The organism is Shimazuella sp. NTD250 (genome assembly GCF_059510375.1).
The window spans coordinates 1-454082 of sequence record NZ_JCAJZS010000004.1; the positions used below are offsets into that span (position 1 = coordinate 1).

Below are 454082 nucleotides of genomic sequence, written 5' to 3' on the forward strand. Positions count from 1 at the left end.
ACTGTCGCGGCGACAAGAAATAATATAGCATGGACAGACTTAAATAGTCAACACCTTTTTTTATTTTTATTTTACTCTCTTGGTTTTATGCATGGAATTCACTTTCATCCAACCATTTCTTGATACCCAATCAAAGATTCCTCCATGTCTAATGTATGGAGGAAAAATAACTAAGGTAATACCAATAATTTCACTGCTACGATATATGCTAAGCCAGGAATTCTTAAAAAACCTACTGCAATAGCTGTAAGGAAATTGATTGGTAATGAAAAGTGAAATGATTGTCCAATAAAATTTATCAAAAAGATAATTAGACTTCCAATTGCCGAATATAGAATTCCCTGCCACAACCAAATCAAAGGTTGTTTTACCGACCTACTGATCAGCATAAAAAAAAGCACACCACCAACACCTGCAATAAGCCACCACTTTAGTTCTAACACTTAGCCCCACCTCTTATCCCATAAATCCACTTATCTTTATTTCTATGGGACAAGTGTCTCATTCAGTACCACTTTCTAACAATGATCTAAGTAAAATTTCTAGTTTAGAATGTGTGATCTAACTTTAAATACAGTGATAACCAAAGATGAATAAGTTGAAGGTCTTTCCTTCCCCTCTTCCCTATTACGAAAACTTCCACAAATAAAAAAGCCACTCTTCTGTGAAAGAAAAATGACTTTTGTTTATTATTGGATTGTCACAAGAATGAAAAAAACCTATATTTCTCTTCTTCCTTCCAATGCTTTCGTTAAAGTAACCTCATCTGCGTATTCCAGATCGCCACCGACTGGCAGACCATGTGCTATACGAGTAACCTTGATTCCAAATGGCTTGACGAGACGAGATAAATACATTGCGGTCGCCTCTCCTTCCATATTGGGGTTAGTTGCCAAAATGAGTTCTTTTACTTTTTCATCGGATAAACGTTCTAAAAGCGCAGGAATTTTAAGTTGCTCAGGTCCTATTCCTTCAATAGGAGAGATGGCACCACCTAATACATGGTACATGCCATTAAACTCTTTGGTTCTCTCCATCGCTATCAAATCTTTTGTTTCTTGTATCACACAGATAACGGAGCGGTCTCTGCTTTTATCTTGGCAAATAAGACATATATCTTGATCGGATATGTTCTGACAAACCGTGCAAACTTTCAAGTCACGTTTCACTTGAATTAATGCTTGGGCAAAATCTGCCACATCTTCATCATCCATTTTTAAAATAGTAAAGGCTAATCTCTGTGCCGTTTTAGCACCAATTCCCGGTAATCGCTGAAATCCATCGATAAGGTTAACTATAGGCTCAGGTAAATACAACGGTGTTCACCTGCCTAAAAAAGCCCTGGAATATTTAATCCGCCAGTAAGCTTGCCTAAGTCTTTAGAGGTTGCATCGTCCACTTGTTTTTGTGCCTCATTAAATGCAGCGATAATTAAATCTTGCAGCATCTCCACATCATCTGGATCTACTACATCTGGTTGGATATTCAAACCTACTACTTGTTTTTTACCGTTCACTGTGACTTTTACTACTCCACCGCCGGCTGTTCCTTCAAACTCTTTTGCTTCTAATTCTTGCTGTGCTTTCATCAACTGATCTTGCATTTTTTTCATTTGTTTCATCATTTGATTCATTTGCTTCATACGATCTTATCCTCTCAACATTTATTTTTCTATTGTAACCAATTCTTCACCGAAAAGCGAAATAGCCTTCTTTACTATATCATCATCGAAATCCTTTGTTTCAGCAGGAGTCGTAATAGAAATCTCATCTTTCCCTCTTTGGCTTTCCCATTCCTCTCGGGTCCAAGCCTTTAATTCATATGTTTTATGGAAAATCTTTTCCAGTTCTTGTTCAATGAGCTTTTTATTTTCTGGTTTTAAAACAGTATCTCGATGGAAAGCGCCTTTCATCGCAATAGTGATGGCATAGTCTGATGTTTCCACAATTTCACCATCAGCTAACCATGCGTGAAGGGTTACACGTTGTTGTTTAATAGCATACAAAATATCCGGCCATATACGGCTAATCTCTGGATTAATGGACGAATTTCTTGAACCTTGATTATGATTTGTTGTTTTTGCAGGTGCTTTTTGAACCTTAGGAACCTCTTCCTTTTGTTCCACCACTTGCTCTACTGATGCTACTTTCTCCACCTTCTGTGGAGGTTGTTCATAAATAGAGTCTATCCCTTCTTGTTGTTTAGAAATAGAAGTACTTGTTTGTTTCAATATAAAAAGTTCTAATAATATTTGTGGATAATTTACCCATTTTAATTGCTGTTCTATCAATACCAATTGTTCAATCCAGTGCATTAGTTCTTCAGATTGATACCGAGATGACTGATTTTTAATTGTTTCCGAAATACTCGCTTTTTCCACAGCTGTTTTAGCTAACAAAAGATCTCTTGTGACTAGTAATAAGTCCTGTACAACTTGATCAACTTCTATGCCATAGATGATAAAATCAGCTATCTGGCTCAATGCCGCAGATCGATCTTTTTCCTGTAAGTAAGTTAATAGTTGGAGAAGAGAATGTTCGGAAACTCCTCCAATAATGGAAAGAACGACTTCTTCAGTCAAAGCCTTCTCGGAAAAAGAGATTGCTTGATCCAATAAACTTAAAGCATCCCTGAGACCTCCATCTGCAACACGAGCAATCTGCTCCAATGCAGCCAAATCAGCAGAAATTCCTTCTTGCTCCGCAACATGTTGCAGCCTCTGTACCACTCGCTGATGAGGGATACGCCGAAAAGGAAACCGTTGACACCTTGAGATAATCGTTGCTGGTAATTTATGTGGTTCTGTAGTTGCAAGAATAAATATAACGTGTGAAGGTGGCTCTTCCAGAGTTTTAAGTAAGGCATTAAATGCTTCAGTCGTCAACATATGAACTTCATCAATAATATATACTTTGTATCGTACTTCTGTGGGTGCGTATTTAACTTTATCGCGAAGATCACGAATCTCGTCTACACCACGATTAGAAGCTGCATCAATTTCAATCACATCTAATAAAGACCCTTCTGTGATAGCTCTGCACGATTCGCACTCGTTACATGGTTCTGCGGCTGGCCCATGTTGACAGTTGACTGCTTTGGCAAATATCTTAGCTGCACTAGTTTTCCCTGTCCCTCTTGGACCACTAAACAAGTAAGCATGTGAAATCTGCCCCCCTGTTAGTGAGTTTGCTAAGGTAGTAGTGACATGTTCCTGCCCAACCAAGTCGCGAAAATGCTGCGGTCTCCAAACCCGATATAATGCTCGATAGGACATAGGGAAAACACCATCCTATTTATTAAATTCAACTCTCATCATACTACATCTTACATACTCTTTCCAAAAAAACAACCCATCTCATGAAGAGAGGGTTGCAAGTGGCAAATAAATATAAAAGGTAGTACCTTTTTCATCGGAGCAAACCTCCATTTTGCCATTTAGTTCTCTCAGGATTTGTTTACAAATAGGTAAACCGAGTCCTGTTCCATTTTCTTTTGTTGTATAAAAAGGATCAAAAACTTTTTCCATCATACATCTCGGAATACCAGGTCCTTGATCAGCTATTTCTACCACTGCACATTGCCCTAGCTCATCTATACGAATACAAATGGAGAGCACTCCATCACTCACCATGGCTTCAATTGCGTTTTTACACAAGTTGAGAAATACTTGCTTGATTAATTCACTATCTGCTTCTATAAAGAGAGCTCCTTCTACTTCTTGTTGATATTGGAGATCAATATTATGTAAAGTAGCTTCACTCTGAACAATGAGGAGAATCTCATCTATTGCTTCTTGAAGCATAATGGTAGAAGTTTGCCTGTTTACGAGCCGAGGTTTACTCAACATTAAAAACTCACTAACAAGGCTATTGATACGATTTATTTCTTTTAACATGATATCAATATAAGCATGTTCTTTTTGTTGGCCGTTTTCTTTTAACTTATGACCAATTACTTGTAAAAAACCGCGTATGGAAGTAAGCGGATTTCTTATTTCATGGGCCGTTCCGGCTGCTATTTGCCCGATTGTTGCCAACCGGTTACTCAATTGTGCTTGTTTGGCGAGCGAATCAAATTCAGTCTTATTTTCCATCATAAAAAGATCTCCATTAAAATTGGATTCAATATTTTGGATTCGCCTTCTCCGAACAAGAAAAAGATGCCTGCCTTCAGCAGTTTCCCATTCAAGTTCCATTTCATTTTGCTGTGGATGTGTACTGGTAAGGAAAGAGATAAATTGTTTGTAGTTCGGCTGTGAGGGATCAAGTTGTGTAATGACGTGGTCAATGGGACGGTATAATACAGCATCGCGATCTAATCCAAGATATCGACTTGAAATGTTATTCAACTCAACAATAGAGCCTCGCTGATCAACTAACCAAATTCCAATCTGCAATTGTGAAAAAAGATCTGTCATATGCTCGTAGTGTGGAAATGGATAAGAATGTACCACCGGATAAGAAGGGGGATCTTCGGATCTCCTAACGATACTAGCGTCTGCATGGATCATTGATTCCACCACACTATCACTTCCCTTGAAACCATACGAACAACCACCAGTCCAGAAAAGAAATTATTTATCATCCTGCATACAAATCAACATGACAAAGGTGCAAATAGTGCAAAGTTACTATTACTTAGATTCTCTTTTTTTGCCTTTCTTCCTTCTTTTTTGTATATATTTTCCATTATTATATATAAAAAAAACCAGCTTAGTGATCTATTCACTAGACTGGTTTTTCTACACATCTATATTGGCAAAATCTCTTTTTGCATATGTAAACCGCGCACCTATCTTTGACTTATCTGTCCAAGCGGTAACTTCCCTTTCAGCTCAAATCAGGCAACCCTACGGCACACAAGTGGTCAACCTTAGTGCTGCTTCCGTCAGGACCTGACACGGTTCAGAAGTACTCGTTGCGCAGGACCCAATCGTCAACACTGTCCAGAAAGGCCAAGCCTCACACAGAATAAGCCTCGGATAGGAATTCAACCCCGCTAAGGCGGATTGCGAGTTACAGGGCACCGCCACCTCCCCATCTAGCACGGCAAAAACTATCTTAACACAAATTGAGACAAACAACAACATCCGTTATTTGGTTGCAAATTTATTGACAAATTTATTTTTATGTAATAAATTATTTTTACGTAGAAGTTATGTTTTAAGAAGGTGAATTTTTATGATGAAACAGCCACTACAAGAAACGTATTTAATTGAATTACCTGAGCAAGCTTCTGCCCTGATAAATCCTTTGCGAGCAGAAATTTTAGCTCAATTAAAGCAACCGGGTTCAGCAACAGAAGTAGCGAAAAAGTTAAAAGAAACCCCGCAACGCATCAATTATCATCTGAAAACACTGCAAAAGGTAGGATTAGTGACCAAAGTTGGTACTCGCCAAGTGAGGAATCTGGTGGAGGTGCTCTATCAAAGTATTGCCAAAACATTTCTACTGTCAGAGTCACTCTCCATAGGAAAAGACACCATTCAAAAAATGAAAGATCAAGGCTCTCTTCTCCACCTGATACACACTTCAGAGCGTATGAAACAGGATGCACTTTTGCTGATGGAACAATCCGATCAAAATGAAGTAATACCAAGTGCTTCCCTGCAAATGCAAGTAAACTTAGCGAATGAATCCGTAAGGGAACAATTTGTGGAAGATTATGTATCTTTGGTTGAAAATTTGGTGAAGAGATACCAGACAAAAAAAGAGCATACAAACCCTTATCAAATTTTATTATCTGTTTATCCTGATCCAGATCAAGGGAGTAGTGATACAAATGAATAAAAAACGAGTTTCTGCTGGAAAGACCCAATCTACCATTGTTTGGCAAACAACAACAGCAGCAAGTACAACTGGCAATGTAGTGAAATTTCCGCAAAAACATCAAGAAGCTATCCACCAAGAATTAGCCATTCATACAGAAAAAGAGGAAGTTAAATTAAAAATTATTTCTTCTGGATTTGGCAGAACACAAAATCACTCTTCTACCCGTATGCAGTTTGCTGCGTAATCAATAGTAAAATAGAGAGGATGGTATACCATGCAAATCCCTTATATTATTGAACAAACTAAGTATGGAGAAAGAACTTATGATATTTACTCTCGAATGCTTAAAGATCGGATTGTTTTTTTGGGATCAGCAATTGACGACCAAGTTGCAAATGCCATTATTGCTCAATTGCTCTTTCTCGCCGCTGAAGATGAGGAAAAAGATATTCAAATGTTTATCAACTCCCCAGGCGGTTCTGTAACAGCAGGACTTGCAATCTTTGACACTATGCAATTTATTAAACCTGATATATCTACCATTGCTGTAGGTTTCGCTGCTTCCATGGGTGCTACGATCCTCATTGGCGGTGCAAAAGGAAAACGGATGGCTTTGCCAAATGCTGAAATATTAATTCATCAACCATGGGTACAACAAATAAATGGTCAAGCAAGCGATATTGAAATTCGTGCAAAAAACATGTTGAAGACGAGAAATACACTGAATAAAATCTACGCGGAACGCTGTGGGAAAACAATCGAGGAAATTGAACAGGACACGGATCGCGATAACTACTTGGATGCAAAAGAAGCATTAGCATATGGAATAATTGACAAAGTCATTGAAAGAGAAGATTTAAAATAGATCAATAGCATGATAGAAAATACACTCCAAGAGAACCTCTAAATAAAACAGGGGTCCTCTTATTTAATTTCCACTGCTATTAAATAACTTCTCAAAATATTATTTTTTTAGATTCTGTATAAGCAACTGATAGATATCCATCTCATCTAACTTGTCATTTTTTGCAATTAAATTTTGCACTACAAGTCCATACTTAAAAACATTGAACATTTCGCTTAATTTTTCCTCATCTGCTTCTTTTGGAATAACTCCATGTTCTTTTCCAACATTTATCCACCCTGATCCCATTTGCACTGCACTTTCATGTAAATTTTGTAATGTTTCTCGAATAGCTTGGTTCTCCATTTTACTGAGTAAGTAAATAAAGATTAGATTAGATACACTATCTGTATTTGCGATTTTATTAAAACGCCCAGCTATTCCTCTAAATGGTTCATTTCCGTCGTTAGCAGTGGAAACTTCTTTATTGAATTGTTCATCTACTTGAACTAGTTTTTGTTTTAAGATCAGGGCAAAAAGCTCATCTTTACTATTTACATAGTGGTAAATAGCGCCTTTCGATACACCTGTTTTTTGCAAAATGTCTTGTAAAGTAGTACGTTGACATCCTCTTTCTAAAATTAATTCCTCTGTTGTATCTAATAACAAACGTAATGTTGGATTCAACTCATTTTGTTTCATTTTTTATACATCCCTTTAATTTTAAGCTCTGTGTTTACTTTTCACATAGCGTATATTCCAAACAATCAACAACGCGATGATAACATACTGTACTATTGGGGAAACCCACAGCGCAGTTGGAATGGTCAGATTATAAACAAGTACCACTTTGACTAATGCTTCAATGACTAGTCCAACTCCCCAAACAAGAGACATTAGTCTCATAGAACGACGAAATCCGTGCTCTTCTTCCCAACGTTTTGCAATGATATCACTATCGGGAGTAAATCTTACTGCAAAATGATAGATGAGTGGTTTGTCGAACAACAGAGAAGCAAGAAATAATATGCCCATAACCCCTGTTACATAAGATTCCCGCAATAGAATAAAGCGTTCATCTCCACCAATTAATGCAGCAATAACTCCAAGTACAATGCCTAAGAAAATAAAAGAAGAGAATGCGTCGAATTTTTTATCTTTTATCAGGTGATAAACAGAATCTAACAATGGGACACAAGCTGCAATAGATAATGCTACCACATTGGAAGTATGATCTTTCAAAAGTGTGTAGATGAGATAAGGCAATGCGATATTGATAACAATCGTGATAATGATTTCTGATTTACCTTTTTTCATGTGAAGCCTCCATATTGGGGACGTTCCCTTTTACTTGCAATCGCAGATGTGGATGCTCTTGATCTAAATCATGAAAAATCAGTTGATATGTTTTATTATCCATGCTTCATTCTCCTTTGATGTAGTACCGCCAGTTGGTTTGTCTGAAATCATCGTACCACACCGACTGGCGGTATGTAAAGAATTTTTTGATCACTATAAAATCCTTATATACGAGAAAGTACCCTATAGGTAGACTATTTTTCATATGTCTGCTTAATAAGGTACTTTCATTCGCTATTTATTTTCTTTTTTTAATCGTTTTTCAAACCCGTCTAATAGAACCCTTATTCCGAACTGAAATTCTTTTTCCCAATCCGGATTTGTTGTTACTTTTGCCAGACGAATCATTTGGGGAAATTGATCACTGGGAAGATTCTCAAAAAAAGAAGTAAATTTTTCAGACCCTTCTGTACTTTCTGCTTCTTTTTCATCTGCAAATCCAGTTTTACGAACTTCTTCTGCTACAAAACCAACTACATGGTTTTTAAGCATTGAAGCAGCCCAAGGAATTTGTTCATCTCCAAAACCAGCTTTTGCCAAAACGCTGTATAACCATTCAATTTGTAATAAACGATGATAACTCATTGCTATTGTTTCTGTAAAAATATCTACTGCACTTGGATAGGCTTTTAATGCATTACGAAAAGTTGAAGACCATTCCACTAATTGTTCTCTCCAAGTTAGAGAAGGATTTAACCATTCTTCACCCATCTGTACACTTATCTCATCTGCTAATAATTGTAAAAGTTCATCTTTATTTTTTACATGGTAATACAAAGCTGCTGCCTTAACATCCAGTTTACTTGCTATTTTCCTCATACTTAGTTCTTTTAAGCTCATCTGTAGTAATAATTGCAAGGCTGCTTTTACGATTCGATCTCGACTCAATGGATGTACAGACTCTTCTGTTGAGTAGCCAATTATTTTTTCAATACTTTTAGACATTTTTAACTCCTTTACTTGACAAATGATTAATACTCTATTATTCTAACACTGTTAATTAAATTTAACATCGTTAAAATTCGTGGTGGTGCTATATTATGAGTAATTTTGTAAAAGTACATGTAATGCATTGTGGTAACGTAAAAGTCGACCGTCGATTGGCTTATAAAGATCTTGACCTTGATCATGTGCCATTTGTTGACCAAAGACCTGAGAAGTATCAACTATGTATTCCTGTATCTTGTTATTTAATCGAACATCCAAAAGGAACAGTAGTCATTGATGCCGGCTGGAGTGAAGATGTACGCACTCGTCCAGAAGAGCACTTAGGACACGCATATAAATTTTGTCATCCTCACTTACCATCAGGGCAGTCGATAAAAGAACAATTGGCATCAAAAAGGCAATCTGTAAAAAATATCGATTATGTTGTGATTTCACATTTAGATATTGATCATATCAGTGGAATTCACCTTCTTGCTGATGCAAAATCCTTTCTAGTTAGTGAACCTGAATGGAATGGAGCAAAATCCTTTCAAAAAGCAAGGTGTGAGGGGATTGCGTTTGAACCTTTTAAATTAGACCCTATCCCTTTCGGTCCTTACCAGCTAGGAAAAGATTTATTTGATGATGGGCTAGTTTATCTTGTTTTTACACCTGGACACACGGATGGCTTGGTCTCGGTGGTTGCTCGTGTTCAAAACGGCTGGCTGCTCCTTGCTTCTGATGCAGGATATTCTAAAAAATCTTGGGATCAACCCATACTACCTGGCAATACAACAAATGATCAACAAGCACTGCAATCTTTGCAATGGATTTCTGATTTCTCCAAGAGAGATGACTGTGTTGCTGTCATTGCAAATCATGATCCTTCTGTGAAATATGGTATTTATTAAAATAAAAGGAGTAAGTCATTTATGAAAAATTTAAAACAATTTATAGAGAAAGAAAACACTATAAACAACATCATTCGATATGCAAAACAGTATGTAAAAGAGACATGGGAAACGATATTACACGAAAATCAACAGGAATTACAACAAATTCATGAGAAGTATGGTGACCGTGCGTATGGAGTTTATGTACAGAAATTTATGGAGCCAATCCAAAATGAACTGTTAGATACCGGTTTTATTGTAAAGAAAGGCTTTCAAATGGGCGATTCCATTGAAAACTGGGGGCCACCCGAAGAACGTGAGAGGTGTATCTGGTATGTTATTAAGCAAAACGATGGAACACCTTTAGGAACTCTGGTATTACAACTTTATCATTCTCATACACGATTTTATCTTCCTAAAGCGCCGCATATATTTTCACTAGAAGTGACGGAACGCGATGAAATTATGAATATGCTTTCCCTTGCTACTACACGCATTCATGACTGGACCAGCGAAGGTTATCAAGATTCATCTAAAGAGGAAGTGCAACAGTGGGAGTACAGTGTGGATATAAGTTTAGGGGATTACTTGAAACCTTTCCGCGGTCAAGTTTTTGGGGGTGCAGTAGATTACGCTCTTGCCAGTTGGGGGCGAAACGGCTGGGAACTTGTGAATATCGTTCCTCACCAAGACCGTATTATCGCATATTTCAAAAGACCCCTAAACCCAAAAAAATAAATATAAAAAAAGGACTCTATTTACTAGAGTCTTTTTCTGTAACATATTCATTATGGCAGAGAGGGTGGGATTCGAACCCACGGTAGCTTTGAAACTACACTGGATTTCGAGGCCAGCTCCTTCGACCACTCGGACACCTCTCCAAATCGCTATAACAAAAACATTATACACGATTATGCTTTAATTTCAAGTCATAATTGAGTTTGCTTGTTTTTTTGCTTCCTTTCTTTCCGAAGTGATCGAAAAAAAGTTCGTAACATTTGGCTGCAAGTCTCTTGTAATACTCCATCTATCACGGTCGTCTGATGGTTAAATCTTTCATCGTTTAATAAATGATACAAACTATCCACACAACCTGCTTTGGGATCTCTCGTCCCATAAACTAATTGAGGGATACGTGCCTGCAAAATTGCTCCAGCACACATGGGGCAAGGTTCCAATGTAACATAGAGCGTACATTCCTCCAGACGCCAGCTGCCTAAACATTTGGCAGCTTCCCGAATAGCCAAGATTTCCGCATGCAAAAGAGGATCTTGTTTTTGCTCACGCAAATTAAATCCTCTTCCAATCACTCTATCTTGGTATACGACAACAGCCCCAATTGGAACTTCTTTTAATGCAGCTGCTTTCTCTGCTTCCTCAATCGCTAAGAGCATATAATCTTCATGATTCATTTATTTCACTCCTAGCTTTTCATGCATTCCCCACAATGTCCATATATCTCAAATTTATGACCTGTGATTTCAAAGTTTTTCGGTTCACCCAAAATAGCATTCATTGGACATAAATCAATTGCTGTTGTCCGACCACAATTGGTACAGATTAAGTGGTGATGATGGTTGTTAGCACTACAAGCTAGACGATATTTTTTCTCCCCTGACCACTCAGTAGCCTCCAAAATACCATACTGTTCGAATAGAGAGAGGTTGCGATATACTGTATCAAAACTGAGACTTGGATAATCTTGCTGCATATATTCCAACATTTCCTTCGCACTTAAATAACGAGCTTCCCGTTCAAAAATATGCACCATCGTCTCTCGTTTACCTGTATATTTATAGCCTTTTTTCTTTAGCATTTCTAAGGCAGTTACTGTATCCATTATCTTTCGCCTCGCACATTCGCTTTCTTATATTGTACCACAGAAATGAGTTTCTTTCCGATGATCACAAGTAGCAATAATGCGATAGAAACAAGTACGATCGCTCCACCTGAAGCAATATCAAGCCAGTATGCAAATACTAACCCTGCCACAATAGAGAACTCTGCAAATAAAACAGAAAAGAAAGCAGTTTTACGGAAACTGAGCGATAATTGCATACTTGTTGCTACTGGTAAAGTCATCAACGCAGAAACGAGTAATATCCCTACCACTCGAATTGCCACAGAGATCACCATCGCTACCAAGACCATAAAAATCAGATGAATCCATTTCCCCCGGATACCTGTCAATACTGCATGTTCTTCATCAAAAGCCAAGGCAAATAATTCTTTAAAAAAAAGATAAATAAAACAAATAGCGAGAAATGCAACTATGCTGATTAAAATCAAATCTTGTTTATTAATTGCTAATATATTTCCAAATAGCAAGCCAGAAATATCTACTCCAAACCCATTGCCTAAACCGATGAGAACAACTCCAACTGCAATCCCACCAGATAATAAAATCGGAATAGCCAGCTCTTGGAAAGAACGATAAAATTGCCGGATTCGTTCCACAACAACAGAGCCGATAATAGCAAAACTCATTCCTGCAAACAACGGACTGATCCCCGCAAACAACGTAAAATTCTTTTGCAGAAGAAGGCCAGCTGCAACCCCGGAAAGGGTAATATGGGATAGAGCTTCAGCGATTAAAGATAGGCGTCGGACAACTAAAAAGATTCCCACAAGAGGAGAAACGAGTCCAACGACCATCCCTGCAATGAGCGCATGTTGCAAAAAGGCATACTCTAAAAAATCAGTAATCAACTTTCTCTCTCCTCAGTGCTGATGATTAATAACTTGGACATCATGATTGTATGCTTTTGATAATAGTTCTTTTTCTTGTTTCACAAACAGAGACCTTGTCCCATGAAAGAATAGTTTTTTATTTAAACATGCTACTCGGTCTACCAAAGTTGTTACCACTCCGATATCATGTGTGACCATTATTAGAGTCAGACCGCTGTTTTTATGCAGATGATGTAATAAATCATAAAATTGCTTTGTCGATTCTCTGTCGATTCCAACAGTTGGCTCATCTAGTATCAATAGCTTAGGTTTACTGATCATCGCTCGTGCGATAAAAACTCGTTGCTGCTGTCCTCCAGAAAGTTGTCCAATATTCCTTTTCCGCAAATGTTGAAGTCCAACTTGCTCCAATACTCCATCTACCAACAAATAATCTTTTTTATTATATCTACGAATAATACCTTTTTTGGATGCAAGGCCGGCCGCTATAACTTCTTGAACAGTAGCAGGAAAATCCCGTTGGAAACTATTGGACTTCTGTGAAACATAACCAATATTATATTTCTGTTTTTGTTCCCGCATGGAGCTTCCAAAAACGGTGACAGTACCTTTCCTCGGCTCTAATACACCCAATGCGATCTTTAGTAAAGTCGATTTTCCAGAACCATTTGGTCCAACAATTCCAAGAAATTGCCCTTCTTCCACAGATAACGTCACATCTTCTAATACCGATTGATGTTGATAAGAATAGGATACATTGTCCAACCGCAAAATTGATTTATTCATTTGGCAACACCTAATGCTTTCTTCAAATTAGCCAAATTATTTCTCATTACCGAAAAATAATCTTCTTTATTAGCAATTTCTTGTTCTGATAAACCTTCCAATGGATTTAACACAATTGCCTCAGCATGAATCTCATTTTTCACCGTATCTGCCAGTTTATTGTTGACTAACGTTTCAAAAAAAACAACTTTCGCTTTATGTTTTCGCAGCATATCTACAAGGTTTTTTACTTCTTTTGGACTCGGTTCATCTTCTGGGCTTAAACCAGAAATCGCTACTTGTTTCAGATGATATTGATCTGCTAAGTATCGAAATGCAGCATGAGAGGTTACAAATTCTCGCCCTGGCGTATGCAGGAGACTCTCATAAGATTTCTGAAGATCGATAAATTGCTTGTTCAGCCTTTGATAGTTTTCAGTAAATTCTTTTTTGTGTTTCGGGTCTATTTTTATCATGGAATCATAGATTACTTTTGCTTGTTGCTCCGCCATATATGGATTCAACCAAACATGAGGATCATATACCTGATCAAGTTCTGTCGAGTCTTGTGCTTTTTTCAAAGGTAGCTTAGCTGATGTATTGACAACAAGGGTATGTGTTTGATCGATATTCGATATAGCATGATTCACCCATGCCTCTAATCCAGCCCCATTATAAAGAAATAAATCAGCCTTATTTAATTTAATCATGTCTTGTGGAGATGGATCAAAATCATGAGGCTCTGTACCTGGTGGTACAATATTCGTAACCTCTACTAAATTACCTCCAATTTTCCGGGCAAAATCTTGGAGTGGATAGAGGGACACAATAATTTGAGGTTTGGAAGAGCGAGATTCCCTTCCACAACCAACTAAAAGTACAAACGCTAAAGCGAAAGCCAGAAGCGGAATTATTCTATTTTTCATCATGATCCTCCAAACAACCTCTTATTATTTCCTAATCAAAAACAATTATAACGATATCGACATTAAATGTAAATCGTAAATATTACGTTTTAAAATTAAAATGATTGTATTTAGATTGATGAAAAAACAAAAAAAATAGCAGCTTTAGCTGCAATAGATGTCTTCTAATTTTAAATATATCCAAAGTTGGCGCACCCGAGAGGACTCGAACCTCCGACACCTCGTTTAGGAAACGAGTGCTCTATCCGCTGAGCTACGGGCGCATATCAAGCCTTATTATAACATTGCGAGCGAAAAAACCCAAGGTTTGAATCGTGGGATGAAAGCGAGTGTTAGAAAAATCTTTTTTTGCCTTTCCCAACCCTGACTATATTTGAAATATACTTGACAAATAACAAACATATGATCTACACTATTCGCAAAATTCCTACAGGGGGGTGATCTCATGCATAAAGCATTTTCTTACCGGCTTCGACCTACCAAAGCACAGGCGACGATGATTCACAAATCCATTGGCTGCAAGCCGTTTTGTATTCAATCATTTTCTTGGAGAATGGAACAAAGTATATCAAGAAACAGGAAAAGGGCTTTCCTATTCCACCTGTTCCCGTTTCTTGACGGAGAAAAAACGGGAGTTAGCGTGGGTAAAAGAAGTCGATTCCACTTCTTTGCAAAACACACTGAAACACCTTGTGGATGCCTTCCAGCGTTTTTTTCGCAAGCAAAACAATGCGCCGCGTTTCAAAAGCAGAAAAAATCAGGTCCATGCGTATACGAGTCAGTGTAACTATTCCAAACATAGCAAACCAACCATCGAAATCGAGGGAAATCGAATCAAATTGCCGAAACTAGGCTGGGTAAAGTTTGTTCCCTCCCGAGAAGTAAGTGGTCGTATTTTGTCTGCTACGATCCGTCGGACTCCCACCGGAAAATACAAAATATCCATCCTTTGCGAGGGGTGCTACTTACGATCCGCTCCGGCGATAAAACTGGTGAACGAAAACCAAGTCATCAGTATCGAAACGTTGCAAGTAAAAAACATGGTGAAAAATCATAAGCTGGCGAAATCGATCACCGATGCTTCGTGGTCGAAGTTTGTTACGATGTTAGAATACAAAGCGAAAGAATACGGACGGAAATTGGTAAGGGTAGGGAAAACCTTCCCATCCAGTCAGCTTTGTTCAAGTTGTGGCTATATAAACAAAGAAGTGAAGAAACTTCAGCTGCGAGAATGGACATGCCCAGAATGTGGTATTCACCATGATCGAGATATCAATGCAGCCAAAAACATTTTGAACGAAGGAAAAAGGTTACTTGCCGTGGGGCTCACGGTCTAAGCTTGGTAAACTTCCTTGGATTACCGAGGATTACCCAAGAATCCCACGGCTTTAGCCGTGCGGAGTAGTCAAACACAGAAATAAATAAGAAGATAGAAGAAGAGTCACACTCGTAAATACGAATACAACTTCATCGATAATTTATAGCAAAAAAAGCTCCGTCTAGGAGCTTTATGAAACAACTTGTTTTTGTACATAACCGATTCGAGCAAGTACTTTTTCTTTCCCGAGGAGATATATTGTTTGATTTAAATCTGGTCCATGTATTTGACCGGTAGTAGTTGCACGAATGGGCATAAATAGTTGTTTGCCTTTGAATCCTGTTTCTTTTTGCACTGCCTTTAGCGCTTTTTTAATTTCTGTAGGCGTATACGCTGTGAGTTCCTTGAGTTTCTTTGCAAATGATGCCAATACTTCAGGAACTTGTTCTTGCTGTAACACTTGATTCGCCTCTTCATCGTATTGTGTTTCTTCTACTGTGAAGAGTTTCGTCAGAGATTGAATATCACTTAGTTGATACATTGCTGTTTGAAATAAAGCAACTAACTCACGAGTCCTTGCTTCAGCTTGCTCTCCGTTAAGTTCGTTTTGCTTCAAATATATTTGATATCCTGCATCTTCTTCTAAATATGGTTTTGTTAGTTCTACCAATTTTTCAAGTTCTATCGCTTTAATGTACTGACTGTTAACCCACATCAATTTTTCTTGATTGAAGATCGCTCCAGCTTTGTTGATTCGATCAAGAGAGAACAGTTCTACTAACTTTTCCAAAGAAAAAATTTCTTCTTCGATGTATTCCCCGCCAGGCGACCACCCCAATAATGCCAAATAGTTGTTGACGGCATCAGGCAGATAACCTAAGTCGTGATATTGCTCGATAAATTGTAATATCGTCTCGTCACGCTTGGACAATTTTTTCCCGTTTTCATTTAAGATGAGTGGAATATGAGCAAATTCGGGGATGGAGTAACCAATAGCCTCGAATAAAAGCACATGTTTTGGTGTATTTGAAAGATGTTCTTCTCCACGAATCACGTGTGTAATCTCCATCAGTGCATCATCGATGGTAACAGCAAAATGGTAAGTAGGTACACCATCAGATTTACAGATTACAAAATCTTCAATATCGGCACGTTGAAAACTCATATCTCCACGAATATGATCTTGAAATGTAATCTCATCATTTCCAGATACGGCAAAACGAATTGTATAAGGCACATTTGCATCAATTTTAGCTTGTCGTTCTTCTTTTGACAGATGACGACATTTACCAGAATACCTTGGAGTTTGACCATTTTGTTGTGCTGCTTCTCGCTCTGCTTCTAACTCTTCTTTGGTACAAAAACATGGATAAGCGTTGCCTTCTGCCACTAATTTATCTAAATAAGGCTGATAGCTGTTTAAGCGTTCCATGCTTCGATAAGGTCCATACTTTCCACCGATATCGGGACCTTCATCCCAATCTAAACCTAGCCAACGAAAGGCACGGATCAGCTTCTCTTCTGCATCAGCTTTGTTTCGGCTCGTATCTGTGTCTTCTATCCTTAGTATGTAAGAACCACCCATTTTTTTGGCAAACAAATAGTTAAACAATGCGGTCCGCGCCCCACCAATATGCAAATGCCCCGTAGGACTAGGCGCAAAACGGACTCTTACAGTCATTTCCATACCCCTGCTTTCTGCTCTTTGAGTGCTAAAAGTATATCATTTTCACAGAATAAGTTCCAATCAAGACGTACAAAAACTCCTCATTCTTTTCAGCGAACAAGGAGTTGATTGATGACTATTTGATAGAAACACGATACGAGACAAGCCATTCGTTTAATTGCAGCCAATAAGCAAGCAGTGCTGGTACATTCATCAATTGTCCAAACCATGGAAGGTGCTTATTTTTAAGGTCAGTTTCCAAAAAACCTTTCACTTTTTCCCGATCTAAAAGCTCAAAAATAGGTGCATTGTTGTTTTCCACTAGTTCATGCATTTTTTGTGTCACAAAAGTGAGATACCCTGGATGATGTGTCTTTGGATAAGGACTTTTCTTTCTCTCCATCACTTCTTTAGGCAGTAGATGTGATACTGCTTGACGCAGCAAACCTTTTTCACGATTCCCGAGATACTTCATAGACCAAGGAACATTCCATACGTACTCCACCAATCTATGGTCACAAAATGGAACCCTCACTTCTAAGCCACAAGCCATACTCATCCGATCTTTTCTATCTAATAAGGTGGGCATCCATCTTGTCAAACTCAAATAAAAAATCTCACGTATTCTAGCATCTTTTGCACTTTCTTCTTGTAGACGCGGTACCTCAGAAAGTGCTTCTTGATAACGATTATCCACGTAATCAAATGGTCTGATATGCTCTACCAACTCATGTCTTAAAAAAGGAATCCGTAGATGGGACAACCTAGCCCAGGGAAATGTATCTGCATTCACTAATTCATCCCGATGGAACCATGGGTAGCCTCCAAAAACTTCATCCGCACATTCCCCAGATAGAACAACCGTTAAATCTTCTTTAATTGCTTTAGAAAATAAAATCAAAGATGCATCTACATCAGCCATTCCTGGTAAATCCCTAGCGCGCATTGCATCTATCAGTGTTTCGTATAATTGTTCATTATCTAACATCACATTGTGATGCTCTGATCCTATATGTTCAGCCATGACTTTTACCCAAGGTGCATCTGGGTTTGGTTGAAATTCATTTTGTTTAAAATACTTATCATTATCGATATAATCAACAGAAAAAGTATGGAGTATTCCTCGATTTTCTTGTTTGAATACATGAGCAGCATATGCTGCCATCGCACTGGAATCCAAGCCTCCAGATAACATTGTACCGATTGGAACATCAGATACTAATTGTCTTCCTACTGCATCTTGGAATAATTCTCTAACTGTTGCTATAGTCGTTGGCAAGTCATCTTGATGAAAATCACTTACTAATTCCCAATAAGGTCGAATCGTTAGTCCATCTCGATTGAATCTGAGCCAGTGACCTGGCTTTAATTCATGTATATTGCGGAATATACCAACTCCAGGAGTGCGGGCCGGCCCCATCACAAGCAGTTCATTTAAGCCTTCTTCATCGATTTCTTTTGGCACATCTGGATGAGCTAAGATCGATTTTAACTCTGATCCAAACAATAGTGACCTACCAACTATTGTGTAAAATAAAGGTTTTACACCAATCCGATCTCTCGCGATAAATAGTTCCTCTCGCGATTCATCCCAAATCGCAAAAGCAAAGATACCATTTAGCTCTTTTGGAGCATCTTCTCTCCACGCAGAAAAAGCTGCCGGTATCAGCTCGGTATCACATCTTGTTGTAAAATGATATCCTTTGGAAAGCAATGTACTTCGCAACTCATCCATGTTGTACAGCTCACCGTTGTAAACAATGACATACTTCTGTTCTCCCATTTGCTTAACCATCGGTTGAATTCCATTTGCTGGATCGATTATCGATAAACGGCGATGCCCAAGTGCAACATGCTCCGAAATCCAAGTACCAGTAGCATCAGGACCACGATGCTCCACTTGAATATTCATCGCATCTAATATCTCTTTTTGATTACTTATGTCTTGTTCTAGATTAATCCACCCTGTTATCCCGCACATCCAAGTTCCCACCTTCCCATAGGCAACTGTCTACTTCAGCGTATGGAAAGAGGAGGGAAAGGGTGACGATTTTTCATTTTGAGAAAACATTAAAAATTTGTCTAAAATAAGAACTTATTTACCATCCTCCTTTCGGTGAAAATTTTGTGTTACCATCCTATTGGACACTGGAGGAATACAAACCAAACGATCGGAGTAAAGAAGATGTTACAAACACCTCTTGCACGATTTCGAGTCATCGCCTTATCAGAAGGTATTTCTTTTCTTGTTCTGTTATTTATTGCTATGCCTTTAAAGTATTATGCTGATATGCCCATAACTGTCACTGTCGCAGGAAGTTTTCATGGGGTATTGTTTATTGCTTATCTACTGACACTCGCTCATGTATATTTCCGTGATAAATGGAAATTTTCACAAGGAGTCATTGCTGTGGTTGCTTCCATTATCCCTTTTGCGACATTCTTTTTAGATCGGAAACTAAGTCGTGATTATTCATCTACCCTAAAATTAGAGAGCAAACTTTACTTGTTAATATGGTTCCTTTCCTATCTCATTGTATTGTCAGCAGTGTATAAGCTCGTTACTTTTTATACACATCTTCGTTAATTCAAAAAGCGCTGAGCTAATGAGCCCAGCGCTTTTTCTTTTCATCTATTTTACTAAATTATTCCGATAGGCATAAATCGCAGCTTGTGTTCGATCATCTAATTCTAACTTTGATAATAAATTTGTAATATGCGTTTTCACGGTCTTCACAGTAATAAATAACTTATCTGCAATCTCTTGGTTGGTATTGCCATCCGCGATCAATTGCAGTACTTCCATTTCCCGCGCAGTTAATGATTCATGGGGTTTCTCTTGGTTTGCTCCTTGCATCTTCGAAATGACTTTGCTTGTCACCTTTGCCTCAAGTACCGATTCTCCTCTGGCAGCACTGCGAATTGCTTCTGCTATCTTATCCGCCTTAGATGTCTTCAGAAGATAACTCAAAGCACCAGCTTCCAGAGCAGGATATACTTTGTCATCATCTAAAAAACTGGTGAGCACAATTATTTTAGGCTCTAGTAACACTTTCACGATTTCTCTCGTTGCTTGAATACCATCCATACCATCCATCAATAAATCCATCAAAATAACGTCTGGTTTTTTCTCTAATGCTAATTGAACCCCTGCCTTGCCATCAGAGGCCTCTCCAACTACTTCTATATCTGGCTGTGTTGACAAGTAGGCAGATAAACCTATGCGTACCATCTCATGATCATCGACCAAAATTACTCGTATCATTACTTTGCCTCCATGTTACAAGATGGGTACCTTCACATTGATTTGTGTCCCTTTTCCAAGAAGGGAAAGTACTTCACCTATACCTCCTATTTCACTTGCCCGCTCAGAGATCGATTTTAAACCATAACTAGACATCTTCATTTTTGATTCATCAAAACCAATTCCATCATCGATCACTTTAAGATGTAAGTACTTCCCTCTCACTACCAAACGTATATGAACCTTATTAGCCTTTGCATGTCGGAGTACATTGGACAATGCTTCTTGTACGATTCGAAATAAATGATCTTCTATTCCACGAGCCAACGAAGGAATATCTTCCAATTCCCATGTGGCTTGCAGAGATTGCTTTTCTTGTAACTCCAAAAGCAGATCTTCTAATCCCGTCTTCAAATCTTTTCCTTCTAATGTGACAGGACGTAAATGCATGAGCAATGCTCGCATTTCTTGTTGTGCTTCCCCTGCTAACTTCTCAATAAATCCTATTTTTTTGGCTACTTCTTTTGTCTCTTGTAGATTCATGGCACTTATAGCGGATGACATCATGGATATCGCAAATAATTGTTGACTTATCGTATCGTGTAATTCTCTTGCCAAACGTCCTCGCTCTTCCGATACTACTTCCTGTTTCATTTGAGTTTGCCATTCTGTTCGTTCTGTTGATAGCTTTTGTAAGGAAGCGACTTGCTGTTCTACCCGATGTGCCATCTGATTGATTTGTATAGCCATATTACCAATTTCATCCGTACCCATGGACTTGATCCGATATTGGAAATTACCTCGCTCTAATTGAACAAGGGCTTCTTTTACAGGTGATAATCGATGAACGATTCTTGTCCCATATAGAAATCCTATCATACTAGAAATAACAAGCATCGCTAAGATAGGAAGTATTGCCCAACCCAGCGCTAACAATATATCAATTTTTAATTGGTAATGAAGAAGAATAACAGTAATGACCGCTATCAAACTGAAAAAAGTCAAAACGAAAGAGTACCGTGCTGTATGCCATTTAATGGACAAATTCCCTTGTTGTTTTCGCATCAAAGGTACCTCACCTGTATATTCGCTAGCAAAAACGATATAGAAATCTTTACTTTTCGATTTGCTTCTGAATATTTTTGAGAAGTTACCTGAAATTGATTGTGTAAACCCATCTTTTTCTTGCCTAATACCTCACATTCCCCAAGTGCAGCAGATGAAGAGATGGATACATCTAGATCAGCTGGAAGATACAAATACACTCGTCCAGCGACGCCGTTTAAAGTAATGGATGTCTCTCCTTCCGGAATAATCGCTCTAGACAAATCAAGGTATATACTCTGCACTTCATTGGTCGCATGAAGATCAAATAATTCATACTGCATATCACCTAAACGGAATTTCCGATAAAAAGCTTGATCGTATTTGGTAAAATTCTCTTCCCATTGAAGGTTGTGATCTTCTTTGTTTCCATTGATATCATTCTCTGTTTTTTTCTTCTTTTTAGACCACAATAATTTATAACTCGCATAGAAGAGTACAAACGAGAATAGCAATGCCCACAAATTTACGTCAATCAGAGCAAGACCACCAATGACAAGTAAAAAAACAGCTATCTTGCGGTAATAAAATCGCCAACATAGAAAACTAGCAAAAATCAACATAACGGGACTAACCAATAAATCATTGAGCCCCATAGCCACAAACAGTAAGATTAATCCTATTACAAAAAAGAAAATCCCGCCTGTTCGACGCATATTTGTCACCACCTATCAATGGATTATAAAATCACCGCTTGAAATTTCTGTTTCAATCTTATATTTTCCACTGCCTGATTTTGCAGTAGTCTCTGATGCAGATGGCTTTTGTAATTGTAATGAATAAGTAGCTGTTAATTGACCAGATTGCAATTTAGAATGAAGGGTAAAAGATGCATTTTTCGGTAAATATAATGTTGCATCTCCGGAAACCAATTCAGTATGGATATTCCCGATTAATTTATCGACTTGAATACGAATATTTCCACTAGTAGAAGATAAATTCAGCATTCCTGTATAATGACTAATATTCATATTACCAGAGAATGTACCCATCGTTGCTCTTTCAGCATTTACCCGGTCCAACAATACATCAGCGGAAGTACCATTGTATATGAAGTTGTCTATTTTTAGATTTCGCAGATTGGCAATACCAGAACTGATATCAACATTTAGATTTCCTATATTCCACTTTGGGGTTTTATGATCACCAATTTGTATCACTCTAGATGCAGCTTTAGCTGATATATGGAACAATTGGTTTCTAGGAACATATACTAACAACTTTAATTCATTTGTGTTGGAAAATGAATACCACTTCGGTTTTAGACTGATCTGGACGGTATGATCGTCTCGATCTACAATGAAACTTACATGGTTTAAGTCTCTACCTGTAGCAATCACTCTCAGTTTATCCTCATCGGTAGGAAGAATCGTCAAATCTTCACTCGTAACATCGAGATCGATAGAATCAACGGAACTCACAGATAATTTTTCTTCCTGCTTTTTTGTATGTGCTACAAAAAAATTAAATGGACTCCACCATATGGCGTGAGCAAACATGATCATTCCCAAAATAACAAGAAGTACCCCTGCTATTTTTTTCATAAAAGCCTCTCCCTATTTAAACTTCTATCTACAGCATACACAAGCTTATTGAAAACCAACACAAACATTAGCAGGAATTCTGCTAAGACCAAAGTCGTATTCTAACACGAAAATCAATTTTTATGTAAATGAGGTGATAAATTTGGTATATGTGATGGTCGGCATTGCTGGAGCAATCGGTGCATTGCTTCGATATCTTTTTGAAGTTCTTATTCCTTCCACTTATTTTATGGGATTTCCTGTTAGTACACTAGGCATAAATCTTTCCGGATCTTTGGGTTTAAGTTGGTTTTTCACATCGGTCACGAAGCATCATTCGTTTCCTAACTGGGCACGAACTGCTATTACAACTGGTTTTATTGGTTCATTTACCACTTTTTCTACTTTTAACATAGAACTTATTCAATTAGTGGAGAAAAATCAATTACTCTATGCTATTTTGTATTTTATTTGCAGCACAATAGGTGGTTATCTCTTCAGTTGGCTGGGATTTGAAATAGCCAAAAACGAGAATGAAATAGCCAAAAACGAGGATGAAATAAAATGAATATATTATTAATCACGATAGGAGGGTCCCTTGGGGCTTTATGTCGTTTCCTTATAAGTAAATACTTTCCATCATCTACGAACCATTTCCCTTTTGGAACATTTATCATCAATATGATGGGCAGTTTATTATTGGGATTATTATTGGGATGTATGGTAGACGAAAAATGGATGTTATTTTTAGGAACGGGATTTTGTGGTGCTTTTACTACTTTTTCTACACTACAATGGGAAATACTTCGTCTTTATCAAGAACGTCAACATTTCATACTTCTGTTATACATCATACTCAGTTATTCATTAGGAATTTCGTCTAGTATTTTGGGATTTTTAATTGGAACATTTATGTATTCCTAACTTTGACACCAACATATAAAAAAGGCATACCGTATATCAACGAAATACACGGCAAAGGTGGAGTTATATGATAAATACATGGCGTAGAAAATGGGATTTTGTAGCTCGTATTTCATCCTTATTTAGTGGAGCATTTTTCTTTATCAGCTCTATCATCCTCTTTATTTTATTCTTTACAGAGAGAAGAAGTTTTGTTTAAGCCAGCAGGTTCCCCTACTGGCTGTTTTTATTGCAACCGTTTTCAGGGTTGATCTACTTGTTTTTCCATTATTCTTTTGGCCATAGCTCTCAGATCTTTTTTGAGTACTTTTCCTGTTGCGTTGCGTGGCATTGCTTCTATAAATTGTATTTGATTTAGATGGGTGAAATAAGAAAGTCGTTGGCTGCAAAAACGTAACACATCATCTTTTGTCATCATGGAATTTTCCCACTTCACAATGAATGCCATTGGAACTTGGCCTTTGGAACTATCCGGAGCAGCTACTACCGCAACCTCATAAATTCCATCTAAATTTAATAAAATTCCTTCGATTTCTGCTGGATAAAGTTTTTGCTTATCACAAACAATCATATCGTTATAGCGATCAACTATCAGTAGATATCCATCTTGATCCAACTTACCTAAATCCCCTGAATGATACCAACCTTTTCGGATAACTTTTTTGGTTTCCTCTTTGTTTCTCCAATATCCCAAAAATTGCTGTGGACCACGGAATACAATCTCACCTATTGTATCTCTTGGCAACTCTTTTCCAGTGAGTGGATCCAATATTTTTACTTCCGTAAATGGAAATGGTCTTCCAACTGTATGATTTTTATCTCTACTCATTCTGCTTGTCCACATAGTGGTTGTCCCTGAATGCTCCGTACATCCATAGCCATGATAAATTTCGATGCCATATAAATGAAATTTCTTAATTAACTGTGGTGGTACAGTATCAGCACCACACATAATATAACGGAGAGTATCAATATCCTTCTCCGTCCAATCAGTTTCATTTATCATCAATTTAAGCATAGCAGGAACTGTCATAAACTGGGTGATTCTTTCCTTCTCAATCAAATCCCAAATGAGTTTAGGATGGAACTGTGTATAAATAACTGTAGAACCTCTTACTGCATTCGTCACTGAAAACATACAACCAGTTATATGAAACATGGGAGTAATGATTAAATTTCGATCAGTCAATCTCCAATCTAAATGATTTCCTATTGCATATCCACACATCCATAAATTATGATGGCTTATCATTACACCTTTTGGTTTCCCTGTACTGCCAGAGGTGTAGATCAACAAAAACTGATCATCGCCTCCCATGCTGATAGTTGGTTCATCTGTCGATTCCCCTTCTAATAATTTAGGAAATATAAACTCAGCATCATCCTGATTATCACCAATTTGAACCATTGTGTGAATGGATTTTACTTGTCCTAATTTGTTTGCCAACTCTGTAAATTTTGTATCGTAAAACAATACCGTCGGTTGGCTTTCCTTTAAGACGTGATTATAATCTTCCATTTCTAAACTAACGTTCAATGGGAGTACAATTGCACCTAATTTGGCAGTTGCGTAAAAAATAGTCAACATTGAAATACTATTTTGACACAGGGTTGCAATACGTTCCTTTGGTTTGACACCTTGTTTTTTCAGCCAATGAACGAGTTGATTTACTTGTTCATTTAATCGGAAGTAAGTGATTCGACTTTTTAAATCAACTGCTGCTTCAAATTCTGGTGAATTATTCGCGCGATTTGTGAGTAGTTGACCAATGTTGTTTTTCATTATAAACACTCCAATAGTCTCCCTAATATTCTGATGTTGGGGATATCTGAAATAAATTTTTTACACCAATATTTATTTTTAGAAGAAAATTCAGAAATAACAGATATTCACCAGCATTTATAATATTATAAGCAAAAAGATATACTAGGTCTATTGTATTATTGAATTATTAGGAAAATTTTAAACGTATAACATATTCAGTCATATATATGTTCATATTTCATATCATCGAAATGTAATGTTCTTTAGAATAAAAATAACCATCAAAAGGGCTATACAGCTGATGAATCGCAGTCTCTGCACATCCGTTTACATAATTATGCTGGTTGAAAACCCACGGTTTAAATCGTGGGCTGAAAAATAGCGTTGTTCGAACCCATGGGGTTTTCCTTTTATTTTCAAACACAAAAAACACGTAACCTTCTCCGTTATAACCAACGGTTTAGGTACGTGTTCATCTGTTTTATAACATATACACATTTGGCAGAGAGGGTGGGATTCGAACCCACGGTAGCCTCACGACTACGACGGTTTTCAAGACCGTTGCCTTCAACCACTCGACCACCTCTCCATATGGTAAATAGAACCTAAACATACTCTTATTATATTTAAAAACATACTCACACATTTTAGCTTAAATGTAGTTTGCAGTCAAGAACAAAATACTGTTTTATGTTGAAGCCCAATGAAAGAGACCCAAATATATAGTGAATATCATATAAATTCAGGTCCCATATCTTATATAATGATCGGTGTATAACCTTCTTTTATTTGTTCTACAATGCTAAAATGCCCCAGTTTTGTTCCACCAACTAAGAATACTCCACAAGCATTTGCATCCTCATCTACCTCAAGAAAACTTGTACAAAATTCACATGCCCCTGCTATAATCCCCAAATCCTGAACTTCTTTAAATAATGAATGAAAAGGATGAGATGGATCATCAATTTCTTTTAACCATTTGGGACCTAACCCATCAAAATATATTTTTACATCAAAACCTTCTTCATGTAGTTCTTGTCCATATGTTAAAGCATGATGTGCTTTTCCAATCTCATTTGGTCCTGCGTGAATCACAATCAAAAACTTTTCTTTCATCCTTCTTGTCCTCCTTTAGAGGAATTAATCAAACATAAACATTGTTACACATCTACCTAGATTACTGGAATTAATTCATAAAAATTATCCGTTCAACAGAACGGAATAGGAGAATACTTTTAAATATTACATAATAATAGGTTTATAGCCTTCTTTGATATGTTCTACAAAACTAAAATGCCCATCTTTTGCACCGCCAACAATATATACCCCTGCTGTGTTCACTTCATCTTGGATATCAAAAAAACTGGTACAATAACCACATGCCCCTTTGATAATTCCTAGTTTTTGAACTTCTTTAAACACAGAATGGAAAATATGAGATGGGTTATCAAATTCCTTTATCCATCGGGTTCCCATTCCATCAAAATAAATTTTCACCTCAAAACCTTCATCATGCAATTCTTGTCCATATGTTAACCCATGAAATGCTCTTCCAACATCTTCTGCACCTGCTTGGATGACAATCAAAAACTTATTACTCATTGAATACTTGCCCCCTTATGATATGTAAAAAGAACTTGTATCAAGTATATATTACCATATTTTCCGAAGAAAATTAATTGTTAGTATACATAAAAATGTAAAAATTCATTAATCAAACTAATAAATTTTTATAAAAACATAAGACAGGGAACAATTCTTTTGTCATATTCCAGACTTACCGGTTTCAATAACTATATCTAACAATGGATATTATTTGACATAACGGAGCACCTGATACTGGACACGCTCCAGATCGGAAAAGTGTGCAAGACGAATCATTTTGACCTCCATGGGTAGATTTCACCTATAGATTCACTATACTATATATTTTCTAAAAAAATATTTTTAAAGTCCGTTTTTGAATAAACAAAAAGACTGCTAGCATAGCAGCCTAATAATGTCTGGTTTACTTCAATACTTCTCTTCCCATATAGGGAACAAGTGCATTTGGCACTCGCACTGTACCATCTTCTTGTTGATAGTTCTCTAAAATCGCAGCAACAGTGCGGCCAATTGCTAATCCAGAGCCATTGAGTGTGTGGACAAATTCAGGTTTATCCTTGGCGCTCCGACGGAAACGGATATTAGCTCGTCTAGCTTGAAAATCTTCAAAGTTACTGCAAGATGAAATCTCACGATACGCACCAGAACTTGGCAGCCAAACTTCTAGGTCATATTTTTTTGCTGCTGTAAAACCAAGATCTCCTGTGCACATAGAAAGTACACGATAAGGTAATTCCAATAGCTGTAAAACTTTTTCTGCGTTCTGGACAAGTTTTTCTAACTCATCGTAAGAATCTTCAGGTCTAACAAATTTCACCAGCTCTACTTTATTAAATTGGTGCTGGCGAATTAATCCTCTTGTATCGCGGCCGGCCGACCCCGCTTCCGAACGGAAACAAGCACTGTATGCTGCGTAATAAATAGGTAATTCTTGATCAGTAAGGATTTCTCCTTGATGGAAATTTGTTACCGATACTTCTGATGTTGGAATGAGATAATAGCCATTTGTATTCGCAAGCGCAAATGCATCTTCTGCAAACTTAGGCAGTTGTCCTGTTCCTGTCATGCTTTGGCTGTTTACAATATAAGGAGGTATCATTTCTCTATAACCATGTTCAGAAGTATGCAAATCCAGCATAAAATTCATAAGCGCACGCTCCAAGCGAGCACCTAAACCTGTATAAAATACAAAACGTGAACCTGTCACTTTACTAGCCCGCTCAAAGTCTAATAGTTTTAGATGTTGAGCTAAGTCCCAATGAGGAATTGGTTCAAAGCTAAACTCTGGAACATCACCCCAAAATCGAACTGGTATATTTTCTTCCTCCGTTAATCCAATAGGCGTCGACTCGTGAGGGATGTTTGGTAAGGATAATAATATTTGCTGCAATTGCTCATCGAGTTGACGAATTTCTTCATCAAGTTCTTTGATCTGCTCTCCGACTTGACGCATGCTAAGAATAAGGGATTCTGCGTCCTCTTTTGCTTTCTTTTTTCTCGCCACTTCTTGACTTGCTTGGTTCCGTTCACTTTTTAGTTTCTCGGATCTTGTGATCGCTTCACGACGTCTGTTATCAATTTGCTCAAACGAATCCAGACCACTGATATCTTCGTTGCGGGAAGCTAGTTTCTCTTTTACTTCCGCAAAGTTATTCCGCAACAATTTGATATCTAGCATAGAAATTCCTCCTCAAATAAAATAGGAACCCCATCCCTAAGGGACGGAGGTTCCGCGTTGCCACCCTTGTTGACTGTCACTTTCCTAAACAGTCCACCTTAATGCGTAGTTATCGGAACGCTGCCGAGATCAGCTCTGAGGTGGAATTCACAAGACTTCTCTTAGCGATTTCCACCAACCATCGCCTCTCTGGAAAGATCTGTCTTGTTACTTGTCTCTTCATCGCAATCATGTTTATTAATATGCGCTCATTATACAGAGGTTATAGATCTTTTTCAATCGCCTTTTCCACCATACTCAAAAAATAAGCATGCAAGCGCGTATCATCTGTTAACTCTGGATGAAAAGATATGCCTAAAAGGTTTTCCTGTTTCACTGCTACCACTTGATCTTTCACTGTAGAAAGCACTTCTACATCTGCTCCCACTTCTGTAATGAGAGGAGCACGAATAAAAACAGCTTGGAAATCTTCTGCCACATCTTTAATCGGTAGATCAGCTTCAAAACTATCTACTTGTCTCCCAAAAGCATTCCGCTGAACAGTCACATTTAACAGGGGCAAATGAGGTTCACTGTTCTCTGTGATATGTTTGGCAATTATAATAAGCCCAGCACAAGTCCCAAATATAGGTTTAGCCTTTGCATGGAATTCTAAAATCGGTTCCTGAAGATCATACTGACGTAAAAGCTTTCCTATAGTAGTAGATTCCCCTCCAGGAATAATCAAGCCATCGACATCAGCTAATTGTTCTTTTCTTTTAACAGCAATTGCTTCGGTGCCTAGCTTATTCAAAAGTTGTATATGTTCTCGCACAGCCCCCTGAAGAGCAAGAACACCTACTTTGATATTACCAGCCACGTTCTTGCATCCGTTCATGCGCTTCTAATTTTGATATCTCAATACCAGTCATTGGACTTCCCAAATCTTTGGATAGCGCAGCAATAAGTGCAAAATCTTCAAAATGAGTAGTAGCTTCAACAATAGCTTTTGCAAATTTAGCAGGAGTGGAGGATTTGAAAATACCAGAACCAACAAATACACCATCAGATCCCAAGTGCATCATCAAAGCCGCATCAGCTGGGGTTGCTACTCCACCAGCTGCAAAGTTAACAACCGGTAATTTCCCTGTTTCGTGAATTTGTAAAAGGAGTTCATATGGAGCACCCAATTCTTTTGCTTCTGTCATTAACTCGTCACGAGACATACCTGTTACTTTGCGAATTTGACTTTGCATCATACGCATATGACGAACTGCTTCTACGATATTGCCTGTCCCTGGTTCACCTTTTGTACGGATCATGGATGCTCCTTCACCGATACGACGGAGTGCTTCTCCAAGATTACGAGCGCCACAGACAAACGGAACAGTAAATGTAGATTTATCAATATGATAAACTTCATCTGCTGGTGTTAAAACTTCACTTTCATCAATATAATCTACACCCATGGATTCTAATAAACGCGCCTCTACAAAATGCCCGATTCTCGCTTTTGCCATCACTGGGACGGAGACTGCATTTAAAATTTCCTCTACAATCTTAAGATCAGCCGTTCTAGCGACTCCGCCAGCTGCACGAATATCGGAAGGAACTCGCTCCAAAGCCATTACAGCGACTGCCCCAGCTTCTTCTGCGATTTTTGCTTGTTCTGCATTTACGACGTCCATAATGACGCCACCTTTTTGCATTTCTGCCATTCCGCGTTTTACACGGTCTGTCCCTGTCTGTGTCATCCTATATCCTCCTAGATCGTGTATAGATTGCCAATTTGTTAATTTTAGTCCTTTAGCCAATAACATTGTAAAGGAATAAATGTAAATTTACAAGGAACAGAATTATAGCATTAGTTTATCCAAGAATTTACTCTATCCCACGCATGACGAAAAAATAACCGGAACACGCTCCCTTTTTCTACTGTTTTTTGGGTAATCAATGGAACTGAATGAACTCCTGGTATAGACTCCCCTTTATACAAGAGAGAAACTTCACCAATTACAGTCCCTTTTGAAATGGGAGCTTGTATCCCTTTTTTTAGAACAACTTTATAAGTATAAGACTCTTTATCTGCTTTCTTTTCTGCTAACTGTAGGGAATATTCTGGAGCAACTGGTACTGTACGTTCTACGCCGTTTGGTAACGTAAAACGATCATGACCAAGAATAACTTTTCCTTTTGTAATAGCTGTTGCCAATTCAAAATTGTCGTATGTATAATCCAACAATTTTTTTGTCTCATGAAACCGTGCAAACTCCGAATCTGTCCCCATAACGACTGAAACTACCCGTAGACCATTACGATCTGCTGTACTTGTGAAACAATACCCTGCTGCATTGGTATGACCAGTTTTTAAGCCATCCACACCTTGATAATAGTATTTCAGTGAGGGAAGCATCTGATCCCAATTGTCTATTTTTTGTTGGTTTGGTTGATTTTGGTGAAAGGTATAGGTCGGGATGCTTGTATATTGTAGTACTTCCGGATAATTTTTTAACAAAAATTGTGCAACAACAGCTGTATCATAAGCTGACATGTCATGTTGGCCTACTTTGCTAGTGGCTGGAGGATCAGGGTACGATTCTGTGTTTAATCCAGTACTGTTTTGAAAATGTGTATTTTTCAACCCCAGTTCGCTTGCTTTTTTATTCATCATATCCACAAAGCCTTCTTCTGACCCGGCAATATGTTCCGCCAATGCAACAGTAGCATCATTGGCCGATTGAACAAATAAAGCAGTGAATAACTGCTTGACAGTCTGTTTTTCTCCTCCAACTAAGCGTATTTCTGCTTCATTTATAGCAGCTGCTCTATTGCTGACCGTAACCACATCATCCCACTTAAGTATACCTTGCTTGATCTGATCAAAAATAACAATTGCGCTCATCATTTTTGTCATACTAGCAGGTGGTCTCGGTTCATTTGCATTTTTTGCAGCTAATATTTCCCCAGAAATAGTATCGACTAATATATATGATTTGGCATTTATCGTCGGTAATTCATCTGCATATACAGGATTGCTTATCGTAAATAAACTGATAATGCAGAATAAAAATACAATTTTACGACGCATTTTCCTTTTACTCCTTCGTTAGCTCAATCCTACTCATTTTCACACGTTCGATCCGACAATACAAGCCCTTTACATTAAAAAAGAATAAAAAAGCGCCCTCAGCGGGACGCTTTTCCTCAACCACCTAATTGGTAGTTTGGAGCTTCTTTTGTTATTTGTACATCATGAGGATGACTCTCCCGCAACGAAGCAGAAGTAATTCGTACAAACTGTGAATTATCCTTTAAATCTAACAACGTTTTTGACCCTGTATAACCCATACCAGAACGAATTCCACCAACTAATTGATATACGATATCCACGATTGGACCTTTATAAGGAACACGTCCTTCGATACCTTCTGGGACTAATTTCTGCTCATTTTCTTGGAAATAACGATCTTTACTACCTGCTTGCATAGCACCAATGGACCCCATGCCTCGATATACTTTAAAACGACGGCCTTGGTAGATTTCACTTTCCCCTGGAGCCTCTTCTGTTCCTGCAAACAATCCTCCGAGCATAACAGCATCTGCTCCGGCGGCGAGGGCTTTAACAATATCGCCAGAGAAGCGAATACCACCATCAGCGATAATAGGCACACCATATGCACGAGCTACACTAGCAGCATCATAAATTGCAGTGATTTGAGGAACACCAATACCCGCAACCACACGAGTCGTACATATTGAACCCGGGCCAATCCCTACCTTGACGATGCTCGCTCCTGCTTCAATCAAATCTCTTGTCCCTTCAGCGGTAGCTACATTACCTGCAACAATGGTGAGATCAGGATAATTTTCTCGAACCTTAGCAACTGTTTCCAGCACGCCTTTCGAATGTCCATGTGCTGTATCAATTACCACCATATCCACTTCTGCTTCTACCAATGCTGCGATCCGTTGGTCTGTATCTTTTGAGACACCTACTGCTGCTGCTACAAGCAGACGTCCTTGCTCATCTTTAGCAGAATTGGGGAATTGGGTAGCTTTTTCAATATCCTTAATCGTAATTAAGCCTTTCAATACACCATGTTCATCAACCAATGGCAGTTTTTCAATCTTGTGTAGTTGCAAGATATGTTCTGCTTCTTTCATTGTTGTTCCAACTGAAGCAGTGACAAGATTTTCTTTTGTCATCACTTCTGAAATAGGAGTGCTGTAATTATGCACAAAACGCATATCACGGTTCGTTATGATTCCGACAAGCCTTTTCTCCTTGTCCACAATCGGCACACCAGAAATACGATATTTGGACATTAATGCCTCTGCATCATGAACTTGATGACCTGGGTGTAAGTAAAATGGGTTTGTAATGACACCACTTTCGGAACGTTTTACACGATCTACTTCCTCTGCTTGCTCTTCAATCGTCATATTTTTATGGATTACTCCAATACCACCTTGTCGCGCTAGAGCGATTGCTAAGGATGATTCAGTTACGGTGTCCATACCCGCACTGATTAATGGAATATTTAACTTTATTTTTTTTGTCAGTTGAGTGGAAACACTAACATCACGAGGTAAAATTTCGGATCTGGCTGGTAACAATAGCACATCATCAAATGTGAGGCCTGTTTTGCTGAACTTCTCTTCCCACATGGCGTATCGCCCCTTATCTTCAAGTCTCCATTTTTTTGCAAGTGTATCAAATAAAAAAAAGCGAATCAAGAAAACCGCTATTGTTGAAATTAAATATCTTTTTATAAAAGTTATCCACAGTTTATCTGTGTATAACTTGTGAATAATTGTGGATAAGTCATGAATAAGACAATTTTTTCGGAGGAATTATGAAATATTTATCATATGAGCTGTTAAAGAACGAAACAACTGCACGCAACTTTCTCATCAAAAAATACCCAAAATCAGAAGCCAAAACTCTTTCATATCGCAATGTACATGCATTTACATCCTATATCAAACAAGGCATGGCTTTATTTCAGACTGCTGAACAGAGTGATTTTTGGTCTTCCTCACTCTTACTTTACTATGGAATGATGAGCCTGTTAAAAGCATTTGCACTGAGTATAGATCCTAATTATCCACACAGTACTACCATATTGCAACATGGTTTAACTAGTCCAAAACGCAAAAAAGAGCCTTACCGCTTTTTTTATGATGAGGTTCGAGTGCAGAAAGATGGATTTTTCCCTTACCTGTGCAACTTATTTTCTCATCCTGTTCCTACTGGGGAACGGTATAAATTGGAATTGTTGTGTTCCTTTATCCCTGACTTACAGCTGCTGTTCCAACATTTGAGTCTCAAATCCTACTGGTGGGAAGTTTCCTATCAAAATGGAACCTTAACTTGTCCTGTAGAAGTATTGGATCAATTATGCATTTCTGCTGAATCATTCGTCTATCGCTTAAATCAAAAAAAATCTGCTGTCTGTTTCTCCATGCATAGTTTTACAGAGCAGTCCTTTCAACTAAAAGTGGAAGGCACGAATGACATCTTGAAACATTCTTGGCTGAAACAAAACGGACAAGGAAAACTGTACCTTTGGAATTCATCTCATACATCAATCGATCCACTTCCTGAGATTCTAACCTACTATGCCCTATTTTTTGCACTAAGTATGCTTTGCCGGTATGATCCACCCGTTTGGTATGAGCTCAACAATGACATTGAAAAAGAACAACTTATCATTCAACAACTAATTGATCTAGTTATGCGAAATTTTCCCGATTTGCTATACCAATTATTTTAGCATGCCTCTTCTATTTTAGTGATTATTTTGTATTTTGTCCATTGCCTAGGTATGAAAAAACCCCTCCTAGTATGGAGGGATAGAGCATTTAAATCTATTATAAAAACATTATTCTCGGTTCCTCTCATAGGTATCACGTAAACACGTGCAGGCACAAACGATGTGCCACCCTATGAGAGGAGTTGTCCCTCAGGTCAGCCTATCATCACGGCCAGCCGACACCGCCCAAGAGCGGGTTCTTCTTCTCGTCGTCGTTGATGAACATAGGATTCCCCTCAGTAAAGAGATGGGTCAACTGACTCCATTATTATAACCGAAAAATAATATTATTCAAATAAAAGATAAACCCTACCCAAAAATACAGAATATGGTTATGCTTACTCATCAATTTTTAACGGCTGGTGCAACTGCTTAATAAGCATTGATGATGAAGAAAACTCTTCTTAATGTTTATTTATCATACATACCATTCAAAAATAACAGGATTGAAATAATTAGGATAAAACTTCTCATTTACAGCTTTAAAAATCATCCCCCACTACCAGATTGGTAATGGGGGACAAACCCTTGAAGGCGCATCACTGTTGTCCAGCGACATCTAGGAGTTCAGGGGCTTCACAAGCTCAAGGAGGGCCACATCCAGCTCTTGGCATCCTTCCATGACCCTGGCGATCTCGGCAAGAGCCTCCGCATGCTGGCTGTAGGCACTTGCCAGACCTTCACTACACGGGAGTTGCTTCTCCCCGATCTTCGCACTCTTCAGAGCCATTGCAAGAACTGCACTGACCGCCTCGGCCTTCTGCTTCCCAGTCATCAACTGCATGAAACTTTCCCTTCTCAAAAAATGGGTCTGTTAATGTCATCATACTACAACAAATTCATAAGAAAAACTCCCGTCTGAAAGCGACAGGAGTAGCATTTATTCTTCTTCATCTGTAATTTGTACTTGAGAAACTGTTGCTACTTCTTCGTCTTTGGTCATTTTAATCAAGCGAACACTTTGTGCATAGCGCCCTAGACATGATATACCTGATATGTTCATCCGAATGATCACAGGCTACTTGTGGAGCATACGACAAATGAAAAATACGAAGGAGAAAGCTAAACATAAATATAAAGTTAGAAAAAATAGATTATCCAAGAAATCACGGTTATAGATCGAATTCCAAAGCTAATGCTACTGGTTGGGGCAATATATCTACATGAACTTAATTTACGGATCCCCATCATAGACGCACACAAGAAGTGACATGCACTTAATTGTGCTTCGCCTATGTGGGGTGAACTGACCCTATGCGTCTTGCAACATTTCCTTCACTCGGAAGGTGATGCTCTCAGCAAGTTCAGCGTCGTCCAACCCGCTGGAGTACATAAACGAATCCCCATCGAGTTGCTTCTTTGCACTGACGGCCAGTTGATTAGCCTCTTTCAGTTGCTCTACCACTCCAGCGGGGAGCTCTGCGGGGTGCCTCGCTATCCCCGCCATGAGGGTGTAGTAGTTGGCAAGCCTGATGTAACCGCGTCGCTTATCTCGCTCGAAATCTCGACGCAGCTCCCCCGCTTTATCAGTACATTCTTGCGACTTTTCCAACAGCTCTGCACGATCTAGGTTCACGATGTTCCCTTCAGGTCAGAGGGAGACATAGAGTCTCCTGACTACTATCATTATATCTCAAAAAAATAAAATCCCCCACCCATTTGGGCAGGAGAAAATTTACTCATCTTCTTCATCTGTAATCTGTACCCGTGCAACTGTTGCTACTTCTTCATCTTTCGCCATCTTGATCAATCGCACACCTTGCGCATAGCGTCCAAGGCATGATATGCCTGAGATGTTCATGCGAATGACTACACCCGCTTGGGTAACGATCATTAAGTCTTCTTCTTCGGAAACCATCGTATGCCCAACAACAGGACCATTTTTCTTCGTGATGTTGAGGGTTTTGATTCCTTTCCCGCCACGGGACTGGGATCGGTATTCACTGATCGGGGTTCGTTTCCCATACCCTTTTTTGGTCACGATCATGACATCTTTACCCGGCTCGACAATATCCATGTCGATGACATAATCGTTATCTCCAAGCGTGATTCCTTTCACACCTGTAGCTGACCGGCCCATCTCCCGCACATCCAGCTCTGGGAAGCGAATAGACATACCATGACTGGTACCCATGATAACCTCTTGATCCCCATCTGTTAGTCTCACACTTACTAACTCATCGCCTTCACGAAGATTGATAGCAAACAGACCATTTTTGCGGATGTTTTCAAAATCAGACAGCTTTGTCTTTTTCACTACTCCAGCTGTTGTAGCAAAGAAAAGATTAAAGTCATCGGTAAATTGTTTTACTGGGATAACTGCCTGAATTCGCTCATTTTGCTCAATCTGGATCAGGTTGATGATTGGTGTACCTTTTGCAGATCGTCCCAACTCAGGAATCTCATAACCTTTTAAGCGATACACTTTACCTTTATTGGAAAAGAAGAGGATATGATTATGAGAGCTGGTCACAAATAGCGTCTGGATGAAGTCATCCTCGCGTGTTCCCATACCTGTAACACCTTTTCCACCGCGACGCTGTGCTCGGTAAGTGGATAGTGGCATACGTTTGACATAGCCTCTATGTGTCAGCAAAATGGCAACTTCTTCTTCTGGAATCAAGTCTTCTTCCACAATGCTATCCACATTGATTTTGATGACAGTTCTCCGTTCATCGCCGTACTGCTCTCTGACTTCTACCAATTCTTTGCGGACAACTCCACGAATCCTAGCCTCATCCGCTAGAATCGCTCTTAGTTCTTTGATCGTAATTTGCAGTTCTTGATACTCACTTTCAATCTTATCGCGTTCCAAGCCAGTTAATCGCTGCAAACGCATATCTAAAATTGCTTGCGCTTGCTTTTCACTCAACCCAAACTGCTCCATCAAACCGCTTCTAGCTTCCCCTGCTGTTGCAGAAGCACGAATCAAAGCGATCACCTTATCGATTTGATCCAATGCAATGCGATAACCCTCTAAAATATGAGCACGTTCTTCTGCTTTATTGAGATCAAATTGGGTTCTGCGACGAATCACTTCAATTTGGTGATCTAAGTAGTGAGAGAGTGCCTGATGCAAATTGAGCACACGAGGTTGACCGTTCACTAAGGCTAGAGTATTTACTCCAAAGCTTGTCTGTAAAGTGGTATGCTTGTACAAATTATTTAAGACAATACGAGGATTTACATCCCTGCGCAATTCAATGACAACACGCATACCGTTACGATCTGATTCATCACGAAGATCAGTTATTCCGTCGATTTTTTTATCTCGAACCAATTCCGCAATTTTTTCTACTAATTTCGCCTTATTTACTTGATAAGGGAGCTCTTCCACGATAATGCGCATTTTTCCATTTTGCGCTTCTTCGATGCGTGTTTTCGCTCGGATTTGGATACTGCCTCGCCCTGTACGGAACGCTTTCCGAATTCCTTCGTAACCGAGAATAATTCCACCTGTGGGAAAATCAGGACCTTTGACGATTGGTAATAGATCCTCAACTGTCGTTTCTGGATTATCGATAATAAGCAATAAACCATCAATGATTTCACGTAAATTGTGCGGTGGTATATTGGTTGCCATCCCGACCGCAATCCCAGATGTACCATTGACTAGTAGATTGGGGAAACGGGCAGGGAGCACAAGTGGCTCTAGCTGTTGTCCATCATAGTTAGGTCCAAAATCAATCGTATCTTTTTGGATCTCTCTCAGCAATTCTAGTGTGATAGAAGCCATTTTAGCTTCCGTATAACGCATTGCTGCTGGTGGATCACCATCGACAGAACCAAAGTTACCATGTCCATCGACTAACATATAACGGTATGAAAAATCTTGCGCCATACGAACCATTGCTTCGTATACAGCTACATCGCCATGGGGATGGTATTGGGCGGTGACATTTCCAACTACCCTTGATGACTTTTTATACTGTTTGTCAGGTGTCATTCCCAACTCATACATGGTGTATAAAATCCGTCGGTGTACCGGTTTGAGTCCATCACGGACATCTGGCAATGCTCGGCTCACGATAACGCTCATAGCATAGTCAAGAAAAGAAGATTTCATCTCTTGGCTGATATTTACTTCTTCTACACGTTCTGTATTTGCCATCCGTTTCATCAACTCCAACTAACGGATATATCCGTTTCCAGCTATCTCCTACACGTCTAGTGTTGCTTGATTTGCATACTCTTGAATAAAATCTCGTCTAGGTTCTACTCGATCTCCCATCAACATTTCAAACACTTGATCAGCATCCATCGCATCTCTAAAGGACACTTGACGAAGTGTTCGACTATCAGGGTCCATCGTTGTCTCCCAAAGCTGGGTAGCATTCATCTCTCCCAAACCTTTGTAACGCTGAATTTCAATCTTACCTTTGCCTTCTAATTCTTTGACTACTTGTGCTTTCATTGCATCAGAATATGCATAGCGAATAACTTTTCCTTGTGCGATTTTGTACAGTGGCGGCTGAGCAATATACACATATCCCTCTTCGATCAGGGATCTCATATACCGGAAGAAAAAAGTCAATAGTAGAGTGCGGATGTGCGCTCCATCGACATCCGCATCCGTCATAATGATTACTTTGTGATAGCGGGCTCTATCAATCTGAAAATCATCTGCTATCCCAGTTCCAAGCGCCGTAATAATAGTTCGTACTTCTTCATTCGACAAGGCTTTATCCAAACGTGCTTTTTCAACGTTGATAACTTTACCACGAAGAGGAAGGATCGCTTGGAACATTCGATCACGACCTTGTTTTGCCGTACCGCCAGCTGAGTCACCTTCAACCAAATACAATTCACTGATAGAAGCATCTTTGCTTGTACAGTCTGCTAATTTCCCGGGCAATGAACTTACCTCTAATGCATTTTTCCGTCTCGTTAACTCCCGAGCTTTTCGAGCAGCTTCTCTAGCCCGAGCCGCTGTAACAGATTTATTGATGATCTTTTTCCCAATAGCTGGATTTTCATCGAGGTAAGCTTGAAAATAATCAGCAAATAATTGTTCCGTAGCAGAACGAGCTTCGCTATTTCCCAATTTTGTTTTGGTTTGGCCTTCAAACTGCGGATCAGGGATTTTCACACTGATAATAGCAGTCAATCCTTCACGTACGTCGTCTCCTGTCAAATTGCTTTCGCTATCTTTCAACAAATTGTTCCGACGTGCATAATCATTTATCACCCGGGTGAGACCCGCTTTAAAACCAGATTCGTGTGTACCACCCTCATGAGTGTGGATGTTATTAGCATAACTGTAGATATTGGAAGAGTAGGAATCGTTGTACTGCATTGCAACTTGAACTTGAATACTTTCACGTTCCCCCTCAATGTAAATCGGAGGTTGATTCAATGCTTCACGATTACGGTTGAGGTACTCCACAAAGGAGGAAATGCCACCTTCAAATTGGAATGACTCTTCTTTTATCTCTTCCCCGCGTTTATCTGTCAGAACAATGGTCACACCACGATTGAGGAAAGCAAGCTCACGTAGACGATTTCGTAAAATATCATATTCGTACTCGATTGTTTCCGTAAATATTTCTGGATCAGGTTGAAATGTGATGGTAGTACCGGTTTCTTTCGCAGTCCCAATCACTTCCAGATCCATTTGGGGTATACCTTGGGCATAAGTCTGCCGATGAATCTTTCCATCCCGTTTCACAATAACCTCTAGCTCGCTGGATAATGCATTTACAACAGAAACACCAACTCCGTGCAAACCACCGGAAAATTGATATCCTTCCCCATCAAATTTTCCTCCAGCGTGCAGTACTGTCATGACAACTTCCACCGCAGGTCTTCCTACTTTGGGTTGAATACCAACCGGAATCCCGCTTCCGTTGTCCACAACTGTCACACTATTGCCTGGATTAATAGTGACCCCAATCGTATCACATCGTCCAGCCAAGGCTTCATCGATACTGTTGTCTACTACTTCCCACACCAAATGATGCAGACCTCTACTGGATGTAGAACCTATATACATCCCTGGCCGTTTTCTTACAGGTTCTAACCCTTCTAAAACCTGAATTTGTGATTCATCATATCCAGTTGTCATAACACATTCACCACCTTTATTCCTGATTGAGAACGTTTTAATAATGTGTTGGAAGAGATTGGTGATGTATAAATCTGGCTTGTTGTGATGATAAATGATTTCACATCTTCATCAAGATTCGGGAAATGGATGCTAGATGAAGATTTTACAGCACCCACCGCATCGATTATTGCAACGACATCACTCAATCTAATCATTTGGTTTCCACCAAGGTGAATAAACAAAAAAACATCACCTCATCATGCGCGAGTAACATGACCATTTTGAACATGGTACACAACTGCTTGTTTTTGGGTTTGTAAATCTATTCCTTCTAATCCAGTAGCAGTAACAAAAGTTTGTACCCGGCCCCGGATCGATTCTAATAAATGAGTCTTCCTCGAATCATCTAATTCAGAAAGCACATCATCCAATAATAACACTGGAAAGTCACCTGTGGCTTCTTTCACTAATTGTAATTCTGCTAATTTCAGGGAAAGAGCAGCTGTTCGTTGCTGCCCTTGAGATCCAAATGTATGATAATCCAATTTATTGTGTTGGAGGGAAAAATCATCTCGATGAGGTCCAAGTAAGGTATTTCCTAACATTATCTCTTTCTTTCTCACTTTTTCAAGTGCCGCAAACATGCATTGTTGCATTTCTTGCTCGGACATGTGGGCATAAATCGGCACAGATGGAATATATTCTATTTGGAGGTGCTCTTCTCCTTTTGTGATCGAAAGGTGAATTTCTGCTGCATAAGTTTGCAGTTTGGACAATGATTCCAATCGCTTTCTCCAAATCGATACGGACAACTGCACGAGTTGTTCATCCAAAACATCCAAAAAAGTGAGTGGAAAAGTATTGTTTTTTGACAAATTTTTGAGAAGTTGATTTCGTTCTTTCAACAAATTTTTCAGCTGTGTCAAATGATGGACATAAGTAGGACTGACTTGACCAATTTCCACATCTAAAAATTTTCGCCTAACTTGTGGACCTCCCTTTACCAGTTGCAAATCTTCTGGAGCAAATAATACGACTGGTAAAGTTCCAATATATTGACTTAACCTCGCTACTTCCACACCATTTTTCTTGATTTTTCTACCTTTGGGAAGGAGTTTTAATTCCAATCTCCATTTTTGCTTATTTCCTTGTGTTTTAACCCGTACCATCGCAGATTGCTCACCAAATTGTATACATTCTTGAAGGGAACGAGCGCGATGCGACTTACCAAAAGAAATCATATATAAAGATTCCAACAAATTGGTCTTACCTTGTGCATTTTCACCTATAAACAAGTGAAGGTCCTCTGGACAGTCTAGTTGTAGTTCAGGGATATTGCGAAAATGTTGAAGTTGCAGCGACGTAACACGCAAAGAACAATCCCCCCACTAAACCAAATGTATCTTGCCAAAGCCTTCAATCTCCACTTCATCCTGTGGATAAAGTTTGCGACCTCTCCGATCATCGGGTTCTCCGTTTACAACAACTTGATATGATTGCAAAAAGATTTTTGCTTCTCCTCCACTGGCAATAACATCTAATGATTTTAGCAGCTGCCCAAGTGTCATGTATTCACCCTGAATAGGAATTTTTTTCATTGTAAGTTCCTTTCTTCATCACCGAGTACGAATGGGCACAATCAAGTGAAGTGAGTCATTACGATCAGTGGGTTGAATGAGGAAAGGTGTCATAGACCCTGTAAATTGGATATGAATTTCCTCACTATCAATGGTGCGGAGTGCCTCGATCATATAACGAGCGTTAAAGGAAATAGTCAAGGGATGACCTTTTACTTCAGCTTTAATCTCTTCTACTACACTTCCGATTTCTTGAGAAGCAGAGGTGATTTGCACTTGGTTATCACTCACAGTCCATTTTATCACATTATCTCTGCCATCCCTGCTAATAAGTGACGCACGCTCAACAGATTGTAACAATTCTTTTGTTTTCGTCGTTACTTCTACATCTCCTGATGGGGGGATAACACGGTTTGTGTCTGGATAACTGCCTTCAAGTAGCCGGGTGTAGAACGAAAGATATTGATTTTGTGCCAGTAACTGGTTTCCTGCTACAACTAAATCTACTAATTCTGTTTCATCAGCAAATGTTTTTGCTAGTTCACTCATACTTTTTCCAGGGATGATCACATTTTTTAAATTAAGTTCTGGCAAACTTTCTACTTGTGCACGTTGGCGAGACAGTCGATGACTATCTGTAGCGACACAAGTGAGCAGACCATCTTCTAATTGAAATAAAACTCCTGTAAATACTCCTCTAGCTTCATTCACTGCAACCGCAAAACTCGTTTTACGTACAAGTGTACGAAGTAAGTCAGCTGGTAGAGAGAACACTTGCTCTTCATATAATTGAGGGAGACTTGGATATTCTTCACTTGGTAATCCATGTAATTGAAATTCTGCTTTTCCAGAACGAATGGTAATGTTATTTCGTTCACCAACAATCCACTCTACCTCATTTCCAGGTAGTTTGCGAACTATTTCTGCAAAAATTTTGCCTGGAACTACAACACTACCACTTTCCTCTACGAACAATTGTTCCTTTTCTTCTTTTATTTTAGGAATTTTGGTTTCAATTGTCAAATCTGAATTACTACCTGTCAGTATCAAGTGATCATCTTCTGCTGTTACTTTTATTCCTGTTAAAATTGGGATAGTAGTTCTTGTCGAAACAGCTTTTGTTACTTGTGACACTGCTTCAACCAATACATTCTGTAAGATTCGTAATTTCATAATTACCTCCTCAGCATTTAAAAAAAATACTTTAACAATTTTTGATTGAAAAATTTCTTCCTAATCCTATTAATTAATTATTTATTTTTTAATAAAGACTAGTAGTAATAGTAGTAGTACCTGTGGATACTGTGGATAAGTGGGTTGAGCCAAGCAACAAAGCCTATACACGTTGTGGATAAGCTGTGTATAGGCAGAGGTGAGTTATCCACAGTTCCCACAATTGCCTGTGGTTAACTGTTTCGGCTGAGACGATTTTTTAATTCCATGATGACTTGCTCTAATTCTCGATCACTGGATAACATGCGACTAATTTTTTCATGTGCATGAATAACAGTAGTGTGGTCTCTGCCTCCAAAATCTTCGCCAATTTTAGGTAAGGAGCTATCTGTTAATTCACGGGAGAGATACATTGCTATTTGTCTAGGATAGGCAATGGTTTTCGTACGTTTTTTGCTTTTGAGATCTTCGACTCGCAGTTGGTAATAACCACCTACTACTTGCTGAATTTCTGGAATACCAATCAACTTTGGTTGATTAGGCGAGACGAGATTTTTTAATGCTTCATGGGCTAGATCTAACGAAATTGATTGATTAAGCATAGTAGAATAAGCGACGACACGTATGAGTGCACCTTCTAATTCTCGAATATTATTAGCAACTTGATCTGCAATGTAGTAGAGGACTTCGTTGGTGACTTCCAAGTTATCTGCAATTGCTTTCTTTCGGAGAATTGCTATTCTTGTTTCTAAATCTGGTGGTTGTACATCTGTGATAAGTCCCCATTCAAATCGAGAGCGTAAGCGATCTTCTAAAAAGGGAATTTCCTTGGGAGGACGATCACTTGAAATAATAATTTGTTTATGAGCTTCATGCAGTGTATTAAAAGTGTGGAAAAATTCTTCTTGTGTTCCTTCTTTTTTAGCAAGGAATTGAATATCGTCGATCAATAACACATCTACAGAGCGATATCTATTACGAAATGGCTCAACATTCCCGCTAACAATCCCATTGATAAATTCATTTGTAAACTTCTCTGAAGATATATAACAAATCCGGCTTTCTGGATTTTGTTCTTTTACATAATGGCCAATAGCATGCATCAAATGGGTTTTCCCCAGCCCGACTCCTCCATAGATAAAAAGCGGATTATAGGTGTTAGCTGGTTGAGCAGCTACTGCTAGGGAGGCAGCATGTGCAAAACGATTACCAGGGCCTATAACAAAAGTTTGAAAAGTATATTTGGGGTTGAGTTGAGCCGAAGTAGGTGTTTCATCTATTGCTGTTACTAAGTCAGAAACTGTTTGTTCTTCTTGTTTTTGAGCAGAGATTTCATCCGAATCCATGTTTTTATTTGTAGCATCGGTTTCTGTTTCATCTAAAGAATGGAGAATAAAGTCCACTTCCATCGGCACACCAGAAATTTCTTTTAAAGCGATTAATATTTTGCTCTTTGCTCGATGTACAAGCCAATCTCTAGTAAAAAAATCAGGGACTGCAATAAGTAAGAAGTTAGGTCGGCTCTCTACAACTTTCGTTTGAATCAATAATTGTTCTACATCTGCAGATTCATCGGAGCAAGCTGATTTTAAGGCATGGAGCCATAGTTCATCAGCAGAATACATAAGCAAAATCCTCCTTTCTTTCTAGTTATCAATTGTTATCCACAAAAAAAATAGATGAAGATCAAGTACTCCACAGAGTTATACACATTATCCACAATCTGTGGATAACTTTTATATGAAAAGTATAAGTTATGTACAACTTGACTTATCCACAGTCTGTGGAAAACTAAGTTTTGTTAAAAACTTATCCACGGAGAAAACAAAATAAGAATATCAAAATAGGCTAGAGATGACAAGGACTTTTGTCTAGTTATCCACTTACTCACAGCCTGTGGATAACTACTTATCCACAGGCTGTTTTTCTGTGAATAATCAGTGGAAAAGTTGTGGAAAAGTTCAAAAATAGTTGTCCACAGGTCATGATATTTTCACAAAATCGACGTAAAATCCATCAACCTGTGGATAACTTGTGGAAAAGTTGTTAATAACCTGTTAGTAAGCTGTTGATAATCAGTGGATAACTGAAAAAAATCCTTATATAACTAGGGCGATAGGATTTATTAATACACCAAAATGTTTTCCTATGATGTTTAGGAATAAGTTAATTGTTCAGCCTACCTATTGTGCTAAGCTTGTAATAGGCATGTCCCGTTTCATCAAGAGAATGGAAAGTATCGTGTGGATTTATCGAGTCTGGAATCTGCTCAAGAAGCTATTTCGGAAATGGGATATTCATCTGACCCTTTCTGTTGTGCGGGTATCCCTGATTAACTATGATGGCGAAGTGGCCATTTCTACTCGATCTCCTAAAGATCCTGTAATCCTGCGGGCATCTGCTAAGGATCAAGGCGATATTCAGAAAGAGTTGTTTGGTGGTTGCGTGAAAACGAATGAAACATTCGTTGAAGCGGATGCTAGAGAGCTGGAGGAAGAGTCAGGTATTGGCAGGGATAAAGTTACGATTTATCCGTACCTAGTAAATGAAAGAAAGATTCGAAAGTGCAGGATAGTCGTATACCACATCTTTGGTTTTGCGGCTTATATCCCTCTCCATCGAGAAGAGATCCAAATACAACTAAACCCCAAGAATCATGTTGATATTGCATGGTATTCTCGGGGGAGCTGCCTTCCAGCGGGCTTGATTCGTTTACACTGGAGGGAATCCACCATGCGTTGACGATTGTCGAGCGGGAAAGAGGGTTCCCATACTAAGGGAGCTCAGCTGGGTAGTGAAGCAACTCACTGCCCAGCTGGAAAAAGAAACAACTTCATTATAAATGGATTGATTAAGGTGATACTAAGAAGTCACCTGAAGAGGAAGCTTTGAACCCATATTACTTTTAGGTGATATGGGTTTTGTATTTTTCAAATCAAGTAATAGGACGGTAGTCATGGAATCCACAAAAGGATCGAAGAAAATTTTCATCTGTGGATAACTTGTGGATAACCTGTTGGTAACTTGTTAGTAAGTTGTTGATAAGCGGTGGATAACAAAAGAAAAGCCTTACATTCCTTTTGTTATAGAATTATATATTTTATTATGGTGTTTCTATACATGAAACAATAAAAATAAATCCAAGTGGTATTTTATAGGAATTTTTTTATCTGAAAAGACTTTTCCCTTTTGCGTTGTACCAAGATTTTCTCTTTTTCTGTGGATAACCTGTGGAAAAGTTGTTCATAACCTGTTAGTAAGTTGTTGATAAGCAGTGGATAAGTCATGGAAAGGCTTATGTTGTGAGGTGTATAGAATTTGAAAGTTGAATAGTATGCTTTTATATGAGACTGATTGGTGAAGACATTTCACAAAAACAAAAACGCCAAATTCCTTTGTAAGGTGGGTTGTTTTATGCGTTCACAATATAAAAGAGAAAGAAAATTTTTGGATATTACATATTTAAGACATGGAAATAATCGACAGAAAAAGGCTTATGCAGTATTAGAAGAGCTGTGTATTATGGATAGACTACAAAATTACAATCCTATTTTAGCTGGAACGATTCCAATTGAGATAGATATAGAAAGCAGCGATTTAGACATTTTATGTGAAGTATACGAACTTGGGAGTTTCAATGATTACTTACAGAAAGAATTTGGAGAGTATCCATGCTTTTTCGTATTGGAGAAAGAAAGAGATGCCAGAAAATATGTGGTAGCGAGATTTCGTTACGATAGATTCGATTTTGAACTTTATGGTCAAAATATACCAACCATTCATCAAAACGGTTATCGGCATATGGTAATTGAACACAGAATATTGAAGCTGATGGGCTCTACATTCAGAAATAATGTGATTCGATACAAAAAACAGGGTTTAAAAACAGAACATGCCTTTGCTAAGTTGTTAAATCTGAAAGGGGATGCTTATCAAGAAATATTAGAGCTTGAATTTCTAAGTGACGAGCAACTCATTTCTAGATTCTTGAAATAAACAATTGCTGGTATTGTTCCTTCTATGCTAGATATGGAAGGGTTATAGGGGGAATTACTAGTGGATTTGATTAGCGATATGATTGTGATTAGAAATCGATAACCAATCTCCTATTTTCTTGACACTATGCCCTTAAGATAGCTATAATATGGAGGATTGTCGGCAAATACGACTACTAAGGGAAGAGAAGGGAGGTAACCTTGAATTATATCAAGGTGAATATAAATGAAAAGAACTTATCAACCAAGTAACCGTAGACGCAAGAATGTACACGGTTTTCGTGCGAGAATGGCAACTAAAAACGGACGCAAAGTGTTAGCAGCACGTCGTCGTAAAGGAAGAAAAGTGCTATCTGCTTAATTCTAGGACCACTCACTAACTGTGGTCTTTTTTTCGATATAAATAATTCCTCGCTGGAGAATGGAGGAGTTCTACCTTGCAACGAGCATATCGTTTAAAGAGACGCAGCGATTTTCGCAAAGTTTTTCGTGGAGGTACTTCCGTCGCCAATCGCCAATTTGTGTTATACACTTTCAAGCGGACAGACGGGGAAGTAGCTCGAGTGGGTATCTCTATTAGTCGCAAGGTAGGAAAAGCCGTCGTGCGAAACAGGATAAAGAGATTGGTCAAAGAGGTTGTCAGGCAGTGGATGAATCAGATTCACCCACAACTGGACCTTATCCTCATCGCCCGTAATCCAGTAGCAGGGTTAGACTATATAGAGATGGAATCTAGCCTTCGTCATGTAATGAAACGAGCAAATGTGTTCACTCAACTGCCAAAAGTGAAAAAGAGGAGTGAGCAGAATTGAAAAAGCTAGCTATTCTTATTATCCACTTTTATCGGAAATTTATTTCACCGCTTTTGCCTCCCAGTTGTCGTTTTTACCCTACTTGTTCCCAATATGGATTAACTGCTTTGGAGCGACATGGATTTTGGCGCGGTGGTTACTATACAGTGAAGAGAATTTGCAAATGCCATCCCTTTCACCCTGGCGGGATTGATCATGTCCCCTAGAAAAGATTTGGCTTTATCCTTAAGGAGGAATTATTGTTGAGTAAGCGGCGAAAGTATTTTTTGTTTGCCTTAATCGCCCTTTTTGCCGTCCTCGTATTGAGTGGTTGTTCACCAACGGGAGCGCATTATGCGAAGTTAGATCCAAGTCATGCAGGTTTCTGGGATAAATATTTTGTTATTCCACTGGCTCACTTATTAGACTGGTTTGCCAAACTATTGGGGAACTATGGTTGGTCTATTCTAATTGTTACTTTCTTAGTGAGATTGATTATTTTCCCTCTCACTTATCGTCAGCAAAAAAGTATGCAAGAGATGCAGAAAATCCAACCACAGATGCTAAAAATCCGGGAAAAATACAAAAAAGACCCACAAAAAATGCAGCAAGAAACGATGAAATTATATCAAGAACACAGCATTAACCCGATGGCAGGCTGCTTTCCAATTTTGATCCAAATGCCTGTACTGATTGCGTTTTATCAAGCGATCGTTCGAGATGCAAATATTGCAAAGTCATCCTTTCTTTACTTGCAGTTAGGACAACCAGATCCGTATCACATATTACCATTGCTAGCTGCCATAACTACATACATTCAGTTTGTGTCATCTGGTACTGGAGATAATCCGCAAATGCGTATTATGGTTTGGATATTCCCTGTTATGATCTTTGTACTTGCATTTAGTTTCCCTGCCGCGATGGCCTTGTACTGGGTATATGGTAACGTTTTTACTATCTTACAATATCAATTGATCCTCAAGCCTTTGCTAAAAAAACCAGCTGGGGCGACAAAATAATCGCTTATGCCTTTGACTCCCTTTGCGGGGGTTTTTTTTCTTGCATTTGTGCTAAGATAAGTTATTAGATGAAGAGGTGGATGTTGTGGAAAACGATACAATTGCAGCTATTGCAACAGCAATGGGTGAGAGTAGCATTGCCATCATTCGCGTTAGTGGAACAGATGCAGTTACTCTTGTTGATCATATATATCAAGGAAAAAACAAACTGAGTACAGAAGCAACTCATACTGTACATTATGGGCATATTATCGACCCTTCTACAAAAGAGAAGATTGATGAAGTACTGGTGACAGTTATGTTGGCTCCACGGACATTTACAAGGGAAAATGTAGTGGAAATTAGCTGCCATGGCGGTTTGGTTGCAGTGGAGCAAACATTAGGCCTTTTATTGTCCACAGGTGTTCGCTTAGCTGAACCTGGGGAATTTACGAAGCGTGCATTTTTAAATGGGCGTATTGATCTATCTCAAGCGGAAGCTGTGATTGATCTAATTCGTGCCAAGACGGATAAAGCAGCTAAGGTAGCAATTCGCCAGTCGGAAGGAAAATTATCTCATCATATTCGAGCCTTGCGAAGTGAAATTGTGGAAACTCTGGCCCACTTAGCCGTAAATGTCGATTATCCAGAATATGATGCAGATGTGTTGACAAGTCAGTATGTTGTAGATCGTTGTATGTCCATTAAAAAGGATATCAATAAGTTATTAATAACAGCAAAACAAGGAAAAATCTTACGCGAAGGCATTGCTACAGCGATTATTGGCCGTCCAAATGTAGGAAAATCTTCTCTGATGAACGCATTAACCCAAGAGAATAAGGCTATAGTGACGGATATCCCTGGTACTACACGGGATGTCATAGAAGAATATGTCAATGTACGTGGGATTCCTTTAAAATTATTGGATACAGCTGGGATTAGGGAGACAGAAGACATAGTAGAGCAAATCGGAGTAAAACGCTCTGAAGAGGCATTACAAAATGCAGATTTGGTTTTGCTCATGCTAAATCATTCGGAAGCATTGCAAAAGGAAGATATACGGCTGATCGAAAAAAGTAAAACTTATCCTACTATTCTTATTATCAATAAAACAGATCTACCTAAACAGATTGATTACGAAGAAATAAAGAAACATATTGGCAATCGTCCTATGATTTCATTATCTGTCAAAGCAGAACAAGGTTTAACTCAGTTAGAAGAAACGATCAAAACGATGTTTTTTTCAGGTCAAGTAGATATGAATGACCAAACTTATGTCAGTAACGCGAGACATATTAGGCTATTAGAACAAGCAAAAGCAAGCATAATGGAAGTGATGAACGGGGTAGAACTTGGTATACCACTCGATATGGCCGAAATCGATATGAAAAATGCTTGGCAAGCACTGGGTGAAGTCATCGGCGAAGCGGTTGCGGAAGATTTAATCGATCAGATCTTCTCCCAGTTTTGCCTCGGAAAATAGGACAGATGAAAAGGAACATTAGAAAATGAAAAGTGAGAGGTGTAAAAAGTGAGTTATCATGCGAGTACTTACGATGTTATTGTGATCGGGGCTGGTCATGCAGGTTGTGAAGCAGCATTAGCAGCTGCCCGAATGGGTTGCCAAACGCTACTCCTTACCTTAAGTTTGGATACGATTGCTTATATGCCTTGTAATCCGTCCATCGGCGGACCAGCAAAGGGACATGTGGTACGTGAACTGGATGCACTTGGTGGGGAAATGGGTAAAAATATTGATAAAACCCATATTCAAATGCGTATGTTAAACACTGGGAAAGGGCCGGCCGTGTATGCACTCCGTGCGCAAGCAGATAAAGTTCTCTATCAAAGAGAAATGAAGAAAGTATTAGAAGAAGAGCCAAATCTTACTCTGCATCAAAACATGGTAGAGAAGCTACTTATCCAAGATGGTGTATGTAAAGGAGTTATCACCCGTACTGGAGCAGAGTATCATGCTGAAACAGTGGTGTTGACAACTGGAACATATCTACGTGGGAAAATTATTATTGGCGATCTCCAATATGAAAGTGGACCAAATAACCAACAACCGTCGGTCAATTTGGCACTTCATTTGCAAGAACTGGGATTTGATATGGTACGGTTTAAAACAGGAACTCCTCCACGTATCAATAGTCGGACGATTGACACGAGTAAAATGGAAATTCAACCAGGAGACGAAGAACCGAGGGCTTTTTCCTTCGAAACAACAGAATATATCACAGATCAGTTACCATGTTGGTTGACGTATACAAATGAAAAAACACATCAATTTATTCAAGACAACTTACATCGAGCTCCTATGTATTCTGGAAAAATAGAAGGTAGAGGTCCACGTTACTGCCCATCGATTGAAGATAAAATCGTCCGATTTGCAGATAAAAGTCGCCATCAGATTTTTATTGAACCAGAAGGTAGAGAAACACTGGAAATGTATGTCCAAGGTTTATCTACTAGCTTACCAGAAGATGTACAACAAGATATTTTGCGTACGATTGATGGATTAGAAAAGGCAGAAATGGTCCGTACTGGTTATGCGATTGAATATGACGCAATCATACCAACTCAGTTGTGGCCAAACTTAGAGACGAAACTAGTTCCGGGATTATTTACTGCGGGACAAATCAATGGTACATCTGGCTATGAAGAAGCAGCAGCACAAGGTATTATGGCTGGAATTAATGCTGCAAGAAAGGTACAGGGCAAAGAGCCAGTCATTTTAGACCGCTCGGAAGCCTATATTGGTGTGTTGATTGATGATCTTGTGACAAAAGGAACCAACGAACCTTACCGTCTGTTAACTTCTAGAGCTGAATATCGTTTATTGCTTCGACATGATAATGCAGACCTACGCCTAACAGATAAAGGGTATGAAATTGGTCTGATTAAAGAGGAGCGTTATGGGCGATTTGTCGCGAAACGGGATGCTATTGAAAAGGAAATTGCTAGATTACGCAAAACAAAGTTGACTCCAAATGCAGAGGTGCAAACGAAGTTAGCAATGTTAGGAACATCAGAAATAAACAATGTAATGGAGTTAGCAAATCTCATCAAGCGTCCAGAGCTCTCTTATCAAGATATTATGAAACTGTCTCCATCATCAGAAGAACTGAGTTCAGAAGTCATGGAGCAAGTAGAGATACAGCTGAAATATGAAGGTTACATTCAAAAATCATTGCAGCAGGTAGAAAAGATGAAACGAATGGAAGAGAAACGTATTCCACATTGGGTGGATTACACCAAAGTTTCTGGTCTGTCCTCTGAATCTCGTGAAAAACTACAGCAAGTTCAACCAGTGTCATTGGGACAAGCCTCTCGTATTTCTGGGGTAAATCCAGCTGATATCTCCATTCTGATGATTTATATTGAACAGGGCGGGAGAACGGCATGACGAGCTACTTGCAAAATGCTTTTGAGTTAAATGATTCACAATTGAAGCAGTTTGAAACCTACTATCGTTTGCTGGTAGAAAAAAATAAAGTAATGAATCTTACTGCTATTACAGACAGACAAGAAGTAGAGATAAAACATTTTTTTGATTCCTTGACTATTTCCCAGGTAATAAACTTTCATGAAGTCAATACCATTATGGATGTTGGTACAGGAGCTGGTTTTCCGGGAATCCCACTTAAAATTGCATTTCCGCATTTACATCTGACGCTTCTGGATTCGTTGCAAAAACGTATTTTCTTTTTACAGGAAGTTGGAGAAGCATTAGGTTTGGATAAAGTAGAATATATTCATGGTAGAGCAGAAGATATAGCAAAAGATCATCGCTATAGGGAACAATATGATATAGTAACTTCCCGAGCAGTGGCAGGATTAAATATTTTAGCGGAGTATTGTTTACCTTTTACAAGTGTTGGCGGGACTTTTGTAGCAATGAAAGCAGGAGAGGCAGAGCAGGAAGTAGCGAATGCAGAGCAAGCTCTTACCTTGTTAGGAAAAGTGTCACAAGCGATTCATCCTTTAACACTCCCTGAGGAAATGGGGGAGAGGAAATTAGTACTAATGAGAAAAAGGCAATCTACACCCAAAAAATATCCCAGAAATGCTGGGATGATAAAAAAATCCCCTCTTGGAGGAAACAAAACTTGATCTCAAAGTGTTGAGGTCAAGTTTTTTAGTTAGAGGATGGTGATCATTAGGATAATAGGAAATTAAAAATCCCCCATGGAGGGGGAGAAGAATGTTTATCCTAAATTATTAATTAAGTTATGAAGACCGCGAAGGGCGATCTTGCGTTTTTCGATTTTATCCATCTCTTGTCTTTTTCGATCATTACTATTAGAAAAAGACGGGAAAAAGTCTTCAAAGCTATTATAACCATATGGTTCTTCGAATTCGATATTATCGATTTTGAGATTGTCTGAGGTTGTTTCTATCGTATCGGATTTTGTCTCTTCTTCCTCAGAAGGGATAGCTTTAGCTGAAGGATCAGGTTTGGTTGCTTTGATTGATTCGTCTTCTATATCAGGTTGTATGAGAGACTCTTGTACAAGCGACGAAAATGAATTTTCAGGTTGAGATGTTGAACTAGGTTGTACAATTGGATTTGGAATGGCAGCTTCTAGTGATGAAAAAAGTCGACTCTTTTTATTTCTACGGCGAGAAGAAAATGGTTCCAATGGAAATACATCAGGTTTTTTTGTTTGCTCTTCATCAGTTTGGTCATTTGTTATTTTTTCTTGATTGGTTGGGTTAACAGTTGAATTAGATGTTGTTTCTTGGTGCAAATTGTGGAAAGAAAATTTTTTTCTTAACCGTATATCTCGATTTAAGACAAGAGTATGAGAGTTAGTCTCGTCTTCAGTAAAAACCTCATTTTCATCTACTGATTGGATTTCAGCTGCTTCTATTATTACTTCTTCTTTTTCCTCTGTATTTTCTTCAAGAATAGAGTTTGATTCTTCTACTTCAGATTCTTCTATATGAGATTGCAAAATAAGTTCATCCATATCAGGTAACTTATTTTGTTTCATTACAGGTTGTTCTTCTGTTTCTTGTTCGTATTGTTCATCTTGATCTATGCGGACATCAGATGAATTTGTTTTAGATAGTTCTATGTTTTCTTCTTCTAGATTTGCAGTCTTGTTGATAGGCGGTGGACCATGAAAAATGAAATTGTTTTTGTCATCAAAAAAGTTTGGTTTGGGAATGATATATGGTTCGGATTCTATTTCAATATTATCGTTTGTTTGTTCTTCCAGATTTATTTCCAGCTCATTTTGGTTTTCCTGTTTTTCTTCTACTTGTTCTTCTTCCTCTATTCGGATTGGATTAAACAGATGATAGGAAGAGATCATAGAGCTTGATAAACTATTTTTTTCGTTCCGCTGAAGCCCTGGAAATTTGTTACGACGGATTCCTAACATACGATTATCAATAAGGGAACTCTCTTTGGCTAAGGGAGTGATGATTGGGAATGAGAATGTTCTATCTTCCTCTGATATATCGTGATCTTCTTCTAACTCTTCTTCTAATTCTTCAGATGTTGGAGATGAAATTTCTATTGGTTCCTCTACTTTTTCTTTTGTTTCTTCCGAATCATCATCAGTAAAAGTAAATGCAACCTTTTCTGCTTCTGCCTCATCTTGGAGCACAACTTCATTTTCAGTATTGTCTTCCGGTGTATTAGGTAAATCCATCTCTATGACTTCTTCTACTTGATCGTTTATTTGCTCTTCGATTGCTTCAGGATCATACATTTGTACGATCGGTTGCAAAAGATAGGTTGTGGTGTTTTGAAAAGAAGTTTGCATCTGATGTTGTTGAATCTGTAGGTGAGTAATTGTTTCATTTGATTCTGTTGTGTGAACTCTTTTCTGAGCCATCATAGTTATCATCATTTGGGGATCTATAGGTATGTAAAGGACTCGCTTACCTTCTTGTTCTAGAGCCTCTACCGTCTCCTTTGATTCATCATCAAATCCCAATACAACAGTGTCAAATTCATGATCATGTATATTCATCTCGTAATCCCTCCTTTTTTAGCTATAAATAGATCGCCCATTTCTTCCATCCTATTATCTCTTTTTTTTCGGCATAAGGCTAGTTCCAATTTCGTTTGGTTCGTGCCTGTTTCATTAAAAATACAGCAGAATCCCCCAAAATATTGGGGGATTCAAAGGATAGAAGTTGTATCTATTCTACTTCTCTATTTTTTCATTTTTTGTGGTTGATGTTGTTGTTTCTTATTCATTGCTTCACTAAGTGCATCTGGGACAGTGAATTCTTGCTGTATAGTTGCAGCAGCTTCAAGCAGGTCTTTGACAGGTACTGCTTTGGATTTGGATTGAGAGAATTTGCACAGTCCGAATCCGTTTGCAAACTGAGCTTCGATCCCATAATCTTCAGCAAATATGAGTTTATCACCAAAGCGTTCCCGATAGAATGGTTTAAATGGAATGGATGCTCCACCAGTCAAGATAATATAGGTAATATCATCACCAAAGTCTAGACGTTGCCAAACTTCTTCTACTAGGTTAGAACCTACTTCACGAACACATTCTTGGACAATGGCGCTTACATCATGAGTTTTTCCTTTAAAGCTAATTTCACCAGAATTCACAATTCGAGGTAAACTCCAAATAGGATATTCTTTACCGTTGTTTTCGGCATCTGCATTGCGAGTAAAATCCAATAATCTTTTAGAAAGTAAATTATACACATTAAGCATAGCATGACGAGAGGTAAAACTCTGGCGTTTAATGATGGTTTCCCCATGGAGTGTTTCAATATCAGAAGTACCAAATCCTAGATCATTAATACTCACTTTTTGGATAAATAGATCTTCATTTAACAGCTTTCCATCCCGGTCTAATGCGATGTGGAACAGAGTAGCCATTGGTTGGCTGATAACAAATAAGTTTTCTTTTTTAATTTCAAATTCAATTTTACGATAAGGGAGGTTTCCTTGTTTTACCTCGAAAGTATGTTTACCAATTAGACGCCTTTTCAGTTCGTCTTTGTAATCGATGTAACTATCTGTTGGCAGAGCTACTGATACTACTGGCTCATTGTTCCCCTGTAGCATCAAACCTGTACTTACACGGAACATAATGAGATATTCTTGTTCACGGAACCAGGTTGGGCTAAACAAACGACGTTTGTGTGAATCAAATAATTCATCGTCACCAGATTGTTCTACTGCTAATTTTCCGCAAAACCATTCCCGATCTCCATCTGCTTCTCGATACATAATGTTATGTGGATCATTGTTGTAAGTGATTTCACCTACACGGTTTGGAACAACCATATTGCGGATAAACATTTTATAGAATTTACCATTAGCACGGCTTACTACCTTTGTACCGTAGTAACCTTGGTCGTTACCTATGTAGACTGGTGTACTCATTATTTGGTTTCCCCCTAAGTCAATCACGTAGTTTTCTATCTTCCCTCTCAACGATTCTACCAATTACAAGTAATAGGATCAAGGACTTTCTCATCGAAAGCAATGACTGATAAAAGGACAATCTAATTCTTGTTAAATGCAAATATGTTTATAGGTAATAATTAGGGGAGGCTAAAATGTTTCACGTGGAACAACCAATTTTTGACTTTTTTAGCAGGTAGTAACGAAAGTATAGCGAAACTATAAAGAATAAGAGCAGATTTTTGTGTATACATCGTTAGGATTGAAAATTTTAGAGACAGGATAAGAAGAATTACACGGATTCTGCTTACATAATACGATGAACAGGCGGTGGAAAGGTATGAAAGAACCGTTTAGTCGGTTATTTGGCTTAGCAGAGAAACAACAAATTGAGGAAGTAAAACAAATTCCTGTGAGCCTCATCAAACCAAGTCCTTATCAACCACGAGCAATTTTCTTAGATGATCGACTAGAAGAATTGTGTCAGACCATCCGGATCCACGGAGTTATCCAGCCTGTAGTAGTTCGCCAAAGAGGCAAACATTATGAATTAATAGCAGGGGAGCGAAGGTTAAGAGCAGTTAAGAAGTTGAATTTCCCTACTATTCCAGCCATTATTCGAGAACTCAGTGATTCTCAAGCAGCTTCTGCTGCACTGATTGAAAATTTACAGCGAGAAGGCCTAACCTCAATAGAAGAAGCAAAAGCTTTAGAACAGTTATTAGAAGTGCATCATTTGACACAAGAAGGATTAGCCCAAAGGCTTGGGAAAAGCCAATCCACGATTGCGAATAAACTAAGGTTATTACAGCTGCCGCCATTTGTGCAAGAAGCATTGTTAGATCGATCGATTACAGAAAGGCATGCGCGTGCTCTTTTAGCCTTAAAAGATGAGGAAAAACAGCACAAATGTTTACTTGAAATAATCGAGAAAGAGCTTAATGTAAAACAGACAGAAGAAAGAGTTAAAAAATTATTGGAAACAAAAGAAACTGCAAAGAGAACAGCTAAACCATATTCACGGGATTTTCGTTTAGCTGTCAATACAATCCGCCAATCTTTGGATATGATTAAGCAGACAGGAATGGATGTCATTGCTTCTGAAGAAGAGTCTGATCAGTTTTATGAACTAAAAATTCGTATTCCAAAAGCTACAAGGGATTGATAGGTAAAACGATTTTCCTATAGAATAATAGAGAAAAATGTTAAAAAGTGAGTAGGTGACACCGTGGGAAGAGTAATTGCAATTGCAAATCAAAAGGGGGGCGTCGGAAAAACGACGACATCAATCAATTTAGCAGCTAGTGTAGCAGCTATGAAAAAGAAAGTTTTATTGATAGATATAGATCCCCAAGGAAATACAACAAGCGGATTAGGCATAAATAAAGCGGATGTGGAAGAATGTGTGTATGATGTATTGATGAATGAAAAAAATCCTGCTGAAGTGATAATTTCCACTAGTGTAGATCGATTGTGGTTATTGCCAGCGACCATTCAGTTAGCTGGTGCTGAAATTGAGTTAAGCCAAGCTATATCACGAGAACTTAGATTAAAGTGGGCCATTCAACAGATAAAAGATCAATTTGATTATATTTTTATTGATTGTCCTCCTTCACTAGGAATTATTACTTTGAATGCATTAACAGCTGTAGAATCTGTTCTGATCCCGATTCAATGTGAATTTTATGCACTAGAAGGTTTAGGACAGCTATTAAATACCATTCGTATTGTCCAAAAGCATTTAAATAAACGTTTGGAAGTAGAAGGTGTTTTACTTACCATGTTTGATGGGCGGACCAATTTGTCGATGCAAGTAATGGAGGAAGTAAAAAAGTACTTCCAAAGCAAAGTATATCAAACTGTGATTCCAAGAAATGTTCGATTAAGTGAGGCCCCGAGTCATGGTGTACCTATTCTTGCATATGATCCAAAGTCGCGTGGTGCAGAGTGTTATGTGAGTTTAGCCAAGGAGGTAGTTGCGAATGGCTAAAGGCCTAGGTAGAGGTTTGGATGCACTGTTTACAAAGGTAGATGTTGAGAATGAAGATGTGATCAGCGAGGCAAATGTAGAAGAACTTCGTCCTAACCCGTATCAGCCACGCAAAAATTTCGATGATCAAGGAATTCAGGAATTATCTGAATCGATCAAACAACATGGAGTAGTTCAGCCGCTTATTGTTCGAAAAAGTATTCGCGGTTATGAAGTAATCGCAGGTGAAAGGCGACTTCGAGCTGCAAAATTAGCAGAGTTAGAGAAAGTCCCTATTGTCATACGAGAATTTACAGATGAGCAGATGATGGAGATTGCTTTAGTAGAAAATTTGCAACGAGAAGATCTTAATCCGATGGAAATTGCTACGGCATACCAGAAATTGATGGATCGTTTAACCTTGACACAAGAAGAATTAGCGGGTCGTGTAGGAAAGAGCAGACCACATGTTACCAATTTCCTTCGTCTCTTGCAATTACCAATGGAAATTCAATCTGATGTTTCACGTGGAACATTATCAATGGGACATGCTCGGGCGATTTTAGGAGTAAAAGAAGAGCAGTTGCAAATACAATTAGCAACAAAAGCCATCAAAGAAAGAGCCAGCGTTCGTCAATTAGAGGAATGGATTCAACGAGTCCATCACGAGAAACCACAAAAAACAAAAGAGGCTCCAAAAAGAGTGGAACCTACTATAAAACGGTATGAAGATATGTTACAACAAGTATTTTCCACGCCTGTGAAGATCAAACCTGGGCGGAAAAAAGGGAAAATAGAAATCGAATATTTTTCCGATAGAGAATTAGAACGACTTATTGAACTGATCCAACAAGATCATATGATTCAATAATTGGAAGCAAAGGGAGGGAGCTCTCCCTCTATTTTTTTGTTCGAACATGTTAGACTTCATGGGTCCATACATCTCGGGCAGATTGCATGCTAATCGCATTTAAGATGGAATCAGAGATAATCTGAGCCATTCGCATTACTGTGCTTAAACGTGTGTTTTGTAGTACCATATATTCCATAAATCCAGCGACGTTGACGATACCCGTTACATGAATTTGTCCAACTTCAGGTAATTGTTTATTTACACCTGCTCCAGGTTTAATTGGGCCTACTCCTATTTGGATCGAACCAACACTATTTAATTTACCTAGGCAGGCATCTATTGCAATGACTAAAGCATCAGGATAGAGACGTTGAAGGTAAGTCAATTTTTCTGGTAAATTTAAAGCATGAACTGGATCATCTAGTGTTCCAAGCACAATGATGTGATCAGATTCCTGTTTGGAGAGAAAAGTACCAACAAGCGGACCAAGGGAATCACCTGTAGAGCGGTCTGTTCCAATACAGACACATACAATCTTTTGATAAGAAAAAGTATCTAAAATAGATGCAATGGAATGGGTAACATCTAGGGTTGCAGAAGGTTCAGTATGGGGAATGCTATAGGAAATTGTTTGGTTCAAGGTAACTCCCTCCATTACTCTCAAGCTCTTTAACAGTATACGGAAGAAGCTGGTAATTTATACGTATCCTATCATTTGAATTACTAGATTTGGAGAGTTAAGGAGAAAAACTCCTGCCGTTGATAGGTTAATACCACTATTAGTAGGTGATAAATAGTGCAACGAAAAGAGTTTGGCTTAGGCGATATTGTCCAAATGAAAAAAGGACATCCATGCGGGACAAATGCATGGAAAATAATTCGAATGGGCATGGATATTCGGATGAAGTGTACAGGATGTGATCATAGTGTCCTGCTTCCAAGAAATCGATTTGAACAACGCTTAAAAAAAGTGTTGATCCCAGCAGAAAAAGATGGAGATCAAGCAAAGTAATTTTGAGATATATCGTAAAGGGGAAAAGGCAGTGGCATTGACAACAGGAATTGTGGGATTACCGAATGTAGGCAAATCCACTTTATTTAACGCAATTACAAGAGCTGGCGCAGAATCAGCAAACTATCCTTTTTGTACGATTGAACCCAATGTAGGAGTAGTTGATGTACCAGATGAAAGGTTGAGAAGGTTAGCAGAACTGATCAATCCTCAAAAAGTAGTGCCAACTGCTTGTCAATTTGTCGATATTGCAGGTTTGGTAAAGGGTGCCAGCCAAGGAGAAGGTTTAGGGAATAAGTTTTTATCACACATTCGTGAAGTAGATGCGATTTTACATGTAGTGCGATGTTTTGAAGACGACAATATCACTCACGTATCTGGGAAAGTCGATCCTCCCAGTGATATGGCTACGATCCAATTAGAATTGATATTGGCAGATATGGAGACAGTGGAGAAACGGCTAGACAGAGTTGCTCGCCAAGCGAAAACAGGGGAAAAAGCAGCAGTTCAAGAACAAGCATTGCTACAAAAGGTTTTGACGACTCTGCAAGAAGAGAAGCCAGCGAGAATGACCGATGCTGCTAAAGATGAATTGGAACAACTAAAAACGTACAACCTGTTAACCATGAAAGATGTCCTATATGTTGCGAATGTTAGCGAAGATGAAGTAGCAAATGCGGATGATAATCCATATGTTCAGCGTGTGCGGGAAATCGCTGAGGCAGAAGGTGCCGGTGTAGTAACGATCAGTGCACAAGTAGAAGCTGAGATTGCGGAACTTGATGGGGAAGAAAGAGAGATGTTCATCGAAGAACTTGGACTAGAGTCATCCGGTTTAGATCGCTTGATCCATGCAGCATATCGTTTACTTGGACTGTATACGTTCTTTACCGCAGGAGAAAAAGAAGTAAGAGCATGGACGATCCGAAAAGGAACGAAAGCTCCACAGGCAGGTGCAGTTATTCATACTGATTTTGAACGTGGGTTTATTCGTGCGGAAATCGTAGGCTATGAAGCATTGATTTCCTCTGGCGGTTTTGTTGGGGCTAAAGAAAAAGGTTTGATGCGTTTGGAAGGCAAGGAATACGTTGTACAGGATGGAGATATTATTACTTTCCGTTTTAATGTTTAATATTGAATCTGTTAGCAAGAAACAATCCTAGATTGTTTCTTGCTTTTTTTTGCAATAAAATAGATTTACAAAGTAGGTTTGAGTCCGAGGAATTTTTGGACTCCCAAACAGAAAAAGAGGGACAGTATGTCTCAGGAAACCAGCGACTCCAAGACCGGCGAGCCGATGAAGCTGAGCGAGGCCGAGTACATCATCATCGATGGCATGGGGCTGTTCCTCGGCCGCCTCGTCATGATGGGAGAGCTGGAGGAGGTACCCGACACATTTCAGGACACACTCCTCAACCACACCCGAGCGAAGCAGCAAGTTTCCAAGGGCAACCTGAACGTAGCTCGGGAGCACCTCAGGGAAGGTATCAAGAAGTTCGAGGAGACCCTCCAATCGTTCATCACTCATGAGGTGTGGGTGCTGACAGCGGCCGAACGTGTCATCATCGAAATGGTGCGGATGGTGATCAACACCCTTCACCAGAGCGTTCGTCCCGAGGAACTGACCGAGGTGACGGAGATCAAGCAACTCCTGAACACAACGGATCAGCTCTCTAAGTCCAACCTGATCAATGCCCGGAGGCACCTTGAGGAGGGCATCCGGAGGTTCAGGGACACTCTCAACAAGCTCATCGATTCCGGAGAAGGAAATTCCCTCAACATCTGATGAGCAGGCGCCCGGCGCATGGAATTGTTGCATTCCATGCGCCGGGCGCCGCTGCGTTTAACAAATTCGCCTAGCTCTAAAGCAGATGATAGCTCAAAAAGATGAAACAACTCGATGAGTGATGAATGATCTAATTATGACAGTATACGAAAATGCGTGAAATCTTTGGTGATTGAGGAGACAAATGATAACAGCTCGTTCTAATCGTTAACAAACTCTTATGAAAAAAGGGTTGCATTATTCCTTTTACTTGTGTAGTGTAGAACATACGATCGGCGTAAAGCTGATCCATTTAAAAGGATAACCTTCCTTGCTTTTACTAGAGTCATTTGCTAGAATAGGTTATTGTGTGAGTATAGCTCACTCCTTGCTCTATGTCTTCATAGGGCCGTTAGTCCAAAGGGAGGTGTAATTATGTCAAAGTATGAGCTGATGTTTATCGTACGTCCAGATGTGGACGAAGCTGCTCTTACCTCTACCCGTGAACGAGTACAATCCATTGTAAACGATATGGGTGGACAGGTAGATGAAGTGAAAGATATGGGAAAACGTCGTTTAGCTTATTTGATTGATAACCATCGTGAAGGTTTCTATACCGTTACGACGTTCCAATCAAACGCTGATGCAGTGCAAGAAGTTGAACGTGTATTGAACATCAATGACAGTGTAATGAGATATCTGACCATTAATTTGGATCAAAAATAGAGAATGTGAGACCGATCATCATGCAAAAGGGAGAGGTTGCTAGTGCTTAATAGGGTCGTTCTAGTTGGTAGGCTGACACGTGATCCTGAACTTCGGTATACTGCGAATGGTGGCACAGCTATCGCAAGATTTACGCTTGCTGTAGACCGCAATTATACGAACCAGCAAGGAGAACGAGAAGCCGATTTTATTTTCATTTCTGTATGGCGGGGTTTAGCTGAAAATTGTGCGAAGTATTTACACAAAGGTTCCTTAGTTGCGTTAGAGGGTCGTTTGCAAGTTCGAAGCTATGAAAACCAAGAAGGTCGTACTGCCTGGTCTACGGAAGTAGTAGCAGACCAAGTGAAATTTTTGGATTCCAAAAACAGTCAAAACAACGATAATAACTTTGGCGATAACAACATGGGATACAGCAACCAAAACCAGCAGAACAAACAGCCCAACCAAGACCCATTTCAAAGTGTTGGTAAACCTATCGATTTGTCTGATGATGATCTTCCTTTTTAAGTGAAAACGGAAATGAAAAGAAAAGGAGGGACCTGTGATGGCTCGTCGTCGTGGACATAAACGTCGTAAAGTTTGTTTCTTTACGGTGAACAAAATCTCCTACATCGACTACAAAGATGTAGATTTGCTTCGTAAGTTTGTAAGTGAACGTGGTAAAATCTTGCCTCGTCGTGTAACTGGAACTAGCTCGAAATATCAACGTCAGTTGACTCATGCAATCAAACGTGCTCGTCAAATGGCATTGCTTCCATATACAAACGACTAGAAAACAGAAAACTGCGGACCAATAGGTCGGCAGTTTTTCTTTTAAGCGGATTTGTCCAACAAAGGTAATCACAGTTTGATTTTTTGTCATTCTAAGGAAATATTGTTTTTTGAAGTTTTTAACCTCAAAATTCCCCCTTGAGAGATAAGAAGAGCTACTCTATTCCATAATTTATTTTCTAATCATGTACATGAAATGCCCTGTCAGGAAGGAATTACCAATAGTTTTGTGGAAATCTCTCCTAGATAGGAGGGATCAAGGTGTCTCGACCAGAGCGGGGTATGCAATTTGCGAAAAATATTCGTGTTATAGATTGGTTAAAAACGGAAGTGTTGGATCAAATCTCTAACTTATTTAAAGGTTTGCACCATGCTAATCAAAATATGATAATAGATAGCTTATCTAGTTTGCTTGTCACTATTTATGTATTAGCGCGACGTATGGGTTTACCTTTTAGAGAATTGGATCAAGCAGTGACAACAAAACTTAGGGAACATGTATCAGAAGGGCATCAATTGGAGCAATGGTATGGGGATTTATCTACATTAGATGAATATATAACAAAGCGATGATGCTATAATCAAAACCTATATCCTCTGTTTCAGAAATTTTATTGGTCTATTTCATCTTTTTTACGCCTCATAATGATCACGCTATGTTTTCAATTGATCTTCATGCAATATGAATTGGTACATGTTCCCTTTTTTCTCATCTGAAGACACCATTAATGGTTACTCTCTAAGAGGTTCTTTTTTGGTAATTATTGGATTTTTCGTTTTGAAGTATACCTTCATTCATTTATCAGACAGGGTTAACTTACCTTAGAGAATCAACGAACCACAGCCCGCATGCTAGTAAGTACATGTATGAACTCAAAAAGTGTATGCTCTTTGACAATACGATAAAGTTTTTCGGCGATAGTTGATCAGACGTATATCTGGGGTAGAATATACATATATAGTTCCATGGATATCTCATTTATCCGTTGGTGAGGGAATACAATGCCGAAATTTGTTACTACTAGATGGCGTGGATTAGTCATAATCTGTGCTCTGTTATGGATAGTTTGGACCAGTTATCTTTGGTGGTCAAATAGATGGTTGATGATCATTTTCGTTGCGATAAGTTTTGTTGTTCTTGTCGCAAGTATATTTATTACTGAATCGATATTTCAAAAACGATTTCGATCTTATACGGAAAATTTAGTAGATCAGTTAGACCGTTCTAGCAAGTTGGCTTTGTCCAAGTTACCTATTGGTGTGTTTCTTTATGATGAAGAAAATAAGATTGCTTGGCATAATTCATATATTCAAGATATGTTTGGTGATCGAGATTTGATAGATCAACCGATATCGGATATTTTCCCCACACCTGAGGCGCCGACCGCTGGCGCGTTTTCCTTAATTATGGGAGATCGCTCGTATCAATTTACCCATTACCCCGAACATCGCTTATACATGATTCAAGATGTTACTCCGCTTGCTACCTTGCATAAGCGAATTGAGTTGGAGCGAACAGTCTTAGGGTTTTTACAATTGGATAATTATGATGAAGCCGGGCAAGGATTATCGGATCAAGAAGAAGCAGAGCTTCAGGCAAATATCTTAAATACCATCACTACTTGGGCGAAACGATATGATATTGCGCTTAAACGGATTGATACAGATAAAATGTTTGTAGTGACGAATCAACAAACATTGGAGCAGTTAATTCAAAATCGATTTGATATTTTAGATTTGGTTCGGGAACAGACTAGACAACATAAGATTCCGATCACGTTGAGTATTGGAATTACCAGTGTAGGTGTCAATATGGTAGACCGCTCGAATCACGCTCAAGCAGCACTCCAGATTGCTCTAGCACGTGGAGGAGATCAAGCGGCTGTCCAAGGGAAAGAACGTGTGAAGTTTTTTGGTGGAAAGACAAATGCAATGGAGAAAAGAACCCGTGTACGAGCTCGTGTGATCTCTGGTTCACTCTCCAAACTGATAGATGATAGTCGGCAAGTATTGGTGATGGGACATCGTGATCCTGATATGGATGCCTTGGGTGCAGCTATCGGGATGCTTCGGTTTGCTTCGTTGCATAGTCGTTCTGCTTTTATGGTAGTAGATCGCCCAGATATGACAACTCAGCGTTTGATGAGGGAATTAGAGCAGCATGACTTAGCTGAAAATTTAGTGACAGCAGCAGAAGCATTAGAAGTAATTGAAGAACCAGGCACATTATTGATCTTAGTTGACACGAATAAACCTTCTTTTGTTATCGAACCAGAAGTGATCAAGCGTGCAGAGAAAATTGTCGTTATTGATCATCATCGACGAGGTGAAGAGTACATTGAAGATGCTGTACTCAGTTATATTGAGCCATACGCGTCCTCTACTTGTGAACTAGTAACAGAGTTACTACAATACCAAGATGATCTTACATTAGACCCATTAGAGTCGACCGCCCTATTAGCTGGGATTGTGGTGGATACCAAAAATTTTACAGCAAGGGCTGGCTCTCGAACTTTTGAAGCTGCTTCTTTTCTCAGGAGGCATGGCGCTGATCTATTTTTGGTTCAATCCCTGCTTCGTGAAGATTTATCTTCGTTGATGAATCGTTCTGAATTATTGCAGCATACCAAAACAGTATTGGATCGATATGCAATTGTTGTTGGGGAAGAAGATAAGTATTATGATCAAATAACGATTGCTCAAACAGCAGATGCTTTGGTAAATCTGCATGGAGTAGAAGCATCTTTCGTTATTGCTCGTCGAGATGATAAAATGGTGGCTATCAGCGCAAGATCAGCAGGTAAATTAAACGTACAAGTAATTATGGAAGAGATGGGTGGCGGAGGCCATCTTACCAATGCTGCTTGTCAATTGAAAGGTGTCAGCTTGGAACAAGCAGAATCCAATCTGATTTTACATCTAGAAGATATGCTAAACAGCGAAGGGGAGACGTAAGTTGAAAGTTATTTTATTGCAAGATGTAAAAGGTACTGGTAAAAAGGGAGAGATTAAAGAAGTAGCAGAAGGATATGGTCGGAATTTCCTACTTCCACGTAAACTCGCTGTAGCGGCTTCTGGTGGAAATATGAACTCGCTAAAAGAACAACAACGACTAGATGAAGAAAAACAGAAGCGAGAATTAGCGGAAGCGAATGAACTGAGCGAACAAATCGCGGCACATACTTTACAGATTGAAGCAAAAGCCGGTAAGGACGGCCGCTTATTTGGAGCAATAACTTCTAAACAAATCAGTAAAGCCTTTAAAGATGCATTTCAAATCGAAATTGATAAAAAGAAAATAGCATTAAAAGAGCCAATCAAACTAGCTGGATTCGTAAAAATTCCTGTTAAATTACATCCAAAAGTAACGACTACCCTGACAGTCCAAATTGTTGTTGTAGAAGGAAAGTAAATGAGGGGTATCTTAAGGGGTACTTAATAGATGAATGATTTAATGACAGATCGCCTGCCTCCGCAAAATATAGAGGCGGAACAAGCAGTACTTGGAGCCATTCTTCTTAATCCCGATGTACTCACCAATGTAAATGAAAGTATTAGAGCAGAAGATTTTTATCGGCAGGGACATCAACGACTTTTTCAAGTAATGAATGAGTTAGCCGAAAAGCGGGAACCTATCGATCTAGTTACGCTGACAGCTCTTCTGCAAGATAAAAATTTATTAGAAGAGGTGGGGGGAGTTAGCTATTTAACAGAAATAGCTGCACTTGTCCCTGCTATTTCTAATGTTGATTACTATGCGAAAATCGTTGAAACCAAATCGATGCAAAGAACCCTGATCCGGACTGCTTCCGAGATCATTGGTGATGCTTACACGAGTGAAGAAGATATAACAGGTATTATGGAATCAGCCGAAAAGAAGATTTTGGATATTGCGAAGAGAAGAATAAAAGGTTCTTTTGCATCGATTAAAGATGTCTTGGTAGAATCTTATGAGCAAATAGAAGCCCTTCATTATAATAAGGGGGGACTAAAAGGTTTATCTACTGGGTTCATTGATTTGGACAAGATGACATCTGGATTTCAAAAATCTGATCTAATCATTGTAGCAGCTCGCCCTAGTATGGGGAAAACAGCATTTGCGTTAAATGTTGCTCAAAATGTGGCAACCAGAACAGGAGAAACAGTAGCTATATTTAGTTTGGAGATGTCCTCTCCTCAGTTGGTCATGAGGATGATCGCTTCAGAAGGAAATATAGATGCACAAGCTTTTCGAACGGGGAATTTAAATGAGGAAGACTGGGAAAAACTAACGATGTCGATTGGGACATTGAATGAAGCGTCTATTTTTATAGATGATACTCCTGGTATCACCATTTTTGATATTCGTGCAAAACTCCGCAGACTTCAAGCAGAACATGGACTTGGTTTGGTTATGATTGATTATCTCCAACTCATTTCAGGGAGAGGGATCGATAGTCGTCAACAGGAGATATCGGAAATATCTCGATCACTTAAGTTGATGGCGAGAGAGTTTAACGTGCCAATTATCGCTTTGTCCCAGTTATCTCGTGCTGTAGAACAAAGACAAGATAAACGCCCTATGTTATCTGACCTGCGTGAATCTGGTTCTATTGAGCAGGATGCAGATATGGTTGCGTTTTTATATCGAGATGATTACTACAATGAAGAATCTGAGAAAAAGAATATAGCAGAGATTATCATCGGCAAACAGAGAAATGGACCTGTTGGTCGTGTTGAGTTATTGTTCTTAAAAAACTATAATAAATTTTTATCTCTGGAGCTCCGACCGCCTAAATAACGAATATATTGCCAATCATTTTGGTTAATGTTCGTTTTTTTATTTGACATGTCTTTGTTCAACCTATAGAATGTACATGGTTTGGTAGTTAAGCATGTATAAGATCTTTTCTGATCAAAATAAGATGAAAACTTTTTACACTTGCCTAGCAGGGTAATAGCATGCAACTTTTTACATGAAAAAGATGAATCCTGGAGGGATTATATGTCTACCGTAGTCGTTGTTGGAACACAGTGGGGAGACGAAGGAAAAGGCAAAATAACCGATTTTTTAGCAGAAAAAGCAGAAACTGTAGCAAGATATCAAGGTGGCAACAATGCAGGGCATACTATCGTGTTTGGTGGAACACGTTATAAATTGCATATGATTCCCTCTGGTATATTTTATGATGATAAAAAATGTGTATTAGGCAATGGAATGGTGATCCATCCTCTTGCGTTAGTAGAAGAATTGGATTACTTAGAAAAACATAATGTGAATCTAGACAACTTGCGGATTTCTGACCGTGCTCATCTGATTATGCCTTACCACATCAAGCTGGATTTGGCAGAAGAAGCACAAAAAGGAACCGATAAAATTGGAACGACAGGGAAAGGAATAGGCCCTGCGTATATGGATAAAGCAGCGCGAGTTGGTATCCGAGTTGCTGATCTATTGACACCTGAGATTTTTGCAGATAAATTGCGCCGTAATTTAGAGCAAAAAAATCGGTTGTTGGAACAGCTCTACCATCAAGAAGGATTACAGTTTGACGATATTTACAATACTTATATGGCAATAGTCGATCGTATTCGCCCATATGTAACGGATACATCTGTTTTTCTAAACAATGCAATTGATCAAGGTAGAAGAGTATTGTTTGAAGGTGCTCAAGGTGTCATGTTGGATATCGATCAAGGAACGTATCCTTTTGTAACTTCCTCTAACCCTGTTGCAGGTGGTGTTTGCATCGGTTCAGGAGTAGGCCCGACAAAAATTCACCAAGTCATTGGAGTTGCAAAAGCATATACGTCTCGTGTTGGAGATGGCCCATTTCCTACCGAATTACATGATGAAGTAGGAAACCAAATTCGCGAGGTTGGCCGAGAGTATGGTACTACGACAGGAAGACCACGACGTGTTGGCTGGTTTGATTCTGTTGTTGTACGCCATGCGCGCCGCGTGAGTGGAATCACTGGTCTATCTCTTAATTCCCTTGATGTATTGACTGGTTTACCAACCGTCAAAATCTGTACAGCATATAGTTACAAAGGGCAGGTTATTGAAAACTATCCAGCAGACCTCAGCCTATTAGCAGAGTGCGAACCCGTTTTTGAGGAGCTTCCAGGTTGGACAGAAGACATCACCGGTGCCCGTTCTTTGCATGAGCTCCCATTAGCAACTCAGCACTACGTTGAGCGGATCACACAATTAACTGGTATCCCACTGACCATTTTCTCAGTAGGACCGGATCGTGATCAGACAATTCAAGTAAGACCTGCATATGTATAGAACAGTTCCTCCTTATCCTCTGATGCAAATCAGAGGATTTTTTTATGGGCAGGATTCTTTCTATTTAAAATACATGATTATAAGAGTAAATGTAAAGAAGAATAATTTATGAAAAATAATAACAATTAAGTAAAATGGAAAACAAATTAATTTATAATAGAAGGTGTGATAATTCGAAAAAAAAGGACTGAAATTTTTTATGAAGTGGCAAATCTATCATTTTCTTGCAGCCAAAAAACCTCCAGCTGCTAACGACCCATTTACGAAGATCTCTAAATTCTTAACCAATAATGTCATTGATGGGTTACTCAGTATTGCAACCCCGATAGCAACACTTGCTTTTATAGGACTGGGGATTGCTTCTATGTTAGCTTCAGATGAACATGCTCGTGCAAAATTAAAAACAGGAATGTGGTGGGTTGGAGCAGCAGCAGCTCTGTGCTTTATGGCTAAGAGTATCGTTAGTTGGTTAGATGGTGCTTTCTAGAAAAGGAGAACGGAATGGCAGCAGAAAGAAAGCGATTTTTAATACCAAATCAAATTAGTAAATCATTTCATATTTGGCGGGGAATTACATTACGAGAAGGTTTAATTTTATTGCCACTCGGTCTTTTAGGATACCTTTGTTATCAATATTTTGTCCCTAATAGTTGGGATTTATCTTATCGCTTATTTTTTGCATTGCTCCCTGTTACTTTAGGAGGGGCAATGTTATTTGTTCGCCCTATTCCAGAACGAAAAAATATCGCTCTCTATCAACAACTTATATGGAGAATTCGTTTTAATCGACGGCAACGAGTCTACCCATTTTCAAAAGGAAAGATGAGAGGAGTGGGAGAATAGTGCGAACTGCACAAGAGCTTATCCCTATAAAGGGCATCTACAATGAAATGATTGAAACCGCAGATAAGAGATTGATTAAAGTTTTATCTGTAAGTGCTGTGAATACACATCTGATGTCCTATGCAGAAGAGAAAGAAGTACTGGAAGGCTATGAATCATTTTTACGGGGATTGAGAAAGCCGATACAAATAGCTAGGGTAGCTGAACCAATGGATTTAAAAGAGTATATTCTCCAGTTAAAAGATAAGTTGAGACGGTTGGTAAACCCTTATAAAAAAGAAATGTTATCTAGCTATATTCAATATGCAAAAGCATTACAAGAAGATAGAGATATGATTCGCCGAAGCCGATATGTTATTTTAGATGAGCCATTTTCTACTGAGAACGCAAAAGAAGAAGCTATGGAAAAACTGAAACTTCGTACAAGAGATATAAAGTTAGCTTTAGAAGAAATGCTTTATCGACACAAATTGCAAGTGAAAGAATTATGGAATCATGAGTTAGCTAAATATATTCATATGTTCTTTGATTATGAAAATGCTCAGTTAGCAGTTGGTAGCTATGAAAAAGAATATCCCTATATTATTGGACAAGGAAATCTAATGAAGGCCGTTGAGCAATATAAAAAGCGGGAGGAGGAATAGAATTGTTTACCCGTTTTTTTAAAAAGCCGAAACAAAAGGAAGAGTCAGATATAGAACAAAGCGTTACAGAGATTAACTCTATGCTCGATCTCTTTTCTCCGGACAGTATTGAAGAAAGTGCCAACTATTTACGGTTGGGTGGGAACTATGTTCGTACTTTAGTAGTTTCTCACTTCGCTAACCAAGTAGAAGCTGGTTTTCTGGAGAAATTACATACCATCTCTTCTAATGTTTCTGTGATTCATCACATAGAACCTACTCCATCCGGGGAAATGATTAAATCATTAAATCGTGCAGTTATTGAATATAAAACCCGCCTGCAAGAACCTCGATTAAGACCTGTAGATCAGATCACAATTGAGAACGACCTGCAAGATGCAGAAATCCTCTTACAAAATCTCGTAAATGGATCAAGCGAAATGTTTGTAGAGCATATGTTAGTTCATATTCAAGCAGATACCTTAGAGAAGCTCAATACTATTACCCATCAAGTAAAAACACAGATGAGTAAATCAATCAAACTACTCACTCCTCATTTTCGGATGTTAGAAGCATTTCAAAGTGTTCTCCCTGTGCGATCTCATCGTGTACCAGAGATGACCTATCGAAACTTTGACAGCGAGTCTATTTCTTCATTATTCCCATTTGATGAATGTGAAATTGTCAGTGAGAAAGGAATTATCAAAGGGAAAAACTTAAAAACCAATAGCATCGTATTGGTCGATCATGATGAATTATTAAACCGCAATGAAGTCGTGATTGCAACAAGTGGTGGAGGGAAGTCCACCTATCTCTTTGGTGATATGATGCGTCGCTGGATGCAGGGTACTACGATCCGAATTGTAGATCCAAAAGGGGAGTTTGGTGAGAAAGCTCGAAAACTTGGTGGAGAATGGATCAAAATATCACCAATGAATGATAACGTCATCAATCCTTTTGAGATCATGAACGCAACGATTGCTACAGATGAAACCGGCCAGCCGTTAGAAGCATCCCTTTTGCATCAAAAGATTTCACGTTTAAAGACAATGTTTACATTGATGTATAAAGATTTAAAAGAACAGCAAGTAGGAATGGCTCTGTTAGAAAAAGTGTTGGTTGAAGTTTATCGAGATAAGGGAATAACGTGGGAGACCAACTTTAAAACCAAACAGAGTTCGGATTACCCGACTATAAAAGATTTACATCAGAAGATAGATTTGTTAATGCATACAGAAGAGCAATATACACCTTTAGCTGGTTTTTACCAAGTATTGTATCCTTACGTGGAAGGTTCATACTCCAAAGCGTTTAATGGAATTACCAATGTGGACTTATCAAACGATTTAATTGTGTTTGATTTATTTGACCTGCGTAACGAAGGCGATTTACAGCAGGTTGCCATGTATAACATCCTCACCTTTTTGTGGGATGATGTCACGATGGACAAGAAGAAAATCCACCAGATTTTCGTCGATGAAGCCCATATTCTCTCAGATCCAAAAAATCCACTAGCAATGGAATTTCTTGCTTCTATGTATAAGCTAATTCGTTCTTTCTCCGGCGGTGTTACATCCGCTACCCAGCAAGTAGGAGATTTTTTAAGTGCTGTTGAAGGATCGCGAAATTATGGAGAAGCTGTGATCTTAAATTCTGTTACCAAACTATACTTGCCGATGGTGCAGGAAGAGATGAACAGCATCCGAGAAAGAACATCCGAAAGCTTTTCCGAGGAAGAACAGCGCTTACTTGTGATCCAAGATGCAGATAAACACCAAAATGCAGGAAAAGGCATCTATGTGGTAGGGAGTAAGAAAGTCCACCTTCAAGTCGAACTTACCCCAGCAGAATTAAAACTTTGGGATGTTAATTGGTACGAAAAGAAATATGGCGGGAGATAAAGAAGTCCTTTAGATGGATGAACACAGTCCAAGGAAAAAGGATGTGAGTTGATAAAAACATGTATAAAACGTATATAAACTTTTTCTTGCTTCTTTGTATAAGTTTCTTAGTTGTAAATTTTTTCACGGTAGAATCTTCGTTTGCTGACCCTGTGAAACAAGCTGAGGATAAAGCAGAAGATGCTAAGCAAAAAGTAGAAGATGCTAGGCAAGCAAAGGAAGACGCTAAGAATAATGCGGATAATGCTAGATCAAAAGCAGATGAAGCTGGGGTAGATGTAAGATACGCTAAGAGAATCTTGGATGAAGCTAAGAAAGATAAAGAAGACCCAGAAGATATACAAGATAAAAATAATGAATGGATAGAAGCAGATAAAGAATGGAAGACAGCAGATACAGAAGCAAAGAAAGCAGAAGGAGCATATAAAAAAGCAAAAAAAGCATGGGAAAAAGCAAAAACGGAATCGCAAAAAGCAGATAAAGCATTGAAAGCGGCAGAAGAAGAGTATAAAGATTGTGATTGGGAAATGATTGGGTGTCAGATAAAGAAATCCATGTACCATCAATCTAGATCTATTATTAAAGAGGCTAGTTCTGTTCTGAATAAAATTTTATTTAATGGCACAGTTCTTGATAGTGACACATTCAAGTATTACTCTGTAGGTTTTCGAAATGTTTCCTGGACTTTCCTGCTTCTATTTCTTTCGTATCAAGCCATTCGTATTTTGTCGTTGTATGCAATCCAAGAAAATCAGTCACAACTGATGCCCTTATTACGTAAAGTGATTTTTGCAGCAGCAATGCTAGGAACATTACCTTGGATATTTGAAAAACTAGTTGAACTAAATAAAGAAATTGTAACAACAATAGTAGGTGGTATAACAATATACGATAAGATGTATTATTTAGTAGCAGCTTCAGGACTTCTAATCCTCAACTATAATATCGTATTATTTTTAATTGCAATTATTGCTATTGCCTTTGTGATTTTCTGTTTCCAAACGGTTATACGTTATGCAGAAATAGTACTATTAATTGTCATTGGTCCTATTGCGATAGCAACTAGTTTAAATGAGGAGTTTAATTTATTTCCTAGTTGGTGGAAGCATCTACTCGCAGTAATATTTACTCAGTCTATACAAATATTGATCCTTGTTATGGGACTTAAAATGCTCGTACCAACTAAAGAAGGTGTAGTTATGAGCATAGTAAATTATTTTTTAAGTGTTGGATTCTTTATTTTATTAATTAGAACTCCTAAATTTTTGAAAGAATGGATGCATTCAACAGGAGCATCAAAAATAACGAATTTCGTTACTTCTGTCTTTACCAAAATTTAATAAAGTTGAGGATGATGTGATATTCAACTCAAACAATATATTCGTCCTTTCATTGGAGCTTTACTCCTAGCATTGCTAGGAGTTCTTCTCATCGATATAGTTCTTGCGGTCATCTTAGTAGCCATTCCCACTGGAATGCTTAAAGATACCGTTGATTGGGCGAATTTATCAGAGATTATCAGTAAAGCTATTTCCCTTGATCTTTTTATCAAGTTTCAAGTGATTGTTCTCTTTTTATTCTGCTTTTTTACTTATAAAACCTTTTTGTTCTTATCAGGAAAAAGATATAAACAAGCGGCATCTTATGGGGCTCATGGTACTTCCCGTTTTGCCAAGAAATCGGAATTGATGAATGACCGCTACTTTGCTAGAAATACGTGGAAAAAAAGTGCACAGGAAAATTTGCAGAATCCATCTGGAATCATGCTAGGACTCCTTGGAAACAGACCTCTTATTTTACCAGAAGAGACAATAATACCAAATCGCAATGTTTTTATTGTTGGTTCACCAGGATCAGGAAAAACGCAATCTTATCTCTTAACCAACCTTATTCATGAACAGGAACGCTCGATTGTGGTCACCGACCCGAAAGGGGAAATCTATGAGGCGACCGCGAAATTAAAACAAGAACAAGGTTATGAAGTTCACTTGGTTAATTTTTTGGAAATGAATCTCAGTGACCGCTACAATCCACTTGATTACATTACAAAAGAGATTGAGGCTGAACAAGTAGCGACTACCATCGTAGCTAATTCCGGGGATAAAAGTAATTCGGAAAATGATTTTTGGACGAGATCAGAGATTGCTTTGTTAAAAACACTACTCTTATATGTTCGTTATGAGTGTCCCGAAGAGGCCAACCTCGCCAAAGTGAAGGAAATCCTTACAGTGCAAGGACGTACTCCCAAAAAGTTGGATCAGTTTTTTGGAAAGTTGCCTCCTGATCACCCTGCATATCAATCCTATCTCATCGTTCGTATGGCGGAAGACAAGACAAGGGCAAGTATTTTTATCTCCTTGGGGATTACCTTATCGAAGTTTGACGCATCTGATGTCCGCAAGTTTACAGAGAAAAGTGATTTTTCCCTCGATGATCTAGGGAAGAAAAAGATGGTGATCTATTGTATCCTGCCGATTGCAGATGCGACATGGGAACCTTTAACCTCTACTTTTTTCACGCAATTGTTCCAACGTCTTTACTATGTAGCAGATCACAATTATAACAAGCTGCCTGTAAAAGTTAACTTTCTGCTCGACGAATTTGTAAATATCGGGAAAATCCCAAGGTTTGAACAAATATTAGCGACATGCCGCAGTTATGGTATCAGTATAAGTACCATTGTGCAATCGATGGGGCAGCTAGTCGATCAGTATACGAAAGAAAAAGCAGAAGGAATTATTGGAAACTGTAGCCTGCGGTATCTCCTTGGAGTAGATGATAAGATGACTGCGGAATACTTCTCTGAATTGATCGGGAAAACAACGATTCAGACCAAATCCACTTCCAAAACACAAGGGAAAGAAAAGAATTCTTCCTTATCCGAACAGTATGGGGAACGAATGTTGATTACACCTGATGAGCTTTCTCGAATGGGCCGAGATGAGGGAATGTTACTAATCTCAGGAATGTATCCAGCAAAATTACGAAAAGTGTACCAATGGGAGTTTTTTAAAGGTATCTTACATGAATATAATCGACAAAGTCGTTTTGACTACAGAGTACCAATGGCTTTTGAAGTGGGAGCTACACCAGATTCCGTACAAAAGGAAGAATCAAAAGAAGAAACAGTCAACACACAACAAGAGCAAAACACGGACACCAACCTTCTTCAGGCAGTGGAGCAGCTGGAAAGTCGTCTTCGTGCGAATTTATCGGCAGAATTGGCAAAAGAGCTAGATGATCAATTGGCAAAGTTATCACCAACTGCTCCCAATTACTCAGAACAAAAATTCGATTTGTTACGTGCGTTTTTTATGGATATGCAACAAAAAAGCGTGGATTAAAAAGCCTTTTCCAAAGGGGGACTTAGGCTTGGATGAATACCAAGAAATAGATGATCTGCTCAAAGCAATTGACAGACAACAGCGAGTTACTAAATTAGAACAGCGGATACGGCGAAACCTCAAACCTGAACAAGAAGCTTTACTTGATCAAAAACTAAAAGAGATCGGTGCGGTTGCAAGCCCAGCTTCCTCAGAAGATATAGAAGATCATACAGATCAAATAAGGGAAGTATTGAAACAATTTATGGTTCATGTGGAAGAAAATATTCCCGATGCTACCCCAGAAGACTTGGAAAACTTCTTTTTCAAAGTTGCACTTAACGACACAGGTCTTACTGGCAGATATGAAGAGGAGCAGCGAGACAGAGAATACATCCGGGCAAGAATGAAGGATTTAAGAGGAGAAGAACGCTCAAAAGTAGAGGAGTATCTAGCTGGTGAGCATCAATTTGTACCGAAAAAAGAGGCGGAAATAGAAGAAGGATTTTTCAATTGTTCTTATAGCAAAGTCGAAGATGAGCACGGATATTGGCACTTTGTCTACAACGATAAACAAAAGCTGATCTCTTATCAAGAGATCGAAGAACAATTACAATACCTTTATCATAAAAGAATGGAACTTTTAAAAGAAGAAATCTTAATGGGAACCGAAAAAGCAGAAGTAGAAAAAATTCTCGCATCAGCAGGATATATCCCATTAGGAGAATTAGAACGGCTAAATGAAAGAACGACAGTTCAAAAATATGGTCTGAACAGAGGCGGTAAAGATATCTTTATCTACCGTATCATGTACAATTCCAAAGATGAAATTAAGCAAAAACGCTTTGTTCGCAGAGATGAGATTTAAATTAGTAATGAAAACCATAGAAAAAGAAAGGATGAGAGCTTTGTCCGATATGATTGGGGCGCCGAGGCATTATGTGGAGGAAATGTTGGGTAGGAAGTCTTTATCACTAAAAAAAGAAGTGAAAGATGGAGATAGGACCGTCTGTTATTATGGAAGATCATTGGAAGAAGAAGGTCATTGGGAGTATATCTATGACAAACATGGTTCTTTAGTAAGCTATCAAGAATTGGAATATGTTTTAGCAAAGCAGTTTAAAAGAAGAATGATACGAGATTTAGAAAAACACATATTAATAGGTGAAGGCAAGCAAGAAACAGAGGATAAAATAGAAAATATTCTCTTTTTGGATTCCATTGGAAATGAGAAAATAACGGACACAGGAACTTCTCAGGTATATGGAATGAAGAATTATGGTGTAGATCAATCTATAATCATTGTTTACTATGACAAAAATGGATTGGTATTAGATCGGAAATATATTAGAGATTAAAAGAAGTACTATAGAAATAGTAAAAAAGGATAGGCTAATAGAAAGTCACTAGTTCTATCCTTTCTAAATTGTATAGTAAAGGAGTATTTAATATTAATTATTTATTATCAGACAATATGATGAATAGAATTTTGTTTAGCAAAAAAAATATGGTATTGTCTCGAGGGAAGTTCAAAGATTTTGGTAAACCTACAGTTAAGAAGAGAAGTACTTCTACACTAAAGAGCATTAATTCAAAAGAAATTTTGGCATCAAAAAATATTTTGGGAAAATTTAAAGAGATTAAATCTATTGTAGAAGGTGTTGATTCATTAAAAGGGATTGCAAGGTTAAATGAAATCTCTAGAGATGATGTGTTCGCTGAAAAAATAAAAGAGCAAATGGAACTCAACGGAAATTGTATAGAGTATATAAAAGATGACATGGAAAAACTAGGACGTATAAATAATGAAGAAGTAATTGACTTACGGAGTCGAATTGATATGGCTAAATCCGAGGTAAAGCAGCTAAAATTATCGTCAAGTAAAATAGCTACAATAATTAAAGATATATACGATACCCCTGAAACTTATTTCAAATTCGCGCGCTCCGCAGAGGTAAAAAGAGAAGGATTTACCGCTAATCATTTCTCAGAAGCTTTAGAAAAGGCTGGTTATAGTAAAGATGAATTAACGAAGTTGATGAGTCTAATTCACTTACCAGCTTGTTGTATGACAGATCAAGAGTGGAAGTTTATAAAGGAAGCACGAGAAAAGATACCACCTTTACAGGAAGGGGTAAGAGTTTTCCATGAGTTAGAAAAAGATAGTTACTTAGGAACATCGAAAGAGAGGAATTTCGATGGTATCGTAGGTTTTGTTGCTGATCCTCGCCTCTATCAAGATAACTTTACGAAAGAGGAACTCATCTACAGTGTTCTAAGGTTGGATTTTGAAGGATCAGATCATCTGGATGGAGATGATACAAAGATGTATGCTGTATATTTTTCAGGTCCAGATGTAGGTGAAAAAAGTAAAGTTCCATTTCAACGAGAGATCACAGTAAACGAGAAAGGTGAAGTTTCAGATAACGTACCTTACAATCCATTTACAGGGAATGGTTTTACTTCTGCAAGAAATAATATGATTATTCCAGAATATCAAATTTCTTATAAAGATCGGGTGCTTTTTCAAAACTGCGATGTGTTGCTAGGTCATTTTGATAAAAAGAGTCAGTTTCAACCACAGTTAGTCTATGTCGATGGGAAATGGAAAAACATAGACGATATTTTCAAAGCAAATGAGGAATTACAGGCGACTGATCGAAGCTTGGAAAGGCAGCAACCAAGAGATCACTTAGAGATAGATGCAAAAGATATCCCTTGGGATGGGGTGGAAAGATAATAAATGAAGTAATGAGAAGAAAGGGAGATTATTTTTAATAGGTACTCTACTTGAGCAAAAATAGATACAAAAAATACCAAGCGAAGATATGCGCCTCAGACAAGGGCACAAGTCTCGCTACGTCACTTCGTTCCTAGTCTCGCTTTGCACGGCTGAAGCGTCCTTTGTTGCTCTTTACAACAGACGCGGAAGACGTGCATATTGGAACCTACGGTTCCAAAGTACTACTTTTTGGGGTGGATTAGCGGATTTGGAATGAAATGTTAGTGAATTTGCTCATCTGGAGTAGGTATATATTCCTTTACAAAGGAATGAAATCACCAATGTTTTGGCAGAGGAGTTACATATGAAACGAATACAGTGTGAAGATGGAACATTTGTATTAGATGGCAATCAAGTCCGCTATGAGTTGCCAATATCAAAAGTGCGGATACATAGTTATGAAGAGTATAGTGAGGCTGTGCCAGATGTAGACTGTGCAGTGCCGTTTACATTTGAAAGTGCTATGCAAGAAGGGGTATTTCGGGTTTTTTTTGAAATAGACCCAGGCTATATGCCATTGGAGAAATTTCGTTTAGCCAATAATGTTGCCGAGATCGTGACACAGTTAATATTTCTCGGTCAATATTTTGAGAGACAAGAAGAAGTATATACCTTCTATCAGCCAATCAATATTGTAATTGGCCCCTCAAATGAGGTGAAAGTTTTGTTTCGCGGGGTTCAGGGGCTGTTTCCAGACCGTGAACCTGATGTGATATTGGAATCCATCAAACAGCTCATTTTTTATTTGCTGACAGATAATATGTCTTTTGGAGAAATAAAGAGATGGGGAAAAGAAGTAGGCGCAAAGATCCATCCTGCGTATTCCCATATTGGAAAAAAATTAGCAAAGGCATCGACTTGGTTTGAACTAGAAAATATTGATTATACCAATCGTATAGCGATCGAGGATCAAGCAAAGCCCAAAAAGAAATGGAGCTTGATTCCTACAAAACCAAGGCAAGTCTTACCTTCTGTCTCTAATCAAAATGGAAATGGTGCTAAAAAAAAGAAAATAGTGATCCAACCGAAATGGATTGCCATAACGTTTGGTGTACTCGCCCTTCTCACCCCCTTTTTGTTGCCTAAGCAAAAGATTAATCATGCAGACCCTGTTCCAAATCAACAACAACAAACAGCTCTTTTGCAAAATGGCGTCCGATATGCTGCTACAGGCAAATATCAAGCTGCTGAAAAGATATTTAAACAGCTAAATTTTTCTTCTTTGTCTTCAGAGGATAAAAAAGTAGTTTTGTATACATATGTGAGAACAGGGCAGATTCAAAAAGCATTAGATTTAGATTCAACATACGCTCAAAGCATTGTTCAGTATTTGGAGGAGAGGGATCAATTAAAAAAACTTCTGCCAATCAAGAGTAACTCCGTCATCATTCAATTTGAGCAAGCGGTTTATAAAAGAGAAAACAAGACAATTCTTGAGCTATATAGGCAAGTACCGGTTAATGTTCGAATAGGAAAAGCAATCATTCGAGCTTATGCAAGTGAAGGCCGCCTTCAAGAAGCAATGGATTTTGCTAAAAGCACAAACCAAGAAAAAATCATAAATTATGCAAAGCAAAAAACTGGCCTCAACTAATAAACTTACTTGTGATAATTTTCCCCTCGAATAATCTTAAATCCTCGATAAATTTGTTCCAGCAAAAATACACGCATCAATTGATGAGGAAATGTCAATTTGGAAAAAGAGAGCTGTAGGTTTGCTTTTTGTATCACTTCAGAAGATAAGCCATCGGAACCGCCAATAATAAAGGTAAGATGGCTATTTCCATATGTTCCTAAATGGTTTATTTTCTCAGCGAACTGCTCGGAAGAGAAGCTTTTCCCCTCGATACTTAAGACAATGACAAAAGTATCATCTGAAATTTTCTTGATGATTTTTTCTCCTTCTTTTTGTTTTCTTGTGGTAATGCTCCCCTTATTCTCTTCTTCGATTTCAAAAATAGTAAGTTTCGTATAAGCTTGTAACCTTTTCTGATACTCTGCACAAGCGTCTTTCAAGTATTTTTCCTTTACATTTCCTACTGCGATGATATTAATCTGCAAGGTTTGATTCCTCCGTCTCTTCTTCTACTGTTAGAAAATAAGCAGCAGGTTGTTTGCACCAGTCACAACTTTTATGGTCGTCCGAATCAATTACTTCCATCGTTGGAGCTACTGCGTATTTGTCGATAAAATCTTCCATTACATAGTCGATATGTTCCTTGCAGGCATACATTTCTATCCACATCCTCTAAAGAAAACTTGCCGACTGCCAGCCTTTCAAGGCGCAGACAGAGGCCTAGTTGCACTTGATTTATTGATTTATATTTTCTTATCTACTATAAAAATAATGCTCCGCTATATAGCGAAGCATTGTTTATGATAAATCTTTTTGGTTGTCTTGTCTATTTCATCAAGGCCCTTCTGCAAGAGTTACAGATACGGTAGATTTTTTTCCACTACGATAAATTGTCAGCGTAACTTTATCCCCGATCTTCTTTGTATACAGATATTTACGCAGTTCAGAGCTATTGGCGATAGATTGTTTATCGATTGCTACAATTACATCACGTGATTTCAATCCGGCTTTGGAAGCGGGAGTGTTTGCATCAACTGTTTTGATTAAAACACCGGTTTGTACAGATTGAGGAAGTTTTAATTCATCCCATGCAGAAGGTAACATTTCTTGTAAATCATAAAGTTGAACGCCTAAGTATGGTCTAGGTACATGCCCTAATTTGATCAGTTGTTGAATGACAGGTTGAGCGTCATTAACAGGAATAGCAAATCCAAGTCCTTCTACTCCACTTTCGGCGATTTTTAAGCTATTGATACCAATGACTTGACCAGCTGCATTTACCAAAGCCCCCCCACTATTTCCGGGGTTAATCGCTGCATCTGTCTGAATAACATCGGTAGCATTTGTTTCCGTTACATCAATTGTGCGTTTCGGTGAACTGATTACACCTACGGTTACAGATTGGGAAAACTGAGGTCCAAGTGGATTCCCAATGGCTATCGCAGGTTCTCCAGCCTGCAAGGTGTCAGAGTTTCCAAACTGAGCGACTTCGGTTACACCTGCTGAATCAATTTGCAGGACAGCTAAATCTGTAATTTGGTCATAACCTAAAACCTTTGCTGGTACTGTTTTAGATTTATCGTTGCTCAATGGAATGACAACCTGTACTTTTTTGTTCCCTTCAATTACATGGAAATTCGTTACAACTAAGGCCTTCCCATCGGATTTTTGAAAGATAATCCCGGAACCTGTTCCTTGTTTTACATTTTCGGTACTAAAAGGATCATCAGAGCTACCGAGATTTTCAACTCCAACAACTGCTGACCGTACTTTGTTTACTGCTTCTGTAATCTGTGAGTTGACTTTGACACTCGTTGTTTTACTGGGGGTATATTGTGTAGTTGTATTCTGATTTTGCCCGAGTGAGTTATCAAAGTATCCTATTCGTGCTAGTAAAGGCACGAATAAAAGTGTAATCAGTCCACCGATAATCGCCGAGACGATACATAAAAACACAAGAGATCGACGACGTGGACGCGGTCCATGACTATTACCGTAATATTGGTCATTATAGTACCCCATAGGATTTCCCCCTCGAGATCATTTATTGAAAGTCCACGGTTTGAATCATGTGATGAATGGATTGAGTGCGTTAACTGCCTAAGAATCCTACGAATTCAGTCGTGTGGAGTCTCATAAAGTATTTGATTCTACCCCACATAATATGCAGTTTAAGCACTAACTATTGCCGATTGTATTTTTACTTCTTGTAAGGGAGTAGGTCTATCTGGATATGTTTCTTTGAGTACAATGTCTTTTCCAACTTGAAGACCAGCTTCTTCTAACGTATTTTTAACTGTAAGATGTGCTAGTTCCAGCAAGTTATTATCTTGACTTAAGTGTGCAAGATATACTTGTTCACCCATTCCTTTTATAATTTCTAAAAGGGCAATTGCTGAGTCTTCATTCGATAAGTGACCAGTATCTCCTAATATTCTGCGTTTTACATTCCATGGATAGCTTCCCATTCGCAGCATATTAACATCATGGTTACTTTCCCAAATCAGGCTATGGACTCCAGCGAGAGATTGGATGATTTTCTCATTGACATAACCGAGGTCTGTAACGATTGCCATTGATTCATCTTTTTCAAAGAAACGAAATCCCATCGGTTCAGCTGCATCATGAGAGATAGGAATAGACTCAACGCCTATATCAGCAATGGAAATAGAGGAACCTGTATCCATAAAATGAAGCATAGAAGTGGGTATATCTCCAACACTAGATGGAAGATGTTGATAGGTTGCTTCGTTTAGATAAATTGGCAGCTGATATCTTCTTGCCATGACACCTAGTCCCTTTACGTGATCAATATGTTCATGAGTTACAAGGATAGCAGTGAGGCTTTCTGGATTCACACCAATTTGTGTTAGTCTCCCTCCTAATTGCTTACCACTTAGTCCTGCATCGACTAACAGACGGGTATTTTCAGTTTCTATGTAGAGGGCATTTCCAGAGCTACCACTTGCTAGTACACTAAACTTCACAGTAAATACTCCTATCTATACATCCATTTTCCCTGTAGACCTGCGCAAAGATCTAACTTGTCAATCCTTTGTGTATTACTTTACCACTTCTACGCTTTTAACTGAACCAAAGCTGATGGCGTAGACATCATACTGTTTCTCATCTAGCCAAAATCTCCATACCGGAATGAAGAAGTATGTCCCATTGTTATATGCTTGTGTTTGGTATCCCAATTGAATTTTTGTGATATGTTGTGTTTTGCTGCTTGCTGTTGCATTGATCAAGTTGTACAGAGCAGTGTTAAAGTCGGTAACTGCAAATACTTTTGATGTTTCTTGTAGGTTAAAGTGATTCAAATAGATCGATTGAATTTGGTTGTTTGCTACTTCGACTTCTACTTTTCCTCCATACAATGGTCGACGATCGATGTGTTGTACAAATACCCATTTTCCAGTTAGTTTGTGGGGTTTAGATTGCAGCTGATAGTCTGAGAAATTAGGTACTTCTTTGGATAGTACTGCATTTAACTGTGTCACATTGTGTATCGTCATGGTATTAGGGGCAATACGTTTTTGGTAACCCCGATTTAACTCTTGCCAACCACTGATTTTAGTAGGTGTTCCTTGCCATATCTTTAATTCATCAACGTCTTTTGGTCTTGGGACATCTAGTTCGATGCGATTATCTGCAAGTAAACTTCTAATTTGAGTATTACTAATCTTATCCACTGCAAGGGAGGCGTTTTTTTGTTCCATCGTTTGTTGGATTTGAAAAATCAAAAATAAATTTACTAAGACGAAAGCTGTAATCAGATAATTTTGCGCTCGTTGCCAATCCATTACGACACGCCTCCTATCTGGACCTTTTCGCCATTAGATAGTTCAATTTGCCAGCAAGGAGTCATTACTACTTGTCCATGAGAATTGTTTTTCGCTTTGTAAATAGGATAGATTCGGTTTATGGAAGTAATCGGTATTTGTTTTTTTGTTAATTCGGCTAGGATTGAATCTTTATTGGGCAGAGTGAAACTAGTCTGTTTCGTCGGTTTTTTTGACAAGTAGTTTAAAGAACGTACATATTTGGATACAGCATTGAGGCTGCTTCCTGCTTGAAGTTGAATCGTATCCAAATGTGGATTTTTTGTGGTATCACCTTCCCAATAGACCGGCAACGCTTGGCTTATTAGACGAAAAGTATACAGATGTGCATTCTCTTGCTGAGACATTTTGTCTAAAATATAATTCCCAGTCCAGCCATGATGCTTGTCCATAAACTTGGTGTTAATCACATCGATTTCATTGCCTACACCAAGGGATGTGGTGCCATCTGTTTTTGAGTTGTCTACATACACCATATATGATTGTTGTTTGTAATAGGTTAAGATTTGGTTGTTATTCATAAAAACAGATTCATTTTTTGATAGATCGATCGGTTCGATGTTATCACCTTGAAATAACCACTCTTTTATACTATCAATGCTGATCGTTTGTTTGGAATAGGTTAACTGTGGAATGGAACTATTTCCATTCGGCATATAGAGAATACGAGAAAAAGGTTTATTTTGATTTGCTTTGTCCCATGGATTTTCTCCATTTGTAGGAACTGCTTCAAGATTCATTAGATTTGGCGTCTGTTGAACCTGTTCTAAAATTTTGGACCATTGATTAACATCAAAATCTGTATTTGCTTGGATCACTTTTCCATCTTGATCGGAAATAAACCAGATACTACTTTTTTTCGTCACAGGATTTTCAAATAACCACACTCTACTGATGGTAGATATTTTTTGAAAAAGAGGTTCATTTTTTAATAATTGGAAAAAGAACGCATCTAGTTGTTCTACTGGTAAATCTTGAAGAAAAGACATTTCCAAACCATTATTCTGATGGAACAGGAGATTCCAATCATCTGTAGTTGGAGTGATTTCCTCAAATCCATCCAATTTTATTCCATGTATGTTATGTATCAACTTGGAAAATAGGGTGGACTGTTGTTGTGTGATCAATTGGTTTTTCCCTTGCGTATGAGAAATAAGAAAAGGTGGTGCAGTTAGTTGGTATAGATATTTCGGGACATAATAGTTATCTTTGGCGATATAAGGTGCTGGGAGATAGGCGATGTTTTGTTCATCATAGGAAGGTGTACTATACCATAAAACAGCTGTAAGAATCACACTAGAGATGACGAGAATCACCAGACTAATGGTTTTTATTTTATTGATCAATGCCATTAGCCTCGCTCCTTGTAGGTAAAGTAAAGAAGACCGTTGTCCCCTGTTCATACTCACTTTCGATCCATATCTCCCCATTATGGGAATGAACTATTTCCTGGGCAATAGACAATCCTAAACCAGTTCCTCCAAGAGTCCTTGATCGGGCTTTGTCCACCCGATAAAAACGTTCAAATAAGCGACTTATATCTTGTTTAGGAATACCAAGACCAGTATCAGAAATGGATATTTGGATCATATCGGAATCGCTTTGTATTGCTTTTATTGTAATGGAACCAGTAGCTGGTGTATATTTTACTGCATTAGAAATGATATTATCCAAAACTTGGTCCATCTTATCACGATCTACTACCACCATCGGAAGTCCATTATCGATTTGAAGCCGTAAAGCGATATCATTTTGTTTACAAGTCATGGAAAAACGCTCATAAACAGGCTGTAGCAGATGCTCGATCGTTATCGGCTGTCTATCAAAGTAAGACTCACGTGCATCTAGTCTAGACAACTGTAAAAGATCGCTTATCAGTCGGGCCATACGCTCTGCCTCAGTATCGGCAACATTGAGAAAGTGAGAGGCGATATCCGGTTGATGAATAGCTCCATCTTTTAATGCTTCTAGATAACTTTTTATTGTGGTCAGTGGTGTTCGAAGTTCGTGAGAAACATTGGCGACAAAATCTTTCCGTTGTCTATCAAGCTTTTCTTCTTCTGTTACATCACTGAGTACTGCAATAAGCCCAACTAGTTCTTTTTCACCGCGCTTGATGGGAGTAAAAGTAGCTTTAATCATCATAAAAGCGTTTGGGTCATTTGGATGGAGTTCGATGTACTCTTCATGAACATGATCCAGTGGAAAGGCAATATTCTCTTCCATTGGCAGAATATCTTTTAATCGATCACCAAGTTTAATCTCGGAACCAATCATTTTTTCAACCCAGCTGTTTTTTACAATGATATTTCCTTTATGGTCTGTAGCTAAAACCCCATCACTCATATTTGCAAGTACCGTCTCCAATTTCTCACGTTCTTCTTCATTTTGAGATAGGGCTCGTCTTAAATGAGCAGCGAGATAATTAAAGGCTCTAGCTAATCTTCCTATTTCATCATCACTTTTTACTGCAACCTGCTGATTAAAATCTCCTGCTGCCATAGCTGTTGCTTGTTGTGTTATTTCTTTTAGCGGAGTAGTAATGGTCCGTGATAATAAAATAATTAAAATGGCAGTGGTAAACAAAGTGACGGATGCTGATCGGAATAATAGTTCGCCAATTCTCCTGATTTTTGCATAGATTGGGTCCAGCGAGGCTTCTATATATATGGTGCCAATTCTTTGCTGGCTCGTATTTTCCAATTGTTTGATGTAGATTTGATAATCTTTTCCGGTAGCTCGATCTCTACGAATAAAAGTGGAATCCAGTTTACCAGTAGCATTTTGGGCACGTAAATTCTTTTTACCTATATTTTTGGAATTGGCGGTACTTGAGCTGAGAACATATCCTTGATCATCCAATATTTCAATCTCTACAGTAGTTGTCGTACCGTTTTTTGTATTCAGGTAAAGCAATTGTTTCAAAAATTTATCGGTTTCCTGTTTGGTTTCTGTTAAGGATTTATTCTCTTCGAGTACTTGGGTCATAGGTGAATTCAATAAGTTGGCCTGTGACCGTAAGCTTTCAATAAAGTCATCCGAGTAAAACTTTTGTAAGGAATTGATAAATGTTACTCCAATTAATTGAACCGATATGAGAATCAATAGAGAGAATATAACAACTAGTTTCCATTGTAAATTTTTAAATGCTTGTAACATGTTGTTTACTCCGACTGCGGATTTCGCATGGTGTACCCGATTCCACGTCTCGTGATAATATATCCAGGTGCTCCAGGGTCATCCTCAATTTTTTCACGTAGACGACGAATAGTAACATCAACTGTACGAACATCCCCAAAATAATCATAGCCCCAAACCGATTGTAACAAGTGTTCGCGTGTTAATACTTGATTGAGGTGTTTTGATAAGTAGGATAATAATTCGAACTCGCGATGTGTTAGATCGATCGTCTTATCTCTCTTTTTCACCACAAAGCTCGCACCATCAATTGCTAAGTCTCCTATAGATAAGATATTTTTATCTGGGGCTTGAATCGTTGTTTTTTCTTCGGATTGTTTACTACGGCGTAAATTTGCTTTTACACGTGCTAGTAATTCTCGATTGCTAAATGGTTTTGTCACATAATCATCTGCGCCCATTTCTAACCCAATTACTTTATCCACTTCAGAATCTTTTGCAGTAAGCATAATAATAGGCAGTTCCGATACTTGTCTCACTCTTCGGCAAACCTCAATACCATCTGATCCTGGTAACATCAAATCGAGTAACATCAGATCAGGCGGTGCGGACAAAGCAGCTTGAATTGCTTCATCCCCATCATGGATACATTCGACTTGATAGCCTTCTTTTTCTAAATTGAACTTTATGATATCCGCGATCGGTTTTTCATCTTCCACTACTAAAATCTTCGCATTCAACTTACCCAACTCCCGTTTCCACAGATAAAGCTATTTTCGCATAATTAGATGTAAGAAAACAACTTATAACATTGTGAGCGAGAAAACCCACGGTAGGGGTAGTGGGATGGAAGCGAGCGTCAGACGAGGGATACCTTTTGTCCTCTCACAAGTCTGACTATTTTTTTGCTATACTTGACAAATAGCAAACATACGATCTATAAATGTTCGCAAAATTCCAACAAGGAGGTGATCTCATGCATAAATCCTTTTCCTATCGACTTCGACCGACCCCAGCACAAGCTATGCTGATCCACAAATCCATCGGTTGCAACCGTTTTGTATTCAATCATTTTCTTGGGGAATGGAACAAAGTGTATCAAGAGACCAGGAAAGGGCTGACCTATTCCACTTGTTCCCGTGTTTTGACCGAGAAAAAACGAGAATTCGAGTGGCTGAAAGAAGTTGATTCCACTTCTCTGCAAAATACCTTGAAACACCTTGCGGACGCCTTTCAGCGCTTTTTCCAAAAACAAAACGATGCCCCGCGTTTCAAGAGTAGGAAAAATCGGGTGCAAGCGTATACCAGTCAGTGTAACTATCCCAAACATGGCAGACCGACCATCGAAATCGAAGGAAACAAAATCAAATTACCAAAATTAGGATGGGTTACGTTTGTCCCCTCCCGAGAAATAAGTGGTCGTATTTTGTCTGTCACGATTCGTCGAACCTCAACAGGAAAATACAACATATCCATCCTTTGCGAGGGATGCTACTTGCGATCCGTTCCCGCGAGAAAAGAAGCCATTGGAATCGATTTGGGGCTGAAAGACTTTGCTATTTTTGATGATGGAACGAAAATAAATGCGAACCGAGTTTTTCGCCACTATGAACAAAAGCTAGCTAAAGCGCAGCAAGCGATGGCACGTAGAAAAAAAGACGGTTCCAACTGGCACAAAGCCCGCATCCAAGTGGCTCGCATCCATGAGAAAATTACCCATGCCCGCCATGATTTTTTACATAAACTATCCACGAAACTGGTGAACGAAAACCAAGTCATCAGTATCGAAACGTTACAAGTGAAAAACATGGTGAAAAATCATAAGCTGGCAAAATCGATCACCGATGCTTCGTGGTCGGAGTTTGTTACGATGTTGGAATACAAAGCAAAAGAATACGGAAGAAAATTGGTGAGAGTAGGAAAATCCTTTCCATCTAGCCAGCGTTGTTCGAGTTGTGGCTATAAAAATAAAGAAGTGAAGAAACTACAGCTGCGAAAATGGACATGCCCAGAATGTGACGTTCACCATGACCGAGACATCAATGCGGCCAAAAATATTTTGCAAGAAGGTAAAAGATTACTTGCCGTGGGGCTCACGGTCTAAGCTTGGTAAATTTCCTTGTAGGTTGGAGGACTACCCAAGAATCCCACGGCTTTAGCCGTGCGGAGTTGTCAAGGAGTGTGTTTATTTCGATTCTGGACACTTCTTAAAAAAACTGTAAAAATGGGCGAGCTTCCCTAGTATTTCGGGAATAGGATGGATGTTAGAGGAGGGAGAGTTATGGTTGTCAAAAAGAAGAGAGCGTTTCAGGAAATCGCCAGTAAAGGTTTAAAGACCATCATTTTAGAGCGTGATTCATGGATGAAATCCTATATGCCCAAAACGGTTTGGTATCGAGAAGATCGCCTGCTTACCATGTTGGATACATTTGGTACCGTATTTGTTAAACCTGACAAAGGCGGCGGTGGTGTTGGCATTATTCGTGTAAAGAAAGTAATAGATGAACTAGTGGAGTGTAAAAGTTTAAAGCACCATAAAATTGTGCCAAGGGAAAGAGTTAATGCACTCATTGATACTTATTTAAAGCCTAATAAACGTTACCTTATTCAACAAGGAATACCATTAGCGACGATAAATGGTCGTCCATTTGATATTCGTTTGATGCTCCAGCGACTAGAGCATACATGGGAGCTGACAGGGATAGCTGCAAAGCTTGCTGCACCAGGAAAAATCGTGACTAACTTTTGCAAGGGTGGAAAGCCTTATACTGCGAGGGACGCCGTTGCTAAAGTCTTTCCGGATAATGCACCTAAGAAAATGGAAGAACTTAAGAAATTAGCATATCGGGTTGCATATGTATTATCGGACCGATTCAAAGGGCTTCGTGAATTAGGTATTGATGCTGGCCTTGACATTAATGGGAACATATGGGTGTTTGAAGTAAACACTAGACCTACCTATGGAATGTTCCGTAGATTAAAAAATTTACAAATGTATAACAATATAAGAAGAATTCGCAAGCAGATTGTATAATTGGTTTAATTTTTCCATTTTTGGTGATTTTGACGTGCGATCTTTGCTGTTGTAACAGAAAATTAACATGCAAAAAGCATGTTTTTTTCATTTCCGAGAATATACGAGCTTATTCGACAAAGTATTCTGTTGACGCAGACTATTGGATACTGCTACCATTATTATTAATTCAAAGTAATTTAACAAATTTAATTGTTCAGCATTTAAGTTTGTTAAATTGGATGAGAAAAATTTTGGAAAAAGGTGTGTTTACAAATGTCATCTATCACAGTTGGTGTATATTTAGGAAAAAAAGATCGTCTCGTTCGTTACTGGTATGAAATTCTGCCAAAAGGTCAATTTCCAATGTTGGTAAAATATTGTATCCAATCTTATCTTCGCAACAATTATTTTCCATTACAATCCATTTGCGATCCTAGAATGTTGAAAGAACAAATCCAAACCAAAAGTGATTATGTTCCTACTCAGCGCAATGTTACTTTTACACCTGATGATGGTCCTGTTTATCAATGGATAAAGAACTTGGAAAGCGGTTACCGCAGCGAAGAAATCAAGAATATTTTGAAAGAAACCGTTGTGCATACTTTGCTTCAAGATCAACAATTGTTTGTTCCTCGTCATGTCGGACAAGCTCAATATGTTAATGAACCACAAGCAATGTATGCTTATGGAGACGATGCTCAAAAACTTACTCTGCTCAAAAGAGAACAAGTTGCTGTAGAAGAAGCTTATCCCATGTGGGAAAAAGTTGCCAATCAAACAGAAACCGAAAAAAAAGAGGTTCGTGACGAAAAAGGATTTACACATTTAGTGAATTATATGGGTTAAGGGTAATTTATCCCTTACGTGCTTTTCCCATCTAATGAGGAAAAGTATTTTTTTTGCTTAAAAATCTTATAATCGAAGAAATATAAAATAGCGAAATTTGATATGTTTTGTCGAAATACCCATTATTAGGAGGATTCTTCACGGAAAAAGTGGAAACAAGTTGAAATACCACTTTCAGGATTGAAAAGGTAAACTCAGCCAAAATAAAGATGGATTAAGAACAGGAGGATCAACTTGCAAGAAGATTGTCAGCGTTTTTATACTCGATTTTTATATCATGTGTTTGATCCATGGTTTGTCAGCCATCCTCTTTTATATAGTACTGTTTTAGCTGCTTCTATTCTTTTATTAACTGGCCTACTTTTAATGAGTAATCGAGCTATTGCCCGTTTGCCTAGATATTCATATATGTTCTGTGTTCTGTTTATGTTAGCTTTGATCGATACCCTCACTTTGAAACTATCTATATTTCCAGTGTACCTCATCGTCTTTGGGATAGTACTTGTTCGATCAGACCGAGAGCGCATTAGTATAATGACATTGTTGTTTGCAGGTGTATATTTGGGGCTTAAATTCTCTACTTCTTGGTATTCCAGCCAAAATTACGATATGGCTTCTAAATTTATTACCTTTGTTCTCGTGAGTTGGATTGGCGGTAAGGTACGGCATGCCTTCCATGAACTCCGCTTGATTCGTGGAAAAAATCTCCATCTAGTCAATAAGCTAAAAGAAGCTCAACATCGTCTTTGGGATTATAATGATGAGATTGAAGAGACGTATCGAAGGGATTATTTGACAGGACTATACAATCTGGGCGGCTTTCAAGAACAAGTTCATAGGGGCTTAGAGAAATGTTGTAATCATGAAGCTTACCATGTAATCAGCATTGATTTGACCGATTTTAAACGCATTAATATGAAAGAAGGTATAGAGTTTGGCGATCAATTGCTGATTCGCTTAGGCTCTTATTTGAAAAAATATTTGCCGCCTTATGTACACCTTGCAAGATATGATGGGGACCAGTTTGCAATCGGTTTACTTGCGGACAATGCAGATCTTCGTAATGTTCTTCAATCGATAGATATTGTAATGGAAGAACTGCGCAATCAACTGCCATATCTTCGGTATTGTATTGGGACCGCAACCTATCCAGAAGATGCGAAAAATGCAGATGAGCTCATTCGAAGAGCAGAGGAACGGCTGGCTATTGAGCAGCGGAGAGTACGTCATAATGAAGAAGAAAAACGACGGCATTTGGAAAAACTATCAGCCGTGGGTCAACTGGCTGCTGGTCTTGCACATGAAATTCGAAACCCTCTTACTTCGATTCGAGGATTTGTTCAAATTTCTGCTAAAGAGTCAAGTGAAGTGAAAAAATGGGAATCTATTATCCTTCCAGAAATTGACCGAATTAACGATTTATTAAGACAATTTCTCAATCTGAGCGAGGTTCGACCTACAAAATATTCAACATTTAGTTTAGATCAGTTAATGAATGATGTTTTTAGTTTGATGGAACCTAAGGCAATATTGATGGGGCATGAGCTCACTTGCCATCCCCCAAAAAATCCTGTCCAGATGGAGGCAGATGGGGAACAATTAAAGCAAGTATTGATTAATTTGATTCAAAATGGTCTTGACGCACTTGTTGTAAAAGGAAGAGTTGAACTGAGTTGGAAAGAAATGCGTGATCGAGTTTGCATTCATATTCACGATAGTGGAGAAGGTATCAAACCTGAAAATATGAACCGTATTTTTGATCCATTTTTTACAACAAAAGATGAAGGAACTGGTATGGGATTATCTATTTGTCATCGGATCATTACAGAACATGGGGGACAGATTCATATGACTAGTCTCCCAGGAAGAGGTACTACTTTCCATATTCATATCCCTCGCGTTTTGGAAGATTCCTCTTGTATGGAACCTGATTTAGAGGCTAATCTAGAGATTAGTAGCTAAAGGTATCATGAGGAGGAATTCTGATGGATGAAAAAAAACAAAAGCCGCAGTTTCAAATTGTTACTGGCAAATCGACGACACACGGTGCTTACCATACAGGTGTTTTAAATCTTAGCAATCTATCTGCTCTCTGGGTGAATAAAGATCAAGCCAAGATTGACCTTGGGCTGATTCATGCAAAAAGTGCATTGGAACGTGGAATAAAATTTATGACGAATAAAGATGAAGTAGATGGAGAACTGTACTGGGTTGTCTGGATAGCAGTTGATCGTAATGAGCATGGTCCATACTATGCTGGAGTTGCAGCATGTCCGATGGTTGTTAATAAGGAAACACGAAGAGGTTGGAAAAACTTGGCCCAGCATGTAAACCGTATGGATGATGCATTAAAGCGTAAAATTCGTTTAGATGAATTGGATCAACAAGAAAAGAAACAATTGCAGGACTTTTTCATCAAACATGATCCAAGTATGTGGGAAAATAGTTCTGAAGAGTTAAAGACACTACTCGCTGAATAAGTGACAATAATATGAACATAACTTAGAAAGTATTGTAAGATATTGTAGTTGTGATAGGATTACAATGTTTGGAACCTTACTAGGACACAAAAAAGGCGGACTTCCACCATTTGGTAGAATCCGCCTTTTTTGATGTTTTTTTACCTAGTTGATTAATTAAAAGCCTAACCATTTTGCTATTTTGTCTACTAATGATGGAGATCGAGATGGAGATACAGATGGAGACGGAGACAGAGATGGAGACAGAGATGGAGGGTTCTGCTCCTGTACAGGGCAAGGTATAGTCGGTTCCGTTCCCTCTGCAAAGTACTCCATTTTTTGACTTGGGCAATTTTCATTAGCCAAGTATCCAGATTGTTCATCGATATAGACGGCTTTTACACCTGTTGGAATACTAAACATCCCGAGTGGTTGGTACGATGCTACTTGTTTCATATATTTTCCCCAGATATATTGGGACAGCCTTGCTTTATCATGAGAGAGCGCTCTTCTCTTGTCATAGCCTACCCATACTGTTGTTAATAAATTTGGATTATACCCGATCAACCACCCATCACGATTGGTAGTACCTGTTTTTCCTGCTATAGCTCCAGAAAACATTTGTTTTACTCTTTGTCCTGTACCGCCGGATTGGAATACGCTCCGAAGTAAATTTGTCATCAAAAAAGCATTTGCTGGGGTAGTAACAGTAGTTGACTTCGGTTCGTTTGAGACAATAGTTGTCCCATCAGAAGCAACAATTTTACGGATCCCAAATAATTCTTGTCGGTTTCCGTTAGCTGCAAAGGCAGTATAGGCCCCTGTCATTTCAAATGGTGTGACTGGATAACTACCAAGAGCTAACGATGGTGTTGGGGACAGATTGCTTGCTATCCCAAGTCGTTTTGCCATCTCTATCTCTTTGTCGATTCCTATTTGAAACTCTGTTGTAACTGCATAGATGTTATCGGATTTGGCAATAGCTTCTCGTAACGTAATTGGTTTATTGGCGTAGTTCTGTTGATAATTGCTAGGACGATAAACGCTACTTCCATAACTAAAAGAAGTTGGCTGGCTCATAATCTTCGTAATAGGAGTAAACCCATGTTCCAAAGCGCTTAAGTACAGGATTGGTTTAAAGGATGAGCCTGGCTGTCGATGGGCAAATACACGATTATAGGGAGAGGATTGATAGTCTCGACCTCCTACCATCGCTTTGATTTGACCTGTACGAGGATCAACGGATAATAGTGCTCCTTGCAATTTTGGATGATTTAAAAGTGTTGTGGTCACTGCTTTTTCAGCATCTTTTTGCATTTTTCGATTTAAGGTGGTATAAATTTTTAAGCCGCCGCTGCGAACCCAGCTCTCATCTAATCCATACTGATTTACTGCTGTACGAATGATGTAATCACGAAAATAATTAGCCCTCTGGGTTTCTAGTTTGGTTGGACTATGAATTGCTAGTTCACCAATACCCGCCTTATATGCTTCTTGTTTGGTAATCATATGGTTTTGAGCCATAAGATTTAAAATAATGTGTTGTCGTGATTTCGCACGTTGGTAATGTTCGTAAGGAGAATAGTATGCTGGCCCTCTAGGTATCCCTACCAAAAAGGCACATTGGGATAAATTTAATTTATCTACTGGTTGTTGGAAATACATTTGAGAAGCCCGATTAACCCCGTATGCTCCATTGCCATAATAGATTTTGTTCAAATACATCTCCAAAATTTCTTGTTTACTATAATGAAGTTCGAGTTGAATCGTGAGCAATGCTTCTTTTATTTTTCGGCTCCATGTGCGATCATGAGTGAGGTACAAGTTTCTTGCTAACTGCTGGGTAATCGTACTTGCGCCTTGTGTTACACGACCTGCTTTTATATTAGCCCAAGCGGCTCTTAAGATTCCTTTTATAGAAAAACCAAAATGGTGATAGAAGTTTTGGTCTTCTACAGCTAGAGTGGCCCCCACCAAGGCTTTTGGGATTTTATTCAGGTGAACAGGTTCTCGCAATTCTCCATTATCTATTCGATCCATAAGCATATTTTGATCGTCATAAATCATGCTGGATGCACCGATATCTGGTGGTGGCAGCGGTTTGGATTTGAGATACAGAACGAGTACGAGTAGACATACAGAGCAGATAAACCCACAGATGGTGAGTAATCGAAAGATATTTTTAATTTGTTTAAAGCGTCTCCACCAAGTGAAATCATCAATAGCGTTTGAATCACTCTTCATGATGTATTCCTCTTTTCCACGACCATACTAGTAAAACATCACACATAGTTTGTGGGAAAAAGAGGAAATTCATTCATATTTATTTTTGTGGCGAGAATACACAAAAATTCATGCGTGAGTGGAATAATGCAACAGGCTCGACTTGGATAGGATAAGGACAACATATCTTATATGCGTAAGGGAGAAATGAAAAAATGGATATGGAACTATGGTATACAGAAAAACAGACGAAAAATCATGGTATTACTACAAAAATAAAAAGAACACTTCACTCAGAGGTCACTGAATTTCAGACTTTGGATGTAGTAGAAACACATCAATTTGGAAATTTGCTCGTGTTAGACGGCATGGTGATGACAACAGATAAAGATGAATTTGTCTATCATGAGATGATTTCTCATGTAGCACTTCATACCTATCCAAACCCAAAACAAGTGCTGATTGTTGGTGGAGGTGATGGCGGGGTTGTTCGTGAAGTACTAAAACACCCTTCTGTAGAGCGTGTTGTATTAGCGGAGATTGACGGCCGGGTAATTGAAGCTTCCAAAGAATACTTCCCAGCTATTGCTTCTGGACTGTCTGATCCTCGTGTCGATATTCAAGTAGTAGATGGTATACGTCATATTGAAGAGCATCCAAATACATATGATGTTGTTTTGATTGATTCTACAGAGCCCGTTGGGCCAGCCGTTGGATTGTTCCAAAAACCCTTTTATCAAAAAGTGTCAGAAGCATTGAGATCAGATGGGATTATGGTCGCCCAAACGGAATCTCCTTGGTTTAATAGAGACCTTATTCGTCAAGTCTATGCTGATATTTCCAGTACTTTTCCAGTAACTCGTTTGTATACAGCAAGCATTCCTACTTATCCAAGCGGCTTGTGGAGTTTTACTCTTGGCTCCAAACAATACGATCCATTAGAGGCAGATGAGACAAAGTTTGCTGCGATAGACACCAAGTATTATCAAGCTAGTATGCATAAGTCATTATTTCAACTGCCTGTATTTGTGCAAGAATTGACAGAGAATAAGGAGTAAAGTGGATGCGATTTGATGACAAATACGCAGGAAATGTGTTTATTGGTGCATCCGATGATTTAGATGTATCGACTGCTGTATTGTATGGTATGCCTATGGATTGGACCGTAAGTTTTCGACCTGGAGCCCGCTTTGGACCCAGCCGAATTCGGGAATCCTCATTGGTACATGAAGAGTACAGTCATTATCTAGGTCGTGAACTTACAGAGATTTGTTACTATGATGCAGGAGATATCCCCCTTGCTTTTGGAAATCCAGAAAAGAGTTTACAGCAAATAGGTGATTTTGTAAGGAAAGTACTCGATTTGGGAAAAATTCCTATTGGCATGGGTGGGGAGCATTTAGTTACTTGGCCTGTAGTAGAACAAGTGGCGAAAAAATATCCAAATCTAGCAGTCCTTCATTTCGATGGACATGCTGACTTGCGCAGTGATTACGAAGGGGAGATGTACTCCCACGCTACACCGCTGTATAAGATCTCAGAGTTAATCGGTGGGGAAAATGTATACCAGTTTGGTATTCGCTCGATGACAAGAGAAGAAGTAGATTATACAAAGTCAGCAGGCATTCATTTTTATCCCTTTGATGTTTTGCAACCATTAGAGCAAGTGCTGCCTAGCCTTGGGGGGAGACCTGTGTATGTAACCATAGATATTGATGTGTTAGATCCAGCTCATGCTCCAGGGACTGGCACACCAGAACCAGGTGGGATTACCACTCGAGAGTTGCTAAGTAGTATTCATGCTGTAGCACGTTCATCTGTCCATGTGGTCGGAGCAGATTTAGTAGAAGTAGCGCCAGCTTATGATCCTTCAGAAAAAACACCGATAACTGCGGCAAAAATTATTCGAGAAATGCTATTAGGTTTTATAAAGAAAACTTGACGACTGGCAAGCCTTTCAAGGCGCAGACAGAGGCCTAGTTGCACTTATGTAGATAAGATAAAATTTTACTTTCATATCTACTCAGATAGGGCTATTTTAGGGCCCTATTTCTGTATTCTATAAAAAGAGGTGAGAGTATGCCTAAAACATTGTTTATTAAATCAACGATCCATGCAGCAGATAGCGATTATCCAGAAGTGATTGAACAACAATTCGATGCTGAATTTTTGCAAACCGAAGGCGAATTGCAGATTTTATATCAAGAGGGGGAAGGGGAACAAATTTCAACCGTAAGGATATTTTCCTATGAAGATAAAATGATTATATTGCGAAAGGGACCTATTCGCTATCAACAAACGTATGTAGTAGGGGAGCCGATCCTCTGTAAGATGGAGCTGCCCGGAGGTCAAATAGAGATGATTGTCCATACGCATTCCTATGTCAGGACTTCCAAAAGTATCACTTGTCAGTTCACCCTAGAAGAAAGCAATCATATGAATTTAGGAGATTACCAGTTAGAATTAGAATGGAAGCTGTAAGTGCTTTCATAATTTAACAAAACAGCCATATTTAACTTAAATATCATTTCTGTGCGAATTCATTTAAAAAATCTAAAGTTGAATTTTATCTTTTAGATAGACAAAGTCTTATAAATTGCCTTATACTACAGACAATGATACTACTCAGAAAGCAAAGGGTATTTGGCAGATTAAGGCATTTAATTATCTGCGAAAATAATTGGATTGTTACAAGTGATTGAGTTGAAGTTTTCGCCTTCATTTTATGGAGAAAGGTCGTTATTCCAAATGAATTACTTAAAAATTTAATATCTTTAATTAAAGGCTTAATTGATTCTTCCGTTTAGCTCCTATTTTTCCACAATTATCAATCGATATAACATGCTTCTTTTTTTGAATCATATAGTCAACTTAGAATGGATGTTATAAAATGTTCTCAGGATCTAATGAATTATTTTATCTGATATTGGCTTGAGGGAGGGGATTACCTTGAACCCAACAAGAAACGCACGGATGAAACAAGTCGCAAGAATCATTATTTACCTTGTCTTGGTAGTCTTCTTAATTCGAAATTTAGTGGATGTCTACTTCCAAATAGCTGGGAGTGATGAACCAGCAGTTAAACAGACAAGTACATCTAATGAAGTACCGGAAACAGCAAAGAGTGTCGCGAAGTTATTTTTAGAAAATTGGTATTCCATCAAACCAGATGGTGAAGATGATGACCGCATTGATAAGTTAAAACCTTTTATAACTCCAGATCTATTAACCTATATCAATGCTAATGCAGATATAAGGATCAATTCGGATCAAAATCAAACCTCTGGTACTGCAACACAAAATTCCGCAACATCAAATAACTCCACCACGACGAATTCAACTTCAACAAGTACATCTTCAACAGGTGATCAGCAGCAATCATTCCAAGGTGCGAGTGCAAAAGAAGTGGATATTTGGCAGGCTACATGGAAAGATCAAAAAAACAATATAGCTCAGGTTATAGCACGGTTACAAACAAATGATGACAAAGCACTTTTCCTCGCTATTCCAGTAGAGAAGTCAGGCAGTACTTGGCAAGTATCATCACTGCCAGCTTTGATAGCACAGCCCGAAGGAGCAACGAGTACAGACGATCAAGATCAGCCTCAGGCTGACATCAGCGCGAAAAAAGATGCTATGACGACGGTATTAGAAGATTTCTTCAGTGACTGGTTAAAAGGTCACACAGAAGCCAGCGCACTCTATATGGCAGATGGGAAACCAATACCGACAACCAATTGGGAAGAAAAACTGAATGCGCAATTTGTAGGAGTCCAAGATATACAGCCAGACGGTAGTGACAATCCATTAAAAGTTAGTGTTTATATCTCTATGAAAGATACAAATAATGTGGAATTCCAATTGAATTACCACGTAACATTCCAAGAGAAAAATGGGAAATTGTTTATTGTTTCCATTAATTAAAATAAGGGGGAATTAAGATGTTGCACATTATCGAACATATACCGACTTTTTTGGCCGGGGACATCAAAAATTTGTTCTCAAACTCAGCACAGTGGATATTGGGACAGGCAAGCTGGGTTATTATAGCTGCTCTTGTTATTTTAGGATTGCGGGCTTGGATGAATGGCAGCTTGATGACACTTTTCGGTGGGATCGTAGTCGCAGGTATTCTCTTTCTCTTTACTGGAAGTGATGGTAAATCTGGACAAACGATGTTAGACAGCCTTTCCAAAGCTGTACAGGATATATTCACGAATGGTAAATGAGGAGTGGAGATAAATGAGGCCTGAAAGGATTATTACTTTCGATGCGGTATGGGGTTTGAAAAAAGTTTTCTACCATATCGAACGTTTTCGCCTCCCCATACCTGTCAGTCTTTCTGAGTTATTAATTATCGTTCTCTTAGAAGCATTTTTTATCGTAATGGGTAATATTGCTCCGTGGGTGTCTACTACTATCCCGCCTGTTTTCCGTTATGCGATTATACCATTTGGTGCAGCGTGGCTGCTCTCCAGAGTTGATTTGGAGGGCAGACCACCTTATCAGTATTTTTGGAGCTCTCTAACCTTTTTATTTTCACACAAACTTTGGTCCAGAGGGTTACCGATTCCAGATGTAACCGAAGAAGGAGATTACCAACTAACCCAAATGGTTGGAGGGATAAAACATTATGCTGCCGATACCGACACAGATTGAAAAGAATGTTGCCTTTATAGAAGGACGACCCTGGGCATTTTACCGGGTCATCCCTTTTTCATATTCACCGCTGTCTATTGATGGGAAGAAGAACGAGTGGATGAATGCCACTCAGTTTTTCCGCCAGATTCAAGAACCGGGATTAGCTGCTCAAATATGGATGATGCGCAGGCGTTTTAACTGGGTGGATTACCTTGATAGATTGGTAAACACAGTAGAGGGTGAACGAAGACATAAAGCCTATGAATCTATGAATACATGGCTCAACTTAATCGAGCGTGGTACATTGCCCGATTACGATTTTATCATTGCTTTTGAGCTGCCTCTTCCCATACCTCAAAATTATAAATGGATTACACAAACTTTTGGGATACCTATTCGTGCCCTTGAAGCCTTCCTTGGACTTGGGAAACGTGTATTTAAAGAAGAAAAAGAATATGCACTGGAGAAATCTTTTGATTATTCGTGGTCTAAGCGGGCATTTGAAGAGAGAGCAGGATCTCTCAGTCGTCTTGATCCACTTATGGAACATGAAATTGCAGATTTTTACCGCCATCATTTCTACCGTGGTATGCCATTGAAACCATTACCTCAAGCTATGCGCAGTGTGTGGCCAAAAGGTCAGCAAGACTACGCTTGGCTTGCCGAAGGCAGTCGAGCTTATGGTTTCCGTTATGTGCTGTGTGATCAAGAAAATGAAAGTCGTTTTGTCAGTTTTATCACATTAGGGGCTTTTCCTGATGAAATTTACTCACCTGGTACAGAGCTCTTCCATCAACTCACTAGTGAGTTTGATTTCCCAGTGGAAGCGATGTTCCGATGGAAGATGATCGCGAATAAACAGGCGACGAGTATGGTAACGAGAAAGCGCAAAGATATCAAAGATGCTACGAGCCATATTGGAGAAGTGGATCAAATTCCACTCGATTTAATGCAGCAAGAAAGTATGGCTGAAGGTCTTGAGTTTGAATTGAAGAAAAATCGACCTCCGATTTTGGATAGCCGTGTTGTATTTGTGGTCGATGGATACGATCAAGAAGAAGTGAACAGCCGTTCCGAGCAAGTGATCAACTTTTTTGACCGTAGAGGCTTTGTAGCAGCAAGACCCACAGGGGAACAACGAAATCTATTTGAAGCTTGGCTGCCAAATGACCGTTACCCTGCTCGCGGTTACGTGAAGAAAATGCTGCCAGAGGTTGCTGCTTCTATCGTCATGCCGGGAGCATCGGAAATACTAGGAGATCCGAACGGTGTTCCGGTAGGTTTGACACGCCGCGGCTCTGTTGTGAAATTAAATCCAGAACGAGGACCTCAGATTAACCAAAATGCTTCGATGGTCATTACAGGAACCTTGGGTTCTGGTAAATCACATACATTGAATAACCTTATCCATAAAACAGCTCTTTTCTGGGGAGCTCGTATTTTCGTAGTTGATCCAAAAGGCGAGCGGAGTCACTGGGTAGGGCGTTTACCAGGACTGGAAGACCGTGTTCACGTCTTAAAGTTAGACGGCCGACAAAACCCAGGAGCCTTAGACCCATTCCAGTTGCTGTCACACGACCCCGAGTTTGCAAGTGAGATCGCTGTGTCGGTTATTTCCCAGTTTGAAGGGAATCTCTCCCGCGGAGATAAAAATATGCTCCTGTCTGCGGCAGAAAGAGCCTTAAAACATGAAAATCCGAGTATGTCCAAAATGGTGGAGGAACTTTACAAAGATGAAGACGGCCGTGACCTTGCAGAATATTTGATGCGGATTGCCCGCCTGCCTCTCGGGAAATTAGTGTTTGGTGAAGGTAATGGCGTACGTGTTCCTGATAATGGAATTATCCTTCTCCAATTAGAAGGCCTGGAACTGCCACCTGAAAAACAACGTGCCAATGGGCTAAGACAAGAAGCGTCTGTAGCAGTTATGTCTATGACAGCCATTTTGGCTGAACAATTTGTTTTGCGCGGTACAGGCGGTGGATTCCGTGTTGCTGCATTGGACGAGGCATGGATATGGCTGCGTACGGACCAAGGGAAATCACTTGCTAACCGGTTAGAGCGTGCTGGACGTTCTGCCAATGCTGGTATTTGGTTTGCGACCCAAAACCCTTCCGATATAGATAATGAAATTTTGAACAACGTCAGTATCTATGTATGCTTAGGGACAAGTGATGAAAATGAGACAACACTGGCTATTGAAGCGCTGAATTTAGATGTAAATGATGAAGGACTGCGCAATGTACTCCAGCAAAGGCGGAGTAAAGCGCTGTCTGGTTACGGATTTATGAAAGATTTAGAGGGAAGATCAGGTTTTATTCAATTCATTACCCCAGAAAAAGACTTAGTAGAACTCTTTAATACGAAGCCAGAAGCGAGTGAAGCATCCAAAGTGGTGTCAGAGGGCGGCATCTAGAGAAAGAAAGGGGTGAAGTCGTGAAGAGGTGGCAGCGTTATTTAGCGATGTTGTTATGCACCATGGTGTTTTTACTAGCAATGTCTTCAACTGCTAATGCATTAAATGATCCGAATAAATATAACACACCAACTTCTGGAGACATCCTTCCAAAAGAAGAGAAAGATAATACCAGTAAATCCATGTTTAAAAAATATGGCTTATCTACTTTTACCCTTGATTATGTGGAAGACTTTGAGAATACTGCCGCAAATGATGTTGTAAATAAATGTAGTCCTAGTTGGAAAGACTTAATCCCTGTTATTGGAGGGCTTTTTAAAGCAGCAGAATGTGTGCCCAGTGCAGGATCGTATGTATTTGGTAAGACGGTTGGAAAGTATTTGGATATCAATTATTACATCAACATCTATAACACGATTCTCTGGATAAACTATGTCTCGGTTGCTTATTTCGTTACCTATTGGCTCACATGGGCTTTTAGCTTAGAGATCATCAATATTGTTATCGATGCTTACAACAATGCGATGGCGAGTATCCAGAAAACGATTTGGGACCCGATGATGTATTTAATGTGGGCAGTAGCAGTTGCTTGGATGGTTTACTTTTGGATAGTCGGGAAAACCACCCAGTTGTGGTCCACGTTTGCTAACTCTATTCTTGTCATTGCTCTATCGGCTACTCTTTTTGCCAACATGGGGAATTATTTACAGACAATGACGCGAGTGAGTTCCATTGTTTCGGTTACGATACTAACTGGTCTGACAGGTCAAGATCAAAATAAAGATATCAATACTGCATCTGATAAGGATCAACAAAAAGTAGTGACAGATGCTTTGCAGGAAAATTTGTACGGCATTTTTATTGATTTACCGTATATGCTCATTGATTTTGGCAGTCCAGAACTGGCAAATAAAATTCCTTGGCAAAACGTACTATCATCAAATGACCGAGAAAAAGTCTTGGGAACAGCTTATGCAAAAATGAAATCCAATAATGATAAAAAAGGCATGGAGCAAATGCTGTGGCTGACTCCTGCTAAGGCGATCGACAGGCTTGTGAACTCCAGTATTATTATGTTTTTAGCGACAGTCGGGATGCTCTGTTTTGCTTATGTAGCTGTTTTGGCTCTTATTTGGCAGTTTATTGCCATGGGACGCGGGTTAGTCTTTGCCTTTTATTTGATCATGAGTTTGTGGCCGCACTATGGTCTGGAACCGGCAATAACCCAATTGTGGAGAATCGGCCAAGCCCTGTGTATGAAAGTGGTTCTGGTAACGTTTTTGGGAGTGGAAACAGTTATAGTATATGATTTTGCTACTTCTGACCAAATTCAAAAGGCCGGATTGATAAATACTTGGGTAATTATTATTGGATTGACGATCGGATTATATATTGCACTTGGAGAGGTCACTCAAAAACTTGGAAGTATCCCGCTTGGGAACGGAAGATTTTTGGCAGGTTACACTACGGAAGCACAAGGTGTTCTCAAGAAGGCTGGCAGCATAGCAGAGAAGGGTGCTGGTTATGCTATCGCAGGTGTTAGTGCTATGTACGGCAGTGCCGGTGGAGTAAAAGCTGGTATGGCGATCGCCAGAAGAGGTGTAGGCGGAGCAGCACGACAAGGAGTAGAACATGGATTAGGAAAAGTAGCTGATTATAGAAGTGATCAGCGAGATGAAAGTAAAAAGAAACGAGATGCAGATAAACAACATAGACAAGATGATCGAGATTATGAAGATCGCAAAGAGGGCTTAAATGAGAACGATGCAAATCTAGCAGATCAAATCCGCAATAAATACGGAGCGGATGTGACCACAGCAGAAGGTCGAAACAGGCTAGAGCAATTAGATCCTGGATTTGCGAAGCAAAACGAGGCAGCTCTTTACCGCATTCGCGATAACTCCATGGCAAATGCAATGGCAAGGCATATGCCGACCAATATTCCAGCTAAGGGTACTCCAGAATATGATGCACTTGTTGCACAATTTGGGGAGGACAATATCCAGGACTGGCAGGCAGCTCAAACCGCAGAGCAAGCAAGAGTGGATAAGTCGATGGATAATTATAAAAAATTAAGCAAACTACAACAAATGGAGACTCCAAAACCAAAACTGAAAACAGAAAATGTAAGAGCAAGATTTGAAGCTGTACAATCTGCAAATCAAGTTAAAATAGAATCTGAATTACAAAGAATGGCTCAACAGGCAGCAAATTCTGCAGATATGGTTATGGACTTGCAGTTCCTTGGTACAAACGCCCAAAATGTGTTGACGAATATAGATCAGACGTTGAGTGTAAAAGTGGATAGAAATCCTTCTCCTCAGCAAATGAGTCAATTTCAAGATAAACTTAGACGAGAAGTACAGAAACTCGGTGGCGTAAAGGGAAATGCTAATATAAAACTTGATATGCCGAAAATGGATGGTTCTGGAGATGAAACATGGACTGTTTCCGTCAGCGAACTAAACAAAACGCAACAAAAAATACATCAACAGTTTGATGACAGTGCTCTAGCGATGAAAATCAATGAAATCCTTGAGCAAAAAAGAGGCGGCGCCGTTTCTCCTGATGAACTCCGTAAAACAATTGCTGACATGCAGTCAGAGTTAACGAGAAATTTAGCTGGCTCGGCGAAAGCACCAACAATATTCGAAGGCTTTACAGGTAAAGCTGGTTTAGATATGAACCAGATGATGGATACACTGGGTCCTATGCTTGGTATTGACTTTAAAGATCTATACACGTACAAAGATCGGATGGAGAAAATCTCCAAACGATTAAAAGATGTGGAGAGGAAGCAGCAGCAACAAAAACCACCAAAACCACCTAACACCCCACCACGCGGCGGTAATAACCCTTAAAGAAAAGGAGAATGAAAATGATGGATTCACAAGAACCAAAAAAAAATCGCTCCTTTAAAGAAAAAGCCGCTGATGGATGGATTTTATTAAAGCAACTTGCTAAAGAATGGGCAACGGATATTTTTGAGAACAAAAAAAAGCTGGTAATTATAGCTGTTGCAGCGATTTTTTGTATCGTTACTTTTATACGTGGACTCGTGTTAATGCTGTTCTTCTAGCCTCTGTCATTTGGCAGGGGCTTTCCCTTCCTAAGAGAGGAGTGAGAATATGTTCGGTAATGACGATGATCTGATGCAGTTTAAGGAATTCCAGCGCAAGCAACAGGGCGGAGTTCTCGCCATGGAGATGCTAGGTGCCATATTTCTAATCGTTTTTCTCTTTGTTCCGCTCATCGTATCCATTATTTTAACCATTGTCGCCGTAAGGCAAGCCTGGAAACCGGCTTGGTTTATATGGAGCGGTCTATTGCTCTGTGTGATTGGAATTCCGTTAAGCTTTTTTAACTTATATATTCACGGATTGATGAATCTGGCTTCCCAGTGGTTTGATGGGATTAAAGTAGGAAAAGCTACTCAGTTATTTTGGGATGCTGTTCCTGACAGCTTATGGAACATGACACCAGCATCATTAGTAGTGTGCGTTTTAATGACAGGCCTTTTTATGTGGTTTATTAAAAACCGCCCAGAATTGCTGCCTATTCCTGTAAAACCTCCAAAAGAGGAGAAGCCCGTTGTTCATAAGTTAAGCAAACTAACCAACTTACCTACTATTGAAGATGGTGTGGTATTGGGCTTAGATGATAATGGCAAGCCTGTTCCGCTTTACGATAAAGAAGTAAATATGCACGTATTTGTTAGTGGAGCAACAGGGGCCGGTAAAACGAATACGTTAACTGTAATTTTAGAAAGTGCTATTCGCCGGGGGAAACCAGTTATTATCGTCGACGGTAAAGGGGACATCAGTTTCTTAGAAGAAATGAAAGAAATGTCCGAAGCTTATGGCAGGGAATTCCAAGGCTTTTCCTATAGCGGCGATGTGCACTACAATCCATTTCGCCATGGGAAAGCGACCGAGTTAAAAGATAAAATGATGGCGATGGAAGAATGGTCAGAGCCATATTACAAACGTGCAGCAGAGCGTTATCTTCAGTTGGTATTCCGTGTCTTGCAGTTAGCTGAAATACCAATAGATTTACATGTGGTACAAAGTATGCTTGTTCAGAAAAATTTGATGAATACCGTTAAGAAACTGAAAAATTTACCAAAAGAAGAAGCGGACAACATAAAAGAGTACATCAATGGACTAGATAAAGGTCACAAAGATGCAATCGATGGTCTAAAAGACCGTCTGGCCTTATTGACGGAAAGTGATGTAGGGGGATTGTTTAAAGATGAAGAAGGAGCTAAAACCATTGATTTGCTGGAAGCAGTAAAAGCAAAACGAGTTGCAATGCTTTCCCTCTCTGGACTTAGTTACTCTTCTTTTACCCCAGCTCTTGGTGCGATGATTGTAGAGGATTTGAAAAGTGTAGCTTCTGCACTTGTCGAAAGTGGACGGGAAGACTATATTTATGTCATTCTTGACGAGTTTAACTTGTTTGCAGGAGAACAAGTGGTAAACATGATCAACAAAAGTCGTGCCGCTGGATTTTGCTGTTTTATTGCTACACAGGAATTAGCTGACTTATCTGCCGCAGGTGGAGAAGAATTGGTTGGTCAAGTTATTGGTAACACCAACGTAAAAATTGTTCACCGTCAGGACGTTCCGGATTCGGCAGAATATTTGTCTAACGTGGTAGGGACACAAAAAGTACTAGTGAAAACAACCATGACCGAGGAAAAACTCTTTGGTAACATGTCTAGATTGATGGGAACGGTGCGAGAAGATGAAGAATTAGTGATCCATCCAAACGTGCTAAAAAATCTCCGTCAAGGGGAAGCGATGTTGATCAAGAAGATCCCTGATAACACAGTAGTAAAAACACAAATAAGGCCAGCCCCAGAGCCTCCTGCAAAGGCAGTGGGTTGATAGCTTCAAAGAGACTCCATTAAGTGGAGTCTTTTTCATTTGACCCTTTACATAAAAAAAAGACCTGCATCGATTTAGCAAGTCATGAATCCGTTTTATAGTTGTTTATCACGTTCGGAGCAGATCGTAATATAGTAACCATCTGGGTCTTTTAGTGTAAACTCTTGGTGCATGGCGAATGGATTATAGTGGGGATGGGCTTCGATTGGAGTACCTAGAGCCAGTGCTCTTTCCCAAGCTGTCGAAATTATCTAGACGAAAGTAAAGAAGTAATCCATTTCCTGCTTGTCCCTTATCTGGATCCTCTAAAGATGGGTGTTGATGATCTCCCCACCGATGGAGGCAGAGCAGTATTTTTCCGTCTTTGTCAATTAGTTGATCAAACACTTCGTTATGGGTGTGTGTATGATGACAATCTAATAACCGGGTATACCAATTTAGACTATCTGCGACATTGGATACAGCAATAATTGGTTCAGTATGTATCATGGAACCACCCCAATCTACAAGAAATACCTACATAGTAGAAGATAGAATAGTTTCAGAGTTAGTTCAGCTTTTCTTTGGTGTTTATTAATATGTTGTCGTTTTCAATGGGATATTTATTCTGGATTAGAAATATAAAAAGGTTATGTATAAAAAATCTATCAGAGAAAGGTTTTATTTGAAGTCATCAAGGGTGGAGCCTTCTATGTACTTTAATTTTTGTGTTTCACTTAACGTGTTGTTACGAGGTTCCTCTTCTACCTCTACCAATTTTTGTTTTGCAGCATCAGAGTAAATTCGAACTGTATTACCTGTGAAGTAAGATATGTCACCAGGAGTTTCGTCAAACCATCTCATCATAAATTGACTAATTTTGGGGGAAGACAACACTTCATTCATAATTTCTAATGATTCAAAATGTGTTTCGAGCATATACTGTAATTCGCCTAAATCTCCTGACATTAGTGTTGACACTGTAGTTACGTCTGTGCAGATACTGCCAGGTAAGTTATTGATTTGAGGAAGCAATAGCTCTAAATAGTGTGTTTGAAAGGTCTCCAAGTCCTCTATATTTTTGAATATTGAGATCGTTTTATACATAGTATTCGTATCCCTTCGTTAGACGCTTTGGTCTTTGTTATGTTGATAGAAAGTGATGAATGATCTACCATAGAAGATATACTTACCAAAACAGTAGATGTTAACCTCATCTAGTAATTCATATCTATGGAATAGATATAATATTTAATTAATTATACTGTTTATTTCAATATTATTCAAGAAATGATCATATATTTAAAATGGAAAAAGCAATCCCTTAGAGAGATTGCTTTCGCGATTATTTTTTTAACATTTGTTTTACAATGCGTTCTATTCGAGTTTTTGCCTTCTCTTGGGTGCTTAAGTCTTCAGAAGTGATTTCAAATCGACGTATTTTTTCATCCAAATGAAACATATCGATAAGTGCAGAATAATTATTGGTATGATGTTCTCCAACTTCCAGCACTCCGTCGATCGTATCTTGTTCTAGATTATGATGAAAATATACGGCGATCTGGCTGCAAACCCCATAAAAATAAGTGGTTGGATGGTACTGAATAAGTTGGGACCAACCTTGATCATCTGTGACAAGACCTTCCCAAGTTTGCTTGAAGCCAAGTTGTTTAAATCCAGTCAAAAACTGCTCCACGCGTTGATCAGGCAATACTTTGATAAAATCGCGGTCATGTGAATCAAGTGCATTTTTAATCTCTAGGTTAGTAATAAAGAAGTATTTTGTATTGATAGAGGAAGCTGGTATATTTGCTGGACAGGTAAAGGAAAATGGAAACGTAATCGTTTCATTTGGCTGAATCACAAATTCTTCATGTGTGACATCAATCATTGCGATTCGTTCTGTTAAGTCACTGCCACTGCGAGCATGAACGGATTGGAGCATAAAGTAAACCGAAAGTCCTTCTACTTTTTGTTCGGCACTACCGCCAGTAGCTACGATCTGCCCAGTAACTTCTTGTCCTGTTGTTACTATTTCTTTGTTTAAACGTAGGTCAATCTTTGCTGCTCCCATTCCCATAGATGCAAGTACGGTTTCAAACAACTTTTCGTCCTCCCAAAAACATATCTTTTTTCCTATCATACCATGCAAGATGTACTTCGAGTAGGGGGAAGCATGGCAAAAGCATATAGGAAAACGTTAGCTGTTTAAGATAGTGCTATAGGTTTCCTTAGTAAGTTATATTCATTATGAAAAGATATATTCATGGTGATAGCTCTAACTATTTATTTATGAAACAAACCTAAATGGACATAAAAATGTTATTATTATTCTGGGACATTGGAAAATTAGGAACAATCAAGTTTCGCCCAAGTGCTGTTATCATCCTTGAATAAGACAGGTAGGAATGTGGATGCTTTTTAAATTTCTATTAAGCTTATTAATCATTGTTGTTGTTGCTCAGTTATTTGGTGCTTTGGCTGCTCGTATTGGTCAACCAAAAGTTGTCGGGGAGATGATTGGAGGACTGATACTAGGACCCTCTGTATTAGGTCTTTTGTTTCCAAGTTTTCAAGAATGGTTGTTCAATAAAAATATCAAAGATCAGTTATATATCCTCAGTCAGTTTGGGATATCTTTGTATATGTTTCTTGTAGGGATTCATGCAAATGACGAAAAGCTAGAAGAGGAGAAATTAATGAAAAACGCTGTTCTCCTTGCTCTTGTAGGTATTATACCGGCATTTCTTATGCTGTTTCTGTTAAGTTGGTATGTATACCCATCGATAGGACCAAAATTTACAACACAATTAGTCTATTCGCTGTTTATGGCAGCCAGCATTTCTGTAACAGCTTTTCCTGTACTTGTCCGGATTTTGGATCAGCATAAGTTGATCAAAACAAATTTGGGGAGATTTGTAATATTTGGCGCAAGCATAGAAGATATCATCGCATGGATGATGTTACCAATCATTTTATCTATTGCTGCTCTTAATTTATCTTTCAGCAGTGTTAGTATATTTCTGTATCTGAGTCTTTATCTTGTAGTAATGTTTTTTGTGATCAAACCTCTTTTAAAGTTTTTGATACAAAAGTTTCCTACCCTCCAGCATGAATTTTTCGCAATATTTCTCATTTTGTTTTTAGGCAGCAGTTTGATCACTGAAAAAATGGGACTGCATGCTATTTTTGGAGGTTTTATAGCAGGACTAATTATACCTAGATTAGACCCTGTCACAAAAGATCTCAATGTGAAGATTTCCGATTTTGTTAATACTCTTTTGGTTCCTATTTACTTTGTAAGTTCGGGTTTTAATATCGATTTGCGTTCTTTTACAAACAGTTATCATATCGGGATCATTCTCCTGTTTATTGGTGTAGCATTTATTTGCAAATACTTTACCTGCTTGTTCTTCGCAAAAGGGATAGGATATAGTTGGGGGGAATCAAGTGCCATCGGGGCTTTGATGAATGCTCGTGGGTTGATGATACTCGTGTTTGCAAACATTGGTTTAACCAGTAAATTAATTTCTGCCAATGATTACTGTATTTTATTTCTCATTGCGATTATTACTACGGCTATAACGTCCCCTTTATTAAAATGGTCATTGGGAAAGCAATACAATATGGAAAAGATAGGACAGGAAGAGTATTGACGGTTGCCGCAAAATTCAATATAATCGAGTAAACCGAGTGTTGAACTATATATTTTTAATATCTCTTATCCAGAGAGGCGGAGGGACTGGCCCGATGATGCCCGGCAACCCTAGTGATTCACTAGAAGGTGCCAATTCCTGTAGAGACAAACGTCTCTAACAGATAAGATGAGGAATTTAGAAACCCAAAGCCTCTTCTGGATAAGAAAGAGGCTTTTTTTGTGCGATAAAAAAGGGGGAATTATCATTGAGTACATTTCGACCTGAGACGATTACTGTTCATGGGGGTCAGGCACCAGACCCTGCTACCAATGCAAGAGCCGTTCCTATTTATCAAACAACTTCGTATGTATTTGACGATACACAGCATGCTGCTGATTTATTTGCGTTAAAAGAATTTGGAAATATATATACTCGGATTATGAATCCTACAACGGATATTTTAGAAAAAAGAGTTGCTGAGCTGGAAGGTGGTGTTGGAGCACTTGCAACTAGTTCAGGTCAAGCTGCGATTACGTATTCGATTTTAAATATCGCCAGAGCTGGAGATGAGATTGTAGCCTCAAGCAACCTTTATGGCGGCACCTATAATTTATTTCGGCACACGCTTCCTAAGCTGGGAATTCATGTGCATTTCGTAGATCAGACTAACCCAGATAACTTTCGCAAAGCGATAACAGATAAAACCAAAGCTGTGTTTGCAGAAATCATCGGGAACCCTCAATTAGATGTATTAGATGTAGAAGTAGTAGCCGATGTAGCGCATGAAGCAGGTATACCGCTGATTATTGACAACACGTTTGCCACACCTTATTTAAGTCGCCCATTTGATTTTGGAGCAGATATCATTGTTCATTCTGCAACCAAATTTATCGGAGGACATGGAACGAGTATTGGTGGAATTTTAGTAGACTCTGGAAAGTTTAATTGGAAAAATGGTAAGTTCCCTGATCTAACAGAACCAGACCCAAGTTACCATGGCGTTTCTTATACAGAAGCAGTAGGACCCCTTGCATATATTATTAAAGCACGTGTCCAGCTATTGCGAGATACAGGTGCCGCTATTTCTCCATTTAATGCATTTTTATTGCTGCAAGGGTTAGAAACCCTGCACCTGCGCATGGAACGACATAGTGAAAATGCGCTGAAAGTTGCCAAGTTTTTAGAAAATCACGACAGTATTACATGGGTAAATCACCCTGGGTTAGAAGGTCATCCCTCCTATGAAAAAGCGCAAAAATATTTAGCAAAAGGACAAGGAGCCATCTTTACGTTTGGCATCAAGGGCGGACGAGAAGCAGGAAAACGTTTGATTGAAAATCTATCTTTATTTTCTCATCTAGCCAATGTGGGTGATGCGAAGTCCCTTGTGATCCATCCAGCAAGTACGACACACCAACAGCTCACAGAGGATGAACAAAAAGCAGCTGGTGTTAACCCAGAACTTATTCGTTTGTCAGTTGGGATTGAATCTGTAGATGACATCATTGAGGATTTAGAACAAGCACTTGAAAAAAGCCAACAATAAATGTGCAAAAATAGATACCAAAAATCCCAAGCGAAGATATGCTTAGCTGTAGCGTCCTTTGTTGCTCTTTACAACAGACGCGGAAGACGTGCATATCAAGCGGATTTGGCACAAAATGTTTGTGAATTGGCTCATTAATAACAACAAATTTAAAATATAGGAGGAAATAGTTGTGCCGATTAAGATTCCAGACAATCTTCCAGCGGCTGGAATCCTCCGCAAGGAAAACATTTTTGTGATGCCAGAAAAGCGGGCTTTTCATCAAGATATACGTCCGCTCAAAATGGTGATCTTGAATATCATGCCTACCAAAATCACAACCGAAACACAACTGCTTCGGTTGTTAGGCAATTCGCCTCTGCAACTAGAGGTAAGTCTTCTTCATTTGCAGTCGCATACTTCAAAAAATACACCGCCAAGCCATTTGGAGACTTTTTATCAGACATTTGCAGATATAAAGGAAGATAAATTCGATGGATTGATCATCACTGGAGCCCCAGTGGAGCATTTAGAGTATGAGCAAGTAGATTACTGGGATGAACTAAAGCAAATCATGGAATGGAAAATGACGCATGTCACTTCCACTTTGCATATATGCTGGGGAGCGCAAGCTGCACTCTATTTTCATTATGGTATTTCCAAATACGCTCTGCCCGAAAAGTTATCCGGGATATATGCTCACAAAGTTTCAAAACCGAATACGAGATTATTGCGTGGATTTGATGACCTTTTTTATGCACCTCATTCCCGCTATACCGATATCCGCCGGGAAGACATAGAAAAGTGCAGCGAACTGGAAATATTATCGGAATCAGAGGAAGCGGGGGTTTACCTTCTCGCCAGCAAGGATCGAAAGCAAGTTTTTGTAACAGGTCACTCGGAGTATGACTTACTTACATTAAACGAGGAATATATTCGAGATGTTAAGAGTGGTCTACCGATAAAACTGCCAGAAAACTATTTCCCGCAAGATAACCCAGATAACCTTCCCATTCATACATGGCGTTCACATGCCAATTTATTATTTACGAATTGGTTGAACTATTACGTCTATCAAGAAACCCCATATGATTTACATGCAAATTAAACCGGTTGTTTTGAACCGGTTTTTTGCTGTCATGATAACTTTGTCTCTAATCGCTTTCCTGTGAATCAGCGAAGATGTCGTAACTTTTACCATGTACATAGGTAATCCCATTGCCCATATTGGCAACTTCTGTATCCAGCAGCACAAACTCCAGCTTGCTGCCATTTTCAAGGCTAAGGGATACGGTGCTGGCTCGATTTGTTACGAGGGACGGCCGGACAGGTTTTTCATCGAAAAAGTAGTCGATTCTCAGCTCGTCTCCACCGATTGCCACCTTTGATCCTCGGTAAAACCTCCATTGGGGGATTTTTTTGATCGCCTCTATAAACTCACTTACTTTTGTTCTATTTCCTTCCACGGATAACCGCAATGCCATTGGGTTCACCCTTTCTATTTTTGTAACCGCCTGATGTCCATTCGAATGAGAGCATGCAGCCATCGTTCGTTATCCTCTATTCCATTTGGAAATAAAAACTTTACGATGTAGCCTTTGCCCATGAGTTGAAGCTCGTTTGCTATTTCTTGCTTGTGCTGGTGCATTTTATCGACAGGGTATTGATGTTTATCAGCTAATTGTTGAAGCATTTCGGTGACTTCAAGTGGGATAGTTCGATTTTCGATGATCCAGTCTAAACTCATTGATCTTTTAGATGGAAATTTCATCATCATTGATTTCAAATAATGGGTATATGATAGACACACTCCTTGCATATAGGTTTAAAAATCAGAATAATATGTTAGATATCTTATCTGGAAATCCTCAAATGGCTTTAGAAGAGATTGAAAGTTATGTAGACTTACATATGTTTTATGATCTTTCGGTGGTTGCCACTCTATTACGAGGAAAAATCGCTTTTGAATTGCGGAAGTGGAGCAGAGCAAAGGAGTATCTCAAAAAATCATTAGCAGATTTGGATCGATGTCCTAACTTAGTTACTTCTAACCTGCGCTCTATTTGTTTGAATGACTTAGGGAGGGTTGCATTTTACGATGGTGATTATTTAACTGCTCTTCTTTATACTGACCAAGCAATTCAAGTATTTGATGGTAAAGGAGAGAGACTATATTTTAAGTTCTACCCTTACCTAAATAAAGTCATCTATTTGGAAAAGCTAGGTCGTGATGAGGAAGCACGTCAGGTATTGGAATACTTATATAAGCACATCGACGATTTTAAGGCAAACCTAGTGCTCACGACCCAAATTTATGAGAGATTTGCAAATCTTTTGATACGGTCAGGTTCCCCTTTAAAAGCATTAGAATACGCCCAAGAGGGATTGCAAATTGCTTGGGAAAACAAGGAATACCGTAGGTTATTCTTCCTTTGGACGATTAAAGCAGATATCTTTGTTATTTTAGGAAGAACACAAGAAGCTAAAACGCGATATCGAAAGGCATTAGCACTATGTCATCATGTGGCAAATGATCCTGATGAGATAGGACATGCGCAATTTTCTTATGGGAAATTGCTTTTTGATCTGGGGGAAATGAAAGCAGCAGAGGAACACCTTCTGGATGCAGTTCAATATTTGGAAAATACCCCTAAAGTAAAAGAAGATATTAGAATTGAAGCACTGATTACCCTTGGTCGTCTAAAAGGTCACTTGCATAAATCGGGAGAATCAGAGGAACTATTTCTAATGGTAGATACAATCATGTCGAATAATGATAACAATGATCATGTGTCCGTTGACATTTTCCTAAAAATGTGTAACTTTTATGAATGTAAAGGGGAAAAACAAAAATTTTATTACTATCAAAATCTTATATATCAATCCCTAAAGACCAAGGTGGGATTAGCTTGAAATATCGTTCAGCAGATGGCGATCCAATGGGTAAAACCAAAGGGAGTTTAACATGAAATATCGTTCAGCAGATGGCGATCCAATGGGTAAAACCAAAGGGAGTTTAACATGAAATATCGTTCAGCAGATAGCGATCCAATGGGTAAAACTAATGGGAGTTTAACATGAAATGGCGATTCTATAGGATAAACGAAATCCCACCTTTTATTTAGAAGGTGGGATTTTCCATTTTTTTATTCTATCGCAAACTTACCGCATACTAGGCAGCATTCGTTCTCTTGGGGCCACGAGTGGACATGATTAGTTTGTAACAAAATGCAACCCGGATCATCTTTTAATAGATGATCCGGGTTGCAATATCAATGATATATCTATTGTTTGGTTTATTCATCTTTTTTCTGATTACCCAATTTTAACTTTGATCGAAATCAGGTGCGATGGATTTTTTGATGAATAAGGTAATGAAGAATGCTCCGAAACATAAAGCTGCTGCAAACCAATAAGCATGGTGCACACCTTGAGTCATCGCATCATTCATTATGTTCTCTGTAATCTTTCCTGATTGCCCTTCTAAATAACTCCTCTTTCCTTGACTCATGATACTTACAAAAATGGATACCCCAAGTGCTCCTGCGATTGGCTGTAGTGTGCTGATAATTGCGGTTCCATGGGGATATGACTTCTTCGGCAATTCATTCAACGCATTCGTATTTGCAGGCATCATGATTGCTGAGATGGACAGCATCAAAATGATATAGACAAAGATAAATGACACAATATGCATCGAAGGGCTGATATTGCTGAAGAATATCATGACACTGACTAGTACAATTGTTCCGGTAATCATCAGCTTTCTAGGTCCAAATTTATCGAATAAAGTTCCCATCACGGGTGACATAAATCCGTTCAATAATGCACCTGGTAAAAGCAATAATCCTGCTAACTTCGCGGAATAACCGAGTGGTCCTTGCAAATACATAGGCATTACGATTTCAGAAGCGAGCATTGCCATGACGACAATTACAAAGAGACTGATACCTAATGCATAATTTTTATATTTAAAGACACGTACGTCCAACAATGGCTCTTCTAACCTCAATTGGCGCAGCACAAGTAACAACAAACTGAGTAAACCGATAAAGATAATCGAAAGGATTTCTATGGATAGAAAACCTTCTGGATTTCCTCCAGCACTGCTAAATCCGTAAACAATACCTCCTATCCCGATTGAAGACAATATGATGGATATTATGTCGACTTTCGGGCGTGTAACTTCCCCTACGTTTTGTAAAAATTTTAACGCAAACAGAATGGAAAAAACGACGAAAGGAATGACTGAGATGAATAACCAACGCCATCCTAATAAGTCAACGATGACACCCGATAAGGTAGGACCAATTGCAGGTGCGAACATAATGACAAAACCAAACGTTCCCATTACTTTTCCTCGAACCTCAGGACGATACAGATAAAGCAAAGCATTCATAATAACAGGCATCAACAAACCCGTTCCAATCGCTTGAATCATACGGCCTATCAACAGCATCGGAAAATTCACAGCACAAGCTGCAATTGTTGTTCCGATCAAAAATATAGTCATGACACTGATAAACATTTGTCTAGTAGTGAACCATTGAATCAATAATGCAGAAATAGGCATTAGGATACCCATTACCAGCATAAATCCAGTGGTCATCCATTGAACGGTTGATACATCAACGTTAAATACCTTCATTAACGCAGTCAATGCTATATTTAACAACGTTTCGTTCAAGACTGCAAAAAATGCACCAATCATAAACGTAATCATTATTACTCTCGTATTCATTCTTAGTTCCATATCTATCACTCCGTAATTTTATTCAGATAAATTTCCCCATTCATGTCTTTATATCAGCTAATGAAATAACTTTTTTTAATCAAACATCTATTTATAAACAGACGCTGTCCAGTAGGTTTTCGAATTCATTTGGGGAATCTTTTCATTTTTAGACACAAAAAAATGCCTCTTTCCATCGTTTGTAGAGATAGAAAAAGGCACAGTAAATAAACTCAATTCATTAAGTCAAAAAAAATTGAGTTGAATGTACTGTACCTATTACTAACGTAAACGAATGAAACAGAAGCAAATGCAATGATTTAAACAAATACTGCGCATTACTTTCCAGCCTCCACCAATAGAAATAAATTCTTTTTGAAGTTTAGCACAAACAAAATGTGATGTCTATTCAGCGTTTGAGAACTGTTATCCAATAAATAAACAAGAATCTAATCTTGTATCCTTCTTAATTCTCTTAAAGCATCTTTGTTATCACTTGTCAAAATAGGAATTGCTTCGGTTATTTTTTCAATATCCCAGTCCCACCACTTCATTGAACTCAGAATATCAATCGTTTCTTCATCAAACCGGTAGCGTATGATTTTAGCAGGATTCCCACCTACAATGGAATAAGGTGGTACATCTTTGGTCACTACAGCATTTGTCGCAATTATAGCTCCATCGCCTATGTGAATCCCTGGCATGATTGTAGCTTGATAACCTATCCAAACATCATTTCCGATAACTGTATCACCTTTGAATCCACCACTTAAATTTTTCAATCCAACTTCCCAATCCCCGCCAAATGCCCCAAAAGGGAAAGTAGTATAAGCATTTGTATTGTGATTCGCCCCATTCATGATAAATCTGGCATGGGATGCTATAGCACAAAACTTGCCGATTTTTAATTTATCACCGATAAAATCGAAATGATAAAGAACATTTTTTTCAAAACCCAAAGGATCAACAGAATCGTCATAATAAGTGTAATCTCCAACTTCAATATTTGGATTCACTACAACATTTTTCAAGAAACATAAGCTTCTGATATTCTCCATAGGAAAGACATTTTTTTTGTTTGGGCCACTCATATAGTTACACTCCTAATATTTTTTTACATCAATATCCTGTTTTCATTTTATATTAACATTTTATCTTCTTTTTCATAGATGTCTTTTGTTGTTTTTGTTCCTTCAAAATCAAACCATAAACTTGAATTCACTTCTGTAACTTTCTATTAATTTTGTCCCACAATCTGTACATTTTCACCGAGTTTCTTCGCCACCATCAGATATGACGTAATCTGTTTTTCCACGGGCAGGACATGAGGGAACACGAGCCATTTAATGAAATCTGACAATTTTAGGTATGAACATTTTATAATCGACCCCCCTTTCTCTTATAAACTATATAAAATTAGAGAATATTCATCGATATAAATATCAATATTTTCTGTTTATTATGCCGTATATATGGGTTATATTGTCAATATCAAGAATGATCGAGGCAGATTTACGGCATTAGCAAGATGGATTACGGTTTTTATTGGAAATAGCAGAGGTTGATGTACTCTATACAGACAAACAACCCATAAGAAAATATGATGGGAGTTTTTAACTGTGAAGAAAGAAGTGCAACCGCTTCATCTGGATGAGGTCAGTCCCCACATAGGAAGTAAGATTTATGTTATGTAACATTGTTTTCCAAAGTAGATTCGAAATAACGCTATAAATCAGTGTCCCCCTCTTTCCGAAAAAAGAGGGGGACCCAGGTAGAGCCTCAGCTCACTCTTCGCTTATCAACCATACGATCGACTAGCGAATAACCTGGTCAGCGGGAGGCGACTTTCTCCTCCTGCTTGGCTGACTTACTCAGCCGCGTTCAGTTGTTGGTATTCCTGTTCCCTGAAGTCCAGTACCTCCTGGCATCGAGGGCTGTTGACGAACTCATCCACAGGCATAGTAAGATCCATCCGCTGAATGCAGATGCCGACTACGTAACCTCCGCCCATAGACTTGTAGAGCCGCATGCCGTAATAGCCTTCTTGGCAGTCGACGGGGTTATTGAGGCTGCATCCCTGACAGGTGTCGGGGAGTCGGACGGTTCGGATTTTCTTGAACTGAATCCTCCTTTTGTCGGGGAGTTCGTACACGGTTCGGGCGCCTGAGACTCCTGCCGTCACGTAGTTCGCGACCGGCTTGGCGTTCAGGTCCGTGAATATCTGGTTGATGGCGTCGATGGATGCTTGACCGTCATCTAGTGAATTGAGCAGCCGGACGGAAAGCTCGCTGGAGTACTCTTCCAGCAGGCGATGAACGCGTGGAATGTGGTCGTGGTTGAGTACGACGATATTCGCACTTGCCTTGACGCCGTTGGAGAGAGCTGCATCGATGCTCCTCGCCAAAGACCTCAGCTTCACTTCTGCCAGCTTTTCATTTCGGAACTTCTCGTTTTGTACTTCGGCCAGCTCCTGGGGAGTTGTTCCAAAGATGGAGAAGTTGACACGGTCCAGACCCGCCGCCGCACTGGGCGGAAAGGCCTTGGGATTCTCTCCGTTGGAGGTCATCCCCACCACATAGTTGTTCTCTGTGGCGACTCGGACGATTTCCGCGACTCGGGGATGCAGGGATGGTTCCCCACCTGTGAGGTGGATTTCCGTTGTCCCGAACACCTCGCGAATCATGTTCAGCGCTGCGATAAACTCGTCGTCGGGTTCTACCAGGTCGGACAGGAAGTTTACTCCGTTCGTCTGGCTGTAGATTGACCGTCGACCCGACTTCCCGCCACCATCCTTCCAGATAGGGACAGACTTCTTGTTGACGGGACTGATAAGAAGGTTGCGGTTGTCGGAAGTCACCGGAACCCCCTCGTTGTGACAGAAGGTGCAGGTGAGCCCGCAAGCATCACCGACCTTCACACGGAGGGACAGATCCTTCTCGACGAAGGTAGGTACAGCTGGAACAGTTACCATCATTACCCTTTCGTTCTAGAGGTTTATCCTCTAGGAATCGAAAGGTTTGAACAGTTGGAACAGATATCACCGTTATCCTTTCATCCTAGAGGTTCATCCTCTTGGAGACTCTCAAAGAGAGGTCCACTTCTCCAGACGATTTGTCTGGAGTCCTAACGAACACAATTCCGATCAACTCCTCATTGATCGGTTGCCACGCCTACGAGGAAAAGGCATTTCCTTCTGCTACTCGAATAGGCTTATTCATGTGCTCCTATTAATTATAACAATTCAGAAAACTGATGACCAGCATTCGTGTAACAAAGCGCAATTTGACCAACAAATGGAAATAATTCTGTGGACTAGAGCAGAAACCGTGCCTCCAGAAGGCTTGAATGTCTTATGTAGAAAGGGATTGATGGGAAGAAGAGTATTTTGGGGATAAACTCTAATTACAACCGATTCGGAAGAAGATCAAATTTAAAATGGAAGGAAAGATGACTAACATATACAATATACTTATAGTAAAAGTCCCATACGGTTTTTGACGCTGTTTTGGTCTAGGATGCATCTTCCAAGGTAGCTTCCTATTAAATAACTCTACTTGAGCAAAAATAGATACAAAAAATCCCAAGCGAAGATATGTACCTTAGACAAGGGCACAAGTCTCGCTACGTCACTTCGTTCCTAGTCTCGCTTTGTACGGCTGTAGCGTCCTTTGTTGCTTTTGTGGGCAGTCGCGGAAGACGTACATATCAAGCGGATTTTGCACGAAATGTTAGTGAATTTGTTTATCGGGAGTAATAATGCAAGAGTTTGCTAGTCGGTAAGGTTTTGTTTTAACAGCCCTTCTTTGTACTCATTTGACAAAAAGGAGCAATGGGAATGCAAACTTTGTATTGGATTCACATCGTGTTGTTTGTGTTGTTGACAGCAACAGTTCTCTTCTTATTTGGCAGAATTGTATATACCCGGTACCGCTACATCTTACTTGGAAAAAAGGTAGAATGGGAATGGAATTTTGCTGGTGCGTGGGGTTATATTTTTGGTCAAAAGAAACTGTTAAAAGATAAGAAAAGCGGCTGGATGCATGTGATTATGTTTTACGGTTTTATCCTCATTCAATTTGGGGCAATCGATTTGTTTATCAAAGGATTGTTTCCGGGAAATCATCTGCCTATCCCCTATTATTCGGCATTTCAATTTTTAGAAGAAGTCACTGTTTTCCTTGTGTTCCTTGCTACTGGATATGCTTACTATCGTCGCTATGTAGAGAAACTTCCAAGACTAAAAAGGGGTTTCCGCTCAGGTTTGGTCATTTTGTTCCTCACTTCCGTGCTCTTGTCCATCATTTGGTCTTCTGCGTTTGAAAAAGTTTGGCTGGAAGAAAGCCTTACTTGGACTGCTCCGTTATCTTCTGCAATCGCTTACTTTTTTATCGGTTGGATGACACCAGCGGCAGGCAGTGTCTTGTTTTATATTGGCTGGTGGATGCATGCTGTCATTTTGTTCAGTTTTTTACTCTATGTTCCACAGTCCAAGCACTTTCATCTCTTTGTTGCTCCGCTGAATGTAGTATTGCGAAGGGATCGTTCCAAACTATCCTTGATCGATTTTGAAGATGAGTCTGCGGAGACATTTGGTGCGGGGAAAATCGAGGATTTTGCTCAAACTCAGTTGATCGATCTATATGCTTGTGTAGAATGCGGGCGGTGCACGTCTGTTTGTCCGGCATCTGGCACAGGAAAGATGTTATCGCCGATGGATTTAATCGTGAAGATGCGCAATCATTTGACAGCCAAAGGGGCAGCGATCACTTCCACCACTCCATGGATGCCCGCATTTGCGTTTGCCACAGAAGCTGCTGCGACAATCCAAAGCAAAGACGTATCGCTTGTGGGAGATGTCATCACACCTCAAGAGTTATGGGCTTGTACCACTTGTCGCAACTGTGAAGATGCTTGTCCTGTGATGAATGAACATGTTGATAAAATTATCGATATGCGCCGGTACTTGGTTTTAACGGAAGGGAGCATTCGCCCTGAAGCTTCAAGAACGCTTACTAACATTGAACGACAAGGCAACCCATGGGGACTCAGCAAAAAAGAACGGGCGAACTGGGCGGCCGAAAGTACCATACCTGTACCAACCGTTAAAGAAAATCCTACTTTTGAATATTTGTTTTTTGTCGGCTCGATGGGTTCCTATGATACGAGAACAAAACGAGTAACCCAAGCTGTGGCGGAATTGCTGACTCACGCAGGAATCTCATTTGCTATCCTTGGAAATCAAGAGAAAAACTCTGGAGATACCCCAAGGCGTTTGGGCAATGAATTTTTGTTTCAGCAGCAAGCAGCAGCAAATATCGAGAAGTTTCAAAAACACAAAGTGAAGAAGATCATCACCGCTGACCCTCACGCTTTTAACTTATTTAAACATGAGTATAAAGACCTAGGCTGGGAAGGGGAAGTCATCCATCATACACAGCTGTTAGCTCAGTTAGTAAGAGAAGAGAAACTCATCCCTCGTAATACCATCCGGGAGCGCATTACCTACCATGATTCTTGTTACTTAGGCAGATACAATGAGGAATACGAAGCACCTCGCTACATCTTAAAACAAATTCCTGGAGTGGAATTGGTAGAGATGGAGCGGAATCGCGAAAACGCCATGTGCTGCGGTGCTGGCGGCGGGATGATGTGGTTGGAGGAAACAGAAGGGAAACGGGTGAATCTTGCTAGAACGGAACAAGCATTGGAAGTATCCCCAACCATCATCAGCAGTGCTTGTCCTTATTGCTTGACGATGTTATCGGATGGAACAAAAGCGATGGAAGTTGAAGAACAGGTACAAACTTTTGATGTCGCAGAGCTGTTGGCACAGTCTGTTTTATAAAGGGAAAATGGAAGAAAAAATAGCTTTTGATCTTATAAAAAAGGAAGTTGAATTACCTCAAGTGAATAAGCGATAAGAATAAACAAAGTCCTTGCTAAAAAGTAAGGACTTTTATACTTTTGAATAGCATAGTATATAAATAATTGTTAGATACATAGTGTGAAATTTGGTAAAGAGGTGAAAATGGATGGAGGATCTTCGATATCCAATAGGAAAGTTTCAAAAACCAGCAGTGTTTACATCAGAGCTGCGTGAACAATTTATTCAAACGATTGAAAACCTTCCTTCATCTTTGCGGGAAGCAGTGGAAGGTTTAACAGAGGAACAACTCGATACACCTTATCGAGAAGGAGGATGGACTGTTCGACAAGTTGTTCACCATCTAGCAGACAGCCATTTGAATAGTTACACCCGATCTCGCCTTGCATTGACGGAGGAATCTCCTGCCATTCGCACCTATTACGAAGGGAAATGGGCAGAGCTTCCTGATGCGAAGTATGCTCCGATCTCCAGTTCACTTGCTATTTTAGATGGCTCACATCACCGTTGGTCAATCTTGCTGCGTTCTTTTTCGTCTTCTGATTGGGAAAAGGACTTTATTCATCCAGAGCTTGGACCATTGAATCTCGATATCGCAACAGCAGTCTATGCTTGCATAGTGAGCATCATGTCGCACATATTACGTCGCTTCGCGAGCGAAAAGGCTGGTAGTTTTGTAGATGGATATAAAACGAAACAGCTCCCAAATGCACATCAAACTCGAACATCAAATAGGAGCTGTTTTTTCTATGGATTTATTCATTATATACACTGCCGGCCGTAGCGAACTACGGTCGGCTGCGATCCACAAGGGATATCCCGATCAGGTCACCGAGTGCTCGGCGCCTTCAGGTTGGCTGGCGCCACGCGCCTCCAGATCTTCGAGATCACCAACCATCCGAGGATCGTCGTCCCCGGAACGGAGATGACCATCACCCAGGCGATGCTGGTGCCGAACAGCAGGGGAGCCGAGGCGAACGGCGCCGCGAAGGCGATCAGGAATGTCAGACAGATCTGCCTGCGGAAGTCGCGCTTGTTCCGTCCGTTGAGGGCGTTGCTGAGGCGGATGCTGTTCGCGATGAAGAGCACGACCATGAAGCCGAAGGCAGCGAGGAGCATCAGCACACCGATGAACGTCGATGCGATATCGTTCATATTCCCTCCCGGGAAAACTAGGTGGATCACGAATACTTGCTTACTCTGATTATAGCATTGTGAGTGTGAAAATCCATGATTTAAATCGTGGGATGAAAGTGAGTATTGGACGAGGGGAAGGAATTTTCATTCACCAGTCCATCCTTTGAAAAAAGTAACTTTACAAATAAACACTTCTATGGAAATACATGTCTAGTCGCAGCAGACGAAAACCAAGTTGTTCGCGGCAATTAAGAAATCAATATACGTAAACCGTGGGGCACACGGAGTTAGCTTGGTAATGAAGTAGTCATGAGGCTATCGTTTCAAGAATCCAACGTCTTTAGCCGTGTGGAGTTGTCAAAGTATGGAGTTCACCCATTGATAAATAAATGTGAAATAATTGAATCGCACTGCGAGGGTGATTTCTCTAAAGGTATATTTTTATATAACAAAAACCAGCTCTCATCGTTTGGGAGCTGGTTTTATCTATGTGTTGGATCATTAAATTTCACGCCGGCCGTACGATTGTGCTGTACGGTCGGTGTGATCCTTCCTTGTGGATGTCAGTTGGCTGTGGTCGCCGGAGCGGTTTGAGCCTACTAGACGGTCGGGGGGTTCTTGGGCATCGGCGGGATCACGGTCTGAGCCTGCGCCGGCGGCACCTGAGTGGGCTGGGCCTGCTGGTGCAAGTTCTCCTTCGTCCCGCGGTACTGCTCGCCGAGCCAGCCGGCGAACTTGATGAGACGCTCCTGGAAGGTGATCGGGGACTTCTTCGGGTCCGAGGACTCCTCCTGGTTCGGGGACTTCTTCAAGATACCCCAGAACTTCATGAGCCGGCACTGCACGAAGTACGTGCCGATCAGGGTTCCGACGAGCACGAGCAAGTCGGGTACCCCGATCATGCGGGCGATGGTCGGTACGACGACGATGAGGAGCCAGATGAGGAAGCCCGCGCCGATCCACTTCCAGATGCGGGGCCGCAGGTTCGACTTCCTGGCGTACCGGATGTTGAGGATTTCGAGGTACAGCCAGAGAGCCTGCACGATGAGGCTGGTCAGAGCCACGATGAGAGCCACGAGATTCCCCTTTCAAGGGAAGGATCACGAATACGTACTTTTATTATAGTATGACTTCGCACTAGTTGACAATCGGTAATAATCACAATTGGAAATGTTTCCTTTTTCCAAATAAGTTGACTCACGAATTAGAGTCAAAGGATTATTTAGAAACAAAATGAAACCAGCTCCTAATGAGTAGAAGCTGGTTTCTCTATATACTCTTACATGATATTTTCACGGCCGACTACACACTTTGGTAACATGTAGTCAGCTGTGATCCACCCCTCCTGTGGAATCTCAGGAATTGTTGAAGCCGAGGAAACTCCGATCTCCACCACGGTTGTCGGTGACCTTGACAGCATCCGATTCGGGAGCAGCCGGTGCAGGAGCAGCCGGTGCAGGAGCAGCCGGTGCAGGAGCAGCCGACATGGGAACAACCGGCGCAGGAACCACCGGCATAGGAACAGTCGGTGCAGGAGCAGCCGATGCGGAACAACGGGCGCAGGGGCAGCTCGGCACGGGAACAGCCGGTACAGGAGCAGTCGGCGCAGGAGCAGCCGGTGCCTTGTTCAGAGACACCTTCTTCGCCGGTGCCTTCTTGGCGATCAAGCCCATCAGGTCCCTTGCGATCCCGAAGATCCAGTCGGTGAGACCCCAGAACTCCGCGATGTCCCACCTGATCTTGGTGGCGAACACCTCGATGGCGCCGACAGCGACGAAGAAGAGGAACAGAGCCCAGGTCGGGGCGCTCACCAGGTACAGCAGACCGTAGGCGATCAGCCAGATGAAGGCAAGAACGATGCCTTGATTGCGCTTACGAAGCCGCTCGGACTTGTAGAGACCGTTCCTCTGCTTGGAACGGTAGATCTCGTGAACGACGCAGGCGGTCATGCCCAGCACATACAGAACAATCACTTCAAACTCCCAGGAGGTCGTGGATCACGTTGGTGTACTTCTATTATATGATGACTGCCCCTTTTTTTACAATTGAAAGCCATTTTATCTCCACTGCTTATTTACACAATAAAAACCAGCTCCCATTGTGTAGGAGCTGGCTCATCTATATGTTCACGTTTTATTTTCAGGATCGGCTGTGTGCTAGGTTCACACACAGCCGACAGGTGATCTACTTCCCTTCGATCAATCGTGGTCGTGGTGGTGGTCGTAGTCAACCCCGTATCCGACATCGTCAACAGAACGCCGAAGACGACGCATCTCCCTCAGGAACTCCTCCTGCATTTCTTCTGGACTCAGCTTCTTCTTTTTCTTTGGCTTTACAGGAGGGAAGAAGTACGGAGGGGGCTTGGGAGTCCTGGGCTTTCCTCTCAAGATGAATCCCAGTACCACCGCTGCCAGAGGAGCAAAGAACCATCGTGCTCCCATCGCGCCGTCTTTCGCTTCGATGAAACCGATGCCGATAAAGGTCAAGACGAGGCAGGCGAAGATGCGCAGCCCGCTTACTTCGAGTTCCTTTATCATATTGGCTCGGTAGGTCCTCCAAGCGATGAAGACCAGCAAGATGGCAAGGTTGATCCATACCATAGGATGTATATCAGGCGACATATCTCCTCCCGAAGTTTGTAGATCGCCTCTGTCTCTCTTTATTATAAGAAATATCCATAGGTTTGCCAAATGAACTGTACAAGTTACACTTCCGATGCTATTTGCTCTTTTGCTGTTTTATTTTTCACGTTAACGACGACAATCCCCAAACAGACGAGGATTAAGCCGATAAACGTATACAAATTCAGCTTTTCCGCTAACAGGAAAGATGAGTAAAAAACGCCGAAAACCGGGATGAGAAACAAAAAGATCGATGCCTTACTCACAGGATGATAGCGAAGTAAAATATTCCAAAAAAACGTACCGATGACTGCTACTAATGCTAAAAAAACAAAAGTAGTTCCGGATTGGAGATCAAAGTGAAAAGGAACCAGACCTGTTTTCCAAATTCCTATGCCAATGAGACAGAGGGAACCAATAAATAGTTGATAAAAGGTAATAACACCGATGTCATATCTTTTCGACTCATGGCGTGCTAATAGATTGCCGGCAGCTCCTGCTAGATTGGCTAAAAGCAGCAGTATTTCTCCAGCCCCAAAGCCAACTCCGGAAGAGATAGAGTGGAGGCTGACGACAAAAATTCCGAGGAAACCTATAGCTACTCCAGCTATTTTTCGCAATGTTAACCGATCATCTGCATCAATAAAATGGGCTATTAAAATTTGAAACAAGGAAGCAGTACCAGTGAGAATGACCGTGACCATGCTGGAAGAGATACTTACCCCAACATAAAAAAAGAGATACTGCAAAAAGTTTTGGATAAATCCTACTTTGCTCAAATGCCGGAAAGCAGCTGGGGTAAAGATTTTTTCTTTTCTCGTAACTCGTAAAATGACATAGAGAATGACAGCAGATAATAGAAAGCGATAACCTGCAAATAAAAATTCTTTACTATATTCGTTTGGGCTGATCGATAACCATGTATAACTCAGTTTGATAAACGGAGCAGGACTCCCCCATAATAGCGTAACCGCGAGAATGGTGATCAGAAATCCCATAGGGCTGGTAACAAATTTCTGCACGTTCTTCTTTCCTTCCAATGTAGGTTCTATTTTTATTTTAGTGGAAGTATGGATTTTTTGCTTATACAAAAGTTGGTAAGTCTTGGAGCTCAAAAAGAATATAGGATTCTAGTAAAAGAAATAGAATTTGCGAGGAAGATATAATAAAAATATTCCAATCGACATAAAAATGAAGGTAACCATATGTTACGTTAGATGATTTGACGGAATTGTAAATGCTTCTTCGATAAGGTATCCTTAATATTGATAACGTTTTCATTTCACTGGAAAAACAGCTATTTCTATCTGTTGGAGGTGGGAGTCGTGAGTGAAGTAGTGATCTTAGAAGGAGCTCGAACACCGATTGGAAAATTGGGCGGTGCTCTTCATACGATCCCTGCGGTAGAGCTTGGGGCTGTTGTGATCAAAGAGGCACTGATGCGAGCTGGTGTTTCTGCTGATTTAGTAGAGGAAGTGTTAATGGGGATGGTATTACAGGGTGGAGCAGGACAAATCCCATCTCGCCAAGCAGCACATCTCGCTGGTATCCCTTGGCATGTTCCGACAGAAACGATTAATAAAGTCTGTGCCTCAGGAATTCGCAGTGTGACATTGGCAGAGCAGATTATTCGTGCTGGAGGAAGCCAGTTAATCGTTGCAGGCGGCATGGAGAGCATGAGCAATGCTCCTTATATTCTGCCCAAAGCGAGATTTGGACAGCGAATGGGTCATGGGCAGCTGCTTGATTTGATGATACATGATGGTTTGTGGTGTGCATTTGAGGATGTGCATATGATTATACATGGAAATACGACGGCAAAAGAATACCAGATTAGTAGAGAAGAACAAGATGCATGGGCAGCTCGCAGTCATCAGTTAGCAACGAGAGCGGTCGCTGCTGGAGTGATGGCGGAAGAAATCACAGAAGTAGAGGTGAAAAACCGCAAATCTACGACGTTGGTAATAACAGATGAATCAATTCGCAGTGATACCAGCAGCGAAAAATTAGCAGCACTTTCAGCCGCTTTTGCAGCAGATGGAACGATTACAGCTGGAAATGCTCCAGGAGTCAATGATGGCGCTGCGGCGATGGTTGTCAGTTCACGGGCAAAAGCAGAGGAACTCGGGGTAAATGCGCTTGCTGCGATTTTAGGGCATGCTACAGTTGCGATGGAACCGGAGCGTTTCCCAGTCACTCCAGCCTATGCGATCCAGAAACTTTTACACCAGCACCACTTAGATGTAAAAGATATCGATTTATTTGAAGTAAATGAAGCATTTGCCGTTGTCCCTTTAGCGACGGGGAAAATACTCGAATGGGATGATTCAAAAGTAAATGTGAACGGTGGAGCTGTAGCACTTGGACATCCAATCGGTGCAAGTGGTGCCCGAATTTTACTTACTTTGGCATATGAATTGCGTCGCCGTGGAGGAGGACTTGGAGTAGCGGCAATTTGCAGCGGCGCAGGACAAGGAGATGCAGTGTTAATCGAAGTGAAGTGATGATGGAGGGATCGAGATGGAACGAATAGCGGTGATCGGTGCTGGACAAATGGGCAGTGGTATAGCAGAAGTCTCGATTCGAGCTGGTTATACAGTCATTTTGATCGATCAATCAGATGATTGGTTAGAAAAAGGTGTCAAGAAAATCACGCGAAATTTTGATCGGCAAATCGTCAAAGAGAGATTGACTGTCGCAGAAAAAACTACGTGCTTGAACCGTCTCCAAACGACAACGGATTTGCGTCTTGTAAGGGATGCTGATCTGATCATTGAAGCGATTGTCGAACAAAAACAGGCAAAAGAAGAGCTGTTTGCTAAGTTGGATCAATTGGCCCCCCCTTCTACTATTTTTGCAAGTAACACCTCCTCTCTTCCCATAACGGCGTTAGCTGCTGCGACAAATCGAGCTGACCGCGTCATTGGGATGCACTTTATGAATCCTGTTCCTGTTATGAAATTGGTTGAAGTGATTCGGGGTCTGGCCACAAGTGAAGAAACATATCAGGCTGTCCTAAGCGTTGCTGTAAAATTGGAGAAAAAAGCGGTAGAAGTCAATGATTTCCCCGGTTTTATTTCCAATCGAATATTGATGCCGATGATAAATGAAGCAATCTATGCTGTTTATGAAGGGGTAGCAGCACCAGAAGCAGTTGATGATGTGATGAAACTGGGGATGAATCATCCGATGGGTCCCTTAGAGTTAGCTGATTTTATCGGTTTGGACACATGTCTTTCGATCATGGAAACATTACACGATGGTTTTGCAGACAGCAAATATCGTCCTTGTCCCTTACTAAAAAAGTATGTAGCAGCAGGGTGGTTAGGCCGAAAGAGCAAACGGGGATTTTATGATTACAGGGGGGCAGAGTGATGGAGTTTACGTTTACAGATGAACAAACGATGATGCGAAAGTTGGTTCGTCAATTTGCGGAACAACACATTCCTCCGCATATCCCCAAAATGGAAGAAGCAGAAGTATTTCCGCTTGAAGTCATTCAAAAGATGGGCGAGATGGGTTTTATGGGTATCCCCATCCCAGCTGAAGCAGGCGGAGTTGGAGCAGATTTTATTACCTATATTATTGCCTTAGAGGAACTTTCAAGGGTGAGTGCAACCGTTGGAGTGATATTAGCAGTACACACATCTGTTGCTACGATGCCGATCTTACATTATGGGACAGACGAGCAAAAACAGCGATACTTAAGTGATCTTAGCTGGGGAAGAAAGATTGGTGCATTTGCTTTAACAGAGCCGCAGGCAGGTTCTGATGCCAGTAAGATTCAAACGCGGGCTGTTAGGGAAAATGATAAATATGTGATAACAGGCAGCAAAGTATTTATTACCAATGCGGAAGCAGCAGATGTATACATTGTCTTTGCTGTTACCGATCCGACCAAAGGTACAAAAGGGATAAGCAGTTTTATTGTCGACAAAGGTACACCCGGTTTTTCCTTTGGCAAGAAAGAAAAAAAGATGGGCTTAAATGGTTCTAATACAGGAGAACTTATTTTTGATCAAGCTCAGGTGCCAGTCAGTCAGTTGTTAGGAGAAGAAGGGCAGGGTTATGAAATCGCTCTCCAGCATCTAGCAGGTGGAAGAATTGGCATAGGAGCGCAAGCGCTTGGTATTGCTCAGAGTGCCTTAGAACACTGTCTGCAATATGTCAAACAACGAGTGCAATTTGGTAAGCCTCTAGCAGACCAGCAAGCGATTCAGTTTAAACTCGCAGACATGGCAACGATGGTGGAAGCTGCAAGATTGATGATTTATCGAGCTGCTTCTTATAAACAACAAGGAGAAGCGTGTCGGAAAGAAGCTTCGATGGCGAAGCTGTATGCTTCTGATGTGGCGATGAGAGTGACGACTGAGGCAGTGCAAATTTTTGGCGGCAATGGTTATATTCGAGATTATCCGATTGAGCGTCTATTCCGTGATGCAAAAGTAACCCAAATCTACGAAGGAACCAATGAAATTCAACGTGTCGTGATAGCGAGCACCTTGACTCAGGAGAGGAGCAGACAAAAATGAATTTCAAATGGGATGACGAACATGAAATGATGCAAAAGATGGTTCGTCAGTTTGCGGAAGAACAAATTGCCCCAACAGCCAGTATTCGTGATGAAGAGGAGCGGTTTGACCGCAGCCTTTTCGATCAGATGGGTGAGCTAGGTCTGACTGGTATTCCGTGGAGTGAGGAGATCGGAGGAGCAGGAAGCGATTTTCTCAGTTATGTGATTGCTGTGGAAGAGTTATCTCGGGTATGTGGATCGATGGGCGTTACTTTATCTGCACATATATCACTTGCCAGTTGGCCGCTTTTTGCATATGGTTCTGAATCTCAGAAAGAGCGTTTTCTGCGTCCCTTAGCCGAGGGAAGAAAGCTTGGTGCATATGGGCTGACGGAACCCGGATCAGGTTCGGATGCAGCAGGCATGAAAACGACAGCCACTCGTGTGGGTGATGAATATGTGTTAAATGGAAATAAAATATTTATCACCAATGGGGGAGAAGCAGAAATCTATATCGTCTTCGCTGTCACCGATCCGGCGAAAAGGCATAAAGGGATCAGTGCTTTTATTGTTGAGAAAGGCACACCTGGATTTTCGTTTGGCAAGAAAGAAAAAAAATTAGGGATTCGTTCTTCTCCAACGTTGGAGATTATTCTTGAAGATTGCCGTGTTCCTGCCGATCAGTTATTGGGCGAAGAAGGACAAGGTTTTACCATTGCAATGCGTACCTTGGATGGCGGGAGAAATGGAATCGCAGCACAAGCAGTCGGCATCGCTCAAGGGGCATTGGATGCTGCTCTAGCCTATGCCAAAGAGCGCAGGCAATTTGGCAAGACATTGGCAGAACAACAAGCGATTCAGTTTAAACTGGCAGATATGGCAACACAAATTGAAGCTGCAAGACTTTTAACCTATCAAGCTGCATGGTTAGAGAGTAATGGCAAAAGTTATGGGAAAGCCTCTGCGATGGCTAAATTGTTGGCTGGGGACACTGCGATGCAAGTCACAACAGAGGCAGTCCAAATATTTGGCGGGTATGGATATACACGAGAGTACCCAGTAGAGAGAATGATGCGCGACGCAAAGATCACCCAAATCTACGAAGGAACCAATGAGATTCAGCGCATCGTCATCGCAAAATATTTGACAAAGTGATAAAAGGTGGGAAAAAGTTGGAAGATTGGCTGATGCTTCTACGCCAAAAAGATAAACGTACGATCGCGCAAGCGATCACCAAACTAGAAAATCGAGATGAAGAGGCCAAGTCGATGGTAAAAGAGCTCTTACCCTATACGGCAAAAGCTCAAGTCATAGGGATAACAGGTCCTCCTGGGGCTGGAAAAAGTACACTTATTGGCTCACTGCTCGTTCATCTAAGAAAACAGGGACTTACCGTTGGCGTTTTGGCAATCGATCCGACGAGCCCGTTTTCAGGAGGAGCCATCTTAGGAGATCGGATTCGGATGAATCGTCATGCTATGGATGAAGGGATTTATTTGCGAAGTATGGCGAATCGAGGGAGAGTGGGTGGTATTTCGATCCATACCAAAGATTGTGTTCGTGTCCTGGATGCTGCGGGGTTTGATGTCATCTTAATTGAGACCGTTGGTGTCGGCCAGTCGGAGCTTTCCATTATGAACCTTGCAGACACTGTATGTGTAGTACTCCACCCTGGTGCTGGAGATATGATACAAGTTACCAAGGCTGGCGTGATGGAGATCGCTGATGTGTATGTAGTTAACAAAGCAGATCAATCAGGTGCCCCTCGTTTGATCGCTGAGATTGAAGACATGTTGGAGTTAAGCGGAGGGAAAGGAACTTGGATGCCAAGTGTAATTGCGGCAAGCAGCCAGCAAAACCAAGGCATAAGTGCTCTTTGGGAGTGTTTACAAAAACATGACCAATATCTCAAACAGACTGGAGAATGGGAAAAACAGCGATTGGCTCAACTTTACCAAGAAGTAGAGGAAGAATTATTGCTGTTGTATGAACAGAGGCGCAAAACGATCATGCAAAAAGAAAGTTTGCGAGGGCGGGTATCTGAACTTGAGAAAGGAGAAACAACACCGCAAGAACTAGCTGAAATGTTAGCACAGCAATTATTTGCAAGTGAGAGTGAATAAGAGGCAGTGGAAGGGATGTGATTTGGGTATGGAACAAGTCAGACGATTTCCAAAGCATGCAATCCGCTTTATAACTGCTGCAAGTTTATTTGATGGACATGATGCTTCGATCAATTTATTTCGTCGATTGTTGCAAGCGTCTGGGGTTGAAGTCATTCACCTTGGGCATAATCGCTCTGTGCAGGAGATTGTGACAGCTGCAATCCAAGAAGACGTTCAAGGTATTGCGCTTTCTTCTTACCAAGGTGGGCATGTTGCCTTTTTTTCCTATTTAATGGATTTGCTTCGGGCAAAAGGGGCAGATCATATTCAAGTATTTGGCGGCGGAGGAGGGGTAATTATCCCTGCTGAAATCGAGGCTTTGGAATCTTATGGTGTAGCAAAGATTTTTTCACCCCAAGATGGTCGACAGCTAGGACTCCAAGGCATGATCAATTGGATGATCGAAGAAACGGATCAACCGATTGTAAGAGGAACGGCTTGGAGTGATCAATCATTATCCGGTGACTATGCTATTTCCCAGGCAATAACGTATGTCGAACAAGGGGGAATAGTCCCAAAAGCGAAGAAACGAGCATTGGTTATTGGGATTACAGGCACCGGTGGAGCAGGAAAGAGCTCGTTGACAGATGAAATCGTCCGTCGGTTTACAGAAGATTTCCCAGATAAAAGTATCGGCATATTATCGATTGACCCATCTAAACAGAAGACAGGCGGGGCACTGCTTGGTGACCGCATCCGGATGAATGCGATTTATCAGCCGCAAATCTTTTTACGTAGTCTAGCTACAAGGCAAGCGCGATCAGAACTAAGCAGTGCGATCGAAGGCGCGATTGATGTATTACAATATGCTGATTTTGATCTCATCCTCGTTGAAACAAGCGGTATTGGTCAAGGAAATGCCGATATTGTACCCATCAGCGATCTTTCGGTTTATGTCATGACTGCTGAATATGGTTCTCCTTCTCAATTAGAAAAGATCGAAATGCTGGATTATGCCGACATCATCGCGATTAATAAAGCGGATCACAAAGGTGCAGAAGATGCTTTACGTGATGTAAAAAAACAAGTCCAGCGAAATCGGGAACAGTTTGATGCTTCTATCGATGAGATGCCTGTATATAGTACGATGGCTAGTCATTTTCACGATCAAGGGGTCAATCGTTTTTATCACGCTTTACTCACGCTTATGAACGAAAAACAACCGGACAAATGGGAATCTACTGCGATTCAACTCGAAAATGTTCAGCGCAAAAGTTCCATTATCCCTCCGGAACGAATGCATTATCTCCGGGAAATCGCCTCTACGATTCGTAAGTATCATCAGGAAGCAGAGGAACAAGCGAATATTGCGACCAAAGTGTATCAACTGGAAGGTGTAAAAAGGTTACTTCCTGATATAGACCAATTAGAACAGAAAAAGCAAGAACTTTGGAATGAGCTGAAGGCGGAAAATCAAACAATGCTTACAGATTGGCCGGCTGTCGTAGAAAAATATAAACGAGAAAACCTTATTTCCAAAGTGAGAAATCGCGAAATTACTACACCTTTGTACACAGAAACCCTTGCAGGAAGTAAAATTCCCAAGGTTTCCCTGCCTGCTTACCGCGATTTAGGGGATTTGCTGCGTTGGTTATCCAGAGAAAATCTCCCTGGGTATTTCCCGTTTACTGCTGGTGTATTTGCCTTAAAACGGCAGGACGAAGACCCAAAAAGGCAGTTTGCTGGTGAAGGGACACCCGAGCGAACCAATCGTCGGTTTCACTACTTATCCAAAAATGATCAGGCCAAACGGTTATCCACTGCTTTTGATAGTGTGACCCTATATGGAGAAGACCCGGCAGAAAGACCAGATATTTATGGAAAAGTAGGAGAATCTGGGGTGAGTATCTGCACATTGGACAATATGCACGCTTTATTTGCTGGTTTTGATTTATGTGCAGTCAATACAAGTGTCTCGATGACCATCAATGGCCCTGCTCCGATCATTCTTGCGATGTATCTCAACACGGCGATCGATCAACAACTCAGGAAATTTCAGCAAGAACATCATCGTGCTCCATCTAGAAAAGAAGAGAAAGCCATCATAACCTCTACCCTGCAAGCAGTTCGAGGTACGGTGCAGGCAGATATTTTAAAAGAAGATCAAGGACAAAATACATGTATCTTCTCAACCGAATTTGCGTTAAAAATGATGGGGGATATGCAAGCGTATTTTATCGAACAGCAGATTCGCAACTACTATTCTGTCAGTATAAGTGGTTATCATATCGCCGAAGCAGGGGCAAATCCGATCACTCAGTTGGCTTTTACTTTATCCAATGCTTTTACTTATGTAGAATACTATTTGAGTAGAGGGATGAAAATAGACGATTTCGCTCCCAATCTGTCCTTTTTCTTTAGTAATGGTTTAGATGCAGAATATGCAGTGATCGGCCGGGTAGCTCGACGAATTTGGGCAGTCACGATGAAACGGCTCTATGAAGCAAATGAACGAAGTCAAAAACTCAAATACCATATTCAAACATCAGGTCGCTCTCTTCATGCACAAGAAATTGATTTTAACGATATTCGGACTACCCTTCAAGCACTTCTAGCACTCTATGATCAATGTAATTCCCTCCATACCAATGCTTATGATGAAGCGATAACAACACCAACGGAAGAATCTGTCCGCAGAGCGATGGCAATTCAACTGATTATTACCAAAGAATTAGGTCTAGCCAAAAATGAAAATCCCCTCCAAGGCTCGTTTATCATCGATGAACTTACCGACCTCGTAGAAGAAGCTGTCTTACAAGAATTTGAGCGGATCAGTGATCGTGGCGGTGTGCTCGGAGCGATGGAAACACAATACCAACGGAGTAAAATTCAAGAAGAATCGATGTTATATGAGATGAAAAAACATAGTGGAGAACTGCCGATTATAGGAGTCAATACATTTGAGAACCCTGAGGTTAAGATTGACAAGATAAAAATGGAATTATCAAGGGCTACAGAAGAAGAGAAGAAGTCGCAAGTAGAGCATGTACTCGCCTTTCAAGCAAAACACAAGGAGCAAGCAGAAAAAGCACTTATAAGATTAAAAGAAGCAGCAAATCAAAATGGTAATATATTTGCAGAATTAATGGAAACAGTTAAAGTAGCGACACTTGGGCAAATTACCAAAGCACTTTATGAAGTTGGTGGACAGTATCGAAGAAATATGTAAACAAGCGATGACCTGATCTCTGTCCTTGCGGATGGAGATCAGGTCTTTTTGAACGGAAGAGAAGCCAGGACTCCTCGATCCCGCCCAGTGCACCGATCTTTGAGGGATGTAAATGTTCACTTACGCAGTTGTCCTCGTCGACAGGGGGCTACCTAGAGAACAATGTCCTCAAGAACACCTTGAATCCCTTGGCAGAGGCTTCTGCTCTCGGTTTCATCGACATGATCTTGTCCGTGTTCCCGACACCGTGCCAGTCGATGATATGGAAGCGTTGGAACTCGACGCCCCATTTTTTAGCGTCTTCCTCTACAGCTGCCAACAATGCGTCGGCAACCTTCTCTCGGGTCTCCAATGTTCGTACCGAGAGTACCTCTTGTACCTTGGTCATACACAGATGTTCCAGACTCGTTTGAACGTCTTCGATCTCCACCAATGCCTTTCGCGGATCGATGATTTGATACTGGACGCTCGCCCTCACCTCAAACTGAGTGTTATCTCGAAGCAGCACGACCTGAGGGTCATAGATTTTCGTGTGATTGACGAAGATCGTCCTGATGTTGTCGATGACAGGCCATTTCGGGTGGGTGCCGGGCCCAAATATCTTGGTTGAGCCGTCCTTGTTCTCGACGACTTTCCCTGACCGGAACTTTATCCCTATTTTGCCCTGTCGTATGGACTTGAAGCACTGGAAGGCTGGAGCGATGAACCCAATGCTTCCAGCGACGGCCGGGACGATGCTGGTAAGCATGCGCATTTGTTGCTCCCATCTAGAAGCGGGTGACTGTTTGTTTCTTACTTTTAATTTATCATAATTACATAAAATTATATATTTCAGAAAAAGAAAATCTTAGTGATAACCAATAATTAACGGTGTGAATTAGATGAAATAAAAGGAAAAAAGGGAAATTTATATATTTTGAGGAGTAGTGGAATAAGAAACTGGAATAAACGTTGCTGGCAATAAAATCTTTTAATCCATTGTCTGGGTAAAACTATTTCTGCCGACGCTCTAGCTTTACATCTATGAACCTACGTCTAACCCAAAGAAAGCAAATTTTCACTTTCCTATTGTAGTGAAAATTTGCTTTCTTTCCTGATAATTTATAACTTTTCGGATTAAATTGTTGAAATAACCTATGGAATATACTTTAACAACCTAAAGACCTTTCATTGTTTACCGTTCTGTGGTGTGATTATTTTTCCTTGTGCCGTTCCTTCAATGGACTCAACATATGCTGGTGCCACTTCACTTGCAGCGGTTCCCATTACGTTTTCTAAACCTAAGCTCCTTCGGACATTCGAACTCATTCCCTCCAGTGACTCCTTTACCCAGCCTGGATTGACAATATTGACTCGGATTCCTCGTGGCAGCTCTGAAGCCACAGCACGAACGAACCCATTAAGTCCATTGTTCACAAATGCACTTACCGAACTTCCTGGAATCAAGTTCTCGAACATATTGCCACTTGTTAGGGTGATCGACCCTCCATCCAGTAAATGATTGGCAGCACATTGTAAGAGAGCAATTTGTCCCAACACCTTACTTTTCATACCATTTGTGAAATCTTCTTCTGTAATTTGTGCAAATGGTTTCAACGTGCCACTTCCCGCTGTGACTACGATTGCTTCTATGTTAGAAACAGATGCAAAAAGAGTCTCAATCGAGGATGGATCTTCTAAATCTACTTTAATCGTTCCTCTGCGTGACACACGTATTACTTCATATTTTTTCGTTTCAAGAGCCTGAGCAACTGCACTACCAATAATCCCAGTTGCTCCAATTACCATTACTGTTTTCATTTCAACCTCCTATGGATTTTTATTTGAGAGCCTCTACAACTTGTGTATCTAAGAGTATCTCTGTAAACCAGTTTGGATAAAGAGATTGAGGACGGGTCAAATGATTAAGTTTTGCGATATCTTCTTCTGTTAATTCTAGTTCTACAACTTTTAAATTATTTGCTAATTGAGAAGTTTTACTAGCTCCGAGCAATACACTGTTCACATGTGATTGGGCCAACAGCCATGCGATGGACACCTGTGCCGCTGTTACTTCATGCTTTTTAGCAATTTCTTGGACGGTATCTAAGACGGTAAAGCCCCATTCTTTATCATGAGGGAGAAGATCAAAGCCACTCAATCTATTATTTGGATCATTTAGATTGTCCCGTGTATACTTGCCACTTAGGAATCCCCCAGCCAATGGACCCCAAACCGTAAGGCCAATTCCACTATTTTGCATGAAAGGTGTAATCTCATGTTCAATATCCCGTCCGATCAAGGAATAGTACATTTGACCGTTTATAAATGTTGCCCATCCACGGTCCTTTTGCATTTGAAATGCTTGTGCAGCCATCCATGCAGGCCAGTTCGAAAAGCCAATATAACGTACCTTTCCTTGGCGGACAAGGTCGTTTAGTGCTTCTAATGTTTCTTCAAGTGGAGTGAATGGATCTGTTTTATGAACGATATACAAATCAATATAGTCCGTGTTTAATCGAGTTAAACTGTCTCCCACAGAATTGAAAATATGCTTGCGGGATAATCCTGTTTGAGTAAGTCCTGAACCAACACGGTTCCCGACTTTCGTAGCAATGATTGTCTCTTTACGACGTGAACGAAGGAGGCGGCCCAACATTTCTTCACTTTGTCCACCAGCATATGCATCTGCTGTATCAAAAAAATTAATGCCTTCATCCAGAGCTCTGTCTACCATTCTTTGCGCTTCTTCTTCTGCTACTTTATATACACTTGGAATATCTCCTGTGCCAAAAGTCATCGCACCAAATGCGAGTTTCGATACGATTAATCCAGATTGTCCGAGTCGAGTATATTTCATTTCTTGTACCTCCATGATTACCTTTTGTTGTGTTAAGCTTATTTTATAGAAAGGTAGTCGTTTATTTCTTGTACAAAACAATCTTGATTTGGTATAAAATGCTCTCTCATTGGAGGTTTTATTTTGCCGAATACTCCTATTATATCTAGCGATGCTTTTGGTTCGTCTTTTATAAAATTGTCTGGTTGGAAAGGTGTATCACCACAAGAAGCATTTGAACCAGCGTTATCCGATCATTTGATCGTTATTCATACCACTCCTAAAGCTGTAAGAGTCTTGGAGAAAGCAGATGGATATCACAAAGAAGGGGTAGCAAAACCAAATGACATCAACATTTTTTCAGCTGGTGACATGTCTTTTTGTAGATGGGAAGAAGATCTTTCTTTTCTCCGACTCGATTTGCCACCTTCGTTGATCAAAAAGGTCTCTGCTGAACTGGAGTTTCCTCTTGGGAGCACTACCATGGATTTCGGAAGGTATATTCGATTAGGTGATGAGCGTGTGGTTCAGTTCGCTCAGTGGTTGTTCGAGGATTTAAAAAATAACAGCCTGGGTGGAAAAATATATACAGATTCGCTTATTCATATGCTGGTTGTTCATTTACTTCATCATTATGGCACAACTTCTAAACAACTGAGATCGAGTCCTCAGCAACTCGCTCACAATCAATTAAACCGTGCCTTAGAATATATACACGAAATGCTAGAGCAAGATATTACTTTAGATGAAATTGCCACAGCTGCAAATATAAGTGCTTCTCATTTAGCACGGCTATTTAAAAAGGCTACAGGGTTCTCGCCGCATCAATATATCATTCGGGAAAGAATACGCAGGGCACAAAAATTGCTACTCACTGGAAAACCTGTTTATGAAGTTGCTGTCTCGCTAGGTTTTAGTGATCAAAGTCATTTACACCGCCATTTCAAACGTATAGTAGGGCTCACCCCACGTGAATTTGTCCTCCAATTCCGATAGTCACCATGTTAATGTTTATTTGATTCTTCCGTTTATAGATTTTTTAACTTCTTTCGTTATGATGGATATCGGACGATTTGCTATAAATTTAGGAAGACAATTTCTTGTAGTAATATTATTTACTGGCATTATTTGAAATCCTATACTGCTAACACGACATAATCGTCGTTTTGTCTTAGTTATTTTATTGCCAGTAATATTTTTTCTAGTTTCTTGTTTCATTGGTCCCTAAACACCATACTCTATAATTCTCTTTTTTTTATGATTTTTTAGTTGACTAATCAACAAAAAAACAGTATGCTTTCTATATAGTTTACTAGTCAACTAATTAGAGAGAGGAGTTACATCAAAACAAGGATTGCAGGTAACAACATAAATAATGGTAGATAAGTCAACAATAAAACGAGATACACACTCTTATTCCAAAACTATTCCTTCATACAGAACAAGGAAGAACTCCACAATCTCACTTGGATTTTTGCCGCAGTTGGCCTGAACAGACAGAAGTCACGGTGCCGGGAATTCATTATCCAATGGAAGATGCACCTGATGAGGTTGGGAAAGCTCTTGCTTCTTGGTTGAAAAGGTTGAAATAAAATCTAGTATGAGAGTGACCAATCGAACCAAAAAAGGAGAAATGAAAAAATGAATCTGAATGGCAAAGTAGCGATTGTAACGGGCGGTGCGCGTGGTATAGGTGCTGCTGTTTCAAAATTACTAGCTCAACGTGGTGCGAAGGTAGTCGTAAACTATTTAAGAAATAAAGAGGCAGCAGAGGAAGTTTTGGCAGACATACGTGCAATTGGTGGTGAGGCAGTCGCTTTTCAAGCGGATGTTCGAAATGAAGAACAGGTCAACGCTCTTGTGTCGTTTGCAAGAGATACGTTTTCCAGTCATATTGATATTCTGGTGAATAATGCAAATATTCCCTTTGTTATGTTGCCATTTTCTGAGATGACTTGGAACGATTTTTCCCAGAAGGTAAATGAAGAACTGAAATCGGCATTTCTTATGACAAAAGCGGTGATATCTTCCATGAGCGAACAAAAATACGGACGAATTATTTATATTTCAGCTGGTTTAGGAAAATATCCGGATTCCGGGATGTTGGCCCATGGAACAGCAAAAGGTGCAGTGGACACGTTTGCCAAATACATTGCCCATGAGTTCGGTCCGATGGGGATTACGGCTAATGTTGTTGCCCCTGGTGCAACGGAAACGGATGCGACAGCCTTTTTACCTGATCAAGTAAAACAAGCAATCAGCAGCTTTACTCCCCTGCGCCGCATCGGGAAGCCCAGTGATATTGCAGGTGTAATTGCATTCCTTGCTAGTGATGACAGCCAATTCGTGACTGGTACGTATACGCCAGTAAATGGTGGATTTGCTATGGAGTAACGAAAATCTGGATGATCAGAAAGGGTGAATGACCAGATGACAATCGCTCGAAGGGAAGTCCTAGTCGATGAATTACTTTCATGGCCTGGAGTAAAGGTTGGACCTCACCGATTTGGCGGAATTGAGTTCCTTTTTGAAGGAAAAGAAATTGGGCATTTGCACGGGGATTATCTGGTTGATCTACTCTTGCCAAAATCTAAACGAGAGGAAGCAGTAGCCGCCAGACTTGCACAACCTCATCACATGTTTCCTGATTCGAATTGGGTATCTATATATTTGAAGTCTGATAAGGATATTATCAAAGCAGTCGAACTTTTGCACTTCAAGTATGAATACCTGATGGAAAAAAGAAATGGTTCCTAATTTTTTAGGTGGCTGTAGTTTTAATTAATTTCATGTATGAATATGAAATGCTGTTGTATTTGAATGAGAGAGCTGTATTTGGCTCTCTTTTTTCTTGTTAACTGAGGAAATTCGTTTTAGGGTGAAATCAATCAATTCATTTTTTGTTTTGAGATGGTGATTATTTAGGATGATGTGAATAGAGGTGGTTGGGTACAATTTTTTAAAGAAATGTGGATATCAAATTTCAAATAGTCGGGTAGAAATATCCTGATGATTTCAGGTAAGATGGGCTTGGAATAAAGTTTCAAAAAGTCCTATCATCTTTCTTTATGAGGATTTATATACATCTAGTTTGACTTGGTTCCCAATTTGGATACAATAGGTGATACGAGCTTTATTTAGAGGGGATGAGCGGAGAATGGCAAATGTAACAGAAAAAATTCGCGAAACGGCTATGGTCGATTTAGCATATGATCACTTGAAATCATTAGGAGAACCTCAACTTTATCGCAATATCTTGGATTCAGTGGGAAATCGAAAGGGGTTTACCAAGCGGGATATCGAGCAATACATCGCTCAACTCTATACGGAGATCAATATTGATGGACGTTTTGTTTGTGTTGGAAGAAGTTTATGGGGTCTAAAACATTGGTATCCAATCGAACAGTCTACAGATTCTGCGATCGTTGCAAATGTGAAAGATGACTACGACGCTGAATTGGATGATGATGACCTATTTGGTTCGGATGACGATGATTTCACCGATGAAATCGACGAATTAGAGAGCGATAACGATTTTGATGATGACGAAGAAGATGTCAATGGTTTTGGAAACGACGAAGAAGAAGAGGAAGAAGAAGAGGAAGAAGAAGAATATTAGAACACGCAAATGCTTTATTGACAAAGCATAGTTCCTTCTATAAAATACTTGTTGGGCTCCACAAGAGCGAATAACTGTGGAAATACGAAACGCCTCTCATACTGAGGGCGTTTTTTCTATTTTATTGGGAATCATAGCAAATGGGAGGATATGAACATGACCAAGTATATCTTTGTAACTGGTGGAGTGGCTTCTTCCTTAGGGAAAGGTATAACTGCATCTTCATTAGGGCGATTACTTAAAAATCGTGGTTTAAAAGTAACAATCCAAAAGTTCGATCCATACTTAAATGTCGATCCTGGGACAATGAGTCCTTATCAGCATGGGGAAGTTTTTGTTACCGATGATGGAGCAGAGACGGATTTAGATTTAGGCCATTATGAGCGTTTTATTGATATTAATCTCAGCAAAAACAGTAATGTAACGACAGGGAAAATTTATTCAAGTGTCATTAATAAAGAACGCCGCGGCGATTACTTAGGTGCTACTGTTCAAGTTATTCCACATATCACAAATGCGATAAAAGACCGTGCTTTTCGTGCTGCCAAAGAATCTGGAGCAGATGTCTTGATAACGGAAATCGGAGGTACTGTCGGAGATATTGAGAGTCTTCCATTTCTCGAAGCAATCCGTCAGATTAAAAGTGAAGTTGGTCGTGAGCATGTGATGTATATCCATTGCACATTGGTTCCCATGTTGAAAGCAAGTGGAGAACTAAAAACAAAACCAACGCAGCATAGTGTTAAAGAACTTCGCAGTATTGGAATTCAGCCAAATGTGATTGTTTGCCGTTCTGAGCACTCTCTATCCGAAGAAATGAAACGGAAAATTGCTTTATTTTGTGATATTGATCGTGAAGCGGTGATTGAAGCTCTCGACGCAGATACCCTTTATGAAGTGCCACTTATGCTTCAAGAAGAAAAATTGGATGAAATTGTTGTCCGTCACTTAGGGTTAAATGCTGGTCCTGCTGACATGACTGAATGGATAGCACTCGTTCAAAAAGTGAAAAACTTGAAACATGAAACAAATATCGCGATTGTGGGGAAATATGTTTCTCTGCCTGACGCTTATTTAAGTGTTGCTGAAGCTTTGAGACATGCTGGTTTTGAAAGCAATAGTGATATTTCCATCAAATGGGTAAATTCGGAAGAAGTAACAGACGCGAATGTAGCAAAATTACTTGGAGATGTTGATGGGATTCTGGTTCCTGGCGGTTTTGGTGATCGTGGTATCGATGGAAAAATTATCGCTACTCGTTTTGCTAGAGAGAAGCAAATTCCTTTCCTCGGTATATGCTTGGGAATGCAGTTGATGTGTATTGAAGGTGCCCGCAATGTATTGAACCTTGCAGGTGCACATAGTTCTGAGATCGATCCAAATACAGCCTATCCTATCATCGATCTGCTTCCAGAACAAAAAGATATCGAAGACTTAGGTGGAACCATGCGTCTTGGTTTGTATCCTTGTAAAATAACAGCAGGAACGTTAGCTGCAAATGCTTACCATGATGACTTAATCTATGAACGTCACCGCCATCGCTATGAATTTAATAATCAATACAAGGAGCAAATGGAGCAAGCAGGGTATGTCTTCTCTGGTACTTCTCCAGATGGACGTCTCGTGGAGATTGTAGAATACAAAAACCATCCTTGGTTTGTAGCTTCTCAATTCCACCCGGAATTTACTTCCCGTCCAAATCGCCCGCAGCCATTATTCCGCGATTTTGTCGCAGCAGCTTTAAAATGCAAGCTTGGTGAAAAAGCAATGATCAAAAGTAATTCTTAAGAAAAAACAGTTAAGACCATCTGTCACTTCGGATAGATGGTCTTTCTGTTTCAGAGGGGAGACAAAACTTTGTACGATGTAGCGATTATTGGAGCAGGGATAGCAGGAGTTTTTCTAGCTTATGAATTAGCAAGCAGCGGTCAGAAAGTAGTATTGTTGGATCGGGGAAAAAAGTTAGCAGATCGACTATCTTGTCCAAAGAATCAAGGGAATCCTTGTAATTGTGATGTCTGTGACACCTACTATGGTTTTGGCGGGTTGGGGAAATCAGAGGGTAAATTTAATTATTCCAATGGTTTTGGAGGTCAGTTGGAGCAGAAGGTGGGATCAGAGGTATTTCGGTCTTTGATGCACAGAGTAGATGAAACTTTATGCCGATTTGGAGGGAACAAAGTACATGCCTATACTACTTATGATCCTCAGCTGTCCCAGCGGGCAGAAGAAGCAGGTTTAAAGGTGATTTCTACAGAAGTGAGGCACTTGGGGACAAAGTTATCAATCGAAGTACTTCAACAAATATATGATTACCTAGAAAATAAGATTGATTTTCGCTTTCAGTGTGATATTACTTCGATTTATCAACAAAAAAATCAATTTATTATCTCTACAGCTCAAGAAACGATTCTCTCGGATCGAGTGGTAATCGCAACTGGCCGTTCAGGTACAGATTGGCTGAATCAGATATGGCAGTCATTTGGAATCACTCCCAGCCAAACTCGTTTAGATCTTGGAATAAGAGTAGAAATGAAAGCAGAGCAATTTCATTCCATTTTACAGGATACATTTGAAACGAAACTCGTTTATCAGGCAGGAGAATATATTGCTGCTACGTATTGCATGAACCCCCAGGGAAGGATTATCCGCAAGTACCAAGAAGGATTGGTCATGCCGGATGGTCAAAATTACCGGGAGCGAGGAGATGGGGCTACCTCTAATTTGAACTTCACTTTGTTTGTTCCTCGTTATTTTTCCACCACTGGGGAAGCAGACAGTTATGCTCGTTCGGTTATTGAACGAATCAATCAAGGAATAGATCGCATAGTCGTGCAACGGTGGGGAGATTTTATAGCAGGGAAAGCCACTTCTCTCTCTGCCATTCAGCAAAATAGCGTCATCCCAACGCTCGATGCGGATGGGGGAAATTTGTTTCAAGAAGTTCCAAACTTATATCTTCATATGCTGCAACAATTTATGAGTTGTTTAGAAGTGCTATTAGGTGTACCGATTGATAAGGATACATTGCTCTATGGGATAGATGCCAAGTTTTACGCAACAGAAGTGACAACCAATTCCTATTTTGAAACAAATATACCCCAGTTGTATGCAGTTGGAGATTGCTCAGGTGTTACCCATTCCCTCTCACAGGCAGCAGCAAGTGGTTTATATGTTGGTATGTATTTGAACCGCACTTGGAAAGAAAAGAATTTCATGACTGCTTCAAATCCTAGGTAAAATTTAAATGGAAGCAGGGCAGACTTCTCATACAATCTCTCGATCAAACCAAATCGTGTAAAGTAACAGGCCGATTAAAATAGATATCGGTCTTTTTTTTATTCCATTGTTCTCAGTAGTCGTTTACTGGTTTTAGGCCGATTTAGAAATATTTTCAATCATATTTAGAATAAAATATATCTTTATCAAAAGAAAAATACTAAAAAATAAATGATTATTTTTAAAAAAATAATATTAAATGTAATTAAATATTTATTAGTGAAAATTTGATTTTTTTGATTTTTATTCACAATTACTTGTATTTTCTATGGTTTCGCCTGCTATAATCAAGTTAGGAATTAAAACAATTAAATTTTAGGAGTGGTTTTATATGAAAAATTTTAAAAAAATTATTGCAGTTTCCGCTTTGGCAATTGGATTTGCAATCCCAACTCTACCTGCAATCTCCCATGCAGATGTTATCCATCCTGAAGTAAAACCAAATGTACAACCAACAGTAGTACCTGTAGTAGCTCCAAATGTACAACCTCAAGCTGCTGATGTCGTACACCCAGAAGTAAAGCCTGAAGTGAAGCCACAAGTAGCACCTTTGGTAGCTCCAAATGTTCAGCCACAAGATGTTGTACATCCAGAAGTAAAACCTCAAGTTGAACCACACGTAGCTGGCAGATAATTTTGATTTAGATTAGAAAGTATCACCGAAGCCATATAGGTATGAAAACGATTAAATTTAGGAGAGTGGTTTAATATGAAAAAGTTTACAAAGTTTATTGCGGTTTCTGCTTTAGCGATTGGATTTGCAATCCCAGCTCTACCAGCAATCTCTCATGCAGATGTTCTTCATCCTGAAGTGAAACCAAATGTACAGCCAACAGTAGTACCTGTAGTAGCTCCAAATGTACAACCTCAAGCTGCTGATGTTGTACATCCAGAAGTAAAGCCTGAAGTGAAGCCACAAGTAGCACCATTCGTAGTTGCAAATGTTCAGCCTCAAGATGTAGTGCATCCAGAAGTAAAACCTCAAGTTGAACCACACGTAGCCGGCAGATAATTTTTGTTTAAAGTGTAGTGTCACCGTCAGGATACGAAATGAAAACAATTAAATTTAGGAGAGTGGTTTTATATGAAAAAATTCACAAAATTTATTGCGGTTTCTGCTTTAGCAATTGGATTTGCAATCCCAGCTCTACCAGCAATCTCCCATGCAGATGTTCTTCATCCTGAAGTGAAACCAAATGTACAACCAACAGTAGTACCTGTAGTAGCTCCAAATGTACAACCTCAAGCTGCTGATGTTGTACATCCAGAAGTAAAGCCTGAAGTGAAGCCACAAGTAGCTCCTTTGGTAGCTCCAAATGTTCAGCCTCAAGATGTAGTGCATCCAGAAGTAAAACCTGAAGTGAAACCACACGTAGCCAGCAGATAGTATGGATTTGGTAGAGGGTTAGTTAGGAAGTGTAGAAGTGTCATCGTATCAAGATTTGGAAGGAACAAGTAAGCGGGCGGTTACAAAAATAAAAGATGTGCATCCCAAAAGTTGATCAAGAAAGACAACTTGATGGGATGCTTTTTTTATGTCAAAGCCCTTGTGTTGGTGATTAAAGTTAGATGACACTTTTAAACAATTTGAGGAGAATAACAAAGCCTCTCAGATCTGAGAGGCTAATTCACATAAAATGCAATGTTATCTTCTTGCTTGTAGAGATAATATTGGAAATAACTTTTGGTAGAGTGGGATAAATAACACACCAATTAAGACACCTTTTAAGAGATTAAATGGAGCTACTCCGTAAAATATTAGTATATTTTTTGCTTCACCTGTGACTGTCCAGTTGATCAAATAACTATACAAAGGGAAGATGACAAAGTAATTGGCTATGGTTAGCAATACGGTCATCAAGATAGTTGCGATGGTTGTACCGATGATCATACCTTTGAGCCCCGTGATCTTTTTGCTAATCCCTACAGATGTGACCACAAAGAGACTGCCGGCGACAAAGTTGGCCATTTGTCCTAGTGGGACAGCACCGGTTTCACTTCCTGACAAGAGAAAATGCAATCCATTTTTGAGAAACTCAATAAGCACGCCAGAAAGTGGGCCAAAGAGAAAGGCTCCAATCAACGCAGGAATTTCGCTAAAATCGATTTTCAAAAATGAAGGAAAAAGTGGTAATGGGAAATTCAGATACTGCATGAGTAATGCAATTGCCGTTAAAACAGACATTAGGACCAGCTTGCGTGTTTGCATAATAATTCTCCTTTTTCTTTACTTTCAGCTGGTCTTCGGGGACATAAAAAACCCCCAAAAGACTTTGCTTTCGGGGGTTTGATTTCATAACGAAACAGGCTTTTTTTACGTAGAAAAAAAGCACATCGAAACAAGAGCAAGTACACATCATTTTTTTGCTCTGTTTCCTTATCCTTCTCCCATCCAGACTATACTGTCGGCTTCGGAATCGCACCGAATCCACCGCTTTGGCACATGCCAACTCGGGTCACGGACTGAGGTTAAATAACCATCACCGCCGGTCGGGATTTTCACCCTGCCCCGAAGGATACCATATGAAGTTTATACGTTTTTATTATATAGATAAAGATAATATTGTCAATATGTTGACGAATTTACACCAGAGTCACTTTATTTTACGTAGAGGATTTAAGTAATTATAGTCATACTTATTTTACTTTTTTGAATTTATTTTTAACTGTAATAGTCTTATAATATATAAGAGTTTAAAGAAAGAGGTGTAGAAATGAAAAAAATTATTGCTTTTGTATTCGCTCTTGCATTACTCGGTGCTGTTGCATTACCAAGTTATACTCATGCAGCTCCAGCTCATGCATCAAAAAATTGTTTCACGTTGTATCAATACAAAAATTTCAGAGGGAAATCAGTGTCGTTTTGCCATAGTGTGAAGGATTTGAAGAAATACAAATTTGATAATAAAACATCTTCTTTCAAGGTGAAATTGGCACCAGGTAAGAAGATGATATTTTATAATGATGCTAATTATAAAGGTGCGGAAGGAAGTTTTTTGGTAGACAAATCTTGTAGTGAGGGCAGTATACCTCGTATGTTTGATAACAAAATTACGTCCATTCAAATTAAGTAAGTAGCAGCTTTTATTGTTTTTAAACAAAATTGCCTATATAAAAGAGTTTAAATAAAGGGGTTTGAAAAACTGGAACTAAACTCATTAAAGGTGGGAAAATTGCCAGTTTGCCTAAAGAGTTCAATGACAAATTTTCATCCCTAAGATTTATTTATATTGACGGATAAAAACAGTCCAAACAGAGAAAATGCTCTGTTTGGACTGTTTTTCATTTCTTTCGTTTAAAATGGATGATATGCTTGCGCAAAGGTAATAGCAAAATAATCACAAGTGATAGTAGTCCTAAGAGTATCCCTGTCCATAATCCGGGTGGTGTGTACTCACATGATATGGAACTTGTATGTTTTTCAATCGGTATACGAATCAGGCCCAAAAAACTTTTTGGCTGCTTGTCTTCTCCGTTCCCACTAGAACACTTCCAGCCCGGGGCATTGGGAATGGAAATAATAGCTGAACCCGTACTTCCCTTGGGCAATGTCGCAGTGATGGAGTGAGCCGATGCTTCCACACGAGTGGCTCCTGTTGTTTGTAAATGTGTTACTGTACGATCGAATTTTGATTGATCCATACAAGCAATCGGTTGTTTTCCCATCTCACCACCTCGGTAGGTGTGGAGGATAACAGCTATTTGACCAGTAGAAGGTGTTTTTCCTAGTTTCACGATAGGTGAGCGAATAGAGGCGTTTGAACCCTGCATTTTTACGTCTGTTTGCTGATTCGTAAGTCTCGCATTTCCATAGAGATATGGGGTATACAGATAGACAATCGACCTAGGTTTACAAGCAGTCTGTAGGGTATAAGTGCCCGGTTTTCCATTGGTTTGCGCTGATAGGATATATGCTGTTTTGGTTTGACGTACTGGAGCTGTATCTTTTGAAGTGATGAACTTCGGTTTTGGGATATCATATATGTTCGTCCCTAAAAATAACTCATGGTTTTGAAAAACATTTGATGTTGGCTTGGTAGTAACAGGCATATTTGCATGTACGGTAACAAGTGGGGGAACTGCTTGTTTTTTTGTATGTACTTGAATGGAACCATCTGAGTCAACAGTTGTCATGATTCTTCTGCCAACAGAGAAAATGGCATCTGTAACTTCATTGTCCATGCTGAGTAATCCTCTGCCCCATCGATCCCAGCCAAATCCTAAATCTGTAACCAATTTTGTTGTATCTTTCATCGTTAAGCTGCTATAGTAGACAATCCCTTGTCCCCCTAAAAGCCAAGGATCATTTTTGGCTATGAAAGCTGTCCCGGTTTCCGTCCGGTAGGTTGGCCAGTTTTGATTTGCAACGATCTGCTGTCTGACTTGATCATGCCAGCTTCCCCATTCAGGAGTGGAAGTGAATCTTTTATACCGAATTTGGTCTACCACCACAGACGATAGAGAAGATTCTGTGGCGAACCCAAGTATGATCAAAGAGACAGCTATTGCTCCCCAGATATATGTTTGTTTGGAAAGGGAAAACAAGATCATCCCAAGTGCAACGATGGTGACAACGGCTACTGCCCCGACAAGGGCAAATGTAATATCTGTTAGCAGTGGACTTTTCCGGGTAATCACCATGAGCAGTCCATATAGGAGGCTGGCTCCTAGTAAAGACAGAAGGTTGGTCTTTTTCAAATGCTGGACAGCCATCCAAGCGAGCATGGTCAAGAGACCGCAAAAGATAAATGCCTCTCGAAATGAGCTGCCATTTGGCTTGGCAAAAGCATGCCAAAGTAATTGTGTTGGGTTCCACTGAAACGACAGCAGGACAACTAAGGTTGTTATTGACCAAATCAACCTTGTACGCAAGGCTGTGTTCGTTTGCAAGAGAAAGACAAGTGCTAGCAGAAGAGCTGGTGTGCCGACAAAAATACTGGGACTTAATCCAATCCCTTCTGTAGCAGGGAATAATCGTGAGAGCAGATGCGTCCATGGTACTGCTTCAAATGGTTTGGTCAAAGTAGGCTGCGCGATAGAAGTCGCTTTTAGGATCGGGAAGATGAGAGGAGAAGCGATTCCTATACCAAGTATCAGCCTCCCAGCACCACGAAGAAGCACCATCCCTCTTTGCTTCGCTGTCATTTCCATCGTAAACATCCGGATGAGAATTACGATGACAGCTCCGAGCGTAGCCATATATGCCGTGTAAAAGTTTGCGATCCAACAGAGAGCTGCCAAAGATATCCCCAAATAAATGCGTCTTCCTTCAAGTGTCCAATGCCCGACTAAACAAATGAGCGGAAAAGCGATCAATCCATCTAACCACATAGGTACAAAAGCACTGTCATCGACTGCCCATCCACAGAGTGCATAAGAAGCACCTAACAATCCAGCAAATGCCCAAGATCCTTTTTTCCAAGAAGACAGATAAAAACTCATAGCTGCTCCAGCAGAGGCTAATTTAAGCAGTGTAATGACATATACTGCAAGATTGACTTTATCTCGGGGGAAAAAGTAGACCAATAATTCAAATGGACTGCTTAAATAAGTAACAAAATCCGCATAGAGGCTTGTCCCAAATGCACTTCGCCAGTTGAAAAACAGATCGCCCTCTGCTTTGCCATGCAGTAAATCCCAGTAGTAAGTATGTACGGGTACAAATTGGTTCCCTAAGTCATTAACGCTTCGGGTGATATCACCGAAAGGGAAGGAACCCCGCAGGATACCGCTTAGACACATGCAAACAATTGTCAAGATGGACGCCAATAGCATGGCATATGTTTTATTGTCCTTCCACCAAAGGCTTTCTGAGGCAGACGGATTTTTGGTTGTTGCTTCTTTCAATCTGTCCTCTCTCACTTTCCTAAAATGATACTGAAGATTATAAATAAAAAAATCCTTCCAAGCAGAGTATATCACCATACAGAATAATATGTGTTTACAATGTTTACTAAGAAGGAAATCCACTTTTTTGAGGACTTGTATTATTTGCTCTTATCTAGTTTGTACAAACTTGAATACAGATTATTATGGAAGCACTTCATATCAAAGTAGAGTGTTTTTTGGTTTAATTTATTGGGTTAATTATTTATACTTGCTTGACTACCATCATTTCGTCCGCTATCCGAAACTGCTCTTAAGTTCAATTTTATATAAAGAGATTCCTTTTGGAGCTTGATCAACTCAACATCCCTATACCTTATCTATCATCTTGCAGAGAAAGTTCATAGACTGCACGATCCTTACCACGGCCTTTAAATCCAGTTTTTACAGATACACCATGGACTACTTTATCCCCTGCTATGTTCCGAAATCCCATGGTTGTCCAAAGAGCATGCGCAGCTGTATTCTCGGCCTCCGATGTCAGCCATAGACGAGCACAACCCCACTCTATGGCTCTTGCCCGAATTCTAGCCATAATCTCTTTTGCAATCCCCTTTTTGCGATGCTCTGGATGAATCATTAAATCTTGAACATATACTTCACTGGGATTCTCCTGACTTCGAAAAGCGATAACTACTCCGATGACTTGTTCTTCGCATATCGCGACTAGACATGACGAGGCGAAAAGGTGGGCATATAGCCAATAATCGGACTGTGATCGTGCACGGACAAACGGGGAGCCTAGTCTCATTAGTTGCTCTACGTCTTGTATCAGATTTTGATTTAGTTTAGTGATAATCATCTGATTCAACCCTCCGGAAAACTTTTTTCAAATTGTGCAAGTCATTGCGGCAATATTCTAAACTCTATATTAGGTGAACGATCTCAAGTTACTATTGAAAATCCCCTCTAAACAGAACCCAGTCTCATTAGAGGGGATGATATATTATTAGTTTTTCTCTTAATTGTTTTTACGTGCTGGATCGCCGTCGTTTCTGCTGCCTCCGTGAAAGATCATGCCAACTCCTCCTTGGATAAGGTATTGACTTTGTCTAATTAGAAGGAATGCTATTTATTGGTTGAATTTTATTATATGATTTTGCCCATTGGATCGTCATCATTTTCAAGATGATTGTTACCTAGAGGATCTCCATCTCCATACATTGTCATTTGAAAAGCCCTCCTTCAATTTCTTATACATCAAGTTTTGATAATGTTTAAATTTTTGTTCGTTACCTTCACTCTCATAAAAATCACATATTTTCAGAAAAATGTCAACAGACACACCATGAATACTCTCATCATTCGACATAATTTTATCTGTTTCCCGAAATAGATGCTTATCCTTTTTCAAATGACCAAGTGTAATTAAGGTTTCTATTAAATACACTTCTTTGCTTTTTACTTCTCTGAAAAATTTAATTGCATTTAAAAGTTGTTGCTCCGCTTTTTGGTTATCTCCTAATGAAATTAATAATTTTCCATAGTTAAGGTGGGTTCTTCCTATACGATCTGGGATATCGGAAACATATTTAGAAAAAGCAAGAGCTTTTCTATAGCAAATTTGTGCTTCTTGAAATCCACCTAAAGCAACATGGATATTCCCTATAAGTGTCCATATCGAAAATAATCTTCGATGCTCTTCATTTTTTCTAGCTAGTTGGTGTCCTTTTTTAGCGTATTCTAACGCTTTTAAGGGTTGTCCTGATTTTAAGAGTAGTGCTGCATACCGTTCATGAATCTGAATGACAGATGCAATATTTTCTTTAAATTTGTCAATGTGTTTATAAAGAATTTCTAGTTCCCTACATGCTTCTTCATCTCTCCCTAATTCTTCTAAATAAATTACTTTGTTGAGATATAGATAAGGCTTGTAATAGGTTCTTTCATACTTATCATCAAATGCTTCAATAGCTTTTTCCGTGTGTTCTAGTGCTGATTGGTAGTCTTCTTCATAAAAAGCTAAACGTCCTAGATCGTTTAAACAAATTGCGTGTAGATTAGAATGGGCTAAGTCTGTGCATTCATCTAAACCAAGTAATGCTTGCTTGAACAGTGCTCTTGATTCTTCTCTTTTTTGGAGTTCAAAAGCAATTCTTCCCTTTAAAAAAGTAGCAAAAACTCTCGCAGTTTGAAACATATCCACATCCAATTCTTCCAATAGAAGCAAAGCCTCATCTGGATTACCCATTACAATATCCTCAATATGAAGCAGTTCCTCCAAAACAAATCGTTCTCTTTCTGTAGCTTCATCCACCACTCCAAATAACTCCTCCGCTATCCCCAGAAATTGTGAATACTGTATATAGCGGTCATCGCCTACAGTGGGAAGTCCTCTTTCCATATAGCTGATGGTCGTCTTCCCTAACTCCATCTTATCAGCAACTTCTTGCTGGTTTAATTTTAAGCGCTTTCTTTCTTTTGTTAAAATCGCTCCGACGATATCTCTCCTCATTTTTCATCCATCCTTTTATAGAACAGTTTATTGGTAAATTTTGTTCTGCTCATCTTACCAGAATTATTAGATATATTGCAATTATTTACATAATAAGCAGCATCTAAATGAATAAAGATAGTATTTGCTGAATTTTTATAATACTCATAAACTATTAACAGGGAATCACTTATCATAAGGAGGAATGGAGAAATGTCGATGCGGCTTATTGTGGAAGGTGAAGAATGTTCCGTACAACAGTACGTTCGAGATTTAAAGCAAGATAGAAGGTATAGATTTTATCACGTTCATGAATTTTTATTAAATCCAACCGAGATGAAAATGGAATGCTATGTGGAAAGATCAGATAAGAGGTTATCAGAAGAGAAAAAGTCACTGGCGAAGATTATCATTGAAATCCCAGCAGAGTATGGAGCAAAGAAGATCGAAATAGATCTACTGGACTTAAAATTAGTAGATTTACGCGATGGGAAAACCACGATTTTCGGGATGAGTTATGATGCCTATGCGCATCCAACCAGCGAAGAGTAGGAGATCTGCTATGTATTGTAGAATCTGTTTAAAGCATGTTCGCTACAAAGGAGCTGGATCGATGGGTAGGTTTTCATCCCTTACGGAAAAAACGTATAAAATCCTAACAAAAGATGAGGCGTATGAGGAATTTCCTGAGTTGAAAACAACGATTGCAGAAACTCCACCCGACTACGTTTATCTTGCTGTATATGATCATCGCCCTACACCGCTCAGTATCCCGCCTCAGTTGATCGGACCGTATCCCAGCATGGATACAGCAAATGAGGCGATTAAACAAGCGACAGATCAATACCGCTCTGGATTAAGCCAAACCGAAAATAATATCGTTGAGTTTGAGAAGGTTTTAAGGTGTAAAGAAAAAGATGAGGCATGATGTCCATACTTAACGATGGTTTTAGTGGAAAACTTGATTAGGCTCATCATGGGATGGGTCTATTTCTATTTTCATTCAAAGAAGAACCTTTTTATAGATAATTTATTTTCATACAGGATATCTTTTTTTAATAGTTAGTTTTGCATTATAATGAAATTATACAGTACCCCACAGTGGTGCTGATGACTTGAGGAAGGTCACCATGGAGCTTGAGCTGGTCATTCTGATGATCACGCAGTGCGGTTGTTTGAACCCCAACTGCGTCCCCTGTCGACAGTGGGGGCGTTGCTGTGGCAATTCAACCAGTCACGGCGAGTCATGACCCTCGCAACAAGGTGACTCGGTCACCTCAATTCAAAGTCTGGTCAGTGTTTATTTACTGTCCAGGCTCCCGAATGTAATCAAAAAAATATAGATTTGAGTCGTCGGAAGACGGCTTTTTTATTTTGAGCGAATGTTCTAAATGGCAAGGAACATTCGGGAAAAGGAAAATGGGTATCCGTGTGGTTGACCATGATGATAAGCGTATTGGAATCGGTCGATCCGTTTTTCGAACAGCTGTCAAGTTCCTTCCTTGGGAGGCTGCTCACTTTAGCATATGGAGATTAATTCTTCCGACTGACTTTTCTGTACTCAGCATTCAAGTGATCTTAAGTGCTGCCAACTTTGCAATAATAATATATTTAATAACTCCTTTTATTAATAAAAAGACGAAAAATGTTTATGACTGGGTAGCAGGTACGGCAGTCCTATAACAAGACCAAACAGGGGAGTATCTTCAGGAAGATACTCCTTTCTTAGCATAAGGGTGATATTCACAACTATCAATTTTTCGTAGATTGGAATATGATTTGGCTGTCGGGGTCATTTTGCGTAGAGCTGAATCTACTCCAAACATTAAAACACAACTGGTAATTCCATTAATCCACGCATCAAATAAATGGGACGCCATTTCAATGTTTCAGCATCTGGATTCAGTTGAAGATTAGGCATTCTGCGCAGTAAAGTGAGCAGGGCAATCTGACCTTCCAGTCGTGCTAGCGGAGCACCCATACAGTAGTGAATCCCCATACCGAAGGCAAGATGACGGTTATTTTTTCTCGTAATATCAAATAGATCCGGATTTTGAAACTGTGTCTTATCACGGTTAGCCGAAGCTAAAGCTACTACAATCATCTCTCCCTTTCGTATCAACTTCTCCTGTAACCGAATATCTTCACCTGCCCATCGATTAGTCGCTAACTCTACAGGCCCATAAAAACGTAATATTTCTTCAATCGCAGAGGAGATAAGTTCAGGATTGCTCTTGAGTTTTTCCATTTGTTCTGGATGCTGCAACAAAGCGAATACACCATTTCCAATCAAATTAACCGTCGTTTCATGTCCAGCAACAATGAGCAAAAGAATCATCGAATACAATTCATTTTCTGTAAGTTTTTCTCCCTCCTCCTCAGCTTGAATCAAGGCACTCACAAGGTCTTCCGCTGGATCTTTTCGCCGCTCTCCAATCAGATGACCCAAATATTGAATAAAAGACTGAACCGTTGGGCGAGCCTCCCGCATTTTCTCGGGGAGGTTAGCAGCCTCAACTAGAGTGTCAGACCATTCCCGGAATAGATCACGATCTTCGCTAGGAACTCCTAACATCTCACAAATGACAATGATAGGTAAAGGGAAAGCAAATTCATCGATTATATTCATTTTCCCTTTGTCTTGAACCTCATCTAGTAAAGTGTCAGCGATCTCTTGAATTCGACTACGCAATTCCTCGATCATTTTTGGCGTGAAAGCTTTTTGAACTAAGTTACGCAAGCGGGTATGATCTGGGGGATCAGAGTTCAGCATAAGTTTAATGAATATATCCCTTTCCAGCATAGGAATCATCTTGTTTATCTGTTCTTGGCTCAACATTGCATATGGATTCTTAATAAGCTGATTGTCTTTTAATATTGCCTGTGCATCTTCGTATCGTGAAAGGAGCCAAGCAATTTGACCGTTAGGATGCAGAAAACGATAAACGGGCTCATCTCCCCTGAGTTTTGCGTAAAAAGAATAGGCTTTCCCTTTAAAGTCAGAAGAAAACAAATCGAGTTGAGGTGCTCCATGATTCTGTATTGACATAGTTTGATCTCCCTCTTCATGCTTACTCGCATTGATCTTTATTCCAAACGAAATTGGCAAATGTTTGGGTTGTGGTTGTACAGAAGGAAATAATATTAACGATAATCGCAAAAAACTGTTAGAAATATGGAAATCTTGATCTCTTTGCTACTATCGAAGCTTACTGCCTGCATCCCATGCGATCTTCCTGAATTTCCACGCAAGCTTTCCCGTTATAACCATATCAAGTCCCCATTTGTGCCCCCACACCAATCCACGATTTTTCCCCAGACCAATGCAGAAGAAATCCATCATCGATTTGTGAACAGGCGCGGGACGACCCTCCAGATCAGCCATCACGATTTTCCCCATTCGATCTGCCTGTAACCCACCTTCTGCGCATCTCATCCTATCTGCTTTGCCGGTTTTTGGATCGACAATTCTCGCACAGTCACCAATACTGTATACGCCCGGCGCCCCTTGGACGCGATACGATTCATCCACCAGCACTTGGCCATCAGGAGTAAGCGGCAAGCCTATAGTACGAAGGGCCGGATTCGGAATCAGACCAATCGTCCATATACATAGACCAACTGGCAGACGATCGCCATTGCTGAGCGTCACCACTCCTGTTTCCTCCCGCATTACCTTGCGGTTATAAAGCACTTTCACTCCACATTCACTGAGTATCTGATCCAGTTTTCGCCCAACTTTCTCAGGTCCTTCCATAAACAATCGTTCCTGTCCACTTAGCAAATAGACAGAAATATCGGACGGGTTCAGTCCGAGTGACGATGCTTCCTTTTGCATCTCCAGTGCCAGCTCGGAGGATGTCTCGATGCCACTGATGCCAGCCCCCGCAACTGCAACTGTCATCAGTCTCTTTCGTTCTTTCGGATTGGTCTCACGGACAGCTTGCCGTAGATTGGCACGCCAGCGCTCCTGGATGACTGCCGCGGTTTGCAGATCATTTAACGAAATGCCACCCTGATCAGGATCAGGTTGCCGAACGACACTACCGACCGCCACAACTAAAAGGTCATAACGAATTTGGGCTTGATTTCCTTGCGCATCCTCATATCGAATCTGCTTTTCTCCACTGTCCATAGACGTAACCGTACCTTGCACGAATTCTACTCCTTCTGAAAACTCATAATGCGTCCAAGGAATCGTAATCTCTTCCTCGCCCACGGCTGGCCGGAATAACAGCATTTTGCGCACATGACCAGGCTGCTTGTCCAACAGAACAAACCGAATTCGCTGTCCGTTCGCCATGTTCTGGGTTTCTTCCTTTATTGATTTGAGCGCTCCAATCCCCGCATGGCCGCCTCCGATAATGATACATGTCAAGTCGTTCATTACTCTTCAACCTCCTTGATTTTTAGGTTATAATAATAAACAACACGTTGTTCTTTACACTTTGAATTATAATTTTTGAAGCCGTTGTGTTCAATAATCAAAAAGGGAAGATGTGTTGTTTATGGAACACTATCTTCATTTGTGTTTGTTAAATTTTAAGGAGGAGAACTAATTTGCGAAAATTGGATACAGATTTGCGTGTTATTCGGACAAAAGATGCTATTCGAGAGGCATTTGTAGAGTTGATAGAGGAAAAAGGCTTTGAAGTCATTACGGTGAAAGATATTACAACAAAAGCAAAGATTAATAGAGGAACATTTTATGCACACTATCAAGACAAATTTGATTTAATGACAAGATCTCAAGAAGAGATTCTAGCAGAGATGGCCGAGATAGCTAAACATAACTTCCCAAAAGTTATTTCTGAACTTCATACTAACTCACCAACTTTAACGACTATTTCTGTTATCTTTGAATATCTAAATAAAAATAGCGGGTTTATGAAGGCTGTGTTAGGTCCAAAAGGAGATGTTACTTTCCAAACCAAACTAAAAGATTTTATATGGAAAATACTAATGGAAAAGAATCCAAACTACTTAGTGGAAGAGAAGGATTTACTTGTTCCAGGGCAATATTTGGTTTCTTATTTATCATCGGCCTACATCGGAGTGATTCAACAATGGTTGAATAGTGGCAGGAAAGAATCTCCTCAAGAAATGGCACGTATCATATCCACAATATCAATTAATGGTCCTTTGTATGCTGTTGGTCTAAAAAAGTGAATATTCTTAAAATAATAAAAGGAAGTACTTAAGAAAACAAGTACTTCCTTTTATTTATGTCTTAAGCCAGTAATGGGCACTTGTGTGCACTACAAAAAACCTTCCTTAACAGTAGAGCTGTTTACCCCCAAATAAACAAAATTAATGCCAATCATTCTTCTTTTAACTGACATATATTGATAATAGATTAAAAGAGAGGAGATATTTTTTGGTATGTATTTTCGATAAAGCTGCCGTTCAACCACTAGTGGACTAGCTGTTAAAACGATAATATAATTCTAATATTCTATAAGTTATAGCAGTTGAAGTTACCTATAAAAGAAGCTATTTTCAAGATGCGGTTTAGATCAATTGATCTATCCGTTTTTTTCCCATTTTGTCATGTGTTTTTTGTTTCTGGATTTTATAAATTAATGGAGATATTTCAACTCTTAATGAGATTTTTCATAGAAATGAGAAGGGTCGATATATCGAGCTAACCATCTTTTTTAAAATTTGGAATTCGGTTATAATGATCGTAAGCGCTTCCAACTGTAGGGAGAGGGGGCAATAAAGTGGAACCGTCGTTAAATAAGCAAGCCCATGTGAATGTCAACAAAAAACGATCTGCATCGCGTTTTGTTTGGTCTTTTCTGTGGATGGTCCTGTTTACCGCACTTTCCTTTTATCTCGTAGCTTACCCTCATTTTGCCGTGAAGACTACATTTTGGATTATACTCGGTGCTGCTGCCGTGCAAGTATTTTTACAGCTTTATACCTTTATGCATCTTGATGAGAAGGGGCATACACTTCCGATCATTTTTATAAGTTTAGGTCTGCTTATCGCTGTTATTTCAGTTGTTGGGTTAATTTTGATGTAAACACAAGCGGCTAATTAGTTAGCTGCTTGTGTTGCTTGGTAGATGGAAAGGGAACTGTAGATCGTTTTTAACAACGGTACATCTAAATCTGCCGGGGCGAGCCGAAGCAAGGTGCCATGAAAATGATCGGTTTCGATCGGCAGTCCTTTTTCCATGTCACGAAGCATGGAAGATTTCATTTCATCGGGGAGACTTCGCACCCGACCCATCGTTTGATTCCATACATCCGCATCTAGTGTCTCTTCTTGGTCTTTCCCAATTGCACATATTTCGTTAAGCAGGCGTTCATACGTTTCGATGCCATTTGGTGACTTGAGAATAGGACCAATACTGCTTCTTGTTAAGCATGTCATTCCAGCCATTGCACTGATAAAAATATATTTTTTCCAAATTTCATTGTTGATATTGTCACTGGATTCAGCAGATACGTTTGCGCCAGCAAATAAATCTTCGATCGCCCGGATGCGATCTGTTTTTTTGCCATCAAATTCACCAAAGACGATGCGGTGATGTGAACTGTAATGTTCTACTTCCCCTTTGGCATTCAGTGTAGATTCAATAAAACATAAACCGCCGATTACTCGCTCGAACCCGAAGAAATTTTTTAGTTTTTCAAAATGGGCGATCCCATTGAGTAAGGGGAGAATCGTGGTATGCTCTGCAACATAAGGAGAAAGGCTAGGGAGCACTTCGTCGAGATGATATGCTTTTGTAGTGAGAATAATTAAATCAAAAGGCAGCGCAGATTCCCCTTGGGAGATCGTAGAAACAGGGAAGCTGGCATCTCCATTTACACTATGTATAACCAACCCAGTCTCTAATTGTTGTTTTCTGCGTTCTCGAACAAAAAAGGTGACGTCAGCTCCTTTTTCTACGAGGCGACCGCCAAAGTAGCCACCAACTGCACCAGCGCCGACAACAAGGACACGCATACAGCATCCCTCCTATATAAATTTAACTTTAATAATGTTATTGTACATGGTTGAACGTAAAAGAACACCTTAATTTAGGATGCGCCGAAATGAAATTTTCAAAGAAAGGACTTATTTCTTGAAGGTTTTCGCGGGATTCATTGACCTATATAAAATATCTGGATTCAAAAAAGGAGGAAAACCATACCGTTATAAGGAAAAATACAGAATGATCATATATAAGGAAATCGGTAAGAGTTGTTTTGGAGGAGGATGGGTACGCAGATGAATCCTAAAAAGATACTTGTAGTGGACGATCAATTTGGTATACGTATTTTAATTAAAGAAGTGTTTTCCAAAGACGATGTTGTCGTCTTTCAAGCGGCAAATGGAAAGCAGGCCTTAGATATCATTTCTTTGGAAGACCCCGATTTGATTTTGTTGGATATGAAAATGCCCGGGATGGATGGACTGGAACTGCTTAGAAGATTGCAATTGGTATCTTGCCGTTCCAAAGTAATTATGATGACTGCTTATGGAGAATTGGATATGCTCGATGAAGCGACAAAATTAGGAGCACTTGCTCATTTTACAAAGCCATTTGATATTGAAGAGTTACGATCGGAAGTGATTCGTCAACTTGTGTCATAATGAATGTTGTAGTGGAAGCAACATGATATACATAAAATGATGTGAATTTGTGGAAATTTATCAAAAGTGTAATGGATGAAAAGTACAAGGATAAAAACGTGAGAATAAAAGGGGAATTGCTGGGAAATCCAGCCTCTTGGTGTCAATTGAACAGCTGGTAAGTGCTCCGGTCAATCCAATTTTTCCCTACAAAAAAATAAAGGATGCCCTAAAACTTTGACCAAACTGTGTCATTGTACTAATATATAAGAAAGCCTGGCCGACCTTTGGGGGTTGGCTTTTTGCTGATTACATATAATAAAAGGGGTAATGAGAATGCCACTTGTCTCTATGAATGAGTTCTTACCTAGAGCAAAGAATGAGAAGTTTGCCGTAGGTCAGTTTAATATGAATAACTTGGAATTTGTTCAAGCGATTGCGGAAGCTGCTAAAGAAGAACAATCTCCGTTTATATTTGGTGCAAGTGAAGGTGCTATTCGATACATGGGAATAAAGAATGTAGTTGCTTTAGCCCGTATTGCGGCAGAAGAGTCTGGTGTACCAGTAGCACTTCATTTGGATCATGGGAGTAGCTTTGAAGTAGTGATGCAGTGTATTCGCGAGGGATTTTCTTCTGTTATGTTTGATGGTTCTCATTATCCGTTGGAAGAAAACATCCGCTTGACAAAGCAAGTAGTAGCGGCTGCACATGCTGTTGGTATTTCTGTAGAAGGTGAACTAGGAACAATTGGCGGTGTTGAAGATGATCTTGATGTAGCAGAAGAAGATGCATCTTTGGCCAATTCAGCAGACGCTATTCGTTTTTGGCAAGAGACTCGTGTAGATGCGATGGCGATTGCTGTAGGGACTGCACATGGTATGTATAAGGGTGAGCCAAAAATACACTTCCATATTATCGATGAAGTAAGCAAATCGATCGAAGCGCCAATCGTATTGCATGGTGGTTCTGGTGTTCCTGATGAATCGATACAGAAAGCGATTTCTTATGGTGCTGCTAAAATTAATGTCAACACGGAAAATCAAGTAGCTAGTGCAAAAGTGGTTCGTGAACTACTCTCTTCTAAATCTGACCTCATTGATCCTCGTAAATATTTAGGTCCAGCGCGTGAAGCGATCAAGGAAGTGGTCAGAGGAAAAATGAGGTTGTTCGGCAGTTCTCACAAAGCATAAAGAAAGGATCTGTTTTCATGAAAATCTTTTTAGATACTGCGCATGTCGATGAAGTAAAAGAAGTTGTACCTTTAGGTGTTGTTGCAGGGGTTACTACCAACCCATCCTTAATCGTAAAATCCGGCCGTGTTTTTGAAGATGTTCTTAAAGAACTGATTACATTAGTTGATGGTTCCATAAGTGCTGAAGTTATGAGCCCTAACGCAGATGGAATGATCGAAGAAGGGGAGCGGCTAGCCGCTATTGCTCCACAGATCACCATTAAGTGTCCTATGACCTGGGAAGGTCTGAAAGCTGTAAATCACTTCTCCAAAAAAGGCATCAAAACCAACGTTACCCTGGTTTTCTCCGTTAACCAAGCGCTCATTGCAGCACGTGCAGGGGCAACTTATGTCAGCCCATTTGTTGGTCGTCTGGATGATATCGGGGAAGAAGGGATTTATCTCATTGAGCAGGTAGCAGATTTGTTCCGTATTCATAACCTGCCAACCCAAATTATTGCAGCAAGTATCCGTAACCCTATCCATGTAACACAAGCTGCTATGGCAGGTGCACATATTGCAACAATGCCTTATAATGTTGTGAAAACGTTAGTGCAACATCCTTTGACAACTCAAGGTATTGAGAAGTTTGAATCTGATTGGAAAAGCCGAAAATAATTTCGATAGGCCCTGACACACTTTTGTGTCAGGCCCATTCTTTTTAAAACTGACAGAAAAAATGGGGTTTTCTAAGAAAATTGGAAGTGAAAAAAACTTCTTTGCCCACTATGTTCTCCTCACACCTCTCTCAAAAAAAGTAAGTTTTCTTTATAATTTCTCAAGTCCATTATTCCAAATTCACGCCGCATGTGTTACCTTACATAAGAAGAAGGGGTTGAAGCTATGGAACGAAGTTTATCAATAGAGCTTGTACGAGTAACGGAAGCAGCAGCCATTGCTTCTGGTAGATGGATGGGTTTCGGTAAAAAAATGGAAGCTGATGATGCAGCTACTACTGCGATGAGAAAAGTGTTCGATACGATTCATATGCACGGTACAGTTGTGATCGGAGAAGGTGAGATGGATGAAGCTCCGATGCTCTATATCGGGGAAAAACTAGGGACAGGATTAGAGCCTAAAGTGGATGTAGCTGTTGATCCATTAGAAGGAACCAATATTGTCGCTAGTGGTGCTTGGAATGCACTAGCTATCATTGCGATTGCGGATCAAGGATGTCTCTTGCATGCTCCTGATATGTATATGGACAAGATCGCCGTTGGACCAAATGCAGTAGGCAAGGTAGACTTGGATGCTCCTGTTGAAGATAATTTGAAAGCTGTAGCAAAAGCAAATGGGAAAGATGTAGAGGATTTAGTGGCTGCGTTGTTAAATCGTCCGCGTCATGCGAAATTGATCGAAGATATTCGCAAAGCCGGTGCGAGAATTAAATTGATTACTGATGGAGATGTTGCAGCAGCAATCAATACAGGTTTTCCAGACACTGGAGTCGACATTTTATTTGGTTCTGGTGGTGCACCTGAAGGTGTTTTAGCTGCTGTGGCACTGAAATGTCTCGGCGGGGACTTCCAAGGCAGACTGTTGCCAGAAGATGAAGCACAAAGACAACGTTGTATCGAAATGGGCATCACAGACCCATCACGCATTCTTCGGATGGAGGATTTAGTGAAAGGCGACGACGCAATTTTCGCCGCTACTGGTGTGACAGATGGAGAATTATTAAAAGGTGTTCGTTATAAAGGAAATATCGCAACAACGCAATCATTGGTTATGCGAGCAAAGACAGGAACTGTAAGATTTATTGATGGCACTCATCGATTAGAAAAGAAACCGAATTTGGTATTAGAGACCTAAGCTGCGAAAAAGTGGTGAAACTAAATTGGATTACACAATAAGTGAATTGGAAAACAAAAAGCTCACCGAGCTTTACAAACTGGCCAAGCATTATCAAATCCCTTATTACGGCCAAATGAAAAAGAAAGAACTTATTTTTTCAATCTTGAAAGCAAATGCAGAAAAAGATGGATTTTTCTTTATGGAAGGTGTACTGGACATTTTGTCAGAAGGATATGGTTTCCTTCGTCCTATCAATTTTCTTCCTTCCTCTGAAGATATTTATATCTCTGCTTCGCAGATTCGCCGTTTTGACCTGCGTGCAGGAGATTTGGTTTCTGGTAAAGTAAGACCTCCAAAAGAAAATGAGCGGTATTATGGATTGCTGCATGTAGAAGCTGTAAATGGTGCAGACCCTGAAACCGCTGGAGAGAGACTTCACTTTGCTGGACTTACCCCATTATATCCACAAGAGCGACTACTACTGGAAACAGAACCACACAAAACTTCCACTCGAATCATGGACTTGATTGCTCCCGTAGGCTTAGGCCAACGTGGTTTGATTGTAGCTCAGCCAAAAGCTGGGAAAACCATGTTATTAAAAGAGATAGCCAATAGCATTTCAGAAAATCGTCCTGATATTGAATTGTTTGTGTTGCTGATTGATGAACGCCCAGAGGAAGTAACAGACATGCAACGATCTGTGAAAGGTGAAGTAGTCAGTTCTACTTTTGATGAATTGCCAGAAAATCATATCAAAGTAGCAGAACTAGTACTAGAACGTGCTCAGCGTTTGGTAGAACACAAACGAGATGTTGTGATTTTGTTAGATAGTATCACACGTTTAGCTCGTGCCTACAACTTAGTTATTCCCCCGAGCGGAAGAACGTTGTCTGGTGGTATTGATCCTGCGGCATTCCATCGGCCAAAAAGATTTTTTGGAGCAGCTAGAAATATCGAAGAAGGCGGCAGCCTCACGATTCTTGCTACGGCACTAGTCGATACAGGATCTCGAATGGATGATGTTATTTATGAGGAATTTAAAGGAACTGGTAATTTAGAACTCCATCTTGATCGCAAATTGGCGGAACGCCGTATCTATCCTGCTATTGATATTCGCAAATCCGGTACCAGACGCGAAGACTTACTCCTTACGAAAGAAGAGTTGGATAAGCTGTGGTCGATCCGAAAAGGAATGAGTGATAACCACGATTTTACGGATGCATTTCTTCGCAAACTGAAAAACAGCAAAAATAATCAAGAGTTTCTAGCCTCACTAGAATCCCGTCCTGCCGAACGCAAAAAAGCCCATTAATCGATAACATACCCCCTGTTCTTCTCCTCTTGAGACAGATAGAACAAGGGGTTTGTCATTAGATACAGCGATTACAATTGTTTGTGGTGAAGGAATCGATAAGTACCCAATTTTTCCCTAGTGTATTTGTACAGCGTCTTCCTCTGTGCTGACATACTCTTCTTGTTCTGCCAGAGCTACGATGACGGTACACACAACAGCGCACTTGGTTTCTTACAGGGTTAGCGACGCGACGAAAACGATCTGGTCCATAGCCTCCGCCAAATTGATCTCTGCGAAACTGATCTTGTGGGTACTGTTGTGCTAACTCTGGGTCATATTCAAACGTATCGAAGTCCTCTTCAAAATCATCATCAAAATCATTGTCAAATGCGTTGAAATAATCATCAAAATAATCCATATATAGCCCTCCCATTTTTGGTTCCCTAACTAGTTATTCAGATAAGTGACTAATTGTTTGGACAAAGGCCTAAGTTTAACGGAAATAGGGGCAGGAAAGGGCTAACGCCGTTTTTCTCCACGCTTGTCTCTAGTTGAACATAGATATTTCTACCAAAAACTTTCATATGTTGTGGGTACCCTGCATAAATTGGAGTCATGGGTACCCAATATCATGGATATGAGGTGTTGTGATGTCTGGTAAGAAGACGCTCCTAGCCTCGAGTATCGGTGTATGTACAGTTTCGGCTGCTACTGCTGTAGCTTGGGCTGGTAACACAGATTCCCATCCGATTGTGGCAGGACTTCTAACAGCGAGCAAATCAGAAGGGAGAATTGCTGCACTTGATGCGAAGGAGACTCTTTATCAATCAGGAAAGCAACTGACCATCTCCATAGGAAATAAGATCACATATGAGGTAAACAAAGGGGATTCGTTGTATGCGATAGGACTTCGGTATGGAGTTCCCTATCAAGAATTAGCTGTGTTGAACAACATTGCCAATCCAAACAAACTGAAAGCAGGAACAAAATTAAAAATTCCATTAGCTGTTAAGGAGTATACTTCCAAAGGCGGGGAAATGGTTTATCAACTTTGCCAGCGAAATCGAATGTCTTTGCAATTGTTTTTCAAATTAAATCCAAAGGTAAATTTGTTAAATCCATTGGATACTGGACAGAAAGTTTTCATTGTTGAAAAAGAAAAAGTTCCAGTACCAGTTCCTCAACCAACCCCCAAAGAGCCGAAAATAAAAACGAAACATAAAGTAGTGGTGGTTAGCAAGCGCGACAAGGTTTCTGTTGGAAGTTTCCAGTTTCAATGGCCTGTTTCAGGGATGATAACCAGTAATTTTGGCTGGCGGCATGGCAGGATGCATAAAGGTCTTGATATTTGGAGCTCTAAGAAGTCGAAGCAGCCAATCAGTGTTTCACTCAGTGGGAAAGTAATCCAGGCAGGATATCACAACGGTTATGGCAATATGGTAATGATTGATCACGGTGGAGGATGGGTTACCCTCTATGCACATCTTAGCCGCATCTCTGTCAGTATAGGAGAGTATTTGGATACTGGCCAAAGACTTGGTTACATGGGAGAGACCGGCAATGCTACAGGATATCACTTGCATTTTGAAGTACATAAAAATGGTGAAGTGATCAATCCTCTTCGAGTATTAAGATAGGTATATAAAAGAGACATTTTCCTAAGGGAAAGTGTCTCTTTTTTGGTGTTAGGATGTAAAATACTCAATAATGCCCATTATAAAGCAAAAAGCGATGAAGACATATGCTGCCAGCTCTAAGTAGTCTGTCACACTTAAAGAAGCCCAGAAACCCTTTTCTTCTTTGGTTTTATCTGTTTGGAGAGGTTCATTTTCTGACATGTTTTTTCTCCTTCCTTTGATAATATTATTTCTCTTTCATTGTAAAATGAGTTCGTTCTCTCGCTCAAGTAAAAATTGGCATCCACATCGCCGTTCCTTGCAGCTTAAAGTTTAACATGCTATAATACTCCAGTGGATTTATACGGATCGATTGAAATGAGGTGACAATAGATGAAAGCAGCAATACACCCAAATTATAAAACGGCAAAAGTAACTTGCATGTCATGCGGAACTACTTTTGAAACTGGTTCTACTGTGGATGAGTTGAAAGTTGATGTTTGTTCCAAATGTCATCCTTTCTATACCGGTAAACAAAGAACAGCTAACGCTGGTGGACGTGTAGATCGTTTTAAAAAGAAATACAAAATCGATTAATCGTAGGCAAGCATACACTGCTTGCTTTTTTTTATGGAAAAAATTAGAGCAAGGGGTTTTCGAGTATGATTGCAATTGATTTTAAAGATTTTCATTTACATACAAATCAAGTGGAAGAGATATTGGTTGCAAAAAGTTTGGATCATGTGAAGCCTCTGCTTGAAAAAGTAGAATATTTATGGAGAAAAGGGTTTTATGCAGTTGGGTTTGTTTCCTATGAGGCCGGCCCTGCTTTTGATCCAAAGCTTATGGTGAATAAAGATAATAAATTACCACTAGCATGGTTTGCTGTCTTCCGAGAACCTGATCATAGGACAAAAAATGAACTTGAAGATTACCAAGTAGGCAAATGGAAGCCTGACTGTTCGCAGGAAACATATCAGCAAGCGATTCAGACGATACATGCTGCCATCGCAAGAGGAGATACTTATCAAGTAAATCACTCCATTCGGATGCAGGCTGAGTTCCACGGAGATGCATGGGGGTATTATAGGCACTTAGCGAGGTTACAATCCGGGTATAATGCCTATTTGGATACTGGAGATTATCAAATATTATCTGCGTCTCCAGAGCTCTTTTTCCGCTGGGAACAAGACCAGTTGATCACTCGCCCGATGAAAGGAACAGCAAAGAGAGGGCGTTATCAACAAGAAGATGAACTTCGGGCAAAACAGCTGCTAGCATCTGCAAAAGACCGCGCGGAAAACTTGATGATCGTGGATTTGCTGCGAAATGATCTGGGCAAGATTGCAGTGCCCGGAACCGTTCATGTTCCTGATCTATTTACAGTCGAACGATATCCTACTCTCTGGACAATGACATCTACCATTAAAGCAAAAACGCCACCCGCCACAACGTTAACAGATATATTTACAGCACTCTTCCCTTGCGGCTCGATCACAGGTGCACCCAAAAGAAAAACAATGGAGCTGATCACTTCTTTGGAGCAGTCTCCAAGGGAAGTATACTGTGGGACGATCGGATATCTGAAGCCAGGGGCAGAGGCAGTTTTTAATGTGGGTATCCGCACAGTTTTCATTGATCAGAAGCGAAGCAAAGCGACCTATGGAGTAGGTGGCGGGATCACTTGGGATTCCACAAGTGGCGGGGAGTATGAAGAGGTCATCACCAAAGCGAAAATATTAGCGTCAAAACCATATACCCATCAGTTACTGGAAAGCATTTGTTTGAAAAATGGGATATATCCCTTATTGGAGAAGCATTTGAGTCGCATGTCCGAAAGTGCAAATTACTTTGCTTACGCTTTTCCAGAAGAAGAAATAAGGTCACAATTGGCTTTGGTGTCCAGCAAAAACCCAGCTGGAGTATACAAAGTACGTCTGCTCGTTTCATCTGAGGGAGAAATAGAAGTACAAGCAGAAGCATTACAGGACATCGCACAGCCTGTCCTCACAACACTAGCAAAAACTCCTATTTCTAGTCAGAATATATTTCTCTATCATAAAACAACCAATAGGAAGATGTATGAGGAACAAAAAGCAGCTGGCTATTTTGATACCTTGCTGTGGAACGAAAGAGGAGAACTCACCGAGTTTACGATTGGAAATGTAGTACTAGAGTTAGATGGAAAATTGGTAACACCATACCGAGATGCTGGGCTTTTGGCAGGGGTAATGCGGGCGAGTTTGCTGGAATCTGGTGAAGTGGAAGAGAGAGTTATGTATCGAGAGGATTTAGAGCGGGCTAGTTGTATTTGGTTAGTTAATAGTGTTCGTGGTTGGATAAAGGTGAAATTAGTTTATGGTAAGTAAAGACTATGATTTTTAATTTTTTATTCATATATGAATGGAGTTCTTGAAATAGGAGATCACTTTAATTTTAATTAAGAAATTAACAAGAAAAAAAGGCCATATAATGTGGCCTCCTCTTTTTATAGAACTAAATGTAATCATAATTGAAATTTGCTATTTTATTTAAGTTGAAAATTAATATGCAATTTATATAGAACTTCTATAAACAAAGAAGCGTATTGTAAATCGGGGTTGTGCGGTGTTTCTACACCGCACAACTTTTTTTACTGAGATCCCGCTTTATTAGGAGCGGGTGGTACTGCCGTCTTCAGCCGGGGGCTCCTTGCCCTCCTGCTTGGCGATCTCGGCGGGGGCATTTGCCACGTCCTGCCTCACCTGAGGTTCCAGCGACGAGTTGCCTGCGACAGCCGCCGAATACCAGTTTGCTGTGTTCTTGTCTTCGATAGACATTTTTACAGCTCCCAGTCGGTTGTGAGTGGATTCCGTTTACCACTCCCAATCCATATTTTATATAAAAGTATTATACATTTCAATCTTCTGGTTTTGAATATAGATAGGCGATTTCAGTAATCCATGGGTTTTCTCTTTATTATTATGATTTATCCTAAATAAGTGTTGATTATATCGGGGGTTGTGCGATAGTTTGCACCCCGCGTAACCTTATTTACCGAGATTTCTCAGCTACCCGCGGTGTGTGACACCTTCTTCTGCCTCCGGAGGCTTCGGGCTCTGCTCCTTATGCATGGCCTACCGTGCCAGATATGGTCTCCCTGACGCAAAAAAAGATTTTACAGGACAATTATAAACGGTGGAAATCGCAGGAAATAACTGGTGTTTAGTTTATGAAGCTTCTAAATTTAAAGAAAAACACTTTTTATAAAATCCTCAAGGAATTTGAAAACGCACAAGGTGATATGTTGGAGGTTTCATAATGGATATTGAACAAAGTCACCGTTTTGAATAACAAAAAAATGGAGTGGATACAACATTGAAAAAATTATATAAGAATGGTTAAGAAATTCACCTCTGTTTCATTCCCATCAAGAAGCGAGTAATTATTTAAAACAAAAGTTTAGCAGTGATTTGTTTTTTTGTCTTGGCGAGGGTAATGAAGTATATCACTATCATCTTTTATATGACTAAGACATCTATGTTAAATATCAAATTCAATTGGAGGATGATGATGAATATGAATATAACAATCTGGAAAAACCTTTTGATGAAACATATCAGCACATTCTAATAAAAGAGAATGGGGATATCGGTATTAACTGTAGGCGTCCTAGAGGGTCTTTCATCCATCACTGGGCCCATTCATTTGGTAAAAACACTTCCATAAATGAGTAAGGTACTGATTTAAGGGTAGAACCAGCATCAGGCGCCTGAGGGGTAACGTAACCATATAATGGAACCCGGGTAAATCCCGCATTTTTTCCCATCCCCCCGAAATAAATAAGGATTCCATTAAATGGAACCTATGTGACTGATCGCAGCAGGAACCCTGTCACTGGGTGTAAAAGTAATGAATCGATCCCAATCCCTCCTATATTTCAGCGTGTATCGCATTCTTTTTATTTCTATACTTTAGTCTTTTTCCCCAAGGTTTTAAGTAAGTAGCAGCAGTTATGAAAAGTAAAATTCCAAACACAATTATGATTCCAGTAAATATCATCTTCTGACTTTCGAGATAGTCAGGATTTTGTGCGGGATGAATCCCCTTTTTAGAGAGCATCATTAAGGATTTATGAATCCAAGAACCTATAAAAGTACTACCAAATAGGATAGTTGTTAGATTACCTACCCATTTGATTATTACCCAGTAATAGGTCGTCAAACCCCATGTTCCGATAGCTAACCAAATCCCTGTCGTCAAACTCCCAAGTGCACCAGGAATAATTAGAAACCAATCAAATGACTCCATGAAATAGTGAGCTGCATAAATAAATTCACGGTCATTTGCACTCGTTGTAATAATCGTCAAAAACAAAATTCCCAAAACACCTGTGAAATACATAATTACAAAAAGGACATGAAAAAAAACCCACCATCTTTTTTGTTTTGCATTGATTTTAATTAATTTTTTTCTTCCAAGAATCAAGATTGGTACCGTCAAAATAATTACAGACAATAATGTCCAAATAAGACTCATTAATAATTCAGCCATCCCACTCGCTCCAGTACTAGTTTTTTGGTATCTAATGAATTAATAATTCCATTATAAGAAAACATTACTGACACCTCCTGTCAGCAATGTCGAGAAAGATATTTTTGCAATACCTGTGAAAATAAATGAAGCTTTTCTTTGAGGGTTCTCTTCACAGAAAACACGCCATCTCTTCTATTTTTTTTTTCCTAAAGGAAGAATAGCGTTTTTTTCAGTTTGAGGAATTTTAACTTGATGGGCATGGGTTCTGCCGTGGAAATACCCCTTAAAGCTGGAGATTGTCCACCTCAACGCCCATCTTGGAAGCCTCGATGTCATTGAAAGTTTGGCCGATGGACAGACTTGCTCCAAGATTCATTTATCCAGTTGACAAATGAATCATACGCCTTTATAAGAATAGAAAGAGAGAATGGTCAAACTTTTGATCTCGTACATGATTCTTTTTATATCCTACATCTAAAAGAGGATTCCATAAAAATGGTCTTTACCATTACACATGATGACCCTATGAAAATGATGGAAGATCAAGGTTTTTCATCAGCTGAGTAGTAAATCGTATCAAAGGTCTGATCGTCGACCACTAGCTATTCAATGAGGCCCAGTAACAGAGTTCATAACATTACAGTAATTGGAATTTATCTGACTGATTATAGCAGCAACCCTGTCACTGGGCCTCTTACTCCCGGTAAGTTGTGAGTGGATTTCTTTTACCACTTCTGTATATGATTCTAAATAAGGTTAATATAAATCACATAAATGAAAAAATAATATTAAAAATATTGAATTATTAACCTTTGGAGTTTAACATATGTATTTGATTTTGTAGAGAAACATCAGTTATTTCATATAACAAGGATCTAAAATGTAAAAAAGTAATCATTGCAAGAGATTGGAACTAAAAGATGTGAATAAAAAGTTGGGCTGGATACTCGTGATAGCATCCAGCCTTTTCAGCTCAGAAATCGTCGTCTCCAGTCTGAGGGTCACCGCCAGAGGACGGGACATCGGTGGAGAAGCTGCGATTGTCTTAACCTGATCGTCTTCTTTTTCATTTTATTTTTTTTTCACACCACGAACTAAAATCGATTTTAAACAGAAAGTATCAACTGCCCCATCAGTTTTATAGGTAATAGAAAAAGTATCTTTTGCTGAGGTTGATGCGGATTGAAATAAATGCTGCAACTTATGTTTTGCTGCTTCTGGTGTAGCAGAACGGGCTACCCAAGTATCATAATGAAGTGGAATAGCCCATTTAGCGATTTCTTCATAGGTCAGCTCATTTTTTCGAAAGAAATCCCTCCATTCTGCCAAGGAATATTCTCTAACATGAGAAGGATCACGTGTCTGATCGACTTCATTCACAAATTGATCCAGTTCTTGATCATTTGGTGCATAGTGATCTACTAGCAGAAATACTCCACCTGGTTTTAATACTCGACTGATTTCCTTCATTGCTTTTTCAATGCTGGGAAAATGATGAGCGGCAAGCCGGCAGGTGACAACACAAAACGTTTCATTTGCAAAGGGAAGTGACTCCACATCTCCCACTTGAAAGTGTACATTTTCTACTCCTTTATCTTTGGCAAATTGATTCGCAACGTTTACCATTTCAGGAGTAACATCAACCCCTATACATTGCATGGCAATATCGGCAAAGGCTATTGCAGTGTGTCCTGCTCCTGCTCCGATGTCTAACAGTGTTTGAATACGGGGAATGCCAACAGCATGTTTCATTTTTTCTAAATCTTTCCCTGCTGCAAATACTTTATCATCTCGATATTGCTCAGGATTTTTTGCAAATTGTTCAGAAGCGGATGTCATCCTATTTCCTCCTATGCAATGGATCATTTTTCCTTATTTTATAAGAAGATTGTTCATAAGTCGAAGATATAGATATAATCAATACCATAGTTTTTACCTATGGAGATGGTCAGCATGGAAATGCGCGTTTTACGTTATGCATTAGAAATATATCGACAAAAAAGTTTTACCAAAGCGGCACACTGCCTGCATATTGCACAACCCTCACTCAGTCAGCAAATTGGAAAGTTGGAGAAAGAAATAGGAGTAACTTTGTTTTATCGGACAAGAAATGAAGTAGAGCCTACTTCCGAAGGACTCCAGTTTATGAAGCGGGCAGAGAGGATCGTGCAAGCTCATGATGATCTTCTGCGTGAGATGAAAGATCATAGAGAAGGGATTGGATCTACCCTGACCATAGGAACTCCTGCTGTCACAGGAGGCTATGTTTTGCCTCCGCTTATTCAAATGTATTTGGAAACATACCCGCAAGTTGAAGTAAAGCTAGTAGAGGATACACCAGCGAAATTAGAGCAGTTGATCATCGAAGGAAAAGTAGACCTTGCAATTCTGTCATTGCCTGTAGAAAATGAAAAAATAACTACTCAACCTATGGTGACAGAGCCGCTTTTTTTAGCGGTGCCAAGAAAAGAACAGAGTTGGATGTCGGAAAAATTACGTAATGTGGTGCAGCATGCTGGAAAAAAAGCGTATCAAACAAAAAAGATTAATATAAAAGATGTCCAAGAAACACCTTTTATATTATTAAAAGCAGAGTATGGTTTTCGTCGTATCGTATTGGATTTGTGTGCGGAAGCTGGTTTTCAGCCACGAGTTAGTTTTTTGACGAGTAATATGGAGACAGCCCAATCGTTTGTAGTTTCAGGCTTGGGTGTTACGATTGTTCCATTGATGGTAACAAGAGAGCGGACAGATATGTTATATTTTCTGCTAGAAAGGGAGCTGACTCGTACGTTGGTTTTCGCCTATAAAGAAGATAGATATTTGAGTCATGCTGCACGAACTTTTATGGATATTTATGAAACGAAGACGAGTATGTAAAGAAGAAATATACAACTGTTGATAGATTATATTTTGACTATATTGAATTGTGTTAATATAATAATACAAGATGGGAGAGGCCCATCCAAAGCACCCCAAGGAGGGTGTATGTTTATGGTTACGACGGACCTCCAGGCCAGCCGATGGGCCAAAGGAGTCGGAGACTGGGGCTGGAACCAGTGGCCGTCTCACTCTTTTTGGGCAAGAATTATAGCATTGAGAGCGAGAAAACCCACGGTTTTAATCGTGGGATGAAAGCGAGTGTTGGAGGTGAAGGAAATTTTTTTACCAGTCCAACTTTTGAAAAAAGCAATTTTACAAACAAGTATTCGCATGGTGATATATGTCTAGTCGCAACAAACGAAAACCAAGTTGTTCGCGGCAAGGAAGAATTCAATATTCGTAAACCGTGGGGCATACGGGGTTAGCTTGGTAATGAAATAGTCATAAGGCTATCGTCCCAAGAATCCAACGGCTTTAGCTGTGTGGAGTTGTCAAGATGTTGCTTCCATGTCTTGGGTAGAAGAAGATAAAAAATTGCATAACTAAAAACTCCGTTTATCTCAAAAGGATAAACGGAGTTTTATTATGAAGTTGCAACAGTTCCCTCTGACGGTGCATCAGCTAATGTTTCTTTATTGCTAAAAATACGTTTCCACCAGACAGCTAGTTGACGGTAATCTTTATCGAATAACAACATACATTCACAGCCGATCATCACCCAAGAGAAATCCACAAGTCCCATGGAGACCGCAATTCCGATATGGAGGAGACAAGCGGAGAAGATGGCAAAGTATTTGGTATATCGATTGAGCAGTAAAAATGGAAATGCTACTTGGAAAATGGTCGTCGCATAGGTTGAAAAAATTAACAACGGTTCGTATTTCCATAGTAAATCATTTATCCCTGGAGTGTAGAATTCTTGCACACGGCTGGCATAGTAGAGAGCTGTACCATTTTGCCACAGTTCGCCCATGATTTTATAGCTGCCAGAAGCAAAATACATAAATACGAGCTGAATCACACAAGTAATCCATGCAAAGTTATGAATGATGGCTACAAAATCGCGGATACCTTGATTGTCGCGAATTTTGGCAAAGACCTTCTTTTTACGCCGTTTTCTCCACCATGCATCTACAGAGAAATACGCATTTGTTTTGGCAAAGATCAAATAAACGAGCAAGAGTCGCAATACATTGTCTCCACCGTGGGTAATACTGTAATCCCGTGTGTAGATGGAGAACATCAAGATGGCCATTAAGACTCCCATAATACGGGTTTGGAAACCGATGATATAGAGTATGCTGACAGCAATCCCACCGAAGATGACCGCGTTCACGACCCAAAGGTCAGGACCCAAGTCAAATAAGGTATGTATGTTATTGCTTTCTGTAATTTTTTGATAGGCTTCATAAGAAACGATTCCATTTGGCCCCCAAAGCAGAAATCGAGTGGGGATATTGAGTGCCAGCTCATACAACATGGCAACACCGAATATAATGCGAACCAAACTCAATCCAATCAGAGATTGTTTGGTAGTGAGAAAATTGATAAGTCGGTTGATCATGTTTTACCACCTCCTGCATTTACACTGGAAGGTTCCCACCAGTTGCTAGGGTAATAATAGATTTTTCCTGCTGAATCAGGCTTGTCCCTATTTGCATAGTCAGGAAATTTGTTAATCACCGCACGCAGCTGTATTTTGTTAATAGTTCCGGGAACTGTAAATTTCTTCGTGTCTAGTACATATTTCACATAAGTCTGCATGGAACGAAAAGCGCTTTCTTTATCTTCCTTTTCTCCCCATACGAAGTCACTGATCAATGAACTTTGAAATTCGGAGAAGCGAGCATTTGTGGAAAAACGATTGGATTGCAGTTCTCTGATAACAGGTAAGGTGATACTTTTCCAGTCCGTTTCTCTTGTAGCTCCTTGGTTATCAACGTACTGAACACGGATATCCAAGTTAGCTTGCTGGCTTGCAGGATTAGGAGCAAATAGTTTCCAATTTTGAGTAAATAACGGATTCATATAGCCAATTATCGTATCCCAGTGTTTGCTTTTAAATGGATTTGCGGGGGATAAGTAGATAAAAGTAAAACTAAAATGAACCAATAAAACGATCGACAATATCGCACTTGTAGTAAAAACGAGTATTTTTCGTGACAAGGAGTTCTCTCTCCCTTTTCTTAAAATAGCGTAATATAAAAATAACACAAATTTGCAAAAGGAAGTAGTAGAATGAATATGTCAAGTATAGGCAATCCGCTAGTTTTAAAAGTAAGGAATGCGGGAATTCAAATAATGGACAAATTCAAAGGGGATGACATCCTATGTCAACCGATACAAAAATAGATGCGACAGGTACATATGTGCTATTTGATGGGGTATGTAATGTTTGTAACAACTGGGTAAAGTTTATTATCAAACGTGACCCCAAAGGAATTTTTAAGTTTGCCTCTCTACAATCAGAGGAAGGTCAGGAGATCTTACAAGCTCATAATCAAAAAATCTCACTAGATTCTATCGTATTTGTTCAAGATGGAAAAGTATATACGGAATCAACTGCTATCTTGCAGATATTTCGAAAATTAACAGGTATGTGGAAAGTATTGTCTGTGTTTCAAATCGTGCCGAAATTTATTCGAGATTCATTTTACCACTGGTTTGCCAAAAATCGCTATCGCTGGTTTGGACAGCAAGAAAGCTGTATGATCCCTACACCTGAGATACGTCAACGTTTTCTATAAAGAAAAAGACTTAGATTCTCATGAGGAATCTAAGTCTTTGTTTCTTTCAATCGCTTACTGAGCAAGATGTGAACCCAAAAGAGCGATCAATCCTAATATAATGTTATAACTTGCATGAGTGATCATCGTGAGCGTAGTACTGTGACGTTTTCGAAGTATCCCCAGAGTAATGGCGAGTATAAATACGATGAGGGTAGCGACGCTCCATCCATAATTGGCATGGATCAAGGTAAATAAAATACTTGTATAGATCAATCCAAACTTTGGGAGCATCGCACCACGGAATATCAGTTCTTCTCCTAATGCAGCAGCTAATCCTAATGTTAAAATACCAGGTATCGTTCCAAATAATGGTCCTAACTGTTGATTGGTGATTTTGTCCACATTTGGGTCAATCCCAAAACCTATGATGCTGGCTATTTGTTCTAATAAAATGTTCACAAGGACAAAGCCGATGGCAAACGATATGCCTATAAAGAGCATTTTCCAAGTTGGCCGGATAAGACCAAGACGAGCTAATGTTTCTTTTGTACCTCGTTTTTGGAGCCATCCGACCCCAAATAATGCGATCAAAGCAAGCAAAATATCTTGAGTCCACAAGCTGGCTATGGTTGTTCCCTCGGTTGTATTTTGGATTAGCTGTTCTAGGGAAAAAGCAGTTAAAATATAAACATGAAAGACAATAAAACTGAGACTGAGGGAAATCGTATGTACATCATTATCAGGTTCTATCGATATCGAATGACTGATCAGTCTGCGTATTGGCGGGATAAAGACCAATAGTGCAGCCACAGAGACGATGAATAGTGCTAAAGACTGCAAAACATCCTTTTCATGGATGCGATCCAGATGTAAAAGTGCGGTTGCATTGGAGATAGCCACCAGCCCATATGCAGCGATGATAATCGTAAAAATAATACGTGTAATCCATTCATATAGTTTAGGATGGGTATCTCGGTGTTTGATTCCAAACTGGAGAAAATAATAGACAAGTAAAAAAGGCGCGACTTGCAATGCAATATCTAACACAAATGGGGTCCCCTTCTAAGATAGATTTGATGTTCCTTTCCACTCGCTTATAATTATGTTACAATCAATTGACTTATGGTTAAAAAATGGGAGTGAGAAAAAATGCTGGATCGACTCCAGTCCATTCATAATCGTTATGAAGAGCTTAGTGCATTATTATGTGAACCTGAAGTGATAAATAATCCAAATAAATTACGCACATATTCGAAAGAGCAGCGTGATCTTGAAGCACAAAACAATGCCTACTTGGAGTATAAACAAGTAATAGAAGGCCTGCAAGAAGCTAAGGCAATGTTTGAAGAAAAGCTGGATGACGAGATGCGTGAACTCGTTAAAGCAGAAGTCGATGAATTGTCTGAACAAAAAGAGCAATGGGAAGAACAAATCAAAATTTTGCTCCTTCCAAAAGACCCGAATGATGATAAAAACGTGATTGTTGAAGTCAGAGGGGCAGCAGGTGGAGACGAAGCTGCATTGTTTGCTGCTTCTTTATATCGGATGTATGGACGATATGCGGAACGCCATGGTTGGAAAATAGAAGTTTTAGAAGCCAATTCAACTGGACTCGGCGGGATGAAAGAGGTTGTGTTTTCTATTCAAGGCCAAGGAGCTTACAGCCGTCTAAAATACGAAAGCGGAGCACATCGTGTACAACGCGTACCTTCGACAGAGTCCGGTGGAAGAATTCACACCTCTACTGCTACTGTTGCAGTATTGCCTGAAGCTGAAGATGTAGAAATTGAGATTCATGATAAAGATTTGCGGATTGATACATTTTGTTCGAGCGGCCCTGGAGGACAAAGTGTAAATACTACCAAATCGGCAGTTCGAATCACACACATTCCTTCAGGTATCGTAGTATCTTGTCAAGATGAGAAGTCGCAAATAAGCAACAAAGATAAAGCGATGCGCGTATTGCGTGCTCGTCTTTATGATATGAAACAGCAAGAAGAGATGGCAAAATACGCAGATGCAAGAAAATCTGCGGTAGGTACTGGAGACCGCAGTGAACGTATTCGTACGTATAATTTTCCACAGAGCAGAGTGACAGACCATCGGATCGGTTTGACTCTGCACAAGCTGGACATGATCTTAGATGGTGATTTGGAAGAAGTCATCGATGCTTTGATCTTACACGAGCAGACGGAGCAATTAAAATATGCACAATAACACCATCCGGGAAGCCTTTCATCAGGCTTCCTCTTTTTTGAAGCAAAAGGGAATAGACGGATTATTTGAGGCAGAGTGGATGCTTCGCGAGTTACTAGCAGTTGATCGAGCGTCTTTTTTTCTTTTGTGGGACAAGACATTGACAGAAGAACAAACAGCTGTGTATCAAGAATGGGTGGAACGCAGAGCATCTCATGAACCATTGCAATACATTTTCGGCAAAGCCGATTTTTACGGCCGGCCTTTTCGTGTTACACCTGATGTTCTCATTCCTCGTCCAGAAACAGAATTGTTGGTGGAGCATGTCATCCATAAGGCAGATGCTCTCTATGATGATCTGCCGATTCGTGTGGTAGAAGTAGGTACAGGCAGCGGCTGTATTGCCATTACGTTGCAGTTGGAACGCCCTCACTGGTCCCTTACTACTATCGATCTATCAGCAGATGCACTGCGAATTGCGAAAGACAATGCAAAACTGCATGGAGCAGCGGATAAAATTACTTTTTTACAAGGTTCTTTTTTAGAACCTGTGAGAGAAGAAGTCGCTGATGTCATCGTTTCCAATCCTCCTTATATCCCTTCAAAGGTCATTGGTACATTGGATCAAGAAGTTAAGCATTATGAACCTCATCTTGCCTTAGATGGAGGGGAAGATGGAATATATCCCTATCGAAAAATCATTTCTCAAATAGCGAAAATGCCTGCTAGAGGAAAGCGATTGATAGCATTTGAGATTGGAGATGAGCAAGGAGAGCAGGTAGCAGATCTTGTACAACAATTGCCTAAAAGTAAGGATGTAAGAGTATTACAAGATATGAATGGCAGAGATCGGTATGTGTTTGGATTGATTGATTGAACAGAGTTTAGACAGGAGGATATTATCCTGCTGTCTTTTTATGTCTTGTAACTTGTATTAGGTAGTGTTGCTTAGGAAATGATTCATATTCGTATACTTAAGTTGGAACAACGAATATACCCAAATATGGGGTTCAGGGGAGATACATGTAATTTTAGAACATAAGCTGTTTAATATTTCCATGTGCAATCTAGACATAATATCTAAAGATGAACCTTGTGCCAGTCGATGGCATGCCAAGTTTATCTCTTTGTGGGAGGATGCACCAGTCACTGAAACCGCGCCTGCGGTTTGGCGATCCGTCATCTGCTTTTCCTCCTTTCATAAGTTTGCCAAATCTTTCGTGATGAAAGACCGGATGGAAGTCTGCCCGCTTTCGCATAGGATGATGTTGTTAAAAAAACGCAATCCTTATTCATTCCATTACAGAATGACGTTTGCTTTCTCCATCTTCCTTTACCTCCAGTTTCATCAGGTCGACTTACGTCTTCCCTTCCTTTACAGGGAAACTGGAGGCTTATCACGTTTCACATCAGTACACAGATGGGGCCTATCCACCGATGACTTTCGTGTCTGCGTCTAGGGAAATAGGAACCCTAGCTCCTAACCATTTACCTTTTGGTTCGAGCCCAGCATCTTTGGCTCGTTGTGTATCACGACGTTTACCAGCAGTTCACTTACGTTAACCATACCATCTATCCCTAGCTCCTAACCGCTTTGGTGCTAGCAGTCATGTTAAATCCTTACGGTTTAGACATCATCCTATGGATGCGGCTACATTGTCCCGAAAGCTTCAAACCTTTAGATTACTCTATACGCATGTTTCGGTAGGGAACTGAGAGCAGAATCTCAGGTGGAATCGAAATGTCCCACAGCTACTGATGCGACTTCGTGTCGCACCCTAAAATTACACGTATCTCCCCGCAACCCCATATAGAGGTAAAACGGAGGAAAATAGTAACAGGTCACTTTTGTCATCAAATATAAGATTAATGATATAAAATTTAATATAAGGGATATAAAAGGAGGGGAATATGGAAGTTTTTGAACCGTATCTTGCTAGGATCGACAATCCCGAACACCGCTATCGGACAGAGGAAATCTTATCGTGGATTGCTACGAAATACCCTCATCTCAAACGACACATTAAATGGAATACACCCATGTTTACTGATCATGGCACCTTTATTATCGGCTTTTCCACAGCAAAGCATCATCTAAGCATTTCACCCGAAGAAGCAGGTATTACGAATTTTGCGGATGATATCACCCAAGCTGGCTATAGTGCTACCAAAGGCTTGTTCCGAATTCCTTGGAATGAGCCAGTAAACTACGAATTGCTGGAGAAAATGATTGCATTTAATATTCTGGATAAAGCAGAACATACGAATTTTTGGCGGAAATAATACATCAATAAAAGGGGATGACCCAAAAGCCTAAATAGCAAATGGACTGGGATTTCCAGTTTTCATGATGGAGTACCACCAAGGTGTTACCTTACATGATTCAGTAAAATGGGTTGCTAGAGCTTGTGAGAATGGCAAAGCAATTTATATTGGTTGTTTCACCAACCAAGGAAAATGCCATATGTGTTAGAGAATATTTCTATTGATATGAATGATCAGGAAACAAAAAAGTTTACGGAATTCATATTCCGTAAACTTTTTTATATCCAAAAGGTTGCATTCGGTTTACAGAATGATTCATCCAACGCAATTTGGCATGCCTCGTCGAAGGTGCCTATATAATATGCAAATTTTTTAGGATAAGCATTTTGATAAATCATATACGATCCTTCTCTTTGATTATAAATGGGCTTTTCACCTAAAAAATGTGTACGAATCCTTTGATTAATAGGTAAATATCCCCAGGCTATGTGTCGGGTAGGTCAGGCTCCTTTCAGAGCCGTTCCCCCCTAAGAACCGTACGTGAAAGTTTCCCGTCATATGGCTCAAGCCTTTCAAACGTTCTTTGAGGAACGCGGTTTCTCAACGGTTAGATTAAGGTTATGAACTTGTCTATGGCAGTTAGGATGTAGAAGGACTCTATTGGGGTTCAGGGGAGATACATGTGATTTTAGGACATAAGCTGTTTAATATTTCCATGTGCAATCTAGACATAATATCTAAATTGTTTAAAGTGTAGATAGTGCTATATTGAAGGTACCAGCAGTAAGTCTACTTTATGAGCGGAGGAGCAACTGTGTCTGAGAAAATCGTGAACGGTGGAGTATCCCTCTATGGTTTCATGGTTCTCCCTGATCCGCTCACTCTCTGGCGGGGTGTTGCATGAAAAATGCATAACACCCCGCCAGAATGCTTTTATAGAGATAAGAACCACCGTTTTAAGATTGATTGGTAAATATTCCTATGTCTCATTTTTACATGTATCTCTCCGCAACCCCTAATGCATCAAGAAAAGTTCCTATGGGAATGAATAGAAGTAACTTGAATCAAAGAGCGACTGAAAATGGAAAATGAAAAAAGTAACTTTTTACTCTATATGAACAAATTCACTAACAGAAATATCCAAATGTAATTTTAAGCAATAATAAGTAAACGTTTTACTTCGGAAAAAGGTGCTCCTTTCTAAGCTTGAGCATAAATCCATTCGGTGAGTCTCTGTTTTCGCTTTCTGTGAAGAAACGAAAGCCCTTGCGAAACGTGGTTATGTCCCGCTCGTTCGCAATAGATGTAAGTGAGCAACAAGAGCAAGAGAAAACGATGAATCGCAGTAACATCTCGAATCTGATAACGATCCATGGCAAGCTTAATGAAGAAGCAAGGATTCCACAGATAGCGATACATCGGTACTCAAAAACAATCGAAGGGATTTTGGCATCACCAAATAAATTTCCCCTCTGGCCAACAGAAGAGAACAACCGCATTGGGGTTGTCATGTAGGGCCTAGAAGAACCAGCAGCCATGTCACAAAGTGTGATTTGCCCAAATAAATGACAAGAACGTCTACTGATAAATGGGAGGATTTTTGATGGAAAAGGTACTTATTCTTGGTGCAAGTGGTCTTGTAGGTAGTGCTTTGATCGAAGAATTGAAAGTTAGATTTGAACTGTATGGGACGTACTTTTCATCGTTATCCAATCTCCCCTTTCATCATCAGTTCCAATTAAATGTTCAGCAAATCGGGAAGATGAAGGAAATGATACAAGTAATTAAACCTGACTTTGTGATTTCTTGTTTAAGGGGAGATTTCGATCATCAATTTAAGTTTCATGAAGAGTTGGCTAAGGTGTTACGAAATAATAGTTGCCGTTTGTATTACTTTTCTACCACAAATGTATTTGATGGAGATCTTTCAAGACCCCACACAGAAATAGATATACCTATTTCTGAATCAGATTATGGGAAATTTAAAATAAAATGCGAGAATATGCTAAAAAAAATATTGGATGAGAGAGTGATGATTATTCGAATTCCCGCTATATGGGGAAAAACTTCTCCCAGATGGAATTTAATCAAAGAAAGCATAAAAAATGATAAAGTAATAGATGTATATAGCAATCTTGTATGTAATAATCTGTCAGATGCTCATCTAGCAAAACAACTACGATATATTATGGAGAATGAGCTAAAAGGAATATTCCACTTAGGTTCAGTAGATATGGAAACACAGGGAGAATTTTTCGGGCAAATCATAAGTAAACTTGCGAGTGAAAAAAATATATTGCGACATGTTTTATATCAGGATAAAGCTGATAACTTTTACTTTTTTTTATATTCTAATCGTGAGGATATACCAGCATCTCTACGATGTACAAATAAAGATATCATCTCGTACTTGCTAAACTATTGACAATTCTGTTATATCTATCTGTTATTTACAAGAAATTGAATAAAGGGGCAATCATAAGTATACTCGGATTATACAAGTTAAAAGCAAATTCTCAGAATTGTGGGGAACCCATAGAAGAGGAGCAATACGATGTTTGCTAAAATTGACGCCATGAGGGTGCAGTTACAAACACTTCGACAAAAAAATAAAATTCATCCCGAAACAGAAAATAGTATCAGAGAGAAGTTTATCGTAGATTGGACCTATCATTCGAATGCTATTGAAGGAAATAGCCTTTCTTTGATGGAAACAAGAGTAGTATTGGAAAGTGGAATGACAGTTGGCGGAAAATCGCTCAAAGATCATTTAGAAGCTATTGATCATAAAGAAGCAATCCTCTATTTAGAAGAACTCGCCCAAAAAGAAGAAAGACTGAGTGAGATGCATATCAAACACTTGCATGCCATCGTACTTGGACGGATTCGACCAGCGGATGCTGGGCGATATCGAAGTGTACCTGTGACGGTTGGTGATCATATTCCGCCACAACCATGGGAAGTACCAATTCAAATGGAACAGCTCATCCAACAATACCACGATCAGTGGAGTACCCTTCATCCTTTAGAACAAGCAGCTTACTTGCATTGTGACTTTGTCCGCATTCATCCTTTTATCGATGGAAATGGACGGACAGCAAGGCTCATTACCAATCTTGAACTAATGAAACATGGCTTTCCGCCTGTTATTTTGCCTGTCGAGGAACGAGTTTCTTACTATGAAACGTTGCAAAAATATGATGATACGAGGAATCCCGCTGCTTTCTTAGCTTTATTTACTAGATTGGCTGAAAAGTCTCTTACCTTTTATTTATCGGTTTGCAGCCCTCATTGAAGTTATGAATAGGAGAGGGGATTAGCGATAAGGGCTATTACAAAAGAATACAAATATACCCTGTATCTAAAAAAAATTCATGGAACTACTAATCCCATGAATTTTTTTTAGACGTTTTTAGTTTCTTAGAAATTTTCTGTGTTACTTTGCTAGATGAACCAATTAATGCTGAACAAATGCTGAATAGAGTTGTTCTAAAATCTCTTCTGGTGAATATCCCCTTACTTCCCTTTGAAATAAATAGAACTCGCTTCTTAAAGTTGTGAGTAGCATGTCTGTTTTAAAGACGCTGTTTTGGCTGCTTTCTTCCGTCATTTCATCGAATAACTCCACAAAGAATTGGTGTAATTCTTCGTATAAAGGGCTCTGTGTTCTCTTTTTCGACTGGTTAGTCGAATCGTAATTTTCTACACCTTTTAGTAATTGTGATTTCGTTTCTCTAAAGCGAATGAATATATGGAGAACCTCTTTTAATTTTGCAGCTGGCGACTCCTTCTTGTTATCCTTCAAATATGTTTCAATATCTTCGAAAAACAAAACGACATTATCTTTCATTAAATCTAAACATAATTCCCCTTTGTTTCGATAACGGCGATAGAGTGTTCCAGGACCGATCTGAGCCTCTGTAGCTATTCGATTCATGCTCACTTGTTCTACACCAAATTGGTCAAATAGTCTCATTGCCGTTTCTAATATACGCTGACGATTCTCAGCAGCATCACGTCGTTCGAGACGATTATTTTTTTTATCTAAGTCTTTCATGATCTTCACTCCTAATACGCTGACAGACATTGACAAACGGAGAGTTCTCCTTTTATAATAAGTGATAGAGTTCTCCGCTTAAGATTATCTTAATGAAAAGAGGATTGCAACAAATGGAAAAGCATATAGAAAAAGCAGCACTTTTGGTCATGGATATGCAAAATGGGATTGTATCTCGTTTCGCTCAAAACAAAGAATTGTTAGTTCCAGTTCAGAAGGCTGTGGCAAGTGCACGTGAGCATAATATCTCGGTTATTTTTGTACGCCTTGGATTTAGTGAAGGCTATCCTGAGATAAGCCCGCAAAATAAGACATTCTCAAATGTTTCCAAATATGGAGGAATGACTACTTTAGATGAAGCAGCGCAAATTCATGAATCGGTTAAACCTGTTGGAAATGAACCTATAGTTACGAAGTATCGGGTGAGTGGTTTTGCCGGAAGTACGCTCGAAATGATCCTCCGTTCCCAACAAATAAATACGCTTATTCTCAGTGGAATTGCAACAAGTGGTGTGGTGTTGTCGACATTGCGTGAAGCAGCAGATAAAGATTACGCTTTAACAGTGTTGAGTGATGCTTGTCTTGATAGCGATCCTGAAGTTCATCGTGTCCTAACGGAGAAAGTATTCCCTCGCCAATCCGAAGTTATCACCGTCGATTCTTGGATCGACACATTGAATGAAGTCTAGGGTACTACTGAAGGAAGGAATAGTTTTGAATACATCTAGAAATAACCAATTTAATCGAAAACTTATTGCACCGATGGTCTTAGGCTCGATATTGAATCCTATTAATTCTACTATTATTTCCATTGCTTTAATTCCCATTGGGAGCGCATTTGGTGCACCACCATCGCAAACAGCTTGGCTTATTTCTGCTCTATACCTAGCAACAGCAATCGGTCAACCAATCGTGGGAAGATTGGTTGACATTTATGGTCCAAGGCCACTTTTTTTAATGGCGGCATCTCTTGTTGGCATCTCAAGTGTAATGGCGATTTTTTCTCCTAACATCTGGTGGTTGGTAGTTTCCAGAGTGCTACTTGGTTTGGGAACTTGTGCAGGCTATCCGACTGCAATGTATCTTATCCGTACAGAAGCAGAGCGAACTGGAGAAGAAAGTCCCACAAGTATTCTTACCATATTAGCTATAGCCACCCAAACGATCGCTGTTATTGGCCCAACATTAGGCGGTTTTCTTATTGAAATGGGTGGTTGGCAAAGTACATTTTTCGTAAATATTCCTTTGTCTTTGGCTTGTCTTCTTTTGGGTTATTTTCGTTTCCCGAAGGTGTCAGCAGTTTCCGATAGGGAGAAGAAAAAAAGAATGGCAATTGATTATAAGGGGATCGTACTTTTTATCATTACTCTGATATTCGGTTTACTCTTTCTGATGGGTCCGACTATAAAGAATTTGTACTTGTTAGTGATAGCAATCTTTGCAGGCATCATTTTTGTCTTTTTGGAGTGGAATATAAAAAATCCGTTTATCGATATTCGATTATTTCGAGGGAATTATCCCTTGTTATTGACTTATGCTCGTGGTTTACTTTCGTCTACCGTTACCTACAGTATTCTTTATGGATTCTCTCAATGGCTGGAGAAAGGCAGGGATTTACCTCCTGCAAAAGCAGGCTTATTGCTATTGCCTATGTTTTTAACAGGGATCATTGTTTCTAAAATCACAGAAAGAAGTCTTACCATACGTTTGAAGTTGATTATTGGAAGTACGGTGCAGCTCATCGCTATTGCTCTGTTGCTGTTTACTAATTCTACAAGCTATCTTATTTTTCTTGTAGCGATTGTTCTGCTCTTTGGGGTGCCACAAGGTTTGCTGAATTTAGCCAACCAAAATGCAGTCTTTTTTCAAGCACTCCCAGAGCAGATTGGAGCTTCTGCTGGTTTGTTACGAACATTTATGTATATGGGTGCTATGATTGCATCTGCGGCAAATGGATTATTTTTAAAATCAGGTGCGATGACAATAGGGATTCACCAAGTCGCTATTTTGTGTGGTGGGATTAGTTTTATTCTTATACTAATAACGCTGTTCGATCGTTCCTTGTTCAAAATCGGAAATAAATTAGAAACGGGTAAGTAGAAAAAGCGCGCCGCCCCGCTCAAACCAAAAGTCTGAGCGGGGCGGATGGTCATCGCTTGGTCTACTGTCGAAGACGCCAATGCCTCCAACGAGTGTATGATAAAAACCCAGCTTTCCAATAAGGAGTATAGGTGATGTCAAATGTATTGTTTTTTAATGTCGCCAGAGATGGTCATGTAAATCCAACAATGGGGATTGTCAAAGAATTGGTCAATCGAGGAGAGAAAGTGACGTATTATTGTTCTGGAGAGTATCAGGATCGCATAGAACAAACAGGTGCAACCTTTCGTGCCTATGAAAAAAGATATAAAGAAACCACAGCGCTTGATATCCCTATAGCTGGTATGGCAATGATCTATTACATGCTTCAGGATACAGAACATAGAATTCGTACGATCTTGCCTAAGGTACAAGAGGAAGAGTATGACTATGTGGTGTTTGACAGCAGTTGTGCTGCTGGTTGGATCATCGCAGATATTTTGCAGCTTCCTAAAATCTCATCTTGTTCCATGCTGGCGATAGAACAACGAAATACGAAGGTGGATCGGAAATCTTATACCGAAGCAGATAGGGAATACTTGCTTAAATCTAAAGAGATATTAAATGATGTAAAGAAAATATATGCTTTGAATTCCATGCCTGTACATGATTTTAGGCGTATCATGTCTTTTCCGGGGGACCTTAATTTCGTCTTTACATCGAACTATTTTCAAAAAAATGCGGAACAATTTGATGAAACATTCCGATTTGTCGGCCCCTCTATTGCCCTGCGAAAAGATACAGAAAACTTTCCATATGAAAAGCTACAAGAGAAACCAGTGATTTATATTTCAATGGGTACGATTGTGAATCAGCAAGCCGAGTTCTACCAAAAATGTTTCCAAGCGTTTGCTGGTATGGATGCTAAAATTGTCCTTTCTGTTGGGAAGAACACAAAGATAGAGGAGTTAGAAACTATTCCAGATAACTTTATTGTTCGCAACTATGTACCTCAACTAGAAATACTCCAGCATACAGATGTATTTTTCACACATGGCGGGATGAATAGTGTGAGCGAAGGGTTGTATTTTGATACACCATTAGCTGTGCTGCCTATATCCAATGACCAGCCGATGGTTGCCAAAAGAGTGGAGGAAGTTGGAGCAGGTATTCAGCTAGATTTCCACCAAGTAACACCAGCTGTTTTGCGGGAAATAGCAGAGCTGCTATTAGCTGATGACATATACAAGCAACATGCCCAAAAAATAGGGAATTCATTTCGAGCGGCAGGGGGGTACAGAAAGGTTGTAGATGATATATTTGAATGGAAAGATTTTATATTTGATCGCACAACACCCTAATCTACCAGATACCTCTTCTAGAGATAAAATCAAATAAAGTAATTAACAAAAATAGTTACCCATCCTAAAAGGAACAACCCTTATTATTTGGTTGTTCTATTTTTCTTGGAATTTGTTATTTATCAACTACAGGAGCATTATTGATAATCTTCATTGATTTTTCTTTCAAAATAGAGAGTTCCGCTTGATCTCTGTAAGGGGAAGTGCATATTTTCCATCTCTCAAGTGCTAAAAGTTCCTCTTTTATATTACCGACTGCCGTTGTTGTAAAATAAGCTGGTTTATATCCCGATAGAAAAGCATCAATGGAACTAATTTTGGACAATAGTACTCTCCCTTAAATTTAGAAAAAAATGTGTTTTCCATAATGCAGTTAACGATATATAAATAGATGATAACAAGAAGACTAGTGCTAGTTTGATTAAGACAAACTTAATGATAAACTTCATTTAATTTTCCATGTAAATGTTTAAGTACTTCATAATCTCCATGTGAAATCAATATTTTACCATATGATGTATCCAAGATGGTTGGGTGTTTCTTGGCTGCTGGTTGATGATATCTTTTCCACATCCAAGTGATATCTTCTAATATATAGGGTATATGTAGAGAAAACATAATACCACTAACAGTTGCACCAATGGTTTGATCATCCAAATGATCCGTGTTCATTCCGTTTTCTTTCATATCCCAAACCTCAGAGAAGAATTCTACCGATTTCGGAGGGAATCCTAGTACTTTTCCTAATTTGTAACAATATTCGGTGGTATTTATTTTCAACCCATTCATAAGATTTATGTAATTTTGTTTGTCTTCTTCGGTTTGAAAAAATAGATAGCCATCACCTAGTATATTGCTGGGGAAAAGGTAAGGATATCCTTCAGATAATAAACGATCAAGCCAAAGTTTTAACCTTGGATTCCCTTTTTCATTCCAAAGACATGTCCTTTTGAAATCCATTAACCACGTATCTTTCACTTTCTCAGAACCCTTGCTTTGTGTATAATGAGCTTGATCGAAGATCGAACAGCTCGTGTGCAGAATTGCAGGAGCTGATGAGCCAACCCACCAAGCAGATAGGAGAGACTCATGTTCAATCTCACCACCCAGGACGGTCCGGACTCCCGCGATCCCAGCGAGATCGAGTGGTCCGGGAAGCAGCGTTGCGCCTTGGTGCCCTTCGAGCTTGACGAGAAGGGCGTGCCGGTTAACCCCATCGAGCCGGGGCTACCTGAAGGTCGCGGCGAGTTGTGGCACTGGGGTGAGGCGGTTACGGCCGACGCTTCCGTGATCATCGTCGACGACGGGAATCGGCAGCTGTTGATGATCGAGCGGGGCGACGGCCACGGATGGGCTCTGCCTGGCGGCTTCCTGGACAAGGATGAGACGCCTCGACAGGCGGTGGTTCGTGAACTGGAAGAGGAAACCGGTCTGATCCTGCCGGAGTCCGAATTCGACATGCAGAAGGGCCGGTACGTTTCCGACCCCCGCGGGGGCCGAGCCGCTTGGATTGTCACCGTCCTCGGCGTGGCTGTCCTCCGCACCGACACCCCACCCGAGGTAATCGGCAGCGACGACGCCCGTCGGGCGCTGTGGCTTCCCGCCAACGACTACGCGGATCTGGAGAACGCTATCGCCAACCTGGGCGGTCGCGTCTTCGCCCCGCACGTCGACATGCTGCGGGATCTGCTTGGCTGACATGGTTCCTTGCGCCCCTTGAAACCAAGTTTCAAGGGGCGCACCCATATGAACTAATTAGGGGTAGAAGGATTACCTCCACCCCTTTTAGGAATAAACAGACTCATTTTAGCACCTCCCATTGTTTTCTATTTTTTAAATTTGTCAACATTTTAAATAATATATAAAATAATTACAATATCAACATTTTCTGATTATTTTCCCGCAGATTTGCTGTTTTCCTATTTATGAAGTCCAATATTTGCATTTTCCGGTAGACTGGGATGTGGATCTCTGTAAAGAGAACAAAAAACCCTCCTACTGATGTAAGAAGGTTTCGAATTATTAGCTATCTGGTTCTGGATCACCTTTTGGGTCATAGTACAACATATTAAGCACCGCCTTCTTTTCAAGGGATAATAAACATACAAAATTCCACTTAATCTGGTTCTGGGTCACCTTTCGGGACATAATACAACACTTAAACACCACCTTTTCTCCAAGCTTTCCATGCTTGATCTTGATATAACTTTGACTTGGTTTCATTCCCAATACTACTATAAAAGTCACTTGTCATGATGTAAATATCTACTGGTACAACGTTTTCACCAACAGAATCGAGTATTTCTTTTACTTTTTTAAATGACTCATTTGCTGATGATTTCTTATTTAATTTAAGTTGTACATTTCCTAATGTTGCGTAATTATTCAATTTTATATCAATATCATTGGATTTATCGCAGTATTCTACAGCATTTAACAGTTGTTTTTCTGCTTCCTCATACTCTTTCATTTCGATTAATAATTTTCCATAATGATAACAAGTGTCAGCAACAAGAAAATGGTTTTTGGATACAAAAGCTAGTAAATCTAAAGCTTTACGATATCGAATTTTTGATTCTTCTAGTTCTCCTAATACAGATAAAATATGGGCTTTTGTTGACCATACAGAAAATAATCGCCTATATGATCTATTTTCCCATGCTTTTGCAAACCCTTATCGACATATTTAAGAGCTTTTAAGGGCATTCCTAGTCGTACTAATAGATTAGCATAACGTTCATAAACCTGAATTTTTAAATTATCTTTGAGAAAATCTATCATTTCTAATAAGTGTTCCAAATACTGACATGCTTCTTCGATTCTACCCAGTTGTTCTAAATAGAGTGCTTGATTGAAATACAAATACGTCTTGTAATATTTTCTTTTACCATCATCTACAAAGCAGTCAATCGCTTTTTGGGTGATTTGCCAAGCTGTTTCGTAATCATTACTCTCATAAAAAGCGATACGTGCAAGGTCGTTATAACAAATAGGAGGCAGGTTAGAATTTGATAGATTGGGACATTGGTCAAGGGCTTTTAATGTCAACTCCAACTGTTTTTTTGCCTTGCCATATTTCTTTTGTTCATAATAGGCACGATCTCGTAAGAAAGAGGCAAATGCACTGGCATCACGAAACAAATGTAAGTCTGAGAATTCATCTATCCGCTTAAGGGCGGTTTCAGGAACAGCAGTTAAGACATCTTCGATATGCTGTAATTCCTGCATCACACCTCTTTCCCGCTCCATCATTTCATCGATAATCCCAAATAATTCTTCTGCTTTCCCAAGAAACTTCGCATATTCGATGTATTTTTCATCGGCAACCGTTGGCAATCCTCGTTCGATGCTGCTGATGGTGGTCGTTCCTATTCCAAGGGCATCTGCCATCATTTGCTGCGTTTTTCCTTGTTTCTTTCTCTCTTCAAGTAAGACAGGCCCTACGATATCTTTTCTCATTTTGCCATTCTCCTTTTTCCTCCGTAATAGTTAATAGGTTTTCCGGTGATTTTATCTGAATTTGAAATAAATTACAAATTGATAAATAAATAACAAAATAAAAGTGAAAATATGTTGTTATTGCTAAATATTATGTGAATTAATAGACTGTTAGTAAGAATTTCACATATGGAAATGGCGGGGATGAGATGGCTTTGAAGCTGGTCGTAGAAGGAGAAAATGAAAAAGTGCGGGATTTTATCAAAGAGATTCATAGTTATAAAACATATCGTTTTTACGATCGATCCAACTACTTTATTAGCCCAGTAGAAATGCGGGTGGAATATTATTTTGATGAATCACGATTTTTAAAAGAAGAAAAACGAGATATCAAAAGGGTTTCGTTAAAGGTAGATGAACAGCAAACGATTGAATTTGATTTAATAGATTCCAAGGTTATCGATATGAATGGAACGATGCTTATTATCGGTAAAAACTTTGATATTTTTGCATGATGATTGCTTGCATTGAAAAAATTGGGGTTCTAACATGCTTCTGAAAATCATTGATATTCTATTGATCTATTTCTAACTTCTATTTTTCTTTTATTCATGTAAAATAGATTTATCTTAATTTAACGGGGGTTTTTATTTGATGCGTCTTACATCTTTATTACTCTCCTTGACCCTTATCGTTGTTCTCTTATTATTTCAAACCGAACAAAGCTATGCTAAATCGCATCATTCCTATCACTCCCATACTTCAAGTATTTCCCATGGTAACGACATCAATGGAGACAGTGGAATTACTGGCATATTTGTATATTTTTTTCTTGCTTTCATTATTATCGTTTATGTTGCTGCGACATTTATCAGACGAAGACGGCATTGACATAGTTGTTATACAGATTTTACATATAGCAAAAACCGTATGAACTATTATTTTCATACGGTTTTCTTTATGTGAACAAATGTTATAATCGAGCCCGAGCAGCTGCGGGTGCAGTTGCTCAGGTGTCCTTGATGAGGGACATCTACAGGAGGAGTTTCCTGTGACTCAGCTCGTGGCGGCGGGGGCGGCTTTCTTCAGAAGGATGCCGTTCAACTCGACTTCGCCATTCGGGTACACAGAGAAGAAGTGCTCGGTGTTCGGGATGTGGAAGACCGTCATTTCCCTTCCCGTGATCAGGTCCACTCCGGGGACGGGATCTCCAACCGGGTACGGTTTGACATCGTCATCGATGTCCACGAAGTACAGATACCCTTCGAAGAGGTAGACACCCGAGTTCGGGTACACCAATTCGTCATCCGAGACAGCGACTCCCAAAAGCTCGTTGATCATGTCAGCCGACACAGGAACCTCCTGTAGGTGGTGGTTATTGACTTATCTTTATCATATTTTTTTTATGATTTAGTTGCAATAAATTTGATGAATTCCGATTTTTATAGAGAAAAAATGAGATGTGGTAAGTGATTCACCAAAGATAGATGAAATCAAACGATTGAGTATGATTTTCGATATTTCAAAGTAACGATAGGAATGGAACCATGTTGATAATTGGTAAAAACTTCGATATTTTTTCGTAATTTTTCGTTTATTAAGTGTAAAATTATGATAGACAACAAGAGAAGGGTGAGATTATGGAGATAAAGGAAGTGGAAAATAATATTTCCAATATCCGAAAAACACGACAATTATGGGATGAGTTTGCATTTGTCCAAAACGATCAGTTAGAAGATGTGAACTACCAGAAAAGATTTGTATTGGCAACCGCATTGCAATACGATCATCTACCATCAGATAAATCATTAATCAAATATTTACTAGAACAAGAGGTGGAGGGCAGGCAGAGTGATCCCTTCCAAGGAAACAGCGATGCACTTATTCTGTTATCGTATCTACTGGCTTCTTACCGAGAAGTAGAAAATGTCTGGCTATTTGAAAAAGCGAAGTATGCGAATTTTGATACATACTGTGGATATGATGCGGAGTTTATTTTTTCAGCAGGGGTAAAAGTGACATGTGAGTATATAGAGGAGCAGCAAATAACAGAAGACAACCTTTATTTATGGGAGCATCGAGATCACCTTCGGGGGATGTATACAGAACAATCCATAGACTTGTTTCTCGAAGGGATGGAGAAGAGATACCCAAGAGAAAAAGAAGACGAAGATATAACTACTCACCTCGAACAAGCTGTTCTATCAAAGGATACCATTGAGGCAGAGAAGCTATTTGTCCAAGTGGAAAACCAAGAAGAACAAAGTGATCAAGAGTTATCCCATTATACAGAAGATGCCGGAATTATAGAGAAGGCGATTCACTATCAAATTAGACATATAGAGGAAATAGAAATTGATTGGGATAGAGTAGTTGCTATTCACCAACTTGTTAAGCTCTATATTTCTGTGGAAGACTATAGGAATGCATTTTTAACCGCAAAAACATGGGGTAAATACTTGAGGAATTTTCAGGGCTGGAGGGAGACGGACTTAGGGAAATCGTTGACTGAGACATGGTTTGACATAAGCCTTGAATTTTATTTGCAAAAGAAAAAGAAACTAGCAAAACAGAGCTTTTGGCAAGGGCATTATCTGTTTCAGAAGATCCACAATCCTTCTGTGTCCTTATTGGAAAAGGGAAGTAAATGTGCAGAAACGTTGGTTAATGGGAGACGGCAGCGTAAGTATAAACGACTGTTAGAAAAAGTCAGGGTGTAGTGTTTGATATAAAAAACGTTAAGGCTAGGAGTCTTATCGTTTTTTTATTGTTTAAAAATGCTTTTATTGCTTTTTGAATAGGAGAATTTGATTTCATATTTTCCTTTTGATGTGATTCAGCTGGTAACAAATTCATTTGTTCGTGTCCCAGCAATAGGTATCTGTACAAGTTCTGAAATAGCCTCACCAATGAAACAGGGACTCATATAAATAAAAATATGATCAAAGCAGAAAGGAAACTTTAAATGACTATCTATCATGGGACAGATGCTTCACTTAAAGCAGATATACAGAATAAAGGTTTGACACTGGTGAGTTTTTGGGCGCCTTGGTGCAGACCATGCCAGATGTTTGCTCCTATTCTTGAGGCATATGGTGCAGAAGAGAAACGGAGAGTTAAAATTATAAAAATGAATGTTGATGAAAATGTAGATACATTTGCGAAGTTCGGAATAAGGAGTATACCTGCCGTCGTTTTGTTTAAAGATGGAAAACCGGTAGATAAGGAGTTTGGAATACTATCTAAAGAAAGTTTGAAACGATTTATTGGGAGGCATCACTAGGTGATAGTGTAATACAAAATATTAACTTCATTTAGATCAAAAATGGCACCAGTCCAAGTCGATCCGCAGATGACTTGGATTGGAAGTGAGTCATGAGCTAGCTGTTAGACCCACTGTTCTCCGGATTCTGTGACTTGGAGAGTGCCTTGTTTGCATCTGCACTCTCCTGCGACTTGCCGGCAGGAACCCTGTCCTTTACGGCGTTCACCTGCAACGCCATGTGGGCATCGGTCGCTTCATCACTCGGCATATTTGCCTCCCTGTGAGGAACACATCTTGGATCATTTGATCCTATTTTATTATATCGATTTTTCGGATAGAATAAACCTGATTTTATAAAGTATTCTTTCATAAAACAAACACCTTCTTTTACCGATATCCGATAGAAGAGGTGTCTTTTTATTTCATGTAATATAAATCTATATGAAGATGGAATTTATGGTTAATTTTAGGAAAGATGGTGGAAACTTCATAAAAAACGCTATATCGGATAACAGACTATAACTTCTTTTTACTATTCGTCATCCCACTGGATATTGTACTGATATACCCAGCGGTTTCCTCGTTCTGCAAACAGCGGAAGGACAATGGACAAAATTCGATCTCGAATCCAGGCGGAAGATGGTGTCATTTCTTTTTTATCATCCCCAGCTTTCCGACCTTGAGCTATAATTTTTTCTACGCGAGGCCGACGCTCTTGTTCAAATTGCTCAAATACGAAATCCCATTTCCCGGGAAATTGACGAATTAATTTGGCAAGGTACATAGCATCTTCAAGTCCAAGCGATGCCCCTTGTCCAGAATTTGGACTAACCGCATGTGCAGCGTCACCGATCAGCACGACTCGACCCTTATACCATGTTGGAAGTGACTGGATGTCATGTACATTTCCTTTCATAAACGCCGGAGTATTCGCGACCAGTTGCTCTATCGGCCCATGCCATCCTTTGCACATTTCAAGCAGTTCTGCTCGCAATGTTTCGGTTGGGATGTTTGCCATCTCTTCTCTTGTCCATTCCGACTCACGTGATAAATTGACCCACCAGCCGATGGTTTCCTCTTCTTCACAGAAGTTTCCATATCCGAAGAATCCTTTGAGTCCAAATATCATATGAAGTTTATGATCGGAAGGATCAATCGCTGGTATGCTTGATTTGGGCGAAAATCCAGCAATCCATTGTAAACCTGTATATTCAGGCTTCGGACCATTTGGAAGAATGGCTGCTCTTGTACGGGAGTGGATACCATCGGCACCAATCAATATATCCCCTTGTTCAACTGTACCATCCTCAAAAAGTGCTTCTACCTGCTCGTTTTCCCGATCAATGAGGTTGACAAGCCTCTTATTGTACTTGATTTCGATTCCTTGTTTGTGTACTTCATCCACTATAACTGTATGCAAAGCAGATCGTAAGATGTTGAGAGATGGCTGCCCAAATTTTTCTCTCATATTTTTATTTATCCGTGCTAATATTTTCCCTTTTTGATTACGAAAACATAGCTCAGAAGCAACGGAGCCTTTTTTGATGATTTCATCTGCGATACCTAAAGCTTGAAGTATCTTTAAGCCATTAGGAGCAATTTGCAATCCTCCTCCAATATCATCACGATGCGGGTATGCTTCGTATATCGTAGCTGTCCAGCCGATTTCCTTGAGGAAGAGCGCCATAGCAGCACCTGCAATGCCTCCGCCAATAATAAGAGCATGATTTGATGTTGACATAGTGGAAACCTTCTCCTTCCCTATTATGTTTATGACGAGTGAGATTGGGAAAATATTTGTTTTATCTCTTGGAGCCACTCATCATTCCAATCTAACTCTTTGGTTCCTATATCATGAATGATGGACTGCACCCACTTTAATTCTGCTGTGATAACTGCTTGTTGATACTCTGTTTCCAGTAAAAACAAACGTGGAAGATTGATCTGCTTGGATTGCTGAAACTGATCGTCGATTTGAATCTGTATCTCTTCAAGTGCTCTAGCTCTTTTTTTTAACTGTTCTAAAACAACTTCAGGTGGTAAAAGAGCAAGAAAAGAAAGCACAGCTGGGAAATCTAAAAATTCTTGTTTGGGTGTAGACAGCATTTCTTTGATCCAATGGAACGCGATTTTCTTCCCTTTATCTGTTATTTCATAAACGGTTTGATCTGGTTTCCCCTCATTACTCGTTTTTTCTTTTGTAACGATGGCTTCATCTCGATGTAAGCGGTCAATGGTTTGATAAATACTCGCTCGATGACGGACATTAATGACCTCGTCTTTTCCCCTTTCCTTAATTAATTGCTGCATACGATATGGATGCATCGGTTCTTCGACTAAGAATGAAAGAATGGCTAAGGCAATCGGTGATCTTTTTATTTGGGTTTTCATAGTAATAATATTACTAGTATAAATATGACTATGTCAAGATAACGAATATATGGCTCAAAAAGATTTGTCATCAAGCAAAATAAAAACGCTTGATCTATGCGAAATCAAGCGTTTTACCATATTGTTATAAATGGCTTACCAAGGTAATACTTCATCTTTGTGATAATATCCACCTGTAGGTCCATCCTCTGGAAGCATGGCTAGACGAACAGCGGTTTCCGCGCCCTCTGAGATATCTAAATCTGCATGTTGCCCCCCCATATCTGTTCTTACCCAGCCTGGATGACATGCATTTACTTTCACGTTTGTCCCTTTTAATGCATTAGCCCAAGTAACTGTCAACATATTGAGAGCTGCTTTGGAAGCTGAATATGCAGGAAGATTTCCTAATCGCTCACTGTTTGATAAAACAGATGCAATCGAACCAAAGATACTCGATTGATTTACAATTCTGCCATTGGGACTTGCTTTTAAGAGAGGCAGTAGTGCCTCTGTCAATTCATAAACAGCAAACACATTGACTTCAAATGTTTTACGCAGAGTATCTATATTTCTACCTGTACGATCTAAGGAAACTCCCGCATTATTAATCAGAATATCTAGCTCACCATATTCCTCTTTTATCCATTGTGCAACAGCAGTAATATGATCGCTATTGGTAACATCTAATTTTACACCATGGGCATCTAACTGTTCTTTTTGCAACGTTTTAGCTGCTTCAACTGCATTATCATAATTTCTGGACGCTAGAAGCACAGTGATGCCTTTTTGAGCAAGTTGTCTTCCGATCTCCAAACCTAATCCTCTATTTGCTCCTGTAATTAATGCTACTTTTTTATTCATCGTTCTCGCCCTCTCTTTTGCATCATTTTTAAATTTGGTTTTTCATGCACCTGATTTACCTTAGTGTTTTACTAGAAATCAAAATTATTTCATCCATCCAACAGAATCTTTCTTTTTGAATATGGCAAAAGAAATACCTATAATTCCTATACCAAAAGCTGTCATGATACTGCCTAGTAAAATCAGCGATGGGATAAGAGTCCAATTGAGCATCAGGAAACCCACACCCAATGTAGGTAAGGACATACCTAGATAAGCCAAACTATAAAAGGTGGAGAAAATCCGAGCTCTATCAGAAGCAGTTCCCATTGCACCAATCAGTTTTAAGCAAGCCTGAAATCCCCATCCGGTTCCAAATGCTTGAAGTGCCATTCCAATCCATAGTAAACTCATGCTTTCCTTCGATCCGGACATGATCACGAACCATGTACCTGCCAGCAAAAATAAAAAGCCTACCCTTGCTCGGTGCATTGTATTCTTTAGAATAGGAATAAACTGAAGGATTGCTCCTCCGCCAAATAACAGCAGTAATAGTAAACCAACAGCTGCATGATTAGAGGAGTGCAGGACTGTTTTTACAAACATCGGCATCATGGCCAATACTGTTCCATTTAAAGCAAACGAAGCAAAAACAATAGGGCCGACAAAAAGCCAAAATAGTTGCTGATGAGACTGAGGAATTCCAAGCTTTATTTGAAATTTTATCTTTTCTTTCTTGGAATCCGTTGCATGTTTCACCGTAAATAAAAGAATTGCCGACATAACTAAAGCTAGTAAAAGCAACATAAAAGCTAATCTATCTGGATTCCACAAACTGTATTGAAGAACTAAACCGCTAGTGGCAGGACCTAATCCAAATCCAACCATCGTCGCGATGCCTGAAAATTTTAATGAGAAAGGAACCTTCGATTTAGGAGTATGATGCAATAGAAAAGCATTTCCTGTTCCTAAAAATAAGCCAACAGAGATTCCAGATAAGGCCCTGGCCAAAAATATTTCCCACAAATTCGTCGCAGTTGCAAATACTGCAACAGCTAATATATCGATTAAAGTGGCACTTATGGCAACAAATTTATATCCTTTCAAATCTCCCAGCGGACCTGCTACTAATAACGAAGGCAATAAAAACAAAATATAAACTACAAAGATACTCGTCATCGTAAAACTGGTCGTATGAAACTTTTCTTGATAAATGGGAAATAAGGTCACAGCCATATTTGCACTTGTTGCTATGATTGCAATTGCAAGTAATATACGTTTCAAAATCTTATCCTCCTTATCTTTTCGAAAAATTTCTGAGCTGAAAACTCGATAGTAAATAACAAAAATGACTTAACCAAACCCTGTATTCATTTCTCTTAAGTGCATTATTGTTTGCATGAAAATCTCTCTTATTGTAACTGGATTAGTTACATTTAAAGCCGAAATAATAGCTATTGAATCTTCATTCAAATAGCTGCTTAAGGAATAAATCTTCTATTGAGTGCTAAAGGACATAGTTTTCGTGGAGAGTGAAATGATCGCAATTAATAAGAACATAAAGATTATGTTATATGGGAAACAGTCAGAGTAACTGACCATCAGTTGAGTAAGATAGTGCTTCTTCCATTATGTCTGCCAATGTAACATTCTTCATTTGATCTCTCATCGCGATGTCTATATTACTGTAAAATTTTTTTAAAGCTGGTTGGATTCCTTTTCCTATCAGACAACTTTGATTAGGAGGGCTATGATGCATTTCAAATATTGGTTTTTCTTCCATTGCATCATATACGTTGAGCATCGTAATTTCTAGAGGTGAGCGTGCTAATTTCCAACCAGACCGAATTCTGCCTTTCTGGACAATCACTAAGTTTGCTTTTTTTAACATTCCTAAGATACGCCGGATAAATACCGGATTCGTGTTGACACTGTTTGCTATTTGATCGGATGTAATAAAATCCTCATTCTTTTTATTTGCCACTGATATTCTTGATAAAACATGTAAAGCAATTGTAAATCGACTGTTGGAACTCATTCTCTCACCTCCTGATGTAACCATATTAGTTACATTTAGTTTGATTGTCAAGTTACATTTTGTACGTTATCTATTTTTGTCATGAAAAATGCACCCTTCCAGTTAGATTTTTTAGTCCAACTTTTGGGGTGCAGATCAGTGAATGAAAATATTTTTTAATTAAACTTCTACCAATTCCCTTGCTTTTTCCTTGTTATCCTCTTCTGGATTAACATTTTGCTCTAACTCAAGTTCTGCTGAGTCAACTTCGATTTTCCGAAACTTTCCGACCAGAGAATAGAGCACCGGAACGAAGAACAATGTAAGAAGCGTTGAAGTTGTCAATCCACCGATAACTGTAATTGCTAAACCTTGGGAGATAAGCAAACTAGAATCGGTAGACAGAGCTAATGGGATCAAGGCACAGATGGTAGCCAGTGCTGTCATCAAGATCGGACGCAGACGCGTTTTTGCTGCATCCATGATGGCTTGTTGTAACTCTAAGCCAGCTTTTCGTTTCTTTTCGACTCGATCTAATAACACAATCGCATTGGTTACGACAATCCCTACTAACATCAGTAAGCCGATCATTACACTCATCGATATTGGTTGTCCGGTAATCAATAATCCTGTTATTGCCCCAATGGGAACAAACAAGAGCGAGGATAAGATTACCAATGGGGTGAGTAATCCACCATAGGTCATGCTCAAGATGACAAATACCAATCCAATCGCTATGGCTATAGAGATACCTAGACTGGTGAGTCCGTCCGTAATATCTTCATTCCCACCGCCAATTTGTACAGTAATGCCGCTCGGGAGAGATAAGGCATCAATATCTTGTTTGATTTGATCAGTGACCTTTAACGTATTGTTACCTTTCACTAAGGCAGTTACTTTGGTATATGTTTCACCATTTTCATGCAAAACCGATGCAGGGACATTGCTCAATTTTACATCTGCGATTTCCGATAATGCTTTTTCTCCTTTTGCCGTTTGGATTTTTATCGCTTTTATCTGTGTTTCGGATGAAATTTTATCGTTATATTCGAGAACGAGACTTTTATCCACTCCATCTAATGTGTACGTTCCAACATCTAATGGTTGAAGATGTTCGCTAACTGTCTGCATTACTTGGCCAGGGGTAAGACCTAATTCTTTTCCTTCTTGATTTAAGGTGATGTTCCATGCTTTACGGGTTTCTTGACTATTATTGGTAACGTTTTTTAAGTCTTTATTTTGGTTGAAAAGATCTTCTATCTGGTTCGATGCTGTTGTTAAATTTTTTAGGTTATCTCCATACAGTTTAACCTCGACATCATTTCCTGAACTTGGCCCCGCATGTGCTTGCTCAGATACTTTGACTTTTGCTTTTGGATATTTATCTTGGCTGATTTTCGTCATTTCTTTTTCTACTTTGGTTAAGGCATCATCGACAGATTCGCCGTTTTTCAATTCCAATGTAAATGTTATCTTTTGTTCATTCGTTTGTGCCATCTGAAACGTATTGGACATACCAATTGTCACTTGTCGTTTATCAAAGAGATTCATGTCTTTGATTTTGTCCTCTAACTTATCTGCTAGTTCTTCAGTAGCTCCAAGGGTTGTACCAGTAGGTAAAGTAATCTCAGAGGTAACAAGTTCTGCATCTCCTGATGGTAAGAAAGAAAATCCTAGACGAGGAATCATCGCAAGCGAACCGATCAATATGAATAGGGACGCAATGATTACCAACGTCTTCTGACGCAGAGCACCATGTAGTAATTTTCCATAAATGCGCGAAAGTCTTGTCTCTTCGGAATGATGAGCAACTTTTTTAAAGAACGATGCTCCCAGCATAGGAATTAAGGTAAAGGCGACGATCAAAGATACTAGGATAGAGATAGCCACTGTTAATGCAAAGGGACGGAAAATTTCTCCAATCATACCAGAGACAAAGGCAAGTGGAAGAAAGACAGCGATCGTAACAAAGGTAGAAGAAGCTACAGCAGTTCCCACTTCTTTGGTTGCTCTTAGTACGATTTGCTTCTGGGAAAGTTCATTTCCTTTTAGCTGTTTCCAACGGAAAATATTTTCGATTACCACGATACTGTCATCGACAATCCGTCCAACAGCTACGGCTAATCCACCGAGGGTCATGATGTTTAAGGTATATCCCATCGGTTCCATCAAGTCTAACGTCACTAAAATGGAAATCGGAATAGAAATTAGGGCAATGATGGTCGCCCGGATATTGCGCAAAAAGAGGGCAATGATCAACACGACAAATATTGCTCCATATAAGGCCTCATGAATCAAACTGGAAATGGATTTTTCCGTAGCATCTCCTTGATCCGAAATCGTATGGATTTTAAAAGCCACATTTTGCTGGTACTTCGTCAGTATATCCCGTACAGATTTGGAGACGTCCGTTGTGTTGGCATCTTGGTCTTTTGTGACCTCGATCTGAAAGGCGTTTTCTCCATTAACTTTGCTGATCTCATTTTGTTCTGAGATCGTTTTAATCTCCGCAATATCTCCCAGTTTGACTGGTTTTGCGGATACAGCAAGTTGTGAGTTTGCTCCTGCTGATGCTGGGGTGATCGGGATATTTTTCAAATCAGCTGCTTTTTTAATATGTCCGACTAAACGAACTGCAATCGTATTGTCTTTTGTTTCAGCTGAACCAGCAGGCAGTGCATAATCTTCGTTTTGGATAGCTTGTTGAATGCTATTTAGCGTCAGCCCTTTTGCTTGAGCTTTCTCGAGATTTACCTGGATTGCGACCTTGGTTGTTTTTGTTCCTTTCAGGGTTACTTCATTAACCCCATCTGTTTTTTCTAGTTCAGGGATGATTTTATCTTCTAATTCTTTTTGCAAATCCGCTTCGTATTTAGTGGAAAGGGCAGCGGTATAAACTGGCAAGTCTTCAAGGTTGATGCGTTTAATTTGAACATCTGTTTTTTCAGGCAATGCCACTTTTGCGAAATTATTATTTAACTCTTGTTCTTTTTTATCCAAATCCGTTCCATATGCATAGGTGATTTGAATACTTGTTGCATTATCGCTTGAGGTACTTGTAAAGCTCTCATAATCATTTTGTTGTTTGATCGTATCTTCAAGCGGTTTTGTTACATTTTTTTCTATATCTTCTGCACTAGCACCGGGTTGATTGGCTTGTACAGTAAGTATCGGATTGCTTACATCTGGGATTGTTTCTAGTTTTAGTTTGCCAGTAACCAGTACACCAGAAACAATCACAATAATGGCGAGCAAGATAATAACAATGTTATTTTTTAAGCTCCATTTTGTCACGAAGGGCTCCTCCTTTATTTTGCTGTTATAAAAATAGTCGTTCAAGATGAACACAGTATGAACAAACAACTATAGTTTTGACAAAATAGTGAATGAAAAAAACAACCTTTGGGAAAAGGTTGCTTTATACTTGCTCTGGTAAGATAACGGTAAATGTTGTCATTTTCCCTTCTTCACTTTCAACTATTATTTCACCATCATGTAATTCTACTATTTTTTTGACGATGGATAATCCAAGTCCATTACCAGATTTTAGACGACTTCGAGCAGGATCACCTGTGTAAAAGCGATCAAAAATATGCGGTTGGATATCCTTTGGGATACCAATGCCTGTATCTGTTATTCGGACAATGATTTGTCGTTCTCTACTTGTAAGTTGGATGTGAATGCTGCCTTCATCTGGGGTGAACTTAATACTATTGCTGAGCAGATTTAGCCATACTTGACTGAGCTGGTCTTGATCAGCAAAGATCGTTATTTTTTCTAGCTTCACCGTTACTTTTAACTGTTTTTCTGACCATTGCGGTTCCAAGAAGGCTACGAGTCTCCGAAGTTGTTCATCCAAACGGTAAGATTCAGGGTGAAAGGGGTGGTGATTGGATTCAAGGGAAGCCAATTTTAGTAAGTTTTCACTCAAGCGAGATAATCTTTCGGTTTCCTGCTGGATAATATCGAGAAATGCAGTTCGTTCTTCGATTGAAATGGTTTGGTCTTTTAACATTTCAGAATATCCTCGTATGGAAGTGAGAGGCGATTGGATTTCGTGAGATACATTGGATACAAAGTCTTGGCGCATTTGTTCCAGCTCACTTAATTCCTTAGCCATTCGATTAAAACTATGTGCAAGTGTGCCAAGCTCGTTCTTTTGTTTTACTTCCAGATGGATATCAAAGTTGCCTTGGGATAGTTTTTTAGTTGCCGATGTCATCGCTTTTAACGGTCTTACAAGGTATTGAGATGCAATTAATATCAAAATACTGCCTATGATAAAAACGCTGTAGAGAACGGTATGTACAATTTGATTTATTTTTTCACTAAATCTCAGTTCATTTAGTTTAATGAAGAGTGCATAAGGCTGGTTATTGATTTGGAATGGTAACCCTACCACTTGAACTGATTTCGTATTCGGTTTTCCATAATAAATTCCTCCTTTTTTTACAAATTGAATATCATTATTTGTAAAAGGTGGACTTGTTTTTTTGGGATTCAAACTAAAATATTTTCCATTTTTTGAGTTGGTAAATAACCAAATATCATAATGGAGGAGGGAAATGCTATTCAAATAGGTATCTATGTTTTTTGAAGGGTTTTGCTGGTACAAAGATATTATTTCTTTCCCTTGGCGAACGATAGTTTGCTGAATTTGCTTTTCTAAGTCTTGGCGGTACAGTATATCAGCAATAAAAAAAGAAATGACTAAGCTTATAATGACAACACCAATAAAGGTAATGACCAACCGAAAATAAAGAGTGCGCATCATGAGGGCACATCCAATCGGTAGCCAAGACCTCGAATCGTCGTGATTTGAAAAGCGTTTGTTTCTTGATCAAAGCGTTGACGAAGCCGCTTGATATGGACATCGACTGTTCGTTCATCGCCGACAAAGTCAATTCCCCAGATTCTTTCAATCAATTGGGTTCTTGTAAAAATCTGACTAGGGTAACTGGCTAATTGAAACAGAAGCTCAAATTCTTTTGGAGGGAGCTTTATCGTTTGATGTCCTATGTTGACGGTATAACTATTGGCATCAATAACTGTATCACCTATTTCTACCCAGTTACGGGATGTCATGCGGGCACGTCGGAGTAACGCTTTTACCCGTGCCACAAGTTCCAATGGATCAAATGGTTTTGTGATATAGTCATCCGCCCCGATTTCCAATCCTTTGATCCTCTGATCCATTTCCTGTTTTGCAGTTACCATTAAAATTGGGGTGTCATGTGCTTTACGAATTTCTCGACAAACTTCCCATCCGTCTTTTTCAGGTAACATAATGTCTAGCACTACTAGGTCGATCGGCCTAGAATATATTATAGTGAGAGCATGATCGCCATTTTCCGACTGATGAATTTCAAAACCTTCTTTTTTTAAATAAAATGCAAGCATATTTCGAATATGAATATCATCTTCTACGATGAGAATATTTACCATTGATTGTCCTCACAGCTGTTTTTTGGGCCAGATTAACATGTTTGATCGATTATATCAAACTTTATTTTATCTGTTTAATAATGGAATTTCACTAGTGATTTTTTATTTATATTTATAAAACTATTCTTTTTCAGTATAATCATTTTGTATTGTCGTTATCCCTTAAGGAGAAAAAATGCCATCTGCATGGAGTAATGGCCCTCGTACGGAAATGGAAACTTACTATTCAGGAGTGGCGGGAAGGAATATCGCCCTACAGAGGGAGTACTGGGGCTGGTCCCAGCAAGCGTGTGAGCATATGCTTCGCTTGCTGGGAGTGGGAATCAGCAGCCTCTCTGAAATCGAAAGAGCTGTATCTGTTGGTCAGTCCGCACCTGTTTTGACCATAGACCAGCTCATAGGCTGTGCAAAAATATTTCGAACCACTCCTGAGTGGCTGCTAACGGATCACTCAGACGAGATTCATTCAGGAGACTTTGTCATTCTGGAGAGAGAAGACCTTGTCCCCTATCCGAAAAACTATTATGCCAGAGTCGTTGGCGACAATGTTCGTGAAGAGAGGATAAAGCATGGATGGTCAATAAAGCAGCTTTCCGAATACGTCGAGGCTCTGGGAATCCGCTTGAAGAGTAACCGGCTTTCTGTGATCGAAGTAGGCTCAACCAATACTTCTATTACGGTGGACCAGTTTATGGGGTTGGTAGTAGCACTGGAAACAAGTTCAGATAGGTTGCTTATAGAATCACGGTTGAAGGTTCTCCTATTTTTGCTGCAAGGTGAAAATGAAATACAGGTAGACAAGATTCCTGAAGCCACCAACACATTTCTCGAAAGGTTGTATCACGAGGAATTGGTAGGGAAGTTCTTGAGAAATAAAAACATACACTACCTTCTTTCACCACTAGGCAGTACAGAAGCTAAGGAGGGTCTCCAGCGGATGGAGCTAAGTGGTATTCCGATCCTCCTCTAATAAGGGATAAAAGGCTCATGAAGACATATCCATTTGTCTTCATGAGCCGGCTCTATATGGAACAAGATATGTACTATTTATTTTGAAACCTTTACTACCCCGCAAGCGATACGATTACCAGCGTTTCCAGTTGGGTCTGTTTTCTCGTCATCTGGTTTTTCATGAATCACAAAAGCAGTTCCTGCACTTTGAAAGAGTGAATTTTTTTGTCCGGCTTCCAGTGTAATTCCTTCGAGTTTTTTGGTTAATTGAAATGTTCCATCATTTTTGACTGTGATATTCCCCAAGTCCCCTGCATGATTTCCTAGTGGATTGAGATGGCCATGTTGTTTTCCTGTTGGATTAAAATGAGGTCCTGCTGATTTAAAATCCGGTGCAGAGCACTTACCTACTGCATGAACATGGAAGGCATGAGGGCCTGCGGGTAAATTTTGTGCTTTAACATCTACTTGTACCCCATCGTGAATCTCCGTTATTTTCACCGTTCCTACATTCATTCCTTTGGAATCAATCAACGTTGCTACGGCTTGTTTGGATGCGTGTGATGTACATCCTATTGTGAGTGAAGACAGCAAAAAAGGTAACAGAAGGAGATAAATACGCATTAGAAGTTCCTCCTCGATAAGTATTTATAACAATTATAACAAAATTTTCCGAATGATAACACGACTAAACTTCCCCTCACTTGTCCATACTGAATAGGGAGGAGGGAAAGTGATGAAAAAGTTTTTTGCACTTATAACATTTTTCTTATCGATGTGGATTGTATCAAGTCACCATATAGTAGAATCCAGTGTACCAAGTATTCCAAATGAAGCGGTGAGGCTGCGAATTCTCGCCAATAGTGATTCTGTTCAAGACCAGTGGCTCAAGCGTCAAGTTCGCAATGAAATCGTAACTGAAATGAAAACATGGGTACATAAACCAAAAAACATAGCGGAAGCTCGACAAATGGTTCGTCAACATCTGCCATTGTTTCAACAACTAGCGAAAGAAACAATTAAGAAATACGGCTTTTCGTATCCAGTCAAAGTCCAATTTGGACAAGTTCCTTTTCCAACAAAATTATATGGTGATCAAGTATATGCAGCTGGCAATTATGAAGCTCTCTTAGTAACAATAGGCTCTGGTAAGGGTGGTAACTGGTGGTGTGTACTTTTTCCTCCATTGTGTTTTGTTGATATGGGGAAAGGAGAGGCTTTTCCGAAAAACGACAGTGGTGCGGTTCTCTCTACCGATGTTCCAGAAAGGGAAGTATATGCAGAGGCTGGTAAAGATGAGAAACAGGTCAAAGCAAATCATTTAGAAGTTCGTTTCTTGTTGTTGGATAAAATGAAAACCCTTTTTAATTAGTTAGAAAAGACACTCATGAAAAAGAATGCCTTACATTTCACTTGGAGACTGTAGATTTTTCAAGTAGCTCCACAATAAGCAAATAAACCAGACCAAGAGGCAAAGAATGATGATTATCAAGTAAATGGTGAGATCATAAATTGATTTTCCTGAAGCTGTTTGTAAGAACAAAAATAGAATGAGTACGATCCAGGTAATTCCAGCAGTATGGATAGCTTTTCGAGCTTTATGCAAAGAAATAGTTGAATTTTGAAGGAACCATCCTATAATCGGGAGAGTTTGCATGCTATGAAAGCCTATAAAATGTATGATCATAATATTTCCTGCTTCCCCAACCCATCTTCCTTGCTCCATACTCATCCATAAACCTGATACAATCCCGCCTAAAAGAACTGCAATACAACTATATTTAACAGAGAGGAGAAGCAATGGGTGCTCTTCTTTTTTTGTTCGGAAAATAATAACCGTAAAAATAATAAATAATAGAATCAGTATGGCTGCCACATTTGTAATGAGATCATTCAAAAAAGAAAATGGAAGGTTCGTGTGGGTAAATCTGGCATTTATTCCCCTTAAGTTTTGTACCGTTTCACAAATGTATGCTACCAATGCTGTGACGATTAAGGGATACACAAGTATTTTTTTTCGTAAGGGTGTTGTAAGTTGTAACGTGGTCAGAAGAACGGCAGTTGTCAAGGCATAGATTCCAATCGCAAGATCAAAAGAAATTACATTTGAGAATTTTCCTTCGGGAGGTATATCATTACTACCATGAAAGATAAACAAACATCCACATAGTATTGCCACTATAATACCGATAAAACCTGTCCAAACTAACCCTTTCTCTTGAACATAAGTGTTTTTAAAAGTTTTAATGAAAGACATAGGAGATCACCTCTGAATATTATGTAAATAGAGCATATAACAGTAGGATGATATTAAAAACAAACAATAGACTGATATAATTTGAGACTAAAGTCTTATTGTTTAGATAATATATCAAGATTGTTTAGAAAAGGAGTTCCTTTTATTTTTTTCCAAATAAGATAAAAATGATTGTATCACGAAAGATTGTGCGTGGTTTGATTAAACAAATTCCTAAAAGAATACATTTATTGATGGTGAAATAAAGTAAAAAAAGCCTTACAAACATCGCGGCGGCCCTGCTTTATCGACATGTTTTCACATGGATAATGCAGAACCGCCTGTGCTGGCACAGAGGTGTCAGCTGTAGTTGATCCCGAAGACAACACGATCCGCCTGGACTTCGACGATCTCGGAACCGGGGGCAGGCGTGAAGCCGTTCCCGTGGTTCACGCCAACAACCAGAGTCTTGGTCCGCTGCTGCCGCTGTCCGGACTGCGCGGATCGAACCGCCGCCAGGCGCTGCTGGAAGGTCTGTGCGGGTTGAGTTGTCTGTTGACGCTCGGAACGAGTCGTCTGCTCCTGACCAGACTGCTGTGTGGAACGGATTTCCTCCACGTACCCGGCGATCTGCCTGCCGAGTGGGGAGGAGTTGTCGGTCTGTCCCATCGCCGCCTTGGCGAATGCGAGCGTCAAGTCGTGCTGACTGAAGGTCATGAGTGTCCTTTCGACTGGGATTCTCTTCTCATCATAACATGGATTTATACAAAGAGTCATGTTATTCATTTTATAAAAAATATATAAGTCTATCATCTAGAAAAATAGGTATAAATAAGCTTTTGTCTCATAGATTGAAATCAAGGCTATGAACAAAGGGAGTTTTGGGATGTTTTTTCTACGCAAAGCAGTGGAAGAAGATCGAAAATGGATAAATACTTGTAATTTAAGTGTATCTGGTGAGCCGGTACATAAAATCGATGATTATTTTATTGTGCAATCCTTTCTCGATCAAAAACCAATTGGAATGTTGGCGATTGAGTTACATGAGAGCGTAGGATACTTGCATTCGCTGCGGTTTGCAAATGGGACGCCAACAATAGAACAATTGGGTGCTTTGTTCGATCACTTGATGATGTATTGTCAGAAACAAGGAAAAAAACAACTCTGCTTGGTTGTTCCACCGACATCGAAATGGCTGCTGGATTTGGGTTTCACACCGTCAGAGAAAGTACCGGAAAGTATAGTAAATTCAACCCATTACAGACAAGTAGCTTCAAATGGCATGTTATTAAGCTATCCACTCCATCCTTAATTTGCATTTTCATCCACAATCCGATACCTTGAAAAGATAATAAGAAAACAAGGGGTATCAAAGTGACAACTGTAATTAACCTTACCTATGATCAAAAACGAGACTTTTATCTTCAACATTCCGATATAAAAAAAGCCGCCCATCTTTTACAAACAGGCGGCTTAGTTGCATTTCCGACTGAAACAGTCTATGGATTGGGTGCAGATGCCACCAATGAAGCAGCAGTCCGTCGGATTTTTCAAGCCAAAGGTAGACCTAGTGATAACCCGCTGATTGTACATCTAGCTGAGATGGAGCAGATCGAAGAGTGGGTAAGGGAAGTCCCTAGTGTTGCTAGACAACTTATGGAGCGATATTCACCTGGTCCTATCACCTATGTAATGAAACACCGAGAGGGTTTTGCAGCAGGTGTAACTGCTGGACTTTCTACTGTGGGTATACGTATACCTGATCATCCACTTGCTTTAGCATTAATAGAATTGGCGAATGTGCCAATTGCTGCCCCAAGTGCCAATCGGTCTGGCCGCCCAAGTCCTACTAGTGCAAGTCATGTAGCAGAAGATTTGAGTGGGAACATCGATCTCATTTTAGATGGGGGAAGTACGACAGTTGGGGTAGAGTCTACTGTTGTTGATGTAACAGGGGAGACTCCTGTTTTACTGAGGCCAGGTGGAATTACATTAGAAGATTTACAGGCAGTAGCAGGAGATGTATTAGTGGATACTGCTCTACAAGAAAAACCTCGATCACCTGGGATGAAATACCGCCATTATGCTCCGAAAGGGGAAATGTGGTTGGTGACAGGTGAAGACATGGCAGAAAAGATTCAAACTATTTCCCGGGAAAAGATAAAATCTGGATACCGTGTCGGTATATTAACTACATCAGAAAATGAAGATAAATATGTGGGAGTTCAAATAGTAGTTTGTGGAAGTCGTACTTATCCAGCATCTGTGGCAAAAGGATTATATGATGCATTACGTAAGTTTGATGCAATGGATATAGACTTTATTTTATCTGAAACGTTCCCATTGCATGGTTTATATTTGTCTGTAATGAATCGATTAAACAAAGCAGCAGAAGGAAGAACAATCTCATGATTAGGAGAATGCTATGATAAAACTGCTAGATGTATCGGATAGGTACACTGCTGAGCAAGTTTTACAACTACAAATTCCAGCATACCAAGTGGAAGCACGAATAATAGGGATGGATGATATACCGCCGTTAAAAGATACAATAGAGAGTTTGCAAAGCTCAACAGAAACATTTTTTGGGTATTATCATGAGAAAATACTTGTTGGTGTGATTAGTTTTCAAATCATCGAAGAGGTGTTAGATATCTATCGTGTTTTCATTCATCCGACTTATTTTCGCAGGGGAATAGCTAGAACAATGCTCCAATTTTTATTTCATAAATATGAAAATCAAGTGAGCGGATTTAAAGTTCAAACGGGTTCTGTTAATATACCAGCAATTAACCTGTATCTTTCTTTGGGATTTCAAAAAGTAGACCAATTGACAGTAAATTCTATACTGTCTTTAACTGTACTTTATAGGAATTCAGCAGAAAATACCCACTTTTAAAATAAGTGGGTAGAAATCAAGTTATATATTAAGTTTATTAATTTTGACCATCTGTTTCCTACTACTTAGCAGTCATTCCACCATCAATAATGTGAGATGTTCCAGTGATGTATTTCGCTTTGTCAGAAGCTAAAAATAAAACACTCTCTGTTACTTCATCTGCTTCCAAATAACGTCCCATTGGAAGTAAGCTTAAAATTTGTTGTCTTCCCATCATTGGATCATCAGGGAAGAGAATTCTTTCCACATCATCCATCATAGAAGATTTCATAGGTGCCGGAATTACTGCGTTTACTCTTACTCCTGATGAGACGCAATCCAATGCAGCCGACTTCATAAATCCAAGCAGTGCATGAGATACCATAGAATAGGCAGAAAAGAATGGCAATCCTCGTAATCCAAAAACAGCTGATACAAAAAGGATACATCCGCTTTGTTGTTTTTGCATGACTGGCAGCACATATTTGTAATTCAAGAAAGAAGTCAATACATTGGTTTCAAACGTATCCATTATGTAATGTGATGAAATGTCAGAAGCTTGGGTAATAGGGCCATAAATACCTACACCATTGATTAAGACATCAATATTACCGAGTAAATCAACTGTTTTATCAACATAGTGTTTTACTTGTTCATCATCTCTGCAATCAGCTGGAATAAAAATGGAATCCGATCCATTTGGCAGTTGTTCTTTTAGTTCATCTAACTTTTCATTATCATTATCAATGAGGACTAGAAAAGCCCCTTCTTCTTGAAATCGTTTACTCAATGATGTCCCAAGTGTTCCCGCAGCTCCAGTGATCATCACAACTTTATCTTTGAATTCCACCTAAATCCATCCTCTCTATTTATTTTATTTTGAATAAACAAATAGGAAAATACAGTAATTTATGAGCGAATCATTTCCAGTGTGCAGTTACATCTAGCACATGAATAGTGCTGGAATTCCCTTTGTATTTATGTTTTTGAATTTATATTCTTCGGATATGTATAGCAACCTTGTTTACTTGATAATAGATAGGGTATATCCATTTTGCTGTTTGTTGCTCACAATTTATCTATTACAAACCAATGATAGAAAAGGTAGTTGTGATTTTAAACTTACATACATTATTTTGCTAACATACCGCCGTCAATAATATGAGATGTACCATTAATATATTTTGCTCGATGGGAAGACATATACACCGCAGTTTCCGCTATTTCTTCTGGTTCTACATATCGACCATAAGGAAGAAATCCTAAAATGTGCTTTCGTCCTAAGTGCGGATCACTTGGGAATAGTGCCTTCTCTACTTCCTCCATCACAGGAGAGTTAGTTGGAGCAGGTATCAGCGCATTTACTCTTACACCCGTGAGTGCTGCTTCAAGTGCTACGGACTTCATAAATCCAAGCAAAGCATGACAAGCAGTAGAGTAAGCTGCAAAATGTGGCAGGCCGCGAAGACCGTGCACAGCAGATGTAAACAAAATAGAACCATAGCGCTGCTTCTGCATTACTGGGTAAACGTATTTATAATTTAAAAATGCGGTTATAACATTTGATTGGTAAATTTCCATCAAATGAGATGTGTCAAGTGTGGTTGCTGGTTTTACATCACCTGTAATACCTACGCAATGGACAAATGCTTCAATCCCACCGAATAAATCTATTGTTTTGTTTACGTAGTGCTTTACCATTTCTTCATTTGTACAATCTGCATGGAAGTATAGGGCTTCTACATCTTTTGGTAGGTAATCTTTTAATGCATCTAAACCTTTCTGGTCTTTATCGATAAGTACTAAGATTGCCCCTTCCTCGTGAAAACGTTTGCTTAATACTTTCCCGATCGCTCCTGCAGCTCCAGTGATCATCACAACTTTGTCATGAAAATCCATTTTGTTCATCCTTTCATGGAGTCTTCCGATAAAAATTGGAAAAATCAATAGGAATTACTAATTATCTTTTGAAGATTGATAATTACATTAAATATAAATTAATGATAATGAAATAATAGCATATTCAAGATATTAAAAGTAGAAATTGTAAGAACAATAACTTAGTGCTAGAAAATGGAACGTAATTTATACTCATTCGTATGTCTTCCATTTTATCCATTCTATCTTTTTTCTTCTCTGCATAACCTTGTCTTATGAACCAAGGACAAGGAGGTTCACCATGAATATTAGCACATTGGCATGGGGACAAATTTTCACACTCAGCATCATCGCTATCGCTTTAGGAATGGATGCTTTTTCACTTGGATTGGGTCTTGGCATGCGTAAACCTACCCGTAACAAAGCCGTATTAATCAGTAGTTTTATTGCTATTTTTCATGTTTTCATGCCTTTGATTGGAATCTGGATTGGACAATATTTAAGTCTTTATTTTCACCATATTGCAGTTATTATTGGTGGTGCATTGCTCTGTTTACTCGGTTTACAGATGCTTTGGTCGAGTATTCAAGACAGGGAAGAAACTCTACCATTTAGTGATAAAACGATTATTGGGGTCATATTGATTGCATTCAGTGTAAGTTTGGATTCCCTATCCGCTGGGTTAAGTTTAGGCTTTTTTGCAACAGACCCGATGTTAACGGTCTTTTTGTGCGGATTGGCTGGAGGAATAATGTCTTGGTTTGGATTATATTTTGGGCGTTTAATGGGTAGCTGGATCGGGAAATATGGAGAAGTATTCGGTGGTTTTGTTCTCATTACACTGGGAGTCCAATTTATTTGGTAAGTATTTGTCAAATACTTTTGGAATGTGTTATACATGAGTAGTGGGGGTCTTTTTTGCGCATACCCACTGAAAGGAATGAAGAAAGGTGGGAAATAAGTTGAAACGTGTTTTGTTTGTCTGCACAGGTAACACATGTCGAAGCCCGATGGCAGAAGCAATTCTTACGCATATGTCGAAACAAAAACAATTCCCGCTAGAGGTTCGTTCAGCGGGAATTTATGCTGTACCTGGAGACAATATTAGCCCACAGGCAAAGGAAGTACTTACTTCGGAAGGTATCCAAACAGATCATCAAGCTCAAAGGTTAGATTATGAACTACTCGAATGGGCAGATGTGATTCTTACTATGACACAACAACATAAAAATGCAATCTTATTAGAATCACCTGCGTCGGATAAAAAAGTTTATACACTAACAGAATATATAACAGATGATTCATTTGATATTATGGACCCATATGGTTCTTCTGTTGAAGTATATCGTCGATGTGCAGAAGAGATATATCAGCATCTGGAAGACCTAATAAAAAAATGGTCGAGGGAGTAGTTCAAAAAATGAAAATAGCAGTCGGTTCGGATCATGGTGGTATTCATTTAAAGAAAGAGATTATCGCCTATCTGAAGTCTAAAGAAATCGATTTTGAAGATTGTGGTGCATATGTGGAAGAGTCTGTCGATTATCCCGATTATGCAGCTCCTGTAGGAAATAAAGTGGTAAATAAAGAAGTGGATTTAGGTATTTTGGTTTGCGGGACAGGCATAGGCATGTCCATCGCGGCAAATAAAATTAGAGGGATTCGTGCAGCAGTCGTTTCTGATGAGTTTTCTGCAAAAATGAGTCGCGAACACAACAACGCCAACATTCTCTGTCTTGGTGAGCGCGTAGTTGGACGAGATTTGGCATTGTCGATTATGGATGCATGGCTCAAAGCTTCTTTCCAAGGTAATAGACATGAAAGGCGTATCGAGAAGATCGCTAGACTTGAGGAATTACGTTAAATGGAACAGATTCATCAGGAAACAGCAGCAGCTCTTCAAGATTTGCTTGATGCATTTCCACTTGATGACCAGAAATTGCTTGTCGTTGGTGTGAGTACGAGTGAAGTGTTAGGTGAGCGAATAGGGAGCTATGGAAGTGATCAAGTTGCTGAAGCTATTTATGGGGTCTTCTCCGAATATATGCAGCGATTTGGATTTATGCTCGCTTTTCAATGCTGTGAACATCTCAACCGAGCACTTGTTGTATCGAGGGCAACAGCGGCACGATTACATCTAACAGAGGTTGCAGCAGTACCAGTAAGACATGCTGGAGGGGCGATGGCATCTTATGCATATCGTCATTTAGCCGATAGTATATTAGTAGAATCCATAGCGGCAGATGCGGGAATAGATATAGGCAGTACGTTAATCGGAATGCATGTAAAGCCTGTGGCAGTTCCCGTACGCCCCAAAAATCCTTATATTGGAAAAGCTTATGTTACGATGGCGAGAACCAGACCGAAGCTAATCGGGGGAAGTCGTGCTGTTTATGTACTGGAAAATAAATAACCACCAAAAGAGCGCTGACAGCAGCGTTCTTTTGGTAAATATTATTTTAATGAAAGTAAAAATCGGATCAGTTCAAGCATTTATTTTTTTCAGTAGTTCTTCCGCTGCCAATTTTATATTCTTTTTCCCTAGAATTGCAGACACAATTGCAACACCATCTATATTTGTTTCCATTATTTCGGATATGTTTTCTTCCTTTATCCCACCAATACCTACAATCGGAATCGATAGAGTTTTGCGAATTATGCGAAGTTCATCTAAGGATACATTTTTTGCATCTAGTTTTGTATTTGTAGGATACACCGAACCAATACCGATGTAGTCTGCCCCTTGTTCTTGTGCAAGAACGGCTTCGTCTAATGTAGTTGCTGACACGCCGATAAACATCTTTTCACCAATAAGTTTCCGTGCAACGGATATAGGTAAATCTTCCTGTCCGATATGCAATCCTTCAGCATTTATTGCAAATGCAATATCAAGACGGTCATTGATAACAAGTGGGACATCGTATTTTGAAGTGATTTCTTTTACTTTCATTGCTAGATGATAAAATTCTAAACTACTACAGTTTTTTTCTCTTAGTTGAACGATTGTTACTCCACCTTTTATTGCTTCTTCAACAGATTCAATGAGATCTCGTGACCCTAAAATATCCCGGTTCGTGACTAAATATAGTTTGTAATCAATTGGTTTGGTTAGTGCCATTTCATTTTTCCTCCAAGTAACAATGTATCTGCATACATCTTGGACACTTCATCAAATAAATTCACTTTAAATGTTCCAATTGCTTCTCGATCCGTCAGGCGCTGCTTCGCCCGTTCACCACTTAAACCCATTGTTGTAATTCCGGCAACTGCTGCAAGGAAATAATCATTTGTTATACTTGCATAAGTGCCTATTAATGAGGTACTCATACATCCAGTTCCGGTCACATCTGCTAACATTTTATCTCCATTTGAAATGGTGCACACTCTATCTGTATCTGCAACAATATCAACTGCACCTGTAATGGCAACAACAGATCCTAACTCTGCTGATAGTGATTTGGCAATTGCAACACCATTTTCTTCATCAGCAATGGAATCAACGCCTTTAATCTGAACTTCTAAGCCAGCAATCATTTTTATTTCTGACATATTGCCGCGAACAACTGCAAACTGGACTTCTTTTAAAAGTTTTGCAACCGTATTTGTTCGAAGAGTTGTAGCCCCTGCACCTACTGGATCTAAGATGACAGGAATACCTAATTGATTGGCTTTTTTCCCTGCTGTCAGCATAGATGGAATGGTTCGATCATTAAGCGTACCAATATTAATGACCAATGCAGATGCAAAAGTTACCATTTCTTCCATTTCTGCTATATCATCTGCCATGACAGGAGAACCCCCTAAGGCTAAAACTATATTTGCACAATCATTTACCGTTACATAGTTTGTTATATGATGAACTAACGGCTTTTTTTCTTTTACACAGGCTACTAATTCACTAATGTCATTAATCTTGGACATGTTTATCTCTCCCTAATGGTTTCCTGACAAATGTACGAATCAAAAATTGTAAAACAATATAAATGACACAAATCAATACCATACTCGGCACTGTTGCACCAAGAAAACTATCGATCTCTACGAATTTAAAATAAATAACTACCCCGATGATCCAAGTAACGATAGCAAGCCAATCTAATCTCAATGTTTTTCGTATTCTGGAGCGTTTCAAAATGAAGTAATCGGTTAATAAGATCGCATATAGTGGTGCAAAAAAAGAACCGATTGTATATAAAAATCCTTCATACCTCTCCATCGGAAAAACGATGGCAAGCAGAGTTCCCATTATCGTAAGGATCATTGCTACATGCTTTCCATTTAATTTTGGAAAGATGGTTGTAACGGAAATACCAGCAGAATAAGCATCCATAAAAGTTGTCGTAACAGTTGCCAAAACAACAATTCCTACAGCGAATAAACCGAGGTTTGCACTCATTAGTACTGCTACTGGATCAAACTCATGAAATGCAAGTGCAGCACCAAGCCCAATTGTATACATCCATGAGCTGCCAACCATATAGCCCAGGAAACTTCCAATTGCACCTTCCGAAGTTGATTTGGCGAATCGGGTATAGTCACTGATTAATGGAAGCCATGACAATGGCATAATGACAGATAATTCAACCGCTGCTCCAAAAGATAACCCTGAGGTACTTGGCTTTAAAAGAATTTCATCATTTTTAAAAACTACAAAACACAATACGATTGTTAAAACGAATAATAAACACACAGCTATACTATTTAACTTCTTCCAGGCATTTTGACCAAAATACAGCCAAATACAAATGAAGAAACCAATTACCAGACACCAAACCCATGGCTGATTAACATGATAGTTATTGGAAGTCACGAAATTGACAGATTGGGCACCTGTTAAAATCATAATTGCAGTCCAGCCAAGTAACTGCAAAACGTTTAAGATGGAGAATAGGTAACTGCCATAACTCCCAAATGAAATTTTAGTGGATTCCATTGCCGTTAAACGTTCACGCGATCCAATTACTCCTCCCAAAACAAGTAGCAGCGTTCCCATTACATGTCCTAATAAGATAGCGGTTAAACCTTTATAGAAACCTAGAGGTGCAATGAGTGCTCCTGTCATTATTTCCGCTACGGAAACGGCAGCTCCGAACCATAGTGTTGCAAAATTCCATTTTGTTATTTTTTTAGGTTGGTTGCTAGACATGGTGTTTCCCTGCCCTGTTATACAAGGAGTAAAAATGATGTACTGGACCAACGCCTTTTCCAATTGAAAAAGAGTGCCGAATTGCAAGTGTGATATAATCTTTTGCTTCTTTAATCGCTGCATTTAGTTGAAAATCATTTGCTAGATTAGAAGCAATAGCTGACGATAATGTACAACCTGTACCATGAGTGTTTGCTGTGTCTATTCTTGCTTCATGAAAAAAAGTAAATTCTTCACCATCAAAACATATGTCGGTTGCATCATTCTCACGGTGTCCGCCTTTAACAAGCACAGCTTTCGCCCCCAATGCATGCATTTGAATAGCAGCTTCTTCTATTTCTTTAAGCAGAGTGATTTTTCTTCCTGTTATCACTTCTGCTTCTGGCAGATTAGGAGTTATAAGTGTTGCGATCGGGATAAGTTCATGAATGAGAGCCTCTTTTGCATTTGGACTCAATAGATCATATCCACTTTTTGAAATCATAACGGGGTCGACAACAATATGCTTTGGTGCATATTTTGTTAATTTTTCCACGATTACTTTTATCGTTTCGATTTGTGAGACCATCCCTATTTTCACAGCATCTACTTCAATATCACGAAAAATGGCATCAAGCTGACTAGCAATCAAATCCGGTGTCATGTCTTGAACGGCAAACACCCCTTGCGTATTTTGAGCTGTTACTGCTGTAATCACACTCATTCCATAAACACCATGAGCGGAAAAAGTTTTCAAATCCGCTTGGATACCTGCACCGCCACTTGAATCAGAACCGGCTATTGTTAATACTTTTTTCATTTTCTCTGCTCCTTTCTTTGTGAATAGAACTTGGTTATTTCCAGATAATAGAAGTGGCTTGCAAGTAAACATAAAAAAGCACAAATCCCCATGAGGACTTGTGCTCGAACAAATCGATGTCAGGAATACAAAATTAGATGTATTCACTCGCTCACTTTCCTACGCTGGCATTATCCAGATCAGGTTAAAGGGTCAAAGACTATTGTGTCTTAATCTCAGCCGACCATTTACGGCACCCCTAGTTCTATTCAAATTATAATTGTATTTCTATTTCATCTTAATTAATGCTGCTGATAAATTCAAGTGGTTAGCCAAACTTGATTCATTTTCAATATTCATTCCATTAATTTTTGAAATATTAACTTTTTGGAAACCATTTCCCATTGTAAGTATTATATATTTATGAATAAAGGGAATGATTTGATATCTCCCAATATACAAGAAAAGGTTGTAGATACGATGAAAAAAATAGCAAAAACGTTACTTGCTACTACTCTTTTAGTAACAGCTGCCGTTCCAGTTATCACATCGATTCCAGATGCACATGCTGCATATCAACATGCAACGAATAAAACATCAAAAGATCACAAACAAACCATTGATAAAACAGTAAAATTGGCTGCTCAAGGAAAAGTGATCAATAGTGAACAGTTTGGTTTGGGTTCTAAAGAGGGAGATATTATAAAAAAATGGGGACAACCCGAAAATAAGGAGGAATACAAAGGTTATCAGGAATATTTGGAATACAAAAAGCGTAAAGTGAGCTTTACCATTACCAAGGGTATAGTATCCAAAGTGACGACAACAGATAAACGAGTACTTGCGCTCTCACATGATGAGGTTCATAAAGCGTTAGGTGAACCGATCGATCATGATCAAGGTGCTGGGCAAATCTATGAAACGTATCAGTCGGGAAAAAACCTAATAGATATTCATTGGACAAATGTAACGGATAGAAAAGACGGATTAGAATTAGTAGAGCTTACTGTATATAAGAAGAATTGAGATTTTGTTCATCGGATCTGAAGTGAATGGAAAACAAACTAAAATGACGATCTAAATCGAAAAAGCACTTCTGGAATTTTTTTCAGAAGTGCTTTTCATCAATTTGAAAGTATTCTTTTGGTTATGGAATTAGGAGTTTCTTTGTTGATCTTTTATATTATTTGTTGTCTTTTTTTGTTCTTTTTAATAATTCATCCACAGCTTTGACATATCCACCAGCTTCTTGAAAAGCACGGCTGATTTTTAAGCTGTTTTGTTTGTAGGAGGGGTTGTTTAACGCTTCTAGTACTGCATTCCGCAATGAATCCACCTGTAAATTTTCTGGATCAAGCAAGAGGCCGGCCCCTAATTTTTCTACCCGTTCTGCTACCATAGGCTGATCATTTACGAGTGGTAACATGACAAGGGCATTTCCAAAGTATAATCCTTCACTTGTGCTGTTCATCCCGCAGTGGGTGATAAAAACATCACTGTGTTTTAAGACTTCTAGCTGTGGTACATAATTGCGCACGATAAAATTATCAGGGATAGGCCCAATATCTGTTGGGGATAAATGATTGCCTATGCTGAGAACCACTTTTATATCCAGATCTTTTAATGCATCCATGCACATTTGATATAAATCGGCTCGTTTATTGACAATTGTACCGAGAGCCATGTAAACTACCGGTTCTGTTTGCAGCTCATGGATAGGGAAATCCGTTTGGTCTTTTCGATCTATCAGAGAAGGTCCGACAAAGAGGTAATCGTCTCCATAAAGTTCAGACTCAGGCTGGAACAATCGAGAAGTAAACACAATGTGGGCGTCAGCTTCCACAGTCATGCCATTTAGAAAACCAGCGATGGAAATTCCATATTTTTTTTCTAGTCTTTTGTTTAGCTGTATCATTTGTTCTTTTTTTTCTTCAAATGCTTTTTTTGTTTCGGGTGACCATTTTTCCGTTACTTTTTTGAAAAAGTCGGATTTTTGATTGGAGGCAAAGGAAGACCATATCGCATAAGATGGTAACTTCTTCATGTCCGCAATCCATTTTCCAGGAGAATTCATCGCATCAAATAGAACATAATCATAAACTTCGTTTTGAATGTCTGTTAAAATTTCATCTGTAATCCATTCCATGGACTGCATCATTTTGTCCATATTACCAATCATAGGACTCCTGTTTTGATCCTTTTGGTTATGGAAGAAGCTTGCTATAAGCTCATTCATCAAGGTTTGTGCCTTTGAAGAGATCGAGCGAACTTCTGCACCTGTTTGTACCAGCTTGTCTTTGTAGTGATCACTTGTGTAATAGGTGACATGTTCTCCACGTCTTACTAATTCTGTTATGAAACCAATAGAAGGATTAATGTGTCCTTCCCCCATATAATTGACCATTAATACTCTGGACATTTTCAACACCTCATTTCAAAATATACACATAGTATCACTTTATTATATGAACGGAGTATGAATATCTGGAAAATTTGTATAAATTGATTAATAAGACATTGGTATCTTTCCTTTTGATATGGGTTCTTAGAAGCAAAAATGGATACAAAGACATTGTGAATATTAGGAATATAAAAAGCACAAATCACATAAAGGTAAAGTATTTGAAGTTCGATAACAATGAATGCTTGTACTCACGAGAGAAATTTAAGATAATGGGGCAGAAAAAGGAATAATCGGAAGATCAAACACTACTATGCTGGGGAATTTTGAGCAAAACTACAGAACGGTGGGTTATTCCACCGTTCTGTATCCCAAACAAATAAAGGTTTTCCCATTTTTTAATTGTTGTGGCAATATCTCCAGTAGCTCTTTTCCATTTGCTAAAAAGCGATAGGCAAAGTTGTTAATCCCTGTGAGGACAATGTGAAGTGCCAGATAACGTTTTCTCTAGGGATGTTGAGATGGAGGTTAGGCATACGTTTCAGAAGGGTGGTAAACGCAATATCTGCTTCCACACGGGCCAAGGGCGCCCCTAGGCACTTATGAATCCCATGTCCAAAGGCGAGATGCCGATTGATCTTACGTGTAATATCCAGTGCCTCTGGATGCTCAAACTGGTACTCATCACGGTTTGCTGATTTCGATAAAGGAATGACCATATCTCCCTTTTTGATCTGCTGCCCGGCAAGCTCGACATCTTCCATAGCAAAACGTGGTCCCGTCATTGTAGAGGGCCCATTGAAGCGGAGCAGTTCTTCAACGGCTGAAGGAACTAGACTGAAATCAGCTTTTAGTTTCTCCAATTGCTCAGGATGATCCAACAACATCAGAGTACCAGTAGCGATCAAATTTGAGGTTGTTTCATGGCCAGCAAAGACTAATAACGTAATCATAGAGAGCAGTTCTGCCTCGCTGAGTCGATCCCCCTCTTCTTCAATAGCTACCAACTGGCTGATCAAGTCATCAACAGGATACTGGCGTTTGTCGGCCACAAGCTGCGCAATGTATTCGTTGAAAGCTTGTATGTTCTCCGCAACCCCAGGCTCTAGTTTTCCAAGTCCAAGACCATTTGCGATCACACCAGACCAGTCAAGGATCTTTGTCCGATCTGCTAGAGGCACTCCAAGCATGTCAGAAATGACGTTGATTGGTAAGGGATAGGCATAGTTTTTTACGAGATCCATTTCACCTTGTTCTTGTACCTGATCAAGTAATTCGTCAGCAATCTTTTGCACATGTGGACGTAAGCTTTCCATGAATCTGGGTGTGAAGACTTTGGATACCAATTGTCGCAACCGACGATGATCAGGATCATCGACAGAGAGCATGGAATCGCCCAAGAATCTAGGAGTAGCGTCAACTTTTCCGATAGCAATTTGATGTAAGTCGTTGTTGCCATCAATAGAGCTGGGATCTACAGTAAAAAGGGTGTGATTTTTAAGAACCTGCATTGCCTCTTCCATACGTGTGACCATCCAAGCTTGACGATTTGTCCCTCCCATCGGAAACGAGATAGGAATAACGGCTCCCTTTGCTCGCATCTGCGCAAATGCAGGAAATGGATTTTCGCTGCCGTCACCACTAAACATACGGAATGCTGTTTTTTCTTGCATGGTTTGATCTGAAGTATTCATAACGATCTTCCTTTCTTAGGGGGGCTTTTTAGAGTAGGGTACCCAAATCACATGTTTGAACAAGAAGAAAAGGTAAGCTGGATAGTGTAGTTTGAGATTCTAATGTCGTTATTATTTGCTTGATTTTGGACCATGTTTTTTATTATTCACAATCGCAATTTTTTTATCATGAAGTAGCTACTGGTTTTAATGCTTCTTTTGATTCCTCTTTTGGTTTCTCCAAAGATGAAGGAACTGTTTCGGAGGGATCAACTTTTCTTTTTTTGCGCACATCTATTAAGAAGAAGCTGAGAATCAATGCTACAACCGTAATACCTGCAGACCAATAAAATGAATCTTGAATTCCAGCCATAGAGCTTTGTATTCCAATTTGTCCATAAAGCATATTAGTTAGTGCAACCTTTGCTTGTTCGATAGGAATACTGAGTTGCTGAGCCATTTGGATCACTTGATCTAGAAATGATTGTTGAAATTGGGGGTCCATTGTATTGGCTGAGCTTCGGAATATCCCCATATGAAAGCTGGTGCGACTGGTAAAGATGGTAGTCATGAGACTGATACCAACTGATCCCGAAATGGATCGTACCGTATTGGACAATGCGGTACCATGGGGATTCTTTTCGCTAGGGAGCTGATTCAGACCGGCTGTTTGAATCGGCATCATGAGTAACCCCATACCAATCATCTGGATCATATAAAGAACCATGATATATTGGTAACTGGATGCTATCGTTAAGTTGGTAAATTCATAGGTTGTGACAAGGTTGATCAGCATCCCTACGACGGCAAGGGGACGAGGCCCTACTTTGTCAAACAAGATACCAGAAACGGGCGATAAGACTCCCATGAGAATTGCACCAGGAAGCATAAGCAATCCCGACTCCAATGGAGTGAATCCTCGGAGATTTTGCAAATAAATAGGAAGAAGGAACATACCACCATACATCCCAATGGTAGTGATCATACTAATGATATTGGATAAGGTGAAGACTGGATATTTTAAAATCCGAAAATCTAGCATTGGACGTTTGGAATTCAATTGTTGGAAGACAAACAAGATAATACAAACTACTCCAACGACAATCGAAATATCTACGATAAGATCGTTCCATCCTCTACTTCCTGCTTCACTCAACCCGTAGAGTGCTGCGCCAAAACCAATGGTAGAAAGAACAGTTCCTACATAATCAAGTTTTAGTTTTTTATTTGTTTCTCCTAAGTTTTTCAAAAGAAAACTGGAAATGACCAATATCACTAAAGCAAGTGGAGCGATACCATAAAACAATAATCTCCAACTGTAGTGATCTAATACCCAACCTGAAAGTGTTGGACCAATGGCAGGGGCAAACAAGATTCCTAGACCAAAAATCCCCATCCCTTTCCCTCTCATTTCAGGAGGGAAAATGGACAATACCATAGTCATACATAATGGCATCAATATTCCAGCACCAACTGCTTGTATCAGTCTTCCAACCAACAAAAAAGAGAAAATAGGTGCTAATCCACAAACAATAGAGCCGCCTGTAAAAAAGAGCATGGCAGTAAGAAATAAGTTACGCATCCCAAACCGCTGTATCAAAAAAGCAGATAAAGGAGTCAAGATCCCGCTCACAAGCATGTATCCGGTCAACAACCATCCTGCATCCGTTGTTGATACGTTAAACTCTGTAATCAAATGCGGGATGGCTACATTTAATAATGTTTGATTTAACACGGATAGAAACATCCCCAGCATAATAACGGCCAGCAAAGGAATTTGTGAACGAATAGAATGATTGGCTTGTTCTGTCATATTTGTTCACATCCTTTAGCGATGTATCTTAATGGTAGCATTCATGCCAGGTACTACTTGATCAGAATAATTTTCAAGTTCAATTTTAACAGGTACATACTCTACTTCTTTGGTGTAATCGCCACTGGCATTTTGAGATGGCAGCAAGGAAAATTCTGAGTTTGTCGCTTTGCCGATTTCTTTTACTTTCCCATTGATGGTTGTACCGTTGTCTACGTCTATAACTACATCTACGTCTTGCCCGACACTTACATTTTTTATTTCGGTTTCTTCGAGATTTGCAATAACGTACAATTTGTTAAGATCCACAACTTGTGCAAGAGTTTGACCAGGTGCTATCGTTTCGCCTTTGATTCCTTTATTTAAAACGATAGATCCTTCGATTGGAGATGTGATTGAAACAGTGCTTTTTCCAGTAACTTTTCCAATCTCTTCATTTTCTGTTACCTGTTGACCAACAGTTGCTTTCCAATCTGTTATTTTCCCGCTACTTAAAGAGGTAACTGGGACCATATCTCCACTAACTTTCGCATTGTCTGTGGAAATGAAATTGGCAGAATTTTGGTAATAGTTAATACCAACAATACCAACCACTACTACAACCAAAAATATAAATGTATTGATAGCAATGAGTTTTCCTGTTTTCATTTTCTTATCTCACCTTATCTTTCGATTTTTACTTCGGCATGTACACCAATGGTTAAGCGATCAATCGGTAAATTACTTACAGATATTTTTATCGGAATTCGTTGTACTTCTTTTTCGGTAGAACTAGCTGTATCAGCAGAAGAATCTTGATAGAACTCTCCAGTGGCTGAGCCAACCTCTACAACTTTTCCATCATAAGATTCATCAGATAGGGACTCGATTGTCACTTTTACATCTTTACCTTCTTTGATGCGGCTAATTTTATCTTCATCCATATAAGCCAGTATATAGGCATCATTTAAATTAGCTATTTGCGCGATGGTTTGACCTTGAAAGACTTTTTGTTTTACATAGACACTGGTTTTTACAATGGTTCCATCCATCTTAGTTGCTAACGGCTTATTTGAAATGCGTCCTACAACATCTCCTTGCTTTACAGTGTCACCCTCTTGTACTTTCCAATCAGATAACACACCGGTTCGTGTTGCATTCAATGAATATAGATCTGCTTGTACTGTTGCATTATCGGTAGAAATATAGGTTTGTTGATCAGACACATATTGATAACCAAATGCCCCAATTCCCACCACCACGATAAACACGACAATTGTAGTTAACCATCGTTTCATTGGATTATCCTTCCTTTAATATCCCAACAAGCTTTTCAAGATGAACGGAGAGTTGTCGAAAATCTTCATCTGTAAGTTTTTCTAGGTATGTCCGATAATAGTGAGCTTGTGTAGCAGGGAAGTTAGCAAATAATTTTTTACTCTTCTGGCTTAAATCAACCCAAACCACTCGTCGATCTTTATCATCTCTCCTGCGAGTAACCATCTCTGATTTCTCCAAACGATCAATCACACCACTTACAGAACTCGGTTTGAAATCTAATTCCCTGCTGATTTCGACCATCGATAAGGAACCTTTTTGGTGGAGCAACCTTAAAACCTGTCCTTGTGGAATGGTTAAGTTATATTTTTTGAAGTGCTTATGCAGGATAGGAAGAGATTTTTTTAAACAAAAGTGCATAGCATTGACAAATTCCAGTACTTCATCATCAGTCAAATTATTCTCACCTCACATTAATATTTCACCTCATTAATATTTTCTATAAGAACATTTTTTATTATATTATTTAACATAGTGAAATGTCAACTAATGAAAATATAAACAAAGGAAACAATCTATAGTTGGAAAAAGTGTATTAAAGGGATAGTGGCAGGTGAAGTGCTAGGGAAGGGGCTAGATTGACTTGAATATTTTTTGAAAAACTATTTGGTTTAACTGTTTATTTCAAAATTTATTTCGTCTCATTAGGAAGTAAAGAAGAAGTATAAAATGTAATTCGAATGAGGAAATAACATGTTACAAGAGATATGGTTTACCCTTTACAGGGTTAGAACCATGAAGAAATTACAAAAAAATATAAAATCCCAACTTATACTCCTCTTAACAGGAATATAAGTTGGGATTTTTGTTTGTTTTCTAAGCTTATTATCAACACTAATATAGCATTTTGCAAAGGAAAGGGATCACAATTCACCCTTTAAAAAAGTTTGGAGTTATTTTGTTTTGTATTAACCTCGAACAAACTTCAGACGTGACCAGTCAAACAATTTTCCAGGGTCTTGTTTTCTGTTAGGTGCGTATTCAGCATGTCCTACTATATGCTTTCTGTCCCTTTTAATCGATGGATGACGTTTAAAAATCCCATTCAACAAAATATTCAGTGAATTGTATTGAGCATCTGTAAATCCTATATTTTTAGATGAGATCATATTATATGTTTTTTCTGACATAATAGGTAGCATCTCATCGCGGGTTCCAATTGCTAATAATTCTATTCCGATAGAATACTCATTCATTTTATTTTTATAAGTTGGTAATCCTGGCAGCTCTCCTTTTCCTGCATGAAAAGCAACTCGATTTTCACCGACCAGACGATAGATCGTCCCGTCTCTTGCAATCATATAATGTGCGGAAGTCCCAGTGCTAACGAAAATACGATAAATATCTTGTATATTGTATGGATTTGTAGGTTTGATTGCGGCATTTGAGGTGAAATGAATCAAAACATGAGTGACTTCTTTCGTCCGTATTTTTGAATTTTGTGACGGAAGGTAAAGATTTTTAATTGTAGGCTCCTGAGATATTACTAGACTTATTACCAGCCCCAAAATGAGTAAACATGGCGCAAAAATGACCCAAACAGAATTTTTCATTATAATCAGTTTTCCCTTGTTCTTAGTTCTATACGGCGTAGTGACAGGAGTTTCTAGGAACTCTGACTTTCATTACCATGTGTTAATTCCCCAAATTTTGTTGGTCAAATTAGGGCTCTTCTCTAAACACAAAGGATGAAATTTTGTTATCATATTCACTAGGTAAATTAGCGATACTTTTGTCATCATTTGCCGAAAAACATTCTCCCCGGTATTTAGCATCTGTACAGAATGTTATCGCGAAAGTATTTGAATTAGACTTAAACTTGATGGAAGATATTTTATTATCAAAATTAAAGGTCTTTAGATCCTTCACATCGTAACAAAACGTTGCTGATTTCCCTTTGAAATTTTTGAGTTCATACACCGTAACACAATCATGTGCTGTGATAAATCATATTTATCTGTATTTTAAAACAGGCAAATAGCCCGACAACATAGAACAATGTAGTTTCCTCACTACATATTAGGTGTTTTTAAGACCTGCAAATTACTTACATTAGCTGTTCCTAGGTTAATAGACAGGATCGTGTCTGGAGCAGTTAATAATGTTCTAACAATAAGTGTAGTGTCCGATAGTTTTATGCTAACCATTACCTCCAGAAAAGAATAGTTGATACACTTTTTATTTTAAGGACGTGATGGTATTCGAAAAGGGTAAAAATGCGAATGGGAATTTCCTCTTTATTTAAGAACTAGAACCAATTAGAGTCCATCAAGAATAGAAACCAACTGTTGTACGTTAAACAGTTGGTTAATTTGTGTCTAGATTATATCCATGCATACCTAGGAAAACGATCACTGTATGATATTAAATCCAGATTAGTTCAAGCTTAGATACTTCAGTTCGTTTTAGCATTATGGGGTGTTAAGTACTAGCTTTTCCTTGGTTTTTTTTAACAATTCATCAGCAGCTTTTCTATATCCGCCAGCTGCTTGAAAAGAACTGCTTATTTTCAAGCTGTTTTCTTTGTAGACAGGATTATTTAAAGCTTCTAGAACCGACTTTCGCAATATATCTGCATCTAAGCTCTGTGGATCAAGCAAGAGGCCGGCCCCTAGTTTCTCTACCTGCTCTGCCACAATTGGTTGATCGTTTACAAGTGGTAACATGACAAGCGCATTTCCAAAATATAATCCTTCGTTTGTGCTGTTCATTCCACAGTGGGTGATAAAGACATCGCTGTGTTTTAAAACTTCCAATTGAGGAACATAGTTGCGCACGATAAAGTTATCAGGGATCGGACCAATGTCATCTGGTGTTAACTGATTTCCAATACTGAGAACAACTTTTCCATTGAGATCTTTTAAAGCTTCTATACACATCTGGTACAAATCTACACGTTTATTGACAATGGTACCAAGAGCCATATAGACAACACGTTCATCTTGTAATGCGTCGATTGGGAAATCAAGTTGCTCTTGTCGATCAACAATAGACGGCCCCACAAATACATAGCTTTCATCGTAATGTTCTGACTCTGGTTGGAACAAGTGAGACGTAAAGATGATGTGCAGTTCTGAGTCGACGACCATTCCAGTTAGAAAACTAGGGACGGGAACACCATACTTTTGTTCTAATCGTTTTGTGATTAGTTCCATTTCGTGTTGTTTTGCTAGAAATTGTTCTTTCATTTCAGGTGACCACTTTTCCATCACTCTTTTGAAAATGCTCGACTTTTCATTGGAAGCGAATGTAGACCAGAGTGCATATGATGGTAATTTCTTTATGTCCGCAACCCATTTTCCAGGAAAACTTTGTGCATCAAATATGACATAATCATAAACTTCATTTTGGATATCTGTTAAAATTTCATCCGTAATCCATTCCATGGACTGCATCATTTTATCCATATTTCCAATCATGGGACTTGTGTCTTTATTATCATGGAAATTTGCTACAACCTCTTTCATCAAAGCTTGTGCTTTCATAGAGACCGGACGAAATTCTGCCCCTGTATGCTGTAACTTTTCTTTATACAGATCACTTGTGTAATAAGTGACTTGTTCTCCACGCTGGACTAGTTCTTTTATAAGAGCGATAGAAGGATTGACATGACCTTCCCCTAAGTAATTGACCACTAATACCTTAGCTATTGTGAACACCTCGTTTCAAATATTAAAATCGTATCACTTTATTGTATGAGTGGAGAACGAAAATCTGAAAAAATTGTATAAATTGTTTGGATTATACAGTATATAAATACTTTTATATTTTTTTGTTCTGAAAATCGACATGTATCAGGCATAATAGTAAAATGAGATCGTTGTATGAAGCAAGCAAGATATACGAAAAATAAGGAAATAAGCAACTGGTGAAATGGAAATGAAATTAATGTAATGGGACGGTAGCAAAAAACATTAACATTTGTTATGATGATAGAGGAAAATATTCGGAAATAGGGGGAAAACCCATGTTAAAAGATCAAGATTCACAAGTTTTTGAAGCAATTCAGCTTGAATTAAAAAGACAACAAAACAATATTGAATTGATTGCTTCCGAAAATTTCGTAAGTCCCGAAGTCATGGAGGCACAAGGCTCTGTTCTTACTAATAAATATGCAGAAGGCTATCCTGGTAAAAGATACTATGGCGGCTGTGAGCATGTAGATATCGTAGAAGACTTAGCTCGTGACCGTGCAAAAGAACTTTTTGGCGCAGAACATGCCAATGTGCAGCCTCACTCAGGTGCACAAGCAAATATGGCTGTATACCACACTGTGTTGGAACCTGGTGACACGGTATTGGGGATGAATCTTGCTCATGGTGGGCACTTGACACATGGAAGTCCTGTTAACTTTTCTGGAATTTTATATAATTTTGTAGCTTATGGTGTCGATGCAGAAACACATCGCATCAACTATGAAGAAGTACGCCAATTGGCTTTAGAACATAAACCGAAGCTGTTAGTAGCTGGGGCAAGTGCATATCCTCGTGAATTTGATTTTGCGAAGTTAAAGGAAATCGCGGATGAGGCTGGAGCTTTGTTCATGGTCGATATGGCACATATCGCCGGCCTTGTGGCTACAGGTCAGCATCAAAGCCCAGTTCCTTATGCTGATTTTGTTACCACCACTACACATAAAACCCTTCGCGGTCCGCGTGGCGGTATGATCTTGTGCAAAGAAAAATATGCCAAGGCAATCGATAAATCCATTTTCCCTGGTATTCAAGGCGGTCCATTGATGCATGTGATCGCTGCAAAAGCGGTAGCATTTGGGGAAGCACTTAGCGAGTCTTTTCAAGCATATGGTGCACAAGTAGTAAAAAATGCAAAAGTACTCGGAGGTCAACTAGTGGAACATGGTTTGGAGCTTATTTCAGGCGGAACCGACAATCACTTATTGCTCATCGATGTTCGTAACCTTGGATTAACTGGGAAAGAAGCAGAGCATTTGCTCGATCAAGTTGGCATTACCACGAACAAAAATACTATCCCATTTGATCCGGAAAGTCCATTTGTCACAAGTGGAATTCGCATCGGAACTCCTGCTGTCACCAGCCGCGGCATGGATGAAGAGGCTATGGTGGAAATTGCAGCTATTATCGCGCTCACCTTGCAAAAACGAGATGATGCATCAACAGTAGAAGAAGCTAGTACACGTGTAGCGAAGTTGACAAGTAAATATCCTCTTTATGCGTAAGCATTTTGGGAATGGTATGCAGTTTGCTAAAAGGCATGAATTCGGTATGGAACCGAACTCATGCCTTTTTAAATCTAAACCAAAAGAAACATTTTTGTACTGAACTAGGGGTTTAGGGGAGCAGTGGAACAAGAAATCGGAATAAGCCTTATCGGATACACAAGGATTCATGAGATAAAAATCATGAATCCTTGTGTATCCATTTACGCAATAGCCCTTTCGCTACTTCCTCTGGTAATACAAAGGAATATCTACCTACGATATTAATATGTTCATAACCAAGAGGAGAGAGGCATTGAACGTCCGACTCTTTGAATTAGTCTTTCATTTTAGAAATAAGAGTCAATGCGGCCAACGGGTGTTCCAAACGACAATCGCATTTACTGGGGAGAAATCGGAAAAGATGAGCGCATGATTCCACCTCTTTCTGTTGATTTACCTTATCGGACATCAAGAGCCTAAATATTTCACAATAATATCTGCTAATAAACATTAGCGGATATTTACTTGTTGGAAATCAGTTTTGAAACGTCTACATATCCTTAGCGTATAATTACGTTAAATTGGCGGTAAAATCGACGATCAGTACTTTGTTTAATTTTCGTTTTGAACAGTGCGCTGTCCATAAGCGCAAAGAAAGACGCGTACGCCATCAGTGATGATACGTTTGGTTTGTTCCTCTTCCAAAGCCCCTGTTTTTCTCGGTTGATTAAATACCAATAAAAACGTTAATGCAGCGAAGTGCTTTGTAGCCATTTCAGGATCGGGCACATAGAGCAATCCGGTTTGTCCAAACTCGGTAAACCTCCTGATAATCCCCTCTTCCATCGCGTTATCCAGCTTTTCTAAAAACGAGGCTGGTAGGTTGGCGGCTTCCATCATAGCCAGACGGATCAAAGCGGTGTAATCGGACGAACCGTTTGTAAAAGCTACGATTTGTTCGCAAAATAAGATGAGCGCCTGCTCCAGATCCTTGAATTCCCAGAGGTGGTCTGAAATCGCTTGCTTAATCATGTCCAGGACCACCCAACTGGTTTCTTCCACAACGGCAAGCAGTAAGTTCTGTTTGTCGCCATAATAATCATAAACTGTCCGTTTGGAGACTCCCGCTTTAGCTGCGACCGCATCGACGCTGGAACGATCAAACCCATCCGAAAGAAACAGGTCTCGTGCCGCCGCAATAATTTTAGTTCGTTTGTCTAAAGAGCCTTTGCGAATTTTCTTGTTTTCCGTATTATCCATTCTTACGTTTCCTCCTTATGGGTACTATCAGAAATCGAAAAGAGTTCCACTTTACAAATTACACTGCACGGTGTAGTATAATTAATGTAACATATCAAATCAATGATCAAGAGGGTGTCGGGTAACACACCCCTGTTACCCGACACCCCATCAAGGAAGATTCTATCCATAAACACCAAGTTGTCTTTTGTTGATATTCTCATTGTCGGGGCCGGGCCCACAGGGCTTACACTTGCCTGTGATCTTGCCCGTCGAAACGTCAACCATCGCATTATTGAACGATGCACCTTATATAACGTAGCATCTCGCGCCAAAGGAATCCTGCCTCGCTCGCTTGAAGTCGTCGATGATTTGGAGGCTGTTCGCTACGTTATTGACACAGGTGACGTGAATTTGCCTGTTCATTATTATACCGCAGATGGCAGGAGTGTAGACAAGCCGGCTATTACCGTTGCAGCCAGCGCCGAACTTGAGACACCCTAGCGAGATCCGGTCTGGATTGCTCAATTTGATGTGCAAAAAGCATTGCGCGACCGATATGCAGTGCTTGGCGGTCAAGTTGAGTTGGGAGTGGAAGCCGAAGGGCTTGTTCAGGATTTGGATGGTGTAACGGTAACCGTGAATACACCACAAGGAGAAGAGCAAATTCGGGCTCGTTATGTAGTCGGTGCTGACGGGGGCAAAAGTAATATTCGCAAGTTTATTCATTTGCCGCTGATTGGGGAAACACACGATCATGAGCGATGGTATCTTGGCGATGTGAGATTGGAAGGACTGGATCGTGATCATAACCATATCTGGACATCCGGAGGGTATGGTTGGGGTGACACCGTTGCCTGAAACCGACTTTTGGCAACTGCAGGCTACAATTCCGGCAGAAATCGAGAAACCAGAGAAACCATCGTTAGAAGTGTACCAAACTATGTTTGACCGACGGGCCGATGCCGGACGTGTTCGGCTCACGGATGCCTCCTGGCTGTTCATACGTACCATGAGGAGCGCCGCCCTGTGGCTCAAGCTGTGCTCGAGGACAGCACGAAGAAGATGGAAGTAGTTGATTTGAACAAGGTTAGCAGGCATGCAATCACGTTAAAAATGAACAGGAGCTGATCTTAGTGAGAACAACTTCAACATTACAGAATCGCATTTCCGCTAGTTCTTTCGATTCCGAAGGCCGGATTGCCCGAGAAGATTTGATTGCTTTTGTCGAACTTGCCAGTAAAGCTCCTTCAGGCTTTAACCTTCAGCCTTGGCACTTTCTTATCGTAGACGAAAAAGATAAGAAGGAAGCCTTGTGTACAGCCGCTCCTGGACAACAAAAAATTGCGGATGCTGCGGCATCTGTAATTGTGTTGGCGAATTTGCAGGCTGATGAGTGTGCTGAGCAAATGGTGAACGATCTCGTAACAAAGCAGTATCTTTCGGAAACGTACAAGGAAGGAGCGATCAATAATATTCGCTCCTATAATGTGAAATTTCCTGACAGGTATAAAGAGGAAGTAATCATTGCGGCTTCTTTTGCTGCATACGGCTTTCAACTCGCCGCATTTGAACACGGTTACGGGGCAGCTCCCATTGGCGGATTTAATCCGGCTGCAGTTTCCGAGGTGTTCGGTATCCCGGCTCACTTGAAGCCCATTTTAATTATCGCCGTCGGCCCTTCCCCAGTGGAGACGAAGCAGCGCAAGTTTCGCTTCTCAGTGGAAGAGGTATCATCTTTTAACACAATCTGACAGACTGGCTGCCCATCTGCAGGCCATTTACGGAATCATACAACAAAGCGGAGAAAGTAGTAAACCGCACATACTGAGGAGGAAACCAAATGAGTAACTATCAAAGTATTGTTGATCGTTTTGAGATTGAAGCACTGCGCAACGAATTCACTGATACGGTGATGATGCGCGACCCTGACCGCTTTGCGTCGCTGTTCACGGAGGACGGCGTGTGGCGAATTCCTGGAGTCGTCGAACTCACCGGTCGGGAGCAGATTCGCGCTGGGAGCAAACGGCTACAGAGTCAGTGGGACTTTTTCGTGCAAAATACGCACCAAGGATCGATCCAGATCGAGGGCGATACCGCAGTCGGCCGTACCTATATCTCAGAGCTCGTGCGCCTGCTCGACGGCAGGGGCGGGCTGAACTACGCCGTGTACCATGATCGCTACCAGCGTACAGAGGACGGCTGGAAGTTCGCCGAGCGCGTCTACGAGATCAGATACCTTGACACCACACCACTTTCGGGCTCAGCGAAGATCGACTCGCATGAGTAAGTGTTGATGTCCAAAAGGCCCCGTATTTAAAATACCCAGCATAAGTTTTATGCTGGTTGTTACACTTTTCTATGAGTTGATTTATCTTATTCTGTGCCTTAAACTTCATGGTAGAGCGTCCTCCTGATGGGCTTTTTGAGGCCATGACCTCGTGTGCAATCCCATCGTACCGAGGCGTTCGTTTTTGTTTATATGCCAAATTATTCGTTTTACAGTAATTCTAACGAAGAACATTAGTTCAATGCTTTTAAACAACTTTATTTCCGACCCGGCCCGCATCATAGGCCCAGAAAAAAGGGAAAAGCTTTGTTGTTCACTGCTCCCTTAACCCTCGTTCTTGTAACCTAGTTAAATGTAAATATATGATAATAAAAATAAATTCTATAATATTAAATATTACTATATATTCTTGATCTTGAATTTTCTTTGAAATTAACTATTTACTTATTAATTTCCATGCTGTATATCCTTTCGATAAAAGGTAAGAAATCAAAAGGATAACTGCGACGATTCCATCAGTTAGAAATACAGATTGAATATCAGATGTGATTTTGCTTATCAACAAAGGAACAGTAATAGCTACTGCTGCTTTATGAAAAATGACCAATTCCCAAATCCCAGCATAGCGCCGAGGGAAAAATGCTAAAAGTAGAAAAAGACCGGTAAATACAAGAAAACCATAAAGACGCCAGATTTCTACCACTTTTCTAGTTGTTTCTGCTTCGGATGTAGTTGTTAAATTTAGAAAAAAAGATGCTAACGCACCGACTGCACATAATAAAAGCAATATCATAGATAACAGATCTCTCCACCTAGGTACATTTAACATTTCATTCCCTCTTTCATTAATCATTACTAATTATGGTTAATGATTAATAATAATATTTGTCATGCAGCTCTTGTGATTCCGAATAGGTTAATTTCACTCTCCTATATTGGATTGGAGCGACTGATCTTCGAACTTTCTTTCCTTCATTCTTATTGGATCTACCTTCAATGTCAAGTCAATTTGGAATAGAAGAACAGCAAGATTGTTGTTAAATTTGGAACTGTTAAAATTTGGGTCTGTTGCAATTGTAATAAAACAGGATGACATCTTTCATACCGCCAAACAATCGATTATTCTCATTTAGATGGAAATTTTCATGATTTTATTAAATAAACTACCAGATTAGCATACGCAGCTTTTGCATATCCCCGAAAAAGAGTACTTCTCGAATCAGATGGGTATATATGTAATTTCTAATATTAGAATCTCATATCAACAAAAATATACGCCAAGCCTATGAGTATGCTTCACGGCTTGGCGTTTTTTAAAACAATACCTGAGGCTTGACGGATAAAAGTATTAGTCTTCGATTGCCTGATAGACAGTGGTCCAAAAGTCGTGGATAACTCGCATTGAATCCGGTGTGGACATCCCAACATTGGTGAGCACGATTCCGGTGAGCTGTTTGTTCGGGTCGGCATACGCCGAAGTACCGGTTCCGCCGTCCCAGCCGAACTGGCCGATGGACGCGTAGTCGCCGCGGTAGGTTCGCACCGCCATCCCAAATCCCCAGCCGCCTTGCTGCCCTTGGCCGTACGACAAATGGACGTTGTTCCTGGCCATGGCGTTTCGGATGGCTTGCTGTTCGGGCGTGAGGTGGTCGGTGGTCATCAGCTGGACGGCAGGCCGGGACAGGATGTGTTTGGTCCCATGCATCCCCTGATTCAGCAGCATCCGGAAGTAGGCGTGGAAGTCGTCGACGGTGGAGACCAGCCCACCGCCGCCTGACTGAAACGCCAAAGGCTGGCTGTACTGTCCCCCTGCGGCCTCATCCCATACGATGAACTCACCAGTCTGTGGGTCGGGATTGTAGCTGATCGGCAGCCGGTCGATCTTGTCGGCAGGCACATGGAAGCCTGTGTCTTTCATCCCCAGTGGATCGAGAATGCGTTCGCGCAGAAACGTCCCAAACGGCTGACCTGTGACCCTGGCGACGAGCACGCCGAGTATATCGTTGCTGATCTGGTACTGCCAGCGCTCTCCCGGGTGGTGCATCAGTGGAAGCGAGCCAAGGCGGCGCATCCATTCGTCCGGATCAGGATATTCTGTCATTGTCTGGGGGAATATCCCCTGCTCAAAAACTGCGTTCATGATCGGAGTGCCCAGCGACGTCAAATCCGCTCCGAGCCCAAACGTGGAGGTCAACAGGTCCCGTACGGTGATCGGCCGTCGCGCTGGTACGGTGTCGTCCAGCGGGCTGTCAGCCCGTTTCAGAACCTGCCGGTTGGCGAGTTCGGGCAGCCAGAGATCTACTGGGTCATCCATCCGCAGCCTACACTCATCGAGCAAAATCATCGTCGCCGCCATCGTGATTGGTTTGGTCGTGGACGCTAACCGAAAGATCGTGTCCCGGCGCATCGGCGCGCCGCCATCATGGCGCATCGTTCCAAGTGATTCGACGTGTGTCTTGCCGTTCCGGCTGACTAGGGCGACAAGCCCAGGAATCTTCCCGGAATCGACATGTCGTGCCAGTACCTTATGCAGTCTGCGCAGCCCTGTTTCGGAGAAGCCTTTGTTGTTTTGTCCCATTATGAATCTCTCCTTTTTTTCCTATCTTCTGATGAATTTGGTATTCTCTCTTTACTTTTTTATGGTTTAGTGCTGTTGTTATTTTCTCCCGAGCTTTTTACGAATGTTTTCGCTCACTTGTTCTTTTCTTTTCCCAATCCAAGTTTGCCCTTGAAGCTCATGTAACAGATCATCGCAAAAACCACCGATATCCTGACCCACTACATCCAGCACATCCATTCCTTCTTGTGCGTTTGATTCAAAAAATTCTAGTACATCTTGCAGCATTTTAAACATGGTCATGGCGGAGTCGTGGTTGGATGCGGAATTCCATAAGAAATTCTCTATTTTATTCATCACGATCTGATAACCCTTTGGTAAAGCTTCGATCCGTTTTTTGTAAAGTTTATATTCCGCTTTTTCTTGTTTCCATCTTTTTAAAATCGGAAAAATATTAATTTCCATTCTGATTCTCCTTTTATTCATTCATTTTTGATGAGATAGAATCCCATTTACGCCAAAAAGTTTGGAGTTGATTTCATTCAGCAGTGTTCAGTGTATAGATTTCCGTGACGTTCCGATTTTCCAATGTTTCTACTCAGTATAACCAAGTACTTCTATATAGTTATACATAGTAGATACCTGTCAATATCCTGATTTATTTTTTTCTAGAAAGAGTTGCATGAAGTGACATTGTTATTTACCTTAACCGAGCTTTTTGTGAATGTTTTCGCTCCATTGTTTTTTTCTTTTTTCGGTCCAAGTCTGTACTTGAAGCTCCTGTAACAAGTCATCACAAAAGCCACCGACATCCTGCCCGACTACACCAAGCACATCTTTTCCCTCTTGTGCACTTGATTCAAAAAGTTCTAGTACATCTCGTAAGGCTTTAAATATGGCCATAGTAGAGTCCGTGTCGGATGCAAAAGTCAATAAGTAATTCTCCATCTCTTTTATCACAATCTGATAATCCGTTGGCAGATCATTAATCCGTTTTTTGTAAAGTTTATATTCCTCTTTCTCTTGTTTCCATTTCGCTCCAATAGCCAAATCTATTAAATTCCTAAAAATATTTTTCTCCATCTTGATTCTCCTTTAATTTACTTATTTTTGATGAGATAAAAATCTCATTTAGGCCAAAAGACTCGAAGTGATTTCATCCCATAAGTTTCAGTGTGTAGAATTTCGTAACGGTTCATATTTCAATGTGTCTTCTACTTTGTAACGCTAGGTACTTATATATAGTAATACTTAGTAGTAGACGGTGTCAATAGCCTAATTTATTTTTTCGGGAAGGGTTGCAGCAGGTGATATCGTTATTTTCCTATTCTAAGCTTTTTGTGTATGGTTTGGTTTAGTTGTTCTTTTATATGATCCTCCCATGTTTCAGTCTGAACGTCTTTCAGAAGATTATCGCAAAAACCGCTGATATCCTCTCCAACTACATCAAGTACATTCTTTCCTGCTTGTGCACTTGATGCAAATAGTTTCACTACATCCGTCAAGATCTTTATTATGCACATGCCATCGCCAGCACTAGACCCAATATTCCATAAATAGCGTTCCGTCTCTTCCATCACAATCTGATAATTCCTTGGTAGAGCCTTCGTCCGTCTTTTATAATCTTTATACTCGGCTTTACCTTGCTTCCATTTCGTTAAAGTTTGAAAAATATTATTTTCCATTTTGATTCTCCTTTAATTCATTTATTTTTGATGTGATAAAATCCCATTTACGCCAAAAGGTTTGGTATTGATTTTGTTTTGTCTTCTATTTTGTATCACTTAGTACTTCTATATAATAATACTAAGTAGATGACAGTGTCAATAGTTTGATTTATTTTTTTGAAATGGGTTGAAGGGAGTCGATGACGCTCTCATTCAGCCTTATAGAGAAGTGGGGAAATGATGATGAAAGCTGCTAGCCATACACATCCTAGTCAACTAGCTGTGTTTATATGTTTGATAGTCTAACAATTGGAATTTTTAAAGTTTGTGTGGGTCGTAGTCAACATATGAAATAGAAAGAGACGAGATGATAGTGGGAACAATTATCCCCATCACGAATGAGTTGGCTGGATTCGCATTTTTAGCTTTCATCATACTGGTAATTTTGATTTCAAAAGAAGGGAAAGGTGAAAGAATCCCAATTGATGGGTTTGGTTCTTGTTTGTATTGGCATGGGGTGGATTGGCACTTGTTATCTCTGTTAGAGGATGGAAAACAATCGATTATACACAACTGAGAGTTTGTATTACCACTCTAATGTCTCTTACTATCATTTTGGGATTGGGTTTATGGGTATATTTGACTAAGAAGCTATGAGGGATAACAGTGATAATCAATAAAGCTGTATCCCAATTTTCGATTTGTACTTTGTTCCAATTCGTATAGGGAAGAGCCAAGGATGCTGAGATGTGATCCTTGGTTCTTTTTTTATTTTTCTTTTGGTATAGCGAAAATGTCGAAATTTTTCCCGATAATTAAGGTGGTTCCAACAGCCATATCTACTACCTTAGTATCTAATAAATCGATTGCTATACGTTTACCATCTGGAGTATCTAGAGTCACTGTGGTAAGATCCTGTCCTTTATTTTCTTCTAATCTATTTTGTTCGTCTACATAATACTCTAATCTTGTTTCGTGTTTGTTTACAAAAAATTTATTACTATGATAAAAACGTAATAACTTGGATTCGCGCAATTTATCTATTAATCTTTTTACTTTGCTGTTTTCTCCTTCAATAATCAATCTTGACGACATTAGTAACACCACCGATTTAGATTATTTTTTTAATTCTACATTGTAAGTCTATTCGTTTTAATGTTTCTGAGCAAGATCAACATTTTTACCTATTTATACCGTATCTTCTATATTTATATTGAGCTTTTATAGGAATATTGATAAAGTAAACGGTATATTCATAATATTATTACGGTAAAATGAGGGTGGTATAATGAGGAAAGATCTAATTGGTGCGATTTTACTACATGAACGGAAGAGACAAAAGAAAACAATACAAGTGGTTTCCGATGAAATGGAAATAGGTACTACTACAGTTAGCGGCATGGAACGTGGTTTACCGAATGTGGCCGATGAAAAGTATATTATGTATGCAAAGTTTTTAGGCAAAGCAGAAGAGCTATTTGGTATAGAGGATGAGATGAAGATAAGGGAACAAGCAATATTCAAGGAATTGCAGCACATTGAAGACGTTTTAACTGGGGTGCCAGACACTGCACAGAAACGATTAGATAAAATTAAAGATTTACATATGTTTCGCGATGCAAGGGTTTTTTCTACATTTCTGCATGGGAGAATTCATTACGAGAACAAAAATTATTCAAAAGCAAAGGAACTACTAGAAAAAACATTAAAAGACGTGGATCAGTGCCAGAGCTTACTGAACTCAAATTTACGGCCGATTTGCTACAACGAATTAGGTATAATTTCCTTTCATAACAATAACTATGAAGAAGCGAGACAACTAACAGAAAATGCTTTAAGAGCGTTCGACAAAGAAGGGAAAAGGCAGTACTATCGGCCATATTTATACTTGAATTTAGCAATTTACTTAGAAATCCTAAACAAGATAGAAGACGCATGCATACCGCTTAAACATTTATTACGCATGATCGATAAATTCAAGTCAAATGTTTCTGTGACAATTCAAACATATGAAAGATATGCTAACTTACTTCTAAAACTAGGAATGCCACGGAAAGCGTTAAAATATGCCCATGAAGCGCAACAATACGCTTGGGAAAACAAACAATATAGGCGGTTGTTTTCAGTTTGGTCCACGTTAGGAAATATTTTGACAGAGCTTGGAAAAATAGAAGAGGCTAAACAACGATACTATAAGGCGCTGGATTTCGTTTCTTTTGTTTCGGATAATAGCGTTATTGTTGCAGATACCTATTATAGATTGGGTAAACTGTTAACACGAACCGAAGAGTACACAGAAGCAGAGGATATGATAATTTTCGCTTGCGATTACTTAGAGGAAACAAACGAGGAACAAGACAAACTAAACGCGTATATCGAATTAGGGAGATTACAGAGTCATCTAGGAAAAAAAACGCAGTTTGAAAATACATTCAATAAAATTAATAAAATGATGGAAAACATGCCCGAAAAAGATATTACATTTGACATAGGTATGATAATGTGTGAATTTTATAATAGTGTAGGTGATAAAAATAAAATAATCTACTATCAGGAAATGGTTTGGAGAAAATGGAGGAAAGGAGAGATTAAAAATGTCAACTAGAGGCGAGCCAGATACTCGGTAAAACTACCCCTCTTTTGTTAAGAGGGGTTTTTGATTGTGAAATAACTGGTAAAATAGTGAATTATTACCCCATGTAAAGGTACTACCAGGATATAGAAGAGATATAAAATAAGCATTAGTGTTAACGGGATTATTTTTTGAAGATTGACAGTAAAAACATATTATATGTACTGTTGATTTCCCTGTTTATTGTAAAATATCTATTTATTTCATTTGATATACGGTATAATAATCAGAAAATATTATTATTGTATGTATTTTACAAATAATCTACACTATTTATAGGCAAGACGATGACTTTTATGTTTTTAAAGAACATTAAGGAGGATATGTACATGAGTATGTTTATTCCGAAAATGGTTACTTTTGGACGTTTTGCATGGGTGCCACCTTGTATCGAATGTGGAAAGACGGATAAAGTAAAACAAGCTAGTAGCGGTGGTAGTTGGTGGAAATGTACGAGATGTGATGTAAGATTCCATAATTAACAACTGCGGAATAGTCCATAAACGGGCTATTCCGATTTTATAGAGGTGGAACAAATGAAATTTTCCGATATTAGGCCAGAAGATGCATTTATGTTTGGCTATAAACCGACATGCACAAGTCAAAAAGGCAACCCACGTCTAAAACCTTGGCTAGATCGTTTGTTAGCTGCTGGTTATCCTTATGTGTACCCTCACAATGTATTAAGCGATGGTTACATATTTTTTCACACAGAGGAAGCGAAACAGAATTATATATCCCTGATGGATGGCATACAGATAAATTCCACTGAATATGTTCGTCGCCTCGGTCATGTATTAGGCTTCCCACGTAACTCCGTAGATGCCTTCACGAAAGCATGGGAAACAGAGGAGAAAGGGCTAAATGCTGAACATTTCTATGCTGAAATGATAGGAGTAAACTTGAGTGGTTTTATGTTTTCTGCACATATTCCGTCTCTAATCGAAGATATAACTTGGATGTGGCGAACCTACGACCACCCAAAAGCGAAAGAGTTGCCAACGATTTTCGATACACCAGTCGGAGAAATACCGCTGATGCATAGTGACTATGTGAACCTTACGAAACTATTTAAGCAACTAAATAAGCGTTTAACTATTGCTCGTTGAACAACATAAAAGGCGAACTATACGTCTTTTATGTCGTTCCTTGTTCATTTGATTCCTTATCAAAGCATCCGAATTATAGAAAAAAATCCGATTTTACATATTTGGAATAATTTACCTATAATTTTAGTGAAGGGTCTTATCTCTTCCTTTTTTTATCTTCTTAAAAGGAGATGTGTTCCCATGATAATGCTAGATGAAATTAAGCAAGCGATTCATTCCTATTCCGTCCAATTTCCAAGTGATAACACAGCATCACTACAACCGCTATGTGAATCCTTAAGTCCATACATAACCTCACGTACAAACTTACCTGGACATGTTACTACTAGTGCTGTGATTGTTGATCAAAATAATAGGGTGCTGCACATCAAACATAAGATTTTAAAGAAGTGGCTCCTGCCTGGAGGGCATTGTGAGGATACAGATCATTCGCTGATCGATGCTAGTTTACGAGAAGCTGTGGAGGAAACTGGCATTCCTTTGAATTGTCTCAACCGAATAAACGAAGGAAACGTACCAATTGATATCGATCTACATGAGATACCACCTAATCCTCAAAAGAATGAACCTCGTCATTGGCACGCTGATTTCCGCTTTGTATTTCGTTTGGATTCTTCTCAAAGTATTATTTTACAGGAAGATGAAGTTACTGATTATGCATGGTTATCATGTGAGGAAATGCCTATGCGTCGATTGGCAAACAAATTAAACGAATTGTAGACAAAATGCTTTTGTTTTGAAAAATGGGACACTTACGAAATATTTTAGAAACATCTCTCTGTAACGTACCAGAATAAGTAAAGATGTAGAAGAAGTCTTGGAAAGTTGTCTTTCGCCTGCCAGCTCATCTAAAACATGAAATCTAGGTGACTCACAGCGATTCTTATACGCTCTTCGATTGATATTAATCAGATCTGGTGGATGATATTTCACCTTAGCCACTTTGGTTAAAATACGAATTTTAAATGGGATGTGTTTCTTTAGGATTTCTTATATGCAAGGTGTGAAAACATAAAAATGTATATCCTCATTTCCATTGACATTTAAGAATGATGTCACTTCAAACGATTCTTTATCCAAACCGGATGTTAAAAATTCGAGGACACCTCCTGATTTTTGTCTAACCTCATGACGATTCCAATGTTCTGCAAAATATGGACTTGCTTGCATTAAATTATCCAAAAAATGATGAACCCAAGGATCTCCAGCGTATCGATCACAAAGTCCTCTAAACAAAGCAACAGCATAGGGTGAGCGCTCTTCCCAATTGGCAATTCGATCCCGCAACGATTTGTTCGTAAACCACTGCCAGATCATGTTTCTTTCCGATTCAAGTAAGGTGGAGAAATCAACAAAATAGTTGCAAGCGGCTGTATTCCATATAAGTACATCTGCCCGATCGTTCATTACCATAGCTGGATATGTGAGATCATCGATTATTTTTTTCAAGCCAGAGGAAATTGTTTGACTTCTTTTCGTGATAGAAGGATCGACCGGTAATTGTGCCAATTTCATCATATGAATATATTCATCAGGGTTTAACCGAAGAGCCTTGCCAATACAGTCAAGAATTTGTTTAGAAACATGGATATCTCTACCTTGCTCAAGCCATGTATACCATGTTGTGCTGACTCCCGCCAACTGCGCGACCTCTTCCCGCCTTAATCCTGGTACCCGTCGTCGATTGTAACCAGGCGGCAGTTCTACTCTATCTGGAGTAAGCTTTGCGCGGCATGATTTTATAAAATTTCCCAGAGCTTTTAATCGATGCTCATTTTCATTCATTTTTGAAGTATCCACCCTTCAATAATTATCCTGTTACTATTAACACCATGTACCACAGTAATCCTAGTGGCATAATAATTTTACGTATTAGTTCATTAGCGAAAGGAGCAATTTGATGTTACCCAATATAATTCTGAGTTTTTTGGCCGGTGTGTTTGGCGCTAATGCTATTCCTCATTTTGTAAAAGGAATTACAAAGGAATCTTATCCTTGTGTCTTTGGAAACTCATCTGTACCTAATCTCGTAGCTGGTTGGGCCGGCTTAATCGTTACAGTGTTGCTTGTTTACCTTGCAGATGTTAAACAATATTTTTTTGCCTCGTTGATCCCAGGTTCGCTTGGAGTTCTTCTAATCGGTCTTTTTCATGCTAAAATCGGAGCATTTGGGAAAAAGTCTTGAACTGTTGCTTCTTGAATTCCTTCCATATATCGTATCATGACAAAATAAATAATAGCTATTCCATTGAACTTTGCTGCCCGTTAACGTAATTCCCTCAGATAAAATTAATAAGGATGAACCGCGCGATTGGCATGCCGATTTCAGCTTTGTATTTCGTTTGGATTCTTCTCAAAGTATTATTTTACAGGAAGAAGAAGTTACCGATTATACATGGTTGTCTTTAAAGGAAATGCCTATACGTCGATTGGCAAATAAATTAAACGAAGATGAACCTATAATGAAGTAGAACAAAAAAGGACATCTATTATCGATGTCCCTTTTGTTGTTGAGCGTATGAGTATGTTTTCACTGCCCATAGTTTTCCATTACATGAAGCCTGCCAGTATGTAAAAGCTTTACTTGAAGCGTATCGGGTTCATTTGGTACACTTTGCACCGATCCATCAACGATTTGCAAAGAAGATTGGCCCGTATCTATTTGCATGGGAACTAGTTCGTATACAGGAATGACGGTATTGTTTTGGCAAGGGGCAACAATATAAAAATCGCGAAAGGTGTCTATAATTATACCTTCCATCTTTCCGTTTTGATAGAGTACATTATGATACTCCGCTTCTTTCAAAGCTAGTTTGCTCTCAGTTTCCCCTAGGAAATTGGCAAGTTGATTCATAGAAAGGATTACGATCACAACAATTAATACAATAAGAGTGATAAGGACAATTCGTTGTTTTGAATTTGTTGTCTTTTCCATTTTTAGATGAAGCATTTTTCTTCCAATACGGATTATTCCTATATAAGCGAAATATAAAATTACGAGGATAATGATTCCTGCTAGAACAATTAGCAATGCTCGTCCGATTAATTCAGGCTGCATCATTTTCTCGATTGTGATCTCAATATAGATATCGGGAGCACGATACCAGTCTAGGATGGACCGATAGTGATAGTAGGTAACAAGATACCAAAAAACAATAAATATTCCCATGACTAACTCAGCTGCAATTACGTTTTGGATAATATGTTTCCAATTCCATGATCTTTTGTCTACTGATGATGCGATTTCATTCTCGTTTTGCATATAATTTATCTGAAGTCCTCTCTTTATTAGATAGTTTAGATAGTTTAGTATTTTAACAGTATTGCATAAGAAGAAATGTATGTATACATGTTTATTTATTGGGAATGAACTTATTTTAATAGAGAAGTAATGATACAAATTATACCAATTATAAGTAGAAAGAAGGTTCCGCCACTCGGAACCTTCTTTGAATTTGATTCATTTATCACATGGTGTACAAAACCCCAAAAGGGTAAATTTCTCTACTTCCTCAGTAATAACAGATGACTGATTACACACTGGTTTTCTGGCCATATAAATGGATGACATGATAGGTAGCGTACACCCCAGTCCCTTCACAATACGATTGATCATATTCTTCCAGCACATTTTTTAGGAGCAGATGATTTGCCAATGAAGAGGATTGCGATACGGAATAATTTGCTCCAGTTGCTTTGATTCCTCGTAGAAAAGACCGGCAGTTAGGATAAGAAACTCTTTCCCAGTTTTCTTGTACATTTACAGAAGTAAGCCCGGATCGTGTCCAAAGTTGTTTCCAATAGGAAGAGGAGTGCATGATTAAGTGGTGTTGGTCAGGCTCAAGTCCTCGCCTTCTTTCTAACTTCTGAAACAGAGCTGTAAGCTCTTGGAAAGTATCTATTCCGAACGTGGAGGCCAGTAGCACCCCGTCTGGCTGGAGTGCTTTTGCCCAAGATGTGATGGTCTCTTTCGGATTGGATAACCACTGAATCGTTGCATTGGAAATGATCAGATCGTATTTACCTGATAAATAAGAATGGACATCTTCTGCGTCGCCTATGTGCCAATTGATATTTGGGTTTGGATTATTTCTTTTCGCTGTTTCTATCATTTTTGGCGCAAGATCCATTGCTGATAACTCTGCATCTGGATACTTTTGCATGAGTAGATTTGTCAAATACCCCGTTCCGCAACCTATTTCGCAGATGCGTCTCATCGGTTGAGTACATCTGTCCAAAGTTTGGAGTAACTGATGTGCCATTTGCTTTTGGATCACTGCATGTTGGTCATAAGTGGAGGATGATCGATCAAATCTGCGTGCAACCAATGATTTATTTACTAGCATGGTGCAATCCCTCCTGTAGCCACTGATGAAATTTCTCTTGATTTGTCCAAAAACAAGCATGTCCCGTCTCTTGCCAGACGGAATGGGTAAAAGAGGATAGTTGATTTGCTAAGTATTGTGTTGATTTTAAAGAGCAAATCTCGTCATTTTCACCAGAGAGTAATGAAACAGGGGTATGAATAAATTTTGTGTGTTCGTCAAAAGAAAATTGCTGTAAGAAATCCAAACCAGCTTGCAGGGATAACACAGAAGGAATATTTCCCCTTATTTCCTTGTTCCATTTGGCTTCAACGCCACTGAGTTTTTCATGATGAGTGAACATTTTTTGATCAAATAGCTGAATAGTTTGATGAGCATCCATCTCTATCTGTTTTTTCATTCGTTTGATCACCAATCCACTCCATCCCGTTTTATTTTGTTTGTTTCGGATGAATGAAGAGGCAGCTGCAATTAAGAATAGATGATTTATTTGTTTTGGATATTGAAGAGCAAGTTGAAGAGCTATCATTGCTCCTAGTGACCAACCTATGATGATTACTGGTTTATGTTCGATTTGTTGCAAGGTCTGGATTGCATGTTCATTGATTTGTTCAACCGTTTTGCAATTTTCAAAGGATAGGCTGTAATGGTGTGCATCTGTCCATTTTTTGATAAAAGGCTTCCAAATAGCTGAAGGTAGAGACCAGCCCGAAATCCACAAAAAAGAATACTGTTTTTTCATCGGATTACAGCCCATTCGTTTCCAATTTGAATAATGGATTCTATTGCTTTTTGTATATCTTCCTCTCGGTGGTTGGACATCAAGGAGAATCGAAGTCTTGCACCACCAACCGGTACGGTTGGCGGACGGATGGCTACAGCCAAGATTCCTTGTTCCATGAGTTTTTGACTGAAAGCTAGTGACTTTGAACTGTCTCCAATGACAATCGGAATAATTTGGGTAGAGGAATTTGCTGTATCGAATCCATGCTTTGTAAGCTCAGAACGAAATTCCATACTTTTGCGTTTCAATAGATGGCGAGAGCTGTCGCTTTTTTGGATTACCTTTAAAGCCTGAGTAATTGCTGCTATGATGCCGGGCGGCAAAGCTGTGGTATAAATAAAGCTCCGAGAAGTGTTGATGAGATATTGAATCCAATCTTTTTTAGCTGTTACATATGCTCCATATACACCAAATGCTTTGCTGAATGTACCCATGTGCAAGTCTACTTGTTCTGCAACTCCCAAATGATGGGCTAAACCTCTTCCAAGAGGCCCCATTGCCCCGACACTGTGTGCTTCATCGACTAACAAAGCCGCCCCATATTTCTCTTTCAATGCGATGAGTTCGCAGAGAGGTGCAACATCTCCATCCATACTGAAAACAGCATCTGTGACAATAAGTTTTCGCCTATAGTTTTTGCTAGTCGCTTTTTGAAGCAGGCTTTCAAGATGATTTATGTTGCTATGCCGATATCGAAATGACTTCGCACCACTTAAACGAATACCGTCGACAATGCTGGCATGATTGTATTGATCGCTAAAAACAGCGTCTGTCTTGTTTAAAAAAGCAGATAAAACACCAAGATTGGCCATATATCCATTGCTAAATACGAGCGCGGATTCTGCTTGCTGCCATTTTGCCAGTTGTTCCTCTAAATAATGTGTTGCCTCTTCATATCCTGCAAGCAGCCGGGAGGAAGGTGAACCTGCTTCTTCGGCCGTTTGCATCGCTTGGATCAGCAGAGGTTGACCTGATAGTCCCAAATAATTATTGGAGGAGAAGTTCAGCAATTTTTTTCCATCTCGAATACAGACAGGCTCAGCACCATGAGTGGTAGGTTTCAGTTCGCGTATTAAGTCTTTATCAGCCAGTTGGTTTAATTCAGTTTTTATTGTTAGTTCCCAGTTATTCATAGTGCGCAAAGTTCGATTTCAAATCCAAGATCTTCGATCATTTGATGATCAAGATTTGCTGCTTGGCCTTCTGTTGTCAAGTAATCTCCCACAAATATGGCATTGGCTGGATACAGAGCGAGGGCTTGCAATTGTCCAAGGTTTACCTCTCTTCCTCCGGATACACGAATCTCTTTGCTTGGATTCATAAATCGCATGAGAGCAAGAACTTTCAAGCAATAACGAGGGTTTAACTCTTTTGTATGTTCCAATGGTGTTCCTTTGATAGGATTAAGGAAATTAACTGGGATGGAATCTGCATCCAGTTCACGTAATGCGGCGGCGATTTGAATAACTTGTTCTTTTGTTTCCCCCATTCCAACAATGCATCCAGAACAGGGAGAAATTCCTGCTTCTTTTGCCATTTCTACTGTTTGTATACGGTGGTCATAAGTATGAGTAGTTGTAATATTGGAAAAATGATCGCTGCTTGTATTTAAATTGTGATTGTAACGATCTACTCCAGCTTCTTTTAATTTCAAAGCTTGATCATTACGCAATATCCCAAGGCAGGCACAAACTTTCAATTTCGTATCTTTTTTTATTTCTTTCACTGCTTCTATCACTTCTTCCAGTTCAGAGGCAGTGGGTCCATAACCGCTAGCAACGATACAATAAGTACCAGCTTTCCGGTTAACTGCTTCCTTAGCTCCAGCAACGATGACATCTTTTTCTAGCATGGTATATTTTTCGATAGGGGCTTTGGAGATGATAGATTGAGAGCAGTAACCGCAATCTTCTGAGCAATAACCGCTCTTCGCATTGATGATCATGTTCAGTTTTACCTTTTTTCCAAAGTAATGGTGGCGGACACGAAAAGCAGCTTGCAGCAAGGACAGGAGCTCCATATCATCTGCTTCTAACACGGACATTGCTTCATCCGACGATAGTACATCACCTGTCAAAGCTTTGTCGGCATAAATCTCCCAGTTTCTGGTGTTTGGTTTTAAAGTCATTTTTTATTCCTCCCAGCCTAGACGGCTTATAAGTTTTGGAATATTGATGTTAGCTTGAATGGCTTGTTGTAATTTTTCAGGTGTGAAGAAATCTCCTAACCATGGTAATGTTCCTAACACTGGAACTTTTGCTACCTGTTCAATGAGCCGAGGGTTATGCTGTACACTGAGGTCTTTTTCTGTTTCTTTTAATCCATTTAACATAACACCTGTTAGAGATAGCCCATATTGATGTGCGACGAGGGCTGTCAAGGCAGAATGGTTTACTGTTCCGAGTAAAGGCTGTGCTACGATGAGAAGAGGAAAGCCGATATCTCGTGCTAGGTCAGCTATGCAGTATTGTGTACTTAAAGGTGTCATTAGCCCCCCTGCTCCTTCAACCAGTACCACATCATATTTGTTCGTCAACTGTGCCAATTGGTTTAAAATGAAAGAGGGCTCAATTTGCACTTGATGGGTTTCTGCTGCTAATTGAGGTGCAACAGGTTCAGGAAAACTATACGTTACAATCTGTTCGATGGGATCATCTACTTTCGCCCAGCATTTCAGACGGATTCCATCACTTTCATCTGCATGGATTAGATGACCGCTTTGAACAGGTTTCATGATACCTACTCGATAACCGCTCTCTTTAAGCGCTACCGCAAGTCCAGCAGTTATGACGGTTTTACCGATCTCGGTTCCAGTAGCAGTTATAAAAATGCCTTTACTCACTTTCTGTCCCCTCTTGAATTGCTTGATAGAGAATATGGAGCATCTCGCGCAGTTCTTCTTTTGCAGCGATAAGCGGTGGAAGAAAAGTTATCACAGAATCCAAAGGACGAGTGATTAAACCGAGTTCTCTTGCCCGATTACATACTCGTTGTCCGATTGTGTCCTGAAGAAGATATGGTTTTTTGCTCTCTTTTTCTTTTACTAACTCAATCCCAATCATCAATCCTAGTTGACGTACTTCACCAACATGCGAGAGTTGGTAGAATTCTTTTAACCATTGGGCGACCTGTTCACTCATTTCTTGAACATGTTCGATTATATTTTCCTGTTCATATAGATCTAAGTTTGCTAATGCAACCGCACAGCCCAATTGGTTTCCTGTATAGGAATGTCCATGATAAAAAGTTTTTTGGTCTACATAATCTCCATAAAAGGCTTGGTAAATTTCATCGGAGGTTAGTGTAGCAGCTACAGGTAAATAACCACCGGTTAATTTTTTTCCAACCGTCAGAATGTCAGGTTCTATTCCATCATGTTCACAAGCGAACATTTTTCCTGTTCTCCCAAATCCAGTAGCTACTTCATCAACCAATAGCAAAATATCATACTGGCGACACAGTTTTTCTACTTCCGCCATATAACCTTTTGGAGCTACGATAATTCCACTTGCACCTTGTACCATCGGTTCAACAATTAATCCGGCAATCTGATCCGCTTTCTCTTCCAACTTTCTTTGAAGTTCAGCTAAACATGATTCTACACATTCCTGTTCTGTGCCAGTGAACCGATAGGGATATGGATAGGGAACTTTTTCCGTTTGAAATAACAATCGGTCAAATGCATGATGGAAAGTAGGAATTCCACCAACACTCACAGCGCCGACTGTATCCCCGTGATAGGCGTTTCGCATACTGAGGAAAATGTGTTTCTCTGGTTTTCCCCGGTGTTTCCAGTAGAGAAAGGCCATCTTTAATGCGATTTCCACTGCTTCCGCTCCACTATCAGAAAAAAATACTTTTTGTACACGATCAGGAGTTATCTGAACTAGTCGTTCTGCCAATAAAATCGCAGGTACATTGGACATTCCCAGCAGAGTAGAATGAGCAATCTGATTTATTTGCTTATGGAGCGCATTATTTAACTCTTTGCGGTTGTGCCCAAATACATTTAGCCATACGGAGGCATTTCCGTCGTAGTACACTTTGCCTCTGACATCGATAAGCTTTACTCCCTCCCCTCGCTCGATAATCAGTGGTTCTTCTTGCAAATACTCCTTCATTTGCGTAAATGGGTTCCATAGGTATTGTCGGTTTTTTTGTAATAACTCTTCGTATTTTCCCAAAACTCACACTCCGATTGTAAACCTAAATAATATATTAGTTTACGTTTGAGAATATAACAGAACTTTCGTGGCACAACAAGGGGGAATTTTTCATTTGTTCCAAACAAATGAAAAAAGCTAACCAGCATAACGAGTTGTGGTTAACTTTTTTGTCATAAGAAGTATAGATTTTTAAGCTCGATTTATGTACAGTTTGCATCTCAAGAATAGAAGAGAACATAGAAGATATAAAAATATATGACTGCACCCCTCTTTATGGAGAAAGAAGGGTGCTTTTATGACGCTAGTACATCGATTTTTACTTCGTTACTATCACAGGTGGCCTCCATTTTTGTGTATAGAAGTACCAACCCACGATTGCAGCTTCCATCGATTGGTACAGGACATACGTTGCTGCGACAACCCAAAGGTTCATGTGTTTCCAAGCGATGATCATGCAACTACACCAAACGGCATTACTGATGAAGCTGCTCACCATGATGATCGTATTTTTTTGGATCGCTTTAAGGGCACGTGCGACCACATTGTAGATGACGCCAGCTACGCCTACCAATAGATAGATGAAGATCCATTGATTGGTGGTGGTGATCATCTTGGGATCATTGGTGAAGAGCTTTGTAATCCATTTTCCGAAGAGGAAAACCGAGCTGAGAATAATAATGGCAGTGAGAATGCCCACTTTCAGAATGCTAGTGGTGTACTGCTTGACTCGTTTGTATTTGGAATCACCATAAGCCTGAGGTACAAAGCGACTTACCGATACGTAGAACCCCCAGAAAATGGCGGAAGGAACCGCCATAATTTCCGCTGCAATTCGTTGCGAGGCAAACACTACATCGCCGTAACTTCGCAAAATGTACCACAGAAACGCTGCGTTCATTTGGTAGAACAACATGTCGGCCATTAGTGGAACTGCGTTACGGAGAACATCTTTTTGGACACCCCAATTAGGATGAAGAGAGAAGAGCTTTTTCTGAAACACCATTTTCAGAAAAAAGGTCATATAGATCAGTCCTGCTACTTGTCCAATAATCGATGCCCAAGCAATGCCTACTACTCCGAAGTTGAGGAAATAAGCTCCAACAAATCCGAGCAGCAGGTGAGTCCCGTTCCAAATCATTCCAGTTGAACGATCAGTTTGTCCGATTCCCTGCAATGTTCCCTCCACTGTGCTGTAAAGGGAAAGCAGGCAGATTGAGCCCATCATAACTTGACAGTAAGTCGCGCCTTCAAGTGCTACTGAATCGCTAGCACCCGTCAATTGGAGGATTTCACTGGGAAAGACAAGTGATAGCCCTCCTACAAGGAATCCAAATGCCATGGAAAACTGCAATGCTTGGACAGTGATCGTTTGTACGAGTACCATCTGTTTTTCTGTCTCTTTGCGTTGCTCTTTCAAGGCTGCCAAGCTTTTTGGAAGATGTTCTTTCTTTTGACTGGTGCACTGGCTGATCAGGTGCGTTGTCACACTTCGCAATTGCTGATCGATCGCCAGATAAATGAGCGTAACCATAAAGGTTGATGTAACAATCAGGATGGCTGGAATGCCAAGATGAGCTACGAGTAACATGCTGATGAAACCAGTTACTGTCTTTGAAAGCTGTCCAATACCTGCCCATCCAGCTGTTTGGATCATCTGGTTTTTCAGGGATTTCCGAATCACTATCTTTCCTTGTCTATAGTCGGAATATTATTATTATAACAGAAGTTTTGGGAGCCACTTTAAAAAGGAAGAGATTTTTAATCGAGAGATGGTGTTGATCCATCCTTAAAGCTAGTAATTTCTTTTCAGAACATCTATATTCAATAAGGGGCTTTTTTTAGGTATGGAAAAAAGTACATCGTCGATAATGGATACAAGAAAAGAGGAATGAGAAGATGAGCAATGTATACGTTTTTGATCACCCTTTGATTCAACACAAATTGACGTATATTCGGGATAAAAATACAGGTACAAAGGAATTTCGGGAGCTAGTAGATGAGGTAGCGACCTTGATGGCATACGAAATTACTCGAGATTTACCTCTTAAAGAAGTAGAGATTGAGACACCTGTGACTACCATGACATGTAAAATGATTGAAGGAAAAAAAATCGGCTTGGTTCCCATTTTACGTGCAGGACTTGGGATGGTAGATGGCGTATTAAAATTAATTCCAGCAGCAAAAGTGGGTCATATTGGATTGTATCGTGATCCAGCGACATTGGAAGCCGTACAATATTATGCCAAAATGCCATCTGATATTGGAGAGCGTGAGTTGATTGTGATCGATCCTATGCTTGCCACAGGCGGATCAGCATCGGTTGCAATTGATCAATTGAAAAAAATTGGGGCGACAAGCATGAAGTTTATGTGCTTAATTGCTGCACCTGAAGGAATTGCCCGTTTGCAAGAAGATCATCCTGATGTTGACATTTATGTTGCAGCAGTAGATGAAAAATTAAACCAAAAGAGCTATATTGTACCAGGTTTGGGAGATGCAGGGGATAGGTTGTTTGGAACAAAATAATTTTTTCACGGAAATTACATTGTTTTTACAAGCATAATTCAAGGATATTGCAAATGTGTGACGAATTATTCACATTCTGGGGTACGAAAGCGTTGACAATGAAAGAAGGCATCCGGTAGTATTAGCAGGGGAAACGACTAATTGAGACAATTACCCTCGAACCAACAAATTTTTCACCAATACCCCATTAACTTACTTTCAATAGGGGGTTTTCCGTGTGAATCAAGATAAAAGTGCGTTACGTCTGGTAGCGATGGTTGGTTCAATGGGTACGGAAGTGATAATCCTATCTGTTGGTGGCGCTTGGTTAGGGAAACTGGCAGACGATACTTGGCATACCAAGCCTTTGTGGCTTCTTATCGGCCTAGTTTTAGGTCTTTCAATCGGTTTTGTCAGTGCTGCCTTCACGCTAAAAGCTTTTTTAAAGGAATGACTTCCCTCATGGAATCAAAACTAACCACTCGCCGTCGCGTTATGGTCCTCACTACTGGACTCCTCAGCGTGTTTCTGATCATGGTTTTTCTGACCCCGTACCGTGCTTTTTTTGGCGGACTCCTCTTGGGGACATCTGTGAGCCTGTATAATTTTTGGTACTTGTCTTGGAAGCTGGAGCTTGTACTCAAAAATGCCCTAACAGGAAACAAAATCAGAGGAACAGGAATGATCAATCGTTTCTTTGTGGTAGCTTTCGCTATGCTAATTGCGGCCAAATATCCTGCTGCATTTGATGTAAAGAGTGTACTTATTGGGCTGCCACTTTGCTATATCCTATCTATTTTCTCCTACTTTACAACTCCTAAAGCACAAAGGGGGTGACTTATCAGAATGGAATTATCACCAAAGGTTACTTTTCTCGGTTTAACTTTTGATTTAGCTGTTATAATCGGTTCGTTGCTAACTGCTGTTATCGTACTCATCATTACTATTTTAGCTACCCGCGGACGTCAAATGAGACCCGGTAAACTTCAAAATATAGTAGAGATGGTGATCGACTTTAGCCGTGGAATAGCGCGGATGAGTTTTGATGACCGGACAGCAGAAAAATATCTTGGGTTTACCTTCACTCTCTTTTTGTTTATTTTGATAGCAAACCAGCTTGGAGTTATCATGATGGTATCAGCTGAAGCCCATCATGCAGTACCAGCACTAGGGATTACAGAGGAACTTTTGCAAAAGTCTCATGAAGTTTCATGGTTAAAATCTCCTACTGCTGATCTAAATGTAACGATTTCGATGGCTGTTGCTATTGCCTTGTTTGCAAACTATATGGGACTTCGAAAAAGTGTAAAGGGATATTTTAAACACTTCTTAAGCCCGCTAGGTATACTTCATGTAATCGAAGAGTTTTCTAAACCAGCAACTCATGCTATGCGTTTATGGGCAAACATTTTTGCTGGGGAAGTTTTGATCGTTATTATGCTTACAAAAGGTCCAATCTACTTGACTGGAATACCAATGTTAGCGTGGATGGGATTCTCTGTATTCGTCGGGGCAATCCAAGCTTATATTTTTACTGTACTAGCAAATGTGTATATCGCACAAAAGATGACATCAGATCACTAAACTTTTTTGGGAGGAACATATAAATGGATTTAAATATTCTTGCAGGTGCAATCATGATCGCTTTCGCAGCACTCGGAGCTGCAATCGGTAACAGTAATCTTTTCGCAAAATATATCGAAGGGATCGCACGCCAGCCTGAATCTCAAAGCAAACTATTTGGTCAAACCATGATTTTGTTCGGATTGATCGAGGCTCTGCCAATTATTGGTGTGGCTCTTGGTATTCTTCTTCTGTTTGGAGTTATTTAAGTCAGGTAATGTGCTAGTCCAACCGCAGGGGAATTTTGCGGGATTTAGGAAAATGGGCGGGGGCACAAAATCTCCCGCTATTGTTTTAACTTTAGAAGATACAGTTTCTCTGAAAGAAGAGTAATGAAAATATATGTATTGGTTTATCCACTATAACCGAAAGGAGTGACCTCCTTTGTTAAGCTTAAATTTGGGGACAATGTTAGCTCAGTTGGTGATTTTCCTTATTCTGATGCTTTTGGTTTCTCGATTTGCACTTCGCCCTATGCTTACAACAATGCGTACAAGACAAGATTATATTGATGGACAAATCAAGTCGGCAGAACAACAACGTGCAGATGCAGAAAAACTAGTCAAGGATCAAAAAGAAGCTTTGCAACAAGCAAGAGAAGAAGCAAAAGAAATTATTGAGCGAGCAAAAGTTCAAAAAGAGCGTGAAGCGGAAGAAATTATCCGTTTAGCTAACGAAAGAGCAGAACGGTTGATACAAGAGGCGACAAACGAAATTAACCGTGAGAAAGAAAAAGCATTATCTGCTCTTCGTCTGGAAGTGGGAGAATTGAGTGTACAACTAGCTACAAAATTGATTGGTCAAGAATTGGATCAAACCAATCAATCAAAGTTGGTACACCGTTATCTTGAACAAGTAGGAAGAATGCAATGAATATATCGTTAGTAGCAAAACGATATGGAAAAGCTTTGTTTGAAGTCGCCCAAGAACATGGCTTGCTCCAAGAAATAGGGGCTGATTTGAAACTTATACTCGAATCAATTGCACGTTCGGATATTTCAAAGTGGTTATCTCATCCGGCAACTTCCTTAGAGCGGAAGAAAGCTATTTTAGAAAATAGTTTTGCAGAAGTTCAACCTCTTACCAAAAACTTTTTATATTTGCTGGTAGATGAGGGACGGGAAAATGAACTTACCGGGATTGCTGCTGAGTATAAAAGACTGGCTTTAGAGGCAACTGGTATGGCAGAAGCAGTTGTAACAGCTGCATATCCGTTGACTGCTAGTGAAAAAGCAGAACTAGTGACTACTTTTGCGGAAATAATCGGCAAGAAACTAGTTATCGAAGAACGAGTGGATTCAGATATATTAGGTGGAGTAATTGTGCAAGTAGGCGATCGCCTCTATGATGGCAGCCTCAAAACTAAATTGCTCCGTTTTCAAGAACGTCTAAATGCTTAAAGCATAGGGGTGAAAATCGGTATGAGCATTCGTGCAGAAGAGATCAGTTCGCTGATTAAAGAACGAATCGAAAATTATCAAGCGGACCTTGAAGTTAGCGATGTCGGTACCGTTATCCAAGTTGGGGACGGTATTGCCCGCGTTCACGGACTCCAAAATGCAATGGCTGGTGAACTTTTAGAGTTCAAAGGCGGCATTATGGGGATGGTTTTAAACTTAGAAGAAAATCACGTCGGGGTTGTTATTTTAGGTCCTTACAGTGAAATTCGAGAAGGCGATCAAGTAAAACGTACGGGTCGTTTGATGGAAGTACCTGTAGGAGAAGAATTACTTGGACGCGTAGTAAATCCTCTTGGGCAACCATTAGATGGAAAAGGCCCAATTAACACTACTGCATTTCGTGCTATTGAGTCCCCTGCACCTGGGGTTATCGATCGGAAATCTGTTCATGAGCCGATGCAGACTGGTATTAAAGCGATTGACTCAATGGTACCAATTGGTCGTGGACAACGGGAGTTAATCATTGGAGACCGTCAAACAGGAAAAACGACGATTGCAATCGACACGATCATCAACCAAAAAGGCAAAAATGTGGTCTGTGTATATGTAGCAATCGGACAAAAACAATCAACCATTGCACAAGTAGTAGAGAAACTACGTCGCCATGGTGCATTAGAATATACCATCATTGTAGCTGCAAGCGCATCTGATCCAGCTCCTCTTCTATTCTTGGCGCCATATGCTGGATGTTCGATGGGTGAATTTTTCATGTACAATGGCGGACATGTGCTATGTGTATATGATGATCTATCCAAACAAGCGGCTGCATACCGTGAATTATCCCTTCTTCTTCGCCGTCCGCCAGGTCGTGAAGCATACCCAGGGGATGTATTCTACTTGCACTCCCGCTTATTAGAGCGAGCTGCAAAATTATCCGATGAGCGTGGTGGCGGCTCCCTTACCGCATTGCCATTTATCGAGACACAAGCGGGCGATATTTCCGCTTATATTCCTACCAACGTAATTTCGATTACAGACGGTCAAATTTTCTTAGAGTCTAACTTGTTTTACTCAGGTGTTCGCCCAGCAGTAAACGTAGGTTTTTCCGTATCCCGTGTAGGAGGTTCTGCTCAGATCAAAGCAATGAGCAAAGTAGCGGGCAGCTTGAAACTAGACCTCTCCCAATATAACGAACTTGCGGCATTTGCTCAGTTTGGTTCTGATCTAGACCCTATTACAAGAGCAAAACTTGCACGTGGTGAGCGAGTCATTGAGATTTTGAAACAAGATGAAAATGAACCAATGGCAGTAGAAAAACAAGTTATATCTATTTACTTGGCAACCAAAGGTCATTTGGATGACATTCCAATTGCCGATGTACGCCGTTTTGAAAAAGAATTCCATTCTTTCTTGGATGCAAACCATGAAGATATTTTGGCTAGTATTCGGGAACATAAGAAGATGGAAGATGAAAATGATGAGAAATTAAAATCTGCGGTTGCAAGCTTTAAAAAAGGTTTTTCTGTAACAGCGTAAAGACTGATGAAGCCTGAGAGGAAAGGCGGGTGAATCAACGATGGCAACGATGCGAGAGATTAAATTAAAGATAAATTCTTTTGAGAAAACCAAGCAGATCACCAAAGCGATGAAAATGGTAGCTGCTTCTTATCTCCGTAAAGCACAAGAACAGGCGGAAGCAAGCCGTCCTTATGCAGAAAAACTAAAAGAAGTTATCACAGGTTTAGCACATAGTGGATCAAGTGTAAAACATCCCATGCTACAGTCACGAACAGTCTCTAAAACCGGATATTTGATCGTAACTTCAGATCGTGGGCTTGTGGGTGGTTATAACAGTAATTTGATCCGTCTGCTCATGCAGAAGTTGGAAGAACGGCATAGTTCAAAAGATGAATATGTAGTTTTTGTTATTGGACGCAAAGGTTTGGAAGTGCTGCAAAAACGCAATCTTCCCATAATCGGTCAAACGACAGGGATATCTGCTATTCCTCAGTTTTCAGAAGTAATCAATATTGCCAAAGATGCTGTGGGCAACTATGCAGATGGTAATTATGATGAACTATATTTGCTGTATAACGAGTTTGTAAACCCTGTTGTTCAGCGTCCAATGGAAAAAAGGCTCTTACCATTAGCATCCGATGAGTTGGTACAAGAAGAAAAAAGTCAAAATACCGCTTATGAATATGAGCCATCGGAAGAAGAGGTATTAGCGGAGTTGTTACCTCGATATGCGGAGACTTTGATTTATAGTGCACTTTTAGAAGGTAAAGCAAGTGAACATGCAGCACAGATGAATGCAATGGAAAATGCGACGGAAAATGCGACGGAAATTATCGGTAATTTAACTCTTGAGTTTAACCGGGCTCGTCAAGCAGCAATTACACAAGAGATTGCCGAAATTGTCGGTGGCGCCGCAGCATTATAGTTTTTGTTAAGGAGGGAATAAGATGGGTCTAGGGCGAGTTTTACAGGTAATGGGTCCTATCGTTGACGTTGAGTTTGAACGTGGACAACTACCTGAAATCAATAATGCTCTTGTGATTAAGAAAAGCGATGGAACATCGCTCACATTGGAAACAGCTCTTCATCTTGGAGATAACAACGTACGTACAATTGCTATGTCATCTACTGATGGCTTAGTTCGGGGAATGGATGTAGAAGATACAGGTGCTCCGATTTCTGTTCCAGTTGGTCGTCCATCACTTGGCCGGATTTTTAATGTGTTGGGTGAACCAATCGATGAAGCAGGTCCTGTAGATGCGAAGGAAACACTTCCAATTCACCGTTCTGCTCCAAATTTTGAAGAACAATCAACTGAACAAGAAATGCTAGAAACCGGAATCAAAGTAGTAGACTTGCTAGCACCATATGCAAAAGGTGGGAAAATCGGACTCTTTGGTGGTGCAGGTGTAGGGAAAACCGTTTTGATTCAGGAATTGATTCATAATATCGCGCAAGAACACGGTGGTCTTTCCGTATTTTCAGGTGTTGGAGAGCGTACCCGTGAAGGGAACGACCTTTACCATGAGATGAAAGACTCTGGTGTTATCAGCAAAACAGCAATGGTATTCGGTCAGATGAACGAGCCGCCAGGTGCACGTATGCGTGTTGCGTTAACTGGTCTTACTATGGCTGAATATTTCCGTGACAATGAAGGTCAAGACGTATTGTTCTTCGTTGATAACATTTTCCGTTTTACCCAAGCAGGTTCTGAAGTGTCCGCACTTCTTGGTCGTCTGCCATCAGCGGTAGGTTATCAGCCAACGCTCGCAACGGAAATGGGTCAATTGCAAGAGCGTATTACCTCGACAAAGACTGGTTCTGTAACATCTATTCAGGCGATTTACGTTCCTGCGGACGACTATACAGACCCAGCACCAGCAACTGCGTTTGCACACTTGGATGCAACCACCAACTTGGAACGTCGCCTAACACAAAAAGGTATTTTCCCAGCGGTTGATCCACTAGCTTCTTCTTCACGTATCTTATCTCCTGCGATTGTTGGAGAAGAACATTACAATGTAGCTCGTGGTGTACAACAAATCTTGCAACGTTACAATGAATTACAAGATATCATTGCAATTCTTGGTTTTGATGAACTATCGGAAGATGACAAACAATTGGTTGCTCGTGCGCGTAGGATCGAGAAGTTCCTTTCCCAAAATATGCACGTTGCAGAACAGTTTACCGGACAACCTGGGGTGTATGTACCAGTAAAAGAAACCGTTCGTGGTTTCAAAGAGATCTTGGAAGGTAAACATGATGATCTTCCTGAAGATGCTTTTTACATGGTCGGAAACATTGACGAAGCCATTGAAAAAGCAAAATCCCTTGGCGTTACCGCCTAGTGGGAGTGTTGTCAAATGAGTAAAATGCAACTGGACATCGTTACCCCAGAAAGAAAAGTTTACTCCAAAGATGTAGAAATGGTAATCACTCGTGCTGCAAATGGGGATATTGGTATTCTTCCTCACCATGCTCCACTTGTCAGCCCCTTATCTGTTACCGTTGTGAGAGTGAAAAACGAAGGTAACGAAGAGCGGATTGCGATAAGCGGAGGATTTTTGGAAGTTCGTCCAAGTGGTGTGACCATTCTTGCAGAAACAGCAGAGCTCTCTACTGATATTGATGTAGAACGAGCTGAAGCTGCTGTAGAGAGAGCCCAAGGACGGATGTCAGAACACGAAGGTGACTTAGCACGGGCGGAACTAGCACTTAAACGTGCAGTGAATCGTTTAGAAGTAGCTAAGTGGAGATAATAATACATCAAAGAAAACACTTCCTTATTCGTAGGGAAGTGTTTTTTATATGAATATCAGCATAAAAGCTCGATTCTGAAATGTAAAATTTAGTCCTATCAAAAGTTTTAATATTCGAAATGATAATTTTTGTATATCTATTACAATTCTATTTTTGTTATAATAGCTTTTAATGTCCCTGCCTAGAGAGAAGTTCATGGACAAAGAAACAGTAATTGCCAATGTCAGGATCTTGGAATGCGCTCCTTCCCCACGTTATTCCGAAGGTTGGGTCGTGAGGGTAGAGGTACCAGGGAAAGATGTTCAGGTCCTCTGCAAGACGGATGGATTTCCATTTTCTGATAAGGGTTCAGCAGTTACAGTTGCTGTGGATCGAGCGAAAAAGCTACAACAGAACTTCCCGGATGTAGAGCTCTGGAATAAAGAGGAGCCGGGAAAGAAGTCACCGATCTAGCCTCTGAAGGGAATTCTCTAGGTACCCAGCAAGATGTCATTGATACCTTGCTGGGGCCAATAACAATAAAGATAACATGGATCATGCCAAGGATGTTTCATTTGTAGAACAGGCAGCATATTGTCATAGTTATAAATAGGAAATGTTAAGGCTTAAAAATGATTCGTAACAATAATTCAAATTTTGGAATCGGATAGTCATCTCTAAGAACCAATACTCCTGAAAGAACGGTAAACGACTGAATATAAAAGAGAAATGAGAAAGCACTCTTCTTCTAAATAGAGAGTGCTCATGATTACTTCTAGATTATTACCGGCTAAAAGAAACATCCCCATTGTGAGTTTGCAGTACTAGTGAAGGGGAATTTGTATTACTTGTACCAATAACCCCTTTGAGCTGTCGATTATCACCTTCATTTGTTGATGTCAAAGTCTTTCCTTGGGTTTGAATTGGGAAATCAGATTGAACATCGCTGCCTGTAAAGTTTACATTTAATGATTTTGGATCATGTCCGACAGAAACATTGATGTCTCCATTGCTTGTAATTACTTTATTTTGTGCATAGAAGTTTTGGATAGATTGAATATGGACATCGCCATTTTCAGATTGAGCAGTAAAGGTGGAATCAATATTTTGTAAGGTGACATCACCTGAATTGGTAGTTGCTTGTAATATATTTCCTTGGTATCCATCTACATCAATATTTCCAAAAGAGGTCTGTAAAATCAAGTGGTCTTGGGGTGCTTTTTTTGATGCATCTGGATTGGAAGCGGATTGAATGTGAATGTCTCCTGATGAAGTAGAGATCGAATTTTTAGCATGAAAAGCGACTTCCGACAAGTCAATGTCTCCATGACTAGTTTGAACTGTCAGTGCTGCATTAACGTTTTGAAATTTTACGTCCCCATTATTTGTACTTGCTTTTACTGTATTTCCTTGAAAATCTTCCAACATTATATCCCCATGCTTAGATTGTAAAGCTAATGATTCATATTGTTTTTTTGGCAAATATACTCTAACTTTAGTAGGTTGTTTGATCGATCCTAGATCGAAATGAATCCATGATCTGGCATTTTCTTCGCGTTTTGCCTCTATTTCAATTGTATCGCCTTTATTCGAAAGTAGTAAATCAGTGGTGACATTTTTTCGTTTGTTTCCAGTGAAAATTGCAGATATTAGATTATTTTGACTTTGATATACCTCAATATCAATAGAATTACTTTTTACAATTACTTTTTTTGTGTTGCTCGCCTCTACTTGTTTCTGATGTTTAAAAGGGGTTTCTGACTCAAGTCCTACATTTTTATATACCAAAACAGATGCGCCTACTAAACCAATAAGAAAAAGGATAATGCCGGTTACAATAATTTTTTTCATCTGCTTTCACCTCGGATGATTCGCTGATTGGATTTTAAATAACGGGTAAAGATGTAAAAAAACTTTTTGGAAAAATACGTATTTATAGTTCCAAGAACTAACCCAATCCCTAATAATCCCATCGTCATAAAAAATAGTAATAAGATAGATTGCCAACTATCATCGCCAAAGAGCATGACTAGGACGGAGAGAGGTGAGATAACAAATGCAAAAGATACAGCATACAAAGAGATTACTACTGCTACAATAGCGAGGAAAGGGGCTAGTACAAAAACAAGATTGATAAATCCAAGCCCGAGTGAAGTAAAGACCGCTCTTGTAATACTAGAGTATGAGCGATGTTGCTCTGCATGTTCCAGATGGTATTCAGTAAGTAATTCTCTTGCAATCTTCTTAGGACTTCCCAAATTCTTTGCAATATCTTCTTCTGTTCTACCTTCAAAGACACCATGTTCAAAGTGTTCCTCATAATCAGCAATGGTTGTTTCTTGTTCCTCTTTTGGTAGTCGATGCAAGTGTCTTTTTAATTCTGCCAGAAACTCATTTTTGTTCATTTAAAATCCCTTCCTTGATCAACTGATTTACTCCGGTTGAAAATTGTTTCCATTCGTTGATTAGCTCATCTGCATACGTTTGTCCGAGATCTGTTAATTGATAATATTTTCGTGGCGGTCCCTCTGTGGATTCTACTAAGTAGGTTGTAAAGTAACCTTCTTTGGTCAACCTTCTGAGCAGTGGATAGATCGTGCCCTCTGCAATAAGGAATTTTTCGGAAATCGTATGAACCAATTCATAACCATATCTATCTTTATTTAGCGTTAATACCAGAACACATAAAGTGAGAACCCCTTTTTTGAACTGTACATTCATCTGATCACATCCAATTATCTAAAGGTACTGTGCAATGTATTGTACCTGCTGATAGAATAATATCACGCACTATTATACATTGCAAGGTACTAAATTAATTTTATTTTAGAAGGAGATTTCTGTTAAGATAGAAACCGAATTAGATATTGAAATGAATATTAGACCTTAGGCCGACCGAAAGTAAAGAGTCAATTACCTTTATAAACATTGAGGTTTAGCGCGTTTTTTACGAAGTCTTATATATCGAAATTCAACGCTAGTGGATTTTAGGAATGAGGGTCACTTGAGATTGTGGATAAATTTGAAGATGAGATTCATTATAGACAAAAAGAGATAAATGGAAGGAGAGGTGAAAAGAAGAACCGTTAAAATGAAGGAGTAATCAAATTACGTATTAAAATTTATTGATTACCCCTCTGATTGGAAATCAGTTATAAGACTTTTGACATAAAGGGAATTTTCCGAATCAAATTAGCCAATAAGTAACAAAGAGGTATCGTGACTACCACTGTTGCTGGGAATATGAATGCAGGTGTGAGGTGAAGTACTTTCCAGAAAACAATGACAGTTGTGATAATCGGAATGTGAATGATGTAAACAGTAAAGGCATTATCTGCCAATAGCCCTGAAAAATTACCTCTGCTGGGAAACCTCTTACGAAAGAGAGTGATCAAGCCAATACAAATTCCAATGCAGAATATGGATTCGCACAGGGAGTAAACGAAAGATACCCAGTTCCAGCCGCCTGCAAACGGTAGTCCACTCATAGCAAGGTATAAAGATAAGAAGAGACCAACAATCGCTGTTATGAATCCTGTTCTGCCCATCCTGTCAGAGATCGTTTGTAACCAATTGTGTTTGTAAGCAATAGTACCAACGATGAATAGTAGTATATATTGTGCAAGGTCATATCCGGATGGTGTAAACAATAGAACAACGGATTGAACGGGAGCTGAGCCTCCAGGTAGGCCAAAAGCCGGAATCCATAGTCTAACAATGAAATTTGCTGCTGCTAATACGATGGTGAAGATAATGATTTTGGTGTAGGTAAGGGCAATATGCTGGTGATCATTTGACTTTGCATGTTTTTTAATAACTTGTACCCAGAATACATAGAAATAAATGAATATCAGAAGTACTCCGACAAACCATATGGGCCCGTATGTCACATGTGAAAAATAAGTTTTCCATGTCAATGGTTCTCGATTGATAATATACGCATCGATTGCTTGGACTTGGCTAAGGACGAAATCGTAAAAGATGATAGGGATAAACAGTCGAACGAATCTATCTTGGAGAAAACGTCTGGCTCCTTTACGCTCCAAAGAAGATGGAACGAAATAACCGGAAATCAGGAAGAACAGCCCCATGAAAAAGCTTTGATTAATTGAGAGGAATAGGTTTCCAATAGTAGCTTCAATTGATCCGGGTTTGAACACATTCGTAGCAATGGAAAAGAAAACTAAGTGATGCAGTACTACCAACATGGTGAGTGTTGACCTTAGGTTATCAATAAAGAATAACCGGCCGGCTTTTTGAGACGACGATTTCCCTATAGGAGTGTTTTTTATTGTATTCATGGTAAATTCTATGTCTCCTTTTCTAAAGATGTTTAAAATCTGCATGATGCACACACATGGTCAAATGGTCGCTTTGCGAAGCAATACATATGATGAAAGGATATAGATGACAACCAATGGCATTGATCCGATCGCAAGTTCGAATGCGGAATGCTGGATGAACCAATGAAAAATATCTACCCACCATCCATAAATTAACGAACCGATGGTGGAAACAACGAAGACGGTGCTGAAGAAAATAAGCAGTCCGGTACGACCAAATCGTTGAAAGATGCTCCCTATAACAACTCCAAGAAAACACATATGCAGCATGAACACAAAACTCGTTAACAGTTGCTCCATAACTGACCCGTCATTTAAATACGAAAGGTGGAAAAAGTTTAATTTCGTACCCCATCCACCTGTCCACTGCTCTACAAGTGAAAGCAGAAACCATACAATCGCAAAGCCAGCACTTATCACAGCGAAAATGCCTGTGGTACCTAAAAAGAAATCCGTTCTTCGCACGCTTAGTCCAAGCGCAAATGGAAACATGCGAACGACAATGACGATCGCCACAACCAGCATACTAATATAGGTAGGGGCGACACTGCCGGGATAAGAGATCGGTACACCGATGAGAAAGCCGATGACAAGATTGGTACCAAAGATAAGAAAGGTAATTATCCATGGGATGAAAAACCACCATTTCGCTTTAAAGTGCATATTCATGACACCTGTTATGTGGTTCATTGTACTTCTTCCTCCTTTTTACGAGTTTTTGCACTTGTCAGATGAACGATCAGTTGTTGCAATGATATTGGAGTAAGCTCCAGCCCAAGCTCTTCTGCCTGTTTACGATCCTCTGAGCTTAGTCCTCCCATGATATGGGCTGAAAGAAATCCACCGAGCGGAGTACAATCAATCACATCTTTTTCTGCTGTAAAGCTTTCTACATTTGGTGTCTGCCCTGTGACGGTAAAAGCGCGTTCGCGAAGGGTGTCGCTATCTTCGTCGATGAGTATTTTGCCGTTGTCGATGACGAGGACATGCTCCAAGATCCGACTTACCTCGTCGATCAAGTGCGTGGATAAAATAATGGTTCGCGGGTATGCTCCGTAATCCTCAATCAATCGTTCATAGAACAAGCTTCTAGCCACAGCGTCAAGTCCCAAATAAGGTTCGTCGAATATGGTAAGCGATGCACGGCTGGCAAGGCCGATAATGATTCCGACAGTGGAGATCATTCCTCGGGAAAGCTTCTCCATTCTTCGTTTTAGTGGAAGCTGGAAATCTTCAATCAATGTATAGGCATACTCCATATCCCAGTTTGGAAAAAGTGAAGCGGCCACATCCATTACATCCATAATGCGAAAGTTTTCCGGATATTTTTGGCTTTCTTTGATGAAACAAATTTGACTGAGCGCATGACTGTTTTCATAAGGGGTTTCATCGAAAACTTTTATCTCCCCCTTTGTTGCAAATATTTGAGCAGTTATCATTTTCATGAGCGTCGTTTTGCCGGCACCATTTCTTCCGAGCAGCCCGTAAATTTTATTTACTTCGATGGAGAAACTGACATCATAGACTGCTGTTACATTTCCATACGACTTTGTCAGTCTATGGACTTCAACTGCATTATGACTCATCTCGTTTTTACCCCTCTCTTAATCATGTCTGCCAATTCATCCGACGTGATACCCAACTTATCTGCCTCTTGAATCATCTTCACGACATACTGTTCGAAGAACTGTTCTTTTCGTTTCTCCATCAACTTTGCGTGTGCCCCTTTCATAACAAACATGCCGATCCCGCGTTTTTTGTATAAAATCCCTTGATCCACTAACAAATTGACACCTTTTGCGGCCGTTGCCGGATTGATCCGATAAAAGGAAGCGAATTGATTCGTGGAGGGGACTTGCGATTCTTCGGCTAGCCCTCCTTTGATGATGTCGTCCTCTATCCGTTCAGCAATTTGTACGAAAATCGGACGACTGTCATCGATTAAACTATCCATTCCCTTCACCACCAAATTAGTTAATTACTTATGTGACCAACCATACAAGATGAAAATTTTGTTGTCAACAATTTTTTATCATTGTTTAGAAAACTCGTGGTCAGAACAAGTGAACAAAGGATAAAGTAGTTTACTAAAATTAAAATAACCCGAGTTTTTACCTCGGGTTCAGCAGTAATATACCTATTAGACCAGTGATATAGTTGGTGAATATAAGAAACAGACAGCATTAGTCGATAGGATTTGGATGTTTTCTCCTTATTTTTTCTCTGAGTATCAATGGACGGTTAAACGAAAAGAACCTTTCCATTTTTATGGAGAGGTTCTTTTCGTTTCGGAGAAAGTTTCACTTACATGTCGGTGCTATTTGATCGTCTGTGCCTGTGTAGATAAATGAGTCCGGCACGTATTTGTTCTCGCCAATTTTGTCCCACAGTTTACTGGTGCCATAAGGGCCTTTGACGGTAGAACCTTTTACTTGGCAATAGATGGTCACTGTTTTTTTATTCGCTAATTTTTGCACAACTTTTGATGACGTTTTTGGTTGCTCATGAACGGCTAATTTGCTGCCGTGGTATGTTTTGACGATCCCTGTGTGATACTTGGAAGAACATGTATTCGAGCTTTTGTATATTTTCTTGCTATAGTAGGTCACTTTGCTTGATCCAAAGTAAATCGGTTGTACAACATTGTTTTTTCTTTGTTCAAAGTGCAGGTGTGGACCAGTGGAATTACCTGTACTCCCTACATTACCGATTTGTTGTCCTGCTTGGACCACTTGGCCTTTTTGTACTGTAATTTTGCTCAAGTGAGCATACACAGTTAACCAGCCGCCGCCATGATCGATGAAGATAAATTTTCCATAGCTTTTCTTGCCTAAATTTTCAGTCCGCATGACCTTGCCAGATGCAGAAGCCACGACTGTTTTCCCATATCCTTTTCCGTTTTTTTGACTAAAGTCAATCGACAGATGTGGATTGTGGTTCTTTCGAGTTTGTCCATACCATGTTTGATTACAAGGAAATGGCATTTGAAAGTTTGGTGCAGCTAAGCTTTCGTTCGGCATGATAGTAAAACAACTAAAAAAAAGCATCAGAGATAAGTAAGTGAAAATAAATTTCCTCATATGTATACCTCCTATCCCCTTTCTTTTATATTGATATATTTAAATTCGAAATATTGTCCAAGTCAAAGGATATTTTGGTAATTTCGTTTCTAGTTATTGCTATTTCTTTTGAGCTGAGCATTTATTTGCGCTTTGATAGTTTCTTTTTCCAAAGTAATAAACTTTTTTAGAGTTAAAATAGACAGGTTTTACAGCTCCATTATGCTTCTCTTCAAAGTGTAGATGGGGAGCAGTGGAATTTCCTGAGGTGCCTACATTTCCAATCTTTTGACCTGCTTCGACTGTCTGTCCTTTCTTAACATTGATATTACTCAGGTGTGCGTAACGAGTTTCCCACCCATTTCCATGATCGATGTAGACGTAATTTCCATAACTTCTATTACCGAGGTTACCAATCTTTTTCACTTTTCCAGAGGCAGAAGCGATGACAGAATCTCCATAGCCATTTTTTCGACTAAGATCGATGGATAGCATTGGATTATGGTCTTTCCGAGTTTCTCCCTTCCACGTTTGTCCACATGGAAAAGGCATTTGAAAGGCAGGAGCAGCATAGCTTTGCTCAGGACTTATTCCGACTATAGAAAAACAAGAGAATAAAAGGACAAGAGATAAGGAATAGGCTTTTATTTTTTTCACAGAAACACCCCCTGTATATCTCTTAGAGATAAAGCAATCTTTTCCTTTATAAATGGAATTAGTTTCAAAATATAGACGAAAATCAGATCATAAATATCCATAACTCTAGTAATTTATTTTTTCTTATGTACTGAGGAACGGGATTTTTAGGAAACCGTTTCGTTCTGTTTCTATATGCAGGCAATAGAACTTAATTTGTTTATATAGACATGCCAACATATAAGGAAAAAAATACTATATAATTGTAACAGTATATTCTATTATTTGTGCATAATTAGACACAACTCTTCTTTTTTTGCTATAATCAGGTCAAAAGAAGGGTCTTTTCATAAAATTTTGTCTAGTATTGTCTAGCAAGTTGAATATGTAATTGAATAAAGATGAAGGGTAATAAAGAATTTACCTTCTAAGAAAAACCATCGGAAAAACTGGAAGCGTTTTATTTTAACAGAGGATAAATGCAAAGGGGGATTCTTTTTATGCCGATAACCAAAGCATTTCTGATCATTTCTATCTTTTTTATTATCGCAATCTTACTGCCGATAGCTGCGCTTATATTAGCTCGTATTTTGAGAGCATCAAGACCAACAGATGAAAAAGCGACAACTTATGAGAGTGGTGTTGAATCGGTTGGAAGCAGTTGGGTGCAGTTTCATGTTCGGTATTATTTGTATGCTCTCCTTTTTGTTGTGTTTGATGTGGAAGCGATATATCTTTTCCCTTGGGCAGCAGCTTATGATGTTTTGCGGTCTGATATAGGATTAGCCATCTTGTTGGAGATGGGGTTGTTTATAGGCTTTCTTGTATTGGGACTTATTTATGCTTGGAAAAAGAAGGTGTTAGAGTGGAAGTGAATTTTGAAAATATAGACCCTTTGACACGTCAAACGATGGATAGAAATGTTCTCACTACAACCTCAGATCAAGTAAAGGCATGGGCAAGAAGTAACTCGATGTGGCCTCTGACATTTGGACTTGCATGCTGTGCGATTGAAATGATGGGAACGGGAGGTTCACATTATGATCTCGATCGATTTGGTGTGATTTTCCGAGCTTCTCCCAGACAATCTGACTTGATGATTGTCGCTGGTACTGTGACGAAGAAAATGGCTCCATTGTTACGTCGGTTATATGATCAGATGCCCGAGCCAAAATGGGTCATTGCAATGGGATCGTGTGCGACTGCGGGCGGACCATATATCAAATCATATTCAGTCGTGAAAGGTGTCGACCAGATCGTACCTGTGGATGTTTATATTCCTGGATGTCCACCAAATCCTGCCGCTCTTATCTATGGCATTCATAAACTGCAAGAGAAAATACGTTATGAAGCAAAAACAGGAAAGAGGGTGACGAGTCAGTGAGTGAGGAAGAAAAAAAGCCACCTGTTCGACCAAGGCCAGCCGCCAAAAAAGCAGTAGAAGAGAAAGCGTTGCCACCTTCCCCAAAACAACCTGTTGTGGATGAGCTCGTCACTCAGCTGAAAAGGAAGTTCGGAGAACGGGCAGTCTTAGAGGGTTATATTAACCAGCCAAATGATCATTTACCTACTCTCCTTATTTCCCAGGAAATGTGGAGTGATGTTTTATCCTTTTTAAAAAATGAGCCTAGTCTGCATTTTACCTATCTACAAAATGCCTCGGCCATTGACTATGAAACACATTTAGAAGTGGTTTTTCACCTTTATGATTTAAATCGTAAAGAGCGAATCGCAGTAAAAGTAAAACTCGACCGTGAGCAAGCTGTTCTTTCGAGTGCATCCCATTTATTTGCAGCTGCAAATTGGAATGAACGGGAAATGTACGATTTAATGGGGATTCAATTTACGGGTCATCCTGAACTCAAACGAATTTTATTGCCAGATGAATGGGTAGGCCATCCACTGCGAAAAGATTATGTAGCATTGGATAAGGAGGTGTAGCCTTGATTCGGACAGAAGAAATGATTTTAAATGTTGGACCGCAGCATCCTAGTACACATGGTGTACTTCGCTTATTAGTAAAAGTGGATGGAGAACGTATTGTAGAAGCTGAACCAGTAATCGGCTACTTACATCGTGGTACCGAAAAATTAGCCGAAGATTTAACCTATACGCAAATCATCCCGTATACAGACCGAATGGATTATCTATCTGCAATGACCAACAATTATGCCATTGTACATGCAACAGAAAAGATGATGGGGTTGGAAATCCCAGAACGAGCTGAGTTTTTACGAGTAATCGTAATGGAACTAAATCGGATTGCGAGTCATTTGGTTTGGATGGGTACATACCTACTCGATATTGGAGCAATGAGTCCCTTTCTCTACGCTTTTCGAGATCGCGAGCAAATTTTGGACTTATTTAACGAGTTATGTGGAGCGAGGCTGACATACAACTATATGCGTGTCGGCGGGGTAAAATGGGATGCGCCAAGCGTTTGGATAGGCAAAGTGGAACATTTTGTTACCTACTTGCAAAAGCAAATGAAAGAGTATCATCAACTGGTAACAGGGAATGAAATATTCATGCAGCGAACGAAGGGGATTGGCGTTTATGACCAAGAGACTGCTATAAGCTTTGCTCTTTCAGGAGCTAATCTGAGAGTTACCGGTTTGAGTTGGGATTTACGCAAGGATTCACCCTATTCCATCTACGAAAAATTTACTTTTGAAGTCCCTGTAGGTGAAGCAGGTGATCTCTATCAAAAGTATCTCTGTAGAATGAGAGAGATAGATGAATCACTAAAAATAGTAGCTCAAGCAGTTGCTGACTTCCCAGCTGAAGGAAAGATCATGGGAAAAGTTCCGCGTGTTCTGCGCGTACCAGAAGGAGAAGTGTATGTTGGAATTGAATCTCCACGCGGAGAATTAGGATGTCACATCGTTAGTAAAGGGAAGGATAAACCTTGGCGGCTCAAGTTTCGTCGGCCATCTTTTTATAATTTGCAAATCCTCCCTGTATTGCTGAAAGATGAGAACATCTCTAATTTAGTAGCTATCTTGGGTGGAATCGATATTGTATTGGGAGAGGTGGATGGTTGATGAATACATTGCTCCTATACTTAGGTCCTGTTATTTTATTGTTCGTCGTGCTCGGTTTTGTCACTTATGCCATTTTAGCAGAGCGAAAAGTGATCGGCTGGATACAGGGAAGAATAGGCCCTAACCAAGTAGGACCTTGGGGACTTTTACAGACAGTGGCGGATATTTTAAAACTGTTGATCAAAGAAGATACCATTCCAAAAAATGCAGATCACAGCCTGTTTAAACTCGCTCCTATCCTTGCATTTGTGCCCTCTTTTGCCGTACTTGCAGTGATGCCATTTAGTTCTCAGATACAGTTTGCGAATATCGGTGTTGGTCTGCTTTACTATATGGCGATTTCTAGTATTACTACTATCGGCATATTGATAGGCGGATGGGCCTCCAATAATAAATATGCTCTATTAGGAGGTATGCGCTCAGCGGCTCAAATGATTAGTTATGAGATTCCGCTTGTTTTATCTGTAGTTGGAATCGTATTAACAGTTGGTTCCCTTAATTTAAATGAAATCGTCGTGGCGCAACAGAAGACATGGTTTGTATTTCCTCAAATAATTGGATTTGTTGTGTTTATCATTGCTTCTGTCTCAGAATTAAATCGTACGCCGTTTGATCTGCCTGAAGCAGAATCAGAGCTGGTAGCAGGTTACCATGTGGAGTACAGTGGTTTTCGTTTTGCTTTCTTTATGTTGTCAGAATATGTATATATTTTTGCTATGTCTTCCCTCACTACGGTTTTATTTTTAGGAGGCTGGAATGCCCCTTTTGGCCTGACATTTGTGCCGGGAATTGTTTGGTTTATCATAAAATTTTGCTTGGTCGTTTTCTTTTTATACTGGGTACGAGCGACGATGCCTCGGATTCGCGTCGATCAATTGATGCAGTTTGCGTGGAAAGTACTGCTTCCTATAGCGTTAGCAAATATTGTGATCACTACTATCTTAAAAGAAGTTCCTTTTTTTGCTCCATACTACTAAAAGGAGGGTCTTAAAAATGCTGGGTTTGATGAAAGGTTTAAATGTTACTTTGAAAAATATGGTGAAACCAAAAGTAACCTACAACTATCCCAAGGAACCCCTAAAGATGCCTGATCGATTTCGCGGGATACAATATTTTGATCCAGATAAATGTATCGTTTGCAATCAATGTGTTCGTGTCTGTCCAACTGATTGCATTTCTTTAACTGGTAAAAAAAATCCTGATCCTGAGCAAAAAGGGAAAGTGATTGATACGTACGATATCAATTTTGAAATATGCATCCTCTGTGACTTATGTACAGAAGTTTGCCCTACAGAAGCAGTGGTGATGACCAATAATTTTGAGTTATCGACGTATTCCCGTGATGAATTGTTTAAAAATAGTGAATGGTTATTTGCTAACAATGAAAATATCCGTTCTGAAAACACATTGAATCCTCTGCCAGCAAAAAAGCCAAAAGGAGGATCTCCTTCATGAATGCTGAGTTCTTCGCTTTTTCCATTTTGTCGGTTTTTGCTATAGGAGGCGCAGTTTTTTTTCTTAACTCAGTCCGCGTGATGCATATGGCTATTTCTCTTGCATTTACATTCTTTAGTCTTGCCGGAATCTATTTGTTGTTACAAGCAGAGTTTTTAGCTGTTGTACAGGTGTTGATCTATGCAGGTGGAATATCGATTTTGATGATATTTGGAATTATGCTGACAAAGCCGGAAGAAGGAAGTCCTAGTCGATCTTTTCAGTACCATCAATGGATTAGTCTTGCTACAGTAACAAGTTTTTTTGTTATTATCATGGTCATTATTTATCAATCGCCGATTTTTACCCCTTCCGAAAAGGTATCTAGTCCAAGTGTGCAAAAGATAGGCAGTATTTTATTTAAACAATATGCTATTCCATTTGAGTTAGCTTCTATTTTATTGCTGGTTGCATTAATCGGGGCTATTGTACTAGCCAGAAAGGAGCATAAGTGATATGTATTTGACTTCTTACTTGGCTTTGGCAGCTATTTTATTTTGTATTGGTCTTTATGGAGTATTGAGCAAAAGGAATGCAGTGATGTTGCTGTTTAGCGTGGAGTTGATGCTAAACGCTGTTAATTTAAATCTGGTTGCATTTTCGCGTTTAGAGTTATTTCCGAGTATAGATGGGCAAATCTTTACCTTTTTCACCATCACCGTTGCGGCAGCTGAAGCTGCGGTTGGGCTAGCAATCCTTATTTCCTTATATCGTAAAAAAGAAACAGCAGAAGCGGATCAATATAATTCCTTGAAAGGTTAGGAGGCTGATGACAATGACAGGTTTCGCATGGGCAGTTCCCTTGCTCCCACTGTTTGCATTTGTTGTGCAATTGTTACTGCGAACAAAAGGGACGAAAAAACTCGTATCTTTCATTGGAGTTGGGCTGACGTTTTTGTCTTTTGTGTTTGCTGTTTATCTCGTTGCACAGAGCTTCTTTTGGAATCACGACATCCCAGCATGGAAAATTAACTGGCTACATATTGGTTCAAAAGTCGTTACTGTTGGAGCTAGTTTTGCTCCTCTACAAGTGCTCATGCTTTTTATTGTGTCTTTGGTTAGTTGTTTGGTTCAAATTTACTCGATCGGCTATATGAAGGATGATGGGCGGAGTAATACCTTTTTTGCTTATTTATCGTTATTTACGTTTTCTATGCTCGGCTTAGTAATTGCACCAAACTTTTTGGAACTTTACTTTTTCTGGGAACTAGTTGGTGTGTGCTCCTTCTTGCTAGTTGGGTTTTATTTTTATAAAGAATCAGCAAAACAAGCTGCCAAGAAAGCATTTATTGTAACCCGAATCGGTGATGTTGGTTTATTTATCGCGATTTGCCTATTGTTTTGGGAAGTTGGTAGTTTCGATTTTTCCATCATAAAAGAAGCAGTAGATACCAATCAGATATCTGCTAGTATGATTACCCTTATCGCTATTTTGATCTTTGCAGGAGCGGCCGGAAAATCTGGTCAATTTCCGCTCCATACATGGCTGCCTGATGCTATGGAAGGGCCTACACCGGTGAGTGCTTTAATCCATGCAGCGACAATGGTAGCAGCAGGTGTTTTTCTTGTGGCGGAAACTTTTTGGTTTTTTGAAGCATCTTCTACTGCTTTAGCTGTTGTATCGTACATAGGGGCATTTACAGCATTATTTGCAGCTCTTATCGCTTTGACTCAAACGGATATCAAGCGAGTGCTCGCGTATTCTACTGTAAGTCAGCTAGGATATATGATGTTGGGGCTCGGTTCGTTAGGCTTAACGGCAGGCTTATTTCACTTATTTACCCATGCATTCTTTAAAGCTTTGTTATTTTTGGTTGTTGGTGCAGTCATTGTTGCATATAACAAGGAACAAGATATTCGAAAAATGGGTGGATTAGGAAGAGAACAGAAATGGCTAGGAATTACATTTCTGATCGGTGGGCTTAGTATATCCGGCATTCCTCCATTTTCCGGTTTCTTTTCAAAAGATGAAATTTTTGCAGTAGTATATCAAAGCGGTAAATATGACTTGTTTGTAGCAGCATTGCTAACCGCTTTTTGTACCGCTTTTTATATATTTCGAGTCTATTTTCTCGTTTTTACTGGAAGAGGAGCGGTTAAGCAAGCCAAGACCTTCTCTTGGCATTATCAAGTACCTATATGGGTATTAGCCGTTTTTTCTGTAATTTCGGGTTTCCTGCAATTTCCCAAACCTATTTTAGGACACTGGTTGAAGGGAGCAGAAAGTGGAACTTTATGGTGGATAGCTCTTCTAGCCACATTCGTGTCTCTGTCAGGAATATTTTTGGCTTATGCGGTGTACCAAAAACAATGGATATCTGCCGCATCTCTCATGAAGTTTAGTAGTTTTGGCTATCGACTTTCTTATCGTAAGTTTTATATAGACGAGTGCTACCAAGCGTTATTTGTATGGTCTCTTCAAGGATTAGGCTGGTTATTGACGGGTTGGGATCGTTTTATTATTGGAGGTATCGCTCGTTTCATCAAATCATTACCATATGAGCTTGGTACGATTGGTTCTTATGTACAAAATGGTCAAGTTCAACGCTATCTTTTGATAAGTGTCTTTGGTTTTCTGATTCTTCTCCTAACCATCACAGCGGGGAGGTTGATCTTCTGATGGGACTTCTTTCATTTTTGCTATGTATTCCACTTTTAGGTGTGGTAGTACTTCAATTTTTATCTAAAACAGCAGTTAGCGCACATCGTGGTTTAGCTATTGTCTTTACTTTTATCGCTTTTGTTTTTAGCCTCTACTTATACTTTCCTTTCCAAGCGAGTCAAGGGTTGCAGTTTAAAGAAAATATACCTTGGTTTCATTTTGGATCAACAGATGGTTTTTTCTATAGTCTTGGTTTAGATGGGTTATCTCTGCCATTACTTGTCCTCACTACATTAGTTAGTTTTATCGCGTCCATGGCTTCTATCTATATGAAGGAACGCACAAAGACCTATTTTTCACTTTTTTTATTACTTGAATTAGGGATGATGGGTGTTTTTCTAGCTTCCAACCTGTTTTTGTTTTTCTTATTTTTTGAAGTTACGTTAGTAACCATGTTTTTCTTGATTGGAATTTGGGGATATTCTCAAAAAGAAAAAGCAGCATATCATTTTTTGATTTACAACGGATTAGGTTCAGCGTTTTTACTCATTGGTATTGTGGGGATATATGTAATTTTTGGGTCAGTAGATTACGAAGTTTTGAAGAACGAAATAGCTGTTGTTCCCCCTTCTGGAATTATTTGGACATTGCTGGCATTTTTATTGATAGCTTTTGCGATCAAGCTGCCAATTTTCCCTTTTCATCGTTGGATGTTACTTGTCCATGTAGAAGCACCGCCTTCTATTGTCATGATTCACGCAGGGATTTTATTAAAAATGGGTGCTTATGGGATGCTTAGATTTGGTGTTAGTATGTTTCCAAACTATATGGAGTACCTTTCTACTGTCTTAGCTGTGTTAGGACTTATCAATTTGCTATATGGAGCTATTTTAGCTTTTGCTCAGCAGGAACTAAAGAGTTTGTTAGCATATTCAAGTATCAGTCATATGGGAATCGTGCTATTAGGGATAGCAGCAGTAAATCAAGTTGGATTGCAAGGTGCTGTTTTTCAATCTATCTCCCATGGATTGTTATCGGCTCTATTCTTTTTCTTAGTTGGTTCTCTCTATCAGCGAACCAAATCAACTCAATTTGAGGATCTTGGAGGGCTTGCAAAGTCAATGCCGATTTTTTCAGGTATTTTGATGGTAGCGAGCTTGGGGTTATTAGGACTTCCTGGTTTATCAGGATTTATAAGTGAGTTTTTTTCCTTATTGGGATTGTTTGAAAAACATCCAATTTATGCTGCTGTAGCGACATTAGGCTTGATTTTAGCAGCTGTGTATACGCTGCGGGCTTTGATGTCAGTCACTTTTGGAGAGCAACAAAAAGCTTTTAAAACAAGGGACATCGATTGGAAAGAATGGGTTCCTATGTTTGTATTGGTCCTGCTTATCATTGCAATAGGAATCTATCCTGAACTAATAAGCAGCACATTAAATGGTGCGCTCAATACTATAGCATCTGGATGGAGGGGTTAAAGATGAATGAAATGATCATGCAACTCTCTCCAGAGTGGATATTACTAGTAGGGATTGCCTTAGTGTTAGTTGGGGAGATTTTGCTAAAGGAAGATAATTCACGGTTTGTTCTAGGTGTTATTTCTATTTTAACGGTGATTGCTTCAGGGCTGTTTGTGTTACTACAAGACAAAGAAGTTATCAACATATTTAGTGGGAGTTTCATGAGTGATCCCACTATTCGATCTATTAAAATTCTGCTGATTGTGGGGACGTTGCTTGTGCTCATTCTTTCCTTTGCTGAAACCGTTTCTGCCAAAGGAGAATATTATTTACTTCTTTTATCCGCTTTATTAGGTGCTATGACACTAGTAAGCTCTTCTGAGTTAATTTCGTTATTTGTCAGTTTGGAACTACTCAGTCTCTCTTCCTATGTACTGGTAGGCATGCATCAGGATCGAATGATTTCAAGTGAAGCGGCTTGGAAATATGTAGTTTATGGTGGAGCATCTTCTGCCTTTTTGCTCTATGGAATGTCATTTTTTTATGGCTTAACAGGTACCACAAAGTTAGTGGGTATGACTGATTCGCTTACTACTGCCTACAATAATGAACACGAGTTGTTACTATATTTGGGACTAGTTCTTCTGTTCATTGGGATTGGATTTAAGATCACTGCCGTTCCATTTCATATGTGGGCACCTGACGTTTACCAAGGTGCGCCTATGACAATCACTACTTTTTTAGCCGTAGTTTCTAAGATCGCTGGTTTTGTCTTTGCTCTTCGATTGTTTAGTGGATTGTTTCCTTCGGATGGACTAAAGCCAATTGTACATATGGTGGTTATCCCCGCAATGCTGGTCATTGCTATGCTGTCTATGATCGTTGGAAATGTTGTGGCGCTTAAACAATCGAACTTAAAACGGTTATTGGCATACTCTAGTATCGGGCATGCAGGTTATATGCTTGTTGCGATCATAAGTTTATTATTGAGTAAAGAGAAAGAAGCATTTTTCAGCTTATATTATTATTTTGTAGCTTATTTATTGGCTAGTGCAGGTGCTTTTGCTACTTTGCAAGTAATCGCCAAAGATCGTAGTCCTGATCAAAAAATGTTGAGTGGTCTGTATAAGAGATCACCATGGCTTGCCTTTTGTCTGACTGTATTTTTATTGTCACTAGCAGGAATTCCTTTTACGGCAGGTTTTATTGGAAAATTTACCATACTCATCAACGCATTTGGCAATAGTTTGTTTTGGCTCGCTGGCACTATGCTGCTCACGACTGTCATTTCCTATTACTACTACTTCCGATTAATTCGTCAGATGTACTGGAAAGAGGATGACAAAGTATCGTTGGATGAGATTCATTGGTCAACAGGAATTGTAATTGCAATAACGCTTATAGGGACATTTTTATTTGGAATTATGCCAAGTTTTGTCTTACAAAGCTTGAGTACCTGGATATCATAATGCAGAAATCCCCATCTTTAGTAGATGGGGATTTTTTATCAACACATTAATCGCCAATTTGTACAAAGTTATCCGTTTCTGCTAAGGCTTGAACCATTCGAGGATGAAGTGGAAGGATCAAATCAGCAGATTCTTTTTCAAATGTACCATTACGATTTAGTACATGTAATGCTTTGGCACGAATCTGATAATGTTTCCATGTAGGGTGTTGGAGTTCATTTTTGGGAAGTGTATAAGGAATCATCCCAATGATATCAGAGAGCATGAGATGATAGGTCATGTTCGGTTTTTGAAAGATAAATTCTTTTTTTGTCAGAGTAAATCGATAAGGATATTTCACCTGAGAAATAACTAATTCTCCAGAAAATCGTTTGATGTGAATAAAATCGGTATTTATATTCATCCCTCCAAACGTAATGAGTGTTATTATTGTAACATATATTTTCATCTGATTTTTGCAACGATTACTGGAGGAATCATAATGCAGGGACCTAATCCAAATACAAAATACCCAATGGAGCAAAATCCAAACGTACAGTTCATAAAAAACGTCGTTACTAGTCCCAATATACAAGTAGGGGACTACTCTTATTACCATTCCAATAATAGGGAATCATTCGAGGGTCAAGTGTTGTACCATTATGAAATTTATGGGGATAAATTGATTATAGGAAAGTTTTGCTCGATCGCAGCAGGTACAACTTTTATTATGAATGGGGCCAATCATCAAATGGATGGTTCAACATATCCATTTCATTTATTTGGAAATGGATGGGAAAAGTATGTGCCGTCATTGGACGATCTTCCATATAAAGGTGATACCACTGTTGGCAATGATGTTTGGATTGGAAGAAACGTGACTGTTATGCCAGGATTAAAAATTGGTGATGGAGCAATTATCGCTTCCAATGCAGTTGTTACCAGAGATGTAGAAGCCTATTCGATTGTTGGTGGGAATCCTGCAAAGGAGATAAAAAAACGATTTTCGAAAGAAAAAATTGATGAGTGGTTAACTTTAAAGTGGTGGGATTGGGATGTCGATCTTATAACTGCAAACATTGATAAGATTATTAGTGGAGATTTGGAAGAGTTAAAGCGAGTGACATAGTAGAAAGAAATGTTATGGAAAAAGTCCTTTTTATAAAGGGCTTTTTTTGTAGCGATAAACCGTCTATTGCCATATGAAAATAGTCAATAAAGGAAAATGTAATTATTATCATGTTATTCTGAAATGATATATGATTTCATCTCCATTTTCATTGTAAAATAAGAGGGAAGAAGGTTATTTTGAAAGAGGATAGAGGTAAGAGAAGATAATGATTATTCTAAAAATACTACTTTTTCTTTTGCCAATATTGGCATTTTTATTTGGAAAGTTGTTGTATGTCGGTTTAAAACGTACTTATCGCACACAGAGTATCTCTATCCCTGGATTGGGTATTTGGTTTGCTGGTCTAATTATTGGTTTGTTTATCATTTTTCTACTTTTGTTTGCGTTTGGTTTTGGTGTAGCTTTTTGGTTGTTTTAAAGTAAAGCCTCTTACAAGTAGCAAGAGGCTTTATCTTGCAGTGTCGCATACAAGGATACATCTAGGTCTACTTCTTCAATTAATCATTTACTTATTACAAATTGATCAATTACTTCAAATGGTAGATGGTCTTCAATAGAGTGATTGTAATGAGCAGTATCAATAATTCCATTTTCGTTGATGAGAAACTCAGCAGGGAGACGGTAGAAGTTAGAACCTTCTTCATGAATAAGTGGGAATCCAGCGGCCTCTGCTTTTGTAGTTAAAGATTGAACTTTTTGTTTGTCTTTTAAGGTTGCTTCTATTTTTTCTATGGAAGTCTCTACGTAGTATCGATTATAAATTTCGGCTTTCGGGTCTGCGATCAGAGAAAAGGGAGCTTGTTGTGTTCCGACGTGTGCTTGTACGTTTTCCTTTGGGGATTCAAAAAACGCAATGATTTCGAAGCCTTGTTTGTTCCAATTTGGATAACGTTGAATAAGCTGGTGTACATGTAAGTTACATAAAGCGCAAGCAGAAAAGCGAAAGAAAGATACCAATACTTTTTTTCCACGGAAAGCTTTTAACGAGACAGATTTTCCATTTTGATCCACACATTGAAAATCGGGAGCAATTGCACCAGATATAAGAGTTTTCATTTTCATCCTCCTGTTATGTTTTTTATCATTCTAACTAAGGTGAACATATTCTCTCTGTAACTTAGTTACATAACAGAGGTTTCTAATTGTTCTCTGTGTAAAATTATTATTTTTCCCCGCCCTGTTTCAATCCATCCTTTCCGTTTATATTGCGTGAGATATCGACTCACCACTTCTCTAGCAGTTCCTATTTCCTTTGCTAATTCAAGATGTGTTATTGGAATAATTCCATTATGGATTGTATCTAGTTGTAATAGTGTTCTCATTAGTCTTTTATCAATAGACTCTTCCTCTTGTTGTTTTCTTTCTCCCATGCGAAGCATTCCTGTCAACAAATCACCGAATATGTGATGACGTATGGATTCATACTGGAGAACCCATTTTAGAAAACTGGCTTTGCGAACAAATAAAACTTCGACCTCTGTAGTAGATATGATTGTTCCCGGATAATCTCTTCCGCTTAAGCCGCTTAGTGTTAATAGCCCGCAAACTTCACCTGCTGAGAGTGTATTGGAGATACTTTCTCTTCCATTTTCATCAATTGCGGTGATATTGGCTGTTCCGCGTAGTAAAAACATACTATTTTTTTCAGAGACTTGAGAGTCAAAAAAATTTGTTTTAGCAGGGAATACGTGTATCGATGCTTGAGCCTCCTTCCATTCTTGTAAAGCAAGTATTTTTAAGCTTGGAAAAATATGGAATATACTAGTGCGGGTGGCATCAGTTAACATGGTATGTATCCTTTCTTTTTGCTAGAATTGTAGATGTTGTTCTAATTTGTAAATTGAATCTCTTTCAAGAATAATCTCAAAAAATGTTTTGCGATGGAACTGTTTTTTCGTGTACGATAGACTTGTTGTGTGAACCGTGAACAATGGAGGTGCTATCATGGAGCAAGCAACAGAACTTGGTGTTTCCGCCCTAACAAACATCATCTTCTCTTTAACCTTGATTGCCTTTACATGGTGGGTGTTACTCCGTGTTCGGATCGAAGCGATATTGAAGATAAAAGAGCCTTGGTTTGCTTTTATTGTCATGATGATGTTATCGATCATCATCGGCCATCAACTAGCCCTTTTCTTTATCAATTATTTAGATTGGTCTAGGATTATCGGGCAGTATCTTTTCTAGCATCATTTGTATAAACTCTCATCCGCACGTACACAATGGATATCAAATGGCTGTAGGGAGAGTTTATGATGTTGCGATGGATCGGTATCTTGCTTATTAGTAGTATTATTTTGATGGGAAGTAGCCAAGCAGGTTCAGTAGTACCTCAAAAGTTACTTGGAGTAGCCTACCAAATGGAGATCGAGCCGACATCTTATGTTGTTCATCACAGTGGTCGTATGGGTCACCTGTTATCTTCTTCACAAGCAGAACAAAACATGCGACAATGGGTGAATGAGCTTTCTCTAGGCAAGTTAGAAAAACGTACGGATCAAGATGGTATTCGCTATGATGCTTCTGGAAAGTGGGGAAATTTAGAGGTCTCATTTTATATGATCATCGACCAACCTGAGGCAAAAGTATCAGAGCCATACATAGCGATACAAGTGACAGGCCATGGAAAGCCAAAAGATGATTGGCCTAAGGCGGCGGATCGAATCCAAAAATTCCTTTTCGAACAAGAGATTCCTACACATCTGCATTACTCGATACAAGGAAATTTAGATCATTCCACAGATACAATAAAGACTGCACATAACATTGTGAAACTATTAGATGCAAAAGAGATAGAAGGAATGGAAACCGATCAGACTGTGAGTATTTCCGCATACTCATCTTTGTTTCCGGAGAGTATCCAAACCGGGGGAGGAAAAATGAATCTCCAAGTAGCAACCCATCGTGATGCAAAAGATGGCAAGCTAATCGTGACAATTGGTTCGCCAATTATTACAGTGGAATATTAAGATCATCTGGGGGGAAGACATGTGGAAAAAATTATCGTTCAAGGTGGAAACCGTTTGCAAGGCAAAGTGAAAGTACATGGTGCTAAAAATGCGGTTCTACCGTTGATAGCGGCATCTATTTTGCCAGCAAGAGGGAGTATTACCATTTTGGATGTGCCTATGTTAGACGACGTAAAAACGATTACCAAAATGTTGTCTAGTTTAGGAATAAAAGCAGAACTCGGAGAAGATAGCGTACACATAGATGCTCAAACATTTGAGACCACACAAGCTCCGTATGATTTGGTTCGGAAAATGCGAGCTTCGTTTCTCATTATGGGTCCACTTCTGGCGAGAAAAAAACATGCGCGAATTCCGTTACCTGGAGGATGTGCAATTGGCAGCCGTCCGATTGATCAGCACTTAAAAGGCTTAGAAGCAATGGGAGTTCAATTTGAAATTGAAGCTGGACATATTGAAGGCCGAGTTGCAGATCGACTGCAAGGAGCGAGTATTTATTTGGATTTCCCAAGTGTAGGTGCTACTCAAAATATTATGATGGCAGCTAGTCTTGCAAATGGTCGTACGGTGATTGAGAATGCAGCATGTGAACCGGAAATTGTCGATCTAGCAAATTTCCTCAATGCAATGGGGGCAAAGGTTCGGGGAGCTGGAACCGATGAGATTCGCATTGATGGAGTTGACTTTTTACATGGAACCGAATATACCGTGATTACCGATCGGATTGAAGCAGGAACCTATATGGTTGCTGCCGCTATCTCTCGTGGGGAAGTATTTGTAGAAGGGGCGATAGCTGAACATCTCATCCCTCTTATTGCGAAATTACGCGAGATGGGTGTACAAGTGATGGTGAGCGAAGATGGTATTTTGGTTCGGGCAGAAGGGGAATTAAAACCAATTGATGTCAAAACCTTACCTTACCCAGGATTCCCTACTGATCTTCAATCGCAGGTGATGGCACTTCAATTAACTGCTAAAGGTACTAGTCTCATGTCAGAGACCGTATTTGAAAATCGTTTTATGCATGTGGAAGAGCTGAAACGGATGAGTGCTCATATTAAAATTGATGGTAGAACCGCTGTGATCGAAGGAGGCCATCCGCTCTCCGGTGCACAAGTGACATCTACAGATTTGCGTGCAGGAGCAGCTTTGATCTTAGCTGGGCTCGTAGCAGATGGAGTAACAGAGGTGTACGGTTTACATCATGTGGATCGTGGTTATGTAGATATTGTTGGGAAGTTACAGTCATTAGGTGCAAAAATCAAGCGTGTGACTGTGGAAGAGGAAATTTCCGCAACTAGTCATTCCTATGCATAAAGTTGCCAATGTGGAAATCGCTCTATGTTAGAGCGATTTTTTTCTTTATAATGAAATCATAGGTACTCCAGCACAGAAGGGAAAAAGATGTTTTTCGGAATGGAACTATTCTGTCAATTCATCACTCTATCTTCGCAAAATCGAGCTCAAAAGAACTTGAAAAAGAGGGCAGAGAGAGTGGATGAATTTGTATGTTCAGAAACGAGGATGTTCTTTTACGTCCTCGCTGGCATAGTGATTCTCTGTCTCATCGCAAACATAGGAGTGACCCTCTTGTCGTGAGGAATGCTGCTTGCTCGTGCGGCCTTATGGGTTCGCACGAGCAAGACTGATACATATTACTTTGATAGAAGAGTTCTAATCTACTATTTCTGCTAATAGGCTAAGAGAAAGATTCCTGTTAGGAGGTTTTTTTTTGTCCCATAACTACAAATTTGTTGGATTGATGTGTTCCCTTTTTGTCCTTTTACCACTAGCTATCGTGTTGATTCCAATGGTTTTAGTAGATTTTCAGCAAGATGGTATAAAAGTAGATGCTCTCGCTCCTGAGCGTAACAATAACCTAGCTGATGACTCTAAAATTTATATAAATGTTAAGTTATCCGCTGAAAAAAAGATCGTTCAGCTTCCACTAGAAGATTATATTCGCGGGGTGGTAGCTTCTGAGATGCCAGCAGAATTTGAACCCGAATCTCTACGAGCACAGGCGATGGCGGCCCGTACTTATATTTATAGTCGTGTGAAAAATAAAGAAGCAACTGTGACAGATACGGTTAAAGATCAAGTATATGCTACAGATGAAAAACTAAAGAAAAAGTGGGGAATTCACTATCAACAAAATATGACAAAAGTTCGTGATGCAGTAAACTCAACAAAAGGGAAAATTATTACCTATCAAGATAAACCAATCTATGCAGCTTTTTTTTCAACTAGTAATGGATACACAGAAAACTCAGAGGAATATTTTACAGAAGCCTACCCATATTTGCGAAGTGTTCCATCAACTTGGGATAAACTATCTCCAAAGTTTATGCGCAGTAAAACATTCACGGTATCTTCTGTCGTCCAATCATTGGAACAACATACTGGGAAAAAAGTTTCCATCACAGCCTTTTCACAAAGACACCCTATAATTTTAAAAAGAACTTCTGGAAAACGAGTTGCCAAAATCAAAATTGGAGATCACATTTTTACAGGGAGAGAAGTCAGAGAGGCATTGGGATTGGCATCCTCTGATTTTTCGTGGCAGCAAGCGGGGGATCACATCACTTTTATTACCCATGGATTTGGGCATGGTGTTGGCATGAGTCAATGGGGGGCGAATTTGATGGCAAAACAAGGAAGGTCAGCCGAAGCGATTATCACCTATTATTATCGGGGTACGGAAATTGAAAATATAAAATATTAGTTGATATCAATTATAATTTTTTCTATAATCAAAAAGAAATTCGACCATGAAAAGACGAGAAGAGGAATCGTGGCGATCCGTTCTTTGAATGCAACCGAGAGAAACATCGTGGAGGATGGAAAGGAAGTCCCGCAGATCATGCCCGCGTATGTACGTGATGGGAAGGTCTATCGTCTCCCTGATCCGGAAGATGGTGTAGAGATCTACGTGGAAGTGAATGTCTACGACATTGCTTCTAAGGGACGATCCGATCTCCGGCTAGTAAAGTAACTCTGGTCATTCATAAGGACTGCCATGTGTGATGCATGGCAGTCTGATGCTAAAAATAAAATTCTATATATAAATAGAAACACCAGCATTCAAAATAGTTTGCTGGTGTTTTCCTTTCTTTTTTCTTGATTTGCAATTTTCTTTTGAATATAATGAAGTTAATCGAATGAGCAAAGTTCTGGAGGAACAATGGCCAAGAAGGGCAAGCGAGTCCGCAAGCCGAATGAGCCGAAGACGACCCCCCCGCGTTCCGAGCGGAAGCCGGCGAGCACCAAGATGCCGCAGGCGGGCGACATGCGGACGGGCAGCCCGACGGTATCGGGCACCAGCAAGCGGAAGCAGCGCAAGAGGAAGTCCTAGTAGTCCTCCGGGACACTCAGGATGAGACTGGATCACGCGAGTGATCTGGGCTCATCCTGAGCCTATTTTAAGCAAGAACTAGGTCAAATAGCTGATTTCTGCTTGTGGGAAATATTGTTCCACTAGTGTTTTCATATGCACACGTATTGCCTCCATATGTACATCTTGGTATACATACTTCGTTCGACCATAACGTCCCCATTTCTTTTTCCGCTCTTCTTCGTTCATCTCCAATTTTGTTTTAGGATAACGCTTTTCAATGATGTTTTTTGCTGTTTTTGTAAATCGATGGGTAATCAGTTCAAAGGTGAGGTCATCTATATCCGGCAAGGTATCATGTAATTTTTGGATTAAATCCGAGTAGCCATCTTCCCATCCATCAAATATCATGATCGGTGCGATGATAAATCCGAGTGGATATCCTGCTCTGGCTACTTTTCCAGCTGCTTCAATGCGGTCAGCTAAAGGAGAAGTTGAGGGTTCGAAGTTTTTTACGACATAGTCCGCATTAACACTAAAGCGAAAGCGAGTATGGCCATTATGTTTCGCATCGAGTAAGCTGTCGACATTGGCGTATTTGGTAACAAAACGAAGCCTGCCTAATTCTTTTTCTCCCATATATTCAATCGCTTTTTTTAGTGAGCCAGAAATGTGTTCAATGCCAACTGGATCTGAGGTACAAGCAGCTTCAAACCGAGTGATCTCAGGTGCCCTTTCGGCAATGTAATGATCAGCTGCTTGGAAAATATCATCTAAGTTTACATAGATACGAACGTAAGGACGTGCTCCCATCGTTGTTTGGAGATAACAGTAATGACAATGCCCCATACATCCAGTAGCAAGTGGAATGGCGTATTCTGCGGATGGCTTTGAGGTGTCAAATTTAAGTGTTTTTCGAATACCTACCACTAATGTCCGCTTTGCAATCCGGTACTTTTCCAATTCCGTTTCTCCTGGAAGATTCGTAATGCGATTGTGGGAAGTGGTCATTTCTACAGGGATATCGGTTTGTTTATATTTTTTATATAGTTCTTTTCCAAGTGGATAATCTAAAACTGCCGGTTCAAAGTAAACTAGTTCAGGTTGAAATGGTTTCATGGGTTAACTCCTGTTGCACATTTACTTATACTTTTTCCATAAGAAGTTAGGAAAAATAGGTACAATAATTACCAATGAAATGGTTGTTTCTTTTAGCTTTTCTTGCTTTTGCATTTGTCCCCCACTAAATATTAACCAAGTGTTTCATTTTTTCTTAAAGATGAAACAAAATTTACCAATTAAGGTATAAACAGGTGTATATGCGTCGAGACTGGTCACTAGAGGTGATCAGGCTTATGAAACCAGAAGAACCAAAAAACAAAGTTTCTTTTCTGGATGAAAACAAAAACCAAAAAACAAAGAAAACTACTCAACTTTTAGACAAAAAATGGTTTTTTCCAGCGCTCTATATGACTGTTGCAGTATGTGTACTCGGTATGGCATGGTGGTATCAGTCTACAAAACAACAGGATGTAACTCGGACAAATAGTCCTGATGTTGATACTGTTTTGCCAGTAGAAGAAGTTCCATCTGAGAATCTAAAACAGATTTCCTTACCAGTGGCCAGTGACCCAACAGTTACCAAAATGATGGATTTTTACGATGCAAATGCTAGTGATAAAGCGAAAGAAAGCGCATTGGTCAAATATGCGGATACTTATTGGCCTCATACAGGAATTGATTTTGCTAGAAAAAATGGAAAATCATTTGATGTTGTTGCCAGCGCATCAGGAAAAGTGGTTAGAGTAGAAAAAAATCCTGTTCTTGGTCAATTAGTAGAGATCAAACATGAAAATGGTTTAACCACTATCTACCAAAGTTTGTCCAATGTAAAGGTTACGCTAAACCAATCAGTGGTGAAAGGGGATGTCATTGCGGAAGCAGGACAAAACCAATTTGAGAAAAACGAAGGTGTACATCTTCATTTCGAAGTTCGGAAGAATAACCAAGCTTTAAATCCAAATGAATATGTAAAATAAAAAAACGCCCTTATGATTAGGGCGTTTTTTTGTGGCTTCTTCATTCATCTTTTCATTAACTATCCTTTCTAGCTTGTACCAGCATAACCGGTTGTACGCTTCATATAATGTATCAAACAAGCAGAAAGGAGGAGAGGGGAGTTGCATGATTATATAAAAGAGAGAACCATAAAAATTGGTCAATATTTTGTAGAGACCAAAAGTACTGTACGAGTAATAGCAAAAGAATTTGGGGTTTCAAAAAGTACAGTGCATAAAGATTTAACAGAAAGACTTCCAGAAATAAATGCGGATCTGGCTAATGAAGTAAAAGAAATTTTAGAATATCATAAATCCATAAGACATCTACGTGGTGGAGAAGCTACCAAAATAAAATATAAGCGCAAAGCAGGCAGCAAAGATGTAGCGCGGATTCCTATATAAATAAATTTCACATTTCGGAAGGTCGGATGTATTCAAAATTTACATAATCGTCCCATCTCCGACCTTCTGATTATATGGTAAAATATATAATACAATATTCACTGGTGTTAGTAGACGAATCGAGGTATGCTTTGTTATATTTTTGTTAGGTGATTTCGATGGACAAGCTTATCGTAATTGGAGAGGTATGACACATGAGTCAATTAGAAGATAAAAAAGATACAAAAAACGACAAAGTCAATGTAGAACAAGATGACAATCGTTTGCCAGTTGGGGAATTAAAGTGGAGCAAGGAACAAGAGGATCAGGAAAAAGAAGAGCAAAAAGAAAGTAAAGAAAAAGCAATGGAAGTAAAAGAAGAAGAATCTACCCAGAAAGATAGTGTTCAGTCTGAAGTTTCAGCAACCTTATTGGAAGCAGAGAAAGAACAAGAAACAAACATTTCTTCACAAGAGGGGAAGGAGAAGAAAAAACAAGATCCACTCGCTGGAATTGAAGATACCCTTACTCCGATTGATTTTAAAACTTATGAATTTGATGCAGAACAATTAAAAGCAATTGAACAGGAATTAAATTCGTTAAATCCGCAAAAATTAGAAGAAGAATTAAACACCATTCACCATCAGCCCCCTGCAAAAGATTATGTTGAGTACGAGGAAGACGAAGAAGAGTATACAACAGATTCCAGATGGGTAAAACGTAGTATATGGATTTTAGGAGTCCCTGCACTTTTAGTTATTGTCTTATTTGTCAGCTTAATTATTGGTCACACGGTTGTAGGCGGTCAGCCGGTTAGTGATATATTTGATATGAATATGTGGATACATGTATACAATTTAATTTATGGATAAACAACCCCGTCTGTGTGAATTACCACAAAGACGGGATTCTTTGTGGTAGCTGGAGGGTCTTAGATGATAAACATACCAAATATCCTTACTATATTCCGCTTTTTCTTGGTCCCTGCCTATCTATTTATATATTTTTCTGATATACCTAGTAAATTATATTGGTCTGTTGCGATTATTTTGCTAGCAGGAATTACAGATGTGGTGGATGGATATATAGCGAGGCGTTATAATCTTGTAACCGAAATAGGCAGTCTTCTCGATCCTTTAGCAGACAAGTTAATGATCATTGCGGTATTTTTATCGCTTCTCATTACACATAAAATTACTTTATGGGCAGCATTTGCTGTCTTTTTGCGTGATATTTCCATGATTATCTACTCCACCCTGTTTCACTTAAAAGGTAAGAAAACAATCCCAGCAAATATTATGGGGAAACTCACAACAGTACTCTTCTATATTGCTTTGTTCACCCTACTCTTCTCCATAAATGGTGCACAAACATTTCTTTGGTATGTCATTGGATTATCTTATTTAACCACTCTTATTTATTTCGTTCTCATTCGTTCTGCTAATAAAAGAGTAACCTAGCTCGTCATCGCCTCATTCGTATGCTAAACTGTATCGAGTATAGTTGGCTAGCGAAAAGGAGTTGAAGAAACATGGAATGGGATATTAATAAGATTCAAGAAGTTATCCCTCATCGTTATCCATTTCTGTTGATTGACAGGATTATAGAAGTAGTTCCAGGCCAAAAAGCAGTTGGAATCAAAAACGTAACGATGAATGAATCTTTTTTTCAAGGACATTTTCCAGATTACCCAGTGATGCCTGGTGTGTTAATTGTAGAAGCTTTGGCACAAGTAGGAGCTTGTTCGATACTTATATTAGATGAATACAAAGGGAAAATTGCGTTCTTTGCTGGTATTGATCGTGTCCGTTTTCGTGGACAAGTAAAGCCAGGAGATACGCTCCAACTTGAGGTTGAGATGACACGTTTACGTGGGAAAATGGGGAAAGGGAATGCTGTAGCCCGTGTTGGTGACAAAATAGTCGCTGACGGAGAAATCATGTTTGCTATCATGGATGGAGATAATGATAAATAATACTTCACTTGAATGTATTTCGTGAGGCACCGATTTCTGAGTAATTCTTGTAAGCAGGAAAACGAATGTGACTAGCTATGTTGAGACATTTGGTATTGTGCATAATTATAATTATGGCTCTTGTGACAATTGAAACAGACTCTTATTTCCCACGTATTACGTGGGATTTTAGTTGGCAAGAGCCTTGCAGTACATACGAAGATTAACAAATAAAGTGTGTCTATTTAGGGTTGACTATATCAAAAACATTTCATTTGTGTTACAGTGATCGTAATGTTACTGTAATATTAAATGTTGCTTAAAGAGAGGGAGTAACATACCATGATCCGCTATGGAATAGTAGGTTGCGGTCATATCGCCAAAAAACATGTTGCGGCTATTGCAAATGTGGAAGGCGCGGTTTTGACTGCTGTATGTGATACCAATGAGGAAAGATTACAGGAATTTGTCACAGATAATGTCCAAGGTTTTTTGGATTTAAAAGACATGCTCTCCAGCAATCTAGTAGATGTTGTTTCCATTTGTACTCCAAGTGGGCTACATAAAGCACTAACTATCCAAGTTGCAGAAGCTAAAAAGCATGTTGTAGTGGAAAAGCCAATGGCACTTACCTTAGAAGATGCAGATGCGATGATGGAAGCTTGTGAAAGAAACAAGGTGAAAATGGCAGTTGTCCATCCAAATCGTTTCCGCCCGGCTATTATCGAGTTAAGGAAACAGTTGGACAAGGGTTCATTTGGTAAAGTTGGTCATGCAAATGCGACAGTGCGTTGGAATCGCAACCAAGCATATTACGATCAGGCACCATGGCGAGGAACCAAAGCGATGGATGGTGGAGTCTTGATGAACCAAGCGATCCATAACATGGATCTGATGCTATGGATGATGGGAGAAATCGAAGAAGTTAGTTCCTACAATGCTACGCGTTTACGCGATATCGAAGCAGAAGATACTTCTTTATCTGTGATTCGTTTTAAAAACGGGGCATTGGGAGTTTTAGAAGCAGCAGTTACCATCTATCCAAAAAACCTAGAAGAATCTCTATCTATTTTTGGAGAAACGGGTACTGCAATAATTGGCGGACCGAATGCAAACTGGATAAAGACTTGGAATTTTGAAGGCTTAAGTGAAGAAGAAAAACAGAACACGATTGAAAAAATAGATCAAGATCCATTTGGTATTCCTGGACATGAATGTATTATCCAAGATATGACCAATGCAATCGCTCAAGATTATATTCCAGTTGTTTCCGGTAAAGAAGGAAGAGAAGCTTTGGCGTTTGTAATTGCATGCCAACAAGCTGCTGAAACAGGTCAACCTGTACACATGGATCAGTTGTTAAAATCTCGAGAAGGAGCTATCAAATAATGAATAAAATTCCTTTGTTAGATCTCACCAAACAATATGAAGGTATTCGTGAGGAAGTTCGTGATGCAATTGATCGTGTCTTGGAAAGCGGACATTATATTTTAGGTCCAGAAACAAAAGCATTCGAAGCAGAAGTAGCTGAATATTGCGGCGTAAAACATGCTATTGGTGTAGGAAACGGTACAGATGCTCTGCAACTTGTTTTAGATGCTGCCGGGGTTAAAGAAGGAGACGAAGTGATCACCACTCCTTTTACTTTCTTTGCATCTGCTGAAGTAGTTTCCCAATTGAAAGCTACTCCTGTATTCGTAGATATTGATCCCAAAACGTACAATCTTGATGTGGAGCAATTGAAAAAAGCCATTACTCCAAAAACAAAAGCGATCATTCCTGTGCATATTTTTGGCCAACCAGCTGATATGGATGCTATTATGGAACTCGCTGAACAACACAACATTTTTGTTTTAGAAGATGCAGCACAAGCAATTGGTTCAGAGTATAAAGGGAAAAGAATTGGATCATGGGGACATGCTGCTACATTTTCCTTTTTCCCAACAAAAAACCTCGGTGGTTATGGTGATGGTGGAATGATCGTTACCAACGATGATGAATTGGCTGCAAAACTTCGTATTTTGCGTGTGCATGGAAGCAGTCCAAAATATTACCACAGCATGATTGGTTACAACAGTCGTTTGGATGAAATTCAAGCTGCTGCATTACGGATCAAATTACGTCGCTTAGATGAATGGAACAATGCGCGTGCTGAAAATGCTGCGTACTACAATAAAAAATTAGCGGAACTACCAGTGGTAACCCCATATCATGCTGAAGATCGTAAACATATTTACCATTTGTATAATGTACAGACAGAAGACCGTGAAGGATTAATGGCTCATCTGAAGGAAAATGGTATCGCTTCCGGTATTTATTATCCTCTGCCACTACATCTACAAGAAGTCTATAAAGGGCTTGGCTACAAAGAGGGGGATTTACCAAACGCAGAGACCATTTCCAAAAAAATATTTGCTCTGCCACTCTATCCAGAGCTAAGTAGAGAGACGATTGATCATATTGTTCAGGTTGTGAGAAACTACTTTGAGTAAAGGGGATGAACGCTCGTGAACAGTTTGCTCGAAAAAATTGAATCGAAACAAGCAGTAATCGGGGTAGTAGGACTAGGTTATGTAGGCTTGCCTCTTGCAGTAGAAAAAGCAAAAGCTGGTTATAAAGTAATCGGTTTTGACGTGCAACAAAAGCGCGTTGATATGGTGAACAATGGTGTAAACTATATCGGTGATGTCGTAGATGATGAACTGAAGCAAATTATTCGTTCCAGTCAATTAACGGCTACCGTTGATTATTCTAGAATCCAAGAGGTAGACGCCGTTGCGATCTGTGTACCTACTCCTTTGGATAAGTACCAGCAACCAGATACTACCTATGTGGAGGCATCTGGTAAAGAGATTGCAAAATATCTTCATCCAAACATGTTGGTTGTATTGGAAAGTACTACTTATCCTGGTACGACAGAAGAAGTGTTACAACCGATCTTGGAAGAAACAGGTTTAAAAGTTGGAAAAGACTTTTATCTTGCCTACTCTCCAGAGCGTGTAGACCCAGGAAATAAAACCTTTAATACAAAAAACACCCCAAAAGTAGTAGGTGGTGTTTCCCCTACTTGTACCAAAATCGCTGCTGCTATGTATCGCGGCGTTTTAGAAGGCGATGTGCATGAAGTCTCTAGCCCAAAAGTAGCGGAAATGGAAAAGATTTTGGAAAATACATTTCGTAACATCAACATTGGTCTTGCAAACGAAATGGCTATTCTTTGTAATAAAATGGGCATTGATTTATGGGAAGTTATCGAGGCTGCAAAAACAAAACCTTATGGATTTATGGCCTTTTATCCAGGTCCAGGGCTAGGTGGGCACTGTATTCCCATTGATCCCTTCTACCTTACTTGGAAAGCACGGGAATACAATTACCACACTCGTTTGATCGAAGTGGCTGGTGAGATCAATAATGAAATGCCGAATTTCGTAGTGGATCGTACGATGAAAATCTTGAACCGCTATCAAAAGTCACTCTCAGGAGCAAAAGTGTTAGTACTCGGTGTTGCTTACAAGAAAGATATCGATGACTATCGCGAATCACCTGTAATGGAAATCATCAAGCTGCTTGAGAATTACCAATCTGATTTTGATTTAGTGGACCCGCATATTCCTTCATTCCGACTAGATGGAAAGGTTTATGAGACAGTCGAACTGACTGAGGAGAAACTAAAAGAAGCAGATTTGGTATTGATCACGACAGATCATACTGCGTTTGATTATCAACAAATTGCTGATGCTTCTACTGCTATTTTTGATACACGAAATGCACTAAAAGATATCAAAAACATCAACGCGTACTACGAAAAATTATAAAGTAGGTGTCGCATGAAACATTATATTCATGACACAGCAAAATTGGGACAAAACGTAACAATCGGCTACTTTTCTGTGATCGAAGAAGGAGCAGTGATTGGGGATAATGTTACCATTGGAAACAATGTCACCATTCATGCTGATACGGTTGTCAAGGATCATGTGTTTATTTCTGATAATTGTGTAGTAGGTCGTTGGCCAAGACCAGCTAAAGCTTCTACCGTAAAAGTTGATACAAGCCTGCCTGCGCTTGAAATTGGTGAAGGAACCACATTAGGGGCAAATACAGTGCTTTATCGAGGCAGTAAACTCGGTCGCGAAGTGATGGTGGGAGACCAAGCATCCATTCGAGAGAAAGTTTCCATTGGTGATTCAGTTGTGGTTGGACGAGGAGTAGCAGTAGAAAACCAAGTAGAAATTGGGTCCTATACCAAAATCCAAACCAATGCCTATATTACCGCTTATACTACCATCGAAGAACGAGTATTTATTGCTCCAACTGTTACGACAACCAACGATAACTTTATGGGTCGTACAAAGGAGCGATTTAAATTGGTTAGTGGGCCACATATCAAGAAAGGTGCCCGAGTCGGAGGAGCTTCTATTTTATTGCCTGGTGTTACTGTTGCAGAAGAGAGTTTTATTGCAGCAGGTGCGTTGGTTAACAAAGATACTGAAGTAGCAAAAGTATATGTGGGTGTTCCTGCTCGTACCTTGCGTGATGTGCCAGCCAAAGAAAAACTGGAAAACCAAGAGTAATCTCAATGGGGAACAAGGCAAAAAACTTGTTCCCATTTTTATAGGAGAGGAGTTAGGGAGATGAAGGTTCTTGTAACTGGTGGAGCTGGTTTTATCGGTTCACATATTGTGGATCAATTGCTGGAAACAGGTCATAAAGTGGTCATCATTGATAACATGTCTTCCGGTAAAGAGACAAACCTAAATCAAAAAGCAGCATTTTACCGTATCGATATGGAAGATGCTAAGATTCAAGAAGTTTTTCAACGTGAAAAACCGGAAGTAGTTATTCATCAGGCAGCACAAACTGTTGTGCAGACATCAGTCCGTCAGCCAGTCTATGATGCGCATATGAATATTCTCGGTACGATTAATCTTCTTGAGGCTGCACGTTTGCATGGTACCAAAAAGTTTGTTTATGCATCTTCGGCAGCAGTCTACGGAGATCCACAGTATGTCCCTATTGATGAAAGACATCCTGTAGGCCCGCTTTCTGGATATGGGATATCCAAATACACACCGGAACAGTATTTACGGGTGTATCAGCAAATGTATGAGATGGAATTTACCATCTTACGTTATGCAAATGTGTATGGTATTCGTCAAGATCCTCAAGGTGAAGGCGGAGTCATTTCTATTTTTATCGATAAAGTGCTGGCGGAAAGCCCTTTTACGATCTTTGGAGATGGAGAGCAAACGAGAGACTATATTTATGTAGAAGATGTCGCCAGAGCCAATCTGGCAGCGCTGATAGCTGGTAATAACGAAGTGTTTAATATTGGGACAGGTGTACATACTACTTTGAATCAATTGGCGGAAAAACTACAGGAAGTCAGTGGGAAGTCCCAAGAAACCAATTATGAAAAAGAGCGACTTGGAGATATTAAGCATAGTTATTTCACTGTAAATAAGGCAAAAAACAGTTTGCATTGGACTCCAAAAATATCATTGGATGAGGGATTGCGTAAGACTTACCAATATTATTCACTTCAAAATTCTACTAAAATATTGTAACAATTAACCTCTTGTACTTTCATTACAACTACTTTATACTAAGTTACAGGTCATGAAATATTCCTGTAACATAAATGTTACTTTCGTAATGAAACCAAACAAATTTGGATATAGATATATAAGTAGGAGTGGTGAAGAGATGCGTTCCAAAGTAATGGCAGAAAACCAGACACAATTGTATTTTGGGGATACAGGTATGAGTGGGGTTATGTATCCTGCGATAAAACGTACTTTTGAAATATTATTCTCCCTTTTATTACTGGTTGTCACATTGCCGGTGCTTCTCGTCACTGCGGTTGCGATTAAACTGGAGTCACCTGGTTCTATCTTTTATAAACAAGAACGAGTTGGCAAAAACGGAAAACTATTTAATGTATGGAAATTAAGATCGATGCGCAGTGACGCTGAGAAAAATGGACCACAATGGGCTTCAAAAAATGATGCACGTGTTACTCAAGTAGGAAATTTTATTCGTAAAACGCGGATTGACGAGTTGCCACAAATATTCAATGTTTTAAATGGTGAAATGAGTTTAATTGGTCCACGTCCCGAACGTCCAATGTTTACCGAGCAATTTGACAAAGAAATTCCTGGATTTAAAAATCGTTTGTTGGTTAAACCAGGTCTTACTGGTTGGGCTCAAGTCAATGGTGGTTATGAAATGACCCCAGCGGAGAAATTGGACTTGGATATGTACTACATCCAAAAACAATCTTTTAAATTAGATACAAAAATCTTCTTCCGTACCATTAAAGTTGTATTTACTGGAGATGGAGCAAGATAAAAAAAGATGGAGCAGATGCTCCATTTTTTTAAAATGTTATATATACATAATATTATGAATTATTCACTTATAAATATCACCCGATTGTTTACTGCAAATACAAGAATTAAGATTTTTTCTGCATTCACTTCAAACAAAGCTCGGAAAGTACCGATTCGGAGTCGATATGTTTTTTTGTAACCTTTCAAGGGCTTAATATCACAATCCACAGAAGGGAAATTTCGTAATTTATCTAGATCTTGAAGTATTCCTTGTCTCATTTGTTCATTTTGTTTTAGGATGAATTTCTTTGCTTCTTTTTTGATAATTAATTCATACACTAATCTTTCGTTTCGTCCTTCTTGCATTCTTTCATAAGCTCCTCCCATGCCACATACTCTTCTGGACTGTTCATTTGACGAGTTTCTTCATCTGATAAGGGAATATCTTCCGGTTCTAATTGATCGATCATGTTCCAATAAGCTTTTACTTCATTTATTGTTGGTTGTTTGCGTTTAGACCAAGGGCGAAGGAATTTATATAAACTTTCTTTTTCTTTCTCATCCAATTTGTCAATTAGCTCATATAGTTCTTCGTTTGTAACGCCCATTCTCATCCCTCCTGTATCTAAATTGTACCTACATTGTATTCCCTTTTTTTCTTGTTGCAATAGGCCTGTTATTTCAACAGAATACAAAAACCGAGTATCTTTAAAGGATTCCCGGTTTTTGATTCATTCTATATAAGTGTCCTGATTTTTTTACACAGGGTCTAAAAAATGCTTTTTAGCGCCAAGTAGATAAGACCCCACATCGGAATACTGAGTAACACTGCATTCATAACTCCCAACCAGAAAAACTTACCTACCACTGTGTATTGCATCAAAGACACCTCCGTTTTGATCTGATGTCTTTATTATATTCAAAATGTGTGAGGTTTAAAGGATTTGGGGGGAAATGTAAATGAACTGTAATGTTGGGGTAATATCATATGTCATTATTACAATTTGGCTTATATTATTTCAGAATAATGTTTGATTTGAAATAAAAATGTTCACCGTGGTTACCATAGCGCAGGGGACAGATATTTTCTAGTATTGGTAATCCGAGTAATCTGTTGTTCTATTTTTATGTAGTTAAAAATGATTTAGCATTTACAAACATTTTGGTTGATCACTTGAAATCGGAATAGGTTTCTATGCTTATTCTTTATATTTCCATGTTGATTTTTATATTTTTATCCATTATAATAAAGTTAACTTGATATGTAGTTCTCTTATCCAGAGAGGTGGAGGGACAGGCCCTATGATACCTCGGCAACCATCCGTTAAGGAAAGGTGCCAATTCCTACAGAATTTTAGTTCTGGCAGATGAGAGAAGGCGATATGATAATATATCCCTTTTTGCATCTATGCGGAAAGGGATTTTTATTATTTTAGGAGGTGCTTTGAAATTGAGTTTCATCCAGTTGCAAAACGTCTCCAAACGATATGCTGAAGTAACAGCACTTGATCGTGTGTCTGTAGAAGTACAGACAGGAGAAATGCTTGGGATTATTGGTCATAGCGGAGCAGGTAAAAGTACTTTGCTGCGAATGATAAATGGATTAGAACAACCAACTGAAGGCGATGTTTTGCTAAAGGGGAAAAATATCGCGGATCTGAACAAGTTGGAATTACGTCAGCTTCGCAGTAAGATCGGAATGATTTTCCAGCATTTTAATTTGTTATCATCTCGAACAGTATTTCAAAATGTCGCGTTCCCAATGCAAATTGTGGGCAAGAAGAAGTCTGAAATCAAGGTTCGTGTAGAAGAATTGTTAGAACGTGTCGGACTTACAGACAAGAAAAATGCTTATCCCTCACAATTAAGTGGTGGGCAGAAGCAACGTGTGGGAATTGCTAGAGCACTCGCAAATCATCCAGAGATCGTACTTTGTGATGAGGCCACCTCTGCACTCGATCCTGCGACAACAGACTCCATCTTACAATTAATTCAAGAAATTAATCAGGAGACAGGTATTACGTTTGTGTTTATTACACACGAAATGTCTGTTGTTGAAAAAGTTTGCAGTCAAGTTGCAGTCCTTGAGGCTGGCCGCATTGTGGAAACAGGAAAAGTAGCGGATGTCTTCTCCAACCCTGAGCACACGGTAACCAAATCTTTTTTGGGTCTAACACCTAAGAAAGGGGGGAATCGAAATGTCTCCTAGTCTGGATTGGAACCTCATTATTCAAGGAACACAGGAAACATTGTGGATGGTTGCGATTTCTACTTTTTTTGCAGCATTGATCGGTGTACCTTTGGGTGTTTTATTAGTAGTTACAGATCGAGGTCAGTTTTGGGAACAAAGATGGTTACAAAAGGTTTTAGGCTTTATTGTAAATATTTTTCGTGCTGTACCCTTTATCGTCTTGATCTTATTTTTATTTCCAGTTACGAAATGGATTTTAGGTACATCACTTGGAACAACGGCAGCGACCATTCCGTTGATTGCTGGTGCGGCACCATTTTTTGCTCGAATGGTGGAGACTGCTATCCGGGAAATTGATCGTGGGGTAGTAGAAGCAGCAGAAGCAATGGGTGCAGGTCCTTTCACGATTATATTGCGTGTGTTCCTGCCAGAAGCAATGCCGGCGATCATCTCGAGTTTGACCGTTTCATGTGTTAGTTTAATCAGTTATTCTGCAATGGCTGGGATGGTTGGAGGAGGAGGTCTCGGTGACCTTGCACTTCGCTACGGATTTCAGATGTTTGATGAAAAAATGATGTTTGCTTGTGGAATACTACTTGTTGTAATGGTGCAATTGGTTCAATGGATTGGAGATTTTATTTCCCGTCGATTAGATAAACGAAACTTACAATCATAGAGGTGTATAGGAATGAAAAAGTGGCTATTATTGAGTTTTTCTCTTATTCTTGCAGTAATCGTGTCTGCTTGTGGAAACACAGATACTAGTAAAAGTACTGGATTACAAACATTGACAGTAGGAGCAACACAGGTTCCTCATGCGGAAATTTTAAATTATGTAAAACCAATTTTGAAAAAACAAGGTGTTGATCTTCAAGTAAAGGTCTTTCAAGATTATGTATTACCAAACCGTGCTGTAGAAGAAGGCCAAATTGATGCTAACTATTTTCAACACATTCCTTGGATGGAAACAACAAATAAAGAAAACGGATTTCATTTGGTAAAAGTAGTTGGTGTTCACATTGAACCAATGGGTGCTTACTCTCAAAAGATCAAAAATAAATCTGAAATAAAAAATGGAGCTACTATCGCTGTTCCTAATGCTACATCAGAAATCACCCGTTCTTTGCTATTACTCGATGCAAATGGTGTGATCAAGCTAGACAATCGAAATGGTGAAAAAACGGTTAAAAATATTGTTGCTAATCCAAAAAATGTTCAAATCAAGCCTCTTGAAGCAGCTATGTTACCAAGGGTTTTAGATCAAGTTGACCTTGCGATCATCAACACCAACTATGCACTTCAAGCAAAACTAAATCCTACAAAAGATGCAATTTTTATTGAGGATTCTAAGTCGCCATATGTGAATGTGCTTGCAACCAAGAAAGGGAAAGAGAATGACCCTCGTATTCAAAAGCTAGCGAAAGTGTTGAACTCTCCTGAAGTGAAAAAGTTTATAGAAGATAAATATAAAGGTGCAGTAGTACCTGCATTTTAAAACTATATTTCCCATTGGAGTAAATTCTACGGAATTTACTCTTTTTTAGTAAAGAAAAATATAAATATTTATATTATAATGAAAACGTCCTGTACAAAACTCACTTAGGAGTATTGTGACTCAACCCAAAATTTCAAAAAGACTAGTTGATCTGGCTGTTGAAATCAGCCGTCAGATGTACGCTCATCCATGCCCTTCTTTTCAAGAGGCAAGGTGGACGCTTCCTTACTTGGAAGACAAGCTTCGAGAGCATGGTGTGGATTACGAGCAAATCCCTGTGGAGCAGGACAGGACGTACGGCCTGCGCGTAAAGATTGTCGGACAGAAAAATGGTGGTAACGGACCGGTTATCTTGCTTCGGGGAGACATGGATGCTCTATCGGGCCAACCGAATCTGGATTCAGGGGTACACGAACAGTTCAACGATGCATTCCATGGTTGTGGGCATCATGTCCATACTGCTCAAGTATTTGCCATCATGCTCTGGTTTCATGAAAACAAAGATAAATTCAATGGAACCCTCATCGTGATGTTCCAGCCTGCAGAAGAAACACCACCAGGTGGTTGTAAGGACATGCTGAAATTCATGACCGAACAACTTGGTGATGTCTATGATGCAGCAGTGATGTATCACGTCACACCAGATTTCCTCGCCGGTCAGTTTGGCTTGCGCAAGGGTGCCATAACCGCCAGTTATGACACATTCTCTATTCGTGTCATTGGAAAGGGCGGGCACTCTGGTCATCCGGATAAGGCAAAAAATCCACTTCCGATTGCGGCAAGGTTGCTTGTCCTTTTGGACGAAGTTTTGCATGATGGGCTTGAGGAGCATTGGTCTCTTAAACACCCAGAGCTTTATGACTGGGCACATTCACTTGGACTGACGGCCTCTTCTTCTTGCTCGGAGCTCACCAAGGTTCTGTGTGGGGAAGTAGATCCGCTGAATCCGAATAACGATAGTGCTGTCAATGTGATCTCTGGCGAAGCAATCCTCAATGGAAGCATTCGCTGTCATAATCCAGCGATTCGTCAGCTCATCAAGCAGATGCTCAGGGAATTTTCTGAGAAGTTTATCTCCTGCTATCCTGATTATCAGGTGGAGGTAAACATAGTAGATGGCTACCCTGCTGTCATCTGTGATGCCACGCTCGTGGATGAGTTTTCCGCAATCGTGGCAAGTCACTTCGGCGAGCATGTCCTGAATGAAGCTCCAAGGTCAAATGGGGGAGAAGATTTTGGATATGCGACACTATATTGCCCTACGCTGATCGTTAGGGAAGGCGTTGCATTCCCGGATCGGGAAAACAGCAGCCTTCACAGTCGAGATTTCCGGGTAAACGAAGAAGCAATCCAGGGAGCAATTAAAGCAATGGTTCTCTTCTTGCTCTACAAGCTGAACAAGTAAACCTGTACGAAAATAAAATAGATAATAGAATATAAAAATGAAAGCGTCCCTAAGACTCCTTGTTTTGGGGACGCAGCAATTTTCTGATAAAATTCAAAAGAAGATAGTTAGAATTCAGTTTTGAGGTCAGTTATTTTTTCCTTTTATTATTATATGTAACCAAAATATTTTTGCTTTTATTTATTCTTCATACCCAATCTCAGCGATTGTTTTTCGTAGATCATCTGTGTGTTCAGCGGAAAATCTTTTTTCTTTACCAACAAAAAAAGAGATTTCACAACCAGATACTTCACTTGCTTTGGACATCAATTCATATCCTTCCTTCGAAAAAACAAGTCCGTTCATTATTTCTTCTGATTCGAAGTGAGTTTCCATAATGATATCAAGTCCTTTGACGTCTTGGTCAATATCGGGGCTCACATCAAATACTCTTGTAATATCCGTACATAGAACTCCAGGGATTTGGTGAATAGTTGGAAAGATGGTCTCGATATAAAATTTGAGAAGAGCATCCACATTTTCTATTTTTTTAAACATCGTAATCGTTTTGATCATAATTTTTTATCCTTTCTCAAATTGTTCACTGTGGTTAGTGTCCTTTTTTAGATTTGAATAATATTTAGAAAGCTCATTATGTTAAGTTTGGTGGAATGTGGGTGAAATGGATAACATGTTAATTTTTAATTCTACTTATTTCGAATAGATTTAATTATTATAATATGAAATAATCAATATTGCATCCATATAATATTTATTGTACATTATTTTCCCACTACATAAGCATAATAATAGTAATAGTGGTAATTTTCATTTATTTTCTTTCTGTAATAGAATAGAATATTAGATAGATTGAATTTTACTTCTGGAGGAGATCAATTGAACCATTCTGTTTCTAATCCTTTCCCTTGGTATAAAAAAATGTCTGCGGAAAATCCAGTCTTTTATGACAAGGATTATATGCACTATTTCGGCTCAAAAGGAACTTGGCATGTATTTCGCTATAATGATGTGCAGACAGTACTTTATGATTGGGAAAACTTTTCATCAGAATATGTTCCAAAAGTGGACAATACTTTATCAGCTGCCATTCAAGTGTCGGACCCGCCACGTCATAAACAACTTCGGTTACTCGTATCTAAAGCATTTACACCTAAAGTAATTGAGGATATGAAACCTTGGATCCGAGAAATAACGCAGGATTTATTGGATAAAGTAGCAGATAAAGGAGAAATGGATGTTACAGCTGATCTAGCTATTCCAGTACCTATAAAAGTAATTGCTAAAATGCTTGGTGTTCCGTATGAGGATCAAGACAAATTCAAATTTTGGTCCACTATCATCGTGAAAAACCCTACAGAAGTAGAAGGTGGAGTCACTGGTTACTTCCAAGCTCAGCAAGAAATGGCTCAATATTTTATGAATTTATTTGGAGAGAGATTAAAAGAACCAAAAGACGATCTAATTTCTCATTTACAACGAGTTGATTTAGAAGGAGAAAAACTATCTGAACAAGACCTTCTTGCATTTTGTATTACCCTATTAGTAGCTGGGAATGAAACAACAACTAATTTAATCAGTGCTGCTCTATATACTTTTATCGAGAATCCAGAATTTCAAGAGTATCTTTACCAATATCCTGAAGATATCCCAACAGCAATTGAGGAATTATTACGATATCGAGCTCCTGTACAATACATCAATCGAATTGCTACAAAGGATATTGAATTAGGTGGTCAAACCATAAAAAAAGGTGACCTCATCAATGCTTGGATGGGATCAGCAAATAGAGATGCATCTGTATTTAAAAATCCAGATACTTTTGATTTAAACAGAACGAATTTAAAACATACAAGCTTTGGTCACGGTATTCATTTTTGTTTAGGTGCACCATTAGCAAGATTAGAAGCGAAAATTGTTTTGGAATTACTATTTGCCCAGTTTAAACAATTGGAATTGAAGGATGCTGGCAAGGAACCAGAGATGAATGAAATAAATCTTATGTTTTCCATCAAATCACTACCAATTGTATTCAAAAAGCGTGAATCTTAATTTTTCATGCAGTTAGCTTGTATATTAAAAGACTTGGGTTTATTTTGAAACTCAAGTCTTTTTGCTTTTATTGATCTACTATCTGTAGCCCTAAACATTTTGGGACTCGGGTCTTAGTGGAATTCCCATCCTATGCTTGATTTTTTTATATTTATTTCCTCCTATAATCGAAATATCAAATAAGCAAAAGAGAGGAAATAAAAAATGAAATCAAAAATAACTTCCGCTAAATCGATGCTCCGTCTTATGGCCATAACATTAACTCTGACATGTTTGTCTATGTTGACAAATGTTTTATATGTTCATGCAGCACCGATCAAAGATTATGCAGAAAAAGAGATAACGTTTCAAAGCCAAAATACTACCATGCACGGTACCATTTTGATGCCGAACGGAAAAGGAGAACATCCGGGCATTGTACTGGTTCATGGTTCAGGCCAAAAAGAAAGAGAGAAGTTAAGACAGGATGCAGAAGTATTTGTGAAAGCAGGCTTTGCAACTTTGGTCTATGATAAACGAGACAAATATAAAAACCGTACATTAGAAATATTATCAGAAGATGCTTTAGCAGCAGTGCATACGCTTCAATCTCAATCAGGTGTGGATAAACAAAAAGTTGGTATTTGGGGATTTAGCGAAGGTGCATGGGTTGCCCCGATGGCTGCTGCTAAATCAAAAGATATTTCGTTCGTAGTTTTGTTAGGAACACCAGTGGTTACTCCAATTCAACAACAAACGTACAATATCCAAAATCGCTTTGTGCAAAATGGGGTTACATCGCAAAATATTATTGATTCATTAGTAATAAAAGGATCGAGATTTGTATTCACTTCTGGTATGTTTCCAGAAGCAGATCATAATGCAGAGTATTATTTAAAACAAGTGAAGCAGCCAATTCTTGCAGTCTGGGGAAGTAAAGACCGTCTTACACCAGCTGTAGAAGGATCAGAAAAGCTGAAAAAAATCTGGGCTCAAAATGGCAATAAGTATGGTTCAATTCTATATATTGCAAATGCAGACCATGCTGCTCATCAAACAGATAAAACGGGATTTGAAAGGTATGCTGCTTTTGCAGCAGGTTATGACGAGGGTGTAACAAGTTGGCTGGATCAAGTAGTAAAAGGAAAACCCCCAGTATCTAAAGTAATGGGACAAACTCCTACACAAGATGTAGAGGTGTATCACAATTTCATTCAAGACGTGAAGGGGTATGATTCACTAGGTGTGGAGATTGCAATACTTAGTATCTTGTTGCTCGGGTACCTTGTTGCCATCGTAAACTCTATGTTTAATCGAAGAGAAAAGAAAGCATCCCCGATTAAAGGATATGCAGGTTGGATCATCACCTCAGGTATTCTCGCAACTCTTAGTTTTGCAACTTACTTTATTATGATTTGGTCCAAAGGGGCTAAAATTTTAGGCCCAATCATGTGGGACCGCCCGCTCATCTGGATGATTATCCAAGTGTTTGCATGTCTTACAACCTTGCTTTCCATCATCTTGGCTCTCCGCGGATTTAGTAAAAAAGCCCTGAGACCTGATATTTTCCGCTATAGTTTATTAGTTGGTTTAGGTTTACTCTTTAGCATTTGGGCTTACTACTGGGGATTATTTCTACCTTTCTAATATGGAGTGACATCAAAAACGGGAGGCGGCCGGCTCCAAATATTCAAGCATATTATTCTGATCATCTTAAAATAATTGAAGTTAAATTTGTAGTGTTTTACAATAGATATGCCGTAAAGAAACACCATTCATCTGATGGTGTGAAGAGAGAGCGGTTGGAGAAATTCATGGCACTCAAACGAGGTGTCTGGACCAAGTCCAGTGAGTCCGGAGGGAACGGAGGAAACTGCGTAGAGGTCAAGGTGGCAGACTCTGACCAAGGCGCTTCTCGTTTCGAAATCCGTGACAGTAAGCGTCCCAAGGGACCGACTGTGGCAGCTTCTCCCGAAGTTTGGAGTGCATTCATCCAGACCTTCAAGCCCTGATCCTGCTTGATCTAGCGAGCAGGTAAAGGAAAAGCCCCTAGATGGTGAATGATCATCGTCTAGGGGCACAGTTATGTTTCCGCTATTATTTTTTCTTCTCGTATTCCCTCCATGACTTTACCTTGTCCAGATGTCCAATTGATAAAGGCTTGTTTATAGTTATCTGTTTTATCGACAGGAGCCCAGATCGACCATGTTATTTTATCGCTGTAAGCTGGAGTATCTAAAATAAGAGCAGCTTGATGAAGTTCGTGTTCTATTTTTCCTAAGAAAGAATAGTCAAAGTTGAGGATGAGTTGTTGATACCATGATCTAAGGGCGGTGCCTGCGGCTTCAATAGCAGCAGTAGCACCTTGGCTATAGGCACGAACTAGACCGCCTGTACCTAATTTTATCCCGCCATAGTAACGAGTTACTACAATTGCAGTATGTGTCAATCCCTTGTTATGAATAACTTCTAGAATTGGCCGGCCGGCCGTTCCTGCTGGTTCGCCATCGTCGGAAGATTTTTGCGTTTGATCTGTGATGATATAGGCAAAACAATTGTGAGTAGCATCCCAATATTTTTTGCGTATTGTGGTTAAAAATTGATTCGCTTCCTCTTCTGTCTCTACCCTTAGTGCCTGACAAATAAATCGGGATTTTTGAATGGTTATTTCCGTTTTTCCAAATTCACCTATCGTCTTGCCCATAGCTTGACCCCCAAAAAAATAGAACGGCACAAGGCCGCTCTATCTGTAGTTGTTAGTTATTGGTACTGTCTGAGCTATTACTTCCGCTACTGTCTCCACCATCGTTACTATCTGTGCTGGAATCAACTTCCCCGTTGTCTGTTGTGGGCAGACCTAGTTCCTCTTTCAATATTTTACTAAGTCGTTTGCGTTCGTCTTCTTTCATGAAGCTATACCATACACCATCTACTTTTTTATCTTCTACTTGTGCTGTCGAAGTTTGAATGCCAGATTTTGGAGTGTTTTTGTAAATGGTAGCTAGACTTAAAAATTCATCTGGATTAATACTATAAGTTAAGTTATTCCCAACTGCATCCGTTATCTTGGTAAAATTGGAGAGAGAGTTAAAACTCACTATTTTATCCAAAATTTTATTGATTACTTCTTGTTGGCGTTTGTTTCGGCCATGATCGCCCAGTGGATCTTTCTTTCTCATTCGCACATAAGGCAGAGCTTCTTCTCCGCTTAGATGCATAGGTCCTTTGTTAAATTGAACGACACGGTCAAATGTACTTATTCTAAAGGTCATTGGGACGTTTACGTCAACACCGCCAACTGCATTGACGATATCTATGAATCCTTTAAAGTTAATTTTCACGTAGTAATCGATTGGCACACCATACAATAAAGTTTCTACCGTTTCACGAGTATTTTGGATTGGGTTAACGCCTTTTTGTTTACCCCAAAAGGCAGCAGCGTTTATTTTTGTTTTAAAGCCATCTGTATGGGCTATAGTCGCATAGGTATCTCTTGGTATACTTACCAATTTAATCGTTTTCTTCTGAGGATTTATTGCTGCAACCATCAGTACATCTGTGCGAAAAGATTCTTCTTCCGCTTTTGTATCATATTGGTCCGTTCCGATAAACAATACTGTAAAGGGGTCTTTATTTATATCAACTTCTTGTGTTCGGAATTTAGATTTTTGTTGGTCGGTATCATGTCCCTTAGTCAGAGCGCCCCAGATGGTGCCGACAAAGTAAATTCCTACGATTAAAATGGCCACTAAAGAGAACAGAGAAATCCGTAGAACCCATTTTTTTCGTTTTTTATGATTAACCCGTTTTTTACGGCTTTGGTCCACGCGTTCCATCATCGGTCCATTTCCTTCCTAATAAAAGATAATAATTTCACACTATAAAACATACTACAATGTAATGATAGTTTATTTCAAGGATATAGGGAAAAAAACACAATGTTGACTACTTTTTTTTATTTTCCCATTCGTTTTGTTTGTTTTGATATAAATATCTTTTTTATTCGTTATTGTTTTTCTGTATCTGATACGTTAATCTATGGTTATTGTGCCGAAAAGGACGGAAAATAACTTTTCTGGATAAGTGAAGGGGGATACCAATCAAATGAGTCGTACTCTATTTACATCTGAATCTGTTACAGCTGGACACCCAGATAAAATCTGTGACCAAATTTCAGATGCCATTTTAGATGCTATTCTATCAAAAGATCCAAATGCCCGTGTAGCTTGTGAAACATCTGTTACCACTGGTTTGGTTTTAGTCGCAGGAGAAATTAGTACCAATTGTTATGTTGATATTCCAAAATTAGTTCGTTCTACTATCAAGGAAATAGGGTACGATCGAGCAAAGTATGGTTTTGATGCAGAAACATGTGCTGTATTGACTTCCATCGATGAACAGTCTGCCGACATTGCTCAAGGTGTTGACGAGGCATATGAGAAAAAAGAAGGTACCATGAGTGAAGAACAAATCGAAGCAATTGGTGCTGGTGACCAAGGTCTCATGTTCGGTTTTGCGGTGAACGAGACACCTGAACTTATGCCATTACCTATTTCATTGGCTCACCAACTTGCGCGCCGGCTGCATGAAGTTCGTGTAGATGGAACGCTAAGCTATCTTCGCCCGGATGGTAAAATCCAAGTAACTGTCGAATACGATGGCAACAAGCCTGTACGAATCGAAACGATTGTCTGCTCTACCCAACATGCTGAAAACATCACCATTGGGCAGATTAAAGAAGATATCCATCGTCATGTTATAACTCCTATCGTACCAAAAGATATGCTGGATGATCAAACCAAGTATTTTATCAACCCAACTGGCCGCTTTGTAATCGGAGGCCCACTTGGAGATGCTGGTCTAACTGGACGTAAAATTATTGTCGATACGTATGGTGGATATGCTCGCCATGGTGGAGGAGCATTCTCTGGAAAAGACCCAACAAAAGTTGATCGTTCTGCTGCATATGCTGCTCGATATGTTGCTAAAAATATCGTCGCCGCCGGTCTCGCTGAAAAGTGTGAAGTCCAGCTCGCTTATGCGATTGGTGTTGCGCGACCTGTATCTGTCCGAGTGGATACATTTGGAACAGGGACTATTTCGGAAGATCGTCTTGTCGAATTAGTAGAAAAACATTTCGATCTTCGTCCAGCTGGAATTATCCGTTCTTTGGACTTGCGTCGCCCTATCTACAGACAAACAGCTGCATATGGGCATTTTGGCCGTACTGACATCGAGCTCCCGTGGGAGAAAACAGATAAAGCAGATATTCTTCGCGCAGAAGCGTAAGTAGAGAATGAGAAAAACATCTTTCTAATAAAAGGAAGATGTTTTTTTAACCCCATCTTTTCATGTTCTGTATGTGATTTTTTGATAAAATAATTGGCAAGTGGGCTATGCAAGAGAAAGGAAAAAGAATGCTTACCCTGCTTTCTGATCCTATTTCGCCTGGGTTTGTTTATCAATCTGCTGTTTACCGTAATTCGGACGGTCGAGAATATCCATGCAGGGTTGGTTATTACCAAGTAGAGAGAGACGAAAACCGCATTGAACTCCATGGATTTCGATTGGAGTACAAGCCCCTTCGTACAATGAGGGAGTTGCTGGGAGATGCGGTGAAAAGTAATCAAGATAATGAGGTGGGGCAGGATAAGGTTCTAGAAAAGAACCTTGCTTTTATTCGTTGTGGTGACCTGTTCCTCTTTGCTCTCAAGTTGGTAATTGAGAAAGATGAGGCATCAGACCTCCTAATCGAGGGAGACTGGGAACTCAAGAGACTAATTCGAACGGAGCATGGTGATACGCTCAAGCTCTGCGAAATGGGGGAGAAACACTACAGCTGTTCATTTTCCGAAATGTTCCAGCTGTAGCGGCAAAGGCAGTGATGACGGGGTCATCGCTGCCTGCTACATTCAGACGTTTTATTTACCGCAGGAAAGTGGTAAAATGAAAATAGTATTACATTTTCGAAAGAACCATTAAACGATTTGTTAAAAGGCAGCATATACTGCGAGTAAACTCTTACCTAAAAGTAACCGGATAACATACTGAAATTAAGGAGGATGGGCGTATGGGTTACTGGTACCTGCTGATTGGGGCAGTTCTCGTCGTCGCTTTCGTGTTCCTGTACAAAAGGTTGCTCACATTTGGCAAGGGGTTATATCACCATAGAGCATCTCATCTTGTGATTATTACGAACAATAGTCAACAGTCTATTGAATGGCTAATTCGTTCTTATCACATAGCAAATCATCTTAGAGCTGATGGCTTGAAAAAAGGGCGAATTACCTGTTTGGATATGGGATCATCAGATGACACTATTTCCATTATCGAACGGCTGAAACAGAAGTATGACCATCTAGATGTATTTTCACATAAACTCTCTACTGAAGAAGAACTGACACAGTGGCTGAAAGAGGAGCAACAAAAAGAGAAAGTGGTTGTACTTGATTTGCGTGATATTGATGAAGACAAAGAAACTGCATAACACGAGCAAAAGCGAAAAAAATCAGTCACCGCAGGTGGCTGATTTTTTTTGTGGGAGGTGCTTTAGTGGAATCTATATCTGTTTATAACAACCTTGCGGGAAGATGTTTGACATGGAGGGACATGAGACAAATTTTGGATGATAATGAGATAAGCGATTTGCAGCATCTACTTCAAGTTTGGGAAGAAATAGGCACGTTGAAAAAAGAATTTGCGATCAAGCCTTCCAATTGGTCTATTTTCCGAAAATGCAACCGGTGTGGTGCTGGAGCGTCTGACATAGAAGTGAGTGACTGTATGAATTGCGGTAACAAAACATGTTTTTATTGCAAGAGATGCTTGTTTTACGGCAGAGTCAAAAGCTGTACTCCTTTATTTTCTTTTTTTCCAACCACTAAGGGAAAAAAAGATTTTTTGAACAGTGCTACATTGCCACTTACAGAAGTACTGCAACATACCAGTGGTAACCTAAAATCATTATATGAAAAAGCTGCCAAACAAATTCATGCGGTCCTTATTCCAGGAAGCGGTGAACTACTCATCTTATTGGATTTTTTAAACTATCTTCTCGATAAGAAGAAACGAATTTTTTGGTGTCAAGAGAAAAAGAAAATAACAAAAACGATGAATCAATTGACTTTGTTAATGCCGAAGTTGGCTAAGTACATAGAAAGTAAAGATACAACATTGGTTCTAGGGACGAAATGGGATTTGCTGACTTACTATCAGCAGTTTGATCTGATTATTTGGGATGGTCAAGTACCAGAGGCATTTCATGCATGGGAAAGATCGATGGCAAAAGAAGGTCAACAGTTAGTGATTCGTTCCACTCTTCCTAAGTGGAATCGTTATCCTGATATTGTTCATCCTGTTCGCTTGCATCGATACCCTATACCAGTTCCAAAATTTGTCCAGTATCGAAATCTCCGGAAACACATCAAGAGAAATAAGCCTATTCCTCCCTTTCGCTCATTTGTGGAAGAAGTACAAGAGCTAAATGGACAAGCACTGATTCTTGTCCCGACAAAAGAAGAAATAGAAGTGACTTTAAAGTGGATGCAAGCAGTAATGCCTGAAGTTGCAAATAAAACTTGCAGTATTTCGGAGTGGGATGAAGATGCCAAAGAATTAAGAATTTTATTTTCAGAGCAAAAATTTATGAATCTGCTTTTGCCACAGCAATTAATGGAGAGCATGCAAATTGCAAATTTACATCTTTGTTTACTGCATGCTGACCATCCAGCATTTGATCGTAAACGATTAGTAGAATTGGTTCATTTTATTGGATTAAATGCTTATTTCCCCGAATGTGAAGTATTGTTTATCGGAGAAATGAATACGGAAATGATCGTCCAGACAAAAAAAGAACACATTTATTTAAATGAGTTGGCTAAAAAAGAAGGATATTTACAAAAGGAGGCGTAATACCGTATGAGGTGGTGGTCTTCCTTATTTCCGATTCGTCCTAGTTGCTGGTTTTGTGATCAATCCATAGAGCAGTTATTTTTTGCTAGTGCGTGGTCTAAAGTTTGTAAGGAGTGTACAGTAAAGTTATCTCCTATATGTCCACCTATATGTGAGATTTGTTTTCGACCGCTAGATGATGATAGGAATGCGTGTGGTGATTGTCTTCAAATAGCACATCGAGATAGGGTTCAGAATGTGAGTGCTGTATCTTATACGAGTAAGACAAAGAAAGTGTTAGCTCGCTTTAAGTACTTAGGTGATGAAGGCTATGCCAAATATATTGGTACTATCATGTGTGATACAGTGGAGAAACATTACTCTCCTATTCCATTCACCCTGATAACCAGTGTACCTCTTCACCAAAATCGAATAAAAGAACGTGGTTTTAATCAATCCCAGCTTCTTGCAGAACAGATCGGAAAAAGTTTAGGCTTGCCCACTCCAAGCCTATTGGAAAGAATAAAAGCCTCGCCACCTCAGGCTAATCTCGGCAGAAATGCTAGGATTCAGTCATTACGCGATTGCTTTGGGATACCATCTGATAAGATGCAACTAGATTTTACATCCCATACGATTTTGTTGGTGGATGATGTGTACACAACTGGTACTACGCTACGAGAGTGTGCTAAAATTCTCCGCCATGCAGGTGCTCAAACTGTCTATTCTGTTACCTTTGCGAGATAATTTGTAGAAGGAACAGGTATGGAATTGTTATTACTGGGCAAAACCAGTGATAGCGGTTTTACTTTCAACCGTTTGACAGGCGGGGTTAGCTTGGGTTTAAAATAGCGTTAAGCTATTCTCCAAGAATTTCCTAATATATGGGAGACTGTCTGAAATTACCTACTCTAGGGGGAAATAAAGCATGAATAAAACAGAGCTAGTTGAAAAAGTAGCAGAGTCTACAGGAAAAACCAAAAAAGAAGCGGGGCAAGTAGTTGATGCAGTTTTGAGTTCTATTTCTTCCGCTCTTCAAGATGGAGATAAAGTTACTTTGATTGGTTTTGGAAACTTTGAAGTTCGTGAGCGTGCTGCTAGAACTGGACGTAACCCACAAACAGGTGAAGAAATTCAAATCGAAGCTAGCCGAGTTCCTTCTTTCAAACCAGGAAAACAATTGAAAGAATCGGTTAATTCATAGAGGAAAATGGATGGTATCTATTTTGTTATTTACAGAATAGAAACCATCCATTTTTTTAAAATTACACAATCCTTTGCAAAAGAATCAGTATTTTATAAGTTGAGTTATGGGAAAAATAAGAATAGAAAAACCCCTATTTTACTTATTTTTGTGGATATTGTGGATAATATTGTGTTTAAATGTTGTATATAGCTATTCATAATATAGGGAAAAGTTGGTTGCTTGACATTGATTTTTTCCAAATGTTATATTGAAATTACATAAGAATAGTTCTTGTGCTAAGATTTCAGTTTTTAGAAGAAGGGATGTTTTTCCATGCAAGGCAAAGTAAAATGGTTTAACGCTGAAAAAGGCTACGGTTTCATCGAACGTGAAGATGGTGACGATGTATTCGTACACTATTCTGCTATTCAAACTGATGGTTTTAAAACCCTTGAAGAAGGTCAAACGGTAGAATTTGATATTGTTGAAGGTTCCCGTGGGCCACAAGCAGCCAACATTGAAAAAAAATAAGAGTTTAACAAGCTCCCCACGTTAACGTGGGGAGTTTTTGATTTATACAATTTTTCAAGCATTCTCATGTGTTATTATAGTGGCAGTCGTTTTTGAAATAAGGGAGGTTTCTAGTTTATGAAAGTAGTAACAGTTGTTGGTGCACGCCCGCAATTTATCAAAGCTGCTCCTGTATCACGAGCACTACGTGCTGAAGGAGAAGAAATTTTAGTACATACTGGTCAACATTATGATAAATCAATGTCTGATGTATTTTTTGAAGAATTGGAGATACCATTTCCAGAATATCATTTACATGTAGGTTCTTTATCTCATGGTGCACAAACTGGAGAAATGCTAAAAAAAGTAGAAGAAGTCTTACTTGCAGAGAAACCTGACGCATTACTGGTTTATGGAGATACGAACTCTACTATCGCAGGTGCTCTGGCTGCAGCAAAATTACATATTCCTGTTGCACATGTAGAGGCAGGACTAAGAAGTTTCAACCGTAGAATGCCAGAAGAAGTGAATCGCGTACTGACTGACCACATTTCCAAATGGCTTTTCTGCCCGACGGATACTGCTGTGAAACATTTAGCAAAAGAAGGGATCACAGAAGGTGTACATATTGTGGGTGATGTGATGTTAGATGCATTTAACTACAACACCCAGTTAGCAGAAGGAAAAGCAAAAATTTTAAGCAGTTTACCTGTACAACCCAAATCATATGCATTGATTACGCTCCATCGTGCAGAGAACACGGATGATCCTGTGAGATTAAAAGCAATTGTAGACGCTATCAATCAGTTGCCGATCCCAGCAATATTACCACTTCACCCTCGTACGGTTGGAAAGCTGAAAGAGAGTGGACTTAGCATTTCCAATGATAATGTTCATGTGATTGAACCAGTTGGGTATTTGGATATGATCCAACTTGAATTCCAAGCGAAATTGATCTTGACCGATTCTGGCGGTGTACAAAAAGAAGCATTTTTTGCACAAGTACCATGTATCACGATGAGAGATGAAACAGAATGGGTTGAAACTGTCTCTTATGGAGCAAATAAATTAGTTGGTGCAAATACAGAACTTATTTTACAAGCTGTTTCTGAGTTTTCCGTAGATTTCTCCCATATTCCAAGAGTATTTGGTGATGGAAAAACAGCAGAAAAATTGGTTGATATCATCAAACGGGGTTTATAACATGAAACGGTTTAAAATTTGGTTGGCCAATCACTATGCTGTACCGCCAAATATCGCCGGTATTACTCGTCATTTTGAGTTAGCAAGAGAATGGGCAAGGGAAGAAGATGCAGAAGTAACATTATTTTTATCTAAGTTTGTTCACCCCCGCAGAACCTTTATCACACCAGAAGAAAAGGCGCAAATCGAGCAAGTGGATGGACTAAAATTAGCATGGCTCTGGTCTTTCCCTCATAAGGTAAATGATTTTCGCCGAATCATCAACATGATCAGTTTTGCCTTTGTTTTCTTTTTTGCTACTCTATTCCGTCGTAAACCAGATGTATTCATTGCTTCTTCGCCACACCTCTTCCTTGCATATGCAGGGTTACTGGTAGCTAAAATCAAGCGGATTCCATTTGTATTTGAAGTGCGCGACTTATGGCCGGATTCCCTTGTGAAGATGGGTGGAGTTCGAGAAGGAACAGTACTTAAAGCGTTGACCTGGATGGAAAATCAACTTTATAAGAAGTCCGATAAAATAATTGTTTTAGCGGAACATCAACGCCAATATATCGCCAATCGTGGAATTCCGATTGATAAGATTGACCTGATTCCCAATGGTGTAGTGGTTGGATCTTGGTATCCTGATGAAGCAAAGCGAAAAGAATACCGCGCCAAACTTGGAGTTCCAGAATCAGACTATGTAGCAGTCTATACAGGAGCTCACGGACCAGCAAATGCGCTGGAGTATGTCGTACAAGCAGGGCAGTATTTACCGCAAGAAGGATACTCGATTGTTCTCATTGGAGATGGTCCAGATAAAGAACGTTTACAAAAAAGAGTTGCAGAATTAGGTTTGAAAAATGTTCACTTGAAGGACCCTGTACCAAAGGCAGAGATTTTTGATTATACAAATGCGGCTGACTTTGGAATTATCTCACTTGCAGATAATGAAGTATTTCGTGGAGCACGGCCTAATAAATTATTTGATTATACTTTCTTAGGTAAGCCTATTATTACTACTGTGGACGGTGAAGTCCGACAGATTGTAGAAGAAAACAGAGTTGGTGTTTTTAGTGGAGCAGAAAACCCAAAAGGCTTAGCAGAAGCAATCGTAAAATTGAGTAGTTATTCGGATGAGCAATTGACGGAAATCAAAGAGAATGGTCGTGCCTTTATTGATCGAGAAGGGGATCGTCAAAAATTAGCCAAAAAGTTTTATGGCATTTTGAAAAATTTGGTAGTTAAATAACTTGGAAAAATAGAAGGGCGCCGTTACGAGCCTTTTTCATCGAAATAGTTTTCTTCAGCTTGTAGATGGATGCTGTGATAGACTCAAAACCTAGTCCAAATGGTGACTAGGTTTTTGAGTTTGCCCAAATGTCACCAGTCAGGAAGTGAAAAAAATCCTATTTTTTGTTACACTGATAGATAGTATGTTTACTACTACGGGAAGTAGGAAATGATAGATAGATTGCAGGAGGAAGCGTGATGTTAAAAACGATAAAACGATTGCTTGATCCAAATGAGCGTCAAGTAAAAAAATATTTTCAGATTGCAGAACAAATTGATGCGCTAGAAGAGTCCCTTTCTAGTTTGTCAGATGAAGAACTAAAAGCAAAGACGGGAGAATTTAAAGACCGATTATCCAATGGGGAAACTTTGGACGACATTCTGCCTGAAGCATTCGCAGTAACTCGTGAAGCTTCTAAACGAGTGCTTGGAATGCGTCATTTCCGTGTGCAATTAGTCGGGGGAATGGTTCTGCACAATGGTGATATTTCTGAAATGCGAACAGGGGAAGGGAAAACTTTAGTATCAACTTTACCTGCATATCTCAATGCTCTGACAGGTAAGGGGGTACATGTTGTTACTGTCAACGACTATCTCGCTCGACGAGATAAAGAGTGGATGGGGCAAATATTTGAGTTTCTTGGGCTGACAGTAGGGTTAAATGTACCTTTTCTTTCACCTGATGAAAAACGCGAAGCATATCAAGCCGATATCACGTATGGCACTAACAATGAGTTTGGATTTGATTATTTAAGAGACAACATGGTTGCGTACCAAGAACAATTAACTCAGCGTGAATTAAACTTTGCGATAGTCGATGAAGTAGATAGTATTTTAATCGACGAAGCTAGAACACCACTTATTATCAGTGGACAAGCAAATAAAGCGACAGATCTTTATTACACTGCCGATCGAGTCGTGAGTCGTTTGAAAGCAGAAGATGATTTCACACTTGATATCAAAACCAAGCAGATCTCTTTGACAGATGAAGGGGTCAAAAAAGTAGAGAATGCTCTAAAAGTAGACAATCTCTATGATATGAAAAATATCACCCTGAACCATCACATTCAACAAGCATTAAAAGCACATGTAACGATGCATCGTGACCAGGATTATGTAGTTGATGCCGAACATGGTGTAGTGATAGTCGATGAGTTTACTGGTCGTTTGATGCATGGGCGTCGTTATAGTGATGGACTGCACCAAGCAATTGAAGCAAAAGAAAATATCGAAGTACAACATGAAAGTATGACACTTGCAACCGTAACACTACAAAACTACTTCCGTCTCTATGATAAGTTGGCTGGAATGACTGGTACAGCTAAGACAGAGGAAGAAGAGTTCCGTCGTATTTACAACATGGATGTAGTCATCGTACCGACTAACAAGCCGACGGTTCGTCAAGATCAGTCTGATGTCCTTTATAAAACAGAACAAGAAAAGTTTTCAGCTGTTATCGAGCAAATAGAGCAAATGTATTCAATTGGGCGACCTGTTCTTGTGGGGACTGTTTCCATTGAAAACTCAGAGAAATTAGCTTTGCTGTTAAAACGCAAAGGGATCAAGCATCAAGTGCTCAACGCGAAAAACCATGCCAAAGAAGCAGAAATTATTGCCGAAGCAGGGCAATACAGTGCTGTTACCATCGCTACCAACATGGCCGGCCGTGGTACTGACATTATGCTTGGAGAAAATGTAGCTGAATTAGGTGGACTTCATGTAATTGGTACAGAGCGACATGAAAGCCGCAGGATAGACAATCAGCTTCGAGGTCGTGCAGGTCGTCAAGGTGATCCAGGTTCTACACAGTTTTATCTGTCTTTTGAGGATGACTTGATGAAGCGATTCATCCCTGATCGGGTTAAAGGCATGATCAGTCGTGTAATGAATGATGGTGAGCCGCTAGAGGGTAATATATTTACAAGATCAATAGCAAATGCGCAAAAACAAGTAGAAAACAATAACTTTGATGCTAGACGTTGGGTCTTGCAGTACGATGATGTTCTCAACCAACAGCGTGAAATTATTTACAAACAGCGTCGTCAAGTACTTACAAGTGAAAATCTCGATGATGTTGTCTTGCCGATGGTGAAATCCTCGATCGAGCGGATTGTCGAAGTTCACACAACTGGCAGCGATGAGGAAGAATGGGAACTAGACGATATTTTGGAATACATTCATGGGAATATATTGCCGGAAGACCGGATCGCAGAAGAAGATGTAGAAGATAAAAATCCTGAAGAGCTAGTTGCTTTTCTTTATGAAGAAGCAAATAAGTATTATGGCGAGCGTAGACAAGAGCTTGGGGACGAGAGGATGAATGAGTTCTCCAAAGTTGTAGTTCTGCGTACTGTTGACCGCAAATGGATGGATCATATTGATGCAATGGACCAGCTTCGACAAGGTATCCATCTGCGTGCATATGGACAGGATAACCCGCTTCGTTCTTATCAATTTGAAGGATTTGCGATGTTTGAAGCGATGGTTCAAGAAATTCAAGAAGAAGTAGTCAAATATGTCATGAAAGCTGTTGTGCAAGAGGAAGAAACACTGACAAGAGAAGAGGTTACTATGAATGTCACCCCTATTTCAGGCGGGGATACAGAAGAAGAAAAACCAAAAGTAGTACCTCTCCGTCGTGCAGATAAAGTTGGCAGAAATGACCCTTGTCCATGCGGAAGCGGCAAAAAATATAAAAACTGTCATTACAAGAAATAAAACAAGGGGCTGACTGAGTTGGATTTACAAGCATTAAAACAAGAGTTTCATACTACAGCGAAACGTTTAGCTGACCTTAGGGGGTCTCTTTGACTTAGAAGAACAGCAGTCCAAGCTGGTGTCTCTTGAGGCTGAGATGGCAGCAGAGACATTTTGGGATGATCAACAGAAAGCACAACAAAAGATTGCCGAATTGCGAGAAGTAAAAGAGATTGTAGATCAAGTGCAGCAATTGACTTCCCAAAACGATGAAATACAAGTGATGATGGAATTGTTACAAGAGGAAGAAGATCCATCTCTCTTAAGTGAATGCGAAGTGAGTTTAAAAACTTTCCAAGGGCAAGTAAATGAATTTGAATTACAGCAGTTATTAAGTGGTCCATATGACCGCAATTCGGCGATCTTGGAGCTGCATCCTGGAGCTGGGGGTACAGAATCTCAGGATTGGGCAGAAATGCTTCTGAGAATGTACACACGCTGGGCGGAGAAAAGTGGTTATAAGATTGAAATGATTGACTATTTACCAGGTGATGAAGCCGGTTTGAAGAGTGTTACTCTGTTGGTCAAAGGAATAAATGCCTATGGGTATTTGAGGACCGAAAAAGGGATTCACCGTTTGGTTCGAATCTCTCCCTTTGATGCATCTGGACGAAGACATACTTCCTTTGCTTCGGTAAACGTGGTTCCTGAATTAGATGATGATGTGGAAATTGAAATCCGCACAGAAGATATAAAGGTAGACACTTACCGCGCTAGTGGTGCAGGTGGACAGCATATTAATACAACGGATTCAGCAGTACGGATCACACATATTCCAACAGGAGTAGTGGTTACCTGTCAATCCGAACGATCTCAGATCAAAAATCGTGACAGAGCAATGAAAGTATTAAAAGCACGGTTGTATGAGAAAAAAGTGGAAGAACAGGAACAAAAACTAAACGAGATAAAAGGGGAACAGACGGAAATCGGTTGGGGTAACCAAATTCGATCCTATGTATTCCATCCTTACAGTTTAGTAAAAGATCATCGTACGACGGTAGAAAATGGAAATGTCCAAGCTGTTATGGACGGTGCTATTCATGGATTTATGGAAGCATTTCTTAAAAAACAAGTTGAAACAAAGCAATAATGTAAAGCGGGCTCTCTATAAGGTTGGAGGGTTCGCTTTTCTGTGATAAAATAGGTACGATTCTTAAAGGGGCGATGCAAATGACAGATTGGAGCTGTATTACCCTCGAGATCGAACAGTCAATTGGAATATTGCGATTATCACGTCCGAAAGTGTTAAATGCACTGAATGTGCAAATGCTAACAGAGATTAGGGACGCTCTGCATCATGTCATGACCCGAAGTGAAATCAAAGCTCTTGTTATCACAGGTACTGGTGAAAAAGCTTTTGCAGCTGGTGCGGATATAACAGAGTTAAGAAGGATCAAAAATGGCCCTGAAGCTGAAAAACAGGCTTTACTTGGGCAGAGTATCTTTGATATGGTGGAGAATATGCCGATCCCTGTTATTATGGCAGTCAATGGATTTGCACTTGGTGGTGGTTGTGAATTGGCGCTTGCTGGTGATATCATACTAGCCGCTGAACATGCTAAATTTGGACAACCAGAGATTAATCTTGGTATTCTTCCAGGATATGGAGGTACCCAGCGTTTAGCACGAGCAATCGGAGAGAAAAACGCTAAGTACTATACTTTTTCCGGTGAAATCTTTGATAGCAGAGAAGCATTTCGACTTGGCCTTGTTCAAAAGATATTTCCTTTCGATCAATTATTACCAGAAGCAAAAACACTTGCAAAAAAATTAGCAAAACTGGCACCAATTGCCCTTCATTATATGAAAAAATCCATTCATAATGGTCTAGAGATGCCCTTGGAAAAAGGACTACAACTGGAAGCTTCTTATTTTGGGCTTACCTTTCAAACTGCGGATCGATCAGAAGGCATGGATGCCTTTCTCGAGAAGCGCAAACCAACTTTTCGGGGAGAATAATATTTCCCGGGGAATGGAGGATACAACATGTTGAATTTAGTAATGAGCCCAATTTTTTGGATTGGTGTTGCCCTTGTGATTGTTGCTATTATTGTATTATCTGCCTTAATAAGTAGTAAGCGTAGTCGAGAAGTAGATGAATTGGGTACATATTTTCCAGATGGTGAAATGGATAATACTACTCGTATTCCGATAGAAAAAGTAAGACGGTCTACGTTAGCACGTCAACAGCGTAAACAAGCATCTCAACATTTACCGCGTCGTCAACCACGTGAAGATGTACTAGAGTTAGATAAGCAGGAATATGTGGATAAACAGGAAGAACAGGATGACTTTGACTTAGAGTTAGGTGTTTATGAGGAAGAAGAGAATCTAAACCTGCCAGCGGTACAAGATTCATCTACCTCAGAACGCAAATTCAATCGGAAACAATATAAATCAAATATCTTACAATCTCGAAACACAGCACTTACAACTGATGAAAATCTCACTAACAAACGCCCATCATTTGCGAAAAGAACACCATTAAATTCAAACAATAATACTAACACTACAAACACGACGACAAATAATTCTCGTTCTCCCTTACGCAGGCCTTTGACGAACAAAACTGCCTATCCTTCTTTGCGCAAGGATTCAAACAGTACTACCAATAAAGAAGAAGATCCATCCCCTCGTTTTCCTAATCGACGTTCCAAGAGGATGTTTTAAGCCGCCTTTTCAAAAGGTGGTTTTTTTTGAGTCTAAAATAGCGATAATGAAGGTGCACTAGAAAAGAAAAATCAAGAAGGTAAAACAGCATTACAACTAGCAAAGGAAGGATTAATCAATTTAATTCAAAATTCAAATAAGGGATAAAATATCATTAGAATGGTAAAATTTTGAACATCCTTGACAGAGCGCATAATTGTCCAGTATGATGAGGATGAATAGAATAGTACGTGCACCTTTTTAGATAAAGGGGAGTAGCTACTACAACAAAGTCGTCATTACGAGAGCGATCTCCGGCTTTGTTGGCAACTAGGACGTTGTTTGCGAGACCTTTACTTCTAGCTTCTTAAATGCTAGCAAGTAAGGGTTTTTATTATGCCTTGGAAAGGAAGGGGAAAAATGGAAATATTATCACTCGAATTTCTATCTAAGTTACTCACTATTGTTGTTATTGATTTAGTATTAGCTGGGGATAACGCGATTGTAATTGGTTTGGCTTCCCGAAAGTTGCCACACGAGCAACGGAAAAAAGCAATTTTTTGGGGGACAGCTGGAGCTGTCACGCTTCGAATAATAGCAACCGTATCAATAGTTTGGCTGCTTAAAATACCTGGGCTGTTACTCGTTGGAGGGCTCATTTTAGTATGGATTTCCTATAATCTATTAGTGGATAACGATAATCATGAGGATGTAAAAGCTGGAACAAGTTTTTGGTCCGCACTTCGGACTATTATATTAGCAGATACGATTATGAGCTTAGATAATGTGTTAGCAGTAGGCGGGGCCGCGCATGGAAGTGTCTTATTAGTGGTAATTGGGTTAGTGATAAGTGTTCCATTAGTAGTTTGGGGAAGTACCCTATTTATAAAATTAGTAGATCGATTTCCGATCATTTTATATATTGGTTCAGGAGTGTTAGCTTGGACGGCTGGAGGAATGATTGCCGAAGAGCCTATCATTCATGATTTTATAAAAGATTTTCCTTGGATTGAGTACGCAGTAAATATAGTATTAATAGTATTAGTGCTGCTTGCTGGATATATCCGTAAGCAGAAGAAAGAGAATAATATAACTCATACAATGGGAGGCAATGGATGAAGAGTAAATTAGTTGTTTCTTTATTTGCATCTAGCATGCTTTTGATGACTGGGTGTGATGATAATGATCTGGATAATTATACCCTCTGTTATGATAACGATAATGATCAATATTGCGATGATTCCTATGATCGAGTAGACTCAAGTTCCTATGTAGTGATAAATGGTAAGCGGGAGGCATATGTCGTTTATGATAGTTACGACTCATCCAGCAGCGGTGGGTGATTATCATCATCATCGAGAGCGAATCTATGGACCGATAAGAGATACTTTTTCGTGGGATATTTGGAACGGTCAAGAATATGCCTTAGCGTCATTTGCTGCAATTGATCAAACTTGGAAAAAAAATATAGAGCTCGCTACGGAGTTATTAGGAAATATTTTTGTTCGAGTTGCGGAAGTAGTAAGATTTGGATCAGAAGAATTATGGAGAGAACTCGGTTATCCTCCAGAAACGTGGAGAGCAATCTCACTGTCTACTGATTATAAGGCGATTACTACGATTGGAAGATTTGATTTCGCTTACACACCAGAGGGTTTAAAGATGTTGGAGTTTAATAGCGATACACCCACGAGTATCGTTGAGGCGTTTTATGCCAATGAAGAAGTTTGTCGTTATTATCAAGTAGAAAATATAAATAATGGTGCAGCAGATGATATTAAAAAGGCGTTTACGGACATAGTTGATTACTATCGACAAAAAGGTCATGCCACAAAAAATATTGTTTTTTGCTGTGATTCGGCCGATGGTGAGGATCAAGGAACTACCAAGTATTTATTAGAGCAGTCTGGGCTATCTGGTATTTACTCCCCGATTTTACATTTAGCATATGACCCGAATACGGAACGTCTCGTAACAAAATTGGAAAACGGGGAATATCGACAAGTAGACGTCCTCTACCGATTGCATGCATTGGAAATGATGGCGAAAGACCGCACTACCAAAGGCTTTCCAATCGGATCAAAGCTTTTAGAATTGGTGGCTAAAAAGAGGTTGACCATGATCAATCCTCCATCAGGATTTATCGCACAGACAAAAGCGATGCAAGCACTTATCTGGAATTTATATGAATCAAATATTTTTTTCTCAGCCGAAGAGAGGGAAGTAATATCCACGTACTGCCTTCCTACTTACTTGGAAAATCAGTTTCATGGGAAAGTCCCATATGTGAAAAAGCCTTTCTTTGGTCGAGAAGGCGGTGCAGTTTCTCTCTTTGATGCAGATGGAACATTAGAGACAGCAGATATAGAAAAATATTACTGGGATCAACCTATGGTCTACCAAGCAAAAGTGGAATTGCCGACCATAACGGTGGCAACGTCCAATGGTTTATATACAGGTAACTTATTGTTAGGTTCATTTTTAGTGGGGGGTAAACCTTCAGCGGTAATTGGCCGTGTAGATAAAGGGATCACGCATGATATGTCTTATTTTTTACCTTTGGCTTTAAAATGAAAAACGCGACTTCTTCGTGAGGTCGCGTTTTTATTTGGATTTTAAGTAGTTTTCTAATTTTACAAAGTGATAACCTTTCTGCAGCAAACGCGGTATCGCTTTTTGGATTCCTTCTGCGGTATCTCCTTCCGGTTGATTCATATGCAAAATAATAATCGAACCAGCTTTTGCTCGAAGCATCGAATGTTCTACTTGTTTGGTAGTAAATGTTGCCCCTGCGTCTCCGATAATATCAAAATTTACTGGGGTTTCATTTAAGTCTTTCACAATATGGACAGCGATATCATCATAAAAGGCGGTTCCAGAACGAAAAAATTTTGGAGATTTTCCAGTTAGTTTTTTTATTTTTTGTGCATTGCTGGTAATTTCATCGTAAACATTTGCAACACTTTTGGTTCCCTGTATCCCATAGACGCTCCGTCCTGTAACGGATAATGGACGATGTTCGGTTCCATGGTTTTCGATTTCAAATAAGGGGTTATGTGCAAGCTCCATAAACGTATCAGGATTGGCATCAATCCATCTGGAATTGATAAACAAAGTTGCGGGAATTTGGTGTTTGTTTAAATATTGAATAATTGCTTTATCATAACCACTTCCATGTTTTCCTCCACAAGCGTCAAAAGTGAGCGCGATTACTTTATCCTTCGTCGGCAGTTTTCGTACCACTCCTGGAATATCTTCTCCCCACTTCTTTGGTTTTCGATTTTGATACAGTTTTAATTCTTGTGTTTTGGAAGGAATCGTTGTTTCTTTTTTCACAGTAGTGTGCTGTTTAACTGGCGTCTGTTGGACGGCTTGCAGCTCTGATTTGGAGACGATCGAACAAGCTGTCAATAGACATAAGGTAGAAAAGACAATGATATAGTTTTTCATTCTTTAAAAAACCATCCTTTTCGTTTGAACCATGTGTACATAACTAGAGTAATAATAAGCATAATACCGAGTATCATAAAGTAGCCATAATGCCATTTTAACTCTGGCATGTATTCAAAATTCATGCCATATACACCAACGATGAATGTGAGCGGCATAAAGATAGTCGTGAACAAAGTCAATGTCATCATGATGATGTTCATTCGATTGGAGTTGATGGAGATATGATTATCGCGAATATCGGATGCCATTTCTCTGCTTGAATCAATCATCGCGCTCAATTTGCTCAGATAGTCATAGACATCCATATAGTAACGTCTTTCTTCCTCACTGCCAGAGAGGTGATCCGATTGCGTGATTCGAAAGATGAGATCACGCAGCGGGTGGACAGCATGGCGCAAGCGCAATAATTTTCGACGGATGTGAAATACTTCATCCATCTGCTTCTGCATTCTCCCTGCTCTTTCCCGGCGCATCCCAATCTGTGTCAATCGATCTTCCAATTTTTCCGACACAGGAAAGAAAGAATCTGTTATTTTGTCGATGATTTTATAACAGATATATCGGCTGCCAAGCGATTGGGCATTGGAGTCGCCCAGCATTCGTTTCCATACGACGTCAATTTCAGGCTGGGGATTATAGTGAAAAGTGACGACATATTGACGATGCTGGAAGATATCAATTTCTTTTGGCCTTATGTTATCTTTATCAATCGCATTGATCACGAAAAAATGATAATCATCATAATCATCGAGCTTCGTACGTTGTTGCAGATGGAGACAATCGAGTATTGCTAATTCATGAAATCCGAGCTTGTACAGTTCATTGGCTTCTTCTGGTGTCGGTTCATTGAAATCGATCCAATACCATGCTAACTCATTACGCTTTTGTTCAATATCTTCAAGCTTTAAATCTTCTAAAACTTCCCCTGATTTGCTATAGGCCAGTATACGAATCATCTTTCCATACTCCTTTTCATAGCATACCTTCCATTTTAGACTGAAAAAAATCACAGGACAACTATACGAAAAATTAATAGTAAGCGGTTTCTATTAAAAGTACTTAAATATCTGTTTAACAGTAGGATAAGAAATGCTAGCAAGACTTATACACGTGTCGCAGTATCCGTAAGATGAGGGAGACAAGAAGCAAAACACAGAGAAAGAGACAGATATGCTTCTTCGCCAACAAGGTGTACTCCTCGACTTCGTGCTCTCCCTGATTGTGGCATGTGTGCTCGGGCTCCAACAGATCGGAGTCGAGCAAGTCTGGAAGAACATGTCCCATCACATCATGGAACATTCCAAACACGAGCAGAACGAGCAGCATGATCCCCATACGATGGAGGAGCGTCGGAGCCGGAGGAAATGGAAAGTGAGTCTCGCTTAAATTTCCCCCTCCTCGAACTTGAAAGGACAGAAAACATAATATAAACGAAAGAAACATCAGTCGGCCCTTTGTGGAAAGGAAACACACGGGTACCAACTTCAAGCGAGTTGTCGCGGCAGACCTCCTCACCGGTCTGGCCCTTACGGCCACGGGATGCAGACAGGAGAAGAACGTGAAGACAACAGCCTCTGTTGCCAGCGGCATACGCTGAGACTGATCAAGGCGGGCAGCAGCACTTCTTTGACTTCGGTTAGAGAGGAGCAGCTGCCCGCCGCGCCGTTATAATTGATCTTTATACTTATTTTTCTTTACCTTTTGTTTATTTTTGATTACGATAAAGGTATGAATCTCCATTCGGGAGATACTTTGACTGGGGAGGACCCATGAAGAAGCCCATGGCTTCGAGTCTGATTGTGCTGGGCACTGTGGCGCTCGCTCTGACCGGCTGTTCCTTCAAGGGTGGTTCGGCGTCATCGCCGTACTACCCCGAAACGGGGACGGCTGGTCTGTCGGTGCCGGAGGACCCGTTCAAGAAGTGCGCCGACCACGACAACTACGTGGTGACCTACAAGGACAACGGCAAGCGGGTCAAGCGGTGCTACCAGCCGCCGTACGCGCCCAGGCTGCCTCGGGTGTACGACTGGAAGGTCGTCAGCTCGAAGCCGGCGTGTGACCGCGACGAGTACATCGCGAAGGTCCCGATGCTCAAGAAGCAGGCCAATCTGCGAGAGTGGAAGAAGCCGCAGTACTTCTGCTTCGACTATGTGGCGGGCTCCGACAAGGGCAAGAAGCGCAAGGCCACGGCCACGCCGGTGAGCACGTCCAAGACGACGCCGACGTGGAAGCCGTCCACGCCGGGAACGTCGAAGACGCTCAACCCGTCGGGGACGCCGTCCAAGGCGAAGGCGCTGACCCCGCCGAAGAGCCTGACCTCCGGCGGCACGTCTTCGGGCGGCAGCTCGGGTGGTTCGTCTTCGGGCGGCAGCTCGGGTAGCTCGTCTTCGAGCGGCAAGACCTCGGGTGGCGGCAAGCGCGGCAGGTAACCAGTCAAATGTGGCGGACACTCGTCTCTCTATGACAAACGTCAAGGAGAGCGGTGTCCGCCGCGTGATTTTATGGGAAAATATAAGTATCTTATTTTGTTAAAAAGAAGAAGTTACAAAAAAAATAACTTTTTGATACATTTTTCTGCACAATAATGTATAATAACTCATTGAGATGAATTTTTATTAATCAGGAGCGGATGAATGATGAGTAAAGAGAAAATTGTACTTGCCTATTCTGGCGGTTTAGATACTTCTGTAGCAATTCGCTGGTTGACGGAAAACTATGGATATGATGTGATTGCTGTTGCGCTTGATGTAGGTGAAGGAAAAGATTTGGATTTTGTCAAAGAAAAAGCGCTGAAAGTAGGAGCAATAAAGTCAATTGTTGTCGACGCAAAAGAACATTTCGCAAAACACTTTCTCGAGTCTGCCTTAAAAGCCAATGCGATGTATGAAGGGAAATACCCTCTCGTTTCTGCGTTGTCTCGTCCTTTGATCTCACAGATTTTGGTGCAAGTAGCAGAGGAAGAAGGAGCAGTTGCTGTTGCACATGGATGTACCGGAAAAGGAAACGACCAAGTGAGATTTGATCTTTCCGTTCAAGCTTTGAATCCAAATCTCAAAGTAATTGCTCCCGTTCGGGAATGGGCGATGTCTCGCGATGAAGAGATCAAATATGCTCAAGAGCACAATATTCCAATCCCGATTGATTTAGATAATCCTTACAGTGTGGACCAAAACCTTTGGGGACGAAGCTGTGAATGCGGGGTATTGGAAAACCCTTGGACTGCTCCGCCAGAAGGTGCTTATGAGTTGACGAAATCTATCGATGATACTCCAGATGAAGCAGTAGAAGTAGTAATTACTTTTGAAAAAGGGATTCCAACGGCATTAGACGGTGTAAACCTGCCTTTTCATCAATTGATCACCACATTAAACAAAATTGCAGGCGAACATGGTGTCGGTCGAATTGATCATGTAGAAAACCGATTAGTGGGAATCAAGTCACGGGAAGTATATGAGTGCCCAGCAGCGATCACATTGATTACTGCACATAGAGAGTTAGAATATTTGACTTTGACTCGCGATGTAGCGAGATTTAAACCATCTATCGAACAAAAATGGGCAGAGCTCGCTTACGATGGTCTATGGTTCTCTCCTTTGAAATTGGCATTGGATGCCTTTGTTGATGAAACGCAAAAGTTTGTAACAGGTGATGTGCGTGTGAGATTGTACAAAGGAACCGCAGTAGTTACAGGACGGGAATCAGAGTACTCTTTGTATAACGAACAGTTGGCTACTTATTCCACAGATGATACGTTTGATCATCAAGCAGCTGTCGGCTTTATTAAATTATGGGGATTACCAACGCATATTTATGCAACGATACATGAAGATGAGGTGAAAGCAGATGAAACTTTGGGGCGGTCGCTTTACCAAGTCGACGGATCAACTGGCGCTTGAATTCCAAGCATCGATATCTTTTGATCAAAAGTTAGTGATGGAAGATATCATTGGAAGTATCGTGCATGTAGAGATGCTTGGTGCCAATGAAATTTTGACCATCGAAGAGACCGAAACGATCAAAGCTGGTCTGAAAACGTTATTGGAAAAAGCAAAAGCTGGAGAATTGCAATATACAGTAGAACATGAAGATATTCATATGAATATTGAAAAAATGCTGATTGATCTCATCGGACCAGTTGGGGGTAAGTTACATACAGGTCGGAGCAGAAATGATCAAAGTGCATTGGATGTGCATCTGTATGCGAGAAGAAAAACAGTGGAACTGGTGGAACAAGCAGTTGTTTTTTCTGAAGTACTACTCACACAGGCAGAGAAAAATGTAGATACTCTGTTACCCGGGTATACGCATTTGCAACGTGCACAACCAGTGAGATTTGCCCACCACTTGCTCGCTTATGCGAGTATGCTGGAGCGAGATATGGGTAGATTAATCGATAGTTATAAGCGGACAGATATGTGTCCGCTTGGAGCAGGGGCGATTGCAGGTACTACTTTCCCTATCGATCGACAATATGTCAAAAATCGTCTCCATTTTGCAAACCTCTATGAAAATAGCATGGACGCGGTGAGCGATCGCGATTATATTGTAGAGTTAACTTCAGCATGTTCCTTGATCATGGTGCATTTGTCACGGTTGGCCGAAGAACTTATTCTATGGACGAGTGAAGAATTTCAATATGTTGAACTTGACGATGCTTACTGTACAGGAAGCAGTATGATGCCGCAGAAAAAAAATCCAGATATTCCTGAACTGGTCAGAGGGAAAACAGGGAGAGTTTTTGGGGGTATGATGGGTCTTTTGACCATGCTAAAAGCTCTGCCGCTCAGCTTTAACAAAGATATGCAAGAGGACAAAGAAGCTTTGTTTGATGCAGTAGAAACAACGGAAAATTGTCTAACCTTGATGAGTGCTGTTATCGAAACGATGGTTGTCAAAAAGGAAAAAATGTTACAAAATATACAACAGAGTTATTCCAACGCAACAGATTTAGCAGACTATTTGGCTTCAAAAGGAGTACCATTTCGACAAGCGCATGAAATTACCGGAAAGACGGTACTTTATGCTATTTCAAAACAAAAATATTTACTGGCATTGTCGTTAGATGAATACCAACAATTCTCTCCCATCATAGAAGAAGATATCTATACTTTTTTAGCAGAAGAAAATGTAGTAGAAGCTAGAAAGAGTGAAGGTGGCACAGCTAGAGCACAAGTCGAGAATCAATTAATATTAAGACGTCGTTCTCTCAATGAGACAAAGCAATGGTTGAAAACAGTGGAAACTGCTCAGCAACTTATTCAAGTCTAATATTTGGTTTTTCTTGCCAACGATGAAAAAGACAAGATCTGTTATAATAAGTCTCCAGTAAGTATTATTGCTTATACTGGAGATTTTTGCTGTCAAATTTGAATATATCATCATTTAGAAAAATATTAGTCTAGGAAACGTTAAGAATGATGCTATAATAGGAAACAGGTTTTTTGGACAGGGGATTCTTTTACTCTAAAAAAACAAGTGTTGATAGCATATTGGAAGAGAGCTTCTTTTCTTTTGATTACCAAATACTGTTGACTTGGAATGTTATTCTTTATTTATCGACTATAATTCCTATTAAAAGAGGAAACTGAGAGAAGTTTCGAGAAATACCTGAACTACCTATCCTAAGTGGTAGGCAAAATCGCTAACGACAAATGCTGTGCTAAAACGGAAGGTGATTTTATGATAGAAATGCACGATGTATGGAAAGTCTATCCCAATGGAATTGAAGCACTGCGCGGGATCGATGTAAAGGTAGACCAAGGTGAATTTGTCTATATAGTAGGACCAAGTGGTGCAGGGAAAAGTTCTTTTATCAAACTCATGTACCGGGAAGAAAAACCAACTCATGGTGTTGTTTTGATTAATGGTGTGAATGTAAAACGTGTGCGTGACTGGAAAATTCCTTATGTGAGACGTCGGATTGGTGTCGTGTTCCAAGACTATAAATTATTGCCGCACTTATCTGCATATGAGAATGTTGCATTTGCAATGGAGGCAGTTGAAACACCAAAACGAGAAATGAAGCCTCGCGTTCAAGAAGTGTTAGAGTTAGTCGGATTGGGAGATAGAATGAAGGCCTTGCCATCTCAGTTATCTGGTGGAGAGCAGCAGCGGGTATCCATTGCTCGGGCGATTGTCAATAACCCGACATTTATCATCGCAGACGAGCCTACTGGTAACTTAGACCCAGAAAACTCCTGGGATATCATGTACCTATTAGAAGAGATTAACGCACGTGGCACAACAGTCGTTATGGCAACACACAATAAAGAAATCGTAAATACGATGCGCCAACGAGTTATTGCGATTGAACAAGGCGTGATTGTGCGAGACGAATTGGGAGGCGAATACGGTTATGAAGATTGAAACCTTAAGTCGCCATTTTCGCGAAGCGTATCGCGGAATCATGAAAAACTCATGGATGAGTTTTGCGGCAATGGGGACTGTAGCTGTAACACTTTTGATTTTTGGGGTGTTCCTTATATTTGCGTTTAACATCAATTACTTGACCAAAGAATTGGACAAGCAATTAGCTGTTCGAGCATCTCTTCAAGATGGCATGCCTAAAACCAAACAAGTAGAGATTCTCAATAAAGTGAAACAAAATCCGCTCGTGAAAAAAGCTGATCTTGTCCCTAAAGATCAAGGTTTAGAAGAGATGAAGAAAAGCTGGGGAGATGCAAACTTTATCGAAGGTTTGAAGTCTGGGGACCAAAACCCATTACCAGATATTATTCGAATCGAGCCAAGCGACCCTAAAAAAGTAAATCAACTAGAATCACAAGTTAAAAGCATCGATGGTATTGTAGCAGCAGACTCTGGTGGTGGTGTGACTCAAACCTTACTTGGATTCTCTGGTGTGGTTCGAAATGTCATTCTTATTTTCGGTATCGCATTGTCCGTGTTAGCTGCATTTCTCATCTCCAACACCATTAAACTGACCATTTTTGCAAGACGGAAAGAAATAGAAGTTATGAGACTTGTAGGTGCGAGTAACTGGTTTATTCGCTGGCCATTTTTCATCGAGGGTGCTTTTATCGGAGTAGTAGGTGCTATATTACCGATAGGAATTTTGCTGATTTTGTACCAAGCATTTTTCAATACAGTAAATTCAGGTGCTGCATATACCGTTATTCAGATGATGCCAGTAACTTCCCTTGGGACATATTTATCAGTCAGTACATTTATTTTAGGTGCATTAATTGGTATCTCGGGTAGTTTACTCTCTATTCGTAAGTTCCTCAAAATATAGGATTTTGACATCATAGAACTTGGGGGGGTTATATGAGACGCCTATTTATTGCTAGCCTGTCTATTTGCTTGGCATTAAGTATATGGGGTGCAGATGCTTATGCTGCACCTTCAAAGAAATCGGAACAACAAGAAAAGCTTAAGCAAATACAAGAGAATAAAAAATCGAAAAATCAACAGCTCGGACAAGTTCAGACTGAATTGAACAAGTTGAAGAAGGAAATCGCACCGATTGAAAAACAAATGGATCAATATGATACTCAGCTTCAACAACTGAATAAAGACATCGCAGCAAACGAAATATTGTTAAAGCAACAGCAAAAACAGTTAAATACAAGAGTGATTCATCTCTATCAAAGTGGCGAAATGGGCTATATGGGACAATTGATTTCGGCCAAATCTTTTAGTGAGTTTTTTGCTCGTGTAGAAGGTATTCGTCTCATTGTGAAGAATGATAGTAACTTGTTGAAAGAATACAAGCAAACAGCAAAGTCTATTGCGGATAAAAAGAAATCCATTGAGGTTTTACGAGCAAAGATTCAACCGCTTTTTGCAAAAGAAAAAGCAAAAATCGCAGAAATCGAAAAGAAAACACAAGGGATCAGCAAGGAACTTGCTAATATTCAACATGATGAAGAAGCGACGGAAGCAGCTATTAAAGAGCAAGAGCGATTGGAAAAATTAGCGTCTCAGCAATATAGTGGGAATTTTGGTACAGGAGAATTGATGAAACCTGGTATCGGGTCCATCACGTCTTACTATGGTTCTCGTTGGGGCAGGAAACACAAAGGTATAGACATAGATGATAACAAGTCTGGTTCTAATGGAAAGAAAATTTTTGCAGCGGATGACGGAGTAGTTATTTTGACTAAGTCTGATCCTGATGGTTTTGGGTATTACATTGTCATCAAACATTCAGATGAGTTATCCACCTTATATGGTCATATGTATCGAAGCACTGTGCGTGTGTCAGTCGGAGATCGAGTCAAAAAAGGACAATGGATTGCAGATATCGGCAACAACGGACGCTCTACTGGATCACACCTTCATTTTGAAGTACATAAAAATGGAGATGCAGTTGATCCGATGCCATACATATCTTAATAGCTACATTCTTTCTGGGAGGACGTTGAGTTGCATAAGACAAAGCGAATACTCACCGCTACGATAGCTGTTTTGGTTTGTGCCAGTATAATTGTAGGCAGCAGCACCGAAGTGGATGCCAAAACAACACGTGAAGAAATATTGCAAATCCGCAAAGATAAGTTGAAAGTGATGGATTCCATTGCAAGCGGAAATAAGACATTAGAAAAATATAATGCACAGATGGCAGCAAGTCAAAAAGCGATTGATGATGTGCAAGTTCAAGTAGACAAAGTGTCCGTTCAAAAAAAAGAAGCAGAACAAAAAGAAGTATACTTCCAGAAACAATTTAATAAGCGACTCCGCGAATTGTATGAAAAAGGTGAAACTGGATATATGTCTGTTCTGCTTCAATCCAATAACTTTAATGAGTTTTTGGCACGGTTTGAGTATGTTCGGTTACTTGCACAACAAGACTATGCTTTGTTAGAAGACCGTAAAAAAGCAACAGCAGCAGTACAAGCACAGATCGATAAGTTGAACGAATTAATCGCAAAACAGCAAAAAGAAGTAGATAAATCAAAAGTTGCTTTTAATAAAATGATGGCAGAACTAAACAAGAGTAAAGGGAAATTAAAGGAACTCCAAGGCATGGAAGATGCCAACGAGTCTGAATTGATCGATATCAATAAAGATCTGATAAGCAGCGGAAAATTAAAATTTGCTTATACAGGACCATTGCAAAAACCAATGAGCTATCCCATTACATCTGGATTTAAATTCCGTTGGGGCAGGATGCATGAAGGGATTGACTTTGGGACTCAAGGAAAAATAGGAATTCCATATAGAGCAGCAGCTGACGGTGTTGTAGTAGAAAGTCGTGTATCTTCTGGATATGGATGGCTTATCACCATCTATCATGGAGAATATAATGGGCAACCTTTCTATACTCGATATGCACATAGTTATCCCTATGAAGTAAAAGTAAAAGTAGGACAAGAAGTATCCAAAGGAGAAATTATTTCTGCGGTTGGGAATAATGGGCACTCTACAGGTCCTCACCTCCACTTTGAAGTGCGAATTGGTTATGGTGCCAAACCGCCTGCGAAAGACCCAATGAACTATTTTGGTGGTTAATCCATTTGGTATATAGCATAAAAGAAGGACATCCGGTAACGCTTTTGAAGCGTGAAAGATGTCCTCCTTCTATTTCTCAAATGATAGGAATATGTTAGAGTAGAACCAAAATGGACGGGCATAATGGAGAGTTCCGTTTTTCGTGTTACATCATAAAGAGACTGGATCACGTTGTTGATGAAGAAAGGGCTGGAGAAATGACTTTTCGTAGTAGAACAGTTGCGCTTATGGTGATAGCAGCTATGGCTCTAGGTAGTTTGCTGACTTCCTTGTTTTTTATGGGACAGGAATCAAGCAGCTCACCTAATCAAGTTTCAAGTGAGTCAAAAGAATATAAAGCATATGAAGAAAAACTGAAAAAGACCTATGATACTATCCGCAGCAGCTATGTGAGAAATATTTCGGATCAAGCTCTAATGGATGGTGCTTTGCGCGGCATGATCGCAGCTCTAGGTGATCCGCATTCTGAGTATATGAATCCTCAAGAAGCAAAACAATTTCTTTCGTCCATTATGAATTCTTCTTTTTCCGGGATAGGTGCTGGCGTTATGATGAAGGATGGTCAAGTGACGATTGAATCAATTGTTAAGGACTCACCAGCGGAACACGCAGGGTTGCAAGTAAATGATCAAATTCGCAAAGTGGATGGAAAGAGTATCATTGGTCTTAAATTAAACGAAGCAGTAGCCAAGATCAGGGGTCCAAAAGGAACCAAAGTTACATTGGAAGTCGTGCGAGGAGGAGGGGCGCCTTTTACGGTTACTGCGGTCAGAAAAGATATTCCACAACAAACGGTTAGTAATAAAATGTTGGATAATCGGATTGGATACATTGGTATTTCTCAATTTTCACAGTCAACCGATAAAGAATTTTTCACTTCCATCTCGCAGTTAGAAAAGAAAAAAATGAAAGGTCTTATTATTGATCTGCGAGGTAATCCCGGTGGACTGTTAGCTGTAGTAGTGAAAATGTGTGAACAGTTGCTTCCCGAAGGAAAAATCATTGTGAGTACACAAGACAAGGCAGGAAACAAAGAAGTATATCGTGCAAAAGCAACTCAGTTAAAATCATATCCCATCACGATATTGGTAGATGGAAGCAGTGCTAGTGCAGCAGAGATCATGGCCGCCGCTTTCCAACAGTCAGGTGGGTATACGGTGATCGGTCAGAAAACGTATGGAAAAGGAAGTGTTCAATCCAGTATTGAATATTCCGATGGCAGTAATTTAAAACTGACGATCGCAAAATGGTTGACTCCAAATGGTACATGGATCGATCAACATGGTGGGACAAAAGGACTATCACCAAATATTGAAGTTGCTCCATTTGCTTTTACACAAGCGAATTTACCAGCAGGAAAGCAAACCTGGAAACCGGATAGCAATTCTACCGATGTGAAAAATATGCAGTTAATTTTAGATGCGCTTGGTTTTAAACCTGGTAGAACTGATGGCTATTTTGATACTCGTACAGAGGCTGCATTGAAAAACTTCCAAAAATACAATAAAATCTCAGAAAATGGAAATCTAGATACACAGACAGCAAAATATTTGGGAATTGCATACCAAAGTTTATTGCGTGATCCAAAGAACGATAAACAATTGCAGACTGCTATCCAATTTCTGGCTCATATTAGTGAATAAATAGTGAACTCAAAGGAATATTTGGTACTTATGCCGAAACCCTCTCTATTAGATGTTTGCACTGGAGGGGGTTCCTTTTGCATCTAGAGTTTATGAAAACTTGGCTATTTCTATGGACAGAGCCACTATGGGTTATTGCATTGTTACTTCCAATCTTGTTTACAATTTATACAAACCTCTTAGAGCGAAAGCATTTTGGCCATATTGTGGAGGCACCGCTGCCAGCCATACTCCGAACGTGTTGTTATGGATTATTGACTGGATTTGCACTTTCTTTGGCATTATCTTCCTTTATGTTCGAAATAAATAAAGACGAATTATTTTTAGTTTGGATGATGACGATTTCTTTTGCTATTTTTCGTAGACGTTTTGCCTGTATCGCTTACTCTGTGGGGTTTATTTCTTTGCTTCATTTAGCCCTGCCTTATATGTACATAAGTGTTTTACCGATCGGACTAGTGAAGTGGTATTACGTAGTGGAGCATTTCTCAGTGGTGAATTGGCTGTATATCGTTGGTTTTGCTCACTTCTTAGAATGGATTTTAATTCGTGCAGAAGGTTCTATTTCCAGTACACCCGTCCGACTTGATCATATATCTGGAAAGAGTGTACCAGGTTATCTGCTCGCAAAAACTTGGCCTATTTCCTTTGTTGCTTTTACTCCAGCAGGATGGCTGCCATTACCTATCATGATGGGATTTGCTAGTAAAACATGCTCAAGACCACTCAAACAAAAAAAGAGGCTTATTTCTACGCTCACGTTGTTATATGCAAGTACACTGATTACGATATTATGGTTAGCAACCTTCCAAAAGGAATTGCTATGGATAGCTGCCATTTTTGCATTGTTTGGTCATGAAGTAATGTATCTTTGGAGCCGATTTATGGAAAGACGCAAGGCACCATTGTTTGTCTCTGATGAAAAAGGGTTAAAAGTGTTAGCTGTTCTTCCACAAACTCCTGCTGCTGTATTAGGAATCAAGACTGGAGATATCATCCATCGTTTAAATGGAGTGCGTATTCAGACAGCAGCCGATTTGGAACAAGCTGTTTCACTCTCATCATTTTGTAAGTTAGAAATATTAGATGAACAATATGACAGCCACTTTCTTCAGCGGGCGATTTATGAGAAAGATCCCATGAATCTTGGGATAGTAGGAGCAGAGAAGCTATTTGAGTGAAAAAATTCGATCAAATATCAAAGCCTTTCCATGATAATCAGGGAAGGTTTTTTATTTGATGCTATATAACTGAGTAGGCATTTAATTTTGGAATATATCGTGGATTCATGTAAGAATGAAGACATAAATGACTGCCCCCTCCCAATTACATCGGAAGGGGGCTGATCACAACGAAACCTACGCTGCGACCTTGGGCAATTGACCAACTTCTACCATGAGACTACAGTTGTATGTACTCAAACGGTGTCAGAAGGCCCTAGTTTCATATGATTCCATGATTCTGGGGTAGACTTGGAACTGTGGTAGAGGAGGAGTATTGTCTTCCAACTCCGGCAAAGCCCTATGCCACTTGGTGATGCTGGTGTCAGGCAAGCAAGCTTCAATGCGCCTTACTTGCTCCGACATAGCTTTCGCTGTTTTTGGGGCCTTTGCCTTTTCTTTTGCATGTTGGACGAAGGCTTCCAAAAATTTCTGTACCACAGTAACGGAGTTTCGATTTTGCGGCCAGGTTGTACCAGTTTCGAGTTCAAGGAATTCTTGCAAATCCCTATTTTTTGCGATCGTTGTCAAGGAATTATGGAGCAAGTCCTTGGCAGTGCTCATGGTTTCCTCAAGCGGCAAATCATCCTTAATCAGCCTGAGAGATTCAAGGTTAGTGATCGCATGGTATGCTTGAAATGTGTAAAATACAGGCATCATGTCTTGATGCCTTGTAAAGTCCAGACCTGCTCCACTAAAGGTAGACCAATAATCCCGAACACGTTGGATTTGGATAAGTGTCCCAGCCAGTCGTGCTAGGTGATCCTTCATAAGCATCAAACTACGCTCGAAAGCTGCACGAACCGGAAACAGCGTGATCCCTGCACGATTGAAGTATCCACAGAGATAGGCTACTGAAACAGTTCCCATGAACAGGTACTGGACTGCCTCTGCATAGGAGATTGCTACCAAAGTCGGGGAAGCGACCCAGCATCCAATCGCCAAAATGACGGAGCTCAGGAACATGATGGTGGAAGAGATTTGAGTTTGTTTGTGAGCCCCCAACACCTCTCCCACACATACGTAGACAGCCCAAAGGCCATTTACCCATACGTATAGAAGGAGCAGCCAAACTGCCATCTTCGAGACGATCGGATCATCTGTGAAGATTCCAACCACAGCTTTTCCAAACATAAGTTGGATCGTCCATGAAACAATACTACCCACGAGTACGGTCCCAAGCGCCCACCGAATGTAATGGGCTACTTGTTTGTTTTTCTCGATCATGGGACCCACCACAGGGGTAATAGAAGAGAAGACTCCTCTCATCCAAGTGATGTAGAACACTCCTTGGACGACGTTAAAGATTCGATTGGCAGCGAGGGCCTCAGTTCCAGTTCCAGCGAGAATGGCAAAGTAATAAATCATCCCCAATTGATTGGAGACATTTCCCAAAGCCTTGGGGAATGCTTGGCTGAGAATCTTCTTCTGAATCGTCCAGTCGATTTGCCATTGCAGGTAAGTGCCTGCATAGCGAAGGAATGTCGAAATGATCCAAACCGTTCCGATCAGAGAAGACAGCACACCTGCACATGCAGCTCCCATCAGCCCGAGATGCAGCGGGTAGATGAGTACGTAGTCCAGCAATAGATGGAGGATGATCATTGCAAAGCCTGTGTATGTAGCAGACTTTTGCAATTTGAGTCCTTGTAGTCCGTCTCTTGCCACACCAAACAGGGCTGGAAACATACATGTTCCGCCGACCATTTGCAGGTAGATCACTCCACTGGCAGTTGCTTCTACACCATAGAGTGTAAGCAGTTGTCTAGCCAAGACGACGGCAACCGCACCCAATGCCAGGCAAAGAAAGCAGCTCAGATAGAGAGCTTGGAGGAGATACTTCCATGCCTCGGTTTTGTTTTTTGAGGTCGAAGTGTAGTAGTTCGTTACGGAACCAATTGTTGCGTAGATCGCAAGTTGGATCAGCAGTACGTTTCCGGAGATGGTCACGGCTTCGATTGCCGACAGCCCGATTCGGGTGATGAAAAGAGTGTCGACAAATCCTTCAATCGCAGTGAGCAAGGCAAGTAGCATCGGTCGCCAGCCCAAATGGATCATCGATTTTAGCGGGTGCTCTTTCTCTTTCATAACCTTCCTTTAAGTTAGGGAGCACATACTTCAATTGTAGTCGAAAAATAGGAGAATTCATATATTTGAAAATCCTATAGAAGCGATAAAGAATTAGATTTTGCATCCTGATTACCGGAACGAATGTTTTCGCTTGACAGCGAAAGTATGTTATAATGTTGGATGTTGTGAATAGAAGATAAATGAATTTATATAGATGAATTGCAAGAATAGGACGGTGAGAAGTGTGGAGAAGCTTTTTCAGTTGGAGTCTGAATTTGAGCCAAGCGGGGATCAACCAAGAGCAATTGAAGCCTTAACAGCAGGAATACAAGAAGGAAAAAAACAACAGACCCTGCTAGGGGCTACTGGTACGGGTAAGACATTTACCATTGCATCCACAATTGCAAAAGTTAATAAACCCACCCTTGTGATCGCTCATAATAAAACATTAGCAGCACAGTTGTGTGGAGAATTAAAAGAATTGTTCCCGCACAATGCAGTTGAATATTTTGTTAGTTACTATGACTACTATCAACCAGAAGCATATATTCCTCAAACCGATACTTTTATCGAAAAAGATTCTTCCATTAACGATGAGATAGATAAATTGCGACACTCAGCGACAAGCGCATTAATCGAACGAAAAGATGTGATTATCGTTGCCAGTGTCTCTTGCATTTATGGGCTTGGTTCACCGATTGAGTATCGTGATCTTGTCCTCTCTCTGCGTGTAGGAATGGAAAAAGAGCGAAATGAAGTACTTCGTAAATTAGTCGATATTCAATATCAACGGAACGATTTAAACTTTACGCGTGGTACATTTCGCGTGCGTGGAGATGTGGTCGAAATTTTTCCTGTCTCTCGCAGTGAACAAGCAGTTCGGGTGGAGTTTTTTGGGGATGAAATAGAACGAATTCGAGAAATCGATGTGGTGACTGGAGAAATTATCGGAGATCGGGAACATATTGCTGTTTTCCCAGCTTCTCACTATGTCACTCGCGGGGCAGTGATGGAGAGAGCTTTAAAAACCATTGAATCCGAACTTCGAGAGCAGTTGGCTTTCTTCAAACAAGAAGGAAAGTTATTAGAAGCCCAACGCCTAGAACAACGTACACAATATGATATGGAAATGATGCGTGAGATCGGATTTTGTTCAGGAATTGAAAATTATTCCAGGCACCTGATCGGTACGGAACCCGGTCAACCTCCGTATACGTTGATCGATTATTTTCCTGATGATTTTTTGATCGTCGTAGACGAATCACATGTTTCGATCCCACAAATTGGGGCAATGTTTAATGGGGATCAAGCTCGTAAAAATATGTTGGTAGAACACGGTTTTCGTTTACCTTCTGCTCGAGATAACCGACCGCTCAAATTTGAAGAATTTGAGGGTAAGATCAATCAAATCATGTTTGTATCTGCGACACCAGGGCCATATGAGTTAGATAAAACGCCTGAAATGGTAGAGCAGATTATCCGGCCGACCGGTCTGCTCGATCCAAAAATTTATATTCGTCCTATCAAAGGTCAAATAGACGACTTGATAGGGCAAATTAATAAACGTGTGGATCAGGACGAACGTGTTTTGGTTACGACCTTGACTAAGAAAATGGCAGAAGATTTGACGGACTACTTCAAAGAAATAGGGATTCGAGTTCGTTACTTACATGCAGATATCAAGACAATTGAACGGATGGAAATTTTGCGTGATCTTCGTTTGGGTGAGTTTGATGTTCTCGTTGGAATTAATCTTCTTCGTGAGGGACTTGATCTTCCTGAGGTTTCCTTAGTAGCCATTCTCGATGCGGATAAAGAAGGTTTCTTACGTGCAGAGCGTTCGTTAATTCAGACCATTGGCAGGGCTGCACGTAACGCAAATGGTGAAGTTATTATGTATGCGGATAAGATAACCAATTCCATGCAAAAAGCGATCGAAGAGACGGAACGTCGTCGTACCATCCAAATTGCGCACAATAAGAAACATGGAATTACACCGATGACGATTCAGAAGAAAGTCCGTCAAGTAATCGAAGCAACAACGAAAGTTGCAGAAGAGAAGGCAGCCTATACGACAACTCGCAATGGCAAGAAGATGACAAAGAAAGAACGGCAATTACTTTTAGAGAAGATGGAAAAGGAAATGAAACAAGCGGCCAAAGATTTGCAGTTTGAACGTGCTGCGGAATTACGAGATATTCTTTTAGAGTTAAAAGCAGAAAGTGGGGACTGACGGTTGGCGATCGAAAATATTGAGATACGAGGAGCACGTGTCCATAATTTAAAAGATATAGATGTTACCATTCCTCGTGATAAATTGGTAGTAATCACGGGTCTTAGTGGTTCCGGTAAATCTTCCCTTGCATTTGATACCATCTATGCGGAAGGGCAGAGGAGATATGTAGAATCTTTATCTGCGTATGCGAGACAGTTTTTAGGCCAAATGGACAAACCTGATGTAGATAGTATTGAAGGCTTGTCTCCAGCAATCTCCATCGATCAGAAGACAACAAGCCGCAATCCACGTTCTACTGTTGGCACCGTAACGGAAATTTATGATTATATTCGTTTGTTGTTCGCTCGTATCGGACGCGCTTATTGTCCACATCACGGAATCGAAATAACATCTCAAACTACCCCGCAAATGGTAGATCATATCCTTGCTTTGCCTGAGAAAACGAGGATACAAATCCTCGCTCCTATTGTGAAAGGTAAAAAAGGAGAACACGAAAAAATTCTAGCAGATATTCAAAAGCAAGGATTTGTAAGGGTTCGGATCGATGGAGAAATTCAAGAAGTAACGGAAGTAGAAAAACTAGAGAAAAATAAAAAACATACAATCGAAGTCATTGTCGATCGTATTGTGATCAAAGAAGGGATCACTTCCCGTCTTACGGATTCAGTGGAAATGGCATTGCGTCAGTCAGATGGGGAAGTTCTCGTCGATGTCATCGATGGAGAAGAAATGTTATTCAGTCAAAATCTTGCTTGTCCAGAGTGCGGTTATAGTATTCCTGAGCTCACTCCTCGGATGTTTTCTTTTAATAGCCCATTTGGTGCATGTCCAACATGCGACGGGCTCGGAAACCGAATGGAAATAGATCCGACATTAGTGATTGCAAACCCAAAACTGTCTCTCAGTAAAGGGGTAATTGAACCGTGGGCTAGTTCGTCTAGTAACTACTACAACCAGCTGTTAGATGCTGTTTGTAAACATTTTGGAATCAGTCAAACAAAGGCATTTGAGAAGCTTTCAGAAGAGCAGCAAAACATCATTTTATATGGTTCCAAAGAGAGATTCCGTTTTCAATATACCAATGATATGGGCTTTTCCCGCGATACACATACGACGTTTGAGGGTGTAGTAAATAATTTAACTCGTCGACATCGGGAAACCGCATCTGACATGGTACGTGATCAATTGGAAGGTTATATGAGTACGAAACCTTGTCCAACTTGCAGGGGAGCAAGGGTTAAAGAAGAGATGCTCTATGTATTGGTCGGTGGTCAAAATATTGATTATGTGACAAAATTGACGATTGCTGAGTCACTCACATATTTTGAGTCTCTTGAGCTGACAGAAAAAGAGAGACAAATAGCAAGATTGGTGTTAAAAGAAATCGAGAGTAGACTTGGATTTCTGTCCAATGTCGGGTTGGATTATCTCACCCTAAGTCGGTCCGCTGGGACTTTATCAGGGGGAGAAGCACAACGTATCCGGCTTGCTACTCAAATCGGCTCTAGTTTGATGGGCGTTCTCTATATTTTAGACGAACCAAGTATCGGGCTTCATCAGAGAGACAATAGTCGTTTGATCACTACGTTAGAGAAAATGAGGAATATCGGGAATACATTGATTGTAGTAGAACATGATGAAGATACGATGATGAGTGCTGATTATATTTTGGATATTGGTCCAGGTGCAGGTGTTCATGGTGGACAAGTAATAGCAGCTGGTACTCCAAACGAGATCATGGAAAATCCAGATTCTCTTACAGGTAACTATTTGAGCGGACGAAAATTTATCCCACTACCAGAAAAGAGACGAGAAGCGACAGATAAGTGGATAAAAGTGGTTGGAGCATCCGAAAATAATTTACGAGATGTTTCTGCGTCTTTTCCGATTGGACTTCTAACCTGTATCACAGGTGTTTCTGGGTCTGGGAAGAGTACGCTGATCAACGAAATTTTACTAAAATCGTTATCGAAGCAGCTAAATCGAGCCAAAACAGTACCTGGAAAACACAAAAAAATCGACGGTATCGAACATCTCGATAAAGTAATCAGTATTGACCAATCTCCAATTGGTCGTACTCCTCGAAGTAATCCTGCAACCTATACGGGTGTGTTTGATGATATTCGTGATGTTTTTGCTTCGACAACAGAGGCGAAAGTCCGCGGTTATCTCAAAGGTCGTTTTAGTTTCAATGTCAAAGGCGGACGTTGTGAGGCCTGTCGTGGGGATGGGATTATCAAGATTGAAATGCACTTCTTACCAGATGTCTATGTACCTTGTGAAGAATGCAAAGGTAAACGATACAACCGTGACACCTTAGAGATTCGCTATAAAGGGAAAAACGTTGCGGATGTGCTAAGTATGACAGTAGAAGACGCAGTAGAGTTTTTTGCCAACATCCCAAAAATCAAACGAAAACTGCAAACACTTTTGGATGTAGGTTTGGGATATGTCCAATTAGGCCAGCCGGCAACCACGTTATCCGGTGGAGAAGCCCAAAGAGTAAAGCTAGCTTCTGAATTGCACAAACGCAGCACAGGACGGACGTGTTATGTGTTAGACGAACCGACGACAGGGCTTCATGTTCATGATATTGCTCGACTGCTTACGGTTTTGCAAAGACTTGCGGATAATGGGGACACCGTTCTTGTCATTGAGCATAACTTAGATGTAATCAAAACAGCTGATTATATCGTAGATTTAGGTCCTGAAGGTGGAAAAGGTGGAGGAATCATTGTGGCGACCGGTACACCTGAAGAAGTGGCGAAGAAAAAAGGTTCTTACACAGGCGAATACCTAGCTCCAATCCTTAAAAGAGATCAAAAAAGGGTGAAACAAGCTGTAACAGCAGGGAATTAGTCTGAAGTGCGCCATAGCGATCTTGCTATGGTCTCTTTTTATCCTTTTCGTCGCTTGAGACCACTCATGTACATTCGATATACTTTTGTTGAGAGGAGAGGTGAATGATGCGTTGGATCTTAGGAATTATTATAAATGCAATCATTGTGTTTCTGATTGCTAACTACTTACCTGGAGTACACGTTGATTCTTGGAGCACGGCATTTTGGATTGCAATTTTGTTAGCGGTCATCAATATTCTCATATGGCCAATCAAATGGCTTCTATCACTTGTTACACTTGGTCTATTTGGATTAATTATTAACATTGCATTATTTTGGGGTCTTAGTTTCTTTGTAGATGGGTTTACTATCGATGGATTTGTACCTGCAATTCTCGGAGGTTTGATATTGACAGTGGCATCATCCATTGCACGAGGAATTTTAAAATAAGCTTTGTAAAGTGCGGCACACTCCCTTCTTGCATATGGGAGTGTGCTTTTTGGTCTATTGAGGATTTTTGCCTGTGACTTGGAGATCCCAATTCGGGAACCAAACTGGAAACCAAATCGGCAGCCAGGCTGATGTCCATGGTAGATTACATGTCTGAACGCGAATTTGATCCTGCTTTAGGGTTCGCGTAGGAATCCACTTGAAGGAATAGAATCGTGCTGCCCCAAAAAGGCCAAGCATGATCCAGTAGACCAGTTGAATATAGTAGATGGATTTGTAATCCCATCCATGATGATTTGCGAACCAGACCGCATTGATAAGAAACAGACTGGCAATCAAACTACTGGTGAACTGTCCCTTGGTGTAAGAGACACCTCGAAGGGAATAGAATACACAAACCTGAATGGCCCATAAGCCATCCATGATAACGAGGATGGAGAGCATCCAATTGCTCGTCGTGATAACGTGTGCATCATTGGTAAACAGACCTACGATCCATTTTCCTGTGAAGAATTGGATTACCCACATGATCACGGAGCCTACTGCTACTACTCCAACAGCCCAATTGCAGTATCGAATGGCTTCTTTGTAATTTTTCTTTCCGAAGCACTCTCCGACTAGAGGAGATACCGCGCTGGAAAAACCCGTAATCCATGCCACATCGAGCAGCTCTTTGATTTGTTTCGCGATGCGCCCAGCTGCGTAGATATCCGTTCCATAATGAAGCATGGTCCGACCGAGATACAACGCAGAAACTTGGCTGGTAATAAAGGAACCCATGGTGGAAAGGGATTGCTTGATCAGTTTTTTTTGGAGCATCGCCTCGCGACGCCAAGAAAACCTGTCAGCAAAGATCTTTTTCTGCACCCTCCACCATGTGTAGTTCAGCTCAAAGAGATGGGTGATTACCGTCTTCCGGACGGTGCCAGTCACTCCTTGGCAAAGGGATTGCTGGAACAGCATCTTGTGGGTCATCCAGTCGTTTGACCAAGTCTTTTTGATAAAGATCGACGACATTACCGACATCCACATGAATACCAGTCCGAAGAGATTGGCGAGCACAGTTGCCAACGCCGCACCCTTTACTCCGAGATCGAGGGTGAAGATAAATACATAATCCAGTGGAAGATGGATCAGGTTCATCGTTACCCCAACGTGGAAGATAGCTTTACTATCTTTGTTGCCACGAAGGATAGAGCCCATCATTCCCAGCATGCAAGGGATGACGGAACACCCACCCAGAATCCACAAGTAGCTTACTGCTTCTGTTGTGGTCTGTGAATCTGCCCCATAGAGGAGCTGTACGAGTAACGGAGAAAAACAGATGAACAGCAAACCGCACCAGAATCCAACTCGGATAGAGAGGAGAATTCCTTGGGTTGCAACTTGTCGAATCTGATTGGATGGATTAGACAAAAGCTTTGTGTCATCCTCATCCAGCAGATTTTTGCCTCCGCGACTTTGCGAGACAAATACGGATGTGGAACCAACCAGTGGATTCAGAATCGCGTTCTGTACCAAGATCAGGATGGCACCAGCAATTCCTACAGCAGTAACTGCCACCAAGTTGATCTTTGCCACAAACCAAGCGTCGACAAAGTTGAGGCTAATCTGGGAGAGGCTTGTAAAAATACCAAACCACCCTTGCTTCCACAGTTCTCGTAGATGTTTGAAACGCATGTCATTCCTTAAGATAGAGTGAATCTTTATTAACATTATAACATTGCGAGTGAGTAAACCCATGGTAGAGGTAGTGGGATGACAGCGAGCGGCAACAAGGGATAGTTTTTGTCATCTCAGAACAAGCGATAAACATGGTAGAACAGCTGGCAGAACAACGAAGGAAAAAGGATAATTAATACAAACAATGTCCCTCTCTATATAAATAGGAGAGGGACATTGCTGCTATGAAAGACAAACTAACTGTCTACACACAGATGTCAATTCTTCGAATGGATTCTCAGCCAGTTCCACAGAACGCCAACCTACAAAACCATCTGGTCTTACTAGTACAGCACCTGTATGCGTAATTCCATACTTATCTAGAAAGAGATCAACAACCTTTGTGTCAAAATGAGACTCAGTAATGGGTATCGTTTTGATAGGAATTTGAAATTGTTTGGTAAACTGATCTGCTGCTTCTGCCCATAAGGTATTTTCTTCTGCTGTTAGGAGTACAAATTCTTTTCCGAATCAAGGATGGAGTGGTTGTTCACTTCATCCACCAAGATGTGGGGTGCTATTTTGCCATAGGCAGGCCTGCTTTTATTTTTGTGGCGAAAACACCCGTGAATTCATTCGAGGGATGAATCGCCACGGTTTTTGATTTTCTTTTTTGACAAATCCATCCATATTTTGTATATTAGGATTCACTCTCGTCTAGTAAAGAGGTGAGAAATTCATGTATTTCACCATCAAACAACAACTTAAACATCTTTCGAAAGAAGAATATTTGCTTTTGAAAGAATTGTGTCATACTGCTAAAAACCTGTACAACCAAGGTCTATACCAAGTTCGCCAGCATTATTTTCAGGAGAAAAAATATCTGAATTACCAGAAAAACTATCATCTCTTAAAAGGTAGCGATAATTATAAGCGGTTGAATAGTAACATGGCACAACAAATTCTAAAAGAAGTCGATGGGGTTTGGAAATCCTTCTTTGCACGGATCCGACATGCCAAGCAGGGAAAGTATGACTTTCAAGCCATTCAGATGCCACGATATCTACCGAAAGATGGATGTTATCCGCTAGTAGTTGGCTTCATTCGTTTAAACGGAAATCAGTTTGTGCTGCCCTTTTCTCGTTTGGATCAGAAGAAACATCCACCACTGGTGATTCGCATTCCTCCCTTGTTGGCGGACAAAAAAATCAAAGAGATTCGTATTCTTCCCAAACACCGAGCAAGGTTCTTTGAAGTGCATTACACGTATGAAGAGCAAGCAGTTCAAAGGGATACCGATAAAAACCATACACTTGCAATCGATTTGGGGATCAGCAATCTCGCGGCATGTGTCACCTCCGAGGGAAAAAGTTTTCTTATAGATGGAAAACAACTAAAGGCAATCAACCAATGGTATAACAAACGAAATGCCCGTTTGCAGCGAATCAAAGACAAACAAAAGCAGAAAATATGTTCGCAACAACAAGTTGCTCTGGTTGCCAAACGAAATCGTCGGGTGAACGATTACTTGAACAAGACCTGTCGTAAGATGATCAACTACTGTTTGAAAAATCGCATTGGGACACTGGTCATCGGATATAACGAGAGTCTGCAAAGAGGAAGCAACTTAGGCAAACGGAATAACCAAAATTTCGTGAATATCCCATTTGGACGGATCCAAAAGAAACTGGAATACTTGTGTCAGCGATATGGGATGACATTGGTGCAACAAGAAGAAAGCTACACATCCAAAGCGAGTTTTTGGGATCGAGATGAACTGCCAGTCTATCAGGAATCCGATCCGAAAACGTACACCTTTAGTGGGACACGTGTAAAACGTGGTTTGTATCGTACGTCTTCGGGCAGTTTGCTCAACGCGGATATCCATGGAGCATTGAATATCTTGCGAAAAAGTAACGTTGTAGCCCTTACGGGCTTATACGCTAGAGGCGAAGTGGACACGCCTGTACGAATAAGGATAGCCTAGCTGTCAACCTTCGTAGACGAAGCTTGCGACTTCAGTCGTGAGAGGTTCACAAATGGGAACCACCAGTTGCATCGATTGTATCTCCTGTAATCCACCGTGCGTCGTCTGAAGCGAGGAAAGAAACTATGTCCGCTATGTCAGAAGGTTGACCAACACGTCCGAGTGCGGACATGCTCTTTGCATTTGCTTGACCTTCAGGTGTATGCAGCCACGATGCATTAATATCTGTATCAACAATTCCAGGAAGCACAGCATTGACGGTAATATTACGTGAACCCAGCTTTTGAGCTAGATTTAAGTTCATCACATTGATAGCACCTTTGGTCATATTATAAGCAATAATATCAGGCATAGCGATTCGTGTTACACCAGAAGAGATATTTACAATCCGTCCGCCATCGCGTAAGTCAGATAGTAGTTGTTGAATCAAAAAAAAGGGAGCTTTCACATTTACGGCAAATAGTCGGTCGAAGTCTTGTTCACTCGTTTGTTCTAAATTTTGGGAAGTTCCTATTCCAGCGTTATTCACGAGAATATCAAATGAAGTCGTTCCGGTTATATTTTGCAGATTTTCTCTAAATGTTTGTACCAGTTGATGCACACCATCTACATTGCTTAAATCAGCTCCAACAGCAAATGCTTTTCCACCCTTGGCTTCTATTTCTTTTACTACTTCATCTGCAACCGTCTTTTTGCTGGCATAATGAACAGCAACGAAAGCACCATCATTTGCTAAGCGCAATGCTATTCCTTTCCCAATTCCTCTACTCGCTCCTGTTACCAATGCTACTTTTCCTTGTAAATGTTTCACGATTTTCACTCCTTGTTTGTCTTGTATCCTTATGGTAAAACCTACCCCTAAGGGGAGAGTCAAGAGAAAATAAAAAACTTTCTCCATCCAAGAAGAAAGTTTTTTATTGAATCGGAATGCTTAATTCTGCTTTTCTAGTTGTTCCAAATACTTCTTTGTCTCCAGAAAGATAGTGTTCACGAATAGGTTGATGAGGATCAATGACGAGATCGTTTGCTTTTATCCAATCTTTCAATTGATGCCAAGCTTCACAAGAAATTTCATAAGGATTGCATTCTAGAGTAAGAGAAACAACACGTGTATCATTTGCCAAGTTATAAACTTTTACTCGTTTGGAGTTAGGGATGGATTTCGAGATGGGAATGGCAACTTCTATTTCCGTTTGGTCATCTATTTGAAATTCATCGTACCATTGTATTATCAATTGTTGATTATCATCTTCTCCATGAGAATGAACATACTGTTTGAGTTCATCTAATAATAAGCACATATTGCTGCGCGGAGTTCTTTCCCTGATAGCCGCAACAAAGTGCGTATCTGCTTGTTTGATGATTGGGATAGACTTTGTCGCTATTTTGTTTTCTTCCTGTTGTGCATGTTGGATACGCAACTTTATTTCTTCTAACTGTTTCTGTGCCTCTAAGATGGTTGCTTCTAATTCTTGCTGTTTCTGCTTTAATGATCCTACAACCGTCTCGGCTGTAATGTCTTTTTTTAATAATAATTTGATTTCTTCTAAAGTAAATCCTTGTTCTTTCCATGCTTGAATTCTGCGGATAGTGAGAAGTTGGGAGGATGTATAAAATCGATAACCAGATGCCTCATCGATCATACTAGGTTTTAGAATATCACGCTGATCATAATAGCGAAGTGTTTTAATCGATACATCGGAAAGTTTGGAGAATGTGCCAATTTTAAACATACTTTGCTACACCTCATAATGTTAAAGATATTTAAACATCATATCACACATGCCGATTTCTATTGCTTATCCGATATTGAAAATCATTGTTTTTAGGCTTCAGGACCTCTTTGTATGAACGCAACATTTTTTGCTCTCGTTTACTTTTTATGAGCAACAAAAAAACGTTTCTCTAGACCCACATCATCATTGGCTGTTAGAATGGGATAGCATTTGTGTTGGAAGGGAGATGTTGATTTGAATCAGGAGCGATATGAGAATTTAAAAAGGAGTGAGAGAGGTGCAATCATTAGTATTATTGCCTATCTCTTTTTATCCGCTCTAAAATTATGTATTGGTTATATGGCAAATTCCGAAGCTCTTCGAGCAGATGGATTAAATAATGCTACAGATATTGTTGCTTCGATTGCAGTGTTCATTGGGCTGCGTTTTTCACAAAAGCCAGCTGATGATGATCATCCATATGGACATTGGAAAGCAGAAACAGTATCCTCTCTCATCGCTTCATTTATCATGATGTCAGTTGGGATTCAGGTTTTATATACTGGAGTTACTTCGATTGCAGGAGGGAAAGAAACAGCTCCGAGTTTAGTTGCAGCTGGAGTCGGCGCCTTTTGTGCGGGAATTATGATCTGCGTTTATCGTTATAATAAAAAGCTCGCTGCTAAGACGAACAGCCAAGCTGTAATGGCAGCAGCAAAAGACAATCTTTCTGATGCCTATGTGAGTATAGGGACGGTTGTTGGGATTATTGGGTCGCAATTTCATCTCCCATGGCTGGATACGGTGACAGCAATTATAGTTGGTATTCTTATATGTAAAACTGCTTGGGATATTTTTCGCGAAGCTACTCATTATTTGATGGATGGCTATGATGAAACGTTGATAGCGAAATACAAAGAAACCATTTTAAACGTAAATGGTGTTACATCAGTAAAAGAAATAAAGGCAAGAAATTATGGAAATAATGCTGTTGTTGATGTAGTTTTATGTGTTGGTGAAAATTTAGCAATTAAAGATGCCCATGATATTTCTACAGAAGTGGAAAACGAATTGATTCAAACCCATGACATTTATGATGTTCATATTCATGTGGAACCAAGCTAGTCACCATAGTGTAGTAAAGGGAGATAACTTTGCTAAATATGTTCCGTTACAATTGGCAGGTTAGAGAAGAGTGGTATCAATGGTGTGAAGCCGTTGAAGAAGAGGAACTACTTCGTATACGAACAGGTGGAGTAGGGGGAATCCTGCATACACTGTTCCATATTGCTGATGTGGAGTGGAGTTGGATTCAAGTCATACAAGGCAAGCCTGATTTCCAAGAAGATTTTAAACAACATCAAAGTTTGAATCTAGTTCGAGCATTAGATGCAAAATTCCGCTCTGAAGTAGAGAGTTTTGTGTTTTCATGGGAGAACAGCATGGAAAATAAGCTCTTTGAGGATAGAAAAGCAGATGGAAAAATAGTAACTTACACATGGGGTGAGGTAATGCGTCATGTTATTGCTCATGAAATCCATCATGCAGGGCAATTATCTGTCTGGGCACGAGAAATAGGACAGAAACCAGTTTCTGCTAACTTAATTGGACGTAGTCTTTTTCACTAGAAAACCTTTGATTTGCAGCCTACAAACCCAAAATAAGCCACTGTTTGGCAATGGCTTATTTTTCTTGGTGTTCTATTTTCACTTAAACGGCTCCACTATCTTTTTTAACTTCAATCAGCTCAGCCCGGATAATATATCGTTCTGGGGCACTTCCAATATAATCAAAAGGATAACAAGTCGTAAGGGTCAGTACTGGTTTTGGTATAGGGACGATAATAGTTCGATCTTCAGGGGTTGTCACCCATGTTTTGCGAATTTGATAGGTATAGATATGTCCTTGAAATTTCACATAGAGTCGATCACCTAATTTTAACTGACCTGCTCCTCGAAATACGGTATCACGATGTCCGGATAAGACTACATGACCTGTCTCCCCAGGGTTTACAGTACCATAACCGATATAATGTCCTACCCCTTTTTTTAATGATGCATCATCTGTTCCTTGAACAATTGGGAGAATTGCTCCCATGCGGGGAATGATAAGCTCTCCGATTTGCCCGCTTACTTTTAGTTTTGTATTTGTGCTGGCTATCCCTTCTGATAATGTCTTTTGTGTGTGTCGATCATCCCAGTTTGCTGCCACTTTTTTGGATGCGATCGGATCATAAACTACTCTTCGCAGCTGATCCCACCACTGGTAACCATTGAACACCATTATAAATACTCCTACGATGATAATGATCCAAGCCAGCTTCCGTATCAAAAGAAACACTCCTTTAGATGTTGAAAAACCCCGAATATTATACCTTAACTAATTAGATTTGTCAGTTTTTATAATAAAACCTTCATTGCTACATAATAGACACAATTGGTAGTGAGTTTTAGAGGATGAAAAAACTATGTTATCCGTATATTATTTATGGGTATAAAACCAAGTTACTCGGATTGTTTTCTCCATATTCGATATGTTTGACGAAAATGTGATAAGATACCTAGTAACTCTAGTTGTCATCATATTAGCATATTCTCACATGTAGATCGAAAAGTATATTTGAAGATGTGGCTGAATGGAGCGGAATTGGATGAGTATTGGCGTAAAGATCGAGGAATTACAAGCGGAATTTAATTTAGAACTAATTGGTGAAGGCGTTTCGTTAGAACGAATGATTCAAACGAGTGATTTATACCGCCCTGGCTTGGAATTGGCCGGATTTTTTACCTACTATCCAGTCGATAGGTTGCAACTTTTAGGAAAGACCGAACTGTCTTTTGTAGAAAGTTTATCAGCTGATGTCCGTGAAGAAAGAATGAAAAAGATATGTCATCCTGAAGTACCAGCAATATGTATCACACGGAATTTCCGTGCTCCTGCAGATTTGTTAGAAGCTGCAAATGAAGTAGGAGTACCAGTATTACGAACCACATTGCCCACAACCAAGTTCGCCGGAAAGGTAACCGACTATTTAGAAAATCGACTTGCACCTGTATCTACATTACATGGTGTATTAGTTGACGTGTATGGAATAGGTGTCTTGATTACAGGTGAAAGCGGTATTGGCAAGAGTGAAGCGGCTTTAGAACTAATCAAGCGCGGGCATATGCTTGTTGCAGATGATGCTGTTGAGATAACCCAAGTTACAGAAGGAGAACTATCGGGGACTGCTCCACCAATCATCAAACATTTATTAGAAATTCGCGGTTTGGGGATTATGGATGTGATGATATTATTTGGTGCTGGTGCAGTGCGTAATAAAAAGAATATCTCATTGGTAGCTCGATTAGAAACATGGCGCGAAAATTATCCATATGATCGATTGGGATTGTCAGAAGAGACGATTCGGATAATGGATACGGAGTTGCCAAAATTGACAATACCTGTTCGTCCAGGTCGAAATGTAGCTGTCTTGATTGAGGTTGCTGCAATGAATTATCGTTCTAAAATACTCGGGTATCATGCAGCAGAACAGTTTGTAACACGTTTGGAAAATTCATTAGAAGAGAAGTAATAATGTTGAAGGTGCTACAGAAACCAAATAGTACGACCAGCACGGCTGATTTTTGGTTCTAGCCAGTTGGGATAGTAAACAAATTGAATGGGGTTGTGGTAGAGACATCCTGGTGTGTGACAAGTTCCATAACCATTTTTTTCTAAAACACTTGTCTTTTGCCCACATTCCAAGCAATCATATCCTTTTGTTTCCATACTATTTATATTTGTATAGGTTTCTACATTTAACACGATAATCACCCTCCTTTTACATTTTACCCTATAGATGTTATATGAAATTTGTCTATATTGATAAATAATATTATTTTTAAGTAAGATCGGAATACTCGGGTTTTTTATCGGCTCGTTTTCTTTTATTTTGTTTTTCTTGTACAATGATTTTGTGGAGTAAAGTGTTGAAAGGATGGAATATATGCTTGTGATTGATCCTGTAGCATTTGCGCTAGGGCCATTCCAAATTCATTGGTATGGAATAATTATGGGAACAGCGGCTATGCTCGGTCTGTATCTTGCCGTTTTGGAAGGAAAAAGGCAAGGTATAGATACAGATAAGCTTTTAGATATGATGATTTGGGTGCTGCCTTCTGCTATTATCGGGGCAAGATTGTACTATGTACTATTTGAATGGGAGTATTATGCTACACATCCAGAGGATATTATTGCGGTTTGGAAAGGTGGACTTGCGATACATGGTGGATTGATAGCTGCTTTTTCGGTCGGTTATCTTTACATACGCAAACATAAACTATCTTTCTTACAGCTGGCAGATATCGTTGCCCCAAGTATTTTATTGGCTCAAGCGATTGGACGCTGGGGGAATTTTATTAACCAAGAAGCTCACGGCGGTCCAGTAAGTGCCCAATTTTTACACACCCTTCATTTGCCAAATTGGATCATACAACAAATGACAATTGGCGGAGTTACTTATCATCCGACGTTTTTGTATGAATCGCTTTGGAATTTGATTGGCTTTGGTGTTCTCTTATTTTTACGCTATGTAATGGTACCAAAACGCGGGGAGATTTTGTTCAGTTATATGATCTGGTATTCATTGGGACGCTTCTTTATTGAAGGCCTGCGAACAGACAGTTTAGCGTTTAATGGTCCTGACTGGTTAGCATCTGTACTTCATTTTTTCTGGTCTCCGATGGGGCTTCTTTTCCAGGCAGGGCAGTTGACAGGCGGGAATATACGCATAGCCCAGCTCGTAAGTATGTTAACTGTTTTTGTTGCAGTAGGAATCATCGTTTACAGACGTACCAGAAAAACAGAGGCAACAAACACCAAACAAGTAAAAGCTGTGTCAACTGAGGTGAAGACCAATAACTAGAAAGATAACTCGCACCTCGGTCAAAGGGAACAATTCCCTTTGGCAGATGTATCATACGATTTCTTTTTGGAAGGTATTGCGGAACACTCTTGTATGCTGGGGAGTCCGATATCTTCCCTTTTTTCGGTTGAAAAATAGCTTTTATCGCAGTTGTTTAGGGATGAAGATCGGAAAACATACAGCGATTGCCTTTTTTGTGATGATGGATCTGCTTTATCCAGAGAAAATAAGTATCGGAAAAAATACGATAATCGGATATAATACAACGATTTTGACCCATGAATACTTAATAAATGAATACCGTATTGGGGAAGTGATCATAGGTGATAATGTGATGATCGGAGCAAACACAACGATCCTTCCAGGGGTTGAGATCGGAGATGGGGCAATTATTGGAGCAGGTACCGTTGTGTCCAAGAATGTAGCACCTTATACTTTTGTAGCAGGAAATCCTATGAGGGTGATTAGATAGAAAAATTATGTGATAAAATAGAGAGGAGTAGCATCCGCTGCTTAGCCATCTATATGGAGGTTCTCATGGGTCGAAAGGAAGCGGCAGCCGAGGTTGTCAAGGCCCTGCGTGATGCTGACCCGCGACATCTGTCGCCAGAGGATCAAGCACGTCAGGCAAGGGTTAATGCTGGTACCGAGTCAGAGGAGACGGCCATCGCATACTATGACGATGGTCAGTCGCAAGAAAATCTGGAGCGTCTGGCCGAAAACTACGGACGAATGAAGCCATCCTGAGAACAAAGGCCCTGCTAGAGAAGATTCTAGCAGGGCCGGGGAAAATAACATTTGAAAATATAGAATAGGCGCATTCAATGGGATGCGTCTTATTCTCTTACCTGTCCATCCCCATGAATCAAATATTTATAACTGGTCAATTCTTTTAACCCCATCGGCCCTCTCGCATGTAGCTTCTGTGTGGAAATGCCAATTTCGGCTCCAAAACCAAATTCAAATCCATCGGTGAAGCGAGTGGAGGCATTGTGGTACACTGCTGCTGCATCTACGCTTGTGAGGAATTGGTTTGCAGTCTCTTTATTTTCGGTAACAATCGCTTCTGAATGATTGGTACCAAAGCGGTCGATGTGAGATATCGCATCTGTTGTATCTTTAACCACTTTGATCGCTAAAATAAGATCGAGGAATTCGGTATCAAAGTCAGCTTCTGTCGCCGCTTCGACTGCTTGATCGGAAAGTATAGCAAGTGTCTGTTCACAGCCGCGAATCGTAACGCCTTTTTCTTTTAGTATCGGCACGAGTGCAGGTAAAAAAGCAGCTGCGATTTGTTCATGCACAAGTAAAGATTCAATCGCGTTGCAGACAGAAGGACGTTGAACTTTTGCATTGACAGTAATATCTAATGCCATATGCAGATTGGCCTCTTTATCTACGTAGACATGACAGTTCCCTACACCAGTTTCGATCACTGGAACGAGGGAATGTTCCAAAACATATTGAATAAGTCCCGCACCACCACGAGGGATGATTAAGTCAACCTTTCCTTTGCTGCGAATCAATTGCTCGATGGTTTGTCTTTCGGTTTGCTGGATGATTTGAATCGCGTCTTCGGGAAGTGATGTCTCTTTCAGCCCATCTCGAAGTGCATTTACTAAGGCAATGTTGGTGTTAATCGCTTCCTTTCCGCCGCGTAATATAACGGCATTTCCGGTTTTTAGCGTCAAACCAGCTGCATCTACGGTCACATTTGGCCTTGATTCATAAATAATCCCAATAACACCAAAGGGAACACGAACTTGTTCGATCGTGAGTCCGTTTGGCCGCTCGATGGTTTGGATGGTTTGACCCACAGGGTCATCTAACTCTGCGATTTGTTCAAGGCCTGTAATCATGTCTTGTATACGAGTCTCATCTAAACGTAAACGATCCAATTTAGCTTCAGTTAAGCCCTGTTTTCTACTGGCATCTAAATCTTTTTCATTTTCATTTAAAATAGTTTCTCGTTGTTGCCAAAGTACTTGGCCGATATGGCGGATAGCCTTATTTTTTTCCTCACTACTTAGGCTGACAAGTTTACGTGATGCTGCTTTTGCTTGTGTTGTTAGCTTTTCGAGCAAAGGGGAACACTCCTTTTGGATGATAATAAGACAAGTTGATCCCGATGGATCACTTCTGGAAGAAGAGGCAGAGGCTCACCTTCATGGCGTTTGCTGATGAGCTGGTCTATATCGCGACTTGACAGATGAACAATACCTTTGCCAATAGTTTTTTCTTGGTGACAAATTTCCACTACAGAACCTTCTACAAAATCACCTGTTGTTGAAAGAATGCCTGCAAGTAATAAACTAGAATTTCCTTTTGTTAAAGCTACATATGCACCAGTATCCACGATTACACTTCCTTCCGCTCTTGTACCATAGGCAATCCATGGTTTTTTCTTTTTTAACGGAGTATCAGCAATGAAGTGTGTTCCAATTGTGTCACCAGCGATGATGTGTTGTAAAACATGAGGTCTTTTACTATTTGCAATTCGTACATTTACACCAGATTGAGTAGCAATCTGTGCGGCTTGCAGTTTGGTTTTCATTCCGCCTGTACCGACTGAACTGCCATTTCCTCCAGCAATCTGCCAAAGTTCAGGCGTGATCGCTTCGATCTGATGGAGCAGTTTGGCATTTTTGTCTATTCGGGGATTTGCAGTGTACAGACCATCGATATCCGATAACATGATATAGAGGTCGGCCGCTGCAACTAAGGAAACCAATGCGCCAAGAGTGTCGTTATCTCCAAAGCGAATTTCTTCTACTGTTACTGTGTCATTTTCATTAATAATAGGGATAATGCCGTGATGCAAAAGAGGTTCTATCGTATTGCGAATATGAATAAAACGTTTTCGATCTTCGATGTCAGACCGAGTCAGTAATAATTGAGCTACAGGAATATGATAGTGTGCAAAACTTTCTTGATACTGTTGAATTAAAACAGATTGCCCAACTGCTGCTGCCGCTTGTTTTTCAGGCATAGTCATTGTTGTTCGATTCCAACTCAAAGCTCCAACACCGGCAGCAACAGCGCCTGAAGTGACGAGGATCAATTGGAGCTTTTGTCGGTGTAGGTATACCAGTTGCGAAACCAATTGATTCACTTTAGATCGACTCAAGGAACCCAATTCATCAACCAAGCTGCTAGAACCTACTTTTACGACAATCCTTTTCAACTGGAAATCCCTCCTTTTTTGAAGTAGTTTTATAAAAATAAAAAAGCCATTCATCCCAGAGAAGGACGAATGGCTTCGTGGTACCACCTTCATTGATTTTATATGAGGACATATAAAACCCACTCTATTAGATCATATCGGTTCTCACCGACCCGCTTTTCACGAGTAGCTCTGGAGGCGGGATCTGTCTCCAGGATGATAGGATTTTCCAGCCGAGAATCCTACTCTCTAAACATCCCAATTAAGACATGCTTCACTCCATCATTGCTTGCTGAAGTATAACTGTTCCATTACGATACCGAATTTACAAGTCAGTTGTCAACTAGTTTTCGAACCAACGATTTCACTTAAGGAATGAACCCCTTTTTCTTCTAAGATCGCGAGTAATTCTGTATTGATTTTACGGGCTATTCCCGGACCTTCATAAATCATTCCCGTGTACACTTGAATCAAATCTGCTCCTGCACATATCTTTTCATATGCATCTGCTCCTGAGAATATACCGCCTACTCCAATAATTGGAGTTTTACCTTCGGTAATATGATAAATATGACGAACAAATTCTGTTGATTTCTGGGTGAGTGGTCGACCGCTTAAGCCTCCACTTTCTTGGGTAAAAGGAGAAGAATGCAAGTTTTCCCGGGAAATAGTGGTATTGGTAGCAATGATACCATCGATTCCAGACTTTATAGCCGTTTGGATGATATCCTTCATCTGCTCCAGATTGAGATCTGGTGCGATTTTTAAAAGAACAGGGCGATAAGAGCTTGTCTCTTTTAGTAACTCATCTCGTGTAGATAGTACGGAAGTGAGTAATTTTTGGAGTGCATCCACGTGTTGAAGATCACGAAGGCCTTCTGTATTGGGAGAACTGACATTAAGAACGAAGTAGTCTGCATAATCATAGAGACTCATCAGTCCGCTTCGATAATCACTGCTTGCTTGGTCATTGGGGGTATCTTTGTTTTTACCCAAGTTGATCCCGATTGGGATATTTGGTTTGGGGAGGGTTTGAAACGTGTTTTTGGCATCTTCTACCCCATGATTGTTAAAGCCCATGCGATTGATAATCGCTTCATCTTCTACCAAACGGAAGAGTCTTGGTTTTGGATTTCCAACCTGGGGCCTCGGGGTCAATGTTCCCACTTCGACAAAGCCAAACCCAAAAGCAGCTAGCCCATTATAAACATTGGCATGTTTATCAAATCCAGCCGCTAAGCCTACAGGATTAGGGAAAGATAGGCCACATACTGTACTTTCTAAACGTTTATCTATTATGGTAAATCTTTTTTGAATAAATGTGCTGATTTTAGGTGTGCTTTGCATCACTTGCAAAGCCCGAATCGTCATTGTATGAGCTTGTTCCGCATTCATCCGAAAAAGGAATTTACGAAGCGATTTATATACCATTGGTAGCGTCCTTTCTACAAAACATATCTAAAGTAGCATACCATAGAATACTGAGAAATAAGAGGATACTTTGTGTTGAAAATTGTATGTGGTCTATTTTGGATTTTCAGATAATTTATTTTTCCATCAAGAATGGAGGTTCAAGAACATTTAAGTTGCAGCTATCCTCGTACCAAAAAGGACACTCATGGTAATCGTATTTAAATAGAAAAGTATATTAATTAGCATGTCTAATTTTACACATTGTTTTGAAACAATGCAGACAAAAATGAGCATTTATTTTGATTGAAAAGAATTTTAAAATATAACTATATTCAGTGAAAGGGTGAAAACCTATGAAAAATTGGAAAAATACTGCAATTGCTTTTAGCTTAGCAACTGGACTGTTAATAACTGGTGTTGCAACCACTACGATAAATATTACTTATGCTGCTCCAAAAACAGTAGAATATCATCAACATACCCATCATCATGATTTCCACCAACAAACCATTAGAGAAATTAAGAGTAATGCAGCAGCTGGTAAAACAATAAATAGCGGACACTTCTCACTTGGTTCCAAAACGAAAGATATCGTAAGAAAATGGGGAAAACCAGATAAGGGATCAGATGCCGTTCACCTTTACTATAATAAACATCAAATCAGTTTCTTTGCTGAGAAAAATCATGTATATCAAATCAATTCTTTTGATAAAAAGTATCATGGTATTACTTACAAGGAAGTAAAACGGGAATTAGGAAAACCTGTTAGAGAAATAAGAGGCGATGATGGGGTTTATTTAACCTATAAAGCTGGAAAACATACATTACAAATTGACTTTTACTATAACAAAGCAGGGAATGCTCCTGATACAATCAAAGAAGTACACGTTTTTTAATTAGATCCATCTAAGATAGATTCATCAGCAGAAAGCAATTCTATTAATTTGGAATTGCTTTAAGAATAATATCGAATTTGTTTCCTGCGACGAAGGTGGCAATGGACGAATCAACAAAGGGCAGAAATCTTGCTATACTGGACAAGTTTATCAAAGCTCACAAAAAGGTGTAAAACCGAAAGCGGAGGTGATCATGTTCAAAGAAAGCCCTGCTTCTGCTGAGTATAATGTTGGGGAAATATATTAAGTGAAATAGGATGTTTAAAAGGATAATCCCTCTGCTCTCTGATAATGGAGAGACAGGGGTTTTTTAATTGAGAACGTTTATAGTTCCTAATAGGGGTGCAATTGTCATTCTAAGAAATGAAAGGTTTGCAGTTTAACTTTTAAACTGAAATGTTATTTAATGGGGTTTTGTGGAGATCTCCCGATCCCATACTTAAAAAATAAAAACCGCCAAATGGCAGTCAGTTGTAAACATTAAAGATAACCATGTATGAATATTCATCTCTTTGTACGACTTGGTGTATTTCTGCAAATTTGTTTTCTATTAGCTTTTTTTCCAATAATTTAGATAATACTTTATCAAAATGAACCCCACCAAATATTTCTATTTGTTGGGACTTTTTATAGTTTGTAATGTCCATCCATTCACCCCTAATCTTTTTGGCATGAATTCTCCCTTTTCATAGACAATCAAATCGGATAGAGGAGTGTTCAGATTGATTCTATCTCCTTCCTTAACTCCATTTCTGCTTTTTCTAATCCCGCTAAATCACCGTATTCCACCTTGTATATTGGAAGATCCTTATGCAAACGTAAGCTCATATCCATTTGCTGCTGTTTGGGGTACGTATTCCAAATCCATTGGACGTTTTCAATCAAGTTATCGATATGACCGGAAAAGTGTAGACCACAGTAATGATGAAGCATGGAGTTTTTCTTCGCTTCTTTCGATTTTACAAAACGAAGTAGAAGATAAAATGCGACTGCTTTTGGAGGGAAGCCAAGGGTAAGTCCTAACAAGTGATGAAATTCAGGGGAGTTTGACCGATAAATGTTTTTTGATTGTTCCAAAAATTTTTCTCGTAATGCTTCAGTTTGGAAAAACAAACGATATCCCTCATTATCTCCACGAAATTTGTTCATTTCAAGAGATGGGTAGGATTGATAATGATTATACAGGAGGTCTTCGTTCCATGCATAAATGGCAGGTTTTATTCCCAATAAAAAGCCTTCTTCAAAAGTTAGACCAAAATCAGGATAATCAGTCAATGTGATGTTCCTTTCTTGGAAAACTATTGCCCTTTCTCTTTTCCCCTGCCTCTCTACTACTAATCCTATAAAATTCAAGCAAAAGAATAAAAGTCTTTCAGATATGGTTACAAATAATGATTTATTAAAAATATGCCATTCCAGCACATAAGAGTCAAATTTGGAAAATAAGTACATAGGATGAAATACCCTCTAGTTCTACTATAAATGGTTCCCCTGCGCTGAAGCAGCACAGGGGAGGCCCACATCCGGTATGCAGTTATGAAGGAGTCACGCAGCAGCCGAATCCGTCAGGCAATGCATGATCTTGGCCCACTGCTTGTTGACTCGATCGAGGTGCCTCTTCGCCTTACCGAGATGACGGTCGTCGATCCACCGTCCCGTCGTGGTCTCCTCGGTCAAGTCAGACCAGAGGTTGAACTGACCCACACCTTCACACTCGAGGGTGATTCCGTAGTACCAGACTCCATCTTCGACGCGGGTCAGCAGGATCTCGGTTCCATCTTCCTTGCACAGGATACCGCGGAACTGGGGCCTAGACTGGGTCTCCAGCACCAGTACCGTGATTCGACCGACACCCTTGCGCTCCCAGACACTATCTTCCCTCTCGATGTACGGAGTCCAAGTGGTGGGGAGGGGGATCACGTCGATCTTCCCAGACTTGCAGTACGAGGGGGTCAGGCCATGAATCCCTTGAATCACGCCGGGATTTTCCATCGAGTACAACTGGGACTCCAGGCGGTTTGCGGCTGCGAACTTCCCGTACTCGTACTCGTCATCCTCCCCGTCTTTCGGAGTACGCACTTGCACCGCTTCCGAATACGTCCTGGTGTCCAGCGGTCGCTCGGTCCCGTCTTCCCACCAGGCCTCGCTCAGCGTGAGTCGGTCGCCGATGATGCTGAACTCGCCGCTGTAGAGAGGAAAGCCGTCATTCGGCATGCCCCTCACTTCGTCACCGTCGAAGACACGGTAGAAGCTCCAGTACTTGTGCTCCGACGATCCGGGAACGTAGACCTGGTTGCTGAGGGGATTGGAGAGGTACTCCGCGAACTCCTCGTCATCCATATTCGCTGGGTTGACCAGATGGCGGGTGGTCGCCTGAGTTGCCTCCCAGTAATTCCAAGTGCTCACCAGCAGAGGGGTAAACACGACCCCGTCTTCGACCTCGACTCGCTCATACACCCCGCCGTTGTGGGGGTTGACGATGAGGACATCCTCACCGTTCTCGTCGCTGAGGAAGATGCGGAAGCCCTTGAGAGACATCGACTGCATGGTTTGCCTTCACTTTCGCTTGGATGTGGACTTTTGCTTGCTTACCCTTATTGTAAATCAATATTTTATTTGTGAACATAGAATATGAAGAAGAGGACACGATATTTTTCCTAACTAATAATAATTGCCTAAACAGATGGAAGTGGGAATTCGTTGTTCTTTTTTTGTTATATTTCTTTAGTTCTTTTCTATCGTTTTCTTTGTGTTAGAAATATCTTTCTTGGTCAACAAAATGTCTGATATAATACATACTAGTTCCAATCGTATGCAGGAGGATGTCCTACACAGGACATTCGGAAAGGTATGGAATGAGTGATCTGTTCCATGACGAGGTTGCCTTTGCGAGAATGGCAGGATGCCTTGGCGCGGACGTCGTTCTACTAGCTTTTCTTTCACCCAAGAGTTTGGCCTCGGGACATGGCTCGGTTACCCATGTGACGAAGCTGTTTCACATGGAAAAAACCCTGCCGAGCAGCTGGTCGAATCTGCCTGAGGGAACGCTGTTCTTCGAAGACGATTACGAATTCGGGGAATGGCCGAAGGTCGAGAACCGGATGGCCGAAGGCTGGAGTGGACCCACCGTCAAGCTGACCGACCTGACAGAGGGGCAAGTTGCTTGGGTGCAAATTGACTCCCAGCTCTGGGTCTTCCAGAAGGCGGGGGACTTCTTCCACTGGTACCACTTGCTCAAGTAGCAGTAACCCATAGGAGGAAAAGGGCACACCCTCCCGCGTAAACACGCCCCCATACAGGAATCATCCTTGTCAAGGATCGATACTTGTGTGGGGGCGGCGCATTTCAAGTCAAAGTTATAGAAAGAAGTTAGAAAGAATTAGTCATTAGAATGATTTCGGTGATTTACAGGAATGGCGAAAATATCATAGCTCACGCCTTTTACCTGAACCGTATGATCATCATTTTGTGTTTTACAAGCATGTAGCAGTTCAATGGTAACAGAGCCATTTTCTGTTTCTAATGTCACATAGGTTATATTGGTTGTCTTCATCATCGGTTGATCTCCCCTTCACACCTATCAGCCAGCAGTTGTTCGATATACTGTTCGATCTGATGGATTTTCTCAAGATCAAAAGTCGCGATATCACAAATCATCGAAGTATGAAGCTTTCTTACGTCACGGATGTCACTTGAGTGGATAAACGTACATAATTCCTCTATTTGCTGAGCAGTGAGCTGGATAGGCTCTCTACTTTGGGTGGCGATCGGCTCTCCATTTTGATAGAGGAAGTAGATTGCCTCGATCAGTGCAAGACGAGAAGTCGCTAAGCGTAAATGATCCATACGGATAACATAATCCTCTTGCTCACAACAATAGACCAAGTATCTAGCCAACTCTTTCCCGATCTGTTTCATGTGTGCCAGTGTCATTTATACCCCTCCCAGCGAAGATAAACTCGACTTGATCTCTTTCAGGGGAAAATATATATTTAGCAGATTCATAAAAAAGTGTAGCGGTCATCCATGCGAATATAATGAATGAAATCTCGAACTACTTTACTATCTCCTTCGATTTTTAGTCGTAAATCCATATCTATCTCCTCTTCCTGCTGGTAAATCTATCTTTATTTGGCTTTATTTTAATCGGGTAAGTCTATTTTTACTAATCCGAAATATCAGAACAATATACTGTTGACTTCCTAATTTTCGGAATGTTATACCTATAATTAGGAAAATAAACAGTAGATGGGGATGTATCTACCGTAGGAGAGATGAAAGTTGCTTGATCTTGTTCAAATTGGCGGCATTTTACGTGCAGAACGGAAAAAACTTAAAAAAAGTATTGAAAAGTTGTCCGAGGAAATTGCCCTTGGTGGTACGACGATTAGCTTGATTGAGCGTGGAATGCCAACAGTTAGCTTGGAGAAGTATCAGTACTATGCCGAGAAGTTAGGCAAAGGAATATTATTTGGGATGGCAAGTGAAGCGGATAAGAAAATTATTGCTTTGAAAGAGAAGTTGCAAGATATCGAGGAAATTTTGGTTCCGAATCCTAAAAAAGCTTTTGAGGACTTAAAGAAATTAAATCAAGAAGAACAAATCGAGAGTATTCCAATATTACAGCCATTTGTTTCATTTTTAAAGGCGAAGTATTACTATGCTAACAAAGACTGGAAAATGGCACAAGATTGCTATTTGCAATCAATTCAAATCTCTGAAATGCAACCGGAATTAGCAGTTGATAACCTAATACCAAGGTGTTATTTGAATTTGGGCATTGTTTATTATCAACAAGACCAGTTTCATCAAGCTTTGAATTCAACAGTCAAAGGATTGGATTTTTACCATGATCAAGAAGACCAAAATTTTCATTTTGGGTTACTTTTGCTTAACAAAAGTATTTATTTAGAACGATTAAACTTACTAGAAAAATCTCTGCTTTGCATCGAAGAATTGGAAAAACATATTAGAGCGAGTCTTTCACTTGAACAGGAATTCCGTACTTCGGTAATTATTCGTATGTATATCATGTATGCAAGTGTTCTAAATAAACTTCATATGAATGAACGCGCACTCGAGTATGCTAAAAAAGGGGTACGATTAGCAAAGACGAATAATGACTTTGAGTATTTATTTAGACTGTGGGCACAAATGAGCATTATTTATGAGAGTTTAAATGATATTCCAAATGCAGAAAGGTATTTTCTAAAAGCAATGGATTTAGAAAATACCCTCCAAGGGAAAGAAGAACTTTTTCCATTTGCGTATGTCCACTTTGCCAAGCTACTCATAGGAAAACACCAATGGAAAAAAGCAAAACAACTTGTCGAGCGCTCAATACAAATCTGTCGAAAGATTAGAGATAATTGGATACTAGCACAATCTTTGTTAGTCTTAGGGGAGTGGTATATTCAACAGAGTCACCATAATCAAGCTGTTTCCCTTTGTATTGAAGCAGAACAAATATCAAGGGAATATATGTTTGAAGAGTTAACGAACAAAAGTATGTCAAGCTTATGTACTTGCTATGATGCTTTACAAGATAATACGAACTTCTTAAAATATGCAACAAAGTTATATCGTTCAGAGAGAGGAGTTAGCTAATTATGTATGGTGGTGGGGCTGCTGATCCTGCGGGAGACCATTGGCATACCATTTTATCCAATAGTCAGAAATATAAGGATAGAAAGTAGTTTATGGTATCCGATGTAATTTTATAATGGAAAAACCCTGCACTCATTTGGTATAGAGCAGGGTTTTTGATCTACTACCAAAACCATCAATTTCCCTTTACCTTAATGTTCTCCTATAGTAGTATGAAACAGACGTAATTGATGAAATATTAGATATATTCCATTTGCACCATCATCCATAATAAAAATCACCTACTTATAAGTAAAAGAGGTGAAGGATGATGAATGATTTTGTAAGTTTGTTCTGGGGCAGTAATGATGATCAAAAAGAAGATGAAAAAGCAGAGAAAAAATCATTTACGCAAGTCTGTCCGAAATGTGCGACAAGGGGACGGTTCTCATGTCGCATTCCAATCTGATAATAACCTGAAAATTTTGAAATTAAATAGTTTTACTTAAACATGTATGGAATAAGATAGATTAATTATCTCATTCTTTTTCTTTTGATATGGTTTTACCATTTTATGAATCATTATTTGATTTCCATAAGAGGGATATGCGACGCAAGAACCGTCCCCTTGTCGCAACACAAATTGTTGTTCATTATCGGGATTTTGATGAATTACAGTATGGAGTAGAGCAGTGTGCCCAGTTTCTTCATTTCAAGCCAGTGTATACATAATAGAGTTCGTTTTGCTAGAACAAGGAAATCATGGGACAAATTGTACAAATCAAAAGAGTCATCCAATAGGTGACTCTCATCTATATGTTGTCCTTATATATCGGGAGCCTGGACATAGACTAACGCTTGTCCAGACTCAACAGAAATGGGAGGGAAATGATGTGTAAGACGCCCGCTGGTGGTCAGCGAACCAGCCATGCCCTCAGCGCAAGGGGAGTACCAGGCTGCATTTTCTTCGTAACCGCTGCGCGCTCTCCGGTAACAGCAGCATTTTCCGAGGCAATAGCAGCCTTTTCCGCGGCGATGTCCTCGAAGAAAACGTCCCACTCCGAGGCGATAGCAGCCTTTTCCGAGGCAATAGCAGCCTTTTCCGAGGCGATGTCCTCGAAGAAAACGTCCCACTCCGAGGCAATAGCAGCCTTTTCCGCTGCAATTTTGGGGTCGAACACGATTATCTCAACCTCCAGAAAATATTTCGGTTTATTTGATTATACTATTCTGACAAAGGAATGAATAGTATAATTTTGATGTCTTCTATCTATCAGCGACTTCAGACTTATTTCGAACTAAGATAAGAGAGGTTCACCATTTCCTTTGATTTATTGAAGATATAATGATAATAGCTGGCTCGCCTCCCCTCTATTGCGAGGGGAGGCGAGGTGATGTCCTTATGAATCACCTTCGGTAACGCCAGCTTCCAATTCGGATGCCCTTACGGCGTCATCGATTGCAGGTTTAAGGACTTCTAGCGGGACGATCACAACAGCAGCGTCAGGGCCGATTTAGTCTCCGTTCAGCTCACGAAGACCTTCGATTTCGTCGATCGACACCCCAGTGCCCATGACCGATACACAGACGTCGTCAGGCCGTCGTCGTTGTTGCATTGACGATTGCCTTCCGCAATTCGGTGAAGCTCACTCCAGGAAGCCCGAAGACATCAGGGCAGGTCTCCCCGGTTTGGGACCTCCGCTTTCCTCGCTTCTTGCTTGTGGGCGGGTGCCCATACCTCACAAGCGTAATTGTGGGTTTGCCAGGTGGATTCATCCTCTTCTCTTTCTGCTCGAGGGTGGAATCTTGTTGGGAACTAGTCCCGTATGTATTGTATCATATTTCTGATTATTAGGAAATTATTTAAAAACAAATAACTTGTGCAATATGCCAATCGAATTGGTTTTCTTATTAAGTTGAAACGGTCAGTAAGTACAATTATGGTGATTTGATGAAGGTTTAAGTTAGATGATATAAAAGAAAGAGGATTGAAAAATCATTTATGGTTTAAACTATTTTATATATCAAAAAATAATAGAGTATCTGTTAGGAGTATATTATTTTTCAGATAGATTCCACTTCGAAATGGCATATTTTTATAGAAATTAAATCTATAAAAATATTAATATAGATATATTATTTTTGAGAAATATATTAAAGGATTGTTAACAAGGAGAGTTGTCACTTTAAAATTAGGGGGAATTTAAAAGTGAAATCCATAAAGGTTTATCATTATGATGCGTTTAGCAAGGAACCTGACAAAGGAAATCCAGCAGGTGTTGTTTTTGATGGAGACAGTTTAACCGTTGAGGAAATGCAGGAAATCGCCCTTAAAGTCGGCTTTAATGAGACTGCTTTTCCAATTAAATCGGATAAGGCAGACTTAAGAATCCGTTATTTTACTCCTGGTCACGAAGTAAATTTGTGTGGACACGCAACAATGGCAACGATGTATGCCTTACAACAGAAAGGAATGTCGGCTGGTAAGGCAAATTTTACATTGGAAACAAAAGCAGGTGTTCTACCAATAAAAATCAATTCAAGCAGGGATAATGAAATATATATAACGATGAAACAGGCTTCACCACTGTTTGAGGAATTTAACGGTTCAAAAGAAGAATTAGCTAAATCAATTGGTTTAACAAAAGAGGACATAGATCAAAATTTACCTATCTTATATGGAAGTACAGGTACATGGACTCTCTTGATTCCAATTCATAAACTTGATGCCTTCAAAAAAATGAAGCCTGAAAATAAGTTATTTCCAGCCATTTTAAAAGAAATGCCAAAAGCATCCATTCACCCATTTTGTTTAGAAACCTATGATTTTAATGCCCATATGCATGCTCGACACTTCTCTTCACCTTATTCTGGAACAGTAGAGGATGCAGTAACAGGAACTGCTTCGGGTGTTATGGGAGCATTTTATGCTAAGTATATAGAGACCGATTTTAAAAAGTCTCTAAGCCTTATCGTAGAGCAAGGACAGGAAATGGGGAAAGATGGTCGAGTTATCGTAAATGTCTCTGAGTTTAAAGGGAATTATGACATCGAAATCTCTGGAAATGCAGTGTATGTGAGAGACTTTGAAGTCGTTTTGTAGAATAGGGGGTTATCAAATGGCCTCATCTAAAGTATTGAAATTGTAAATATTTATTGTGTGGATTTTCTTTTTTATCGTGGTATAGTGGATAGTACATAGGGATCTATTTCCTACTACCTCCATTTGGGAGAACAACCATGACCAACACCACCAAACCCTCCAAGCAGACTCAGCCCTCGCGGCAGGAGACTCTCCTCCGTATGGGCAAGATCAAGACCATGCTGGACGCCCGAGCGGCAGTCCGCGGGGGGCGGTGAGGTCTAGCACCAAAGGAGTCCGGCCCGTTGATATTTTCGGATATCGGCGGGCCGGCTGATTTACTTTAAAAAAATATTAGGATTCCCCCTTACTTTTGATAGATTCTAAACGATACGGATGGAAATCTCCAAAATCAATTGGATTAAAAAAGTGAAAAAGACCCATTAGGGTCTTTATGTATGTATGATCGATATGTGATGGAACTTAAAACACTCATTAACTCCGCGTTTTAAACCTTCGAAATCTCGAAAGGGAATAACAATTTGTATAGAGTCTGTGTCTGGCTGTATTAATTTAAACCGAAGCGGGCTGTCATGCTTGTACTGCTCCCATAACCATAACGCGTTTTCCTCTACATCTTCTACATGGCTCATAAATTGAATTCCGCAATATAATATATTCACTTTAACGCTTAGAAAGTAAGAAGATGCTGCGGCAACATCTATTTTCTTTTTAGCTTGGTAATCTGAGAAGAACTTTGTAGCTTTTGGCGGGTAGCCGAGAATATCACCAAATAGGCGTATGTATTCCGGGCTTTTACGCTCTTTACCATAAATGTCAGTCAGAAAACGTTTTTTTAATATTTCGTCTCGGAAATATAATGTAAATTCCTCGTTGTCATCGTAATACGGATATACGCTAAGCTTGTCCAATTGAACAGCGTCTAACTTCGTATGATTTTCGTAGCAGGATGGTTTGATACCTTGTAAAAAGCTATCGACAGAGGATAAATACATAGCACCACTCCCAAACAAAGAATTAGGATGAATATATCATTTCTTGGAAAAAAAGAAGAGAGAAAAGCTCTCTTCTTTTTCTTACGTCTCTTTCATTTCGCTGGAATTTTCACGTCCGCACTCTAGGCAATATTTCCCGCCGTCATGAGTTGTTTGAGTTGTGCCTTCGCAACAAGACAAAACTTAGCCTCTAACCTATCCCTGCAATTCCCATTTAACCTGTGAAAGAAACCATTTACAAGCTAATTCAATCCGCTTTTTAAGTTCCTTTTCGGAGCTGCCTTCGATCAACATATGTGCAAGACGTGTAAGAACATAGGAATTTTTTGAAAATGTTTGTCCTACTTCACCGTAGGGCTTGTACTCAAATACCCATTCGGGTGGTTCATTGGTTGGTAAAGCAAGAATAGTTCCCTCCTCTAAACCAAAATAAACCCAGGCAGATAATTTGTCAGGGTCAAAATTCTCTCCGTCATTTGCAATCTCTACTGATGCTCCAGCTTGTAATTGTATATGAATCTGGGCCATATCCACATCATAGGAATACTTTACACACTGAGAAATATGAGCTCCAGCTGGTCTGCTTGCTATTTCACATAAAACAATGTCATCATCATCTGTATGAAAAATTTCAGCATGGAAAGCAGTATTCTCAGGTGTATTTAAAGCTTGTATTACATTTTTGCAATACTGTGTTAATCGTTTGCCTAGCGGATTATTAGGATGAAGTTGACTGCTTCCTGTAACACCACTATGATCCAAATTGGCAAAATTTCCACCAACTGCTTCTGTGACACTGATAAATACAACTTCTCCCTGTCTTACAATGCCATCTACAGTATGAAGAGTTCCATTGATAAATTCCTCAGCTTCCAGATTATAAAGATTTGGATTAGTTTGAATAAAGGAATCCAAGTCTTCTTCTGAATGAATAATAGTAGTGCCGATTGACCCAAAACCATCTGTAGGCTTAATAATAAATGGAAATCCATTTTCATTTATAAATCTATGCAAATCTATTACATCGAATATTCTTCTATATTTGGGTACCCTTAATCCATAAGCGGATACTTGCTCTTTCATTATTACTTTGTCTCGATATTGAAGTGCACTTTGAGCGTTCTGCCCAGTAATATTTAAATAATCTCTCAATTTAGCTGCCAATAAAATATCCGCTTCAAAGGCTGCTACCACTTTATCAAAGGAAAATTGCCTATCTAATTGAATTGCTCGATGATAGATGAATGGATTATTTATGTAGTCTTCTATTACCTCTACATGAGCAAAAGCATCTTTTGGAAAAGTAGAGGCTGTTTCTTTACTAGTAAAAAGAACCAACGGCTCTCTTAAATCTTTAAAAAGTTTCTCATAAGGTAATCTTTCGTGAGAAGCAAAATTCAAAATCAAAATACTCAATTTCTACACCACCTAAACATTTGATTTTATAAAAGTATGACTATTAAAAAATGAGAAAAGGATCACATAAATTGTAATACATTTAATCATCAGAAAGATCGATTAGGCTAAATCAAATATAAAACTATTTAATTTTAAATATAATAATTCAACATAACTATTTAGTAAACAGAAAGATTATAAAATTACATATTTCTTTACAACAGGAAAGTATGTATAATTTAATATAATAAATAGAAAGAATTGGTCGCTTCTTGTAAAATATAGATTTACATTTGAAAACATTATGAGAAAAATGAAAGGTAGAACCATATGAAAGCAGTAACTACTAGCTATTATAGGAAACTTTTGGGGTTGGCATTATTAATAGGATATTCCATACTAACTTCTATTTCCCAAGTTTACTACGGAATATCTATTCAAAATACCAGTCCAATCCTTTTTGTTTTTATCAGTTTTATGATTACGTTTCTTGTTTTTCATTCACTTGCTTTATTTCGCTCTTCCAAAAAAATAACTAGGATAACAATAGGAAATAAAAAAACTTGGCTAGATATTTTTATTATGAATGCTACCACAGCCGCTATTTATATTTTTTTCTATGTAGCACTAAAATATTGCGAACCTGCCATTGTTAGTTCTATCGAATGGGGTATAGGACCGGTGTTTGCTCTACTATTTTTAAAAGTAACAACACCTCATTATCGGATGAGTTCCTTTAAATTAATGGCTAGTACTGGCATTTTATTAGGTAGTGTTTTCCTTGTGTTAGCTTCCTTAAATGGACATTCTGGATTATCAGTAAGCTCTTCTTCTTTTCTTATGCTCGGTTTACTCTTTTCTTTTCTTACTGGAGTGGGGAATGTAATCATAACCTTTTATTCCAAAAAACTAAGTGACAATGGATGGGAGACATCAAAGATATTATCAAATCGACTTTATCTGATTATTCTGATTACTGGGATAATCGTTTGGTCAGATGGGTCATATGCTACTATTCAATGGGAAACCTTTTCATGGATTTTTTTAGTCACTCTAACAGGTACCATTCTACCAATGTATCTACTGCAATTGAGCATAAAATACACCAATCCGTTGATATCACTCATTATTACATCCCTAATACCATGTTTTACCTTCTTTTTTCAAATGTTTGATCCAAGAATTGAATTGTCCTATTTTACCTTATTTGGTATTTTAGGTATTAGTATATTTGGTTTCTTGCTACTTCTAAGTAAAGAAACATAACCTAAAATTTTTGAATAAAAAAACACTCTACATGGAAGAATTATGTTTTTTTATGGATTGATGTCGTGTTTTTTATAGGGAGTCCTCTGTTTGTATGTCGCATCTAGTTGTAATTATACTTATCAAAGATCGTGAGACAAGAGAATCGTTTCTAGTACGCATGAAAGCGATAGGATAGATAGAAAAATTGTAAAATCCCGATCTCTTCATTGAAACACAGAGAAACGGGATTTTATCTATTGAATGTATGTAAATGTATATGGATTTAAAATTAGGGTCTCCCTGCATCTTGACTCAGGGAGACTTCCACAACTCATCTAGGATGTAATGTCATAGATCTCACTCAGAGATCTGGGACACCCTCCTAATGTTTCAGAGATATGGAATGCAGGTCTAGCTCGATCATCTCTTCTCAGACAGACCCGGAACCTCTCAAGGAGGTCCGAGTCTGCCCGTTTACTTCATATGGATGTGCTTACGGCGAGCCGATCAGATGGTCGGCTCGCAGGTGTGGACGTAGTTCCTGAGGAACTTGTCCCACTCAGCGGAGTTGGCGAAGAGCGCCGTGCCTTCGTACGAGAGGGTGACGCCGCGGGTGAGGTTCCACACGCGGGTGGAGGGGTCGTCCTGCTCCTTCCGCGGGGCGAGGACGCCGAAGGTGATCATGAACCCGGCGATGTAGAACGTCCCGGAGTTGAAGTCGTTCGCCAGCTCCCGCAGCACCCGTAGCTCCTCAATGAAGGTGTCGTAGAGCGAGCGGGATATGACGATCTTGCCCGGGCGGAACGTGGTCCACAGCATGACGCTGTTATCACCTTCCCGCTCTGCCAGCAGGCAGTCATCCCACTGATTTTCACCCTTGACGCATCCAGTGTTGCCGTTCAAGAGATACATCCCTTCTCTTCTCTTACAAGGAAATGTTGTTCGATGATTGGATGATCTTGACGAGTCCAATCACCTTTCAAGGCTAGATCCTACCTTGTTATTGAAATAGTAACATATAAATAACAGTATAAAACATTCGTTCTAAAAATATATGATTTTATTATGAGGGGTGCGAAAGATACCCATATCCTGAGCTAGATAAGCTTCAAGTTTGATAGTGAGATCAGGGAGTTAGCATGAATACTTCATTGAGCATGGGAATTTCCAAATGCTAGAAATAGTTGAGTAGATTCTTAGCTTACTGTTCGTCTCCCATTGGAACAAAACTAATTTTGCTCCTTTCTAAATTTCTAGGTTAGTAGAATGAAAGATGGAATGAGTATCGAAAAAGCCATGTGCATGTAGACGCATGGTTTAAATTATTGTGTTGAAGCTTCCTTTTTTATTTGTGCAAAATGGGAAACAATTAGGATACATCTTTTTGTAATAATAAGAATAATCCCAGAAAAAAGGAAAGATGCAAAATGGATACTTTCTCAAAATTCCTTGGTGTTTTAGTGGTAACAAGTGCTTTACTGCTTGGGGGTATAACTATTCCTCAAGAAACGAACGCACAACCAAAATGTTTGGTCAAAGGGAGTGCAAACATTAAATCATGGAAATTGTCAAAAAATTACGTCTTTCATGCTCCTAATTCCTTTCAACCAAAACTTGATATAACTCTCTATGGAGATGCCGCAGGCGATTATAATCCTGTTCTAGAAAATTACAAAGGATTTATGGTCGGAGGTGGAAAAGGTGAGAAATACACTAAAGAAAAGAAAACGAAAACCTTGGTTTTGTCCAAAAAAGTGTTAGGTAAAGGCAACTATACCCTATATTACTCAAACGGTGGAAAGAAAACTCTTCATATAACGTCCTTTTGTCTGCATGGTTAATAGAAAGAGCCACTCGATGGGAGTGGCATTTCTAGTAGAAAAGAAAACATTTAACCACTGATCCTTCTTTTTCGGAGACGCGTTGCGCTATTCTGCAATGTGAGCTGATAATCCGGTCTGTCCCACAGCGACATAGTTTCCGAGTACGTGGCGGTCTGGATAATCCCCATCATTTTGACGCCGGAAGGGGATGGGTTCTTCTTCGAAGAGATGCTCAAGACGTGAACGCCAAGCTATCTTCGCTGCTTCCACTTCGGCTGTTGTGATGCGACCGGTTCCGTAGATCGCATGAGTGGACAGCACATCCATGCCAGAGAAGAAGAGTGTGCCGTGAGTGATAGGGAACAGCAGTTGTTCTAGTTGCCCGTTGATGCCTCGCGGCGAATAGTCTATCTTCGGCCCCCAACGGTCACTGACAGTATTGCCCGCTTTCCTTTCAAACCGCCATCGCCGTAACGATAGCGATTACCTTCATCTCTGTAACCATAAGCCAACCCATAAGCAAACACCCGGTCCACCCAGCCCTTGAGGATGGCTGGCATACTAAACCACCAGAGCGGAAAATGGAATATCACGACGTCGGCGGCAAGCAGCTTCTGCTGCTGTCAACATCGAAATGGCAAAAGGGTTGTTGTTTGTTTTTGCCATGATGAACATCATGACAGCGTAAAAGCGAATCCAGATGCCTGTTTGGCTGCATAATGTTGCAGCAAGAATCACCCATACTACTCGATTACGAAATACAGTCGCTAGTTTCTGTTTAGGGAGATTTGTATTGGACATAAACTTCTCCTTGATAGTTATAAAATAATGTCGAGAGAGTTGGTTTTTTTATTCTTTCAGATACGTTTTGACAGACAGAAAAAAATAGCTAAAAATCAATTCGATTATTAATGAGGGGCTAAATAAGATGAAAACCAGACAATTAGGTTATTTACATGAATTTATACAGCCAGCTCGTATTGATTTTCCTAGATTCTTTAGGCAAAATAAAGTGCTAAAAATTGTTTTTTATCGTCAACCTGCTTTTTGATATACTTTTTTTACATGCAGGATGATGCTGAAAGTAAAGGACTTGTGATGAGTGATCTGTTCACAATGGAAGACCTCCTCCGTGAAATGGACAAGCTTGGCGGTTTTCAGACGAGCGAATCGGTCAGGAAGCTTTTCAACGAGCCTACAGCCAATGGCTTGTGCTCGGCTTCAGACCTTGCAAACACGTTCAACCAGTCGCGGAACCATCCGAGAAATATTCAGATTCGGGGTATTACTTCAGAAGGAATGCTGTTCTTCGAGTGGGGTTACTCTTTCGGAGGATGCATCAAGCCCAAAGTGCTGAAAGATGGTGAATGGGTTGGATACACTGTCAACCTTAATGACTTGACGGACGGTCAGATCGTATGGGTGGAGAGTGTTTCCGATTTCTGGATCATTCGGAAGGAAGGAACTCGCTACCGCTGGTTCCGATTTTCCAAGAACTAGTTTCCTTTGGATTGAACCTTGACCTTGTCGGATGTCCTCCTAAGGCATCCTCCTGTGTGAAACGCCCTTGTACAGGATCATCCTTCTTAGGATTGATTACTTGTACAGGGGCGACGCAATGATATGAATAAAAATAAGCTTAAATAACAGGATAATCCCGTGTTGTCGACCTAACAATATCGAGAACTCGGGATTTTCCTTTTTTTAATTCCTTTTTTGGAAAGTCACAGGTAATTCTTTTATCGAGTAGACAATAACACTCGGGTTCATGACTGGTTCTTTCTTATCCTTTAGTTTGAGTTGATTCATTCGTTCAAACATCATTTTTAGTGCAATATTTGTTTCCAGTCGTGCTAATGGAGCACCTAGACAAAAATGAATGCCATGTCCAAAAGCGATGTGTTTCAAATTGGTTCGGTTAAGGTTAAATTGATCTGGGTTTGGAAATATGGATTCATCACGGTTTGCTGCTGCGATCCAGACGTTGATGTCGTCGCCTTTTTTGATCTGCTGCCCTCTTAGAACGACATCTTTCGCAGCAACCCTGTTTACATATTGTACAGGCGACCGGTATCTCAACACTTCTTCTAAAGCTTTTGGGATATCTTCTGGGTGAGAGCTTAGATGTTTTTGGACTTCAGGGAATTCTGTAAAGGTCAAGACAGCATTATTGATAAAGTTAGTGGTCGTTTCATTGCCTGCGACCAGCAAAGTGATCAAAAAAGCTAGTAGGTCCTTAGTGGAGAGTTTTTGACCGTCAACCTCTGCTTTGAGCAGATTCGTTACTAAGTCATCTTTGGGGTATTGTTTGCGTTGTTCGATTAAACTTGAGAAATATTCACTCATTTCCTTTTGACATTGGAGGAACGCCGATTCTCCTTCTTCATCAGTAGGTTGTTTTAATAACATGAGTGACCATTCTTTAAATTTTGGTTGATCCTCATAAGGAACCCCCATCATTTTTGCTATCACTTGAATAGGAAGAGGAATTGCTAAATCACTTATTACATCCATTTCCTCATGGTCAATGATCTTATCGATTAATTCGTTCGTAATTTGTTCAATCCATAGTTTCATTTCATCAACGGCTTGTGGGGTAAAAACTTTTGCTACTAACATGCGGAGTTGGTGATGGAAAGGAGGATCACTGCATTGGATTCCTCTAGTTAATGGATTTTCTTCTACTTGCGGCATAAATTCAGAAGAGAAAGTTTCATGATCGCTCAAGACGGTTTGTACATCATCATAACGAAAGACATGCCAGCCACCTTTTGAACCAAAAAATTGCATGAAATTTTGGTCGTAGATCACTGGATTTTTCTCAGACATTTTTTTATACCAAGGGTGAGGATTAAATATATTACGTTCCATTATACTCCTCCATTAACTATATTTTTATTGAATATAGAATATACTAATATGTTCCATTAATGGACGGAATACCAGAGAAGGAAAAAATGTGATGTTTTCATGTTTTCTGGATGAATGTGAAACGTGATCATAAGATTGCATATAAAAGTGGATGGGTAAACGAGTTCAAAACAATATCGTAGACAAATGTATCAGAATTTCTTTTGAAAATGATCTTGCAATATTTGCTATAATCCTAATAGGAATAATTGTATTTGCAGGAATGGCGCTATTTATAAAGAGATGAAAGGGGAATAATAAAATGGATAAATACACCATAAAGCGAGCTGATTTATCCGATTTAGATTATGTAGCACAGTTATTTGATCAGTATCGGGTATTTTATAATCAAGTATCGGATTTAGCGAGTGGTAGAAAATTCATTCTAGAAAGAATGGAGAACCACCAATCAGTTATTTTTTTAGCATTAGAAGACGAAAGAAGTAAGGTTTATCCATTAGGATTTGTTCAATTGTATCCGTCTTTTTCCTCTGTTTCTATGAAAAAACTCTGGATTCTAAACGACTTATATGTAGCTGTTTCTGCAAGAAAGAGAGGAATCGCAAGAGAATTAATGGCCAGCGCAATCCATTATGCAAATGAAACAGGAGCCAAAGGTTTGATTTTGGAAACTGCTGTTTCGAATCATCAAGCGAAAAGACTTTATGAATCAATTGGGTATAAAAAAAATGTCCACAGTGATCACTATGAATTTATTCTAAAATAAAAAATAATGTTAATTTTAAAAGTATTCGATTTTTTGCGGATGAGTCTATATTCAATCCATTACTTGATCATCATTTCACAATAATGATGTATCTTTTTCTGCATGTTGTAGCCATACTTGGTGTATTATGTTACAATAACTAACAAATACTTTAATGCATTAGCATACTAAAGCGAGTGTGAGAAATGAGTCCAGAAGCATTTGAAAAACCAATTGGGTTTCAAGATGTTCCGCCAAAGCTTGCTAGAAAAAAGCGGGAAATAGAGTCGCGTTTATCTCATGTATTTTCCAGTTGGGGTTATCAAGAAGTGATGACACCGATGTTAGAATATGCGGAAACAGTAGGACGTGCAAGTGCAATTTCGGAAGATAAGATGTTTCGTTTAATTGGCCAAGAACGAGCGATGTTGATCCTACGTCCAGACCAGACTGCCCCTATCGCTCGAATGGTAAATTCCTTACTTCAACATGAATCCCTGCCTTTGCGCTTGTTTTATCATGCAAGTGTATTTCGAACCCAAGAATATGCGGCTGGTCGTCGCGCTGAACTATATCAATCAGGTGTTGAGTTGATAGGGGAACCAGGAGTTAAAGCAGATGCCGAATTAATAGCATTGGCGATAACGGCTTTGCAGGCTTGTCAAACCTCTTCTTTCCGCTTAGTTGCAGGGCATGTAGAGTTACTTGCAGGCTTATTAGAATCTATTTGTCCATCTGAAGAGCAGAGAACACAATTGACAGATTTTCTGATCAACCGTGACTATGTTGGGTTTGAGACGTTATTGCGACAGTTAGAAGATAAAGAAGCTGTAGCTGATATTTTGCAGCTCTGTAGAGGATTGGATCGCAAAGAGTATTTAGAGCCTCTTTTGTCTCATCCTTCTAATCGTGTTGTAAAAGCGACAAAACAGCTTATTCGTATTTGGGATATCTTAGCAGATTATGGCTATGAATCTTATTTGACTGTAGATATACGTTTACTAGGTAATATTGAATACTATACAGGCATGTATTTAGAAGGATTTGCGGATGGAGTTGGCTTTGCTATCTTAAGTGGCGGCCGATATGACCAACTCTATGAACAGTTTGGCAGGTCACTCCCAGCTACTGGTTTTGCCTTTCGGATGAATAACTTGATTGAAACTTGTAACATTGAGTGCTTGGAACCAAAGAAAACGACTCTGTTCTATCCAAAGCTAAAGCGAAAAGCAGCAATAGATAAAGCCAAAGAACTGAGGTCATTAGGATATACGGTGGTACTTCAGATAGATGATACACAGACAGATATTGTATGGAGGGAAGAATAGGTGGAGCTTTTAACGATTGCTATGCCAAAAGGGAGAATTTATGAAGAAGCATTAGCAATACTTGCAGATGCTGGTATTCCTGTGCCTGATGATCTGACAAAAGAAACACGCAAGCTGATCTTGACAGCTCCCGAAGCTCAGCTTGCTTTCTTTTTAGCCAAACCGATGGATGTAGCAACTTATGTGGAGTATGGTGTGGCTGATCTTGGGATTGTCGGCAAAGATGTTTTATTGGAAGAATCGAGAAATGTTTACGAATTACTAGATTTACAGATTAGTCCATGTCGTGTAGCTGTTGCCGGTCTTCCCGATAAAGAGACAGTGAATGGTCGGATTGCTACGAAATATCCGTCCATTGCTGAAAAATATTTTCGCAGCATCGGGGAGCAAGTCGAAGTTGTCAAACTTAACGGTTCTATCGAATTGGCACCATTGATTGGATTGGCAGACCGGATTGTGGACATCGTCTCGACAGGTCAGACCCTTCGGGAAAATGGGCTTGTTGAACTTGAAACTATCACCTCTGTAACCTCTCGACTTATCGCCAATCGCGCAAGTTATCAGTTGAAATACAAACGTGTAAATCGCTTTTATGATCAATTGAAGAAGCATATTGAACGGAGGGGGAAAGGTGATTAAGATTGTTCGGGTGAGTGAATGGCAGCCTAGGGAGAATCTAGTGGAGCAGAAAGGAGATATTCTTTCAAGGGTTCAACATATTATCGACGAAGTTCGGATCAAAAAGGATGCAGCCTTATTTGCTTATACGAAAGAGTTCGATGATGCGAACCTCCAATCTTTGCTCGTAACCGAAGAGGAAAGGCAACTTGCCATGCAGCAGGTGGATGCAGCCTTTTTAGAGGCCCTTCAAACGGCAGCTGGGCGAATTCGTTTGTTTCATGAGAAGGAGAGAGATACTTCTTGGTGGAACATGGAGAAAGATGGTTCTATTTTGGGGCAGCTTGTTCGGCCGATGGATCGAGTAGGGATTTATGTACCTGGGGGAAGGGCAGCATATCCTTCTTCTGTATTAATGAACGCCATTCCTGCTATCGTAGCAGGTGTGGAAGATATCATAATGGTCACACCTCCTGATAAAAACGGGGCAATTCCAGCGACAACTCTTGCGGCAGCACAAGTTGCAGGGATTGAAACAATATACAAAGCAGGCGGAGCACAGGCAATTGCAGCACTTGCATATGGAACAGAGACAATTCCAAAAGTGGATAAAATTGTAGGGCCGGGAAACCAATATGTTGCTACAGCAAAGCAATTGGTATATGGTCAAGTGGATATTGATAGTTTTGCAGGTCCAAGTGAAGTGGTGATAATCGCTGATGAGCAAGCAAATCCAGCATATGTTGCCGCTGATTTGTTAGCACAAGCAGAACACGATCCAGAAGCTGCCGCAATGTTATTTACCCCGTCAAGGGAGCTTGCAAAAAAAGTAGCAGCGGAAGTAACAAAACAGACAGCCAAGTTGGAACGAGTATCCGTTATCGAAGCATCTTTAAAGAAGCATGGCGCGATAGTGCTTACTTCAGATATTAAAGAAGCATTTGCCTTATCTAATCAGGTTGCGCCAGAGCACTTAGAACTGATGTTAACCAACCCATGGGAATATCTCAGCCATGTACAGCATGCAGGTGCAGTGTTTTTAGGTTCGATGAGTCCAGAGACAGTAGGAGATTATATAGCTGGGCCTAGCCATGTATTGCCAACTAGTGGCACAGCTCGATTTTCTTCAGCTCTGAGTGTAGATACATTTGTGAAAAAAACGAGTCTTATTTCTTATAGTAAGGAAGCATTGCAAAGAGATAGCAAGCAAGTGATAACTCTAGCGGAACAAGAAGGTTTAGGAGCACATGCGGCTTCGATTCGCATTCGGATGGAGGATGGAAAATGAACAGAAGAGGTCATGTGGATCGATCCACCAAAGAAACACAGATAGATGTAAATCTTTCTTTAGATGGAGAAGGGAAAGCTAATTTACATACAGGTGTGCCTTTTCTAGAACATATGCTGGATTTATTTGCTAAACACGGACAGTTTGATTTAGCTATCCGTGCGATCGGTGATAATCATATCGATGATCATCATACTGTAGAAGATACAGGAATTTGTATCGGCAGGGCAGTCGATTTAGCGTTAGGGGACCGGGTAGGTATTCGAAGATACGGCAATGCTTTTGTTCCGATGGATGAATCTTTAGGACAAGTGATCATTGATCTTTCTGGCAGGTCACATCTTGAATTCCGTGCTGATTTCCCAAGTAATCGAGTTGGGAACTTTGATACCGAGCTCGTGCATGAATTTTTTTGGAAACTAGCATTAGAAAGCAAGATGAATTTGCATGTTATCCTTCATTATGGGCGCAATACGCACCACATGATAGAATCACTCTTTAAGGCGTTGGGACGAGCTTTGCATGAGGCTACGAGGATTGATCCAAGTATCAAAGGTGTTCCTTCCTCTAAGGGGGTATTAGGGTGATAGCTATTATTGATTATGGCATGGGGAATCTATTTAGCCTCAGTCAAGCCTTACAACGATTGGATCATGCATATGTAATCACAGACGATATTGATATCATACAGCAAGCAGATAAGCTGATTCTTCCAGGAGTTGGGGCATTTGGCGATGCAATGGGAGAGTTGAGTAAACGTAAATTGACAAATGTTATTATGGAAGAAGCCATACGAGGTAAGCCCTTGCTGGGTATTTGCTTAGGAATGCAGTTACTCTTTACTAGCAGTGATGAACATGGATATTATAGTGGATTAAATTTATTATCTGGTCATGTAGAAAAAATGAATATGGACTTACCAATTCCACATATGGGTTGGAATTGGTTATCTTTTCGTCATCCTCATCCACTGTTTCGCAGCCTCGAAGAAGGACATGTCTATTTTGTTCACTCCTATCATGTGAAGGCAACAAATCCGGAAGATGTGATTGCGACTACAGACTATAACGAAGATATCACTGCTGTTGTAGCTCGTAAAAATGTTATTGGTATGCAGTTTCATCCTGAAAAAAGCGGTCAACTCGGTATGCAGCTCCTCCATCAATTTGCAGAGGGGAGAATATAGTATGGGATTTACAATCTATCCAGCAATTGATATTCGTGATGGAAAATGTGTACGACTGATTCAAGGAGACTATAATCAAGAGACTATTTTTCATGATTCCCCACTAGAAATGGCTAAAAAATGGGTTTTAGAGGGAACATCATGGCTTCACTTGGTGGATTTAGATGGAGCGCGTTCAGGCGAATTGACCAACAGTGAAGTGATCGCGTCGATTGCCAAGGAATCTGGTGTATCGGTTCAAGTCGGCGGTGGTGTTCGTAATTTAGAACGTTTGGAATATCTCCTCTCTTTAGGCGTGAAGCGTGTAATTATTGGTTCAGCTGCTATAGATAATCCAACATTTGTAAAAGAAGCACTAGCTAAATATGGAGAGCAGATTGCTATTGGGTTGGATGCTAGGGATGGATATGTTGCCACACATGGATGGCTGAATCAAGGGACAACTACAGCGGTCGAGTTAGCCAAACAGATGTCAAATTATGGAGCTGCTACTTTTATCGTTACGGATATCGCGAAAGATGGATTACTCTCTGGTGTGAATAGTGATATCGCAATACAAATAGCCAAATCATCAGGGGGACAAGTCATCGCATCAGGTGGAGTAGCAACAGCAAAAGATATCGAGCAACTAAAAACATTAGAAGTCCAAGGTATTACAGGAGTTATTGTAGGAAAAGCATTATATACAGGTGCAGTGAAACTCGCTGACGTGCTAGGGGAGGTAAACCGATGATTACCAAACGGATTATTCCTTGTTTGGATGTAAAAGATGGTCGAGTGGTAAAAGGAGTCTCCTTTGTTGGCTTACGAGATGCTGGCGATCCTGTTGAACTGGCATCCCTATATGACCAAACTGGTGCAGACGAACTCGTATTTCTAGATATTTCTGCTTCTCATGAAGGTAGAAAGACGATGATTGATGTGGTGCGTCTTGCAGCAAGTAAATTAACAATCCCTTTTACTGTGGGTGGTGGTATTCGCAGTGTAGAGGATATGACGAAGATACTTAGAGCAGGAGCAGACAAAGTTTCGCTTAACACTGCGGCGGTGTTACAACCAGAGCTCATCCAGGATGGTGCTCGCCGTTTTGGTTCGCAGTGCATTGTCGTTGCGATTGATGCTAGGTTCGTAGAAAATGAACGCACATGGATGGTATATACCCATGGAGGAAGAGAGTTAACAGAATGGACAGTGCTCGATTGGGCTAGACGTGCAGTAGAACTCGGTGCAGGGGAAATCTTATTAACGAGCATGGACCAAGATGGACAGAAAAATGGATTTGATCTGGATTTGGTTGAGGCTGTATCAAGTGCTGTAACTGTACCAGTCATCGCATCAGGTGGAGCAGGTGATGCAGAAGACTTCGTGAAGGTATTTACAGAAACGAAAGCATGTGCGGCCCTTGCTGCTTCTATCTTTCATTATGAAGAAGTGAGCATTATGGAAGTGAAATCATTATTACGGGAAAGAGGAGAAGAAGTGCGATGGATATCAACCAGATAAAATGGGATACAGATGGACTTATACCTGTTATTATCCAACACGCAGAAAGCAAACAAGTGCTTACTCTTGCTTATATGAATAGAGAAGCATATCAAAAGACGCTAGAGTTAAGAGAAACGTGGTTATACAGCAGATCACGTCAAGAACTATGGCATAAAGGAGCTACTTCTGGTCATACACAAAAAGTAGTGGATATCTCTTATGATTGTGATCAAGATGCTATTTTATTGAGTGTTATACCAAATGGTCCTGCGTGTCATACTGGTAGTACAAGCTGTTTTGAAGGAGCTGAAGAAGTGCAGACCTCACCAAGTCAAGTATTGTTAGACTTAGAAACATTAATAGCTAATCGCCACGAGAAATTACCTGAAGGTTCCTATACCACTTATCTATTTACAAAAGGCGTAGATAAGATTGGGAAAAAAATAGGCGAAGAATCAGCAGAAGTCATCATTGCAGCAAAAAATGAATCTAAAGAAGAATTGAGATATGAAGCAGCAGATTTGATTTATCATTTGATGGTGCTCTTACAAAATCAAGGAGTCCCTATGAATGAAATCTATGACGAATTAGCTAGCAGATATATTGGCAGAACGAGCAAGTAATAGAGAAATGATCCTTATTCTGTAATAGGGGTCGTTTTTTTGTTGATAGAGGTCAACAGCTTCTTTTGTATGGACCTCAAATGCTTATATTCATTTGTTTATTCTGTTAAGCAAAAGTAGGCTAGATGTCAGTCAATAATAATTTTTTATAGGGCGTTCTATTAAAACGATTGAATAAATATAAATTAAAATGTATAATAATTCATTATAGCGGTACTGTAGGGGTGATGATTGGTGAAAGTAGCTGTTGTAGGTGCTTCGGGGTATGGCGGGGTAGAATTGATTCGTTTATTGGAGCAGCATCCTTATTTTGAAATAGGTGCAGTGTTTTCTTCTTCGCAGCCAGGAGAAAGGTTAAGTTCTGCTTATCCGCATCTGGAATCACCACTTATTTTCGAAGAATTGTGTGTAGACAGCATGTGTGAAGGGATAGAGGTCGTTTTTTTTGCTACTCCACCGGGTGTTAGCAGCAGGTGGATTCCTGAGTTATTAGAGCATGGAATCTGTGCGATAGACCTCTCCGGTGATTTTCGTTTAGCTGATCCGAAGGTATATGAGAGTTGGTACCAAAAACCAGCAGCACCAAGTGATTATCTCAATCAAGCAGTATATGGGCTCAGCGAGTGGTTTCAAGATGACTTGCTACATTCCCCTCTTATATCAAATCCGGGATGTTATCCAACAGCTACTTTGCTGGCATTGGTGCCACTTCTTCAAGCGAAAATAATAGATCCCACCTCCATTATCATCGATGCCAAATCAGGAGTAACTGGAGCTGGACGAAGTGTACATCAAGGAATGTTGTTTAGTGAGATAAATGAAAATGTTCGTCCCTACAAAGTAGATAGGCATCAACATGTACCCGAAATTGAACAATATGCCAGTCTTTTTGCGGAAACAGACGTAGCAGTAAGTTTTGTTCCTCAGCAAGTACCGATGAGTAGAGGAATCCTAGTCAGTATTTATGCTGCTAATATGAATAAATATACAAATAAAGACTTGTATAACCTTTACCACTCTGCATATGAGCAAGCTCCTTTTGTTCGAATCAGCGGACAACAATGGCCGGAAACGAAATTTGTGCAAGGGAGTAATTATTGTGATATCGGTTTTCATGTAGATGCGCGGACAGGACGCATTATTTTATTATCTGTGATCGATAACTTGATGAAGGGAGCCGCTGGGCAAGCAATCCAAAATGCCAACATTCGCTTTGGATTTCCAGAGACGGCTGGCCTCTTGTTTTCACCCCTTTATCCATAATCAATAGACCAAAAGAAAATCAAACATGAGGAGTGATATCCAGATGAGTCTAGCAGTCCCAGCTTCTCTTTTTCAAGTAAAAGATCAAGCTAGTATTACCTCTCCTAAAGGCTTTGTATCAGCAGGTATACATGTTGGGATACGAAAACGAAAACGGGATTTAGGGGTACTTATTTGTACCGTCCCAGCTACAGCAGCCGCAGTTTATACGACAAACGCTTTTCAAGCTGCTCCACTCAAAATTTCCCAAGAAAATATCAACAAAGAAGGAAAGCTGCAAGCAATTGTGGTTAACAGTGGAATCGCGAATGCTTGTACTGGAGAGCGCGGGATGGAAGATGCATGGTCTATCACCGTTAAAGCGGCACAGCTTTTAGAAATCCCTGCACACTATGTAGGAGTCGCTTCCACTGGTGTTATAGGACAGTTTTTACCGACGGACAAATTGACATCTGGTCTTGAAAAAGTCATCCCGACTGCGAATGAAACAGGGGGATATGACTTTGCAGAAGCCATTTTAACGACGGATACCTTCACCAAACAAGTTCAAGTCAAGTTACAAGTAGATGGGAAGGAAGTAACGATTGCAGGTGTAGCAAAAGGATCTGGGATGATTCATCCTAATATGGCTACCATGCTGGGTTTTATTACGACAGATGCAGCGATTGAGTCCGATCATCTCCAATCTCTCTTGAGGGAAACAACGGATAAAACATTCAACATGATCACAGTGGATGGTGATTGCAGTACAAATGATAGCGTATTTGTGATGGCAAGTGGTCTTGCTGGAAATAAATCACTTCATCCACAACATGCTGATTGGAGCTCTTTTCAAGATGGTTTCGTCTATGTGTGCCAAGAGTTAGCAAAGAAAATCGCCAAAGATGGTGAAGGAGCAACTCGTTTGATTGAAGTAGAAGTAACAGGAGCTTCTAGCATGGAAATGGCACGCAAAGTTTCGAGAGCAATTGTTGGTTCCAATCTAGTTAAATCAGCAGTTTTTGGTGCTGATGCAAATTGGGGACGAATTTTGTGTGCAGCGGGATATGGGGAGCCTTTATTGCGCCCTGAACAAGTTCAGGTGAAATTAGGAACAGTTGTAGTTGTGAACAAAGGGCTGCCTGTCCCCTTTGATGAAACAAAAACATCGGAAATATTAAACCAAGATAAAGTGGATATTCACGTCAATCTTCAACAGGGAGCATACCAATCGGTTGCGTGGGGTTGTGACCTCACCTATGACTACGTGAAGATCAATGCAAGTTATCGAACATAGATGGGAGGGGCACTTTTGTCTCAAGTTATTGTGATCAAAATTGGAGGAAGTGTATTAACAGATTTGCATCCTAATTTTTTTGCCACTTGTTCCGGGTTAAAAAAACAAGGGTACTCCATCGTAATCGTACATGGCGGTGGACCCTTAGTTTCAGCTTGGGCACAAAAATCAGGAAAAGAATCGACCTTTATAAATGGTTATCGGGTTACGGATCATGAGATGCTCACCATTGCGGAGATGGTACTAGCAGGAACAGTAAATAAACAAATGGTAAGTAAACTCCATGCAACTGGTTTATCAGCGCTTGGTCTAAGCGGTGTGGATTTGCAGTTAATACAGGCAGAACAACTAGATCCCTATATGGGATATGTTGGAGAAGTGATGGAAGTAAACAGTGCTGTCCTGCACACTATTTTACAACAAGGATGGGTTCCTGTTATTGCTTCTCTTGGGGTGGATAGAGATGAGACACATTACAATATCAATGCTGATGAGGCAGCAGGCGCAATAGCTCAAGCGTTGAATGCCAATCATTTGATTTTAATAAGTGATGTGGATGGAATATTTATTGGAACTGGACCAGAGCGAAAATTACTGATGGAAGCAACACCGAGTTTAATTGAGCACTATATCCAGTCAGGTGACATCTCTGGTGGGATGATTCCTAAAGCGCGTTCTGGAATCAAAGCATTACAAAAAGTAAAAAAAGTATGGATCGCAAATGGTTCAAAAGCATTTTCATTTGACATGATTCATCCATTTGAAGGTACATGTTTGCGTCAGGAGGTATCGAGCCATGTCACTCTTTCCTAACTATATCAAGCATGATGTTTCGTTTGTCAAAGGAGAAGGTGCTATGTTGTGGGATGAAGCTGGCAAAACCTATCTAGATTTTGGATCAGGGATTGGTGTTACCAACTTAGGTCATCAGCATCCAGCCCTTACTTCTGCACTTATCCAACAAATTCATCAACTCTGGCACGTTTCCAATTTATTTCCAATTTCTTTGCAAGATGAAGTAGCTTCTCTGCTCTGTAAACATAGTGGACTTGGGGCAGCATTTTTTTGTAATAGTGGAGCAGAAGCAAATGAAGCAGCGATCAAATTGGCACGGAAATGGGCAAAAGAAGAGAAAAAGGTTTTGGAACCAGAAATTATCTCGTTTGAAAGTTCCTTTCATGGCCGGACTTTAGCTACCCTCACGGCAACTGGTCAGGAGAAGGTGAAAATCGGCTTTGATCCCCTTCCTGTTGGATTTATCACGGTGCCTTTTGAAAATATCGATGCAGTAAAACAAGCTACGAATCCACAAACTGCGGCAATTTTATTGGAAATGGTCAGAGGGGAAGGGGGAGTTTACCCTGCTTCTTATTCCTTTATACAGGAGCTTGCAAGCTGGTGTGAGAAAAACAACATTTTGCTGATGGTAGATGAAATACAAACCGGAATCGGGCGCACAGGCGAATGGTTTGCTTTTCAACATTATGGTATCCATCCAGATGTTATCACGTTAGCGAAAGGCTTGGGTAATGGATTTCCCATTGGAGCGATGCTGGCAAAAGAAGCGTTAAAACCTGTTTTTAGTCCGGGAACACATGGGACGACATTTGGTGGAAACCCACTCGCAATGACAGTGGCGAAGGCAGTATTGACAGAAATTGAAAATAGCAGCTTACTCCATGATGGAAAGGGAAAAGGTGCGTACTTCTTGGAATTACTAAAGAAAGAATTATCTGATACCGAGGCTGTTATAGAGATCAGAGGACTTGGTCTCATGATCGGAATACAATTAGCCAAACCAGTAGCACCAATTATGAAACAGTTGTTAAAACAAGGAATCGTCACTCTGCCAGCAGGAGAAAACGTATTGCGGTTGTTACCACCACTCATCGTCACTTATGAACAATTGAATCGAGCTGTACATCTGATCAAAGATGCCATTTACGAACAAACTCAACTTACTATCATTCAAAATGGAGGTTGATTTATATGACTGCCCTATCGATTCCTTCTCCGCTAAAGACCTGTACAGGAAAGAGTTTGCTGACTCTAACCGATTTTACCCCAGATGAGCTTACCAGTTTGTTAGACCTTGCTCACGAATTGAAAAAACTCCAAAAGAACGGAATAGCTTATAAGCCTTTAGCAGGCAAAACCCTCGCCATGATTTTTGATAAACCTTCTACTCGGACACGAGTTTCATTTGAAGTAGGAATGGTGCAGCTGGGTGGTCATGTATTGAATCTCAATCGTCAAGATATTCAGTTAGGCAGAGGGGAGACGATCGAAGATACAGCAAAAGTACTGTCTCGTTATATCGATGGGATATTAATTCGAACATTTGACCACGAGACAGTAGACATATTAGCGAAAACGACTACTGTACCAGTTATCAATGGGCTAACAGATTACTACCATCCTTGTCAGGCCATAGCTGATCTTTTGACACTTCAAGAGGAAAAAGGCTATTTAACTGGATTAAAGATGGCTTATGTTGGGGATGGCAACAATGTTTTGCATTCTCTGATGCATGGTACTGCGGCTACAGGAGTACATTTATCGATTTCAACTCCTATCGGATATGAGCCAAACCTAGCAGTTTGGAAAGAAACGGAGGCTCTAGCAGCAGAAACTGGTGCATCCATAACATTTTATACTGATCCACTGCTTGCTGTGCAACAGGCTGATGCAGTTTATACGGATGTTTGGGCGAGTATGGGCCAAGAAGAAGAAAAAGCGAAACGACTGAAAGATTTTGCCGAACACCAAGTAAATCAAGCAATGATGGATCAAGCCAAAGAAGACGCTATATTTCTGCATTGTCTGCCAGCTTATCGGGAACTAGAAGTTACTGCGGAAGTACTAGATGGCCCTCAATCGGTAGTATTTGACCAAGCGGAGAACAGACTGCATGTACAAAAGGCTCTATTAGTAGCTTTGTTAGGGAATTCAATTAAAGAAAAGGAGATGATATAGTAGATGTAAGCAAACTCACAAGGGAGCTTGGTGTGGCACAGGAACCTTTGACCAACGCAATTCGAGAAATCGATAATGTGTGGGAGGTGGTGCTTACTCACGAAGAAGCTGCCCGACTGTTGATGCATGCGAAACGATGCCTAGAGATGAATTCTCCGCAGAAAGCTATAGCTCGTTCTCGTCTGGAAGCAGCCAAAAGATTGCTGGCTGATGACGCAGGCTATGAGGATGCTGTTGCTTCCCTGGGGAAAATCCTGAGGCTGGAAAGCATGAAAGACAATTGAGTGAGCTTGCCGGCTGGATGTGGAGTGATCCGCATCCAGCCTCGATTTTTTTACTGTATTTTTTCTAGAATAGATTGGTAGATTGCTTCTCCATTACCGTGAATATGTCCAATTTCATCTTGGATCAAGCTCGCTAAATATTGTTTTTCTTCTTCATAAAGTGCGGTTCCTTGATCTTCTAATCTCTGTTGGAGATAATAGATAATTTCCAAATGATGGATGTCATTTGATGATTGATCATGATTTGCTTCTTGATAAATCTGCGCTTTTTCTTTTTCCAGCTTTTCAGATAGAATATTCATTTCTTCTAAAGAAAATCTCATACCATTATCCCTCCAGTAATTTTGGATAGTATGAGCGTTTGTTCTGTAAATCATACATTTTTAAGAATGAATCGAGAAAAAAGCTAGCACTTTTTGCTAGCTTTTGACATGGTTTGAATTTTTATTTTGCACCAATGTAAACCTTGCTTTTATTTTCTTTACAACAGTGGCAATAAGAATCATAAGGATACTTTCATATAGAGCTAATTCCATATCATGTTGGGTATCCCACTGATCACCTTGTAGCCCGATAAAGGTTGTCCCTGATGCTGGATCTACTATCATCGTTACCCACATTTCGATCAATTCGTAAAAGGCTCCAGCAGAAAAGATAGTGATGATGGATATGAATGCATACATTTTTGGAGATACATGTATCATTTGCTGATACCATTCTTTTAAAGGAATAACCATTAGCAAGCCAAAGGAAAAGTGTACAACCCGATCATAGTAAGCTCGATCTAATTCAAACCATTGCTTCAGCCATGGATCGATGGGTGTTCGGTATGAATAATGAGCTCCGATCGTGTGGAGAGTTAAAAAGAGCAGGATACAGAAATAGGCGAAATAGGAAAAAGAAAAGGACCGATGCAGGAAGATAAAAACAACGAGAAACAGGATAAGAAGTAGATTTTCCAAAAGCCAGCCAAACCGGTCAACAGGCGACCATGCAGCTCACAGCCAAACGGAAACATAAACAATAATCATGAGGAGTAGCGGCCATTGACTTAATCGTTTCAAAAAAAGATCCTCCCTAGCAAATGAAGTGGAAATATTTTGTTATAGTAAAAAAGTATCATAAAATAAGAGTTGTTATCCGTTTTATTGAAAAAAACTTAATCATTTTTGCTTGAGTTTCTTTCGTTTCCTCTTCTAAAAAGAAAAGCCACCATTTATGTGGCTATTTCACGATCGAAGCAATGATAGATGAAATTAAATTTTCATCCAATGGTGCATGCTGATTGAGTAAACGATACCAGATTGGTCCATAACATTGGTCAGCGATGTACTCCAAATCAATATTTTCCTCGACCTCTCCCCGCTGTTTCCCGCGTTTTATGATCTGTAGTAGTGCAGTTCGTCTTGTATCTATGAACTCTTCACGGAATTGCTGAGAGAAAGCATCATTTAACTGAGCTTCAGCCATTAAACTGCGCATGGTTTTCCCTGCACCTTGCGATAAGATTTGACAAGTCTTCCCTAAGTAGATTTCTAAGTCGGTGGAAAGTTGCCCCGTGTCAGGAATTTGAATTTCCTTTTCGGATTGTAGCTTCATCACCTCCATTACGATTGCAGGAATACCTGACCACCATCGATACAGAGTTGGCTTGCCTACTCCCGCCTCTTTTGCGATTTTTTCCATCGTTAAACTAGCATATCCCGTTTCTTCTAGAAGTCGTTTTGTGGCTGTCATGACTGCACTCCAAGCTTCTTTACTGCGAGGCCGTCCTTTTGGATTCGTTGGTTTCGACATGTTGTCACCTCTTTAGAAAATTAATTTTCAAAAATCTATTTACATAACGTTACGTAATGTATTATAATTCAATTATCAAAATAACTCAACAAAAAAAGGTGGAATGCATCATGGGAAGTCAACTAAAAGGTCAAAAAGTTATCATTATGGGTGGTACCTCGGGTGTAGGTTTAGCTACAGCACAACTACTTGTTGAATCTGGTGCAGATGTTGTGGTTACTGGTCGTGATCAAGCAAAATTAGAGAAAGCCCTTGAGCAGCTAGGCACCGGAGCAGTTGGTGTACAATTAGATGCTACTTCCACGAATGAATTAAAAACTTTCTATAATAACCAAGGAAGTTTCGATCATTTGGTTATTGCTGTATCTGGTGCCAAAGGTGCAGGTGCCTTTCGTGAGCTAGCACTGGATGATTTACGTGAAGGATTTGCAGCTAAATTTTGGCCGCAAGTTGCAGCAGCCCAATTAAGTTTGGATTCGATAAGTGAGAAAGGTTCTATTACATTTATCTCTGCTATTTCATCAAGAAATCCGGCAATAGGAACATCTGGACTTGCTGCAATCAATGCAGCACTAGAAGCAATGGTACCTAGTCTAGCCTTGGAACTTGCGCCAATGCGTGTAAATGCTGTTTCTCCAGGGGTCATCGAAACACCATGGTGGAATTGGATTCCTGAAGAACAACGTGCAGCTACCTTTGAAAGTTACGCCCAAGCCTCTACTGTAAATCGTGTAGGACAACCAGAAGACATTGCGAAGGCTATTCACTACTTGATCGATAATACTTTTGTTACTGGTACTGTTTTAGAAGTCGATGGCGGATTACGTTTAAAATAGATCATAACAAAAAGCAACCTATTCATAAAATTAGGTTGCTTTTTTGTCTTTCATCCCATCACATAATGTTTTGATGGTGTATAAGAGGCTGTCTTCTACTTTAAAATTCATCTGAAAACCTCCTGCACGTTGGAGGGAAGCAAAACCGTGAACGATACTTCTTAGACCTCTGACCAAATGCAGTGCTGCTTGTTCCTCCAAGGAAAGAGTAGAGAGTAACTGAACCAAAAGATCAATCATATTTTTACTCTTTTCTGCAACAACACTGTCAGGGACATTTATCGGTTGTATCGTCGCTTCATAAAGACCGGGATTAGCATTTGCAAAAGTAAGGTATTGTTTGGAAAATGATAATATTGCTTCTTCTCCTGATTTTCCAGCAACAGAGCGGATTAAAGTATCTTCGAGTTTCTGCATGCCCTCTCTGGCGATGTGCGTGCGTATCTCGATTAGACTACTAAAGTGATTGTATAGAGATGGCGGGCGAACTCCGAGTTTTTTTGCTAATGCTGCAATCGTAACTTGTTCTAATCCATGATCATTTGCTAAGTCAATCGCAGCATGTAGGATCTTTGATTGATCTAAACCAACCCGTGGCATTATGTTTGCTCCTTCCATTTGTTCTCCGCACGTTGTATGGCAACTACTAATGAGTCATTAGGGTTTTCTAACATTTTCCCATGTCCTGTAGCTATAAGATTCGGTTCAGTATTTTTTATTTTCCTAGCACTGTTTAAAGCTGTTTGTTTGCTCCAAGTAGCAATTGCGGGAAAGGGAAACCAAGGGCGTAAGTCACCAGAAACCGCTACTCCCCCACGAGTTTGTAAGGCATCTCCTACGATCAGATGTTTATTTCGATTATCTAATAAACTGATAGAACCCGGAGTATGGCCTGGGGTTAGCAGCACTTGGAGTGGACCGATGGTGTCCGATTCACCAAGTAACTGATCTGGAACCGTCTTAATGGATTGGGGTTTAGGTATAGCCCCTTTAATAGGAGTATTTTCTTCTCCTGCCTCAGGACTGTTGTCTCCTCGTAATAATTTTGCATCTCGCTTTGAAATGAATACACGTGCCTCTGGCAGTGCTTGTTTTAATTTGTCCAACGCTCCAATATGATCTGCATGTGCATGTGTCAATACAATGCGAGTAATCGGTTTCCCAATCTCATTTGCTGTTTTTAGAATGGCTTTATTACTACTGGGTAGAGCACAATCAATAAGGATAAGTTCATGTTCTTCTTCTATGAAATAGCAGTTTACTGGAAATACATCAGGAAAAAAACTAAGTTGATAAGTTGTGTCCTTTTTGGTTACTTTCATCTGTATCCGCTCCTTTATATATAAAAACTAATACTATTAGTATAATAACTAATTTCATTAGTTTTGTAAAGTTCTTTTAAAAAAACGATAATCTACATTTAAGATAAAATTTTCGGCAATGAGAGGAATAACTTTTCCTTATAAAAATAGTCGAACATTCTACTATTCGATTAATTTTCAATGTCATAAAAGGACTGCTATAATAAAAACAAGTAAACCGTGGCTAATGGAGGGTCAAAAGGATGAACAACGTTAAAATTTTTTCAGGTACCTCCAATTTGTCGTTAGCAACTGATATTGCATCTCGTCTCGATAAAGAACTAGGTAAAGTTAGAATTAGTAGATTTAAAAGTGGTGAGATATATGTACATTTTGAAGAGAGTGTTCGCAATCAAGATGTATTTTTAATCCAGACACTAGGTCACCCCGTTAATGAAAATTTGATGGAACTTTTGATCATGGTAGATGCTGCCAGGCGTGCTTCAGCACGAAGTATTAGCGCGGTAATTCCTTATTTTGCTTATGGACGACAAGAAAAAAAGGATGCTCCTAGAGAACCAATCACTGCAAAAATGATTGTTGATCTCCTGTCGACAGTTGGGGTATCCCGGGTTGTCACTTTAGATTTACATGCACCTGCTATTCAAGGGTTTTTTAATATTCCTGTAGATCATTTGTCTGCTTTGCACTTAATCTGCGATCATATACTTCAAAGTAAAATTTCAAATCCAGTTATCGTTTCCCCAGATGCTGGAAGGGCAAAAATGGCAGAGAAATTAGCAACGTTGCTCGATGCACCATTTGCGATTATGTTAAAAAAGAGACCTAATCACAATGCAGCAAAAGTTACCCATATCATTGGTGAAGTAACGAATCGAACGCCTATCATTATTGAAGATTTGATTGATACAGGCGGCACCATTGTAAGCGTAGTGGAAGGTCTGCAAGAAAAAGGTGCTAATCCAGCTTATATATGTGCAACACATCCTTTATTTTCGGATAACGCTGTACAAAAATTGATTCATCCAGGTATTAGGGAAGTAGTAGTAACAGATTCTATTGCATTTGAGAACTCAGGTGATTTTTTTAAAGTGTTGTCTGTGGCACCGTTGTTAAGTGAAGCGATAAAAATAATTATTACTGGAGGTTCGATAAGTACATTATTTCGTTCAGACTCCGGTTAAAAGGTAGAAGAGGAGAAAGATTCCCAATTCATGTAAGCAAACAATTCCAAATATGTTATACTGGTGGGGTACCAAACCATCAGGCATTTTTTGGCTGCTGACTGGTTGGGAGGAAACTATGAAAAAAATATCTATTCCTAAACATAAATCAGATCATAAGGTCATCTCATTGGAGATGGATGCAAGCACCTTTTTTGATCGAGCTATTAAATCACTAGAGCGTCATCAATATGATAAAGCTTTAAAGTATTTTCGCGTTGTCATGGAAAAAGAACCTGACAATCCAGCTAATTACTGCAATGTAGCTGGAGTTTTAGCTGAGTTGGGTAATTACCAAGAAGCAAACGAAATTTTACAAGCAGTCCTGCAAGATGTAGATCCATCTATGGCAGAATGTTATTACTATATGGCAAATAACGCTATAAATATGGAAGCATTTGAACAGGCAGAAGACTACCTTATCGAATATTTACGACATGATCCCGAAGGTGAATATTCAGAAGAGGCGGAAGAAATGTTATACATGGTAGCTTATGAAATGGGACGATTACCAAAGCAATTGATTGCTCCTCTGCCTGGATTTCGGGAAAAACATGAAGAAGCTGAATGGCATTTAGAAGAAGGCCGTTTTCTACAGGCTACGGAATTGTTAGAAGAATTAGCGAAAGAAAACCCTGACTATCTTCCGACCTATCATAATCTTGGTTTGGCATATTTTTATACTGGACAATTGGAAAAAGCTCGTGAGATCGTAACAACTATTTTGGAGACAGACCCGAACAATTTACATGCATTATGTAATTTAGCAATATTGAGTCAACATGAAGGAAACGAAACCATGACAAGAGGGATCATGGATATGCTGAAAAACCTAGTTCCTGTTCAACCGGCTGCTGCCTATAAATTAGCAGTCACAATGGGGATGCTAGGGGAACATCAAGTAGCATATGAGTTGTTTTCTTGGCTTTTGAAAGTGGATGAACAGCCTGAGGCAAGTCTGTATCACCATGCAGCAACAGCAGCTGTTCATGTAGGGAAACTCTCTGTAGCACATCGGTATTGGAGAAGAGCTGCTTGGCTTGATCCGCGTTCCGAGATACCAAAGTTTTATTTAGAACAGATGGAGATTTGGATGAAGGACCCAACCTCCATTCCATCCCTGACTTGCTATCATTATCATCTTCCTTTTGAAGAGTATATGCTAAAGATCAATCAAGGAGAGATGGTAGAAAAAGTAGCATTGGAATATGAAAAAAATTCACTTCTTCATACTTCTCTGACTTGGGCACTTACTCATGGTGATCGTCAGACAAAGTTACAAGTTCTCACCTTCATGCGTTGGATAAAACATAAAGAAGCTGAGGCTTTGCTGCGCCATTTTTTGCGTAAGCCAATGGAAGATGATGAATTAAAGCAGATCGCATTTTTTGCTTTGCGTCATATGGATGCAGAACCTCCATATGAGGTATTATATAATGGTGAGATGTTAGCATTAGAGGATTCTTCGAACAGCCAAGAGAAAAAGTGGCAACTAGTTCTCGCTTGTCTACTCGAAAATATGGATACTTATGAAAGTGCCCAACAACAAGATGCAAAGATGCTCTGGGATTTTCTTCGACAGTTTTCCGAAATTATGATTCGCAAAGTCGAAGGGATGGCAGCAGCTATTGAATATGTAGTTGCAAAATACTATGATTTATCACTGTCTCAAGTACAAGTAGCGGAGAAGTATAAAGTCGCATCTTCTACTGTAGCAAGAAATGCTAAGCTCATATTGCCACTATTACACCACTACTTCAAACAGATTTGAGGGGGATTTATAATGGACATGCTCAACGAAAAAACATTTGCTGAATTTACGAGCTCAGGAAGAAAAGTGGTTGAGTTTAGTGCTGACTGGTGTGGAGATTGCAAACGAATTGCACCAGATATGCCTGAGATCACACAAACATTTACTGATGAGTTCCAGTTTGCTGAGATTGATGTAGACAGTGAACAAGCAGTTGCCGAGCAATATAATGTGAAAGGAATTCCTACTTTCATCGTTTTTGAAGAAGGAAAAGAAGTAGGGCGTCTCCCAAGTAGATATGCCAAAACAAAAGAACAAGTAATCGAGTTTTTGGACTCGGTGAAATAAAGAAAAATCCACCCATTGTGGTGGATTTTTTATGCGCTCATCGTGTATTTTAATCTGCGAAACTTGATATAAGAAGCAACTCTCCAAGGAATCACATATCCAAAAGCAACTGCAAGCAATATCATCATTTCTGTTTGCGTTCCTAACATTTGCAAGTATTGATGGAGAAGAATTCGGATGATGATTATTGCGATAAAAGTATAAATGAAAACTTTATTTCTCACTGCAAAAATTTGTCCTTCTTCACGCATTTCATAATTCGTTGTGAGTATCAATGGTATAGACATTACTAATCCAAATATAATTCCCGCTAACTCATACCAAACATGAATTGTTCCTTTTTGCTGTGAAATAGCGAGAAAACTCATTAACAAAAAAATAGGAATAGGAATTAATATTCTTATACCATTGCCTTTAATAGGTTTGGTTCCACTTCTGATTCTTCTCCAAACGACTAAACTCACGATAAGAAAAACAAGTCCGTATATGGCATATTGATACATTGTATTTCGCTCCTTTTTAATTCCTGCTGTTATTGTTCTTATAAGTGTATTATAACAACTAATACACTTAATGCAATGGGTATTCTAAAATTTTTTTTTGGAAAAATGTATTTTTGTATAGTTATCAAGTTTCATCCACGGTTGGTTTATTCTATAAAAACATTACCTCATTACAGTAAATCCATTGACACTGCCATTCATTATATGTTTTGATTTTTTTGAATACTATAAACAGAAACAAGAAAGCTGAGGGTTTATAGGTAGAGGAATCAAGCATTGAAATCAAACACTAGTTACTACCCGATTGAGGAGAGATGAAAAAAAGAAGTCCGCTGTTCAACCCAGAGTCATGGTGGTGTCGTAACCTAGCATGGTGTAATAAACAGAATATGGCGACCATGACCACTTTTGTTCTGTTTACTGCTGGGAATGCCTATATGAACAACTCGCTTACGAGGTTGTTGATGGAGAAGGGGCTAGCAGAGGATGCCTCGATTTTTTATGGAGTTACAGGTCTCATCGCTTTGTGTACCCTCTTTTACACAGGGAAATTGGTAGATCGCTGGGGCCCTCGGAAGCTGGTATTTCGCTTTTTGCCAGTCTGGTGCTTTCTTTCATTCTGCTATGTGTGGGCAGAACAATTTTGGATACTCATTGGTGTACGTCTGATCCATGAATTCGTTATGGTAAGTATTACAAACAGCCTGTATGTACAGTTTATGGAGACTGTGCCCAAAGATCAAAGCAAGGAAGCAAATAGCGTTTCTCTTGCCGGCGAGTTTATTGTCATTTCCTTGGGAATCCCACTAGGAGCTTGGTTGCTCTATAGAGAGTTTCTCGTAGCATGGGGAAGCATCCCGCTTTGCTGCGGACTCGTGATTCTGCTGATTGTCTTGAAACAGCAAGACATTCCTCTGTATAAAGAAAAAGTGGCAGAGAAGGATCAGAACACCACCCAACAAAACTGGAGGGAAAAGACAAAAGAATCCTTCCGATCTGTTGACTGGGAACTCCTTCTCCTTAACAGTTCTCTAGTGGCAATTCCACTCACCAATGCCATGTATGGTCGCTATTTGCCGCTGTACATGCCAGGAATGTGGTCGGCTTGGCTCACTACAATTCAAACGATTACTGCCGCTTTCTCCGGATGGCTGGTGATCAAGATCATCAAGCGGTGGACCAAGTTCCAAGTATTGCAGGTGGTACATGGGATTCATATTCTCAGTCTCTTCATTACATTGTTTTTTTTTCATGTTGTTCCCCTTATGATCGCTGCTATGGTACTCAATGGCTGGTCTACATCTGCATTTTTGCTTGGTTTTATGCAGGATCAGTATGATCAGGCGGAGCAGAAAGATAAAGGAAAACAAAGCGCCATCAACAACCTTCCGGCAAAGCTCTCTACACCAATTGGTCACTGGGGATCTGGTTCAATCGTAACCCAATGGGGTTATGCTGGAGTTTGGTGGATGCTGTTTCCTTTCCATATCTTCGGAATGCTCGTCAAACTTCGTTTGGCCAGTAAGTCGAAGTAAATAAACCTTCATTCGAATCCGTTTGCTGACAGCAGACGGATTCGACTCGTATATAGTGCAGTGCATAAAAAAAGCTGCTGATGTTTAAAGTGTCCCCTCTGTGAAGGGACATTTTTGTTGATCAGCAGCTTTTCTTTATTAAGTTGTAACGGGTTCTAAAGACTCTTTTGGTTTCTCTAATTTAGGTGCAGTTGCTGGTACTACTGGTTTCTTCCTTTTGCGAACATCTGTTAAAAAGAAGCTGAGTATAAACGCTAGTACTGTAAGGCCAGTTGTCCAGTAAAATGCATCTTGTATACCAGACATGGAACTTTGGAGGCTGATTTGCCCATAGAGTATATTGCTTATGGAAGCTTGGGCTTGTTCAATCGGTATACCAAGTTGCTGAGACATTTGGATTGCTTGATCCATAAACGATTGCTGAAACTGTGGGTCCATGGTATTTGCTGAGTTTCGCAATAGTCCCAAATGAAATGAGGCGCGATTGGTAAAGATAGTTGTGATGAGACTAATCCCAACTGAACCTGCAATTTGTCTTGTTGTATTGGATAACGCTGTACCGTGAGCATTTTTTTCTTGCGGCAATTCGTTAATCCCGGCTGTTTGGATAGGCATCATCAGAAGACCCATTCCAACCATTCGAACCATATAAAGAACAACGATAAAGGTATAACTTGTTGCCAAAGTTAAGTTTGTAAACTCATAAGTTGTGACAAGGGTGATTAACATCCCGATAACAGCAAGGGGACGAGGTCCAACTTTATCAAATAAGATACCTGAGACAGGAGATAAGATCCCCATGAGAATTGCACCAGGAAGCATGAGCAATCCTGACTCTAGAGGTGTGAATCCTCGTAAATTTTGCAAATAAATTGGCACGAGGAACATACCGCCATACATTCCGATGGTAGTGATCATATTAATGACACTGGATAAAGTGAAGACAGGATATTTTAAAATCCGAAAATCTAACATCGGACGTTTGGAGTTCAATTGCTGAATGACAAACAAGATAATACATATCACTCCAACTGCAAGTGATACATCGACGATCACATCGTCCCAGCCTTTACTTCCCGCTTCACTTAGTCCATAAAGCAATGCCCCAAAACCAATGGTAGATAGAATCGTTCCTATAAAATCGAGTTTTAGGTTTTTGTTGGTTCCGCCTAAGTCTTTCAATAAAAAGATAGACAGGATTAGGACCAATAAACCTAGCGGAGCAATACCATTAAATAATAATCTCCAACTATAATGTTCCATCACCCAGCCAGAAAGAGTAGGTCCGATAGCTGGGGCAAACATAATACCAAGTCCAAAAATCCCCATCCCTTTTCCTCTGCTTTCAGGTGGGAAGATAGATAAGACAAGGGTCATACTCAGCGGCATGAGAAGCCCGCCGCCAACAGCTTGTAATAATCTACCTATTAAGAGTATCGAAAAAGTAGGAGCTAGACCACAAACAAATGATCCGCCAGTAAAAAAGATCATAGCTATGAAAAATAAATTACGAATTCCAAAACGTTCTATCAGAAATGCAGATAGAGGAATCAAAATCCCGTTCACGAGCATATATCCTGTCAATAACCATTCTGCATCGGTCGCTGTTACATTAAATTCGGTGATCAAATGTGGTATTGCTACATTTAACAATGTCTGGTTTAAGACGGATATAAACATTCCTAGCATAATAATCGCAAGCAAAGGAATCTGTGAACGGATAGTACGATTCGATGAATCTGTCATATTGGTTCACATCCTTTAGCGATGTATGTTTACAGTTGCATTCATTCCTGGAACAACTTGATCAGAATAACTTTCCAGTTCAATTTTTACTGGTACATATTCGACTTCTTTGGTGTAGTCACCACTTGCATTTTGAGATGGTAACAAAGAGAACTCGGAGTTCGTTGCTTTCCCAATTTCTTTTACTTTTCCATCAATAGTAGTGCCTTTGTCAACATCTACCACTACGTCTACATCTTGACCTACACTTACATTCTTGATTTCTGTTTCTTCAATATTAGCAATGACATACAATTTGTTGAGATCTACTACTTGAGCTAAAGTCTGACCGGCTGCTACTGTTTCTCCTTTAATTCCTTTGCTTTGGACAATTGAACCTGCGATAGGAGAAGTGATAGATGCAGTACTTGTGCTGGTAACTTTACCAATTTCTTCGTCTTCGGTTACTTGCTGTCCAACGGCTGCGGTCCAATCCGTTATTTTACCAGAACTGACAACAGTAACGGGTACCATATCCCCAGAGACTTTGGCATTATCAGTGGATATATACTCAGTAGTATTACGATAGTAGTTGATACCTACGATTCCAACTGCTATTACAATCAAGAATACAACAGTATTAATTGCAATCAGTCTTCCAGCTTTCATTCTTTATCACCTTATCTTTCTATTTTAACTTCTGCGTGGACTCCTAGAGTCAAGCGGTCAATAGGTAAATTGTTGACGGAAATTTTTACAGGGACACGTTGTACTTCTTTTTCAGAACTTGAAGAAGAAGTAGAGCTTGAGCTTGATTCGTACACTCCACCTGCGCCCGATCCAATCTGTATTACTTTTCCGTTATAGGGTTCATCTGATAGGGACTCTATCGTGACTTTGACATCTTTGCCGGTTTTTACTTTACTAATCTGATTTTCATCAATATAGGCTAATACGTATGTTTCATCTAGGTTTGCCATTTTGGCTAGTGTTTGACCTTGAAAAACATTTTGATTGGTATAAACACTCGTTTTTACAACAGTTGCATTTACTTTGGAAGTAAGAGATTTATTTTGGACTTTCCCTACTATGTCTCCTTCTTTTACCTTATCTCCTTCTTTAATCTTCCAATCAGTTAAAACCCCTGTATGCATTGCATCAATAGAGTACATATCGGCTTCTAAAGTTGCATCGTCGGTAGAAACATACGTCTGTGCATCTGTGACATATTGATATCCAAAAACGGCTATCCCCAAGACCACGATAATTACGACAAACGTGGTTAACCATTGTTTCATAGGCTTATCCTTCCTCTAAAATCCTCACAAGCTTCTGTAGATTAACGGAGAGCTGAGTAAATTCTTCTTCTGAAAGTTTTTCTAAATAAGTCCGATAATACTGTGCTTGTGTAAATGGGAAATTAGCGAATATTTGCTTGCTTTTATCGCTTAATGCGATCCAAACCACTCGGCGGTCCTCTTCATCTCGTTTTCGGGTCACCATACCCGCTTTCACTAAACGGTCAATCAGTCCACTCATGGAGCTGGGCTTTGAATCCAATTCTTTGCTGATTTCCACTAGGGACATGGGGCCTTTTTGATTAAGCACTCTTAAAACCTGCCCTTGCGGAATAGTCAGGTTGTACTTTTTGAAATGCTCATGCAGGATGTGAAAAGATCTTTTCACGCAATAACGCATGGCACTAACAAATTCTAGTACTTCATCATCCGTCAATCGAATATCACCTCACATTAATATTTCACCCCGTTAACATTTTGTATTATATTATTTCGGATACGAAATATCAATAGGAGAAATGTCAAATGAAAATTACTTTTATATGCTGTAAAGTGTAAAAAAAGAAATCACAGTGAGAGATATATACATTTCACGATTTTACTTTTCCCAACTCTTTCGCTTCTTTTTCAAGGTAAATATTACTTATGATCGTGTCTTTCTTTTCCAGTAAGGGGATGGAAAATATGTTAGTTGATTTCTTTAGAACTAAATATCAAAAGCATGATTTTATAAGGACTTTGCTCGAATGTGAATTTTTGTTGACAGAATAGAAATGAATAATGTTGAATCGATTTTTATCTATTTTCTTGGAGAATAGTAGTTTGTTAGATAAATCCATTCATTTCTAAAGTATTCAGGTAATGAAAAGGCAATTAAATATGATAGATATTCCTAGTTGTTTCTTATAGGTAATAACAACTACAATTATGTTTACGAAAATGAATCATAACAACAGATTAGATCTGCTGTTACAGTTGGGGTAAGAAAAATTCATCTGCTTTTTGATAAAAAAATCCTTGCAATGGTATACTACCTGTGGTATATTAATCCTTGTCGCCAAAAGCGATAAAACGCTAGAAAATAATGATTTGAAATTATTGTTAAATAACTTGACAATACATAAGTGTTCTTGCTAGAATACAATTTGTCGAAATGAAAGACTATTCCCAAATAGCTCAATTGGCAGAGCAACCGGCTGTTAACCGGTAGGTTGCAGGTTCGAGTCCTGCTTTGGGAGCCATGCTCTCTTAGCTCAGTCGGCAGAGCGCTTCCATGGTAAGGAAGAGGTCACCAGTTCGAGCCTGGTAGAGAGCTCCACAAACATTGTCTCGGCCCGTTGGTGAAGCGGTTCAACACACCAGCCTTTCACGCTGGCATGCAGGGGTTCGAATCCCCTACGGGTCACCATAGTTTCATACGGGCGCTTAGCTCAGCTGGGAGAGCACATGCCTTACAAGCATGGGGTCGGCGGTTCGATCCCGTCAGCGCCCACCATTTTACGGAGGGATACCAAAGTGGCCAACTGGGGCGGACTGTAAATCCGCTGTCTTCGACTTCGTAGGTTCGAATCCTACTCCCTCCACCACTTACATATGTAAAATCCACTTTTAGGGAGTAGCCAAGTGGTAAGGCATCGGTTTTTGGTACCGTGTACCGAAGGTTCGAATCCTTCCTCCCTAGCCATTTTTCATCTTGAGAGCCATTAGCTCAGTTGGTAGAGCATCTGACTTTTAATCAGAGGGTCGAAGGTTCGAGTCCTTCATGGCTCACCATTTATAACCTTTGATCATAGTATTAAATATATATTGCGGAAGTAGCTCAGTGGTAGAGCATCGCCTTGCCAAGGCGAGGGTCGCGGGTTCGAATCCCGTCTTCCGCTCCATATATGCGGGTGTAGTTCAATGGTAGAACATCGGCCTTCCAAGCCGAATGTGAGGGTTCGATTCCCTTCACCCGCTCCATAAACAAGAGATACCTTAATAGGTATCTTTTTTTAATTTGGCTGATTTGAAATGCTTTAAATCGATTTCGTGGAATGACAACAAAAGTAGTGGGGGTTCAAGAAGAAATAGTGTTTTATAGCTTGAGGTTTTTTTAGCTATGTTTTTATCTTTTTCGGGAAAAGTAATCCGTGAATGTAATTGGTGATCATAAATATACATTTTCTAGAATAAATATTAAAATTTTACAAATTGTATTAAAAAATGATACAATGCGCTTATCAGAATCAGAAAGAGGGTTAAACCTATGAGCAAACAGAATCCAATAAGCGTGATAGGTATGCCGATGGACTTAGGCCAAGGTAGACGCGGTGTAGATATGGGGCCAAGTGCAATACGTTACGCTCAACTACAAACAACTTTGAAAGCTTTAGGGTTTGATGTAGAGGACCTTGGTGATGTTCAAGTGCCTAGTCCAGAATCGATAGATATTGGAGATAATCATTTAAAATTTTTATCGGCGGTATGTGACGTAAGTGAATCTTTAGCAAACGTTGTATCTGATGTGATCAAAAGAAAGCGCTTTCCACTTGTTCTCGGTGGAGATCATAGCATGGCGCTCGGAACGGTTGCTGGGGTAGCAAAACATTATCATAATCTTGGGCTAATTTGGTACGATGCACATGGGGATTTAAATACAGGAGAAACATCACCTTCTGGAAATATCCATGGTATGCCATTAGCAGCGAGTCTTGGTGTTGGTCATCCTGATTTGGTTCATATAGGAGGATATACGCCAAAAGTAAAACCTGAAAATGTTGTCCTCATCGGTGTTCGTGAGCTGGATAAAGGAGAACAAGCTATTGCCCGGGAAATGGGATTAAAAGTGTTTACGATGCATGAAATCGATCGTTTAGGCATGACAAGAGTAATAGAAGAAGCCTTATCTATAGTAGGGAAAAATACAGATGGAGTACATCTGAGTTTTGATTTAGATGGATTAGATCCAAGTGATGCTCCTGGAGTTGGTACTCCTGTGCCTGGTGGGATCACCTATCGCGAGAGTCACCTTGCCTTGGAGATGATGTCGGAGTCTGGGTTAATTACTTCTGCTGAATTTGTGGAGGTAAATCCAATACTCGATCGAGAAAATATTACCGCAAAAGTAGCAGTTGCTCTTATCAGTTCTTTATTTGGGAAGAAAATTCTCTAGTTTGTGAAATACCAACTGTTAAAGGATCAACCATTTTATATTAATAATTCAAGTGAAAACATAATTTGGTGATGGATTTTTTCATGAAAAGGAATTGGGGAATATTACGTAGTAGGTTTTGTACTTGATTTTTTAAAACTGAGTTTCAAAGTAATTTATTATCGTAATCTCAATCAGTCGGGGCACCGCTTTGAGTCCAGAAGAACTCAAAGCGGTGCCCCTTCCCCTCAGGTTGAACGATGGAGCTAGAGAAGCCTCTCAAGCTCGAGGAGGAGGGAGTCCGCCTCTTCGGAAAAGTCGGACGTACCCTCCTTCAGGAAAGTGCCCGCTTCCAGAAGTTCCTGGAGCGCGATCGCGACCATGATGGTGGACTGAGCCCTCTTAGAGGAAGACTCGGCCGACGTAAGGTGCCCGATCTCGCGGAACTTTTCCGCTTCAGCCATGAGCCTTTCACAGGCATCCGCAGACCACTTGATGCTCCGTTCCACTTTCTCGCGCTTCTGAGCTCGCTCCTGCTCCTCCAGCGCCTTCTCGATCCGGGAGGCCTGTGCCTCTACCTTCTCGCCAAGCGCCTTCAGATCTGCCATGTTCATATGTCCTCCAAGGACAAGAGGGGTGGTCAAACTCAATTATAAGTATTAATCAGAATAATTACAACTAAAAAAATATTAGGCCTTTTGCTATATTAGATTTCTAACGACATGAAAACTAACTTCTTTTTTTAAAATAGTGCATACTAAGGGTACAAGTAACTTCTTGGAGGCCCATCCATGTTAACCAGCGATGTTAAAGAGTATCTGAGTGATCTAGTTGATATCCTTATTGTCAGTTTCATATTTTACCAGCTGTTGTTATTGCTCAGAGGGACAAGAGCCGTCCAACTCGTTAAAGGAATTAGTGTTGTTGTCTTGCTTTGGATCATCAGCCGTTACTTTGAGCTTCGTACTGTTACGTGGTTGATTGAAAATCTTTTTTCCGTTGGTGTTATAGCGATTATTGTCATTTTCCAACCTGAGGTACGCCGTGCACTTGAGCAAATCGGCAGGGGGGGATTTTTTAGTCGTCATCGAGTAATTCGGGAAGAAGAAGTAAACCAATTAGTAGGGGAAATCGCAAAGGCGGTACAATATCTGTCTTCCAATAACGTAGGAGCACTGATCATAATAGAACAAAGAACAGGATTATATGATTATATACGTACTGGTGTTACCTTAAATGCAGATGTCAGCTCCGAACTTATCCGAACGATCTTCGCTACAAATACTCCTCTTCATGATGGAGCTATTATCATTCAAGAATCCAAGATAACAGCTGCGGGATGCTTTTTGCCGTTGAGTGAAAGTACGAGAATATCCAAGTCCTTAGGAACACGGCATCGTGCGGGATTAGGTATGTCAGAGATGTCTGACGCGATTGTCATTGTTGTTTCCGAAGAAACTAGCGCAGTATCCATTGCTCAAAATGGGGTGTTGGAAACTAATTTATCCAATGAGGCATTTTTATCTCATCTCTTCCAACTATTAAAACAGAAGCCAGCAAAGTTGGGTAAAGAGAGGAGTGTCCAAAATGGCTAGATGGTTTCAACGGGAATGGGTGCTTCGGGTTATTTCGCTCATTCTTGCTGCTATTTTGTGGTTTATGGTATCGGAGCCAACCCTCCCTATTTCTGTTAATCGCAGTTCTACTACTGTAAGAGGAATTAAAGTTGAATATCGGTACAATACAAAAAAGTACCAACTTTTGAGCGAGAAGCATAAAGTAGATCTTGTGTTCACTGGGGACAAAAACACGATTAATCGTTTGCCGTCATATCGTGTTTTTGTTGATTTAACGAAGTTATCAGCAGGTAAATATTTAGCTCTACCAGTTTCCGTTGAAGGTCTGCCAGCCAATGTGCAAGTTCAGCCAAATCCCAGTACAATATCGGTTGAAATAGCAGAAAAAGTTACCAAAACCTTCCCTATTACGATCATTACAAGGGGAGCAGTGGCAGATGGTTATAAGTTGTTGTCTCTTACATATACTCCAACTTATGTGAGTGTTTCTGGAATTCGGCAGGAAGTGGAAAAGATCACTGAACTCACTGCTTTAGTAAATGTCAATGGATTACGACAAACGACGAACCGGGATATTTCATTATCTGTGCATAGCAAAACGGCGAAAAAGCCAAATGTGAAAGTTGAACCAATTCATGCCAAAGTAACAATACCCATTGAAAAATCACCTGTAGTCTCACCGCCTCCTCAGCCACAAGTGGAATATGGCTATCGGGATATCCCTCTTCAAATAACAGTGAGTAAGCCGCCGCCAGAAGGGTATAAAGTCGAATCGATAACAACAAATCCTCTAAAGATAAGGGTTTATGGACCAGTTGAAAAATTGAAAACACTACAATCATATCCCGCAGGAGCAATCGACTTGTCACAAGTTACAGAAGATACAACGATAAAACAAGATGTAAAGGTTGTTACGCCAGTCGAAAAAGTGTCCCCCAATAGGATAGAGATTTATGTTAAAATGAGTCGGACACCTTCTTAAAGGTAGAACATGATCGAATTGGTTATTTTTTGTTTCTTTGATGATGGAGGAATAACATGGGCAAATATTTTGGAACCGACGGTGTTCGGGGAGTAGCTAACTTAGAATTAACACCAGAACTAGTTTTCCGTTTAGGGCGTTTTGGAGCTTATGTGCTTACCAAACAAAAACAAAATGCTAAAATGGTAATCGGAAGAGATACCAGGCTTTCTGGAGAAATGTTAGAAGCCGCATTGATTGCTGGTATCACTTCAGTTGGGGTTGATGTAGTTCGATTAGGTATTATCAGTACGCCTGGGGTTGCTTTTTTAACCAAACAATTGGAAGCGGATGCAGGTGTAATGATCTCAGCTTCTCATAACCCTTTCCCGGATAATGGAATAAAATTTTTCAATGCTAATGGCCAAAAGTTAGCAGATCATATAGAAAATCAAATTGAGCAGTTGCTCAATGAAGATGAAGATGCATTGCAAAGACCAATAGCCGATAACATCGGACGTGTAGTAGATGATTCTAAATCTTATCAACATTATTTAAACCATTTAAAATCGACTATTGATATCGATTTATGCGGTATTCATGTAGTGGTCGATGGAGCAAATGGAGCTGCATACCAACTAGCTCCACAATTGCTTCGTGAACTCGGAGCGGACGTAACTACTATTCATAGTACTCCTGATGGAAAAAATATCAATGTTGATTGCGGGTCCACTCACCCAGAATCGTTGCAACAAGAAGTTATTGCAAAAGGTGCTCATATCGGTTTGGCTTTTGATGGGGATGCAGATCGATTAATTGCGGCAGATGAGAATGGTGAATTGCTCGATGGGGATAAGATTCTCTTTATTTGCGGACAATACCTCAAAGAACATGGTCAATTAAATCAAGATACCATTGTGACAACTGTTATGAGTAACATTGGCTTTTTTAAAGCTGCCGAAAATGCAGGTCTGCTCACAGAAAAAACCAAAGTGGGAGATCGATATGTGTTAGAGCGAATGCTTTCTGGAGGCTACAACCTTGGTGGTGAGCAATCCGGTCATATTATTTTTCTCAACTATAATACAACAGGAGATGGACTGCTTTCTGCAATTCAGCTATTGCGAGTGATGAAAGAAACAGGAGCGCGTTTGTCTGATCTGAGTGCTCGTGTAACAACATATCCTCAGTTGTTGAAAAATGTAGAAGTAAAGAGCAAAGAAGGCTGGGAACAAAACGAAGCAATCCAAACTGCAATCCATGAAGTGGAAGGTCAATTAAAGGAAAATGGTCGGGTTCTCGTTCGTCCTTCCGGTACAGAACCTCTGATTCGTGTCATGGCAGAAGGGCCAGATCAAGAGGTAGTGAAACAGTATGTACAAAAGATTGCAGATGTAATTCAACGTGAAATGGGTAAATAAATCCGGCCAGGTTCTTGGTTGAACTTGGCTTTTTCTTCCTTAACTCTTTACTTTTACGTGTAATTTGAATAGGATAGTGTAGTGGATTCTAAATAGTTTATCCATCTTTTGAATAAGGGGTGATGCTTGGAGCATTAGGAGATATGTATTTTTAATATGCCGTTAAGCGCCAGGACTGCAAGCGTTGCAGTTGACGAGGAGGAGGTTTATCGATTTTTATCGGCGGATGCCTCCCGGTGTTTCGTCTACACCGACGACTCTCTATACAATTCAATTGGGTGACCAGCTGAGCAAAAATAGAGGGAAGACGAAGAGAAGAAGGATACTGTACCTTGAAAATTTGATTATTGATGGAGGATTGCATATGTGTGGAATCGTAGGATATATTGGTTTGAAACAAGCTCAAAATGTACTATTGGAAGGTCTAGAAAAGCTGGAGTATCGTGGATATGACTCCGCTGGGGTAGCTATTTATAATGGAAATACGATCGGAGTAAAAAAGACAAAAGGCCGGTTGGCTGATTTGGCTGGACATCTTGATGAGAAAACATTAACTGGCCAACTAGGAATTGGTCACACCCGATGGGCTACACATGGTAAACCATCCGATGCAAATTCTCATCCACATGTCGATGGAGAAGAACAGTTTGCTGTTGTTCATAACGGTATTATTGAAAATTACATTGAGTTGAAAGAAGAGCTCATCAGCAAAGGTCATACATTCACTTCTGAAACGGACACAGAAGTGATTGCTAAGTTGTTATCGGAAATGTACGATGGAAATCTTGTTTCGACGGTGAAAAAAGTAGTTGCACGCCTTCGAGGTGCATATGCTCTTGGAATTATCAGTAACTATGAGCCTGATAAACTAGTTGCTGTACGTTTGGCCAGCCCTCTAGTAGTAGGCATTGGTGAAGGTGAAAACTTTATCGCTTCTGATATCCCAGCTATTTTGAAACATACCCGTGATGTATATATCCTTGAAGATGGAGAAATGGCTGTTTTGGATGAAAACGGTGTGGAATTGATGACCACAGAGGGTACACCTGTTAAGCGTGATGTTTTGCGCGTAACTTGGGATATGGAAACAGCTGAAAAAGGCGGATTCGACCATTTCATGCTAAAAGAAATCTACGAACAACCAAAGGCAATTCGCGATACTTTAGCTGGACGGATTAAAAATGGATTGGTTGACCTTTCCCAAGAAGTTGGATTGACAGCAGAAAGTGTAAAACAGATCAATAAAATACATTTCGTTGCATGTGGTACGGCTTATCATGCAGGGTTAGTAGGGAAAACTGTTTTAGAACAGTTAACCCGTATCCCAGTTGAAATTGATGTTGCTTCTGAATATCGATATCGCAATCCGATCATTGATGAGCATACATTGGTTGTTGTGGTCAGCCAATCGGGAGAGACCGCAGACACATTGGCTGCATTAAGAGAAGCGAAAAGACATGGTGCTCGTGTTTTAGCTATCACCAACGTGGTAGGTAGCAGTGTTTCTCGTGAAGCTGATGATGTTATTATCACTTGGGCAGGCCCAGAAATCGCAGTGGCATCGACGAAAGCTTATACTTCTCAATTGATCGCTATTTATCTGTTAGGAATGTATCTGGCACAATTGTTGGAAACAAGCGCAGTTGCATCATTTGGTACTCTGTTTGAAGAAATTCAGTCCTTACCTGAAAAAACAGAAGAGGTATTAGAACAAGCAGATAAGATTGCTGCCTTTACCAAATCAATTGTTCACCATGAACACCTATTCTTCTTAGGTCGTGGGATGGATTATGCAGTAGCATTAGAAGGATCACTCAAATTAAAAGAGATTTCCTATATCCATTCCGAAGCATACGCAGCTGGTGAATTAAAACATGGAACACTAGCTTTGATCGAAGAAGGTATTCCGGTTATTGCACTTGCTACTCAACATGCTTTGTTTGAAAAAATGGTCAGCAATATCCAAGAAGTAAAAGCCCGTGGTGCACATGTACTCGGATTGGCTTCCCAAGGGGATAAGGAACTCTTAAAATCTGCCGACGAAGTAATGTACATTCCTGCTATCCACGATCTGTTCGCTCCTGTGTTAGCAGTAGTACCACTACAGCTTCTCGCTTACTATGCTTGTGTGGAGCGTGGATATGATGTTGATAAACCACGTAATCTAGCAAAAAGTGTAACCGTAGAGTAATAAAATATTTTTTAAGGAACGGTATGAAATTTTCATGCCGTTCTATTTAATTTATAGGTTTTTTAGATGAATGATTTTTAATAACTGTTCAGCCATATAAGTAGCACTATATTTAAACCCTTGATTGATCCACTCAATGATCATTCCCAATATGGCATTAGCTTGATAACTTGCATACAATTCCTCGTCTAAGTCAGAAACATATGCCACATGTTTGGATAAATCTTGTAATACTAGCTGCTTTAATTCATTTATAATTCGATTGTGAAAGCTTGATAAAATGTTTGTTTTAACAACAAGTACATAAAAATTGGCATACTTTTCAACATGATGAAAGATCGTAATAGCAGAAGCAGTTAAATCTTTTAAGACGAATGTTTCTGCCTTTTCATATGGTTCTAGATAGGATGCAATTAAATCTTTGATAACATCATGGACGACTTCGTCTAACAGCTCTTCTTTAAATTGATAATGCTTATAGAACGTGCCGCGATTAAGGTCTGCTCCCTGGACGATATCGGTAATTGTAATCTCTTTGAATTCCTTGCTTTTCATTAAAAGAAGCAAGGAATTTTTTAATGCAGTTTTAGATTTTATTATTCTTCGATCTAACTTTTTTTCAATGTTAGTCATTTACAGCCTCCCATGTTGATTTTCTACAGTTAACAAACAACTATGTATGGTATTAGTGATTAGGCGACAGAACACTTGGTCTTTGCTGATTGAAATGTTTTACATAAGAGTATTATACTTTTTATAGAAGTTAATAAACATCTGTTCATTAAAATTCTGATTTTATTGGACAATTGGAGGAATTTATCATGAAATTAACAGATAAAGTCGCAATCGTAACCGGTGCAGCTTCAGGTATGGGGAAACAGATTGCTATTTTGTATGCCAAAGAAGGAGCAAAAGTTGCCGTATCGGACTTGAATTTGGACGGTGCTAGAGCAACAGTGGAGGAGATTGAAGCTACTGGAGGTATTGCTTTTGCGATTAAAACAAATGTGGCTGAAGAAGCAGATATACAAACTTTAATCGATACTACAGCAGAGAAATATGGGACAGTAGATATATTGGTGAATAATGCAGGCATAATGGACAACTTTGAGCCTATTGGTGATGTAGAAGATGATAAATGGGATCGCATTTTTGCTATCAATACAAAGAGTGTCATGCGTTCCACTCGAAAACTTCTGCCTATTTTCTTAGAAAAGCAAAGTGGTGTAATCGTTAACATTGCTTCAGCTGGGGGATTGTATGGGGCCCGTGCAGGTGCAGCATATACTGCATCCAAACATGCAGTAGTTGGTTTGACAAAAAACACTGCTTTTATGTATGCGGAACAAGGCATTCGCTGTAACGCGATCGCTCCCGGTGGAGTTGAAACGAACATCATGTCATCTATGACAAACATCAATGAATTTGGAATTTCTCGCCAACAACTCGGTATGGCAATTAACCCGAGGACAGGAAAACCAGAAGAGATTGCAAAAGTTGCATTATTTCTTGGCTCTGACGATTCTAGTTTTGTAAATGGTACAGTTATTACGGCAGATGCAGGCTGGTCTGCTTATTAAGATAAACAATTTTGATAAAATAGAGGAGATCATCTGAGTTTTCAGATGATCTCTGTTGATTTATTTATTGAATGTTTTGTATATTATCTAGCGGATTTTGCGTAATTATTTAATAAACTCTAGTAAATCTTTGTTGAATCGATCTCGGTGTGTGATATATAGACCATGAGGAGCATTCTCATATACAATAAATTTATTATTGGGTATCAATTGTGCTGATATTGCCCCACAATATTCAATTGGCATGGACTCATCACTGTCGCCGTGAATGATTAAAGTTGGGACGTCTATTTTCGCAACTCCCTGGATCATCTGAACGCTCATGTCCACGACGATCATAAGCAATACAACGTATCCCTTTGCTGCTTAGATCGATCATTTGGTAATTCCACATAGTAGAACTCAATGACCACCCTGAAATAAAAATGACTGGTTTCCCTTCTCCCCATTCTCGATAAAAAAGTTTTGTCTGATCTATTGATTTAAAATATGGCATTTTCTATTCCTCCTTAGTTATTACTGACACTTTTACTCACATTCTTCAGAAACGTCTTCATCATATTTAAAAGAGTTCAACTTCTTTTTGATTACAATATAAAGATACTTTCCTATCAGTATTGCATCAATGTTGTATTTCTTATGGTATTGATCGGTTTCAATAATGATGAAAAAAAAGATAGTGTAACGACAAGAATAAGAAGTCTCCAAAAATATTAATTTGACAATTTTATAAATTCGATATTTTATTATAGTGAGGAATAGACCTTCGACTCGAAGAAAGGAAATCCAATGTGGCAACCAGATAAAGAAATCTGGAATCGGCAGACTCTGCTCGCAGTCGCAGTGGAGTGTGCGATTATGCTCAACATCGATGTCTATGGGAGCAGTTATACCTTATGGATGAAGCTCCAAGGGCAAGCTTCTGTCATCACACTTGTCGCCACTCTAGTCACTGTCACTAGCTTTATCGGTTATGCACTAGTAGGTGTCCTCGTAGACCGATTCGGCACCAAAGCAGTTCAGTTGTGCTCTCTCCTTTTCATGCTGATCGCTGGAATCGGAGTTGCGGTGGCAGATGGTTGGTATGCCTTGTCATGGCAGATCTTGCGCTTCTTTCTCTGTGGGATCTTGTGGATCGCCAATGATACCCAGCTTCGTGGCCTACTCCCTGAAGGCGAGAAAAAGATGTCAGGAGTAGGTAAACTCAAATCGATTGGGACACAGGTCTCGATCTTCGGGGTACTGACTGGTTCTGTGCTCGTGAGTGAGTATCGCGAAGTATGGTATTGTCTTGGTCCGAGTGCAGCAGCAGTAGCTATCATTTGCTTGCTGTTGTCGGAACAGTCCAACCATGTACCAGAGCACGCGTCTATTCTTCCGGACAAGGAAGTTTTTCGATTGACTTTCCCTGTAATTGGGATTGCGGTCTCTGTAAATGTGTTGATCACCTATATCGTCATTGATCTTGGTGTGCGAAATGGTTCGCTGGTCAGGACTGCCATCTACATTGGCGCAAGTATCTCTGGCTGGCTGCTTGCTTTCTTGTTCAAGCAGCATCTCAGTGAGCGGAACTTCATTCGTATTGCTATCATTGCAATGGCTGGTGCGATGCTGATGCTCAACTGGTCGAACGTCATCGTTTTGACCATTGCTTCTTTGATCATCGGAATTACGTACAGCACTGTGTTCAATCAGATTTTGGGTGAAAAGACCTTTAAACTGACTGATCAAAAGGGACGAGCTGCTTCTACCTCCGTTTTGATCTATGGAATCGGGGGGATTGTCGGTGTAAACTGTTTCGGCTGGATTCGAGAGCAGATGGGTTCAGATGTGATGTACCTTTCACTTGCTGGGCTCATGTTGATCTCTCTGCCGCTGTTTGAGTGGACATTCCGAACTTCTGCCGCTTGGAAAAAGGATGGGTAAGGGGATCTATATCCTTTAGATGGATGGTCATTCTGCAACCTGCAAAGGATGTGGAATGACCATCCGGGCTTTTATTGTTTATCGCTATTTGCTGATTCAGTTAGCCAATTTTCCAAATAAAATAACCCAGCTGTGTACTAAAACAGCTGGGTTTGTGAGTACAGCGAGCTAGTCGCCAATGTTGTTTAGCACACACGCTTTTATTTTTGAATCTTATAATGCAAATGTACAACTCCATTTCCAAGTGATTTAACATCAACCAATTCGATAGGTTTAAATGTATACTCGGTTTTATTTATTAACAGATTCAACCCTTTTCCTTCGAGCACTGGGGCAATATTAAAGATAATTTCATCCACTAGATTTTCGGTAAGAAAACTATTGTGCAGATCAGCTCCACCAGAGAGAAGTGCAGTGTGATGCCCTTTTTCGTTTAGAAACTGTAGTGCTTCTTGTGGAGACGAAACAATAGTGACACCTGGTATTTCTTTGTTACTGCGAGAAATTACTACTATGTCTAAATTTGCAAAATCTTCTCCCCCGCCTCCGCTGGCTAGCATTCCTTCAAATGTTTTTCGACCGACGATAAAGTTCCCAGCAGTTTTTGCATGAGTGGCAAAGTCTTCAAGTGCTTCTTTTTTTGGTGGATTTTCTGGACCTGATTGTGCATAGTTTCCATTTGCAGATAAAGTTGCCCATAAGATTGTTTTCATGTTAAATAACTCCTCTTATTTTTTTAAATTTTTTTGTGGTTGCTACATATCGAATCGCTGCTGCAATCCGATCAGGGCGATCTTCTTGAACATAGTGAGATGCATCTTCTAAAATTTCAGTTTGATTGTTTGGTAAGTATTTTTGCCATTTTTCCATTTCGCTAAGCGGAAATCCTGCACTATCTTTGGTTCCCCAAAGAATTTGTGTTGGAACATGGCTCAAACTGGATAGTTTTGACTCAGTCTCCGCTAACCATTTATGTGCCTTACGAATGCTTCTAGGAAATACCCATGTGGGCTTCCTGGATGCTGGTGTAGGAAAAGGATCAGTATATGCTTTTTTGAGTGTTTCTGTAATTTTCTCCTTATGGTGAATGCCACCCGGAACAATTGTTTTTGCAAAAAAGTTTTTTCTCGTTTGCAGCCAATATCCCAGCGGCCAGCCGCCCATTGCAAGTGAGAAAAGTTTCATAGCTGGAAGTGCTGCCGGCCAAGCCCAAGTATTCATCAAAACAATTCCGCTTATATTTTCCGGGTGGTTAACGGCATAACTCATTCCAATTGGTCCACCCCAATCTTGGACAACGATCACAAAATCTTTTAGTTGCAGCTGTTCTATAAATTGGTTAAGAGCTTCTGCATGTTCTTGTGGTGTATAGTTGTAGCTGCTTGGAGCCTTGGACATTCCCAATCCAGGGTAATCCAATGCAACAAGCCGATAATCCTGTCGGAGTTCCTTAATCACATTCCTATATAAATAAGACCATGTTGGATTTCCATGTAGTAAAAGGATCGTTGGACCTGTACCTTCGTCAATATAATGAATATGTCCATCTTTGTATTCCATCCATTTATCTTCAAATGGGTATTCTGATTTATCTACTTGAAAAGGTCGTTTCATTTTGTTTTCCTCCTCGAAATCATTTTCTTATGTTGAACTTGATTTTATCTTAGACTATGATGGTGACAAAACTTGTCGTAGTTAAAAAGAAAATGAAAAAAGGAATAAAAACAAATGTCCAATAAATCTCAACGTCTGATTGAATTGATGATGACAGTAAATCGAAAGCGGAAATTTACAGTAAGAGAATTGGCTGATGAATTTGGTGTATCTAAGCGAACGATATTACGGGATTTGCAGGATTTAAGCGGATTGGGGGTTCCTTTGTATTCAGAAGTCGGCCCGCATGGTGGATATCAAGTGTTGAATGAGCGTGTATTGCCACCTATTGCGTTTACAGAGGAAGAAGCAGTTGCTATGTTCTTTGCGAGTCATGCCTTGAGGCACTATTCTTCGTTACCTTTTGAAGAAGAAACTGCTTCAGCTTTGAAAAAGTTTTATTTTTATATGACAGGGGACGTTCGGGACCGAATTGATCAGATGAAAAACCGATTCGATTTTGTTATTCCTATTCGTCAGACAAAATCTCCTTATTTGTCGATTTTATTAAAAGCAGCTGTCGAGCAACGAGTGATTAAAATAGAATATAAATCCAAGTCAGAGCAATCTATTCGAGAAATTCAACCGATCGGTGTATATGCTAGCAGCGGTCTATGGTATTGTCCCGCATATTGTTTTATGCGAAAAGATATCCGACTGTTTCGCTGTGATAAAATCACCGCTGATATCCAATTTTCCGAGACAAATCCAATTGATCTGAAAGATGTTCATCTTGGTAATCGTATGTCGATGAGAAAAGGGAATAATGCTCCCCTAGATATGTATGTAGAGTTGAATTCAGAAGGTGTTCAGCGATGTGAAGCTGACATCGGGAGCCGTTTTCCAGTAAATGTGAGGGAAGATGGAACTGGATGGTTAGAAGCTAAAATTCATAAACGAGATACATTATTTTTAGCAAAAGTATTTATTGGATTAGGAACAGATGCTATGGTACAAAAACCAGTAGAATTAGTTGATGAGATGAGGAAAATACTAGTAAAAATCATGAGCCAGTACAAAGGAAACAGCCAATGAGTCGAGAACGGCTGTTTTCTTTATATTTCTTCCATTAGTTGAGCCATTTTGTACATAAAGCTGTTATAATCGTTTGCTTTGGTCAGCTCTTTGACATTATCCCATTCCGATAGAACATTGATAAAACTCTCGAAGACATTGGTAAATAACTTTCCTTCCTGCTTTTGGACGGCAATCATCGCGATGATTTGTACTTTTTCTGCTCCCCATTGAACAGGTGTATCATTGCTGATAATACTTATGCCAGTTTTGGGATGATGTCATGTGATGGAATATCTCATCATGCAACGCCAAAACCAGAAGATGTATTTGCGACCATGAGACGCAATCAAATGGAGTATTTCTTTGCGGATGTCTTACTCAGAGGATTTTATCCAGGGTATGTATTTTGATTTTTTGAAGATCATGGATTTGATATTCAAATTGAAGAACAAGATGAAGAGGATCTTAAAAATACAGCTGATTTCCTTACTTTTTCTTTTTATTACACCCGTATACCAGATGCAGAAAGTGTAAAAAAGGAAAATTCATCCTACATTAATCCATTACTACCAGCGAGTGACTGGGGTTGGTCCGTTGATCCGATTGGATTAAGAACCACACTAAATATGTATTATGATCGATACCAAGTTCCAATCATGATCACGGAAAATGGGATTGTGGCTTATGATAAACTAGATGAAAATGGCGAAATTCATGATGATTATCGGATTGATTAACGGAAACACATCGAACAAGTGAAAAATGCAATTTCTGATGGCGTAGTGTCAGAGGAATTACCCATGGGGACCAATTGATATTGTCAGTTGCTCTTCATCTGAAATGAGTAAAAGATACGGCTTCATCTATGTTGACAAAGACGATCAAGGAAATGAAACTCTGTCAAGGAAAAAGAAAGACAGTTTCTATTGGTATAAAAATGTTGTTGCATCTAATGGTGAAGAACTGTAATACTAAATATACTGGACAAAAATTATAGTTCTAAATAATGAGGGAAGATGAGGTTGTGTATTTCACTTTGCTTATGAGTATACTACCAGAACAACCTTATCTGACCTCTCTTTAACTCTAACCGCAGTGTACATAGCAAAGTTAATGAGTTGCAGGGAAAGAAGAACTTTATATTTTTGTTTTAGTAGATGAGAGAGTATAAATTTTATCTTATCTACAAAGCGAGATTAGGAGTATAGCGACTTGTGCCCTAGTCTGAGGTGCATAAGTGCAACTGAGCCTCTGTCTGCGCCTTGAAAGGTAAGATACATCGACAAGTTTTCTTTAGAGATTTTTTTATTTTTACAAAAGATTAGGAGGATCATGATGAAAGAAAAAACATTTACGGTGATAGAAGAGGCAGGTATACATGCGCGTCCAGCTAGCCTTTTAGTGAGCAACGCAAGTAAATTTAGTTCAGAAATCAACATAGAATATAAAGATAAAAAAGCTAATTTAAAATCTATCATGGGTGTAATGGCATTAGGTATTAAAAAAGGCGAGACAATTAAAATAACCACAGAAGGTTCTGATGAGGATGATGCGATCGTCAAGTTAGAAGAGTTACTAAAAAGTTCGAATATGGCTAGTTAATTTCTATAAGAAAAGCGCTGTTCCTATGAAAGATACAGCGCTTTTCTACTTTATGAATAACCGCTTTTTTTGAAGCGATTCTTTTTGAATACAAGAAGCGGGCATACTCTGAAGATTAAGCAATTCTAGTTTAAGAAGGTTTTTCTTTCATTTTGCCGAATTAACTACTATCGATTTGAAAGGTGAGAATGTTATGTCGAAAATACTTTTATCTGTAAATGGGATGTCTTGTCAACACTGCGTTCGAGCTATTGAACAAGCAGTTGGCGCACTAAAGGGAATGCACACCGTAGTGGTCGATTTAAATAAACGGGAAGTAACGGTGTCTTTCGATGAACAGCAATTAGAGATTGAACAGATAGTGGATGTTATGTTGGAAGAAGGTTATGAAGTAGAAAAAAAGCAATTAGTTGGTGTATAAGATGAAAAACAAATTGGGCTTCCTATTGGTCAGCCCATTATTTGCGTAAAAATAAGTATGAAAGAAACGATTTCGTTTTTGCTTCCAATTGAGCTAGTTCTCTTTCTTCTTGTGCGATTACTTGGTCTAACCAATCAATATCATTTTTTATTCTTGTTCGTAAGCCATCCCGTTTGATCACAAATTCTTCCGTTGTCCATTTTTCATAACTTTTTCGATCGCTCACGGCTAGTACCAACCCTCTTTTTCTGCTTGGTCGGTGGTTTCTTTTAGATCCTCGATGTCGCGAAGAATTTTTTCTTGGAGCTCCTCTTTCCGCTCCTGTCCACTTTTATAATCTTCTTCCATTAAGCATCCCTCCACCCCCAATTATGATACATTTTTAATGATAAACCATATATTACCCATCTGCAATATTCATATTTTTACAAAATTAGTAAGAAAATTTGGGCAATATGTGTCTATTGGATGTCAAAAGACTTTAATCAATAATATATTCAAAGATTTTTTTGAAGCTAAAAAAGCTAGCCTTGATGTGGCTAGCTAGAAATCATATTTTTGCTTATATTTTTGTGGTAACAAAGAAAATGAGAACCAACATAACGAGTAAAGATAGGTTTAAGATCATGATGTATCGTTTTAAGAATGAGGCAGTTGTACTGCTTGCAGCAGATTCTTTTGCTGCTTTCAGTAGTTTTTTACCATAAAAAGCAATAACTAAAATAAAAACGATAACAAAGAGAGATCCAACTCGTTCTTTGACCAAAAGCCAGAGTGGTTTATTTGCATCATATTTCATCAACATATACAATCCGGTGATCAAAGCTATTACAGAAGTTGGAATCATCATGGTAAGGTTCCAGCGATGTGCTGTTGCGAGTGAATTGGCCATGATGGTTTCATCATTGGTACGGGTTGCATTGCGAAGATACATGGCCATCAAAGTAGTTGCACCAAACCAAGTCGCTACACAAAGTACATGAATAAACAAGCTTATTTTTACATCCCACATGTTTGTATTACTCCTTCGTTTACCTATGTAAAATATGTTATACAATTGTCAATGATATATTATCATGAAGCAAAACAAAGATTCCACTTTGAGAGTAATATGTGTGATAAAAACCTTAGAATATAATTGAAAATTAGAAAAGGTGTGGAGTAGTGATTGTAGGAATAGGGACAGATATCGTTGAGTTGTCGCGTATAGAGCAGATTGGAATAGACCGATTAATAAACAGAATATTAACTCCGAGCGAACAAGCTTTGATACCAGTAAAAGAGAAGCGAAAGATAGAGTTTGTAGCAGGACGTTTTGCTGCAAAAGAAGCAATTTCCAAGGCTTTAGGCACTGGAATTGGGGCGGATTTTGCTTTTTATGATGTCTCGATTCTTTCGGATCGACTTGGAGCTCCTAAAACACAATGGAAAAACCAAGAAAATAAGCCTGCCATTCATTTGTCTATTTCTCATAGTGATCATTATGCAATAGCGATGGTAGTCTTGGAAAAATAGCCCTTCAACAGAGGGCTATTTTTTTTCACGAATAACCGGTTTTTGCAAGCATAAACATGTACCAATTAGAGGTTAGACAAGTACCTTGCTTCCTAAAAATCATAAGGAGGAGAGAAATGCAAGCTAGATGGGCTGGTGTACTCTGCTTATTTTTATTGTTGACTGCTTGTGGTCCGAAAGATTCAAAAGATGTAATAGAAGATTTAACTGATCGTTCTCAGCACTTGGAGTCGTATTCCAGTCATGGAACTATGACGATAAACAATGGACAAGAGCCACAATCCATTGACATTGAGGTTTGGTATCAGAAGCCTAATTTTTATCGGGTAGCACTTACAAACACAAAGAAAAATATTACACAAATCTTATTAAAAAACAAAAATGGTGTGTATGTATTGACTCCACATTTGAAAAAAAGTTTTCGTTTCCAAAGTGATTGGCCGCTTAATAGTGGACAAATTTATTTGTATCAATCAATTTTACAAAATGTGATTACAGATCCGAAGCGGCAATTTCGAACAGAAAAGGATGATTATCGTTTTGACGTAGCAACGAATAATGATTACCATCGTACTTGGGTGAAACAACAAATATGGTTGGATCAAGATTATTTACCAAAACGGGTAAACATTTTAGATGAGAATAATCATGTGATGGTCCAAGTCAAGTACGATAAGTTTAAACTAGATACTACATTTGACAAAAATGCTTTTGATATGGACCGTAATCTTCAAGGGTTACCAGAGAACACAAAGCAAACCATGGCAGATACATCAAAAACATTATCTGCTGTAACTCCTGGATACTTGCCTAGTGGTAGTAGATTAGTAGATGAAGAAACTATTCAAGGTATGCATGGACCTATTGTTGTGATGCGATTTATGGGGAAACAACCGTTTACACTCACCCAAAGGGCAGCGAAAACAATGGAAACTAGTACGTCGATGAAAGGTGATCCTATTGATCTTACTGATGCAGAAGGTGTTTGGATGAAATTTGCCACCCAGCAACATCTTTCTTGGACAATGGATGGGAAAGACTTTGAATTGGTAGGAAATATCCCACTAGAAGAGATGCAAAAAATCGCCAATTCGGTATTAAATCAAACTGAAAAATAATAATTTGTTTTAAGCAATGGCCAATTTTGTTATAATAAGACTAATTATTTTCATTTGGCTATTGCTGGGGTGAACGGTAGTGGAGCATACGTATTATCGAGATACCCGTATTGAAGTGGATCTTGATGCGATTGAGCATAATATTACTCAGTTTCGTCAAATTTTACCTGTTGGAACGAAAATCCTTGCAGCGGTAAAAGCCGATGCATATGGACATGGAGCTGTTACTGTTTCACTTGCTGCGATCTCTGCAGGAGCAACCCATTTAGGTGTAGCATTTGTAGATGAGGGCATTCAGTTAAGAGAAGCACAGATAAGAGCTCCTATTCTTGTGTTTGGGTATATTCCTCCACATGCTATTGAAACAGCGCTTTCGTTCGATTTGACTTTTACGGTCTTTGATCAAAATCATGTAAGACAGATTGAACAGGTAGCGCAGAGATTGAGAAAAACTGCGAAGATCCATTTAAAAGTAGATACAGGGATGGGTAGATTAGGAATAGCACCAAATGAAGTTATTTCCTTTATCAACCAGCTTAATAGCTTGAGATGGGTGGAACTTGAAGGAATATATACGCATTTTGCTACAGCTGATGATGAAAACTCAAATTACTTTGAGCATCAGTTGTGTCTATTTGAGGAGATTTTGCAACAATTAGATGAATTAGGGATTGAAATTCCACTCAGGCATGCTGCTAATAGTGCTGGTGCTTTGCGTATGAAGCAAAAATGGTGTAACTTAGTACGCATAGGCATTAGTATGTATGGATTTCAGGATGTATCAAATCCAGATGTCAAGTTGAAACGTGCATTGAGTTTGAAATCAGCTATTACACAACTTAAATGTTTGCCTAAGGGTTCAGGTATCAGTTATGGCAAGACGTACACGACTTCCACCGATGAATGGATCGCGACCATTCCAATCGGGTATGCTGATGGACTGCCTCGACATCTTTCCAACAATGGGATAGCGCTAGTCGGTGGTATCCGGGTTCCAATCGTAGGTCGGGTTTGCATGGATCAAGTGATGTTGAGAGTAAGTGAGGCAATGCCAGTGGCTGTCCATGATGAAGTAGTTTGGATTGGCAAACAAGGTGGTGAGGAGATTACAGCTGATGAGATTGCAGAGCAAATCGATACGATACACTATGAGATTGTAACACGTCTCGGTAGCCGAGTACCTCGCCTGTATTTCCAAAATGGTCAACTTGTTTCAGCTCGGAATGCACTTTATTCTGAAGCGGGAACAAAAGATAAAAGGAATTTTCCTATTTTGCACGAATAAAGTTACAATAAATACTTCCTTTCTTGGAAACCTTAAAAAATAGTTGCAAGTGAAGGGAATATTTTGTAAATTAGATCACATGAGCAGTGCTCATCCCACTGGTAGTAGGTTACCTCTTTATTGCGATTTCTGAGACGAATAAATTTTCTCAAGGGGTAAATCTATTCGAGGTAAAAAAACTAGAACGCTGGTGGCAGGTGTTCCATCTATGCAGTCATTTTTAACTGCATAGGATGGGCTGATGAGACAGCCCTTAATTAGGAGTCGCACAAAATAGAAATGGAATGTGTGCGTTAACTGCCTAGAATCTCAATATGGCCTATTTTTATATTTGCTAGGAATGTTTTTCGTTTGCGATGTTTTATATCGTATATTTTTGCGTTCCATTCAACATAATGGTAGTATTATGTGGTGTTATAGGGACATTACAGTAAAAATTGTAGGTTTTACTAAATATCGCTAACGGTGTAGATTGGTTGGGGGTGCACATATTTTGTCTAGTACCAAGAGAATCATGATCAGCCTACCGAAAAATTTGCTTCAAGAAGTGGATGGTTTGGTAGAACAGGATAACTCCAATCGAAGCGAATTTATTCGTCAAGCGATGAAGTTGTATCTCCGTGAGAGAAAAAAGCGCTTCATTCGAGAGATGATGAAAAAAGGGTACATGGAAATGGCTCGAATTAATCTAGGGATATCACACGAAGCTTTTCAAGCAGAAGAGGAAGCGGATTGTACCTTGGATCGTTTGGTTAGCGGGGTGTAGGTATCTTGATCGTAAAGCGTGGCGATGTGTATTTTGCTGATCTTTCCCCTGTGGTCGGATCCGAACAAGGTGGGGTTCGGCCTGTTTTGATTATTCAAAACGATATAGGAAACCGCTTTAGCCCCACTGTGATCGTCGCCGCGATTACTGCCCAGATACAAAAGGCCAAGCTACCTACCCATGTGGAGATTAATGCTAAAGCATATGGTTTTGATCGAGACTCGGTCATTTTACTGGAACAGATCCGGACGATTGACAAACAGAGGCTGACAGATAAAATTACTCATCTTGATGAAGAAATGATGAGTAGAGTAAATGATGCACTTCAGATAAGTTTAGGACTTATTGATTTTTAACATTTTATTTAGCAGGTAGGGATACCTGCTTTTTTTTATGTTTATTTCGCTTCTTTACGGGGAAATGATTTTGTGAATTCATCTAATGTTCATTAGCACTTGCATAACAATGTATTTGGTTAGTCTCAAACGGAAAGCATGTCTAATATCTATTTTGGAAAAATGAAGAAAACAAATTGAAGAAGGTTTTTGATTTTGAAACCCTCAGGAGGATGAATTGCAATGAAGGAACAACCCCTTGATCTGGTGAATTTAGTCATTCCCGCCAAAACTGATTTTGTCAGTATTGCTCGTTTAGCGGTCTCTGGGATTGCCAATCGGATGGGTTTTTCTTATGATGATATTGAGGATTTAAAATTAGCAGTATCTGAAGCTTGTACAAATGCAGTAGATGCACTATATACGGATGGAGATGGTGACATCAGAGTATGTTGTAATATATTCTCCAATCGCCTCGAAATTGAAGTAGCAGATCAGTGTATAAACGAAGAAGATTTAGAAAACCTAGAATTAAAAGCATTACGTGAACAAGAATTGGGATTATATTTTATCGAATCACTGATGGATCAAGTCGATGTTCAAGACGAGGGAGGGGTAATAGTTAAGCTGACTAAATTTATAAAAGAGAATGGAGTGGAGGAGCATGCCGGGTCGCCCGCATCCTACCCGACTCGATGAAGATCAAATTATTGAACTAGTCGATCGGTATAGGCGGGAAGGAGATAGAGAAGCCCAGGAACAGCTAGTCACCCAGTTTCGCGACTTGGTGGAATCCGTCGCATACAAATTTTCACGCGGGCAGGAATTATATGAAGACCTTGTACAGGTAGCAATGATTGGTTTACTCGCTGCGATCAAACGATACGATCCAGAAGTGGGCAGAAGTTTTGAAAGTTTTGCTGTCCCTACGATCGTTGGGGAAGTAAAACGTCATATACGTGATAAAACCTGGAGCGTCCATGTTCCTCGCAGAATCAAAGAATTAGGTCCTCGCATTAAAAAAGCAGTGGAACAGCTCACTATCAATTTACAACGATCCCCATTGGTTACGGAAATCGCAGAATACCTAGAAGTCACACCTGAAGAAATTTTAGAGACAATGGAAATGGGTCGAAGTTATCAAGCAGTCTCCATGGACTCTCCAATCGAATCTTCAACCGAAGGAAATCCCCTTACATTGTTTGATCTTGTGGGGGCAGAGGATGAAGCATTTGAAAAAATTGATAAGCAATTATTATTAGAGAAAATTTTTCAATCGCTCAGTAGTCGTGAAAGAGAAATTTTAGAGTTGATTTTCTTTGAGAACTTGAGTCAAAAACAGGTGGGGGATCGTTTAGGGATTTCCCAAATGCATGTTTCCAGATTGCAGCGTCGTGCCCTCAAAAAGCTTCGTCAAACGATACGCATGGATTTGTCGGAAATCATTTAGACAACTGTGATTCTACATAACAAATGCTTTCCCGAACCCGCTGAAGAAAGCTACAACTTGTCCACTTTGTGGGCAAGTTTTTTTCGTTATCCTGTTTTACATGTGATAGTTAAGTATGCCAAAATAGAGAGCGAACACAAGTTTAGGTGGTGTAAAGATGGAAGTTATGGAAGCAACTGTAGATGTTATGGATTTAATTGAGCAAGTAGCTCGAGAGTTATCATTTCGAGTAGAACAAGTAAAAGTAACGATGGAATTGCTAGAAGCGGGGAACACGATACCATTTATTGCGCGTTATCGAAAAGAAATGACTGGAGAACTGGACGAAGAACAGCTTCGCCAAATTGAAGAAAGATATCGCTATATTGCAGGGTTGTATACTCGAAGAGATGAAATTATCCGATTGATAGATGAACAGGGGAAGCTGACAGAAGAACTGCATCAAAAATTAGTGAAAGCGACCAAACTCCAAGAATTAGAAGACTTATATCTCCCTTACCGTCCAAAACGAAAAACTAGGGCGAGTATGGCTAGAGAAAAAGGTTTGGAACCTTTAGCTAAAATCATTTTAGATTCAAAAGAGATCGTCAATAGCGAAGAATTGGCAGCCTCTTTTGTAAACGAAGAGAAAGATGTCAAATCCGTTGATGAAGCCATCAAGGGGGCACTGGATATTCTCGCAGAGGAGATTTCAGAAGACGCTGACACGAGGAAATGGGTACGCACCTATACTTGGAATCAAGGGGTACTAGAATCAAAGGCAGTAGATGCTGATGAGTCTACTGTTTATGAGATGTACTATGACTATCAAGAACCAATACGTACCATGCCTTCTCATCGTGTTCTTGCCGTTCGCAGAGCAGAAAGAGAAGGAGTGCTGAAGCTAAAGATTAAGCTACAAGAGAAAGAAGTTTATACTTTACTTCGTAAATGGTTCCCTCACGAAAATACATACACGCTGCCGATTATGCAAGATAGCTATAAGCGCTTGATTGCTCCTTCTATTGATCGTGAAATACATGCAAAAATGCTGGCAGATGCGGAAGAAAAAGCGATTGATATCTTTAAAGAGAACTTAAAACATCTATTACTCCAATCACCGATTACTGGCAAAGTAGTACTCGGGGTTGATCCTGCATACCGGACTGGATGTAAATTAGCAGCAGTAGATGATACAGGAAAATTATTAGATATTGATGTCATCTATCCTACAAAGCCAAATGATCGAGTGGAAGAAGCAAAGGAAAAAGTTCATGCGCTACTAGAAAAATACCCAATTAGTTTGATTGCAATTGGCAATGGAACTGCTTCAAGAGAAACAGAAAATTTCATTGCAGAAGTTATTCAGGAATCTGATAAAGATCTGTACTATGTGATTGTCAATGAGGCTGGTGCCAGTGTTTATTCTGCTTCTCCACTGGCGAAAGAAGAGTTTCCTGAGTTAGATGCAGCCAGAAGGAGTGCAGTCTCAATAGCAAGGCGGCTGCAAGATCCGCTAGCAGAATTAGTTAAAATTGATCCAAAATCGGTTGGTGTTGGACAATATCAACATGATGTTAATCAAAAGAGACTATCAGAGTCATTAACCCAAGTTGTGGAGTCAGCTGTTAACTATGTCGGAGTGGATGTCAATACTGCTTCTCCATCTTTGCTCCAATATATCTCAGGGGTGAGCAAAACAGTATCAAAAAACATAGTAGCAGAGCGTGAAAAGATTGGAAAATATACGAACCGAAAACAGCTTACGAAAGTACCAAAACTCGGAGCTAAAACATTTGAACAATCTGTTGGATTTCTGCGTATTCGTGAAGGAGATAATCCACTCGATAAAACACCTATTCATCCTGAATCTTATCCCATTGCCGAACAACTTTTGCAGATACTCGGTATTTCAGTAGAAGAATTGGGTCTCGATCAATCCAAGGAAAAGTTAAAAAAAGTCGATGTATCAAAAATGGCATTGGCATTAAATAGTGGTGTACCGACACTTAGAGATATGATCGATTCACTACTCCGTCCTGGAAGAGATCCTCGGGAATCTTTGCCTAGTCCTATTCTTCGGTCAGATGTGTTAAAAGCGGAAGATTTGGAGACAGGAATGCACTTAAAAGGAACCATTCGCAATGTTGTGGCCTTTGGGGCATTTGTAGATATCGGATTAAAAAATGACGGGCTTGTCCATATTTCCAAGCTCAGCAACCGATTTGTCCGCAATCCGATGGATGTAGTTACAGTCGGGGATATTGTGGATGTATGGGTGCTTTCTGTAGATAAAATCCGAGACCGGGTCAGTCTTACTATGGTACAAGAATAAAAGGAAAGCTAGGTAGCTCACCTAGCTTTTTTTGCTGAAAATTTCATTTTCAACCTCAAAATAAATTTTTATCTTTGTCCTCATATTCTTTTTTTATAAAAGTAAACCAGCATCGGTTTAAAAAACGTATTTGACCACGATCTTTTTGCCGAAATGCTTGCATCAATTGCTTACTTAGCCAATTGGGCATGGCATACTCCCCCTGTATAAAACTGATATTTACTTATGTTTATTACAGACAGGGGTTGTCTTGTGCCTATACTTGTGAGATTCCACGAAAAAAGTATGCATGAAATGAAAAGTTTGAGGGAAAAAGGTAGAAGAGGTGAATTTTAAATGAAAAAACAAACCTATTATGTAACAGTTGATGGAACCATTCACTCCGAACAGTTGTTAGATGATGCACCATATGATTTTGAAATTCAGGCAACAGATGAGGAAATAAAAAACATACAAGATTTATTTCAACAAACATATAATAAAGACTGGGATACTTTTGTGCAATCGCATTTACCTTTTCGAACCGAGGATCGACAAAAAGCGAGCACAGATGTAGACCAAAATGTCCGAGAAATTTATTCAGCGATATACCAATTGGGAACAGAAGAGACGAAAAAGAGCATAGAAAGTCTAGGTTTGCTTGATCTTTCTTGATCGAGCAAGTATACTTGGAGTTGAGAAATTGTTTTTATATCCATATTGGAGGAATGAGTAGTGGGACCACAATACTATCAATCTTCTTCTGCGGTTAGAACAGAACGAGGCTTATTTCAACGCGTTTTTTCGTGGATGTTTGCTGGCTTACTACTTACAGGAATTATTGCTTATTTCTTAAGTAGTAATGCAGACATATCTGCCCTGATCAAATTTAATAGCAGTATCATCTGGGGTGCCATCATTGTTCAAATTATAATTGTAATGGCTATCTCAGCTTTGATCGGCAGGATTTCCGCCTTTACAGCGACGTTTTTGTTTTTCTTATACGCAGCGATTAATGGGGTAACCTTTAGCTTATATTTTGCTTATGTAGATATCAGTACAATAGGTTCAGCTTTTATAATTACAGCTGGTATGTTTGGTATTTCGGCAGCGATTGGATTTATAACCAAAGCTGATCTTTCTAAAATGGGCTCTATCTTCTTGATGCTTCTTTTGGGATTAGCTCTTGCTACTTTGGTGAATGTACTCTTCTTGCACAGCAGTACAGGAAGCTTAATCCTCTCCTATATTGTCGTTGTTGTTTTTTGTGGAATTACCGCATATGACGTGCAAAACATTAAGCATATGAGTGCCAGCATTCAATCCATGGACGAAAATACTGCTACAAAAGTCGCTATTTATGGAGCATTGATGCTTTACATTGACTTTATTGCGATCTTGCAAAACTTGATCAATATTTTGAGCAGAGACTAATAATTAGCAGCAAATAAAGCCTTCTCACATCATGTGAGGAGGTTTTTTTGTAAGAATGAAAATTTATGCTTGACGCAGGAGGACAAATCATGCTAGATTATAGAAGTCGCTCAAAGCGGATAAAAAAAGCTTGCAATAAGTAGTGCTTTTTGTTAAAATAACTCTTGTCTCAAAAATGTTCCCAAATAGCTCAATTGGCAGAGCAATCGGCTGTTAACCGATAGGTTGCAGGTTCGAGTCCTGCTTTGGGAGCCAACTTAGGAGAGATACTCAAGAGGCCGAAGAGGACGGTTTGCTAAACCGTTAGATGGCGTCAGCCATGCGAGGGTTCGAATCCCTCTCTCTCCGCCAGACATTTCGGTTTTTAATGGCCCGTTGGTGAAGCGGTTCAACACACCAGCCTTTCACGCTGGCATGCAGGGGTTCGAATCCCCTACGGGTCACCATTTTTGGGCGTTTAGCTCAGCTGGGAGAGCACATGCCTTACAAGCATGGGGTCGGCGGTTCGATCCCGTCAACGCCCACCAGATTCAAAATATTTATTTTTACCCATACGGGGCTGTGGTGTAGAGGCCTAACATGCCTGCCTGTCACGCAGGAGACCGCGGGTTCGAATCCCGTCAGCCCCGCCATTTTTTTGTGGCGGTCGTGGTGAAGCGGTTAACACACCGGATTGTGGCTCCGGCACTCGAGGGTTCAAATCCCTTCGATCGCCCCACTTTTTTACACTTTGGGGAGTAGCCAAGAGGTAAGGCATCGGTTTTTGGTACCGTGTACCGAAGGTTCGAATCCTTCCTCCCCAGCCATTTTTTCAAAGCAATTTCAAATAAGTAAGAGCCATTAGCTCAGTTGGTAGAGCATCTGACTTTTAATCAGAGGGTCGAAGGTTCGAGTCCTTCATGGCTCACCATTTTCAAAAATATGCGGGTGTGGCGGAATGGCAGACGCACCAGATTTAGGTTCTGGCGCCGAGAGGCGTGGGGGTTCAAGTCCCTTCACCCGTACCATATTTTCATAAACTTTATATTTTGCGGTCGTGGTGGAATTGGCAGACACGCTATCTTGAGGGGGTAGTGGCCCTAGGCCGTATGGGTTCGAGTCCCATCGACCGCACCAATTCACACATCGAAGAGTTATGACCGTAACTTTTCTTTTTTTATGACCGGGGCGTGGCTCAGCTTGGTAGAGTGCCTCGTTCGGGACGAGGAGGTCGCAGGTTCAAATCCTGTCGCCCCGACCAAAGCTTATGCGGGTGTAGTTCAATGGTAGAACATCGGCCTTCCAAGCCGAATGTGAGGGTTCGATTCCCTTCACCCGCTCCATCACAAAAAGCTGTGCAGATGCACAGCTTTTTTCCTTTATTTGGGACTCCGAAACTTTCTTCTTTTCCGGTTTCTTGGTAAGATAGTATTATTTCATGAAGAAGGACGGTGTTAAACCTTGGATGAACCGATTATTTATACAGTAGATGAAGAGGAAACAAGAGCATTAGCATTTCAAATAGGGACGAGGTTATCTAAAGGAGCCGTCATTGCTTTATCTGGTGAATTGGGAGCAGGTAAAACAACTTTTTCACAAAGTTTAGCTAAGGGACTCGGTGTAGAAGAATATGTAGACAGCCCAACTTTTTCTATCTTAAAAATTTATAAGGGTAGATTACCTCTTTATCATATGGATGTGTATCGATTAGAGGAAGACAGTGCAGAAGAATTAGGCTTAGATGAATATTTATATGGAGATGGTGTAAGTTTAGTTGAATGGCCATCCCGAATTGCTTTGTTGTTACCGAAAGAGACCATTTTTATTGAAATAGAAGTCCTGCCAACAGGGGACAGAGCCATAAAAATTGATTCTCCCACACTGTACAAGGAGTTGATGGGATCATGAATATATTAGCAGTGGATACTTCAACACTTGTACTAAGTATTGCTGTATTAAATGAGCAAAAAATACTTGGAGAGAAGTCTACTAATCTGAAGAAAAATCATTCGGTTCGATTGATGCCTGCTATTGACGAACTGTTAACAGACTTGGATATGACATTATCGGATATGGATTTATTTGCAGTTACCGCAGGGCCTGGTTCCTACACAGGGGTTCGAATCGGAGTCACTACGGTTAAAACATTTGCATGGGCTTTACATAAACCATTTCTTGCTGTCTCCACATTGGAAGTTATCGCGATGAACGGACTGCATTTCCCAGGAAATATTGTTCCTTTAATTGATGCAAGGCGTGAACAAGTCTATGCGGCTGTATACCACAGGCAAGAAAACGGTCTGCAACTAAAAATGCCAGAACAGATTATTTTGATGGATGATCTGCTCGAACAGTTGAAACAAAATGAAAATGAGACACTATTCATTGGTGATGATGTCACTATGTTTAGTGATAAAATAACATCTGCATTAAAAGAGAGAGCGATTATGACGCCATCTAGTCAACATCTTCCACGTGCAAGTAATCTCGGCATATTAGCCCTGCAAAAATGGTTGGAAACAAATAAGAGTGAACGACATGACTTCTCTCCTAACTATTTGCAGTTAACATTGGCTGAGAAAAATTTATTGGGGCGGTTAACATGAACTTTATCAAAACGGTTTTGTTTCGCCCGATGAAGGTAACAGATATTCCTGCTGTTATGGAGATTGAAGAACTTTCTTTCACTGATCCTTGGAGTGAATACTCGTTTAAAGATGAGATTACTGCGAATGATTTGGCTTATTATATTGTCTCACTTGTAGATGGAAATGTTGTTGGATATGCGGGTATGTGGGTGGTGTTAGATGAAGCGCAACTTACTAATGTCGCTCTTCATCCGGATTATCGCGGGCAAGGAACTGGAAAAGAAATCTTGGCTTATATGATCGAGCTTGCAAAGCAACTAGGGGCTTCCGATGTGACACTTGAAGTCAGAAAGTCCAACCAAAGAGCTCAACATCTTTATCGGAATTTGGGTTTTACTGTGATCGGAACGAGAAAAAATTATTATCCAGACAATGGAGAAGATGCCATACTGATGGGATTGGTCTTGAATGAAGAATAGAACGGTGATACTGGGTATCGAAACAAGTTGTGATGAGACAAGTGTATCTGTAGTTATAGACGGAGAAAAAGTACTTTCAAACGTCATAAGTTCACAGATGGAGATTCACCAAGCTTTTGGGGGGGTTGTCCCAGAAGTCGCTTCTAGGCGCCACGTGGAGCGGATTACGTTGATAATCGAACAAGCATTAAAAGAAGCAAATGTAACCAAAGATCAGCTTAGTGCCATTGCAGTTACTCAAGGCCCAGGTTTAGTCGGCGCTCTGCTCATTGGGGTGGCTGCTGCAAAAGCACTAGCGTTTGCGCTTCGTATTCCTTTGATACCTGTTCACCATATCGCAGGGCATATTTATGCCAATCATTTGGTAACACCACTTCGCTTTCCTTTGATCGCCTTAGTTGTTTCTGGGGGTCATACGGAGCTTATTTATATGAAAGATCATATGCGTTTTGAACGGATTGGACGTACACGAGATGATGCAGTAGGCGAGGCGTTTGACAAAGTTGCTCGTTTGATGAACCTTCCTTATCCAGGAGGACCGCACATTGACCGCTTAGCAGCCCAAGGCTCACCTGTCTATCCCTTGCCACGGGCATGGCTGGAGAAAGAGTCATTGAATTTTAGCTTTAGTGGTTTAAAATCCGCCGTCATGCAATTTATCAAACAAAATGAGCATTACTCTGAAAAAGACTTAGCAGCTAGTTTCCAAGATGCAGTGTTAGATGTAATTGTTGAGAAGACATTTCGAGCGATGGAGCAAAAAGATGTAGAACATCTTGTCGTAGCTGGAGGGGTAGCGGCAAATAGCGGTTTGCGTAGCCGATTGCACAATAGAGCGAAGCAAAATAACATGACATTATGTATACCGCCACTAGAACTCTGTACCGATAATGCAGCGATGATTGCGTCCGCAGCATACTTTCTTTACGATGCTGAGAAGAAAGCTGACTTAGAACTCAATGCAGTAGCAAATCTTCCATTGATTTAATTTGTTGTAAATTTCCCTTCTAAATTTTTGTATACTATAACCATTATACATTTGATACTATAAGTATCTTTTTTGGGGGAAATGGGGAGCACATGAAACAGTCAGAATGGAAAAAATTCGGCAAACTCGTTTTATTTGTCACTGCATTTAGCATTGGGCAATGGATTCTCTGGAAACTATTAGCACCTGTTCAAGTTGTATTTACGATAAATGGATATGCACTCGACCTGACAAAAGCACTCCATCTGATAGAGAGTGTGTTGATTTATTCTGCGGTTTTATATGTTTTATTAAAAAAATATGGGTATTGGGAGAAGATTTTTGGTTCACAGGATATGATTGAACCTGAAACTAAAGAGGAAAATGCTACTAGTAAATAAGCTTTACTAGATTAAATGGATGGATGAAACAGCAAAGAAAAAGGCAAAGTTAGCAGATATTGCTAGCTTTTTTGCGTTTTTTAACATTTTTTAAGTATTCTCATTTTGTGGAATGTAACATATAATAAAAATATCAACAACCACCCGTCCCTATCCGAGTAATCTCGGAGAAATCGAGGATACTGCCATGACCGCTCGTCGCGCCTTCGAGATCGTCAGCAACGAGATCAACGACTTCAAGAACAGCGACTCCTTCCGCGCCCTGAAGATGTACGTTCTGGGTGTGGCCATCATTCTCACGGCCATGCTCATGACCGGCCGCACCACGCCCGCCGAGATCAAGTTCTACACCATCCGTACGGCCGGCTACGTGTTCGACCTGTACATGGAGTTCCTCTCCTGGATCAGCTCCCTGTACACGTTCGACAACTTCAAGCTGGTCTTCGAGATCGCGTTCATCACGGGTCTCGTGTTCCACGTGCTCAAGCTGGTCGTGAAGTCCATCTCCAACCGCATCGACAACTGGCGGAACCGGAAGAACGCCGTCGTCGCGATCCTTCCCGCCGCTCCCCAGTGGAACGAGGAGGGCAGCGGCGAGCAGTGGTCGACGCGAAACTACATCGCGCAGTAGTCCATCGACCGGGACGGGAAGGGCGATTTGTGTGGTTCTGAGTAGCAGACAGAAATGTCTCCTCCCACACCGATCGTCCCCCGTAATATAATGAATTCCATATAGATGATAAAAAGCTAGCAAGAATGCTGGCTTTTTTTGTTGCATGAAAATTTGTATTGTCATATTAGTATGAAGATCAGCCTTTGTTTACAAGGAATATTTGTATATAATAAAAGTATCGTATCCCGTCCTACAACCAGCATTGCTGGAGAATGTGAGCATCAGATGTTCAAGCTGTCCAAGTTCTCCGAGCGTACCCGTCGGAACCTGCTCCTCGCCGGTGTCAGTGTTCTCATCGCTGCATTCTTCTACGTCATCACGAACTCCGTGGTGGGTATGTACAACATGATCGAGCACGTCCAGCATGCTCCCGTGGCCACGTCCACGGTCGAGCACTCCTTCGAGCGGCAGGTTCAGCGTTCTGTCGTCATCAACGTTGACGTCGACGACACCGTGAAGGGTGTGAAGAGCACCTTCAACAGTTGGAAGAAGACCGCCGGTGAGCAGGTGGAGCAGCACAGCGCCCCGACCATCGGAAACTTCCTCCGGTGGATGATCGTTCTGATGATCGGAGGACCGATCGTCAGCCTGATCCTGTGCATCCCTCTCGCAGCGTCGGAAGCAAGGTAGTCGTAGCCAATACACATCACTGTCCCCCGTAAATCCATAACTTAAATATAGATTATAGGGAGGTTAGCCTAGAGGCTGGCCTTTTTTTGTGTTTTTTACAAGGGTTGTATTCCCCTCATCTTTGTATATAATAAGCACATAACAACATCCGTCCAATCTAGGAGCTGGGATCATGAGGATCCGTGTCGCACTGTTCGCTGTGGCAGTCGCTGGTTTTTTCGTCCTTTCGATCATCGGAGCGCAGCTTGAAGCGCTGGAATCCGGACTTGGAATGCTCGGTCTGGAGGTCGAAAACCCGATGACCAAGATCTTCGAAGCTCTTGGCTCTGTCCTTGAGGTCATAGCTTGGATCACCCTTATCGTCGGGGGTGTGTACTTGTACTTCAAGCTCAATCCGAACAAGAGGTACTAGTCTCTGGCTGAGTACCATACAGCTTAATCCAACAAAGAGCCGATTTGGACGGAAGGACAGTGTGTCGAGTTGAGGTATTCATACATCCTCGCACATCTGTCCCCCGATAAAAAACTCATTGATATAAAAAAGAGGCTGGTCTTGTGGCTAGTCTTTTTCTGTCATATTTTACAAATTAGAAAATATCTTTTGAAAATAAAACATTACAGGTATACTGATTATGTACCTGTAGATGGCAACTGTAACAAATGAGGTTCCAATGTTCTCTACTGCTCAGAATCTGTTCTCTCCAGAAGATGACTCCATAGCTATCATCAAAGCTGGAGTACGTCATGAGTTCGACGAGACGCTGTTTTCACTCTCCATTGCGAACCCATTGGTATGGGAAGGTCTGATCTTGATCATCTGCTTCTTGGTCTTTCGGGCTGCATTCAAGGAGAGAAACTAAAGACGCCTTATTTAACTTTTGTAGGAGTAGGGCGATTGGACGTTTGTTTATGGTAGCAACACGCTAGTCATATGCATTCGTCCCCCGAAAATATTTTTTTAAAAAATAAAGTCTCCAAGACCAAGCAAAATATAGCTTGGTTTTTTCATGCCTCTATAAAAAAGTGGTATGATTAGTAAGTTCATCGAAGATAGAGAGTAGGTGAAAATATAATTGGAAAAACAAACTATACGAAAAGAAATAATTGCACTTCGGACAAAAATGAGTTCTTCAGATCGTCTGCAAGCATCACGTAAAATTTGTGAGAAAATCAAGCAACTTCCGATTTACCAAGAAGCAACTTCGATTTTGGCTTATTTTGCTGTTCGCAATGAAGTCAGTCTCTATGCCCTTATCGAAGATGCTTGGAAATCAGGAAAGAGGGTTTCGCTACCAAGTATGGAACAAGATAAGATTGTTCCTCGTTTGTTTACGACGCCCAGTACTTTGGAAACAGGAGATTTTCATATTCTGGAGCCGGATAAATCTTGTGAAAAAATAGATATCACCAAACTTGATTTGGTTTTGGTTCCTGGTGTTGCTTTTGACCAAAAAGGATATCGATTAGGTTTTGGCAAAGGTCACTATGATCGGTTTTTTGAAAATTTACCTGATGTCTACAAGTGTGGAATCGCTTACGACGAACAAATAGTGGAGACCATCTATCCAGAAGTACATGATATTCCTATGGACTTTGTGCTTACACCTAATAATAAAAACTTGCCGATTGGCAAGCCTTTCAAAGCGCAGACAGAGGGTTAGTTGCACTTATGCACCTCAGACAAGGGCACAAGTCTCGTTACGTCTCTATGCTCCTAGTCTCGCTTTGTAGATAGGATAAAATTTATACTCTCTTATCTACTAACGAGATATAAACTATGTTCCTGTGATATTTTGCCTGTTCGATTTTTTGCCGTATAATATAAGCTGGGAGGGGGTGGCTATCCTTGGCAGAACAGAAAATCCCAAAGGTAACTGCAAAAAGATTGCCATTGTATTACCGCTATTTAGAAAAGTTACATGCCATTGGCAAACAGCGGATTTCTTCTGCTGACTTAAGTGAAGCATTACAGATTGATCCAGCCACCATCCGGCGTGACTTTTCCTATCTTGGCGAACTTGGGAAAAAAGGATATGGTTACAATGTTACCTATCTATTGCAGTTTTTAAGAGATTTCCTAAAACAAGATGAGGTCACAAATGTGGTACTCATTGGAGTTGGAAATCTAGGGACAGCTTTATTGCGGTACAATTTTTACCGATCTCACAATACAAAGATTGTTGCTGGTTTTGATCAAGAGATAAGTAAGATTGGCTCCGATATAGATGGTATTCCGGTTTATTCGATGGATCGGTTAGCTGAAGTAATTTTGTTGCATCATGTGGAAGTAGCGATTCTGACTGTTCCTTTAAATGTAGCTCAGCCAACTGCTGACTTTATTGTGGATGCTGGAATTAGAGGAATCTTAAACTTTACACCTGCACGTATAACAGCACATGATCATGTACGTATTCACCATATAGATCTTACTACGGAACTTCAGACGCTTATTTATTTTCTGAAAAAGTTTCCAACAGATGAAAATCTGGAAGAGGAAGAGTTTTAAGGGGTTAATTCATGAGTGAAAAAGAATACCAGCCATTAGTAGATCATCTCACTGAACTTAGGCGCCGACTTATATGGGTCCTTGCTACTTTTGTTGTTGGTTTAGTTGTGAGTTTCATCTATGCAGCAGATATCTTTAAGATCATCAGTAAGGATGCCAATGAGCATTTTGCGTTGTATGCTCTGTCTCCAGCTGATTCATTTAAAATTTATATGCAAATCTCGCTGGTAGCAGCATTTATTCTCGCTTTACCTGTGCTGCTCTACCATCTTTGGCAATTTGTACGTCCTGGACTGGAAGAGAGAGAACAAAAAGCGGCTCTCATCTATATTCCAGTCGCATTCCTTCTTTTTATCGGGGGATTAGCTTTTGGGTATTTTTTAGTCTTTCCATTGATGATTGATTTCCTTACGAACATATCGAAAGAACTTGGTGTTAAACAGATGTATGGGATTTATCAGTACATCAGTTTTATGTTGAATGTGATTGTGCCCTTGGCATTATTATTTTTGCTTCCTGTTGTTGTTCTCTTTTTAACACGTTTGAGACTGATCACACCTTCCTTATTGATCAAAGTGCGTAAGGTTGCGTACATGATTTTAATTGTGATTGCTCTTATTATCACACCAGATTTACTTTCCAACTTCTTGGTTGCTGTTCCATTGATCTTGTTATATGAGTTGAGCATTGGATTATCTGTTTGGTTATATCGACGGATCGAAAGAGAAACAGCACTAGAAGAAATAGAGAATGAAGACTAGGATTTTTTTTCACAGAGAGCTTGCAAAATGTGTCTTTGATGATTAATATAAGTAGTGGGTGTTAGCACTCGCCGACGATGAGTGCTAATAAACGAACGACAAAAAGGAGGTTTTCCTACTATGATCAAACCACTTGGTGATCGAGTCATTCTAGAAGCTGTTGAGAAAGAAGAAACAACCGCTAGCGGTATTGTACTACCTGATTCCGCTAAGGAAAAACCACAAGAAGGCAGAATTGTTGCAGTAGGTGCTGGACGTGTCGATGAAAACGGCAACCGTGTTGCGTTAGAAGTAAACGCTGGCGACCTCGTAATTTTCTCCAAATATGCTGGAACCGAAGTGAAATATGGTGAGAAAGAATACCTCATTTTACGTGAAAGCGATATCCTTGCAGTTATTGAGTAATTTTTACATAAGAAGGGAGATTTTTAAAAATGGCTAAAGAGATTAAGTTCAGTGAAGACTCTCGTCGTGCGATGCTTCGCGGTGTGGATGCACTTGCAGATGCAGTAAAAGTAACATTGGGGCCAAAAGGCCGTAACGTTGTATTGGAACGTAAATTTGGTTCTCCACTTATTACAAACGACGGTGTTACCATTGCAAAAGAAATCGAATTAGAAGATGCTTTTGAAAATATGGGAGCTCAATTGGTAAAAGAAGTAGCTACCAAAACAAACGATATCGCAGGGGATGGAACTACTACTGCTACCGTACTAGCTCAAGCGATCATCCGTGAAGGATTGAAAAACGTAGCTGCTGGTGCAAATCCTATGATCGTTCGTAAAGGTATTGAAAAAGCAGTTGCAACAGCTGTGACTCAAATCCAAGAGATTGCAAAACCAATCGAAGGTAAAGAGTCTATTGCTCAAGTAGCAGCTATCTCTGCAAACGAAGAAGAAGTAGGTAAATTGATCGCTGAAGCGATGGAAAAAGTCGGTAACGATGGTGTTATCACTGTAGAAGAATCCAAAGGGATTACTACCGAGCTAGAAGTAGTAGAAGGTATGCAATTTGACCGTGGATACATTGCATCCTACATGGTAACTGATACAGACAAAATGGAAGCAGTATTAGATGATCCATATATTCTTATCACAGATAAGAAAATCAGCAACATCCAAGAGATTCTTCCAATTTTGGAAAAAGTAGTACAACAAGGACGCCCTATCTTGATCATCGCTGAAGATCTAGAAGGGGAAGCTCTTACCACTATCGTTGTGAACAAACTTCGTGGAACCTTTACTGCTGTAGCTGTAAAAGCTCCTGGATTTGGTGATCGTCGTAAAGCTATGCTAGAAGACATCGCTATTCTCACTGGTGGTCAAGTTATTACAGAAGATCTCGGTCTCGATTTGAAAACGACTGGTCTAGAATCTCTAGGTAATGCACGTCAAGTACGTATAAACAAAGACAACACCATTGTTGTAGATGGTTCTGGTGAAGTTTCCGACATCAAAGCTCGTGTTTCCCACATTCGTCAACAAATCGAAGAAACCACTTCTGAATTTGACAAAGAGAAATTGCAAGAGCGCTTGGCAAAACTTTCTGGTGGTGTAGCAGTTATCAAAGTTGGTGCAGCTACTGAAACCGAATTGAAAGAGAAAAAACTTCGCATCGAAGATGCTCTAAACTCCACACGTGCAGCAGTGGAAGAAGGTATTGTATCCGGTGGGGGTACTGCGCTTGTTAATGTAATTCGTGCAGTAGAAGAACTAGAGGCTTCTCTTCCAATCGGAGATGAAAAAACTGGTGTATCTATCATCAAACGTTCCCTAGAAGAACCAGTACGCCAAATTGCACACAATGCAGGTCTTGAAGGTTCTGTAATTGTAGAGCGTCTGAAAAAAGAAGATGTTGGGGTAGGTTTCAATGCACTATCTGGAGAATGGGTTAACATGATCCAGGCTGGTGTGGTTGATCCAGCTAAAGTTACTCGTTCTGCACTGCAAAATGCTGCATCTGTTGCTGCAATGGTTCTTACCACTGAAGCTGTTGTTGCAGATAAACCAGAAGAAAACAAAGCTCCAGCTATGCCTGATATGGGTGGCATGGGCGGAATGGGCGGCATGATGTAATATACATCATAAAACCTTGAACAATATCAGAAAAGGTCTTTCATCCGTTTTGAATGGATGGAAGACCTTTTTCTTTTTTGTTGTCACAAATAGAAAATGAACCTTCTGATAAGATGGTTCAAGTTAGAAATGTTGCTATTTTTGCAAGGCAATTATCAATTATTAATGTGGAGATCGATAGGTAAAATGAATAATTAAATCTTTAATAGGTATACTTCATTATAAATAAGTATAAAAGTATTGTTAATTCATATAAGATGTGCTAATCTTTATGAAAGCGTATACAGAACGGATTGTAACTGTTAAATCAGGCAAAACCGATCACCTTGGAAAAGGTAAGGTCTTGCCTTTTTCTGTTATCGGAGGTGACAAGGTGAAAATTAGTAAAATATTAAACAATAATGCAGTTATCTCAAGTAAAGATAAACAAGAGATTATCGTTATTGGACGAGGAATTGCTTTTAGTAAGCGTGTTGGAGATGAGATTGACCAGCAGCAGATCGATAAGATTTTCACTTTGGAAAACGAAGATACGATGAAAAAGTTCAAGTCCTTGATTACGAATATGCCTATTGAATATATGGAGTTATCTGAGAAGATAATTGCATATGCAAAAATGAAATTAGGAAAAAAGCTCAATGATAGTATTTATATTCATTTGACGGATCACATTCATTTTGCTATCGATCGGTATAAAAATAATTTACCGATTAAAAATGGATTGCTATGGGAAACCAAGCAATTTTACAAAGAGGAATATGAAATTGGCTTAGAGGCATTAAATATGGTTTGTGATCAATTTGGTGTGATTTTACCAGAAGATGAAGCTGCTTTTCTTGCGCTTCATATCGTGAATGCTGAGTTGAATGAAGAGATGCCTGTTTTGAAAAATATGACAAAAGTACTGCAAGAAATATTAACGATTGTACGCTATCATTTTAAAATCGATTTTAATGAAAATAACTTAACCTATTATCGTTTTATTACTCATTTGAAGTTTTTTTCCCAGCGTTTAGTCAAAGGAAGTCATTATCATAGTAAAACGGATGATGATTTATATCAGATTATCCAAAAAAAGTACTCAGAAGCGTATAGTTGTTCGCGGAAAATAAAGAAATTTATTGAAAATAGTTATACCTACGAATTAACAGATGAAGAAATGATTTACTTGACTATCCATATCGAGCGAGTCGTAAAAAATAATAACGAACAATAGGGGTTGTAACCTTGTGGGCAAAACCTGAGCAGATCATTCCATTTGAATGGCTGCTTAGGTTTTTTTATTCCTATTTTTGACTACACAATACAGCTTCAGATAAGGGAGTGTAAATATGAATTACGAAGACTTTGCCAAAGAAATAGTCCAATTAGTCGGTGGGAAGCAAAATATTTCTAGTCTTGTACATTGTGCGACTCGCTTGCGATTTAAATTAAAGGATGTTAAGAAGGCAGATAAGGAAAATCTACAGCATTTGCAGGGTGTGTTAAGCGTTGTGGAAAGTGGCGGACAATTTCAAGTTGTGGTCGGAAGCGATGTTCCAGAGGTTTATAAAGAAATTAAAAAAATCGCCGATCTAGATAACGCAAGAAATGATGGATCAAAAAATAAGTCGAATATGGGAACACAAATTTTTGAAGTCATTTCGGGTAGTTTTTCTCCGTTGCTAGGAGCGATTTCTGGAGCAGGTATGCTAAAAGCATTATTAGCTATTTTAACAATGACAGGATTATTATCTGATAAAAGTGGAACTTACTTTATTTTATCAGCAGCAGCAAATGCGATTTTTTACTTCCTCCCTATTTTTCTAGGAATTACAGTGGCGAAAAAGCTAGGGGCGAATCCTTATGTAGGGGGGATTATTGGGGCCGCCTTATTAGAACCAAACTTTACTGGCTTGCTAAAAAATACTGGTGATATCTCACATTTTCTAGGCATTCCAGTTGTTTTGATGAATTATTCATCTACTGTTTTTCCAGTATTTATCGCTGTCTGTATATATGCGGTTTTAGATAAATTTCTAAAGAAAATCATTCATAAAGACTTACAAATATTTTTGGTTCCGATGCTCGTGCTGATGATCATCGTACCATTGACCGTTATAGCATTTGGCCCATTTGGCGTATATCTTGGAAATGCTATCAGTCATGGTGTTAGCTTTTTGAGTGCAAAAAGTGGAATCTTAACAGGAGCTGTGATGGGTGCAGCTTGGACATTTTTAACCCTATTAGGTCTTCATTGGGGCTTGGTGCCACTCTTTTTACAAAATATAACATCTGGAGGCGATCCGCTTTTAGCGATGATAGGTGCTGCTCCTTTTGCTCAGATGGGACTTGCCCTCGGTATTTTCTTAAAAACAAAGGACAAAAATTTAAAAACAATTGCCGGCTCAGCGTTTTTACCTGCTGTATTGTCCGGTATAACAGAACCAATTCTTTATGGATTGCTGCTTCGATACAAAAAGACTATTCCTTATGTTGTGATTGCCGGAGCGGTTGGCGGTGCAATCGTTGGTTCAGTTGGAGCAAAAGCAAAAGTATTTATCGCACCTGCTTTTACAAGTATTCCAACAGTCACACCGATGGCATTTTACGCAATTGCGATGTTGACAGCCTTTTTTGGGGTCATGATTTTAACTTTATTATTCGGTTATGAAGACAGAAAGAAGAAAGAAGGAGAAAAAATCCCAGCAAATGATCAACTGACGGTAAAAAGAGAATCTATCATCAGTCCGCTAACGGGGATTGTCAAGCCGTTATCAGAAGTAGATGATCAAGTATTTAATTCAGGAACAATGGGTAAGGGTATCGCAATTGAGCCGACGATTGGAAAAGTAGTTTCTCCTGTAAATGGTGTAGTTTCAACTATTTTCCCAACAGGTCATGCAATTGGTATTACCTCTGATAATGGAGCAGAAATTTTAATTCATATTGGAATCAATACGGTTCAATTAGAAGGAAAATATTATACAGCCCAGATCAAACAAGGAGATCGAGTAAAACAAGGAGACCTATTGGTTCAATTCGATATTGAGAAAATTAAAGAAGCTGGTTATTCCGTAATTACCCCGATAATTATTACAAATACTAATCGTTATGTGGATGTGATCGAAACCGACAAAGAAACGATTCGCGAAAAAAATGTTTTGTTGACATTAGTCTATTAATTATTTTAATCAAGTATTTTTTATTTGCTGCCAAGGAGGCTGACAAAATGAATGATAAAAAGAGATTTCCGGAAGGATTTTTATGGGGTGGGGCTACTGCGGCTAATCAATTGGAAGGAGGATTTCGGGAAGGAAATAAAGGCCTAAATATTGCTGACGTTTTACCAGGAGGAAAAGAGCGCCTGCAGATTTTAAAATCTACTGGTTTTGATTTTGAGATTCATAACGACAGATATACCTACCCTAACCATGATGCGATTGATTTTTATCATCGTTACAAAGAAGACATCGCTTTGTTTGCAGAGATGGGATTCAAATGCTATCGCATGTCTATTGCTTGGACAAGGATTTTCCCAAATGGAGATGAGTTAGAACCAAATGAAGCAGGCTTAGCCTTTTATGATCGGGTTTTCGATGAATTACAAAAACATGGTATTGAGCCAGTGGTCACCTTGTCACACTATGAAATGCCTGTTTATTTAGTGAAAAACTATGGAGGATGGAGAAGTCGCGATGTAGTTGCTTTTTTTGAAAGATATGCAAAAACTGTTTTTCACCGCTATAAAGATAAGGTGAAGTATTGGTTAACTTTTAATGAAATTAATGCTGGTCTGGAAATGCCAATTATGGGTCTAGGTTTTGCTATTCATCAGGAAGAAGATAAATACCAGCCAACATTTCAAGCTTATCACCATCAATTCGTTGCGAGTAGTTTAGCTGTGAAGGCATGTCATGAGATCATATCTGATGCAAAAATTGGCTGTATGCTTGTATATGCACCTACGTATTCATATGATTGTAATCCTGAAAATGTCATGTACGCTCTTGATGAAGCGCGTTTGTTCAATAATTTTTGCGGAGATGTTCAAGTCAGAGGTGAATATCCTGCTTTTATTCAGCGCTATTTTAAAGAACATCATATTCAACTTGACATTCAACCAAGTGATTTAGAATTGTTGAAAACGTATCCTGTTGATTTTATCAGTCTTAGTTATTATATGTCGCGTACAGAAAAAAAGGAGAAAAATGCAGAGGAAACAGGAGAAGGAAATATATTAGGAGGAGTTAAAAATCGGTTTTTACAAGCGAGTGAGTGGGGATGGGAAATAGATCCGATCGGCTTAAGAATCTCGCTTAATGAGTTGTATGACAGATATCGAAAACCATTATTTATTGTGGAAAATGGCTTAGGTGCAAAAGACAGAGTAGAAGCAGATGGTTCTATTTTTGATGATTATCGTATTGCATATTTACGTGATCATATTTTACAGATGCTTGAAGCAGTTGAAGATGGTGTCGAACTCATGGGTTATACTCCTTGGGGTTGTATTGATTTAGTCAGCGCTTCTACAGGTGAAATGTCAAAGCGATATGGATTTATTTATGTAGATAAACAGGATGACGGCAGTGGGACATTGGAACGAAAGAAGAAAAAGTCATTCTTCTGGTATCAAGATGTCATTACAACAAACGGAGCAAATTTGGAAAAAGATTATGTTATAAGAACAAGGTAGTCAAAGTATGATCTTTGTAAGGCTAGGTATTTTATATCTAACCTTTTTAGTCCCTGTCTAAAACAAAGGCAGGGATTTTTATTTTCAGGTAATTTATTTGGAGTAGATTGTAAAAATATGGTTACGATAGATAGGAGAAGCTACATTTTCATAAAAAGGTGGGATTTTATTGTCACACAATCAAGGAAACCAAGATCAAAAAAATTCAGGGGGTACATTAACGAATCGGCAAGGACATCCGATTACAAACAACCAAAACATCCGAACGGTTAGTAATCGAGGTCCTGCTACGTTAGAAAACTACGATTTTATTGAGAAAATCAGCCATTTTGATCGAGAACGGGTTTCCGAGCGAGTTGTTCATGCCCGTGGTGCTGGTGCACATGGTTATTTTGAATCTTTTGGAACAGTAGGAAAAGAGTCGGTTTCCAAGTATACCCGTGCAAAATTATTTCAGGAGAAAGGCAAGAGAACTCCAGTGTTTGTTCGGTTTTCTTCTGTTATTCACGGAGGACATTCTCCAGAGACCCTGCGTGATCCCCGTGGTTTTGCTGTAAAGTTTTATACGGAAGATGGCAACTGGGATTTGGTCGGTAACAATTTAAAAATATTTTTCATCCGTGATGCGATGAAATTTCCTGATATGGTTCATGCCTTTAAACCAGACCCTGTCACCAATATACAAGATAACGAACGTTTTTTTGATTTTTGTGCTAACTCTCCTGAAACTTTTCATATGGTAACGTTTGTCTTCTCACCATGGGGAATTCCTGCGAATTATCGTATGATGCAAGGATCTGGAGTCAATACATACAAATGGGTCAATGAACACGGCGAAGCAGTTTTGGTCAAATATCACTGGGAACCAAAACAAGGCATTAAAAACTTAACCCAAGAAGATGCGGAGGAAATACAGGCTAAAAACTTTAATCATGCTACACAAGATTTGTATGAAGCAATCGAAAACAAGGATTACCCAGAGTGGGAATTACTCGTACAAATTATGAGTGACGGAGAACATCCAGAACTGGACTTTGATCCGCTCGATGACACGAAACTATGGCCAGAAGAAAAGTTCCCATGGCTGCCAGTTGGTAAAATGGTGCTTGACAAAAACCCAGAGGATTATTTTACAGAAGTAGAACAAGTAGCTTTTGGGACAGGTGTATTGGTTGATGGTTTGGATTTCTCTGATGATAAGATGCTTCAAGGAAGAACTTTTTCTTACTCCGATACACAACGTTATCGGGTAGGTGCAAATTATTTGCAACTTCCGATCAACGCACCAAAAAAGCGAGTTGCTACCAATCAAAGTGGCGGACAAATGCAATATATAGTGGACAACGGGATGACTCAAAACCCTCATATCAATTATGAGCCTTCCTTCTTAGGTGGTTTAAAGGAAGCTTCGCAGTCTGGGAAAGAACATACTCCACTTGTAGCTGGAAATTTAGTACGTCAATCGATTGACCGTCAAGATAATACAAAGCAAGCAGGGGAAACATATCGCCAGTTTGAACAATGGGAAAAAGATGAATTAATCACGAATCTGATCTCGGCTCTAGCACCTTGTGATCATCGTATACAAGAAGCGATGATTGCACTTGCGGAAAAAGCTGATGAAGAATATGGACGCCGTTTGCGAGAAGGGATAAAGCATGCTCCAAAAGGCGGTTCTAGTCAAAAGTCTCTTGGAAGTAGGGCAGGAGAACAAGCAGTACAAGAAGCAATAAGTAAAGGACATGAAGCAGATCCTTATTAAGAAGGTCTATTGAATGGATGAATGATAAAATAAATCAGCGCGCCCCCCTTGAACGCTCCAGGGGGGCGCGTCAGCAGTTCTAGTCAGTCCTTGAAGACGACATTATTCTTGAAAAGGAAGTTGAACTGCTCAGGTGTACCAGTGATGACGAGGTTGTCCTCTTCATCGGTACTAATAGAGATCAGGAACTTGTCCCCCATAGAGATTCGCCACACATTGACCATGAGATATGCGATCGCCTCTCCAGCGTTCTGCACCTCAAGATACCGGTTTTCATTCACTCCTCGGAGCCAGTCTGCGTTGATCTCAAAGTCCTGAAAGACAGGAGTGAGACCTTCATCTGTCTTCTCGAACACGACACCGCCGAAGGTCATTCGACCATCCTGCGTGCGAGTGAAGGGGACAGCCTTGATCGTCATGGAGCGAACAGTCAGCTGCACAATTACTCCTTTGTCAATAAACAGTAGGTTAACTGTAAATAATAATATACGAATATTCTAGTATTTTCAATTACAAAGCGACATATGAATAAACCATTTACAGGTGCTTTTCTGTAAATGAAGTATATTACTGAGGGTAAACTTTTTTTAAAAAAGGGGTTGCAATCTTTTTTTGACCGTGTTATATTATTTCTTGTCGCCGCGAGCAACACTCAAACGGCTGACACAAAAGA

472 protein-coding genes, 24 tRNA genes, 1 other RNA gene, 7 pseudogenes, 4 riboswitches and 2 other annotated features are annotated in these 454082 nt (G+C 39.7%); of the genes and pseudogenes, 307 read left to right on the plus strand and 197 right to left on the minus strand.

From position 1 onward, the window contains the following. Positions 1-170: 170 nt before the first annotated feature. The 6 genes from AC5WOF_RS10815 to ffs form a co-directional block, all read right to left on the minus strand. Positions 171-443, minus strand: a complete 273-nt coding sequence (locus AC5WOF_RS10815) for a pro-sigmaK processing inhibitor BofA family protein (protein ID WP_496049979.1) — start codon at positions 441-443, stop codon at positions 171-173. 276 nt (positions 444-719) lie between these two features. Then, the gene (gene recR, locus AC5WOF_RS10820) at positions 720-1316 is read right to left on the minus strand and encodes a recombination mediator RecR (RefSeq protein WP_496049980.1); all 597 of its coding nucleotides are present in this window, start codon (positions 1314-1316) and stop codon (positions 720-722) included. A 14-nt stretch (positions 1317-1330) separates the two neighbouring features. Continuing rightward, positions 1331-1642: a YbaB/EbfC family nucleoid-associated protein gene (locus AC5WOF_RS10825; protein ID WP_496049981.1), complete on the minus strand. Its 312-nt coding sequence runs from the start codon at positions 1640-1642 to the stop codon at positions 1331-1333. A 21-nt stretch (positions 1643-1663) separates the two neighbouring features. Further along, positions 1664-3274 carry a DNA polymerase III subunit gamma/tau gene (dnaX, locus tag AC5WOF_RS10830; RefSeq protein WP_496049982.1) on the minus strand — a complete coding sequence of 537 codons (1611 nt, stop codon included), beginning with the start codon at positions 3272-3274 and terminating at the stop codon, positions 1664-1666. A gap of 81 nt (positions 3275-3355) precedes the next feature. Next, positions 3356-4510 (minus strand): two-component system sensor histidine kinase NtrB, encoded by a 1155-nt coding sequence (locus tag AC5WOF_RS10835; RefSeq protein ID WP_496049983.1) that lies wholly within the window; start codon positions 4508-4510, stop codon positions 3356-3358. A 273-nt stretch (positions 4511-4783) separates the two neighbouring features. Beyond that, an RNA gene (gene ffs / locus AC5WOF_RS10840) (signal recognition particle sRNA large type) lies at positions 4784-5049 on the minus strand. Between the two features lie 131 nt (positions 5050-5180). Here ffs and AC5WOF_RS10845 point away from each other — a divergent pair. From AC5WOF_RS10845 to AC5WOF_RS10855, 3 genes are read left to right on the plus strand one after another with little or no spacing between them, the layout of a single operon-like run. Beyond that, entirely contained in the window at positions 5181-5789 is a 609-nt protein-coding gene (locus AC5WOF_RS10845; RefSeq protein WP_496049984.1) for a winged helix-turn-helix domain-containing protein, read from the plus strand. Continuing rightward, positions 5782-6015, plus strand: a complete 234-nt coding sequence (locus tag AC5WOF_RS10850; RefSeq protein WP_496049985.1) for a hypothetical protein — start codon at positions 5782-5784, stop codon at positions 6013-6015. The genes AC5WOF_RS10845 and AC5WOF_RS10850 overlap by 8 nt, the downstream gene beginning before the upstream one ends. Before the next feature lie 30 nt (positions 6016-6045). Then, on the plus strand, positions 6046-6636 hold the full coding sequence (locus tag AC5WOF_RS10855; protein WP_496049986.1) for an ATP-dependent Clp protease proteolytic subunit: 591 nt from the start codon (positions 6046-6048) through the stop codon (positions 6634-6636). 99 nt (positions 6637-6735) lie between these two features. On the opposite strand, the gene AC5WOF_RS10860 is transcribed toward AC5WOF_RS10855, so the two are convergent. The 3 genes from AC5WOF_RS10860 to AC5WOF_RS10870 all read right to left on the minus strand — a co-directional run bounded on the left by AC5WOF_RS10860 (position 6736) and on the right by AC5WOF_RS10870 (position 8919). Next, positions 6736-7317, minus strand: a complete 582-nt coding sequence (locus AC5WOF_RS10860; RefSeq protein ID WP_496049987.1) for a TetR/AcrR family transcriptional regulator — start codon at positions 7315-7317, stop codon at positions 6736-6738. Between the two features lie 21 nt (positions 7318-7338). Then, entirely contained in the window at positions 7339-7932 is a 594-nt protein-coding gene (locus AC5WOF_RS10865) for a VC0807 family protein (protein ID WP_496049988.1), read from the minus strand. Positions 7933-8208: 276 nt separating this feature from the next. Beyond that, complete coding sequence (locus AC5WOF_RS10870; protein ID WP_496049989.1) at positions 8209-8919, minus strand: TetR/AcrR family transcriptional regulator C-terminal domain-containing protein; 711 nt, start codon at positions 8917-8919, stop codon at positions 8209-8211. Positions 8920-9014: 95 nt separating this feature from the next. Between AC5WOF_RS10870 and AC5WOF_RS10875 the strand changes: the two genes are divergently transcribed. Together AC5WOF_RS10875 and AC5WOF_RS10880 are read left to right on the plus strand one after the other, a co-directional pair. Then, positions 9015-9812: an N-acyl homoserine lactonase family protein gene (locus tag AC5WOF_RS10875; RefSeq protein WP_496049990.1), complete on the plus strand. Its 798-nt coding sequence runs from the start codon at positions 9015-9017 to the stop codon at positions 9810-9812. Positions 9813-9833: 21 nt separating this feature from the next. Then, positions 9834-10532, plus strand: a complete 699-nt coding sequence (locus AC5WOF_RS10880; RefSeq protein ID WP_496049991.1) for a DUF6022 family protein — start codon at positions 9834-9836, stop codon at positions 10530-10532. A 53-nt stretch (positions 10533-10585) separates the two neighbouring features. Here the strand turns inward: AC5WOF_RS10880 and AC5WOF_RS10885 are convergent. From AC5WOF_RS10885 to AC5WOF_RS10915, 7 genes are all read right to left on the minus strand, one after another. Then, a tRNA-Ser gene (locus AC5WOF_RS10885) sits at positions 10586-10675 on the minus strand. A gap of 48 nt (positions 10676-10723) precedes the next feature. Next, on the minus strand, positions 10724-11206 hold the full coding sequence (tadA, locus tag AC5WOF_RS10890; protein ID WP_496049992.1) for a tRNA adenosine(34) deaminase TadA: 483 nt from the start codon (positions 11204-11206) through the stop codon (positions 10724-10726). Positions 11207-11217: 11 nt separating this feature from the next. Then, complete coding sequence (locus AC5WOF_RS10895) at positions 11218-11634, minus strand: Fur family transcriptional regulator (protein WP_496049993.1); 417 nt, start codon at positions 11632-11634, stop codon at positions 11218-11220. After that, a complete protein-coding gene (locus AC5WOF_RS10900; RefSeq protein ID WP_496049994.1) occupies positions 11634-12503 on the minus strand; it encodes a metal ABC transporter permease in 870 nt (289 codons plus the stop codon). Before AC5WOF_RS10900 ends, AC5WOF_RS10895 begins: the two co-directional genes overlap by 1 nt. A 12-nt stretch (positions 12504-12515) precedes the next feature. After that, on the minus strand, positions 12516-13271 hold the full coding sequence (locus AC5WOF_RS10905; protein ID WP_496049995.1) for a metal ABC transporter ATP-binding protein: 756 nt from the start codon (positions 13269-13271) through the stop codon (positions 12516-12518). Beyond that, positions 13268-14176, minus strand: a complete 909-nt coding sequence (locus tag AC5WOF_RS10910) for a metal ABC transporter substrate-binding protein (RefSeq protein ID WP_496049996.1) — start codon at positions 14174-14176, stop codon at positions 13268-13270. Before AC5WOF_RS10910 ends, AC5WOF_RS10905 begins: the two co-directional genes overlap by 4 nt. Positions 14177-14363: 187 nt before the next feature. Beyond that, positions 14364-14439, minus strand: a tRNA-Arg gene (locus AC5WOF_RS10915). Positions 14440-14621: 182 nt separating this feature from the next. Between AC5WOF_RS10915 and AC5WOF_RS10920 the strand changes: the two are divergent. After that, a pseudogene (locus tag AC5WOF_RS10920) lies at positions 14622-15513 on the plus strand (RNA-guided endonuclease TnpB family protein). Positions 15514-15684: 171 nt separating this feature from the next. Here AC5WOF_RS10920 and gltX read toward each other — a convergent pair. Both gltX and asnB read right to left on the minus strand, forming a co-directional pair. Continuing rightward, positions 15685-17181, minus strand: a complete 1497-nt coding sequence (gene gltX, locus AC5WOF_RS10925; protein ID WP_496049997.1) for a glutamate--tRNA ligase — start codon at positions 17179-17181, stop codon at positions 15685-15687. Positions 17182-17296: 115 nt separating this feature from the next. Then, positions 17297-19141 carry an asparagine synthase (glutamine-hydrolyzing) gene (gene asnB / locus AC5WOF_RS10930; RefSeq protein ID WP_496049998.1) on the minus strand — a complete coding sequence of 615 codons (1845 nt, stop codon included), beginning with the start codon at positions 19139-19141 and terminating at the stop codon, positions 17297-17299. Positions 19142-19345: 204 nt separating this feature from the next. On the opposite strand from asnB, the pseudogene AC5WOF_RS10935 reads away from it, so the two are divergent. Then, a pseudogene (locus tag AC5WOF_RS10935) lies at positions 19346-19630 on the plus strand (DUF3817 domain-containing protein); the annotation flags it as partial. Positions 19631-19792: 162 nt separating this feature from the next. Here AC5WOF_RS10935 and AC5WOF_RS10940 read toward each other — a convergent pair. Genes AC5WOF_RS10940 through AC5WOF_RS10955 form a run of 4 tightly spaced genes read right to left on the minus strand, consistent with a single transcriptional unit; the run spans position 19793 to position 23052 of the window. Next, positions 19793-20425: a response regulator gene (locus tag AC5WOF_RS10940; protein WP_496049999.1), complete on the minus strand. Its 633-nt coding sequence runs from the start codon at positions 20423-20425 to the stop codon at positions 19793-19795. A 15-nt stretch (positions 20426-20440) separates the two neighbouring features. After that, a complete protein-coding gene (locus AC5WOF_RS10945) occupies positions 20441-21469 on the minus strand; it encodes a sensor histidine kinase (protein WP_496050000.1) in 1029 nt (342 codons plus the stop codon). Further along, positions 21469-22164 (minus strand): cell wall-active antibiotics response protein LiaF, encoded by a 696-nt coding sequence (gene liaF / locus AC5WOF_RS10950; protein ID WP_496050001.1) that lies wholly within the window; start codon positions 22162-22164, stop codon positions 21469-21471. Before liaF ends, AC5WOF_RS10945 begins: the two co-directional genes overlap by 1 nt. A 15-nt stretch (positions 22165-22179) precedes the next feature. Further along, positions 22180-23052: a DUF4097 family beta strand repeat-containing protein gene (locus AC5WOF_RS10955; protein WP_496050002.1), complete on the minus strand. Its 873-nt coding sequence runs from the start codon at positions 23050-23052 to the stop codon at positions 22180-22182. Positions 23053-23203: 151 nt separating this feature from the next. Between AC5WOF_RS10955 and crcB (AC5WOF_RS10960) the strand changes: the two genes are divergently transcribed. From crcB (AC5WOF_RS10960) to AC5WOF_RS10970, 3 genes are all read left to right on the plus strand, one after another. Then, positions 23204-23599, plus strand: a complete 396-nt coding sequence (crcB, locus tag AC5WOF_RS10960) for a fluoride efflux transporter CrcB (protein ID WP_496050426.1) — start codon at positions 23204-23206, stop codon at positions 23597-23599. Beyond that, positions 23596-23955 (plus strand): fluoride efflux transporter CrcB, encoded by a 360-nt coding sequence (crcB, locus tag AC5WOF_RS10965; protein WP_496050003.1) that lies wholly within the window; start codon positions 23596-23598, stop codon positions 23953-23955. The genes crcB (AC5WOF_RS10960) and crcB (AC5WOF_RS10965) overlap by 4 nt, the downstream gene beginning before the upstream one ends. Positions 23956-24022: 67 nt before the next feature. Continuing rightward, complete coding sequence (locus AC5WOF_RS10970; RefSeq protein WP_496050004.1) at positions 24023-24154, plus strand: hypothetical protein; 132 nt, start codon at positions 24023-24025, stop codon at positions 24152-24154. A 42-nt stretch (positions 24155-24196) separates the two neighbouring features. On the opposite strand, the gene AC5WOF_RS10975 is transcribed toward AC5WOF_RS10970, so the two are convergent. The 9 genes from AC5WOF_RS10975 to guaB all read right to left on the minus strand — a co-directional run bounded on the left by AC5WOF_RS10975 (position 24197) and on the right by guaB (position 33650). Continuing rightward, complete coding sequence (locus tag AC5WOF_RS10975) at positions 24197-25738, minus strand: class I adenylate-forming enzyme family protein (protein ID WP_496050005.1); 1542 nt, start codon at positions 25736-25738, stop codon at positions 24197-24199. A 481-nt stretch (positions 25739-26219) separates the two neighbouring features. Beyond that, positions 26220-26309 (minus strand) — tRNA-Ser (locus tag AC5WOF_RS10980). A gap of 167 nt (positions 26310-26476) precedes the next feature. Then, on the minus strand, positions 26477-26836 hold the full coding sequence (locus tag AC5WOF_RS10985; protein WP_496050006.1) for a hypothetical protein: 360 nt from the start codon (positions 26834-26836) through the stop codon (positions 26477-26479). A 126-nt stretch (positions 26837-26962) separates the two neighbouring features. Continuing rightward, entirely contained in the window at positions 26963-27322 is a 360-nt protein-coding gene (locus AC5WOF_RS10990) for a hypothetical protein (protein ID WP_496050007.1), read from the minus strand. 406 nt (positions 27323-27728) lie between these two features. Beyond that, positions 27729-29003: a serine--tRNA ligase gene (gene serS, locus AC5WOF_RS10995; RefSeq protein WP_496050008.1), complete on the minus strand. Its 1275-nt coding sequence runs from the start codon at positions 29001-29003 to the stop codon at positions 27729-27731. A gap of 36 nt (positions 29004-29039) precedes the next feature. Further along, positions 29040-29235, minus strand: a binding site (T-box leader). Between the two features lie 30 nt (positions 29236-29265). Further along, positions 29266-29850, minus strand: coding sequence for a pyridoxal 5'-phosphate synthase glutaminase subunit PdxT (gene pdxT / locus AC5WOF_RS11000; RefSeq protein WP_496050427.1), 585 nt, complete (start codon positions 29848-29850; stop codon positions 29266-29268). A 1-nt stretch (position 29851) separates the two neighbouring features. Then, positions 29852-30736: a pyridoxal 5'-phosphate synthase lyase subunit PdxS gene (pdxS, locus tag AC5WOF_RS11005; protein WP_496050009.1), complete on the minus strand. Its 885-nt coding sequence runs from the start codon at positions 30734-30736 to the stop codon at positions 29852-29854. Between the two features lie 110 nt (positions 30737-30846). Continuing rightward, a complete protein-coding gene (locus AC5WOF_RS11010) occupies positions 30847-32070 on the minus strand; it encodes a D-alanyl-D-alanine carboxypeptidase family protein (protein WP_496050010.1) in 1224 nt (407 codons plus the stop codon). Between the two features lie 116 nt (positions 32071-32186). After that, positions 32187-33650 carry an IMP dehydrogenase gene (guaB, locus tag AC5WOF_RS11015; protein WP_496050011.1) on the minus strand — a complete coding sequence of 488 codons (1464 nt, stop codon included), beginning with the start codon at positions 33648-33650 and terminating at the stop codon, positions 32187-32189. A 188-nt stretch (positions 33651-33838) separates the two neighbouring features. Between guaB and AC5WOF_RS11020 the strand changes: the two genes are divergently transcribed. Then, positions 33839-34759: a YaaC family protein gene (locus AC5WOF_RS11020; protein WP_496050012.1), complete on the plus strand. Its 921-nt coding sequence runs from the start codon at positions 33839-33841 to the stop codon at positions 34757-34759. A 598-nt stretch (positions 34760-35357) separates the two neighbouring features. On the opposite strand, the gene AC5WOF_RS11025 is transcribed toward AC5WOF_RS11020, so the two are convergent. The 9 genes from AC5WOF_RS11025 to dnaA all read right to left on the minus strand — a co-directional run bounded on the left by AC5WOF_RS11025 (position 35358) and on the right by dnaA (position 45219). After that, entirely contained in the window at positions 35358-35582 is a 225-nt protein-coding gene (locus tag AC5WOF_RS11025; protein WP_496050013.1) for a hypothetical protein, read from the minus strand. Positions 35583-36050: 468 nt separating this feature from the next. After that, complete coding sequence (locus AC5WOF_RS11030; protein ID WP_496050014.1) at positions 36051-36374, minus strand: hypothetical protein; 324 nt, start codon at positions 36372-36374, stop codon at positions 36051-36053. 99 nt (positions 36375-36473) lie between these two features. Continuing rightward, positions 36474-38909, minus strand: coding sequence for a DNA gyrase subunit A (gene gyrA, locus AC5WOF_RS11035; RefSeq protein WP_496050015.1), 2436 nt, complete (start codon positions 38907-38909; stop codon positions 36474-36476). A gap of 48 nt (positions 38910-38957) precedes the next feature. After that, positions 38958-40862, minus strand: coding sequence for a DNA topoisomerase (ATP-hydrolyzing) subunit B (gene gyrB / locus AC5WOF_RS11040; RefSeq protein WP_496050016.1), 1905 nt, complete (start codon positions 40860-40862; stop codon positions 38958-38960). Then, the gene (locus AC5WOF_RS11045) at positions 40859-41086 is read right to left on the minus strand and encodes an extracellular matrix regulator RemB (RefSeq protein ID WP_496050017.1); all 228 of its coding nucleotides are present in this window, start codon (positions 41084-41086) and stop codon (positions 40859-40861) included. Before AC5WOF_RS11045 ends, gyrB begins: the two co-directional genes overlap by 4 nt. A 15-nt stretch (positions 41087-41101) precedes the next feature. Then, the gene (gene recF, locus AC5WOF_RS11050) at positions 41102-42217 is read right to left on the minus strand and encodes a DNA replication/repair protein RecF (RefSeq protein ID WP_496050018.1); all 1116 of its coding nucleotides are present in this window, start codon (positions 42215-42217) and stop codon (positions 41102-41104) included. Between the two features lie 15 nt (positions 42218-42232). After that, on the minus strand, positions 42233-42442 hold the full coding sequence (gene yaaA / locus AC5WOF_RS11055) for a S4 domain-containing protein YaaA (protein WP_496050019.1): 210 nt from the start codon (positions 42440-42442) through the stop codon (positions 42233-42235). An 18-nt stretch (positions 42443-42460) separates the two neighbouring features. Then, entirely contained in the window at positions 42461-43594 is a 1134-nt protein-coding gene (gene dnaN / locus AC5WOF_RS11060; protein ID WP_496050020.1) for a DNA polymerase III subunit beta, read from the minus strand. Positions 43595-43827: 233 nt separating this feature from the next. Beyond that, positions 43828-45219, minus strand: coding sequence for a chromosomal replication initiator protein DnaA (gene dnaA / locus AC5WOF_RS11065; protein WP_496050021.1), 1392 nt, complete (start codon positions 45217-45219; stop codon positions 43828-43830). A 604-nt stretch (positions 45220-45823) separates the two neighbouring features. Here dnaA and AC5WOF_RS11070 point away from each other — a divergent pair. The 9 genes from AC5WOF_RS11070 to rsmG all read left to right on the plus strand — a co-directional run bounded on the left by AC5WOF_RS11070 (position 45824) and on the right by rsmG (position 53494). Continuing rightward, the gene (locus AC5WOF_RS11070; RefSeq protein ID WP_496050022.1) at positions 45824-46336 is read left to right on the plus strand and encodes an NUDIX domain-containing protein; all 513 of its coding nucleotides are present in this window, start codon (positions 45824-45826) and stop codon (positions 46334-46336) included. A 672-nt stretch (positions 46337-47008) separates the two neighbouring features. Beyond that, the gene (locus AC5WOF_RS11075; protein WP_496050023.1) at positions 47009-47590 is read left to right on the plus strand and encodes a DUF4269 domain-containing protein; all 582 of its coding nucleotides are present in this window, start codon (positions 47009-47011) and stop codon (positions 47588-47590) included. Positions 47591-47815: 225 nt separating this feature from the next. Continuing rightward, complete coding sequence (rpmH, locus tag AC5WOF_RS11080) at positions 47816-47950, plus strand: 50S ribosomal protein L34 (protein ID WP_028778273.1); 135 nt, start codon at positions 47816-47818, stop codon at positions 47948-47950. Positions 47951-48026: 76 nt separating this feature from the next. Continuing rightward, positions 48027-48401: a ribonuclease P protein component gene (rnpA, locus tag AC5WOF_RS11085; protein WP_496050024.1), complete on the plus strand. Its 375-nt coding sequence runs from the start codon at positions 48027-48029 to the stop codon at positions 48399-48401. Beyond that, a complete protein-coding gene (gene yidD / locus AC5WOF_RS11090; protein ID WP_240875221.1) occupies positions 48398-48607 on the plus strand; it encodes a membrane protein insertion efficiency factor YidD in 210 nt (69 codons plus the stop codon). The genes rnpA and yidD overlap by 4 nt, the downstream gene beginning before the upstream one ends. A gap of 36 nt (positions 48608-48643) precedes the next feature. Then, positions 48644-49399, plus strand: a complete 756-nt coding sequence (locus AC5WOF_RS11095; RefSeq protein WP_496050025.1) for a YidC/Oxa1 family membrane protein insertase — start codon at positions 48644-48646, stop codon at positions 49397-49399. An 85-nt stretch (positions 49400-49484) separates the two neighbouring features. Further along, complete coding sequence (gene mnmE, locus AC5WOF_RS11100) at positions 49485-50861, plus strand: tRNA uridine-5-carboxymethylaminomethyl(34) synthesis GTPase MnmE (protein ID WP_496050026.1); 1377 nt, start codon at positions 49485-49487, stop codon at positions 50859-50861. A gap of 48 nt (positions 50862-50909) precedes the next feature. Beyond that, positions 50910-52787 (plus strand): tRNA uridine-5-carboxymethylaminomethyl(34) synthesis enzyme MnmG, encoded by a 1878-nt coding sequence (gene mnmG, locus AC5WOF_RS11105; RefSeq protein ID WP_496050027.1) that lies wholly within the window; start codon positions 50910-50912, stop codon positions 52785-52787. Then, positions 52784-53494 carry a 16S rRNA (guanine(527)-N(7))-methyltransferase RsmG gene (gene rsmG / locus AC5WOF_RS11110; RefSeq protein WP_496050028.1) on the plus strand — a complete coding sequence of 237 codons (711 nt, stop codon included), beginning with the start codon at positions 52784-52786 and terminating at the stop codon, positions 53492-53494. The genes mnmG and rsmG overlap by 4 nt, the downstream gene beginning before the upstream one ends. A gap of 95 nt (positions 53495-53589) precedes the next feature. On the opposite strand, the gene AC5WOF_RS11115 is transcribed toward rsmG, so the two are convergent. Both AC5WOF_RS11115 and AC5WOF_RS11120 read right to left on the minus strand, forming a co-directional pair. Further along, complete coding sequence (locus AC5WOF_RS11115) at positions 53590-55368, minus strand: hypothetical protein (RefSeq protein WP_496050029.1); 1779 nt, start codon at positions 55366-55368, stop codon at positions 53590-53592. 185 nt (positions 55369-55553) lie between these two features. Next, the gene (locus tag AC5WOF_RS11120) at positions 55554-56753 is read right to left on the minus strand and encodes a ParM/StbA family protein (protein ID WP_496050030.1); all 1200 of its coding nucleotides are present in this window, start codon (positions 56751-56753) and stop codon (positions 55554-55556) included. 361 nt (positions 56754-57114) lie between these two features. Between AC5WOF_RS11120 and noc the strand changes: the two genes are divergently transcribed. The 3 genes from noc (at position 57115) to AC5WOF_RS11135 (ending at position 59614) form a co-directional block, all read left to right on the plus strand. Continuing rightward, positions 57115-57939: a nucleoid occlusion protein gene (gene noc / locus AC5WOF_RS11125; RefSeq protein ID WP_496050031.1), complete on the plus strand. Its 825-nt coding sequence runs from the start codon at positions 57115-57117 to the stop codon at positions 57937-57939. Between the two features lie 63 nt (positions 57940-58002). Continuing rightward, positions 58003-58764: a ParA family protein gene (locus AC5WOF_RS11130; protein ID WP_496050032.1), complete on the plus strand. Its 762-nt coding sequence runs from the start codon at positions 58003-58005 to the stop codon at positions 58762-58764. Continuing rightward, positions 58757-59614, plus strand: a complete 858-nt coding sequence (locus AC5WOF_RS11135) for a ParB/RepB/Spo0J family partition protein (RefSeq protein ID WP_496050033.1) — start codon at positions 58757-58759, stop codon at positions 59612-59614. The genes AC5WOF_RS11130 and AC5WOF_RS11135 overlap by 8 nt, the downstream gene beginning before the upstream one ends. Before the next feature lie 49 nt (positions 59615-59663). Here AC5WOF_RS11135 and yyaC read toward each other — a convergent pair whose 3' ends face one another. Next, positions 59664-60236 (minus strand): spore protease YyaC, encoded by a 573-nt coding sequence (gene yyaC / locus AC5WOF_RS11140; RefSeq protein WP_496050034.1) that lies wholly within the window; start codon positions 60234-60236, stop codon positions 59664-59666. A 156-nt stretch (positions 60237-60392) separates the two neighbouring features. Here yyaC and AC5WOF_RS11145 point away from each other — a divergent pair, with 156 nt between their 5' ends. The 21 genes from AC5WOF_RS11145 to AC5WOF_RS11245 all read left to right on the plus strand — a co-directional run bounded on the left by AC5WOF_RS11145 (position 60393) and on the right by AC5WOF_RS11245 (position 81207). Then, on the plus strand, positions 60393-60608 hold the full coding sequence (locus AC5WOF_RS11145; RefSeq protein ID WP_496050035.1) for a DUF951 domain-containing protein: 216 nt from the start codon (positions 60393-60395) through the stop codon (positions 60606-60608). 31 nt (positions 60609-60639) lie between these two features. Next, complete coding sequence (gene ychF / locus AC5WOF_RS11150) at positions 60640-61740, plus strand: redox-regulated ATPase YchF (RefSeq protein WP_496050036.1); 1101 nt, start codon at positions 60640-60642, stop codon at positions 61738-61740. Between the two features lie 126 nt (positions 61741-61866). Further along, positions 61867-62394 carry a hypothetical protein gene (locus AC5WOF_RS11155; protein ID WP_496050037.1) on the plus strand — a complete coding sequence of 176 codons (528 nt, stop codon included), beginning with the start codon at positions 61867-61869 and terminating at the stop codon, positions 62392-62394. Between the two features lie 414 nt (positions 62395-62808). Next, positions 62809-63099, plus strand: coding sequence for a 30S ribosomal protein S6 (gene rpsF / locus AC5WOF_RS11160; RefSeq protein ID WP_496050038.1), 291 nt, complete (start codon positions 62809-62811; stop codon positions 63097-63099). A 42-nt stretch (positions 63100-63141) separates the two neighbouring features. Then, positions 63142-63606: a single-stranded DNA-binding protein gene (locus AC5WOF_RS11165; protein WP_496050039.1), complete on the plus strand. Its 465-nt coding sequence runs from the start codon at positions 63142-63144 to the stop codon at positions 63604-63606. A gap of 37 nt (positions 63607-63643) precedes the next feature. Next, the gene (rpsR, locus tag AC5WOF_RS11170) at positions 63644-63871 is read left to right on the plus strand and encodes a 30S ribosomal protein S18 (protein ID WP_160800395.1); all 228 of its coding nucleotides are present in this window, start codon (positions 63644-63646) and stop codon (positions 63869-63871) included. A 260-nt stretch (positions 63872-64131) separates the two neighbouring features. Beyond that, positions 64132-64443 carry a MazG-like family protein gene (locus AC5WOF_RS11175; RefSeq protein ID WP_240875256.1) on the plus strand — a complete coding sequence of 104 codons (312 nt, stop codon included), beginning with the start codon at positions 64132-64134 and terminating at the stop codon, positions 64441-64443. A 429-nt stretch (positions 64444-64872) separates the two neighbouring features. Continuing rightward, positions 64873-66825, plus strand: a complete 1953-nt coding sequence (locus tag AC5WOF_RS11180) for a DHH family phosphoesterase (protein WP_496050040.1) — start codon at positions 64873-64875, stop codon at positions 66823-66825. A 1-nt stretch (position 66826) separates the two neighbouring features. After that, positions 66827-67282, plus strand: coding sequence for a 50S ribosomal protein L9 (rplI, locus tag AC5WOF_RS11185; protein ID WP_496050041.1), 456 nt, complete (start codon positions 66827-66829; stop codon positions 67280-67282). 30 nt (positions 67283-67312) lie between these two features. Next, entirely contained in the window at positions 67313-68650 is a 1338-nt protein-coding gene (gene dnaB / locus AC5WOF_RS11190) for a replicative DNA helicase (RefSeq protein WP_496050042.1), read from the plus strand. A 204-nt stretch (positions 68651-68854) separates the two neighbouring features. Continuing rightward, positions 68855-70141: an adenylosuccinate synthase gene (locus AC5WOF_RS11195; protein ID WP_496050043.1), complete on the plus strand. Its 1287-nt coding sequence runs from the start codon at positions 68855-68857 to the stop codon at positions 70139-70141. Positions 70142-70340: 199 nt separating this feature from the next. After that, positions 70341-70628, plus strand: a complete 288-nt coding sequence (locus AC5WOF_RS11200; RefSeq protein WP_496050044.1) for a pilin — start codon at positions 70341-70343, stop codon at positions 70626-70628. Positions 70629-70642: 14 nt separating this feature from the next. After that, a complete protein-coding gene (locus tag AC5WOF_RS11205) occupies positions 70643-70984 on the plus strand; it encodes a hypothetical protein (protein WP_496050045.1) in 342 nt (113 codons plus the stop codon). Beyond that, the gene (locus tag AC5WOF_RS11210; RefSeq protein ID WP_496050046.1) at positions 70984-71628 is read left to right on the plus strand and encodes a TraC-like domain-containing protein; all 645 of its coding nucleotides are present in this window, start codon (positions 70984-70986) and stop codon (positions 71626-71628) included. The genes AC5WOF_RS11205 and AC5WOF_RS11210 overlap by 1 nt, the downstream gene beginning before the upstream one ends. 2 nt (positions 71629-71630) lie before the next feature. Further along, positions 71631-73508, plus strand: a complete 1878-nt coding sequence (locus tag AC5WOF_RS11215) for a VirB4 family type IV secretion system protein (protein WP_496050047.1) — start codon at positions 71631-71633, stop codon at positions 73506-73508. A 59-nt stretch (positions 73509-73567) separates the two neighbouring features. Next, entirely contained in the window at positions 73568-74848 is a 1281-nt protein-coding gene (locus AC5WOF_RS11220; protein WP_496050048.1) for a conjugal transfer protein TrbL family protein, read from the plus strand. Between the two features lie 72 nt (positions 74849-74920). Beyond that, positions 74921-76852 (plus strand): VirD4-like conjugal transfer protein, CD1115 family, encoded by a 1932-nt coding sequence (locus AC5WOF_RS11225; protein ID WP_496050049.1) that lies wholly within the window; start codon positions 74921-74923, stop codon positions 76850-76852. Positions 76853-76880: 28 nt separating this feature from the next. Then, on the plus strand, positions 76881-77699 hold the full coding sequence (locus AC5WOF_RS11230) for a hypothetical protein (protein WP_496050050.1): 819 nt from the start codon (positions 76881-76883) through the stop codon (positions 77697-77699). A gap of 40 nt (positions 77700-77739) precedes the next feature. Continuing rightward, on the plus strand, positions 77740-78189 hold the full coding sequence (locus AC5WOF_RS11235; protein WP_496050051.1) for a hypothetical protein: 450 nt from the start codon (positions 77740-77742) through the stop codon (positions 78187-78189). A gap of 68 nt (positions 78190-78257) precedes the next feature. Next, positions 78258-79571, plus strand: coding sequence for a hypothetical protein (locus AC5WOF_RS11240; RefSeq protein ID WP_496050052.1), 1314 nt, complete (start codon positions 78258-78260; stop codon positions 79569-79571). Between the two features lie 346 nt (positions 79572-79917). After that, positions 79918-81207: a hypothetical protein gene (locus AC5WOF_RS11245; RefSeq protein ID WP_496050053.1), complete on the plus strand. Its 1290-nt coding sequence runs from the start codon at positions 79918-79920 to the stop codon at positions 81205-81207. A gap of 5 nt (positions 81208-81212) precedes the next feature. On the opposite strand, the gene rlmH is transcribed toward AC5WOF_RS11245, so the two are convergent. From rlmH to yycF, 8 genes are all read right to left on the minus strand, one after another. Then, a complete protein-coding gene (gene rlmH, locus AC5WOF_RS11250) occupies positions 81213-81674 on the minus strand; it encodes a 23S rRNA (pseudouridine(1915)-N(3))-methyltransferase RlmH (RefSeq protein WP_496050054.1) in 462 nt (153 codons plus the stop codon). Continuing rightward, positions 81664-81846 carry a CxxH/CxxC protein gene (locus AC5WOF_RS11255; RefSeq protein ID WP_496050055.1) on the minus strand — a complete coding sequence of 61 codons (183 nt, stop codon included), beginning with the start codon at positions 81844-81846 and terminating at the stop codon, positions 81664-81666. Before AC5WOF_RS11255 ends, rlmH begins: the two co-directional genes overlap by 11 nt. A gap of 177 nt (positions 81847-82023) precedes the next feature. Then, positions 82024-83211, minus strand: a complete 1188-nt coding sequence (locus tag AC5WOF_RS11260) for a S1C family serine protease (protein ID WP_496050056.1) — start codon at positions 83209-83211, stop codon at positions 82024-82026. Positions 83212-83360: 149 nt separating this feature from the next. Next, a complete protein-coding gene (locus AC5WOF_RS11265; protein WP_496050057.1) occupies positions 83361-84176 on the minus strand; it encodes an MBL fold metallo-hydrolase in 816 nt (271 codons plus the stop codon). Between the two features lie 75 nt (positions 84177-84251). After that, positions 84252-84995 carry a two-component system regulatory protein YycI gene (gene yycI / locus AC5WOF_RS11270; protein ID WP_496050058.1) on the minus strand — a complete coding sequence of 248 codons (744 nt, stop codon included), beginning with the start codon at positions 84993-84995 and terminating at the stop codon, positions 84252-84254. Continuing rightward, positions 84995-86386, minus strand: a complete 1392-nt coding sequence (gene yycH, locus AC5WOF_RS11275) for a two-component system activity regulator YycH (protein WP_496050059.1) — start codon at positions 86384-86386, stop codon at positions 84995-84997. Before yycH ends, yycI begins: the two co-directional genes overlap by 1 nt. Then, positions 86370-88193, minus strand: coding sequence for an ATP-binding protein (locus AC5WOF_RS11280; protein WP_496050060.1), 1824 nt, complete (start codon positions 88191-88193; stop codon positions 86370-86372). The genes yycH and AC5WOF_RS11280 overlap by 17 nt, the downstream gene beginning before the upstream one ends. 5 nt (positions 88194-88198) lie before the next feature. Further along, positions 88199-88912, minus strand: a complete 714-nt coding sequence (gene yycF / locus AC5WOF_RS11285; protein ID WP_496050061.1) for a response regulator YycF — start codon at positions 88910-88912, stop codon at positions 88199-88201. A gap of 236 nt (positions 88913-89148) precedes the next feature. Between yycF and tnpB the strand changes: the two genes are divergently transcribed. From tnpB to AC5WOF_RS11310, 5 genes are all read left to right on the plus strand, one after another. Next, positions 89149-90276: an IS200/IS605 family element RNA-guided endonuclease TnpB gene (tnpB, locus tag AC5WOF_RS11290; RefSeq protein ID WP_496050062.1), complete on the plus strand. Its 1128-nt coding sequence runs from the start codon at positions 89149-89151 to the stop codon at positions 90274-90276. A gap of 177 nt (positions 90277-90453) precedes the next feature. Further along, a complete protein-coding gene (locus AC5WOF_RS11295; RefSeq protein ID WP_496050063.1) occupies positions 90454-91206 on the plus strand; it encodes a YheC/YheD family protein in 753 nt (250 codons plus the stop codon). 255 nt (positions 91207-91461) lie between these two features. Then, positions 91462-92034, plus strand: a complete 573-nt coding sequence (locus AC5WOF_RS11300; protein ID WP_240875309.1) for a hypothetical protein — start codon at positions 91462-91464, stop codon at positions 92032-92034. A 234-nt stretch (positions 92035-92268) separates the two neighbouring features. After that, on the plus strand, positions 92269-93996 hold the full coding sequence (locus tag AC5WOF_RS11305) for a sensor histidine kinase (protein ID WP_496050064.1): 1728 nt from the start codon (positions 92269-92271) through the stop codon (positions 93994-93996). A gap of 23 nt (positions 93997-94019) precedes the next feature. Continuing rightward, positions 94020-94514: a YwhD family protein gene (locus AC5WOF_RS11310; protein ID WP_496050065.1), complete on the plus strand. Its 495-nt coding sequence runs from the start codon at positions 94020-94022 to the stop codon at positions 94512-94514. Between the two features lie 156 nt (positions 94515-94670). Here AC5WOF_RS11310 and AC5WOF_RS11315 read toward each other — a convergent pair whose 3' ends face one another. Next, on the minus strand, positions 94671-96737 hold the full coding sequence (locus AC5WOF_RS11315; protein WP_496050066.1) for a transglycosylase domain-containing protein: 2067 nt from the start codon (positions 96735-96737) through the stop codon (positions 94671-94673). Between the two features lie 200 nt (positions 96738-96937). On the opposite strand from AC5WOF_RS11315, the gene speE reads away from it, so the two are divergent. The 10 genes from speE (at position 96938) to AC5WOF_RS11365 (ending at position 108662) form a co-directional block, all read left to right on the plus strand. Continuing rightward, on the plus strand, positions 96938-97774 hold the full coding sequence (speE, locus tag AC5WOF_RS11320) for a polyamine aminopropyltransferase (protein ID WP_496050428.1): 837 nt from the start codon (positions 96938-96940) through the stop codon (positions 97772-97774). A gap of 5 nt (positions 97775-97779) precedes the next feature. Beyond that, positions 97780-98658 carry an agmatinase gene (gene speB, locus AC5WOF_RS11325; RefSeq protein WP_496050067.1) on the plus strand — a complete coding sequence of 293 codons (879 nt, stop codon included), beginning with the start codon at positions 97780-97782 and terminating at the stop codon, positions 98656-98658. A 137-nt stretch (positions 98659-98795) separates the two neighbouring features. Further along, positions 98796-99197 (plus strand): YwiB family protein, encoded by a 402-nt coding sequence (locus tag AC5WOF_RS11330; RefSeq protein ID WP_496050068.1) that lies wholly within the window; start codon positions 98796-98798, stop codon positions 99195-99197. A gap of 468 nt (positions 99198-99665) precedes the next feature. Continuing rightward, on the plus strand, positions 99666-100640 hold the full coding sequence (locus AC5WOF_RS11335) for a conjugal transfer protein (RefSeq protein WP_496050069.1): 975 nt from the start codon (positions 99666-99668) through the stop codon (positions 100638-100640). A 17-nt stretch (positions 100641-100657) separates the two neighbouring features. Further along, positions 100658-100945 (plus strand): TcpD family membrane protein, encoded by a 288-nt coding sequence (locus AC5WOF_RS11340; RefSeq protein ID WP_496050070.1) that lies wholly within the window; start codon positions 100658-100660, stop codon positions 100943-100945. A gap of 13 nt (positions 100946-100958) precedes the next feature. Then, entirely contained in the window at positions 100959-101375 is a 417-nt protein-coding gene (locus tag AC5WOF_RS11345; protein WP_496050071.1) for a conjugal transfer protein, read from the plus strand. Continuing rightward, entirely contained in the window at positions 101350-103773 is a 2424-nt protein-coding gene (locus tag AC5WOF_RS11350; RefSeq protein ID WP_496050072.1) for an ATP-binding protein, read from the plus strand. The genes AC5WOF_RS11345 and AC5WOF_RS11350 overlap by 26 nt, the downstream gene beginning before the upstream one ends. Before the next feature lie 20 nt (positions 103774-103793). After that, the gene (locus AC5WOF_RS11355; protein WP_496050073.1) at positions 103794-106634 is read left to right on the plus strand and encodes a hypothetical protein; all 2841 of its coding nucleotides are present in this window, start codon (positions 103794-103796) and stop codon (positions 106632-106634) included. A gap of 17 nt (positions 106635-106651) precedes the next feature. Beyond that, entirely contained in the window at positions 106652-106852 is a 201-nt protein-coding gene (locus AC5WOF_RS11360; RefSeq protein ID WP_496050074.1) for a hypothetical protein, read from the plus strand. A 49-nt stretch (positions 106853-106901) separates the two neighbouring features. Continuing rightward, on the plus strand, positions 106902-108662 hold the full coding sequence (locus AC5WOF_RS11365; protein ID WP_496050075.1) for a type IV secretory system conjugative DNA transfer family protein: 1761 nt from the start codon (positions 106902-106904) through the stop codon (positions 108660-108662). 183 nt (positions 108663-108845) lie between these two features. Here AC5WOF_RS11365 and AC5WOF_RS11370 read toward each other — a convergent pair whose 3' ends face one another. The 3 genes from AC5WOF_RS11370 to AC5WOF_RS11380 form a co-directional block, all read right to left on the minus strand. Continuing rightward, complete coding sequence (locus tag AC5WOF_RS11370; RefSeq protein ID WP_496050076.1) at positions 108846-109151, minus strand: hypothetical protein; 306 nt, start codon at positions 109149-109151, stop codon at positions 108846-108848. Between the two features lie 171 nt (positions 109152-109322). After that, positions 109323-109748 carry an EthD domain-containing protein gene (locus tag AC5WOF_RS11375; RefSeq protein WP_496050077.1) on the minus strand — a complete coding sequence of 142 codons (426 nt, stop codon included), beginning with the start codon at positions 109746-109748 and terminating at the stop codon, positions 109323-109325. 238 nt (positions 109749-109986) lie between these two features. Continuing rightward, complete coding sequence (locus AC5WOF_RS11380) at positions 109987-110745, minus strand: sporulation protein (protein ID WP_496050078.1); 759 nt, start codon at positions 110743-110745, stop codon at positions 109987-109989. 310 nt (positions 110746-111055) lie between these two features. Between AC5WOF_RS11380 and AC5WOF_RS11385 the strand changes: the two genes are divergently transcribed. From AC5WOF_RS11385 to metA, 3 genes are all read left to right on the plus strand, one after another. Further along, on the plus strand, positions 111056-112297 hold the full coding sequence (locus AC5WOF_RS11385) for a cation:proton antiporter (protein WP_496050079.1): 1242 nt from the start codon (positions 111056-111058) through the stop codon (positions 112295-112297). A 62-nt stretch (positions 112298-112359) separates the two neighbouring features. Then, a riboswitch (SAM riboswitch) is annotated at positions 112360-112467 on the plus strand. Between the two features lie 77 nt (positions 112468-112544). Further along, positions 112545-113825, plus strand: coding sequence for a homocysteine synthase (locus tag AC5WOF_RS11390; RefSeq protein ID WP_496050080.1), 1281 nt, complete (start codon positions 112545-112547; stop codon positions 113823-113825). Between the two features lie 172 nt (positions 113826-113997). Beyond that, positions 113998-114912: a homoserine O-acetyltransferase MetA gene (metA, locus tag AC5WOF_RS11395; protein ID WP_496050081.1), complete on the plus strand. Its 915-nt coding sequence runs from the start codon at positions 113998-114000 to the stop codon at positions 114910-114912. 46 nt (positions 114913-114958) lie between these two features. Here the strand turns inward: metA and AC5WOF_RS11400 are convergent, their stop codons facing one another. Further along, entirely contained in the window at positions 114959-115288 is a 330-nt protein-coding gene (locus tag AC5WOF_RS11400) for a hypothetical protein (RefSeq protein WP_496050082.1), read from the minus strand. 14 nt (positions 115289-115302) lie between these two features. Next, a complete protein-coding gene (locus AC5WOF_RS11405) occupies positions 115303-115551 on the minus strand; it encodes a hypothetical protein (RefSeq protein WP_496050083.1) in 249 nt (82 codons plus the stop codon). Positions 115552-115676: 125 nt separating this feature from the next. Here AC5WOF_RS11405 and AC5WOF_RS11410 point away from each other — a divergent pair, with 125 nt between their 5' ends. Next, positions 115677-116717, plus strand: coding sequence for a hypothetical protein (locus AC5WOF_RS11410; RefSeq protein WP_496050084.1), 1041 nt, complete (start codon positions 115677-115679; stop codon positions 116715-116717). 412 nt (positions 116718-117129) lie between these two features. Here the strand turns inward: AC5WOF_RS11410 and AC5WOF_RS11415 are convergent, their stop codons facing one another. The 3 genes from AC5WOF_RS11415 to AC5WOF_RS11425 all read right to left on the minus strand — a co-directional run bounded on the left by AC5WOF_RS11415 (position 117130) and on the right by AC5WOF_RS11425 (position 121510). Beyond that, the gene (locus tag AC5WOF_RS11415) at positions 117130-118557 is read right to left on the minus strand and encodes an MDR family MFS transporter (RefSeq protein ID WP_496050085.1); all 1428 of its coding nucleotides are present in this window, start codon (positions 118555-118557) and stop codon (positions 117130-117132) included. 428 nt (positions 118558-118985) lie between these two features. Next, the gene (locus tag AC5WOF_RS11420) at positions 118986-119627 is read right to left on the minus strand and encodes a CatB-related O-acetyltransferase (protein ID WP_496050086.1); all 642 of its coding nucleotides are present in this window, start codon (positions 119625-119627) and stop codon (positions 118986-118988) included. Between the two features lie 776 nt (positions 119628-120403). Next, a complete protein-coding gene (locus AC5WOF_RS11425; protein ID WP_496050087.1) occupies positions 120404-121510 on the minus strand; it encodes a radical SAM protein in 1107 nt (368 codons plus the stop codon). An 861-nt stretch (positions 121511-122371) separates the two neighbouring features. On the opposite strand from AC5WOF_RS11425, the gene AC5WOF_RS11430 reads away from it, so the two are divergent. Together AC5WOF_RS11430 and AC5WOF_RS11435 are read left to right on the plus strand one after the other, a co-directional pair. Next, positions 122372-124381: a (Fe-S)-binding protein gene (locus tag AC5WOF_RS11430; RefSeq protein ID WP_496050088.1), complete on the plus strand. Its 2010-nt coding sequence runs from the start codon at positions 122372-122374 to the stop codon at positions 124379-124381. A gap of 187 nt (positions 124382-124568) precedes the next feature. Further along, positions 124569-125092 (plus strand): annotated as a pseudogene (locus tag AC5WOF_RS11435) (YfiT family bacillithiol transferase). A 156-nt stretch (positions 125093-125248) separates the two neighbouring features. On the opposite strand, the gene AC5WOF_RS11440 reads toward AC5WOF_RS11435, so the two are convergent. The 5 genes from AC5WOF_RS11440 to AC5WOF_RS11460 all read right to left on the minus strand — a co-directional run bounded on the left by AC5WOF_RS11440 (position 125249) and on the right by AC5WOF_RS11460 (position 129200). Then, a complete protein-coding gene (locus AC5WOF_RS11440) occupies positions 125249-125575 on the minus strand; it encodes a hypothetical protein (protein ID WP_496050089.1) in 327 nt (108 codons plus the stop codon). Between the two features lie 581 nt (positions 125576-126156). Beyond that, a complete protein-coding gene (locus tag AC5WOF_RS11445; RefSeq protein WP_496050090.1) occupies positions 126157-126633 on the minus strand; it encodes a hypothetical protein in 477 nt (158 codons plus the stop codon). 279 nt (positions 126634-126912) lie between these two features. Further along, on the minus strand, positions 126913-127530 hold the full coding sequence (locus AC5WOF_RS11450) for a hypothetical protein (RefSeq protein ID WP_496050091.1): 618 nt from the start codon (positions 127528-127530) through the stop codon (positions 126913-126915). A gap of 225 nt (positions 127531-127755) precedes the next feature. Further along, on the minus strand, positions 127756-128178 hold the full coding sequence (locus tag AC5WOF_RS11455) for a hypothetical protein (protein ID WP_496050092.1): 423 nt from the start codon (positions 128176-128178) through the stop codon (positions 127756-127758). Positions 128179-128261: 83 nt separating this feature from the next. Beyond that, complete coding sequence (locus AC5WOF_RS11460; RefSeq protein ID WP_496050093.1) at positions 128262-129200, minus strand: DMT family transporter; 939 nt, start codon at positions 129198-129200, stop codon at positions 128262-128264. A 303-nt stretch (positions 129201-129503) separates the two neighbouring features. Here AC5WOF_RS11460 and AC5WOF_RS11465 point away from each other — a divergent pair, with 303 nt between their 5' ends. From AC5WOF_RS11465 to icmF, 6 genes are read left to right on the plus strand one after another with little or no spacing between them, the layout of a single operon-like run. Then, positions 129504-130682 (plus strand): acetyl-CoA C-acetyltransferase, encoded by a 1179-nt coding sequence (locus AC5WOF_RS11465; protein ID WP_496050094.1) that lies wholly within the window; start codon positions 129504-129506, stop codon positions 130680-130682. A 10-nt stretch (positions 130683-130692) separates the two neighbouring features. After that, entirely contained in the window at positions 130693-131553 is an 861-nt protein-coding gene (locus AC5WOF_RS11470) for a 3-hydroxybutyryl-CoA dehydrogenase (protein ID WP_496050429.1), read from the plus strand. Then, positions 131553-132710: an acyl-CoA dehydrogenase gene (locus tag AC5WOF_RS11475; protein ID WP_496050095.1), complete on the plus strand. Its 1158-nt coding sequence runs from the start codon at positions 131553-131555 to the stop codon at positions 132708-132710. The genes AC5WOF_RS11470 and AC5WOF_RS11475 overlap by 1 nt, the downstream gene beginning before the upstream one ends. Beyond that, on the plus strand, positions 132707-133846 hold the full coding sequence (locus AC5WOF_RS11480) for an acyl-CoA dehydrogenase (protein ID WP_496050096.1): 1140 nt from the start codon (positions 132707-132709) through the stop codon (positions 133844-133846). The genes AC5WOF_RS11475 and AC5WOF_RS11480 overlap by 4 nt, the downstream gene beginning before the upstream one ends. A gap of 17 nt (positions 133847-133863) precedes the next feature. Then, positions 133864-134814, plus strand: coding sequence for a methylmalonyl Co-A mutase-associated GTPase MeaB (gene meaB / locus AC5WOF_RS11485; protein ID WP_496050097.1), 951 nt, complete (start codon positions 133864-133866; stop codon positions 134812-134814). Between the two features lie 28 nt (positions 134815-134842). After that, positions 134843-138025 carry a fused isobutyryl-CoA mutase/GTPase IcmF gene (icmF, locus tag AC5WOF_RS11490; protein ID WP_496050098.1) on the plus strand — a complete coding sequence of 1061 codons (3183 nt, stop codon included), beginning with the start codon at positions 134843-134845 and terminating at the stop codon, positions 138023-138025. Positions 138026-138173: 148 nt separating this feature from the next. Here the strand turns inward: icmF and AC5WOF_RS11495 are convergent, their stop codons facing one another. From AC5WOF_RS11495 to AC5WOF_RS11505, 3 genes are all read right to left on the minus strand, one after another. Further along, positions 138174-138779: an SPFH domain-containing protein gene (locus AC5WOF_RS11495; RefSeq protein WP_496050099.1), complete on the minus strand. Its 606-nt coding sequence runs from the start codon at positions 138777-138779 to the stop codon at positions 138174-138176. A gap of 413 nt (positions 138780-139192) precedes the next feature. After that, positions 139193-139825, minus strand: coding sequence for a short chain dehydrogenase (locus tag AC5WOF_RS11500; protein ID WP_496050100.1), 633 nt, complete (start codon positions 139823-139825; stop codon positions 139193-139195). Positions 139826-139844: 19 nt separating this feature from the next. Next, positions 139845-140864 (minus strand): aldo/keto reductase, encoded by a 1020-nt coding sequence (locus AC5WOF_RS11505; RefSeq protein WP_496050101.1) that lies wholly within the window; start codon positions 140862-140864, stop codon positions 139845-139847. 123 nt (positions 140865-140987) lie between these two features. Here AC5WOF_RS11505 and AC5WOF_RS11510 point away from each other — a divergent pair, with 123 nt between their 5' ends. The 9 genes from AC5WOF_RS11510 (at position 140988) to AC5WOF_RS11550 (ending at position 149128) form a co-directional block, all read left to right on the plus strand. Next, positions 140988-141839, plus strand: coding sequence for a helix-turn-helix domain-containing protein (locus tag AC5WOF_RS11510; protein WP_496050102.1), 852 nt, complete (start codon positions 140988-140990; stop codon positions 141837-141839). Positions 141840-142484: 645 nt separating this feature from the next. After that, positions 142485-143237, plus strand: coding sequence for an SDR family NAD(P)-dependent oxidoreductase (locus AC5WOF_RS11515; RefSeq protein ID WP_496050103.1), 753 nt, complete (start codon positions 142485-142487; stop codon positions 143235-143237). 36 nt (positions 143238-143273) lie between these two features. After that, entirely contained in the window at positions 143274-143600 is a 327-nt protein-coding gene (locus AC5WOF_RS11520; RefSeq protein WP_496050104.1) for a luciferase domain-containing protein, read from the plus strand. A 400-nt stretch (positions 143601-144000) separates the two neighbouring features. After that, on the plus strand, positions 144001-144462 hold the full coding sequence (gene rpoE / locus AC5WOF_RS11525; protein ID WP_496050105.1) for a DNA-directed RNA polymerase subunit delta: 462 nt from the start codon (positions 144001-144003) through the stop codon (positions 144460-144462). 156 nt (positions 144463-144618) lie between these two features. After that, positions 144619-146250 carry a CTP synthase gene (gene pyrG, locus AC5WOF_RS11530; protein ID WP_496050106.1) on the plus strand — a complete coding sequence of 544 codons (1632 nt, stop codon included), beginning with the start codon at positions 144619-144621 and terminating at the stop codon, positions 146248-146250. Positions 146251-146319: 69 nt separating this feature from the next. Next, positions 146320-147702 carry an NAD(P)/FAD-dependent oxidoreductase gene (locus AC5WOF_RS11535; RefSeq protein WP_496050107.1) on the plus strand — a complete coding sequence of 461 codons (1383 nt, stop codon included), beginning with the start codon at positions 146320-146322 and terminating at the stop codon, positions 147700-147702. A gap of 370 nt (positions 147703-148072) precedes the next feature. Further along, positions 148073-148375 carry a hypothetical protein gene (locus AC5WOF_RS11540; protein ID WP_496050108.1) on the plus strand — a complete coding sequence of 101 codons (303 nt, stop codon included), beginning with the start codon at positions 148073-148075 and terminating at the stop codon, positions 148373-148375. Between the two features lie 75 nt (positions 148376-148450). After that, entirely contained in the window at positions 148451-148753 is a 303-nt protein-coding gene (locus AC5WOF_RS11545) for a hypothetical protein (protein WP_496050109.1), read from the plus strand. A 72-nt stretch (positions 148754-148825) separates the two neighbouring features. Then, complete coding sequence (locus tag AC5WOF_RS11550) at positions 148826-149128, plus strand: hypothetical protein (RefSeq protein ID WP_496050110.1); 303 nt, start codon at positions 148826-148828, stop codon at positions 149126-149128. 258 nt (positions 149129-149386) lie between these two features. Here the strand turns inward: AC5WOF_RS11550 and AC5WOF_RS11555 are convergent, their stop codons facing one another. Continuing rightward, positions 149387-149950, minus strand: coding sequence for an ECF transporter S component (locus AC5WOF_RS11555; protein WP_496050111.1), 564 nt, complete (start codon positions 149948-149950; stop codon positions 149387-149389). A gap of 167 nt (positions 149951-150117) precedes the next feature. Next, a riboswitch (FMN riboswitch) is annotated at positions 150118-150262 on the minus strand. Between the two features lie 193 nt (positions 150263-150455). On the opposite strand from AC5WOF_RS11555, the gene AC5WOF_RS11560 reads away from it, so the two are divergent. After that, positions 150456-150815, plus strand: a complete 360-nt coding sequence (locus AC5WOF_RS11560; protein WP_496050112.1) for a beta/gamma crystallin-related protein — start codon at positions 150456-150458, stop codon at positions 150813-150815. A gap of 208 nt (positions 150816-151023) precedes the next feature. On the opposite strand, the gene AC5WOF_RS11565 is transcribed toward AC5WOF_RS11560, so the two are convergent. From AC5WOF_RS11565 to AC5WOF_RS11575, 3 genes are all read right to left on the minus strand, one after another. Next, entirely contained in the window at positions 151024-153588 is a 2565-nt protein-coding gene (locus AC5WOF_RS11565; protein ID WP_496050113.1) for a YfhO family protein, read from the minus strand. A 355-nt stretch (positions 153589-153943) separates the two neighbouring features. Continuing rightward, on the minus strand, positions 153944-154429 hold the full coding sequence (locus tag AC5WOF_RS11570; protein ID WP_496050114.1) for a GNAT family N-acetyltransferase: 486 nt from the start codon (positions 154427-154429) through the stop codon (positions 153944-153946). Between the two features lie 333 nt (positions 154430-154762). Then, positions 154763-156082: a helix-turn-helix domain-containing protein gene (locus AC5WOF_RS11575; protein ID WP_496050115.1), complete on the minus strand. Its 1320-nt coding sequence runs from the start codon at positions 156080-156082 to the stop codon at positions 154763-154765. Between the two features lie 192 nt (positions 156083-156274). Between AC5WOF_RS11575 and AC5WOF_RS11580 the strand changes: the two genes are divergently transcribed. The 3 genes from AC5WOF_RS11580 to AC5WOF_RS11590 all read left to right on the plus strand — a co-directional run bounded on the left by AC5WOF_RS11580 (position 156275) and on the right by AC5WOF_RS11590 (position 157744). After that, positions 156275-156613 (plus strand): hypothetical protein, encoded by a 339-nt coding sequence (locus AC5WOF_RS11580; RefSeq protein ID WP_496050116.1) that lies wholly within the window; start codon positions 156275-156277, stop codon positions 156611-156613. A gap of 61 nt (positions 156614-156674) precedes the next feature. Then, positions 156675-156989, plus strand: a complete 315-nt coding sequence (locus tag AC5WOF_RS11585) for a hypothetical protein (protein ID WP_496050117.1) — start codon at positions 156675-156677, stop codon at positions 156987-156989. Positions 156990-157435: 446 nt separating this feature from the next. After that, a complete protein-coding gene (locus AC5WOF_RS11590; protein WP_496050118.1) occupies positions 157436-157744 on the plus strand; it encodes an RDD family protein in 309 nt (102 codons plus the stop codon). A 142-nt stretch (positions 157745-157886) separates the two neighbouring features. On the opposite strand, the gene AC5WOF_RS11595 is transcribed toward AC5WOF_RS11590, so the two are convergent. Together AC5WOF_RS11595 and AC5WOF_RS11600 are read right to left on the minus strand one after the other, a co-directional pair. Next, positions 157887-159110, minus strand: coding sequence for a cytochrome P450 family protein (locus AC5WOF_RS11595; protein WP_496050119.1), 1224 nt, complete (start codon positions 159108-159110; stop codon positions 157887-157889). 150 nt (positions 159111-159260) lie between these two features. Further along, entirely contained in the window at positions 159261-160448 is a 1188-nt protein-coding gene (locus AC5WOF_RS11600; protein WP_496050120.1) for an NAD(P)/FAD-dependent oxidoreductase, read from the minus strand. A 173-nt stretch (positions 160449-160621) separates the two neighbouring features. Here AC5WOF_RS11600 and AC5WOF_RS11605 point away from each other — a divergent pair, with 173 nt between their 5' ends. Together AC5WOF_RS11605 and AC5WOF_RS11610 are read left to right on the plus strand one after the other, a co-directional pair. Then, on the plus strand, positions 160622-161230 hold the full coding sequence (locus AC5WOF_RS11605) for a TetR/AcrR family transcriptional regulator (RefSeq protein ID WP_496050121.1): 609 nt from the start codon (positions 160622-160624) through the stop codon (positions 161228-161230). A gap of 554 nt (positions 161231-161784) precedes the next feature. Continuing rightward, positions 161785-162090, plus strand: coding sequence for a cytochrome C oxidase subunit IV family protein (locus tag AC5WOF_RS11610; protein WP_496050122.1), 306 nt, complete (start codon positions 161785-161787; stop codon positions 162088-162090). 14 nt (positions 162091-162104) lie between these two features. Here AC5WOF_RS11610 and AC5WOF_RS11615 read toward each other — a convergent pair whose 3' ends face one another. Then, positions 162105-163022, minus strand: coding sequence for a ketopantoate reductase family protein (locus tag AC5WOF_RS11615; protein WP_496050123.1), 918 nt, complete (start codon positions 163020-163022; stop codon positions 162105-162107). A 264-nt stretch (positions 163023-163286) separates the two neighbouring features. Between AC5WOF_RS11615 and AC5WOF_RS11620 the strand changes: the two genes are divergently transcribed. The 5 genes from AC5WOF_RS11620 (at position 163287) to rho (ending at position 167969) form a co-directional block, all read left to right on the plus strand. Then, positions 163287-163652 (plus strand): response regulator, encoded by a 366-nt coding sequence (locus AC5WOF_RS11620; RefSeq protein ID WP_240875413.1) that lies wholly within the window; start codon positions 163287-163289, stop codon positions 163650-163652. 315 nt (positions 163653-163967) lie between these two features. Then, positions 163968-164822, plus strand: a complete 855-nt coding sequence (gene fba / locus AC5WOF_RS11625; protein ID WP_496050124.1) for a class II fructose-1,6-bisphosphate aldolase — start codon at positions 163968-163970, stop codon at positions 164820-164822. Positions 164823-164839: 17 nt separating this feature from the next. Further along, positions 164840-165481 (plus strand): fructose-6-phosphate aldolase, encoded by a 642-nt coding sequence (gene fsa / locus AC5WOF_RS11630; RefSeq protein ID WP_496050125.1) that lies wholly within the window; start codon positions 164840-164842, stop codon positions 165479-165481. A 225-nt stretch (positions 165482-165706) separates the two neighbouring features. Then, entirely contained in the window at positions 165707-166675 is a 969-nt protein-coding gene (glpX, locus tag AC5WOF_RS11635) for a class II fructose-bisphosphatase (RefSeq protein WP_496050126.1), read from the plus strand. Positions 166676-166700: 25 nt separating this feature from the next. Beyond that, entirely contained in the window at positions 166701-167969 is a 1269-nt protein-coding gene (gene rho / locus AC5WOF_RS11640; protein ID WP_496050127.1) for a transcription termination factor Rho, read from the plus strand. 58 nt (positions 167970-168027) lie between these two features. Here the strand turns inward: rho and AC5WOF_RS11645 are convergent, their stop codons facing one another. Further along, on the minus strand, positions 168028-168369 hold the full coding sequence (locus AC5WOF_RS11645) for a hypothetical protein (RefSeq protein WP_496050128.1): 342 nt from the start codon (positions 168367-168369) through the stop codon (positions 168028-168030). Between the two features lie 232 nt (positions 168370-168601). On the opposite strand from AC5WOF_RS11645, the gene AC5WOF_RS11650 reads away from it, so the two are divergent. Beyond that, positions 168602-169588 (plus strand): peptidoglycan DD-metalloendopeptidase family protein, encoded by a 987-nt coding sequence (locus AC5WOF_RS11650; RefSeq protein ID WP_496050129.1) that lies wholly within the window; start codon positions 168602-168604, stop codon positions 169586-169588. Positions 169589-169636: 48 nt separating this feature from the next. On the opposite strand, the gene AC5WOF_RS11655 is transcribed toward AC5WOF_RS11650, so the two are convergent. Then, positions 169637-169789 carry a hypothetical protein gene (locus AC5WOF_RS11655; RefSeq protein WP_496050130.1) on the minus strand — a complete coding sequence of 51 codons (153 nt, stop codon included), beginning with the start codon at positions 169787-169789 and terminating at the stop codon, positions 169637-169639. Between the two features lie 171 nt (positions 169790-169960). Here AC5WOF_RS11655 and rpmE point away from each other — a divergent pair, with 171 nt between their 5' ends. After that, complete coding sequence (gene rpmE / locus AC5WOF_RS11660; protein WP_496050131.1) at positions 169961-170164, plus strand: 50S ribosomal protein L31; 204 nt, start codon at positions 169961-169963, stop codon at positions 170162-170164. Between the two features lie 65 nt (positions 170165-170229). After that, positions 170230-171936, plus strand: a complete 1707-nt coding sequence (gene pabB / locus AC5WOF_RS11665) for an aminodeoxychorismate synthase component I (protein ID WP_496050132.1) — start codon at positions 170230-170232, stop codon at positions 171934-171936. Positions 171937-172218: 282 nt separating this feature from the next. Here the strand turns inward: pabB and AC5WOF_RS11670 are convergent, their stop codons facing one another. Continuing rightward, positions 172219-172386, minus strand: a complete 168-nt coding sequence (locus AC5WOF_RS11670) for a hypothetical protein (RefSeq protein ID WP_496050133.1) — start codon at positions 172384-172386, stop codon at positions 172219-172221. 350 nt (positions 172387-172736) lie between these two features. On the opposite strand from AC5WOF_RS11670, the pseudogene AC5WOF_RS11675 reads away from it, so the two are divergent. Further along, a pseudogene (locus tag AC5WOF_RS11675) lies at positions 172737-172868 on the plus strand (recombinase family protein); the annotation flags it as partial. Positions 172869-173479: 611 nt separating this feature from the next. Here AC5WOF_RS11675 and AC5WOF_RS11680 read toward each other — a convergent pair. Next, positions 173480-174100: a DUF2269 domain-containing protein gene (locus AC5WOF_RS11680; RefSeq protein ID WP_496050134.1), complete on the minus strand. Its 621-nt coding sequence runs from the start codon at positions 174098-174100 to the stop codon at positions 173480-173482. 904 nt (positions 174101-175004) lie between these two features. On the opposite strand from AC5WOF_RS11680, the gene AC5WOF_RS11685 reads away from it, so the two are divergent. After that, positions 175005-175136, plus strand: coding sequence for a hypothetical protein (locus AC5WOF_RS11685; protein WP_496050135.1), 132 nt, complete (start codon positions 175005-175007; stop codon positions 175134-175136). Positions 175137-175153: 17 nt separating this feature from the next. Here AC5WOF_RS11685 and AC5WOF_RS11690 read toward each other — a convergent pair whose 3' ends face one another. Beyond that, the gene (locus AC5WOF_RS11690) at positions 175154-175921 is read right to left on the minus strand and encodes a class I SAM-dependent methyltransferase (protein WP_496050136.1); all 768 of its coding nucleotides are present in this window, start codon (positions 175919-175921) and stop codon (positions 175154-175156) included. A gap of 114 nt (positions 175922-176035) precedes the next feature. Here AC5WOF_RS11690 and AC5WOF_RS11695 point away from each other — a divergent pair, with 114 nt between their 5' ends. Then, positions 176036-176962: a LysR family transcriptional regulator gene (locus AC5WOF_RS11695; protein ID WP_496050137.1), complete on the plus strand. Its 927-nt coding sequence runs from the start codon at positions 176036-176038 to the stop codon at positions 176960-176962. Between the two features lie 104 nt (positions 176963-177066). After that, a complete protein-coding gene (locus tag AC5WOF_RS11700; protein ID WP_496050138.1) occupies positions 177067-177390 on the plus strand; it encodes a hypothetical protein in 324 nt (107 codons plus the stop codon). A 158-nt stretch (positions 177391-177548) separates the two neighbouring features. Here AC5WOF_RS11700 and AC5WOF_RS11705 read toward each other — a convergent pair whose 3' ends face one another. Together AC5WOF_RS11705 and AC5WOF_RS11710 are read right to left on the minus strand one after the other, a co-directional pair. Then, entirely contained in the window at positions 177549-178529 is a 981-nt protein-coding gene (locus tag AC5WOF_RS11705) for an HTTM domain-containing protein (RefSeq protein ID WP_496050139.1), read from the minus strand. Further along, a complete protein-coding gene (locus tag AC5WOF_RS11710; protein WP_496050140.1) occupies positions 178526-179131 on the minus strand; it encodes a DUF5819 family protein in 606 nt (201 codons plus the stop codon). Before AC5WOF_RS11710 ends, AC5WOF_RS11705 begins: the two co-directional genes overlap by 4 nt. A 164-nt stretch (positions 179132-179295) precedes the next feature. Here AC5WOF_RS11710 and AC5WOF_RS11715 point away from each other — a divergent pair, with 164 nt between their 5' ends. Further along, a complete protein-coding gene (locus AC5WOF_RS11715; RefSeq protein ID WP_496050141.1) occupies positions 179296-179712 on the plus strand; it encodes a thiol-disulfide oxidoreductase DCC family protein in 417 nt (138 codons plus the stop codon). Between the two features lie 54 nt (positions 179713-179766). On the opposite strand, the gene AC5WOF_RS11720 is transcribed toward AC5WOF_RS11715, so the two are convergent. After that, a complete protein-coding gene (locus AC5WOF_RS11720) occupies positions 179767-180741 on the minus strand; it encodes a CPBP family intramembrane glutamic endopeptidase (RefSeq protein ID WP_496050142.1) in 975 nt (324 codons plus the stop codon). A gap of 102 nt (positions 180742-180843) precedes the next feature. Between AC5WOF_RS11720 and prfA the strand changes: the two genes are divergently transcribed. Then, positions 180844-181911: a peptide chain release factor 1 gene (prfA, locus tag AC5WOF_RS11725; protein ID WP_496050143.1), complete on the plus strand. Its 1068-nt coding sequence runs from the start codon at positions 180844-180846 to the stop codon at positions 181909-181911. Next, on the plus strand, positions 181901-182767 hold the full coding sequence (gene prmC / locus AC5WOF_RS11730) for a peptide chain release factor N(5)-glutamine methyltransferase (protein WP_496050144.1): 867 nt from the start codon (positions 181901-181903) through the stop codon (positions 182765-182767). The genes prfA and prmC overlap by 11 nt, the downstream gene beginning before the upstream one ends. Before the next feature lie 57 nt (positions 182768-182824). Here the strand turns inward: prmC and AC5WOF_RS11735 are convergent, their stop codons facing one another. Beyond that, positions 182825-183073 (minus strand): hypothetical protein, encoded by a 249-nt coding sequence (locus AC5WOF_RS11735; RefSeq protein WP_496050145.1) that lies wholly within the window; start codon positions 183071-183073, stop codon positions 182825-182827. A gap of 728 nt (positions 183074-183801) precedes the next feature. On the opposite strand from AC5WOF_RS11735, the gene AC5WOF_RS11740 reads away from it, so the two are divergent. The 4 genes from AC5WOF_RS11740 to AC5WOF_RS11755 all read left to right on the plus strand — a co-directional run bounded on the left by AC5WOF_RS11740 (position 183802) and on the right by AC5WOF_RS11755 (position 187450). Beyond that, positions 183802-184173, plus strand: coding sequence for an iron chaperone (locus tag AC5WOF_RS11740; RefSeq protein ID WP_496050146.1), 372 nt, complete (start codon positions 183802-183804; stop codon positions 184171-184173). A gap of 1188 nt (positions 184174-185361) precedes the next feature. Beyond that, complete coding sequence (locus tag AC5WOF_RS11745) at positions 185362-185670, plus strand: hypothetical protein (protein WP_496050147.1); 309 nt, start codon at positions 185362-185364, stop codon at positions 185668-185670. Between the two features lie 88 nt (positions 185671-185758). Continuing rightward, complete coding sequence (locus tag AC5WOF_RS11750) at positions 185759-186580, plus strand: sugar nucleotide-binding protein (RefSeq protein ID WP_496050148.1); 822 nt, start codon at positions 185759-185761, stop codon at positions 186578-186580. 129 nt (positions 186581-186709) lie between these two features. Beyond that, positions 186710-187450, plus strand: coding sequence for a Fic family protein (locus AC5WOF_RS11755; protein ID WP_496050149.1), 741 nt, complete (start codon positions 186710-186712; stop codon positions 187448-187450). Between the two features lie 162 nt (positions 187451-187612). Here AC5WOF_RS11755 and AC5WOF_RS11760 read toward each other — a convergent pair whose 3' ends face one another. Next, complete coding sequence (locus tag AC5WOF_RS11760; protein WP_496050150.1) at positions 187613-188212, minus strand: TetR/AcrR family transcriptional regulator; 600 nt, start codon at positions 188210-188212, stop codon at positions 187613-187615. Between the two features lie 113 nt (positions 188213-188325). Here AC5WOF_RS11760 and AC5WOF_RS11765 point away from each other — a divergent pair, with 113 nt between their 5' ends. The 3 genes from AC5WOF_RS11765 (at position 188326) to AC5WOF_RS11775 (ending at position 191652) form a co-directional block, all read left to right on the plus strand. After that, positions 188326-188901 carry a cysteine hydrolase family protein gene (locus AC5WOF_RS11765; RefSeq protein WP_496050151.1) on the plus strand — a complete coding sequence of 192 codons (576 nt, stop codon included), beginning with the start codon at positions 188326-188328 and terminating at the stop codon, positions 188899-188901. A gap of 25 nt (positions 188902-188926) precedes the next feature. Then, the gene (locus AC5WOF_RS11770; protein WP_496050152.1) at positions 188927-190312 is read left to right on the plus strand and encodes an MFS transporter; all 1386 of its coding nucleotides are present in this window, start codon (positions 188927-188929) and stop codon (positions 190310-190312) included. A gap of 134 nt (positions 190313-190446) precedes the next feature. Beyond that, the gene (locus AC5WOF_RS11775; RefSeq protein ID WP_496050153.1) at positions 190447-191652 is read left to right on the plus strand and encodes a macrolide family glycosyltransferase; all 1206 of its coding nucleotides are present in this window, start codon (positions 190447-190449) and stop codon (positions 191650-191652) included. Positions 191653-191767: 115 nt separating this feature from the next. Here AC5WOF_RS11775 and AC5WOF_RS11780 read toward each other — a convergent pair whose 3' ends face one another. Both AC5WOF_RS11780 and AC5WOF_RS11785 read right to left on the minus strand, forming a co-directional pair. After that, the gene (locus AC5WOF_RS11780) at positions 191768-191977 is read right to left on the minus strand and encodes a hypothetical protein (RefSeq protein ID WP_496050154.1); all 210 of its coding nucleotides are present in this window, start codon (positions 191975-191977) and stop codon (positions 191768-191770) included. A gap of 107 nt (positions 191978-192084) precedes the next feature. After that, positions 192085-192630, minus strand: a complete 546-nt coding sequence (locus AC5WOF_RS11785) for a hypothetical protein (RefSeq protein ID WP_496050155.1) — start codon at positions 192628-192630, stop codon at positions 192085-192087. 111 nt (positions 192631-192741) lie between these two features. Between AC5WOF_RS11785 and AC5WOF_RS11790 the strand changes: the two genes are divergently transcribed. Continuing rightward, on the plus strand, positions 192742-193350 hold the full coding sequence (locus AC5WOF_RS11790; RefSeq protein WP_496050156.1) for an NUDIX domain-containing protein: 609 nt from the start codon (positions 192742-192744) through the stop codon (positions 193348-193350). Positions 193351-193810: 460 nt separating this feature from the next. Here the strand turns inward: AC5WOF_RS11790 and AC5WOF_RS11795 are convergent, their stop codons facing one another. Then, complete coding sequence (locus AC5WOF_RS11795; RefSeq protein WP_496050430.1) at positions 193811-194257, minus strand: tetratricopeptide repeat protein; 447 nt, start codon at positions 194255-194257, stop codon at positions 193811-193813. Further along, positions 194242-195111 (minus strand): helix-turn-helix domain-containing protein, encoded by an 870-nt coding sequence (locus tag AC5WOF_RS11800; RefSeq protein WP_496050157.1) that lies wholly within the window; start codon positions 195109-195111, stop codon positions 194242-194244. Before AC5WOF_RS11800 ends, AC5WOF_RS11795 begins: the two co-directional genes overlap by 16 nt. A gap of 188 nt (positions 195112-195299) precedes the next feature. Here AC5WOF_RS11800 and AC5WOF_RS11805 point away from each other — a divergent pair, with 188 nt between their 5' ends. Both AC5WOF_RS11805 and AC5WOF_RS11810 read left to right on the plus strand, forming a co-directional pair. After that, positions 195300-195605 (plus strand): hypothetical protein, encoded by a 306-nt coding sequence (locus tag AC5WOF_RS11805; protein WP_496050158.1) that lies wholly within the window; start codon positions 195300-195302, stop codon positions 195603-195605. A 139-nt stretch (positions 195606-195744) separates the two neighbouring features. Further along, entirely contained in the window at positions 195745-195981 is a 237-nt protein-coding gene (locus AC5WOF_RS11810) for a hypothetical protein (RefSeq protein WP_496050159.1), read from the plus strand. 165 nt (positions 195982-196146) lie between these two features. Here the strand turns inward: AC5WOF_RS11810 and AC5WOF_RS11815 are convergent, their stop codons facing one another. Continuing rightward, positions 196147-196443, minus strand: a complete 297-nt coding sequence (locus AC5WOF_RS11815) for a hypothetical protein (protein ID WP_496050160.1) — start codon at positions 196441-196443, stop codon at positions 196147-196149. 287 nt (positions 196444-196730) lie between these two features. Here AC5WOF_RS11815 and AC5WOF_RS11820 point away from each other — a divergent pair, with 287 nt between their 5' ends. Both AC5WOF_RS11820 and trxA read left to right on the plus strand, forming a co-directional pair. Beyond that, positions 196731-197810: a hypothetical protein gene (locus AC5WOF_RS11820; protein ID WP_496050161.1), complete on the plus strand. Its 1080-nt coding sequence runs from the start codon at positions 196731-196733 to the stop codon at positions 197808-197810. A gap of 245 nt (positions 197811-198055) precedes the next feature. Beyond that, entirely contained in the window at positions 198056-198373 is a 318-nt protein-coding gene (gene trxA, locus AC5WOF_RS11825) for a thioredoxin (RefSeq protein WP_496050162.1), read from the plus strand. A gap of 97 nt (positions 198374-198470) precedes the next feature. Here trxA and AC5WOF_RS11830 read toward each other — a convergent pair whose 3' ends face one another. The 9 genes from AC5WOF_RS11830 to AC5WOF_RS11870 all read right to left on the minus strand — a co-directional run bounded on the left by AC5WOF_RS11830 (position 198471) and on the right by AC5WOF_RS11870 (position 209030). Next, positions 198471-198725 carry a hypothetical protein gene (locus AC5WOF_RS11830; RefSeq protein ID WP_496050163.1) on the minus strand — a complete coding sequence of 85 codons (255 nt, stop codon included), beginning with the start codon at positions 198723-198725 and terminating at the stop codon, positions 198471-198473. Between the two features lie 162 nt (positions 198726-198887). Continuing rightward, positions 198888-200096: an FAD-dependent oxidoreductase gene (locus tag AC5WOF_RS11835; RefSeq protein WP_496050164.1), complete on the minus strand. Its 1209-nt coding sequence runs from the start codon at positions 200094-200096 to the stop codon at positions 198888-198890. Positions 200097-200125: 29 nt separating this feature from the next. Continuing rightward, a complete protein-coding gene (locus AC5WOF_RS11840) occupies positions 200126-200746 on the minus strand; it encodes a PadR family transcriptional regulator (protein ID WP_496050165.1) in 621 nt (206 codons plus the stop codon). Between the two features lie 135 nt (positions 200747-200881). Continuing rightward, the gene (locus AC5WOF_RS11845) at positions 200882-201589 is read right to left on the minus strand and encodes an SDR family oxidoreductase (protein WP_496050166.1); all 708 of its coding nucleotides are present in this window, start codon (positions 201587-201589) and stop codon (positions 200882-200884) included. 84 nt (positions 201590-201673) lie between these two features. After that, complete coding sequence (locus AC5WOF_RS11850) at positions 201674-202852, minus strand: MFS transporter (protein ID WP_496050167.1); 1179 nt, start codon at positions 202850-202852, stop codon at positions 201674-201676. Between the two features lie 301 nt (positions 202853-203153). Then, the gene (locus AC5WOF_RS11855) at positions 203154-203606 is read right to left on the minus strand and encodes an Rrf2 family transcriptional regulator (protein WP_496050168.1); all 453 of its coding nucleotides are present in this window, start codon (positions 203604-203606) and stop codon (positions 203154-203156) included. 159 nt (positions 203607-203765) lie between these two features. Then, complete coding sequence (locus AC5WOF_RS11860) at positions 203766-206879, minus strand: efflux RND transporter permease subunit (protein ID WP_496050169.1); 3114 nt, start codon at positions 206877-206879, stop codon at positions 203766-203768. A gap of 124 nt (positions 206880-207003) precedes the next feature. Then, positions 207004-208359 carry a sensor histidine kinase gene (locus AC5WOF_RS11865; RefSeq protein ID WP_496050170.1) on the minus strand — a complete coding sequence of 452 codons (1356 nt, stop codon included), beginning with the start codon at positions 208357-208359 and terminating at the stop codon, positions 207004-207006. After that, a complete protein-coding gene (locus AC5WOF_RS11870) occupies positions 208356-209030 on the minus strand; it encodes a response regulator transcription factor (RefSeq protein WP_496050171.1) in 675 nt (224 codons plus the stop codon). Before AC5WOF_RS11870 ends, AC5WOF_RS11865 begins: the two co-directional genes overlap by 4 nt. 175 nt (positions 209031-209205) lie before the next feature. Between AC5WOF_RS11870 and AC5WOF_RS11875 the strand changes: the two genes are divergently transcribed. Then, a complete protein-coding gene (locus AC5WOF_RS11875) occupies positions 209206-210000 on the plus strand; it encodes a helix-turn-helix domain-containing protein (protein ID WP_496050172.1) in 795 nt (264 codons plus the stop codon). Between the two features lie 77 nt (positions 210001-210077). Here AC5WOF_RS11875 and AC5WOF_RS11880 read toward each other — a convergent pair whose 3' ends face one another. Continuing rightward, on the minus strand, positions 210078-210605 hold the full coding sequence (locus AC5WOF_RS11880; RefSeq protein WP_496050173.1) for a superoxide dismutase family protein: 528 nt from the start codon (positions 210603-210605) through the stop codon (positions 210078-210080). Between the two features lie 112 nt (positions 210606-210717). On the opposite strand from AC5WOF_RS11880, the gene spoIIR reads away from it, so the two are divergent. Further along, positions 210718-211353, plus strand: a complete 636-nt coding sequence (gene spoIIR, locus AC5WOF_RS11885) for a stage II sporulation protein R (protein WP_496050174.1) — start codon at positions 210718-210720, stop codon at positions 211351-211353. A 30-nt stretch (positions 211354-211383) separates the two neighbouring features. Here spoIIR and AC5WOF_RS11890 read toward each other — a convergent pair whose 3' ends face one another. Further along, positions 211384-212238 (minus strand): hypothetical protein, encoded by an 855-nt coding sequence (locus AC5WOF_RS11890; RefSeq protein WP_496050175.1) that lies wholly within the window; start codon positions 212236-212238, stop codon positions 211384-211386. A 336-nt stretch (positions 212239-212574) separates the two neighbouring features. Here AC5WOF_RS11890 and AC5WOF_RS11895 point away from each other — a divergent pair, with 336 nt between their 5' ends. The 4 genes from AC5WOF_RS11895 to AC5WOF_RS11910 all read left to right on the plus strand — a co-directional run bounded on the left by AC5WOF_RS11895 (position 212575) and on the right by AC5WOF_RS11910 (position 215116). Beyond that, positions 212575-213021: a hypothetical protein gene (locus AC5WOF_RS11895; protein WP_496050176.1), complete on the plus strand. Its 447-nt coding sequence runs from the start codon at positions 212575-212577 to the stop codon at positions 213019-213021. An 82-nt stretch (positions 213022-213103) separates the two neighbouring features. After that, a complete protein-coding gene (locus AC5WOF_RS11900; protein WP_496050177.1) occupies positions 213104-213529 on the plus strand; it encodes a hypothetical protein in 426 nt (141 codons plus the stop codon). Between the two features lie 56 nt (positions 213530-213585). Continuing rightward, a complete protein-coding gene (locus tag AC5WOF_RS11905; protein WP_496050431.1) occupies positions 213586-214629 on the plus strand; it encodes an L-threonylcarbamoyladenylate synthase in 1044 nt (347 codons plus the stop codon). 13 nt (positions 214630-214642) lie between these two features. Beyond that, on the plus strand, positions 214643-215116 hold the full coding sequence (locus tag AC5WOF_RS11910; RefSeq protein ID WP_496050178.1) for a GNAT family N-acetyltransferase: 474 nt from the start codon (positions 214643-214645) through the stop codon (positions 215114-215116). A 61-nt stretch (positions 215117-215177) separates the two neighbouring features. Here the strand turns inward: AC5WOF_RS11910 and AC5WOF_RS11915 are convergent, their stop codons facing one another. Then, complete coding sequence (locus AC5WOF_RS11915) at positions 215178-215945, minus strand: SDR family NAD(P)-dependent oxidoreductase (RefSeq protein ID WP_496050179.1); 768 nt, start codon at positions 215943-215945, stop codon at positions 215178-215180. A 281-nt stretch (positions 215946-216226) separates the two neighbouring features. After that, complete coding sequence (locus AC5WOF_RS11920) at positions 216227-216994, minus strand: SDR family NAD(P)-dependent oxidoreductase (RefSeq protein ID WP_496050180.1); 768 nt, start codon at positions 216992-216994, stop codon at positions 216227-216229. Positions 216995-217274: 280 nt separating this feature from the next. On the opposite strand from AC5WOF_RS11920, the gene AC5WOF_RS11925 reads away from it, so the two are divergent. The 4 genes from AC5WOF_RS11925 (at position 217275) to AC5WOF_RS11940 (ending at position 219386) form a co-directional block, all read left to right on the plus strand. Next, entirely contained in the window at positions 217275-217838 is a 564-nt protein-coding gene (locus tag AC5WOF_RS11925; protein ID WP_496050181.1) for a manganese efflux pump MntP, read from the plus strand. A gap of 97 nt (positions 217839-217935) precedes the next feature. Then, complete coding sequence (locus AC5WOF_RS11930) at positions 217936-218385, plus strand: low molecular weight protein arginine phosphatase (protein ID WP_496050182.1); 450 nt, start codon at positions 217936-217938, stop codon at positions 218383-218385. 8 nt (positions 218386-218393) lie between these two features. Next, positions 218394-218837, plus strand: a complete 444-nt coding sequence (gene rpiB, locus AC5WOF_RS11935; protein ID WP_496050183.1) for a ribose 5-phosphate isomerase B — start codon at positions 218394-218396, stop codon at positions 218835-218837. Continuing rightward, positions 218838-219386 (plus strand): TIGR01440 family protein, encoded by a 549-nt coding sequence (locus AC5WOF_RS11940; RefSeq protein WP_496050184.1) that lies wholly within the window; start codon positions 218838-218840, stop codon positions 219384-219386. A 72-nt stretch (positions 219387-219458) separates the two neighbouring features. Here AC5WOF_RS11940 and thiE read toward each other — a convergent pair whose 3' ends face one another. The 4 genes from thiE to thiD are packed head-to-tail and all read right to left on the minus strand — an operon-like array spanning position 219459 to position 222918. Then, complete coding sequence (thiE, locus tag AC5WOF_RS11945; RefSeq protein ID WP_496050185.1) at positions 219459-220091, minus strand: thiamine phosphate synthase; 633 nt, start codon at positions 220089-220091, stop codon at positions 219459-219461. After that, positions 220082-220894, minus strand: a complete 813-nt coding sequence (thiM, locus tag AC5WOF_RS11950; protein WP_496050186.1) for a hydroxyethylthiazole kinase — start codon at positions 220892-220894, stop codon at positions 220082-220084. The genes thiE and thiM overlap by 10 nt, the downstream gene beginning before the upstream one ends. Then, positions 220881-222119 carry a putative hydroxymethylpyrimidine transporter CytX gene (gene cytX / locus AC5WOF_RS11955; protein WP_496050187.1) on the minus strand — a complete coding sequence of 413 codons (1239 nt, stop codon included), beginning with the start codon at positions 222117-222119 and terminating at the stop codon, positions 220881-220883. Before cytX ends, thiM begins: the two co-directional genes overlap by 14 nt. Beyond that, positions 222112-222918 carry a bifunctional hydroxymethylpyrimidine kinase/phosphomethylpyrimidine kinase gene (gene thiD, locus AC5WOF_RS11960; protein ID WP_496050188.1) on the minus strand — a complete coding sequence of 269 codons (807 nt, stop codon included), beginning with the start codon at positions 222916-222918 and terminating at the stop codon, positions 222112-222114. Before thiD ends, cytX begins: the two co-directional genes overlap by 8 nt. Before the next feature lie 139 nt (positions 222919-223057). After that, positions 223058-223168: riboswitch (TPP riboswitch) on the minus strand. A gap of 209 nt (positions 223169-223377) precedes the next feature. Between thiD and AC5WOF_RS11965 the strand changes: the two genes are divergently transcribed. Beyond that, positions 223378-223923 (plus strand): DUF4309 domain-containing protein, encoded by a 546-nt coding sequence (locus AC5WOF_RS11965; protein WP_496050189.1) that lies wholly within the window; start codon positions 223378-223380, stop codon positions 223921-223923. Positions 223924-224080: 157 nt separating this feature from the next. Here AC5WOF_RS11965 and AC5WOF_RS11970 read toward each other — a convergent pair whose 3' ends face one another. The 9 genes from AC5WOF_RS11970 to AC5WOF_RS12010 all read right to left on the minus strand — a co-directional run bounded on the left by AC5WOF_RS11970 (position 224081) and on the right by AC5WOF_RS12010 (position 233760). Then, positions 224081-225316, minus strand: coding sequence for a macrolide family glycosyltransferase (locus AC5WOF_RS11970; protein WP_496050190.1), 1236 nt, complete (start codon positions 225314-225316; stop codon positions 224081-224083). 422 nt (positions 225317-225738) lie between these two features. Continuing rightward, positions 225739-226992 (minus strand): cytochrome P450 family protein, encoded by a 1254-nt coding sequence (locus AC5WOF_RS11975; protein WP_496050191.1) that lies wholly within the window; start codon positions 226990-226992, stop codon positions 225739-225741. A gap of 166 nt (positions 226993-227158) precedes the next feature. Continuing rightward, positions 227159-228784, minus strand: a complete 1626-nt coding sequence (locus tag AC5WOF_RS11980) for a DHA2 family efflux MFS transporter permease subunit (protein WP_496050192.1) — start codon at positions 228782-228784, stop codon at positions 227159-227161. 15 nt (positions 228785-228799) lie between these two features. Continuing rightward, positions 228800-229432, minus strand: coding sequence for a transporter (locus AC5WOF_RS11985; RefSeq protein ID WP_496050193.1), 633 nt, complete (start codon positions 229430-229432; stop codon positions 228800-228802). Positions 229433-229446: 14 nt separating this feature from the next. Next, positions 229447-230061: a hypothetical protein gene (locus tag AC5WOF_RS11990; protein ID WP_496050194.1), complete on the minus strand. Its 615-nt coding sequence runs from the start codon at positions 230059-230061 to the stop codon at positions 229447-229449. Between the two features lie 4 nt (positions 230062-230065). Beyond that, the gene (locus tag AC5WOF_RS11995) at positions 230066-230497 is read right to left on the minus strand and encodes a MarR family winged helix-turn-helix transcriptional regulator (protein WP_496050195.1); all 432 of its coding nucleotides are present in this window, start codon (positions 230495-230497) and stop codon (positions 230066-230068) included. A gap of 512 nt (positions 230498-231009) precedes the next feature. Then, positions 231010-231654, minus strand: coding sequence for an N-acetylmuramoyl-L-alanine amidase (locus tag AC5WOF_RS12000; RefSeq protein ID WP_496050196.1), 645 nt, complete (start codon positions 231652-231654; stop codon positions 231010-231012). Between the two features lie 109 nt (positions 231655-231763). Further along, positions 231764-232021 (minus strand): beta/gamma crystallin-related protein, encoded by a 258-nt coding sequence (locus tag AC5WOF_RS12005; protein WP_496050197.1) that lies wholly within the window; start codon positions 232019-232021, stop codon positions 231764-231766. 491 nt (positions 232022-232512) lie between these two features. Then, a complete protein-coding gene (locus tag AC5WOF_RS12010) occupies positions 232513-233760 on the minus strand; it encodes a macrolide family glycosyltransferase (protein WP_496050198.1) in 1248 nt (415 codons plus the stop codon). 308 nt (positions 233761-234068) lie between these two features. Here AC5WOF_RS12010 and glyA point away from each other — a divergent pair, with 308 nt between their 5' ends. Then, complete coding sequence (gene glyA, locus AC5WOF_RS12015) at positions 234069-235298, plus strand: serine hydroxymethyltransferase (protein ID WP_496050199.1); 1230 nt, start codon at positions 234069-234071, stop codon at positions 235296-235298. Between the two features lie 594 nt (positions 235299-235892). On the opposite strand, the gene AC5WOF_RS12020 is transcribed toward glyA, so the two are convergent. Continuing rightward, positions 235893-236540, minus strand: a complete 648-nt coding sequence (locus AC5WOF_RS12020; RefSeq protein ID WP_496050200.1) for a TetR/AcrR family transcriptional regulator — start codon at positions 236538-236540, stop codon at positions 235893-235895. Between the two features lie 102 nt (positions 236541-236642). Here AC5WOF_RS12020 and AC5WOF_RS12025 point away from each other — a divergent pair. The 3 genes and pseudogenes from AC5WOF_RS12025 (at position 236643) to AC5WOF_RS12035 (ending at position 238809) form a co-directional block, all read left to right on the plus strand. Then, a pseudogene (locus AC5WOF_RS12025) lies at positions 236643-237380 on the plus strand (FAD-dependent monooxygenase). Positions 237381-237655: 275 nt separating this feature from the next. Beyond that, a complete protein-coding gene (locus AC5WOF_RS12030) occupies positions 237656-238273 on the plus strand; it encodes a nitroreductase family protein (protein ID WP_496050201.1) in 618 nt (205 codons plus the stop codon). A gap of 89 nt (positions 238274-238362) precedes the next feature. Beyond that, entirely contained in the window at positions 238363-238809 is a 447-nt protein-coding gene (locus AC5WOF_RS12035) for a nuclear transport factor 2 family protein (protein WP_496050202.1), read from the plus strand. Positions 238810-239245: 436 nt separating this feature from the next. Here AC5WOF_RS12035 and AC5WOF_RS12040 read toward each other — a convergent pair whose 3' ends face one another. From AC5WOF_RS12040 to AC5WOF_RS12060, 5 genes are all read right to left on the minus strand, one after another. Continuing rightward, positions 239246-239638, minus strand: a complete 393-nt coding sequence (locus tag AC5WOF_RS12040; RefSeq protein WP_496050203.1) for a hypothetical protein — start codon at positions 239636-239638, stop codon at positions 239246-239248. A gap of 519 nt (positions 239639-240157) precedes the next feature. After that, positions 240158-241387, minus strand: a complete 1230-nt coding sequence (locus AC5WOF_RS12045; protein WP_496050204.1) for a serine hydrolase domain-containing protein — start codon at positions 241385-241387, stop codon at positions 240158-240160. 78 nt (positions 241388-241465) lie between these two features. Further along, positions 241466-241831 (minus strand): DUF1048 domain-containing protein, encoded by a 366-nt coding sequence (locus AC5WOF_RS12050; RefSeq protein WP_496050205.1) that lies wholly within the window; start codon positions 241829-241831, stop codon positions 241466-241468. A gap of 240 nt (positions 241832-242071) precedes the next feature. Further along, on the minus strand, positions 242072-242449 hold the full coding sequence (locus tag AC5WOF_RS12055) for a DUF1048 domain-containing protein (RefSeq protein WP_496050206.1): 378 nt from the start codon (positions 242447-242449) through the stop codon (positions 242072-242074). A gap of 233 nt (positions 242450-242682) precedes the next feature. Continuing rightward, entirely contained in the window at positions 242683-243051 is a 369-nt protein-coding gene (locus AC5WOF_RS12060) for a DUF1048 domain-containing protein (RefSeq protein ID WP_496050207.1), read from the minus strand. A 349-nt stretch (positions 243052-243400) separates the two neighbouring features. On the opposite strand from AC5WOF_RS12060, the gene AC5WOF_RS12065 reads away from it, so the two are divergent. After that, positions 243401-243610 carry a hypothetical protein gene (locus tag AC5WOF_RS12065; RefSeq protein WP_496050208.1) on the plus strand — a complete coding sequence of 70 codons (210 nt, stop codon included), beginning with the start codon at positions 243401-243403 and terminating at the stop codon, positions 243608-243610. A gap of 191 nt (positions 243611-243801) precedes the next feature. Here AC5WOF_RS12065 and AC5WOF_RS12070 read toward each other — a convergent pair whose 3' ends face one another. Further along, on the minus strand, positions 243802-244128 hold the full coding sequence (locus AC5WOF_RS12070) for a hypothetical protein (protein ID WP_496050209.1): 327 nt from the start codon (positions 244126-244128) through the stop codon (positions 243802-243804). A gap of 193 nt (positions 244129-244321) precedes the next feature. Here AC5WOF_RS12070 and AC5WOF_RS12075 point away from each other — a divergent pair, with 193 nt between their 5' ends. The 4 genes from AC5WOF_RS12075 to AC5WOF_RS12090 all read left to right on the plus strand — a co-directional run bounded on the left by AC5WOF_RS12075 (position 244322) and on the right by AC5WOF_RS12090 (position 247494). Next, positions 244322-245638 (plus strand): tetratricopeptide repeat protein, encoded by a 1317-nt coding sequence (locus tag AC5WOF_RS12075; protein ID WP_496050210.1) that lies wholly within the window; start codon positions 244322-244324, stop codon positions 245636-245638. 356 nt (positions 245639-245994) lie between these two features. Then, a complete protein-coding gene (locus AC5WOF_RS12080; protein ID WP_496050211.1) occupies positions 245995-246147 on the plus strand; it encodes a hypothetical protein in 153 nt (50 codons plus the stop codon). 54 nt (positions 246148-246201) lie between these two features. Next, a complete protein-coding gene (locus tag AC5WOF_RS12085) occupies positions 246202-246774 on the plus strand; it encodes a hypothetical protein (protein ID WP_496050212.1) in 573 nt (190 codons plus the stop codon). Positions 246775-246954: 180 nt separating this feature from the next. After that, the gene (locus AC5WOF_RS12090; protein ID WP_496050213.1) at positions 246955-247494 is read left to right on the plus strand and encodes an NUDIX hydrolase; all 540 of its coding nucleotides are present in this window, start codon (positions 246955-246957) and stop codon (positions 247492-247494) included. Positions 247495-247764: 270 nt separating this feature from the next. On the opposite strand, the gene AC5WOF_RS12095 is transcribed toward AC5WOF_RS12090, so the two are convergent. Next, positions 247765-248559: a helix-turn-helix transcriptional regulator gene (locus AC5WOF_RS12095; protein ID WP_496050214.1), complete on the minus strand. Its 795-nt coding sequence runs from the start codon at positions 248557-248559 to the stop codon at positions 247765-247767. Positions 248560-248674: 115 nt separating this feature from the next. Here AC5WOF_RS12095 and AC5WOF_RS12100 point away from each other — a divergent pair, with 115 nt between their 5' ends. Next, a complete protein-coding gene (locus AC5WOF_RS12100) occupies positions 248675-248959 on the plus strand; it encodes a hypothetical protein (protein WP_496050215.1) in 285 nt (94 codons plus the stop codon). 345 nt (positions 248960-249304) lie between these two features. Here AC5WOF_RS12100 and AC5WOF_RS12105 read toward each other — a convergent pair whose 3' ends face one another. The 8 genes from AC5WOF_RS12105 to AC5WOF_RS12140 all read right to left on the minus strand — a co-directional run bounded on the left by AC5WOF_RS12105 (position 249305) and on the right by AC5WOF_RS12140 (position 257730). After that, the gene (locus tag AC5WOF_RS12105) at positions 249305-250036 is read right to left on the minus strand and encodes a hypothetical protein (RefSeq protein ID WP_496050216.1); all 732 of its coding nucleotides are present in this window, start codon (positions 250034-250036) and stop codon (positions 249305-249307) included. 271 nt (positions 250037-250307) lie between these two features. Further along, entirely contained in the window at positions 250308-251120 is an 813-nt protein-coding gene (gene bioC / locus AC5WOF_RS12110) for a malonyl-ACP O-methyltransferase BioC (protein WP_496050217.1), read from the minus strand. Continuing rightward, entirely contained in the window at positions 251107-251841 is a 735-nt protein-coding gene (locus AC5WOF_RS12115) for an alpha/beta fold hydrolase (protein WP_496050218.1), read from the minus strand. The genes bioC and AC5WOF_RS12115 overlap by 14 nt, the downstream gene beginning before the upstream one ends. Beyond that, entirely contained in the window at positions 251838-253016 is a 1179-nt protein-coding gene (bioF, locus tag AC5WOF_RS12120) for an 8-amino-7-oxononanoate synthase (RefSeq protein WP_496050432.1), read from the minus strand. Before bioF ends, AC5WOF_RS12115 begins: the two co-directional genes overlap by 4 nt. Further along, positions 253013-254011, minus strand: coding sequence for a biotin synthase BioB (gene bioB / locus AC5WOF_RS12125; protein ID WP_496050219.1), 999 nt, complete (start codon positions 254009-254011; stop codon positions 253013-253015). The genes bioF and bioB overlap by 4 nt, the downstream gene beginning before the upstream one ends. A gap of 3 nt (positions 254012-254014) precedes the next feature. Further along, positions 254015-254725, minus strand: a complete 711-nt coding sequence (gene bioD, locus AC5WOF_RS12130; RefSeq protein ID WP_496050220.1) for a dethiobiotin synthase — start codon at positions 254723-254725, stop codon at positions 254015-254017. Beyond that, positions 254718-256067, minus strand: a complete 1350-nt coding sequence (bioA, locus tag AC5WOF_RS12135; protein WP_496050221.1) for an adenosylmethionine--8-amino-7-oxononanoate transaminase — start codon at positions 256065-256067, stop codon at positions 254718-254720. Before bioA ends, bioD begins: the two co-directional genes overlap by 8 nt. Before the next feature lie 298 nt (positions 256068-256365). Next, complete coding sequence (locus tag AC5WOF_RS12140; RefSeq protein WP_496050222.1) at positions 256366-257730, minus strand: MATE family efflux transporter; 1365 nt, start codon at positions 257728-257730, stop codon at positions 256366-256368. A gap of 215 nt (positions 257731-257945) precedes the next feature. On the opposite strand from AC5WOF_RS12140, the gene upp reads away from it, so the two are divergent. The 12 genes from upp to AC5WOF_RS12200 all read left to right on the plus strand — a co-directional run bounded on the left by upp (position 257946) and on the right by AC5WOF_RS12200 (position 266308). Then, positions 257946-258575, plus strand: coding sequence for a uracil phosphoribosyltransferase (gene upp, locus AC5WOF_RS12145; RefSeq protein WP_496050223.1), 630 nt, complete (start codon positions 257946-257948; stop codon positions 258573-258575). Positions 258576-258792: 217 nt separating this feature from the next. Beyond that, on the plus strand, positions 258793-259008 hold the full coding sequence (locus AC5WOF_RS12150) for an AtpZ/AtpI family protein (RefSeq protein ID WP_240875542.1): 216 nt from the start codon (positions 258793-258795) through the stop codon (positions 259006-259008). 8 nt (positions 259009-259016) lie between these two features. Continuing rightward, on the plus strand, positions 259017-259391 hold the full coding sequence (locus AC5WOF_RS12155; RefSeq protein ID WP_496050224.1) for an ATP synthase subunit I: 375 nt from the start codon (positions 259017-259019) through the stop codon (positions 259389-259391). 9 nt (positions 259392-259400) lie between these two features. After that, the gene (atpB, locus tag AC5WOF_RS12160) at positions 259401-260138 is read left to right on the plus strand and encodes a F0F1 ATP synthase subunit A (RefSeq protein WP_496050225.1); all 738 of its coding nucleotides are present in this window, start codon (positions 259401-259403) and stop codon (positions 260136-260138) included. A gap of 23 nt (positions 260139-260161) precedes the next feature. Continuing rightward, positions 260162-260386, plus strand: coding sequence for a F0F1 ATP synthase subunit C (atpE, locus tag AC5WOF_RS12165; protein WP_160800256.1), 225 nt, complete (start codon positions 260162-260164; stop codon positions 260384-260386). Positions 260387-260561: 175 nt separating this feature from the next. After that, positions 260562-261050: a F0F1 ATP synthase subunit B gene (gene atpF / locus AC5WOF_RS12170; RefSeq protein WP_496050226.1), complete on the plus strand. Its 489-nt coding sequence runs from the start codon at positions 260562-260564 to the stop codon at positions 261048-261050. Then, on the plus strand, positions 261047-261577 hold the full coding sequence (locus AC5WOF_RS12175) for a F0F1 ATP synthase subunit delta (protein ID WP_496050227.1): 531 nt from the start codon (positions 261047-261049) through the stop codon (positions 261575-261577). The genes atpF and AC5WOF_RS12175 overlap by 4 nt, the downstream gene beginning before the upstream one ends. Positions 261578-261598: 21 nt before the next feature. After that, on the plus strand, positions 261599-263113 hold the full coding sequence (gene atpA / locus AC5WOF_RS12180) for a F0F1 ATP synthase subunit alpha (protein WP_496050228.1): 1515 nt from the start codon (positions 261599-261601) through the stop codon (positions 263111-263113). A 40-nt stretch (positions 263114-263153) separates the two neighbouring features. Next, the gene (gene atpG, locus AC5WOF_RS12185; protein WP_496050229.1) at positions 263154-264020 is read left to right on the plus strand and encodes an ATP synthase F1 subunit gamma; all 867 of its coding nucleotides are present in this window, start codon (positions 263154-263156) and stop codon (positions 264018-264020) included. 22 nt (positions 264021-264042) lie between these two features. Next, entirely contained in the window at positions 264043-265443 is a 1401-nt protein-coding gene (gene atpD / locus AC5WOF_RS12190; protein WP_496050230.1) for a F0F1 ATP synthase subunit beta, read from the plus strand. Positions 265444-265458: 15 nt separating this feature from the next. After that, the gene (locus AC5WOF_RS12195; RefSeq protein WP_496050231.1) at positions 265459-265854 is read left to right on the plus strand and encodes a F0F1 ATP synthase subunit epsilon; all 396 of its coding nucleotides are present in this window, start codon (positions 265459-265461) and stop codon (positions 265852-265854) included. Between the two features lie 274 nt (positions 265855-266128). Beyond that, on the plus strand, positions 266129-266308 hold the full coding sequence (locus tag AC5WOF_RS12200; RefSeq protein ID WP_496050232.1) for a hypothetical protein: 180 nt from the start codon (positions 266129-266131) through the stop codon (positions 266306-266308). Positions 266309-266617: 309 nt separating this feature from the next. Here the strand turns inward: AC5WOF_RS12200 and AC5WOF_RS12205 are convergent, their stop codons facing one another. The 9 genes from AC5WOF_RS12205 to AC5WOF_RS12245 all read right to left on the minus strand — a co-directional run bounded on the left by AC5WOF_RS12205 (position 266618) and on the right by AC5WOF_RS12245 (position 273893). Next, positions 266618-267685 carry a DUF4097 family beta strand repeat-containing protein gene (locus AC5WOF_RS12205; RefSeq protein WP_496050233.1) on the minus strand — a complete coding sequence of 356 codons (1068 nt, stop codon included), beginning with the start codon at positions 267683-267685 and terminating at the stop codon, positions 266618-266620. Next, the gene (locus AC5WOF_RS12210) at positions 267682-268239 is read right to left on the minus strand and encodes a DUF1700 domain-containing protein (RefSeq protein WP_496050234.1); all 558 of its coding nucleotides are present in this window, start codon (positions 268237-268239) and stop codon (positions 267682-267684) included. The genes AC5WOF_RS12205 and AC5WOF_RS12210 overlap by 4 nt, the downstream gene beginning before the upstream one ends. Then, positions 268226-268555, minus strand: a complete 330-nt coding sequence (locus AC5WOF_RS12215; protein WP_496050235.1) for a PadR family transcriptional regulator — start codon at positions 268553-268555, stop codon at positions 268226-268228. Before AC5WOF_RS12215 ends, AC5WOF_RS12210 begins: the two co-directional genes overlap by 14 nt. 431 nt (positions 268556-268986) lie before the next feature. Continuing rightward, positions 268987-270135, minus strand: a complete 1149-nt coding sequence (locus tag AC5WOF_RS12220; protein ID WP_496050236.1) for an acyltransferase family protein — start codon at positions 270133-270135, stop codon at positions 268987-268989. A gap of 60 nt (positions 270136-270195) precedes the next feature. Beyond that, positions 270196-270867, minus strand: coding sequence for a hypothetical protein (locus AC5WOF_RS12225; RefSeq protein ID WP_496050237.1), 672 nt, complete (start codon positions 270865-270867; stop codon positions 270196-270198). Beyond that, positions 270864-271763 (minus strand): ABC transporter ATP-binding protein, encoded by a 900-nt coding sequence (locus tag AC5WOF_RS12230; RefSeq protein WP_496050238.1) that lies wholly within the window; start codon positions 271761-271763, stop codon positions 270864-270866. Before AC5WOF_RS12230 ends, AC5WOF_RS12225 begins: the two co-directional genes overlap by 4 nt. After that, on the minus strand, positions 271760-272131 hold the full coding sequence (locus AC5WOF_RS12235; protein WP_496050239.1) for a GntR family transcriptional regulator: 372 nt from the start codon (positions 272129-272131) through the stop codon (positions 271760-271762). Before AC5WOF_RS12235 ends, AC5WOF_RS12230 begins: the two co-directional genes overlap by 4 nt. Positions 272132-272477: 346 nt before the next feature. Continuing rightward, positions 272478-273257 carry a M23 family metallopeptidase gene (locus tag AC5WOF_RS12240; protein ID WP_496050240.1) on the minus strand — a complete coding sequence of 260 codons (780 nt, stop codon included), beginning with the start codon at positions 273255-273257 and terminating at the stop codon, positions 272478-272480. A gap of 99 nt (positions 273258-273356) precedes the next feature. Then, positions 273357-273893: a M23 family metallopeptidase gene (locus AC5WOF_RS12245; protein ID WP_496050241.1), complete on the minus strand. Its 537-nt coding sequence runs from the start codon at positions 273891-273893 to the stop codon at positions 273357-273359. A gap of 479 nt (positions 273894-274372) precedes the next feature. Between AC5WOF_RS12245 and AC5WOF_RS12250 the strand changes: the two genes are divergently transcribed. The 11 genes from AC5WOF_RS12250 to AC5WOF_RS12300 are packed head-to-tail and all read left to right on the plus strand — an operon-like array spanning position 274373 to position 283944. Further along, the gene (locus tag AC5WOF_RS12250) at positions 274373-274747 is read left to right on the plus strand and encodes an NADH-quinone oxidoreductase subunit A (protein WP_496050242.1); all 375 of its coding nucleotides are present in this window, start codon (positions 274373-274375) and stop codon (positions 274745-274747) included. A 35-nt stretch (positions 274748-274782) separates the two neighbouring features. Continuing rightward, a complete protein-coding gene (locus tag AC5WOF_RS12255) occupies positions 274783-275256 on the plus strand; it encodes a NuoB/complex I 20 kDa subunit family protein (protein WP_496050433.1) in 474 nt (157 codons plus the stop codon). Further along, the gene (locus AC5WOF_RS12260) at positions 275253-275813 is read left to right on the plus strand and encodes an NADH-quinone oxidoreductase subunit C (protein ID WP_496050243.1); all 561 of its coding nucleotides are present in this window, start codon (positions 275253-275255) and stop codon (positions 275811-275813) included. Before AC5WOF_RS12255 ends, AC5WOF_RS12260 begins: the two co-directional genes overlap by 4 nt. A 2-nt stretch (positions 275814-275815) precedes the next feature. Then, complete coding sequence (locus tag AC5WOF_RS12265; protein ID WP_496050244.1) at positions 275816-276916, plus strand: NADH-quinone oxidoreductase subunit D; 1101 nt, start codon at positions 275816-275818, stop codon at positions 276914-276916. Beyond that, positions 276916-277893: an NADH-quinone oxidoreductase subunit NuoH gene (nuoH, locus tag AC5WOF_RS12270; RefSeq protein ID WP_496050245.1), complete on the plus strand. Its 978-nt coding sequence runs from the start codon at positions 276916-276918 to the stop codon at positions 277891-277893. Before AC5WOF_RS12265 ends, nuoH begins: the two co-directional genes overlap by 1 nt. A 16-nt stretch (positions 277894-277909) precedes the next feature. Beyond that, on the plus strand, positions 277910-278371 hold the full coding sequence (gene nuoI / locus AC5WOF_RS12275) for an NADH-quinone oxidoreductase subunit NuoI (protein WP_496050246.1): 462 nt from the start codon (positions 277910-277912) through the stop codon (positions 278369-278371). Next, the gene (locus AC5WOF_RS12280; RefSeq protein ID WP_496050247.1) at positions 278368-278865 is read left to right on the plus strand and encodes an NADH-quinone oxidoreductase subunit J; all 498 of its coding nucleotides are present in this window, start codon (positions 278368-278370) and stop codon (positions 278863-278865) included. Before nuoI ends, AC5WOF_RS12280 begins: the two co-directional genes overlap by 4 nt. Position 278866: 1 nt before the next feature. Further along, a complete protein-coding gene (gene nuoK / locus AC5WOF_RS12285; protein ID WP_496050248.1) occupies positions 278867-279172 on the plus strand; it encodes an NADH-quinone oxidoreductase subunit NuoK in 306 nt (101 codons plus the stop codon). A gap of 7 nt (positions 279173-279179) precedes the next feature. Beyond that, entirely contained in the window at positions 279180-281030 is a 1851-nt protein-coding gene (nuoL, locus tag AC5WOF_RS12290; RefSeq protein WP_496050249.1) for an NADH-quinone oxidoreductase subunit L, read from the plus strand. Then, on the plus strand, positions 281030-282493 hold the full coding sequence (locus AC5WOF_RS12295; RefSeq protein WP_496050250.1) for a complex I subunit 4 family protein: 1464 nt from the start codon (positions 281030-281032) through the stop codon (positions 282491-282493). Before nuoL ends, AC5WOF_RS12295 begins: the two co-directional genes overlap by 1 nt. A 2-nt stretch (positions 282494-282495) precedes the next feature. Continuing rightward, positions 282496-283944 carry an NADH-quinone oxidoreductase subunit N gene (locus AC5WOF_RS12300; RefSeq protein ID WP_496050251.1) on the plus strand — a complete coding sequence of 483 codons (1449 nt, stop codon included), beginning with the start codon at positions 282496-282498 and terminating at the stop codon, positions 283942-283944. Positions 283945-283990: 46 nt separating this feature from the next. Here AC5WOF_RS12300 and AC5WOF_RS12305 read toward each other — a convergent pair whose 3' ends face one another. Beyond that, positions 283991-284347 (minus strand): hypothetical protein, encoded by a 357-nt coding sequence (locus AC5WOF_RS12305; protein WP_496050252.1) that lies wholly within the window; start codon positions 284345-284347, stop codon positions 283991-283993. A gap of 78 nt (positions 284348-284425) precedes the next feature. On the opposite strand from AC5WOF_RS12305, the gene AC5WOF_RS12310 reads away from it, so the two are divergent. Both AC5WOF_RS12310 and AC5WOF_RS12315 read left to right on the plus strand, forming a co-directional pair. Continuing rightward, positions 284426-285052 carry a Vat family streptogramin A O-acetyltransferase gene (locus AC5WOF_RS12310; RefSeq protein WP_496050253.1) on the plus strand — a complete coding sequence of 209 codons (627 nt, stop codon included), beginning with the start codon at positions 284426-284428 and terminating at the stop codon, positions 285050-285052. 208 nt (positions 285053-285260) lie between these two features. Beyond that, positions 285261-285473 carry a hypothetical protein gene (locus AC5WOF_RS12315; protein ID WP_496050254.1) on the plus strand — a complete coding sequence of 71 codons (213 nt, stop codon included), beginning with the start codon at positions 285261-285263 and terminating at the stop codon, positions 285471-285473. Between the two features lie 83 nt (positions 285474-285556). On the opposite strand, the gene AC5WOF_RS12320 is transcribed toward AC5WOF_RS12315, so the two are convergent. Both AC5WOF_RS12320 and AC5WOF_RS12325 read right to left on the minus strand, forming a co-directional pair. Continuing rightward, the gene (locus AC5WOF_RS12320) at positions 285557-286111 is read right to left on the minus strand and encodes a peroxiredoxin family protein (RefSeq protein WP_496050255.1); all 555 of its coding nucleotides are present in this window, start codon (positions 286109-286111) and stop codon (positions 285557-285559) included. 65 nt (positions 286112-286176) lie between these two features. Further along, the gene (locus AC5WOF_RS12325) at positions 286177-286842 is read right to left on the minus strand and encodes a Crp/Fnr family transcriptional regulator (RefSeq protein WP_496050256.1); all 666 of its coding nucleotides are present in this window, start codon (positions 286840-286842) and stop codon (positions 286177-286179) included. A 157-nt stretch (positions 286843-286999) separates the two neighbouring features. On the opposite strand from AC5WOF_RS12325, the gene AC5WOF_RS12330 reads away from it, so the two are divergent. The 5 genes from AC5WOF_RS12330 (at position 287000) to AC5WOF_RS12350 (ending at position 291019) form a co-directional block, all read left to right on the plus strand. Next, complete coding sequence (locus tag AC5WOF_RS12330; protein ID WP_496050257.1) at positions 287000-287242, plus strand: DUF1146 family protein; 243 nt, start codon at positions 287000-287002, stop codon at positions 287240-287242. 68 nt (positions 287243-287310) lie between these two features. Then, the gene (locus AC5WOF_RS12335) at positions 287311-288024 is read left to right on the plus strand and encodes a YwmB family TATA-box binding protein (RefSeq protein ID WP_496050258.1); all 714 of its coding nucleotides are present in this window, start codon (positions 287311-287313) and stop codon (positions 288022-288024) included. 21 nt (positions 288025-288045) lie between these two features. Beyond that, positions 288046-289341 carry a UDP-N-acetylglucosamine 1-carboxyvinyltransferase gene (gene murA / locus AC5WOF_RS12340; RefSeq protein ID WP_496050259.1) on the plus strand — a complete coding sequence of 432 codons (1296 nt, stop codon included), beginning with the start codon at positions 288046-288048 and terminating at the stop codon, positions 289339-289341. Between the two features lie 415 nt (positions 289342-289756). After that, positions 289757-290749 carry a stage II sporulation protein D gene (gene spoIID / locus AC5WOF_RS12345; RefSeq protein WP_496050260.1) on the plus strand — a complete coding sequence of 331 codons (993 nt, stop codon included), beginning with the start codon at positions 289757-289759 and terminating at the stop codon, positions 290747-290749. Positions 290750-290887: 138 nt separating this feature from the next. Continuing rightward, positions 290888-291019, plus strand: a complete 132-nt coding sequence (locus AC5WOF_RS12350) for a hypothetical protein (RefSeq protein WP_496050261.1) — start codon at positions 290888-290890, stop codon at positions 291017-291019. A 63-nt stretch (positions 291020-291082) separates the two neighbouring features. On the opposite strand, the gene AC5WOF_RS12355 is transcribed toward AC5WOF_RS12350, so the two are convergent. Beyond that, a complete protein-coding gene (locus tag AC5WOF_RS12355) occupies positions 291083-291415 on the minus strand; it encodes a hypothetical protein (protein WP_496050262.1) in 333 nt (110 codons plus the stop codon). A gap of 42 nt (positions 291416-291457) precedes the next feature. Further along, complete coding sequence (gene splB, locus AC5WOF_RS12360; protein ID WP_496050263.1) at positions 291458-292477, minus strand: spore photoproduct lyase; 1020 nt, start codon at positions 292475-292477, stop codon at positions 291458-291460. Between the two features lie 236 nt (positions 292478-292713). On the opposite strand from splB, the gene AC5WOF_RS12365 reads away from it, so the two are divergent. The 11 genes from AC5WOF_RS12365 to AC5WOF_RS12415 all read left to right on the plus strand — a co-directional run bounded on the left by AC5WOF_RS12365 (position 292714) and on the right by AC5WOF_RS12415 (position 302104). Further along, on the plus strand, positions 292714-293397 hold the full coding sequence (locus AC5WOF_RS12365) for a peptidoglycan DD-metalloendopeptidase family protein (RefSeq protein WP_496050264.1): 684 nt from the start codon (positions 292714-292716) through the stop codon (positions 293395-293397). 141 nt (positions 293398-293538) lie between these two features. Next, entirely contained in the window at positions 293539-293820 is a 282-nt protein-coding gene (spoIIID, locus tag AC5WOF_RS12370; RefSeq protein WP_496050265.1) for a sporulation transcriptional regulator SpoIIID, read from the plus strand. 194 nt (positions 293821-294014) lie between these two features. Then, positions 294015-294671 carry a DNA-directed RNA polymerase subunit beta gene (locus AC5WOF_RS12375; RefSeq protein ID WP_496050266.1) on the plus strand — a complete coding sequence of 219 codons (657 nt, stop codon included), beginning with the start codon at positions 294015-294017 and terminating at the stop codon, positions 294669-294671. Positions 294672-294734: 63 nt separating this feature from the next. Beyond that, positions 294735-295259: a CDP-diacylglycerol--glycerol-3-phosphate 3-phosphatidyltransferase gene (pgsA, locus tag AC5WOF_RS12380; protein WP_496050267.1), complete on the plus strand. Its 525-nt coding sequence runs from the start codon at positions 294735-294737 to the stop codon at positions 295257-295259. A 71-nt stretch (positions 295260-295330) separates the two neighbouring features. After that, the gene (gene fabZ, locus AC5WOF_RS12385; RefSeq protein ID WP_496050268.1) at positions 295331-295774 is read left to right on the plus strand and encodes a 3-hydroxyacyl-ACP dehydratase FabZ; all 444 of its coding nucleotides are present in this window, start codon (positions 295331-295333) and stop codon (positions 295772-295774) included. A 321-nt stretch (positions 295775-296095) separates the two neighbouring features. After that, a complete protein-coding gene (locus AC5WOF_RS12390; RefSeq protein ID WP_496050269.1) occupies positions 296096-297142 on the plus strand; it encodes a Gfo/Idh/MocA family protein in 1047 nt (348 codons plus the stop codon). Continuing rightward, the gene (locus tag AC5WOF_RS12395; RefSeq protein ID WP_496050270.1) at positions 297142-298245 is read left to right on the plus strand and encodes a DegT/DnrJ/EryC1/StrS family aminotransferase; all 1104 of its coding nucleotides are present in this window, start codon (positions 297142-297144) and stop codon (positions 298243-298245) included. Before AC5WOF_RS12390 ends, AC5WOF_RS12395 begins: the two co-directional genes overlap by 1 nt. A 15-nt stretch (positions 298246-298260) precedes the next feature. Next, positions 298261-299568 (plus strand): nucleotide sugar dehydrogenase, encoded by a 1308-nt coding sequence (locus tag AC5WOF_RS12400; RefSeq protein WP_496050271.1) that lies wholly within the window; start codon positions 298261-298263, stop codon positions 299566-299568. A 12-nt stretch (positions 299569-299580) separates the two neighbouring features. Next, entirely contained in the window at positions 299581-300327 is a 747-nt protein-coding gene (locus AC5WOF_RS12405) for an acyltransferase (protein WP_496050272.1), read from the plus strand. 60 nt (positions 300328-300387) lie between these two features. Next, on the plus strand, positions 300388-301320 hold the full coding sequence (locus AC5WOF_RS12410; protein ID WP_496050273.1) for an SDR family oxidoreductase: 933 nt from the start codon (positions 300388-300390) through the stop codon (positions 301318-301320). A gap of 88 nt (positions 301321-301408) precedes the next feature. Next, positions 301409-302104, plus strand: coding sequence for an exopolysaccharide biosynthesis polyprenyl glycosylphosphotransferase (locus AC5WOF_RS12415; RefSeq protein ID WP_496050274.1), 696 nt, complete (start codon positions 301409-301411; stop codon positions 302102-302104). A 59-nt stretch (positions 302105-302163) separates the two neighbouring features. Here AC5WOF_RS12415 and AC5WOF_RS12420 read toward each other — a convergent pair whose 3' ends face one another. Together AC5WOF_RS12420 and AC5WOF_RS12425 are read right to left on the minus strand one after the other, a co-directional pair. Continuing rightward, positions 302164-302451 (minus strand): type II toxin-antitoxin system RelE family toxin, encoded by a 288-nt coding sequence (locus tag AC5WOF_RS12420; protein ID WP_496050275.1) that lies wholly within the window; start codon positions 302449-302451, stop codon positions 302164-302166. Then, a complete protein-coding gene (locus tag AC5WOF_RS12425; protein WP_496050276.1) occupies positions 302424-302693 on the minus strand; it encodes a hypothetical protein in 270 nt (89 codons plus the stop codon). The genes AC5WOF_RS12420 and AC5WOF_RS12425 overlap by 28 nt, the downstream gene beginning before the upstream one ends. Before the next feature lie 662 nt (positions 302694-303355). Beyond that, a riboswitch (SAM riboswitch) is annotated at positions 303356-303459 on the plus strand. 34 nt (positions 303460-303493) lie between these two features. On the opposite strand from AC5WOF_RS12425, the pseudogene AC5WOF_RS12430 reads away from it, so the two are divergent. The 4 genes and pseudogenes from AC5WOF_RS12430 to AC5WOF_RS12445 all read left to right on the plus strand — a co-directional run. Further along, a pseudogene (locus AC5WOF_RS12430) lies at positions 303494-304252 on the plus strand (methionine ABC transporter ATP-binding protein); the annotation flags it as partial. A 31-nt stretch (positions 304253-304283) separates the two neighbouring features. Continuing rightward, positions 304284-304952: a methionine ABC transporter permease gene (locus AC5WOF_RS12435; RefSeq protein ID WP_496050277.1), complete on the plus strand. Its 669-nt coding sequence runs from the start codon at positions 304284-304286 to the stop codon at positions 304950-304952. A gap of 12 nt (positions 304953-304964) precedes the next feature. Next, a complete protein-coding gene (locus AC5WOF_RS12440; protein WP_496050278.1) occupies positions 304965-305771 on the plus strand; it encodes a MetQ/NlpA family ABC transporter substrate-binding protein in 807 nt (268 codons plus the stop codon). 115 nt (positions 305772-305886) lie between these two features. Then, positions 305887-307176, plus strand: a complete 1290-nt coding sequence (locus AC5WOF_RS12445; protein WP_496050279.1) for a M20 metallopeptidase family protein — start codon at positions 305887-305889, stop codon at positions 307174-307176. A 180-nt stretch (positions 307177-307356) separates the two neighbouring features. On the opposite strand, the gene AC5WOF_RS12450 is transcribed toward AC5WOF_RS12445, so the two are convergent. Continuing rightward, complete coding sequence (locus AC5WOF_RS12450) at positions 307357-307731, minus strand: hypothetical protein (protein ID WP_496050280.1); 375 nt, start codon at positions 307729-307731, stop codon at positions 307357-307359. Positions 307732-308052: 321 nt separating this feature from the next. On the opposite strand from AC5WOF_RS12450, the gene AC5WOF_RS12455 reads away from it, so the two are divergent. From AC5WOF_RS12455 to AC5WOF_RS12465, 3 genes are all read left to right on the plus strand, one after another. Continuing rightward, the gene (locus tag AC5WOF_RS12455; protein ID WP_496050281.1) at positions 308053-309225 is read left to right on the plus strand and encodes a cytochrome P450; all 1173 of its coding nucleotides are present in this window, start codon (positions 308053-308055) and stop codon (positions 309223-309225) included. A 204-nt stretch (positions 309226-309429) separates the two neighbouring features. After that, on the plus strand, positions 309430-310851 hold the full coding sequence (locus AC5WOF_RS12460) for an alpha/beta hydrolase family protein (RefSeq protein WP_496050282.1): 1422 nt from the start codon (positions 309430-309432) through the stop codon (positions 310849-310851). A 167-nt stretch (positions 310852-311018) separates the two neighbouring features. Continuing rightward, a complete protein-coding gene (locus AC5WOF_RS12465) occupies positions 311019-311216 on the plus strand; it encodes a DUF397 domain-containing protein (protein ID WP_496050283.1) in 198 nt (65 codons plus the stop codon). A 71-nt stretch (positions 311217-311287) separates the two neighbouring features. Here the strand turns inward: AC5WOF_RS12465 and AC5WOF_RS12470 are convergent, their stop codons facing one another. Both AC5WOF_RS12470 and AC5WOF_RS12475 read right to left on the minus strand, forming a co-directional pair. Further along, positions 311288-311908, minus strand: a complete 621-nt coding sequence (locus tag AC5WOF_RS12470; protein ID WP_496050284.1) for a YigZ family protein — start codon at positions 311906-311908, stop codon at positions 311288-311290. Positions 311909-311960: 52 nt separating this feature from the next. Further along, the gene (locus AC5WOF_RS12475) at positions 311961-313043 is read right to left on the minus strand and encodes an LCP family protein (RefSeq protein WP_496050285.1); all 1083 of its coding nucleotides are present in this window, start codon (positions 313041-313043) and stop codon (positions 311961-311963) included. 265 nt (positions 313044-313308) lie between these two features. On the opposite strand from AC5WOF_RS12475, the gene metK reads away from it, so the two are divergent. The 16 genes from metK (at position 313309) to AC5WOF_RS12555 (ending at position 329248) form a co-directional block, all read left to right on the plus strand. Next, positions 313309-314493 carry a methionine adenosyltransferase gene (gene metK / locus AC5WOF_RS12480; protein WP_496050286.1) on the plus strand — a complete coding sequence of 395 codons (1185 nt, stop codon included), beginning with the start codon at positions 313309-313311 and terminating at the stop codon, positions 314491-314493. Positions 314494-314600: 107 nt separating this feature from the next. Further along, positions 314601-315074 carry a hypothetical protein gene (locus AC5WOF_RS12485; RefSeq protein ID WP_496050287.1) on the plus strand — a complete coding sequence of 158 codons (474 nt, stop codon included), beginning with the start codon at positions 314601-314603 and terminating at the stop codon, positions 315072-315074. Positions 315075-315274: 200 nt separating this feature from the next. Further along, positions 315275-315691: a hypothetical protein gene (locus AC5WOF_RS12490; RefSeq protein WP_496050288.1), complete on the plus strand. Its 417-nt coding sequence runs from the start codon at positions 315275-315277 to the stop codon at positions 315689-315691. Between the two features lie 65 nt (positions 315692-315756). Then, positions 315757-317115 carry a hypothetical protein gene (locus AC5WOF_RS12495; RefSeq protein ID WP_496050289.1) on the plus strand — a complete coding sequence of 453 codons (1359 nt, stop codon included), beginning with the start codon at positions 315757-315759 and terminating at the stop codon, positions 317113-317115. A gap of 6 nt (positions 317116-317121) precedes the next feature. Continuing rightward, positions 317122-317841, plus strand: a complete 720-nt coding sequence (locus AC5WOF_RS12500; RefSeq protein ID WP_496050290.1) for a ComFC family protein — start codon at positions 317122-317124, stop codon at positions 317839-317841. Between the two features lie 181 nt (positions 317842-318022). Then, positions 318023-318298: an HU family DNA-binding protein gene (locus AC5WOF_RS12505; RefSeq protein WP_496050291.1), complete on the plus strand. Its 276-nt coding sequence runs from the start codon at positions 318023-318025 to the stop codon at positions 318296-318298. Positions 318299-318613: 315 nt separating this feature from the next. Next, positions 318614-318811, plus strand: a complete 198-nt coding sequence (locus AC5WOF_RS12510; RefSeq protein WP_496050292.1) for a cold shock domain-containing protein — start codon at positions 318614-318616, stop codon at positions 318809-318811. Positions 318812-318928: 117 nt separating this feature from the next. Next, positions 318929-319993 carry a non-hydrolyzing UDP-N-acetylglucosamine 2-epimerase gene (wecB, locus tag AC5WOF_RS12515; protein WP_496050293.1) on the plus strand — a complete coding sequence of 355 codons (1065 nt, stop codon included), beginning with the start codon at positions 318929-318931 and terminating at the stop codon, positions 319991-319993. A 1-nt stretch (position 319994) separates the two neighbouring features. Next, entirely contained in the window at positions 319995-321227 is a 1233-nt protein-coding gene (locus tag AC5WOF_RS12520; RefSeq protein WP_496050294.1) for a glycosyltransferase family 4 protein, read from the plus strand. Positions 321228-321466: 239 nt separating this feature from the next. Continuing rightward, positions 321467-323986 (plus strand): preprotein translocase subunit SecA, encoded by a 2520-nt coding sequence (gene secA, locus AC5WOF_RS12525; protein WP_496050295.1) that lies wholly within the window; start codon positions 321467-321469, stop codon positions 323984-323986. Between the two features lie 18 nt (positions 323987-324004). Next, positions 324005-325115, plus strand: a protein-coding gene (gene prfB, locus AC5WOF_RS12530) for a peptide chain release factor 2 (RefSeq protein ID WP_496050296.1) whose coding sequence is annotated in 2 segments (ribosomal slippage) — positions 324005-324076 and positions 324078-325115 — 1110 coding nt in all. Because the reading frame shifts where the segments join, the coding sequence is not laid out codon by codon here. A gap of 80 nt (positions 325116-325195) precedes the next feature. Beyond that, positions 325196-325984, plus strand: coding sequence for an enoyl-CoA hydratase/isomerase family protein (locus tag AC5WOF_RS12535; RefSeq protein WP_496050297.1), 789 nt, complete (start codon positions 325196-325198; stop codon positions 325982-325984). Between the two features lie 27 nt (positions 325985-326011). Next, positions 326012-326695, plus strand: a complete 684-nt coding sequence (locus AC5WOF_RS12540) for a hypothetical protein (protein WP_496050298.1) — start codon at positions 326012-326014, stop codon at positions 326693-326695. Between the two features lie 399 nt (positions 326696-327094). Then, positions 327095-327793, plus strand: coding sequence for a TerC family protein (locus AC5WOF_RS12545; RefSeq protein ID WP_496050299.1), 699 nt, complete (start codon positions 327095-327097; stop codon positions 327791-327793). Further along, a complete protein-coding gene (locus AC5WOF_RS12550) occupies positions 327790-328017 on the plus strand; it encodes a hypothetical protein (RefSeq protein WP_496050300.1) in 228 nt (75 codons plus the stop codon). Before AC5WOF_RS12545 ends, AC5WOF_RS12550 begins: the two co-directional genes overlap by 4 nt. Continuing rightward, positions 327983-329248 carry a glutathionylspermidine synthase family protein gene (locus AC5WOF_RS12555; protein ID WP_496050301.1) on the plus strand — a complete coding sequence of 422 codons (1266 nt, stop codon included), beginning with the start codon at positions 327983-327985 and terminating at the stop codon, positions 329246-329248. The genes AC5WOF_RS12550 and AC5WOF_RS12555 overlap by 35 nt, the downstream gene beginning before the upstream one ends. A 30-nt stretch (positions 329249-329278) precedes the next feature. On the opposite strand, the gene AC5WOF_RS12560 is transcribed toward AC5WOF_RS12555, so the two are convergent. Then, positions 329279-330124: a polysaccharide deacetylase family protein gene (locus AC5WOF_RS12560; RefSeq protein WP_496050302.1), complete on the minus strand. Its 846-nt coding sequence runs from the start codon at positions 330122-330124 to the stop codon at positions 329279-329281. Beyond that, on the minus strand, positions 330121-331083 hold the full coding sequence (gene corA / locus AC5WOF_RS12565; RefSeq protein ID WP_496050303.1) for a magnesium/cobalt transporter CorA: 963 nt from the start codon (positions 331081-331083) through the stop codon (positions 330121-330123). Before corA ends, AC5WOF_RS12560 begins: the two co-directional genes overlap by 4 nt. A gap of 214 nt (positions 331084-331297) precedes the next feature. Here corA and AC5WOF_RS12570 point away from each other — a divergent pair, with 214 nt between their 5' ends. The 10 genes from AC5WOF_RS12570 to AC5WOF_RS12615 all read left to right on the plus strand — a co-directional run bounded on the left by AC5WOF_RS12570 (position 331298) and on the right by AC5WOF_RS12615 (position 342422). Further along, positions 331298-331513, plus strand: coding sequence for a hypothetical protein (locus AC5WOF_RS12570; protein WP_496050304.1), 216 nt, complete (start codon positions 331298-331300; stop codon positions 331511-331513). Positions 331514-331896: 383 nt separating this feature from the next. Then, positions 331897-332556: a hypothetical protein gene (locus AC5WOF_RS12575; protein WP_496050305.1), complete on the plus strand. Its 660-nt coding sequence runs from the start codon at positions 331897-331899 to the stop codon at positions 332554-332556. 207 nt (positions 332557-332763) lie between these two features. After that, positions 332764-334023, plus strand: coding sequence for an argininosuccinate synthase (locus AC5WOF_RS12580; RefSeq protein ID WP_496050306.1), 1260 nt, complete (start codon positions 332764-332766; stop codon positions 334021-334023). After that, positions 333971-335395, plus strand: a complete 1425-nt coding sequence (argH, locus tag AC5WOF_RS12585) for an argininosuccinate lyase (RefSeq protein WP_496050307.1) — start codon at positions 333971-333973, stop codon at positions 335393-335395. Before AC5WOF_RS12580 ends, argH begins: the two co-directional genes overlap by 53 nt. A gap of 411 nt (positions 335396-335806) precedes the next feature. Further along, on the plus strand, positions 335807-336493 hold the full coding sequence (gene ftsE / locus AC5WOF_RS12590; RefSeq protein WP_240875885.1) for a cell division ATP-binding protein FtsE: 687 nt from the start codon (positions 335807-335809) through the stop codon (positions 336491-336493). Further along, complete coding sequence (gene ftsX / locus AC5WOF_RS12595) at positions 336483-337379, plus strand: permease-like cell division protein FtsX (RefSeq protein ID WP_496050308.1); 897 nt, start codon at positions 336483-336485, stop codon at positions 337377-337379. Before ftsE ends, ftsX begins: the two co-directional genes overlap by 11 nt. Before the next feature lie 32 nt (positions 337380-337411). Then, complete coding sequence (locus AC5WOF_RS12600; RefSeq protein WP_496050309.1) at positions 337412-338482, plus strand: murein hydrolase activator EnvC family protein; 1071 nt, start codon at positions 337412-337414, stop codon at positions 338480-338482. A gap of 30 nt (positions 338483-338512) precedes the next feature. Then, complete coding sequence (locus tag AC5WOF_RS12605) at positions 338513-339598, plus strand: murein hydrolase activator EnvC family protein (protein WP_496050310.1); 1086 nt, start codon at positions 338513-338515, stop codon at positions 339596-339598. A gap of 110 nt (positions 339599-339708) precedes the next feature. Continuing rightward, entirely contained in the window at positions 339709-341241 is a 1533-nt protein-coding gene (locus AC5WOF_RS12610) for a S41 family peptidase (RefSeq protein WP_496050311.1), read from the plus strand. Positions 341242-341318: 77 nt separating this feature from the next. Continuing rightward, on the plus strand, positions 341319-342422 hold the full coding sequence (locus tag AC5WOF_RS12615) for a PDZ domain-containing protein (RefSeq protein ID WP_496050312.1): 1104 nt from the start codon (positions 341319-341321) through the stop codon (positions 342420-342422). A 246-nt stretch (positions 342423-342668) separates the two neighbouring features. Here the strand turns inward: AC5WOF_RS12615 and AC5WOF_RS12620 are convergent, their stop codons facing one another. Further along, positions 342669-344549, minus strand: coding sequence for an MATE family efflux transporter (locus tag AC5WOF_RS12620; RefSeq protein ID WP_496050313.1), 1881 nt, complete (start codon positions 344547-344549; stop codon positions 342669-342671). A gap of 226 nt (positions 344550-344775) precedes the next feature. Here AC5WOF_RS12620 and uvrB point away from each other — a divergent pair, with 226 nt between their 5' ends. The 3 genes from uvrB to AC5WOF_RS12635 all read left to right on the plus strand — a co-directional run bounded on the left by uvrB (position 344776) and on the right by AC5WOF_RS12635 (position 350057). Continuing rightward, the gene (gene uvrB, locus AC5WOF_RS12625) at positions 344776-346764 is read left to right on the plus strand and encodes an excinuclease ABC subunit UvrB (protein WP_496050314.1); all 1989 of its coding nucleotides are present in this window, start codon (positions 344776-344778) and stop codon (positions 346762-346764) included. Positions 346765-346767: 3 nt separating this feature from the next. Continuing rightward, positions 346768-349626, plus strand: coding sequence for an excinuclease ABC subunit UvrA (gene uvrA, locus AC5WOF_RS12630; protein ID WP_496050315.1), 2859 nt, complete (start codon positions 346768-346770; stop codon positions 349624-349626). A gap of 104 nt (positions 349627-349730) precedes the next feature. Further along, the gene (locus AC5WOF_RS12635; protein ID WP_496050316.1) at positions 349731-350057 is read left to right on the plus strand and encodes a phage holin family protein; all 327 of its coding nucleotides are present in this window, start codon (positions 349731-349733) and stop codon (positions 350055-350057) included. A gap of 54 nt (positions 350058-350111) precedes the next feature. On the opposite strand, the gene AC5WOF_RS12640 is transcribed toward AC5WOF_RS12635, so the two are convergent. Further along, a complete protein-coding gene (locus AC5WOF_RS12640) occupies positions 350112-351737 on the minus strand; it encodes an MATE family efflux transporter (protein WP_496050317.1) in 1626 nt (541 codons plus the stop codon). A gap of 225 nt (positions 351738-351962) precedes the next feature. Beyond that, a pseudogene (locus AC5WOF_RS12645) lies at positions 351963-352229 on the minus strand (aromatic-ring hydroxylase C-terminal domain-containing protein); the annotation flags it as partial. A 229-nt stretch (positions 352230-352458) separates the two neighbouring features. On the opposite strand from AC5WOF_RS12645, the gene AC5WOF_RS12650 reads away from it, so the two are divergent. Next, positions 352459-353706, plus strand: coding sequence for an RNA-guided endonuclease InsQ/TnpB family protein (locus AC5WOF_RS12650; protein WP_496050318.1), 1248 nt, complete (start codon positions 352459-352461; stop codon positions 353704-353706). A 46-nt stretch (positions 353707-353752) separates the two neighbouring features. On the opposite strand, the gene AC5WOF_RS12655 is transcribed toward AC5WOF_RS12650, so the two are convergent. Then, a complete protein-coding gene (locus AC5WOF_RS12655; protein ID WP_496050319.1) occupies positions 353753-354517 on the minus strand; it encodes an SDR family oxidoreductase in 765 nt (254 codons plus the stop codon). Between the two features lie 103 nt (positions 354518-354620). Beyond that, entirely contained in the window at positions 354621-355439 is an 819-nt protein-coding gene (locus AC5WOF_RS12660) for a MerR family transcriptional regulator (protein ID WP_496050320.1), read from the minus strand. Positions 355440-355676: 237 nt separating this feature from the next. On the opposite strand from AC5WOF_RS12660, the gene AC5WOF_RS12665 reads away from it, so the two are divergent. Further along, positions 355677-356546: a cation diffusion facilitator family transporter gene (locus AC5WOF_RS12665; protein WP_496050321.1), complete on the plus strand. Its 870-nt coding sequence runs from the start codon at positions 355677-355679 to the stop codon at positions 356544-356546. A gap of 29 nt (positions 356547-356575) precedes the next feature. Beyond that, positions 356576-357049: a DinB family protein gene (locus tag AC5WOF_RS12670; RefSeq protein ID WP_496050322.1), complete on the plus strand. Its 474-nt coding sequence runs from the start codon at positions 356576-356578 to the stop codon at positions 357047-357049. 82 nt (positions 357050-357131) lie between these two features. Here the strand turns inward: AC5WOF_RS12670 and srtD are convergent, their stop codons facing one another. Continuing rightward, complete coding sequence (gene srtD, locus AC5WOF_RS12675) at positions 357132-357752, minus strand: class D sortase, LPxTATN-specific (RefSeq protein WP_496050323.1); 621 nt, start codon at positions 357750-357752, stop codon at positions 357132-357134. A gap of 319 nt (positions 357753-358071) precedes the next feature. Between srtD and hprK the strand changes: the two genes are divergently transcribed. Further along, the gene (gene hprK, locus AC5WOF_RS12680) at positions 358072-358995 is read left to right on the plus strand and encodes an HPr(Ser) kinase/phosphatase (protein ID WP_496050324.1); all 924 of its coding nucleotides are present in this window, start codon (positions 358072-358074) and stop codon (positions 358993-358995) included. Between the two features lie 14 nt (positions 358996-359009). On the opposite strand, the gene AC5WOF_RS12685 is transcribed toward hprK, so the two are convergent. Then, complete coding sequence (locus AC5WOF_RS12685) at positions 359010-359228, minus strand: hypothetical protein (protein WP_496050325.1); 219 nt, start codon at positions 359226-359228, stop codon at positions 359010-359012. 181 nt (positions 359229-359409) lie between these two features. Between AC5WOF_RS12685 and lgt the strand changes: the two genes are divergently transcribed. The 3 genes from lgt (at position 359410) to AC5WOF_RS12700 (ending at position 361074) form a co-directional block, all read left to right on the plus strand. Further along, positions 359410-360327 carry a prolipoprotein diacylglyceryl transferase gene (gene lgt / locus AC5WOF_RS12690; protein ID WP_496050326.1) on the plus strand — a complete coding sequence of 306 codons (918 nt, stop codon included), beginning with the start codon at positions 359410-359412 and terminating at the stop codon, positions 360325-360327. 46 nt (positions 360328-360373) lie between these two features. Then, positions 360374-360799, plus strand: coding sequence for an acyltransferase (locus AC5WOF_RS12695; protein WP_496050327.1), 426 nt, complete (start codon positions 360374-360376; stop codon positions 360797-360799). A gap of 65 nt (positions 360800-360864) precedes the next feature. Then, complete coding sequence (locus AC5WOF_RS12700) at positions 360865-361074, plus strand: hypothetical protein (RefSeq protein ID WP_496050328.1); 210 nt, start codon at positions 360865-360867, stop codon at positions 361072-361074. 89 nt (positions 361075-361163) lie between these two features. Here the strand turns inward: AC5WOF_RS12700 and AC5WOF_RS12705 are convergent, their stop codons facing one another. From AC5WOF_RS12705 to AC5WOF_RS12715, 3 genes are all read right to left on the minus strand, one after another. Beyond that, on the minus strand, positions 361164-362411 hold the full coding sequence (locus tag AC5WOF_RS12705; protein ID WP_496050329.1) for a glutamate-5-semialdehyde dehydrogenase: 1248 nt from the start codon (positions 362409-362411) through the stop codon (positions 361164-361166). Next, positions 362396-363511: a glutamate 5-kinase gene (proB, locus tag AC5WOF_RS12710; RefSeq protein WP_496050330.1), complete on the minus strand. Its 1116-nt coding sequence runs from the start codon at positions 363509-363511 to the stop codon at positions 362396-362398. Before proB ends, AC5WOF_RS12705 begins: the two co-directional genes overlap by 16 nt. Before the next feature lie 58 nt (positions 363512-363569). Next, positions 363570-363785: a binding site (T-box leader), on the minus strand. Positions 363786-363829: 44 nt separating this feature from the next. Next, positions 363830-364921 carry a quinone-dependent dihydroorotate dehydrogenase gene (locus tag AC5WOF_RS12715; RefSeq protein WP_496050331.1) on the minus strand — a complete coding sequence of 364 codons (1092 nt, stop codon included), beginning with the start codon at positions 364919-364921 and terminating at the stop codon, positions 363830-363832. Positions 364922-365256: 335 nt separating this feature from the next. On the opposite strand from AC5WOF_RS12715, the gene AC5WOF_RS12720 reads away from it, so the two are divergent. After that, a complete protein-coding gene (locus tag AC5WOF_RS12720; RefSeq protein WP_496050332.1) occupies positions 365257-365799 on the plus strand; it encodes a DUF4309 domain-containing protein in 543 nt (180 codons plus the stop codon). Between the two features lie 467 nt (positions 365800-366266). Here AC5WOF_RS12720 and AC5WOF_RS12725 read toward each other — a convergent pair whose 3' ends face one another. The 3 genes from AC5WOF_RS12725 to AC5WOF_RS12735 form a co-directional block, all read right to left on the minus strand. Next, positions 366267-366446: a hypothetical protein gene (locus tag AC5WOF_RS12725; RefSeq protein ID WP_496050333.1), complete on the minus strand. Its 180-nt coding sequence runs from the start codon at positions 366444-366446 to the stop codon at positions 366267-366269. Between the two features lie 70 nt (positions 366447-366516). Beyond that, a complete protein-coding gene (locus tag AC5WOF_RS12730; RefSeq protein WP_496050334.1) occupies positions 366517-367074 on the minus strand; it encodes a hypothetical protein in 558 nt (185 codons plus the stop codon). A 270-nt stretch (positions 367075-367344) separates the two neighbouring features. Continuing rightward, positions 367345-368346 (minus strand): hypothetical protein, encoded by a 1002-nt coding sequence (locus AC5WOF_RS12735; protein WP_496050335.1) that lies wholly within the window; start codon positions 368344-368346, stop codon positions 367345-367347. A 275-nt stretch (positions 368347-368621) separates the two neighbouring features. Here AC5WOF_RS12735 and AC5WOF_RS12740 point away from each other — a divergent pair, with 275 nt between their 5' ends. Next, entirely contained in the window at positions 368622-369041 is a 420-nt protein-coding gene (locus tag AC5WOF_RS12740) for a hypothetical protein (RefSeq protein WP_496050336.1), read from the plus strand. A gap of 137 nt (positions 369042-369178) precedes the next feature. Here the strand turns inward: AC5WOF_RS12740 and AC5WOF_RS12745 are convergent, their stop codons facing one another. Together AC5WOF_RS12745 and AC5WOF_RS12750 are read right to left on the minus strand one after the other, a co-directional pair. Continuing rightward, entirely contained in the window at positions 369179-369355 is a 177-nt protein-coding gene (locus tag AC5WOF_RS12745) for a hypothetical protein (protein ID WP_496050337.1), read from the minus strand. After that, a complete protein-coding gene (locus AC5WOF_RS12750) occupies positions 369352-369732 on the minus strand; it encodes a hypothetical protein (protein WP_496050338.1) in 381 nt (126 codons plus the stop codon). The genes AC5WOF_RS12745 and AC5WOF_RS12750 overlap by 4 nt, the downstream gene beginning before the upstream one ends. Before the next feature lie 348 nt (positions 369733-370080). On the opposite strand from AC5WOF_RS12750, the gene AC5WOF_RS12755 reads away from it, so the two are divergent. Together AC5WOF_RS12755 and AC5WOF_RS12760 are read left to right on the plus strand one after the other, a co-directional pair. After that, on the plus strand, positions 370081-371406 hold the full coding sequence (locus AC5WOF_RS12755) for a helix-turn-helix domain-containing protein (protein WP_496050339.1): 1326 nt from the start codon (positions 370081-370083) through the stop codon (positions 371404-371406). 585 nt (positions 371407-371991) lie between these two features. Further along, the gene (locus AC5WOF_RS12760; RefSeq protein ID WP_496050340.1) at positions 371992-372117 is read left to right on the plus strand and encodes a hypothetical protein; all 126 of its coding nucleotides are present in this window, start codon (positions 371992-371994) and stop codon (positions 372115-372117) included. Positions 372118-372299: 182 nt separating this feature from the next. Here AC5WOF_RS12760 and AC5WOF_RS12765 read toward each other — a convergent pair whose 3' ends face one another. Next, complete coding sequence (locus tag AC5WOF_RS12765) at positions 372300-372566, minus strand: hypothetical protein (RefSeq protein ID WP_496050341.1); 267 nt, start codon at positions 372564-372566, stop codon at positions 372300-372302. 1028 nt (positions 372567-373594) lie between these two features. Here AC5WOF_RS12765 and AC5WOF_RS12770 point away from each other — a divergent pair. Further along, positions 373595-374488 carry a PhzF family phenazine biosynthesis isomerase gene (locus tag AC5WOF_RS12770; protein WP_496050342.1) on the plus strand — a complete coding sequence of 298 codons (894 nt, stop codon included), beginning with the start codon at positions 373595-373597 and terminating at the stop codon, positions 374486-374488. Between the two features lie 431 nt (positions 374489-374919). Here the strand turns inward: AC5WOF_RS12770 and AC5WOF_RS12775 are convergent, their stop codons facing one another. Both AC5WOF_RS12775 and AC5WOF_RS12780 read right to left on the minus strand, forming a co-directional pair. Beyond that, positions 374920-375483, minus strand: coding sequence for a hypothetical protein (locus AC5WOF_RS12775; protein ID WP_496050343.1), 564 nt, complete (start codon positions 375481-375483; stop codon positions 374920-374922). A 195-nt stretch (positions 375484-375678) separates the two neighbouring features. Continuing rightward, on the minus strand, positions 375679-376899 hold the full coding sequence (locus AC5WOF_RS12780) for an ATP-grasp domain-containing protein (RefSeq protein ID WP_496050344.1): 1221 nt from the start codon (positions 376897-376899) through the stop codon (positions 375679-375681). A gap of 312 nt (positions 376900-377211) precedes the next feature. Between AC5WOF_RS12780 and AC5WOF_RS12785 the strand changes: the two genes are divergently transcribed. After that, positions 377212-378147 (plus strand): EamA family transporter, encoded by a 936-nt coding sequence (locus tag AC5WOF_RS12785; RefSeq protein WP_496050345.1) that lies wholly within the window; start codon positions 377212-377214, stop codon positions 378145-378147. Positions 378148-378636: 489 nt separating this feature from the next. Here the strand turns inward: AC5WOF_RS12785 and AC5WOF_RS12790 are convergent, their stop codons facing one another. Beyond that, positions 378637-379032 (minus strand): hypothetical protein, encoded by a 396-nt coding sequence (locus tag AC5WOF_RS12790; RefSeq protein ID WP_496050346.1) that lies wholly within the window; start codon positions 379030-379032, stop codon positions 378637-378639. 524 nt (positions 379033-379556) lie between these two features. On the opposite strand from AC5WOF_RS12790, the gene AC5WOF_RS12795 reads away from it, so the two are divergent. Further along, positions 379557-379970, plus strand: a complete 414-nt coding sequence (locus AC5WOF_RS12795; RefSeq protein WP_496050347.1) for a hypothetical protein — start codon at positions 379557-379559, stop codon at positions 379968-379970. 87 nt (positions 379971-380057) lie between these two features. Here AC5WOF_RS12795 and AC5WOF_RS12800 read toward each other — a convergent pair whose 3' ends face one another. The 3 genes from AC5WOF_RS12800 to AC5WOF_RS12810 all read right to left on the minus strand — a co-directional run bounded on the left by AC5WOF_RS12800 (position 380058) and on the right by AC5WOF_RS12810 (position 380753). After that, the gene (locus AC5WOF_RS12800) at positions 380058-380273 is read right to left on the minus strand and encodes a hypothetical protein (protein WP_496050348.1); all 216 of its coding nucleotides are present in this window, start codon (positions 380271-380273) and stop codon (positions 380058-380060) included. Positions 380274-380359: 86 nt separating this feature from the next. Then, a complete protein-coding gene (locus tag AC5WOF_RS12805) occupies positions 380360-380512 on the minus strand; it encodes an NAD(P)H-dependent oxidoreductase (protein ID WP_496050349.1) in 153 nt (50 codons plus the stop codon). A gap of 1 nt (position 380513) precedes the next feature. Next, a complete protein-coding gene (locus AC5WOF_RS12810) occupies positions 380514-380753 on the minus strand; it encodes a hypothetical protein (protein WP_496050350.1) in 240 nt (79 codons plus the stop codon). A 297-nt stretch (positions 380754-381050) separates the two neighbouring features. Here AC5WOF_RS12810 and AC5WOF_RS12815 point away from each other — a divergent pair, with 297 nt between their 5' ends. Beyond that, complete coding sequence (locus AC5WOF_RS12815) at positions 381051-381452, plus strand: hypothetical protein (protein WP_496050351.1); 402 nt, start codon at positions 381051-381053, stop codon at positions 381450-381452. Between the two features lie 204 nt (positions 381453-381656). Here the strand turns inward: AC5WOF_RS12815 and AC5WOF_RS12820 are convergent, their stop codons facing one another. Then, positions 381657-382823 carry a cytochrome P450 gene (locus tag AC5WOF_RS12820; protein WP_496050352.1) on the minus strand — a complete coding sequence of 389 codons (1167 nt, stop codon included), beginning with the start codon at positions 382821-382823 and terminating at the stop codon, positions 381657-381659. Between the two features lie 301 nt (positions 382824-383124). Between AC5WOF_RS12820 and AC5WOF_RS12825 the strand changes: the two genes are divergently transcribed. The 15 genes from AC5WOF_RS12825 to AC5WOF_RS12895 all read left to right on the plus strand — a co-directional run bounded on the left by AC5WOF_RS12825 (position 383125) and on the right by AC5WOF_RS12895 (position 395895). Next, positions 383125-383589 carry a GNAT family N-acetyltransferase gene (locus tag AC5WOF_RS12825; RefSeq protein ID WP_496050353.1) on the plus strand — a complete coding sequence of 155 codons (465 nt, stop codon included), beginning with the start codon at positions 383125-383127 and terminating at the stop codon, positions 383587-383589. Between the two features lie 185 nt (positions 383590-383774). Further along, on the plus strand, positions 383775-384896 hold the full coding sequence (hisZ, locus tag AC5WOF_RS12830; protein WP_496050354.1) for an ATP phosphoribosyltransferase regulatory subunit: 1122 nt from the start codon (positions 383775-383777) through the stop codon (positions 384894-384896). Positions 384897-384917: 21 nt separating this feature from the next. Then, positions 384918-385535, plus strand: coding sequence for an ATP phosphoribosyltransferase (gene hisG / locus AC5WOF_RS12835; protein ID WP_496050434.1), 618 nt, complete (start codon positions 384918-384920; stop codon positions 385533-385535). After that, entirely contained in the window at positions 385531-386802 is a 1272-nt protein-coding gene (gene hisD / locus AC5WOF_RS12840) for a histidinol dehydrogenase (protein WP_496050435.1), read from the plus strand. Before hisG ends, hisD begins: the two co-directional genes overlap by 5 nt. Continuing rightward, positions 386799-387389, plus strand: coding sequence for an imidazoleglycerol-phosphate dehydratase HisB (hisB, locus tag AC5WOF_RS12845; protein WP_496050355.1), 591 nt, complete (start codon positions 386799-386801; stop codon positions 387387-387389). The genes hisD and hisB overlap by 4 nt, the downstream gene beginning before the upstream one ends. Next, a complete protein-coding gene (gene hisH, locus AC5WOF_RS12850) occupies positions 387386-387988 on the plus strand; it encodes an imidazole glycerol phosphate synthase subunit HisH (protein ID WP_496050356.1) in 603 nt (200 codons plus the stop codon). Before hisB ends, hisH begins: the two co-directional genes overlap by 4 nt. Position 387989: 1 nt before the next feature. After that, positions 387990-388721: a 1-(5-phosphoribosyl)-5-[(5-phosphoribosylamino)methylideneamino]imidazole-4-carboxamide isomerase gene (gene hisA / locus AC5WOF_RS12855; RefSeq protein WP_496050357.1), complete on the plus strand. Its 732-nt coding sequence runs from the start codon at positions 387990-387992 to the stop codon at positions 388719-388721. Beyond that, positions 388718-389491, plus strand: coding sequence for an imidazole glycerol phosphate synthase subunit HisF (gene hisF, locus AC5WOF_RS12860; RefSeq protein WP_496050358.1), 774 nt, complete (start codon positions 388718-388720; stop codon positions 389489-389491). The genes hisA and hisF overlap by 4 nt, the downstream gene beginning before the upstream one ends. After that, positions 389473-390096, plus strand: coding sequence for a bifunctional phosphoribosyl-AMP cyclohydrolase/phosphoribosyl-ATP diphosphatase HisIE (hisIE, locus tag AC5WOF_RS12865; RefSeq protein WP_496050359.1), 624 nt, complete (start codon positions 389473-389475; stop codon positions 390094-390096). The genes hisF and hisIE overlap by 19 nt, the downstream gene beginning before the upstream one ends. A gap of 234 nt (positions 390097-390330) precedes the next feature. After that, positions 390331-391359, plus strand: a complete 1029-nt coding sequence (argC, locus tag AC5WOF_RS12870; protein ID WP_496050360.1) for an N-acetyl-gamma-glutamyl-phosphate reductase — start codon at positions 390331-390333, stop codon at positions 391357-391359. 43 nt (positions 391360-391402) lie between these two features. Further along, complete coding sequence (gene argJ, locus AC5WOF_RS12875; RefSeq protein WP_496050361.1) at positions 391403-392635, plus strand: bifunctional ornithine acetyltransferase/N-acetylglutamate synthase; 1233 nt, start codon at positions 391403-391405, stop codon at positions 392633-392635. A gap of 15 nt (positions 392636-392650) precedes the next feature. Next, complete coding sequence (gene argB, locus AC5WOF_RS12880) at positions 392651-393448, plus strand: acetylglutamate kinase (protein WP_496050362.1); 798 nt, start codon at positions 392651-392653, stop codon at positions 393446-393448. Continuing rightward, positions 393432-394619, plus strand: coding sequence for an acetylornithine transaminase (gene argD / locus AC5WOF_RS12885; RefSeq protein WP_496050363.1), 1188 nt, complete (start codon positions 393432-393434; stop codon positions 394617-394619). The genes argB and argD overlap by 17 nt, the downstream gene beginning before the upstream one ends. A gap of 5 nt (positions 394620-394624) precedes the next feature. Further along, positions 394625-395611 carry an ornithine carbamoyltransferase gene (gene argF / locus AC5WOF_RS12890; RefSeq protein WP_496050364.1) on the plus strand — a complete coding sequence of 329 codons (987 nt, stop codon included), beginning with the start codon at positions 394625-394627 and terminating at the stop codon, positions 395609-395611. Between the two features lie 89 nt (positions 395612-395700). Then, a complete protein-coding gene (locus AC5WOF_RS12895; RefSeq protein WP_496050365.1) occupies positions 395701-395895 on the plus strand; it encodes a hypothetical protein in 195 nt (64 codons plus the stop codon). Between the two features lie 50 nt (positions 395896-395945). Here the strand turns inward: AC5WOF_RS12895 and AC5WOF_RS12900 are convergent, their stop codons facing one another. From AC5WOF_RS12900 to AC5WOF_RS12910, 3 genes are all read right to left on the minus strand, one after another. Further along, positions 395946-396218: a hypothetical protein gene (locus tag AC5WOF_RS12900; protein ID WP_496050366.1), complete on the minus strand. Its 273-nt coding sequence runs from the start codon at positions 396216-396218 to the stop codon at positions 395946-395948. 96 nt (positions 396219-396314) lie between these two features. Next, positions 396315-396857: a DUF2238 domain-containing protein gene (locus AC5WOF_RS12905; protein ID WP_496050367.1), complete on the minus strand. Its 543-nt coding sequence runs from the start codon at positions 396855-396857 to the stop codon at positions 396315-396317. A gap of 262 nt (positions 396858-397119) precedes the next feature. Beyond that, positions 397120-397692: a TetR/AcrR family transcriptional regulator gene (locus AC5WOF_RS12910; RefSeq protein WP_496050368.1), complete on the minus strand. Its 573-nt coding sequence runs from the start codon at positions 397690-397692 to the stop codon at positions 397120-397122. 110 nt (positions 397693-397802) lie between these two features. Here AC5WOF_RS12910 and AC5WOF_RS12915 point away from each other — a divergent pair, with 110 nt between their 5' ends. Further along, positions 397803-398528, plus strand: a complete 726-nt coding sequence (locus AC5WOF_RS12915) for an SDR family oxidoreductase (protein WP_496050369.1) — start codon at positions 397803-397805, stop codon at positions 398526-398528. Positions 398529-398558: 30 nt separating this feature from the next. Here AC5WOF_RS12915 and AC5WOF_RS12920 read toward each other — a convergent pair whose 3' ends face one another. Continuing rightward, on the minus strand, positions 398559-399128 hold the full coding sequence (locus tag AC5WOF_RS12920) for a TetR/AcrR family transcriptional regulator (protein WP_496050370.1): 570 nt from the start codon (positions 399126-399128) through the stop codon (positions 398559-398561). Further along, positions 399128-399850: an MBL fold metallo-hydrolase gene (locus tag AC5WOF_RS12925; protein WP_496050371.1), complete on the minus strand. Its 723-nt coding sequence runs from the start codon at positions 399848-399850 to the stop codon at positions 399128-399130. The genes AC5WOF_RS12920 and AC5WOF_RS12925 overlap by 1 nt, the downstream gene beginning before the upstream one ends. A 242-nt stretch (positions 399851-400092) precedes the next feature. Between AC5WOF_RS12925 and AC5WOF_RS12930 the strand changes: the two genes are divergently transcribed. The 3 genes from AC5WOF_RS12930 to AC5WOF_RS12940 all read left to right on the plus strand — a co-directional run bounded on the left by AC5WOF_RS12930 (position 400093) and on the right by AC5WOF_RS12940 (position 403171). Further along, positions 400093-401034 carry a ribose-phosphate diphosphokinase gene (locus AC5WOF_RS12930; protein ID WP_496050372.1) on the plus strand — a complete coding sequence of 314 codons (942 nt, stop codon included), beginning with the start codon at positions 400093-400095 and terminating at the stop codon, positions 401032-401034. Positions 401035-401152: 118 nt separating this feature from the next. Then, a complete protein-coding gene (locus AC5WOF_RS12935; protein WP_496050373.1) occupies positions 401153-402844 on the plus strand; it encodes a tetratricopeptide repeat protein in 1692 nt (563 codons plus the stop codon). Positions 402845-402856: 12 nt separating this feature from the next. Continuing rightward, complete coding sequence (locus AC5WOF_RS12940; protein WP_496050374.1) at positions 402857-403171, plus strand: thioredoxin family protein; 315 nt, start codon at positions 402857-402859, stop codon at positions 403169-403171. A gap of 29 nt (positions 403172-403200) precedes the next feature. Here AC5WOF_RS12940 and AC5WOF_RS12945 read toward each other — a convergent pair whose 3' ends face one another. Then, entirely contained in the window at positions 403201-403674 is a 474-nt protein-coding gene (locus AC5WOF_RS12945) for a CcdC protein domain-containing protein (protein ID WP_496050375.1), read from the minus strand. Between the two features lie 314 nt (positions 403675-403988). On the opposite strand from AC5WOF_RS12945, the gene AC5WOF_RS12950 reads away from it, so the two are divergent. Beyond that, complete coding sequence (locus AC5WOF_RS12950; RefSeq protein WP_496050376.1) at positions 403989-405209, plus strand: MFS transporter; 1221 nt, start codon at positions 403989-403991, stop codon at positions 405207-405209. 138 nt (positions 405210-405347) lie between these two features. Here the strand turns inward: AC5WOF_RS12950 and AC5WOF_RS12955 are convergent, their stop codons facing one another. From AC5WOF_RS12955 to AC5WOF_RS12970, 4 genes are read right to left on the minus strand one after another with little or no spacing between them, the layout of a single operon-like run. Then, positions 405348-406955 carry a DHA2 family efflux MFS transporter permease subunit gene (locus AC5WOF_RS12955; protein WP_496050377.1) on the minus strand — a complete coding sequence of 536 codons (1608 nt, stop codon included), beginning with the start codon at positions 406953-406955 and terminating at the stop codon, positions 405348-405350. Positions 406956-406970: 15 nt separating this feature from the next. Continuing rightward, the gene (locus tag AC5WOF_RS12960; RefSeq protein ID WP_496050378.1) at positions 406971-407603 is read right to left on the minus strand and encodes an HlyD family secretion protein; all 633 of its coding nucleotides are present in this window, start codon (positions 407601-407603) and stop codon (positions 406971-406973) included. 11 nt (positions 407604-407614) lie between these two features. After that, positions 407615-408232, minus strand: a complete 618-nt coding sequence (locus AC5WOF_RS12965) for an HlyD family secretion protein (RefSeq protein ID WP_496050379.1) — start codon at positions 408230-408232, stop codon at positions 407615-407617. Positions 408233-408236: 4 nt separating this feature from the next. Beyond that, a complete protein-coding gene (locus tag AC5WOF_RS12970) occupies positions 408237-408668 on the minus strand; it encodes a MarR family winged helix-turn-helix transcriptional regulator (RefSeq protein ID WP_496050380.1) in 432 nt (143 codons plus the stop codon). A 729-nt stretch (positions 408669-409397) separates the two neighbouring features. Between AC5WOF_RS12970 and AC5WOF_RS12975 the strand changes: the two genes are divergently transcribed. The 10 genes from AC5WOF_RS12975 (at position 409398) to rocF (ending at position 411386) form a co-directional block, all read left to right on the plus strand. Then, positions 409398-409473 (plus strand) — tRNA-Asn (locus tag AC5WOF_RS12975). A 1-nt stretch (position 409474) separates the two neighbouring features. After that, positions 409475-409550 (plus strand) — tRNA-Thr (locus AC5WOF_RS12980). A gap of 13 nt (positions 409551-409563) precedes the next feature. After that, positions 409564-409640 (plus strand) — tRNA-Glu (locus tag AC5WOF_RS12985). Positions 409641-409651: 11 nt separating this feature from the next. Beyond that, positions 409652-409727: transfer RNA gene (locus AC5WOF_RS12990), tRNA-Val, on the plus strand. Between the two features lie 6 nt (positions 409728-409733). Further along, a tRNA-Tyr gene (locus AC5WOF_RS12995) sits at positions 409734-409818 on the plus strand. Positions 409819-409841: 23 nt separating this feature from the next. Then, positions 409842-409916, plus strand: a tRNA-Gln gene (locus AC5WOF_RS13000). Between the two features lie 13 nt (positions 409917-409929). Further along, positions 409930-410005 (plus strand) — tRNA-Lys (locus AC5WOF_RS13005). A 35-nt stretch (positions 410006-410040) separates the two neighbouring features. Then, positions 410041-410115: transfer RNA gene (locus AC5WOF_RS13010), tRNA-Gly, on the plus strand. A gap of 5 nt (positions 410116-410120) precedes the next feature. Then, positions 410121-410194, plus strand: a tRNA-Gly gene (locus AC5WOF_RS13015). Positions 410195-410480: 286 nt separating this feature from the next. Beyond that, positions 410481-411386, plus strand: a complete 906-nt coding sequence (gene rocF, locus AC5WOF_RS13020; RefSeq protein ID WP_496050381.1) for an arginase — start codon at positions 410481-410483, stop codon at positions 411384-411386. Positions 411387-411631: 245 nt separating this feature from the next. Here the strand turns inward: rocF and AC5WOF_RS13025 are convergent, their stop codons facing one another. Further along, a complete protein-coding gene (locus AC5WOF_RS13025; RefSeq protein ID WP_496050382.1) occupies positions 411632-411973 on the minus strand; it encodes a hypothetical protein in 342 nt (113 codons plus the stop codon). 183 nt (positions 411974-412156) lie between these two features. Here AC5WOF_RS13025 and cdaA point away from each other — a divergent pair, with 183 nt between their 5' ends. The 4 genes from cdaA (at position 412157) to glmS (ending at position 417515) form a co-directional block, all read left to right on the plus strand. Beyond that, positions 412157-412960: a diadenylate cyclase CdaA gene (cdaA, locus tag AC5WOF_RS13030; RefSeq protein WP_496050383.1), complete on the plus strand. Its 804-nt coding sequence runs from the start codon at positions 412157-412159 to the stop codon at positions 412958-412960. Then, on the plus strand, positions 412953-413924 hold the full coding sequence (locus AC5WOF_RS13035; RefSeq protein WP_496050384.1) for a CdaR family protein: 972 nt from the start codon (positions 412953-412955) through the stop codon (positions 413922-413924). Before cdaA ends, AC5WOF_RS13035 begins: the two co-directional genes overlap by 8 nt. A gap of 56 nt (positions 413925-413980) precedes the next feature. Then, on the plus strand, positions 413981-415324 hold the full coding sequence (gene glmM / locus AC5WOF_RS13040) for a phosphoglucosamine mutase (protein ID WP_496050385.1): 1344 nt from the start codon (positions 413981-413983) through the stop codon (positions 415322-415324). Positions 415325-415688: 364 nt separating this feature from the next. Beyond that, positions 415689-417515 carry a glutamine--fructose-6-phosphate transaminase (isomerizing) gene (gene glmS / locus AC5WOF_RS13045; RefSeq protein ID WP_496050386.1) on the plus strand — a complete coding sequence of 609 codons (1827 nt, stop codon included), beginning with the start codon at positions 415689-415691 and terminating at the stop codon, positions 417513-417515. 51 nt (positions 417516-417566) lie between these two features. Here glmS and AC5WOF_RS13050 read toward each other — a convergent pair whose 3' ends face one another. Further along, positions 417567-418148, minus strand: coding sequence for a TetR/AcrR family transcriptional regulator (locus AC5WOF_RS13050; RefSeq protein ID WP_496050387.1), 582 nt, complete (start codon positions 418146-418148; stop codon positions 417567-417569). Positions 418149-418336: 188 nt separating this feature from the next. Between AC5WOF_RS13050 and AC5WOF_RS13055 the strand changes: the two genes are divergently transcribed. Beyond that, entirely contained in the window at positions 418337-419095 is a 759-nt protein-coding gene (locus AC5WOF_RS13055) for an SDR family oxidoreductase (RefSeq protein ID WP_496050388.1), read from the plus strand. A 105-nt stretch (positions 419096-419200) separates the two neighbouring features. On the opposite strand, the gene AC5WOF_RS13060 is transcribed toward AC5WOF_RS13055, so the two are convergent. Together AC5WOF_RS13060 and AC5WOF_RS13065 are read right to left on the minus strand one after the other, a co-directional pair. Then, the gene (locus AC5WOF_RS13060) at positions 419201-419434 is read right to left on the minus strand and encodes an alpha/beta fold hydrolase (protein WP_496050389.1); all 234 of its coding nucleotides are present in this window, start codon (positions 419432-419434) and stop codon (positions 419201-419203) included. Next, the gene (locus tag AC5WOF_RS13065) at positions 419349-419591 is read right to left on the minus strand and encodes an alpha/beta fold hydrolase (RefSeq protein ID WP_496050390.1); all 243 of its coding nucleotides are present in this window, start codon (positions 419589-419591) and stop codon (positions 419349-419351) included. The genes AC5WOF_RS13060 and AC5WOF_RS13065 overlap by 86 nt, the downstream gene beginning before the upstream one ends. Positions 419592-419884: 293 nt before the next feature. On the opposite strand from AC5WOF_RS13065, the gene AC5WOF_RS13070 reads away from it, so the two are divergent. Continuing rightward, positions 419885-421021, plus strand: a complete 1137-nt coding sequence (locus AC5WOF_RS13070) for an MFS transporter (protein ID WP_496050391.1) — start codon at positions 419885-419887, stop codon at positions 421019-421021. A 200-nt stretch (positions 421022-421221) separates the two neighbouring features. Here AC5WOF_RS13070 and AC5WOF_RS13075 read toward each other — a convergent pair whose 3' ends face one another. Together AC5WOF_RS13075 and AC5WOF_RS13080 are read right to left on the minus strand one after the other, a co-directional pair. Continuing rightward, positions 421222-421734, minus strand: coding sequence for a dihydrofolate reductase family protein (locus AC5WOF_RS13075; protein WP_496050392.1), 513 nt, complete (start codon positions 421732-421734; stop codon positions 421222-421224). 1 nt (position 421735) lies between these two features. Next, positions 421736-422635, minus strand: a complete 900-nt coding sequence (locus tag AC5WOF_RS13080) for an alpha/beta fold hydrolase (RefSeq protein ID WP_496050393.1) — start codon at positions 422633-422635, stop codon at positions 421736-421738. Positions 422636-422749: 114 nt separating this feature from the next. On the opposite strand from AC5WOF_RS13080, the gene AC5WOF_RS13085 reads away from it, so the two are divergent. Then, complete coding sequence (locus AC5WOF_RS13085) at positions 422750-423709, plus strand: helix-turn-helix transcriptional regulator (protein ID WP_496050394.1); 960 nt, start codon at positions 422750-422752, stop codon at positions 423707-423709. Positions 423710-423729: 20 nt separating this feature from the next. Here AC5WOF_RS13085 and AC5WOF_RS13090 read toward each other — a convergent pair whose 3' ends face one another. Then, the gene (locus AC5WOF_RS13090) at positions 423730-423951 is read right to left on the minus strand and encodes a PTS sugar transporter subunit IIA (RefSeq protein WP_496050436.1); all 222 of its coding nucleotides are present in this window, start codon (positions 423949-423951) and stop codon (positions 423730-423732) included. A gap of 180 nt (positions 423952-424131) precedes the next feature. Between AC5WOF_RS13090 and AC5WOF_RS13095 the strand changes: the two genes are divergently transcribed. The 4 genes from AC5WOF_RS13095 (at position 424132) to AC5WOF_RS13110 (ending at position 425714) form a co-directional block, all read left to right on the plus strand. Then, positions 424132-424428 (plus strand): family 1 glycosylhydrolase, encoded by a 297-nt coding sequence (locus tag AC5WOF_RS13095; protein ID WP_496050437.1) that lies wholly within the window; start codon positions 424132-424134, stop codon positions 424426-424428. Positions 424429-424531: 103 nt separating this feature from the next. Further along, positions 424532-424660 (plus strand): family 1 glycosylhydrolase, encoded by a 129-nt coding sequence (locus AC5WOF_RS13100; protein ID WP_496050395.1) that lies wholly within the window; start codon positions 424532-424534, stop codon positions 424658-424660. A gap of 366 nt (positions 424661-425026) precedes the next feature. Continuing rightward, positions 425027-425293, plus strand: coding sequence for a phosphocarrier protein HPr (locus tag AC5WOF_RS13105; protein WP_496050396.1), 267 nt, complete (start codon positions 425027-425029; stop codon positions 425291-425293). Between the two features lie 193 nt (positions 425294-425486). Next, a complete protein-coding gene (locus AC5WOF_RS13110; RefSeq protein WP_496050397.1) occupies positions 425487-425714 on the plus strand; it encodes a heavy-metal-associated domain-containing protein in 228 nt (75 codons plus the stop codon). Between the two features lie 37 nt (positions 425715-425751). On the opposite strand, the gene AC5WOF_RS13115 is transcribed toward AC5WOF_RS13110, so the two are convergent. Both AC5WOF_RS13115 and AC5WOF_RS13120 read right to left on the minus strand, forming a co-directional pair. Beyond that, the gene (locus tag AC5WOF_RS13115) at positions 425752-425940 is read right to left on the minus strand and encodes a hypothetical protein (protein ID WP_496050398.1); all 189 of its coding nucleotides are present in this window, start codon (positions 425938-425940) and stop codon (positions 425752-425754) included. A gap of 336 nt (positions 425941-426276) precedes the next feature. Next, a complete protein-coding gene (locus AC5WOF_RS13120; protein ID WP_496050399.1) occupies positions 426277-426726 on the minus strand; it encodes a DUF2269 family protein in 450 nt (149 codons plus the stop codon). 152 nt (positions 426727-426878) lie between these two features. Here AC5WOF_RS13120 and acpS point away from each other — a divergent pair, with 152 nt between their 5' ends. From acpS to AC5WOF_RS13160, 8 genes are all read left to right on the plus strand, one after another. Then, a complete protein-coding gene (gene acpS / locus AC5WOF_RS13125; RefSeq protein WP_496050400.1) occupies positions 426879-427229 on the plus strand; it encodes a holo-ACP synthase in 351 nt (116 codons plus the stop codon). Positions 427230-427345: 116 nt separating this feature from the next. Continuing rightward, entirely contained in the window at positions 427346-428347 is a 1002-nt protein-coding gene (locus AC5WOF_RS13130) for an outer membrane lipoprotein-sorting protein (protein WP_496050401.1), read from the plus strand. Between the two features lie 79 nt (positions 428348-428426). Continuing rightward, positions 428427-429632 carry an alanine racemase gene (gene alr, locus AC5WOF_RS13135; protein ID WP_496050402.1) on the plus strand — a complete coding sequence of 402 codons (1206 nt, stop codon included), beginning with the start codon at positions 428427-428429 and terminating at the stop codon, positions 429630-429632. 514 nt (positions 429633-430146) lie between these two features. Next, positions 430147-430398, plus strand: a complete 252-nt coding sequence (locus AC5WOF_RS13140) for a CopG family ribbon-helix-helix protein (protein ID WP_160800440.1) — start codon at positions 430147-430149, stop codon at positions 430396-430398. A 5-nt stretch (positions 430399-430403) separates the two neighbouring features. Then, positions 430404-430754, plus strand: coding sequence for a type II toxin-antitoxin system PemK/MazF family toxin (locus AC5WOF_RS13145; protein ID WP_240875848.1), 351 nt, complete (start codon positions 430404-430406; stop codon positions 430752-430754). A 222-nt stretch (positions 430755-430976) separates the two neighbouring features. Next, complete coding sequence (gene rsbW, locus AC5WOF_RS13150; protein ID WP_496050403.1) at positions 430977-431432, plus strand: anti-sigma B factor RsbW; 456 nt, start codon at positions 430977-430979, stop codon at positions 431430-431432. Continuing rightward, positions 431398-432183: an RNA polymerase sigma factor SigB gene (sigB, locus tag AC5WOF_RS13155; RefSeq protein WP_240875850.1), complete on the plus strand. Its 786-nt coding sequence runs from the start codon at positions 431398-431400 to the stop codon at positions 432181-432183. Before rsbW ends, sigB begins: the two co-directional genes overlap by 35 nt. Positions 432184-432340: 157 nt before the next feature. Then, on the plus strand, positions 432341-434497 hold the full coding sequence (locus tag AC5WOF_RS13160; RefSeq protein WP_496050404.1) for a Tex family protein: 2157 nt from the start codon (positions 432341-432343) through the stop codon (positions 434495-434497). A gap of 55 nt (positions 434498-434552) precedes the next feature. On the opposite strand, the gene cmpA is transcribed toward AC5WOF_RS13160, so the two are convergent. Next, complete coding sequence (cmpA, locus tag AC5WOF_RS13165; protein WP_496050405.1) at positions 434553-434687, minus strand: cortex morphogenetic protein CmpA; 135 nt, start codon at positions 434685-434687, stop codon at positions 434553-434555. A gap of 146 nt (positions 434688-434833) precedes the next feature. On the opposite strand from cmpA, the gene AC5WOF_RS13170 reads away from it, so the two are divergent. The 32 genes from AC5WOF_RS13170 (at position 434834) to AC5WOF_RS13325 (ending at position 453409) form a co-directional block, all read left to right on the plus strand. Further along, positions 434834-435151: a hydrolase gene (locus AC5WOF_RS13170; RefSeq protein WP_496050406.1), complete on the plus strand. Its 318-nt coding sequence runs from the start codon at positions 434834-434836 to the stop codon at positions 435149-435151. 60 nt (positions 435152-435211) lie between these two features. Then, positions 435212-435910: a Bax inhibitor-1/YccA family protein gene (locus tag AC5WOF_RS13175; RefSeq protein ID WP_496050407.1), complete on the plus strand. Its 699-nt coding sequence runs from the start codon at positions 435212-435214 to the stop codon at positions 435908-435910. A 179-nt stretch (positions 435911-436089) separates the two neighbouring features. Beyond that, positions 436090-436165: transfer RNA gene (locus AC5WOF_RS13180), tRNA-Asn, on the plus strand. Between the two features lie 5 nt (positions 436166-436170). Next, positions 436171-436261 (plus strand) — tRNA-Ser (locus AC5WOF_RS13185). An 18-nt stretch (positions 436262-436279) separates the two neighbouring features. Continuing rightward, a tRNA-Glu gene (locus tag AC5WOF_RS13190) sits at positions 436280-436356 on the plus strand. Positions 436357-436361: 5 nt separating this feature from the next. Then, positions 436362-436437, plus strand: a tRNA-Val gene (locus AC5WOF_RS13195). Positions 436438-436465: 28 nt separating this feature from the next. Continuing rightward, a tRNA-Asp gene (locus tag AC5WOF_RS13200) sits at positions 436466-436542 on the plus strand. Between the two features lie 10 nt (positions 436543-436552). Then, positions 436553-436628: transfer RNA gene (locus AC5WOF_RS13205), tRNA-His, on the plus strand. Between the two features lie 13 nt (positions 436629-436641). Then, positions 436642-436716: transfer RNA gene (locus tag AC5WOF_RS13210), tRNA-Gln, on the plus strand. A 28-nt stretch (positions 436717-436744) separates the two neighbouring features. Continuing rightward, positions 436745-436820: transfer RNA gene (locus AC5WOF_RS13215), tRNA-Lys, on the plus strand. 13 nt (positions 436821-436833) lie between these two features. After that, positions 436834-436917: transfer RNA gene (locus AC5WOF_RS13220), tRNA-Leu, on the plus strand. A 23-nt stretch (positions 436918-436940) separates the two neighbouring features. Further along, positions 436941-437026: transfer RNA gene (locus tag AC5WOF_RS13225), tRNA-Leu, on the plus strand. A 47-nt stretch (positions 437027-437073) separates the two neighbouring features. Further along, a tRNA-Pro gene (locus AC5WOF_RS13230) sits at positions 437074-437150 on the plus strand. 8 nt (positions 437151-437158) lie between these two features. Next, positions 437159-437232 (plus strand) — tRNA-Gly (locus tag AC5WOF_RS13235). A 118-nt stretch (positions 437233-437350) separates the two neighbouring features. Continuing rightward, positions 437351-437797 (plus strand): tRNA (adenosine(37)-N6)-threonylcarbamoyltransferase complex ATPase subunit type 1 TsaE, encoded by a 447-nt coding sequence (gene tsaE / locus AC5WOF_RS13240; protein ID WP_496050408.1) that lies wholly within the window; start codon positions 437351-437353, stop codon positions 437795-437797. After that, positions 437794-438495, plus strand: a complete 702-nt coding sequence (tsaB, locus tag AC5WOF_RS13245; protein WP_496050409.1) for a tRNA (adenosine(37)-N6)-threonylcarbamoyltransferase complex dimerization subunit type 1 TsaB — start codon at positions 437794-437796, stop codon at positions 438493-438495. Before tsaE ends, tsaB begins: the two co-directional genes overlap by 4 nt. Next, a complete protein-coding gene (rimI, locus tag AC5WOF_RS13250) occupies positions 438492-438956 on the plus strand; it encodes a ribosomal protein S18-alanine N-acetyltransferase (RefSeq protein WP_496050410.1) in 465 nt (154 codons plus the stop codon). Before tsaB ends, rimI begins: the two co-directional genes overlap by 4 nt. Continuing rightward, the gene (gene tsaD / locus AC5WOF_RS13255) at positions 438946-439944 is read left to right on the plus strand and encodes a tRNA (adenosine(37)-N6)-threonylcarbamoyltransferase complex transferase subunit TsaD (protein WP_496050411.1); all 999 of its coding nucleotides are present in this window, start codon (positions 438946-438948) and stop codon (positions 439942-439944) included. Before rimI ends, tsaD begins: the two co-directional genes overlap by 11 nt. A gap of 92 nt (positions 439945-440036) precedes the next feature. Next, positions 440037-440324 carry a hypothetical protein gene (locus tag AC5WOF_RS13260; RefSeq protein WP_496050412.1) on the plus strand — a complete coding sequence of 96 codons (288 nt, stop codon included), beginning with the start codon at positions 440037-440039 and terminating at the stop codon, positions 440322-440324. A 187-nt stretch (positions 440325-440511) separates the two neighbouring features. Continuing rightward, positions 440512-440955, plus strand: coding sequence for a hypothetical protein (locus AC5WOF_RS13265; RefSeq protein WP_496050413.1), 444 nt, complete (start codon positions 440512-440514; stop codon positions 440953-440955). A gap of 267 nt (positions 440956-441222) precedes the next feature. Beyond that, positions 441223-441627: a hypothetical protein gene (locus tag AC5WOF_RS13270; RefSeq protein ID WP_496050414.1), complete on the plus strand. Its 405-nt coding sequence runs from the start codon at positions 441223-441225 to the stop codon at positions 441625-441627. 172 nt (positions 441628-441799) lie between these two features. Continuing rightward, positions 441800-442039: a hypothetical protein gene (locus AC5WOF_RS13275; protein WP_496050415.1), complete on the plus strand. Its 240-nt coding sequence runs from the start codon at positions 441800-441802 to the stop codon at positions 442037-442039. 259 nt (positions 442040-442298) lie between these two features. After that, a complete protein-coding gene (locus AC5WOF_RS13280; RefSeq protein ID WP_496050416.1) occupies positions 442299-442487 on the plus strand; it encodes a hypothetical protein in 189 nt (62 codons plus the stop codon). A gap of 213 nt (positions 442488-442700) precedes the next feature. Further along, a complete protein-coding gene (locus tag AC5WOF_RS13285; protein ID WP_496050417.1) occupies positions 442701-443288 on the plus strand; it encodes a 5-formyltetrahydrofolate cyclo-ligase in 588 nt (195 codons plus the stop codon). 185 nt (positions 443289-443473) lie between these two features. Further along, entirely contained in the window at positions 443474-444133 is a 660-nt protein-coding gene (locus tag AC5WOF_RS13290; protein ID WP_496050418.1) for a redox-sensing transcriptional repressor Rex, read from the plus strand. An 11-nt stretch (positions 444134-444144) separates the two neighbouring features. Continuing rightward, positions 444145-444894, plus strand: a complete 750-nt coding sequence (gene tatC / locus AC5WOF_RS13295; RefSeq protein WP_496050419.1) for a twin-arginine translocase subunit TatC — start codon at positions 444145-444147, stop codon at positions 444892-444894. Between the two features lie 120 nt (positions 444895-445014). Further along, complete coding sequence (groES, locus tag AC5WOF_RS13300; protein ID WP_496050420.1) at positions 445015-445299, plus strand: co-chaperone GroES; 285 nt, start codon at positions 445015-445017, stop codon at positions 445297-445299. A gap of 29 nt (positions 445300-445328) precedes the next feature. Continuing rightward, positions 445329-446969, plus strand: coding sequence for a chaperonin GroEL (gene groL, locus AC5WOF_RS13305; protein WP_496050421.1), 1641 nt, complete (start codon positions 445329-445331; stop codon positions 446967-446969). A gap of 373 nt (positions 446970-447342) precedes the next feature. Further along, positions 447343-448185: a BglG family transcription antiterminator LicT gene (gene licT / locus AC5WOF_RS13310; protein ID WP_496050438.1), complete on the plus strand. Its 843-nt coding sequence runs from the start codon at positions 447343-447345 to the stop codon at positions 448183-448185. 115 nt (positions 448186-448300) lie between these two features. Continuing rightward, entirely contained in the window at positions 448301-450133 is a 1833-nt protein-coding gene (locus tag AC5WOF_RS13315; RefSeq protein WP_496050422.1) for a beta-glucoside-specific PTS transporter subunit IIABC, read from the plus strand. 47 nt (positions 450134-450180) lie between these two features. Then, on the plus strand, positions 450181-451647 hold the full coding sequence (locus AC5WOF_RS13320; protein WP_496050423.1) for a glycoside hydrolase family 1 protein: 1467 nt from the start codon (positions 450181-450183) through the stop codon (positions 451645-451647). Between the two features lie 169 nt (positions 451648-451816). After that, a complete protein-coding gene (locus AC5WOF_RS13325) occupies positions 451817-453409 on the plus strand; it encodes a catalase (RefSeq protein ID WP_496050424.1) in 1593 nt (530 codons plus the stop codon). 83 nt (positions 453410-453492) lie between these two features. Here the strand turns inward: AC5WOF_RS13325 and AC5WOF_RS13330 are convergent, their stop codons facing one another. Beyond that, a complete protein-coding gene (locus AC5WOF_RS13330) occupies positions 453493-453849 on the minus strand; it encodes a hypothetical protein (RefSeq protein ID WP_496050425.1) in 357 nt (118 codons plus the stop codon). Positions 453850-454082: the final 233 nt, after the last annotated feature.

Coding starts and splice junctions, on each gene's coding strand:
- hprK (WP_496050324.1), top strand. CDS start 358,072: ATGAGTATTGGCGTAAAGATCGAGGAATTACAAGCGGAATTTAATTTA.
- atpA (WP_496050228.1), top strand. CDS start 261,599: ATGAGCATTCGTGCAGAAGAGATCAGTTCGCTGATTAAAGAACGAATC.
- upp (WP_496050223.1), top strand. CDS start 257,946: ATGAGCAATGTATACGTTTTTGATCACCCTTTGATTCAACACAAATTG.
- AC5WOF_RS11200 (WP_496050044.1), top strand. CDS start 70,341: ATGAAGTGGCAAATCTATCATTTTCTTGCAGCCAAAAAACCTCCAGCT.
- AC5WOF_RS12390 (WP_496050269.1), top strand. CDS start 296,096: ATGATCCGCTATGGAATAGTAGGTTGCGGTCATATCGCCAAAAAACAT.
- AC5WOF_RS10845 (WP_496049984.1), top strand. CDS start 5,181: ATGATGAAACAGCCACTACAAGAAACGTATTTAATTGAATTACCTGAG.
- glyA (WP_496050199.1), top strand. CDS start 234,069: ATGTTAAAAGATCAAGATTCACAAGTTTTTGAAGCAATTCAGCTTGAA.
- AC5WOF_RS13120 (WP_496050399.1), bottom strand. CDS start 426,726: ATGTGGGATGTAAAAATAAGCTTGTTTATTCATGTACTTTGTGTAGCG.
- AC5WOF_RS10855 (WP_496049986.1), top strand. CDS start 6,046: ATGCAAATCCCTTATATTATTGAACAAACTAAGTATGGAGAAAGAACT.
- AC5WOF_RS10895 (WP_496049993.1), bottom strand. CDS start 11,634: ATGGATACAGTAACTGCCTTAGAAATGCTAAAGAAAAAAGGCTATAAA.
- pyrG (WP_496050106.1), top strand. CDS start 144,619: ATGACCAAGTATATCTTTGTAACTGGTGGAGTGGCTTCTTCCTTAGGG.
- AC5WOF_RS12035 (WP_496050202.1), top strand. CDS start 238,363: ATGAGTAACTATCAAAGTATTGTTGATCGTTTTGAGATTGAAGCACTG.
- AC5WOF_RS12695 (WP_496050327.1), top strand. CDS start 360,374: ATGTATCATACGATTTCTTTTTGGAAGGTATTGCGGAACACTCTTGTA.
- AC5WOF_RS12305 (WP_496050252.1), bottom strand. CDS start 284,347: ATGAATATAAATACCGATTTTATTCACATCAAACGATTTTCTGGAGAA.
- AC5WOF_RS12930 (WP_496050372.1), top strand. CDS start 400,093: ATGAACAACGTTAAAATTTTTTCAGGTACCTCCAATTTGTCGTTAGCA.
- AC5WOF_RS12460 (WP_496050282.1), top strand. CDS start 309,430: ATGAAATCAAAAATAACTTCCGCTAAATCGATGCTCCGTCTTATGGCC.
- AC5WOF_RS12740 (WP_496050336.1), top strand. CDS start 368,622: ATGTCCTACACAGGACATTCGGAAAGGTATGGAATGAGTGATCTGTTC.
- AC5WOF_RS12100 (WP_496050215.1), top strand. CDS start 248,675: ATGTTACCCAATATAATTCTGAGTTTTTTGGCCGGTGTGTTTGGCGCT.
- AC5WOF_RS12815 (WP_496050351.1), top strand. CDS start 381,051: ATGAGTGATCTGTTCACAATGGAAGACCTCCTCCGTGAAATGGACAAG.
- AC5WOF_RS12505 (WP_496050291.1), top strand. CDS start 318,023: ATGAATAAAACAGAGCTAGTTGAAAAAGTAGCAGAGTCTACAGGAAAA.
- AC5WOF_RS10905 (WP_496049995.1), bottom strand. CDS start 13,271: ATGAATAAATCAATTTTGCGGTTGGACAATGTATCCTATTCTTATCAA.
- AC5WOF_RS12945 (WP_496050375.1), bottom strand. CDS start 403,674: ATGTATCAATATGCCATATACGGACTTGTTTTTCTTATCGTGAGTTTA.
- AC5WOF_RS10825 (WP_496049981.1), bottom strand. CDS start 1,642: ATGAAGCAAATGAATCAAATGATGAAACAAATGAAAAAAATGCAAGAT.
- AC5WOF_RS11870 (WP_496050171.1), bottom strand. CDS start 209,030: ATGGTAAATATTCTCATCGTAGAAGATGATATTCATATTCGAAATATG.
- AC5WOF_RS12350 (WP_496050261.1), top strand. CDS start 290,888: ATGCCCGCGTATGTACGTGATGGGAAGGTCTATCGTCTCCCTGATCCG.
- rpmH (WP_028778273.1), top strand. CDS start 47,816: ATGAAAAGAACTTATCAACCAAGTAACCGTAGACGCAAGAATGTACAC.
- hisZ (WP_496050354.1), top strand. CDS start 383,775: ATGAGTCCAGAAGCATTTGAAAAACCAATTGGGTTTCAAGATGTTCCG.
- AC5WOF_RS12960 (WP_496050378.1), bottom strand. CDS start 407,603: ATGAAAGCTGGAAGACTGATTGCAATTAATACTGTTGTATTCTTGATT.
- AC5WOF_RS12020 (WP_496050200.1), bottom strand. CDS start 236,540: ATGGATAATACGGAAAACAAGAAAATTCGCAAAGGCTCTTTAGACAAA.
- AC5WOF_RS11740 (WP_496050146.1), top strand. CDS start 183,802: ATGGAAGTTTTTGAACCGTATCTTGCTAGGATCGACAATCCCGAACAC.
- rocF (WP_496050381.1), top strand. CDS start 410,481: ATGAGCAAACAGAATCCAATAAGCGTGATAGGTATGCCGATGGACTTA.
- AC5WOF_RS13315 (WP_496050422.1), top strand. CDS start 448,301: ATGAATTACGAAGACTTTGCCAAAGAAATAGTCCAATTAGTCGGTGGG.
- AC5WOF_RS11540 (WP_496050108.1), top strand. CDS start 148,073: ATGAAAAATTTTAAAAAAATTATTGCAGTTTCCGCTTTGGCAATTGGA.
- argD (WP_496050363.1), top strand. CDS start 393,432: ATGTCACTCTTTCCTAACTATATCAAGCATGATGTTTCGTTTGTCAAA.
- hisA (WP_496050357.1), top strand. CDS start 387,990: ATGGGATTTACAATCTATCCAGCAATTGATATTCGTGATGGAAAATGT.
- AC5WOF_RS12325 (WP_496050256.1), bottom strand. CDS start 286,842: ATGTTAACTGATGCCACCCGCACTAGTATATTCCATATTTTTCCAAGC.
- bioF (WP_496050432.1), bottom strand. CDS start 253,016: ATGAATAACTGGGAACTAACAATAAAAACTGAATTAAACCAACTGGCT.
- AC5WOF_RS11385 (WP_496050079.1), top strand. CDS start 111,056: ATGCTTTTTAAATTTCTATTAAGCTTATTAATCATTGTTGTTGTTGCT.
- AC5WOF_RS12365 (WP_496050264.1), top strand. CDS start 292,714: ATGAAACCAGAAGAACCAAAAAACAAAGTTTCTTTTCTGGATGAAAAC.
- AC5WOF_RS11360 (WP_496050074.1), top strand. CDS start 106,652: ATGATGGATTCACAAGAACCAAAAAAAAATCGCTCCTTTAAAGAAAAA.
- AC5WOF_RS12580 (WP_496050306.1), top strand. CDS start 332,764: ATGAGTAAAGAGAAAATTGTACTTGCCTATTCTGGCGGTTTAGATACT.
- AC5WOF_RS12510 (WP_496050292.1), top strand. CDS start 318,614: ATGCAAGGCAAAGTAAAATGGTTTAACGCTGAAAAAGGCTACGGTTTC.
- AC5WOF_RS11715 (WP_496050141.1), top strand. CDS start 179,296: ATGTCAACCGATACAAAAATAGATGCGACAGGTACATATGTGCTATTT.
- AC5WOF_RS11705 (WP_496050139.1), bottom strand. CDS start 178,529: ATGATCAACCGACTTATCAATTTTCTCACTACCAAACAATCTCTGATT.
- AC5WOF_RS11220 (WP_496050048.1), top strand. CDS start 73,568: ATGTATAAAACGTATATAAACTTTTTCTTGCTTCTTTGTATAAGTTTC.
- AC5WOF_RS11620 (WP_240875413.1), top strand. CDS start 163,287: ATGAATCCTAAAAAGATACTTGTAGTGGACGATCAATTTGGTATACGT.
- AC5WOF_RS12115 (WP_496050218.1), bottom strand. CDS start 251,841: ATGAAAAAACAGTATTCTTTTTTGTGGATTTCGGGCTGGTCTCTACCT.
- AC5WOF_RS12375 (WP_496050266.1), top strand. CDS start 294,015: ATGAGTCAATTAGAAGATAAAAAAGATACAAAAAACGACAAAGTCAAT.
- AC5WOF_RS13055 (WP_496050388.1), top strand. CDS start 418,337: ATGAAATTAACAGATAAAGTCGCAATCGTAACCGGTGCAGCTTCAGGT.
- AC5WOF_RS13265 (WP_496050413.1), top strand. CDS start 440,512: ATGACCGCTCGTCGCGCCTTCGAGATCGTCAGCAACGAGATCAACGAC.
- AC5WOF_RS11595 (WP_496050119.1), bottom strand. CDS start 159,110: ATGTCAATACAGAATCATGGAGCACCTCAACTCGATTTGTTTTCTTCT.
- groES (WP_496050420.1), top strand. CDS start 445,015: ATGATCAAACCACTTGGTGATCGAGTCATTCTAGAAGCTGTTGAGAAA.
- secA (WP_496050295.1), top strand. CDS start 321,467: ATGTTAAAAACGATAAAACGATTGCTTGATCCAAATGAGCGTCAAGTA.
- AC5WOF_RS11970 (WP_496050190.1), bottom strand. CDS start 225,316: ATGTCCAGAGTATTAATGGTCAATTATATGGGGGAAGGACACATTAAT.
- AC5WOF_RS12555 (WP_496050301.1), top strand. CDS start 327,983: ATGATAGTTACGACTCATCCAGCAGCGGTGGGTGATTATCATCATCAT.
- AC5WOF_RS12535 (WP_496050297.1), top strand. CDS start 325,196: ATGACAGATTGGAGCTGTATTACCCTCGAGATCGAACAGTCAATTGGA.
- hisG (WP_496050434.1), top strand. CDS start 384,918: ATGCCAAAAGGGAGAATTTATGAAGAAGCATTAGCAATACTTGCAGAT.
- AC5WOF_RS12320 (WP_496050255.1), bottom strand. CDS start 286,111: ATGAAAACTCTTATATCTGGTGCAATTGCTCCCGATTTTCAATGTGTG.
- AC5WOF_RS11805 (WP_496050158.1), top strand. CDS start 195,300: ATGGCTTTGAAGCTGGTCGTAGAAGGAGAAAATGAAAAAGTGCGGGAT.
- wecB (WP_496050293.1), top strand. CDS start 318,929: ATGAAAGTAGTAACAGTTGTTGGTGCACGCCCGCAATTTATCAAAGCT.
- AC5WOF_RS12500 (WP_496050290.1), top strand. CDS start 317,122: ATGAGGTGGTGGTCTTCCTTATTTCCGATTCGTCCTAGTTGCTGGTTT.
- thiD (WP_496050188.1), bottom strand. CDS start 222,918: ATGAAAAAAGTATTAACAATAGCCGGTTCTGATTCAAGTGGCGGTGCA.
- AC5WOF_RS12090 (WP_496050213.1), top strand. CDS start 246,955: ATGATAATGCTAGATGAAATTAAGCAAGCGATTCATTCCTATTCCGTC.
- tsaD (WP_496050411.1), top strand. CDS start 438,946: ATGAAGAATAGAACGGTGATACTGGGTATCGAAACAAGTTGTGATGAG.
- AC5WOF_RS12280 (WP_496050247.1), top strand. CDS start 278,368: ATGAATGCTGAGTTCTTCGCTTTTTCCATTTTGTCGGTTTTTGCTATA.
- AC5WOF_RS12435 (WP_496050277.1), top strand. CDS start 304,284: ATGTCTCCTAGTCTGGATTGGAACCTCATTATTCAAGGAACACAGGAA.
- AC5WOF_RS12045 (WP_496050204.1), bottom strand. CDS start 241,387: ATGGGACAAAACAACAAAGGCTTCTCCGAAACAGGGCTGCGCAGACTG.
- AC5WOF_RS12560 (WP_496050302.1), bottom strand. CDS start 330,124: ATGAAAAACTATATCATTGTCTTTTCTACCTTATGTCTATTGACAGCT.
- AC5WOF_RS12420 (WP_496050275.1), bottom strand. CDS start 302,451: ATGCAAGAAGGACGAAACGAAAGATTAGTGTATGAATTAATTATCAAA.
- AC5WOF_RS12220 (WP_496050236.1), bottom strand. CDS start 270,135: ATGAATACAATAAAAAACACTCCTATAGGGAAATCGTCGTCTCAAAAA.
- rsbW (WP_496050403.1), top strand. CDS start 430,977: ATGAAGGAACAACCCCTTGATCTGGTGAATTTAGTCATTCCCGCCAAA.
- AC5WOF_RS12820 (WP_496050352.1), bottom strand. CDS start 382,823: ATGGAACGTAATATATTTAATCCTCACCCTTGGTATAAAAAAATGTCT.
- AC5WOF_RS13060 (WP_496050389.1), bottom strand. CDS start 419,434: ATGATCGTCGTGGACATGAGCGTTCAGATGATCCAGGGAGTTGCGAAA.
- AC5WOF_RS12475 (WP_496050285.1), bottom strand. CDS start 313,043: ATGATGGAACGCGTGGACCAAAGCCGTAAAAAACGGGTTAATCATAAA.
- AC5WOF_RS13130 (WP_496050401.1), top strand. CDS start 427,346: ATGCAAGCTAGATGGGCTGGTGTACTCTGCTTATTTTTATTGTTGACT.
- AC5WOF_RS11680 (WP_496050134.1), bottom strand. CDS start 174,100: ATGGCTGAATTATTAATGAGTCTTATTTGGACATTATTGTCTGTAATT.
- AC5WOF_RS12050 (WP_496050205.1), bottom strand. CDS start 241,831: ATGGAAATTAATATTTTTCCGATTTTAAAAAGATGGAAACAAGAAAAA.
- metK (WP_496050286.1), top strand. CDS start 313,309: ATGAGTCGTACTCTATTTACATCTGAATCTGTTACAGCTGGACACCCA.
- AC5WOF_RS11670 (WP_496050133.1), bottom strand. CDS start 172,386: ATGTCTATCGAAGACAAGAACACAGCAAACTGGTATTCGGCGGCTGTC.
- nuoK (WP_496050248.1), top strand. CDS start 278,867: ATGTATTTGACTTCTTACTTGGCTTTGGCAGCTATTTTATTTTGTATT.
- AC5WOF_RS11375 (WP_496050077.1), bottom strand. CDS start 109,748: ATGTATAAAACGATCTCAATATTCAAAAATATAGAGGACTTGGAGACC.
- ftsX (WP_496050308.1), top strand. CDS start 336,483: ATGAAGATTGAAACCTTAAGTCGCCATTTTCGCGAAGCGTATCGCGGA.
- hisF (WP_496050358.1), top strand. CDS start 388,718: ATGATTACCAAACGGATTATTCCTTGTTTGGATGTAAAAGATGGTCGA.
- speE (WP_496050428.1), top strand. CDS start 96,938: ATGGAACTATGGTATACAGAAAAACAGACGAAAAATCATGGTATTACT.
- AC5WOF_RS11810 (WP_496050159.1), top strand. CDS start 195,745: ATGCGTCTTACATCTTTATTACTCTCCTTGACCCTTATCGTTGTTCTC.
- argH (WP_496050307.1), top strand. CDS start 333,971: ATGAAACTTTGGGGCGGTCGCTTTACCAAGTCGACGGATCAACTGGCG.
- prmC (WP_496050144.1), top strand. CDS start 181,901: ATGCACAATAACACCATCCGGGAAGCCTTTCATCAGGCTTCCTCTTTT.
- AC5WOF_RS13035 (WP_496050384.1), top strand. CDS start 412,953: ATGGCTAGATGGTTTCAACGGGAATGGGTGCTTCGGGTTATTTCGCTC.
- AC5WOF_RS12225 (WP_496050237.1), bottom strand. CDS start 270,867: ATGAACCACATAACAGGTGTCATGAATATGCACTTTAAAGCGAAATGG.
- AC5WOF_RS11600 (WP_496050120.1), bottom strand. CDS start 160,448: ATGAACGACTTGACATGTATCATTATCGGAGGCGGCCATGCGGGGATT.
- hisB (WP_496050355.1), top strand. CDS start 386,799: ATGAACAGAAGAGGTCATGTGGATCGATCCACCAAAGAAACACAGATA.
- AC5WOF_RS11975 (WP_496050191.1), bottom strand. CDS start 226,992: ATGAATACTTCAGATCAAACCATGCAAGAAAAAACAGCATTCCGTATG.
- AC5WOF_RS11075 (WP_496050023.1), top strand. CDS start 47,009: ATGCGTTCACAATATAAAAGAGAAAGAAAATTTTTGGATATTACATAT.
- AC5WOF_RS11070 (WP_496050022.1), top strand. CDS start 45,824: ATGGAAAGTATCGTGTGGATTTATCGAGTCTGGAATCTGCTCAAGAAG.
- AC5WOF_RS11880 (WP_496050173.1), bottom strand. CDS start 210,605: ATGCGTATTTATCTCCTTCTGTTACCTTTTTTGCTGTCTTCACTCACA.
- rpsR (WP_160800395.1), top strand. CDS start 63,644: ATGGCTCGTCGTCGTGGACATAAACGTCGTAAAGTTTGTTTCTTTACG.
- AC5WOF_RS12395 (WP_496050270.1), top strand. CDS start 297,142: ATGAATAAAATTCCTTTGTTAGATCTCACCAAACAATATGAAGGTATT.
- AC5WOF_RS11495 (WP_496050099.1), bottom strand. CDS start 138,779: ATGCGCATGCTTACCAGCATCGTCCCGGCCGTCGCTGGAAGCATTGGG.
- pabB (WP_496050132.1), top strand. CDS start 170,230: ATGATTGCAATTGATTTTAAAGATTTTCATTTACATACAAATCAAGTG.
- AC5WOF_RS11695 (WP_496050137.1), top strand. CDS start 176,036: ATGGAAATGCGCGTTTTACGTTATGCATTAGAAATATATCGACAAAAA.
- AC5WOF_RS11690 (WP_496050136.1), bottom strand. CDS start 175,921: ATGACATCCGCTTCTGAACAATTTGCAAAAAATCCTGAGCAATATCGA.
- AC5WOF_RS13025 (WP_496050382.1), bottom strand. CDS start 411,973: ATGGCAGATCTGAAGGCGCTTGGCGAGAAGGTAGAGGCACAGGCCTCC.
- AC5WOF_RS12405 (WP_496050272.1), top strand. CDS start 299,581: ATGAAACATTATATTCATGACACAGCAAAATTGGGACAAAACGTAACA.
- AC5WOF_RS11345 (WP_496050071.1), top strand. CDS start 100,959: ATGAGGCCTGAAAGGATTATTACTTTCGATGCGGTATGGGGTTTGAAA.
- AC5WOF_RS11280 (WP_496050060.1), bottom strand. CDS start 88,193: ATGTTACAAGCATTTAAAAATTTACAATGGAAACTAGTTGTTATATTC.
- AC5WOF_RS12915 (WP_496050369.1), top strand. CDS start 397,803: ATGGGAAGTCAACTAAAAGGTCAAAAAGTTATCATTATGGGTGGTACC.
- AC5WOF_RS11800 (WP_496050157.1), bottom strand. CDS start 195,111: ATGAGAAAAGATATCGTAGGGCCTGTCTTACTTGAAGAGAGAAAGAAA.
- AC5WOF_RS11615 (WP_496050123.1), bottom strand. CDS start 163,022: ATGCGTGTCCTTGTTGTCGGCGCTGGTGCAGTTGGTGGCTACTTTGGC.
- thiE (WP_496050185.1), bottom strand. CDS start 220,091: ATGGCACTAACCAAACCAATTGATTACAAACTATATTTAGTCACGAAC.
- AC5WOF_RS11410 (WP_496050084.1), top strand. CDS start 115,677: ATGGCTTTAGAAGAGATTGAAAGTTATGTAGACTTACATATGTTTTAT.
- AC5WOF_RS12920 (WP_496050370.1), bottom strand. CDS start 399,128: ATGCCACGGGTTGGTTTAGATCAATCAAAGATCCTACATGCTGCGATT.
- ftsE (WP_240875885.1), top strand. CDS start 335,807: ATGATAGAAATGCACGATGTATGGAAAGTCTATCCCAATGGAATTGAA.
- AC5WOF_RS12295 (WP_496050250.1), top strand. CDS start 281,030: ATGGGACTTCTTTCATTTTTGCTATGTATTCCACTTTTAGGTGTGGTA.
- AC5WOF_RS13080 (WP_496050393.1), bottom strand. CDS start 422,635: ATGAAACGACCTTTTCAAGTAGATAAATCAGAATACCCATTTGAAGAT.
- cytX (WP_496050187.1), bottom strand. CDS start 222,119: ATGTCTAGCAACCAACCTAAAAAAATAACAAAATGGAATTTTGCAACA.
- AC5WOF_RS10865 (WP_496049988.1), bottom strand. CDS start 7,932: ATGAAAAAAGGTAAATCAGAAATCATTATCACGATTGTTATCAATATC.
- fsa (WP_496050125.1), top strand. CDS start 164,840: ATGAAAATCTTTTTAGATACTGCGCATGTCGATGAAGTAAAAGAAGTT.
- AC5WOF_RS12040 (WP_496050203.1), bottom strand. CDS start 239,638: ATGTTAAATGTACCTAGGTGGAGAGATCTGTTATCTATGATATTGCTT.
- AC5WOF_RS11900 (WP_496050177.1), top strand. CDS start 213,104: ATGTTTTTTCTACGCAAAGCAGTGGAAGAAGATCGAAAATGGATAAAT.
- atpG (WP_496050229.1), top strand. CDS start 263,154: ATGGCAACGATGCGAGAGATTAAATTAAAGATAAATTCTTTTGAGAAA.
- atpB (WP_496050225.1), top strand. CDS start 259,401: ATGGAATTATCACCAAAGGTTACTTTTCTCGGTTTAACTTTTGATTTA.
- AC5WOF_RS12415 (WP_496050274.1), top strand. CDS start 301,409: ATGAAACCAAACAAATTTGGATATAGATATATAAGTAGGAGTGGTGAA.
- AC5WOF_RS11585 (WP_496050117.1), top strand. CDS start 156,675: ATGGGTAGGTTTTCATCCCTTACGGAAAAAACGTATAAAATCCTAACA.
- AC5WOF_RS12725 (WP_496050333.1), bottom strand. CDS start 366,446: ATGGACATTACAAACTATAAAAAGTCCCAACAAATAGAAATATTTGGT.
- AC5WOF_RS12720 (WP_496050332.1), top strand. CDS start 365,257: ATGAAAAATTGGAAAAATACTGCAATTGCTTTTAGCTTAGCAACTGGA.
- AC5WOF_RS11980 (WP_496050192.1), bottom strand. CDS start 228,784: ATGACAGAACAAGCCAATCATTCTATTCGTTCACAAATTCCTTTGCTG.
- rpoE (WP_496050105.1), top strand. CDS start 144,001: ATGGCAAATGTAACAGAAAAAATTCGCGAAACGGCTATGGTCGATTTA.
- AC5WOF_RS12335 (WP_496050258.1), top strand. CDS start 287,311: ATGTTGCGATGGATCGGTATCTTGCTTATTAGTAGTATTATTTTGATG.
- AC5WOF_RS11425 (WP_496050087.1), bottom strand. CDS start 121,510: ATGATGGTAACTGTTCCAGCTGTACCTACCTTCGTCGAGAAGGATCTG.
- AC5WOF_RS12600 (WP_496050309.1), top strand. CDS start 337,412: ATGAGACGCCTATTTATTGCTAGCCTGTCTATTTGCTTGGCATTAAGT.
- AC5WOF_RS12795 (WP_496050347.1), top strand. CDS start 379,557: ATGGATACTTTCTCAAAATTCCTTGGTGTTTTAGTGGTAACAAGTGCT.
- AC5WOF_RS11775 (WP_496050153.1), top strand. CDS start 190,447: ATGTCAAATGTATTGTTTTTTAATGTCGCCAGAGATGGTCATGTAAAT.
- AC5WOF_RS10970 (WP_496050004.1), top strand. CDS start 24,023: ATGATAAATACATGGCGTAGAAAATGGGATTTTGTAGCTCGTATTTCA.
- AC5WOF_RS12940 (WP_496050374.1), top strand. CDS start 402,857: ATGGACATGCTCAACGAAAAAACATTTGCTGAATTTACGAGCTCAGGA.
- AC5WOF_RS11340 (WP_496050070.1), top strand. CDS start 100,658: ATGTTGCACATTATCGAACATATACCGACTTTTTTGGCCGGGGACATC.
- tatC (WP_496050419.1), top strand. CDS start 444,145: ATGAGTGAAAAAGAATACCAGCCATTAGTAGATCATCTCACTGAACTT.
- AC5WOF_RS12715 (WP_496050331.1), bottom strand. CDS start 364,921: ATGGTATATAAATCGCTTCGTAAATTCCTTTTTCGGATGAATGCGGAA.
- glmM (WP_496050385.1), top strand. CDS start 413,981: ATGGGCAAATATTTTGGAACCGACGGTGTTCGGGGAGTAGCTAACTTA.
- argJ (WP_496050361.1), top strand. CDS start 391,403: ATGAGTCTAGCAGTCCCAGCTTCTCTTTTTCAAGTAAAAGATCAAGCT.
- AC5WOF_RS12175 (WP_496050227.1), top strand. CDS start 261,047: ATGAATATATCGTTAGTAGCAAAACGATATGGAAAAGCTTTGTTTGAA.
- AC5WOF_RS12195 (WP_496050231.1), top strand. CDS start 265,459: ATGAGTAAAATGCAACTGGACATCGTTACCCCAGAAAGAAAAGTTTAC.
- AC5WOF_RS11260 (WP_496050056.1), bottom strand. CDS start 83,211: ATGGGGTACTATAATGACCAATATTACGGTAATAGTCATGGACCGCGT.
- AC5WOF_RS11580 (WP_496050116.1), top strand. CDS start 156,275: ATGTCGATGCGGCTTATTGTGGAAGGTGAAGAATGTTCCGTACAACAG.
- AC5WOF_RS11560 (WP_496050112.1), top strand. CDS start 150,456: ATGAAAAAAATTATTGCTTTTGTATTCGCTCTTGCATTACTCGGTGCT.
- AC5WOF_RS11315 (WP_496050066.1), bottom strand. CDS start 96,737: ATGAAGAGTGATTCAAACGCTATTGATGATTTCACTTGGTGGAGACGC.
- AC5WOF_RS10875 (WP_496049990.1), top strand. CDS start 9,015: ATGAGTAATTTTGTAAAAGTACATGTAATGCATTGTGGTAACGTAAAA.
- tadA (WP_496049992.1), bottom strand. CDS start 11,206: ATGAATCATGAAGATTATATGCTCTTAGCGATTGAGGAAGCAGAGAAA.
- fba (WP_496050124.1), top strand. CDS start 163,968: ATGCCACTTGTCTCTATGAATGAGTTCTTACCTAGAGCAAAGAATGAG.
- AC5WOF_RS11010 (WP_496050010.1), bottom strand. CDS start 32,070: ATGCGTCGTAAAATTGTATTTTTATTCTGCATTATCAGTTTATTTACG.
- AC5WOF_RS12210 (WP_496050234.1), bottom strand. CDS start 268,239: ATGAACAAAAATGAGTTTCTGGCAGAATTAAAAAGACACTTGCATCGA.
- gltX (WP_496049997.1), bottom strand. CDS start 17,181: ATGGAAATGACTGTAAGAGTCCGTTTTGCGCCTAGTCCTACGGGGCAT.
- AC5WOF_RS10990 (WP_496050007.1), bottom strand. CDS start 27,322: ATGAGTAATAAGTTTTTGATTGTCATCCAAGCAGGTGCAGAAGATGTT.
- AC5WOF_RS12540 (WP_496050298.1), top strand. CDS start 326,012: ATGTTGAATTTAGTAATGAGCCCAATTTTTTGGATTGGTGTTGCCCTT.
- AC5WOF_RS11920 (WP_496050180.1), bottom strand. CDS start 216,994: ATGGATTTTCATGACAAAGTTGTGATGATCACTGGAGCTGCAGGAGCG.
- AC5WOF_RS11330 (WP_496050068.1), top strand. CDS start 98,796: ATGCCTAAAACATTGTTTATTAAATCAACGATCCATGCAGCAGATAGC.
- dnaB (WP_496050042.1), top strand. CDS start 67,313: ATGAATGATTTAATGACAGATCGCCTGCCTCCGCAAAATATAGAGGCG.
- AC5WOF_RS12635 (WP_496050316.1), top strand. CDS start 349,731: ATGATGCGTTGGATCTTAGGAATTATTATAAATGCAATCATTGTGTTT.
- AC5WOF_RS11865 (WP_496050170.1), bottom strand. CDS start 208,359: ATGATGCGCACTCTTTATTTTCGGTTGGTCATTACCTTTATTGGTGTT.
- AC5WOF_RS12235 (WP_496050239.1), bottom strand. CDS start 272,131: ATGGATAGTTTAATCGATGACAGTCGTCCGATTTTCGTACAAATTGCT.
- AC5WOF_RS12745 (WP_496050337.1), bottom strand. CDS start 369,355: ATGATGAAGACAACCAATATAACCTATGTGACATTAGAAACAGAAAAT.
- AC5WOF_RS12700 (WP_496050328.1), top strand. CDS start 360,865: ATGGGTCGAAAGGAAGCGGCAGCCGAGGTTGTCAAGGCCCTGCGTGAT.
- AC5WOF_RS12330 (WP_496050257.1), top strand. CDS start 287,000: ATGGAGCAAGCAACAGAACTTGGTGTTTCCGCCCTAACAAACATCATC.
- AC5WOF_RS12660 (WP_496050320.1), bottom strand. CDS start 355,439: ATGTTTAAAATTGGCACATTCTCCAAACTTTCCGATGTATCGATTAAA.
- noc (WP_496050031.1), top strand. CDS start 57,115: ATGAAAGAACCGTTTAGTCGGTTATTTGGCTTAGCAGAGAAACAACAA.
- gyrB (WP_496050016.1), bottom strand. CDS start 40,862: ATGACAACTGGATATGATGAATCACAAATTCAGGTTTTAGAAGGGTTA.
- nuoL (WP_496050249.1), top strand. CDS start 279,180: ATGACAATGACAGGTTTCGCATGGGCAGTTCCCTTGCTCCCACTGTTT.
- AC5WOF_RS11845 (WP_496050166.1), bottom strand. CDS start 201,589: ATGAATAAAAAAGTAGCATTAATTACAGGAGCAAATAGAGGATTAGGT.
- AC5WOF_RS13140 (WP_160800440.1), top strand. CDS start 430,147: ATGATCAGCCTACCGAAAAATTTGCTTCAAGAAGTGGATGGTTTGGTA.
- AC5WOF_RS12545 (WP_496050299.1), top strand. CDS start 327,095: ATGGAAATATTATCACTCGAATTTCTATCTAAGTTACTCACTATTGTT.
- AC5WOF_RS11025 (WP_496050013.1), bottom strand. CDS start 35,582: ATGCAGTTGATGACTGGGAAGCAGAAGGCCGAGGCGGTCAGTGCAGTT.
- AC5WOF_RS11500 (WP_496050100.1), bottom strand. CDS start 139,825: ATGAAAACAGTAATGGTAATTGGAGCAACTGGGATTATTGGTAGTGCA.
- AC5WOF_RS11405 (WP_496050083.1), bottom strand. CDS start 115,551: ATGAGTTTAGACTGGATCATCGAAAATCGAACTATCCCACTTGAAGTC.
- AC5WOF_RS12750 (WP_496050338.1), bottom strand. CDS start 369,732: ATGACACTGGCACACATGAAACAGATCGGGAAAGAGTTGGCTAGATAC.
- AC5WOF_RS12055 (WP_496050206.1), bottom strand. CDS start 242,449: ATGGAGAAAAATATTTTTAGGAATTTAATAGATTTGGCTATTGGAGCG.
- AC5WOF_RS12095 (WP_496050214.1), bottom strand. CDS start 248,559: ATGAATGAAAATGAGCATCGATTAAAAGCTCTGGGAAATTTTATAAAA.
- AC5WOF_RS12070 (WP_496050209.1), bottom strand. CDS start 244,128: ATGTCGTCAAGATTGATTATTGAAGGAGAAAACAGCAAAGTAAAAAGA.
- liaF (WP_496050001.1), bottom strand. CDS start 22,164: ATGCGTCGAACAGGCGGGATTTTCTTTTTTGTAATAGGATTAATCTTA.
- spoIIR (WP_496050174.1), top strand. CDS start 210,718: ATGAAAAAGTTTTTTGCACTTATAACATTTTTCTTATCGATGTGGATT.
- AC5WOF_RS12000 (WP_496050196.1), bottom strand. CDS start 231,654: ATGAAAAATTCTGTTTGGGTCATTTTTGCGCCATGTTTACTCATTTTG.
- sigB (WP_240875850.1), top strand. CDS start 431,398: ATGCCGGGTCGCCCGCATCCTACCCGACTCGATGAAGATCAAATTATT.
- thiM (WP_496050186.1), bottom strand. CDS start 220,894: ATGTCCAAGATTAATGACATTAGTGAATTAGTAGCCTGTGTAAAAGAA.
- AC5WOF_RS11135 (WP_496050033.1), top strand. CDS start 58,757: ATGGCTAAAGGCCTAGGTAGAGGTTTGGATGCACTGTTTACAAAGGTA.
- AC5WOF_RS12485 (WP_496050287.1), top strand. CDS start 314,601: ATGCAAGAGAAAGGAAAAAGAATGCTTACCCTGCTTTCTGATCCTATT.
- AC5WOF_RS11840 (WP_496050165.1), bottom strand. CDS start 200,746: ATGAAAACCCAAATAAAAAGATCACCGATTGCCTTAGCCATTCTTTCA.
- bioB (WP_496050219.1), bottom strand. CDS start 254,011: ATGACTTTAAAACCAAACACCAGAAACTGGGAGATTTATGCCGACAAA.
- AC5WOF_RS13110 (WP_496050397.1), top strand. CDS start 425,487: ATGTCGAAAATACTTTTATCTGTAAATGGGATGTCTTGTCAACACTGC.
- AC5WOF_RS12155 (WP_496050224.1), top strand. CDS start 259,017: ATGGAATCAAAACTAACCACTCGCCGTCGCGTTATGGTCCTCACTACT.
- AC5WOF_RS11295 (WP_496050063.1), top strand. CDS start 90,454: ATGGTTGTCAAAAAGAAGAGAGCGTTTCAGGAAATCGCCAGTAAAGGT.
- AC5WOF_RS12620 (WP_496050313.1), bottom strand. CDS start 344,549: ATGAAAGAGAAAGAGCACCCGCTAAAATCGATGATCCATTTGGGCTGG.
- AC5WOF_RS12255 (WP_496050433.1), top strand. CDS start 274,783: ATGGATAGAAATGTTCTCACTACAACCTCAGATCAAGTAAAGGCATGG.
- AC5WOF_RS13275 (WP_496050415.1), top strand. CDS start 441,800: ATGAGGATCCGTGTCGCACTGTTCGCTGTGGCAGTCGCTGGTTTTTTC.
- AC5WOF_RS11430 (WP_496050088.1), top strand. CDS start 122,372: ATGCAAACTTTGTATTGGATTCACATCGTGTTGTTTGTGTTGTTGACA.
- AC5WOF_RS11440 (WP_496050089.1), bottom strand. CDS start 125,575: ATGAACGATATCGCATCGACGTTCATCGGTGTGCTGATGCTCCTCGCT.
- AC5WOF_RS12250 (WP_496050242.1), top strand. CDS start 274,373: ATGCCGATAACCAAAGCATTTCTGATCATTTCTATCTTTTTTATTATC.
- AC5WOF_RS10870 (WP_496049989.1), bottom strand. CDS start 8,919: ATGTCTAAAAGTATTGAAAAAATAATTGGCTACTCAACAGAAGAGTCT.
- AC5WOF_RS11310 (WP_496050065.1), top strand. CDS start 94,020: ATGGATGAAAAAAAACAAAAGCCGCAGTTTCAAATTGTTACTGGCAAA.
- groL (WP_496050421.1), top strand. CDS start 445,329: ATGGCTAAAGAGATTAAGTTCAGTGAAGACTCTCGTCGTGCGATGCTT.
- AC5WOF_RS12810 (WP_496050350.1), bottom strand. CDS start 380,753: ATGTCCAATACAAATCTCCCTAAACAGAAACTAGCGACTGTATTTCGT.
- AC5WOF_RS10835 (WP_496049983.1), bottom strand. CDS start 4,510: ATGATCCATGCAGACGCTAGTATCGTTAGGAGATCCGAAGATCCCCCT.
- bioC (WP_496050217.1), bottom strand. CDS start 251,120: ATGCTAGTAAATAAATCATTGGTTGCACGCAGATTTGATCGATCATCC.
- asnB (WP_496049998.1), bottom strand. CDS start 19,141: ATGTGCGGGATAACAGGGTGGATTAATCTAGAACAAGACATAAGTAAT.
- argF (WP_496050364.1), top strand. CDS start 394,625: ATGACTGCCCTATCGATTCCTTCTCCGCTAAAGACCTGTACAGGAAAG.
- AC5WOF_RS11570 (WP_496050114.1), bottom strand. CDS start 154,429: ATGATTATCACTAAACTAAATCAAAATCTGATACAAGACGTAGAGCAA.
- AC5WOF_RS11370 (WP_496050076.1), bottom strand. CDS start 109,151: ATGATACATACTGAACCAATTATTGCTGTATCCAATGTCGCAGATAGT.
- AC5WOF_RS13280 (WP_496050416.1), top strand. CDS start 442,299: ATGTTCTCTACTGCTCAGAATCTGTTCTCTCCAGAAGATGACTCCATA.
- AC5WOF_RS11890 (WP_496050175.1), bottom strand. CDS start 212,238: ATGTCTTTCATTAAAACTTTTAAAAACACTTATGTTCAAGAGAAAGGG.
- AC5WOF_RS11300 (WP_240875309.1), top strand. CDS start 91,462: ATGTCATCTATCACAGTTGGTGTATATTTAGGAAAAAAAGATCGTCTC.
- nuoI (WP_496050246.1), top strand. CDS start 277,910: ATGCTGGGTTTGATGAAAGGTTTAAATGTTACTTTGAAAAATATGGTG.
- guaB (WP_496050011.1), bottom strand. CDS start 33,650: ATGTGGGAAGAGAAGTTCAGCAAAACAGGCCTCACATTTGATGATGTG.
- yaaA (WP_496050019.1), bottom strand. CDS start 42,442: ATGAAAAAAATTCCTATTCAGGGTGAATACATGACACTTGGGCAGCTG.
- AC5WOF_RS12900 (WP_496050366.1), bottom strand. CDS start 396,218: ATGAGATTTTCTTTAGAAGAAATGAATATTCTATCTGAAAAGCTGGAA.
- tnpB (WP_496050062.1), top strand. CDS start 89,149: ATGCATAAATCCTTTTCCTATCGACTTCGACCGACCCCAGCACAAGCT.
- AC5WOF_RS12440 (WP_496050278.1), top strand. CDS start 304,965: ATGAAAAAGTGGCTATTATTGAGTTTTTCTCTTATTCTTGCAGTAATC.
- prfA (WP_496050143.1), top strand. CDS start 180,844: ATGCTGGATCGACTCCAGTCCATTCATAATCGTTATGAAGAGCTTAGT.
- AC5WOF_RS11965 (WP_496050189.1), top strand. CDS start 223,378: ATGAAAAAAATAGCAAAAACGTTACTTGCTACTACTCTTTTAGTAACA.
- AC5WOF_RS13105 (WP_496050396.1), top strand. CDS start 425,027: ATGAAAGAAAAAACATTTACGGTGATAGAAGAGGCAGGTATACATGCG.
- AC5WOF_RS11020 (WP_496050012.1), top strand. CDS start 33,839: ATGAAATATTTATCATATGAGCTGTTAAAGAACGAAACAACTGCACGC.
- AC5WOF_RS11365 (WP_496050075.1), top strand. CDS start 106,902: ATGTTCGGTAATGACGATGATCTGATGCAGTTTAAGGAATTCCAGCGC.
- AC5WOF_RS11555 (WP_496050111.1), bottom strand. CDS start 149,950: ATGCAAACACGCAAGCTGGTCCTAATGTCTGTTTTAACGGCAATTGCA.
- AC5WOF_RS11750 (WP_496050148.1), top strand. CDS start 185,759: ATGGAAAAGGTACTTATTCTTGGTGCAAGTGGTCTTGTAGGTAGTGCT.
- AC5WOF_RS11820 (WP_496050161.1), top strand. CDS start 196,731: ATGGAGATAAAGGAAGTGGAAAATAATATTTCCAATATCCGAAAAACA.
- AC5WOF_RS11155 (WP_496050037.1), top strand. CDS start 61,867: ATGTCTCAGGAAACCAGCGACTCCAAGACCGGCGAGCCGATGAAGCTG.
- serS (WP_496050008.1), bottom strand. CDS start 29,003: ATGCTAGATATCAAATTGTTGCGGAATAACTTTGCGGAAGTAAAAGAG.
- AC5WOF_RS13270 (WP_496050414.1), top strand. CDS start 441,223: ATGTTCAAGCTGTCCAAGTTCTCCGAGCGTACCCGTCGGAACCTGCTC.
- AC5WOF_RS12760 (WP_496050340.1), top strand. CDS start 371,992: ATGCGACGCAAGAACCGTCCCCTTGTCGCAACACAAATTGTTGTTCAT.
- AC5WOF_RS10880 (WP_496049991.1), top strand. CDS start 9,834: ATGAAAAATTTAAAACAATTTATAGAGAAAGAAAACACTATAAACAAC.
- AC5WOF_RS11400 (WP_496050082.1), bottom strand. CDS start 115,288: ATGGCATTGCGGTTATCCGTGGAAGGAAATAGAACAAAAGTAAGTGAG.
- AC5WOF_RS10955 (WP_496050002.1), bottom strand. CDS start 23,052: ATGAAAAAAATAGCAGGGGTACTTCTTGTTATTTTGGGAATGATCATG.
- dnaN (WP_496050020.1), bottom strand. CDS start 43,594: ATGAAATTACGAATCTTACAGAATGTATTGGTTGAAGCAGTGTCACAA.
- AC5WOF_RS10940 (WP_496049999.1), bottom strand. CDS start 20,425: ATGATACGAGTAATTTTGGTCGATGATCATGAGATGGTACGCATAGGT.
- AC5WOF_RS10910 (WP_496049996.1), bottom strand. CDS start 14,176: ATGAAAAATAGAATAATTCCGCTTCTGGCTTTCGCTTTAGCGTTTGTA.
- AC5WOF_RS11455 (WP_496050092.1), bottom strand. CDS start 128,178: ATGTCGCCTGATATACATCCTATGGTATGGATCAACCTTGCCATCTTG.
- yycH (WP_496050059.1), bottom strand. CDS start 86,386: ATGGCATTGATCAATAAAATAAAAACCATTAGTCTGGTGATTCTCGTC.
- AC5WOF_RS12205 (WP_496050233.1), bottom strand. CDS start 267,685: ATGAAAAAAATTATTGTAACCGGCATTATCCTTTTTCTTATTGGTTTA.
- AC5WOF_RS11195 (WP_496050043.1), top strand. CDS start 68,855: ATGTCTACCGTAGTCGTTGTTGGAACACAGTGGGGAGACGAAGGAAAA.
- yycI (WP_496050058.1), bottom strand. CDS start 84,995: ATGGATTGGCAACGAGCGCAAAATTATCTGATTACAGCTTTCGTCTTA.
- pdxS (WP_496050009.1), bottom strand. CDS start 30,736: ATGACACAGACAGGGACAGACCGTGTAAAACGCGGAATGGCAGAAATG.
- AC5WOF_RS12570 (WP_496050304.1), top strand. CDS start 331,298: ATGCTTCTTCGCCAACAAGGTGTACTCCTCGACTTCGTGCTCTCCCTG.
- AC5WOF_RS12785 (WP_496050345.1), top strand. CDS start 377,212: ATGAAAGCAGTAACTACTAGCTATTATAGGAAACTTTTGGGGTTGGCA.
- rpsF (WP_496050038.1), top strand. CDS start 62,809: ATGTCAAAGTATGAGCTGATGTTTATCGTACGTCCAGATGTGGACGAA.
- splB (WP_496050263.1), bottom strand. CDS start 292,477: ATGAAACCATTTCAACCTGAACTAGTTTACTTTGAACCGGCAGTTTTA.
- gyrA (WP_496050015.1), bottom strand. CDS start 38,909: ATGGCAAATACAGAACGTGTAGAAGAAGTAAATATCAGCCAAGAGATG.
- AC5WOF_RS11655 (WP_496050130.1), bottom strand. CDS start 169,789: ATGTCAGAAAATGAACCTCTCCAAACAGATAAAACCAAAGAAGAAAAG.
- AC5WOF_RS10860 (WP_496049987.1), bottom strand. CDS start 7,317: ATGAAACAAAATGAGTTGAATCCAACATTACGTTTGTTATTAGATACA.
- AC5WOF_RS12080 (WP_496050211.1), top strand. CDS start 245,995: ATGAGTATGTTTATTCCGAAAATGGTTACTTTTGGACGTTTTGCATGG.
- AC5WOF_RS12065 (WP_496050208.1), top strand. CDS start 243,401: ATGATAGTGGGAACAATTATCCCCATCACGAATGAGTTGGCTGGATTC.
- AC5WOF_RS11830 (WP_496050163.1), bottom strand. CDS start 198,725: ATGAAAGAATACTTTATAAAATCAGGTTTATTCTATCCGAAAAATCGA.
- glpX (WP_496050126.1), top strand. CDS start 165,707: ATGGAACGAAGTTTATCAATAGAGCTTGTACGAGTAACGGAAGCAGCA.
- AC5WOF_RS11350 (WP_496050072.1), top strand. CDS start 101,350: ATGCTGCCGATACCGACACAGATTGAAAAGAATGTTGCCTTTATAGAA.
- corA (WP_496050303.1), bottom strand. CDS start 331,083: ATGATTCGTATACTGGCCTATAGCAAATCAGGGGAAGTTTTAGAAGAT.
- AC5WOF_RS11875 (WP_496050172.1), top strand. CDS start 209,206: ATGCCATCTGCATGGAGTAATGGCCCTCGTACGGAAATGGAAACTTAC.
- AC5WOF_RS11480 (WP_496050096.1), top strand. CDS start 132,707: ATGAATTTCAAATGGGATGACGAACATGAAATGATGCAAAAGATGGTT.
- AC5WOF_RS12965 (WP_496050379.1), bottom strand. CDS start 408,232: ATGAAACAATGGTTAACCACGTTTGTCGTAATTATCGTGGTCTTGGGG.
- crcB (WP_496050003.1), top strand. CDS start 23,596: ATGAATATATTATTAATCACGATAGGAGGGTCCCTTGGGGCTTTATGT.
- AC5WOF_RS12060 (WP_496050207.1), bottom strand. CDS start 243,051: ATGGAAAATAATATTTTTCAAACTTTAACGAAATGGAAGCAAGGTAAA.
- AC5WOF_RS11940 (WP_496050184.1), top strand. CDS start 218,838: ATGGAACAGATTCATCAGGAAACAGCAGCAGCTCTTCAAGATTTGCTT.
- AC5WOF_RS12640 (WP_496050317.1), bottom strand. CDS start 351,737: ATGCGTTTCAAACATCTACGAGAACTGTGGAAGCAAGGGTGGTTTGGT.
- AC5WOF_RS12955 (WP_496050377.1), bottom strand. CDS start 406,955: ATGACAGATTCATCGAATCGTACTATCCGTTCACAGATTCCTTTGCTT.
- AC5WOF_RS13070 (WP_496050391.1), top strand. CDS start 419,885: ATGTGGCAACCAGATAAAGAAATCTGGAATCGGCAGACTCTGCTCGCA.
- trxA (WP_496050162.1), top strand. CDS start 198,056: ATGACTATCTATCATGGGACAGATGCTTCACTTAAAGCAGATATACAG.
- AC5WOF_RS11790 (WP_496050156.1), top strand. CDS start 192,742: ATGTTCAATCTCACCACCCAGGACGGTCCGGACTCCCGCGATCCCAGC.
- AC5WOF_RS13170 (WP_496050406.1), top strand. CDS start 434,834: ATGAAAAAACAAACCTATTATGTAACAGTTGATGGAACCATTCACTCC.
- AC5WOF_RS11245 (WP_496050053.1), top strand. CDS start 79,918: ATGAAACGAATACAGTGTGAAGATGGAACATTTGTATTAGATGGCAAT.
- AC5WOF_RS13065 (WP_496050390.1), bottom strand. CDS start 419,591: ATGCCATATTTTAAATCAATAGATCAGACAAAACTTTTTTATCGAGAA.
- AC5WOF_RS11760 (WP_496050150.1), bottom strand. CDS start 188,212: ATGAAAGACTTAGATAAAAAAAATAATCGTCTCGAACGACGTGATGCT.
- AC5WOF_RS11180 (WP_496050040.1), top strand. CDS start 64,873: ATGCCGAAATTTGTTACTACTAGATGGCGTGGATTAGTCATAATCTGT.
- AC5WOF_RS13260 (WP_496050412.1), top strand. CDS start 440,037: ATGAAACAGTCAGAATGGAAAAAATTCGGCAAACTCGTTTTATTTGTC.
- AC5WOF_RS12805 (WP_496050349.1), bottom strand. CDS start 380,512: ATGCCAGCCATCCTCAAGGGCTGGGTGGACCGGGTGTTTGCTTATGGG.
- AC5WOF_RS12950 (WP_496050376.1), top strand. CDS start 403,989: ATGAAAAAAAGAAGTCCGCTGTTCAACCCAGAGTCATGGTGGTGTCGT.
- rimI (WP_496050410.1), top strand. CDS start 438,492: ATGAACTTTATCAAAACGGTTTTGTTTCGCCCGATGAAGGTAACAGAT.
- AC5WOF_RS12315 (WP_496050254.1), top strand. CDS start 285,261: ATGATTATTCTAAAAATACTACTTTTTCTTTTGCCAATATTGGCATTT.
- AC5WOF_RS11910 (WP_496050178.1), top strand. CDS start 214,643: ATGATAAAACTGCTAGATGTATCGGATAGGTACACTGCTGAGCAAGTT.
- AC5WOF_RS12520 (WP_496050294.1), top strand. CDS start 319,995: ATGAAACGGTTTAAAATTTGGTTGGCCAATCACTATGCTGTACCGCCA.
- AC5WOF_RS11205 (WP_496050045.1), top strand. CDS start 70,643: ATGGCAGCAGAAAGAAAGCGATTTTTAATACCAAATCAAATTAGTAAA.
- AC5WOF_RS11835 (WP_496050164.1), bottom strand. CDS start 200,096: ATGTCAACATCAAATCATGCTCTTATTATTGGCGGAGGCATTGCAGGT.
- AC5WOF_RS11515 (WP_496050103.1), top strand. CDS start 142,485: ATGAATCTGAATGGCAAAGTAGCGATTGTAACGGGCGGTGCGCGTGGT.
- AC5WOF_RS11255 (WP_496050055.1), bottom strand. CDS start 81,846: ATGTATGCCTGCAAGGAACATATCGACTATGTAATGGAAGATTTTATC.
- AC5WOF_RS12310 (WP_496050253.1), top strand. CDS start 284,426: ATGCAGGGACCTAATCCAAATACAAAATACCCAATGGAGCAAAATCCA.
- AC5WOF_RS12825 (WP_496050353.1), top strand. CDS start 383,125: ATGGATAAATACACCATAAAGCGAGCTGATTTATCCGATTTAGATTAT.
- AC5WOF_RS10850 (WP_496049985.1), top strand. CDS start 5,782: ATGAATAAAAAACGAGTTTCTGCTGGAAAGACCCAATCTACCATTGTT.
- dnaA (WP_496050021.1), bottom strand. CDS start 45,219: ATGTATTCTGCTGATGAACTATGGCTCCATGCCTTAAAATCAGCTTGC.
- AC5WOF_RS12735 (WP_496050335.1), bottom strand. CDS start 368,346: ATGCAGTCGATGTCTCTCAAGGGCTTCCGCATCTTCCTCAGCGACGAG.
- AC5WOF_RS12575 (WP_496050305.1), top strand. CDS start 331,897: ATGAAGAAGCCCATGGCTTCGAGTCTGATTGTGCTGGGCACTGTGGCG.
- AC5WOF_RS10985 (WP_496050006.1), bottom strand. CDS start 26,836: ATGAAAGAAAAGTTTTTGATTGTGATTCACGCAGGACCAAATGAGATT.
- AC5WOF_RS12550 (WP_496050300.1), top strand. CDS start 327,790: ATGAAGAGTAAATTAGTTGTTTCTTTATTTGCATCTAGCATGCTTTTG.
- AC5WOF_RS12465 (WP_496050283.1), top strand. CDS start 311,019: ATGGCACTCAAACGAGGTGTCTGGACCAAGTCCAGTGAGTCCGGAGGG.
- AC5WOF_RS12300 (WP_496050251.1), top strand. CDS start 282,496: ATGAATGAAATGATCATGCAACTCTCTCCAGAGTGGATATTACTAGTA.
- AC5WOF_RS11575 (WP_496050115.1), bottom strand. CDS start 156,082: ATGAGGAGAGATATCGTCGGAGCGATTTTAACAAAAGAAAGAAAGCGC.
- AC5WOF_RS13085 (WP_496050394.1), top strand. CDS start 422,750: ATGTCCAATAAATCTCAACGTCTGATTGAATTGATGATGACAGTAAAT.
- speB (WP_496050067.1), top strand. CDS start 97,780: ATGCGATTTGATGACAAATACGCAGGAAATGTGTTTATTGGTGCATCC.
- AC5WOF_RS13160 (WP_496050404.1), top strand. CDS start 432,341: ATGGAAGTTATGGAAGCAACTGTAGATGTTATGGATTTAATTGAGCAA.
- AC5WOF_RS11985 (WP_496050193.1), bottom strand. CDS start 229,432: ATGAAAACAGGAAAACTCATTGCTATCAATACATTTATATTTTTGGTT.
- nuoH (WP_496050245.1), top strand. CDS start 276,916: ATGAATACATTGCTCCTATACTTAGGTCCTGTTATTTTATTGTTCGTC.
- cmpA (WP_496050405.1), bottom strand. CDS start 434,687: ATGCCCAATTGGCTAAGTAAGCAATTGATGCAAGCATTTCGGCAAAAA.
- AC5WOF_RS12240 (WP_496050240.1), bottom strand. CDS start 273,257: ATGAGGAAATTTATTTTCACTTACTTATCTCTGATGCTTTTTTTTAGT.
- tsaB (WP_496050409.1), top strand. CDS start 437,794: ATGAATATATTAGCAGTGGATACTTCAACACTTGTACTAAGTATTGCT.
- AC5WOF_RS11420 (WP_496050086.1), bottom strand. CDS start 119,627: ATGAGTGGCCCAAACAAAAAAAATGTCTTTCCTATGGAGAATATCAGA.
- AC5WOF_RS12650 (WP_496050318.1), top strand. CDS start 352,459: ATGTATTTCACCATCAAACAACAACTTAAACATCTTTCGAAAGAAGAA.
- AC5WOF_RS12470 (WP_496050284.1), bottom strand. CDS start 311,908: ATGGGCAAGACGATAGGTGAATTTGGAAAAACGGAAATAACCATTCAA.
- AC5WOF_RS12215 (WP_496050235.1), bottom strand. CDS start 268,555: ATGAATGTACAGTTCAAAAAAGGGGTTCTCACTTTATGTGTTCTGGTA.
- AC5WOF_RS13050 (WP_496050387.1), bottom strand. CDS start 418,148: ATGACTAACATTGAAAAAAAGTTAGATCGAAGAATAATAAAATCTAAA.
- glmS (WP_496050386.1), top strand. CDS start 415,689: ATGTGTGGAATCGTAGGATATATTGGTTTGAAACAAGCTCAAAATGTA.
- dnaX (WP_496049982.1), bottom strand. CDS start 3,274: ATGTCCTATCGAGCATTATATCGGGTTTGGAGACCGCAGCATTTTCGC.
- rpmE (WP_496050131.1), top strand. CDS start 169,961: ATGAAAGCAGCAATACACCCAAATTATAAAACGGCAAAAGTAACTTGC.
- AC5WOF_RS12775 (WP_496050343.1), bottom strand. CDS start 375,483: ATGTATTTATCCTCTGTCGATAGCTTTTTACAAGGTATCAAACCATCC.
- AC5WOF_RS11545 (WP_496050109.1), top strand. CDS start 148,451: ATGAAAAAGTTTACAAAGTTTATTGCGGTTTCTGCTTTAGCGATTGGA.
- AC5WOF_RS11520 (WP_496050104.1), top strand. CDS start 143,274: ATGACAATCGCTCGAAGGGAAGTCCTAGTCGATGAATTACTTTCATGG.
- AC5WOF_RS12410 (WP_496050273.1), top strand. CDS start 300,388: ATGAAGGTTCTTGTAACTGGTGGAGCTGGTTTTATCGGTTCACATATT.
- rsmG (WP_496050028.1), top strand. CDS start 52,784: ATGACGAGCTACTTGCAAAATGCTTTTGAGTTAAATGATTCACAATTG.
- hisIE (WP_496050359.1), top strand. CDS start 389,473: ATGGATATCAACCAGATAAAATGGGATACAGATGGACTTATACCTGTT.
- AC5WOF_RS13075 (WP_496050392.1), bottom strand. CDS start 421,734: ATGAAAACAATCTTATGGGCAACTTTATCTGCAAATGGAAACTATGCA.
- AC5WOF_RS11735 (WP_496050145.1), bottom strand. CDS start 183,073: ATGACGGATCGCCAAACCGCAGGCGCGGTTTCAGTGACTGGTGCATCC.
- AC5WOF_RS13320 (WP_496050423.1), top strand. CDS start 450,181: ATGAATGATAAAAAGAGATTTCCGGAAGGATTTTTATGGGGTGGGGCT.
- fabZ (WP_496050268.1), top strand. CDS start 295,331: ATGGAATGGGATATTAATAAGATTCAAGAAGTTATCCCTCATCGTTAT.
- atpE (WP_160800256.1), top strand. CDS start 260,162: ATGGATTTAAATATTCTTGCAGGTGCAATCATGATCGCTTTCGCAGCA.
- AC5WOF_RS12610 (WP_496050311.1), top strand. CDS start 339,709: ATGGACGGGCATAATGGAGAGTTCCGTTTTTCGTGTTACATCATAAAG.
- cdaA (WP_496050383.1), top strand. CDS start 412,157: ATGTTAACCAGCGATGTTAAAGAGTATCTGAGTGATCTAGTTGATATC.
- AC5WOF_RS12230 (WP_496050238.1), bottom strand. CDS start 271,763: ATGAGTCATAATGCAGTTGAAGTCCATAGACTGACAAAGTCGTATGGA.
- atpD (WP_496050230.1), top strand. CDS start 264,043: ATGGGTCTAGGGCGAGTTTTACAGGTAATGGGTCCTATCGTTGACGTT.
- AC5WOF_RS11645 (WP_496050128.1), bottom strand. CDS start 168,369: ATGGATTATTTTGATGATTATTTCAACGCATTTGACAATGATTTTGAT.
- AC5WOF_RS13100 (WP_496050395.1), top strand. CDS start 424,532: ATGAGTAAAAGATACGGCTTCATCTATGTTGACAAAGACGATCAAGGA.
- AC5WOF_RS12490 (WP_496050288.1), top strand. CDS start 315,275: ATGGGTTACTGGTACCTGCTGATTGGGGCAGTTCTCGTCGTCGCTTTC.
- AC5WOF_RS11765 (WP_496050151.1), top strand. CDS start 188,326: ATGGAAAAGCATATAGAAAAAGCAGCACTTTTGGTCATGGATATGCAA.
- AC5WOF_RS10975 (WP_496050005.1), bottom strand. CDS start 25,738: ATGAAAAACAACATTGGTCAACTACTCACAAATCGCGCGAATAATTCA.
- AC5WOF_RS11925 (WP_496050181.1), top strand. CDS start 217,275: ATGAATATTAGCACATTGGCATGGGGACAAATTTTCACACTCAGCATC.
- pgsA (WP_496050267.1), top strand. CDS start 294,735: ATGATAAACATACCAAATATCCTTACTATATTCCGCTTTTTCTTGGTC.
- AC5WOF_RS11855 (WP_496050168.1), bottom strand. CDS start 203,606: ATGAGTTCCAACAGTCGATTTACAATTGCTTTACATGTTTTATCAAGA.
- AC5WOF_RS11990 (WP_496050194.1), bottom strand. CDS start 230,061: ATGAAACGATGGTTAACTACAATTGTCGTGTTTATCGTGGTGGTGGGA.
- AC5WOF_RS12075 (WP_496050210.1), top strand. CDS start 244,322: ATGAGGAAAGATCTAATTGGTGCGATTTTACTACATGAACGGAAGAGA.
- AC5WOF_RS11475 (WP_496050095.1), top strand. CDS start 131,553: ATGGAGTTTACGTTTACAGATGAACAAACGATGATGCGAAAGTTGGTT.
- AC5WOF_RS11120 (WP_496050030.1), bottom strand. CDS start 56,753: ATGAGTACACCAGTCTACATAGGTAACGACCAAGGTTACTACGGTACA.
- rpiB (WP_496050183.1), top strand. CDS start 218,394: ATGAAAATAGCAGTCGGTTCGGATCATGGTGGTATTCATTTAAAGAAA.
- AC5WOF_RS12105 (WP_496050216.1), bottom strand. CDS start 250,036: ATGCAAAACGAGAATGAAATCGCATCATCAGTAGACAAAAGATCATGG.
- AC5WOF_RS12935 (WP_496050373.1), top strand. CDS start 401,153: ATGAAAAAAATATCTATTCCTAAACATAAATCAGATCATAAGGTCATC.
- AC5WOF_RS11415 (WP_496050085.1), bottom strand. CDS start 118,557: ATGGAACTAAGAATGAATACGAGAGTAATAATGATTACGTTTATGATT.
- lgt (WP_496050326.1), top strand. CDS start 359,410: ATGCTTGTGATTGATCCTGTAGCATTTGCGCTAGGGCCATTCCAAATT.
- AC5WOF_RS10945 (WP_496050000.1), bottom strand. CDS start 21,469: ATGCGAAAACAACAAGGGAATTTGTCCATTAAATGGCATACAGCACGG.
- AC5WOF_RS12925 (WP_496050371.1), bottom strand. CDS start 399,850: ATGAAAGTAACCAAAAAGGACACAACTTATCAACTTAGTTTTTTTCCT.
- AC5WOF_RS11755 (WP_496050149.1), top strand. CDS start 186,710: ATGTTTGCTAAAATTGACGCCATGAGGGTGCAGTTACAAACACTTCGA.
- icmF (WP_496050098.1), top strand. CDS start 134,843: ATGGAACAAGTCAGACGATTTCCAAAGCATGCAATCCGCTTTATAACT.
- AC5WOF_RS12425 (WP_496050276.1), bottom strand. CDS start 302,693: ATGGGCGTTACAAACGAAGAACTATATGAGCTAATTGACAAATTGGAT.
- AC5WOF_RS11650 (WP_496050129.1), top strand. CDS start 168,602: ATGTCTGGTAAGAAGACGCTCCTAGCCTCGAGTATCGGTGTATGTACA.
- AC5WOF_RS12450 (WP_496050280.1), bottom strand. CDS start 307,731: ATGATCAAAACGATTACGATGTTTAAAAAAATAGAAAATGTGGATGCT.
- AC5WOF_RS12910 (WP_496050368.1), bottom strand. CDS start 397,692: ATGTCGAAACCAACGAATCCAAAAGGACGGCCTCGCAGTAAAGAAGCT.
- AC5WOF_RS12085 (WP_496050212.1), top strand. CDS start 246,202: ATGAAATTTTCCGATATTAGGCCAGAAGATGCATTTATGTTTGGCTAT.
- AC5WOF_RS11115 (WP_496050029.1), bottom strand. CDS start 55,368: ATGAATATACATGATCATGAATTTGACACTGTTGTATTGGGATTTGAT.
- AC5WOF_RS11550 (WP_496050110.1), top strand. CDS start 148,826: ATGAAAAAATTCACAAAATTTATTGCGGTTTCTGCTTTAGCAATTGGA.
- AC5WOF_RS11505 (WP_496050101.1), bottom strand. CDS start 140,864: ATGAAATATACTCGACTCGGACAATCTGGATTAATCGTATCGAAACTC.